Consider the following 453,760-nt stretch of genomic DNA (forward strand, 5'->3'; position numbering starts at 1 on the left):
GCTCGACGGTCACGGTACCGCGTCGCCACGAGCAAAACGCCGTCACCTGGAGAAAATGCCGGCGCGGACTGGAGACCAGTCCTAGCTAGTAACGCCGCCGGTATGCGCCCCCCCTACCCCATCGCCACCCGATCGCCGGATCAATGCGCCTTGTCGGCGCCGGCCTCGCTCTTGGCGACCGGCGTCAGGCGCAGATCCTGGAAGTCGAAACTGAAATCGGTCAACGGCGAAATCGCCTCCATGCGCAGCTCGCGCACCTTGCCGTCCGGGGTCAGGGCGAAGTTGAGGAAGGCGTCGGCGTTGAGCCAGCGCTGGTCCCAGCGCACGATGAAGGTGTCGTGCTGCCAGTGGCTGAGTTCGCCGGTGAGGTCCTTGGTGCGGCCGAAGCGCACGCGCAGCTTGGCGCCGGTCTGTTCGATCGCGACATCGCCGTACCACGGGTCGCGATAAGTGCCGGCGTAGCCCGCCAGCGGCAGCGAGGGCTTGGACTTGGCGTCGCGCGCGGCCACGTGCTTGGCCCAGTCGTCGTCGGCCTTGCCGCGGTTCTTGGCCAGGGCCGCGGCGTAGGCCGCGTTCCAGTCGGTCTTGGGCGCGTCCAGGTAGGCGTCGAGCGCGCGCATCGTCAGCGCCTGGAACGCGCCGCCGAGTTCGGCGTTGGTCAGCACGATCACGCCGAGCTTGCGCTCGGGCAACAAGGTCACGCGCGAGACCATGCCGGGCCAGCCGCCGGTGTGCCAGACCAGCTTCTGGCCGCGGTAATCGGTGAGCTGCCAACCCTCGCCGTAGCCGGCGAAATTCGGCTTGGCCGGCGCCAGTTCCGGTACCGCGGGTTCGGCGATCGGCATCGGCGTCAGCACCGACCACATCTCGCGCTGGCGCTTGGCGCTGAACAAGCGCAGCTCCTTGTCGCCTTCGCGCGCGTACACGCCGCCGTCGAGCTGCGCGCGCATCCACTTGGTCATGTCGTGCACGGACGAATACAGCCCGCCCGCGCCGGCCACGTTCGACCAGGTCATGCGCGGCGCGACTTGCAGGTCCTTGAAATCGGCCTTGGCGTGGCCGCTGGCGACCTTGTCGCCGGCGCGCAGCGCATCGGCGTTGTAGCGGGTTTCGTCCATGCCCAGCGGCTGGAAGATGCGCTGGGCGAGGAAGTCGCGGTAGCTCTGGCCGCTGGCTTGCTCGACCACCAACTGGGCCACGCCGTAGAGGATGTTGTCGTAGGCGTACTGGCCGCGGAAGCCGCCGCTGAGCGGCACGTGGGCGAGCCGGCGCGCGACCTCTTCGTTGCTGTAGTCGGTGCCGGGCCAGTACAGCAAATCGCCCGCGCCCAGGCCGAGGCCGCTGCGGTGGGCGAGCAGATCGCGCACGCGCATCTCCTGGGTGACGTAAGCGTCGGCCATGCGGAACCACGGCAAGTGGTCGACGACGCGGTCGTCCAGATTGAGCTTGCCCTCGTCGGCGAGCATCGACAGCGAGGCGGCGGTGAAGGCCTTGGTATTGGAGGCGATGGCGAACAAGGTGTGGGCGTCGACCGGCTCGGGTTTGCCGATCTCGCGCAGGCCGTAGCCGCGTTCGAGCACGATGCGGCCGTCCTTGACGATGGCCACGGCGATGCCGGGCACCTCGAACTGCTTGCGCACCGCCTCGACGTAGGCGTCGAAGTCCTGCAACTGCTCCGGCAGCGGCGGCTGCGCGCCAGCGGCGGCGTCCGCAGCGGCGGGCGCTTGCGCGGCGGCGCCGGCGGCGGCGCTCATGCAGATCAGCAGTCCGGCGCCTTGCGCCTTCCAGTCGGTGGCTCGCATCTGAGTTCCTGGCGATTCTGGGAGCCCAGGACTGTGGCGCAAGCGGCGACCCGGCGCCAGAGGCCGGAAGTCCCGCGCAGCGCGGCGCGCGGACGCCGACCGATCGCGCAAGCCGCGGCGCACCCGGCCTCGACGGGCCAGCGGGCATAATGCGCGCCCGGCCGTCTTCCGCCCGCTTCGCGCCCACGCCCCACTCCGCCATGTCCTTGCCCGAAACCCTTCCCGCCCTCGCCATCGTCGGCGGCGGCCCCGCCGGCCTGATGGCCGCGCAAACCGCGCGCGCGCTCGGCGTGGAAGTGGATCTGTTCGAGGCCAAGGGTTCGGTCGGGCGCAAGTTCCTGATCGCCGGCAAGGGCGGGCTCAACCTCACCCACGGCGAACCGCGCCCGGGTTTCGACGCGCGCTACGGCGAGCGCGCCGCGCCGATCGCGCGCTGGCTCGACCGCTTCGACGCCGACGCGCTGCGCGAGTGGGCGCGCGGTTTCGGCGTGGACACCTATGTCGGCACCTCCGGCCGCGTGTTCCCGACGGACCGCAAGGCCGCGCCGCTGCTGCGCGGCTGGGTGCGGCGGCTGCGCGAGGACGGCGTGCGTTTCCACGTCCAGCACCGCTGCGTCGGCCTCGACGCCGACGGCACGCTGCGCTTCGCCACGCCCGAAGGCGAAGTCCGCACGCGCGCGCGCGCCTGCGTGTTCGCGCTCGGCGGCGGCAGTTGGCCGGAGCTCGGCTCCGACGGCGCCTGGGTCGAGTGGCTGCGCGAACGCGCGCTCGACATCGCGCCGCTGCGCCCGTCCAACTGCGGCTTCGACATCGGCTGGAGCGAACACTTCGCCCAGCGCCACGCCGGCGCGCCGCTCAAGCCGGTGGTCGCGCACTGGCGCGAAGACGGCGCCGAGCGCTCGCTGCAAGGCGAATGCGTGGCGACCGCGACCGGCATCGAAGGCAGCTTGATCTACGCGCTGTCGGCGCGGCTGCGCGAGGCCATCGACGCCGACGGCGAAGCGTTGCTGGAACTGGATCTGGCGCCGGGCCGCGAGTTCGAGCGCCTGCAGCGCGACTTCGCCCGCCCGCGCGGCGGCCGCAGCGTCGGCGAGCATCTGCGCCGGCAGACCGGGCTCGATGCGGTCAAGGCCGCGCTGGTGTTCGAGGTGTTGGGCAAGGACGGGTTGAACGACGCGGCCACGGTCGCGCGCACGATCAAGCGCTTGCCGCTGCGGTTGCGCAGCGCGCGCTCGATCGCCGAGGCGATCAGCAGCGCGGGCGGCGTGCGCCTGGAAGCGCTGGACCAAACCCTGCGCGCCGCCGCGCTGACGCCGCCGGTGTTTTTCGCCGGCGAAATGCTGGATTGGGAGGCGCCGACCGGCGGCTATCTGCTGACCGCGTGCTTCGCCAGCGGGTTGATCGCCGGTGAGGCGGCGGCGCGGGCGGTGTTGGAAAGCGCGGGCGATTGAGCGGCCGCCCGCCGCATCGTCGGCATTCCGGCCTCGGGCGCCCTTACATCGTCATTCCGGCGAAAGCCGGAACCCATTTTGCCGTGGCCCCTTCAGCCTCTCGACCCAGCGAAGAAGAGAAGCAAAAGACGAATCAACCGACTCGCGCCATCCTCCAACACCGTCATTCCGGCGAAAGCCGGAATCCATTTTGATCTTGCTTTCGCCTCTTTCTGCGCGCATCGACAGCGGCAAAGGCAACAGCAAAATGGATTCCGGCTTTCGCCGGAATGACGGTATCGAGGAGGCCTGGCTTTCGCCGGAATGACGGTGTCGAGGAGGTCTGGCTATCGCCCGATGGCGACCGCGCCCTCACCGCACGCGAGCCAGGCGCATTCGCCGCCGCACCCAAAGACGCAGCGGCCGCGCCTTACGACGTCGCCTTCTCCGGCAACGCCTTGCCCATATAGAACATCGACGCGCACAAGCCCACGCCCTGCGCGCTCGCCGCCGGCAGGTCGCTGCCCTGCAGCGCGATCAGCTTGATCACATCGCCGGTCGATTCGCTGACCTTGGCCAGCGCGATGAAGCCGGTCGGGTTGGTGCCGCAGAACGAATTCGCCGGGGTTTCCTTGGGCGGGGTCTGCTCGATCACCCGGCGCAGTTCGATCGCCTGGCTGGCTTCGACCTGCATGGTCGCGCCATAGGTCTGGCCGGCGCTGTACTGGTCGCCGCCGCGCACGATCGCCACGCGCTCGGTCTTGTACAGCGAGCCGTTCTCGCCCTTCATCTCCAGATCGTCGATGGTGAGCTTGCCGGTGGTGGCCTGGGCGACCGGGTTGCCCGGCTCGAAGGTGCCCAGCGCGACCGGGGTCAGCATCGGCGGCGAGGCGCGCGAGACCGGCTCGGCGTCCGGATCGGGCACGGCCTTGGGCGGCGCCGGCGGCGCAGCGGTGGTTTCTTGCGGAGCGGCGGTGTTGACCGGCGCGCGTTGGCCGCATGCGGTCAGCGCCAGGACGGCGCTCGCGAGCAGGCACACGGCGGGGAACAGGCGTCGGTTCATCGGTCATCCTCGTAACGAATCAGTGCCGGCGGCCACGGCCGCGGCGGCGTCCCTACGCGAGGGCGCGGCGCGGGCCGCTCCATCGCGAACGCGCAGCCTAACCGCAGGCCGCATTTGGACGGGTTAACGATTTGTAATGAATGGCAAAAAAGGACAAGCGCCGCGCTCAGGCGGCGGCGTCGCGCAGCGGCCGCAGTTGCGGGTCCAGGGCCACGCGTTCGTCGAACACGAAACAGCCGCCGTCGTAGTGGCGCCCGCCGATTTGCTCGAAGTACGCGAGGATGCCGCCGTCGAGCTGGAGCAGGTTGTCCATGCCGTCCGCGCGCAGCCAAAGCGCGGCTTTTTCGCAGCGGATGCCGCCGGTGCAGAAGCTCACCACGGTCGCGTCGCGCAGGTCTTCGCGGTGCGGCGCCAAGGCCTCGGGCAGTTCGGTGAAGTTGTCGATCGGCAGGGTCAGCGCGTTGTCGAAACTGCCATAGCCGAACTCTTCGCGGTTGCGCGTATCCAGCAGCACCACGCGCTTGCCGGCGTCGTCGTGGCCTTGGTCGAGCCAGCGCGCCAATGTGTCGGGCGTCACACTGGGTGCGCGGCCTTGCAGCGGCGAGCTGCCGTCGCGGCGGAACGCGATGATCTCGCGCTTGAGCTTGACCTTGAGCCGGGCGAAGGGCTGAACGCGGCTGTGGCTGTATTTGACGGTCAGCCCGTCGAAGCGCGGGTCGGCGCGCAACTCGTCGAGCAAGGCTTCGATGGCCTCGGCGGCGCCGGCCAGGAACAGATTGACGCCTTCCGGCGCGACCAGCGCGGTGCCGCGCAGTTGCAGGGTTTCGGCGCGCTCGCGCAGGCGCGCGGCCAACTGCGGGGGATCGTCGATGACGGCGAAATGATAAGCGGCGATGTTGACGACCATGCCGCCATTGTACCGCCCCGCCGCGGGAGCGATCCCACACCCTGACATGCCCCGGCTGGGCCGAAGCTGAACGCAGCGAGAACCTTCTCCGGGACCGCCGGTCGGAGCTTTTGCGTGGCCGACAAGCCGACCGAACAGCGGCGGACCGCGCAGACGCCGGGCAAGGGCCCGCGCGTCGACCCGACATCTGCGCCACAAGGAGGCGTTTGCATGAAGATCCAGCTCAACACCGACCACCATGTCCGCGGCGACGAATCGCTGGGCCAGCACGTGGAAGGCGTGATCGACCAGAACCTGGGACGTTTCAGCAGCCACATCACCCGCGTCGAAGTGCACCTGCGCGACCTCAACGGCGAGAAGGCCGGCGGCCACGACAAGCACTGCACGATCGAGGCGCGCGTGGAAGGCCGCCCGCCGGTGGCGGCGACCGAGGACGCGGCGACGATGCGCGCGGCCATCAGCGGCGCGGCGCGCAAGCTGCAGCGGGTGCTGGACAGTTCGCTGGGACGATGGTCGGCTTGAGCCTGTTTCGCGCGCCGGCCTAGCGCCGTCGCGCCCTCCCCCACCGCGACGGCGCGTCCCGCCGTCTTCCTTTCCCCCGCAACGGCGATCCGGAGGCGCCCGTTCTTATCGCTACGGTTGCACAGACAGCGCGATGCGCACGCGTCGCGCGTTCGACGGCAGCGGCGGCCTAGGCCGCCGTCCCTCTCCACCGCCACGGCGGCCGCGCGCAGCGGCCGCCGTTTTCGCATCCGCAACCGTTTCGGCGCGCCCGCGTCGCCGCCATTTTCGCAACCGTTCCGGCGCCCTCGACACCGTCATTCCGGCGAAAGCCGGAATCCATTTTGCGGTCGCCTCTGTCGTCGCCGAGGCGAAGAGAAGCAGAAGCAAGATCAAAATGGATTCCGGCTTTCGCCGGAATGACGGGGATGGGAGAGCGGCGCGAGTCGACTGATTGTTCTTTCGCTTCTCTTCCTCGCCGGGTCGAGAGGCTGAAGAGGCAACGGCAATATGGGTTCCGGCTTTCGCCGGAATGACGGGGGTGGGAGAGCGGCGCGAGTCGACTGATTGTTCTTTCGCTTCTCTTCCTCGCCGGGTCGAGAGGCTGAAGAGGCAACGGCAAAATGGGTTCCGGCTTGCGCCGGAATGACGATGCAAGGGGGCTTGTGCCGGAAGGTGATGATGCGGCGGGCGGCCGCTCAATCGCCCGCCTTCTTCAGCGCGCACAGTCGCCGCCGTTCTCGTCCGCGCAATCGTTTCGGCGGCGCGCCCCACGCCGTCATTCCGGCGAAAGCCGGAATCCATTTTGATCTTGCTCCGACGCCCCGTTCGGCTCCGCCTACAACCGCTCCCATTCGCGACCGTCGCCGTCCGCGCTTGCGCGAAGTCTCGCCTCGATGCCTTCCGCCTCAAACCGTCCGCAGCGCCATCGCGACCGAAACCCTGACAACTCAGCGCCGCGACTCACCGCTTCGTCGTCACCGCCCGCCGCAGATTGTTGCGCGCCGCCGCGTCGTAGCGCTGATGGAAGAAATCGCTGAGGAAGATCCGTTCGCGCTTGAGCAGCGCCTTGAGGAAACGTCGCCGGTTGAGCCGGAACAGCGGCCCGGGCACGTGGCCGCGGTACTCCGAGGCGATGCCGCGGTCGTAGGCGTCGAACACCGCCGGTTCGGCGCCGAGGATGGCCATGTCGCCGTCGAGGAACAAACGCACCTGCTCGCCGACGTCGTCGCGGGCGATGGCGCCATGGCGCGCGGTCAGCTCGATGAGTTCGGCGACGAAGTCCGCGTCGATGCCCGCCTCGGGCAGCCAGCGCGCGATGTGCTCGCGCGCGAGCAGCGCCGAACGCGCTTCGTTGTCGCGGCGACCGGCTTCGTAGACAGCGTCGTGGTACAGCACGGCCAGCGCCGTTTCGCGCGGCCGTTCCCAGCCCGGCCCGGCGGCCACGTCCGCGTAATGGCGCAGCACCTCGGCGACGTGGCCGATGTTGTGGTACGCGCGCGGCGGCGCGGCGTAGGCGGCTTGCAGCGCGGCGAGTTGTTCCGCCGGCAGTCGCAGCGGCAGCAGCGCGAGCGAGGCGTCGCCGAGGCGGTCCTTGGCGGCGCTGGCGAAGGCGGGCGTGGCGGGGTCGGACATCGCGGCGGAATCGCTGGGGGATGGCGCCCATCTTGGCATCAAACGACTCCCCATAAAAAAGCGGGCGCCCGAAGGCGCCCGCCGTTGCTCGTTTCCCGCGTCGATCAGTACTTCTTCTCGACGTTGATCATGAAGCTGTTGTCGTCGTCGTTGCCGCTGCCGAACAGGCCGCGGTACTCCAGACGCAGCGCCCAATCGCGCTCGGTCTGCAGCACCGCGCCCAGGCCGAACACGAAGCGGCTGCGGTCCAGGCCCTGCAAGCGGGCGCGGTAGAACGGACCGCCGACCATGTCGGCATAGCTCATGATCGCGTAGCTCGCATCCTGGAAGTCGTGCTGGTACTCCAGGCGCAGCTGCGGCGAGAACGTGCCCCAACGCACCGGGTACCGGTAATCCAGACGCAGGCCCAGGCTGGTGGTGGTGGTGTCGATGTCCAGGTCGCGGTACTTGAGCACGTACTGCGCGTCGCCCGTCTCGGTGTAGCCGTCGAGGGTGGCGCGGGCCACGTCCAGACGCGCGTACGGGGTGATGCGCAGCTGCTCGCGCTGGTACTCCAGGCCGGTGGAAATCGAGGCGAACCACTGCTTGCCGTCGCGGCTGCCGTTGACCATGCCGCCGGTGTCGGTGACGTAGCGGCGCGAATCGAACGACAGCCACTGGTAGCCGAGCAAGCCGTCCAGGTAGAAGGTTTCGCCCGGATGGTAGCTGGCGTACAGCACCGCGCTGTAGCTCTCGCCCTTGCTGCGGCTGCCGCGGTCGCCCACGTCGGTGTCGTCGCGGCCGTAGCCGATGCCGCCGCCGAAGGCGAAGTCGCGGCGCAGGCGATAGTCCGCGCCCACGCTGACGCCGCTGGTCTTGAAGTCCAGCCCGCCGGAGCCGCCGCCGCGTCCGTCGCGGTTGCCGCTTTCGATGGTGCCGCCGGTCCACACGCCGAACTGCGGGCCGGTGCCCGGCACGCCCGGCTTGCCGTCGGCCGCGGCTTGCTCGTCGCCCAGATCCGCCGTGCGGCAATCGCTGCCCGGGGTGCGGCGCGCGCCTTCGCGGCAACGCGGGTCGACCGAGAAGCTCAGCCCGTTGTCGAAGCGCGAACCGCCGGTGCCGCCGTCGTGCAGGCCTTCCATGCGCTTTTGGAAATTGCCGATCTGCGCGTTGGCGAAGCGGCGCGCGGCCTCGGCCTGGGCGTTGAGGATGCCCAGCACTTCGGCGTCCTTGGACGGATCGCTGCGCGGCGCCACGTCGATCTCCACCGTCGCCGGCGCCGAGGTGGCGTAAGCGTTGCTGAGGGTGAAGGTCGCCACGGTCAGGCCCGAGTAGCCGATCACCGGGGTGTAGCTGAGCTTGTAAGTGCCGTTGGAGGCGGTGACCGTCGCCGTGCCCGAGCTGGCCGGGGTCAGCGAGACCAAGGCCGCGCCGGTGAACGGACCGCCGCGCGCGTCTTGGGTCAGATCGACCGTGACCGTGGCGCCGGCGACGGTGCGCACGCGCTTGGGCGTGGCCACCGGCACCGGGTTGACGGTGATGGTCGAGGTGATCGGCGCGGACGGGCCGAACGGGTTGTTGAGGGTGTAGGTCAGCGCGATCGCGCCGGCGGTGTCGGCCGCGGGCGTGTAGAGGATCTGCGTGGTGCCCTGCACCACCGCGGTGCCCGAGCTCGGCGGCGTCAGCAAGGTCACGCCGGTGAACGGCGCGCCGGTGGCGCCGTTGGCGGCGTCGAGGGTGACCGCTTGGGTCGACAGCGTGGTGACGTTCTGCGGCTGGCCCACCGGCACCGGCAAGGCGTTCACCGTCACCGTCACGGTGGCCGGCGCGGAGGTGCCGCCGGGGCCGGTCGCGGTGTAGGTGAAGGTGTCGGTGCCGAAGTAGTTGCTGGCCGGGGTGTAGACGATGGTGGTGCCGCTCGGCGCCGCGGTGCCGTGCGCGGGCGCCGAGGCGACCGCGACCGAGCTGATCACGCCGGTGTCGTTGGCGATCACGTTGATGGTCACGGCCTGGTTCGCCAGGGTCGAAGCGCTGTCGTTCACCGCCACCGGGACCGCGTCGGCGATCTGCACCGTGTAGCTCTGCGTGCTGTTGTAGCCGGCGTCGTCGGTGGAGCGGATCGCGAAGGTGTAGCTGCCCGCGGTCGTCGGCGTGCCGCTGATCGCGCCCGCCGAGCTCAGCGCGATGCCCGTCGGCAAGCTGCCGGCGGCCAGCGCGTAGGTGTACGGCGCGATGCCGCCGCTGCTGCTCAGGCTCTGGCTGTAAGCGGTGCCGACCACGCCGCCCGGCAACGTCGCCGGAGCGATGACCACGGTCGCCGGAGCGATGCTGAAGGTGTAGACCTTGCTCGCGGTCTGGCCGTGCGCGTCGGTCGCCTGGACGGTCAGGCTGAAATTGCCGTCGCTGCGCGGAATGCCGCTGATCGCGCCGGCCGAACTCATGCTCATGCCGACCGGCAACGCGCCCGCGCTCAGCGAGAACGCGTACGGCGCGACGCCGCCGCTGGCGGTGAAGGTCTGGTTGTAGGCGACCGCGGCGGTGCCGTTGGGCAGCGAGGCGGGATCGATGGCGATGCTCGGCACCGCGACCACGATGGTGTAGCTCTGGTCGATGCGGAACGGCGCACCGACGCCGGTGCTCGAATCGGTGGCACGCACGGTGATGTTGTAGCTGCCCGGGACCGTCGGCGTACCGCTGAGCACGCCGGCCGAACTCAGGCTCACCCCAACCGGCAGCGAACCGGCCGCCAAGGTGAAGCTGTAGCTCGGCGTGCCGCCGGCGACGGCGAAGTTGATGGTGCTGGCGACGCCGTAGTTCATCGGCAGGTTGCCGGCGGCCGGGGTCATCGTCAGGGTCGGCGCGCCGACGGTCAGGTTGAAGATCTGGCCGACGGTGAACGGCCCGTTGCCGGTGCTGGAATCGCGCGCGCTGGCGTTGAGGGTGAACGTGCCCGAGGCGGTCGGCGTGCCCGCCACGGTGACGCTGTCGGCGGTGGTGCCGGTAACGCTCAGGCCGGCCGGCAGGCCGGTGACGTTGAAGTTGCTGTACGGCGAAGTGCCGCCGGACCAGGTGAAGGTCTGGGTGTAGGCGGTGCCGATCTGCGCGGTCATCGGAGCCGACGCGGTCACCACGATCGTCGGATTGCTGACGGTGATGGTGACCGTCGCGGGCGCCGAGGTGCCGGCGACGTTGGTCGCGTTGTAGGTGAAGCTGTCCGGGCCGGAATAGCCGGCGGCCGGCTGGTAGGTGATCGAGGTGCCGCTGGCGATCGCGCTGCCGTGGGCCGGCGCGGTCGCGACCGCGACCGAGGCCGGAATGCCGCCGGTGATGTTGAGCGTCACCGGATTGGCGGCGCTGCCGTAGGCCACGGTCGCGCTGACCGGATTGGCGACCGGCGCGATGTCGTCGACGATCAGCGTGTAGCTCTGCGGCGCCGAGCTGTACGGGCCGGTGCCGCCGCTGGAGTCGGTGGCGACCACGCTGAAGGTGTACGTGCCCGGCGCGGTCGGCGTGCCGCTCAGTGCGCCGCCCGTGCTCAGGACGATGCTCGCCGGCAGGCTGCCGCTGACGATGGCGTACTGGTACGGCGAGGTGCCGCCCGTGGCCGGATTGAGCGAAGCGCTGTAGGCCGAGGCCACGGTCGCGTGCGCCAGCGTGGTCGGCGGCAGGGTGATGGTCGAGGCGCCGATGGTCACGGTGTAGGACTGCGAGCCGGTGTACGGGCCCGAGCCGGTGCTCGAATCGGTCGCGGTGACGGTGAAGGTGAACGTACCGCCCGCGGTCGGGGTGCCGCTGAGGACGCCGCCGGTGCTCAAGCTCAGGCCAGGCGGCAACTGCGCCGGCGTCGTCGAGAACTGGTAGCCGGCGGTGCCGCCGCTGGCGGTGATGGTCTGGCTATAGGCCTGAGCGACGTTGCCGCCCGGCAGCGTCGTCGGCGACACCGCGATCGTCGGCGCGGCCACGCTGAAGATGTAGGCCTGATTGCCGGTCTGACCGTGCGCGTCGGTGGCGATGATCATGAAGTTGAAGCTGCCGCCGGCCGTCGGCGTGCCGCTGAGCGTGCCGTCGGCGGCCAGGGTCAGGCCGGGCGGCGTGTTGCCGGGCGGAATCGCGAAGGTGTACGGCCCGATGCCGCCGCTGGCGCTGGCCGTGGCGGTGTACGCAGCGCCGACCTGCGCCGAGGGCAAGGTCGGCGGCGACACCGTGATGCTCGGCGCGGCGACCTGCAGCACGTAGTTCTGAGTGCGCGCGAACGGCGCGCCGGTGCCGGTCGAACTGTCGGTCGCGCGCACCGAGAAGGTGTAGAGGCCGGTCACCGTCGGCGTGCCCGACAGCACACCGGTGGTGGCGTCCAGGCTCAGGCCGGCCGGCAGCGAGGCCGGGCTGGGCATGATGGCGTAGGTGTAGGCCGGCGAACCGCCGCCGGCGACGAAGGTCTGGCTGAAGGCGGCGCCGTAGGTCGCGGTCAGAGTGCCCGCGGCCGGCGTCAGGGTCAGCGTCGGCGCCGACACGGTCAGGTTGAAGCTCTGCGAGATGGTGAACGGCCCGTTGCCGGTGCTGCTGTCGGTCGCCGCCGCGGTGAGCGTCCGCGCGCCGGCTTGGGTCGGCGTGCCGGACACGGTCACGCTGTTGGCCGTGGTGCCGGTGATGCTGAGGCCGGCCGGCAGATTGGTGACCTGATAACCGCTGAAGGGCTGGGTGCCGCCGTTCCAGGTGAAGGTCTGGGTGTAGGCCACACCGATCTGCGCGGTGAACGGACCCGACGCGGTCACGGTGATGGTCGGGTTGCCGACCGTGACCGACACCGTCGCCGGCGCCGAGGTGCCGGCGGAGTTGGTCGCGGTGTAGGTGAAGCTGTCGACGCCGGCGTAACCCGGGGCCGGCTGATAGGTGACCGACAGGCCCGAGGCGATCGCGGTGCCGTGCGCGGGCCCGGTGCCGATGCCGACCGAGGTGGGCACGCCGCCGGTGATGTTGAGCGACACCGGATTAGCGCCGCTGTTGTAGGCCACCGACGCCGAGACCGGATTGGCCACCGGCGGGATGTTGACGATCTGCAGCACATAGCCGCGCGGCGCCGAGTTGTACGGGCCGCTGCCGGTGCTGGAATCGGTCGCGGTGACGGCGAAGTTGAACGTGCCCGACGCGGTCGGCGTGCCGCTCAGCGCGCCGGTAGACGCGGTGAGGACGATGCCCGGCGGCAAGGCGCCGGCGGTGACCGCGTAGGTGTACGGCGCGGTGCCGCCGTTGGCCGCGTTGAGCGTGGCGCTGTACGCCACGCTCTGGGTGCCGTTGGCCAGCGTGGTCGCCGGCAGGTTCACCGTCGGCGGCGCGATGGTCAGGTTGTAGGTCTTCGAGCCGGAGTACGGCGCGGCCGGGCCGGTGGTGCCCGAATCGGCCGCGGTGACCGTGAAGGTCAAGGTGCCGCCCGCGGTCGGCGTGCCGGACAGCACGCCCGCGGTGCTCAGGGTCAGGCCCGGCGGCGGGGTGCCGGAGAAGCTATAGGTGCCGTTGCCGCCGCTGGCGCTCAGGGTCTGGCTGTAAGCGGCGCCGACCGCGGCGTTGGGCAGCGAACCCGGGGCGATCACGATGACCGGCGGCGCCACGACCAGGCTGTAAGCGCGAGGACCGCTGAAGCCGTTGGCGTCGGTGGCGCGCACGGTGAAGTTGAAGGTGCCGACCGCGGTCGGGGTACCGCTCAGGACGCCGGCGCTCAAGCTCACGCCCGCGGGCAAGGTGCCGCCCGCGTCGATGCTGAAGGTATAGGGCGACGTGCCGCCGGTGGCGGTGAAGGTCTGGCTGTAGGCGACCGCCGCGGTGGCGCCGGGCAGCGTCGCCGGATTGACCACGATGGTTGGCGGGTCGATCACCGTCAGCGAAATGTCCTTGACGCTGAAGTTGTCCGAGCCGTCGGTCGAGGTGCTGCTGTCCTTGGAGCGGACCCGGAAGGTATAGACGCCGTTGGTCGTCGGCGTGCCGCTGACGGTGCCGTTCGCGGCCAGGCTCAAGCCCGGCGGCAATACGCCGAAGCCCGATTCCACCGTATAGGTATAGGGTGCGACGCCGCCGGTGCTGGAGAGCGAGCGCGAATAGGCGACGGTCCGGCCCGCGGTCGGCAACACCGCCGGGCTGATCACCGGCGGGGTGTTCGGCACGGTGAAGGTGTAGCTCTTGGTCGTGGTCAGCGGGGTCGGCGTGGTGGAATCGGTCACGCCGATGTTGACGGTGAAGCTGCCGCGGCGGGTCGGGGTGCCGGTGAAGGCGCCGCCGCTGAAGCTCATGCCGGTCGGCAGAGTGCCGCTGACATGGCTGAAGACATACGGCGCGACGCCCCCGGTGGCGCTGAGCGCCTGGCTGAAGGGCACGCCGAGCGCCGGCGCGATCGACGCCGGCGAGACCACGATCGGGCTGGTCGAGGGCGTCACGGTGACGTTGACCAGGACCGTGCCGCCGGTGCCGTCGGCGAACACGAAGGAATCGGTCGCCGAGGCGTCGCCGTTGTTGGTATAGGTCACGGTCTGGGCGAATACGTCGATCGCCACGCTGCCGTGCTGGGGCGCCACGTAGCCCGGCGCGCCGACGCCGCCGATGCCGCCGTCGTCGGGGCCGTCGCAGGCGCTGGCGTTGATGATCTGCGAGCCGCCGCTGATCACGGTGATGTTGAAGGTCGGGCAATAGATCGAGGCCGCCGAAGCCGCCGCGGGCCATACCAGCGCCGCCAGGCACAACAGCAGCGCGGCCGCGAACCGGCGCGCCGCCGTCCCGGCCAAGACACGGGCGGACCGTAGTCCCGAGGGCGTTGCCGCCGGCCGGACCGGACCCGGGCCGGCGTGGTCTACGCCGGCGTGATGCGCTGACTGCTGTTGCATGGTGTCATCCCCTGATGGCCGGGCGGCCCCCGTCCTGGACGCCGCCGGCAGCGGCCGGACATCGGTCCGGTCCAGCCTTGTGCTGTGCGCGCCAACCCCCGTCGGCACGCTCGTTCATGACCTGATACGCAAATTGGATGCAGAACCGGCCGCATTCCGTGCGCATTTGCGTTTAGAGAGGTCATGGCGCCACAAGCGCCATGCTCCGAGCCGATCGGACCGCCCCTCCCCGCCGTGCGCGAAGGGGGCGGTCGGTGGCTCCGGGCCAGTCGTCCGGCGCGCGCACGGCGCCCGGAACCATCCTCTGGGGGAAGAGATGACCGAAGTATTCCTGGGACAAATCATGCCCGTGGCGTTCAATTACCCGCCGCGCGGCTTCGCCTTCTGCAACGGGCAATTGATGGCGATCGCGCAGAACCAAGCGCTGTTCTCGTTGCTGGGCACCACCTACGGCGGCAACGGCACCACCAATTTCGCCCTGCCCGACCTGCGCAGCCGCACGCCGGTCGGCTTCGGCAACGGCACGTCCGGCTACACCTTGGGGGAGCAAGGTGGAGTGGAGAACGTGACCTTGCTGACGACCCAACTGCCGAACCACACCCACGCCGTGTCCGGCACCACCGCCGCCGCCACCACCCGCGCCCAGCGCGACGGCCTTTACGCCAAGGACACCACCGCGATCTACGCCAACACCGGCGGCCCGCAAGTAACGATGGGCCCGAGCACCGTCACGCCGAGCGGCGGCACCCAGCCGCACACCAACATCCAGCCGTATCTGACGATCAATTTCTGCATCGCTCTCAGCGGCATCTATCCCTCGCGCAACTGACCTGCGGCGCTCGCATCGCGCCGGCTCCGCGCCGGCCGCGTTCCTATCGATACATTTCGGAGTTCATTGCATGAGCACGCCCTATCTCGGAGAGATCCGCATGTTCGGCTTCGGCCGCGCGCCCATCGGCTGGCAAGCCTGCGACGGTACGGTCCTGTCGATCGCGGAAAACGACGCGCTGTTCAATCTGATCGGCACCACCTACGGCGGCGACGGCATCAGCACCTTCGCCGTGCCCGACCTGCAAAGCCGCGTGCCGATCCATCAAGGCACCGGCCTGGGCCTGTCGCCCTATGTGCTCGGCCAGCGCGCCGGCGTCGAGTCGGTCACCCTGATCGGCAACCAGATGCCGCAGCACACCCACACCCTGCTGACCACCACCAGCGCCGCCACCGTCAACCAGCCGGCCAGCAACACCCTGCTCGGCTCGCTGAGCGGCGACACCATGTACATCAGCGACATCACCAACCTGCAGCCGATCCCGCTCAACACCGCCAGCATCGGCACCGCCGGCGGCACCCAGCCGCACAACAACCTCATGCCCACCCTGGCGATCCAGTTCTGCATCGCCACCTCGGGCGTGTATCCCTCGCAGGGCTGACGCGAGCGCGGTTCTTGCGGCCGCCGCCGTACGGCGCGGCCCGACATCGATCAAGAGGAAGTACCCATGACCGAACCATACATCGGCGAAATCCAGATCTTCGGCTTCAACTTCGCGCCGCGCGGGTGGGCCCCGTGCACCGGCGCGCTGATGCCGATCCAACAAAACACCGCGCTGTTCGCGCTGCTGGGCACCACCTACGGCGGCGACGGCAAGACCACCTACCAGTTGCCCAACCTGGTCAACCGCGCGGCCTGCCGCCAGGGCCAGGGGCCGGGCCTGAGCAATTACACGCTGGGCGAGACGGTCGGCAGCGACAGCGTCACCCTGACCTCGAACGAAATGCCGACGCACAACCACTTCATCCAGACCTACAACCAGAACGACGTCGGCAAGCGCTCGGGCACGCCCAGCACCAACAACTGCCTCGGCTCGCCGACCAGCTTCGCCTTCGCCGGCGTGCCCGCCAACGCGCCGTTCGCGCCGACGATGCTGCAACCCACCGGCGGCGGCGGCCCGCACGAGAACCGCCAGCCCTACCTCGCGACGAATTTCTGCATCGCGCTGCAGGGCGTGTTCCCGGCGTTCCCGTGACCATGCAAGCCGCGCTCTCCACCGCGCCGCCGCTGGCGTTCCCGCCGCCTCGCGCCGGCCGCCTGGACCTTCCCGCGCCCCTGGAGGGGCGCGGGATCGGCCTGCGTTGCGCCGTCGACGCCGACATCGCCTGGCTGCGCGCGCTGTACCGGCAACTGCGCGCGCACGAATTCGCGCCGATGGGCTGGCCGCCGCAAGCGCTGGCGGCGTTCCTCGATCAACAGTTCGCGATGCAGCACCTGCACTACACCCGCCACTACGAACGCGCCGAGTTCCTGGTGGTGGAACGCGACGGCGCGCCGGTGGGCCGGCTGTACCTGCAGCGCAGCGCGCCGGAGCATTTGCTGGTCGACATCAGCCTGGACGCGCGCGTGCGCGGCGAAGGCATCGGCGGCGCGCTGATCCGCTGGGCGCAGGACGAAGCCCACGCGCGCGGACGCGGCATGCGCCTGCACGTGGAGCACGGCAACCACGGCGCGCGCCGGCTGTACGAACGGCTGGGCTTCGCCGTGGCGGACACGCTGCCGACCCATGCGCTGATGCGCTGGGACGCGGACTTGCGTTGAGCGCCGCCGCGGGCGGCGCCAAGGAAGGAACGGGGAAGACCATCGCGCCGGCCCGAGCCGGCGGAGCGGCGCTGCGCGGATGCCGGCAGCGATCCGGCGCGCACGCGGCCGGCGCGGACTACGCCGCGCGGCCGCCGCGTTCGCTCAGTTGAACACGGCCTGGTAGAGAAAGCCCTCGCGCTCGCGCGCGACCGGCACCAGGAAGATGCCGACCTCGCCGATCGAGGCGTGGCGCATCACATACGTCTGCTGCGGGAACAGGAACGCCGAGCCGTTGCGGAACAACAGCGAGAACGGCACCCGCGCCGACATCGGCTGCGGCTGGGTGCTCAGCGCGCGCGCTTCGACCAACACGAACGGCACCTCGCCGTCGTTGATCTGCGCGGCGTAGGTCTCGTTCACGTGCGGAGCGAAGTGGTCGAGCGTCAACAAATCCATCGATGCGGGCCTCCCCAAAAGCCGAGGCCGCATCCTCTCCGCGACGGCGCGCGGATGCAAGCCCCGGGTGCGCGGCGCAGGGCGTTCGCCGACCGGCGGCGGTGAGCGCGTTCGGGCGGAAGGCCGCGCGGGCAAAGATAAGTAAAGAGGAACGAGTGAAGAGGAACGAGAAACCAGTAGAAGCCGCTCTACTCGTTCTTCGTTTCTCTTCACTGGTTCCTGCCTCACTCGGCTCGCACCGGCCGCGGCGGCGCAGATCGATGCGTCTGCGCCCGCCGCGGCCGGCCGATACCAGGGAACTGCCGCCGTCGCCGCGCCCGGCGGCGACTGCCCGCGCGCCCGGCGCGGCCGTCACCACGACGAGACGGCCGGCGGAGCGTCCGCGCCAGCGCGCAGGGCGCGCGCCGCGACGGCGGCATCGGCTCGCGCGCCTTGCGCCGGGAGCCGTCCCCTCCCCCGCACCCGCGGGGAACCGCTGGCGCCGCCGCATCGCGCGGCGACGCCGAAAACCCGCAGCGGCGCTTACAAAGCGGCCGCCGCCGTCGCCGGCAACGCGCGTTCGCGGATCGCGGTCACCGCGACCACCGCCTCGACGCTTTCGCCGCCGGCCTGCACCCGATAGGTGTAGGTGTCGACGCCGGCGAAGCCCGGATCGGGCCGATACGTCGCGCGATCGCGCTCGATCGTGACCCGCCCGTGGCGCGGCGCCTGGGCGAGGCTGTAACGCAGCGGCGCGCCGCTGCCGGCGGCGCCGCGCAGCACGATGGTCGAATCCGCGCCGTCGACGCTGTGGGTGACCACATCGCCCGCGTGCAGCGGCTCGAACCGGCGCAGCCGCGCCAGTTCGCGCGCGATCGGCGCCAAGGCCGCATCGCGTTCGCGCTGCGCCGGCTCGACGCGCGCGCGGCCGGCTTCGCGTTCGGCGTCCGTTCGCGCCTCCTGCGACGCGGCCGAGGCCAACTGACTCAGGGAAAGACCGAGAAGCCCATCCTCCGACTGCGGGGCGCCGATCGCGCCCGCTCCCAGCGCGAGAAGCGCCAGGCCGATCGCGAGGGGCCCCTGGATACTCTTGTACGGCATGCCAACTCCTTCTGGTGGTGTCGAGTACGAAGACTCCGGACCGCGCATCCGTGCGCGCATCGCCGTTGCGAACGCGATCCTGGCTTGGGTCCGGACCCGTTCGCGAAGGTGTATCGCCAACGGGAAAGCATGATCGCAGCAAGGCGTCGCAGGGGCCGAGACCGGGCGCGAACGCGGTCGAAAAAAGCGCGATCCGGCGGATGTTTTTTCGCTGCGGGCAACGCGTGGAATCGCGCGCTCCGCAAGCGCCGCCGCGGATCGGACGCACGAACGCCCGGGCAAAGAAAAAGCCCGCCGAAGCGGGCTTTTTCTACCACTCGGCGCGAACGCCCGGGCTCAGTATTCGCCCATGAAATCGCGCTTGCCGATGTCCATGCCATTGTTGCGCAAGATCGCGTACGCGGTGGTCGCATGGAAGAAGAACTGCGGCAGGCCGTAATGCACCAGGTAGTCGTGGCCGCTGAAGCGACGCTCCTTCGGCGTGCCCGCGCGCAGCACGATCTCGCGATCGTGCGCGCCCTCGAACAAGGCCGGTTCCAGGCTCTCCAGGAACTCGCGGGTCTTCGCCACCCGCGCCAGCAATTCGTCGAAGCTGCGCTCGCTGTCGTCGTAGGCCGGCACCGCCACGTCGGCCAGGCGCGCGCCGATGCCCTTGGCGAAATCGCAGGCGATCTGCACCTGACGCAGCAGCGGGAACATGTCGGGGAACAGGCGCGCCTGCAGATAGGCGTCGGCGTCGATCTTGCGCTCGGCGGCGTGGGCCTGGGTGCGGGCGAGGATCGTGGACAGGCTGCCGAGCAATTGCTGCAGCACCGGGACGCTGGCGGTGTACATCGAAACGGTCATGGCGGAACCGGGTTGGGAAGGATGGCGCCTATGGTAAGGCCTGCGGGGCGAGGCGGCACGAAAGCATCGGCGCCGCAGTGCCGCGACTGGAAGCCCGCGGCTCGGAACCCGCGATCCTCGCGCCAGGAATTTCGGATCCGACGGATTCCTTTCGCTCCGCAATGAACTTCACTCGTCCTGTCGCTTGCCGCGCCGCTTGCCCCGGCTCTCCTTCAACGCCGCCGCCCAGCGTTGCGCACCGGTGCCCTGACCGCCCAACGCATCCTCGGGATTGGCCAAGCGGCAACGGTCCAGCGACAGGCAACCGCAACCGATGCACTGATCCAAGGTGTCGCGCATCAAGGTCAGATGGGCGATGCGTTGCTCCAACTCGTCTTTCCACGCCGCCGACAGTCGGCTCCAGTCGGCGCGCGTGGGCACGCGCGAATCGGGCAGCGTTTCCAAGGCTTCGCGGATCGTCGCCAGCGGCATGCCCACGCGTTGCGCGACCCGGATCACCGCGATCCGGCGCAACGTGTCGCGGCTGTAGCGGCGCTGATTGCCGGCGGTGCGCACGCTGTGGATCAACCCCTTGGCCTCGTAGAAATGCAGCGCCGACACCGCCACGCCGGAGCGCTCGGCCACCTGCCCCACGCTCAATTCCATCGCCACGCTCATGCATCGCCTCGCTTCGGGCCGGGGGTGCGGCAAAACACCGCGCAGAAATCGCGCGCACCCTATTGACCTCAACTTAAGTCAAGGTTCTATGCTGCGCTCGGTCTCACAAAGGCGTCAAGTCATGGCTTCGCAACGCAACGCGAACGAATCCTCACCTTCCCCCAAGGTCAAGGCCGTCGTGTTCGACCGCTACGGCGCGCCGGAAGTGCTGCGCGCGGTCGAGCTGCCGATGCCGCAAGCCGCGCCCGGCGAAATCCGCGTGCGCGTGCGCGCGGCCGGCGTGCGGCCGAGCGACATCGCGCTGCGCAGCGGTTTGAGCGCGCGCGGCGGCAACGACGGCCGCGCGCGTTTCCCGCGCCGGCTCGGCAACGAGTTCGCCGGCGTGGTCGATCAAGTCGGCGCGGGCGTCGCCGAGTTCGCGGTCGGTGACGAAGTGATGGGCTGGGCCGCGGCGATGAGCTACGCCGAAGCGCTGACCGTGCCCGCCGAGCAAGCGGTGCACAAGCCGCACACGATGACCTGGGCGGTCGCCGGCGCCCTGCCCTCGACCGGCCAGACTGCGCACGCTGCGCTGCGCCAGCTCGGCGTGCGGGCCGGCCACACTGTGCTGATCCACGGCGCCGCCGGCGCGCTCGGCTGCGTCGCCGTGCAACTGGCGGTGGCCTGGGGCGCGCGCGTGATCGGCAGCGCCGCCGCGGACGATCACGATTACCTGCGCACGCTCGGCGCGCTGCCCGTGGCCGACGACGCGAGCGGCGTCGAGCACGCCCGCGCGCTGGCCCCGCACGGCATCGATGCGTTGTTCGACACCTGCGGCCACGTCGATTTCGCGCCATGGCTGGCGCTGGCCGCGCCGCAACGCGCGTTGAGCCTGTCGCGGCGTTACGGCTTGGCCGAACTGCGCAGCCAGCGCAGCCGCGAACGTCTGGCCGAACTGGTCGCGATGCACCAGCGCCACGGCCTGATGGTGCCGGTGCGCGAAATGTTCCCGCTGACCCGCGCCGCCGAAGCGCACCGCGCGGTCGAGCGCGGCCCGGCGCGCGGCAAGGTGGTGCTGATGGTCTACGAGGCCATGCCGCTGTCGCTGCTGAGGCTCAGCGCATGAGCGAACGCGGCGGCGAAGCGGGCGGCGCGCACGCGCGGACGTTGTCGGGAGAGCCTTCGGAGTCGATGGGCCATGTGATCGGGTCGCAGGGCGCCGGGGCCGAGGGCTCTCCTTACAACCTCCACGACGAGGCGCCGCCTCGCACGGACGCTTCCGTTCCGGTCCCCGACGAACGCATGCTGGCGCGGCGGAGCGGATCGGCCGGAACGGGAGCGCCCGTGCGAGGCGGGGCGTCGGCGCAAGACGTGTTAGAAGACAGCGTGCCCTATACCGACGACACGCAAACACCGCCGCGCGAAAGCCTGTTCGCCCCGCGCTACCGCGGCCTCACCGTCGGCGCGGTCGCGCTGGTCAGCTTGGTCGGCTTCGAGGCGCTGGCGGTGACCACGGCGATGCCGACCGTGGCGCGCGCGCTCGACGGCTTGCCGCTGTACGCGCTCGCCTTCGCCGGAACGCTCGCCGCCAGCGTGGTCGGCATGGTCGCCGCCGGCCCCTGGGCCGACGCGCGCGGTCCCGGCGGGCCGCTGCGCCACGGCATCGCCTGGTTCGCGCTCGGGCTGATCGTGGCCGGGCTGGCGCCGTCGATGGGTTGGCTGATCGCCGGACGCATCGTGCAGGGCTTCGGCGGCGGCTTGATCTCGGTGGCGCTGTACGTGGTGGTCGGGCGGGTCTATCCGCCGGCGCTGCGGGTCAAGATCTTCGCCGCGTTCGCCGCCGCGTGGGTGTTGCCGGCGATCGTCGGCCCTGCGATCAGCGGCGCCATCGTCGAACACGTCGGCTGGCGCTGGGTGTTCCTGTCGGTGCCGCTGGTGGCGGCGCTGGCCGCGTGCTGGGTGCTGCCGTCGCTGCGCGGGCTGGGCCCGATCGCCGAGGCCGAACCGGCGCGCCCCGGCGACGCGATGCGCTTGCCGTGGGCGGTGCTCGCCACCGCCAGCCTGCTGGCGCTGCATTACGGCGGCCAGCGCAGCGGCTGGACCGCGCTGGCGTGGCTGCTGCCCGCGGCGCTCGCGCTGACGCTGGCGGCCTCGCGCCTGCTCCCGCCCGGCGCGCTGCGCGCCGCGCGCGGGCTGCCCACCGTGGTCTCGCTGCGCGGCATCGCCGCCGGCGCGTATTTCCTCACCGAGGCCTACATCCCGCTGCTGCTGTCGTCCGAACGCGGCCTGTCGCCGACCTGGGCCGGCGCGGTGCTGACCCTCGGCGCGATCGGCTGGTCCACCGGCTCGTGGCTGCGCGGCCGCAACGCGCACCCGCGCCGGCCGTGGCGCTATCTGCAAGCCGGCATGGCGATGATCGCGCTGGGCGTGACCGCGATCGCCGCGCTGGCGCTGCTGCGCGCGCCGATCGCGCTCGGCATCGCCGGCTGGATCGTTTCGGGGCTGGGCATGGGCCTGATCTATCCGACCCTGTCGGTGCTGATGCTGGAACTGTCGCCGCCGCAGGAACAAGGGCGCAATTCCTCGGCGCTGCACCTAGGCGATGCGATGTACACCGCCGCCGCGCTGGCGCTCGGCGGCTCGGTGTTCGCGGCCTTGCTGAGCCGCTCGCACACCTTGGCCTATGTGTGCGGCTTCGCCATCGCGTTCGCGTTGGCGGCCTTGGGGCTGATGCTGGCGGCGCGGGTGCGGGTACTGCCGCGGGCTTGAACGCCGCGCTTCAGCGCGCCGTCTGCGCCTGCGCGCGCGCCGCCGCGAGCTGGCGCGGCGCGGCCTGGGCCAACCGCTGGTATAGCGCCACCACCTGCTCCATCAAGCCTTGCGTGCTCCAGCCGCGCGCGTCCACCGGCCCGGCCGCGGAAAGCCGCGCGCGCAGTTCCGGCGAGCGCAGCACATCGGCCACGTGCGCGGCGAAGGCGTCGACGTTCTCCTCGCTGACCACCGCGCTGCGCGCATCGCGCAACACCGTCGCGGTGCCCATCACCGCGGTGGAGACGATCGGCACGCCCAGCGCCATCGCTTCGATCAGCACCAGGCCTTGGGTCTCGGTCGGCGAGGCGAACACGAAGGCGTCGCCGGCGCGGTAGGCGTCGAGCAAGGTGGTGCGGCGGTCGAGATTGCCGAAGAAGCGCACGTTGCGGTCGAGCCCGTATTCCTTCGACAAACGCTTGAGCCGCTCCGCGTCCGGGCCTTCGCCGGCGACGATGAACATCAGATCCGGGAAGTCGACGATCAGCTTGCGCGCCACCTGCAGCAGGAAGGCGATGTTCTTCTCCACGGCCAGACGGCTCACCGTCACCAGCGTCGGCCGCGTCGCCTCGATGCCGTGCTCGGCGCGGAACGCCGCGCCGTCGCCGCGCGCGAACTCGCTCAGGTCGATGCCGGTCGGCAGCACGGTCGAGGGCGTGGCGATGCCGTAGCGGTTCAGCACCTCGACCATCTGCGCGGTCGGCACGATCAGGTGATCGACGCCGTGGCAGAGCATGCGCGACAGCCGCCGCGCGACCAGCCGCAGCAGCGCCACCGGCGCCCACGGCAGGTAGTGGCCGATGTATTCCTCGAAATAGGTGTGGTACGTCTCCACCGTCGGCCGGCCGGTCAGCTCGGCCAGCCGCACGCCCAGGCGGTGGGCGCGGAACGGGGTGTGGATGTGGATCACGTCCCACGGGCGCTTCGCCAGTTTCGGCAGGATCCGGCGCATGTCCGGGGCGCGGATCAGGCGGTCCTCGGGGTCGAAGAAGATGACCCGGGCCGGCAGGCGGACGATCTCGAACTCGTCGCTGTCGTGCAGTTCCTGGCCGCTGCCCGGGCCGTAATCCGGCGCGACCAGGGTCACCGCGTGGCCCATCCGCGCCAGCGACTGGGCGAAGGTGCGGATCGAGGTCGACACCCCGTTGACCCGCGGGAAGTACACGTCCGAGAGCATCAGGATGTTCATCCTGCCCAGCCTAGAGGGGGCGGATGACCGATTTGTGTCCTGGGCGCCACACCCGGCAAATCAACGTGGTTGCGTAACCCGCCCCGGCTTCCCACCATGGCTCACCGCCCCGCCCGCCGCGCCGATGTCCCGCCTCCCCGATACCGATTCCGAGTCCCCCGCCCCCGTCCGCCGCCCGCGCTGGCTGCGCCGCGTCCTCGCGCTGGTCCTGCTGGCCTGGATCGCCAGCGGCGTCTACCACGTCTACAAGCCGCTGCCCGCCGGGGTCAGCGTGGCCGGCCCGCTGCGCACCGCGCGCGAAGTCGCCCTGCTCACCGACATCACCTGGACCGACCCGCAAGGCGCGCGCCACAGCGATCAGCACGTGTTCGACGAAGCGCTGCGCCTGATCGGCCAAGCCGACCGCGCCATCGTCGCCGACCAGTTCCTGTTCAACGATTTCGGCAGCGAAAACCCCGGCGATGCGCGCTACCGCAAGCTCAGCCAGGAACTCACCGACGCGCTGATCGCGCGCAAACGCGCCGTGCCGGGTTTGACCGTGGTGCTGATCACCGACCCCATCAACACCGTCTACGGCGGCCGCGCCTCGCCGTATCTGGATCAGTTGCGCGAAGCCGGCGTCGAAGTCGTCGCCACCGACCTCGCCCGCCTGCGCACGCCGAACCCGGCATGGTCGGGCCTGTGGCAGTTGTGCTGCCGCTGGGCCGGCAACGACGCCGACGGCGGCTGGCTGCCCAATCCGCTCGGCCCCGGCAAAGTCGGCCTGCGCAGTTGGCTGGCGCTGCTGAATCTCAACGCCAACCACCGCAAGACCCTCGTCGTCGATCAAGGCCCGGACTGGACCGCGCTGGTGGCCTCGGCCAATCCGCACGACGCCAGCAGCCTGCACGGCAACGTCGCCCTGCGCTTCAGCGGCGCCGCCGCGCTGGATCTGCTCGCCAGCGAGCGCGCGGTGGTCGCGCTGTCGGGCGCGGCGTGGCCGCGCGCGTTGCCGGCCGCGGTTCCGCCCGAGAGCATCGTCGACACCACCAGCGCGCCGCGCGTGCAAGTGCTGACCGAGGCCAAGATCCGCGACGCCCTGCTCGCCGCGGTCGACGGCGCGCGCGGCGGCGACCGGCTCGATATCGCCGTGTTCTATTTCTCGCACCGGCGCCTGGTCGATGCCGTGGTCGCCGCGCACAAGCGCGGCGTCGGCGTGCGCGTGCTGCTGGATCCGAACGAAGACGCCTTCGGCCGCAAGAAGAACGGCGTGCCGAACCGGCAAGTCGCCTCCGAATTGGTCGCCGCCGGCGTTCCGGTGCGCTGGTGCGACACCCACGGCGAGCAATGCCACGCCAAGCTGCTGCTGCGCACGGGCAGCGACGGCAAGATCGAATTGATCGCCGGTTCGGCCAATTACACGCGGCGCAATCTGGACGACTACAACCTGGAATCCAGCGCGCGCGTGGTGGCCCTGGACGACGCGCCGGTGGCGCAGCAGGCCAAGGCCTATTTCGAGCACAGCTGGAGCAACGGCGACGGGCAGACCATCAGCGCCGATTACGCCAAATACGCCGACGAATCGACGCTGCGCAAGATTTGGTACCGCATCGCGGAGGCGAGCGGGTTGTCGAGTTTCTGAGTCGGCATCGCATTTACGGCGCGATCCGATGCCGCGCGGTCGCGGTTCACGCCGCTCCTACAGGTCGTCCATGTAGGAGCGGCGTGAGCCGCGACCGCGAAACCGCAACCACGACGCCCCCCGCCGCGCGCGTCATCGGGCAATCGTCCGCCACCATGCTGCGCCGCAGCTTGCCCCATCGGACGATGGCGCCGTCGCCCGCGCGGCGCTTCACTGCGGCCACGCCGGAGCCCGTTCCGGCCTGGGGAGCCGCCGCATGTCCGCCGCATTCCGCCCGCTCCGCCGGCCCGCGCGCCGCGCGGCCCGTCGCTGGCCGCTGCTGTCCGTCCTGCTCGCCGCCGCGGCCTGCGCCGCGCCCGCGTTCGCTTCCAGCGAAGTGACCGGCTTCGGCGGCAACCCCGGCAATCTGCGCATGTTCGCCTACGTGCCGCCGAACCTGCCGGCCGACGCGCCGCTGGTGGTCGCGCTGCACGGCTGCTCGCAAAGCGCGGCCAGCTACGACGCCGAAACCGGCTGGGAAATGCTGGCTCAGCGCTGGCGCTTCGCCCTGCTGCTGCCGCAGCAGCAAAGCGCGAACAACTCCAGCACCTGCTTCAACTGGTTCGAGCCGGGCGACACCGCGCGCGGCCAGGGCGAAGCGCTGTCGATCAAGCAAATGATCGACCGCATGCGCGCCGATCACGCGACCTCGAACAGCCGCGTCTACGTCACCGGCCTGTCCGCCGGCGGCGCGATGGCGGCGGCGCTGCTCGCGGTCTACCCCGACACCTTCGCCGGCGGCGCCATCGTCGCCGGCTTGCCGTACCGCTGCGCGACCTCGTCGTCGGCCGCGTTCTCGTGCATGTCGCCCGGCACCGATCTCAGCCCGCAGCAATGGGGCGACAAGGTGCGCGCCGCGAGTTCGCACGCCGGCCCGTGGCCCATCGTGTCGTTGTGGCAAGGCGACGCCGATTACCTCGTGCGGCCGATGAACCAGACCGAGCTGATGCAGCAATGGACCAACGTCCATGGCATCGACCAAACGCCGGAGGTCGAAGACACCGTCGCCGGCGTCGCGCACAAGGTCTATCGCGACGCGGCCGGCCGCGCCTTGGTCGAGACCTATACCGTCGCCGGCATGGGCCACGGCGTGCCGGTCGACCCGGGCAACGGCGAAAGCCAGTGCGGCACGGCGGGCGCTTACGTTCTCGACGCGAACATTTGTTCGAGCTACTACATCGCGCGTTTCTGGGGGCTGGACGATCTGGACCCGAACCCGCCGCAAGCGGTCTTGACGGCGCCGGCCGACGGTGCCGCGGTCAGCGGCACGGTGACGCTGACCGCCGAAGCCAGCGACGATGTCGGCGTGGAGCGGGTCGAGTTCCTGCTCGACGGCGCGGTGCTCGGCAGCGACGCCAGCGCGCCGTACTCGCTGCAATGGAACAGCGCGAACGCGAGCGACGGCGCGCATCGCTTGCAGGCGCGGGCTTTTGATTTGGCCGGCAACACCGGTTCCTCGGCGGCGGTCACGATCCAGGTCAGCGGAGGCGGCGCCGCGACCTTGGTCATGGAGTTCGACAACGAAGACGCCAACGACGGCTACGTCAAGGCCAACGCCGACGGCAGCGCCGCCGCGGCCGGCACGCTGGAAGCCAGCTACGGCCTCGCCAGCGGCCGCGGCGCCGACGCCAAGCTCAACCGCAGCCTGCTCTCGTTCGACACCTCCGCGTTGCCCGACGGCGCGAGCATCGTCGCCGCCACGCTCAGCGTCGCCTTCCGCAGCGCTTACGGCGACCCGTGGAGTTCGCCGGCCGGCAACCGCCTGCTGATCGACGCGCGCCGCGGATGCTTCGGCGGCTGCGCCATCGAAGCCGGCGACTATGCCGCCGCGGCCGACGCCGACGCGGTCGCCGAACTCGCGCGCTTCACCGGCGGCCGTCAGAGTTCGGGGGCCTTCGACGCGGCGGGCCTGAGCGCCATCGATCCCGCCGGCCGCACCCAGCTGCGGCTGCGTTTCGAGCAAGCCCCTGTCGGCACGAACTATTTGTGGATCGATCGCGGGGCCGGCGCGAAGCTTCGGGTCGAGTATCGGCCGTGAGGCGGAATGGGAGATGGCGTGTGGAGATAGGAGATAGGAGATAGGAGATAGGAGATAGGAGATAGGAGATAGCTTAGGCCGGCTTTTGCTATCTCCTAGCTTCTGTACGCTATCTCCTCGCTCCCCGCCCCTCCATGCCGTATCGTCCCCGCCATGGATCCGCTCCGCTACCTGCGCGGCTACCCGCCGCACGTCCTGACCCAAGTGCAAGCCTTGATCGACGCCGGCAAGCTCGGCGAGGTCTTGCGCAAGCGCTACGACCACGGCGGCCACGACGTGCGCGACGACAAGGCGCTGTACGAATACGTGGTGGCGATCAAAGACCGCTACATGCGCAAGGCCGAGCCGCTCAACAAGGTCGTCTACGACAACAAGCTGCACGTGGTGAGCCAGGCGTTGGGCACCCACACCGCGATCTCGCGCGTGCACGGCGGCAAGCTCAAGGCCGCGCGCGAGATCCGCATCGCCACCTTGTTCCGCGACGCGCCGGCGCCGTTCCTGGAAATGATCGCGGTGCACGAGCTGGCGCATCTGAAGCATCGCGACCACGACAAGGGGTTCTATCAGCTGTGCTCGCACATGAGCCCGGACTATCACCAGCTCGAGTTCGATCTGCGCTTGTATCTGACCGCGCAGGAAACCGAGGCGGCCTCCAAGCGCTGAGGCTGGGTGTAGGAGCGGCATAAGCCGCGACCGCTCTCCCCAATTCGCGCCGTCGCTTCGTTTGCGCGGTCGCAGCTTACGCAGCTCCTACACTCGGAAACTAACCGGCCGGAGCCCTGTAGGGGCGGCGTAAGCCGCGACCTCCCCCCATTTCCGCCGTCGCTTCGTTTTCGCGGTCGCAGCTCGCGCAGCTCCTACACTCGGAAACGAACCGGCCGGAGCCCCTGTAGGAGCGGCGCGAGCCGCGACCGCGAAAACCCAACCACGACGAAACCCGCCGATCCGCCGTCAATCGTGATGCTCTTCCTCGCGCACCATCAACAGCGCGATCAAGGTCAGCGCGCCCGCCGCCGCCAGGTAATACCCGACGTACGCCAGCCCGTAACTCTGCGCCAGGAAGGTCGCGATCGACGGCGCCAGCGACGCGCCCAGGATCCCCGCGAAATTGAACGCCAGCGACGCGCCGGTGTAGCGCACCGCGGTCGGGAACATCTCCGACAGAATCGTCCCCAACGGCCCGTACGTCAGCCCCATCACGCCCAGCCCCAGGCTCAGGAACGCGAACACGCCCCAGGCGTTGCCGCCGACGAACAACTGCTCGAACAGCACGCCGAACACCATCACCGCCAGGGTCGAGACGATCATCGCCAAACGCCGCCCGCTGCGGTCGGCGAACATCGCCGACAAGGGAATGGTCGCGGCGAAGCACACCACGCTGCCCAGTTGCAGCAGCAGGAATTCGTGGCGGGTGTAGCCCAGGTGCGCGGTGCCCCAACTCAGCGCGAACACCGTCATCAGATAGAACAGCACGAACGTCGCCAGCGCCGCGAAGGTGCCGGCGATCAGCGCGCCGGGATGGCGCAGCAGCACGCCGACCATCGGCACCTTGACCCGCTCGTGATGATCCATGGCCTTGCGGAACGCCGGCGTCTCGCTGATCCGCAGCCGCACCCACAGGCCGACGAACACCAGCGCCGCGCTGGCCAGGAACGGGATGCGCCAGCCCCAGGCGAAGAAGGCGTCGTCGCCCATCAGGTCGGTCAACACCAGGAAGATGCCGGTGGACAGGAAGAAGCCGATCGGCGCGCCCAGCTGCGGGAACATGCCGTACCACGCGCGCTTGCCCGGCGGCGCGTTCTCGGTCGCCAGCAACACCGCGCCGCCCCACTCGCCGCCCAGGCCCAGGCCTTGGCCGAAGCGGCACAGCGCCAGCGCGATCGGCGCGGCGATGCCGATGCTGGCGTAGGTCGGCAGCAGGCCGATGGTGACCGTGGACAGGCCCATGGTCAGCAGCGCCGCCACCAGCGTCGCCTTGCGCCCGATGCGGTCGCCGAAATGGCCGAAGATCGCCGCGCCGACGGGGCGGGCGAAGAACGCCAGCGCGAACGCGGCCAGCGATTGCAAGGTCGCGGTGTTGGGATCGGCCGAGGGGAAGAACAGCTTGGGGAACACCAGCACCGCGGCGGTGGCGTAGATGTAGAAGTCGAAGAACTCGATGGTGGTGCCGATCAGGCTCGCGAACAGGACCCGCGAGGGAGAATTGACCGTGGCCTGGGCGGCTGCGCTCATCGGCATGTCCGGATTGTCGGGGGGAGGTGCTGCATAGATACCCGATCCCGGGCCGGTTCGGCAAAGCCCCGATGGTCTTAGCCGCTGGCCGCGCACGGCGCGATCCGGCAAGGTGGCGGCACCCCCGCCGCGAAGCCCCGCGTCCATGAGCGAATCCGCCCCTCTCCGCGTCGCCTTGATCGGCTACGGCTTCGCCGGCAAGACCTTTCACGCGCCCTTGATCGCGGCGACGCCGGGACTGGCGCTGAGCGTGGTCGGCTCCAGCGACGCGGCCAAGGTCGCCGCCGATGTTCCCGGCGCCGCCGTCGTCGCCGACCCGCTGCGAGCCGCGACCGATCCGCGCGCCGACCTGATCGTGATCGCCACGCCCAACCACAGCCACGCCCCGCTCGCGCGCGCCGCGCTCGCGGCCGGCAAGCACGTGGTGGTCGACAAGCCCTTCACCCTGGACCTGAGCGAAGCGCGCGAACTCGCGGCGCTGGCGCAACGCCACGACCGGCTGCTGTCGGTGTTCCAGAACCGGCGCTGGGACAGCGACTACCTCGGCGTGAAACGCGCCATCGAATCGGGCCGGCTCGGCGAGATCGCGCACTTCGAATCGCATATCGACCGCTTCCGCCCGCAGGTGCGCGAGCGCTGGCGCGAGCAGGCCGGTCCCGGCACCGGCGTGTGGTGGGACCTGGGCCCGCATCTGGCCGATCAGGCGCTGCAGTTGTTCGGCCTGCCCGAGCGCGTGTTCGCCAGCCTCGCCACGCAGCGCGAAGGCGCGGTGGTCGCCGATTGGGCGCACGTGGTGCTGGAGTACCCGCGGCTGCGGGCGATCCTGCACGCCGGCATGCTCGCCGCCGGCGGGGTTTCGCGTTTCCTCGTCCACGGCAGCGCCGGCAGCGTGGCGAAAGCGCGCGCCGACCGGCAGGAAGCGCAGTTGCTCGCCGGCATGAAGCCCGGCGCGCCCGGCTGGGGCGAGGACGACGACGAACTGCGATGGTTCGGCGCCGACGCGCAAGAACGCTGGCCGACGCCGGTCGGCGATCAGCGCAATTACTACGCGCAAGTGCGCGACGCCGTCGCCGGCCGCGGCGCCAACCCCGTCTCGCCGCTGCAAGCGGTGGCCTTGATGGCGGTGCTGGAAGCGGCCGAGGCTTCGGCCGCGCAAGGCCGCGCGTTGGCGCCGGCGTTGAGCGAAGAAGAGCGCGCCGCGTTCGCGCGCGAGCGCGAGGCCGCGCAAGCGCGAGGCTGAGCCGGACTCACCGTCGCTCATCGCGTGATGAACGATCGCGCCGCGCGTACCGCCACGTACTGCGCGAAAGCGAAAGCGCGATTCCAACGAAGAAAAAAACCGCTCGCGTTTTCGCCGCGCGAGCGTGAACGCGCGCGCCGCGCGTCACGCGCCTGCGCGGACCGAGCGCACGCGTTCGCGCGGCGTCCGGGCGAATTTGCAAGCGCGGAAGAACTCGCAAGCGCGCCGCGCGCACACGCGCAGCGCCGAGTTCATCGCAGATCGGCAAATCGGTAATAAGCACGGCGGCTAATGCGCGAAACATCAAAGTTTCGCCGGCGCGCGCTTTTCTACTCTGTGCGCGCTCCAACCGAGCGGCGCCGCCTCTCCCCGGCGCGGCGCCGCGACGCAACGGATGCGCCCTTCCCTCCCGGCCCCGCGCGGGCCGTTGTTCAGTTGCGCGACTCCGGCCATTCCGGCGCCGCGCCATGACCGCAATTGGCGGCGAGGCCATGGCCGCGCCGCGTTCCAGGGGAGTCGTCGGCGGCCTCGTTCCTCGCCCACGCCGCGACGCATGCGCGTCGACGGCGGCGCGTGCGCGCGGCCGCGCCGCGGCATCGCTGTCTCCACACACACCTCCACCGAAGCAGGTACTTACCATGAATCAGCGCATCCTCCGCTCCGTCCGCCTGAGCGCCCTCGCCTGCGCCCTGGGCCTTTCCTTCGTCGCCACCCAAGCCAGCGCGCAAAGCGCGGAAGTCGTATCGGCCGGGAGCAAGGCCTGCGCGCTCAGCGGCGGCGTCACCGTCACCCTGCTGGGCCTCAACACCACGTTGCCGCTGCCGTGCACCGGTCAAGCCCAGGTCACCGCGCCGGGCAGCAAGGAGAACAGCGCGCTGGGTCTGGACATCGGCCTGCTCGGCTTGGTCAGCGTGGTCAAGGTCGACGTCGCCCAACAGCGCGCCGACTACACCAACCTCGCCGGCGCCACCGCGCTCGACGCGCGCTCCTCGGCCGCGGGCCTGAGCCTGGTGCAGAACCTCGTCAGCCTGGAAGGCGCCAGCGGCACCTTGGCCTGCGACTCGCTGACCGGCAGCACCGTGCTGCAGTGCCAGGCCGCCGCCAACGTCGCCGACGTGCGCATCGCCGGCGGCAACGTCATCACCGTCCCCTCGCCGCTGCCGCGCGATTTCACCGTGCCGGTCGGCGGCAGCATCCGTCTGGTGGTGCTCGGCCTGACCATCGAAGTCCCGGTCGGCGGCGCGCTCAAGCTCAACCATGTCACCACCCAGGGCGCGGGCACGCGCAACGTCAGCGTGACCCACAAGCCGGCGCAGCTGACCCTCGGCGGCAGCGTGCAGGTCGGCGGCCTGGGCCTGGTCGGCGTCAACGTCGAAGCCGCGGTCAGCCCGGAGACCATCAACGTCACCGGCCGTACGCCGTTCACGGCCGTCACCGTGGATTGAGTTGGTTCGTTAGCGGCGTAGTTCGTCCGCAGCGCCCCGCGTCGGCGACGACGCGGGGCGATTGTGTTTTGAGGCTAGGGAAAGAAGGGAATGGGGAAAGAAGGGAATGGGGAATGGGAGGGAGCGCAGGTGAAGCCCTCATTCCCCATCCTTCTTTTCCTCTGTTCCTTTCGCCGAAAGCGCTATCCTCCCGCCCGCCGCAACATGGCGAGTGCGGAGCTCCCCATTCCCCATTCCCCATTCCCCATTCCCCATTCCCCATTCCCTATTCCCTTCTTTCCCTAGCGCTGAAAGCGCGATCCCCCACAACTGCGCAACCTCGATCAACTCCCCCCTGCCACCCTCTCCCGGCACGACGACGACGGAGCATGCCCTTGGTTCGCAGCACCACCTTCGAGCAATACAGCGCCCGCATCGAGAAAGTGGTGGCGTTCCTGGCGCAACGCCTCGACCAGCCGCTGACCTTGGCGCAACTGGCCGAAGCCGGGCATTTCTCGCCCTATCACTTCCACCGCGTCTACCGCGGCCTGATGGGCGAGACCATCGCCAGCACCCAGCGCCGCCTGCGCCTGCACCGCGCCGCGCACGAGCTGCTGCACAGCCCGCACAGCATCGCGCGCATCGCCCAGCGCGCCGGCTACGCCAGCGTCGCCGCCTTCACCCGCGCGTTCGGCGCCGCCTACGAGCAGACTCCGGCGGCGTTCCGCAAGCGTCGTGCCGCCCCGCCCGCGCTGGCCCGCGCGGACTTCGACCCGACTCTGGAGAGCCTCATGTACACCGCGCAAATTTCCACCCTCGCCCCGCACCGCGCCGTCGCCCTGCCGCACCGCGGCGACTACAACGGCATCGGCCCCGTGTTCGAGCGCCTGTACGGCTGGGCCGGCGCGTCGGGCCTGCTCGGCCCGCAGCCGGTGCGCGCGTTCGGCATCTACTACGACAGCCCCAACGACACGCCGGCCGAAGAACTGCGCTCCGAGGCCTGCCTCGCGGTGCCGGCCAACACCGCGCCCGGCGACGGCATGCGCTGGATCGAGATCGCCGGCGGCCGCCACGCCGTGGTCGTGCACACCGGTCCCTACAGCGAACTGCACCGCGCCTACGACTGGCTGTTCTGCCAATGGCTGCCGGCCAGCGGCGAGGAAGCCGGCGACGCGCCGGTGTACGAGGAATACCTCAACGACAGCCGCAGCCTGCCGCCCGAGCAATGGCAAACCGCGATCTGCCTGCCGCTGAAATGATCCGTTCGCAGCGCCTGTAGGAGCGGCGTAAGCCGCGATCCACCCAATCGACGCACGCAAGCGAAGCCGCCGAAGCCCTGATCTTCGGCGGCTTTTTCTTGTCGATCTTTTCCGGCTTCGGCTATCGCGTGGTATTCGATCGCTTCGGTGGATCGCGGCTCACGCCGCTCCTACGCACAGCGCCAACTCGCACCGCGCTCACAGATCGCACCCGCCCCATCGCGCCGCATCAACGGATTTTTAGCGTTCCAACCGCTACCGTGCGTCCATGACGCATCCAAGCCCGCAGTCCCCGGATCGCCCGCGATGAGCGCGCAGTGCGATTACAGCTTCGGCATCGAGGAAGAGTTCTTCCTCGTCCGTCCCCACAGCCGCCTGCTCGCCACGCAAGTGCCCGCGCGCCTGCTCAAGCGCGCGCGCGCCGAACTCGGCGAGAGCATCGAAAGCGAACTGCTGCAAGCGCAGATCGAAATCGCCTCGCCGGTGCAATGCGACCCCGCCCAGGCCCGGCGCCAACTCGGCGAACTGCGCCGCGGCCTGGCCGCGCTCGCGCACGAGCACGGGCTGGCGCTGCTCGCCGCCGGCACCCACCCGCTGGGCCAATGGCGCGAGCAAAGCCCGACCGATAAGCCGCGCTACCGGCAGTTGGTCGAGGATTTCCAGATCGTCGCCCGGCGCAGCCAGGTCTGCGGCCTGCACGTGCACGTGCAACTGCCCGACGACGTCGACCGCGTGCAAGCGATGAACCGCGCGATGCCGTGGCTGCCGTTGCTGCTGGCGCTGTCCACGTCCTCGCCGTTCTGGGACCGTTTGAACAGCGGACTGATGAGCTACCGTCAGGCCATGTACGACGAATGGCCGCGCACCGGCATTCCCGATTTCTTCGCCGGCGAAGCCGAGTACGACGCCTTCGCCGCGCTGCTGGTGCGCGCCGGCGCGATCGGCGACGCGGGCTCGCTGTGGTGGGCGATCCGGCCCTCGCCGAACTTCCCCACCGTCGAGCTGCGCATCAGCGACGCCTGCACCCACCTCGACGACAGCCTCGCCATCGCCGCGCTGTTCCGCTGCCTGATGCGGCATATCTCGCGCCACCCCGCCGAAGCGCCGCCGTGCGACGCGGGCACGCGCCGCTTGATCGACGAAAACCGCTGGCGCGCCAAGCGCTCGGGCCTGCAGGCCGAATTCTTCGACGCCAGCGGCCGGATCGAACCCGCGCTGGCGCAGCTGCGGCGTTTGCGCGAACTCGTCGCCGACGATGCCGCCGCGCTCGACTGCACCGCCGCGCTGGCGCATCTGGACGTGATCGCCGAGCGCGGCACCAGCGCGCACGCGCAGTTGGCGATCTACCGCGAACGGCGCCAAAACGGCGCCAGCCGCAACACCGCGCTCAAGGCCGTGGTCGATTGGCTGCTGCAAGCGACCGTCCCCGCCGCGGACGCCGACACTCCCCCGAATTGATCCGCCCGAGCCCGCCATGGCCAACGCCGCCCGCAAACTATTGATCGGACTGTCCCCGCGCATGATGCGCAACCTGCCGCCCGAATACGGCTTCCGCAACAAGACCCTGCAATACCTCGAGCAATCGATGGCGCATTGGGTCATGAGCAGCGGCGCGCTGGTGGTGATGATCCCCACCGTCGACGCCGAGGGCGCGGTCCAGGCCAGCGACCTGTCGGTGCGCGATTACGCCGGCGCGCTCGACGGCCTGATCCTGCAAGGCGGCGCCGACATCGACCCGGTCGCATACGGCGAACGTCCCAGCGAATTGCTGATGGCGACCGATCCCGATCGCGACCGCTTCGAGCTGAGCCTGCTGCGCGCCTTCATCGACGTCGGCAAACCGGTGCTCGGCGTTTGCCGCGGCATGCAGCTCATCAACGTCGCCCACGGCGGCAGCTTGTACCAAGACTTGGTCGGCGGCGGCGCGACCCGCGCGCAGCATTACATTCCCGCGCAGTACGACGAACACAAGCACGCCTTGCGCTTGCGCGAGGACGGCTGGCTGGCGTCGCTGTATCCGCAGGTGGCCCAGCCGCAGGTCAATTCGATCCATCATCAGGGCATCAAGCAAATCGGCGACGGTCTGCAAGTGGAAGCCTGGTCCGAGGACGGCATCGCCGAATGCGTGCGCGGCGACGAGGGCTTCGTGGTCGGCGTGCAATGGCATCCGGAGTTCCACGATCATCGTTTCCCCGAATTGTTGTCGGGGCGGCCGTTGTTGATGGCGTTCATCGAGGCGGCGCGGCAGCGCGAGCGGGCCGGGGGTTGAAGCCTGCGCGGGCGAACGGGAGTTTCGGCGTGGTTGGGTTTTCGCGGTCGCGGCTCACGCCGCTCCTACCGCCCCACCTGTAGGAGCGGCGTGAGCCGCGACCGCGACACCCCGCTGGCCGCGCAAACAACGAAGGCGGCCGCAGCCGCCCTCGTCGCGAACTCCGCGCCGCTTACCCCGCGACGCAGTTGTAGCAAACCAACGCGAAATCCTGATCCGTGTCGTCCCCCGAGTTCGGCAAGCCGTTGGAGTTGATGTCGGTCGCGCGCACCTCGATGGTGAACGCGTTGCCGCCATGCTGCGCCGCTTGCAGGAACACGCCCTCGTTGTTGTTGCGCGCGTCCGCCGCGCCGCCGGTCGCCGACCAGCCGCTGGCGGCGAACACGTTGCCGAGGAAGGTGCTGGCGCCGGCGCTCACGCGCAGGTCGAGATTGTTGTTCCACGCCGGCGTGGTGCCGCCCAGGCCGTGGCCCGGCGCGTCGGTCCACACCAGCATGATCCGCACCGGCTTGGTCGCGTCGGCGGCGCGGTAGCTGCGGCTCCAGTTCTCGCCGCTGTTGTTGAACACGTGGGTCTGATCGACGTATTGCACGGTCTGCGCCGGTTTCAGCACCGGATCGATCAGCATCCGCCCCCAGCCCTGCTTGCTGTCGGGCGCGGTCGCCAGGGTGCCGCCGTCGGCGTCGAGCTTGCCGACCAGATTCAGCGACACCGCGGTGAACGCCGCGCGGGTCAGCGCCGGGCTCGGCGTCGCTCCGGCGAATTTGCTGCGGTAGTACTGGGTGAACAAAGCGCTGGCGCCGGCGACCTGCGGCGAGGCCATGCTGGTGCCGCACATCAGCCCATGGCCCGTGGCGCTGTTGGCCGAATCGATCGAACAGCCCGGCGCAACGATGCCCGGAATGCGCCGGCCGTCCAGCGCGGGACCGTGCGCAGTGTTGCTGGACAAGTCGTTGATCGCGGCGATCTGCACCGTGGCCGAACTCTGGCCCTTGGTCGAGCCGACGGTGAAGGTGTTCTTGGCTTCGTCCGGCGAGCCCTGGCTCTGGGTGCCGCCATTGCCGTTCATGAACGACAGCACGTAGTTGAGCGGCTGATCGCCCGGCGCGTTCGGATCGGCGTCGCGCACGCCGACGTCGACCTGTCGCGTGTCGCCGTCGTAACCGCGCGGCGAACCGGCCGGCCCCCAGCTGTTGCCGGAGATCGTCGCGTTGTTGCGCACCGACTGGGTCATCAGCAGCAACATGCCGCCGGCCTGGGTGTAGAACGGCGAATACACCTGCTCGACCAACTTGGCGCCGGGCGCGACGCCGAGGCCGCGCAGGAAGCTGCCGGTGGACGCGGTGGCGCGCACGTTGGACGCGCCGTCGCCGGCCATGATCGCCGCGGTGTGGGTGCCGTGCGCGCTGCTGGCCGAACCGCCGCAGGTGGTGCCGGTGCAGGCGGCCATGCGCGCAGCCAGGTCGGGATGGGTGTGGTAGATGCCGCCGTCGACGTTGGCGATGGTCACGCCGCTGCCGTTGATGCCCAGGCCGCTGAGATAGCTCAGATAACCCGGCACGGCGAGATTGCTCGCGTTGACGTTGCCGGCGTTGATCTGGCCGCTGATCTCGCCGCGCAGGCCGCCGTCGGTGGGCACGCTCTGCACGCTGTAAACGCCCGGCGCCTGCGCCAGCAGCGCGATCTGATCGGCCGGCACGCGCACGCTCTGGCTTTGCAGCGCGCGATCGACGATCTGCGCACCGCCGCCCGCGTCGGCCGCGCCGATCTTGCTCAAGGTCGCGGCGACGCCGGCGCTGCCGCGGCGGCTGATCACGCGCACCTCCAGCGGCCCGGCGCTCTTCGCCGCGGTCTGACGCAACTGCGGCAGCACTTTGTACGCCGGCAGGAAATCGCCGCTCCAACGCACCTCGCGCTGCCCGGCCACGCGCGCCAACGCATCGCGCTTGCCCCACACGATGTAAGTGTAGGGATGCAGATACTGCACCGGCTCCAAGCCCTTGCTGCGCAGCTCATCGAGCCAAGCCTGACGCACCGGCCCCTGGAACTGCACCAGACGCCAATCCTCGCCGTCCGCGCGCGCGCGGCCCCAAACGCTGGCGGCCTGCACCGGTTGCTGCTTGAGCGGATCGAAACGCAGTCCGCCCAGATCCAATTCGTAATTCAGCGCGTGGTCGGACGCCTGCGCGGCGGCCAGCGACGAGGACAAAGCCAGAGCCACGGCCAGCGCCGTGAGCGTGTTGCGACGGTTCATGCGGTCATCTCCAGAAAAAGTTCGGCCTTCGCCGTCCGCGCGGACGGCGTTGGGAGGGAATCGATCGTGGATACACCGGACAGCCGCGTCCGGGCTGCCTGCGTCGCCGGAACGCCAGCACGACACTGCCTCGCCCGCGCGCGGCGCGTCCATGCGCAGACGAACGGCGCGCAGATCAGGCTGTTGCGGGCGATCACAGAACTCCGAAACAGTCGGGCGCAAGGCGATTCGGCACGCAATTTGCGAACGGTCGTTCAGGTTTTCGGCGTCGCCCAATACCCAAACACACGCATTTCTTAACCTGTAAATCGCACGCCCATTGAGCAACACAGAGAGAACTTACCCACCCCGCGCACAACGCAAACATATTCCACGCGCAGCGCATGCTGAAAACATCAAGACAATTTCCATCCACAGAAAAAAGAAGATTGATTTCCCGATTTTTGTGGGATTCCATGCGCTTGCGAACGCAGCCAATTCACGCACGACAGGGAAGATCATGACTCGCCATACGCATCGCACCCGCGGCCGGAAATCAAAGTCGCTCATCGCCGCGGCGCTGTCCGCGGCCTTGCTGGCCTTCGGCCCGATCGCAGCGCTGCCGGCGCGCGCGCAACTCGTCGTCACCGATCCGGGCAACCTCGGCCTCGCGATCAAGGACCTCATCGAAAAGGGCATCCAATACGGCGAACAGGCCACCCGCTGGACCTCGCAGTACAACCATTACAAGCAGCAACTGATCAAGCTGCAGCAACTGCAAATGCAGCAATCGAACATGCGCGACGACTTCCCCGAACGCGATCCGGCCTACGGCATGGAAGACCTCTGCCCTGGCGCGCGTGGCGAAGGACTCGGCGGCGCGATGAGCGCGTTCAACCCGCAACTCGACTCCGACCTCGTCACCGAGCAGCGTCGACTCTGCCAGCGCATGGTCCTGGCCGACAACGCCAAGTACAACGAATCGGTGCGCATGCTCAAGCAGCTGATCCAGCGCAACCGCGAGTTCTCGCAGGTCGAAGGCCAGCGCAACCAAGTCGGCGAAAGCCAAGGCAAGCTCGCCGCCAACGACAACGAAACCCAGCGCTTCATGGTCCGCACGCGCATGGACCTGGATTACTGGCAGGCGCGGATGAAGGCCTACGACGACTACATCGTCGCCCTGCAGAAAGACCAGGCCCGACTGGCGCGGCGCGCGCTGGAGGGCAAACCCAAGGGCGGTGTCGGCAAGATCATTCAGAGCGAGGCGATCAAGAGCGCGTTCTCGTTCTGACCCCACGCCCGCTCACCGACCGATTCGATTCGACGGACCGAACATGCAGTTACCCACCGAATTCTACGATTGGCTGAACCCGCAGGCGCAGGGCGTCGGCGACTATCTCTACTTCAAGCTCGTCAACCTCTACTTCGATCAGAAGATCGACAAGTTCGGTCTGGCGCTGATGCGGCGCACGATGGCCTGGGCCAGCCAGATCGCGCTGGTGCTGGCGACGCTGTGGATCATGCTGGCCGGCTACCGCATCGTCACCGGCCAGTCGCGCGAACCGATGATGGCGCTGGTCACCAACGCCGCGCGGGTGACCTTCATCCTCGCCTTGGCCACCACCATGTCCTTCGGAGGCGCCGGCCTGCACCGGTTCTTCACCAAAGACCTCGACCACGAAGTGCACGCGTTGTTCACCGACGACAGCAGCTCCAGCGCCGACGCGATCGACAAGAACCTGGCCTACATGCAAGTGGCGATGAGCGCGATCGACGCAGTGCAGATCCCCGAGGACAACCTCGAACTGCAGAGGAAAAAAGAACGCGCCCTGCTGTTCGCCGGCGTCGGCACCGCCAGCCCGCCGATGGTCGCCGGCGCGATGCTGCTGCTCTACAAATTCACCCTCGCCCTGTTCATCGGCCTCGGCCCCTTGTTCATCCTGTGCTTGATGTTCGACCAAACCAAGGACCTGTTCCGCAAGTGGCTGATGTACGGCATCGGCACCTTTGTTCTCGATGTCGATGCTCAGCGTGGTGGTGTCGATGGCGCTGGAGTTGATGGCGAAAGTGGCGGTCGCGCTGTGGGTGGCGAAAGCGGTCGGGATTCCGGGCACGGACGCCGAGGGGCTTGGCGTGCAGGCCATGCAGCAGGGCGGGATCGGGCTGCTGATGACGACCATCATCGTGACGGTGCCGCCGGCGGCGGCGATGTTCTTTCAGGGGACGGTGGGGAGTTTCAGCTATAGCTCCGCATTTGGCTCGAAAGAACAACAGGGAGCGCAACCCTCGGGCGCGCCCCCCCCAACGCCCACCTCAGGACGGCGAAAGAACATCGGCTCCTTTGAGATCTCACGCACCTCCGAGCGACAACATCGATCACAACAGAATCAAGACACACGAAGAGTCGCAAAAGCACAGGTAGACGAAACCTTCAGCACCCGTAAAAGTCGGGCTAGAAAACTTCCACTCGGGAGCTACGCGTGAAAATTCGGAAATGCCTGCTCACATCCATCGGAATTCTGCTCGCATCTGCGCAGGCTCAATCCTGTCCACCAGGCAGCGTGTTGCAGAAGGGCAATGGCTGGGAGGGGTGCGTCGGCTCTGCGACAAAATCGGGTCCGACCTGGGCTGATCGCTGGGGCGCCATCGCCATGGATGTAAATACAGGCGCGTTTGGCGCTTCCAGCCGACAGGCATCGAGGAAAAAAGCGGAAAAGAAGGCGCTTACACAATGCGGCGAATCCGGAAAGAATCAATGCGCAGTAAAATTCGTATATATGAACCAGTGTGCAAGCGTAGTCACCGGGAAGAAATGGAACTATACACAAAGCCACAACACTATCACCGAGGCAATCGCCCGAGGAATGAGTAAGTGCGCCTCGGAAGACGAAGAGTGCAACGCGTTCTATTCCGACTGCAGCTTACCGGAGATGGATCGCTAACCTCTGCTCGGCGAGACACCATCAACATCGCGATCAAAGCGCCGACAGCGGCGATGTTTTCAAGGTACGACAGGGGTATTCAGCCACAGTTCCGAATACGACCAAAAAGAACAAAGAGAACACAACCATCAGACGTTCTCGCAACTCCGCCTCAAGACAGAAAAAGAACGGCGCACCCCTGAGATCCTACGCGACTCCGAGCGACAACGCCTGAGCCCCCTGCAAATGATCCGTATATCCTTTCTTCTTGGCGCGACTCTTTTTCCCGGAATAGCCTCGGCGTGCCCGCCGGGGAGCGTTCTCCAGAAGGGCAACGGGTGGGGAGGATGCGTACAAACCTCCGCCGCATCTGTTGACTCTGACCCGAATTGGAAATCACAGTGGGGCGCTATCGCAACCGACGGCGCCAACGCCGCACTCGGCACTTCGACTCAGATCGACTCAAGAAAGGCTGCAGAGAAATCTGCTCTAACGCTGTGCAAGGAAGACGGAGGAAAGAACTGCAAGATAAAGCTCACTTACCATGATCAGTGCGCGAGCTTGATATCTGGCGACAGGCTCTTTTTTGTCCAGAGCGCCGAAAATCAGGATGAGGCAGTTACCGACGGACTCGAGCGCTGCAAAATCGCCGGCGAAACGGGCTGCAGGGAGTATTACTCGGGCTGCAGTCTCCCCAAGCGAATCAGGTAAGCCACACGTATCTGCGCGCATTGACATGAAAACAGCGCCTGCGCTTCTTCTGATCCTTGTCTCCGTCACTCCCTGCAAGTCGCAAGCCTGAACCATAGTGCACGGCAATGGCTGGCAAGGCTGCGCCGAAACACCCGAGCGCGAACCCGTTTGGCTCGACAGATGGGGAGCCGTCGCAACCGACAAATCCACCGGAGCATTCGGCGCAGCGGACACTGTTTCCGAGAGAGACAGAGCCGTAAAGAAGGCAATAAAGCAATGCAAGAAAAACAATGGAATGAATTGCGAGATCAGGCTGACCTATAGGAACGGATGCGCGAGCATGGTCTCGGGAAAGGAGCGGGGCTTTTTTCAGGGCGACCCAGCCAGAGACGGCGCCATATCGATAGCGATGCGCAGATGCAAAGATAAAGACACAGACTGCAGGGTCGTATATACACGCTGCAGTTACGGCGTGAGCATGTAGGAACTTCCAAACCGCCCTTCCCCAACGAAACAATGCATACAGTTATGGCATACAAGCTAAAAACAGCGACCTCTGCGATGCTCGCCCTCTGTTTGTTCTTGTTTGGCGATTCAATCGCCGCCTGCGACCTGCAACGCGGAAACGGCTGGCAGGGCTGCGCCGAACAGTCGGGAGCCGCCACGGTTTACTACGACCGTTGGGGCGCCATTGCGACCGACGAATCGAACGGAGCGTTCGGCGTTGCCGAGTGGGTCGCGCGCAAAGACTCCGCCGAGAGAAAGGCACTAAAGGAATGCAAGAAAAACCGAGGGGTCGATTGCGCGATCAAGTTCACCTATAAGAATGAATGCGTAAGCGTGATCACCGGGAGTCGGATGAATTACTTCCAAAGCAGCATCTCCGATCAGGCGGCGATCTCCCATGGGATGAGCCGATGCAAGATGGACGACAGCGACTGCAAGGTCTTCTATGTTGGCTGCAGCCTGGCCAGGAAAGGGATCTAAACGCGCTTTTTCCCGTGCCTCGGATTCACTTGACCAACACACTCATGGGTTGGCGTGATCGGAGCATCCCGGTTTCCGACGAAACGAAAACTGTGCAGGGATAAGATCCGTCCCTTGCTATTCGCCGGTGCCGACACCGGCATCAGCCTCGCAAGCAAATAGCCTTCCGGCGGGATGTTGCTGCTCTACAAGCTCACCCTCGCCTTGCTCGTCGGCGCCGGCCCGTTGTTCATCCTGCACCTGATGCTCAACCAGACCAACGAACTTTTTTGCGCAAGTAGCTGATACGCGATGTCGGCGCCTTGTCCTCGATGCCGACGCTCCGCGTAGCGGCATCGATGACTGCATCGTCCCGGACCGCCTCGTTCTCGCTTCACGCTGACCGTTACGCGCCGCGATGCTGCACGTCGCGAATGATCGTCGCGCGAATCTCGCTGTGGACTATCCGCGGCGACGTATTCCATCCTTCACGGGTCGCGCGATCGCGCCCGCCGACAAACTCCGCCCGCATCCCGTGCGATGCCTGATTCCGCATCCCTTCCCCACGGTGCTCACAGCGCCGATGCGCAATCTCCGCGCGATAACCACAACGCGCATCCGCCCCGCCGGCACAGCCAATCCACTGCGGGCAACGCAACTCTAATTTGCCTCTTGATTTCGCCGAAGTTGCGGGTTTAATTGCGCCACAAACAGCAATCCGAATTCGCACTCATGCCACCCGTAAGGACGCATGACGAATTCGCCCGAGACCGGCCGCCACGACGGCCCGCCGCGCCCCACGCTTCGATCAACGGACTGACCTCATGCACCTCATCGCGACCTCGCTGGACTGGCTGCTCCCGCAAGCCCAAGGCATCGGCGATTACGTCTTCTTCAAGCTGATCAACGAGTACTTCAACCAGGAAATCGACCAGTTCGGCTTGAGCCTGATGCGGCGAACGATGGCGTGGGCCGCGGGCATCGCGCAGATTCTGGTGACGCTGTGGCTGACGATCGCCGGCTATCGCATCGTCACCGGGCAGTCGCGCGAGCCGATGATGGGGTTGGTGGTCGGCGGCGCGCGGATCGCGGTCATCGTCGCGGTCGCCACCGGCATGTCGTTCGGCGGCGCCAGCCTGCATCGCTTTTTCACCCAAGACCTCGACCGCGAGATACACGCGTTGTTCACCGCGCAGGAAGGCTCCAGCGCCGAGGCCATCGACCGCAATCTGGCCTATATGCAGGTCGCGCTGAACGCGATCGACGCGATCCAGGTGCCCAGCGGCGACGAGGCCCTGCAGGAACGCAAGCGGCAAGCCCTGCTGTTCGCCGGCCTCGGCACCGCCGGCCCACCGATGGTCGCCGGCGCGATGCTGCTGCTCTACAAGTTCACCCTCGCGCTGTTCATCGGCCTCGGCCCGCTGTTCGTGCTGTGCCTGATCTTCGACCAGACCAAGGACTTGTTCCGCAAGTGGCTCATGTACGGCCTGGGCACGCTGTTCTCGATGGCGACGTTGAGCGTGGTCACGGCGATGACGATGAAGCTGTTGAGCAAGATCGCCGTGGCGCTGTGGCTGTCCAAGGCCACCGGCCTGCTCGGCAGCGCCAGCGAGGGCCTGTCCGCGCAAGCGATGCAGCAAGGCGGCATCGGGCTGCTGATGTCGGTGCTGCTGATCAGCGTGCCGCCGGCGGCGGCGATGTTCTTCCAGGGAACGGTGGGGAGCTTCAACAGCTACTCGCAACTGGGCGGAAAACCGCCAGCGGATTCGGGATCCGGCGGCGTCCCCAGGGCGTACGACCCCGGCATGCCGCGCGAAGGCAACCGCGGCGCGACGCCCCATTAGCGGCCGAACGCCGCGCAGAACCGACTCCGCAATGCACACCCCGATATCCAGGAGCGACCGGATGAAATCCATACCATGGGCGTTGGCGCTGATCTTCTGCTTACTGACGGACTCCGCCGTCGCCGAGGGCGCCTGCCCGCCCGGCTACTTCCAAACCAATCGCGGCGCGCCCGGCCCCGTCGGTTGCGCGCCGATCCCCGAGCAGGCGGCGCCGATCCGATACACCTTGCGCTGGGGCGCGGTCGCCGGCGATGGCGAGGGCAACTGGGGCATGTCCGACTCGCGTCGACTGCGCGTCCTGGCCGAGCGCGAAGCGCTCAAGCAGTGCCGCGAGCGCAGTCCAAAGAAATGCCACTTGGTCCAGGTCTATGGGGATCAATGCGTCGCCATCGCCAGCGACGGCATCACCGCGTCCGTCCCTGCCCGCATTACCCGCGAAGCCGCCACGGAAGCCGCGCTGAAAGACTGCGCCAGCTACGCCGAAGACCGCGAATGCCGCATCACGTACAGCGCTTGCAGCAAGTTATGAAGGCCGTTCGGATCGAAGGTATCCGGCGACCTTTGCGCGGTCGCCGCAGCGGTGCGTCTCATCGAACCGTCTTCGCCCGAACTTCGGGAATTGAGATGAAACCCCTCATGCTCTCGCTCGCGCTGACCGGGCTCGCACTGATCTCGCTCGCGGCGGCTTGGCCCGCCGACGCCGAAGGCGCATGCCCGCCCGGCTACTTTCAGAGCAATCAGGGCGGTCAAGGAACGGTGGGTTGCGCGCCGATTCCCGAACAAAGCGCGCCGGTGCAATGGGTGCTGCGATGGGGCGCGGTCGCCAGCGACGACAACGGCCATTGGGGCATGTCCGAATCGCGCCGCTACCGCTTGCAAGCCACCCGCGAAGCGAAGCGGCAATGTCGCGAACGCGGCGGCAGCCGGTGCCGGCTGGTGAAGGCGTATGGCGACGCTTGCATCGCCATCGCCAGCGACGGCACGACCGCCGCCGCGCTGGTTCGACCGACCCGCGAAGAGGCCGTCGATGCCGCGCGGGCCGATTGCGCGGGTTATGCGCAAGGCCGCGAATGCGAGCTCAAGTACAGCGCCTGCAGCAAGCTCTGACGCTTTCCGAACCGGCCGCCGCGCGTTCGGCGGCCCCCATTGTCCTCCGCCGCGGAATCCCACGCCCGTGAATCGCTACGTTCGCTCGTTGCCGCTCTCGCTGCTGCTTTCCACGCTCGCAATCGTGGCGCCGATCTCCGTCGCCGCGCCCCCTAAGGCATCGCCCACTCGCCCGCAGTACCAGCGCTGTCTGGACGACAGCGAAGGCGTCGGGCCCACGATGCAGGAGTGCATCGACGCCGAATACGCCTATCAGGACCGTCGCCTCAACGAGGTCTATCGCCGTCTGATCGCGCGACTGTCCAAGGCCGAAGCCGCGCGCCTGCGCGAACGCCAGCGCGCCTGGATCAAGCAGCGCGATCGCGACTGCGATGCCGGCGCGTCGCCGGGCCAAGGGCAATCGCTCGACGCCGACGGCTGTCTGGTTCGCGAAACCGCCGAACGCGCGGCGCAACTGCAAGTCCGGCTCGACCGCGCGCGCTGAGCGCGCAACCGCGGCCCAGGAATCCCCAACGCGACACAGGAGTGCGACTCATGACCACGGACTGGACGCTCGGCAGCACCTCCGAGCGCTACGAAACCGGCAGCCGCGGCGCGGCGACGATCTCGACCGGCAAAGGCGATCACGGCGGCGTGTCCTACGGCGCCTATCAGCTGTCCTCGCGCGTCGGCACGCTGCGCGAATACCTGGATCAGTCCAGGTACGGCGAGCGCTTCGCCGGATTGACGCCGGCCACGCCCGCGTTCAACGCGCGCTGGCGGGAACTCGCGCGCACCGATCCGGGTTTCGCCGCCGATCAGCACGACTTCATCCGCGACAGCCATTACCGAGTCCAATGCGACCGGCTCAAGGCGCGCGGCATCGACCTGAGCGAGCGCGGCCCAGCGGTGCAGGACGCGCTGTGGAGCACCTCGGTGCAGTTGCGCGCGTTGACTCCGCAGATCGTGCAGAAAGGGCTCGAGGAGAAGTTCGGCCCCGATTACCGGCTCGACCGCTTGAGCGACCGCGACATCGTCGAGGCGATCCAGGACTACAAGATCCAGCACAACGAGCGCCTGTTCCGCCGTTCGCCGGAAGCTTGGGGCGGCTTGCTCAACCGCGCCCGCCACGAGAAGGAGGATCTGGTCGCGCTGGCCGAAGGCCGCGAGCCGGTGCGCGAGGCGCCGACGCGAACGCCCCGCTCCGCCGAGGTCGAACGCGCGCAGAACGCGCTCAACGCGCTCGGCATCGGCGATCGCGAGGGCCGCCCGCTGGACGTCGACGGACGGCTCGGCGCGCGCAGCCGCGAAGCGCTGCAGGCGTTCCAGCGCGCGCACGGGCTCGACGACGACGGACGGCTGAGCAAGGCGACCTTGCAGGCGCTGGACGCGGCGGTCGCCGAGCGCACCCCGCCGGAGCCGCGCACGCCGCGCATCGACGAGCGCGGTCATCCGGATCATGCGCTGTATCTGCAAGCCGCCGCGGGGCTCGAAAAACTCGGCGGCTTCCGATCGCGCGACCAACTCGAACGCGCCGCCGCGACGCTGGCCTGCGAGGCGCGCGCCGGCGGACTGCAGCGCATCGATCAGGTGCTGCAGAGCGCGGACGGGCAGCGCTTGTTCGCGGTCGAAGGCGACCCGCACGACCCCGCCCACCGGCATGCGGTCGCGGACAAGGCGCAGGCGGTCGCGCAGAGCGTGCAGGAGAGCACGCGCGCGCTCGAGCAGGACGCGCCCGCGCAAGCGCCCGCGCGGCCGCATGCGGAGACGAAAGCGCCGCAGCCGATGCAGGTGTGAACATTGCGTGCGACGGCGCGCTCCGTCTTTCGGAGCGCGCCGCGAGAGCCGGCGCGCTCGGCGCCGGAAACTCCAACGAACGGCGCGCGCCGACGGCTGCGCGCCGCAGATTTCTCAGCCCGTCACCGCCGCCGTCACCACGATCTCGACCCGATACTTCGGGTTGGCCAACGGCGCCTGCACGGTCGCGCGCGGCGGCGTGTGGCCGGGTTCGACCCAGGCGTCCCACACCGCGTTCATGCCGGCGAAGTCGGCCATGTCGACGAGGAAGATCTGCGCCATCAGGATGCGGGTCTTGTCGGTGCCCGCGCGCGCCAGCAAGGCGTCGATGGAGGCCAAGGTCTCGCGGGTCTGGCCGGCGATGTCCAGGTCTTCGCTGTCGGGCACCTGCCCGGCGAGATAGGCCACGCCGTTGTAGACCGCCATTTCCGACAGCCGCGCGCCTACGTCGAATCGCTGGATCATGGGTTTCGCCTCGCTGGTGTGGGGCGGGTATTGTCCCTTATCGACGCGGCGCGTGGGCGGGGTTCGGCGCCTGGGGGAGCAGAACGTCCGGCGAGGTCGGTGCGCGGGTGCGCGGAAGGCGCCGTGCGCAGTGCGGCACGTCGGGATATTGGGTGGATTCGTCTTTCTGGCCGCGCCGGTTCGCGGGCTGGGCTACATTTCGGGCGTATTGGCCTGAATGATCCGATCGCTCTCCGCTCGATCCTCGGCCTTTTCCGCCTTGCGCGCCGCATCGGCGTTGGCGCGGTGCTGGGCGCGCATCTGCGGCGGCAGCGCGTCGACTTGGCGATTGGGTTGCAGCAGCGCGCGCTCGCCCGGCGGCAGTTGGCAGTTGCGGCTGAGGATTTCCAGTTCGTCGCCGTTGCGCGCGGCGCCGCTTTGCAGGTTCACCACCACGCCGAGCGTGTCGCCCAAGGGTTCGAGCTGGCGGCAGATCGCATCGACCGTGTCGTAAGTGCGGTCGGCGTTGCGGCCGACGATGGCGAACAGGTTTTCGTTGTCGATCCACACCACCGAGCGCACGCCCTTGACGCTGCGCGCGGCGATGCGCGCGTTCTCGCGATCCACGCGCTTGCTCGGGTCGGCGAGCTTGATCGAGCGGTTGAAGTCCTGATTGAGCGCTTGCAGGTTCTGTTGTAGCCCTTGCTGATCGCCGCCGAGCGCTTGCGCGCGCATCTTGACCAGACGCGCCGCGGTCTCGGTCGGGTCCAGCGGTTTGCCGGCGCGCTGCGGTTGCGCCTGAGCTTGCGCCGCGGTGTCGGCGCCGCCGCCGCATGCGCTCAACGCGCCGGCCAACACCGCCGCCGTCAACGCCGCCATTCCGGAAATCGCATTGCGCTTCATCGCTGCACCTCGCCGCCGCGCGGCCTGGCTTGGGGTCGGCCCCGGCGGCGACGCCGCGGGGCCACAGCGGCCTTATACCGCGCCGCGGCGTAAAACGGTTGTCGCATCGCAGCGCAAATGCGACGCGGTTCGCTGTAACGCGCATCGATAGCCGCATCTTGCGAATCCGCAACGCCCGCCGCGCCGCTTCCGCGACCCAGGCACGAATTCAGATTCGCGCCGCCATTACATTCGGCCTCAGGCGCAACCCAACGCGCCCGCTCCGCCGCCTCGCGCGGCGACGGCCGGATATCGCACCGGCCGCGGCGGGCCTGCTGCGCGCCGCATACCGATAACGACACATCGCCAACGCTGTCGCCGCGCCGCGCGTTGCCGCGGCGCGCCTCGGGGGGACCGAGCACTCGAACCCTTTGAGGAATCCTTATGTCCGCATCCGCCACGCCCACGCACCGCACCGCGTCTTCGCGCCGCCGGCGCACCGCCCTCGCCCGCGCCGCCGGCCTGTTCGGCCTGTTGTGCGCGCACGCCGCCTTCGCCGCGCCGCAAGCGCCCGCCGAACCCGCGCTCGCCGCGCCGTCCGCATCGGCGGCCGCGGCCTGCACCTACGTCGAATGGACCCGCGGGGTGAACTACACCCTCGGCACCATCGTGCGCTTTCCGCCCAACGGCCAGTTCTACAAGCTGGTCAACGTCGGGACCAACGGCAGCGACGGCACCGACCCGACCATCAGCACCTGGTACTGGCAGCCGACCACCTGCGACAGCGGTCCCGCGCCGGGCGGCTTCGTGGTCAGCGAAGCGCAGTTCAACCAAATGTTCCCCAACCGCAATCCGTTCTACACCTACGCCGGCCTGCTCGCGGCGCTGCGTTCGTATCCGAATTTCGCCAAGGACGGCGGCGACACCGTCGCGCGCCAGGAAGCCGCGGCGTTCCTGGCCAACGTGCATCACGAGACCGGCGGGCTGGTGCACATCCGCGAGCAGAACCAAGCCAACTGGGACCATTACTGCCAGCCGGCCGGCAGCTGCGGCGGCAAGCAGTACTACGGGCGCGGGCCGATCCAGTTGAGCTGGAACTACAACTATTCCGCCGCCGGCAACGCGCTGGGGCTGGATTTGCTCAACAACCCAGACTGGGTCGCCACCAATGCCGCGATCTCGTGGCAGACCGCGCTGTGGTACTGGATGACCCAACGCGGCGGCGCCAGCAACACGCCGCATCAGGCGATGGTGAACCTGCGCGCGTTCGGCGAGACGATCCGCGCGATCAACGGCGGGATCGAGTGCAACGCCAGCGGGATCGGGCATCAGCAGATGCTCAACCGGGTTTCGAACTACCGCGGTTTTACCGCGATTTTGGGCGTGCCCACGGGCGGCAATCTGGAGTGTTGAGGCAAGGCGCCCGGTCGTTTCGACGATCGGGCGCGGTTGCGTCGTAGTCGAGGTGTCGCGGTCGCGGCTTACGCCGCTCCTACACGGCGCGAGCCGCGATCGCGAAAATACGCTTACGGCGAACTCCACCTACCCGCGCGCATCCCTCACCCATCGAACGCCGCGCACCCGATCTCCTGCGTCCCCGGCTGTTCCCCGGCGCGCACGAACTGGATGTCCGGCATCGGCACGTTCTCGCTCGCCTCGGCGGTCGGCACGCCTTCGGTGTACTCCTCGCGGTACACCGCCGGCAGCGGCTTGGCGCCGATGGCCGCGCGCGCCTGCTCGGCGCTGGCCTCGACCTGCACCGCGAACATCGCGCCGCTGTCGAAGAAATACGTCACCTGCTTCACCGGAAAACCGTGCAAGCGCGCGGGACGGCCGGGCTTGAGCGTGCCCGAACCGACCCCGACTTCGCCGACGCTGCTGTCCTCGCCGATGTCCACGCCCGCCTCGCGCAAGCGCTGGGCGAACTGCGCGTCTTGCAAATCGGCGATGTAATCGCCCTTGCAACCGGCGTTGGCGGCGATCCACTTCTCGAAATCGAACGCGGGCGCGGCCGGCGCCTTCGCCGCCTTGGCCGAGACCTGCGGCGCGTCGGCCGGTCCGCCGCAAGCGCTCAAACCGGCGGCCAACACGATCGCCGCGGCGCCGCGAACGCGGACGCCGGCGAAAAAACCTGAGTTCATGAAAGATCCTTTTCCTGGAGCCATCCCCGATTCGCCGACAGCCTACCGGTTCGCCGGCGCCGACGCAGCCGCCGCGTGCGGCGGCAGGGTCAGGCACGCGCCGCTGCCGTTGGCCGGCGGCTTGCTCGGGAACCGGCCTTCGGGATAGACGAACACCGGCGAGGTGGCGACGAAGCCGTCGGCGAAGGAGAACTCGACGAAGGCCGCGCCCCAGCCGCTCGCGGGCTGGGCGAGCGCCGCCTGCGCGGTGTTGCGCTGCGTCTGCAACGCTTGCTCGCGGTAGCGCACGCCGCAGGCGAAACGGAAATCGCGCGAGTCGGGATTCTCGGCCACCCACAGCTTCGCCGACACCGGCCGCTCCGACGCGCGCGCGCTCAGGCTCAGTTGCCCGCCGCGTTCGCTCAGGCGCGCCTTGACCTGCGGCAGCGGCTGATGGCGGTTCCAACGCTGCAGCGCCGGAATCAAGGTCTCGCGGATATGCCGGCGAATGCCGCCGTGATCGGAATTGGGCGCCGCGCGCAGCGCGGTGGCGCCGGGCAGATCGTCTACGTACAGGCGCTGAGCGTCGGGCGGGAAGAAATCGTCGCCGCTGGCGCTGACCAGATACTTGGGAATCGCCAGCCGGCTGCGATGGCGTCCGGACAAATACGCGTAAGGATCTTCCACCTGCATCAACTGCGCGAACTGCGGCTCCTCGTAGCGCCTGGTGATGCCTTCTTGATAGTAAGGCTGCAGCGCGATCGGCCAGCCGCCGCCGTACGCGCGGCCGATGTGGCCGATCAGCGGCGCGATGCGCATGTCGATCACGTAGGACACGATGCCGCTCACGCGCGGATCGCCGATGGCGGTGAGCCACGCGGCCCAGGCGCGCTTGGACGCGCCGGTGACCACGAACGAGCGCAGCTTCCACGGCGCAAGCTCGCGCTGAGCCAGATCCATCGCCTTGACCGCGCTTTCGGCCATCGGCACGTGCAGCGGCAACGTCGCGTTGGCGGCGCTGGGATCGTCGAGGAAACGGCGCCAGGTCGCGGCGACCAGTACGTCTTCCTTCTTCGGCGCCTCGCCCGGCAAGGTCACGTACTGATTGGGAACGTCGGACACCGAGACGACGATGGTCTGCGTCGCGACCGCGGTTTCCAGCGCCAGCGCTTCGTCGAAATCGCCGGGCGGGCGCTGCGGGTCGCTGCCGTTGGCGCGGTTGGTGCCGTTGTTGATCGCCAGCAGCGCCGACTTCGGCCGCGCGGCGTCGGGCACGTACAGATCGACGCGGTGGGTCCACTGCGCGGGTTCGGCGCCGCCGGTTTCCGGCCACGATTGCGAGTACAGCCGATAGCTGCGCTTTTCCGCGCCGTCCAGGCGCACGCGCTCGATCGCTTCGTAACGCAGCGGCTGACGCGCGAGGCGTTGGCGGTAATCGGGCCAGGCCTCGCCGAAACCGGCGGGACGGCGCTGCGCGGCGGCGTCTTGCGGCGGCGCGGCCGGCGTCAGCGCCGCGGCGTGCGCGGTGCAACCGGCGGCGAGCGCGGCGGCAACGAGCCAGCCCAGGCGCGAACGGTGCGGATGGATGCGGGCCATGCGGGGTTCCTCGGCGTTCGAGGAGCGAAGCATAAACCGCGGAATCGGCGGCGTCCCGCTCGCGTTGTCATCGGGTAAGGCGTCGATCTGTCATATCGGCGGATGCGGCGAGCGTCGCGCGGGACTCGCATCCGGTGTCGTGCGCCGCCGGGTTGAGCGCTTCGTCGCTTCGGTGGTCGCGGCTTACGCCGCTCCTGCACGGCCGAACGCTGCGCGTCGCCGCATGTGCAGGCTGCGTGACGACCTACTCCGCAATCATCGCCGCGTCGTTGCCCGCCTCTGCAATTCACGAGCGCGCAAATGTTCGTTGCGCGCGAACCGTCACAGAACCGGTGACCTGCCGTCCGCATCGGTCGCGTTGTTATCTGCAACACCGCCTTCGCGGCGTGCATCGTCCCGCCGCCGAAGCCCTCAGCGCCACCACTGCGACAAGCCATCCGCACGACCCACGTCCGCCACGCGTACCCGCGCGGCCCGGCCGCGCGCGACGACAACCAAGGAGCCGCTCATGTGCACGAATTTCCTGCTGTCCGTTCCCAACGTCCCCGCCGCGTCCGGGCAGCCCTCGTTGCAGCATATCTCCGCGCGCTGCATGGAACTGACCGGCACGTTGGCCACGCGCTTGTACCGCGTGCCGGCGCAGCAACAGTTTCCGGTGTTCAAGAACCGCTCGCAGCCGTGGACCGGTAAGTACGGTTTCGTCGGCTTGTCCGATCCGGAGACCATGCCCGAGTTCACCGCGTTCATGGATGGCATCAACCAAAGCGGCCTGTCCTGCGCGGCGCTGTGGCTGCCCGGCACGCAGTACGCCGATAAGGCCGGCGCGGGCGAACAAGCGGTGGCGTATCAGGATTTCGTCGCCTGGGTGATGAGCCAGTACGACTCGGTGCCCACGCTCGTCGCCGACTTGGCCAAGGTGCGCATCGTCGGGCCCGAGGTCGGCGCGCCGACCTATCTGCCGCTGCATTTCATCGCCACCGACAGCCAAGGACTGAGCGCGGTGATCGAATGCATCGACGGCGCCACCGTCGTCTACGGCCCGGACTACCGCGACGGCGCCACCAACGACGGCGTGCTGACCAACGCGCCGACCTACGACTGGCAACGCACCAACATCGAGAACTACGCGCACCTCGACGTGGTCGGCTCGGGCACCTCGCGCAAGGCCGAGGGCGTGCCGGTGGGCGCGGGACTGGTCGGCTTGCCGGGCGACATCACCTCGATCTCGCGCTACGTCAAGGCCTGGACGCTGCGCCAAGGCTTCGCCAAGTTGCCGCAGGACGGCAACGGCTGGCTGCCGACCGCGAAGCTCGACGGCGTCACCGGCAGCACTCAAACCATCGTCAACGTCGCCCTACAGATGGTCACGATGATCCAGGCCACGCCTTACGGCACCGCGCTGGTCCACAAGAAGCTCCACCCGCACCCGCAGGTCGGCGACTGGACGATGTGGCAGGTCGCGCGCGATCACACCCACGCGGCCTACTACTTCAGCACCGCATTCAACGCCACCGTGCATCGGGTCGAGCTGAGCGCGCTGGACTTCGGCGGCGGCAGCGTCGGCGCCAAGGATTGGCCGTCGGTGCCGGTGATGCCGGCCGAAGGCCCGTGGTGCGTCGACGTCAGCGCGAGCTTGTGACACCCGGCATGGCGGCGCGCTGCGACGCGGCGGCGCCTGGGCGCATCCACTATGATACGACCGCCTTTTTTTGGAGCCGCCATGCACCCGCCCCGCCGCCGTTTTCGCTCGCTCGTCGCTGCTTTGTGCCTGATCGCGCTGTCTCTGCCCGCCGTCGCCGCGTCGCCCGCGGCGGCGGGCCCGCGCGCCACCGTGGCCGAAGTCGCCGCGGCCATCGACAAGAATTTCTACGATCCGCAGCGCGCCCAGCGGCTGGCCGCGCAACTGCGCGCCGAGGCCGACTCCGGCCGCTACGACGCGTACCGCGACCCGCGCGATCTGGCCACCGCGCTGAGCGAGCGTCTGCGCACGGAAGACAACCACTTCCGGGTCGAATGGCGCGAGCCCGCCAAGGCGCCGCCGGGCGCGCGCGGCCCCGGCCCCGGCTCCGCCGGTCCGAACACCGCTTTCGCCGACGCCGCGCGCCGCGCCAATTACGGCGTGCGCGCGTTGGAAACCCTGCCCGGCAATCTCGGCTATCTGGACCTGCGCGAGCTGCCCGACATCGACTTCGCCGACGCCGCCGATCCGGCCCGGCGCGCGCTCGACGCCGCGCTCGCGCTGCTCGCCGGCCGCGATGCGGTGATCATCGATCTGCGCCGCAACGGCGGCGGCTCGCCGGCCGCGGTCGGCTACCTCACCAGCGCGTTCACCGCGCGCGGCGCGCCGGTCTACAACATCTTCCGTTCGCGCGAAGGCGGCCGACTGCGCAACGAAAGCGAAGCGCCGGAGCAGTGGTATCCGAATCCGCGCCTGGACGTGCCGCTGTACCTGCTGACCAGCGCGCGCACCGGCTCGGCCGCCGAAGCGCTGGCTTACACCTTGCAGGCCGCGCGCCGCGCCACCGTGATCGGCGAGACCAGCGCCGGCGCCGCCAATCCCGGCGGCGAGTTCCCGCTGTCGGCCGGCTACAGCATGTTCGTCTCCACCGGTTCGCCGACCAATCCGATCACCGGCGACAACTGGGAAGGCCGCGGCGTGCAGCCCGACGTCGCCGTCGATCAGGCGCAGGCGCTCAGCGCCGCGCAGAGCCGCGCGCTCGAACGCATCCTCGCCCAACGCGGCGACGGCCTCGCCGCCGCGGAAGCGCGCTGGATCTTGGAAGCGCTGCAAACGAAAGCCGCGCCGGCGGCGCCTGCCGATTACCTGGGCCAGTACGAGCGCCTGCGCGTCGACCAACAAGACGGCCACCTGACGCTGCGCGACGGCCGCCGCCCGGCGCAGGCGCTGACCGCGCTGCAACCCGACCTGTTCTGCCTCAGCGACGATCCGCGCGTGCGCGTGCGCTTCGAGCGCGCCGCCGACGGCCGGGTCGCGGCGCTGGAGACCCAGTTGGCCGACGGCCGCAGCAAACGCTATCGCCGCTGAAACGCGCGCTTCACAGCGGTGCCGCCGCTGCGTTCTTGATCAGTGCGCGACACCGGCGGCCGCCGAGCCCCTGAGGTCCCCATCCCGACCTCGCCTCATCCCGACGCCGGTGCGCGCAGCCCCCTTCCGTTCGCGGAAGGGGGCTTTTCGTTTGCGCGGCGGCGTCCGCGGCCTCGGCCCGCCCGGAGCTTCACGCTCGCCACAGTCCGGCGTTGGCACGATCTCTCAGCCGCCGGAGGCCGCCATGTACCTCATCGTCACCCTGGAGCCCGTCCACCCCACGGTCATGCGCGCGATCCAGATGATCCTGGAAGGCGCCAGCCCGCTGCCGATGTCCAACGGCCGCTGCGAGCTGTGGTGGCCCGAACACAAGACGCATGTGCTCGACGACGCGGCCGAGGCGATGTCGGTGTTGGTCTTGGTCGGCTGCGCCGACGCGCGCGAGCTCAGCGGCCACGCCGATTGGCGCAGCTACCGCGCCGCGCTCGGGCGCGAGCTGGAATTGGAGGGCTTCGATCAGGTCCACGCCGTGGCCTGCCCGATCCACGGCAGCCAGACCATCCGCTTCGCCGAAGGCGCCTTCGCCGCCGATGTGCTGCGCTTGCGCGAAGACGCGCGGATCTGGCTCTACGCCGTGCCCGGCGCGGCCTCGCATCAACGGGCGGGCTGGAACCAGGCCGCGCCGCCGCCGTACTGAGCGCGGCGGCGCGGCGCGCTCACAAGGCGCGCAGGAACGCGACCAGATCGTCCTTCTCTTGTTTCTCCAGGCGGGTCTGCAAAACCACGTTGAAGAACTCGACCGTGTCTTCCAAGGTCAACAGACGGCCGTCGTGCAGGTACGGCGGCGAGTCCTTGATGCCGCGCAGCGGGAAGGTCTTGATCGGCCCGTCGGCGCTGGCGTAGCGGCCGTTGACGGTCTGCGGCTTGAAGAAGCGTTCCACCTGCAGGTTGTGCATGCTGTTGTCGGTGTAGTACGGCGGCTGATGGCAGGCCGAACACTGCGCCTTGCCGAAGAACAGTTCCTGCCCGCGCTTCTCCGCCTCGCTCGCCTCGGGCTTGAGCTTGCCGAGCAGATCGAGCTTGGGCGCGGGTGGGAAATCCAGGATCGCCTGGAACTCGCCCATCGCGTGCACCTGATGGCCGCGGTCGAGGATGTTGATGCCCTTCTTGGTCGCGATCACCGGATCGCCGTCGAAATAGGCCGCGCGCTGCTCGAACTCGGTGAAGTCCTCCACCGTCTTGAGCGCGCGCTGCGAGCCGAACAGGCGCTGGACGTTGACCCCGCGCAGCGTCGGCGTATCGATGCGATGACGGAATTCCTGCGGGCGGATATCGCCGACCAAGTGCGTGGCCGCGACGGTGTGGCCGTTGCTGTGGCAATCCAGGCAGGCCACGCCGCGGCTGGGCAGCGCCGAGCGGCGGTCCTCGGTCTGATTGAACTGCTGCTGCGCGAACGGCGTCACCAGCAAACGCAGGCCTTCGAGCTGCTTGGGATTGAGCACGCCGTTGAACAGCTCGAAGTAATTGTTGATGGTGACCAGTTGTCCCTTCGACACATCGCCCAGGTCCGGCCGCGTGGTCAGATAGATCGGCGCCGGGAAATCGGGTAGGAAGCGGTCGGGCAGATCGAAGTCCAGATCGAAGCGGGTCAGGTCGCGCTGCTCGGCGCGCTTGACCGCGTCGATGTGGAATTTCGGAAACAGCATGCCGCCTTCGGCGTGGTTGGGATGCGGCAACGGCAGGAAGCCGGCCGGAAACAGGCCGCGTTCGCGCACTTGTTCGGGCGCCATCGCCGCGAGTTCTTCCCAACTCGTGCCGGACGGCAGGCGCACGCGTACCCCGCCCTGCACCGGCTTGCCGCCGGACATCTTCAGCCCGCGCACCGGCTGGTCGGACAGGTCGTAGCGTTGTTCGAGCAGGCCGCGCTGGCGCTGTTCGATGGCGGGCTTGTCGCGTTCCATGCGCGCCTTGATCGCGGCGAAGGTTTCCTTGATGACTACGGGCATGTAGCTGGTCGGCGGATCGGCGGCCACGGCGATGCCGCAGACGCCGAGCGCGCCGGCGGCGAGCAAGGCCCACGGACGCCGGCGCGGAGACTGGCGGTGCCTCATGCGGATTTCTCCCATCGATGGAGGACGGTCTTCGCGGCCGCGAAGACCCGCAGCGACGCTAGGCCGGCGCATCGATGCGCGGAAATCGTTTGATCCGATGGTTGCGATAGCGCGCGGCTATGCGCGCGACGGCGGCGTTAAGCGCAGTGCGCGCGGTCATGCGCGCGGCGCTTAGGCGGTCATGGAATCGCCGTCCTTGCGCGTCGCGGCGCGCGCGGGCACGGGTCCGAGCATCGTTCGGCGGCCTCGCGCGGCGTTCGCGTTCAGCGCCGCATCGCGATCCGCGCGTGACGCGCGGCGCGAACCGCGCGGGCACCGCGACGGATTTGCGCGGACCGCGCGGCGCTCAGGTTTCCTCTCGCCAGCAGTAGAACCGCCGGTCCGCCAGCGCCAGCAGGCCGCGGTCTTCGGGCGTGTCGCCGTAGGCGTAGATGCTCGCGTAGTCCTCCAGCGCGATCCGCTCGCGCACCCGCCGCGGCTTTTCCTCGCCGCAGCAATCGCGGCCGAGGTAGCGCCCGGTCAGCACGCCGTCGCGGCTTTCCAGGCGCGAGCTGATGTACTCCAAGCCTTGTTGCCGGCACCAATGATCGACGAACAGGTCCAGGTTCGCCGTCACCACCACCACGCGGTCGCCGCGTTCGCGATGCCAGTCGATGCGCGCCGCCGCTTGCGGCCGGATCTGCGCCGACACGACCTCGCGCGCATAGCGCTCGGCCGCCGCGCGCACCTCGCGCTCGGGCCGCCCGCGCAGCGCCACCGCGACCACGCGCCGGCGCACGCGCTCGCCCGAAAGCCAGCCGAGCTTGTAGCCGAGGTAATGCGGCATCACCGCCATGCCGCCGAGCCAGCGGCGGCGCCGGCCGATGCTGGCGCGGACGAAGCCGGCGAAGGTTTCGCGTTCGGTGATGGTGCCGTCGAAATCGAACAGAGCCAAATCCATGCCTTGCGACGTCCTGAGCGCGGGCCGGCAGCGGCCCGTGCGCAGTGTAGCCGGCCGCGCCGCCGGCGACGCCGCGCTCAGCCGCGCCGCGCTTGCGGCAGCACGATCAGGTCGGTGCCCAACTCGACGATCGATTGGATTTGGCTCAGCGAAATCAGGATGCAGCCGCAGGCGCAGAAATCGCCGTGCCGCGCCAGCGCGCGGCCGTCGATGAGTTGCTCGGCGTCGCCGGTGACGATCACGGTGGCGCCGTGCATGCCGCACTGCACCGCGTCGCCGATGCGCGCCCAGCGCGGCCGCCCGCCCGCGGCCACGCCGGCTTCGCCGAGCACGCGGCCGCCGCCGCTGGTGGTGTCGCCGGCCTGGATCCAGTAACGGGTCATCGTCAGCCTCCTTCGGCCCGATCGCGCCTATGCCGGACAACGGCGCAGCGGCGCCGGCGTGATCGCGCGCTGCGCGCATTGCGACGGCCGGCGCGGGAATTCTTCGCGGTGGGTGTGCATGCCGGCCTCTCCCCGGGGTCGTGGCCGGCTCAGGCGCCCAGCGCCAAGGCCGAGCCGGTAAAGGGAAATACGAGCGAATACGCCGGCGGATGCGCCGCGACCGGCACCGCCGCGGCGGTGCCGAACTGGGTGACGCCGCGGCCGAGGATCGCGGCCAGGTCGTAGCGGCCGCCGGCGAACTCGAACGCGCGGCTTTGCATCAGGCGCGCCGAGAACACGTTGTCGGTGAGCACTTTCGCCGTCGTCCCGCCGGCCTGCGCGGCGACGGTGGTATCGACCACCAAGCCGACGCGCTGGAACGTGGCGATGCATTCGCCCTGCGCGAAGCTTTCCGGCCGGTCGAAATCGCCGGCCGGTTCGCGCTGCAGATAGACCGAGAACTCGCCGGCCGGGTCCAGGCTGAGCCCGAGCGCGCCGTTGTGGGCGGTGCGCGGCAGGAACGGCTGCGCGGCGAAGGTGAAGTGCGCGCGGCTTTCGTGCACGCGGCCGTCGAACAACTCGCCGGCGACGCCGCCGAGGTGGAGGAAATAGCCGTAGTCGGCGACGTGCTGGTCTTGCGCGGACACGTAGAAGCGCCCGGTGACGTACCAGGCCAATTCGGCGGGCGAAAGCGGAGCGGGCATGAAGGACCTGCGAAGATTCGATGACGAACACGGATGGCGTTTGAAACGGTATTTTTCCGCGTTTTCGCGATGCCGCCGCGGCGGCATCCGCTAGGTCTAACGCTCGCTGGCGCATCGCGGAGGACAGCGTCGCGGCGCGGATATCGCGATCCGTGCCGGCCGGCTCATTCCGCGCGATCCGCGTCCGCCGCAAGCGCCGTTCCGCTGCGTTGGGCACGATCCTTGCCAGCGCCGCCGCGCGCTGTCAGCATCGCCCGCACCCCTTCGAGCGAGGACCGCGAGCATGCGCGTTTACCTGGACGACGAACGCGACACGCCGCCCGGTTGGGTGCGCACGTATTGGCCGGACGAGACCATCGCCCTGCTCGAAGGCGGCGCGGTGACCGAGCTGAGCCTGGATCACGATCTCGGCGACGACGCGCGCGGCACTGGCTACGACGTGCTGCTGTGGATCGAACGCGCGGTGGCCGAGCGCGGCTTCGTGCCGCCGCGGATGGCGGTGCATTCGGCGAATCCGGCGGCGCGGCGGCGGATGGCGGCGGCGATCGAGGCGATCGGGCGGCTGCAGGGCTGAGCGCTCGCGCGATGGGCGGCGCCGCGCTGACGCCGCGCTCTGCGCGAATGCGGGCGTTCGGCGCCGCGCATCGCTGACGCCTCGCGCCTTGGGGCCGCCGCTCGCCCCGATTCAGGCGTCCGCCGGCGCCGCGCGGCCCGCTTGGCTGACAATCCTCAGGGGATCGGCGCGGCGCCCGGCGCGCACACTGCCGTTGCCCCACGCCCCGCCGTCCCGCCGTCCCGCCATCCTGGCGTCCTGCCTTCGTCCGGAGTGTCCGATGCGTCCGCAAGCCCTGCCGATCCGAACCCTCGCCCTGGTCCTCGCGCTGGCGCTGCCGTGCGCGGCGGCCGCGGGGCCGCGCGAAGACTACGACGCGTTCCGCGCCGGCCTCATCGAACAAGCCAGCGGCCCGACCGGCATGTACGCGATCCAGGACGTCGCGGTGATCGCTCCCGGCGCGTCCGCGCACTTGCCCGCCGGCGCGAACGCCGCCGCGCTGCGCTGGTCGCCCGGCGCGGGCGGCCAAAACGACGTGCGGGTGAGTTGGCGCGACGGCCGCGCGCGGATCGACGCGCCGGAACTGAAACAAGCGGTCGATCTGCTCAAGGCGCCCGATCAGAAACAAGTCTTGCCCGGCGGCCTGAGCGTGCGCGCCACCGTCTACGAAGACTCGATCAAGGCGTGGCTGTACAACCCGGCGCTGGTGAAGCAGCGCTTCAAGGGCTTGTCGTTCTTCCCCTACGATCCCAAGGGCGTGATCCAGGCCACGTTCACCCGCAAGGACGCGCCGCAGGCCGTGAGCCATCTCGACTCGCGCAACCACACCGGCACGATGTACTGGATCGGCGACGTCGAACTGCCGCTGCAGGGCAAGACCTACACCCTGCGCGCGTTCAACAAGAACCAGGACTGGAGCAAGATGGACCACTTGCTGCTGTTCTTCACCGACAAGACCTCGAAGAAGACCAGCTACGGCGGCGGCCGCTCGCTGGAAGCGCACTTCCCCGCCGGCCAGCCGCCGCGCTCGCTGAGCTTGAACTTCAATACGCTCTACAGCTTCTTGTGCGCGCATTCGGACTATTACAACTGCCCGATCAATTTGACCACGTATGTGCCGGTGGAATTGAAGTACGGCGAGAAGTATCCGCCGGGCGCCTGAGCCGGTGCGCGCGGCTCAGGCGCGTTGAGCCGTCCCGTCAGCGGGCCGGCGCCTTAGCGGGCTGCGACGATTCGGCCTTCCAGCCGCGCGCCCGTTCCTTCGCGGCGCGCAGACGCGGATCGTCGTCGGGGTTCGGCCAAGCCAGCAGCGCTTCGATCGCCGCCGGCGCGCCCGGATCCTTGGCCTTGTGCAAGGCGTAAGCGCGCAGCTGCACTACGTCCACGACCTCCGGTTGCTCGGCCGCCAGCTCGTTCACGCAGGCGACCGCCTCCGCGCCGATCTGCTTGGGCTGCGCCAGCTGCGAGCACAGGAAGTACTTCGCGCGCCCGGCGTTCTCCGGCGCGAGTGTGCGCATGCGCGGCACGTACTCGCGCGCCTCGCCGGTCTTGCGCTCCATCAGCAGCAGGTTCACCAATTGGGTCAGCGCTTCGCCGTTCTCCGGCTCGTCCTTCACCGCCTGGCGCAGGTCGCGCAAGGCCCAATCGCGCTGCTGCGCCATGATCAGCGCCGTCGCGCGCAGGACCCGGAAATCCGTGTTGTGCGGCCAAAAGCGGGTGGCCTGCGAGGCGTACGCGAACGCCTGCCAATGGTCGTCTTGCTGGCCGTAGGCGCGCGCGGCATAGCTCATCAAGGTGCCGCTGGGCGCGAGCTTGGACACCCGCGCCAACTCGGCCGCGACCATCGGCGCGCCGGAGATCGGCGCGCCGGAGATCGGCGAAACCGGGAAGCCTTCGGCCTCGCCGACCACGGCGCCGAGGATCGGATTGCGCTTGGCGCGCTTGCGCGCGTCCTCGACCGCCTCGCGCAGAGCCTCCATCGAGCCGCCCCAGTTGGGCTGCGAGGCGAGGATGCGGCCATAGACGACGTAATAGGAATCCGGGTCGATCGCGCGGCAACGCTTGCTCGCGCTTTCCTCCAGTTCTTGCGACACGTTGCGGCCGATCGCCAATTCCTGCACGCAGGCGACGCTGAGCTTGGGCTGTAGGGTCAAGGCTTCTTCGTACAGGGGCACGGCCTTGGCGAATTGCTCGTGCATGATCCGCTGCCGCTCTTGGCCGACCAGGCTCATCCGCGTGGTGCCGCGCGCGTCCTCGCCGATGGTCTGGTAGTGGCTGGCCAGAGCGACGCGCGCGTAGGCGCTGCGCGGCGAATCGCGCAGCCAGCGCTGCGCGGTCTCGCCGGCGCGGGCGCTGGCATCGAACGCCTTGAACGCGCGGAAGATCTGTTCGCGCTGCGCCTGATCGCGGTAGTGCTGGTCCAGCAGCTTGGCGAAGCGGCGGTCGAGCTCGGCCGCGCCGCCTTCACTGCGCAGCAAGGCATCGATCTGGTCCAACGACCAGGCCGGCGCGCGCAGCAGGCTGCAACGCCCTTGCGCGGCGCCGGGCAGCCATCGGTTGTCGGGCAGATCCGGGTAGGCCTTGCACCGGGCTTCGTCGTCGGCGATGGCGTCGGCCGCCAAAGCCTGATCCCAATAGGCCTGCCATTGCGGCGGGATGGCGGGCGCGGCGGGCGCCGCGGCGAACGCGGGCGCGGTCAGGCCGGCCAGCAGCGCGACGGAGGCGAAGCGGAGTCGAACGTGCATACGGGCATCCTTGCTTGAGAGTGGGAAACGCGGCGACGGGGCGCGATGGCGCGGGCATGGGAATCCAAGCGACGCTGGATCGCGGGGAGCCGCGCAAGCGGCGCCTCCGCATCGAGCGGCCGGCGTCCTTCGCCGTCGCCCGCGCCGCCCCCGTACGGCGCCGCGCAATTCTGGCAGCGCGGTGTCGGATCGCGCTAGAGGCGACGCGCTTGCGGGCGGCGCGTTCGGTTCGCGCGAACGGGCGCGACAGCGACGCGCGCTTCGGGGAATGCGCGGCCATCCCGAGCGCCCGCCGCTTCAAACCGAACTGGACCGGTCGAATTAGAAAAATCTGGCTCATCGACGGAACCATGAAGTTCCTACAGTGGAACCACGCCTCTCGATGGCTGGCGCGATGCGACGCGCATTGATCCCGAACCCGAGCCCATCGCCACGAACTCACCCGGAACCCGCCCCATGCAATGGATCGATCACCTGCGCGACGTCGATTGGAACGAGCTGTCCGAGCTGTACCGCATCGCGCCGCTCGGCGAAAAAAGCCCGGACTATCTGCGCACCGCGTACGGCAACAGCCGCTACATCGTTCTGGTCTACGCCGAAGGCCGCCTGGTCGGCGCCGGCCGCGCGCTGGCCGACGGCGTGGATTGCGCCTACCTCAGCGACATCGCCGTGCGTCCGCGGCAACAAGGCACCGGCCTGGGCAAGGCCATCGTCGAAGCGCTGGTGCGGCGCGCGCACGGGCACCGCAAGATCCTGCTCTACGCCAATCCGGGCAAGGAAGGCTTTTATCTGCACCTGGGCTTCAAGCGGATGAACACCGCGATGGCGATGTTCGCCGACGAAGCGGCGGCGTTGGCGACGGGCGTGGTGAGCGCGGGCTGATCCGTCGCCGCGCGGCCGTTCGGCCCGCGCGCCGCGACGGCGAAAGACGGACCGCCGCGAACGCCGCGGCATTCGCGGAGCCGGACGACACTATCGACCGGACCGCGCTCGCTGCCCCGCCCGACTACTCGCGCCGCCGCGTCCCGCACGGACGGCGCGATGCGTCCGCATCTCAAACCGGCAACGCGCTCGCGTCGTACTGCGCCGCGAACTCTTCGCTCGGCGCGATCGGCGTGATGATGTCGAGCAGCACGCCGTTCGGATCGGCGGTGATGAAATGGCGCTGGCCGAAGGCTTCGTCGCGCAGGCTCAGCAATACCGGCAGACCCGCGGCGACGAGACGGGCGTGGACCGCGTCGACGTCCTCGACTTCGAAGTTCAGCAGCAAGCCGCCGACCCGGCCGCGAGCGGCCTCGGGAATGGTGTGGTGGCCGCCGTCGAGCACGGCGAGATTGATCGAGGGGTCGGCGGCCGACTGCAGATGCACGTACCAATCGGCCGCGAACAAGGCGACGAAGCCGAAATGCGCTTGATAGAACGCGGCGGTGCCGGCCACGTCGCCGGTCATGATCACGGGGTAATAGCTGGTCACTTTCATCGCGGGCGGCCTTTGGCTTGTGGGGGTGGGAGGTTTTACATACAGTCTGTATGTATTCGCAAATTAACATACAGGCTGCATGTATGGAACCCTCCAAGACCCGCCGACGGGCCGCCGCGGCCGCGCGCAGCAACCGCGAACGCACCGAAACCACCCGCCGCGCCTTGCTCGAGGCCGCGCGGGCGCTGTTCGTGGAAAAAGGCTACGGCGCCACCTCCACGCCCGAAGTGGCCGCGGCCGCCGGCATCACCCGCGGCGCGCTCTATCACCACTTCGCCGACAAGCGCGACCTGTTCCGGCAAGTGCTGGACGCCGAAGCCGCGGCCGTGCGCGAGGACATCCTCGCCGCCGACCGCCCCGGCCTGAGCGCGCAAGCGGCCTTGATCGGCGGCGCGCAGGCCTATCTGCAAGCCATGACCGTGCCCGGCCGCACCCGCTTGCTGCTGATCGAAGGCCCGGCGGCGCTGGGCGCGCAGGAAGCGCTGGCGATCGACGACGCCAACGCCGGCCGCACCCTGCGCGAGGGATTGGCCGAAGCGCTGGGCGAGAACGCCGTCGATTGCGACGCGCTGGCGCGGCTGATGTCGGCGGCGTTCGATCGCGCGGCGTTGGAGATCGATGCGGGCGGGGATGCGGCGCGCATTCGCCAGACGATGCTGTGGACGATAAACAAACTGCTGGCTTGAAACGCGACGGCACCGCCGCTTCGACGGCGAATCGCCCGCGACTTGCGAACGCGCCGTTCTGCCCCGGCCAGTCTGCTGACAAGCCCTGTCAGCACCCCGCCCCACACTTCCCGTCGACCTCAGCCACCGGCTCCGCCGACAGGAATCCGCCATGCCCGACTGCCATCTGGTTTTGCTCTACGTCGATAGCCCCGAAACCAGCGCCGCGTTCTACGCCGGACTGCTCGGGCGCGCGCCGTTGGAGGCTTCGCCGACGTTCGCGCTGTTCGGGTTCGATTCCGGCCTGCGCCTGGGGCTGTGGTCGCGGCATACCGTCGAACCGGCGGCGCCGCCGGCGTTCGGCGGGGTCGAGCTCGCGTTCGCGCTCGCCGACCGCGCCGCGGTCGATGCGGCCTGCACCGATTGGCGCGGCCGCGGCCTGGAGATCCTGCAGGAGCCGGTCGATCTGGATTTCGGCCGCACCTTCGTCGCGCTCGATCCGGACGGGCATCGCCTGCGGGTGTTTTCGCCCGCGCCGGAATGAAGAGCCGCGACGGTGCGATGCGCGCCGTCAGGCGCTCGCGTACTCCGCGCACGCCCGCTCCAGCCACGTCGCGAACGCCGAGGCGCCGTCGCCCGCCGGCTTCAGCGCCAGCCGCGTGAGCCAGTAGCCGCCGGCGTCGAGCGCGGTGTCGAACGGCTGCACCAGCAAGCCTTGCGCGAGTTCGCGCGCGAACATCGACGGCGGCGCCAGCGCCACGCCGAGGCCTTGCAGCGCGCACTGCACCATGGTCAGCGAGGAATCGAAGATGGTGCCGTTGATCGGGCCGCACGGCACCGCCTGCGCGGCCTCGAACCACAGCCGCCAATCGTCGACGAAGTACGAGCGCAGCAACGCGAAGCGCGCCAGTTCCGACGGCGCGCGCAGTTGCTGGGCGATGGCGGGCGTGCACAGCGGCGCCAGCGGCGCGGGCATCAGGTAGCGGCTTTCCATGCCGGGCCAGTTGCCGCGGCCGAAGCGTACGGCGTAGTCGAGGCCTTCGGCGGCCGGATCGACGCGGTTGTTGTGGGTGCTCAGGCGCACGTCCACCGACGGGTGCACGCGCGCGAATTCGGCCAGCCGCGGCAGCAGCCAGCCGCTGGCGAACGTGCCGACCGCGCCGACGTGCACCACTTCGCGGGCGAGGCCGTCGCCGACCCGGTCGAGCGCGGTGTCGATGCGGTCGAAGGCTTCCTGGATCGCCGGCAACAGGCTCAGGGCTTCGTCGGTCAGCGCCAGTCCGCGCGGCAGGCGGCGGAACAGTTCGACGCCGAGCTGGTTCTCGAGCAAGCGCACCTGATGGCTGACCGCGGCTTGGGTGACGTTGAGCTCGTCGGCCGCGCGGGTGAGGCTGAGCGCGCGCGCGGCGGCTTCGAAGGCTTTGAGCGCGCCTAGATTGATGCGGGTATGGGCCATGGCCGCTCCGGTGGCTGGTAGAACGGCCGAGGCCGCAGGACGATTCGCGCAGCGACGCGGGCCGTCCTTAGAAAAACTTGAGGCCGGCGAAAGAAAAAATCGCTGCTCGCGCGCCGGCCGGACGGGAGAATTCAAATCCGCGCAGCGCGGGCTGTCAACGACAAAAGGCCGGCAGATCGCGCAACGCGCGCCGCGCTTGCGTCGGTGCCGCGTACGCCCAGGCGGCGCGCTCGGATTCAGCGTCGCGGTCGCGCGGCGCGGTGTATGCGCCGCGCAACGGCCGAGCCGCCCAACCGCGCGGCCCGCGCGTTCAACGCCGCGCGGGAACGACCTGCGCCAACTCGCCGCCGTCGGCGACTTCGGCGCGCTTCTCCAGCAAATACGCGTACCACTGCGCCTGCACCTGCTCGATCGGCCCCAGCTCCGCCTCGAACTCTGCCGCGCTGCCGTTGCCGCGCATCAACCGCCGGTACGCCGCGGCATGCGCGCCGCCGTCGTGGTGGAACAGGAAGTGCGACAGGCTCCAGTACTCCAGGTAATAGACGTTCAGATGGCGGCCACCGATGGGCGGCCCGCTGCCGTCGATCAACTGGCGCAGCGGAATCAGCAGGCCCGAGCGCAGATCGCGCTCCAGCGAACCCGTCAGCGGCAGATCGGGCAGCCACCAGATCGGATAGGCGCCCGCATCGATGCTACCCGGCCGCAGCCGCGTGCCTTCCAACCGGCTCGCGCCGAAATAGCTGGCGACGCCTTCGTTGATCCAACGGGCGCGCGAGAAACCGGCGCGTTCGGTATGCAGTTGATGGGTCGCCTCGTGCAGCATCCAGTGGTACGGGTTGTCCGCGCCGCCGGCGAAATAGGCGTGGCAGTACGGCCGGCGGTAATACGCCTCGGCCCAGGGCATCGAGGTGTTGTAGGCGGAGAACTGGGCGCGGTCGCGGTAGAGGATCAGGCGTAGGCGCGTCTCGGGCGCGGCCGGCGGCAACGCGAAGAACTGGCCGTAGGCGCGGTGCAGCGCTTCCACCGCGGTCGCCACGTGCAGGGTTTGCGCGGGCGTGGCGGCGCTGAAGATCGCGTAGTGATCGGTGCGGTATTCGCGCGATTGCGGCGGCAGCGGCACGGCTTTCTCGGCGGCGGGCCGCGCGGCGGCCTGCGGCGCGCCCGCGGCGCCGCGCTCCGGACCCGAGCAGGCCGCGCACAACGCGCCGGCGGCGATGACGGCGATCCAGCCGGCCTTCCTGTTCGTCCGCATGCGCCTCTCCTTGCGTTCGCCGCCAGCCTAACCCGCGCCGCGGCGGCGGCGAAGTGGCCTGCCCGCGAGCGCCTAACTGGCCCTTGAGGCCGCGCCGCCGCGCGCCGCACAGTCGCGGCGGACTTTCCGCGAGCGCACGCCATGCCCGGCCCCGAAGCCACCCGTTGCTTGACTTGGTCCCTGTGCGCCGGCGCCCTGGCCTCGCTGCTGGCGCTGGCGCCCTCGCAGGCGCAGCGCGCCCGCGCGCAGGCCGCGCCGGCGCCGGCGGCGGCGCCCGCCCGCGACGGCCAACGCGATTTCGATTTCGAGACCGGCCTGTGGCGCACCGAAGTACGGCGTCTGGCGCGGCCGCTGAGCGGTTCGCGCGAATGGCTCGACTACACCGGCACCACCCGCGTCGTGCCGCTGCACGGCGGCCGCGCCAATCTGGCCGAACTCGCCGTCGCCGGCCCGGCCGGGCGCATCGACGGCATCTCCTTGCGCCTGTACGAACCGGCCGCGCGGCAGTGGCGCATCCACTACGCCAACCTGCGCGACGGCGCGCTGACCGCCTCGATCGCCGGCGGCTTCGCGCGCGGCCGCGGCGAATTCTTCGGCGACGACACCTGGGACGGACGGCCGATCCGGGTGCGCTTCCGCATCCACTGCCCGCGCGCCGACCGCTGTTCGTTCGAGCAAGCCTTCTCCGACGACGGCGGCAAGCGCTGGGAAACCAACTGGCTCGCCACCGACACGCGATTGAGCGGCGGCGCCGGTTGAGCGCCGCGCCCCGCGCAGGATGTTCCGCCCGATTTTCCACCGCCCCAGGAGTCCCCGTGAACGCCGAGCACGACCCGTCCCGCCGCAGTCTGCTGCGCCTGCCTTTGCTCGCCGCCGTCGCCGGCGCCCTGCCCGCGCTGCCGGCCTTCGCCGCCGCGCCCGCCGCGAAGCCGCACCCGGCCGATGCCGCCGACCCGGCGCACGCGTTCGACTTCTTCCTCGGCACCTGGCAGGTGCGCTACCGCCGCCTGCGCGAACGGCTGATGGACAACCACGAGTGGGAAGAATTCGAGGGCACCTGCAAGACCCTGCCGCTGTTCGGCGGCCTGTCCAACTTCGACGAGAGCACGGTCCACCGCCCGGGCTTGCCGTATCACGGCCTGGGCTTGCGCAGCTTCGATCCGGCCACGCGCACCTGGGCCGATTGGTGGCTGGACACGCGCAACCCGCAGCGCATCGATCCGCCGATGATCGGCGGCTTCGCCGACGGTGTGGGCACGTTCTTTGGTGAAGACGACTTGCGCGGCAGCAAGGTCAAGGTGCGCGGGTTGTGGAAGGACATCAGCGCCGACGGCCTGCAATGGGAACAAGCGTATTCGGCCGATGGCGGGAAGACGTGGGAGACCAATTGGGTGTCGCGGTATCGGCGGATCGGGTGAGACCCACGCCCTCGCCCGAGTCAGTACGGCGGATCGGCGCAGCTGCACGTCGGCTCCAACGCCGCGCACTGCGCCGGTATCCACCAGCGTTGGCGATAGCCGCCGTCGGGCGTGGGCTGCAGATGGATCACGCCGCGGGCCGCGCCTAGCAGCCAGCCTTGGCCGAGCGCCTGGATCGTATCGGGACGCACGAAGCGCCAATCGTCGTTGCGATACACCCTCTCCAGCTTGCCGCTTTGCAAAGAGACTTTCGCCAACCCGTCGCTCAGCAACAACCACCAGGCATCGTCGCCGCGGCGCAACGCCGCGACCGGCGCCGCGTCGAGTTCGGCCAGCCGATGAATGCGCCAGCGGCGTCCATCGAGACGTTCGAAGCGCAGAACCGAGCCGTCGTTGAGGCCCAGGTGCGCCAGCCCCTGCGCGACGATCACTTGACCGCGATACTGCGTCGAGGCCACCGGATTGACGTCTTTCATCTCGAAACGCGCGCCGCCGTCGCGCGGCAGCCATTCGATCCGGCCGCCGAACTCGCCGTGGTTGTAACCGAGCAAAGCGCCGTCGGCGAGCACCTCGCGCACCGTCAGATCGCCGTCGCCGCGGCGTGCGGACCGTAAGCGCAGGGTCCCGTTCGCGGCGGTTTCGACGGCCCAACTCTCCCGCGAATAGTTCGCGCAGTACCGCCCCGCCTCGGTCCTCGGCGGCTCCACCGCCACCCAACCTTTCGGCGGCTCCCCATCGACCCCCACCGCCACCGCGGCCCCGATCGCCGCCAGCATCCATGCCATCCCCGCCATCGTCCGCTCCCGTTGGACCGTGAAATCCCGCCGCGCCGCTAACGCTGCAACCGCTGCGGCCGGCACTCGCACTGCGGCGCCGCCAGCCGGCGGCAATTCTCCGGCACCAGCCACTGCTCGCTGAAACGTTCGCCGAACGGCATCAACCGGATCACGCCGTGGTCGGTGCCGATCAGCCAGCCCGCGCCGGAGGCCTGCAGCGATTGCGGCTCCAGCCGCGCCCAGCGCGGATTGCTGTGCAAAGGCTGCTGGCGTCGCGCAGCCAGATCCACCCGGATCAGGCCCGTATCGGTCAGCACCACCCAGTCGTTGCGCCCGTCGCGCGCGGCCGCGACCGGCACCGCGTCGAGCTCGATCATGCGGTGGATCCGCCAGCGCTGCGCGTCGCGGCGCTCGAAGCGCAGGATCGCGCCCTCGCGCCGGCCGGCGCGGTTGCGCCCTTCGGCGACGAACACCTCGCCGGCGTACCCGGTCGCCGCGCGCGGACGCAGGTCGGCGTTGCTGAGCGCGAAACCGGCCGCGCCCTTGCGCGGAATCCATTCGACCCGGCCGTCTTCGCCGACCGCCATCGCGCCGTCGGCCAGGGCCACGCGCAGCGGCGCGGGCGGCTGTTGCGGCGCGATGCGCACGCGGCCGCCAGTGTCGGCCAACACGTCCCAGGGGCGCAGCGCGTCGATCGCGCACTGCCATTGCTCGATGCTGTCGGGCGCGGCGATCGCCGCCCAGCCCTTGGGCACCTCGCCCGCGCCGACCGACAGGCCGTGCGCGCCGGCGGCGCCCGCGGCCAACGCGCCCAGCGCCGCCCATGCCAACCGACTTTGCCGCATCCGTCCCCCGACGTGGCGCCGCGAAGGCGCGGCCCTTGCAGTATGGCCGATCCGCGCGCGCGGCGGCCGCCGACCTGACGCGGCCGCCGCGACTGCCTACAATGCCCGCCCCCCACCCGTTCGGAACGCCGCACGCCGCATGGATATCGTCATCAACGAATCGCTCAAGGCCTACATCGACCCGCTCACCCCGGAGGAGCACTCGGCGCTGGAAGCCAGCCTGCTCGCCGAAGGCTGCCGCGACGCGCTGATCCTGTGGGGCGATGTGCTGGTCGACGGCCACAACCGCTACGGCATCTGCAAGCAGCACGGCCTGCCGTTCCAGACCGTGCAGAACAAGCGCTTCAAGACCCTCGACGACGTTCACCTGTGGATGATCGACCAGCACCTGGGCCGCCGCAGCGTCTCCGACTTCCAGCGCGGCGTGCTGGCGCTGCGCAAGCGCGAAATCCTGGCCGAACGGCGCGCCCGCGCCGAGGCCGAACGCGCCGCCGAAGCCGAGGCCGCCGCGCCGGCCGAAGCCGCGGGCGATGCCGGCGACGCGCCGCCGTGGTCGGACGACGCCGCGTTCCAGGCGCCCGCGCTCGACAGCCGCCAGGCGCTGGCCAAGGCCGCGCGCCTGAGCAACAGCCAGGTCGGCATGATCGAGACCATCCACAAGCAAGCCGCGCCCGAAGTGGTGGCCGCGGTGAAATCCGGCGCGATCTCGATCAACGCCGCCGCCGCGGTGGCGACGCTGCCGGAAGACGAGCAGCGCGCCGCGGCCCTGGCCGGCGGCAGCGAACTCAAGCAGGCGGCCAAGCGCGTGCGCGAGTCCAAGCGCAAGCCGCGCGAGGCCAAGCCCGAGGTCGAGATCGAGGAAGAAGCGCTGCCGGCGAAGTTCGTGCCGAACGCGGACGAGAGCGAAGAATTGCAGGCGCTGCGCCAGCGCGTGGCCGAACTGACGGCCGAGAACGAAACCCTGAAGCTGGAAGTGGCCGGGCTGCGCGCGGCGCTGGGCCGCTGATCGATGCCGTCGCCCGGGTTTCGCGCCCGGGCGATGCATGGGAACTAAGGCATCGGGCGCGGTACCGCCGCGCCTCCGACGATCGCGAGAGCCGCGGTTACTCCGCCGGCTTCTCGCACTTGCCGTCGCGCATCAGCGCCCATTCTTCGCACACGCGGCCGTCGGGCAGATGGCACAGGCCGTATTGGCCGCCGTCCTTGCCGGTGCGAATCTCCAGGGTGCCGCCGAGCTTCTGGCAATGCACCGAAGCCGGGTTGGCCATGCCCACACCCTTGGGTGCGCTGTGGCCGGCGTCGGCTTGCGCCGGCTTGGGCGCGGCGGGTTCGGACGGCGTGCTGCAGGCGCTCAGGGTCAGCAGCGCGAACGGCAGCGCGGCGGCGAGAAGGCGAACGGTCATGGCGGATTCCTTGCGGCGGCGAAAACGGCGGCCACTATAAGGCCGCGCGCATTGATGCCGGGGTGAAGGCCATCGGCGCGATGCGGGTCCGGGCGGAGGCCGCGCGCGACGGCCTTCGGGCCCGGCGCGTTCCGCCCGGATCGCGGCGATCCGGGCGAAACGCCTCAGGCCCGAGAACCCCGCGCCGCATTCAACCCAGCTTGACCGCCGTGGCCGCCTCGGCCTTCATCAGCGTCTGCGCCTGATCGGCCCAACGCACATCGGCGCCGCTCGGCGGATAGGTGCTGATCATCGTCCACTGGGTTTCGCCGGGCACCTGATCCTGGAACGTCCCCTGCCACTGCTGCGGCGACAACGGCAGCGCGTTCTCCAGCACCGCGGTCAGGTTCAACAGCGCGTGCCGCGCCAACAAATGCGGGAACCATTCCTTGTCGACGTAGAACGCGGTGCGAAAGCCCGTGCCGACCGCTTGATAGTCGAACGCCGACGGCGGCAGCGACGGCACGTAATCCCAATAGTTGTAGACGCGGATGCTCTGGCTGGCGTCGATCACGCTCGCGTACGCCTCGGCCCAGTTGTCGGTGCCGACCATGGGGCTGGAGAAGTTGAGGTTGAGCGAGGCCGTCAGCGTCGAGATCGGCTTGCTCACCGCCACGTCCAGCGAGAACAACTGGCACAGCGCCGCGCCGAGGCTGTGGCCGGTGATGTAGAGCTGGCTCGGCTGGTACTTCTGCAGCAGCGCGAACAACTGCTGGCGCATCGACGCGCTCATGTCGCCGCCGATGCCGTCGTAGATGCCGTAGAAGCCCGACGACACCCGCGGCGTCGGGCTGACGCTGTTGCTGGTGGGGACGAAATCGGTGGGAATGAAGTGCACGTCTTCCCACGCGTCGAGGTCCGAATCGGTTCCGCGGAACGCGAAGATATACGTGCCCGGCTCGGCCTGCGACTGGAACACCAGGCCGAAGGATTCGACCGAACCGGTCAGCAGAATCGCGTCCCAGCCGGTCCAACTGTCGCGCCAGGTGTAGCCGCTGGGCGCCACGATCGGCTGCTGCGGATCGGTGAAATAGGTGTAGGCGGCCTTCGACGCGACCGCCAAGGCCAAGGTCAGATCGGTGTCGAGCACCGGGTTGGCGGCGTAAGCGCCGGCCTGGGGTACAGCGCGCACTGCGGCGTTGCTGGCGTTCATAAGCGCGTTCCGTCTGTGGAGAGGGATCGAAGCGGTCGGAGGCGCGCGCCGGCCGCGACCCGCTTACGGCGGGCGGCGCGCGATGGACCCACGTCCTTTGTGACGGATTTCGCGGAACGGCGAGGGCTTGCCGTCCGCGCGGCATTCGTATGTACGCCAAACGGCGGCGGCGGCGGACAAGGGTCCGCCGCGCGCACGCCGCCGGCCGCAAAAAAAAGGCCGCGCATGAGCGCGGCCGTAAAACCGCCCCGCCGGTGGCGGGGCTTGGGATGGGTCAGTGCGAAGCGTCTTCCAGCACCACGTCGTCGAGCAGGAAGGTCGCGTTCTCGTGGCCGCTGGAATCGGTCGAACCGATCAGCAGCACCCACACGCTCGCGGTCAGCGCCGGCGGCTGCACGGTGGCCGAAACCTGCTGCCAATCGTCGCTGTTCGCGTTCAAGAACACGTCGCTGTACGAGGTGTCGTCGTCGCCGGTGGCGGCGGTGCCGTCTTCCTTGAGCCAGCGCAGGCGCACGCGCGCGTTGGACGGCAGCGGCGCGGTGCCGGCGGCGTGGCGCACCCAGAAGCTCAGGCGCTTGAGGCCGTTGTCGGCCAGATAACCCGGATGATTGGCGACCGACACGCCCCAATAACCGCCCTCGGCGACGACGCGCAGGCTGTGCGCGCCGGAGTGGCCGACGTCGGCGCGGCTCACCGAGCTGCCGTACCACGCCGTCCACAGCCCGGCGGATTCTTCCAGGGTCGCGGTCGGCGTATCGATCAGGTTGAACGCGGCGCCGTCGGTGGTGCTGCCGGCGTCCTGCAGATACGGCGCGGCCTGCCACGCGCTGAAGCCGATGCCTTCGCCGAAGCGCTTGGCGAAGCGCCACGGGCCGTAGTAGTGGTTGTTGGCGAAGCGGTTGCCGTTATGGAACATCACATCGTCCTGCACCTGCTTCACCGTGTACGGCGACCAGCTGATGTTGTCCTTGCCGGTCGCGTACAGCGCCTGCGCGCCGCAGTAGCTGGACAGGCCGCACGGCACCACGGCCGGGTCGAAGTAGAACTCGTTGCCGGTCACTTCGATGTTCTGCGCGCGCCAGCGGCAATCGCGCTGCAGCACCGGATCGCTGCCGATCTGGGTGTAGCACGGGTGCAGGTTGCTGACCGGATCGGGATAGACGGTGGGATGCTGCGGATCCGGGCGCACGATCTTGACCGGATGCACGAACGGCGTGCAGTAGCCCTGGCTGGTGTTGCCGTTGGAGTTGCAGAAGCGGTTGGCGTTCTCGTAGATCGACACGCCCGAGAAGTTGTTCTCGAAGTAGTTGTCGTAGACGCGCAGCTTGTCCGAGCCGCTGGTGGCCGAGGGCAGGCGCGAATCGCCGCCGGATTCGGACAGGTAGATCGCCGGCGCCGGCGAGCCGCGGTCGGCGTTGCCCGACACCCAGCCGTTGCCGATGAAGGTGTTGGCGCGCACGGTGGCGTTGTAGCTGATCTCGTACCACAAGCCGACGCCGTCGTTGTCGCGGACGTAGTTGTTCTCGAACAGGAAGTCGATGTTGTTGGTGTCGGCCCACAGGCCGGTGCCGCGGTTGTTGTGGACGTAGTTGCCGGTCACCTTGGCGCCGCGCACGTCCCAGAACTTGCCGCCGCCGGTGCAGCCGCACTTGGTCGAGGCTTCCCAATCGTCGGTGTTGTTGCCGGCGATCTCGTTGTCTTCCAGCACGATGTCGACGATCGCCGAGCGGCCCGGCACCGGATTGGTCTCGCTCGCCGGCTCGCTCTGCAGCGGCGGGCGGTACATGCTGAAACCGTACTGGCCGTTGTTCTTCAGGCAGTTGCGCCGCACTTCGTTGCGGCTGCCGAGGAACACGCCGGCGCCGTCGTTGTCGACGATGAGGTTGTCCTCGATGATCCAATGCTCGCCGGCGTCGTGGTTGACCACGCCCTGGTCGAAGTTGTCGCGGCCGCGGCCGTAGTTGCGGATGGTCAGGTTGCGCACGATCACGTTGGCGACATCGCCGGTGATCGCGTAGAGATTCTTGTTCTTGCCGTCGAGGATCGCGCCGGGCGCGCCCAGGTAACGGTTGCCGGCGCGGGCGATGATCTGGCCGTAGACGTCGTCGCCGAAGGTGTGTTCGCCGGTCTCGAACCAGAAGGTGCCGTTGCGGGCGAAATCGAAATGGCTGTTGTCGCCGGCGGGCACGATGATCGCCCCTTCCGGCGCCTGGGTCGGGCCCGGACGCAAGGCGTCGCAGTAATGCGCGGTCGGCGCGGCCGGCCAGGCCAGGCCGAGGTGGGCTTGTCCCGCGCCGCCGATGCGCGCGGCGGGCGGCGCGGCGATGCCGGCGATCGGCGCGGCCAGCGCGACGGTCAGACTCAAGGCCGCCAGCCACGACGGGCGGCGGGTGCGGACGGATGTCGATTCGATGCTCAAAGCGCGATTCCCCTGCTGAAGGTGCGTGTCGGCGCGCGCGGCGTGGGAACGAAGCGACGTGGGACTCCCCGGCTTCGCAGGCCCGGCTCCGGACGGAGGGGCGGCGCGCACGTCATTGCAGCCGGCCGCGTCATGCCGCACTAGTGGTGGCTGTCACCTGTGTTCCGGGTTGTGATCGCGGTCGCGCGACGGCGGCGCGGCGGCTTGTCCGGGTTTGCGCGTTCGTCTGACCCGGTTTGCGCAAGCGGCGCAATGTCGCACGAAGGCGCGCGGCGCCGCGATCGCGGGACAACGCCGCGCGATCCGCGCCGCTAGCGTGAGCGCACCATCCGCCGCCCACAGGAGCGCGCCATGTCCGTCCCGCAACACGCCACCCGCCGTCTTTCGCTCGTCCTCGCCTGCGCCGCCGCGCTTTGCGCCGTGGCCGGCGCCGCATCCGCCGCCGAACCGTCCGCGTCCGACGCCTCGCAGAACGGCCGCGCCCGCGGCTGCGCGCGCCAGTTCGAAGCGGCCCAACGCGCCGACATGGAATCGTTCCGCGACTACGACGCCGACACCTTCCGCGCCGGCCACGACGAACGCGCGGTGACGGTGTTCGACAGCGGCGGCGTGCGCATCGGCATCGACGCGATCATGGCCGCGCTCGCCGGCCACTTCCAGAACCGCGAGGCCAAGTGGAGCTGGACCGAGCGCTACCGCGTGGTCGACGGCTGCCGCTCGGCGTACATCCTGTACGAGACCGTGTACGAGATCCCACGCATCGGCTATCGCCAGCGCGCGCTGACCGGCGTGACCTACACCCACGACGGCGCCAAGTGGCTGGCCATCGCCGATCAGGGCACGCGCTTGCCCTGATTCCGCTGCGCCACGAAAAAAGGCGGCCCCGCGGCCGCCTTTTTTCGCGTTTTCCCCGGCCGCGGCGGGAGCCGCGAAAGCGCCGGCCACAACGCGGCCCCGTCGCGAAAGCGGACAGCACGGCCGCGTTTCTCGCGCGCGACGGAGAAACCTCCCGGTGCGCCGCGCACTGCGCGCAGCGCGCGAGGAACGCGAATCGCGCGCTCGTGAACGGCACGGCGCCCGCGTTGTCCTGCCGCCGCGCACGGCGACGTTCGATTAATGCCCCCACCCTTCGCGGACATCGGATGTCTACGATCCCCCTGCGTGCCGCGCCCGACGGCGAGGACGAATTGCTGCAGGCCGCCGCCGCGCGTGTCTGCCCGCCATTGAGCCCGATGGAACGCGCGGTGCTGCTGGCCGCCGCGCGCGGCGCCGAGGACAAGCAGATCGCCGCGCAACTGAGCTGTTCGATCTCCACCGTGCGCACCTTGTGGCAACGCATCTACCAAAAGAGCGGACGCCATTCGCGGCGCAAGCTGGTCGCCGCGCTGTGGTCGGAGGCTTTGCGCGGACTCGGCGCTGTCGTTGTTTAAGCGACGTGCGCGCGGACGCGGCTTGGGTTACATCTTCGCCCATGAAAATTTCCTACCCGCTATGGATCGGCGGTGCCGCGCTGACTTCGTTCGCGCTGGCATGGGCATGGTCCGCCCGCACCGGCCGCATCGACGCCGCCGCCGGCAACCCCGCACCGATCGCCGCCGTCGCCGATGCGGCGCCCGCGCGCGAAGACGAACTGCGACGGCTGCGCGAGCAGGTCGAAGCGATGCAAGCGCAGATCGCCGCATCCGAGCGCCGCCGCGGCGCCGATCCCGCGACGGCCTCGCCGGACCAGGCGCGCCGTCTGGCCGAACAGGATCGGCAGCGGCACGCGGCCTATGTCGCCGGGCTGCAATCCTCGTTCCGGCTCGAACCGACCGATCCGCGCTGGTCGGCCGCAACCTCCGCGCGCCTGCTCGATTCGCTGCAACGCGACGATGCGCTGCGCGGCGCCGCGCGCGACGTGGAATGCCGCTCCAGCAGCTGCCGGATCGAGTTGACCCTGGACGCCGCCGGCGCGGTCGACAAGCGCTTGCCGCTGTGGTCGCTGCAGCTCGCCGACGCCTTGCCGCGCATGGTCGGCCAGTCGGTGGTTCGCCCGAACGGCGAACGCGCGCTGGTGCTGTATTTGCTGGGGCCGCAACCCGCGGCCGCGGCGCCGCGCCGATGAGCATCGCGCGGCAAAGAACCGGGGTCGGCGGTCGCGCGCCGCCGGACCTAGGGGGGAACGGGACGTCCATCCACAACCATGAGGTGACCCAATGAACGCTAATGCATCGCTTCTCGGCCTGTCGCTCGCGGCCGGCCTGCTCGGCGCGCTCTGCGCCACGCCGGCGCGCGCCGCCACCGCTCAGAACATCAATCTGCAAGGCAGCGCTTGCCGCAACTACAACGCCAGCGAAGCGCTGGACATCGACTACCTCACCTCCGGCGCGCGCAACATCAACGCCAGCGCGCGCTCGGTGATCTGCCCGGTGGCGCGCCATCCGGTGACCGGGCCGGGGCAGAACTTCTTCGTCGACGGCAGCAACACCAGCGGCTCGCCGGTGTATTGCGGGCTGTACGCCTACGACTACAACGGCACCCTGCTCAGCTCGACCAGCACCACCTTGCCGGGCTATGCGTCGTTGCCGACGGTGAGCTACTGGGGCTACGTCTCGGTGCTGTGCACGCTGCCGGGGGGCGGCGCCGCGGTGGTGTACGGCGCCTCGGCCATCGACAACTGAGCTTGCGCGGCCGCGCGATCCATTCCCATCCCATCGCCGGCCGTTCGCTCGCCGGCCCCGGAGCGATCCGGGGCCGGCGTTTTGCGCGTAGGCGCGGCGTAAGCCGCGACCGCGGAACCGCACTTGCGTCGTAAGCTCGATGGCGCGGTCGCGGCTTACACCGCTCCTACGAAAAGCACTGCAACCATCTGGGCGGCGGGCGTATCCAAGACCTCAAACCCGAGGCCAGGATCACCGCCATGCGCAAAGCCCCCGCCCTGTTCGCCCTGCTGCTGACCGCCGCTTGCGCCGCCGCGCCGGCCGCGGCCGCCGAATGCAAGGACACCGCCAAGTACGCCGACGCCCGCGCGGTGATCGAAGACCTCGGCCGCATCGTCGCGCCCAACGGCGTGCAAGAGGCTTACGCCGCGCCCATCGGCGGCATCCAGCAATGGATCAACGTGCGCGGCCAGGACCGCGACAACCCGATCCTGCTGTTCGTCCACGGCGGCCCGGCCTCGCCGCTGATCCCGACGATGTGGCAGTTCCAGCGTCCGCTGGAGGAATACTTCACCGTGGTCAACTACGACCAGCGCGGCGCCGGCAAGACCTACACCCTGCAAGACCCGCAGGGCTACGCCGACAGCATCCACATCCCCACCTACGTCGACGACGCGATCCAGGTCGCCGAGTACGTGCGCAAGCGCTACGGCAAGCGCAAGATCGTCCTGGCCGGCCACAGCTGGGGCACCATCGTCGGCATGCAGGCCGCGCTCAAGCGCCCCGACCTGTTCTACGCCTACGTCGGCATCGGCCAGGCGATCAAGGTGATGGAGAACGAGAAACTCAGCTTCGACTACGGCATGCAGCAGGCGCTGGCGCACGGCAACACCGCCGCGGTCGAGGAAATGAAGACCATCGCGCCCTACCCCGGCGACCGGCCGGTGACCCGAGAACGCATCATCACCGCGCGCAAGTGGGCGCAGTACTACGGCGGCCTGACCGCCTACCGCGACGAATCGCCGTACTTCTACCGCGCCCCGCGCCTGTCGCCGGATTACGCCAGCGATTGCGAACGCGCCGCCGTCGACGAAGGCAACGTCTATTCGCTGGGCAAGCTGCTGCCGGAATTCCTCGCCACCGACCTGAGCGGCGTGCGCGAATTCCCGATCCCGGTGCTGATGTTCATGGGCCGCCACGACTACACCACGCCCTCGCAGCCGACCGAAGCGTGGCTCAAGCGGGTCAAGGCGCCGTACAAGCGCGGCGTGTGGTTCGAACGCTCCTCACACATGATGCAGTGGGAGGAGCCGGGCAAGCTGTTGATGAGTCTGGTGACGTACGTGCGGCCGTTGACCCAGGAGCCGCCCGCGGCGCGTTGAGTCTCGCGAAGCCGAGCCCGGCCCCGCGCCGGGCTCAGGCCGCGGCGAAGAACATCAGATAGACGAAACGCGCGTTCTCGGGGCGATCGCCGAATCCCGGACCGGCCGTGTGCCACAGCCATGGCCGCAGCAGCACCAGGCGATTGAAGCGCATCGGCACGGTCATGGTCGGCTCCCAGCAGCTGTCGTCCATGCCGTCGCGTTCGATGATGTCGGTATGCGCCTCGTCGATCGACGCGTAGCCCAGATCCGCCAACTCGCGCTCGTTCATCGGCCGGCGGTCGGTGTTGGTGCGGCGATGGCGGAAGAACTCGGTGCCGCCGCGGCAATCTTCCGGCCGGCTCAAATACAACACGCCGGACCAATAGCCCGGATCCACGTGCACCTTGCCGCGGCCTTCGTCGCTGCCCAGGGTGATGCGGAACTTGGCGTGCGACCCCTGCGGCGACAGCGGCTTGAGCCGCTCGCCGACGATGCTGGAAACGTAATGCTCCAGCCCGTCCAGCTCGATGCGCTCCTGCGAATTGCGTCCGGGGAACGCGCCCTGCTGATCCGGATAGGTCAGCTTGAGCCCGGCTTGGCGCAGCCCTTCGGCCTGGCCGAAGAAATCGTCGACGACGATCAGCGAGGTGGTCATGCGGCGAAAAGTCCTGAATACGCCGCGATCCCCGGCGCGCCGACGATGGTAGGCGATGTCGCCGGGATTGGCGACCGCGTGCGAAGCCTCGCCCGCGGCCCGGCGGCCGCTCGCATCGAGCGCGCGGCGACGCACCCGAACGGGACCGGGTCGAACGTCGCAGCGCGCGCTCCGCCGCCTGCGCGCCGACGACCGCGACCGCCGCATCCACCCCTTCCCTTTGGTGCAATACCCAAGCCCCCCGCCCGGGTCCAGCATCGATGCGATGTTCGGACCGGCCCGGCATCCGCCGCGGCCGCGCACACACCCTGGGGAGGGAAACGCGCATGTTCCGCAGCACGCTCCAATGGCTTTCCGCCAGCGCCGCGACGCTGGCCCTGGCCGCCGCCGGCGGCTTCGCCGCGCTCGCGCCCACCGACGCCTACGCGCTCGATTGCGGCGCCAACAACGGCTACACCTGCCAAGGCGCCGCCAGCCAGTACGCCGGCGGTTTCGCGCCGGGCGTCGGCAGCGGCGGGTTCGGCGGCGGCGATTGCGTCGCCACGCGCACGCCGGTGGTGTTCATCGCCGGCAACGGCGACAGCGCGATCAGCTTCGACATGCCGCCGGCCGCGGTGAGCGGCTACGCGACGCCGGCGAACTCGGTCTACGACGAGCTCAAGGCGCGCGGCTACAACGATTGCGAACTGTTCGGCATCACCTATCTCGACGCCGACGAACGCGGCTCGCCGCAGTACAACTACCACCAGCCGTCCAAGTACCAGATCCTCAAGACCTTCATCGACAAGGTGAAGCTCTACACCGGCCGCAGTCAGGTCGACATCGTCGCCCATTCGCTGGGCTCGTCGATGGCGCTGGCGACGCTGCGCTATTACGGCTATCAGGCCAGCGTGCGCCGCTTCGTCAACATCGGCGGCGGCCTGCGCGGCCTGCAGACCTGCCTGAGCACCGGCTATCAGTCGCCGTACGCGCCGACCTGCAACGCCGAGGCCTACGTGTTCCCGTACGACTACTACACCTTCGGCCTGTTCCCGAGCAGCGGCGTGCCCTATTACGGCTACAACCGCTGGACCGGCAGCGGCAGCAACAGCCTGCGCGCGATGCCGACGATGTATTCCTCGATCGCCTTCTACACCATCACCGCCGGCACCTACGATCAGATCCAGTGCTTCACCACCAGCTATTCGGCTGGCTGCGCCGACAGCGCGCTGTTCGCCGCGGCCAGCAACCTCAAGGCGCAGGTGGACATCGGTTTCGGCTCGGCCGCTTACAGCTACGATTGGAACTGGAGCGACGGCAGCCCGTACAACATCGGCGGCGGCGACACCAGCAACGGCGTCGGCCATTTCCGCTCCAAGACCAACGCCGGGCGCATCGTCTACAACATGCTGGCGACCACCTGCACCACCGGTTGCGCCAACGGCTACGCCGGCGTCAACGGGCCGGCGGTCAATCGCTGAGCGCCACGCGCCCGCGAGTCCGGTCCGATCGCGCCGCCGATCGGATCGGACACCCGTTCAGTCCTGAGCGCGCGCCGGCGCATCGACCGGGCGCTACTCGTGCGCCGCGCGCGAAACCACCCGCGAGGCTCACCGCCGATTCGTGACGGCACTCGCGCAACCCCGATTCCGCCGCGCCGGCATGACCGGCGCCGGCGCGCCAGCGCGTTGCCATTAGCGCCGCGCCCATCGCGGCACGCACGCCAACGCCGGCGGACCCGTTCCGCGCGGACATCGCCCACCGGCGCGGGGCCGGCACGCCCGCCCGCGTCACGCAGGAGGTCTCATGAATCGTTCGATCGCATCGACCGTCTGTCTGTTGCTGTGCTTCGGCGTCGCCCATGCCGCGCCGCCGTCGGCCAAGCCCGCAGCCGATAAAGCCGCGCTCTCCGCGTTCCCCAAGGCCGCCGCCTCGGCCTGCAGCCTGCCGCCCAAGCGCGATCCCTTCACCTTCTGGAACAGCTGCAAGGACGTGCGCATGAACGGCTGCACCCTGGAAGCGAGCTGCCGCCAGCGCGACGGCAACTGGCGCAACACCAGCTTCGACATGAATAAATTCAGCCAGTGCTATTCCGACTTCTTCGGCGGCCGCAACCTGGTCAACGAGAACGGCAAGCTGTGCTGCGGCTATGCCGGAACGCCGCAGATCTGCGGCACCTGAGCCGCTAGCCGAAGCCCTGTAGGAGCGGCGCGAGCCGCGACCGCGACAACGCAGCTACGACGGAAGTTTCGACGCGGTTGGGTTGTCGCGGTCGCGGCTCGCGCCGCTCCTACAGGTGTGCTTCGCGGGGGCTCAGCGGTTGACGTCGTTCTCGTGGCAACTCAGCTTGGCGTAACGCCCCGCCGGCAGGCTCACGCCGAGATGGCGGTCGCTCAGCGCCTCGACCGGGTCGTACTTCGGCTCGAACGTGCAGGCATTGGCCTTGGCGAACTTCTCCATCGCCGCGGTGCTGCCGGACACGCGCACCACCGCGCTGACGCCTTCGTCGACGCAGCAGCCGACGTACTGGGTCATGTACTCCTCTTCCACCAGCACCAGGCTCTGGCCCATGAACGGCGCCGGCTTCTTGAGCACGCGGTAGTCGGTGTAATCGGCGCGCACGTTCGGCTTGAGGTCGAAGTAGCCGGCCTGGATGTAGGCCTGCAGCGCGGGGCCGGACGGCGCGGCGCGCTCGCCCTTGGCGCGGTCGTAGCGCATCGCCTCGGTCAGGCCTTTCTCCAGCGCCGCGTCGTCGGCGAAGGCGGCCAGCGGCGACAGGGCGCAGGCCAGCACGGCCAACAGCAGGGGAGCTTTCATCGGGGGATCTCCTTATCGCGATCGTTCGCCCGGTGCGGGCGGCGCGACAGCCTACCATCGGCGATGCGCGGTTTCTCGCTGTAGGAGCGGCGTAAGCCGCGAACACCCGAAGCGACGCAAAAACGCGTGGCGTCCGAAGCCCGCAGCGCTAAGGACGCTTTAATGCGTCCGCGCATCTTGGCTTCGGTCGGGGCGCTTTCGTGCGTCGCTTCGGGTGTTCGCGGCTTACGCCGCTCCTACAGGCGGATCCCTAGGACGCGTTACACGCCGCAGCCGCCGCCGGGGACCAGCGGGCGCACTTCGCATTCGATGTCCCAGCCGTCGCCGTGCACGTCGAGGAAACGGCGGGTGTGGGCGATCGCCGCGTCCAGATCGGGCGCCTCGAACAAGGCGTAGCCGCCGATCACTTCCTTGCTTTCGGTGAACGGCCCGTCGGTGGCGCTGATCTTGCCGCCGCGCAGGCGCAGGCGCTTGCCTTGCGCGCTGGGCAGCAGGCCGGAGGTCTGGATCAGCACGCCTTCGCGGGTCATCTCCTCCATCAGCCGGCCCATGTCGGCCATGAGCCGCTCGTCCGGCGCGGCGGCGGTGGTTTCGTCGATTCGGATCAGGGAAAGAAAGCGCATGCAGGCTCCGTAAAGTGGGCTCGAGAGAGCCCGACCATCGGGCTCTTACCGAGACGACGAATACGCAGCGCCGATTTCGACAATCCCGCGCAGCGCGGCCGCTAATTCGGCCGCGCCGCCTATTTCGGCAAATCGCCGCCGTCTTCAGCGCTTGCGCCAGGCCCGCAGCAAGCGCATCGGCGTGCGCGCCGGGGCGGTGGTGAAACGCCGCGGCAGCCCGCCGCCGCGGCGGGTCTGGCCCTGGCCCTGGCGCTGGAACTGCGTGCGCTGCTGCAGCGAGGGCGACCGGCGCGTCTGCGCCTGACGCTGGTACTGCATCGACCGGCGCGCCTGCATCTGCCGCTGGAACTGGGTCTGCCCGCCGCCGCGCGCCTGCCGCTGCACCAGCACGGTCTGGCGCACCTGCTTCTGCGCCTGCGCCTGCGTCTGCATCGGCGCGGCGGCGCCCGCCGGGGCCGGCGCCGGGGCCGCGCGCGGCGCGGATTCGTCGAACCGGTAGTTCTGCAGCCCCATCGGCGCCGGCGCGCAACCGCGGCCGTAATAGAACCAGACGCCTTGACGGCCGGCGGCCACCGCCACGTCGCGGCAACCGTCGCCGTTGAAATCGCCGTGGACGAGCCCGTGCGCGCCGATCCGCGCCAACGCGCGCGAAGCGCCGCGCCACTGCGGCGCGGCCGGCGCGCCGTCGCGCTGCGCTTGATAGGCCAGCACGCCCGCGTCGCCCGGCGCGCCGGCCGGATGCTGCACCGACACCACGTCGGCGCGCCCGTCGCCGTCGAAATCGGCGATCTGCGGCGGCGAGATCGCGGCGAAGCCCGGATACGGCCGCGCCGCAGCGAATCCGCCGTCGGCCGAGCGCAAGGACAGCGACGACATCCCGGCCTCGGCGCTGCCGACCAGCAGGTCCGCGCGGCCGTCGCCGTCGAAATCGCCCAGCGCCGGCATCGCCGCCGGCCACGCCGGCAACGAACCGATCGGCGAGGCCTCGCCCAACCCGCCTTCCGCCAATTGCGGCCGCCACAGCAAGCGGCTGCCGCCGCGCGCGGCGTCGGGTTCGCGGTAAATCAGGTCGCGGCGGCCGTCGCCGTCGAAGTCCAGCACGCCGACCACGCGCGCCGACGGCCCGCCGAGCGGCGCCTCAGCGATCTCGCGGATGCCGCCTTGCCCGTCGCCGTACAGCGTGCGCACCCGGGTGCAGGCGTCGCCGGCCCGGCGCGCGCATTCGCCCGCGGCGCCCGCGCGCTGGACCAAGGCGACGAGGTCTTCGCGTCCGTCCTGATCCACGTCCATCGCGTTCAACTCGTCGGCCGCGCCGATCTCGACCGGCACCCGGCGCAGGCTCAGGCCGCCGCGGCCGTCGGACAGCAGCACGTCCAGACCCGCCGGCAACGCGCTGGCGGGCGCGGCCTCGCGCGCGACGACGACGTCCATCGCGCCGTCGCCGTTGAGATCGACCAGCAGCGCGCTCGTCGCGGGCCGGCCGCCGCCATTGGGAGCGCTCCACACCCGCGGCGGAAACCGCAGCCCGCCTTGCGGTTTTTGCGCGAACACCTGGACGCTGCCGTCTTCGGTGGTCGCGACCAGATCGTCGCGGCCGTCGCCGTCGACATCGCCGACCGCCACCGAGACGAACGCCCGCTCGCCGCCGCCTCGGCTCGAATTCGGATCGGCGACGCCGGACCGATAGCGCGGCCCTGGGACCAAGGCATAACCGCCGGCGCCGCCGGCCGGCGCGGCGGACGGCGCGCGCGGGTCGTCGGCGGCGCGCTGGGGCGCGGGCGCGCCGCCGATCGGCGCGGCCTCCGGCGCGGAGGCCGGCGCCGGAGTCTGCGCCGCCGCGGCCGCCGGCGCGCGCGGCCACGAAAACACCGCCACCAGTCCGGCGAAGCCGACACCGATCCAAATCTTCCAAGCCCACCCGCGCATCCGTCATCCCCCTGTGCAATCCGGCCGCGACCTCCCGCCGCGCCGTTCGCACGGAGGCGGTCGATGGTCGCGCCGGCCGATCCGGCCGTGACCGCGGCCGGCTGTCTTCGGTGGCCGCCCGCGCGCGGCGATGCCGCGCCGGGAGCCTCGCCTCAAGCGATCGCGCGCCGGGCCACGGCCCGCCGCGAACGATCCGCATCCCAAGCGCCGCCGGTGTCGCGCGTCCGCCCGGATCGAACCCGAACCGCTTCAAATCGCGGGTCGCCCGAAGTTCGGCAACGTCCGACGGCGGTCGCCAGCAACGGCCGCCCGCCGCAAAAACGCAGCGTTCAAACCGAGCCCCGCTTCAAAAACCGCGACCGCCCTTGAACCGTGCTGCCCCGCTCGGGCCTGCCCTAACTCGTGCCTACGCTAAGCCGCGACCCGACCTAAACCGTGCCCGCCTCGAACCGCGACCCGCCATAAACCGTGATGATATCGGCCGTTCCGAGCCCGCCGCCAGCGCGACCTGAACGCAGCGCCGCGCCCGCCTCCCGCCGCCGCGCATTCAGGCTTTTGTGATCCGCCTGGCAGATCGCGCGATTGCCCCCGTCGCGCTGGCCTTTGCCGCGCAGTCGCCGCGTTCACATTTACGCCGCATCGCTGCGGCCGGCGCGCCGGACGGCCGACCGGACAGGGGCCATCGCAAACACGCTTCGCGCCGTGCCGGCCGCGTCCGGCCGTGCCCGTCCGCCCTGCCGCCCGCGCCCGCACCGCCACCCAAGTGAGGAGCGCAGGATGCATTACACCCGCCGCGAGTTTCTGACCACCGCCGCCAGCGCCGCCGGCGCCGCGATGTTGCCGCTCGGCTCGACCCTGGCCGCGGCCGCCGGCGGCCCGGGCCCGGCCAAGGCCGCGCGCTGGCACCGCTACGACGTGACCTCCCCGCAAGGCCAGAAAATGCTGGCCAGCTACGCGCGCGGCGTCCAGGCCATGCTCAAGCTGCCGCCCAGCGACCCGCGCAACTGGTTCCGCAACGCGTTCGTGCATTTCCTGGATTGCCCGCACGGCAACTGGTGGTTCTACGTCTGGCACCGCGGCTACATCGGCTATTTCGAGCGCACCATCCGCGAACTCAGCGGCGATCCCGAATTCGCCCTGCCGTATTGGGACTGGACCCGGCTGCCGGAAATCCCGCCGGGCATGTTCGACGGCGTGCTCACCCCGACCGACGCGAGCTACGCCACCTACACCGGCAACCTCAAGCGCTTCACCGATTTCATCCAGCCGCCGATGAAGGCGTACTGGGGCAAGCTCAGCGACATGCAGCGCACGCAGCTGCTGGCGCGCGGCTACGAGAACTTCGACAACGTGTGGAACGACGTCACCGGCTACAGCACGACGCAGAAGACCGGCATCTCCGGCAACATGTCCTACGCCATCACCTGCGGCGCGCGTTATCTCTCGCGCGACAATCCCAAGCTCGATCCCAAGACCGCGCACAACGTCTCGCCCAGCGTGATCGCCTCGGGGCTGGAACCGCGGCTGTTCCACGACGAGAAGATCAGCGCCAGCTTCACCAGTTCGCGCACCGTCTCGCATCTGATGCAGCCCGACGGCACCACCCAGTTCTCGATGCTGGAAGGCCTGCCGCACAACAAGGTGCACAACTACATCGGCGGCGTCGGCGCGGTCGATCCGGGCCCTTACGGCAACATGACCAACTTCCTTTCGCCGGTGGACCCGATCTTCTTCCTGCACCACGCCAACATGGACCGCCTGTGGGACGTGTGGACGCGCAAGCAGCTGGCGCTGGGCCTGCCGATCATGCCGACCGAGGGCGAGGCGCGCGACGCCTTCATGGGCGAGCCGTTCCTGTTCTTCGTCGACGCCGACGGCACCCCGGTCGGCCCGAGCAAGGCCGAGCGCTATTTCGACACCGCGTCGTTCGATTACGACTACGGCCCGGGCGGGTTCGCCGGCCCACAGCCGAAGCGGCGCGCGGCGTCGGGCAAGTACGGCGCGGTGTCCGCCCGCATCGAAGACGACGAAGCCGAGCTGTCGCTGCCCGCCGCGCTGGTGCAAGGCCATATGGCCGACGCGCTGCCGGCGCCCTTGGTCGCCGAGATCACCCTCGACCGTCCCGAAGGCGTCGGCGGCGCGCGCGAGTTCGACGTGCTGGTCAACGCGCCCGACGGCGTCGACCGGGTCGACGCCGACAGCCCGTACTACGGCGGCACCGTGGCCTTCTTCGGTTCGAGCATGCCGAACATGAAGATGTCGCACACCGCGACCTTCGCCGTGCCGCTGGGCAAGAAGCTGCGCGTGTTCACCAACGCCTTGAGCGAAGGCGCCAAGGCCGGCGCCGAGCTCAAGATCCGCTTGGTGACCTCGTCGGGCACGCAGGCACCGGAAGCCGCGCCGGTGCGCGCGGCCGTGGTCGCGCCGGGCACGTGACCGCGATGCGCGCCGCCGCGATCGCGTGCGGGTTCGCCGCCCTGCTGTTGCAGGGCGGCTGCGCCGCGGCCGGCGATTATCGCGAGCTCGCTCTGCCGCAGGCATCGCGGCCGGGCGAGCGGCTGTATCTGGAAGTCCGGCTCGGCGCGCTCGCGCCGGGCCAGGAGCTGCAAGTCAGCGACGCGCGCGGCCGCTCGTTGGGAACGGTCTCGCCGTACGGCGTGCGCGCCGGGAACGGCGGAGGAACCTTCGTGCTGCCGGTGCCCGCCGATGCGGTGCGCGCGGGACGCCTGCGCGTGCGCCTGAGCGTGACGCGTGCGGGAGCGCCGGCGCGCGAGCCCGCGAGCGACGAAGTCGAAGCGCTGCGCTTGGTGCAAGCGCCCGGCGATTGAAACGGCGAGGCGCGCGCCGTCGATGCTCGCTGCTACCATCGGGCGCGACCGCATCGCCGCCACGGCCGCGACGCACTTCAACGCACCCCCACCGCCGCTCCGCCCATGCACCTCGACGAGCTAGGACCGCGCATCTGCATCCTCGGGCCGTCCGGCAGCGGCAAATCCACCCTGGCCGACGCCATCGCCCGCGCGCGCGGCGTGCCGGCGGTGCATCTCGACCAGCTGCATCATCTGCCCCACACCGATTGGCGCCCGCGCCCGGAGGCGGAATTCCTCGCCCTGCACGACCGCGCGATTCTCGAACCGGCCTGGGTCATCGACGGCAACTACTCGCGTTGCTTGCCGCAGCGCCTGAACCGCGCCACCGGCCTCATCGTGCTCGACGCGCCGACCGCGACCAGCCTGCTGCGCTATCTGCGCCGCGCGTGGTTCGAACGCGACCGGCGCGGCTCGCTCGAAGGCGCCAGCCAGCGGGTCCGCTGGGAGATGGTCCACCACATCCTGATCGCCACACCGGCCAACCGCGGGCGCTATCGCGAGCTGTTCGAACGCATCGAACTGCCCAAGCTGCGCCTGGCGAGCGCGCGGGAATTGAATGCGTTCTATCGTTCGGCCGGATTGGTCCGGCCGGCCTGATCGCGGCGATGCGCCCGCGCGCCGCGGGCGCGGCTGGGCTTACTTGGCGACGGTCAACTCGCGCTCGAACGCTTCCGCGTCGGCCATGGTCAGACCGCTCACGCGCAAGCGCCCGCCGGGAATCTCGCCCTGGATGGTCGCCACGTTCACCGCCATCCCGCCGACCACCACGGCTATGCGCTTGCCCATGTTGTCGCGGGTGACCTGGGCCAGACGCTGCGCGCCTTCGTCGCTCAGTTGCAGATCCAGACCGCTGCTCCCGCTTTCGTCGGCGCTCACCGCGACCAAGGCGACCTGGCCGCGCGCGATCACCGGCATCGGCTTCACCGCCACGCGCGCTTCCTGGCCCGGGTAAGGCCGCAGCACCGGGAATACTTTGGCGCCGGCGGCATCGCCGTCGGCGACCAGATAGAACGCGACATCGCCGCGCACCGGCTTGGCGTTCTTCAACGGCTCCACCGCAGCACTCGGCACGTCCGGCGCACGCATGCAGCCGCTCGCGCCGAACGCCGCCGCCAACACCGCGGCCACCAGGATCGCGCGCGTCTTCATGCGCTCAGCCCCGCGCCAAGGCGAAATCGATCGCCGCGCGCACCGCCGCGGCCTGCGCTTCGTTGCACTGCTCCGGCGTCGCCTGCGGGCTGTCCGGATAGACCTCGGTGGTGGTGCGGTAGCGCGCGTGGGTGATGCCGGCGCACAGGCCGAGCGAGCGCACCGGATAATTGATGACGCCGTGCGCGACCAGCGGCGAACCGATGATCTCGTTGTTCGCGTCGGCCGGCGCGATGTGGGTGACCTTCTCGACCTCGGCGACGATCGCCTGCTGGAACTCGGCCTGCGGGTCCTCGCTGTCGCCGACCAGATAGAAGCCGTCGGGAATCTCGCCCTGCTTGCACGGCTTGCCGTCGCGCGCGGCCAGCGCCGGACGGAACTCGGTCTCGTCGCTGTCGGTGGTTTCGTGCAGGTCGATGTGCATCAGCGTGGCGTCGCGCAACGGCGTCGCCAGCGCCCACAGCGCGGCCGATTCCTGCGCCGGGCTGTTCTCGCGGAACGAACGGTTCGGGTCGATCGCTTCCGGGTTCCAGCGGTGGATGCGCTCGTACGCCCACGGGCTCACGCACGGCGCCACCAGCAGATTGATGCGGCCGGCGTAGTTCGCCGCGTAACGGTCCAGGAACAGCAGCGCGCCGTGCACGCCGCTGGTCTCGTAGCCGTGCACGCCGCCGGTGACCAGCATCGTCGGCAGCGCGTCGTTCCAGTTGCGGCTCTTCAGCGCGAACAAGGGGAAGCGGCCGTCGGCGCCGTAGTCGAGTTCGCCGTAACGCACCAGTTCGAAGCGCTCGCCGATGCGCTGGATCTCGCTCAGCACCTGTTCTTCGTAGCTGCGGTGACGGATCTGGCGCGAACGCCATTGGGCGACTTCCGCCGGGCCCCAAGGCTGACCGGGGGTGCCGACGGGATAGAAGGCGGTGGCGGTGCTCATGACGGCGGCTCGCGGTTGCAGGGGAGGCAGCCACTTTAGCATCGCGGCCCGGCCCCATTCTGTCCTGCATGCGCTCAGCCGCGCGTCGCGTCGCGGCCTGTCGCCGCCGCCTCGGCTCGCGCGCGACGCCGGCCGCTGCGACGGACGCCGCCGCCGTTCCCGCGCCCGCACCGCATGAGCCGCTCTACCGTCGCCTCGACGGGCCTCCCCCCTTCGTCGCGACGGTTCCTCGCGCCCCATCGATGCGTGCGGAGACCGCGAAGAAATAACCAGCCGTCATGAGCTTGGATCGCGCGCCGCGGAACCCGGGCGGACTAAAATCGAACAGCGCCCTTCTCTCTCATCCGGCCACGCACGGTTCCGGCCATGAGCCTCGCGGCCGCCGCGATCCGGGGCGCGCCGTCCTTCCGCGACCTTCGTCTCGACGCTTATGTCCCCATCGCCCGCCGCTCCCGCACCGATCGCGCGTCCGCTCGCTATCGCCTTCGCCTGCATCGCCGCCCTGCACGCGCCGCAGACGTCCGCGCAAACGCCGCTGCTCGCTGTGGACTACGAAACCGGAACCACCGACTCCGGCATCCCGGCGCTGGAAGCGACCGCCGCCACTGCGGCCGATGCCGCCTTCGTCAGCCAACGGTTCGCGCGCGCGGGCCGCTACGCCATCGGCCACAAGGTCGTGCTGGACGATCCGGCCTACGTGTCCGCGGGCAAGCCGCGCAGCGAAAGCGCGACGCACAGAGTGCCGGCGGGCGTCTATCGCAACGGCGACCATCGCGGCTACGCCTTCAGCGTGCTGCTGCAAGATTGGCAGGACTGGACCGGCGGCCTCGCCCCGGTGGACATCGTCTGGCAGTTCAAGCACGCCGACGGCGAACCGGACATGTTCGTCGGCGTCAGGCGCAATCAACTGATTCTGCGGTACGCGGATCGCCAGATCGTGCTCATCGGCGACATCCGGCCCTACGACAACCAGTGGATCGACCTGCGCTTCGACGTGCTGTGGGCGAACACGCCGACCGGATACTTCACCGCCGACCTGCGCCTTCCCGGCGAAACCCAGTACTCGCGCAAGGCCGCCGTCTCCGACTTCCCCACCTTCAATCCCGACACCGCCGGAACGCTGGGCTATTTGAAGTGGGGGCTGTACCGCCCCGACTCGCATTCGGCCGACGGCGCCGCGATCACCCGCATCGCCTTGCACGACGACATCACCGTGACCCGGCTGCCCGCGCCGAAGATCCGCGCGAACAAAGCCTTCGCCGCCTCCGGGCGCTTCGGCGCCGGCGATCAGTTCGCGTTGACCATCGCCCCGCCCGCGCCGGCGACGGCCGTGAGCGTCGCCACGACCGGCGCCGGCGCACAGGTGACCTCGCCGCCCGTGGTGTTGACGGCGGGCGCGGGCGGCGCGACGTACACCGTCAGCGAAACCGCCGCCGTCACTGCGCCTGGGACCGACCTGAGCCGCTATCGCACGACGTACGCCTGCACCAACGCGCTCGCCGGCGGCCAGACGCCGCGGGGCGACGGCACCTCGTTCGCGGTCGCGCTTGCCGACGACGACGACTTGACCTGCACGTTCACCAACACTCGGTCGAGCAACGCCGATCTGGCGGTCGCGGTGACGAACACGCCCGCGCAGGGCCCGAACGATCTGGCGGACGACGGCGTGGTCGCCGGCGCCGTCTCGACTTACCGCATCCTGGTCAGCAACCACGGGCCCGATGCCGTCGCCGGCGCCAACGTCCGCGACGCGGCGCTGGCCGGCCTGAACTGCGCCGACCCGGTGCCGTGCAGCGGCGCGGCCTGCCCTGCGGCCACTGTGCCGATCGCCGAACTCATGGGCCCAGGCGTGGTGCTGGGCGAACTGGCCGACGGCGCGTCCGTATCGCTGGACGTGAGCTGCGCCGTCGCGCGCTGAACGCGCGCGCCGCGGTTACGGCCAGCGCAGCGCGAGCGCGGCGACCGCGAGGTAACGGGCGAACTTGGCGACCGACACCAGCAGCAGGAACGTGCGCAACCGCTCGCGCATCGCCCCGGCCGCCAGCGTCAGCGGATCGCCGATGATCGGCACCCAGCTCAACAGCAGACTCCACTGCCCGTAGCGCGCGTACCACGCCTGCGCCCGCGCCAGCTGCGCGGGCTTGACCGGAAACCAGCGGCGGTCGCCGAAGCGGACCAGCTCGCGGCCGAGCCACCAGTTCACGGTGGAACCCAGCACATTGCCGACGGTGGCGACCGCGACCAACAGCCACGGCGCGTAACCCTGCACGATCAAGCCCGCGAGCGCGGCTTCCGACTGCGCGGGCAGCAGCGTGGCGGCGATGAAGGCGATCAGGAACAGGCCGAGGTAAACCATCGCGGGATTTTAGCGGCGCGGGCGCTTTATTTTCGCGGTCGCGGCTCACGCCGCTCCTACATGGCGCTATGTAGGAGCGGCGTGAGCCGCGACCACGCCAATACAACCACGCCGAAACTCCGATCCCCGCGACACCCACCAAACCGCCGCACAAAAAAAAGGCGGACCGTCGCCGACGATCCGCCCCGCTTTCCGACCTCGGCCCACACACCCGGGCCGCGATCTCAACGAGCCCGCGTCACCGGGCCCGCCGCATCAAACCGAACTCACCAAATCCGAACCCGCTGCTCCGGCGCGATATACATCGCATCGCCCGGCTTGACCTCGAACGCGCTGTACCACGGATCGAAATTGCGCAGCGGCCCGTTGGCGCGGAATTGCGAGGGCGAATGCGGGTTGGTCTTGATCTGGTTGAGCAGCGCCTCGTCGCGGTACTTGCCCTTCCAGATCTGGCCCCACGACAGGAAGAAGCGCTGATCGCCGGTGTAGCCGTCGATCTTCGGCGCCGGCTTGCCGCCCAGGCTCAGCTGGTACGCGGTGTAGGCCATCGACACGCCGCCCAGGTCGCCGATGTTCTCGCCCATGGTCAGCTGGCCGTTGACGCACTGGCCCGGCAGCGGGCAGAACGCGTCGTACTGCGCGCCCAGCGCCTTGGTGCGCTGCTCGAAGCCGGCGCGGTCCTGATCGGTCCACCAGTTGCGCTGGATGCCGGCGTAGTCGGACTTGCTGCCCTGGTCGTCGAAGCCGTGGCCCATTTCGTGGCCGATCACCGCGCCGATGCCGCCGTAGTTCACCGCCGCGTCGGCGTTGAGATCGAAGAACGGCGCCTGCAGGATGCCGGCCGGAAACACGATCTCGTTGAAGGTCGAGTTGTAGTAGGCGTTGACCGTCTGCGGCGTCATGAACCACTCGTCGCGGTCGGTGCGGGTGCCGATGCGGCGCACCTGATCGGCGCGCTGGTAGCGGCGCATCTGCATCGTGTTCGCCATCAGGTCGCCGGCGACGATGCTCACGCTGGAGTAATCGCGCCACTTGTCCGGGTAACCGACCTTGGGCCGGAAGCTGTCGAGCTTGCGGTAGGCCTCGGTCTTGGTCTGCGCGCCCATCCAGTCGATCTTCTCGATGTTGGCGCGCAGCGCCTTGCGCAGATTCTCCACCAGCTGCTGCATCGCCGCCTTGGCCTGCGGCGAGAAGTGGCGCTCCACGTACAGCTTGCCCATCGCGTCGCCCAGCCCCTCGCTGCCGGTGACGGTGGCGACCGCGCGCTTCCAATCGTCGCGCTGCGCCTTCTGGCCGCTGAGCACGGTGCCGTTGAAGGCGAACGCGGCGTCGTCGATCTCGCGGCTGAGCAGCGCGGCGTTGTTGCGCACGGCGTGGAAGGTCAGGTAATCGCGCCACACCGGCAGCGGGGTCTTGCCGACGACCTCGATCACCGGCTGCACCGCGCTCGGGGTGGCGACGTTGACCTTATCGACCCCGGTCATGCCCTGCGCCTTGAGCTGCGCGGCCCAGTCGTAACCCGGGTACTGCTGGCCCAGTTCGGCGAACGTAGCGACGTTGTAGGTCTTGTCGCGGTTGCGCAGCTGCGCGCGCTCCCACTGCGGCTTGGCCAGCGCGGTTTCCAGATCCAGGATCGCCTGCGCGCGCGCCTTGGCGTCCTTGACGCCGGCGAAGCCGAGCATGCGCTCGATGTGGGCCAGATACGCGGTGCGGATGCCGGCGAAGCGCGCGTCCTGGTTGAGGTAGTAATCGCGGTCCGGCAGGCCCAGGCCGCCGACGCGCAGGCCGACCAGATAGCGGTCGGGATCCTTGCGGTCCAGATCGACGCCGAAGCGCAGCGGCGCGGTGGTGTTGTCGAGGTCGGTGTCGCCGAACGCGGCGATCAGCGCGTCCTTGGAATCGATCTTGGCGATCTTGTCCAGCACCGGCTGCAGCGGCTTGATCCCGGCGGCGTCGCGCGCGGCGCGGTCCATGTAGCTGGCGTAGTAGTCGCGCAGCTTCTGCTTCTCGCTGCCCGCGGCCAGATTCTTCTGCTTGACCAATTCTTCGATGATCGCGTGCACGTCGGCTTCGGAATCGTCGCGCAGCTTGTTGAACGAGCCGTAAGAGGTCTCGTAATCCTTCAGCTGATACGTCGCCAGCCACTGGCCGCTGACGTAGCGGTTGAAATCGTCGCCGGGCTTGACGCTGGTATCGCGCGCGGACAGATCGACGCCGAAATCGCCGAGCACGGGCTTGCCCTTGGGCGCGGCGGTGCCGGCGGCGTGAACGGAAGGAACGGCCAGCGCGGCGGCGAGCGCCAGGGTCAGGCTCAGGCGGGAGAGATTCATGGGTGGTGCGGTCCCCGGTGGAAAGGCGTGGAGACTAGCGCAGGCCGCGGGGGCGTGTCCTGGGCCGTTGGTTTGGGTGGGCGGATGGACTGGAGCGGCAAAGCCGCGCGGCGGCGGCGCGGGTTTTCGCGGAGTTTTGGCTGAATTTACCGCGCTGAGCCGATGGCCCGGCGCTCGGATCGCGCCTCGCCCCCGAGTGCGGGAAGCGGGTACGAAAGCCGGGGCCGGACCGAATCTCGCGCATTCATCCGCGCTGGCCAGCGCGACAGCGGACAGCCCTCAGCCACCGCGCCGCTTACGGAACTCGCTGACCTTATACCGGTTCCCGCACAGCGCCATGCTGCACCAGCGGCGGCGATGCGACTTGGTCGTGTCGTGAAACCACAGCACGCATTCGGCGTGCTCGCACTGCCGCACTAAAGCGAAATCGGTCTGCGCCAGCAGCTGCGCCGCGGCTTCGCCGAGCGGCGCCAACGCCAGCCATGCCGGATCGCCGACCGCTTCGCGATGCAAGGCGAAGCCGGCGTCGCTGGGCCGCAGCACCAGATGGCTGTGCATCCGCGCGAACAAGGCGTTGAGCGGCGCCAAGTCCACCGGCTGCGCGCGCTTGAGCGACTCCACCGCCGCGCGCACCGCTTCGCGCAGTTCGCGCGCGCGCTCGGCCAGATGCGGCTGCGGCGCCTGCGCGGCACCGGTGGCGCGGCTCAGCCACGCGGCGGCGGCGGCATCGTCGCCGAGGTGTTCGACCAAGGCGCCGTTCTCGAGCGTCAGGGTGTTGAGCAGGTCGAGCGCGGGTTGGCCGGCGATCAGCGGCGGCCAGTCGGTGGGAGTCGGGGTGGTCATGCGCCCAAAGTAACCAGAAAAATAACTATTGACAAGTTACACAGGCCGAGACTAGCCTTTCGTAACCCTTGTTAAATATAAACAAAGGTTACAAACCTTCCAGGAGCCGCCGCCATGTCGTCCACCCACCACCCCGTCCACCACCGCTACGTCGAAGCCGACGGCCTGCGCGTCTTCTACCGCGAGGCCGGCGATCCGAGCGCCCCGACCCTGCTGCTGTTGCACGGTTTCCCCACCAGTTCGCTGATGTTCCGCGAGCTCATCGACAAGCTCGCCGGCCGCTTCCATCTGGTCGCCCCGGACCTGCCGGGCTTCGGCTTCACCGAAGTCCCCGCGCAGCGCGGCTACGTCTACGACTTCGATCACCTCGGCCGCACGCTCGAAGCCTTCGTCGATGCGCTGAACCTGCAGCGCTACGTGCTGTACGTGTTCGACTACGGCGCGCCGACCGGCCTGCGTCTGGCGCTCGCGAAACCCGAGCGCGTCGCCGGCTTGATCTCGCAGAACGGCAACGCCTACCTGGAAGGCCTCGGCGACGCCTGGGACCCGATGCGCCGCTACTGGGCCGACCCGAGCGCGGAAAACCGCGAAGCGCTGCGCCAGTTCCTGTCGCTGGACGCGACCCGCTGGCAGTACGAAAACGGCGAGCCCGACACCAGCCTGATCGCGCCGGAGGCCTATCACCTGGATTACCTGCTGATGCAGCGCCCGGGCAACGCCGACATCCAGCTCGATCTGACCCTGGACTACGCCAACAACCTGAGCTTGTATCCGCGCTTCCAGGAATTCTTCCGCGAACATCGCGTGCCGACCCTGGTGATATGGGGCAAGCACGATCCCTTCTTCATCCCCCCGGGCGCACAGGCGTATCGCCGCGACAATCCCGACGCGCAGGTGGAACTGCTCGACGCCGGCCACTTCGCGCTGGCCACCCACGGCGGCCACATCGCCCAGCGCATCGGCGAAGTGTTCGGCTGAGTTCGCACCGCGCAAAAGAACGCCGCGCGTTCCGGACGGAACGCGCGGCGCAGTTGGCGCAGAGGTTCGGTTACGGCGAGAAGTACGAAGACACGCTCGACCACACGCCGTCCAGGCGCGAATACGCATCGGGCTGGTTCGGGCCCAGCGAGCCCTTCTTCTTGCACGCCGAATAACCGCCGTACAAGCCGCCGCGCAGCTGGTAATCGCCGTTGGTCGCGACGGTGAACAGACCCGAGCCGGACGAGCCGCCCTCGGTGACGCCCGCGCTCCACTTCACTTCGGTCAGCGGGCTGCGGCCGTCGAGCGTCGCCGACAGATTGGTCACCGAGCCCAGCGAGTACTTCTTCAGATCGCCGGCCGGATGGTGGATGCCTTCGATCGACGTGCCGGTCGAGCTCAGCGCCGAGCTGTTCCACGCGGCGTAGAACGCCCCGGCCGGCGGCGCACTCTTGAGTTCGAGCAGCGAGGTGTCGCGGTTGGTGTCGGCATGGCGCAGATACGCGCCGCCCGACAGCGTCACCGCCGAGGGATTGGCGGTGTCGTTGTTGCACGCGGTGGCGTCGAAGAACCAATAGGTCTGCAGCGTGTCGGCGACGGTCTGGGTGCTGATGCAATGCGCGGCGGTCCAGAACAGCTGGCGCTTGGGCGTGTTGCTGTTGTTGAGCAAGGTGCCGCTGCACAGATACGAGCTGCCGCCGCTGGTGTAGACCATGCGCGCCACCGCCTTGCTCGCGGCCAGGAAGCCCGCGCTCGGATTGACCCGGCACACGATGTCCTGCTCGCAGGCTTGGCTGGCGCCGACGCCGGTGGCCTTGGCCAGATCGCGCGAGCTCGCGCCCGGATCGACATCGAGGTGCGACAGCTGCGGCACGTTGAGGGTGAAGCCGTCGGCGCGCTGGCCCGGCGCCAGCACGATTTCCACGGTGATCGTGTCGCCGGCGACCACCGGCGACCAACCCGCGTCCTTGTTCGCGAACGCGGCGCCGTCCTGCGCGTACACGCGGCCGTCGCTGCCGGCGAAGCGCAGCGTCACCGCCGAGGCGTCGGCCCGGCCGGTCGCGCGCAACCGCAGGCCGGCGCGCACCGCCACGGCGTTGGTCGAGGTCAGGCTGAAGCGCGCGCCGCGCGAACCGTCGGCGAGGGTTTCCCAATTCAACGAATTCAGATCGATGCGGCTGCGGCCGACGTTGCGGGCGACGCCGATCTCCAGCGGCTGCCCGTGCCGGCCCTGCTCCGCGCGGCGCAGGCCCAGCGCGGTCAGCGCGGTCTGGCTCGGCAGGCTCAGGTCGATGCTGCGCACCGTACCGGCCTGGCCGGAGGTGGCGAAATCGACCGCGCCGAAGGCCTTGGCCGACGGCGCGGCGGTGACCGGCTCGGCGCCCATTTCATCGGCCGCGGCGACCGCGGCGAACCCCGACAGACCGGCCAGCAACGCGAACGAAAGCAGATTCTTGCGCATCATGATGTGCGGTTTCCTCAGTGCGGGTGGGCAGACCGGGCGCCCCGCCGCCGGCCTGAATCCTTGGCGTAAAAAACGTGCGGGGTCTTAGGCGCAAACGCGCCCGCCGCGCGGCCTCCCTACCCGGCCCGGCCCTCGCAGCGGGCCGGTCTGATTCAGCCTCATGAAACCGCCAGCAGCTTCGCATCGATTACGCGAACGCCATCAAGGTTCCGCGGTCGCCGGCCACGCAAGCGCCGGGTCGAGATATCCGCCCCCAGCCCGTATGCTTCGCCTCCCATTCCCCACCGCCCCGGACCGCCCGCCGTGCCGCATTACTCAGGCCCCCTGCTCACCCGCCCCGACGCCGACGCGCTGCGCGCCGCGCGCGACGCCGGCCTGAGCGCATGGACCGGCTCGCTCGACCTCGGCCGCGGCGAAGGCCTCGCCCGCCTGCACGCCGACGGCTGGGAGTGGCGCGAGCAGCGCTACCCGTACCCCGCCGCGCTCAAGGACCGCACCGTCTATTACTGGGACGGCGACGACTTCGCCGCCGTCTCGCGCTTCGCCGGCTCGCTGATCAAGCTGGTGCCGACCGACTGGGGCGCGCCGACGTTCGAGATCGACGGCATCAAGATGCTGCCGACCTCAAAGACCTCGCCGGTCGAAGACGCGCGGCGCAAGGTCGCGCTGATCGAACCGCGCGGCAAGGCCGTGCTCGACACCTGCGGCGGCCTCGGCTACTTCGCCGCGTGCTGCCTCGAAGCCGGCGCCGCGAGCATCCGATCGTTCGAGAAAAACCCCAGCGTGCTGTGGCTGCGCACGCTCAATCCGTGGTCGCCGGACCCCGACGCGCCCGCCAGCGGCGGACGCTTGCAGCTCAGCGAAGGCGACGTCTCCAAAGCCATCGCCGACCTGCCGTCCGCCGGCTTCGACGCGCTGCTGCACGACCCGCCGCGCTTCGGCATCGCCGGCGAGCTGTACTCGCAAGTCTTCTACGACCACCTCGCGCGCGTGCTGCGCCGCGGCGGACGGCTGTTCCACTACACCGGCAGCCCGAACAAACTGACCACCGGCCGCGATGTGCCGCGCGAAGTCGCCAAGCGATTGGAGAAATCCGGCTTCAAGGCGGAACTGGCGCTGGACGGCGTGTTCGCGGTCAAGCGCTGAGCTTCGCTAACGCGCGCAACGCTTCGTCCGTCGTCACGGCACCTCGCAACGCCAGATCGAATCGGCGAGCCACAGGTTGGCGCGAGTGACGTGGCTGTACACCTCTTCGACCGGCGTACCGCCCTGCGCGGCGCACTTGCCGACCGCATCGGCGCGCGCGTTTTCCAGCGCGATGCCGGGGTCGTAGCTTTGGCCGTGGCCGCTGACGGTGATGGGGGTGGCTGCGGCGGCGATGGGCAGCAGCAGCGCGAAGGCGATGGCGTAGGGATGCGGTTTCATCTTGCTCTCTCGATTTGGCAAGGGCTGTAGCATTCGGCCTTCGGCACAGAGCGATTGCCGTGACGATTCGGTTAGCGCCGCGTAAAGCGAAATTTTGAGTTTTGTCTTGCGCGATTCAGGGCACAGCGCGGCACGCATAAATCGCTAAAACACCATGCGCGAATTTTCCGCATCCAATTCATCGTAACTTGTCTGCTAGCATCGCCGCTAAGCTCGCGAAGGAGGTGCCGGCTTGAAGCTCATTTTTATTATGTCTGCTGCGGCCCTGGCACTAAGCCTATCGGCCTGCGACGCAGAAAAAAACGTCCGCCGAGACAGTCCCGCCGAGCCCAAGACGATCGACTCCTCCGCACCGAAGCTTGGCCCGAAGCAGGCATTGACCATAGCGGATCTTCTACAGTGGTCGCTTGAAGGCCAAGAAGGCAACGCGAAAATCCTCGCAGCGCTTCATCGCTCTTTCGACATGAAACGGCTAGACGATGCGCAGTACTCGGGCGATGGCCCTGTCCTCCTGTCGGATGGCCATGTTCTGAGTTTCGCCTATACGTTGGAGCGATCCCCTAGCATCCAGATCGGAGTCGAGGAGGCGCCGTGCGTGGATCCCAACTGGGCCGCAGCGACAACGCACGCGACGCTCGACCCCGTCTTTCAGGATGCTCACGGAGTCGATCGCGGCCGAATCTACTACACGACCCGCCATGGCTTTTACCTCGCGCTGCAAACAACGCCCATGACCTATCGTTGCGTGACCGCGATACGTATTTCTCCCGAGCCAAGGAAAAGGCCCTGACCATGGACGGAAAGCCTCTCGACGGCCTTTCCGAGAACGACCAGTTCCGGTCGATGCCCAAGCGCGTACAAGAGTGGGTAGCGACATCTCCTCATGCGTCTTCGGCGTTTTCAAGATTCTTCGAGCACGGCGGACTGTTTGTTCTCGAACCAAACAGCGGACTCCCTTATTACCGCTCCGACCCGCAGCCGGCCATCGTAGTCGATCGACATCAGTGGCTCTCGCTGAAATCTCCGGACTCTTCCGAATACCCCCAACGCCACCTCTTCGGCACCCTGGCCCACGAAATCGGCCACGACCGCTACAACACCGGCAACGTCCTGTTCAAAGGCCGCTCCGCCGACGACTATGTCCACTACCGCGCGGGTCTGGAAGCGCAGGCGATCTTCACCGCGTTCCCGATCTTCAAGGACCTGGAGAACGAGCCCGCGTTCAAGCAAGACTTCCCGTTCAATTCCATCGGTTATCTCAACGGGATCGAACTGGCGACGATGTACAAGCAATGGCGCTCGGGCGAACAGAGCGATCAGGCCATCGTCGAACGGATCGCGGCCCAGGTGCCCGACACGCGCTACTCGCTCGGCAACCCGCCGCCCGACCTCAACCGCGACGGCGCCGTCACCCATCGCGATGCGTATCTGCGCGACTACCAGCAACTGATCCACCAGCGCCCCGAACTGGCGCACACCGCGCAAGCCGATCCGCATTCGACGCGCGCCGCCGCGCCGAGCCCGATGAGCGATGCCGACCGCTCGATGCTGAAGCAGATCGAAGCCGGCAGCCTCAAGGTCCTGCAAGCCGCCGGACAGCCGCACGACCCGCAAACCGTCGAACGCGTGAGCCACGCGCTGCTGGCCGCGTGCAAAGACAGCCATGATCGCTATCCCAACGCGCAGAACTACTCGTACGCCGCCAACGCGCTGAGCCGGATCGATCACGTCGTGCTGAGCAAAGACGGCCACACGCTCTTCGCCGTGGAAGGCCGCCTCGACGATCCCGCGCACAAACGCGCACTGGTGGACGTCGCGAAGGCCGCGCAGACGCCGCCGGAACAGTCGGATCAAAAGCTCGAGGCCGCCAACCAGCGCATCGTCGCCGAGCAAGCGCAGTCCCAGCGCGCCGTGCAAACCCGCGACATCGAACAAACCGCGCCGGCAGCCATGGCGCATTGACGCCCCGATACAGCCCAACTACGGCCTGCCGAGCGATCGCGTCCGGCGACTCAGGCCGGACGCGTTCTCAAACCGCCTTCACCACACCTCGCACCGCAGCTCCTTCGCCCGCACCATCGCATCCCCCGCCTTGCACTGGAACGTCTGCTGGAACGCCGGCAGGTTCGACAGCGGGCCGTTGACGCGGTACTTCGCGACCGGGTGCGGGTCGCCCTGGATCATGGTGCGTTGGGTTTCCTGGCGGGTTTCGTCGCCGCGGAACTGGCCCCAGGCGATGAAGAACTGCTGTTCGGGGTTGAAGCCGTCGAGGGTCGGTTCCGGGCCTTTGCCTTCGCGCGATTTCAGATAGGCGCGGTAGGCGATCTTGGCGCCGGCGAGGTCGCCGATGGATTCGCCGAGCACCAGCTTGCCGTTGTGGTGCAGGCCGGGTTCGATGAAATAGCTCTCGAACTGGTCGACCACGCATTGGCCCTTGGCCGCGAACTGCTTGCCGTCGGCCGGCGTCCACCAGTTCGACAAGCGGCCTTGCGCGTCGAACTGCGCGCCTTGGTCGTCGAAGCCGTGACTGATCTCATGGCCGATCACCACGCCGATGGCGCCGTAGTTGACCGCGTCGGTGGCGTTCACGTCGAACGCCGGCGGCTGCAGGATGCCGGCGGGGAACACGATCTCGTTCTGCAGCGGGTTGTAGTAGGCGTTGGAGGTCGGCGGGGTCATGCCCCAGCGGCCGCGGTCGGTCGGCTTGCCGACCAGCTTGCGGTCGTCGGCGACGTTCCAGCGCTGGGTCGCCACCACGTTGTCCCAGGCCGAAGCGCGGCTGACTTCGACGCCGTCGTAGTCCTTGAACTTATCGGGATAGCCGAGCTTGGCGACGAAAGTGGAGCGCTTTTCCAGCGCTTTCTTCTTGGTCGCCGCGTCCATCCAATCCAGTTCGCGGATGGTGTCGTCCATCGCCGCGAGGATGTTCTTGACCATGTCCTGCATGCGCGCCTTGGCTTCCGGCGGGAAGTACTTCTCCACGTATTTTTGTCCCAGCGCGTCGCCGAGCTGAGCGTCGGCGAGTTCGGCGCAGCGCTTCCAGCGCGGCTTCATCTCGGTGGCGCCGGTGAGGAACTTGCCGTTGAAGGCGAAGTTCTCTTCCACGAACGGCTGCGACAGCGAATCGGCGGCGTTGTTGAGCAAGTGCCAGCGCAGGTACGCCTTCCACTGCGGCAGCGGCGTGTTCGCCAGTTCCTTATCGAACTGACGCAGGAACTTCGGCTCGGTCACGTTGACCGCGTCGCGCGGCATGCCGGCTTGATCGAAATACGCGCCCCAATCGAACGCGGGCGCGAGCTTGGACAGGTCCGCGAACGCGGTCGGGTTGTCCTGCAGCTTCGGGTCGCGCAGTTGCACGTTGTCGAGCGAGGCCTCGGCCAAGCGCTTTTCGAAATCGAACACGGTTTGTGCGTCGCGCTTGGCTGCGTCGGCGGGCGTGCCGGCCAGCTCGAAAATGCGCGCGACGTGGACCAGATACTTCGCCCGCGCCTCGACGAAGCGCGGCTCGGTCTTGAGGTAGTAATCGCGGTCGGGCAAGCCCAGGCCGCTGGCGCGGATATGCGCGATGGTGCGCGAAGGCTCGCGCTGATCCTCGCTGGCGCCGACGCCGAACGGTACCGCGATGCCCGCGCCTTGCAGCTTGCCGATTTCGCGCTGCAAGCCGGCGCGGTCCTTGATCGCGCCGATCTCCGTGAGCCACGGCTGCACCGGCTTCGCGCCGAGTTTGTTCACCGCCGACTCGTCCATGCACGCCGCATAGAAATCGCCAGCCAACTGGCCCGCGCTGCCCTTCGCCCAATCCTGGCGCGCCGACAACTCGGTGAGGATGTCGCGCACGCGCTCCTTGTTGAGCTCGCCCGACTGCCAGCGCCGGCTCCAGCGGTCCATGTAATCGGGAATCGGATTCTGCTGCCGCCACGCGCCGTTGGCGTAGGCGAAGAAGTCCTCGCACGGCTTGGCGTTGCGGTCGATATCGCCGGGCTGGACGCCGTGCACGGCGCCGACCGACGCGGTGGAAACCGCCAACAACGCGAACAGCGGAAAGCTGGACTTGGCCACAGCGATGCCCCGATGGGATGGTCCGGCCACTATAGCCACGGGGCGCGGCGCGGCCCGTCCCGGAAGTACTGCCCGCGGGGTCGCCGCGACGCCGGGCGCGACCGGAAATTGACGGACGCGTCACGATTGCCAATGCTAGCCGCCTCCCCCACTCGCATCGCGCCGCCATGACCCACGCCGCCAGGAAACCGCAGGTCCGCCGCACGCTCGCCCGCCTCGCCGCCGCCAGCCTATGCCTGCTCGCCGCCGCGCAGGCCCAGGCCGCTTACCCATGCAACGGCGCCGGGCCGGGCCGCGACATGGTCGGCATGACCCAGGCCGGCCAAGGGCTGGCGGCGGTTCCGCTGTGCGAGGACCATCCTGCCGCCCCGTCGTCGCCCAGCGCCCCGCAGACGCCGCCGGACCCGATGCGGGCCCTGCTCGGCGACGCCTACGCGCGAGTGAGCCAGGGCTTCCTCAACGCTCAGCACAAGCTGGAAGAACGCCAACGCATCGACAGCGACCCGCAGTACAAGCGGCTGGTCCAAGGCCAGTGGGACTTCTTCCCCAAGGGCGACGGCGGCCGCGACGACTCCTGCGCGGCGATGTTCTCCAACAACCAGGGCGTGGTGCGGGTCATGGGCCCCGGCCCTGGCTTCAAGGGCGCGACGCTGACCTTCTGGGGCACCGACATTCCCAAGCCCAAGTCGATGGACACCGTGCGCATGACCCTGCTGCAACCCAAGGCGCCGCCGACCACGGTGCCGGTGTTCAACTACTACAACCCGGCCGAGAAGTTGGGCGCGGTCGTGTTCGTCGTGCCGTCGATCGAAGCCGCGCTCGGCGCGTTCGAGGAAACCCAACACTTCGAAGTCGCGCAAGACGGCAAATCGCTGATCAAGATCGATTGGACCGGCGGCGTCGCCGCGCGCGAGAAGCTGCGCCAATGCGTGAAGCGCCACCCGCACTGAGCCGCGCGCGCCATCGCCGGACCCACCCGAGGGGCGCAAGCGATTTGCGCCCCTCGTTCGTTTTGCGCGTGCGGCAAGACTGAATCGGCCGCGTCGCCGACTCGCCGCGGCAAAACCCGAAACCCTGCCATGTCCGTGCGCGCCGCGACATCGGCGAACGCACCCGCGCACGCTCCAAGCCGTGTGCGCGATCAGAGTTTCCGCAACAAAAACACGCTCGCCCGACGCATCGCCGAAACCGTGATGCCGCGCCGTCCGACGGCCGCGACGCCTGCCTAACCTCGCCTGCGGATCGCCCGTCGATCCGCCCGCCGCACCGACCGCGAAGCCCGGTTAGCGCGCCGCTTCGCATGACGAACCACCCCACCCGACAGGAAACTCTCATGCGTTCCACTGCCCACTCCGCTCTCACGCCCTTGTTCCGCGCCCTGCTGCCGTGCCTCGCGCTCGCCGCGCTGCCCGCCGTCGCCGCGCCGCCGTCCAGCCCCGCGCCGCAGCACGTGCTCGCGAAACCGATCAAAACCAAGCTCGGCCGCTACGACTCGCGCGAGTTCATCGAAGTCAAATTCGTCGACGACAGCCAAGTGCGCCTGCACAGCGGCCGCCTGAGCTCGGCCAAGCTCGGCCGCCTCAGCGCGCTCGACGGCCTCGTCGGTGGCGCCGGTCCGGTCGCCGCGCTCGAACCCTTGTTCCCGGCCGACGCCGTCGCGAAATCCGCGCTCGCCAAGAGCGCGCAAGCGCAACAGCCGCAGCCCGACCTCAGCCAATGGTTCCGCCTGCGGGTCAAGCCCGGCCAGGACGCCGCGCGCGTGATCGACGAACTCAACGCCATGGGCATCGTCGAAACCGCCTACGCCGCGCCGCTGCCGGTGCCGCTGCCGGCCTCGCCCGCGTACGACGGCAACCAGTACTACAAGCTGCCCTCCGCGCAGAACGGCATCGACAGCGAGTACGCCCGCACCCAGGCCGGCGGCAACGGCGCCGGCGTGCGCGTGCTCGATATCGAATACAGCTGGAACACCAACCACGAAGACCTGTCCAAGCTGCGCGCCGCCGGCGCCTTGATCGCCAACGGCACGCCCAGCGATCCTTTCAACGACAACAACCACGGCACCGCGGTGATGGGCCAGTTGATCGCCGACAACAACGGGATCGGCGTCACCGGCCTGGTCGACGGCGCGACCGCGCACTACACCAACGCGATGAACACCCAACGCGGCTACGATCCGGCCAACGCCATCCTCACCGCCGCCAACGCGCTCAGCGCCGGCGACGTGATCCTGATCGAGCAACAAGCCGCCGGCCCCAGCGCCTGCAGCGGCTACGTGCCGGTGGAATGGATCGCCTCGGTGCACGCAGCCATCGTCACCGCGACCAACAAGGGCATCCACGTGGTCCAGGCCGGCGGCAACGGCAACATGAATCTCGACAACACCGCCTGCTTCGGCTCGCCGTTCCCGGCCGGCCGCGCCGATTCGGGTTCGATCATCGTCGGCGCCGGCGGTCCGCGCTCCACCGCGTGGTGCACCGACGGCACCGCCGAACGCGCCAAGCAGTCGTTCTCGACCTACGGCTCGCGCGTCAACGTGCAGGCCTGGGGCCGCTGCGTGACCACCACCGGTTACGGCAACCTCTACAACGGCGGCGTCAACGCTTACTACACCAAGGTGTTCTCGGGCACGTCCAGCGCTTCGCCCATCGTCGCTTCCGCGGTGGTGGCCCTGTCGGGCATCGCCAAGCAGCGCGGCATCAGCCTGACCCCGCGGCAGATGCGCGACCTGCTGCGCACCACCGGCACCGCGCAGGCCGGCAGCGGCGGCAACATCGGCCCGCTGCCGAACCTGCGCGCGGCGATCGCGCAACTCGGCCAGCGCTGAGCGCGCGCGGGCGAAGGGCCGGCGCCCTTCGCCCGCGTTTCGGAACGAAACGCCGCGCCGGCGCAGCCGCAGGCGCGGGCCTCGCGACAACGCGCACGACGCCGTGCGATCGCGACGGAACCCGATGCCGCGCACACTCCCGGATCGACGCAGTTCGCTGCCGCGTCAGCGGCGCGCATGGTACACAAGCACCGCAGCCGCGATCGCGCGCTGCACCCGCGGCGCGGCGACGGACTCGCCCCGCCGCACCCGGAGCCACCACCGACACGACGTCATTCGACCCGCGCAAGGAGCAGCCGCATGCCCGTCACGAGCGTCCCCGACCTCGCACCGACGTCCCCGCGTCCCGCCCGCTAGCGGCATTCGCCGGCCGTCGCGTCCGCTTTGTTCAACGCCACCGCGTCCGCTCGCGCGGCGCACCGCCGCGCGCGCCGCGAGAACGACGTCCCTCCCCATCGTCCTTCCCCTAAGGCCCAACCATGTCGACTCGAACCGCCGTTGTCCGCAGTCCGCTGTTGCGCTGTCTCTTGCCCGCGCTGACCCTCGCCGCGACGCCGTTCGCCGCGACCGGCGCACCGCCCACCGCCGTCCACGCGCTGCCCAAACCGGCCACCGCCCTACTCGGCCGCTACGATTCGCAAGAGTTCATCGAAGTCAAATTCACGCCCGCCGCGGGCGTCGGCCTACGCGGCGCGCGCTTGTCCTCGACCCAAGCCGCACCGCTCGCGACGCTGGACCGCCTGTTCGGCGCCGCCGGCCCGCTCGCCGCGGCCGAACCGCTGTTCCGCGCCGAAGCGGCGACGCTGTCGGCGGCCGGCGCGAACAAAGCGGCCGACGCCGAACCGGGCCTGAGCCGCTGGTACCGCCTGCGCGTCCGCCCCGGCCACGACATCCGCCGCGCGCTCGACGCGCTCAACGCGTCGAGCGCGGTCGAGATCGCCTATCCCGCGCCGCTGCCGGCGCCGCCGCCGGACTACTCGGGGCTGCAGTACTACAGAGGCTTCGACAACAACGGCATCGGCGTGATCGAGGCGCGCGATTACCCCAACGCCGACGGCACCGGCGTACGCGTGCTCGACATCGAATACAGCTGGAACACCCAGCACGAAGACCTGTCGCAGTTGCGCGCGCCCGGCGCGTTCATCCCCAACGGCACGCTCTGGGATCCGTTCAACGACAACAACCACGGCACCGCGGTCATGGGCATGCTGATCGCCGACGACAACCGCCTCGGCGTCACCGGCATGGTCGACCGCGCCCAAGCCCACTTCACCAACGCGGCCAACCGCGAGCGCGGCTACGACCCGGCCAACGCCGTGGCCATCGCCGCCAACGCGCTACGCGCGGGCGATGTCATCGTCATCGAACAACAGACCGCCGGGCCGGCCGGCTGCAGCGGCTATGTCCCGCTGGAATGGATTCCCTCGGTGTACGACGCCATCGTCGCGGCGACCCACAAAGGCGTCCACGTGGTCGAGGCCGCCGGCAACGGCGGCATGAATCTCGACAACGCCGCCTGCTTCGGCTCGCCGTTCCCGCGCGGGCGTCCGAGCTCGGGCGCGCTCATCGTCGGCGCCGGCAGCTCGGGGCCCAATTCGCTCTGCGACACCGCTCCCCCCGCGCGCTCGAAATTGTCGTTCTCCACTTACGGCGCGCGCGTGAACGTGCACGGTTGGGGCAACTGCGTCGTCACCACCGGCTACGGCGACATTCCGCCCTACGCCGGCGCCAACTCCGCCTATACCTGGCAATTTTCCGGCACCTCCAGCGCCACGCCGATGGTCGCCGCGACCGTGGTCGCGATCTCCGCCGCGTTCCAATCGCGCCGGGGCCAGCCGATGCCGCCGCAGTTCATGCACGAGTTGGTGATCTCCGGCGGGCGCAGCCAAATCGGCGACGACGGCCACATCGGGCCGATGACCAACGCGCTGATCCCGATCAAGGCGCTTTCCTGGTAACGCAACCGGCGCGGCGCGCTTCCCGCGCGCCGCGTCCGCGACCGAATCCGCCCGCCGCCGAAGTCCCTCGCGCGGCGGGCACCGTTCGACGCTGTACGTCCTTTCACCGCCACAGGTCTCTTCCATGCCGCTTAGCGATCGCCCCCGTTCCCATCCCCTGCTGCGCTTCCTCGCCCCGTGCCTGGCCCTCGCCGTCCTGCCCGCCGCCGTCGCCCTCGCAGCGCCGCCGCGGCAGACGCTGCCCAAGCCGATCAAAACCCAACTCGGCCGCTACGACTCGCGCGAGTTCATCGAAGTCAAATTCGCCCCGGACGCGCAGGTACGTCTGCAATCGGGTCGTTTGTCGTCGGCGAAGTACGGCCGTCTCGACGCCATCGACGCGCTGACCGGCGCCGCCGGCCCGGTCGCCTCGCTGCAAGCGCTGTTCCCCGACGCCGCGGTGCTGTCGTCGCTGGCCAAGAGCGCGCAGGCCGAAGCGCCGAACCCGCATCCCGAGCTGGGCCAATGGTTCCGCCTGCGGGTCAAGCCCGGCCAGGACATCGCCCGCGTGATCGACCAACTCAACGCCTTGCCCGCGGTCGAAACCGCCTACCCCGCGCCGCTGCCGGCGCCGCCGCCGGCCACGCCGGATTTCCAGAACCAGCAGTACTACAAGAACTCCGCCTACGACTACGGCATCGACATCGAATACGCGCGCGGCTTCCCCGGCGGCGACGGCGCCGGCATCCGCGTGCTCGACCTGGAATACAGCTGGAACACTAACCACGAAGACGTCTCCAAGCTGCGCCTGCCCGGCGCGCGCATCGGCAACGGCACGCCGGTCGATCCCTACAACGATCTGCAGCACGGCACCGCGGTCATGGCGATGCTGGTCGGCGACGCCAACGGCATCGGCGTCAGCGGACTGGTGCGCGGCGCCAGCGCGCACATCACCAACGTCATGAACACCGAGCGCGGCTACGAAGTCGCCAACGCCATCCTGGTCGCCGCCAACGGCTTGCGCGCTGGCGACGTGATGCTGATCGAGCAGCAGGCGGTCGGCCCGGCCAACTGCAACGGCTTCGTGCCGGTGGAATGGATCCCCTCGGTGTACGACGCCATCGTCGTGGCGACCAACAAGGGCATCCACGTGGTCGAAGCCGGCGGCAACGGCGCCATGAACCTCGACAACGCCGCCTGCTTCGGCTCGCCGTTCCCGGCCGGCCGTCCGGATTCGGGCGCGATCATCGTCGGCGCCGGCGGTCCGCTGTCCAACGGCTGGTGCAGCGACAGCGTCGCGCCGCTCGACCGCCAGCCGTTCTCGACCTACGGCGCGCGCTTCAACCTGCAAGGCTGGGGCCGCTGCGTCACCACCGCCGGCTACGGCGATCTCCACAACGCCGGCGCCAACGCCAACTACACCCGGGGCTTCGCCGGCACCTCCAGCGCCTCGCCGATGGTCGCCGCGGCGGTGGTGTCGCTGTCGGGCATCGCCAAGCGGCGCGGCCAAACGCTCACGCCGGCGCAGATGCGCGACTTGCTGTGGCTGACCGGCCTGCGCAACCCCAGCGCCATGATCGGTGCGCTGCCGAATTTGCGCAAAGTGATCGATCTTTACTTCCGGTGAGCCGGCGGCGCGCAGGTGGAACGCGTTCCGCCTGCGCGCCGTGTCCCGCCGCCGCGATCGGCGAACGCGTTCGCGAACTTCGCACCGCGATCCGCGCATGCGGCCCGCGGTCCGCCCGACCACGACTAACCGTCGCTAACCCGCGCGCCGCATTGTCGCGACGCACGCCTCACTCGCGGCATGCGGCCGCGCGCAATTCGCCGCGCGCGCCGGAAACGTAAGACGACGGCTGGCGAAACCGAACGAAACCGGCAGATTTCCGAAAGGCGCGATGTCCCGCCCGACGCGATCCTGATCGCCGCTACGCCGCAGCTCCGGCCGCCCCCGCCTCTCGCCCTCGCGATCAAGGATGGAACGCGCGGCCCGCGACCGCGGCGCCCAGTCGCATCGCCCACAAGGACCGCGCGCCATGCACGCCACGATCGTTTCCGCATCAGCCTCCGACGCCGTCGCCGTCGCCGAATCCGAAGCCGAACCCGAATCGGGCGACGACGAGACCCGAGCTCCCCGCCGCGATCCGAACCCGCCCCGCACCGCATCGCCCGGCGCACGCGGCCAAGTAGTGCTCGACAGCGCCGAACTTCGCCGCCTGCGCCAAAGCCGCCTGCTCAGCCAGCAAGACCTCGCCGACGACTGCTGGCGCCGCAACATCCGCGTCTCGGTCGCCACGATAAAACGCGCCGAATCCGGCCGCGCCGTGCGCTTCCGCATCGCCCACGAACTGGCCCGCTGCTTCGGCGTGCCGGTGACCGCGCTGGTCCGCATCGCGCCCGCGGCGTGAGCGCTCACGCCGCATCGCCGAACTGATCCCGCGCTGAGTCCGAACTGAGCCCATGCGCCGCGCGGCCGGCGCGAATACTGCGCGGGCAGCGAAGCCGCGACTCGCCCGCACCGCGCCGGCGCCCGACGCTTCGCCGCACCGACCGCCACATCCATCACCACACAGGGGACGCAGCATGAAGACCGCGATCAAGATCAGCCAGTGCGACAACGAGCTCTACATCATCGCCTCCACCGGCGCCGGCGCCTCGGAGGTCTGCCACATCAGCTCCGGCTACAACGACCCGGTGGCCTACGCCGTCAACCTCAACTCGATCCTGCCGCCCGGCAAGTACGACCTGACCCTGGTCGGCATCAACTGGGGCGGCCCGGCCGCGTTCGCCGTCGACGTCGGCGGCACGCCGTACACCTACAAGGACCCCAACGCGCCGGTCGGCGTGGTCTGGTCGAAGACGATCCAGGTCGCGCTCTGACCCGCGGCCGCGACGCGTCCGCGCATCGCGACGAGGCCCGCCGGACACACCGGCGGGCTTTTTTGTTTTCCATGCACCGCGGCCGCTATCGGCCTTGCGCGCGTCACGCTTCGCGGCGCGACTTCAGCGCGCGCTAAGCCCGCGCGGAGAAGCGCCTCATCGCGCAAACCCTTATCCGCATCTCCATCACGCTTCGCCGTTGACGTTCATTCTCTTCACGATTCCCGCGCGATTTCGCGGATGTCTTGAATCCACAAGAACGTCTCATTTCATGGGTAGGGGCCGCTCGACAAGGCGGCGTTCTAGTCAGTGCGGCATGTGGGCACACCCCTTGCACAAGCAAGTGCGCGAACCAACGACCTGCCAGTACCGCCGCATCCACGGATCGCATCCCTCCCTATTCGTTCGAAGGAGTTTTCGGATATGCGCAAGTTCAGCACGTCGGTTCTCGCCCTCGCCGTCGCCATGGTCGCCTCCGGCTCGGCCCTCGCCGCCGACGACCTCGCCCCCGCGTTGAAGACGGCCATGCAGCGCGACCTGGGCCTCAACGACACTCAGCTCGCCCAATACCTCAAGCTCGAAAGCCTCGCCGCGAAGCAGGAACAGACCCTGCAGACCCAACTCGGCCGCAACTTCGCCGGCGCGTGGCTGGAGCGCAAGGCCGACGGTTCCTACGCCCTGGTCGCCGCCAGCACCGCGATCGCCAACACCGCCGCCAAGGCCGTACCGGGCGTGGAAACCCGCCGCGTGCGCAACAGCCTCGCCTCGCTCAACGCCGCCAAGGGCCAGCTCGACGGCCTGCTCGCGCGCAACGGCAAGGCGCCGAAGGGCGTGTACAGCTGGTCGGTGGATCTGCCGAGCAACAGCGTCGTCGTCGGCGTCGCGCCGGGCGCGGAAGAGGCCGGCGTCGACTTCGTCGCGCGCAGCGGCCTGGACGCCAGCGCCGTGCGCTTCGAAACCATGAAGGACGTCCCGCAGCGCCGCATCGCCGTGCAAGGCGGCCGCGGCATGCTGCGCGATCCGGGCGACGGCTACCTGTACGCCTGCTCGGTCGGCTTCACCGTCACCAAGGGCAGCACCCCGGGCTACGCCACCGCCGGCCATTGCGGCACCGTCGGCGAGATCGTCTATCAGGAAGTGAGCCAGTGGAACCCGGGCGTGCGCGTCGGCAGCTTCGCCGCCTCGACCATGCCCAGCGGCACCGCCACCGGCCCCGACCGCGGCTGGGTCAAGGTCGACACCACCCACACCCTGTCGCCGAGCGTGTACGGCTACGGCAGCGGCGACGTCACCGTGCGCGGCAGCAGCGAAGCCGCCGTCGGCGCCGCGCTGTGCCGCTCCGGCCGCACCTCCGGCTGGCATTGCGGCGCCATCCGCAGCAAGAACGTCACGGTTTCGTACCAGGACGACAACGGCAACCCCGACGGCACCGTCACCGGCCTGACCCGCACCAGCGCCTGCGCCGAAGGCGGCGACTCCGGCGGTTCGTTCATCACCGGCGCCGGCCAAGCGCAGGGCGTGCTGTCGGGCGGCAGCGGCAGCTGCTCGGGCAGCCAGGGCAACAACGGCGGCGGCAACAGCTACTACACGCCGATCAACTCGATCCTCAGCACGTATGGCCTGACGCTGCGCACCAGCCCGTAATTTCGCAACCGAACCTCCCCCTGAGCGCCCCGCTTCTGCGGGGCGCTTTTTTTCGCAGCTCCCGAGCAGTCGCGCAGAAGCGGCTCAAACTGCGGCGATACGTCGCGGATGGATCGCACGCTTTCGAACTTTCGCGGGACGATCGAGGTGACGCCACAAGCCCGCCATTGCAAGATGCATCGCGCGGGACGCAACGCAACCGCGCGAGCATGAGCAAGATGCCCCTCACATGGAGAAAGTGAAATGTGGCGAAATCTATTATTTGCGGCGACGATAGGCGCCATGGGCGCGACCGCCCCAGCGCAGGCGCAACTCAAGACCCCGACGCCCGATACCCAGCGTCAACAAGCACAACAGTATCAACAAGAGCGCCTGCAAGCGCTGACCCGTCGCGGGCGCCTCGACGCGTATCGGCAATTGATCGGAGTCGACAAAGCAGCCGCCGCCAACAGCGCCGCGTCGCGCAATGCCGCCATCGATTTGGCCGCGCTGGGATTCACGCCGTCCGAGGTGAACGCGTTGCGCCGACACGGCACCGACTTGTTCGATCTAGTCCTTCGGTTCTTTGAAGGAATCGACACCAGCCCGTCCGAACAGATGCTTCTGGCCGACACCGTCGTCGTCGCCACGGCCGCGCAAGCGCGGACCGGCCAGGCCCGACTCGATGGCTTCCTCTCGGAAATCCCCTTCACGGTCGTGAAATCCCTGAAAGGAACGCGCGCCGCCGGCGACGTGATCCTGGTTCCGCGAAGCTCCGGCCCCCTGGGCAACGGCCTGGAGCGGATCGACTTCTCCGAGATACGGTTCGCGCCCGGGAAGACGTATCTGCTGGTGCTTTCCAAGAACTGGTACGAGCAGTACGTAGCCCTGCAGAAAAAACAGCCGGAAAGCCATTTCAGCGCGCTGCCGTATCTGGCCTATGAGGTGTCCAAGACCGGCGCGTTGCTTCCCGGCCCCGGCCCGGCGTTGTCCGGCATCGCGCCCAAAGACCTCAAGTCGATCGAGGCCGATTTGAACCAGTCCAAGGCCGCCCTCCAGGCAGGAGGCGCGCGATGAAATCCGGTCTCCTGCGAATCGCATTGGCGACGGCGATCGCCGCATCCACGGGAGTCGCGAGCGCCACGCCGCCGGTCATCTACGGAAAATACGGCACGCGCTCGATCACCGTGGGCTTTCACAACTCCATTCCGACCGACTGCATCAGCTCGACCATCGTCGCCGCCAACGCCTGGAACATGGTCTACGCGGACTTCGACTTCAAACTCAATACCGCGTCGTTTCAACCCAGGTTCGAGGAACAAACGCCCACGTTCGACGACCAGAACGTGACGGTTCAAGACGGCACGCCGCAAAACCCCAACGCCATCATGACGACGAGGGTGAGGGTCAACACCTCGACGAAACTCATCGAGAACACGGACATCACGGTCGACAAACGCCGGATCAACCAAACCGGCAGCTCGCCGGTCGCCAAGCTCAGCTGCACAGGCTTGAACCCCACGCCTGCGGACCAACTGGATTTCGAGTCGTCCATCCTGCATGAGTTGGGCCACGTGACAGGGCTCGAGGACGTCGGGGACGACGCGTCTTGCGCCCTGTATTACAGCTTGCCGCTGGGAATCCAGCGCCGCGCGCTGTGCGCCGACGAGAAACAAGCGCACATCGCCAACTACGGGAAGCGATTCCAGATCCTGTCGCTGGCGAACGTGGCCGGACCGCAAGGCGTGGACATTCCCGCTCGAGTCTTCTACGACGGAACGCCGAAGTTTCCGGTGCAACGCAAGACTAAGATCGTCGAATGCGCCAGCGGCTGGTCGTGCAGCGACTACAACGGCACCTATTCGTCCGCCGCGCCGTCCCCGTTGACGTTCAACTTCAAATGCACGCCCTCCTCGCCGATGGCGACGGCGACCTTCCGGTGGCGGACCACATTGACCGACGCGAACGGCGTGATCACCAACGCGGTCGACCACACCAGCACCTGCACGAAGCCGGCGACCGCTAAGGCCGGAAGCGCGCACGAACTCGGCGGGGTCAATCGGATCGTCATAACCCCCTGAGCGGCCGCGACACTCCGAGCGCCCCGGCTTGCCGGGGCGTTTTTTTTCGTCGCCGCAATTCGCGTGCAAGCCGCATCGATGGTTGCGCGGGCAATCCAAGCGCAGTGCGGCGGCATTCGCGTAGAGCGAACGTTTCGTCGCTGCCGCACCGTCGCGGTCGCGACTCGCGTCGCTCCTACCGTCGAACCTCGCAACTCACCCGAAGCCCCTGTAGGAGCGACGCAAGTCGCGACCGCGCCGCCTCACGCTCGCGCCGAAACTCCGACGCAGTCGCATTGCCGCGGTCGCGGCTCACGCCGCTCCTACCGTCGGACCTCGCAACTCACCCGAAGCCCTGTAGGAGCGACGCAAGTCGCGACCGCGCCGCCTCACGCTCGCGCCGAAACCCCGACGCAGTCGCATTGCCGCGGTCGCGGCTCACGCCGCTCCTACACCCGGCGCCCCGTGTAGGAGCGGCGTAAGCCGCGACCCGTCCCCCACAACCCCAATCGCACAAACCATTCATCTACCCAAACCGAACTTCCGCACACACAAACCGCGACACAAATCGCAAACAAACCGTGCCCCAAAACCCACCCAGAGGTAGGGACCCCCAAATCCGTCCCCGTTGTAACCATTACGGCAAGCCAAAACGCTCCCCCAACGCCAGCCGACCCCAGCCCCCGCCGACTGATGCCGCGCCCGACCTGCCGTCTTTGCACTTCCCTTCTTTGCCCAAGGAGTTTCCGGAAATGCGCAAAATCCGTCTCTCGGTCCTCACCGCCGCCCTCGCCCTGACCGCCTCCGGCGCTGCCCTCGCCGCCGACGACCTGTCGCCCGGCCTGCAAGCCGCCCTGCAGCGCGACCTCGGCCTGTCCGGCAAGGAACTGGCCCAATACCTGAAGGCCGAGCGCCTCGCCGCCTCGCAAGAAAAGACCGTCGAACAGCAACTCGGCCGCCACTTCGCCGGCGCCTGGCTCGAACGCAAGGCCGACGGCTCGTTCGGCTTCGTCGCCGCCACCACCTCGATCAAGGCCGGCAAGAACGCCGCCGGCGTCGAAACCCGCCAAGCCCGCCACAGCCTGAGCGCGCTCAACGCCGCCAAGGGCCAACTCGACAGCCAACTCGCGCGCAACGGCAAGGCGCCCAAGGGCGTCTACAGCTGGGCCGTCGACCTGCCGAGCAACAGCGTGATCGTCGGCGTCGCCCCCGGCGCCGAAGACGCCGCCGTCGACTTCGTCGCCCGCAGCGGCCTGGACAGCACCGCGGTGCGCTTCGAAACCCTCGCCGAAGCCCCGCAACGCCGCCTCGCCATCCAAGGCGGCCGCGGCTACCTGCGCGACCCGGGCGACGGCTACCTCTACGCCTGCTCGGTCGGCTTCTCCGTCACCAAGGGCACCACCGCCGGCTTCGCCACCGCCGGCCACTGCGGCACCGCCGGCGAAGTGGTCTACAACGAAGACTCGCAGTGGGTGCCCGGCGTACGCCTGGGCAGCTTCGCCGCCTCGACCATGCCCGACAACAACCAGACCGGCCCCGACCGCGGCTGGGTGCAAGTCGACAGCACCCACACCCTGTCCGCCAGCGTCTACGGCTACGGCAGCGGCGACGTCACCGTGAAAGGCAGCACCGAAGGCGCCGTCGGCGCCGCCCTGTGCCGCTCCGGCCGCACCAGCGGCTGGCGCTGCGGCGCGATCCGCAGCAAGAACGTCACCGTGTCGTACGTGGACGACGCCGGCGCGCCGGACGGCACAGTCACTGGGCTGACGCAGACCACCGCGTGCTCGGAAGGCGGCGACTCGGGTGGATCGTTCATTACCAGCGTTGGGCAAGCGCAGGGTGTGCTTTCCGGTGGTAGCGGTAGCTGCAAGGGCAAGCAGGGGCGGACGGGGGGCGGTAACAGCTACTACACGCCGATCAATTCGATTTTGACGGCGTATTCGTTGACGTTGCGGACTAGTCCGTAAGCCAGAGGCCTAATAAAAACGCCCCGATAGTCGGGGCGTTTTCTGGAAACACTCGTAACCAGAAGGTTTAAGGAATTGTGCGCTCACGTCTAACGCTTGAACTGCTTGGCTCGTCGTCGCTTGCTTGATGCCCCATTCGTTTCATCATGACTGCAACCCCCGCCCCTCCAAGGCATCTCCCCTAGCCAACGAGGAATTACCTCTTCAGCGGTCTTCAATCGCTCCTGCCTAACTAGCAAGTGCCCGGTGACTACCATCCCGGCAAACAAATATGTCCACTCCACCCACCCGCTCTCTACGTGTCCGGCGAGCACAAGCCAGAGCCCGGTTAGCGTGACGGCAGCCGAAAAAAAGTATCCAGCTAGGCTCCATCGATAGTCACGCACTCGCTTCACTTTTAGGAAATGACTCGCGTCGCGCCAGAACAAACAGCCTGATGTATCGTCCCAGTCGATCAAGGGCCAGACTTCGGACACCTCGATGAGCGCACGCCCAGCCTGAGGCCGCTCTATCAAATAACGCAGAATTGAGACCGGCAGATATTCACGAAACAGGTGTTTTACGGCAACCTGAAGCCAGAGATTGTCAGACTGATCACGCTTGGCCCACAGATCGAGGAAATCCTTGCGATCCTGACTTCTCGACCGCTGCAGACTGAAAAGCCCTTTTATGATCCAGGGCAGCAATACAAACGCCGAGAGCGGCATCAGCCATGGCGACCCCACATATTTCGGCCAAAGCTCGATCAACTTGTCCAAACGACCATCCCTTTTTTATGTTAAAAGAGTGAGTGTGCAATCGTGTCCTCACGGCTTTAGTTACCACTTTTCATGGGACAGACGAGCTCGGATACGAAATGCCGCAGCCAAATTCCCGAGGCGCGACCCACCTAATCTTCTGTAGCACTTTCATTCTTTACACCCTCTCGCAGAGCCTTATAAAACCTAATTGGTTCGCACGGCGAAAGAACAAAGAAAGCGCCCCCAACAAGGGCGCCTTCTGTTTCGATTTATTATTTCGAAGCAACCTTCCCTCCACCTTTCTCGGCAAGAAGTGTCTGCAAATCATCAGCCGCCGATTTAATTGCCAGGGCATTCGCATCAACCGGCATTGACGGCGCAATTTTGTTCTTCACCACAATTATTTCGTCGACATTAGCCTTAATCCGTCCCAGATTGGAACTTATCAGCCCGGCTTCGGACGTTGTGAACATGGCCGCCCTTGCACTTGATGAATCAGCTTGAATAGTAGGCGCGAGTTTCCCTAAAGCGAAAATTCCGCCACTTTGAAAGACCAGACCAGCTATAAGCACCGTCAATGATGCGTATCCTTTCGAGCGACTGTTACCTGCGCTCCGAGCAGCCGATACCTTGTCTATCGCGATCTGAAGCAAAGCATTGGCTTCACCAAATACCCGACTCGAAGTCCTGTCCAAACCGCCAGCACCTGCTCCGTCCATTTCAGACGCCCCCCTTCGAATTATCATCCGACTCCAAGGCCTTAATTACACCTTCATGAGTCATGGCTGCCAACCTCTTGATCTCCGCGGACCGATCGGTAAGCGTTTTTATTCCTTCTAGCACTGTCCCAAGTTGATATCTCTGCGAGAGTTTTTCGGTCCGATCCTTGCCACTCTCATATATAATTTCATCCCGCTTGTCGTGCGGAATCTGAGCATGCTCGTTTTCTACATGGCTAATATTCTTAAAGTTTTGCTCAACTTCGAATTGAAATGCGCGATCGAATGTTATTATTGATTTTGCATGAAGCCTGAAACGCTCTTTAAGCTTTACATGAGCTACGTCGTTATCGCCAAATGCGGAAACCAGTTCCGCCACCTCTTGCATGCTGGAGCCGGTTTCCTCGATAACTCGACGCTCGACATTCAGAAGGCGCTCATTGGCGTAATAATTTTTCTCAATTTCAAAAACGCGCCTCAACTCGCTCAATTGATTTTTTGCGGAATCCAGACTATTCACAACCTCATTTAATTTCTTTTCTTGGTCGCGAGCCAGAAAAATGTAAGTCAGCACCGCAGGAAGCAGAGTAAATAGCAAATAGGCGAGCGACGTAATGAACACATTCGATTCGCCCACCCCCTGGACCCATTTGAGAAAAGTGCCACTCAACGCTGCGGCAAGGCCAATAAAAACGTACTTGACGAGCCCGCTACCACTAGACGCTCCATTCAACTGTGCAGCCATACCACCCCCTCGGTAGATTGCCTTGGTGAAACAACAAATCAGCGTTTCTCATCCCTAGGCGGACTCGGATCGTTCCCATAACTATCGCTATCCTGAATCCGCCCATCCTTCCCATGGATGACAAGCTCCACCTCATCCTTCCGCGCCAAATCCCGCCCCGCCGCTTCGGCATCCACCTTGCGGTCGTGCACGGAACTGGCTCGCTCGGCGCCTTCGCGCTTGACGGCCCAGCCTTCGGGGTGCGGTACGACGTGAACGTCTTTCTTCGACATGGTCCTTGTCCCAGTAATGGCGCGCGGATCGCGCGCAAGCCGACGCTAGCAACGCGGCGCGAAGACCACTCGCGGCTTGTGCATTCGACGTGCCTAGCCGCGCCGCGTCTTTCTGAAAACGTGAAATCCGGACGCGCGAGGACGCGGGAGCGCTTCGGCGACAGATGCAGAGAGGCGAACGCTTGGCTGGCCCGCGAAGAAACGACGGGGGCCGTCAACTACCCCGCCTCCGACATCGCGGCTCGCCCAGCCGCAACCGGGCAACCGTCCGCCTCATCCGCTCAACCCCAGCGCCCACCGTGCCACCCGAGCGCCACACCCACCCACGCCCCAACAAAAAACCGCCCGAAGGCGGCTGATCGTTACAACCCGGCGCGAGTGCGGCGTACGCGACCGGATCACTGCGCCAGCGCCGCCGCTTAAAGCGACTTGCGCCGACCGCGCCGACCTTGCCTTGCGCAACCCGCCCATCCCGCGCTGAGATCGGACACGTTCAAGCAACGCCGCCCCCTTCAAGCAGCGCCGCGGCCTTCAAGCGCGAACACCATCGAGCCCCGCACCGCGCGCTGTCTCGCTCTCGCCACCGCTCCCGGCCGAACGCCCCACGCCAGCCCGCCACAAACGCAAACCGTCAACGCCCGCCCGGCGAAGCCTTCTGCAACCGTTCGATCTGCCGCGCCGCGCCTTTGTTGCCCGGATCGAGCGCCAACGCCCGCCGATAGTGCGCGATGGCCAACGCGTTCTCGCCATTGAGCGCATGCGCCTCGCCCAGACTGTCCTGGGCATTGCCGCTGCGCGGGAACAAGGCCGCGACCAGTTTCATGATCGCCAAGCCTTCGCGCGGGCGACCGCTGTGCAGCAGGCGATAGCCCCAATCGTTGAGTTCCGCCTCGTTCCACGGCTGCGACGGATCGCGCCGCGCGATCTCGCGGGCCGTGCGCACGGCCCGGCCGTAGCCGCCGTCGTCGAGCGCGATGCGCAACGCCGGCACGCCAGTCGGACGCAGCGCCGGCGCCCAGTACCCCGCGATCCGGTCGATCTCGTCCTCGGGATAAGCGCCGGACAGATTGGTCAGAATCACCACCGCCACGTTGTCCTGCGGATACAGATAAAACGCCGAACGCGCGCCGCCGGTCATGCCCACCGCGCGGTGCCCCGCCCCTCGCGGGAACATCGTCCACCCCAGGCCCCACTGCCCCGCGCGTCCGTCGTTGAACGCGACCGGCGTCCACATCGTCGCGACCGCCTCCGGCCCGAGCAGCGTTCCCTGCTGCAGCGCGATCAACCAACGCGCCACGTCCTCGGCGTTGCCGACCAAGCCGTTAGACGCGCGCTTGAACGGCAGCGAGACGGGATAGCGCTGTTCGAGCACCCCGGCCGCGCCCGGCGCGGACCGCACGAACTGATAATCCGGCCCCTTACCGGCGATCACATCGCGTGAATCGCCGTAGCGGCTGTGCCCCATGCCCGCGGCGGCAAGCTGCGCGTCGGCCACCGTCGCATCCTCCTCGCGCCCATAGACCCGATTGAGCGCGCGCTGGATCAGCGTGTAATTGGTCTGGCAGTAGTGGAAGCGTTCGCCCGGCGCGAACAGCACGGGCTGCGCCAACGCCCAGTTCCAAGCCTGGACCGCATCGGTTTCCACCGTCGGCGCGCGATTGATATCGGGCAAGCCCGAGGTATGACTGAGCAACTGCCGCACCGTCACCACGCGCCAAGCCTCGGGCAAACCGTCGAGGTAAGTCGCTATCGGCGCAGCGAGATCGAACTTGCCCGCCTCGACCGCCTGCATCGCCGCCACGCCGGTGAAGGCCTTGCTGATCGACGCCAGGGTAAACACGCTCTGCACCGTCGCCGGCACATCCAGCGCGACGTTCGCCGAGCCGTACGCGCGCGAGAACACGATCGCGCCGTCCTTGACCACCGCGACCTGGGCGCCGGGCACGCGGAACCGGGCGATGTAGGCGCGCATCGCGCGGTCGGTCTGATCGGCGGCGGTGTCGGCCGGCTGCGCCTGGGTCGCCGAACACACAAACAATGCAAGTAACGGTGCGAACAACCACCCCCAGGCACAGCGGTCGAGGCGCGGAATCGTCGGATGCACGAGCTGGTTTCCCCGGTGGCGACGTTCGCGATGATACCGAGGGAACGCTCGCAGGCTAGCCGCCCTCGCTCCATGCACATAAGTTAAGTAATTTTTCCATTCCCGAGTCCGCGCCAGCGACTCGCGAAAGCGAATTTCGGACTCGCGAGAGCAAACGCCAGACTCGCGAGAGTGAAATTCGGACTCCGGAGAGCCGATTTCGCTCTCTCGAGAGCGAAATCGGGACTCGCGAATCCGACGCTGGCTCTCGCGAGTCTGAAAACCGCTCTCGTGAGAGCAAAATTCAGACTCGCGAGAGCTAACACGTGACTCGATTAAGCCGAATTCGCTCTCTCGAGAATGGTTTTCAGACTCGCGAAAGCCGTCGCCGCCTTCACGAGTCCCGCGCCGGCTTTCGCGGAGCCTCTGTCGACTCGTCCGCCCCTAACAGTACGGGTCGTCCAGTTCCTAACCGGGCAATCGTCCACGCCCTCCGCTCCCCCTTTTCACCCGCCGCCCCTCTCGAGCGCCCCACCTGCCCACGCCCCAACGAAAAAGCCGCCCGAAGGCGGCTTATCGATACTCCCGGGCGCGAACGAAGCGCGCGCGGTTAGCTCACTCCGCCGGTGCCGCCGCCTCACGCCGCGGCTTGGCCCAACGCGCGGACATCTCCTTACGCAGCCCGTCCAACCCCTGATTCTTCCCGGACACCTTGAGCAACCCGTAACCCTCCAGCGCGAACGCCATCAAATCCGCCCCGAGCGCGGTCTCGGTGTCGTCGCCTCGCTCGGCCAGACGCTGCAAGCGATCAAGTAGCGGACGCAGGCGGTCGAGCGTGCGCAGATCCAACTGCGCCCCGGGCAGGTCCAGGCTGGGCGGCACGATCTGCTGGTTCTGCTCCAACACCCGCAGAGCCTGCCGACAGAACACCTCGGACTTCGCGCCCATCTTGTTGAGGCGGCGGCGCTCGTCAGGCGACAGCGACATCAGGCCGGACAGCGCTGATTCCAGTTGATCCAATGCCGCCTGCGCAGTGGCGACTTGTTCCTCGGTCACGTCTAGATGAATCAGATTAAGGCTCATGGGAGGCTCCATTTCGATGGACTGCTCGTCGGATTGACGGCGGGCGACATCGTCGGAAAGTGGAGGTGCTGTGGGGAGTCGGAGAGCGCCGCGATCTGGAGTCGGGGATTTCTTGGGTGAAAAAAAGTGCCAAGACATGCCAACTCGAAATCATTCAAAACCAGCGCTTCGCTGGCATCACAGTGGACCCACCATTACTTACTTGAGGAAGGAAAAGTAACCGATTGAATAATTCGGTCCAAATCACTCGCCAATCTATCAAAGCACTGTGCCAATGCTTCAGCCGATAGATACATCACGTCCGACACAGCCTCGCCGCGCGGTTCAGTGAGTTGCGCCAGCAAGCGTAAGTGATCACGAGCTTGAACCAAGTCTTGACAGACATCGACCGAAAAAAAGCAAAAGCGCTCTGATCCGGCTAGAACGGGCTGCTTATGCATAGAAAACCTCCTGGCTGGCTGGCTCTCGACGCTAACAGCAAAGGCAAAATATTCAAAAAAAGAATAAACCAATCACCCCCAAGCCACTCTTGAAAAAATTGGCCAAAAAAATCAAAAAACAAACAACACACTCAACTACAGCCCATCGAGCACTCCCGCTCGGATGACATTACAAAATCCTCCAATCCAACCGGCAGGGGAGACCTCGCAGCCAAACTTCTAAAATCGAGACTTGCCGGGGAAAATGCCAAATCCGCAACAGCCCCCCCGACAAGTGTAGATTGATTCGAGCGTATATCCGCATAAACTAAATGCACCCAAATTTTAAAGAAAATATAAACAAATTTCCCGCGCACCCAGTTTTGCGCAAGAATAGACCCAAAAAAATTCCGCGCCTTTTCAATAGCATCGTCTGACACTGGACGATCTGTCTTCACTAAAGAATCTAAACGCTGCGCATCTCGAACAACAACGCCATTCAATGAAATATCAATTGCCGAAAGCGCGCCATCAGATATGTTCACGTTGCCAACAGACTGCCCCACAGCCCCGTACAAGACATAACAAGCTGGCAAAACCAAATTAGTGAAATCGTTCAAAACCCTTTCATACTGAGCAACCAGCCGCCTCTTTTGCTCAGGATCAAGAATAAAATTCAAGTCCGTTCTCAATAAAGACTCAAGGACCTGGGAGTTAACAAGCAAGTTCTCGACAGAATAGAATGGCGCGACATATATATCACTGCCGTATTCCGCATCTCGCAAGCCATCATAGTCATGATCAACAATGAAATAAGTGCACGCATGTAGCCCTGTTTTATCTCGGAGTAACATCTCCCGAAATTCCAAAACGTTAGCTTTTCCCTTTGCAACTAACGACTCCCAATGCAAATCCGCAGATATTCGACGCAGCCAGATGTCATAAATAATCAAGTCTTCCTTTCCTTCGACGACAAAAACTAACGCACACTTATGCACCCCCCTCAATCGCGCGAGAGCTGTCTTCAGCACCACAGGCCGATGCCGCTGAGCGCGCAAATAATCCCCCGTTATTTCCGCCATTAGAACAACCCCTGCGAATTCTTAGCAACCTTCAAAGTGCCCGCATAAGGATCCAATTCATTATCAAAAACGAACGGTGAATGAGTAATTGCTAGCAATTGGCATACAGACCCGGAACGGAGCATATCCGGCAGAATTCGTCTCTGCCATTCTATCGAAAGCGATAGCTCAGGCTCATCCACCAGAACAAGCTTCTGCCTCTCATATAAATATAACTTAGCCAAAATAGAGACAATTTGCTTCTCGCCAGAAGAGAGCTGACTTAGTGGAATAGGCCGACTCGTCCAGGAATTAATAACAGCAACTTGCATTAAATTTTGATCGTAAGTAAAAACCTTCTCCTCATTTGAATCACTTAAATAACTATTACACGCATCCACAAAGCGCTGAAGCATAGCCTCAGTTTCCTTTGTCTTCTCAATTACCCCTCCTAAACGCCTCAGAAAATAACGAAGTAGTATCTGATCTTCATTGGAAATATCGCCAGACTCGTACAACGCCGCGATAGCGGATATGCGCTTTTCGTTTTGGGTGTCCGAAATAGACGGCACCTTGTAACTATCTACAACCGATCTTGAATCGCGTGACACGCGCGATAAAAATCGCTTGAGAGAATCGAGGTCAGGCAAAGCGCCGCGAGATGGCGATTCAAATTTAATACTTCCCGACAGCGCATCATCGATGATAGTCGCGCTCGCATTCCTATATTCAAAATTCGATATTCTCTCAACCTCATCTGAAAGCTCAGCGAGACGCAGCTCCACATCCTCCAAACCAAAGTTAATATTCCCGGTATCCAGAGAAGCACTGGCCTTGAGCGTCGCCATGTGCCGTGCCGCGCCAATCACATGCCCCTTTCTATTCCTTGCTCGCGGACTCAAAAGAGGGTTCTCGATGCGCCGATATGTCGGTAAATAAAGTATATCCACCTCCCCCAAGGCAGCGCCCACGGCATCACCAACCTGCCTTAACTCAATCGTGTTATTGAAAGAAAGGCCAGCGGCAATATCATCAAGAACAGAATAAATATCAGCATGATCCATTGAAGTATTCGTATACAATCTTCTAATTATTGAGCTATTCCGCACCGAGGCGGCACTTCTTCCGCTGATGTAATCACTTGATATGAAGTCATAGAGATCCTCCTCCGAAACCCCAGACTCATGCGCCAATCTGGCCAATCGTTCGTGCGTGTCATTTTTAGTCGCCCCTATTGTTTCTTTCCTTAACTCTACCGAATGATCAAGGGCAAAAAATTCGCACTCAATTGACGAAAACTCCAATGATTGCAATCGATAAAATCTTCTCCGCAGAAACGCATGCAGCGCGTTTAGAACCGTGGTCTTTCCGGAGCCGTTACCAGCAATCAATATCAAAAGATTGTCATTAAATGTGATTTCGACATCCTTGTACCCATACAACCCATTTATCTTAAATCGTTTAATTATCGGCCCGTGCATAGACACATCCTCAATCTAAAATCACGAATAGAATTGAAGCGCAGCCTGCGCCTCACCAAGAATCGACAATGTATACGCCCCAAGCGATCCACCGGCATCCCCGGCCAATCTCAGCCCCCCTCTTTCTACAGCTGCACTCGACCATCGGGAATCATGCTCCCCCGCTGACGGATCACTCCTCCCGAACCTTCACGCCGCGCCAGGCAATGGCGCGCGTTACAGTCGCTGCGCACAGTAGGTGACGTTTATCTTCGACTATCAGCGCCAAAGGCAGCTAGTGCTGACTCATTTAATCCCTCATTACTGCCAGGATGCCGTTGGCGAGCAAACCAAACTCTCCTTCCATACGCTCCACTTCGTCTACCTTCAATTCCCCACACAACCGCCCCTGCATTCGCACGACTGCCTCCACCGCTCCCGGCGCTAACCTGCGACTCACATAGTCACTAAGACACCGCCCCGTCGCCGCATCTAGTCCACGCACCCCCGGCCCCAGACGCACACGCATCGCGTCAAGTCCGATCTCCGGTTCTGCCACGTCATCGAGATCACGTAAAGCTTGAGTGAGGTCACTTTCAAAGTTGCCCAGGTTCCAGGTGCTTTCGATCACACGAGCCCCACGCTCACACTGAGCCAGCACAACCTCCCCCTGCCCCAAATCCCGCAAAATCCGCTCAGCAACACCCCGCCAAGCCATCGGATCCCGCTGCCCCCGAGCATCCTCGACCATATCGAACGTCTCATAGACGTTGATCCCATGCTCCGCCGGCAACAAATGCCGATTGTTGCCAACGCCATTGGTATAGACCGGGCACCCCTGGTGGACGGATTCGAGCACATAGAACCCAAACGGCTCCGGGAACCGGTTATAGGCCAACCCAAACCGACACCCACGCATCAGCCGGAACAACGCGGCTTGGCTCAGGTGCGGGACGCGCACGAAGTAGTCGGCGCAGCTGCGGCCGGCGGGGGCGAGCATGGCGTCGAGGCCGCGGCGGACGTCGTCGGTGAGCGAGTGTTCGGAGACGAGCAGGCGAATGCGCGGCAGCGGTGCGGTGCGCAGTTCGTTGAGCCAGTAGAGGATGCTCAGCGTCGCCAGCCAGTCTTGTTTGCCCGGTTGCAGGGCGTGGCCCCAGACGGTGGCGCCGCTGTCGAGTTCGCGCAGCAGCGCGGTCGGCAGGTCGGCGCCGTGGGCGAAGCCGGGGTGGCCGTCGCGGCGTTCGACGCTGGGCACGGGCAGGCGGATCGAGCGGGTGCGCATCAGGCCGCGCGGGTTGAGCACGCGGCGCTGGCGCCAGTTGGGGAAGGCGAACAGCGAGCGCAGGACGCTGGCGAGATAGGGCGAGTTGGCGAGGTGCAGGTCGACGGCGGGGTTGGCCATCCAGGCGCCGGTGCCGTAGGCCAGGCCGTGGTACAGCACGGCGTTGTGGCGCGCCCAGCCGCGTTCGGGCGAGCGCACGGCGGTGCCGGTGGCGTCGTACAGGGCGATGTGCGGGGGCGCGTCGCCGTCGAGGCGGCTGAGTTGGCCGGCGAGGCCGAACGGCAGCATGGCTTCTTCGCCGAGGTCGTTGCGCGGCGGCTCGAACGAACGCACGTTCCAGCCGTTGCGGGTCAGGATCGGGCCGATGGCGTGGTTGACGTAGCCGACGGAGTGGAACGGGGGGCCGCCGCTTTGCGACAACATCAGTGCGACTACATCGGCCATTCGGGTCCCTTTCCCTGTGGTCGGCCGCGGGGGCGATCGCGGTGCCGCGGCCGGTGTGTGTGTCGGCTTAGCTTACCGCGCGGGCATCGCCGCGGCGGGGCTCCGCGGGTGCGCGGGCGCGACGGATCGACCGCCGCGCGGGCTCATCCGCGCCAGTTGGCGTGCGTGCTCCAGAATTCGACGCTGCGCCGATAGGCCTCGCGATCCAACGACACCCCCGACCCGCCCTCCTCCACGCCAAGCGCATTGCGCATCATCGTGATCGGCGCCATCGGCGTTTCCATCGGCTCGGCGGTGTACATGCAGCCGACCACGCCCCAGTCGGCGTCGGTGACGGTGCCTTCCTTGGCCAGTTGCTCGCGGCTGTAGAGGATGACGATGAGGTACTCCGCCACCGGCGGGTCGATGTCCTCGAACCAGCGCACCAGCACCGGCAGTTCGTCCTTGGTGCGCGCGTCGTAGCCGCTGCGCAGCAGGTGGCGGTTGGCGTCGGTGATCGGCACCGCGAGGCAGCGGGTGCTGGTCCAGTTGCGGTGGACGTGGAGTTTGCAGAACGGGGCGTAGCCGTCGAGCACCATCAGCGGCGGCGTTTCGTTGAGGTGGCGCTCGAATTGCTCGGCGGTGATGTCCTGGATGGTGTTGCGGCGCGGTTCGCGCGGGAACAGGCGCGGGCGGGCGAAGTCGGTGAGGGTGATGGTCATGGGGGGATTATCCGACGCTGGGGGCGGCTGGGCACTGGGCGGCGACGGTCCCGGGAGATTCGCGGCGCGCGCGGGCCGGGCTTGCGACGCGGCGCGCGTGCGGTGCGCGCGTCTCGCGGGGCGATGGCGTTGCGGGCGCGACGGGTGTTGGCGCCGGCCGGCGTGGGTTACGCCGTCATCTTCGGTCCGCCCTGCCCCGCGACGCTTTGGTTGCGTGTCTGCTCTTGCTGTTGTTCGCGCTGCGTGGTTTCCGCTTGCGCCAGCCGCGTCGCTTCGACTTGGCGGTAGCGGTCTTCTACCGGCACCGACACGGCCTCGGCGGTTTTCATGCTGGCGTGGTGCGCGGCCGGGTCCGGCGAGGGGTGGCCGACGCGGTACACGTGCACGATCTCACCGGCCCCCACGCCGGGCGCGGGCGCGTTGAAGGCGAGGCGGATGTCGTCCTTGGCGTCGAATTTCTTTTCCACGGCCACGGCCAGGGCGCTGGCCGTCATGCGCTCGCTTTGCGCGTCCCAGGTTTTGCCGATCTGTCGGTCGAATTGTTCGACGGCGCCGCGCACTTTCTCGTAGAGCGGACGTTCGGGGTGACCGATGTCTTCCGGGGTAGCGCTGCGGGCGGCGGCGGTTTCTTTCGCGGGTTCGGCATCGGCGCGCACTTCGACGGGCGCGAGTGTGGTGACTTTGAGCGTTTGTTGCTGGCGATCGAAGGTGGCGTCGAGTTCGCGCTTGAGGTTGCCCTCGGCCTTGCTGTCCCAAACCATGCCGCGGCTGGTCCATTGGCCGTTGTTGCTGCGTTCGTAGGTGTCGCCGTCGGAGCCGACGAGGCGGCCGGGATGGCGCGCGGCGTCGGTCACCGCCGGCGGGACTTTGCCGTGGCGTTGCCAGTCGTATTGGTCGTATGCGGCCTGATAGCTGGCGGCGAGCGCGGCGGGCGTTTTGGTCGCGTTGTTGGCGATGATCGCTTGCGACTGCTGTTCCAACTCGGCGGCGCGCTGCGGCGTGGCGACGTCGGTGCGGATCTGCATGACGCCTTTGTCGATGTAGCCCTCGGCGACGTGGCGCGTCCATTGCTGGGTCTGCGCGTTGCGCTCCCAGGGGCTGTCGCGGAAGCTGCGCGGGTCGTGCGCGTTGGCGGGGATTTCGTAAGGGTTCTGCGCTTTGGGCGGGGCCGACAAAGCGAGCTCGGTGGCGCGGTTGGACGCTTGGTAGTTGAGCTGGTCCGAGAGCGCCGCATCGGCCTTGATGACGCCGGGTTTGTGCACCGGCACGCCTTCGCTGTAGCGCATGGCGTCGAGGTCGAGTTCGCGCCGGGTCCAGCCTTGCTCGGGGTGCTTGGGGTTGAAGGTCCAGGTGTTGCCTTGCTTGTCGTCCTGGTTGTTGATGCGGTGCTGGTCGATCCACTCAGCGAGCTTGTCGCCCGCGACCGCGCCGGCGATCCCGCCGACCACGCCGCCGACGAGCGCGCCCGGGCCGGTTTCGGAGGTGACGGCCGCGCCGGCGGCGCTGCCGAGCGCGACGCCGCCCAGCCCGCCGACATTGCGCGTGACCGCGCCGACGATCTTGGATTCGGCGCCGAATTGATTGCCTTGGTTGGAAAGGCGGACCGCATCGTGGGTGGTGTCGGCGACGTCGTAAGCGGTGGCGACGACGCCGAGGGCGCCGGCGGCGCTGGCGCCGCGGAGGGTGGCTGGGCGGACGCGGACGGCGTGGTCGATCTTGGCGGCTTCGGTGGCCAAGCGGTCGACTCCTTCCACCACTTTGAGCTCGCTGCGTTCGTTGAGCAGCGCTTGCGCAGTGGCGGGTTGGACCTTGGAATTTCGGGACAGAGCTTCGGGGAGCTCCTGATGCAGCGCCTGCTGTTCTTTCAAAGACTCAGCGGTACGCCGCGTGACTTTGGGATCGTTGAGTCGTGCTTCCCGAGCGCGCTCCATCGCTTCGCTGGGCGCAAGCGAGCTGGCGCGGCTGTCGTATAGCTCAGCGCCCTCGCGATTGAAGATGCGTATCGGCACCCCTGTTTCGGCACGCACATGATCGAGGTTTCCAGGCAACTTCTCATAGACGTGCGAACGGACTTCCTGCGGGACGTAACGCCCATAACCGTCTTTGGCAACACCGTCCGTGAAACGCTTATCGACTCCGAGCTCACTCTCGACTCTATGGGTAGCCATCGCACGGATTTCGACTTCATACCCTTTGGCCTGAAGTTCCCGTATCTGGCTGACGGCGGCCTCGCCATTGCCCAACGTCGTATCGACGATGATGTTTTTCTTGCCCTCGATGGCGGCCTCACGCAATTCCCTAGCCCACTGACTCGCATCGCCATGGGTGTCGCCGGACCATGTATAGGGTCTTTCACTACGGAACCTATCTACCTCGAGATGACCATCCCGCAATTCGTCGGGATCGATTTTCACGACGTCGTGCCTGAGTTCGATCTCAGCCGCAACACCGAGACCACCCTTACCGGCTCCCGGCTGCCCCGCGAGATAGATGGCTCGAGGCCTGCTCTGAGCAGTCGCCTCATTCAAACCGCTATCGGGGACGATCCTCTGGATAAAAACTCGCGAATGCGCCTCCGCATCCAGCATTCTGTCTGAGGCGTTCATTCGAAAGCGTCCTTATTGCTCTCGAAATACCGCCATAGTCCCTCCAAAGAGCGACCGCTCAGACCTATATTTCCGGAGTGCGCCGAGAACATCAGGCTCAACTTCGCTTCTGCCTTCGCGATCTCCGTCGCATCGCCCCCCGCTTCGGCGCGCTTCAGCTCATCCCTAGCCTCCTGGATGAATGCTCCAAGTCTGCTCTGCAATGCCCAGATGGCTTCATCGAATGGCTGTAGCCGCGGCTTCCGTTCCGAAAATTCATCCAGAATCTCTCTTAAGCGCTCGATATGCTCTGGATAGTCCCCAAGCAACTCGAGCAACTTGGAGGGCATGGGCGGCGGTGGCAATCTCGACATGAAGTCTCCTTATTCGCGAAGAGCAACGTAGTACCGCACGTTGCTAAGCGCCTTTATCTATCGGAAGCGATGAGAAGGCTCATCGCAATTCAACCGCTTTTGGCCAGAGCCCGAGGCGCCTCAACAGCTGGGCGGTGACTAGAAGGCATCTCTATTATCCTCGAAGAAGTTCCGGCCCCGATCATTGCTGGGCAGGCACAACCGCGCGTGGGTTTCGACATCCAGAGTCGTGCCCGAGGCGATCATTCAAAGGCTTCCTTATGCTTCTGGAAGTAGTCCCAAAGATCGTCAAGAGACTTCCCGCCCAGGCCGCCGTTGCCGCTGTAGGAGCGGGCCAGGAACATCAACTCGCGCTTCGCCCGGGCCCGTGCGATACGGGCCGGGTCGCCGCTCCCTTCCGCTTCCCGCAATTCCTTGGAGGCTTCATCGATGAAACCGGTCACCACGGTTACAAGCGTCCACAGCGCGTCGTCGTAGGGCTGCAGGCGCAGCTTTGGCACCGCGACAAACGTCCGCAACGCTTCTCGCAAACGTTCGATATGCTCCGGATAGTCCTTGAGCATCTCGCATAACGTTGGAGGCACAGCGGGCGGTGTCAGCTTTTTCATGGTCCCGACCTTCCTGGGTCAGACACAACATGGCCGAGCCTGCGCGGCGTTGCAAGCCGATGAGTCTGAAAATCCGACGGCGCCCCTTGATTAGGCGGCTGCACAAAAAGACCATGCGCAACATTTAGTTGCGCAATCTTCGACAGATAACCAAGACCGTCCAGCATCAATGCATATGGAATCCACTTAACGGGTCACGGTCGAAGCCGAAAAAGCGTTGGCCAGGCGAAACCAAGCAAGAACTCACATAGATAGATCTCAACGATCCGACGGGTCGGCCCCGCCGAATCACCTCACCCGAGTTCCTGCGCGAGGCCGATGAGTATCCCCTCCGGCCCGCGGATGTAGCAGAGCCGATATACGTTCTGGTAATCGACCACGTCGCCGACGAGTTGCGCGCCGTGCGGACGCAGCTTTTCCAGCGTCTCGTCCAGGTCGTCCACGGCGAACATCACGCGCAGGTAGCCCAGTGCGTTGACCGGTGCATTGCGATGGTCGGCGACAACCTTCGGCACGAGGAAGCGCGACAATTCCAGCCGGCTATGCCCATCCGGCGTCCGCATCATCGCGATCTCGACGCGCTGATCGCCGAGCCCGGTAATTCGCCCGGCCCATTCGCCTTCGATCGTGCCCTGCCCTTCGAGCTCCAAACCGAGTTCGCGAAAGAAACCGACCGCGGCGTCGAGGTCTTCGACGACGATGCCTACGTTGTCCATCCGCTTGAGCGCCATGGCTGCGACCTCCGAGGTGGGGCTTCAATCTACAAGCCGGCGCTCGCACCGACAACGCGCCGACCGGCGGCCGCGTCCTCGGCTTGCTCCGGATGCGAAGCGGGCGATACATTCGCGCCACCGATTCACGGACGAGCTGGAGCGAACATGGTTTCGATGCGTGACCGCCGCGGACGCGGCGACGACGGTGGGCGGGGCTGGGTCGCGCTCGGCGTGGGTTTGGCGCTTTGGGCCGGGAGCGGCGCCGTCGCGGCCGCCGATGCGGGGGCAGGCTTCAAGCAGGCGATCGATTCGTTGGCGGCCGGCGCGTACTGGAGCAAGCCCTTCGTCGAGAACACCTTGTCGGCGCGCTTGGTTCCGGACTGGGAGAACGAGTACACCCTCGCATACAAGGCGGAAAGCGGACGCTTCGCCGGCCTGCGGATCAAGGAGGTCGAGTTGCGTTGCAGCAAGCGCCGGGCGCGCGATTGCCTGCTCAGTATCGATCTGGCCGAGCCGGGACCGCCGAACATGGCGTTCGTCAGGAAGTTCTGGCCGCAGGCGGTGCCCACGCAGGCCAGCCCGCATTCGCGCTTTTCGCACGAGTACTGGACGATCGAACGCGGCCCGGAGCGGATCAGCGTGAGCAATCAGTACGACGCGCCGCGGATCACGCGGGTGACGGTCGCGCACGAAACGGAGCCGCCGCAAATTCCGATGGATTCGCCGCCCGCGCCGCCGTTGCCGCGCGTTCCCGACAGCCGCTGATCGCCGTCTCACGGCCTGCGCGGCACGAGCCTCGGCCGCGCCGGCTTCCGCTTCGCTGCGACGAAGCCGGAGCCGAGTTCGACGGAGCCATCGAACGACGCATGAAAAAAGCCCCGCCGAAGCGGGGCTTTCTATACTCGGCGGGCAGCCCGCTTACATGTTGCGCCGGTACTCGCCGCCCACGTCGTACAGCGCGTGGCTGATCTGCCCCAGGCTGTGCGTCTTCACCGCCTCCATCAAACTGGCGAACACATTGCGGCGATCCCGCGCCGCCGCCTGCAAGCCGCGCAGGCCTTCGGCGGCGTAAGCGTTGCGCCCGGCCTGATAGGCCTGCACGTTGTCGATCTGCTGGCCCTTCTCGCCTTCGGTCGAGCGGATCAGTTCGATCTCGGTGACGATGTCGCCGCCGTGGTCCTTCGGCAGGAAGGTGTTGACGCCGACCAGCGGCAGCGAGCCGTCGTGCTTCTTGTGTTCGTAGTACAGGCTCTCTTCCTGGATCTTGCCGCGCTGGTACATGGTGTCCATCGCGCCGAGCACGCCGCCGCGCTCGCTGATCGCTTCGAATTCCTTGTACACGGCTTCTTCGACGATGTCGGTGAGCTTGTCGACGATGAAGCTGCCCTGCCAGGGGTTCTCGTTGAAGTTCAGCCCCAGCTCCTTGTTGATGATCATCTGGATCGCGACCGCGCGGCGGACGCTTTCCTCGGTGGGCGTGGTGATGGCTTCGTCGTAGGCGTTGGTGTGCAGGCTGTTGCAGTTGTCGAACAGCGCGTACAGCGCCTGCAAGGTGGTGCGGATGTCGTTGAACTGGATTTCCTGGGCGTGCAGCGAGCGGCCCGAGGTTTGGATGTGGTACTTCATCATCTGGCTGCGCGGGTCGGCGCCGTAGCGTTCGCGCATGGCGCGGGCCCAGATGCGGCGGGCGACGCGGCCGATGACGGTGTATTCCGGGTCCATGCCGTTGCTGAAGAAGAACGACAGGTTCGGGGCGAAGTCGTCGATCTTCATCCCGCGGGCGAGGTAGTACTCGACGATGGTGAAGCCGTTCGACAGGGTGAAGGCGAGCTGGCTGATCGGGTTCGCGCCGGCTTCGGCGATGTGGTAGCCGGAGATCGACACCGAGTAGAAGTTGCGCACGTTCTTGTCGACGAAGAACTGCTGGATGTCGCCCATCATGCGCAGGGCGAACTCGGTGCTGAAGATGCAGGTGTTCTGGGCCTGGTCTTCTTTCAGGATGTCGGCCTGCACGGTGCCGCGCACGGTGGCGAGGGTCTTGTCGCGGATCTTCTGGTACGTCTCGGCGTCGACGATCTGGTCGCCGGTGACGCCGAGCAGGCCCAGGCCGAGGCCGTCGTTGGTTTCCGGCAGCAGGCCGCTGTACTCGGGGCGCTTGCGGCCTTCGAACAGGGCTTCGATCTTGTCGTGGGCGGCGTCCCAGCGGGCGTGGTCTTCGCGCAGGTACTTCTCGATCTGCTGATCGACGGCGGTGTTCATGAACATCGCCAGGATGATCGGCGCCGGGCCGTTGATGGTCATCGACACCGAGGTGGTCGGCGCGCACAGGTCGAAGCCGGAGTAGAGCTTCTTCATGTCGTCCAAGGACGCGATGTTGACGCCGGAGTTGCCGATCTTGCCGAAGATGTCCGGGCGCACGGCCGGGTCTTCGCCGTACAGCGTGACGCTGTCGAACGCGGTGGACAGGCGCGCGGCCGGCTGGCCGACGGACAGGTAATGGAAGCGGCGGTTGGTGCGCTCCGGGGTGCCTTCGCCGGCGAACATGCGGATCGGGTCTTCGCCGGTGCGGCGGTACGGGTAGACGCCGCCGGTGTAGGGGTAGTAGCCCGGCAGGTTTTCTTTTTGCAGGAAGGTCAGCAGTTCGCCCCAGCTCTTGTAGGTGGGCGCGGCGATCTTCGGGATCTGCTGGTGGCTCAGGGATTCGCGGTAGTTCTCGACGCGGATGACCTTGTCGCGGACTTTGTATTCGTTGACTTCGTCGGTGATCGACTTGAGGCGGGCGGGCCAGTCGCGCAGGAGCTTGAGGGCTTCGGAGGTGAGCGATTGGACGGCGTCGTTGTAGCGTTGGCGCAGGGTCAGCAGGGTGCGGTCGGCCGTGCGCCCCTTGGCGAGCGCGCGCGCTTCGATGTCGCGAATCCGCTGGCGCGTCGCGGCGAACTGCTCGCGCACGGCGGGATCGACATTTTCCAGGGCCGCATCGATTTCCTCGTCGGCCGGCGCCGCCGGCTCGTTCTTGGAAGGCAGCAACGAGTCGGAGTGATAAAGATCGAGCGCATTGGGCACGTCGTCGCCGAGATCGTGCAGCGACTGCCAATACGACTGCGCGCGGTCGGCGATCTCGGACTGGGTTTCGATCTGCCGGTTGATCGAACGCCCCTGCTCCGCGATCTCGGCGAGGTAGCGCACGCGCGCGCCGGGAATCAGCACGGTGGCGCGCGGTTCCTTGAGGTCGGTGTTGACGTCGGGCGTCCACTTATCGGCCGGCAGCGACAGTTTCTCGCGCAGCAGGCGGCACAGGTTGGCGAACATCCAGCTGATGCCGGGGTCGTTGAACTGGCTGGCGATGGTCGGGTAGACCGGGACGTCTTCGTCCTTGGTTTGAAACGCAACGCGGTTGCGCTTCCACTGCTTGCGCACGTCGCGCAGCGCGTCTTCGGCGCCGCGCTTGTCGAACTTGTTGAGCACGACCAGTTCGGCGTAGTCGAGCATGTCGATCTTTTCCAGCTGGCTCGGCGCGCCGAAGTCGCTGGTCATGACGTACATCGGGAAGTCGACCAGATCGACGATTTCCGAATCGCTCTGGCCGATGCCGGCGGTTTCGACGATGACCAGGTCGTAGCCGAGGCTGCGCAGGTAACCGATGCAGTCCTTCAGCACCGTGTTGGTGGCCGAGTTCTGCCGGCGCGTGGCCATCGAGCGCATGTAGACGCGGTGGCTGCGCAGCGAGTTCATGCGGATGCGGTCGCCGAGCAGCGCGCCGCCGGTGCGGCGGCGGGTCGGGTCGACCGAGATCACCGCCATGCGCATGTCGGGGAAGTTGGCGAGGAAGCGGTTGAGCAGTTCGTCGGTCACCGACGATTTGCCGGCGCCGCCGGTGCCGGTGATGCCGACCACCGGGGTCTTGCCGCCGGCCAACTGCCATTGCTTGCGCAGGTGCGAGAGCTGCGATTCGTCGAACGCGCCTTCTTCGATCGCGCTGAGGGTGCGGCCGATGCTGATCTCGTCGCCGATGTCGGACGCTTGCGGGCTCGATTCGGTCGGCAGGCGCGCGTTGCCGGCGCGGCGCACGACGTCTTCGATCATCGCCACCAGGCCCATGTGCATGCCGTCGTTCGGATGGTAGATACGCTCGACGCCGTAGGCCTGCAGTTCGCGGATTTCTTCCGGCGTGATCGTGCCGCCGCCGCCGCCGAACACGCGGATGTGGCCGGCGCCGCGCTCTTTGAGCATGTCGACCATGTACTTGAAGTATTCGACGTGGCCGCCCTGGTAGCTCGACAGCGCGATGCCGTCGGCGTCTTCCTGCAGCGCGGCGCGCACGACGTCTTCGACCGAGCGGTTGTGACCGAGGTGGACGACTTCGGCGCCCTGCCCCTGGATCAGCCGGCGCATGATGTTGATCGCGGCGTCGTGGCCGTCGAACAAGCTGGCGGCGGTGACGAAGCGCAACGGGGTCGCGTCGGGCTGGGCGGCGGGAATGTTCGCGGCGGTGGTGCTCATGGGCATCTCGATACGCAGGACGGTCTGCGCGTATTGTAGCTCCGCGCGAGGAACTCGGTTCGGCCGCGCGCGTGCGGGGGCGTAGGGAGGCGCGGCGCTAGCGGAGTTCGGCGGCGGGCGTCAATAGGGGCGGCGCGGGACGGGTTCGGAAAAACCGACAGGCCGGTCGCAGGCGGCGACGATGCCGCGGGGTGTGTGGATTCGATGTGTCTGTGCGGCCGGAGAGGGTTTGCGCGGATGCGCGCGAACGCTCAAGTACGCGGCGCGGCAAGCGATCCCCTGTAGGAGCGGCGCGAGCCGCGACCGCGACAACGCAACTACGGCGCAGGTTTCGACGCGAGCGGCCGCTTCGCAGTCGCGGCTCGCGCCGCTCCTACAGGGCGCTTTGCCGGCATTGCCGAGTGAGTGTGCGGACGCAACAAAGCCTCGCGAGCGTCAACCGCCCTACCCCGCAACCGTTTTCCAGCCAGCCGGCCTTCAGCAATCCGGCGCATCCATGAATGCGCGCGTCCGCGCCGTCAACAGCGTCGCGGGCATGGCGTTGTCAGCGATAACCGGCGGGTGGCCGCCGGACCGAGGAGAACGATCATGGCAGTGCGTCCTTTGATGGTGGCGGCGGCGATGGGCTTGGCGACGCTGGCGGGCGTGCACGCGCCGCAGGCGCAGGCGCGCGCGTTCGTCGATGTGGATGTGCGCGTGGCGCCGCCGGCGCCGCGGTACGAGCGGGTGCGGGTGCGGCCGGGTTATGTGTGGACGCCGGGGTATTGGAGTTGGAACGGCCGCCGTCATGTGTGGGTCGGCGGCCGTTATGTGGTGGCGCGCCCGGGCTATGCCTATGTCGGGCCGCGCTGGGTGTCGTACGGGCCGGCGTGGCGGTTCCATGCGGGGCGTTGGGTGCGTCGCTGAGGCGGCGGTCGCGCGGGCCGCGCTGTTCGGCGGGCGGTTCGCGCGAATCCGCACGAGCGAATCAAAGCGAACGGCTTCGCTTAGTCGAATCGGATTCGGCGACTTCGCCGCGCCGAATCCTCGCGGATGAGCCAGCGAAAGCGGCATGGCGGTTACGCCTGCCGCGCCCGCGCGACGCGCCTCGATCCGGGCGCGTCGCGCCGTCCGCTTCGCCGCGTCCTGCGGCCCGGTTCGCCGGCGCGGCACCGTATCCGCGCGAACGAACCCGCGTTCCCTGCCCTTGCGCGTCCGTGCGGCGAATGCGCTGCCGCCTCGGCCGCGCGTTTGCGGCGAGTATGCCGGCCTGTCCATCGCGTCCTTGCGAAGAACCGGCGTCGCGCGCGTGCGCCGATCCGCGCCGCGCGTCCTGCATCGCGTCCTTGCGGCCTCGATGCCTCCCTGCGCCGTCGCGTCCCGCGACGGCATGGCGTCCTTGCCCGTCGCCTCCTGCGACGACCTCGCCTCCTTGCCCGCCGCTTTCGCGGCGTCGGCGTCCTTGCCCCACGCCGCGTCCTGCGGCGCCGTTTACCGTCTCGCCAGCCCGCGCGCGATCTTGGCGCGGCGCTCGGCGATGCCGGCTTCGGAACGATGCAACTCGAATCCGCTCTTGGCGCTGGCGCGGTCGAGAATGCGCGCCAACGTCGCCGCCAAGGTCGCGCGGTCTTCGTCGAAGCCGCCGTGCGAAGTGGCGAAGGCGGCGTTCGGCGAGCCTTCGGCTTGACCCGAGGTCGGCGATTGCACCCAATCGATCAAGCCGCGGTCGAGTAAGTCGCGCACCTCGGCCGAGCCTTGTTCGGCGCCCTTCTGCAGGAACCGCGCCATGCCCAGCAACGGCGTGCCGTCGCGGAAGCGGCGGTTGATCCAACTGCGCGGTTGATGCTCGAACGCGTGCGCGACCAGATACAGCAGCGACTTGTGGTAGATGTTGGCGCAGTGGTCGTCGTTCTCAGCCTTGTCGGTCAGGGTGAATAGCGCCATGCGCTTGATCTTGCCGCTGCGCAGCGCCGGCGCGTAGGTGTCGAGGAACAGGTCGACGGTGATCGCCGGCGCCCACAGGTTGACGCTTTCGATGGTGAGCCCCAGCCCCTGCATGCCTACCGCGGGGCCGCTGGGCACGACGCCGTCGGTGGTCAGCAGCTGCACCAGCGGCGCCAGCAGGATCGAGCCCGCGCTGTGGCCGGTAAGGTGCAGTTCGACTTTGTTGTCGCGCGAACGCCATTCGTGCAGCAGGCGCGCCACCAATGCGGCGCCGCCGGCTTCCTGCGCTTGTCCGTTGGCGAGCGTGGTGCGCGCGGTGGTGGCGAGTTGGCCGTTCTCCTTCATCTCGTCCCACAGCAGCTTGCCGCCGGCGACGCGCGCCAAGGGTTCGAGGGTGTCGTCGAGGCGATCGAGCAACAGGTTCTTGGCCGCGTCGATGATGCCTTCGCTGCGCGGCTTGGTGACGTCGCGCAGGATGTTGCCGAGCGTGGTCCACGCATCGGTTTTCCAGACGAAGGCCAAGGGATAGATCTGTTGTTCCAGCAAGGTGTTGCGGTAATCGGCGACGCGCTGGATCGCCGCCTGTTCGGGCACCAACCCGCCGTGGGCGTAGAGCAGCACGCGCTTTTTCGGCCATTGCGCGGTGATCCGCGGCAGGTCGTTGCGGATCAGGTTGCGTACGTCGTCGGGCGTGGTGCCGAAACGGCCGTCGTCGCGCAGCGCGCCGTTGTTGCCGAGGCTGACGATGTGCGGGCGCAGATCGGCCTGGGAATAGCCGGTGGACTGGCTGGCCAGACTCGAATGGCTGACCGCGCTGGATTGCGCGCTGTGCAGCCGCACCGGCACCGCGAGGCGCGCCACCCACACGTCGGTGCCGCGCTCCAGCCACTCGTCGTAGCTGATGTAACCGTAGCCGCCGCGGCCCCAGCTCTTGCCCCAGGAGTTCTGGATCCAGAAGCCGCCTTCGTCGTAACCGACGATGGCGAAGGCGTGGTAGCCGGCGATCTCCTGCTGTTTCCAGGCGATCACGCCGCGCTTGCCGGGCTCGTCCCAGCCGTCGTGCACGGCGCTGGAGGCGTACAGCACGCCGACTTCGGCGAAGGCCGCGTGCATCGCGACCAAGTCTTTGTGGTTGACCCGGAAGTACGCGCCCAGCGGCCGCAGCGAGGCGTCGCGCGCGCGCTGTTCGGTGTAGGTCTCCATGCGTTGGCCGGGTTTGTACGGCCAGACCTTGTCGGCGCACACGCCGTGGTGGTGCCAACCTTTCATCGCGCCGCGGCAGCTGGAGCCGGAGTATTCCTCGCCGCGCCATTCGTCGTAGCGCCGCGCCATGTCGTAGAACATGCGCGTGCTCACCGGCCGCAGCGCCGCGCGCGGGCTGCGTTTGCGCAGCAGGGCGTGGGCGACGGTGGCCAGGCCGAACGCGGTGCAGGCGCCTTCGTCGCCTTGGTCGAGGATCGGCAGGCGCAGCTTGAGGTGTTCGCTCAAGGGTTTGTGCGCGGGCACGTCGATCAGGGTCGGCTCGAACATGCGGTCGCGGAAATCCGCGGTGTCCGGGCGCGCGTCGAGCAGGCGCGCGTTGAGTTTGCGCACGCCGGGCTTGGCGCGGGAGGGGGCGGTGCGGCGAGCCGGCTTGCGCGCGGCGGCGGTCCTTGCGGTGGCCATGACGACGGCGTCCTGAATGGGGCGAGTGCGATGCGCGGAGAAGTGCCGCATCCGGGGAAACGCCGCCGCGCGGGCGGGCCGGACACAACGTTTGCACCATTATTGTGTCCGTCGCTCGCGTCCGCCGCGACCTCGCAGGCGATTCGTCCTGCGTTCCTCCACCGCCGCGGATCGCGTCGCCGCGATTTGGATCGTGCCAAACAACAAGCGCGGCAAATCCTTTGTCGCGACAGGCCGTACGTACGCCCGGCATACCTAGCCGTATTGCCCGATTGCTTTAGACTAGCGGCCCTGCGCAGGCCGCCCTGCCGCCCGCGCACAGGCGATTTCCATTCACTTCAACGACTTAACCCACAGCCAGGCGAAACCGCGCCCGCGCCAGCGCCGCGCAACCCGTCCGGTTCGGAGCACCCGATGATTTTCGAAACCCTCGACACCTTCGGCCATGAGCAGGTCGTGTTCTGCCATAACAAGGACGCCGGCCTGAAGGCCATCATCGCGATTCACAACACCGTGCTCGGCCCGGCCCTGGGTGGCCTGCGCATGTGGCCGTACAAGACCGAGCAGGACGCGCTCAACGACGTGCTGCGCCTGAGCCGCGGCATGACCTACAAGAACGCGGTCGCCGGCCTCAACATCGGCGGCGGCAAGGCGGTCATCATCGGCGATCCGTCCGCCGACAAGTCCGAAGCGCTGTTCCGCGCGTTCGGCAAGTTCGTCGATTCGCTGGGCGGCCGCTACATCACCGCCGAAGACGTCGGCATCGACGTCAACGATATGGAATACGTCTACCGCGAGACCGAGTACGTCACCGGCGTGCATCAGGTCCACGGCGGTTCGGGCGACCCGTCGCCGTTCACCGCTTACGGCACCTTGCAGGGCCTGATGGCGGCGCTGAACAAGCGCTTCGGCGACGAAGAAGTCGGCAAGTACAGCTACGCCGTGCAGGGCCTGGGCCATGTCGGCATGGAGTTCGTGAAGCTGCTCAAGGAGCGCGGCGCGAAGATCTTCGTCACCGACATCAACAAGGGCCTGGTCGACAAGGCCGTGTCCGAATACGGCGCCGAAGCCGTGGGCCTGGACGAGATCTACGACGTCAACGCCGACGTGTACTCGCCGTGCGCGCTGGGCGGCACCGTCAACGAGCAGACCCTGCCGCGCCTGAAGGCCAAGATCATCTGCGGCGCCGCCAACAACCAGCTGGCCAACAACGCCATCGGCGACGAAGTGTCCAAGCGCGGCATCCTGTACGCGCCGGACTACGCGGTGAACGCCGGCGGCGTGATGAACGTGGCGCTGGAACTCGACGGCTACAACCGCGAGCGCGCCATGCGCATGATGCGCACGATCTACCACAACCTCGGCCGCATCTTCGAGATCGCTGAGCGCGACAGCATCCCGACCTACACCGCCGCCGACCGTCTGGCGGAAGAGCGCATCAGCGCGATCGGCAAGCTCAAGCTGCCGCTCGGACGCTCGAACCCGAGCTTCCGCGGACGCATCCGCAGCGGCCACTGAAGCACACTTCGACGGGGCCGACGGCCCCGTCGTCGTATTCGCGGTAGGGTTTTTCGTGCCTTTTTGCGTTTAGCAAGGCGCACGCGCCGCATACCGCGATTCCCCCACGCGTCGTCCGTCCCTGGAGCTAGCCATGCGTTCGTCCGCTTTCGCTGTGCCCGCTGTTGCCGCGCTGTGTGTCGCTCTCGCCGCCGTCTTCGCCGCGCAGGCGAACGAGCCGGCCAAACCCGGCGCCGCCGCCGGCCATCACGAGGCGTTCGACTACGACCACCAGGACGGGTGGCAGGCGCTGCACGACAAGTCGCAGTCGCCGATCGACATCGTCAGCGCCGGCGCGGTCGCGGCCGATCCGGGCGAGCCGCGCGCGATCGAGTTCAGCCACACCCACGGCGCCGTGGACAAGGTCGAGGACAACGGCCACGCCGTGCAGGTCGACACCCACGCCACCGAAGCGACCATCCGCGGCCGCCACTTCAAGCTGGCCCAGTTCCACTTCCACGCCCAGAGCGAGCACACCCTGGACGGCAAGCACTTCCCGCTCGAGGGCCACTTCGTGTTCAAGGCCCAGGACGGGCGGCTGGCGGTGGTCGGGGTGATGTATGAACAGGGCAAGGCCAATCCGGTGGCGCAGGCGGTGCTCGACAACCTGAAGCCGGGCCGCGCCGCGCCGGCCCAGCACGAAATCGACATCGAGGGCCTGCTGCCGAAGTCGCACGGCTATTACCACTATCTGGGCTCGCTCACGACCCCGCCGCTGACGGAAAATGTCGAGTGGTACGTGATGCCGGCGCCGGTGACCATGTCGAAGAAGCAGATCGACGGGTTCCTTTCGCACTACCGACGCAACAACCGCAACCTCCAACCGCTCAATGGGCGGCCGCTGATTCGTTACGAGGGCTGATATGCGCAGTTTTCCCCTGGGTGAAGAGATCGACGCGCTGCGCGATGCCGTGCGCCGTTTCGCCGAAACCGAAATCGCTCCGCGCGCGGAGCAGATCGACCACGACAACGCGTTCCCGCAGGACCTGTGGCCCAAGCTGGGCGACATGGGCCTGCTGGGCATGACCGTGCCGGCCGAGTTCGGCGGCAGCGAGATGGGCTATCTGGCCCATCTGGTGGCGATGGAAGAGATCTCGCGCGCCTCCGGTTCGATCGGTCTCTCCTACGGCGCGCATTCCAACCTGTGCGTGTCCAATCTCTACGCCAACGGCAATCAGGCCCAGCGCGCCAAGTACCTGCCCAAGCTCAGCAGCGGCGAGTGGAAGGGCGCGCTGGCGATGAGCGAGCCGGGCGCCGGTTCCGACGTGGTCGGCTCGATGAGCTGCCGCGCCGAACTGCGCGACGGCGTGTGGGTCGCCAACGGCAACAAGATGTGGATCACCAACGGCCCCGAGGCCGACGTGCTGCTGGTGTACATGCGCACCGCCGGCAAGGACGCGGGCAGCAAGTGCATGACCGCCTTCATCGTCGAGAAGGGCATGAAGGGCTTCTCCACCGCGCAGAAGCTCGACAAGCTCGGCATGCGCGGCTCCAACACCTGCGAGCTGGTGTTCGAGAACTGCGAGATCCCGGCCGAGAACGTGGTCGGCGAGGTCAACCAGGGCGTCAAGGTGCTGATGAGCGGCCTCAACACCGAGCGTCTGGTGCTGACCGGCGGCCCGCTCGGGCTGATGCAGGCGGCGATGGACATCGCCCTGCCCTACGTGCGCGAGCGCAAGCAGTTCGACGCGGCCATCGGCACCTTCGGGCTGATGCAGGGCAAGATCGCCGACATGTACACCTCGCTGCAGTCCAGCCGCGCGTTCGCCTATCAGGTCGCGCGCGATTTCGACGGCGGCTACAAGAGCCGCGTGGACGCGGCCTCGTGCTTGCTGCACGCTTCCGACGCGGCGGTCGAAGTGGCGCTGGAAGCGATCCAGACGCTCGGCGGCAACGGCTACATCAACGAGTACCCGACCGGGCGCATCCTGCGCGACGCCAAGCTTTATGCGATCGGCGCGGGCACCAACGAGATCCGCCGCATGTTGATCGGGCGCGAGTTGTTCGACGGTAAGAGCTGAGCGCGATAGCCGTCGCGGGCGCGGAAAACGAAAACGCCGCCGTGTTCGCACGGCGGCGTTTTTGGTTGTGGCGATACGACGAGCCCGAATCCGCGCGATCTGCCTGTAGGAGCGGCGCGAGCCGCGACCACGACACCGCGGCGTCCGGCGCAAACCGCCATCGCGCCGGCGCGGGCCTCCGCCGGATTCGTCGCGTTTGCGGTTTCGCGGTCGCGGCTTGCGCCGCTCCTACAGGGGCAAGTCCGCAACCGCGCTTAGAACGGCAACGACCAACTCGCGAACGCCCGCGGATACTGCTCGCCGAACTCGTAACGATTGTCGAAATCCAGCGCGAACACGCCGCCGCGCGCGAACTGCGCGCGCAGCCCGAGCCCAAGCACGCCGGCCTCGCGCGCGAACGGGTCGCTGACGATCGGCGACCACACCTCCATGCCGGTGAAGCGCGCATCGATGTAGCGGCCCGATTGCGCCAGCGTGCGCTGCCATTCGGCGCGCCCGCTCAGGCTCAGCAAGGCCGAACCCAGCCGCCACTGCCGCTCCAGCCGCGCGCCGGCGAGGAACTGGGTGGCGCTCAGGGCCGAATCGCCGGCGCTCAGGCCGAAGCCGGCCGCGCCCGGTTCCTCGAAGCCGCCGCGCTCCAGGCGCAGGCTCTGCGCGCCGAGGTACGGCGTGACCACGCCTTCGCCGAAGCGGAAGCGGTGGCCGGCCTGCACGTTCAAGCTGACGTAGCGCTCGCCGTAATCGCTGCCGGTGCCGAACCGGTCCGCGCCGAGTTGCACTTCGCGCTGCAGATAGCGATCCATGCTGCCGAACGCGGCGCGACCGAGCAGATAGCGGTCGCCGCGGTTCCAGGCCGCGTAGAACTGCCCTTCGACTTGGCGGTTGCGCTCGCGGTCGCGGCGTTGCGCGCTGTAGGCGTAGCCGTCGGTCTGGCTCAGCGCGGCGCCCAGGCTCCATTCGCCGAAGCGCTGGTCGTGGCCGACGATCCAGCCGGTCGCGTCGAGATCGAAGCGCCCGGCCATCGCCCGGCGCGCGTCGAGCCGGTCGCTCCACGCGCCGTAATGCGGGCCGTCGAGGTACTGCGCGTCCAGCCGCGATTCCAGCGCGCGCCGGTTGCCTTCGATCGCCATCAGCGCGAACGCCGCGTCGGCGCCGTGCAGCTCGCCCGACAGGCTCGCCAGCGACTGCTGCGCGGCTTGCGCCGTGGCCGAGCGCTGCAGCGCGCCGGCGCCGGCCGAGAACGCGCTCGCGCCGCCCGGCGCGGTCACCGCCGCGCCGCCGCCGAGGCCGTTGAGCGCGCCGTCCACGCGCGCGGCCGAGGCCACGTCGCCGGCTTGCATGCCCAGCGATTGCGCGGTCGCGGTGATGTTCAGCGCGACGATGTCGAGCCAGGCCTGGGTGCTGCTATAGCCCACGGCCGCGGTCAGGAACACGCCCGGCGCGGTCGACAAGCTGCCGAACTGGCCGCTGACGCTGCCGGCGTTGAGGAACACTTCGCGGCTGGAGCGCACATAGCCCGGCAACTGCCCGAGCACGCGCGCATCGCCGGCCAGCGACGCGGTGCCGCCGACGTCGAGCTTGGAGCCGATGAAGAACTGCAGTTGTCCCGCCGTCGACTGCGCGTAATCGCCGTCGATGCGCAGTCCCGCGCCTTCGACCCGCAACGCGCCCTGGTTGTCGACGCGGCTGGCGACCTTGGCGCCGTTGCCGCCGGCGAAGGTCGCGCCGCTGCGCACCGTCACCGCCGAGGCGAGGCTGCCGCCGTCGTTCAAGCGCAAGGTGCCGGCGACCACGTCGGTGCCGCCGGTGTAGGTGTGCGCGGCGCTGCTGTCCAGGCGCAGCGTGCCGCTGCCGTCCTTGATCAGGCCGCCGGCGCCGGTGAGCGGGTTGCTCCAGGTCGAGGTGCCGTCGAAGCTCACCCGCACGTTGCCCCAGTCGAGCCGGTGCAAGCCGCGCACCGCCGCGCCGACATCGAGCAAGCCTTGGCCGAACACGGGATCCACGCCCGGTGCGCCGAGATCCTTGGCGTTGCCCAGCAGCGCCTGCCGGACCAAATCGTTGTTGAAGTACGGAAACGCCTGCCACACCAGCGCCGCCGCGCCCGACACCTGCGGCGCGGCGAACGAGGTGCCGCGCACGACCCAGTAGCTGGTGCTGCCGACCGGGTCGTTGACGCCGGTGGCCTGCACGTCGCCGGGCGCGACCAGGCAGTAGTTCATGGCGATGCCGCAGGCGTTGGAGTAACTCGCCAACCGGGTCGGATTGAGCGTGTCCAGCGCAGCCGCGGCGATCCAGCCGCGTTCGAGCGCGTCGGCGCCGGCGCCCTGGCTCGGCAGCGAGGCGTTGTCGGACGGCTGCGGCTTGGATTCGTTGCCGGTGGCGAACACCACCAGCCCGCCGTTGTCGATGAAGGGCTTGTAGGCGTCGATGAAACTGCGGGTGACGGTGTCGCCGGTCCAGTACAGCCCGCCCCAGGAGTTGTTCATGATCCGCACGCCGGCGTTCATGAGATCGCGGCTGACGATGTCGAGGCCGCCGTTGCCGGTGGCTTCGTTGCCCATGCCCGAGCCGTCGTCGCTGGGCCGGGTGTCGGCGAGGATGCGCGCGGAGACGATGCTCGCGCCCGGCGCGATGCCGCCCGGCCAGGCGCCGACCGGGGTGCCGGCGATGATCTGCGAGACGTAGGTGCCGTGGCCGAGCACGTCGTCGATGCGGTGGTTGTTGGTGCGCGGGTCGGTGTAGATCAGCATCGGCCCGACCCGGCCGTTGAGCGCGGGATGGTCGCGGCGCACGCCGCTGTCGACCACGCCGATGCGCACGCCCTGCCCGGTCAAGCCCAGCGCCTGGGCTGAGCGGGTGTTGGTCAGGTCCAGGTGCGCGCCGATCGGCGGCGGCGGGGTGGACGGGGTGGTGGGCGGCGTCGAGGGCGTGGACGGCGGCGGGGTCTCGCGGACGTTGCCGCCGCCTCCACCGCCGCCGCAGGCGCTCAGCACCGCCGCGGTCAGCGCGCACATCGCCAGCCGCGCGTTGCGCCGCATCGCCGGTTCGAATCGTTTCATGGCTCACCCCAGGTGGCTCTGGATCAGGGATACGCGGCCGCTTCCCCGAAAGCGGCCGGCCGCGGCGGGCCGCGTCGCGCGCGGCACCGGCGTTTCAATCCGAATGCGCTCGTTTTAATGCAAAGCCCGGCGGCCGACAAACGAATCCGCCGCCGGCGAAGCAAAAGCGCGAGACGCATCCGGCCGGTGCCTGCCTCCATCGCCCGAGCCGTCCGCTTGCGGACATCCGCATCGCCGTCGCCGCTCGCGGGCGTCGCCGTCCGTTCGCGGGGCGCGCTTACCGCAACGATCTACCCGCATCGCCGCGAGCGCGCCGCGAAGACCCGGCGACGGCCGTCGCGCAACGCCGATCTCCGGGCCGCTGCGACGGCATTCGGCCCGGTCCCGCCCGGCCCGATGTTCAGCGTTCGGCGCCCTTGCCCCGCGAATTTGTTGATTTTTCGTTATCCGCCCGGCCCGATTCCCCCTGCCCGAACGGGCATTTGCGGCACCGCAACACGGCGCCGCATAATCGGCGGGTTCCGGCCCCGGGCCCCCGTCCGGCGCCGGCCCCCAACGCCACAGATTTCCGGAGTTCCGCCATGAGCGATGTCGTCATCGTCGGTGCTAAGCGCACCGCCATCGGTTCCTTCCTCGGCCAATTCACCGGCGTCCCGACCCCGACCCTGGGCAGCGCCGCGATTACCGGCGCGCTGGAACAGGCCGGCGTCGCCGCCGATCAGGTCGACGAAGTCATCATGGGCTGCGTGCTCCCCGCCGGCCTGGGCCAGGCGCCCGCGCGCCAGGCCGCGCTCGGCGCCGGCCTGCCCGCCGCCGCCGGCTGCACCACGATCAACAAGGTCTGCGGTTCGGGCATGAAGGCGATCATGCTCGCCCACGATCTGATCAAGGCCGGCTCGGCCAAGGTCGTCGTCGCCGGCGGCATGGAGTCGATGACCAACGCCCCGCACCTGCTCAACAACTCGCGCACCGGCATCCGCTACGGCAGCGCCGAGTTCCTCGACCACATGGCCTGGGACGGCCTGACCAACCCCTACGACGGCAAGGCCATGGGCGTGTTCGGCGACGCCACCTGCGCCAAGTACGGCTACGACCGCGCGGCCATCGACGCCTACTCCGAAGAGAGCGTCAAGCGCGCGCAGGCCGCGCAATCGGCCGGCCACTTCAAGGATGAAATCGTTTCCGTGACGGTCAAGGGCCGCAAGGGCGACGTCGTCGTCGACGCCGACGAAGAGCCCGGCAAGATCGACGTGAGCAAGATTCCGGGCCTGCGTCCGGCGTTCGGCAAGGACGGCGTGCTGACCGCCGCGGCCTCGTCGAAGATCTCCGACGGCGCCGCCGCGACTGCGCTGATGAGCGCCGACGAGGCCGCCGCACGCGGGCTCAAGCCGCTCGCCCGCATCGTCGCCCACGCCGGCCACGCGCAGGCGCCGGAGTGGTTCACCACGGCGCCGGTGAAAGCGATTTCAAACGTGCTGGAAAAGGCCGGCTGGACGGTCGCGGACGTCGATTTGTTCGAGGTCAACGAAGCGTTTTCGGTGGTCGCGATGGCGCCGATGACCGAGCTCGGCATCGGCCACGACAAGCTCAACGTGCACGGCGGCGCGGTCGCGCTGGGCCATCCGATCGGCGCCAGCGGCGCCCGCCTGGTGGTCACGCTGATCAACGCCCTGCGCATCCGCGGCGGCAAGCGCGGCGTCGCGTCGCTGTGCATCGGCGGCGGCGAAGCCACCGCGATCGCAATCGAGTTGCTGTAAAAAGTTAAAAACGCGTTGCACAAAAAAAACCGGCATGCCGCTTGACACACGTCACCGGCTTGTCATCATGTTATCGGCGCGCTTTTGCGCGTTGCCTAACTAAACGACGAGGAATCCGAATCATGAACTTCAACAAGGCGCTGATCGCCCTGGCTCTGGGCCTGGCCCTGGCCGCTTGCTCGAACCAGAAGCAGGCCGAAACTGCCTCCGCCGACGCCGCCGCTGCTTCGACCGAAGCCCAGGCCGCTGCTGACACCGCCGCCGCCGCTGGCGACGCCGCCACCGCCGACGCCGCCGCTGCTTCGGCCGACGCCGCTGCCACCGCCGCCGACGCCGCCGCCACCTCGGCCGACGCCGCTGCCAACGCTGCGACCCCGGCCGCTGCCGACGCCGCCGCCGACGCCGCCAAGGGCGCTGCCGACGCCGCCGGCGCTGCCGCCGACGCCGCCAAGGACGCTGCCGCTCCGGCGGAAGCGGCTAAGGAAGAAGCGAAGAAGTAATATCGCGCAAGCGATACTGCTAGTTCCGACGCGGGATCCGCGTCGAACGGGAAAGCCGCCGGTTCTCCGGCGGCTTTTTCCGTAAGGTCAGTGAACGATCGAAGCCGGCTTGCCGGACCGCTGCGAGCACTGGCGTTGCCTGACAAGCTTTACCCAGCATTTTTCTCAGACAACTCCTCAGGAGACAGCTCATGAAGACCCATCTCTACGTCCTGCTCGCCGCTGCCGTTCTGGCTCTGTCGGCTTGCGCCCAGAAGACCGAAGAAGCCAAGGACGCCGCTGCCGAAGCCTCGGCCGCCGCCGAACAGGCCGGTGCCGACGCCGCCAAGGCCGCTGATTCGGCCGGCGCCGCCGTCGCCGAAGGCGCCAACGCCGCTGGCGCTGCCGCTTCCGACGCCGCCAACGCCGCTGCCGGCGCTGCCACCGACGCCGCCGCCGCCGCTGGCGACGCCGCTGCCAAGGCCGGCGACGCCGCCGCCGCCGCTGCCGACACCGCCGCTGCCGGCGCTGCCGACGCCGCTGCCAAGGCCGCGACCGCTGCCGCCGACGGCGCGCAGAAGGTTGCCGACAAGGCCGGCGCCGCTGCCGACGCCGCGAAGGACGCCGCCAAGAAGGAAGAAGCCAAGCACTAATCCGCTTGCGCTTTCGTTCGCTGAAAGGCCCGCCTCGCGCGGGCCTTTCTTTTTGCGCGTCTTTTTTGCGCGCAGAGCCATTCCGCCCGGCGAAGGTTTCGGTTTCGCGCCGTGCGCGGACCGGCACGCAAACCTCGGCTCGCGACGCCGCCGCGCTGTCGCGCGAGCGCATTCGGCCCGGCCCTCGCGATTGGGAACATCGCCGCGGCCTGAAACAAAACCCTCGGGCCGACGCCGGTCCACGATTCCCTTTCCGACGCGCGACCGCCCGCGCCTTCGCGCGCCACCTGCGCCTCGCCGACAACGACCGCCCTCGCCCGCCGACGCCGGGCGCCTCACAAAAACCAAGCGCGCATGTCGCAATCCGTGCGCATACGCCAGCGTTCGCTGCGCGCGCGGCCGTCCAAGTCATTGGCCCGCGCAGGCGCTTTGTGTTTTGATGCCGCGTCTCCCGCTTCCGGCCGTTCGGCAATGCCCGCGATCACCTCCCAGCTCGACCCGCGCTCGCAGGACTTCCGCGACAACGTCGCCTACCACCGCGCGCTGGTCGAAGAGCTCGACGCGCGGCTGGCGCGCGCGGCCAACGGCGGCGGCGACAAGGCCCGCGCCAAGCACACCGAACGCGGCAAGCTGCTCGCGCGCGACCGCATCGCCGCCCTGCTCGACCCCGGCTCGCCGTTCCTCGAAATCGCGCCGCTCGCCGCCGAAGGCATGTACGACGATGCCGCGCCCGCCGCGGGCATGGTCGCCGGCATCGGCCGCGTGCAGGGCCAGGAAGTGGTGATCGTCGCCAACGACGCCACCGTCAAGGGCGGCACCTACTTCCCGATGACGGTGAAAAAGCATCTGCGCGCGCAGGAGATCGCGCGCGAGAACCGCCTGCCCTGCGTGTATCTGGTCGACTCCGGCGGCGCGTTCCTGCCGCTGCAGGACGAAGTCTTCCCGGACAAGGAACACTTCGGCCGCATCTTCTACAACCAGGCGCGGCTGAGCGCGGAGAACATCCCGCAGGTCGCCGTGGTCATGGGCAGCTGCACCGCCGGCGGCGCGTACGTGCCGGCGATGTGCGACGAGTCGGTGATCGTCAAGGAACAAGGCACGATCTTCCTCGGCGGCCCGCCGCTGGTGAAGGCCGCCACCGGCGAAGTGGTCGACGCCGAAGCGCTCGGCGGCGCCGACGTGCACACCTCGGTCTCGGGCGTGGCCGATCATTTCGCCAACGACGACCGCCACGCGCTGCAGATCGCGCGCGACATCGTCGCCACGTTCAACCGCAAGAAGAGCCTGCCGGTCGCGGCGCAGCCCGCGCGCGAGCCGCTGTACCCGGCCGAAGAGCTGTACGGCATCGTGCCCAAGGACACGCGCAAGCCCTTCGACATCCGCGAGGCGATCGCGCGCATCACCGACGGCAGCGAACTGCAGGAATTCAAGGCGCGCTACGGCAAGACCTTGGTCACCGGTTTCGCCCACCTGCACGGCTATCCGGTCGGCATCGTCGCCAACAACGGCATCCTGTTCGCCGAGAGCGCGCTCAAGGGCGCGCACTTCATCGAACTGTGCAACCAGCGCGGCATCCCGCTGGTGTTCCTGCAGAACATCACCGGCTTCATGGTCGGCAAGAAGTACGAGAACGCCGGCATCGCCAAGGACGGGGCCAAGATGGTCACCGCGGTGGCGTGCTCGCACGTGCCCAAGTTCACCGTGGTGATCGGCGGCAGCTTCGGCGCCGGTAACTACGCCATGTGCGGCCGCGCCTACGGCGCGCGCTTCCTGTGGATGTGGCCGAACGCGCGCATCAGCGTGATGGGCGGCGAACAGGCCGCCTCGGTGCTCGCCACGGTGCGCCGCGACGGCATCGAGGCCCAGGGCAAGACTTGGTCGGCCGAGGAAGAAGAGACCTTCAAGTCGCCGATCCGCGAACAGTACGAGAGCCAGGGCAACCCCTACTACGCCACCGCGCGGCTGTGGGACGACGGCATCATCGACCCGGCCGACACCCGCCGCGTGCTCGGCCTGGGCCTGTCGGCCAGCCTCAACGCGCCGATCGAGGACCGCACCCGCTTCGGCGTGTTCCGCATGTAATCTGTGCGCTCCATCGCAAGGGACTGTGGCTTCGTATGATCGTCGGCATCGACCTGGGCACCACTCATTCGCTGATCGGCGTGTACGGGTCCGACGGCCCGCGACTGATCCGCAACGCGCTGGGCGCGCTGCTGACGCCCTCGGCGGTGAGCGTGGGCGACGACGACCGCATCATCGTCGGTCAAGCCGCGCGCGAACGGCTGGTGTCGCACCCGCGCCAGAGCGTCGCCGCGTTCAAGCGCTGGATGGGCAGCGACCGCGTCACCGTGTTGGGCTCGCACCGTTTCCGGCCTGAAAAACTCTCCGCGCTGGTGCTCAAGTCGCTGATCGCCGACGCCGAGGCCGACCTCGGCGAACGCGTGCGCGAAGCGGTCATCAGCGTGCCGGCCTACTTCTCCGACAGCCAGCGCAAAGCCACCCGCGTGGCCGGCGAACTGGCCGGGATCAAGGTCGAGCGGCTCATCAACGAACCCACCGCGGCGGCGCTGGCCTACGGCCTGCAGCAGAGCGACGGCGGCGGCCGCTACCTGATCTTCGACCTCGGCGGCGGCACCTTCGACGTGTCGATCCTGGAGCTGTTCGACGGGGTCATGGAAGTGCACGCCAGCGCCGGCGACAACTTCCTCGGCGGCGAGGATTTCTCGCGCGCGCTGCTCGACGGCTTCCTGCGCGAACACGCGCTGTCGGCCAGCGCGCTGTCGCTGAGCGAACTGGCGGTGCTGGAGCGGCGCATCGAGGCGTTCAAGCAGCAGCTCGCCCAAGGCGGCGAAGCCGCGCTGGAACTCACCCTGGCCGGGCAAGCGCGCGCCTGGCGCCTGGACGAAGACGGCTTCGCCCGCCTGTGCGAGCCGCTGGTGCAGCGCCTGCGCGCGCCGCTGGAACGGGCGATGCGCGACGCCAAGCTCGCGCCGGGCCAGCTTGATCAGATCGTCCTGGTCGGCGGCGCCTCGCGCATGCCGCTGTGCGCGCGGCTGGTCTCGCGCATGTTCGGCCGGCTGCCGCTGCGCCATCTCAACCCCGACGAAGCCATCGCCCACGGCGCCTGCGTCGCCGCCGGGATGAAGGCGCGCAACGAAGCGCTGGAAGAGATCGTGCTGACCGACGTGTGTCCGCACAGCCTGGGCGTGAGCACCGGTCAGGAACTCGACGGGCGTTTCGTCAGCGGTTTGTTCTCGCCGATCATCCATCGCAACAGCACCGTGCCGGTGAGCCGGGTCGAGCGCTATTACCCGGTGCACGACAGCCAGCGCACGGTCGAAATCGAGATCTACCAGGGCGAGAGCCCGCGCGTGGAGAACAACGTGCGGCTCGGCGCGGTGTCGGTGGAACTGCCGGCCAAGGCGCGCCACGACAATCCGATCGAAGTGCGCTTCACCTACGACATCAACGGGCTGCTGCAGGTCGAGGCGACCGCGGTGGCGACCGGGCTGCGGCGCGAAGTGGTGCTGGAGAAGAATCCCGGCGTGCTCAGCGCGGAGGAAATCCGCGAACGGCTGGCGGCGCTGGCCTCGCTCAAGGTGCATCCGCGCGAGCAGCAGGAGAATCTGGCGCTGATCGCGCGCGCCGAGCGCCTGTACGAAGAACTGCTGTGGGCGCGCTCGGAGCTGCAGTCGGCGCTGGTGCAGTTCCGCGGCGCGCTCGACCAGCAGGATCCGGCCGTCATCGCCGAGCATCGCAGCCAGTTCCAGCGTTTCCTCGACACGGTCGAAGCCCAGTCCGGCGTATGAGCGCGCCGCGGCCCCGTCCGGCTGCGCGTGCGCGCCGCGCGCCCGGGTTCGCCGCATGAGCGCGTTCGCGCGCCTCGGGCTCGCGCCCACGCGCGACGAGCGCGAGATCAAGCGCGCCTACGCGCGCGAGCTCAAGCGCTGCCGGCCGGATGAGGATCCGCAAGGGTTCCAGGCCTTGAACGAGGCCTACGCCGAGTGCTTGCGACTGGCGCAAGGCGCCGGCTCCGACGAAGCGCTGAAGGTACAGATCTCCCGCGAACAGCCGCCGCTGGCCGAATCAGAAGCCGCGAGCGGCGACGTAAGCGGCCGCACCGACGCCGACATCGCCGCCTTCCTGCACGACTTCGACCTCGCCGCCGAACGGCATCCGACCCGCGACTTGCTGCGCTGGCTCGAACAAACGCCGCCGCTGCAATCGCTGGCCCATCGCCGCGAGATCGCCGCGGCCTTGCCGGAGCATCTGCGCCGGCGCCGGCCCTCGCTGTATCTGCAGCAGCTCAAGGGCGTGCTGGCGTGGTTCGGCTTCGCCCCGTCTTTCGACCCGGACGACGAGCCGCGCGCCTGGGTGCACGCGCTGTACGCGGCCGCGCGCGAACGCGGGCTGGAACTGGAGCTGGACGAGGAAGAAGAAGAACGACCGCCGCTGCCGTGGCGCGAGCGTTGGCGGCGCGATTGGCGCGACATGATCGGCACCTACGTCGCCTGGGGCGTGATCGGCGCGATGGGGCTGGGCCTGCTGCTGGCCGGCCTCGCCAGGTACCTCCGGGGAGACCTATGACACCGCATCAACGCCTCGGCATCGGCCGCGACGCCGACGAACGCGAGATCAAGCGTGCGTATGCGCGCGAACTCAAGCGCTGCCGGCCGGACGAAAATCCCGAAGGCTTCCAGGTCTTGCAGGAGGCGTATCGCTACTGCCTGGAGTACGCCACGCAGGTTCGCCTGCAATTCGCCGACGGCGGCGAGGACGAGGACGAGGACGAGGGCTACGCGGACGACGACGAAGCCGCCGCGCCGGCGCCGTTCGACGGCGCGGACGATCCGGCCGCCGCGCAACCGCAGGCTTACTCGCGCACCCTCAGCATCGCCGAACTCGCCGCCGAGCTGGCCGCGAACGAAGACCGCGCGCGCGCCGACGACGACGCGCCGCGAACCGGCGACGCGTCGCCGGATGAGACCGCCTCCTCGCGCCCGCAGGCGGGCCGCCCGCCCGCAACCGCCTCCGAATCGGCCGCGACCATCCCGCAACTCGCCGCCGAGTTCGCCGCCGAACCCGCGCCCGAGCCGCCGCCGCAACTGCACTTCGACGGCGAAGCCTTCCTGCAAGAACTGCTGCAGCGCGGCAGCGACCACGGCCCCACGGCGCTGACGAGCTGGCTGCAAAGCCTGGAGCCGCTGTATTCGCTCGACCTCAAGCACGCGCTGCGCGCGCCGCTGGCGCAGGTGCTGGCCGAGCTCGAACCGCCGCTGCCGCCCGATGCGCTCGGTGCGATCTTCGCGTTCTTCGCCCTCGACCAGACTGGCCCGCGCGAGGCGCAGTTGTTCGAGTTCGCCCACCGCGCCCAGGCCCGCGCCGAGGCCGCGCTGGCGTTCGAACGCGCGCTGGCGCAGCGCAGCGGCTCGCGCGGCAACGCCACCGAACGCCTGCTGCTGCGCGAACTGCGCGGCCCGGCGTCGCTGCCGCGGCGGCTGTGGATCGCGCTGTTTCCCGGCCTGCCCTCGCGGGTCATGAACGTCGCCGGCCATTTGCTCCAGATCGACCGCGAACGCGCGCTGCGCCTTTTCGACCGGGGCAGTTTCGACTATTGGCGCGCCGTTACCGACCCGGCCCGGATCGCGTGGCCGCGCGTCTTCGTCGCGCTGCTGCGGGTGCTGCTGTATCCGCTGCCGCTCGCGGTGCTGCTGCACTTCGACGGCAGCCCGGCGATGCTCGCCCGTCTGCCGCAAGTCTGGCTGGTGTTGGGACTGGCGTGGATCGCGAGTTCGCTGATCCGCGCCGTGTGGCTGCAATGGCGGATCTCGCTGCAGCACGGTCAGCCGACGCCGCTGTGGCGCGATGCGCCGCTGCAGTTGTTCGTCGGCGCCGCGGTCGCGGTGGCGGTGATCGCGCCGACCTCGTCCCCGTTCGCCGCGTTGATCGCGGTCGGCGCGGGCTGGTTGTGGACGCTCGGACGCGGCCGCGACCGCATCGGCCGCACCCTGGCCGCATTCGCCGCCGGTCTGGTGATCTCGGCGAGCGTGCCGTTCGCGATCGACACCGCGCTCGGCTTGCCCGAACGCGCTCCGCCCGATGCCTGGATGCCGCTGTTCCTGATCGGCGCGGCGGCCGCGCCGGTGCTGCAGGACGTGTACGTCGCCGCCACCTCGCGCATCGGTCTGGCCCAGGCGCGCCTGCAGGCGCGGCCGCCGTGGGTGGCGCTGGCCGCGGCCGTCGCGGCGATCGTGGCGCGCAACATCTGGGGCGTTTGAGCGTTCGCCGACGCCGGCGGTCGCATCGGCCGGGCGCATTCATCGTCCTGAAAGAAGTGTGAACTAATCATGCTTGCGGGGACGCAGCGTCCGCGCTCGGACATGCGTGAAAACAAGGCCTTTCGCGTCGGCGCCGTCGCCCGAAAACCTGAACTGGAGTCGCTGTTTTCTGCAACTCGGATTTGGTGAGAAGCGTCACAGTGGGCGCTTCGTATCAGCGTGTTAGGCTCCAAAGTTCACGCGTGTCATCACCTGATCCCCCGACCTGAGGAAACACCGCGTCATGGCCATTTTCAACCAGCCCGCCCCGCCCAAGCGCGACACGCCGCTGCCGCCGCTGCAACCCGAAACCGCTCTTAAGCGAGAGCCCGACACCGCCAACGAATTCAGCTTCGGCCAGCCCAGCGCCAGCCAGCCGGCGCCCGCGCCGATCAGCGCGCCGGCCCCGCAGGCCGCGCCGCAGCGCGCCGCCGAACCCGCGCGCGAGGCGGTCAAGGAATCGCTGATCGCCGCCGACCTGACCATCGAAGGCAAGATCCACGGCGCCGGCCACATCCGCATCGCCGGCCGCTTCAAGGGCGACGTGCAGGTCGACGGCGACCTCACCGTCGAGCTCGGCGCCAAGGTCAACGGCGGCGTGCGCGCGCGCAAGGTCGTGATCGCCGGCGAGTTGGAAGGCAACATCGATTCGGCCCAGCGCGTGGAACTGCTGGAGACCGGCGTGGTGGTCGGCGACGTCAAGGCCGGCAACGTCACCGTCGCCGCCGGCGCGCGCGTGCGCGGTCAGGTCGAGTTCGGTTGGGAAGACAGCGGCAAGTCGGTCGCGCGCAACGACAAGAGCGACGGCAAGGCCGATAAGAGCGACAAGGGCGGCAAGGCGGAGACCGGCGCCGACTCATGAGCGCGCAACGCCAGGGCATGCCCGGGGCGACGCGCGTTTGTCCGCACTGCAAGGCGACGATCCTGGAAACGGCCAGCGTGTGTCCGGCCTGCCGGCACCACCTGCGTTTCGATTCCGACGCCAACGCGCTGGCGGCGAAGCGTTTTTCGCCGCTCAGCGTGGAGGGCACCATCCGCCATCCGCCCAGCGACGGCGCGTGGGAATACTCGATGGTGTTGTCGATCAAGAACGACCGCGGCGAAGAGATCACCCGTCAGGTCGTCGGCGTGGGTGCGTTGTTTTCGGGGGAAGAACGCACCTTCACGCTCTCGGTCGAAGCGTTCGAGGCGGTCGGCTACAAGGCCGCCGGCAAGGGCCGGCTGCGCCGCTGAGCGGCGCGCCGGCGCGTCATAGGAAAGGATCCCGCCGATGTCGGAACCCGCATCGCTGTACGCCCGTTTCACCCTCAGCCACGAGCAGTACGAAGCCTTCATGAACTCGGCGCCGGCGCGGCCGTCCGCTTTCGCCGATTGGCAATCCTGGTTCGACCGGCGCGAGATGAGCGGCGGCAACCGGGTTCCGCCGGAAATCCTCGCCGACCTCGACGCCGTCAGCGTCGCCGACGTCATCAAGGCCTGGCGCGCCGACGCCTGGACCGGCACGCCGCCGATCGAATACGACGAGATCCGCCGCACCCTGCGCATCGCCATGCTGCAGGCCTCGGAGAACTACCACGAGATGCTGCGCCTGCTCGCGCCCTTGCGCGGCGCGGCGCGCTTCAACGAACCCGGCGCCGACGATTTCGTCGTGATCCTGGATTTCCTGTGGGGCGACGGGGACATCAACGCGTATCTGCGCTTCGGCGACGGCGCGAGCCGGTTCGACGAGGCGTGCGCGCCGGAGCATCTGGACGAGGCGCGCGGATATTTGCGCGAGGCTTTGGATTATTTGCAGAGCCGCGCGGGTTGAGTTCGGGGGCCAGGCGGCGGGGACGTTAGTTCGCTCGCGCGGGAAGCTTCGTTCGATGACGGATGTCCGTCGTCGTTGCGTTGGCGCGGTCGCAGCTTGCGCAGCTCCTACAGGGGCTCCGGCGAGTTTCGTATCCGACTTGTAGGAGCTGCGCGAGCTGCGACCGCGACAGGCGGCTACGACGAACGCCCCGCTCCGCCGGAATCCCTCAATCCGACGGCCCGCAACTGTCGCACCCCGCGCAATTCGGCCCGCGCGCGCGCGCGGGCGGCGCGATGCGCTTGCCCAGCGCGCGCATCCACGCCGGCCGGCCGTCGCGCACCAGCGGCAGCGCGCAGGCGATGCGCAGGCGGCGCACGCCGCCGGGGAACTGCTTGCGCGCGACCACGACCGCGCTGACCAGCACCGCGATCGCGATCACCACGTATTGCGCGAACAGTCCGGCGCTCATGTCGTCTCCTCAGCCCGCGCCCAGCGCGACCGCGATCTGGTAGGTCGCCAGCGACGCCAGATACGCCAGCGCGAACAGATAGCCTGCGCTCATCGCCACCTGCTTCCACGAACCGGTCTCGCGCCGGATCGTGGCGAGCGTGGAAATGCACTGCGGCGCGTAGATGTACCAGACCAGCAGCGACAGCGCGGTCGCCAGCGACCAGGTGTCGGTGATGATCGGGCTCAGCGCTTGCGCGGCCGCGTCGTCGTCGGCCGCCGACAGCGCGTAGACCGTCGCCAGCGAGGCCACCGCCACTTCGCGCGCGGCCAGTCCGGGAATCAGCGCGATACAGATCTGCCAGTTGAAGCCGATCGGCGCGAACACCGCCGACAGCGCGTGGCCGATGCGGCCGGCGAAGCTGTAGTCGATGGCCGGCTGGGTCGCGCCTTCCGGCGCGCCCGGGAACGACAGCAGGAACCACAGCAGGATCGTCAGCGCCAGGATGATGCCGCCGACCCGGCGCAGGAAGATCCAGGCGCGTTCCCACAGGCCGATGGCCAGATCGCGCAGATGCGGGATGCGGTAGGACGGCAGTTCCAGCAGCAGCGGGTGCTCGCTCTTGTCGCGGCGCCACTTCTTCATCACCCACGACACCATCAGCGCGCTGAGGATGCCGGCCATGTACAGGCCGAACAGCACCAGCCCCTGCAGGTTGAACACGCCCAGCACCTTTTGCTGCGGGATGAACGCGCCGATCAGCAGCGCGTACACCGGCAAGCGCGCCGAGCAGGTCATCAGCGGCGCGACGATGATCGTGGCGAGGCGGTCGCGCGGGTCCTGGATCGAGCGCGTGGCCATGATCCCGGGGATCGCGCAGGCGAAGCTCGACAGCAGCGGAATGAACGAGCGTCCCGACAAACCCGCGCCGGCCATCATCTTGTCGAGCAGGAACGCCGCGCGCGGCAGATACCCCGATTCCTCCAGCGCGAGGATGAAGGCGAACAGGATCAGAATCTGCGGCAGGAACACGATCACGCCGCCGAGGCCGGCGATCACCCCGTCCACCAGCAGGCTGCGCAGCGGCCCGTCGGGCAGCAGTTCGCCGACCTGCACGCCGATCCAGGCGGTGCCGGCGTCGATGGCGTCCATCAGCGGCGTGGCCCAGGCGTAGACCGCTTGGAAGATCAGGAACATCACCACCGCCAGCGACAGCAGGCCCAGCACCGGATGCAGCAGCCAGCGGTCGAGCGCGTCGTCGATCTTGGCGGTGCGGGTCGGCATGCTGACCGTCAGGTCGAGCAGACGGCGGGTTTCGGCGTGCAGGGCTTGTCCGAGATCGCGGCCGGGATCGGCGCTTTCGGCCAAGCGCGCGCGCGGCTCGTGCGGCGCCGCGGCGACTTGTTCGAGCGTGGCGATCAACTCGCGCGCGCCGCCGCGCTTGACCGCGACGGTGGCCACCACCGGCACGCCGAGTTCGCGTTCCAGCGCGGCCAGATCGATGTCGATGCCGCGGCGCTTGGCCGCGTCCATCATGTTGACCGCGACGATCATCGGCCGGCCGAGTTCGCGCAGTTCCAGGGCGAAGCGCAGGTGCAGGCGCAGGTTGGTCGCATCGACCACGCACAGCAGCACGTCCGGCGCCGGTTCGCCCGGGTAGAAGCCGCGCAGCACGTCGCGGGTGACCGCTTCGTCCAGGCTGGCGGCGCTGAGGCTGTAGGCGCCGGGCAGATCGAGCACGGCGTAGTGACGGCCCGACGGCGCGTGCAGCCGGCCTTCCTTGCGCTCGACGGTGACGCCGGCGTAGTTGGCGACCTTCTGCCGGCTGCCGGTGAGCTGGTTGAACAACGCGGTCTTGCCGCAGTTCGGATTGCCGACCAAGGCCACGCGCAGATTCGCGTCGGCGGCCTCGCGCGGGGCGCTCAGGGCGGGCGCGGCGGCGCTCATGGCGCGCGCTCCGCCGGCGTTTCTTCCAGCAGCGCGACCCGCACTCGCGCCGCTTCGCTGCGGCGCAGGGCGAAGCGGGTGTAGCCGATCTGCACCAGCAGCGGCTCGGCGGCGACCGGACCGACTGCCATCACTTCCACCCGCTCCCCCGCGACGAATCCGAGTTCGCGCAGGCGTCTGGCGATGGTGTCGTTGGGCGCTTGGTCATCGACGGTCTCGACCGTGGCCGCGGTGCGGTGCGGCAATTCGGACAGCTTCAAGGGCGGCTTCCACAGAAAAGGTGGCGTCCCAAATGGGAATTGTTCTCATTCTAGCACCGACCGCCGTACAGGGGCGGAGGGGGCAAGCTGAACGGTATCATTCGGCCAACTCCCACAAACTCCTCCCTGCCGATGAACCACCCGCTGCTGAGCTTGCGCGAAGGTCCGGTCGCCCGTCTGCGCCTGAACCGCCCCGAATTGCACAACGCCTTCGACGCCGTGCTGATCGCCGCGCTGACCGGCGCCCTGGAAGCCGTCGGCGCCGACGACGGCGTGCGCGTGGTGGTGATCGAGGGCGAAGGCGCCTCGTTCTCGGCCGGCGCCGACCTGAACTGGATGCGCGGCATGGCCGCCGCCGGCGAAGCCGAGAACCGCGACGACGCGCTGGCGCTGGCGCGGCTGATGCGCACCCTCAACGAACTGCCCAAGCCCACCCTGGCCCGCGTCCACGGCGCGGCCTTCGGCGGCGGCGTGGGCCTGGTGGCCTGCTGCGACATCGCCATCGGCGTGCCGGAGGCCAAGTTCGGCCTGACCGAGAGCAAGCTCGGCCTGCTGCCAGCGGTGATCTCGCCGTACGTGATCGAAGCGATCGGCGCGCGCCAGGCGCGGCGCTGGTTCGCCACCGCGGAGATTTTCGAGGCCGCCGTGGCCCAGAGCATCGGCCTGTTGCACCAGGTGGTTCCGACCGATGCGCTCGATGGCGCCGTGGCGCGCCAGATCGGCCTGCTGCTCAAAGCCGGCCCGCACGCGGCGGCCACCGCCAAGACCCTGGTCCGGCGCGTGGCGGGCGAGCGCGACGGCGGCAAGCTCGACGCGGACAACGCGGCGCTGATCGCGTCGTTGCGGGTGTCTTCGGAGGGCCAGGAAGGGTTGTCGGCGTTCTTGGACAAGCGCGCGCCGGCTTGGGCGGTGTGATGCTGTCTTAGCGCGCGGCGCGGCGTTCGTGGCCGCGTCGCGTGTCGGCGACGGCAGTTTTCGTCGTCGTTCTATTGTCGCGGTCGCAGCTTGCGCAGCTCCTACAGGGGCTTCGGCTGGTTCGTATCCGACTGTAGGAGCTGCGCAAGCTGCGACCGCGATCCCGCGACAACGACGGACGCCGCCTAACCGCACGACGCAGCAACCACCGCTGTTGTTGTTGCTGTTGTCTTTGCCGTTCGCCTTGACGCATCCCCACGCAAAGCCCACGCCCCGCAGCCCCGGAGGGCGTGCGCATGGATGCGCACGCGCGCCATGGGTCAGGATGACCCTTATGGCGCGGCCCCGCGTCGCTGTGAGCCCTAGTGGCTCTTGATTCGAAAACAAGGAAAGCGCCTTTCTTTGGTTACTTTCTTTGGCAAGACAAAGAAAGTGACCCGGCCGCTTGCGGACGGAACGCTCTGGATTGTGGCTTGTCGTCACTCGTTGTTGCGTTGAGAGCGAACCCACAGCAAAGTCAAAATGGGTTCCGGCTTTCGCCGGAATGACGGCGTGTGAGTTGCGCTTCTCGCAGGTGGCGGACACCCTACCCACCGTCATTCTGGCGGCGGAACACCCCACTCACCGTCATTCCGGCGAAAGCCGGAATCCATTTTGATGTTGCTTTCGCTTCCTCATCGCAAGAGCGTGCGACGACAAGCGAAGATCAAACGCTTAAAGCTTTCGTCCGCAAGCGGCCGAGTTACTTTCTTTGTCTTGCCAAAGAAAGTAACCAAAGAAAGGCGCTTTCCCTGTTTTCGAATCAAGAGCCACTAGGTCCAGCACCGGGCGCGGGGCTGCGCCGTAAGGGGCATCCATGCCCCTACGGCGCACGCGCGCATCCATGCGCGCGCCCTCCGGGGCTTTGAGACGTGGGCCTCGGGTGGGGATACGTCAAAGCCAGCAGCAACAACAACCGCAAAAGCAAAAACAAAGGCAACAGTAGTGGCGGCAGCCACCGCTGCGGCTACGGACGCGGTTACGTTTACGGCCGCGGTTGCGGTTGCGGTTGCGGTTACAGCTACGGCCAGCGCTTGCAGCAGCCAACCGCAACACCAACTCGCAGCGCCTCCCTCCGATCACAACAAACCAACGCCACCACCCGCCGCACTCCCCCGTACGGCACCCCCACCGTGCCTCCAATCCACCCAACCGAGCGCCCCGTCGCGCAAACTCGGCGCATCGTCCTCTCGATCAGGCGACAGCCGCCTCGCCATCGGCGAAAATCCCCCGGTCGCGCCGGTCCGCCGCCGCGGAGGTCCGCCTTCCCTTCCACGCGCGTCCGCGCGCACCGACCTGCGAAGTGCCCATGTTCGAGAAGATCCTGATCGCCAATCGCGGCGAAATCGCCTGCCGGGTGATCCGCACCTGCCGCACGCTCGGCATCCGCACCGTCGCGGTCTATTCCGAAGCCGACGCCGACGCCCAACACGTGCGACAGGCCGACGAGGCCTATCCCATCGGCGGCCCGCGCCCGGCCGAGAGCTATCTGCGCGGCGATGCGATCATCGAAGTCGCCCGGCGCGCCGGCGCGCAGGCGATCCATCCGGGCTACGGCTTCCTCAGCGAGAACGCCGATTTCGCCGACGCGGTCGAAGCCGCCGGCATCGCCTTCATCGGCCCGAAAGCCGCCTCGATGCGCAAGATGGGCAGCAAGGCCGGCGCCAAGGAACTGATGCAAGCCGCCGGCGTGCCGGTGGTGCCGGGCTACACCGGCGAGGACCAGGACTCCTCCCTGCTCCAGCGCGAAGCCGACGCTATCGGTTACCCGCTGATGATCAAGGCCGCCCACGGCGGCGGCGGCAAGGGCATGCGCATCGTGCGCGAGTCGGCCGAGTTCGCCGCCAACCTGGAAAGCTGCCAGCGCGAAGCGCGCAACGCCTTCGGCCGCGACCGCGTGCTGCTGGAGCGCTACGTCGAGCGCCCGCGCCACATCGAAATCCAGATCTTCGGCGACAGCGCCGGGCAAGTGATCCACCTCAACGAGCGCGAATGCTCGGCCCAGCGCCGCTACCAGAAGGTGCTGGAAGAATCGCCCTCGCCGTTCCTCACTCCCGAGCTGCGCGCGCAGATGGGCGCCGCCGCGGTGCAGGCCGGCCATGCGATCGACTACGTCAACGCCGGCACCGTCGAGTTCATCGTCGGCCAGGACGGCGGTTTCTACTTCATGGAAATCAACACGCGCTTGCAGGTCGAGCACCCGGTGACCGAGCTCGTCACCGGCCTGGATCTGGTCGAATGGCAGCTGCGCGTCGCTGCCGGCGAACCGCTGCCGCTGGCGCAGGACGCCATCGTCCAGCGCGGCCACGCCATCGAAGTGCGCCTGTACGCCGAAGACCCCGAAGCCGGCTTCCTGCCCGGCTCGGGCAAGCTCGAACGCCTGCGCCTGCCGGCCGCCGACGCCCACGTGCGCCTGGATTCGGGCGTGATCGAAGGCGACACGGTGACGATCTTCTACGACCCGATGATCGCCAAGCTGATCGTCTCCGACGCCGACCGCCCGCGCGCGCTGGCGCGGCTGCGCGCGGCGCTGGCGCACAGCGAGATCGCCGGGCCGAAGTCGAACATCGAATTCCTCGAACGCCTCGCGCGGCATCCGGCGGTGGTGCAAGGCACCATCGACACCGGCTACCTCGACCGCCACCTCGACGAGTTCATGCCGGCCGCGCAGGCCGACGAAGCCGCCGACGCCGATCTGCTGGCCGGCGCCGCGGTCGCCGAACTGCTGGCGCAAGAGCGCGTCACCCGCGAGAACGCCGCGGTCTCCGACGACCCGACCTCGCCCTGGGCCATCGCCGACGGCTGGCGCCTGGGCCACGGCGGCCGCCGCAGCCTCGCCTTCCTGCGCCGCGACCAGCGCCTGGAACTGTCGGCGCAAGGCAGCGCCGGCGATTACCGCATCGACGGCATCGGCGCCGCCGCGGTCGACGTGCGCGGCGCGCGCTTGAACGGCGACGAGCTGAGCCTGCGCATCGACGGCCGCGCCCGCCGCCTGCGCGCGCTCGGCGACGGCGCGCGCGTGGTCGTGCACGACGGCGAACGCCGCCTGCGCCTGGACGCGGTGCCGGTGTACCGCCACGAAAGCGCCGCCGCCGGCGGTTCGGGCAACAGCGTCAACGCGCCGATGCCGGGCCGCGTGGTCGTGGTCAAGGCCGCGCCGGGCGACGCGGTCGAAGCCGGCCAGGAGGTGATGGTGATCGAGGCGATGAAGATGGAGCTGAGCCTGAAGGCGCCGCGCGCCGGCACCATCGCCGAAATCCGCGCCGCCGCCGGCGACTTCGTCGAGGCCGACGCGGTGCTGGCGACCCTGGAAACGGCGTAACCGTCGCCCGGGGCCGCGCCTGGACGGGTTCGCGGCGGCCGACACGCCGCCGCGACGCCCCGCGCGCAACGCTGTGTCGCCGCCCCGCCGCGGCCGCGCGCTTGCCGCGGCCGGTGGCCGCCGCCATTTGACGTTTATCCCGTTGGACGCTCTTCCTGCGCGAGCCGCCATGAACCTGTCGCCCTTGTCCTTCCCCCGCGCCGCCCTGCGCCTGTCCCTGGCCGCGCTGATCCTGGCCGGCCTGTCGGCCTGCGTCGCCTTCGAGCGCGCGCCGGTCGCCGAACTGCGCTGCGATCCCGACCTGGCCGGCGCCTGGACCGTCAAGGCCGGCGGCAACGTGCACAAGACCGTCCACGTCGACGCGCGCTGCCGCAGCGACGACTGGCCCGGCCTGGGCGACAAGCCGACCACGCTGGAACTGACCGGCTTCGTCCTCGGCCAAGACCGCTACCTCGTGTTCACCCCCGAACAGGCCCAGCGCGCCATCGGCGCCGACGCCGGCAGCCTCACCGGCACCGCGCCGAAGGGCTCGGTGTTCCTGGTGCTCTACCGCTTCAACGCCCAAGGCGGCCTCGAGGCGTGGCTGCCCGACTCGCAGCGCGCGCTCGACGCCATCGCCCGCGGCGAACTCGCCGGGCGCAAGCTCGACGACCGCTACGCCCTGCTCCAGGGCGAGCCCGAACAATTGCGCGATACCCTCTCGCAACGCCTGAATCTCTTGTACGACACCGACAGAAAGGCCATGGTGTTCGAACGCGCCAAGGCCGCCCGCCAGGATTCCCCATGAGCCAGCCCTTGAACCCTCCCGCCGCCGTGCGCATCGTCGAAGTCGGCCCGCGCGACGGTTTGCAGAACGAAAAAACCCAGATCGCCACCGCCGACAAGATCGCCCTGATCGACCGCCTGTCCGCGACCGGCCTGCGCAGCATCGAAGCCACCAGCTTCGTCAGCCCCAAGTGGGTGCCGCAGCTGGCCGACGCCGCCGAAGTCTTCACCGGCATCCAGCGCAAGCCCGGCGTGCATTACCCGGTGCTGGTGCCCAACGAACAAGGCTACGAGCGCGCGCGCGCGGTCGGCGTGGAAGAGATCGCGGTGTTCACCGCCGCCTCGGAAGCCTTCAACCGCAAGAACATCAACGCCTCCATCGACGAATCGCTCGCCCGCTTCGCGCCGGTGATGCAGCGCGCCAAGGCCGACGGCGTGGCCGTGCGCGGCTACGTGTCCACGGTGCTGGGCTGCCCGTACCAGGGCGACGTGCCGGTCAGCGACGTGGTCCGCGTCGCGCGCGCATTGCACGAGATGGGCTGCTACGAAATTTCGCTCGGCGACACCATCGGCGTGGGCACGCCGGGCAAGGCGCGGGCGATGTTCAAGGCGGTCGCCAGCGAAGTGCCGGTCGCCGCGCTGGCCGTGCATTTCCACGACACCTACGGCCAGGCGCTGCCGAACATCCTGGCCTGCCTGGAAGAAGGCGTGACGGTGATGGACTCGGCCGTGTCCGGCACCGGCGGCTGCCCTTACGCCAAGGGCGCCAGCGGCAACGTCGCCAGCGAGGATGTGGTCTACATGCTGCACGGCCTGGGCGTGCGAACCGGCGTCGATCTCGACGCGCTGGCCGACACCGGCCGCTGGCTGGCCGCCCTGCTCGGCCGCGAAACCGGCAGCAAGGTCGGCAAGGCGCTGGCGGCGGCGTGAAGCCCGACGCGCCCGCGGCCGGTACTGCCTGCGCGTCCGCGGACGCGGCGCCGGGCGATGCGCTCGCCGCGCTGCAAGCGGCGCTGCGCGATCCGCAACTGCCCGCGCACCTGCGCGCCGGGCTGGAACGCGCCGCCGACGCGCTGCGCCGCGAGCGCGACGACGCCGCGCTGATCCGCGAGGCCTTCGACGCGATTCCCGATCTGGTCACCGTGCTCGACGAAGACGGCACCGTGGTCGAGATCAACCGCCACGGCATGGGCGCGCACCGGCGCCTGCGCGAGGACATCGTCGGCCAGCCGATCCACGTGCTCAATCCCGAACTGCCGAAGGATCACCTCGCGCCGGTGTGGGAAACCCTCAACCGCGGCGACAGCTACATCATCGAAGTCACCAACAAGCGCGGCGACGGCACCCGCTTCCCGGTGGAAGTGCATTCGGCCGGCTTCGTCCACGACGGCGCGCGCCGGATCATCGCGGTCGCGCGCGACCTCAGCAGCCGCGAAGAGAACGAGCTGCGCTTCCGCGAGCTGGTCGAATCCATCGACCGCGGCCTGATCGTGCAGGACGACGCGCTGCGCATCGTCTACGCCAACAGCGCAGCGATGAGCCTGCTGTCGCTGCACAGCGGCGAAAGCATCGTCGACGAACTGCGCTCGGGCGATTGGATGGTGGTGGACGAACGCGGCCACGAACTGGCGCCGGAGCACTATCCCTCGCGGGTCGCGCTCGACAGCGGGCTGGTGGTCAACAGCACCGTGCTCGGGCTGTACCACCGCATCCGCCGCGAACTGATCTGGCTGTCGGTCACCGCGGTGCCGCAGTTCCCGCCCGGCGGCGACCGCCCGCATCAGGTGTTCGCGCTGTTCTCCAACATCACCGAACTCAAGCGCGACAGCGCCCTGTTCGACCGCGCCCAGGCGCTGGCCCACATCGGCGGCTGGGAATGGGACGCCGGCCGCGACCGGCTCTATCTCACCTTCGAAGCCCAGCGCATCCTCGGCCGCGACAGCGCGCCGACCCGGATCGAAGAACTGATCGGCTGCCTCCTGCCGCTGGACCGCCACCGCCTGCGCAACGCGCTCGAACGCACCCTCGCCGGCGGCCGCAGCCTGGATCTGGAACTGCAGGGCCTGCGCGCCGACGCCAGCGTGTTCTGGGTGCGCGCCATCGCCGACGCCGGCGTCGGCGACGTAGTGCGACAAGTGCTGACCGGCACCCTGCAGGACATCACCGAACGCAAGCTCGAAGAAGAGCAATTGCGCATCCAGGCGCGCAGCGACCCGCTCACCGGCCTGCTCAACCGCGACGCCGTGCAGGACGAACTGGAACGGCGCCTGGACGCGTTCCCGCACGCGCCCTTGGGCGTGCTCTACATCGACCTGGACCGCTTCAAAGTCGTCAACGACATCCTCGGCCACGCCGCCGGCGACCGCCTGCTGGCCTCGGCCGCGCGCCGCATCCGCCACGCGGTCGGCGATCAGGCCCAGATCGCCCGCTTCGGCGGCGACGAATTCCTCGTGGTGTGCTCGCTCGACGGCGACCCGACCCGCGCCGAACGCCTCGCCGACGCGATCCTGGAAATCTTCGGCGACAGCTTCCGCGTCGACGGCGAGGAATTCACCATCACCGCCAGCATCGGCATCGCCCAGGCGCCGCTCGACGGCCGCACCGCGCAGCAACTGATCCAAAGCGCCGACGTGGCCATGTACGACAGCAAGCGCCGCGGCCGCAACAGCTGGCAAGCCTTCACCCCGGAACTGGCCGAACAGCAGTTGCACCGCCTGCAGTTGGAAACCCACCTGCGCCGCGCCGTGCACAACGACGAGTTCCATCTGGTCTACCAGCCGCAGGTCAACCTGCACGACGGCCGCGTGGTCGCGGCCGAGGCGCTGATCCGCTGGCGCAACCGCTCGCTCGGCGAAATGAGCCCGGACCGCTTCATCGACCATGCCGAAACCACCGGCGACATCGTCGGCATCGGCGGCTGGGTGCTGCACGAAGCCTGCCGCCAATTGCGCCAATGGCGCGATCAAGGCCTGAGCATCGAACGCGTCGCGGTCAACGTCTCCTACCGCCAATTCCTCGGCGACGACCTCGGCCACACCGTCGCCGCCGCGCTGGCCGAACACGGCCTGCCCGGCAGCGCGCTGGAACTGGAATTCACCGAACGCGTGCTGATCGAAGACGCGCCCGACACCGTGCGCACCTTCGCCCGCCTGCGCGAACTCGGCGTGAGCCTGTCGATCGACGACTTCGGCGAGGGCTACAGCGCGCTCAACTACATCCGCCGTTTGCCGATCCACGGGCTCAAGCTCAGCCAGTTGTTCGTGCAGGGCGTGCCGGACAACCAATCCGACGTGGCGGTGTGTCAGGCAGTGACCGGCATCGCCCGCAGCCTCGGCTTGGGTTTGGTCGCCGAGGGCGTGGAAACCCAGCGGCAGCGGGCGTTCCTGCGCGAACTGGGCGTCTTGATCGGCCAAGGCTTCCTGTTCGCGCCGGGCTTGGCGCCCGACGAACTGCGCGATTACTGCCTCGCGCAAACGCCGCGCTGATCCGCGCGGGCGTCGTCTCCCGCCGGTAGGAGCTGCGTAAGCTGCGACCGCGACCTCCGGCCTACGACGCAAGCGAAGTTTCGCGGTCGCAGCTCGCGCAGCTCCTACAGGTCGGACTTCCGGCATCGTCGCGATTGGGCGGACCTCGCGCACCGCCGCTATTCGGCGAGGCCAAGCCGCCAGAACCGGCGCAGCTTCCGTTTCCGACTGTAGGAGCTGCGCAAGCTGCGACCGCGACCTCCGGCTTACGGCGCAAGCGAGGTTTCGCGGTCGCAGCTTACGCAGCTCCTACAGGTCGGACTTCCGGCATCGTCGCGATTGGGCGGACATCCCGCACCGCCGCTATTCGGCGAGGCAAAGCCGCCAGCAGCGGCGCAGGTCCCGTTTCCGACTGTAGGAGCTGCGCAAGCTGCGACCGCGACCTCCGGCCTACGACGCAAGCGCGGCTTCGCGGTCGCAGCTTACGCAGCTCCTACCGCCGGGCCTCACACGTCAGCGCGACTGGGCGATTCACGCCGCCAGATTCGCCGCCGCGCGCGTCCCGCCCGCCAGGATCCCGGCGATCTCCTTGACCAGCTTCGCCGCCACCAGCGCCGTCGTGTTCTCGATATCGCAACGCGGGTTGTACTCGACCACATCGGCCGCGACCAAACGCCGCTCCAGGCTATGGATCAAGCCGATCGCTTGCCGCGGCGTCGCCCCGCCCGGTTCGCGGTGCGATACGCCCGGCGCGAACGCCGGATCCAGCGCGTCGAGATCGAGCGAGAGATACACCGGCCCGTCGATCCGCAGTTGCAGGTCGCCGGTCCATTGCGCCGCGCTCACCGTCTCCACGCCGAAACGGCGGAACTGCGCGCGATGCTCGGCGCTGGTCGCGCGCAGGCCGACCTGGATCAAGCGGTCCGCCAACCCTTCTTCCATGATCCGCGCGAACGGCGAAGCGTGCGAGCGCGGATTGCCTTGGTAGGCGTCGTAGATATCCGGATGCGCATCGACATGCACGATGGTCAAACGCGAATGGCGGCGGCGCACCGCGCGCAGGATCGGATGGGTCACCGCATGATCGCCGCCGAGTGAAATCAACGGATGCCCCGGTTCCAGCGCGCGCTCCACCGCTGTTTCGATCGACGTCCACGGATCGACGCCCGCGTCGAAGCGCACATCGCCGTGGTCGATCCAGCGCCCAGGCGCCGACAGATCCACCCCGCTCTCGCTGTACTGCGCGTACGCATCGGAAAACAGCTCGCGGCGGATCGCGGCCGGCGCCTCGGCCGGGCCGCGCAGGTAGGAAGAATTTTCGTCGTTGGGAACGCCCAACAAAGCGATCGGGGTCATGGCGGTGTCCTCGCGTAGGGAAACGCTAAACGTCAAAGAATCAGATAAGCCAGCGAGCGCGGCGGCGCGCCGCCGTTGCAGGTCGCGGCCGGGCAGGCGGAGATCGCCACGGCCAGATCCATCTCGGCGCGCAGTTCGACCCAATCGCCGGCGCGCGACGCCGCCGGGCGGACCGTCAGCCGTCCGTCCGGCGCGATGTCGGCGCGCATGAACAGGTTCAACGGCGTCGGCAACGGCCCGGGCTCCACGCCCAACCCGCGCAGCGCGGCGCACAGGTTGTCGTGGCAATTGCGCGGCTCGCCGTCGAGGCCGTACTGCAGGCGGTACATCGGCGCGCTGCACGCCGCATGCAGGAAATCGTGGCGGCCGACGCGGTCGCCGACGAGGGTCAGCAAGCGCCGGCTGCGGTCCGACCACAGCACATCGCCGCTGCTCAGCAGCAGCTTGCCGCCGTAATCGAAAGTGCAGCCGTTGCTGAGCCGCTCGCCGCCGTCGGCCGAATAAGCCATCAGATCGCCGCTCTGGCCGCCGTGCGGGTCGTAGATGCGCAGGCGCTGGCCGCCGCGCAACCGCACGCCGACCGCGCCGGCGGCGGGCACGGGCAAGGCGGACGCGGGCACCGCGGCGGTGGGAGGCATCGGAGGCATGGGGTCGGCTCGTCGACGCGGGCCGCACGGCGCGACCCGATCCGGCGCCGACCTTAGCCGCGCCGATCTCGCAGGTCTACTTCACTTAACTAAGAGTCGTTGTAAGATTTTCTGCATGTTCGACCTGACCCGCCTGCGCCTGCTGCGCGAACTCGCCCACCGCGGCACCATGACCGCGGTGGCCGAAGCTCTGGGGCTGACCTCGTCGGCGGTGTCGCAGCAACTGGCCACGCTCGAACGCGAGGCCGGCGCCAAGCTGCTGGAGCAAGTCGGCCGCCGGGTGCGGCTGACCGCGCAGGGCGAGCGTCTGGCCGCGCACGCCGACACCATCGTGCGCCAGGTCGAAACCGCCGCGCTGGAGCTGCGCGAATTCGCCGCGCAACCCGCCGGCGAGCTGCAAGTCGCCAGCTTCTCCACCTTCGCCAAGCAGCACCTGCTGCCGGCCGTCGCGCGCGCGCAGCGGCGCTTCCCGCGCCTGCGCGTGCGCCTGAGCGAACTGGAATCCGACGACGCCCTGCTCGCGGTGCGCGAAGGCCGCTGCGATCTGGCGTTGAGCTTCGCCTACAACCTCGTCCCGCGCGCGCCGGTCGCCGGCCTCAGCGCGCAGCCGCTGCTGGAAGAACCGGTGCTGCTGGCGCTGCCGGCCACGTGGCGCGACCGCGGCGGCGCGGTCGATCTGCGCCGGCTCGCGCGCCAAGACTGGATCGTCGGCTCGCGCCAGAGCGACGACGGCCTGCTGGCCGAACGCGCCTGCGCCGCGGCCGGTTTCGTCCCGCGCATCGTCCACACCATCGACGATTACGATCTGATGCTGCGCATGGTCGCCGCCGGATTCGGCATCGGCTTCGTGCCGCGATTAGCGCTGCAAGGCCCAGGCGCCGACGCGGTGATCGCGCGCGCGGTGCACGGCGCGCCGCCGACCCGGCGCATCCAGGCCTGGACCCGCGACGCGCTGGCCGATTCGCCGCTAGTGCGCGCCTTGCTCGCGGAATTGCGCGACACCATCGGCGCGGACGCGGGTTGACGCCGCCGGCGAAGCGCTCCGCGCAGCGAAGCGCTTCGCCGGGCGCGTGGGTTACGGGATCAGGCAGCAGCTATGGCGATCGCCGCCGTAGGTACAACCCGCGCGGCACGGACAACCCGTTTCCGGGCTCGTGCACTTGCCGTCGACGAAGGTGGGCTGCACCGCCACCGCGCCGAAGCTGAAAGACCCCGCGAGGGCGAACGCGAGCAACGCCGACTTCATTCGCGAACCGAGCTTCTTCATGTTCCGTCTCCAGGATGGGAACCGCGCGCCGCCGTCCCTGGCCCGCCGCGCGGCGGCTGAAGCGACGTCCTTGTCCGGTCCGATGCGACGTGGGGAGAACGCGGCGCGCCGAAGCGCCCGCGACCGGAGCCGAACCCAGCGTCGCAGACGCCGGCCCGCGCGCATGCACGCGCGACGCGCACCCAATGCCAAGCCGCCCACTGCGTTACGTTCGCGCGCCGGCGGCGCCGGCGCTTCAGCGCTGATACGCGGACTGGACGAAACGCAGCCCGGCCAGGATCTGGGCGACGCGCTCGGGCGACAGCGCGCCGATGCGCTCGCCCAACCGCGCCTTGTACACGCAGGAAATCTGCGAGACCACGACCACGCTGCGCCGCGGCAACCCGCCCTCGCCGGGCTCCAGCGCGACGTTGCCCGGCTCGGCCGCGCGCGCCGGGTTAGTGCTGAGCGCGCACACCACCACCGTAGCGATGCGCGAGCGGTTGAACAGATCGTCCTGAACCACCACGTGCGGATGCGGCGCGCCCGGCACCGAGCCGCGCGCGGGATCCGGCGGCAGCCAAAACACCTCGCCCTGGGCGATGCGGTCGTGCGCGATGGCCGCGAAGGCCTCGAGGTCTCTATCCATGGCGGCGCCGAAACAGGAGAACGAACCGGCGCGTGCCCGCGCGCCGCGGCGCCGCGGCACGGCGCGCGGCGAACGCCCGATCAGTCCTTGAAACAGGCGCCCAGCAGCGGATTGAGCACGCCGCCGATCTTCTGCGCCGCGAGCGGATTCGACGACACCGTCGCCGCGCGCAGCTTCTTGTACGCCGGCGAGTCCATCGTCGCCTTGGCCTGCGCCCACTCTTCCGGGGTGAAGGCCTTGTCCGGGTCGGCGTTGCTCAGCATCGCCGCCTGATACTTCGCGCCGAGCGCGCTGGCGTAGAACGTCTCCAGCGCCGCGCGCTCCTCGGCGCTCAGGCTGGCGTCGATCACTTCCTGCACCGGCGCGGCCACCGCGTCGTCGGCCAGGCCGCGCGCGCAGGCGATCTGCGCCGGCTTGGCGTTGCGGTCCTGCTGCGCGCCCTGGCGGATGCCGGCGACGATGCCGGCCGACACCGCGCGGGCGGTGGCGCTGGCCGCGGCGTCTTTCGGCACCGCCGGCTCCAGCGCATGCGCGGCGAAGGCGGCGAACAGGGCGAACGGCAGCGACAACAGCGAGGCGGCGCGGGGCATGCGGTTTTCCGTGGCGGACGCGGCCGCGCGATGCGCCCGCAATGCCGCGACGATACCGCAGCCGCCGCGCCCGGTCATGCCCCGGCCGCGCTCACGGCGCCGACGCGGGCTCGGCGGCGAACGCGCGGTGCAGCGCTTGCAGGAACTCCGGCGCCTCGGGCAGCGCAGTCGCGCCGATGCGGCGCACGGCCACGCCCGGCGTCCACGAGTTCATCACCGCCGCGCCGCGCAGCGCCGGCAGATCGGCCGGCGTCAGCGCGCGCTCGCGCTGGGCCACGCCCGCGCGTTCGAGCTGGCGGCGCACGATCCCCTGGGTCGTGCCGATCAGCATCTCGGCCTGCGGCCACACCACCGCCTCGCCGTCCCAAAACGCCAGATTCCAGATCGTCGCCTCGCTGAAGCGGCCGTGGCGGTCGAGGAAGGCGGCATCGTCGTAGCCTTGTTCGAGCGCGCGGCGCAGGTGATAGGTCTTGGCGATCTCGCCGACGTGCTTGCGGTGCGGCAGCGTGCGCTCGTGTTCGACGGCGGTCAGCGCCAGCGGCCTGCGCGGGCCGTCGGACGGCGGCGCGGTGCGCACCAGCACCGACGGCATCGCGACCGCGTCGCCGGCGGCGAATTCGCCGGCCGGCTGGAACACGGTCGCGGTCAGCGATAGATCGGCCGGCGAGCGGCGCAGCGCTTCGCGCAGATAGGCCAGCACGGTCTCGTCCGGCACGGCGCGGCCGTACAGCTCCAGCGAGGCCTCGCGCAGCCGGCGCAGATGCAGGTCGAGCCCGCGCACGCGGCCGTCGCGCACCTGCATCGCGGTGAAGTGCGCGTGGCCGGCGAAGGCCAGCGGCGCCAGCGCGGCCGCGTCGGCGTCGCGGCCGTCGATCCGGGCGATGGCGGCGAATTCGGCGGCGGGAACGGAAAGGGAAGCGGACATCGGAACACTCCAAACGAACGATGCCGGCGACTATCGAAGATTGACCGCGCGCGGGGAAACGAGTAGTTCTCGCCCCACCGTCAAATTCCGCTTGAAGATCGATGTCACGCACCCTGCCCGGCACCCGCGCCCTGCGCACCTTCGAGGCCGCCGCGCGCCATTTGAATTTCACCCGCGCCGCCGAGGAAGTCGGGCTGACTCCGGCCGCGGTGAGCTACCAGATCAAGGAAATCGAAGAGCAACTCGGCGTGACCTTGTTCGTGCGCAACAGCCGCAGCATCCAGCTCACCGCCGCCGGCGCCGAGCTGTACCGCGCCGCGGTCGAAGCGCTCGGCACCTTGCAGCGCGCGCTCGGCCGCGCGCGCCGGCTGGCGCGCGGCGACGGCCCGCTGCGGGTCTCGCTGAGCGCGCGGCTGGCGAGCAACTGGCTGCTGCCGCGCTTGCCGCGGCTCAAGGCCGCGCATCCCGAACTCGCGCTGAGTTTCGACGTCAGCGACGAACTGCGCGACTTCGACGCCGACGGCATCGATCTGGCGATCCGCTTCGGCGCCGGCGACGACGCCGGCCTGCGCAGCCAGCGCCTGTTCGCGCCGACCATCGTCGCGGTGTGCAGCCCCGCGCTGCTGGACGGCGGCGCGCCGTTGCGCGCGCCGCGCGATCTGCTCGACCGCGGCGTCTGCCTGAGCCACGTGGTCTGGCGCAGCGGCGACATGGTCTGGCCGGATTGGCGCCAATGGATGGCCGCGGCCGGCATCGCCGACTTCGACGACCGCGCGTGCATGGGGTTCGCCGATTCCGCGCACGTGGTCCAGGCCGCGCTCGACGGGCACGCGGTCGGGTTGGCGGAACTGGAGTTGATCGACGCCGATCTCGCCCAAGGCCGGCTGGTGCGTTTGTTCGACATCGCCGTGCCGATGCCGCGCGATTACGCCTACCGCGTGGTGCACGCGCCCGAACGCGACGACGATGCGCGCGTGGTCGCGCTGCGAGAGTGGTTGCTGGCGCAGGCGCGACCGGCGACGGAATGAATCCTCAGCGCGTCCCGGCGTCCGCGGCGGGCGCCTGTCCCGGCAGGGTCACGACCCACGGCAGCGGCACCTTGGCCTGCAAACGTCCCGCGCAGGCCGCGCCGGCATCCGCGCAGCCCGCGGCGGGCTCGTAACGCACGCTTTCCGGCGCGATCGGACCCAACGCGTCCGGAATACGGCTGGACACCAAGCTCAGCGCGACCTCCATCAACGCCGCGCAACGCGCCTGACGCTCCTGCAACGGCGCGTCGGCGGGCGACTCGGGGCAATCGACCCGAATCGCCTCGCCGTTCGCGCGCAGCACGATCTCGTCGGCCATGGCGAAGTCGTAGATCGCGCACTGCGCGCTGCCCGGCAAACAGGGCGAGGCATCGGGGCGCTGATCGACCACCGGCTTGCCGGCGCAGGCGCTCGACAACAGGCAGCCGGCGAACACCGCGACGGCGAGAGATCGGTGGGCGAAGGTCATAGCCTCGTGCTCCTGCACTCGGTTCGTTTCTATCGGCCCCGCGCAGGACTGTGCACGGGGTCATCGGCCTCGTCGATTGTAATCGGCGCGATGCGGCGCGCCTTCCCACTCGGCCACACAAACGGCGACAGGCGTCGATGCGCAAAGCCGCGCGTTACGCGCCCTCGCCGGCGACGCTCGCGGCCAGATCCTCGAGCAAACGCTGTTGCAGCTCCGGCACGAGGCAGAAGAACCCGCGCGCGCCGAGGATGCGGTGATTGGGATTGGGCCGATAGCCGTCCTCGACGATGCGGCCGCCCTCGATCTGGAAGGCGCCGACGATGTCTTCCGGCGGAACCGCGTCCTGCGGCGTTTCGGCGCGGCCATCGACGATGACCACCAAGCCCTCGCCTTGCCGCTGCGCTTCGGCGATCAGGGCCGGCAACGACGGCGCATGGCGCGCGATCACGCCGTGCAGGAACTCGACGAACACGCGGTTGCGCGCGAAGTTGTCCGGAGCGATGCCCGGCCGCTCGGGATCGATGATCTGACCGACGATTTCCTGCGGCGCGATGCCGCGCACCGACAGCTGATCTTGCGGCGTCAAGGTCACATAGGCCACCGGCCCGTCGGGCTGGGTGACCTTGCACACGAGCAGGGGCAGGTCCGATTGCATGCGAACTCCACGATCGAGAGGGGCCGCGCGGCGGCGCGGCGCGCGCGCCATCCTAGCCCGAGGCGGAGCGCCGCGCACGGTCGCGGCGCGGACGATGCGCTAGCATCGGCGCCGGACTCGCCCAGGAGACTCGCGCCGTGTCCCATCCCGTGTTCCTCGAAAGCCCGCCGTGGCCGCGCATGCCCGAAGGCGGCCGCGGCGAATGGCCCGGCTATTTCGCCCAGGGCGGCCCGTCGCTGGAGGCCAACGCGCGCATCCCGCTGTTCTGGCAAGCGCTGTTCGCGCCGGACGACTTGCAGCAAGCGCGCAGCCTCGACGAGTTCGATCCCGACAGCGAGGCCGTGGAACTGGCCGAATTCCGCGAAGGCGCGACTCGAGCGCAATTGGAAGCGACCTATCCGTATCTGGTCGCCGAACGCGACGCCGCGCTGACGCGCTTGCTCGCGCGCCGCGACGCGCTGCTGGGCTTGGTCGGCGAACGCTATCGGCCGATCTTCGACGCGTTCGCCGACTACGTGCGCAACGCCTACGGCCCTTATCTGCTGGTCCGCACCGGCGGCTTGCCCGACGCGGAGGACGCCACCGGCTGGCTGAGCGCGCAACTGCAGTGCCTGGTCGCGTTGGAACGCAGCGGCGAAGCCTCCGCCCCGCTCGCCGACGACGCCGACGAACTGGCGCGCGCGCACGACCGCGACGCGGTGTGGCTCGCCACCGGTTCCGGCGGCGGCAGCGACGATCCCGCGCTGGCATGGCCGAGCCTCGCCCTGCGCAAGGCCTGGCCCGCGTGCGTACCGCTTCCGCGCTCGTCGCGCCCGGCCAACGACGATGCCGGCGACCGCCCGCGCTACCGCCCGCCGAGTCGCCTCGACAACATCCTCGAATGGCTCGCCGCGCTGATCTTCGCCGCCGCCGCGCTGGGCACGTGGTTCGCCACGCGCTCGCTGTGGCTGTCGGCGCTGGCCGCGGCCGTGGCGACGGTGGTTACGGTGTGGGGGTTGTTGTGGTTGAAGCGCGAGCGCTGAGCTCTCGTCCGCCGCATCGCCTCTAGTTCGCCGCCTCGCCTGCCGCCCTCGCTTGCCGCATACCTTCGCCTCCCTCGTTTTCCTACCGCACCCCACACCCCGTCATTCCTGCGAAAGCCGGAATCCATTTTGTTGTTGCTCTTTCACTGCAGGCGGGAGAGAAAAATCAAAATGGATTCCGGCTTTCGCCGGAATGACGGAGCGAAGGTTCGCCCGAAACATCGAGGGTTCGCTCGACCGACCGAAGGTTCCTGCGACAGATCGAACATTCGTCCACGGCTTCGCCGCCACCTGAAGCCCGAGTTGCGCACCGCACCGATGCCGCCGGCTATTCAGCCAACACCCCGCAAATCGCCGCGCCCCAACCTCGCAAGAAACTGCGCCACCCAGCACAAACCGCACGGGCATGCACACCTAGCATGGACCGGCCGCGCAAGGACCGCCCGGCCGGGCGTTCGCGAACGGCTTCGCCACTTTCCAGGAGGTTTTCGATGAAGCAGCAAGGAACGATCCGCTTATCTCTGGCCGTGTTCGCCTTCGGCCTGTCGCTCTCGCTCAGCGCGTTCGCACTGCCCAGCCCCAACCCCTGCGTTGTGTGCGAGACGACCTATGAAAAGTGCTTGAACGACGACGTCCTCACCGACCGGCAGTGCACCATCAATTACCGGGTCTGCATGAGGAATGTCGGCGGCCTTCCCTGCCCACTGTGATCCGTCGCATCCAGGCACCGTCCGTGCCGGAGCGCGCTCCGAGCGGACATCTGTGCGCGAGCCCGTCGCGCATCCGCGGGCTGACGGCCCGCGGCCGCCAGCCCGCTGACTCCAGGAGACTCCGATGAAATCCCAAACCCGCTTGCGGCTGGCGCTCGCGACCTTCGCCTTCGGCCTGGCCGCCTCGGTCGGCGTCAACGCCACCGATGTCTGCACGCGCTGCGAGAACAACTACCAATCCTGCCAAGCCACAGGCACCAACGAAGCGCAGTGCTACCAGTGGTACCTGGAATGCACTGGCTTCGGCGCCGGCCACCGCCCCTGCCCGGCGCCGCGCTGAACCGCGCCCCGGCGCGTCAACGCGCGCCGGGGGCGGGACAATGTTCGCCGATGGGCAGGCCGTCTTTCAGCGCGAACAGCTCCAGGCAATCGCGGCCGTCGAGTTCGATCCGCCGCACGTCCACATCGCGCACGCAGACCTCGCCATCGGGTACGCGGCGGCCGTAGCGCATCCATTCGACCTGATCGAAACGGCACACAGGCGCGAACGCCATCCACGCCCAGAGCCCGAGCACGCACAGGCCCGTCGCCGCGAGCACCTTGGCCGCGGCCAGTACGATCCGCCCCAGCGACGCCGCGATCGCTCTTCTCGTCGACATGGCCTCGCTCTCCTCGCGCGCGACGGCGCTTCAGTCCGACGCCTCGAACCAATGCTCCGCGCGGCGGATGCCGCGCGCCCAGTCGCCGCGGCACGCGTCGTCCTCGATCATCGCCGGAATCTCGACGTAGCGTCGCACCGTGTGCTTCACCGGGAATCCCAAGCCCCAATAGAAATCGACGATCTTGCCGCAACCCGGCCTGTCGCCAACCCAGATCACATGAGCCAGATCGCCAGCCTCCGGCGGCACCGGCACACGGACCGACTCGCCAGCCACCGCACGCCTGAGCGCCCAGTTCGCCAACGCCTGATAACGCGGCAGATCCCGCTCGAAACGCCAACTGCGCAGCCCTTGCCCCACCTCCAGGCCCAGCGGTATCGCCGCCACCAGCAGGGCCGGAGCGAGCAATCCCCACATGCGCAGACGGCTCCAATGCCGCACCGCGCGCGCCAGCCAAAACAACGCCCCGGGCAGCAACAGCAGGAACAGCCCCATGCTGACGAACTGCCGCACCGCGCTCGGATGCATAGCGAAAGCCGCGATGCTGCAGGCGGTCGCCGCCGCCAGCGCGAACGCGACGAGATCGGCCACACCGAACCTGCGCGTGGCGCTCATCGCCATGCCCCCTGCACGCGAATAAAGACCACGACCTGCGTCGGCACACAGAGTTCTCGTTCCATCGAATCGCCCATCCGGTAGTGAACGCATTGCGGCCTGTCGGCCCGCTTCGATCAAGCACGAGCCAGCGCCGGCTTCTCGCGCACCGTCATCCAAAACGCCAACGCCGCGACTATCCCGACCACGCACCACACCGGCAAATCGCGGGCCTGCCACGCGCTCGCCCCGCTCACGAACATCACGACCGATGCGCCACCCAAAGCGCCTGCCGATGCGCACGACCACCAGCGCACCCAGCGCAACGCGCGCAGAATCAGAAACAGCGGCAAGCCGAGGATCGCGACCGCCGGCAACGCGAAGTAAAACGCCAGCAGCGCCACGCCGAAATCGTCGAGCGACAGTCCGCCCCGGCGCCACGAGGCGCGAAGCACCAGCGAGACCGCCACGGCCGCGGCGGCCGTCATCGTCGCGGCGGCCAATCGTCTCCATGCCATCCGCGCCGCCACCTCCGTGCCGCCGTCCATTGCGTCCCCGCGCGAGTTCGAACCGGAGCCGACAGTATCCAGCCGCGCCGGACCGCACAACCGGCGCGCTCCGCGCCGCGGACGAAGTCCCGCGAAACGCCGCCGCGCGCGGCCCGAAAAACAAAACGGGAAGGGCTTTCGCCCTTCCCGGTATCAACATAGTACTCCGTCCAGGGCTTGCAGCAAGCCCCCCGCGCGGGCGCAGGATCGCCGGCCTCCGCCGCTATCGGCGCAAACGGGAGTAAGGCCATGCGTGTTCTGTTATCGACGTTCGGCTCGCGCGGGGACGCCGAGCCCTTGGCCGGACTGGCCGCGGCGCTGCAGGCCCAGGGCGCGCAGGCGCGGGTCTGCGCGGCGCCAGACTTCGCCCAGCGCTTCGCCCAGGCCGGCGTGGAGCTGTTCCCGGTCGGCCCCTGCGTGCGCGACTGGATCCGCGAAGTCATGGCCGACCCGAAACCCAACATCCGCGAGCGCGCCTCGCACGTGATGGACCTGTACTTCGACGCGCTGTCCGTCGCCGCCGAAGGCTGCGACGCGGTGCTCGCCACCGGCCTGTTCCCCTCCACCGTCGCCGCCCAGGCCATCGCCGAGCGCCGCGGCCTGCCTTACGTCTACGCCGGCTACTGCCCCACTTATCTGCCCTCCGCGCACCACCGGCCATTCCAGTTCCCCGACCGACCGCTGCCGCCGGAAACCGCCGACAACCGCGAACGCTGGGCGCTGAACACGATCACCATGCAGGAGGTGTTCGGCGAACCCGCCAACCGCCACCGCACCGCGATCGGCCTGCCGCCCGCGCACGACCTGCGCGACCGCGTGTTCACCGCAAACCCCTGGCTGGCCTCGGACCCGACCCTGAGCCCGTGGGCGCCGACCAGCCTGTGCGAGGTCTGGCAAACCGGCGCCTGGGTCTTGCACGACGACCGCCCGCTCGCGCCCGACCTGCGCGACTTCCTCGACGCCGGCGACGCGCCGGTGTACGTCGGCTTCGGCAGCATGTCGCTGCACGCCTGGACCGACGCCGCGCGCATCGCCGTCGAAGCGGTGCGCGCACAAGGCCGCCGCATCGTCCTCGCCGGCGGCTGGGCCGGCCTGTCCCCGGCCGACGCGGGCGTAGACTGCTTCGCCGTCGGCGAAATCAACCAACAAGCCCTGTTCCCGCGCATGGCCGCGATCGTCCACCACGGCGGCGCGGGCACCACCACCGCCGCCGCGCGCAGCGGCGCGTCGCAAGTGGTGGTGCCGCAGATCGGCGATCAGCCGTATTGGGCGGGGCGCGTGGCCGATTTGGGCATCGGCGTGGCGCATGCGGGGCCGGTGGCGACGGTGGAGTCGCTGTCGGCGGCGTTGGCGGGGGCGTTGAAGGCTGAGACGCGGGCTAGCGCTAAAGCGGTGGCGGGGATGGTGCGGGGGGATGGGGCGGAGGTGGCGGCGAAGCGGTTGGTCGGGATGTTTGGCACCCACCACTAAGAGAGACTACGGAGCGCGCGCTCGGCTCATCCGAGGCGCGCTTCGTCTATCGCTCGCTGATGCATCCGGACCATCGTTTAGGAACACAATATCAAACGGATAAGCCTCCGCCACCAAGGCTCCTTCCAGCAGTCGGCAAGTGGCCTCACATCCCAAGATGCTTCCCAGCGGCACTCGGCTGACATATGAGGACTACCCACAAGAGATGTGGTGCGTCACTTGCCCGGTAGCCCCAAAAGTCGCCGTCCCTAAGGGATCACACAGATGAACAAGGCCGTCTTCCCTCTATTGCTACTTTCTTTCTCCAGTCTTTTTCCCGCGCACGGTTCGGGAAACGAAACTGCAGCACTCCATCGCAGATATGCATCTGCTGCCACAGAGATGCACCGAGTCCAAGTCGCAATGGACGCCATCAATGCGAAGCTCATTTGTCGCGGCTGCAAGATTGATGTAGTGGATGAAATATTTTCGACTGATTTTAGGCTTAAGGATCAGAACAGCCTTGGGTACGACGGCAAGTACTCCGAAGCCGTCTATTTCGATCCACCCAAGGACCTGAACCAAACGAATGCAGCCCCGGAGAGAGCACTGTCCTACAGAGGGTGGTATCTCGCAGTTAAGTTCGACAAGAACGGGGAACTGATCGACTACTACCTGACCAACATACACAAGTAGTCGAACGAAGCATCGGTATGGCGCGGCATACGCGGTCCGGGATGGTTCAACGATGACATCATCGCGACCCAAACCATTGCGAGCGAAATTCCGCTAGCCGCCGACGATAGAGCGCAAGAAGGCGATTGATCCGCTTAAAGGGAGGCCCCGATGAAGACCGCAGAAGAAATTGCTTTCGCCCCGGACTCTCCGCAACTCATCGTGGGCAAACTGTCGCTGAAGGCATTCCAGCCCAAAGACGACCGCCCCGCCGACGTAATTTATTCGCTCCACGGACAGGAACACATCGAGCGCGGCTTCGCATCGCTGACCTATTCGTCCTCCAGCCACTCTCTGGTTCCCGTGACGGAGCTGATCCGCTGGAAAAATTTTTTGCTGGTGCTGGGACGGCGCTCATGCCTCGTCTTCGATCGAGAAGCGGGCCGTCTTGCCGATACAGTCGCACTCAATCGCCGGGAAACCGACGACACCGGGTTCTACGACGTAAAGTTCCAGGATTCCGATCAAATACTCGTGGTGGTTTATGAAAGCGGGATCTTTGCCGTCACAGCGACAGGGGTTCTCTGGCACCACCACAAGACATGGGACGAGCTCGTCACCTCTATCGACGCCGACAGCATCGTCGTTACCACTGGCGATGAAGGTCAATACACCCTAGAGACCCAGACCGGCCATATGAACTGACTAACCGCAGACGCGAAACACCCTCCAACGCATCAATCCGGCCGGGCACCCACCCAGCACTGATCGAGGCCGTGCCACGACGCCGGCTTCAATCTCGCAACCGTCCGTCGAGCGCGAACAAGAGCTCGCTCATGCGCCCGCGCCCGCGCCCGCGGCGCACGGACGGATAGCGCAGCAACACCTCGCGCACCGTAGCCGACGCAAGACCGGCAGCCCAGCTCACCCGCGCATCGCCCACCTCGCCGTCGCCGCCCGCGTCCGACTCGAACGCCAGAGCCTGATGCGCCGCCGCGCCGAGAATGTGCTTGACCTGATGCGCATCGGCGATCGGATGCAGATACGCCGCCGCGGCCGCATGGCTGGCGGCATGGGCCGCGTGGGCGGCGGTCGCGACATCGGCTTCGCGCGCGGCGGCATAGGCCGACCACGCAGCAGCGCGCAGCGCCGCGGTGCGCGGTTGTCCGGCGGCGAAGGCTTCGGCGGCGGCGATGGCCTCGCGCGGACGCGCGTCGGCCGGGCTGATCGATTCGAACAACGGCAGAGCGCTGCGCGCGCAAGCCGCAGCATACGCCGCGACTTCGCGAAGTTCGTCTTCGGCCAGGGGAATCCTGCGGTCGTCGGGCGAAACCATCCGCGCTCCGCCTCAGCGGACGAACTGCCCGCGGCCGCGCACCCATTCGCGTATCCGGCTCAAGGGAACATCGTCGTGCTCGCCCCACATGATCTCGGCGCCGTCGCGCAGCGGCTCGTAAATCGGCAGCAGATCGGTCACGCCTTCGAACACCCACTGCACCGGCACGCCCTCGTCGCCGCCTCGGTACGGGCGGCTCTCACCGGTGGCGATGGCGACGATCTTGTCGTACGCCTCGTCCAGATCGTTCGCCGTGACGATGACGGTATTTTCCCAGCAGTCGAACTTGGCGTCCGGGTCGTCGTTGTCGGCCGCGTCCAGTTCGATGAAGCGCAGCAGGTAGGAGCCGACGTACCAACCGACGGGAGAGACGTTTTTTGTATCGGACATAGGGCGACGCTCTAGGAGTTACGACGCTCAAGATTAGCCGTTCCGCTCCATCGCAACGGCTGCGGCCCCCACTCGCCCTCGCCCAACACCGCCTCCACCAAGTTATCGACCGGATAGCCCAAGTGCTCGTCCGCCCCCACACCGCCATCGTCGCGATGCGCCGCCAGCACGAACGGCACGAACGCCGCATGGTCGTGCGCGGCCAGTCCCACCATCTTCCTGGCCAAGTCGTAGGACAGCAGATTGCCGTCGTCGGTGCGGTGGAACGCGGCGCCGGACCAGAATTCCTGGATCGTTTCGGCGTCCCAGAACTTACGGTGTTTCTGCTCGATTTCCTTCGGCGTGTAGAGCTGCGCGCTGGGGTGGGCCAGGTGCGGGAACAGGCTGTGTTCGGTGTTCACCGCCATGCCTTCGTTGAGCCAGGTCGGGATCGGCAGGTGGCCGAGCAAGGCGTGGGTCAGTTCGTGGGCGATGGTCGCCTGCATCGCGTCGGCGTGGTTTTCGCACAGGGCGAAGTGGCCGTAGCCGGCGTTGAGGAAGACGCCGGCGGACAGCGCGTACTCGCCGCCTTCGGGGTGGTAGTGGGCGATGTAGTCGTAGTAGGCCTCGTCCTCGGCGAAGACGAGGCAGACGTGTTTGCCGCCGCCGATGGGCTGAGCCAGCGGGCCGAGGTTGCGCAGGATGCGGCGGCGCGCGGTTTCGCAGAACTTGAGGTATTTGTCCGCGTGGCCGGGCGTCATCGCGGTCAGCAGCACGAAGCGTTCGGAGGTTTCCACGCGGTAATCGGGGCCGAGGGCGTCGGCCAAGGTGTGCAGCCAGCGTTCGGCGGCGGCGGTCCAGAAGGCGTCGCGTTCGGCGATGGTCCAGTCCGGGCGCTCGGCGGCGGCGATGCGCTCCCAATCGGGAATGGGCTGGCGGGTGTCGCCGAACCAGTGCATTTCGACTTCGGGCCGCGGCGCAGCAGCGGTCGGCGCGGACGCATGGGCGGCGTCGGGCCGGAATAAACGGCGCAGGTGGGTCAGCATGTCGGTGCCATCCAGGGCAGAAGAATGCGGTCGTCGCGGACGCGATTCTGGCTCGGCAGGCGGGTCGGACGCCAGAGCCGGCGCGGTGGGTCGCGAGGATTTCCGTAGCGGGCGCGGTGGGCGTGCGGGCTCGCATGCGGTTGCCCGCTCCGTGTGCGACGCGGTTCGCTCGGGCCGCAAGGTCTTTCGGTGGACGCGTGCAGCGCCGAGCCCGGCGCGCAAGCCGTTCCGATTCTCGCTTCAGGCGAATCCGCCCGCCATCGGGATTCGCAGGTCCTGCCGCAAGCCGACGAGTCTTGCGCGCAAGACTATTTCCCTCAGCCACGCACCAACTTGGTTCAACGCCGACACCGAACGTGTCGCGCGCCAGTCTTCGACCGTTGCGCGCGAGCTGTCGCGGCTTGCGCTCGGGGCGAAGAGCCTCGCCGAAAAGGGCTTGGTTCGTTTCCGGCGAGGGATTCAGGCCCGAACTCGGGTCATCGCGCCTTGCGCGCGAGTCTCGCCCTACCCGACGCCGCCCCATTTTGGGGCAGCGTCGGGACTTTTCGGCTTGCGGTCGGAACCACCGCGCTTGCGCGCAAGCCGGCAAGGCTTGCGCGCAAGACCCAACGGCTCGCGCGCAACGCCACAGCGCGCACGCACCGCCCTACCCGCCCGAAAAACCAACCTCAATCCGAGTCCCGATCCACCCGCGGCAACGCCGGCGCATGGCTCAAATCCACCGGCGCCGGCGCACGCAAGGCACGCGTACTGCGCGTGGCCTCCGCCGTAACCGGCTGCGGCTGGCTGCGCAGGTTCTGGTAGAAGTTGCGAATCCCACCCGTCACCTGCAACGAGTAATCGGTGGTCATGAACTGGCTGCCGTCCTGCGTCTCCAGATGCGCACCGTCCGGGATCGGCTTGAAGAACTCGTCGAACTTGTCCATCGGGTACTCGCTCGGCTTGCTCGCGCTGAACACCGCCATCGTCATCGGCCGGCCGCGGTTGACCGGGTCGTTGGCGTTGGCGAAGGTGCCGGCGCGGCCGTGGCAGGACACGCACGAGGACACCGGGCTGTCGATCGGGCCGTTGACCCGGCCGCCGAGGCCGTGGTGGCGCACGTAGGCGCGGTTGCCGTAGTCCCAGCCGGATTGTTCGACCAGGAAGCCGTTGATGCGCGCCTGGGTCAGCGCGGTGTTGACGAACACGCCGTTGCGCTGCGCGTCGGTGCGCACCGGCAGGTCGTCGCCCCAGCTCAGACCGACCGGGCTCATGCGGTCCCACACGGTCTTGCCGGGCGATCCGCCGTCGTAGATGAAGGTGCCGAACACCCAGCCGGTGCTGCGCGCCAGACGCGGGTCTTTCACCGCCACGTCGAGCTGCAGCAGGCGCATTTCGCGGTCCACGCGCGGCTTGTTGTAGTTGGTGTCGGGGTAGATGTTGGCGGTCCAGACTTTGCCGTTCTGCAGGTACGGCACTTGTTCGACCGGCGCGTCGGTGAACAGCAGTTTGCAGGCGACGCTGTTGGGCGGGAACGTGGCCTTGGCCGGGTCCGGGCGGCCGTTGGCCGTCAGCCAGACCTTGCCCAGGGCGGCGCCGCCGCGGTCGTTGTAGAAACCCACCGCCCAGTTCTGGCCGCGGCCGCTCTGCTGAGTGTGCAGTTCGAACGGGCGCGACATGCGTTCGCGGGTCATGCCGTGGCGCCATTCGCGGCCGCCGCCGAACGGGGCGCCGTCGTCGTGCAGCCACGGCGCGTGGTACCACTTGCGCACGCGGTTGTCCTGGACGCGGAAGTCGACGTCGACGTTGCCGTCCAGGCAGTAGTTCAGCACCGCACGCAGGTATTCGTTGGGGAAGGCTTTGAAGTCGATCGCCATCCACGGGAACGTCTCGTTGGCGTAGGTCGTGGGGAAGTTCTGGCTCAGCTGGAACACCTCCGCCGGCGGCGTGCCCGGCGGCGGCGGGTAGCGCGGGTCGTAGCTGGGAAAGCGCGCGGCGGCCGCGGCGGCGGCCGGCGCGGCGGCGCGTTCCTGCGACACGGCCGTGGCCAGCGTGCAGGCCAGCGCGATGGCCGAGACGGCCAGTGCGGTCTTCATCATCATCGGTGAGGTTCCCCCTGTGGACTCACCGTGTTAACGCGGCGGCGGCGCGGGCGAGGCCAGCCTGCGCGCGCGGTCGGCCTCACAGTCGCTCACACCGCGACCGGCGTGGGGATTCGCCGGTGCCGGCCGTCGCGCGCGGCGTCCGCACGGCGTGCGCGTCGTCGCCCGCGACCGCGTCCATCGCCCGGCCGCGCGAACGGCGCGAACGCCGCACCCGCTACATGCGGTAGCCGGCCGCCGCGGGCTTGTGGTCGCGCTCGCCGCTGGCCGGGGCCTTGTATTCGCGGTCGCCGCCGTCGCTGCCCGGCGTGGCCGGGCTCGCCGGCGCGGTACTGGCGGACGAGGTCGCCTGAGCGGGCGCCGGCGACGACGAGCTGGCGGCGGGCGCGTCGGGCTGGGCCTGCTTTTTCATGGTTTCGCGGATGCCGCTCATCTCCACGCTTTTGATGGTCAGCGTGGTGTCGTTGGCGAAGCTCACCTTGAGCAGGTTCTTGTTCTCCAGCTTCACCGCGCTGATCGCCGAACCGCGCTCTTGCGCACGCGTGTCGATGTAATCAGCCAGCAGCGTCATGTTGGCCTGCTGCCCCTTGGCCAGCCCGTCCTTGCCGGGCTTGAGCGCGGCGAGCACCAGATCGCGGCCGTTGGGATCGTAGGTGGGACGCACGCTCGCCGCCGGCGGCGCCGACGACGACGCGGCCATGCGCGCGGCGGGTTGCGAGTCGGCGATCATCTGCGCGCTAGGCCGGTAGACCTGCGCATCGCGCACCGGCACCGAGCCGGCCAGCATCAGCTGCGGGTACTGGTACATCTTGATCAGGTCCATCACCTGCTCGTCCTTGGCCGTGCCGACGGCTTCGTGCGCCTGCTTGATCTTGGCGAAGAAGCGCAAGGCGCTGTCGTCGGCGGGGTTGCTCTGCTGGAGTTTCTGCAGGCCGTCCAGGGTCCTGAGCAGGCCGCGTTCGACGTTGAGGTACAGCGCCTGCTGGATGTCCGCGGGGCCGACGAACAGGTTGCGCTGGGTTTCGTAGCGGTCGAGCGTCGTGCCGAAGTAGCGGACGGCCTCGCCCGGCGGCTGCTCGGCGCTGGCGGTGGCGAAGCCGCCCTGTTCGAGCCGGCGCTTGGCGTCGGCGGCGGTGGTGCCGCCGCAGGGGCACGCCGGGTCGCGCAAGGTCATCACTTGCAGGCCGTCGTGCCCGGGCACCAGCGTTGCGACCGGAAACGAGAACGAGCGCGCGTCGGGCGAATACGGCGAACCCGCCACCTCCGGTTGCACGCGCAGATAGCGGGTGTCGGCCAGTTGCCGCTCCTGCATCTGCGCGTTGGTCTTCGGATAGATGTTGAAGAACACCATGTCGTGCGTTTGCAGATGCTGGGTATTGGCCGCCGAAGTGTGCGAGACCTTCTTGGCCGCGCTGAGGTCGCCGGTGGCCGCGCTGGCGACGCGGTCGATCGCGATCCGGTCGGACGTGCAGGAAATCAGGCCTTCGACGCGGTTGTTGGTGGCGTGGGTCGCGGTGGCCTCCGAATAGCGCCGGTACACGTCGCCCATGACGCCGTTGATGACCGGGTTGTCGCGCAGGGTGGGATTCGCCTCCTTGAGCTTGGCGATATCCAGCCGGATCTCGCCGAGGTTGTTGCTCGAGAGTGCCTGCAGCCGGGGCAGCGCGTCGCCGTCGCCGCGGGCCTCCTCGCGCCCGGCCAGCATCGAACTGTCGAGCAGGGTGCGTGCGTCGGTTTCCCTCGTATGCTCGGGCGCATAGCGGCCGGTCAGGCTGGCGCGCACGTCGTCGCGGGAGAGCTTGAACGAATCGGTCATCGCCTGCAGCGCCGCCGCCTGCGCGGGCGTGGAGACGCCCACGGTGCCCAGCGCGGTGTGCAGGCTATTGGCATGGCTGTCGACGGCGTAGTTGCGGCCGGCTTCGAACACCGGGGCGCTCAATCCGCTGTTGATCGCCGCCGCGGTCTTGGCGTCCTTGATGTAGAAGGTCCTGCCGGCGTGGCTGTCGATCAGCAACTGGAAAGGATCGGCGGCGTGACTGACGGCGGGGGCGTCGCTGCTGCGCATGAAGGCTCCGTGGCGGGAAGGCGGATGAGGCGCGGCCGCGCGGGCCGCCGCGCGGCACCGCGCGTGCGCGGCGCGCGAACGTTGGAATAACGCAACCCAGCGGGCGCGGCGGCCATCGCGCGGCGCCCGATCGTGCCAGCGCCGCCGACGGGTTCGCAAGCGCCGCGATCTGAGCGAGGATGTGCCCTTCGCTCCCAGGAGTCCCGCCCGCCATGACCTTGCCGCCCGGTGTCGTTCTGCGTCCGATCCTGCCGCGCGACGAAGCCGGCGTCGCCGCGATCGCGCGGCAGGTGTTGGCCGAGTTCGGTTCCGGCCTCGCCAGCGATCCGGAAGTCGATGCGATGCAGCGCGCCTACAGCCGGCCGCGCAGCGCGTACTTCGTGGTCGAGCGCGACGGCAAGCTCGGCGGCGGCGCGGGCATCGCGCCCTTGCTCGGCGGCGACGAGAACGTGTGCGAACTGCGCAAGTTCTATCTGCTGCCGGGCGTGCGCGGGATCGGACTGGGGCAGGCGCTGCTGGACAAGTGCCTGCTCGCCGCGCGCGGGTTCGGCTACGGCCAATGCTATGTCGAAGCGCTGGACCGGATGAGCGAGGCGCATCGCTTGCTGGAGGCCAACAGCTTCCAACTGCTGCAAGCGCCGTTGGGGTACGGCGAGTTGCGCGGCAGCCACACGTGGTATCTGCGTTCGCTCTGATCCAGCGTGGGAAACGCCAGCGCCCGCCCCACCGCCCCTGAAAACATGATGCGCCGCATATTGGAAATGCAACTGGCGCACGCTATAAAGCTCCCCGTGCCGCCATCCGGCCGCACCTGGGGATATCAAGAACAACAGGGGATTCAACGATGTCGACCGTCTTGCGTCCGCGCGCGCTGCGCGCGGCGTTGGCTGCGCTCGCGCTGAGCGCTTCGCTGACCGGCTGCCTTTCGGCCAAGTTCTATGTCGACCCGGCGCTGCCGAAGGTCGTGCAAGCTGACGTCAAGGCGCCGGCCGCGCCCAAGCCGGTGCAATTGCTCTCCGAGTTCCGCACCAAGGGCAGCGCCAACGCCCGCGCCACCGCTGAGTTGCGTCCGCGCGCGCAGGCCGTCGCCAGCGCCTCGGGGCTGTTCGCCCAGGTCAGCGAAACCGCGGTGCCTGGCGGCGCGCAGTTGCGTGTGGTGATCGACAACGTGCCGATCACCGACAACGCCGCAGCCAAGGGCTTCGGCACCGGCCTGACCCTCGGTCTGGCCGGCTCGATGGTCACCGACGGCTACAGCGCCACGATCAGCTACACCGCCGCCGGCAAGACCACCGAAACCCAGGTCAAGCATGCGCTGCACACCACCATCGGCAACAAGGCCGGCCCGGCCGGACTGACGCCGGTGAGCGGGCCGGACGCGGTCCATCAAGTGATGGATCAGATCGTGTGGAGCGGCCTCAAGCAACTGTCCGAACAGCATGCCTTCGATGCCGAATAAGACGATCAAGGCCCTGGGCCGCGCCGCGCTGATCGCGGCGCTGGCGTCGCAAGCGGCGTGCGTGAGCATGCAGGCCACGCCGTACAACGTCGGCATGGACTCCAGCGCGGCCTTGGCGCGCCACACTCGCGGCGCACCGGTGAACGTAGGCGCGTTCGCCGCCGAGCCCAAGCTCGACCGCAAGGCCTTGAGCGTGCGCGGATCGACCTTGAACGGCGGCGCCGACGGCCGCTTTTCGACCTATCTGCACGACGCGCTGCAAGCCGAATTGCGCTCGGCGGGCCGCTTGGATCCGTCGGCCGCCACCGGCATCAGCGGCGAATTGCTGGAGCAGCGGCTCGAGGGCGGCGGCCCTTCGGCCCCGGGCACGGCGCAGATCAAGGCGCGCTTCGTGGTCAGCCGCGACGGCAAGACGCTCTACGACCGCACGCTGAGCCAGCAGCATCAGTGGGAGTCGTCGTTCATCGGAGCGATCGCGATTCCGGCCGCGTTCGACAATTACGTGACCACGGTGCAGAAGCTGTTGCAACAACTGTTCGCCGATCCGCAGTTCGAGCAAGCCACCTCGCGCTGACCCGCGCGACCCGGCCGGCGCCCGCCGGCCGGGCGCCCCCGCCCCGCCTGAATGCAGGCTCAGGCGCGACCCGGGCCCGGTCCTTTAGAATGGCGCCTTTTCCGCCCTCAGGACCGCCCCATGCAACTCGAAAATGCCCGCGCCGTCATCACCGGCGGCGTCTCCGGTCTCGGTTTCGCCGTGGCCCAGCATCTGGTCGCCCGCGGCGGCAAGGTCGCGCTGTTCGACGTCAACGACGACAAGGGCGCGCAGGCCGTGGCCGCGCTGGGCGAGGCCAATGCCCGCTATTTCCGCACCGACGTGACCGACGAAGCCGGAGTGGCGGCGAACCTGCAGGCGGCCAAGGACTTCCTCGGCGGCTTGAACGCGGCGATCAACTGCGCCGGCATCCTCGGCGCCGGCCGCGTGCTCGGCAAGGAAGCGCCGATGCCGCTGGGCCAGTTCCAGACCACGGTGATGGTCAATCTGGTCGGCAGCTTCAACGTCGCCAAGGCCGCGGCCAACCTGATGCAGCACAACGAGGCGGGCGAGGACGGCGAGCGCGGCGTGATCGTCAACACCGCGTCGGTGGCCGCGTACGAAGGCCAGATCGGTCAGGCCGCGTACTCGGCCAGCAAAGGCGGCGTGGTCGGCATGACCTTGCCGATGGCGCGCGAACTCTCGCGTTTCGGCATCCGCGTGATGACCGTGGCGCCGGGCATCTTCTGGACGCCGATGGTCGACAGCATGCCCGAGTCGGTGCAGCAGTCGCTGTCGGCCTCGATCCCGTTCCCCTCGCGCCTGGGCCGGCCGGAAGAGTACGCCGACCTCGTCGCCTACATCCTCGGCAACCGCTATTTGAACGGCGAGACCATCCGCCTCGACGGCGCGACGCGCTTGCCGCCGAAGTAACCCCTCACACCCTACCTGTAGGAGCGGCGTAAGCCGCGACCGCGACAACGCAACTACGCCGAACGCTTCGACGCGACCGGCCACCCCGCGGTCGCAGCTTGCGCAGCTCCTACAGTCGGATACGCAGCACACATCTGGATTGGAAACGACGCAATGAAAGCCTACGACGTCAAGAAAGGTAACGTCATCGAACACAACGGCACCGTGTATCAGGTGCGCGATATCGAACGCAGCTCGCCGCAGGGCCGCGGCGGCAACGTGAAGTACCGCTTCACCATGTACTCGGTGCCCGGCGGCATCAAGTTCGACCTCAGCGCCGGCGCCGAGGACGAATTGAAGGAAGTCGAGCTGAGCCGCCGTCAGGCGACCTACTCGTACAAGGACGGCGACGCCTTCGTGTTCCTCGACGACGAGGACTACACGCCGTACACGCTCGACGCCGATGTCGTCGGCGACGCCGCCGGCTACATCATCGCCGACCTCGGCGGCTTCTACGTGCAGATCATCGACGACCTGCCGGTCGGCCTGCAGCTGCCGGCCAACGTGTCGCTGGAAGTGATCGAGACCCCGCCGGAACTCAAGGGCGGCACCGCGACCAAGCGTCCGAAGCCGGCCAAGCTGGAGACGGGCATCGAAATCATGGTGCCGGAGTACATCGGCACCGGCGAGCGCGTGCTGGTCAACACCGCGACCGGCGAGTTCGCCGGGCGTGCGGACTGATCGCCCGCGCAAGGCGGCCCCACTACGGGCCGCCGGCATCGCCGCCTGCGCCGCGCTGGCGCTGGCGGCGGCGTGCTCGCGCTCCGGCGCGGGCGACGCCACGGGAACGGCGGCGCGCTGCGACATTCCGCAGTGGCTGGCCGCGCCGCATCGCGACGGCTACTGCGGGCTGCCCGCGGATCTGCGCCGTTTCGTTTCCGAACACCAAGAATTCAAAGCGTTTTCCGGCGGCGAACCGTCCGACGCGGCGGGCGTGGAAGTGCTCGCGCGCGAGCACGACGCGCGCGTGCGCGAGCAGCGCGCGGCTTGGTCGCGGCTGCGCGACCGTTACGCCGCCGACTCCGCCGTATCGGGCTGGATGCAGCGATACGGCCGCGACGAGGACAGTTTATGAGCGATCCGCAAACCCCCGACTACGGCTTCGCCGCCGCCACCGCCGCCGACATCGAGCGGCTGATTCCGGTGCTGCGCGAGTTCTACGAAGTCGAGCATCTGCCGTGGAACGAGCCGGCGCTGCGGCGCGCGCTCGGCGCGCTGGTGAGCGATCCGAACTCGGGTCGCCTGCGGCTGATCGTGCGCGACGGCGAGATCGCCGGTTACTTCGTGCTGGGGTTCTGCTTCAGCCTGGAATTCGGCGGCCGCTTCGGCTTGCTGGACGAGTTGTTCGTGCTGCCGGCGCATCGCGGCGGCGGCTTGGCCAAGCGCGCGCTGGCGGAAGTCGAGGCCTTGTGCCGGGCCGAAGGGCTGGATGCGTTGCGGTTGGAAGTGAACGACGACAATGCGCATGCGCGCGGCATTTACCAACGCGCGGGTTATGTGGCGCATCCGCGGCGGTTGATGACGTTGTGGTTGCGCGGTTGAGGATGCCGCGGCCGCGGTTGAGTTCGCACCGGGGCCTTTGAATCGTGTGCGCTGAGTTCGGCTTCGACGCGTTGGATTTGCGTCGCCGCAGCGCGCCGTATTGAATCGAATCGTATCGAGTCCGAAGCCCCCACGCTGAGAACTCCCATGCCCCACCCCGTCATTCCGGCGAAAGCCGGAATCCATTTTGCTTTTGTTCTTGCCTCGAACGTCCAGGCAAGGCGAAAGCAACGGCAAAATGGATTCCGGCTTTCGCCGGAATGACGGCGTTGTGGATGCTGGCCTTCGCCGGAACGACGGCGTTGGGGATGCGGGCCTTCGCCGGATGACACAGCGGAGGTTCCGGCTTTTCCCGGAGCAGCGGGCTTTGGAAACGAAAGCCAAAAGAGATTCAGCTTTCGCCTGAACAGCGACGCAGGAAAACGAAAGCACCGCCGCGATCGCGCATCGCGAACGAAAGATCGCGAAAAACCCGCGAGAAAACTCCAATCCGCACAACGCCAGACATCGATAGCAGCGACGCGGCTCACACAAAAATCCGCGCAAGACCGCGCAACGGGCTTGCGATTCCGTGATCGCGCACGCGCCGCGAGCGCTGCCACGAACCTGCAATCTATCGCTTCCAGGCTTTATCGTTTCTCACGCGGCGCATCCTCGCCGCGCCCAGCTTGGAGCAAGGCCTTGGCATCCCCGACCCGTCGCGATTTCCTCAAGCTCGCCGGCTCCGCCGCCGCGTTGAGCCTGTTGCCGCCCAGCATCCGCACCGCCCTGGCCACGCCGGCCGCGAGCGTCACCGGCACCATCCAGGACGTGAAGCACGTGGTGATCCTGATGCAGGAGAACCGCTCCTTCGACCATTACCTCGGCGCGCTGCGCGGCGTGCGCGGTTTCGACGATCCGCGGCCGATCCCGCTACCCGGCGGCAAGACCGTGTTCGAGCAGCCCAAGTCGGCGAGCAACCCGAACAACGTCGTGCTGCCGTTCCACCTGGACACCGCCAACACCGCGGCGCATTGCCTGGCCGACATCGACCACAGCTGGAAAGGCGGGTATTCGCGCTGGAAGGACTACAACGCCTGGATTTCGGTCAAGGGCCCGATGTGCATGGGCCACTTCACCCGCGAGGACATGCCGTTCTATTACGCGCTGGCCGACGCGTTCACCGTCTGCGACGCGTACTACTGCTCGCACCACGGCCCGACCAATCCCAACCGCATGCATCTGTTCGCCGGCACCAGCGGCATGACCGTCGGCGATTTCGGCGCGCAAGCGGTCAACAACGCCGACGACGGCAACTGGACCGGCGACGCCTCGCGCGACAACCCCAACTTCGTCGGCCACAAGTGGACGACCTATGCCGAGCGCCTGCAGAACGCCGGCGTGCCGTGGCGCGTCTATCAGGAACACGACAACTACGGCGACAACTCGCTCGCCTACTTCGCCGCATTCCGCAAGCTCGACCCGAGTTCGCAACTCTACAAGCGCGGCCGCGCGATCGTGCCGGGCTCGAACGAAGCCAACGCCAAGACCTCGCGCGGCGATCATCTGATCGCCGAGTTCGCCAAGGACGTGCGCGAAGGCACGCTGCCGGCGGTGTCGTGGATCGTGCCGTCCTACATCATGAGCGAACACCCCGCGGCCACGCCCGCTTACGGCGAGTCGCTGACCGCGCGCCTGCTGGAAGCGCTGGTGGCCAATCCCGAGGTGTGGTCGAAGACGGTGTTCATCATCAACTACGACGAGAACGGCGGCTTCTTCGATCATGTCGCCGCGCCGTTGCCGGCGATCAATTCCAACCTCGGCAAGAGCACGGTCGACACCGCGACCGAGAACTACAACGGCATCCCGGTCGGCCTGGGCGTGCGCGTGCCGATGTTCGTGATCTCGCCGTGGAGCAAGGGCGGCTGGGTCAACTCGCAGGTGTTCGACCACACCTCGGTGCTGCGCTTCCTGGAAGCGCGCTTCGGCATCGCCGAGCCGAACATCAGCGCGTGGCGGCGCAGCGTGGCGGGCGATTTGAGCACCGCGTTCGACTTCGCCACTCCGAACGCGGCGTGGCCGATCCTGCCGGACACCGACGACAGCATGAGCAACGCCGACGCCAGTTGCCGCCTGGCCGTGCCCAAGCCGCCGACCCAGCAGCGCCAGCCCAAGCAGGAGCGCGGCCAGCGTCCGGCGCGCGCGCTGCCGTACGAATTGCAGGTGAGCGGGCGGATCGAAGCCTCCAGCGGCCGTTATTGGCTCGACTTCGGCAACAGCGGCGTCGCCGGCGCCTGCTTCAACGTGTACGCGGGCAACCGCAGCGACGGGCCGTGGTACTACACGCTCGACGCGGGCACGGCGCTGTCGGACTACTGGAGCGCGAAGCAGTACAGCAAGGGCATTTACGATTTGTCGGCGTACGGCCCGAACGGGTTCTTGCGCGCGTTCAAGGGCGATCTCAACAAGGCCTTGGCGGCCGACGGCGCCAATCCCGAGGTGACGGTGCGCCACGACGTCGCCGGCGGCCGCTTGCTGCTGGAATTCGTCAACACCGGCAAGGCGGCGTGCACGCTGACGTTGAAGCCCAACCGCTACAGCGCCGCCGCCGCGCGCACCTACGCGTTGGCGCCGGGCGCGAAACGCAGCGACAGCTGGCCGCTGACGGAGGCGAAGCGCTGGTACGACTTCAGCGTGACCTCGGACAAGGACACCGGCTATCTGCGCCGCTTCGCCGGCCACGCGGAGAACGGCGAGAGCGGCGTCAGCGATCCGGCCATCGGCGCCTGATCGCGCGTCGCGGGCCGGCTTCGCCTGTGCGAGCCGGCCCTGCCCCGCGGCGGCGCGGTTACAGCAGCCGAGTGTCCGCCGGCGGCTGGTCGAAACGGTCGATGCGGCCGTCGCGGTAGGTGATCGGCGCCTGCGCGAGTTCGTCGTTGGAGGCGTCGTCGAGCAGCGCGAGGTTCATCGCGTAGAACTTGCCGCCCATCGATTCGTGCTCGCCCCAGGCGTAGGTGCGGCTGCCGCAGGTCGCGCAGAAGAAATGGTGCAGGAACGCGTGCGGCCGGCCCGGCGGCACCCACTGGTATTCGGTCTGGGTGGCCTCGCCGTCGATGATGCGCATCTGCGCGGCGGGCACGAACGCGAACCAGTTGCGGTGTTTGGCGCAGAACGAGCAGTTGCAGCGTTGCGTTCCGGCCGCAAGGTCCAGATCCAGCTCGATGCGGACGCGGCCGCAGTGGCAGCTGGCTTGATAGGTTTTCAAGGTCATGGCGTACCTGCGTGGGTCGGTGCGGGACGAGCCGCGGACGGAAGTCCGGGCGCGGCCACCATCGCGCGGGGCCGCGCGGGCGGCCAGTGATCCCTGTCATGGCTGCGGAAGAATTTACGCAGGCCGCGGCGGCGGCGTTCGGTAGTCCGGCGAGCGCGCGGCGACGCGGGTCTTTCGCGCCGGAGACGAACGGTCGCGGCGCCATGGCCTGAATTTGTTACGGTGCCCGGCAGTTGAAGCGCGGCTCCGCCCGAGCCAGGACCTGCCGATGAGCGCCTCCGACCGCAGCAACAACCGCCGCACGGTCGCGGCTTACGAAGGCTATGCGCGCGGTTACGCCGCGGCCGTCTCCGCCACGCCGTCGCAGAGCGCGGCCGAAGATCTGCGCAGCCTCGCCGCGGCGATCCCGCCCGGCGGCCGCGTGCTCGACATCGGCTCGGGGCCGGGCTGGGACGCGGACTTCCTCGAAACCCTCGGCGTGCGCGTGCGCCGCACCGATGTCACGGCCGGGTTCCTGGAGTTCCAGGCCGAACGCGGCAAGGCCGCGTATCGGCTGGACGTGCTCAGCGACGATCTCGGCGGCACTTACGACGGGATTTTGATGCTGTACGTGCTGCAGCATTTCGAGCGCGCGCAGGTCGACGGCGTGTTGCGCAAGCTCGCGCAGGGCTTGGTCGCCGACGGCGCCTTGCTGATGTCGCATATGCTCGGCGACGGCGAGGAATGGGAAGGCGGCGCGGGCGATTATCGGGTCGTGCGCTGGCCGGTGCCGGCGATGGACGAGCGCTTGGCGCGGGCGGGGTTTGCGGTGGAGCGCGAGAGTTTCATCGACAGCGAGAAGCGGCCTTGGCGCAGTGTGTTGGCGCGCAAGCGGGGATGAGCGTCGCGGCGGCGGTCGGCCTTGCGATCGCGTAGCGCTTGGCGAGCGTTCGTCGCAATTGCGTTGTCGCGGTCGCGGCTTGCGCCGCTCCTACAGGGAGAAACGTAGCCGCGGTCGCCTCCTGTAGGAGCGGCGTAAGCCGCGACCGCGACAATGCGGAAGCCGGCGCTTGAATCCTGTGCTCGCGATACCTGCCGCTATCGGGCGCATAGGCGATTTGCGCCGGACGGCGTAGGTTCGCGGTCGCGGCTTGCGCCGCTCCTACAGGGGGATACGTAGCTGCGGTCGCCTCCTGTAGGAGCGGCGCGAGCCGCGACCGCGACAACGCGGAAGCCGGCGAGATTGAAGCCTGTGCTTGCGATACCTGCCGCTATCGGGCGCATAGGCGATTTGCGCCGGGCGGCGTAGGTTCGCGGTCGCGGCTTGCGCCGCTCCTACAGGGGGATACGTAGCCGCGGTCGCCTCCTGTAGGAGCGGCGCGAGCCGCGACCGCGACAGCGCAGAAGCCGGCGTTTGAATCCTGTGCTCGCGATACCTGCCGCTATCGGGCGCATAGGCGATTTGCGCCGGACGGCGTAGGTTCGCGGTCGCGGCTTGCGCCGCTCCTACAGGGAGAAACGTAGCTGCGGTCGCCTCCTGTAGGAGCGGCGCGAGCCGCGACCGCGACAACGCGGAAGCCGGCGAGATTGAAGCCTGTGCTTGCGATACCTGCCGCTATCGGGCGCATAGGCGATTTGCGCCGGGCGGCGTAGGTTCGCGGTCGCGGCTTACGCCGCTCCTACAGGGAGTGTCCGGTGGATCGTGGCGGCCGGGACGGGGCTAGAGCTTCATTCCAAGCCAGATCACCGCTTCGGTCGAGGCGGAGACCACCGGGGACAGCAGGCGCGACCAGAATCGGTCTTCGCGCAGGTGGCCGGCCGAGGTGTCGTGGTGTTCGCGCTCTTCTTCGAGGATCGCCGAGATCGCGGCGGCGGCGGCGGGGTCGCGGCCTTCCAACAACTCCAGTTGATGCGCCAGATGGCGCAGCACCACGCGTTCGACCGCGACCGTGGTCGCGGCGATGGCGCGCGCGCCGAAGGCGCCGGTGATCAGTCCCAGCGTGTAGCCGCCGAAGCCGCACAGGCCGTAGCTGCGGCAGCGCGGACGGGCGCGGCGTTCGAGTTCGGCCCAGAACAGCGCGCGGTGGCGTTGTTCGTCGGCGCGGAAGCCGGTCAGTTCGTCGAGCAGGTGCGGCGCGGTGAGGCGGGCCATGCGGATCTGGCCGGCGTAGATGTTGACCGCGCCGTGTTCGCCGGCGTGGTTGACCTTGAGGATGCGGCTGCCGAGGTCGGTATCGGTTTCCAACGGTTGGGCGATGGCGGTCATGACCTTCCTTGTCGGGGTGTCGGGCGTTGGGGCGTTCGTCGTGGTTGGGGGTTCGCGGTCGCGGCTTGCGCCGCTCCTACAGTCGCTGCGTTGCGGCATCGCCGCCGTGTAGGAGCGGCGTAAGCCGCGACCACGACACCGCGCATTCGACGCAACCGAGCGAGACTCGCGCGAGGTCCGCACTCGGATGCCACCGATTCAACGGATCTCTCGCCGCGCTCACCCGCCCCGCGCCAGCCACTTGCGCGCCAGCCGCCGCATCGATTCGTCCGCGCTCGCATCCTCCAGCAATCCGCTCACTTCGCGCCACGCCAGATCCAGCGATTCCTCGCTGACCACGAAGTCTTCGTCGTCGCCGGCGCGCACGATGTAGCGCAGATCGTAATGCCAGTGGCCGGGCACGTCGCGGCGTTCGGGAATCCAGTGGCGGTCCACATCGAACAGTTCCGCATCGACGCTCAGGCCGCTGAGGCCCGACTCCTCCTCGGCTTCCTTGAGCGCCACCGCGGCCATGTCGCGGTCGCCGTCGGCGTGGCCGCCGAGTTGCAGCCAGCGGCCGAGCTTGCGGTGGTGGGTCAGCAGCACGCGCGCGCCGGCGCGGTCGACCAGCCAGGCGCCGCCGGTGAAGTGGCCGGCGAGGCGTTCGCGCCGGAACGGGTCGGCGGCGCCATGCTGCGCTGCATCAGAGCCGGCCGCGTCGGCTTCGTCGGCCTCGGCCAGCAGGTCCAGAAACGGTCCCGTATGTTCGGCTTCTTCCGGCCAGCGCCGGGCATAGTCGGTCAGAGTGGAACGAAGTTCGGCGATGGCGTCGGAGCGTTGCGCTGGCATGGAGGCGGGCGGGCGATTCAGGAACGGGGAGCGGGGATTATCGCCGCCGGGACCATGACCGTGTGCGCTTGCCGCTCATTTACACCCTGAGTTAAGGTGGCCCGCCGCCCCGCACCGGGGTCGGTCATCGTCGTCGCTAGAACGACGGGCACAGATCACTTCTTACGAGAGAGAGGGGAGTTCGATGTCGAGAGGCCTGTTCATCACCAAGCCGGTGGGACCCGCCGCGCACGTAGACGCGGGTGAAATCCACGGCAGCCTGCAGGGAGAGGGCTCGCTCAAACGAGCGCTGACTGCGAAACACTTGGTGATGCTGGGCATCGGCGGCGTTATCGGCGCCGGTATCTTCGTCCTCACCGGTCAGGCTGCGGCGATCCACGCCGGTCCGGCCGTGGTTCTGAGCTTCATCTTCGCCGGCATCGCCTGCGCCTTCGCCGGCCTGTGCTACGCCGAGTTCGCGGCGATGCTGCCGGTCTCGGGCAGCGCCTACTCCTATTCCTATGCGACCCTGGGCGAGTTGGTGGCCTGGTTTATCGGCTGGAATCTGGTGCTAGAGTACTTGTTCGCCGCCTCCACCGTCGCGGTGGGCTGGTCGGGCTACTTCAACGAACTACTTCAATTGATCAGTACCTGGATAGGGACGGACGTCACCTTACCAAAGGTGCTGGCGTCGGCTCCGTACACCTTCGTCGAAGGCCACATCCAGGCGACCGGCACCATCATCAACCTACCGGCGGTGTGCATCGTCGCCGCGCTCAGCGGTCTTTGCTACGTCGGCATCACCCAGTCGGCCTTCATCAATTCGATCATCGTCGCCATCAAACTAGTGGTGATTCTGCTGTTTCTGGCCTTCGCCATCCGCTACATCAACCCCGGCAATTGGACCCCGTTCATTCCGCCGAACGAAGGACCGGGCCAATTCGGCTGGAGCGGCGTGTATCGGGCGGCTTCCGTGGTGTTCTTCTCCTATATCGGTTTCGACGCGGTCTCCACTGCCGCCGGCGAAGCGAAGAACCCGCAGCGCGACATGCCCATCGGCATTCTCGGCTCGTTGTTCATCTGCACTATTCTCTATGTGCTGGTCTCGCTGACCCTGACCGGCATCGCCGACTTCCGCACCCTCAACACGCCCGAGCCGGTCGCGACCGCGCTGAGCAATTACGCATCGCTGGATTGGCTGCGCACCATCGTCGTGCTCGGCGCCCTGGCGGGTTTGAGCTCGGTGGTGCTGGTGATGCTCATGGGTCAACCGCGCATTTTCTTCACCATGTCGCAAGACGGCCTGATCCCGAAGGTGTTCTCCAAGGTGCACCCGAAGTTCCAGACCCCGTACGTCGGCACCATCATCGTCGGTATCTTCGCTTGCGCCATCGCGGGCCTATTCCCGATCGATGTGCTCGGCCAGTTGGTGTCGATGGGCACCCTGCTCGCCTTCGCCACGGTTTGCATCGGCGTGTTGGTGCTTCGCTATACCCGTCCGGACCTACACCGTCCGTTCAAAGTGCCGTTCGTGTGGGGCGTCTGCGTTCTCGGCGCGGCAGCGTGCTTGTTCCTGTTCTGGCAGGCGTTCGCCGAACATTGGCGACTGATGGTGGGCTGGACCATCATCGGTTTCGCGATCTATCTGGTTTACGGCTACCGCAACAGCAAGCTGCGCAAGGCGGCGGGCGGCAAGGCCTGAGCCGCGCGGACACATGATTCGAGGCCGGCGGAGATTCCGCCGGCCTTTTTCCTTTTCACGCTGCCGCATTTCCATCGCGCCGACCGCGATCCCGAGTGTTCAGTCCGTTGAGGTCGTCGTTTCCGCCAAGGCGGGAGTCGAAAGCTTCATCGAGGCGCGACGCTGAAGTCCCTGGATTCCCGCTTTCGCGGGAATGACGAGGTCAGGATTCCGACACCGGCGAGCACCGCAACACCAGGACGAATCACACATGCTGCAACAACTCCGGGCGACCAAACACCCGCACGCCGCCCACACCGAGGCCGAAGGACTCAGCCTGCACCGCACCCTCGGCCCCTGGGGCCTGACCGCGCTCGGCATCGGCGCGGTGATCGGCGGCGGCATCTTCGTCATCACCGGCAAGGCCGCGGCCGAACACGCGGGGCCGGCGATCATGCTGTCCTTCATCCTCGCCGCGATCTGCTGCACCTTCTGCGCGCTGGCCTACGCCGAGTTCGCGGCGATGGTGCCGGTCTCCGGCAGCGCCTACACCTACACCTACGCCACTTTGGGCGAGCTGTCGGCGTGGTTCATCGGCTGGATGCTGATCCTGGAATACGGCGTCTCCGCCTCGGCGGTGGCGGTCAGTTGGACCGGCTATTTCCTGAGTTTATTGCAGCACTTCGACATCACCTTGCCCGCGGCCCTGGTGCAGGCGCCGCTGGACGCCAAGCTGCGCCCGACCGGCGCCATCGCCAACCTGCCGGCCGCCGCCATCGTGCTGCTGCTGACGTGGCTGTGCTATGTCGGCATCCGCAAGTCCTCGGCCATGAACATGGCGATGGTGCTGCTGAAGTCGGGCCTGATCGTGCTGGTGATCGCGGTCGGCTGGAAGTACGTCAATCCCGAGCTGTGGACGCCCTTCATCCCCGAGTCGCAAGGCCACGGCAAGTACGGCTGGGAAGGCGTGCTGCGCGGCGCCTCGATGGTGTTCTTCGCCTACATCGGCTTCGAGGCGGTGTCGGTGGCGGCGCAGGAATCGCACAAGCCGCAGAAGGACATGCCGATCGGCATGATGGCCTCGCTGGCGATCTGCACCGTGCTCTACATCGGCATGGCCGCGGTGATGACCGGCCTGGCGCCCTACTACACCCTGGGCACCGACGAGCCGGTGGTCACTGCCATCGCCGCGCACCCGGGCCTGAACTGGCTGCGCGTGGTGGTCGAGGTCGGCGCCCTGGTCGGGCTGTCGTCGGTGGTGCTGGTGATGATCATCGGCCAGCCGCGCATCTTCATGATCATGGCCCGCGACGGCCTGCTGCCGCCGGTGTTCACCCAGATCCATCCGAAGTACCGCACCCCGCACATCAACACCGTCATCACCGGCATCGGCATCGCCCTGCTGGCGGCGCTGTTCCCGCTCGACATCCTCGGCGACATGACCTCGATGGGCACGCTGATCGCCTTCGCCGCGGTCTGCGCCGGCGTGCTGATCCTGCGCCGCACCCAGCCCGATCTGCCGCGGCCGTTCCGCATTCCGTTCGCGTGGCCGATCTGCATCGCCGGCATCGTCAGCTGTTTCGTGCTGCTGTCGACCATGACCGCGCACAACTGGATGCTGATGGCGGTGTGGACGGTCATCGGCTTCGCGATCTACTTCGCCTACGGCTTCCGCCACAGCAAGCTGCGCAAGGCCGCCCAGGGCTGAGCGCGGCGGACTCCCCGAAAGCCGGCCCCGGGCGACCTGGGCCGGCTTTTCGCGTTTTGGGGCCGGGCGAGCGCGCTGTCCGGCCGGGTCGGGGCGATCGGGCCGGAAGCCCCGGCCGCGCGCCGAAACCTCCGCCCCGCGCGCCGTTCGGGCCTGCCGCCATAACGCTGCGTTATGCCAAAAACGAGGCAACCGCCACATCCGAGCGCTAAACTGAGCGCATGAACAGCCCCCTGCCCTACGATCCGCAGCGTCTGGCCCACTGCGCCGGCGAGATCATCGTCAACGTGCGCGAACTGGCCCAGCGCGGCTGGACCCCGGCCACCAGCAGCAATTTCTCGCGCCGCATCGACGCGCAGCACGTGGCGATCACCGTCTCCGGCCGCGACAAGGGCCGGTTGACCGAAGACGACATCATGGTCGTGGACCTGGACGGCGCCCCGGTGGCGACCCAGCACCGCCCATCCGCCGAGACCCTGCTGCACACCCAGCTGTACAAGCGCTACCCCGAGATCGGCTGCGTCCTGCACACCCATTCGCAGACCCAGACCGTCGCCTCGCGCCTGTACGCCGGCCAGGGCCACGTGCACCTGGAAGGCTACGAGCTGCTCAAGGCCTTCGCCGGCACCACCACCCACGACACCGAGCTGGACCTGCCGGTCTATCCCAACACCCAGGACATGCCGACCCTGGCCGCCCAGGTCGACGCCACCTTGGACCAGCAGACCCTGTGGGGCTATCTGATCGACGGCCACGGCCTGTACGCGTGGGGGCGCGACATGCCCGAGGCGCGCCGCCATCTGGAGGCGTTCGAATTCCTGCTGGGCTGCGAACTGGAACTGCGGAGGCTGCGCCGATGAGCCGTTTGCGTATTTTCCCCGAGGACCAGCCCGACTCGCCGAAGCTCAGCACCAGCGACCAGGGCGAGATCGCGCGCGAGCTGGCCAAGATCGGCGTCGGCTTCGAGCAATGGCGGGCGGCGCAGCCGGTCAAGCCGGGCGACACGCCCGAGACGATCATGGCGGCCTACCGCGCCGACATCGACCGCATCACCGCCGAGCGCGGCTTCAAGACGGTCGACGTGGTCAGCATCGCCCCGGACAACCCGCAGCGCGAAACCATGCGCGGCAAGTTCCTCGACGAGCACTACCACAAGGAAGACGAAGTGCGTTTCTTCGTCGCCGGCTCGGGCCTGTTCACCCTGCACGTCGAACCCAACGTGTACGAGATCAAGTGCGAGCAAGGCGACCTGATCTCGGTGCCCGACAGCACCCTGCACTGGTTCGACATGGGCCCGGAGCCGAGCTTCGTCGCGATCCGCTTCTTCACCGAGCCGGACGGCTGGGTCGGGTATTTCACCGGCACCGACATCGCGCAGCAGTTTCCGCGTTACGAGCGCGGGCAGGCGGGCTGAAGCTTAGGAGTGAGCACAGAGGAGCGAGGCGCGAGAAAAAGCGCCTCGCCCGTCCGCGCCCGCACGCGTCGCCGCCGCTCGCGCCGACTCCTCGCGCCTCTGCGCCCGTCCCCGCTGTCAACGCAGGCGGCGCAGCTCCAGCACCGGCGTCTGCACGATGCCGCGTTCGAACCGGCGCAGCGTCTCCACGCCTTCCAGCTGCCACCCGGCCGCGTCGCGGGCGATGCGCAGGTGCAGCATGATGTCCTGCAACAGGCCGTCGGGGTGGATGCGGATCTCGACCCTCGCCTGGACGATGCCGTAGCGTCCGATCAACTCGACCGGGTCGCCCTCCTCGATCGTGCGGTTGTCCGGGGTGTCGGCGATGGCGACCAATACTTCGTACCTCATGACGGGCTCCTGATTCGGGCCGGCCGCGGCCCTCGCCTGTCAACAACGCCGCCGGCGCGCCGCCGTGAAACCGCGGTTTTTGCCTGAGCGCGGCCGGAAAGGCGACAATTCCCGCCTCGCTCCCCCGGATTCCCCCGCCATGCCCATCCGCGCCATCCTCACCGACATCGAAGGCACCACCAGCAGCATCTCCTTCGTCAAGGACGTGCTGTTCCCCTACGCGCGCCGCGCCCTGCCGGGCTTCGTCGCCGCGCGCGGGCGCGAGCCGAACGTGCGCAAGTGGCTGGACGCGGTGGCGATGGAGAACGGCGGCGTCTGCCAGGATTCGGTGGTCGTCGAAGTGCTGCAGGGCTGGATCGACGAAGACCGCAAGCACACCGCGCTCAAGGCGCTGCAAGGCATGATCTGGGCCGACGGCTACAAGAGCGCGGACTTCACCTCGCACATGTACCCCGACGCCGCCCCGGCGCTGCGCCGCTGGAAGGACGCCGGCCTGCGCCTGTACGTCTATTCCTCCGGCAGCGTGCCGGCGCAGCGGCTGCTGTTCGGCCACAGCGACGCGGGCGACCTGACCGAACTGTTCTCCGGCTTCTACGACACCGAAGTCGGCGGCAAGCGCGACGCCGACAGCTACGCGCGCATCCGCGAAAGCATCGGCCTGCCGGGCGAGGAGATCGTGTTCCTGTCCGACGTGGTCGAAGAACTCGACGCCGCGCGCGAAGCCGGCCTGGGCACGGTGCTGCTGGACCGCCGCGAAGATTACCCGCAGCCGCGCGAAGGCGAGGCCGCGCATGGGCATACGCGCGCGACCGCGTTCGATCAGATCGAGCTCTGAGTTCGCGGCGTTCGTGCAGGGGCGAGCTGTAGGAGCGGCGTAAGCCGCGACCGCGAACCCGCGACGGCTGCGCGGCTTTCATCGAGCGAAAGGCCTGCATGCCCCGCGATCCAGGCATCCGCCGATAACCGCAGCAACGCAGTCGCGGCTCACGCCGCTCCTACATGGCCTACCTGTAGGAACGGCGCAAGCCGCGACCGCGAAAACAAAACCACGCCGAAACCCGCCATCGCGCGAGGAAGGCGCCAGCGCCTGAAAACCACGCGGGCAATCGTCAGATTCGCCGTAGCCGCGATGTCGCGGTCGCGGCTCGCGCCGCTCCTACAGGGAGCCCATGCGGCTTCAGAGCAACCGGCTCAGATTCCGCACCCGCACCTCATCGCGCTCCACGCCGTGCTCGCGCGCGGCCTGACGGCGGATGCGGTCCAGCAATTCCGCCGGATCGAAGCGCCCGGGTTCGCCGGGCGCGTAATCCAAGGTGGTCTGGCCCCACACGATGAAGCGGCCGCCGACCAGAATCTCGTAGTCGGCGAAGTAGCAGTAATGCGCGTCCATGAGCGCGCTCAGGTGCCGACGTGGATGTCGTTGCCGCTCTCCGCGCAGCCCAGGTGCTCCAGCGCGATCGACAGCGCCAGGGTGTAGCTCTGCGCCGAATAGCCGTGGACCAGACGCAAGCGACGGCCGCAGCCCGGCGCTAGGCTCGGCTCCAGCGCGTTCATGTGGTCGTCGTGGACTTCGATGTACGGCACCGGCAATTGCTCCAGCGCGCCGCGCAGTTCGGCGCTGGCCGGCGAGCAGGCGCCCGGGTCGAGCAGCAGCAGTTCGGCGTTGGCCGCGCGCATGCCGCGCAGGCATTCCACCAGCTCGCTCTCGCTGCGGCAACTGCGCAGCGACAGCGCCTTGCCGGCGCCGGCGGCGCGTTCGACCAGGGTGGCGCGCACTTCGCCGGCCAGCGGCGGGACCATCGAATCGACGGCCGCATCGGTGTGGGGGCCGCGCAGAATCAGGATCGACACGTTCGGACTCGCTGCGCACTCGGGGCGGTGCGCCGTGGGAGCCACTGTAGGAATGCGGGGCATAAAGGCGCTATGCGGCAGTGGCGGCGGCCGCGTAAAGCCCGCATCAATTCTTGCGAAGGCTTGCGCGTATGGAGGCCGTTCCGGCGCGGCTCGGCCAGGCCGGCGCAAGCCGCGGCCACGCGCCGCGATTACGGCGCCTCTCCCAATCCGTCATGCCGGCGAAAGCCGGAACCCATTTCGATCTTGCTTCTTTACTCCGTCGCGCGACGCAGAGAGCAACAGCAAAATGGATTCCGGCTTTCGCCGGAATGACGGGGAATGAGGCCGCTCGATGCCAGGTGCAAGAGCGATTCGGGAAGCTCGAGGTCGGCGAAGCTCCTCGCACGTGGCATCGATGGCGGTCGTCTGCCGAAGTAACGCAAGCCGCGCCCGCCCCCCACGATTACGGCGCCCTCCCCTCACCCGTCATTCCGGCGAAAGCCGGAATCCATTTTGATTTTGCTTCGCTGTCTGTCGCGCAACGGCGGGAGCAACAGCAAAATGGATTCCGGCTTTCGCCGGAATGACGGGGAATGAGACGGTAGCCGGAATGACGGGGAATGAGGCGGCAGCCGGGATGACGTGGACAGAGGCGAGACAGGAACGGGAACAGGGCTGGGAAAGCCCAAGACGGCGACGCAGGTGTGCGAGGGCCTGCGAGGGCCGATCCCACCACCGCGCGCCCTTCGCCTCACTTATGAATCTTCTCGCCCCGCGCCAACATCTCCACCAACTTGACGATCCGCGCCGCGCGCGTCTCCGCCTTCTTCGCGGTCTGCACGCGCCACAACACCGCGTAGCGGTTGGCGCCGTCGAGCGCGTCGAAGAACTTGCGCGCCTTCGGCGACTTCGCCAACGCCGCGGCCAGATCCTCCGGCATTTCGATCTTGCTGGCCGAAGCGTACGCCGCTTCCCAGCGCCCGTCGGCCTGGGCCGCGTCGATCTCGCGCTGCCCGCCGGCGCGCATGCGGCCCTGCGCGATCAACGCCTCGCACTTGCCGATGTTGATCTTCGACCACAGGCTGCGCGCGCGCCGCGGCACGAAGCGCTGCAGGAAATAGGTGTCGTCGAGGCTGCGCTTCTGGCCGTCGATCCAACCGTGGCACAACGCCACTTCCAACGCCTGCGCGTAGTCGACGGTGACTACGCCCGTGCCTTTCTTGGCGATCTTCAGCCACAGCCCGGCCTTGGCCGGCGGCGTTTCCAGCCAATGCTCGAACGCCGCCGCGTCGGCGAACGCCAGCACCGGCAAGTCGTCGGCCGGGCCGGTGGGCTTGGCGCTCATGGCGCCGCCTCGAGCAAGCGGTACGACGTGCCCAGGCGCTGTTCGCCCTGCCAGGGATCGAAGCTGCGCACTTCGACGGCGTGTTCGCCGGCGCTCAGATCGGTCGGCAGCGGCGCGTTCCACAAGTGCGGCGTCGGCGTGGCGATGGCCGAGCGGTCGTAGCCGCGCAACTGCGCCGAGGCGTCGTCGCGCGCGTTCTCGGCCAGCAGCGCCGGATCGGGCTGGTCGACGCGGCGCATCGGCTTCCACTCGCCGCCGTCGATGCGGTACTCCACGCGGCTGTCGTCGCGGCCCATGAACACGTTGGCGTAGACGCCGCGGATCGGGTACGAGCCCTGGCGCAAGGACTTGGGCGCATACAAGCGTAGGTAATCGTTGGCGACCGCGGCCGCATCCAGCGCGCGCCCGGCCGACGGCGCCGGATGCCAGCTCAGCGCGTAGCCGGCGTCGCCGCGCACGCGCAGGCGCGCGTAGCCGTTGGGCGTGCCGTCGCTCATCGTGGTGTCGGGCAGGCCTTGCGCGTCCTTCACTCCGGACCAGAACGCGCCGCAGGCCGCGCCGACGTTGTATTCGTGCAGCGGCTGCGCGCCGCGCCAGCCGCTGTCGCCGCTGTGATAGACGTGGCGCTGCGCGTGGCTGTGGCCGCTGAGCACCAGCACGTGCGGAAACTCGCGCAGCAAGCCGAACAAGCGCTCGCGGTCGGCGTGGCGGAAGGTTTCGCGGCCCGGCGCGGCGTCGAACAGCGGGATGTGCATCGCCAGCACCAGCAGGCGGCGCTTGTCGGCCTTCGCCAGATACGCTTCGAGGAACTCGAACTGGTCCGCGCGCAAACCGCCGATGTATTCGGGCTTGGCGCCGGGCTGATAGATCACGTCGTCGAACACGACGAAATTGGCCTGCGCTTCTTCCCAGGCGTAGGTGTCCGGCCCGAACACGTGGCGATAGCTCAGCAGCGAGTCTTCGTCGCGCTTGGCGTCGAAATCCAGGTCGTGATTGCCGGGCGCGTGCAGCCACGGCACGCCGAGGCTCGCGGTGACGGCGTTGAGCTGCGGGTACAGCGACAGATCGTCGTGGGTGATGTCGCCCAGGCTCAGGCCGAGGTCGGCCACCGGCGCCTTGCCTTTGCGCTGCGCCAGCAGCGGTTCGACGATGTCGCGGCGGTAGTAGCCGACGTCGGTCGCGCTCTTGGTTTGCGGATCGGCGAACACCAGCACGTCGAGATCGCCGCCGCGCGCGCCGCGCTTTTCCGGGATCAGCGCGTAATCGCGGCAGGCCGGCGCGGTCTGCGGCATGCCGCCGTACTTCAGCGGCGGCGGCGCGCTCAAGCTCACGTTGAGCCAGTAATCCGGCAGCCCGCTGTCGGCGCGCGCGGCGAGGCGATAACCGGCCGGCTTGATCAGGAATTGGCTGCTGCGGTCGCTCAGCGGCAATGTGTAGCGGCCCTGCGCGTCGGTCAGCGCGATGCGGCGCCCGTCCGACACCCGCTGCCCGGCCAGTCCGGGTTCGCCCGGATCGCGCCGGCCGTTGCCGTTGCGGTCCTCGAACACCGTGCCGCCTTCGCATGGCGGCGGCAACGACTGGGCCAACGCCGCCGGCATGGCGGCGCACAGGGACAGGGCGAGAATGCAGACGCGCAAGCGCATGGAACGGTCTCCGGAGCGAAGCCGGCATTATGCGGCGCGGGCGCCGGGGCGGCTTGCGCCAATCGGACCGTTCGCCCGCGGAGCCGTATCGTCGCGGACGGATATGCGCCGCGACGGCCCGCGCGGATTAACAAACGCCTAGGGTCGGCCCCGATGGCCCGCGCCGGCGCCCAGGTCTAGGTTCCAGTCTCCCCCCGAAGCGTGGAGAACCGCCATGCTGCCCCCGTTGGATGCCACCGCCCGCACCCCGCTCTACAGCCACCGCCCCGAGCCGCCGGAACCGCCGACCGCGTCGGAGCTGACCGATCAGGCCATCGCCAAATACGAAACCGACGCCAAGAACGGCGTCAGCCCGTCGCAACTGGCCGACGACCGCGCCGCCATCGACAAGCAAGTCGCGCTGGAGGTGCAGCTGAAGATCTACGGCCTGCCCGGCCGCGGCAAGACCGAACGCGAGCCGACCATCGAGCAGTTGGTCGACCAATACGGCAAGGACATTCTCGACCGCCATCCCGACTTGCCGGCGGCCTCGCGCGACACCATCGAAGGCGCGATCGGCGCGTACAAAAAGGAAGCCACGACCTGGGCGCCGGAGGATCGCGGCAAGGTCGATGCGTACATCAAGAACGCGATGGACGGCCACGGCGACGACATCCAGGGCGCGTTCGAGCAACTGCGCGATCTGCGCTGGACGCCGGGCCATTTCTACGACACCAACCTCGCCATCGCCGCCGATTACCTGCGCGCGCGCTGGGAGACGCAGAAGTCCAACAACATCGTGTCCGGGATCATGGTCGACGCGTATCTGGACAAGAAGCAGGCCGGCGAGATCCCACAGAACGGCCCCGGGCCGGTGTCGCCTTACTCCGAGTTGCAGAAGGAGTACATGCACAAGGGCATCGACGATCAGTGGGATACGTTGAACTGGTTCGAGAAATCGTTCCTGACCGACGATTCGGTGACCATCGGCGGTTTGGCGCGGGCGGCGTTCGAGAACGACGTGAGCTGACGACGGTCGTTTCGCCTGTAGGAGCGGCGTAAGCCGCGACCGGGGCATCCCAGCGACGACGAAGCCCTCGCAATCGGTGTTGGCGCGGTCGCGGCTTACGCCGCTCCTACAGGCAGCTGACGAACCGGCCGAAGACCCTGTAGGAGCGGCGCGAGCCGCGACTGCGGCAACGCAACTACGACGCCCCCCCGCGATGGCCGCGTTCCCGCAATCGCGGCTCACGCCGCGCCTACCCGGCGCGCGGCGCTTACTCGGCGGGCTTGAAGCCGCGGTGCGGCTTGCCGTGACGCTGCCGCAGCACCGCCACCGCGTCGCTCAGCGACAGGCCGCGCGCGCGCAGCAGGACTTGCAGGTGGAACAACAGGTCGGCGGCTTCGCCGGCCAGCGCGGCCTCGTCTTCGGCCACCGCGGCCAGCGCGGTTTCCACGCCTTCCTCGCCGACTTTCTGCGCGATCGCGCGCACGCCGCGCTCGAACAGGCCGGTGGTGTAGCTGCCGGCCGGGCGCTCGCGTTCGCGCACGGCGATGAGTTCGTCGAGTTCGCCGAGAAACGCCAGCGCGTCGCCGGGCGCATGGGGAAAACAGCTGTCGCGGCCGAGGTGGCAGGTCGGGCCGTGCGGCACCGCGCGCACCAGCAAGGTGTCGCGGTCGCAGTCGGTTTCGATCGAGATCAGGTCGAGGAAGTGGCCCGAGCTTTCGCCCTTGGTCCACAGCCGCTGCTTGCTGCGGCTGTAGAAGGTGACGTGGCCGCTGTCGAGCGTGGCCTGCAGCGCGGCGCGGTCCATGTAGCCGAGCATCAGCACGCGCAAGCTGGCGGCGTCCTGGATCACCGCCGGCAGCAGGCCGTCCTGCTTGTCCCAGTCCAGCGCGGACAGGTCCGACGGGAGCGGCGCGGCGGCCATCAGTGCAGCTCGCGCACCGGCACGCCCTGCCCGCTCAGCGCGCGCTTGAGCTCGGGGATGCGGATGCTGCCGGAGTGGAACACGCTCGCCGCCAGCGCGGCGTCGACGTCGGCGTGCAGGAACACCTCGCCGAAATGCTCGATCGCGCCGGCGCCGCCGGAGGCGACCAGCGGCACCGCGCAGATCGCCCGCACCGCGGCCAGTTGTTCGATGTCGTAGCCGCTGCGCACGCCGTCGCTGCCCATGCAGTTGAGCACGATCTCGCCGGCGCCCAGGCGCTGCGCCTCGACCACCCAGTCCAGGGTGCGCTTGGGCAAGGCCTGGGTGCGCGAGGGATCGCCGGTGTACTGGCGCACCCGCCATTGGCCGTCGGGATCGCGCAGGCTGTCGATCCCGACCACCACGCATTGCACGCCGAACTCGTCGGCGATTTCGCCGATCAGTTCGGGCCGTTCCAGCGCCGGGGTGTTGATCGAGATCTTGTCGGCGCCGGCGTTGAGCACGCCGCGCGCATCGACGACCGAACGGATGCCGCCGGCCACGCAGAACGGAATGTCGATCGCGCGCGACACCCGCTCGACCCAATCGCGGTCCACGCTGCGCCCTTGCGGGCTGGCCGCGATGTCGTAGAACACCAATTCGTCGGCCCCTTCGTCGCGGTAGCGCAGCGCCAGCTCGACGATGTCGCCCATGTCGACATGGTCGCGAAAGCGCACGCCCTTGACCACGCGTCCGTCGCGGACGTCGAGGCAGGGCACGATGCGGCGGCTCAGGGGCGTGGAATTCAGCAACGGCGTACCTGCTTCAAGGCGTCGATGAGTTGGAAGCGGCCTTCGATCAAGGCCTTGCCGAGCACCGCGCCGGAACAGCCGATGCTGTCGGCGGCGACGATGTCGGCGATGTCGCGGATGCCGCCGGACGCCTGCAACTGTACGTCCGGGGCGATCTCGCGGATGTGTTTGTACAAATCCAGGTTCGGCCCGGCCATGGTGCCGTCGCGCGAGACGTCGGTGCACAGCAGGTGGCGCAGGCCGGCCTGGGCGTAGCGCTCCAGCAGCGGCTCCAGGCGCACGCCGCTGTCCTGGGTCCAGCCGGCCACCGGCAGCTCCCATTCGCCGTTCTCGTTCTGGCGCACGTCCAGGGCGATGGTGATGCGTTCGGCGCCGAAGCGGCGCAGCCAGCCGATCACCGTGTCCGGGTCCTTGATCGCCAGCGAACCGACCACGACCCGGTCGGCGCCGGCGTCGAGGATCGCCTCCACGTCGGCCTCGCTGCGCACGCCGCCGCCGGTCTGCACGCGCATCCAGCTGGAGGTGGTGATCGCGCGCAGCAGCGGCGCCAGGGTGTAGCCGCCGTAACGCGCGGCGTCGAGGTCGATCAGGTGCAGCCACTTGGCGCCGGCTTCGGCGTAGCGCGTGGCCAGGGCCAGGGGCTCGGTCTCGTAGCGGGTTTCCTGCGCGTAGTCGCCCTGGTGCAGGCGCACGACGCGTCCGTCGCGAACGTCGATCGCGGGGTAGAGAGTGCTGTTGCCCATGTTCATGCCTCCAGCGCCAGGAAGTTGGCGAGCAGGCGCGAACCGACCGCGGCGGAGCGCTCGGGGTGGAACTGGGCGCCGAAACAGCGGCCGCGCCCGGCGACCGCGGTGAAGCGGACGCCGTAACTGGCGCTGGCCAGGGTGTCGGCGGTGACGGGGGCGGCGTAGCTGTGAACGAAATAAGCCTGATCGCGCTCGCCGATACCGGCCAGCAGGCGTTCGCCCGCGGCCGATTCATGCTTCTGAAGGAGATTCCATCCCATATGCGGCACTCGTACTCCTGGTCCGGGGGGCAGCCTGGTGATACGGCCCGGAAGGAGACCGAGGCACTCGACCTCGCCCTCCTCCGAGGACTCGTACAGCAGCTGCATGCCCAGGCAGATCCCGAGCAGCGGCTGCTGCAAGCGGCGGATCGTGGCGACCAGGTCGAGTTCGCGCAGACGGGCCATCGCGGGGGCGGCGGCGCCCACGCCCGGCAGAATCACGCGATCGGCTGTGGCGATCGTCGCCGGGTCCGCGGTCACTACCGACCGCGCACCCAGCCGCTCCAATGCATAACGCACCGAGCCGATGTTCCCCCCACCCGAATCGATGACAGCTACAACCGTCATCACAAAACTCCCTTGGTACTCGGGAGCTCGCGCCCTTGACGAGCGAGCGCCTGTCGCAGCGCGCGCGCGACGGCCTTGAAGCAAGCCTCTATTTTGTGGTGATCGTTATCACCCTCTACGTTCAGGTTCAGGTTCAGCCCGGCGGTTTCGCACAACGAACGGAAGAAATGCGGCAACAGCTCGGTCGGGAAGTCGCCGACTTTTTCGCGCGCGAACTCGCCCGAAAAAACGAAGTACGGGCGGCCGGAGAAATCCAGCGCGGCGCGCGCCAGGGTTTCGTCCATCGGCAGCACGAATTCGTGCGCGGCCGGCGCCTGACCGCCCTGCTCCGCGCGCGGCTCGAAGCCGTAGCGGCCGATGCCGCGCTTGTCGCCCAGCGCCTCGCGCAGCGCCTGCCCCAGGGCCAGCGCGCTGTCTTCGATGGTGTGGTGCTCGTCGATGTGCAGGTCGCCCTCGCAGCGCAGCTCCAGGGCGAAACCGCCGTGCTTGCCGAGCTGTTCGAGCATGTGGTCGAAGAAGCCCAGGCCGGTGGCGACCTTGGGCTCGGCGGCGCGGTCCAGATCGACGCCGACCTGGATCCGGGTTTCCTTGGTGTTGCGCGTCACCTGCGCGGTGCGCGGGCGCTCGGCCAGCACGTGGGCGATGCCGGCCCAATCCCACTGCCCGCCGAATTCGGCGGTGCGCAGCTGGAACGCGCGGATGCCGAGGTTGGCGGCGAAGCCGTTGTCGGTCTCGCGGTCGCCGACCATGGCCGAGCGTTCCCAGTCGATGCCGCGGTCTTTCATCAGCGGCAGCGCCAGACCGATGCCGGGCTTGCGCGTGGGCAGGTTCTCGGCCGGGAAGCTGGCGTCGATCAGCACCTCGCGGAACACGATGCCCTGGCTTTCGAACACCTGCATCATCAGCTGGTGCGGGCCGTCGAAGGACCAGCGCGGGAACGCGTCGGTGCCCAAGCCGTCCTGGTTGGTGACCATGACGAATTCGTAGCCGGCGTCGCGCAGCTTGAGCATCGCCGGGATCACCCCGCGCACGAAGCGCAGCTTGGCGTAGCTGTCGATCTGGAAATCGGCCGGCTCCTCGATCAAGGTGCCGTCGCGGTCGACGAACAGAATCGGCTTGAGCGCGCTCATGCGGCCACTCCGGCCGGACGCAGCGCGCGGCTCAGCACTTCGATCACCGCCGCGTTCTGTTCGGGCGTGCCGAGGCTGATGCGCAGCGCGTCGCCCAGGCCCGGGGCGTGGCGGAAATCGCGCACCACCACGCCGGCGTCGAGCAGCGCGTCGAGCGCGGCCTGCGCGGCGTCGAAGCGCACCAGCAGGAAATTCGCCTGCGAGGGATAGACCCGGCGCACGCCGGGCAGCGCGAGCAGCGCCTGGAACAGTTTCTCGCGTTCGTTCATCGCGGTGACCACGCGCGCCTTGGTCGCGTTGCCGGGCACTTCGCCGAGCGCGCGCAGGGCCAGATTCACGCACGGCGTGGGCAGCGGATACGGCGCTTGGCAGCGCTGCAGCGCGGCGATCACGTCCGCGTCGGCGATGGTGCTGCCGATACGCGCGGCGGCCAGCGCGTGCGCCTTGGACAAGGTGCGCAGCACCGCGACGTTGCGCCGGCGCGCCAGCAGGCTCACCGCCGATTCGCCGTCGGCGAATTCGATGTAAGCCTCGTCCACCACCACGATGGCGCGGCCGCTCAGGCGCTGCGCCAGCGCGTCGATCGCCGCCAGCGGCAGCAGTGTGCCGGAGGGATTGCCGGGCGAGCACACGAACACCAGCTTGGCCGCTTCGCGCTCGGCCGCCTCGGCCAGCGCGTCGAAGTCGCAGACGAAGCCCTCGGCGCTGTCGCGCAGCGCGACCTCGACCACGCGGGCGCCGTGCAGCCGCGCGCTCACCGCGTACATGCCGAAGGTCGGCGGCGCGATCACGATGGCGTCGCCGCCGGGGCGGCAGAACGCGCGCACCAGCAGGTCGATGCCCTCGTCGCTGCCGCGTCCGGCCAGCAGCTGCTCCGGCGCGCAGCCGTACAGCCGCGCCAGCGCTTCGCGCAGCGCCGCCGGTTGCGGATCGGGGTAGCGGCGCACCGCGCCGTCGCAGTCGGCCACGCTCGGCCACGCCGCCTCGTTGGCGTTGAGCCAGACCCGGCCGCTGCGCTTGTCGCTGCGCGCCGACTTGTAGCCGGCGAAATCGCGCAGGTCGTCGCGCAGCAGGTCGAGGGGATTGTCGTCGCGGGTCTGGGACATGGCGGGTAGGACCGGATCAGTTCGTTCGATTCTGCAATCGCCCGGCGCGCGGCCGGACGGACTACTCAGGCGCGGCGCGCGTGCGCCGTGGCGTCGGCCAGCGCGGCCAGCCGCAGCGCCACCGCCTCGCGGTGCGCGTCCAGGCCTTCGGCGTCGGCCAGGGTCACGGCGCAGGGGCCGATCTCCAGCAAGCCGCGCGGCTGCACTTCCTGCACCGTGATCGCGACCTGGAAGCTGGCGACGTTGAGGCCGCCGGCGTAACGCGCCGCGCCGCTGGTCGGCAAGACGTGATTGGTGCCGCTGCAATAGTCGCCCAGCGCTTCGGGCGCCCAGTCGCCGAGGAACACCGAGCCGGCCGCTTCCACTTTCGCCAGCCATACGCGCGCGTCGCGCAGCGCCAGGATCAGGTGTTCGGGCGCGTAGCGGTTGCTGACCTGCATCGCGGTGGCGATGGAATCGACCCGGATCGAACGCGACTTGCTCAGCGCGGCGCGCGCGGTGTCGGCGCGCGACAGGCGCGCCAGCTGGCTTTCGAGTTCGACATCGACCGCGTCGAGCAGGGCCGCGTCGTCGCTGAGCAGGATCACCTGCGAATCGGCGCCGTGTTCGGCCTGCGACAGCAGATCGGCGGCGACGAAATCGGCGCGCGCGCCGGCGTCGGCGATCACCAGCACTTCCGAGGGACCGGCCGGCATGTCGATGGCGGCGCCGCCTTCCAGCAATGCGACCTGACGCTTGGCCTCGGTGACGTAAGCATTGCCCGGCCCGAACAGCTTGTCGCACTTGCCGACGCTTTGGGTGCCGAAGGCCATCGCCGCGATCGCCTGCGCCCCGCCGATCTTGTAGACGGTGCCGATGCCGCAGCGCTTGGCCGCGCACAGCACCGCCGGATCGGCGCTGCCGTCCTTGCGCGCCGGCGTGCACAGCACCACTTCGCGGCAGCCGGCCAGGCGCGCCGGCACGCCGAGCATCAGCGCGGTCGAGGGCAGCGGCGCGGAACCGGCCGGCACGTACAGGCCGACCCGCGGGATCGGCCGCAGCACGCGCTCGCAGCGCACGCCTTCGGCGGTGTCCAGGGCGTAGGCCGGGGTCATGCCGGCGGCGTGGAAGCGTTCGATCCGGCGCGCGGCTTCGTCGATGGCGGCGCGCAGCTTGGGGCTCACCGCGGCTTCGGCGGCGTCGAATTCGGCCTGAGCGACGGCGAACGCATCGGGCGCGGCGCCGTCGAAGCGTTCGGCGAAGCGGCGCAGCGCGGCGTCGCCGTCGGCGCGCACCTCGGCGAGGATCGTCGCGACCGCGTCGGCGGTGAATTGTCGGGTTTCCTGCGCGGGACGGCGCAGCGCGCTCGCGCGCTGCTCGGCGTCGAGCGCGGCCCACTCGTAGCGTTGCATCGCCGCGCTCATGCCAGCATGCCCTCCACCGGCAGCACCATCAGCCCGCGCGCGCCGGCGCGCTTGAGTTCTTCCAGCCGCTGCCAGGTCACCGCGCCGTGGCACAGCGCCTGCAGCGCGACATCGTCGCCGTTGTCCAGGCGCATCACCGTGGGTTGTTCGGCGTCGGGCAGCAGCGGCAGCAGTTCGGCGAGCAGATCGCGCGGCGCCTGGAACAGCAGCAGCTTGCTGTTGCGCACGCGCAGCGCGCCGTCGAGCCGGCGCAGCAGCAGGTCGGCCAGTTCGCCGCGCACGTCGTCGAATTTGTCGATCGGCCCGGCCAGCACCGCCTCGCTTTCGACCAGGGTCTGCACCGCCTTGAGTTGATTGGCCGAGAGCGTGGCGCCGCTGGAGACCAGGTCGCAGATCGCCTCGGCCTGCCCGAGCTTGGGCGCGATTTCCACCGAGCCCGACAGCAGCACCACCTGCGCGTCCACGCCCTGCTGCGCCAGCCACTGCGACAGCAGCGCCGGGTAGCTGGTAGCGATGCGCTTGCCGGCCAGATCCTGCGGGCCCTGCCACTGCCACGCATCGGGCACGGCGATGGACAAGCGGCAGCCGCCGAAGCCGAGCGCGCGCCATTCGCGGAACGCCGGCGCGCGGCCGTTGCCGCGGCGGTCGCCGTCTTGTTCCAGCAGCACGTTGCGGCCGACCACGCCGAGGTCGCAGACGCCGTCGGCGATCAGGCCGGGGATGTCGTCGTCGCGCACCAGCAACAGGTCCACCGGCAGGGTTTCGCCGTAGCAGAACAGGCGGTCGCGGCTTTCGCGCCAGCTCAGGCCGCAGGCGGCGAGCAGCGAGCGCGCCGGATCGGCGAGGCGGCCGGATTTTTGGATCGCGATGCGCAGGCGATCGCGTGCGGCGGCGCTGGCGGGAGGGCTCATGGACGGTTTCTCGGAGAAGGCGTGGGCGGACGGAGGCGGTGCGGACGAAGACCGGCGCGCGCCGGCGGCGGACGGAACGGGCCGTCAGCGATGTCGCAAGCCGCGGCGATGCAGGGCCGCGGCGTACCCGCCGGCGCCGCGTTCGAGCACCCGCGCGACGCGGCCGATGGTGGTCACGCTGACCTGGGTGCGCTCGTGGATTTCCCGGTACGGCACGCCCTCTTCCAGCAGCGGCACGACCCGCCAGCGGTCGCTCATCGCCTCCAGCTCGGCCGGCGTGCACAGGTCCTCCAAGAAGGCGCGGATCTGTTCCGGCGTGCGCAGCCCGGCCAACGCCGCGGCCAGTTCGGCGAGGGCGTCTTCGGTGGGGGCTTCGACGGCGGTGGCGGTGCGGCGCTTCATGGAGGAGGTCTGGGCGAACGATGGATTGAAGAGAGGCGGCGGTTGGAGCGGGAAACCCGCCGGATCGGACCCTGCCGACCCGGCCCCGGCGCGGGCTCGCCGCCCGGCCGGCGCACCGGCCCGCGTCAGGACGCGAACCAATGCATTAATGTGCTAACGCGTTAATACATTACCCCGCCCGATTCCCGCCCGTCAACCCGGCCTGCCCCGCCCGGGATTTGCGTTAAGACTCCAGGCACGCGTCGTGCGCCGTCCTGCCGGCGCCCTCGCCCCTCCCTACCCGGCGCGACGGCTTGCGCCGGCGCGGTCCAAGGAAGGCTCCGGCCCAAGCTAGATGACTACGACTCCCGCCCGCTCCGCGCGCCCGTCGCCGCCGCGACCGCTGTTGCCGCGCCTGTGGCTGCTGCTCTGCCTGCTGCTGTCGGGCTGGGGCCCGGCGTCGGCGGCGCAGAGCCTGCTCGACCTCGACCGCCACAGCGGCGAGGTCGCCCTGGCCCCGTTCACCGGCTACTACCACGACGCCGGCGGCCGCTTCGCGCTCTCCGACGCCGAACGCGCGCGCATCGAGGGCCGCTTCCGCCTGCTGCCGGACGGCAACAGCTCGTTCGGCTTCCAGCGCGGCGCCTACTGGTTCCACATCGCCGCGCGCAACACCGACCCCGACACGCCGCGCTGGCTGCTGGTGCAGGGCTTCGCGCTGAGCGACCGCATCGACGTCTACACCCGCAGCGAAGACGGCCGCGCCCGCCACCAGATCGGCGGCGACAGCCAGCCCTTCGCGTCGCGCGCGATCCGCTACCGCCATCCGAACTTCTGGATCGACCTGCCGGTCGGCCAGCGCGTGGACCTCTACGTGCGCGTGCAGAGCCAAAGCTCGATGCAGGTGCCGCTGACCCTCTACACGCCCAGCGCCTTCACCGAACTGGCGCGCGACGCCCAGCTCGGCATCGGCGTCTACTACGGCATCCTGCTCGCGCTGTTCTTCTACAACCTGGTGCTGTGGCTGAGCCTGCGCGATTCGAGCTACTTCTGGTATCTGTTCCACATCTGCGCGTTCGGTCTGGTGCTGCTGACCTTGAACGGCCTGGGCTTCGAGTACCTGTGGCCGGATTCGCCGTGGCTGGCCGACCACTCGGTGCCGCTGTCGATCTGTCTGGCGCAAGTGGGCATGCAGCAGTTCGCGCGCACCTTCCTCGGGCTGGCCGAGCGCTGGCGCCTCGGCGACCGCATCGGCCTGGGCATGATCGCGTTCTTCGTGCTGCTCGGACTGATCGCCACGCAAGCGCCGTACCGCATCGTCACCCCGATCGCCTCGGCCGCGGTGTTCGTCAGCATCGCCTGGATCGCGGTGGAAACCGTGGTGGTGCTGCGCCGCGGCTACAAGCCGGCGCGCTTGTTCCTGCTGGCGTGGTCGGCGTTCCTGCTCGGCACCGGCATGTTCGCGGCGATCGCCTTCGACCTGCTGCCGAAGGTCTTCATCACCGAATACGGCGTGCAGATCGGCTCGGCCCTGGAAATGCTGCTGCTGTCGGTGGCGCTGGGCTACCGCTACGCCTCGCTGCGCAACGAGAACGAGCGGATCGTGCGCGAAGCCCGCGACCAGCTCGAACACAAGGTCGAGCAACGCACCGGCGAGCTGCGCACCGCCCTGGCGCAACTGGAAAAAGCCCACGACCGCCTGCGCGAAACCGCCCAACGCGACGGCCTGACCGGCCTGCACAACCGCAGCCACTTCCGCGAAGCCTTCGAATCCTTGCTGCACCGCGCCCGCCGCCAACGCCGGCCGTTGGCGCTGATGATGATCGACCTCGACCACTTCAAGCAGATCAACGATCACCACGGCCACTTGGTCGGCGACGAATGCCTGCGCTGGGCCGCCGGCCTGATCTCGCAAGTGCTGGCGCCGCAGCACGCATTGCTGGCGCGCTTCGGCGGCGAGGAATTCGTCGCCGTCCTGCCCGACCACGACCTCGCCAGCGGCTCGCGCGTGGCCGAAGCCCTGCGCCTGCGCCTGCGCGCGCAACCCTGCCCCAGCCGCAGCCACGACATCCCGGTCACCGCCAGCATCGGCGTGCACGAGATCGCGCCGGATTCGGACTTAGGCGTCGAGGCGGCGCTGCAGTTCGCCGATCAGGCGCTGTATCTGGCCAAGGCCGGCGGGCGCGATTGCGTGCGGATGTGGGGCGCGGCGGCGTGAGCGCGCCAGTTGCGGACATCGCATCGATTCCACCACGATAGGCGACCCTGCTAGACCCGGAGCGCGAATGCCCTACCCTGTGGACTTTTACGGTTGCGCCGGCAGCATGGACGAATTGCTCGGGATGTATAGCGATGGCCTCTACACTGCCGGCGAAGTCAGCAGCGTCTGCATCAAGACCTTAGCGCTGGCCCGCGACGATGCGAAACGCACCGCCATCTGGGCACAAATGCCTCCATGGCTGCAAGATTCCATCAGCGCGATCTTCGCCCGCGTCGACTACGAACACGACGAAACGATTTCGTTCGGCCACTCAGACGACACCCCGAACGAATTCTACGTGCGCGCGCAGCACTGGCATCGCAACTTACGCGCCTGATGCCCGACCCGCCGATCAGGCGGGCGCGTACATCACATCCGAACGCAACGCATACTTCACGCCCTGCTCGACCGCCGCGCCTTCGTGCCAGGTGTCGTGCACGAACAGCAGCGCGTCGCCGGCGCGGGGTTCGACGCGGAAGCCGCGGAACGCGGTGTCGCCGCCGGCGAAGCCGTCGTTGAGGTAGACCAGCAGGGTGAGCTTGCTCAGGCGGCCGTCTTCGCTCCACGGGCCGTCCTTGTGCATGCGGAAACGTTGGCCGGGGCCGTATTTGTAGAAGCGCAGCGCGCGCGGCAGGCCGGCGGCGGTTTCGCCGTCGAGCGCGGGCAGGCCCGCTTCGCTCAGGCGGCGCCACAGCAGTTCGGTCCATTGCGGCGATTCGAACACCACGCGCTCGTTGTTGCGCACGTGGGCCATGGCTTTTTGGCCGCCGTCGGCGGTGCGCACGCCGGCCGGCTCGAAGCCGCGGGCTTCGGCCTGGGCGATCAAGGCCGCGCATTCGTCCGCGGCCAACAGGCCGGCGACGGTGAAGACGGTGTCGGTGTGGTGGATCACGCGCATGGCGGCAGTCCGTGGCCGTAACGGTTCGCACGATACCCGGCCGGAGCCTCTGTAGGAGCGGCGTGAGCCGCGACCGCGAGAATTCAATTACGACGACACCTTCGCCGTAGCGGAATTGTCGCGGTCGCGGCTCACGCCGCTCCTACGGAAAGCAACACGGCTGCGGCCCCTCCCCCTGGAGAGAGGGGCCGCCACGATCAGTCCTGCATCCCCGCGCGCACCGCCGACAGCACGCTGCCGTCGCGCACCAGTTGCACCGCGGTCGCGACTTCGCCGTCGAGCGCGCGGTCGTGGTCGAGGAAGGCGATCGACTCGCGCAGCTTGGCGTGAGCGATCGCCACCGCGCGGCCCGGACGGAACTCCTGCGCGGCCGACAGCTCGGCGCGCAGGCCTTCGACTTCGGCGAGGAAGTCGGCGTGTTCGCCCGAACCCGCCGCCGGGCCGCCGGCGACCTTCGCCGCCAGGGTCGCGGCGTCGGCGCGATCGGCCAGATCGCGCGCGGCGTTGATCATGTCGCGGCGCAGGTCCAGCGCCTGCGCGGCGGTGTACAGCTCCAGCGCCAGCACCTTGCCCAGATCGTCGGCCATCGCCAGCACGTGGCGCGCCTCGTTGGCGCCCATCGAGACGTGGTCCTCGGCGTTGGCGCTGGTCGGAATCGAGTACACCGACGCCGGATGCGCGCGGCTGGACAAGTCGTTGACGATGGCCGCGGCGGTGTACTGCACGATCATGTGGCCCGACTCGGTCGCGTCCTCGTTGCCGATCAGGAAGCCCGGCAGGCCGTCGTTGGTGGCCGGATCGACCAGCTTGTTGAGGCGGCGCTCGGAAATGCTCGCCAGCACCGGAATCGCGGCCTTGACGTAGCTCATCGCCAGCGCCAGCGGCATGCCGTGGAAATGGCCGGCGGAGATCACCTGCTGCTCGACGTGCTCGGCCTGCGCGTCCGGGAACACGATCGGGTTGTCGGTCAGCGAGTTGAGCTCGATCTCCAGCACGCGCGCGGCCTGGGCGATGGCGTCGCGCACCGCGCCGTGCACCTGCGGAATGCAGCGCAGCGAATAGCTGTCCTGCGGCTGATGCTTCTTACCGCCGCGGAACGGACGGAAGCGGGTGTAGAACTTCTCGCGGCCGTGGCGCTGGCTGAACGGCACCCAGTCCCAGCCGATGTCGAAGCTCAGCTGCTGCGCGGCTTCGGTGTCCCAGCTTTGCGGCAGCCACGGACGGAAGCGCGGCACCAGATGGTACGGAATGTCGGCGAGAGTCGAGCCGTCGAGCAGGCCGCGCAGATTCTCGGCCACCTTGACCTGACCCGGATGCGGACGCAGCGCATGCACTTCCGGCGCGAACGCGCCCAGGCGGCCGGCGAAGGCGTCGATGGTCATCGCCGCGGCGAGGTCGGCGGTGTCGAGCAGGTCTTCCAGCTTGTTCAAGGCCAGCACGCCGCAGGCCAGCATCTGCGCGGTGCCGTTGTTGAGCGCCAGACCTTCCTTGTACGACAACTGCACCGGCTTCAGGCCGGCGCGCTGCAGCGCTTGCGCGCCCGGCAGGCGTTCGCCCTCGAAGAAGGCTTCGCCGCCGCCGAGCAGGACGATGGCCAGATGCGACAACGGCGCCAGATCGCCGCTGGCGCCGACCGAACCCAGCTGCGGCACCACCGGCACGATGCCGGCGTTGAGCATCTGGGTCAGCGCCTGCAAGGTCTGCACACGGATGCCCGAGTGGCCGCGCATCAGCGTGTTGATGCGGATGCACAGCATCGCCCGCACGATCTCCGGCGCGAACGCCTCGCCCACGCACACCGCGTGGGTGACGATCAGATTGCGCTGCAGTTCTTCGTGCAGGGTTTCCTGCGAACGCTTCGCGCCCGGCAACTGATCGCGCAGATGATGGGCGCCGAGCAAGCGGTCGGCGTTGCTGCCGAAACCGGTGGAGACGCCGTAGATGGGCTCCTCGCGGCGCACCTGTTCGGCCAGGAAATCGGCCGCGCGCGCCACCGCCGGCAGCTGCTCGGCGGACAGTTCGACCTGGGCGCCGTAAGCCACGGCGACGAGCTGGGACCGCGTCAGCGAGCGGCCGTCGAGTCGGATCTTGTTCAAAGCTGGGGTTCTCCGCATCGCACCCTGGCGATCATCTGCGCGGCGCCGGCGGATCGGCGGCGCGCATACTCGGGAGTCGGTGCGTCAGACAAAAGGAAACCGCGGCCCATCGGGAAGATGGAGACCGCGGCGGGGATGTCGGCTTGCGCCGATGCTGCTGTCGGCGCCGGACGCTGCCGGCGCGACGGATGTCGGCGTTGCGGCGCGAGCGGCGCCGCCTCGCCCCGCGCGCGCACCGGCGGCCGTGCGCGCGAGGCGCGCACGCGGCCGGCCCGGTGGGTGCGCGCGAAGATCACTTCATGACCCGCGACTGCTCCAGCTCGACCCGCAGCGTGCGGGCGAGCTCGCTGCAAGCGACCTCGAACTGGTCTTCGCGGCGCAGGTCCTTGACCGTCGCGGTGCCCTTGGCGATTTCGTTCTCGCCCAGCACCACGACGAAGCGGATGCCGGCGCGGTCGGCGTACTTGAACTGCTTGCCGAGCTTGGACGCTTCCATCACCACTTCGGTGTTGAGCCCGGCCGCGCGCAACTCGCTGGCCAGCGCCAGACACTGCGGCAGGTGCGCATCGTCCATCTGGGTGATCAGCACTTGCACGCTGCTGTCGGCGGTGCTGACCAACTTGGCTTCCTGCAGCTGCCAGAACAAGCGGGTCAGGCCGATGGAAATGCCCACGCCCGGCAGCTTCGACTTGGTGTAGTGGCTGGCCAGATCCTCGTAACGCCCGCCCGAGCAGATCGAACCCAGCTGCGGGTAGTCGTTGAGCGTGGTCTCGTAGACCGTGCCGGTGTAGTAGTCCAGGCCGCGAGCGATGGAAAAGTTCAGCGCGTAATTGGACTCCGGCACGCCGAGCGCGCGGATCAGCTCCAGCACCTCGCGCAGTTCGGCCACGCCCTGGTTCAAGGACTCGTTGCCCTCGCCCAGCGCCGCCAGCTTGGCCAACGCATCCTCGTGCGAGTCCGAGCGCACCCCGATGAAGTCGAGGATCTTGTCCACCGCTTCGCTGGGCAGGCCGAAGCTGGAGCCGATCAGCACGTCGCGCACGTAGTCCACGCCGCGCTTGCCGACCTTGTCGACCTCGCGCAGCACCAGCGCCTGCAGCTCGCCATCGGCCACGCCCTGGGACTCGAAGAAGCCGCGCAGCAGCTTGCGGTTGTTGAGCTCGATGGTGAAGGCGCCGATGTCGAGCTCGGAGAACACCGCGTAGATGCAGGCCGGCAGCTCGGCGTCGTAACGCACGCTGAGGCTGTCCTTGCCGATCACGTCGATGTCGCACTGGTAGAACTCGCGGTAGCGGCCGCGCTGCTGGCGCTCGCCGCGATACACGCGCTGCATCTGATAGCGGCGGAACGGGAACGCCAGCTCGGCTTCGTGTTCGGCCACGTAGCGCGCCAGCGGCACGGTCAGGTCGAAGCGCAGCGCCAGTTCCGGCACCGCGCGGCCGTCGCCGCTCTGCGCGTTGGCGCGCGAGCCGGTGGACTCGACGAAATACACCTGCCGCTCGGTCTCGCCGCCGGACTTGGTCAGCAAGACTTCGGTCAACTCCATCACCGGCGTTTCCACCGGCAGGAAGCCGAAGCGTTCGAAATTGCGGCGGATCGTGTCGAGCATGCGCTGGAACGCGATCTGGTCGCGGGGCAGCAGCTCCATGACGCCGGGCGGGGTGCGGGGCTTGATCAAGACAGACTCCGAAATCACTGCAAAAGGCGCGGAAGGGCGGGCCCGGAACGGATGCGGCGGGCGTCCCCGGGGGACGCGCCGCGGGCGCCGCCGGCACGCCGCGTAGTTTAGCGATTGCGCGGCCCAGGGACGGTACTCGACGGCAATCGCGCACGCATTCCCGCCCGGCGCCGCCGGACGGCGCCCGTGTTGGACTTTGCCGAGACGGCGCGCAGCCCTTTACCACGCGGGTTTCCGGCCATCCGGGACGGCCGCCGCAACCGGAATGAAACTTTTCTGTCGTCCCCTCTTGCACGCCCCCGCCAGCATCGTTAGAATTTGCGGCTCACGAAGTCGGGGTGTAGCTCAGTCTGGTAGAGCGCTACGTTCGGGACGTAGAGGTCGCAGGTTCGAATCCTGTCTCCCCGACCAAATCATTCGTGCGATAAAAGCCGGCCTAGCGCCGGCTTTTTCGTTTGCGCGACCCACTGGCGCGAACGCGCTGCCGCGAGCGCTTCGCCGCCAAGACGGGCGCGCCCTTCCCCGCCCGCGCCGGCGCGATTCGCGCCTTGCCGGAATTCGCCGATCGCCGCCGCGCGCCATCGCGGCCCGCGGCTATGATGGCCCTCTCGACAGCGGGGAACCCGTCATGGAAGAAACGGTGCGCAATCGGTTCGCGCGAATCGCCTTGGCCACGTTGGCGGCGGCGATGCTGGCCGCAACGCTCCCGGCGTGCAAGGTGCAAGTCGGCCCCTCGCAGAAAAAGCAGGCCGAAGCCGTCAACATCGGCACCGAAGCCGAGCAGCGCGAACTGCTGCGCGCGGCCGAAGCCGTGGCGAAGGACCTGGACGCCGGTCGCTACGCCGCGGCCTGGGCCAAATCCAGCCCGACCTTGTCGAAGCAGACCAACCAGGAACAGTTCACGAAAATCATCTCGCGGATGAGAGGCGCGGTGGGCGCGCCAGGAAAACGCAAAGTCAAAGGCTTCGGTTTCGAGAGCGAACTCGACGGACTCGCCGGCCGTTTCGGAACGATCGCGATCGGCACCGAATTCGCCCGGCTCAAGACCGGCGAGGAGAAGTTCGTCTTCGAGCACGTCGACGGCAAGTGGAAGCTGGTGGGCTACTTCCTATCGGGCAAGGTCAAGTTTCCGGCCGACTGAGTCGAAGGCCGCCGCCTTCGGCGCGGCCGCCCGCGCGAGCCCGTCGCGGCCGTGCGCCGTCACGCCGCGACGCGACTCACGCGCCACCCGCCCCGGCGCCCGTCAGGACGCGCGCCGGATCGAAACCGGAATCGACTTGTACGCCGGCGTTCCGCTTTGTTCGTCGTACTCGTCGAGCGCGAGCAGCCCGTTGGCTTCCGGGTAATACGCCGCGACCGAACCCGGCGCGATCTCATAAGCGACCACGGTCTGCCCCTGCAACACACGCGGCGGCCCGCCCGCGTCCGCGGCCACCGCCTCGATATCGACCAAGTCGCCATGCGCGAGACCGAGCCGCTGCAAATCGCCCGGATTCACGAATACCACGTCGCGCCGCCCGGCGATGCCGCGATAGCGGTCGTCGAGGCCGTAGATCGTGGTGTTGTATTGATCGTGGCTGCGGATCGTCGCCAGACGCAGCGTGTCGGCGCCGCCGGCGCGCGGGTCTTCCTCGACGCCGGCGCAGACCAGGAAGTTGGCCTTGCCCGAGGCGGTGCGCCATTCGCGCCGCGAGGCCGGCACGTCCAGGCGGAAACCGCCGGGCACGGCGATGCGCTCGTTGAAGCGGTAGAAGTCGGGGAACACGGCTTCGATCTTGTCGCGGATCAGCGCGTAGTCGGCGACCAGCCCGGCCCAGTCCACTTTGGTCGCGGGCAGCGTCGCCTGCGCGATGCCGGCGACGATGGCGGGCTCCGAACGCAGTTGCTCCGACGCCGGCTTCAGCGTGCCGCGCGAGGCGTGCACCATCGACATCGAATCTTCGACCGTCACCGATTGACGGCCGCCGGCTTGCAGGTCGCGCTCGGTGCGGCCCAGGCACGGCAGTAGGATCGATTCGCGCGCGGTCAGCAAGTGCGAGCGATTGAGCTTGGTCGCCACGTGCACGGCCAGTTCCAGTCCGCGCATCGCGGGGAACACGGTTTGCGGATCGGGCATGGCCACGGCGAGATTGCCGCCGAGGCAAATCATCGCCTTCGAGCGCCCCGCCGCGATGGCCTGCAAGGCTTCCACCGCGTTGTGCCCCTTCGCCGCCGGCGGCGCGAAGCCGAACGCGCGCTCGATCCCGTCGAGCAAGGCGCGCGAAGGAATCTCGGTGATGCCGACGGTGCGGTCGCCCTGAACGTTGGAGTGGCCGCGCAAGGGGCAGATGCCCGCGCCCTCGCGGCCGATATTCCCGCGCAACAGCAGCAGATTGGCCAGTTGCTGGACGTTGGAGGTGCCGTGCCGGTGCTGGGTGATGCCCATGCCGTAGCACACGATCACCCGCTTCGCCGCGGCGTAGACCTGCGCCGCCGCTTCGATGTCGGCGCGGCTCAAGCCCGAATGCGCTTCGATGGTCGGCCACGACACGGTGTCCAAATCCGCGGCCAATGCTTCGAAACCGGTGGTGTGCTCGGCGATGAAGGCGCGGTCGAGCACGCCCTCGCCGCCGCCGGCGACGGCCGCGGCGTCGGCGGCCAGCAGCGCCTTCATCATGCCCTTGAGCACCGCCACGTCGCCGCCGACCTTGACCTGGTAATAGGTCGTGGCGATCGGCGTCGCGCTCAGCGTCAGCATTTCCACCGGATCCTGCGGCGCGGCGAAACGCTCCAGCCCGCGTTCCTTGAGCGGGTTGAACACCACGATGGGCACGCCGCGGCGCGAGGCTTCGCGCAGCGTCGAGAGCATGCGCGGATGGTTGGTGCCGGGGTTGTGGCCGATGGAGAAGATCGCGTCGCAACGGTCGAAATCTTCCAGCGTCACCGTGCCCTTGCCGACGCCGATCGACTGCGGCAGGCCGACGCTGGTGGCCTCGTGGCACATGTTGGAGCAGTCGGGAAAATTGTTGCTGCCGTACTCGCGCACGAACAGTTGGTACAAGAACGCGGCTTCGTTGGAGGTGCGACCGGAGGTGTAGAACTCCACCGTGTCGGGATCGTCGTAAGCGCGCAACGCCGCGCCGATGCGGGCGAAGGCCTCGTCCCAGGAGATCGGCAGATACCGGTCGCTGGCGCGGTCGTACGCCATCGGGTGGGTCAGGCGCCCGGCGTCCTCGAGCGCGTGATCGGACCATTCCCACAACTGCGCGACGGGGTGTTCGGCGAAGAACTCGGGCGTCGTGCGCTTGCTGGTCGCCTCCCAGGTCACCGCCTTGGCGCCGTTCTCGCAGAACTCGAACGACGAGGTGTGTTTGGGATCGGGCCAGGCGCAGCCGGGGCAATCGAAGCCCCAGGGCTGGTTGACCCGCAACAGCGTGCGCACGTCCTCGGCGACCGCCATCTGCCCCTTCAGCGCCCGCGCCACCGCGCCCAATGCGCCCCAACCGCCCGCGGAACCGTCGTAGTTCTTGATTCCGGGCACTTCGTCGTTCTTGGCCATGACAGCGTCCTCCGCCGCGTTCGCGGCTCGATCGCGTGATGCGTCCGCGCCGGCGAAGCGGCGCGGACGCCGAACCTCATGAAACCGCGGGCGCGGCGGCGGCCGTCGCGGCGGGTTCGTCTTCGTCTTCGTCCGATACCTCGGCCAGGAACGTCGCCGACGGCGCGAAGAACAGCGAGCCGGTGACGGCGCGGCTGAAATCGAGCAGACGGTCGTAATTGCCCGGCGGGTTGCCGATGAACATGTTCTCCAGCATCCGCTCGATCCGCCGCGGCGAACGCGCGTAGCCGATGAAATAGGTGCCGAACTCGCTCTTGCTGGCGTCGCCGAACGGCATGTTGTCGCGCAGGATGCTGAGCTCTTCGCCGTTCTCCTCGATCACGGTCAGCACGTTGTGCGCGTAGGACGGCTTGGCCGCGTCGTCGAGTTCGACGTTGGACAGCTTGTGCCGGCCGACGATGCGCTCTTGCTGCTCCACCGGCACCGACTCCCAGCCCTTCAGATCGTGCAGATACTTCTGCACGATCACGTAGCTGCCGCCGGCGAAGCCGGTGTCCTCGTCGCCGACCAGGGCCGAATCCAGCGCTTCGCGATCGACCGGGTTCTCGGTGCCGTCGACGAAGCCGAGCAGATCGCGCTGATCGAAATAGCGGAAGCCGTGCACTTCCTCGGCCGTCGCCACCGCCTCGCCGAGGCGCGCGAGGATCAGCTGGGTCAGCTCGAAGCACAGATCCATGCGCTCGGCGCGGATGTGGAACAGCAGATCGCCCGGCGTCGACACGGCGCGATGGCTGCCTTCGATGGCACGGAAGGGGTGCAGCTCGGCCGGCTTGGGCGCGCCGAACGCGCGCGTCCAGGCCTCGTCGCCGAACGCCAGGATGCACGTCAGGCGCCCGTCGAGATCGCGGAAACCGACCGAGCGCAGCAGCCCGGCCAGATCGGCGCACAGCGCGCGCACGGTTCGCCGATGCTGCGGCTCCGGCCGCAAGGTGACGACGAGGAACACGGCCGAGCGGGTCAAGCCCGCGACGATGGGCTGGGGGACGACGGATGCCACGACTTACCTCTCTGCGGTTCGCATTCGATGAACGCGGACCGCGCCGCGCCTGTGCGCTCGCGGCCCGCGGATTGAGTCAGGCGCCGATGATAGCGCCGCCGCAGGTGAAAACCGCGCGGCTGTGGCGGCCCCACCGGCCGCGGGTTTGAGCCGCGCGCCCGCACAATGCTAGATTCGACCCGGACCTTTACGGACAGCGAGCATGCGCAGGCAAGCCGAACTTCCTGAATCCGACGACGCGGCCGAAGCGGCCGGCGCGACGCCCGCGTGGCCGCGCGAGCCGCTGAACCCGCAGCGCCTGCGCGACGCCGAAGTCGCCCAGGCCCAGGCCGCGCTCAAGCGCGAGCTGGTGCGGGTGTATGCCTTGTCGTGCGGGGCCAGCCGGTCCAAGGGGTAAGCCCGCATGGCCACGCGCACGGAACGCGCGAGCGAGCGCCGGGTGATGTGGCGCGATGCGGCGACCTCGCGGCTGATGTACCGGCTCAATATCGCCGGCGCCAGCGTTTACGGCGGGTTGAGCGTGTTTCTCTCGTCCACCTATGAGCTGTGGGGGCCCGACCTCCCTCTTGGCCACCTTGTTCCCGAAGCGGCGTCCGTCGTCGTCGCGATCTGGGGCGTGCTCGGCGCCCTGCTCTGCCTCACCGACCTGCGACTGCGCACGCGCGCCGACCGGATCGCGTCCTTGCTGCCGTTCGCGCTCGCCGCCTTGTCGGCCTGGATCTGCCAGCAACGCTATTGGCAGCAGCTGTGACCCGCGCCGCTCACGCCAACTCGCGCTGCGCCTCGCGTTCGCGCAGCAAATCCCCGACCCGCACGAAGCCGTAACCCTGCGCGCGCAGCGCCGGCACCAGCTCGCGCACGATCTCGACGATGCGCGGCCGCGGCCGGCCATGATCGTCGTCGCCGTCGTGCAGCAGCACGATCGCGCCGGGATGCGCCTGCGCCAGCACCGCGCCGCTCACGCAATCGACGTGTCCGGGCGCCTCGGGCTCCAGCCAATCGCAAGGATCGATCGACCACCCGGCGACCGTGTAGCCGTGCCGCGCCAGCAGATCGACCTGATCGGCGCGGATCTCGCCGAACGCCGGCCGGTACAGCCGCGCCGACAACGCATCGGCGCCGGCGCGGCGCAACTCGGCGGCGGCCGGCGCGACTTCGTCGTGCAGCAACGCCTCGGCCTGCAGGCCGCTGGCGTCGGCGTGGCTCATCGAATGGTTGGCCAGCTCGTGGCCGTCGGCGAGCATGCGCGCGCTCAGCCAGGGCACCGCGCGCAACAAACGGCCGATGCAGAAGAACGTCGCCGTCACCTGCAATTCCCGCAGCGTCGCCAGCAAGGCCGGCGTCGCCTGCCCCGGCCCGTCGTCGAAACTCAGCGCCACCGCACGATGGTGCGGCAAGCCGCGGCCGAGGTAGGCGCGCGGGCGTTGGGCGAGAAACGCGTGATAGTCCATGGCGCCTCAGCGGGTCATCCAGCTCTTGCGGCCGCCGCGCAGTTCGTCGAGCAGGCCGATCAGATTGGCCGGCAGCAACAGCACGTCGATGACCGTGTTGTAGACCGACACCAGCAGCAGGTCCAGCGGTCCGAGCTGCAGGCGTTCGCGCGCGTGCAGCACCGAAACGAAGTTGAGCGCGGCCATCAGCAGCCAGTTCAGCGCCGCCACCGCGAGCAGCGCGTGGCTGCGGTAGAGCAAGGCGCCCGCGGCCGCCAGCAACAGCGTCGGCACCAGCGCCGACTGCGCCCACAGCAGCCACCACGGCAGCATCTTCATCGTGCGCGGCCACGAGATCCGCCACGCCACCCGGAACGACTCCAGCCGTCCGCGCGCCCAGCGGCGGCGCTGGCGAAACAGGCCGCCCAAGGTGGTCGGACAGATCGTGTAAGCCACCGCGTCGGGCGCGTAAGCGATCGAATAGCCGTGCGCCAGCGCGCGCCAGGTCCAGGCGATGTCCTCGACCAGCCACTCGCCCCAACCGCCGAGTTCGCGGATCACATCGGTGCGGTGCAGCGAGAACGCGCCGGCGACGACGTTGACCGAGCCGAGCTTGCTCTGCACGTAACGGATCGCCGCCAGCGCGCCGATGTGTTCGTAGAACTGCAGACGATGCAGCCAGGATTGGTCGCGCCCGGCCGGCACGATCAGCCCGCAGGCGGCGGCGTGGCGCGGCGAGGAATACAGCGCTTCGACCGCGCTGCGCAGCGCGCCGGGCAGGATCACCGTGTCGCTGTCGATCACCGTGACCACTTCCGAACCCGACGACAGCCGCGGCAGCGCCGCGTCCAGCGCCAAGCCCTTGGCGCCGCCGTTGCGTTCGCGCGCGATCAGCTCGTAACGCTTGCCGTGCGCCTGCTCCAGCCAGCGCGCGACCGCTTCGGCGGTGGTATTGGTGGAGCCGTCGTCGACCAGCAGCACTTCCACCGGGCCGGGGTAATCGTTGCGTTCGATCGATTCCAGCGTGCTCAGCAGCGAGTCCTCGGGCTCGTTGTAGAACGGCACCAGGATCGACACGAACGGATAGCGCGCCAAGGCGCGCGGCGGCGGACGCCGCAGCCGCCGCCAGCACGCCCAGCCGATCAGGAACAGCAGGCAGGCCAGCAGGATCAGCGTGGAGAAGCCGACGACGCCGGTCAGCACGAATTGGCTGAGCGCGAACTGATCGGGAACGAACGAATCGAACATGAGGCGGCGCATCCGGCGAACGCGGGCGCGGCAACGCCGCGCGGATTCGCGCGTGCGCTGCGGCTCGCAGGGGTCTGATTGGCAGACCGGACGCGTCGATACGGACGGCCGCGAAGCGGCGCCCGCACGCCTGGTGCTGAAGCTTGCGGATGAAGCGGACGGAACGACTGCGGGGGAACGCTGGAATGCCGCGGAAGGACGCTCGCATCGGGCGCCGCGCGTGCGGCGATCGCTCCGATCGAACCTCCGACGCCGTCCGCGCGGCGCGAGCGCGATGCGTTGCCGCGCTTTCGCAACGAAGAATGAAAGCAGCGCACGATTTAATCTGTGACGGCGCCATGCAGTTCCGCGAACGCTGCGCGTCGCCGCTCGACACGCGTTCGCGCATGAGCGAAAAATCGACGCGCCCGTCCGCACTCGAGCCGCCGTCATGAATCCGACATTTTCTGCGTCCGCTTCTCCCGCGTTCCAGCCGCGCTTCGACATCGGCGCCAGCCGCATCGACTGCGGGCGCGAGCCGCATGTGGACACGCACCAAGGCGCCGACGAGCGCGCGACCTGGCCGCTGCTGGACTACTCCGATTGCGAACCGACCGAGGATCAGGCGGCGATCAACCGCTGGCTGCAGGGCGCCGCGCTCGACGGCCTCGACGTGCTGCACGTCGGCACCGGCAACTCCTCGGTCGCGCGCCTGCTCGACGGCCGCGCGCGCGTGGTCTCGGTCACCGTCGCCCGCGGCGAGTTCGAGCACGCCCAATCGCTGGGCCTGCGCGACTACCGCGTGCACCTGCTCAACAAGCACAGCCGCGACTTCGCCGAGCGCTTCGCCGCGTCCGGCTTCGACTGCGTGCTCGACAACAATCTGGCCAGCTTCGCTTGCTGCCAGCGCCATCTGGAACGCTACTTCGACGCGCTGGCGCGGCTGCTCAAGCCCGGCGGCTTCGTGCTGACCCACTGGCTCGGCATGCAATGGACCCTGGATGTCGGCGTGGACGACGTCGAGCCGGTGTGGCGGCTGGACGCGGCCAAGCTCGAAGCCATCGCCGCCGCGTTCGGCTTCCAGGTCCAGCGCGAAGGCGAGCTGTTCTTCCTGCGCCGCCCGGCGCGGACCTGAGCGCGCCGGCATGAGCGCGCGCCGCGGCGCGGCCGCGCGGCTGCTGCGGATCGGCCGGCGCGACCCGCGCGCGGCGTGGCTGTTGCTCGACAATCTGATCACCACCTTCGGCGCCGCGTTCACCTTGATCGCGCTGCCGTTCCTGGTCATGCGCCTGAGCGGGCGCGCGCTCGATCTCGGCGCGGTGGCGGCGATCGAAGCGCTGCCGAGCCTGATCTTGCTGTTCGGATTCCGCGGCGCGCTCGACCGCTTCGACCCGGCGCGGCTGCTGTGGTGGTGCCGCGCCTGCTATGTCGCGATCAACGCCGTTCTCGCCGTCGCCACCTGGACCGGCGCGATCGGCATCGGCCTGATCTACGCGATGGCGCTGATCGGCGGCTGCGTGTGGGCCTTGGCCTACCCCGCCGGCCGCGCGTGTTTCGGCCTGTACCTGCGTCGCGGACTGCTGGCGCCGGCCAACGCGGTGTTCGCGGTGGTGTCGGCGGCGGCGAATCTGGCGATGCCGATGTTGGCGGGCGGGTTGATCCTCGCTGCGTCGGGGCCGCATAGGCTGGCGGCCGCGTTCGCGGTCGATGCGGTGTGCGTCGCGCTGTCGCTGCCGCTGATCGCGGCCTTGCGCCGGCGCGGGCCGGTGCGCGGCGGCGATGCGGGCCGAACGCAAGCGACGAACGCCGACGAACGCTCGGCCGCGCGCGACATTCCGCGCAGCTATTACTTGTATCTGCTCGCCACGACGCTGCTCGCGGTCGGCCCGATCCAAATCCTGCTGCCGGTGCTGTTGGTGCAGCGCCACGATCCGCGCTATCTGGCGATCTACGCCGCGCAATTCGCCGGCATCGCCTTGGCTGCCACCATCGCGGCCCGGCGCGCGCCGACCGCGATGGCCGCGACGCTGCAAGGCATCGTGCTGTGCTGGCTCGCCGCCGCCTGCGGCTACGCCCTGCTCGCCTGGAGCGGCCGCGCCGATGCCGAACACGCCGCCTGGATCGCCGCCGCCCTCGCCTTCGGCCTGCTCGCCGGCGCCTCGAATCACTACGGCATCCGTTCGTTGTCGTGGCTGCAACGCAGCGCCGACGCGCGTCGGATGGGCCGCGAAATGACCTGGTTCTCCGCCGCCACCATGGGCGCGACGCCGCTGGCGACCTTGGCCGTGGGCGCGATGATCGACCGCCTGCGCTGGACCGGCGCGGCGCAGTGGCTGGCGCTGGCCTTGCTCGCGGCGGCGCTGCTCGCGGCGCCGCATCTGCTCTGGCTCAAACGCGCGCAGACTCCGGGCGCGATCGCGCCCGGAGCCGCCTGACACCGCCGCCGTTCAGCGCGGCGATTTATCGTCGAAGCCGTACATGAAGGTCGCCGGCTTGCCGGTGGTGTAGCCGTAGGAACCGAACGGATCGGCGATCGCATCGAGCGGGTTGCCGGTGCCGTCCCAGTTCGGCTGCCCCAGCGAGTACACGCTCGCGCCGACCGAGGACAACGCGCCCAAGGCCGCCGGCTCGTCGCCCGCCGCGCCGTAGTAGGTCACGAAGCTGCGCGTCTGCCCCGGCGCCAGCGCGCCGAAGCGGAAGTCGATGTGCGCGCCGCGGTCGCCCGGCCCCAGATCGGTGAACGGCCCCGAGGTGCCGCTGTTGGCCGCCAACGGATTGAACGAGTTGAAGCCGTTGTTGTTCCAGGCCAACACATAGCTCGAAGAGCCGGCCAGGGTGATGTACTCGTTGAAGGTATTCGGCGGCACGTCGTAATCGATGCCGCGCGTATAGCGCAGATCGTTGACGGTCTTGCTGCCGTTGTTCTGGATGCTCACGTCCACCCGGTACAGATACGGCGTGGTCGACGGCGTGAACTTATGGGTGACGCGGAAGGTGCCGCCGACATCGACCACCGACACCGCGGTCGACGGCGTGTAGGCGAACGACACCGGCGCCACGTTGTTGGTCCCGTAGCAGCGCGAGGTATCGCCGGTGATGCCCAGATCCGCGCTGGCCACGCCCCAACCCTCGCACGGCGAACCCGGCGAGGCCGCGTCGCCGTTGGTCGGCATGTAGCGCAGGCCCACCAGCGAACCGCCGTTGGTGCCGCTGGAACGGCTGATCGCCGGGCACTCGACGTTGAGATAACCGGTCTTGTGCACGCCGAGCTGGACGATGCCGTTGTTGATCACGCCCGGGCAGTTCTCCGGCGGATCGACCTCGCAGGCCAAGCCTTCGCCGCGCACCGCTTCGTTGGGCACATCGACGAAGTGGTACGGCTCGATCTTCATCGGCTGGCTTTCCAGCCCCTGCGGCTTGAACTGGACGATGGAGACCTTCGGCGTCCACGCCTTCTTGCACAGCGTCGCCAGCGCCGGATCGGTCTGCACCAGATACATGTCCTGCGGATCGCCGACGCCTTCGCGGTCGGTGAAGGTGCTGCCGGCGGCGACCACGCGGTCGTTGGACTTGCGGTCGATCGACACCAGCATCTCGCGCCCGCCGCCGAAGTAGTTGACCATCATCGGCAGATAGGGATCGAGCGCGCCGGGATTGGCCGCGAACACCGCGCCGAGTTCGGGCGTGCCGCGGGTGCCGGCGACGATCAGGCCGCCCGCGCCGCCGTCGATGTTGGCCGCCTCGACCACGTCGTAGGCACGGAACGGCTGGCCGTTGGGATCGGCCCACAGCGACTGCGCCAGCACGTTGCAGCTGCCCGCGGCGAAGCGGGTCAGGTAGGCGCGCACGTCGCCGCCGTCGACCTTCGAGTTCAAGCCGACCAGCACCGATTGCCCCGGATACTGCCGTCCGCGCAACGCGGTGACGCCGTGGAACAGCGCCTGCGACTGATCGGAGTTGTTGAGCGTGGCGCTGCACACCGGCGTGCCGTTGAAGTCGGTGCGGAACATCAGCGCGCTGCTGAGCCCGCTCGGCGACACCGAGTTGCCGGCGACCACCAGATCGGTCGGCGCGCCGCTCGCGGCGATGTTCTCGGTCAAGGCGCGGAAGCGCAGTTCCGGCCAACGCTCCAGGCCGTCGTACCACTGGTTCCACAAGGCGTTGCCGCCGGCGTCCAGGCGCGCGATGCGGCCCCACTTGCGTCGGCCGCCTTCGCCGATTTCCTCGCCGGCGACGATCAGGTCGAAGCGGCGGTCGCCCGCGCCTTCGATGATGTCGTAACCGGTGGCCTGCTGATCGCGCTTGCCGTTGTCCAGCAACGTCGCCCACACCGGCTTGCCGGCGCAGTCGATCTGCAGCACGTAGATGTAGTTGTCCGGGCCGAACTGCGCGCCGCCGGTGACGGCGAAGCCGCGGCCGGTGCTGAGCTCGACGATGGCCTGCCCGACCGACTGCTTGCTGTCGCCGATGCGGTAGGTGTTCTGCCACATCGCGCGCGCGTTGTTGTCGACGCGGGTGACCTGTACTTCCTTGAAATCGCCGCGGATGCGGGTGCCGACCAGGATCGAGCCCTGGCCGCCGCACACATTGACCGACTTCACGTCCTCGCCGAACTCTTCGCTGTCGGCCTCGCCGTAGTACGACTCGAAATTCTGGGCCTGCGCCAACGGCGCGGCGAGCAGCAGGCCTGCGGCCAGCAACGCGGCGTAGCGCCGCGAGCCGGAACCCTTGCGTCCCTTCCTGTCCATGTCAGCCTCGTTGCGGATCCAGTCCGCGCTGTGGCCGGCGCACCGTGACCGGCGTACCGGCGAAGTGGGCTTGCGGAAAACGCGCGAACCTTCGCGCGCTCCGACCTTAACGCGGCGCGCGGCGGCGGCGAAGGGCCGGCGCGGGCACGAAGCGGGACGCAATGGGAAGATTTCGCAACGCGCGCGGGCACGCGGCGCGACGTGGGTGGCGGATTGGGGTTAAAGCGCGCGGTGCGTCACGGGTTGCGAGGAGGCGTGAGTGGCGCCGGCGATTGCGTTGTCGCGGTCGCGGCTTGCGCCGCTCCTACAGGGAGCCCTTGCGCCATTCGCAGCGCTTGTGCCCGCCCGCGCTTCGCAAACCGCCTGGGCTACCTGTAGGAGCGGCGCAAGCCGCGACCGCGCCCCCGCAAACTCGCCGCGCCACCACGAGGCCTTACTTCGCCTCGCCCAGCAACTCGACCTCGGCCAACTCGATCCCGCCCGCCCCCTCGCCCACCAAACGCAACCGATAACGCGAAAACGCCTGCGGCGCCGCGATCGCGAACGCGCGCGTCTGCCGCCGCCACGGGAAATTCTGATCGCGCCGCTCGTCCAAGGTCGTCCACTGCTGCCCGTCGTTGGAGCCTTGCAGCGCCCACGCCGCGGCGTCGCCGGGCTTGTCGGACGAGGTCAGCGTATACATCCGCACCGTCGCCGCGCTCTTGAAGTTCCAGCTCAACAGCGGCATCGGCATGTTGAGCCGCGCCGAGGTGCCCGCGTCGTCGTCGAACAAGGCCGCGGTCTGCTTGTTGTTGAGCCCGGCGACGCTGGCGTTGTCGCGCCGCGCCAGATCGCGCAGCGGCGTCGGCGTTTCGCCGTCGGCGCTCAGCGATTCGGGCAAGGCCGCGGCCGCGCTGCCCCAGTTCGACGGGGTCGGGCCCATCTTGAATTCCAGCAGCGCGCCCTGCGCCAGACGCGCATGCGGCAAGGTCAGCCGCTCCCACGGTTCGCCGTCGATCTTCAGCGACTGCACGTAGCGATTGCGTGCGCTCACGCCCGGCGCGCGGATCTCCAGCCGCTTGCCGCCTTCCAGCGCGATGCTCATGCGCTCGAAGCGCGGCGCGCCGATCACGTACTCGGGCGAGCCCATCCGCAGCGGATAGAAACCGGCCGCGCCGAACAGCCACCACGCCGACATCTCGCCGTTGTCCTCGTCGCCCGGATAGCCCTGGCCGATCTCGCCGCCGGCGTACAAGCGATCCATGATGTCGCGCACCTTCTCCTGGATCCGCCACGGCTGCCCGGCCATCGCGTACATATAAGGAATATGGTGCGACGGCTGATTGCTGTGGCCGTACTGGCCCATGCGCACGTCGCGCGCTTCCAGCATCTCGTGGATCACGCCGCCGTAGCTGCCGGTCTCGAACGTGCCGGGCGTGGAAAAGAACAGGTCCAGCTTGTTGCCCAGCGCGATCCGCCCGCCGTACAGCGCCGCCAAACCGGCGCCGTCCTGCGGCGCGTGGAAGGCCATGTTCCAGGCGTTGGTCTCGGTGTAATCGCCGCCCCAGCGGGTCGGCTCGAACTCGGTTTCGGTCGAACGCCAGCGGCCGTCGCGATGGCGCCCCATGAAGAAGCCCAGGCGCGGATGGAACAGATTGACGTAGCCCAGCGCGCGGTTGCGGTAGTAGGCCGCATCGTCGGCGTAGCTGTCGCGGTAGGGATCGTCCGCGCCGGCCTCGCGCGACAGCGCGGTCGCCAGCGCGCCGATGGCGAAATCGTTGATGTAGCCGTCCATCGACCACGACAGCCCCTCGTCGGTGCTGTCGTCGGTGTAGCCGCGGAAAATCGCCCGCTCGATGCCCTTGCGCCCGGTGCCGGCCAAGGGGCTGGCGGTGGCCGCGTTGCGGATCGCGGACTGATAGAACCCGCGCACATCGAAGTTGCGCACGCCCTTGAGCCAGGCATCGGCGAAAGCGACATCCGAGCTGGTGCCGACCATCAGATCGGCATAGCCCGGCGACGACCAGCGCGCGATCCAGCCGCCATCGCGGTACTGCTGGACGAAGCCGTCGATCATCTCGCCGGCATGGGTCGGCGTCAGCAGCACATACGCCGGCCACGCCGTGCGGTAGGTGTCCCAGAAGCCGTTGTTGACGTAGACCCGGCCGTCGGCGATGCGCGCACCGCTGCGTTCGGCGCTGCTCTCGCCCTCGGGTTTCACGAACGGGCTGGCGTATTGCCAGCGCGGCTGCTGCGCGCTGCCGGTGTTCTCGCTGCCGTTGTTCGGATACAGGAACAATCGATAGAGATTGGAGTACAGCGTGGTGCGTTCGTGCTCCGGCGCGCCCTCGACCTGGACGATGCCCAACTGCGCGTCCCAGGCCGCGCGCGCGCGTTCGCGCACGCTGTCGAAGCTGTCGTCGGCGGCGATCTCCAAATCCAGATTGCGCTGCGCCTGCTCCAGCGAAATCAGCGACGTGGCGATGCGCATCGTCACCTGCCGCGAGCGGTCGCCGCTCAGATCGAAGCCGTACCACGCGCTGATCCGGTCGCGCCCGGCCGCGCGCGGCAGGCGCTCGCCCTCGACCACCGGCTTGTCGAAACGCGCATAGACATACAGCCGTCCGGCGCCGGCGGAGAGCTTGCTCTTGTTCTCGGTCCAACCGCTGAGCGTGCCGGCTTGCTGGTCCAGCACGATATCGCCGTGCTCGTCGCGCTGATCGAACAGCAGCCGCCCGCGCCCCTCGGGATAGGTGAAGCGCAGCATCGCGGCGTGATCGGTCGGGGTCATCTCGGCGACCATGCCGTTGTCGAAGCGCACCGCGTAGTAATCGGCGCGCGCGGTTTCCTGATCGTGGCCGAAGCTCAGCGCGCGCTTGCCGCGGTCGAGTTCGACCGCGCCTTCGCCCGGCGCCGGCAGGATATGGAACGCCTGGCGGTCGCCCATCCACGGGCTGGGCTCGTGCGACAGCGCCAGCGCCTCCAGGCGCGGCCGGTTGGCCTCGCCGTTGCGCTCTTGGTACTGATAGATCCAGTGCGAACCGGCGTTGGTGGTCGGCGTCCAGAAATTGAAGCCGTGCGGCAGCGCCACCGCGGGGAAATTGTTGCCGCGCGAGAAGCGCGCGTTGGAATTGCTGCCGCGGCGGGTGTCGACGAACTCGCTGGGATGCTTGGCCGCGAGCTTGCCGAGTTCCTTGTCCTTGCGCAGCGGCGCCGGCTCGATCCGCACATCGTCCAGATAACCGCCATAGGCCGCGCCCGCCGCGCCATCGTGCACCAGCACGATCTTGCGCACGCGCTTGCCCGCGGCGAGATCGCCGATGCGGCTGCTCACCGCGTTCCATTGATCCGGATACAGCAAGCGCGCCTCGCCCTGGCCGCGCGCGGTCAGCGCGAAGCCGTAGCGGTCGGCCGGCTTGAGTTGCGACAGGCGGGTGCCGTCGTCGAATTCCAGGTCGATCGCGACGAAGGTCGAGGCGTAACGCAGATCGTCGAGCTGGCTCGCCTTGGCATCGAGTTGCCGCGCCGACAGCGGAAACAGGCGATACGACAGCTCGCTGTCCTTGGCCACCGGCAGATCGACCTCGAACACCTGCGCGCGCTGCTCGCCGCCGCCTTGGCCGTCGTAACGCAACGAGTGCAGACCGGTGAAGCCGGCCTCGGGCTTGGCGGTCAGCGCGGCCGCGGCGGGCGGGCCACCGGCCGGGCGCAGGCGCGGAACGCCGCCGGCGAGCAGCGCCGGGGCCGGCTCGGCCGGCTCGAACGAACTCCAGAACACCCGGCTCTTGGCCTGCGCCGGCGCGCCCAGAGCCAGCGCCAAGGCCGCGGCCAAGGCCGTTACGGTCGCGTCCGCGCGGCGGCGGCCTCGGTTTACCGACATGTCTGCTGCTCCCTTGCCCCGGACCCGGGTCCGATTCGCGCCGCACGGTTCAGCCCGTACAGCCTGTCCCCAACGACGCCGATCGACGCCGTCCCTGCTTGCTTCGCACCGATTTGAATCGATCTAAAAGCGCCTTGTCAAACCGCGGCGCAGCACGCTAGACGCCCTCTTCACCGCACAAAAATACAATCAAAACAACGGCTTGAATTACAAGAATCAGTTGCCGTCCGCGGCCACTTGGCACATCTTTTGCGTCCACACCTTAAAATGTGACTCTTCTCACATTTTTATCGATCCCGAAGCGTCCCCCGGCCCAACGGAACCCGGTGCCCATGCCTATACAGCGTCCCCTCGCCCTCGCCGCCGCCCTCGCGGCGGTGATCGCAACCTGCCCCACAACGTCAGTTTTTGCCGCACCGCGGCAAAATTCCGATCCCGCGCCCGCCGATCCCCTGCCCGAGATCGAGCGCCTGCGTGAACAGCGCCAATGGCTGCCCGCCCTGGCGCGGATCGAAGCCGCCCAGGCCGCGCGCCCCGGCGACGACCGCCTGTACCGCCTGCAAGTGCTGACCTTGGCGGACCTCGGCGGCGCCGAGCGCGCGTGGTCGCTGGCCCAGGCCAAGCCGCAGCTGTTCAACGCCGACGAGCATCAGCGCCTGAACGCCGACCGCTTCGCCCGCCGGGTGCTGTGGGGCACCGCCTACCCGCAAAGCGAAGCGCTGCGTCTGGAAGAAATGCAGCGCACCCGCGAGCTGCTCGCGCAGAACCGCGCCGCGCAGACGCCGCAGCAGCAACAGGCCGACCTGCGCACGCGCTTCGACGAACTGGTGATGCTCAACCACCTGGAGCGCCACGCCGACGTGGTCGAGCGCTACCGCGAACTCAAGGCGCAGAACATCGAGATCCCGATGTACGCGCTGGCCAAGGTCGGCGCCTCGCTGCTCGCCGCCAAGCATCCCGAAGAAGCCGCGACCGTGCTGGAAACCGTCGTCCAGCAATGGCCCGAGGACGAAGACTCGCAACTGCAGCTGGCCTACGCCTACTCGGAAAGCGAACGCTTCGACGACGCCGATAAACAGCTGGAAAAGATCAAGCAAGCGCAGCCCGCGTTCGTGCGCGTGCCCGGCGCCAAGGAAAGCCACCAGAACCTGCGCCACTACGACGCCGACAGCCAGCAAGCGATGATCCGCCTGTACGGCGAGGACACCGTCGGCGCGCAGCAGCGCCTGGAACAGATGGCGACGATCGGCCCGAACAACCCGGGCCTGCAGTCGGACCTCGGCGTGCTTTACCAAAAGCGCGGCTGGACCGACCGCGCGCTGGAACGCTTCCGCATGGCGCAGACGATGGAGCCCGACAACGTCTCCGCGCGCGTCGGCCAAGTCGGCGGCCTGCTCGAACACCAACGCGTCGACCTCGCCCGCCCGATCCACGACCAACTGCTCGAACGCCGCGCGCGCGACGTGCAGGTCGAACAGATGGGACGCTCCTGGGACAGCCGCCTGGGTTGGCAATGGCAGGTCTCCACCGCGTTCGGCCGCAGCGATTCCGACTCCGACCGCGGCGCCACCGCCTCGCCGCTGGGCTCGCGCGACGCCACTCATAAGGTCGAAGTCGCCAGCCCCTTGATCGGCGATCGCTGGCGCTTGACCGCGCACGCGCAAGACGCCTGGGCCGATTACGACAACGGCGACGGCGGCAAGGACCGCGTCCACGACCGCCGCGCCGGCGTCGGCGCGCTCTACGCCTACGACCGCCTCACCCTCGGCTTCGGCGTCGACCGCAGCAACGACCGCTGGCTGCCCAGCGGCGACCGCACCGGCTATTACGTCGACGCCGGCTGGCGCTTCAGCGACGTGCTGCAAGGCACCGCCTCGTGGTACGCGACCACGCCCGACGCCTCGCTGCAAGCGCGCCGCAGCGGCCTGCACGCCGACGCGCTAAGCCTGGGCTTGCGCTGGACCCCGAGCGAACGCAGCTCGCTCGCCGCCACCGCCCAACAACTGCGCTACAGCGACGACAACACCCGCACCGCGTTCGGCCTCAGCGGCGTGCAACGCCTCTACACCCGCCCGCACCTGCTGATCGACGGACTCGCCGACGTGTTCGCCAGCCGCGCCAGCCGCACCGGCGCCGACATTCCTTACTTCAATCCCAGCCGCGACGGCTCGCTCAACCTCGGCCTGCGCATCGACCACCTCGCCTGGCGCCGCTACGAGCGCCACTTCCGCCAACGCCTGACCGTGCAGGCTGGGCCGTACTGGCAGGAACACTTCGGCAGCCACTGGGTGCCGCAAATCCGCTACGAACACGAATGGCGCTTCGGCACCGGCCGGGTGCTGGATTACGGCGTGAACTGGTCGCGCCCGGTCTACGACGGCATCCGCGAAGACCGACTGGGATTCGACCTGAGCTTCCGCTGGGGAGAGCAATGAGCATGACGCACGCAACCATCCACGCCGCGCTGCGCCGCGCCTTCGCCGCCGCCCTGCTGCTGGCGCTGCCGCTGGCCACCTTGGCCGCGCCCGCCGCGCAAGCGCCCGAAGACAAAGACCTCAACGCCGCGCAAGCCGCCGAACGCGAAAACCGCGGCGACCAGCTGCTGGTGCTGAGCTACCACGACGTGCGCGACGACGTCGCCCGCAAGGGCGACCCCGACGCCTACGCCGTCAGCACCCAGAACTTCGCCGCCCACCTGGACTGGCTGTCCGGCCACGGCTACCGCCCGGTCTCGCTCAGCGACGTCATCAAAGCCTCGCGCGGCGAAATCAAGCTGCCGCCCAAGGCCGTACTGCTGACCTTCGACGACGGCCTGCGCAGCATCTACACCCACGTCTTCCCGCTGCTGCGCGCGTACAACTACCCAGCCCTGATGGCGGTCGTCACCCACTGGGTCGATCTGCCCAAGGACCAAAAGGTCGACTACGGCCCGCGCATGTTCACCCACGACGACTTCGTCACCTGGGACCAACTGCGCGAGATGCAGGCCTCCGGCCTGGTCGAAATCTCCTCGCACAGCGACAACCTGCACCGCGGCATCACCTCCAACCCGCAAGGCAACACCATGCCCGCGGCGATCACCCGCGAATGGGACGCCCAGGCCCAGCGCTACGAAACCGAAGCGCAATACCTCGACCGCGTGCGCCGCGACCTCACCGCCAGCAAGAGCAAGATCGAACGCGAACTCGGCGTCTCGCCGCAGTCGGTGGTGTGGCCGTACGCGGCCTACAACAGCCAGACCAACGACATCGCCGACAAGCTCGGCATGAGCGTCACCTTCGACCTGGAAGGCCGCCACCAGACCGTCGGCCGCGACCTGCACGGCCTCGCCCGCCTGCTGGTGTTCGACAACCCCACCGTGCAGGACCTCACCTACGAACTGCGCCACGACGAGGAACTCGACGGGCTGCGCGCGCTGCAAGTCGATCTGGACTACGTCTACGACCCAGACCCGGCCCAGCAAGCGCGCAACCTCGACAAGCTGATCGAACGCATCAAGCAAGTCGGCCCCAGCCACGTGTTCCTGCAAGCCTTCGCCGACCCCGACGGCAACGGCTCGGCCGACGCGCTGTACTTCCCCAACCGCCGGTTGCCGATGCGCGCCGACCTGTTCAATCGTGTCGCGTGGCAGATCAAGACCCGCGCCCACGCCAAGGTGTTCGCGTGGCTGCCGGTGCTGGGCTATGAGCTGCCCGACAAAGCGCTCGACGCGCAACTGGCGATCAAGTCCACCAACCCGGCCGAAACCCACCGCCTCAACCCGTTCGACCCGCGCACGCGGCAGATCGTCGCCGACATCTACGAAGACCTCGCCGTCAGCGGCTACACCGAAGGCCTGCTGTTCCACGACGACGCCTTCCTGCGCGACGACGAACTGCGCGGCATCGCCCCGGACGCGCCGGCCGCGCGCACCCAGGCGCTGATCGACTTCACCCACGAACTGATCCGCGCCGCCGGCAAATGGCGCCCCAAGCTCATCACCGTGCGCAACCTGTTCGCCGGCCCGGTGCTGCAGCCCAAGAGCGAAGCGTGGTTCGCCCAGGATCTGGCCGCGTTCAACACCGCCTACGACTACACCGCGGTGATGGCGATGCCGTGGATGGAGAACAGCCGCGACCCGCAGCGCTGGATGGACCGGTTGGTCGAACGCGTCAAAGCCTCGCCGCGCGGCCTCTCGCGCACGATCTTCGAACTGCAGACCGTGGACTGGCGCGACAAAAGCAAGCCGATTCCGGCCGACCAGCTCAAGCGCATGGCCCGCCGCCTGCAAGCCGACGGCGCGCGCCATCTGGCGTGGTACCCGGACGACTTCATCCAAGACCGCCCCTCCACCGCCGACGCGCGCGAAATCATGTCCGCGCGCGGCTTCCCCTACCTCGAGAAGTAATCGCCCGACACCCGAACGCGTCCGCCTAGCACCGAACGTTTTCTCGATCCCCAACGGGCGCGCGGCCAGGACCGGCCGCCGCCCCAGGAGCGTCGCCGCATGAGCACCCACACCAGCCCCCTACTGACCGCGCTGTTCCAATTCGCGTTCTACTACCCGATCGTGATGTCGTTCTTCTGGATCGCGGGCGGGCTGTATTACTACTTCCGCCGCGAGCGCAGCGCGCGCGGCCGCACCGACCCGCCGCCGCTGGACGCGGCGCCGTTCGTCAGCATCCTCATCCCCTGCCACAACGAAGGCGACCACGTCCACGAAACCATCGGCGCCGCGCTGGCCCAGCGCTACCCGGATTTCGAAGTCATCGCGATCAACGACGGCAGCCGCGACGACACCGGCGAACAACTCAACCGCCTCGCCGCGATCCACCCGCGCCTGCGTGTCGTGCACCTGGACCGCAACCTCGGCAAGGCCAACGGCATGCGCATGGGCGCGCTGGCCGCGCGCTCGGAGTACCTGGTCTGCATCGACGGCGACGCCTTGCTCGACGAGTACGCCACCCACTGGATGGTCTGGCACCTGTGCTCGGGCGCGCGCGTCGGCGCGGTCACCGGCAACCCGCGCATCCGCAACCGCTCGACCCTGCTCGGCCGCCTGCAAGTCGGCGAGTTCTCCTCGATCATCGGCATGATCAAACGCGCCCAGCGCGTCTACGGCCGCATCTTCACCGTCTCCGGCGTGATCTGCGCGTTCCGGCGCAGCGCCCTGCACCGCATCGGCTACTGGTCCGACAGCATGGTCACCGAAGACATCGACATCAGCTGGCGCCTGCAGATGGACCACTGGGACATCCGCTACGAACCCAACGCGATGTGCTTCATCCTCATGCCCGAAACCCTCAAAGGCCTGTGGAAACAGCGCCTGCGCTGGGCCCAGGGCGGCGTCGAAGTGCTGATGCGCCACAGCCGCGACCTGTTCTCGTGGCGCAAGCGGCGGATGTGGGCGGTGATGGCCGAATACGTCGCCAGCGTCGCTTGGGCCTACATCATGGCCTTCATCATTCTGCTATGGGCGGTCGGCCTGTTCGTCGACCTGCCGCCGCAACTGCGCGTCACCACCCTGCTGCCGTCCTGGCACGGCGTGATCCTGGCGCTGATCTGCCTGCTGCAGTTCGCCGCCAGCATCATCATCGACCGCCGCTACGAAACCGGCGTCGGCCGCAACTACTACTGGATGATCTGGTACCCGATGGCCTATTGGCTGTTGAGCTTCTTCACCACCGTCACCGCCGTGCCCAAGGCGCTGCTCAAACGCCGCGGCACTCGCGCCACCTGGGTCAGCCCGGATCGGGGGCTGCGATGAGCAACGGCAACGAACGCACGCCCGACGACGCCGCGCCGCCCGCGCGCGGCGCCGACACCGGCCGCGCCGCCGACGGCTTCAGCCGCCCCGCGCACAGCACCGCGGCGCCGCCGCGCACCGTCAGCGCCGACGCCGAACCGACGTCCGCGAAAAAACGCGATCCGCACAAACACGACTCGCGCCTGATCCAAAAACCCGGCTCGCAACACCCCGTGCCGCGCACGCTGTGGGGCGTGGTCACCGGCGCGTTCTGGCTGGCGTATTTGTACTTGTGGATGCCGGTGCTGACCTTGGTGCTGTGGCTGCTCGGCCTGCGCACGGTCGCCTCCGAACTGTACCTGCGCACCCACGAAGTCGACCCGTTCCTGATGCTGGCCCTGCCCGCCACCGCCGCCGCGGTAGTCGCGCTGCTGCTGGTGTGGGCCGAGTACAACCGCTGGCGCTTCGCCGGCAACGACGCCGAACGGCGAACGCGTCTGCCCGACGTCACGCTCGACGAAGTCGCGCAAGGCCTCGGCGCCAGCGCCGAGGTCGCGCAAGCGCTCAACGCCGGCCGCGTCAGCGTCCTGCACATGGACCCGAACCACGCCGTGCCGCTGTCGGTCACCGCGGTCACCCCGACCCCGCCCGCGCAAAACCCGTTCCCGCCGCTGCCGCCCAAACCGCGCTTCGCGCGCACGCCCACCGAACCGAACAACCAATGGCTGCTGGTGGTGGCGCTGGCTTCCATCGCGGTGGTGATCGGCGTGCTCATCATGGTCTCGCACGGCTACCGCCAGATCGAAAGCGCCGCGCCGGTGCACGGCCTGGAAGGCGCGCCCGGCATGGACCGCCCCGCGCTGCCGGCGAACGCCGAAGGCCTCGGCTTCATCGGCCCCGCCAACGAAGCCCCGCCCGCCGCGACCAGCGACGCCACCGCTCCCGTGCCCGACACCGCACCCGACGCCGTCGCGCTCGCACGCGACGCCAAAGCCCGTCGCGCCGCGCAGGCCCGGCGCAAGAACGCGGCCGTCGCCAACAACGCCAAACCGCGCCCGCTGCCCGGCTACAGCCCCAAGCCCGCGTATCCGCTCGACTCGCTGCGCCAATCCGAAGGCGGCCTGGTCACCCTGCGCGTGCAAGTGTCCGCGCAAGGCCTGCCGACCAAGATCGACGTCAGCCGCCGCAGCGGCTTCCGCTCGCTCGACCGCGCCGCGGTGAGCACCGTGCGGCGTTGGAAATTCGCGCCGGCCGTGCGCGACGGCAAAGCCGTGGCGGCGGTGGTGATCGTGCCGGTGGAATTCAAACCGCGCGATTGACGACCCGCTCCACCGCCGTACCGCGGCGCGCGCCGGCTTACGGCGCGCGCCGCTGCGCGATCGCATCGGCGATCTGATCCTCCGACCCGCCGCCCATCACCAGCCCGCCGATATCGAAGGTCGGCACCGTGCGCACGCCCTTCTCGCGCGAGGCGGCGATGCGCTTCTCGCTCTCGGCCTGCTCGTACGGATCGGCCAGAATCGCCGCGGCCTCCGCGTGCGCGAACCCGTGCTTCGTCGCGATGTCCGCCAACCCGTCCTTGTCGGAAACATTGCGGCCATCGACGAAGAACGCATGCATGAACGCCTTCGCCAGCGCGCCTTGCGTCCCGCGCCCGCGCGCATGCCGCAGCAGCGTGTGCGCGTGCACGGTGCGGAAGATCAACGGCTGCCGCTCGAAACTCAGCTTGAGCTCCAGGCCCGACGTCCGCGCTTCGGCCTCGGGCTTAGCGAAGATCGCGCCTTCGTTGGCGATGTCGAAACCGCGCGAAACGAAGTAGTCCGCCAGCTTGTACCCCTCCGGCGGCGCGGTGGGATGCAACTCGAACGGATGATGCTCGACATCCACCTCGAGGGTCGGGAAACGCTCGGACAACACCTTGTCCAAACGGTGCTGCCCGATGGCGCACCATGGGCAGACGATGTCGGAATACAAATCGATTTTCAGCGCGGGCATTGCAAGAGCCTCCATGCGGCGGGGGTCGTCGAGTCGATGGCCGCGCACGCGGCCACCCTGAAAGGAACGTCGATCCGCAGCCGATCCGTGCCCCGGCCCTGCGGAAAGCGGCGCAATGGTAGAACGCCGCAGCGACGCGGATCGGTGTCGGCGGTCAGGAATCGCTCACGCTTGCCCAAGCCCTTCGCCTCGCCCATCGCGACGCGGCGCACGAGGTTCGCGGCCGCGCGCGACGGACGAAGACCGCGCACATCGGCATCGTGATACGCGGCACGGGAGCAGCGAGATCGCGGCACCGTACTGGACACAGGCGTTGACGGAAACCGCCCCGCAGGCGACGAACGCCCCCGGCTTGAAACGAAGACAGGCCGCTTCCGAGCGTACTCGCCGCGCTTCGCATCATCGTCCCAACGTCGCAGCGACCGCTTTGCGCAAGTCGGCTCGGACACAAGGCTTCCCGCGGAGGATGCAGCGAAAAGATCGGAGCCCTGGCCGAGATCGAAGCGCGGCCAGCGGCTTACGGACTTAACGCTGCGATCCCACGATTGGACTGAGCTGGATTTTTTCGACGCTGCCGACTTCCAACGCAACGACCTTCCCGCTGCCGGCGGGGCATCTCAGTTTTCCGTGGAAGGTCGCACGAAACGTCTTGTTCAAATATTCCTGTGGACGCCAAACATGATTCTTGACGGTCGCGATGGAGCGTTGCCGGGATTGCGGATTGAAGTCGAGTCGAATGCCCTTCTTGGAGCCCATAGCGTCGACCAGCCATGCGCCCTCCCTGCTGGCTTCCAGATACGCGTTTATGTGCGCCACACGTTCCACGCACCTAGGCGCCAACACCTCCGCCACTGTCTGCGGCCTTTCGGATGCAACCGCGCCGGTTGCCATGACCCATGCCGCCAACGTCAGCCATGCCTTCATCAGCAACCTCCCCCTGATTTGCACCACGACGCCGTCGAGCGGTCTGCCGACTTTTCTATCGCGTCCGCATCGAATCCGCCGGCCGCGGTCCAGACCCCGGAGCCCGCATCCTGGCCCAGCCCCTTGAACAAGAGGGCTTCAGCAGCATAGGCCCTTTTCTCGCCGAGTTTTCGTCCGAGGACGGTGCGGGCCATGCGGGGATAAAGTTCGCCAACGCGATGCGATTCAAAAACACCGGATGCTTGCACCCGCCGCATTCCGATGGATTACTGGCGCCTCCCACCGGAGAACCGTCCATGTCACTTGAGCACTGGCTCGCATTCGTCGCCGCATCGGCCGTCCTTCTCGCCCTCCCCGGCCCCACGGTCTTGCTCATCGTCTCCTATGCCCTGGGCCACGGCCGCAAGGCCGCGACCTCCACCGTCGCCGGCGTCGCGCTCGGCGACTTCACCGCCATGACCGCCTCCATGCTCGGCCTGGGCGCGCTGCTGGCGGCCTCGGCGACGCTGTTCACCGCCCTGAAATGGATCGGCGCGGCCTACCTCGTCTACCTCGGCATCAAACTCTGGCGCGCGCCGGTGTCCGCGGGCGCCGCCGACGAAACGGCCGCCGACGCGCCGAAGGAACGGCCGCTGCGGATCTTCCTGCACACCTACGCCGTCACCGCGCTGAACCCGAAAAGCATCATCTTCTTCGTAGCGTTCCTGCCGCAGTTCCTCGACACCGCGCGGCCGCTGCTCGGGCAAATGCTGATCTTCGAACTCACCTTCCTCGTGCTCGCCACCGCCAACGCGACGCTGTACGGTCTCCTGGCCGCGATGGCGCGCCGCTCGATCCGCAAGCCGCGCGTGCAGCGCACGATCAACCGGGTCGGCGGCTCGCTGATGATCGGCGCCGGCGCGCTGGCCGTGGGGTGGAAACGCGCGGCGGCCTGAAAGCCCGGCCGCACGCGAACGACGACCCACCGCCCCCTGACCCCACTGAGGCCTCCCATGACGACTATCGCGCTGCTCGCGTCGATGCTCATCGGCGGCGCGGACGCGGACGAACGCGCCGCGCACCCGACCATCGCCTACAAGATCCTGACCCGGCCGGAAACCGAAGCCCTGCGAACCCACGGCCGCTTCGCAGGCTCGCCCGCCGACCTCGCCGACGGCTTCATCCACCTGTCCACCGCCGAACAACTCACCGGCACCGCCGACCGCCATTTCCCCGGCCAGACCGACCTGTTCCTCGCCGCGGTGAACGTCGAAGCCACCGGCGAAACGATGAAGTGGGAACGCTCGCCGCGCAGCGGCCTGATCTTTCCGCACCTGTACGGCGTGCTGGAACAGCGCTGGGTGATGTCCTTGGCGCCGCTGCGGCGCGATAGCGAAGGGCGCGTGGTGGTGGGAATATCCTCCGCTTCACCCGACGGCCCATCCCCCCCGGCGTGAAGTAGCGCGCTAAGCGGAAACAAAAAGCCCCGCCATCGGCGGGGCTTAGTACAGCGATGCGTGCGTTACGACGCGTGGGCCTACCTCTCTCTGCGCGGAGGGCGAACAATCACGGTGCCGCCGCCCGCACTGCCGCCGCTACCCGGCGCGACGCTGCCGCCACCAGCCGCGCCGCCGCCCCCGCCCGAGCCGCCTTCGCCGCCTCCACCGCCACCCCCGCCGGCCGGCGGCTGGATAACTTGGTTGACCGGCACTTGAGGACCGCCGAAGTAGTTCTGCGGGTCGTCGCTGCGCGTGTAGTTGACACAAGCGACCTCATTGCAAACGACAAGAACGTCTCCGCTCATCTGCCTGTAGTTCGAGTCCTTCAGAAGATTGCGGTCCACCGTTCTCAAAAACTCCAATGTCGGCGCGTCCGGCGCCGGCGATTGCAGACGGCACGACGTCATGCAGCGGTACGCGCCGTAGATCCCCGCCTTCCCCTCTCTCACGCTGCCGGCATAAGCATAAATTCCGGCAGACACCGCGAGAGCCGCCGACACTCCCAGCAAAACGACACTTGGCCTACGCATCCAATGCTCCTAGTTCTTGCAACAGTCTGAGTACAACTCGCTGGCCAAAGCATCGGCTTCGACCTTCTTCCCATCGGGAATCCGGCTGGCTTGGTAATCCATGGATTCGCGGGAAATCGTGCCCGGTGCCGACATCTCGACTAAGCGGTAATACGCGTAAGAGCGCATCGGATCCTTTGCCAACATCACGCCGCTGTCGTACGCGCCCGCGTACCACATCATGGCCTCGATGTTGCCCTGCCCGACCAACGCGCTCATGTAGCCATTGGCCTTCTGCTTGTATCGCTCCAAGCCAGCGGGGTCCGCCAGCATGTCCGTCGCGCTGCGAAAGAAAACGCCCGGGTTGCTGGCGTACAGCATCTGCGCCACCGTATCGCCGCCGTCGGCGGCTTGTTCCAGCCACTTTGCTTGCTCCGAAAGCAGTTCCGCGGAAGATGCGCAGTCCTTCCGGATACGCTGTTGATCGGCGATGTACGTGCTTCCAGACGCGCCCGCGCGTTCGTACGCTTCGGCCGCCTGCTCCATCGCCGGAACGCTCTGCAAATTCGCGCACTCGTACAGCTTCAAGTGAATCAGCAGCGCCGCGCGCGCGTCGCCCGCCTCGGCCCGCGGGCGAAGCTGAGCGACCACGTCCCGCGCGTTTCCGGAAGGAGGAACGACGGTCTCCGCCCCAGAGTGAGCAGCCTTGCGTCCATCGACGCCGCGACGGCTGGCACGTCCCTCGCGGCCCTGCGGATCCGGCGCAGGCAAGGCCGATCGTCCGTTCGCCGCGTCCGCGCCGTGAACGCCTTCCGCTCCATTCGCAACGAGGGTATCGGCGTTATCGGAGACGGCATACCAACATCCAATCAGTACCAGCAGCGCGCCCCCAGCCATCCACGCCACCCGGCCCGACCCGCTCCGTCGGCCAACACTCTTCATGCGCGACTCCCTTCTTTCCGATCGTCGATTCGACCAGCCAGTGCATTTCAGCAAAGAAAGGGCGAATACCGGAACCCCACCCGGAGGTTTTGCCGAATCAGCCCGCTATTCATTGCGATCCATCATGTCCTGTAGATGGGAAAAAGGACGATTGGCGGGCCTTCGCGAGATCGCGACACGGCACGGGACGCTCGCCATCGGCGCAGACCGATCCGAGGCCGACGAAATCCCCCGCGCAGAACCGCCCACCAGCAGCCGCCCCGTGCCCGCGTCCGAACCGTCGTGCACGCCCCTCCCGATGGCGCGACGCCTCGCCCCTGACCGACCGCGCGAGGCTTCTACGTCAGTTCCATTGAAAACGCAGCGAACCCCACCGCCCCGCAGCCCGAAAAAATCAAACGCTTCTGAGACGCACCGATCGACCCACCCGCACGCAACGGAGGCGATATGCGCACCAAAGTGAAAGGCAGCGAACTGAAGGCGGCCGCGTACGCGGGAACCTACGTGGTGGCCCTCGCCTGGGACACCCACAACGGCAAGGCGCCCACGCGCCCCGACCTGCTCGGCTTCGGTATCGAACGCACCGAGTTCGACGTGGCCGGCGCCGAAGTCGAACGCTATTGGCTGCGCGGGATCAAGCGCTTCCAGAACAAACACGAAGAGCTGCCGCCCGGCACCCTGGTCTCCACCGCCGAGCACCCGGTGCAAGGCTTCCAATGGGCCGATTACACCGCCAAGAGCGGCACCCGCTACCGCTACCGGATCGTGCCGATCCACGGCACCGTCAAGAACCCCAAGCCCGACGACGCCGCGGCCGTCGAACTCGAGGTGACCTGCGAACTGGAAGGCGACCAACTCACCGACCCTAACGACACCGCCGTCCGCCACGACGTCTTCTTCAACCGCGGCGTGATCGGCTCGCAAGCCTACGCGCGCAAATTCGAGAACCGCGAACCCGACCCCGACAACCCGCGCTCGCCGGAAATGCAATGGCTCTCGCGCGGCCTGTTCGAAGCGCTGGTCCGCTTCATCGGCCTGGCCGGCGACGGCATGGGGCTGCGCGCCGCGCTCTACGAATTCCACTACCAACCGGTGGCCAACGCCTTCACCAAAGCCATCGAAGCCGGCGCGGACGTGAAGATCGTCTACGACGCGGCCAGCTCCTACAAGACCGACAACGAAGCGACCATCGACGCCTCGGGCCTGCGCGACCACGACGCGGTGATCGGCCGCACCGTCAGCGAAGGCATCCGCCACAACAAGTTCATCGTCCTGCTGAAAGGGGACACCCCCATCGCGGTGTGGACCGGATCGACCAACGTCTCCGCCGGCGGCATTTTCGGCCACTCCAACGTCGGCCACATCGTCTGGGACGAAGACGTGGCCGCGAAGTACCTCGACTACTGGCAGCGACTGGCCGACAACCTCACCCCGACCAAGCTGCGCCCGCACAACCAGACCGCGACCCCGGTCCCGACCGGCAAACCGCCCAAGCGCTCGGTCACCCCGCTGTTCTCCGCCCGCGACGGCAAGGACGAAAACACCACCCTGCAGTGGTACGCCGACCGGCTCGCCGAAGCCCGCGAAGTCTCCTGCACCACCTTCGCCTTCAACATCGACGACACCTTCCAACAGGTGCTGAGCCAGGACAACGACGTCATCCGCTACATCGTCAAGGACGACCCGCTGGGCGAAACCGAATCCATCGGCAACGACCGCGACGTGATCTTCGCCGCCGGCGCCTACCTCGACCGCGACGCGCTGTCGAACTTCCTCCAGGAACGCTCGAACCCGCTCAACCGCAACCGCTACATCCACAACAAGTTCATGCTCATCGACCCCTTGAGCGACGACCCCCTCGTCATCACCGGCTCGGCCAACTTCAGCAAGCCCTCGCAGCGCATCAACGACGAAAACATGCTGGTCATCCGCGGCGACACCCGCGTCGCCGACATCTACTTCGGCGAATACCTGCGCGTGTTCGACCACCACTACGCGCGCTACATCGTCCGCCTGCTCAGCGACGCCGGACGCTCCGACCCCGACGCCGGCTACCTCAAGCCGCGCGCCGCCGACTGGGTGCCGGCGCACTTCAACCCCAACAGCTACAAATCCAAGCGGCGCAAGTACTTCGCATCGCCGAAGAAGTGAGGCCGGCCCGCGCCGACGCACCCCCGCTCGCCCGCGCGCCCCGACGCGGACCCACAAAAAAAGCCGGAGCGAATCGACGCTTGCAGCGACGATCCGCTCCGGCCTTGGGCCGGCGAGGTCAGTCCGACGAGGCCGTCGTCGGCGCCGCCTTAGCCGAACTGCGATTGAACCGCGCCGACAACATCTGCCGCAGCGCCTCCAAGCCCTCGCCCTTGCCGGCGATCTTCAAGAAGGCATAGCCCTCCAGCGAGTTGGTCATCAGATCGCTGCCGATCGCGGTGTCGGTATCGCGCACCCGCTCGTGCAAACGCGTCAGCCGCAGCGCGCGCGGACGCAACGCATCGAGCAAGCCCAAATCGCGGCGCAGCTCGCCCACATCGAAATTGCGCGGCAGGATGCCGGGGTTCTCGTTCATCACGTTCACCGCCTGACGGCAGAACGCTTCGGACTTGTCGCCCATCTTGGTCAACTGGCGGCGCTGGTCCGGCGTCAGCGCGATCAGCCCCGCCAACTGCGTTTCCAAGACGGACAGCGCCTCATCGATGGCGGCCAACGATTCGGCGGAAAGGGTCAGGTCGATCAGATTCTGGCTCATGGCAATCCTTGCGATGGGTCGGTAAGCCGGCCGCGACGGCCGGCCCGCGCAGCCTAGGACGCCGCGCGCGACGCGCAGCGCCCCCGACGCGACACCCGCCACCCCCAACGCAAACCGCCATGCCTCGCGCGTGCCCCGCCGACACCCGACCGCGACACCGCACGCCTCACCCGCGCCACAGTCCGCTTGCCCGCAACGCGCAGCGCTTTGCAGCCGCAAGGCACATCGCCCCGCCCGCAAGCCTTATCGCCGCAAGCGCAAGCCATCGCCTCCCAACCGCGAACCCCAAGGCTTGCACGCAAGGCCGAACGCCTTGCAAGCGCAACGCGCCAACCGCGGCGCGCAAGAATCGGCAGCCCGGGCGCGAAGCCAACCGCCTCGCGGCCGGGATGCGCGGCACCGCGGCCCGGGCGTCGCGGCCCGCGGCCGGACCCACACCGCCCGCGCGCCGAGCCGAACCGCCTCGCGCCCGGCCCGTTTCGGCCCCAACGCGAGACGTTTCAGGCGACGACCGCAGCGAACCGGCCCACCGCCCCACCCCTCGCGACGCACCGCTGCCCCTGGACGACTCGCGACCGCCCCAACGGCGGTCGCGACCGACCGTCCACGCCTCAATGCAACCGCCGCGCCCCCGACGCCCCGGCCTCGCCCTCCCCATCCGGCGACCACACACACGCCTCCACCACCGGATCCAACCGCCGCGCCAACGCCTGGAACACCTCGCGCAACAACCGGTGATCCGTCCCGGGCGGATACCCGACCTCGATCAACACCTCGGGCTGCAAGGTCCGCACGATCCCGTGCAGTTCCTGCTGAAACGCGGACAGCGCTTTGAACGCATCGACGGACATGACCACGCCTTCTTGCGGGGGTGTGCGGTTGGGCTTGCGAGGCATACGTGATACTCCTCCAAACGACAGATGTGAAAAATCCCACCATTGACGAAGGCGGGTTTCGCTATGTGTTTGGGAGTTTCGACGCTCCTTGATCGCAACTCTGCAGAACAGGCTTACAACTGTCAATAAGACTTGTCCGAGTTCATCGCGAAATCACGTATACGTACAAAAGCATTTCGGCGAGGCGCACTAATGTCGTTGATGTGCGCTTTCGCCCCAAAACAGCCCTTCCTCGGTAGAGTTGGTGTCTACGGGAGCTTGAGTAATTCAAACTACAGCAGCTTTTGCAGATAGACTTGATCGAGAAGTTGATCATCTCGGCATAACCACTAGCGGACACGTAGGCTCTTGAGTACGCCTGAAGATATCCAATCTGTCGCCAAGGCGGTCAAGCCGGCAATAAAGACGGCCGCCATTCCGCGTGCTGGTTATGAGTATCAGGATCTGGCCGGAATCGAAATTCTACTCCGGCACTACCGAGACCCTGGCTTATTCAATTGGGTAAAGCTAGAAGCGGACGATAGCCAGTTCAAAGCTCTCGACGACGTTGTGGCGGAGCGAGTCGATGGGTCCTACGAGTTCGTCCAGGTCAAGTTTACGGTTGACTCGGAAAGGTACGAGCTCGACTGGCCCTGGCTTCTTGAGAAGTCCGGGAAGGGGACTTCCATGCTTGCGAAATGGGCGACTTCATTAGCCCGCGTAGCCGCCATGGGGCGGATTCACTCTGCTTGCCTGAAAACAAACCGACTCCCGTCTGCTGGGTTCCGGAAAGGACTCGTCGGCAATCGAGTTTCGTTAGGCAAGCTCGACGCAGGACTGCGGAAATCGATAGAGGCTGAATGCGGCGGTCAAGCCGAAGCTGAGCTCTTTTTCAACTCGTTCGATTTCTTGGGCGAACAGCCAGATTTTCAAGACTACGAGCGACTGCTTCGAGATCAAATTGTGCCGTCAGATACCGACCCACTTGGATGGGTCTATTTTCGACACCACGTGCGCACATGGGCAACCAACAAGAATCAACCGTCCCCTGGTGGAAAGATTCTTCGGGAGCACGTAACCCAGGTGATCAACAAGCGCAGGCCTCAGCCTCTGCGCCAGGACTTTGTCGTTCCTGACGGATACCAGCCCCCAAGCAGCATCTTTTACGAAACCATCAGGACCCGGCTTCAGGACAACAAATCAACCACCGTTCTTTGGGGTACACCAGGCCGTGGGAAAAGTACTTTCCTGAGCTATTTGACGCTGAAACTCCAGAAAGAAGGCGCTGCGGTCCTCCGCCATCACTATTTCATTCCAGCGGAGGAAGACTTCTCCGATCGAACATCCTTTGCTGATATTGCAGCTTCCCTACTCGAACAACTTGGCGCGCGGCATGCCGAAGCGATGGACGGAGTCTCCGACAACGAGCGAGACTTTCGGCGATCTATCAAAGCAGCCGCCGCTAACTTGGCCAAGGAGGACAAGCGCCTCTACATCGTCATCGATGGACTGGACCATGTGTGGCGGGACAACAGGCGGGTAGATCAACTCAATCACCTGTTCAATGAGCTTCTTCCGCCTCCGGAGAACGTGAGCGTCATTGTAGGAACGCAGCGAGTTCCCGATGAGCAACTACCGAGCAAGCTATTGACGCTCGCAAGGGATGAGGATTGGCAGGAGATTCCTGCCATGGAACAAACATCTGTTCATAGTTGGCTTGCGCTCATGAACGAGGTCAGGCCACTACTGCTGCGCTTTGACCCAACTCCGGACCGCAGAGCTGAGTTGGTGAGTGAAGTTGCCGAAGCTCTCTTCCAGATTAGCCAGGGGCATCCGCTGCATCTGATCTACGCGTATGAGCAGCTTGTTCGCGCTGGAGTACCGATTTCTGCCGACGATGTGAAGGCCCTGGCCCCCTGCCCGGACGGCGACATCAAGACCTACTACCAAGGTCTTTGGGTTCGACTGACCCCCACGGCGAAGAATGCCCTACACATGTTGGCGGGATCCGGGTTCCATTGGCCCAGTCTCGGCATTAGACAGGTACTAGGCGACTTCAGCGAGATTGATCACCTTCTCGAGCCGCGCCGTTTTGGCATGGTGCCGTTCCATTCCAGCGTGTTTGCTTGGGTTCGAGAAAGGCCTGATCACGACGAATCGTATGTCTCGCTATTGCCGAAGATCGTGGATTGGCTTGAGAACGAAGCCCCAGAGTATTGGCGATGGGGATGGCTATGGCTGACTAAGGCGCGAGCCGGCGATTTCGCTGATCTGATGGCTGGAACGAATCGTGACTGGGTGGTTTCGTCGCTCTCGAGCGGTTGGCCTCCAGAGCAGATCGAGAGCATTCTGAAATCGGCGGAAGAGAAGTGTTTCCTTGACGGAGACCTTCCCGGTACCGTTAAACGTCGCAGTCTTAAGACGCGCGTGTCGAACGGTCGAGATTACCAAGCGCGAGACTTTTCTCTGTTTCTCGCAACTGCGTTAACAGTCTCCAAGAATCGCCAGCAGACGCTCAATCTTATTGACGCCCCCTTCGAGCTTTCAGACGAAGAGGTTGGCGCAATCGGGCGATGTGGCCTTACCGAGTTGGCATCGGAAACTCAGCCGGCCTGCCTAAGTGAGCTAGGGCGACGCATAAACACCTGGATTTCACTGCGCCACCGCCCGTATGCGGAGTTCACCAAACTCATTGATCAGCTAATTGCAGTTAGCGCGCAGATGGGGGCTACCGATGTAGAGCGAGTCCTGAGCTTTCTTCTCGGGTTCGAGGAGCCCGATCCGTACATTGCCAAATTGATTCGCTCGTTAGGGAATGCTCGAAATCTAGCGGGACTCCAACTTGCGCTGACGAAGCTGCAGGATGATGCCTGGGAAGAACATCGGACCCTTGCTTGCGATGAAATCATCAGAATTGCTGGATCAAATGGAGCGGACGCGCGGCAACTGATCTTAAGCGGGAATGGGCCCATTTCACCCTTCGCGGCCTATTGGTTTCTTAGCAGAGGCTTCGATCTGCCATCTGAAGTACGTCACGCCGATGTACCGACCGAGCTCATACAGGGTCGCTACACGTACGGAATGAGAGAGGAGGTGGCCGCCTTCTTTTGGGATTCATTCTGGTCCGCGCTATACGTAGCAATGCGTGCTGGGGACGCGCCGTACACCTTGATTCCACGGGATCTAGGGGGAGAAGAAGGCTGGATCGGAGTGGGATTGGCTCAGCTCGAAGAAGTTGCGGCCTCGATTGCTACAGGCGAACTCAAGGCGGACTTTGCGGCTGTGTACTTGGGATCAGCAGATATTGCGGCGGTGTTGCATGGCCCGTCGCCAGAGGAAGACTACACACAGTACATCGCGTATTGCGAGGCGCTTCGCAGGATTGCGTTAGACCTCCACCTTGCGACAAGTAACGGGACTCGAGTATCGGTGGCTACTTTCGAAATCGCGAGAGGCTCCGTACATTGGTCCGACGAAATCTGGGTTGCGCGTACCAGCGCATCCCGGGCCCCCGTTCTAGAGCCGGCTGCAGCTAAGACGATGCTGACAGATGAGGCCAATCGGCTTGTATCTAAGGTTGTGGAGTTTAGCGAAAGGTCTGAGCGATGGACTCTGTTGGCCGATGTAGCGAAGCTCTATAACGACGCGGAGCAACAAGCCTATCTGCGCCACGCAGCAGAATGCGTAGTCGGGTACGGGTGGAGGAAGGACCTGGGTGCGTTTGAAGTATTGGACGCCATTTCGTGGGTTCACTCCAAAGATCCTTCGAACACACGCAAATGGCTGGAAACGACTGCGCCGATAGTTGATCAGATCACGGAGTTTACGGATGGGGACGAGACCGGTCACGTCAGGTCGGAGCTCATTGACGCCGTGAACAAATGTCTCTCGGAGTTCCTGCCAAGCCTTTTTGAGCATCACGTTGATGAGGACGAGCACAGGTACGCAGACGAATGCATCATCGAATACGTAGGATCCATGGATCTTTCCCTGGAGGAGTCGCGCGCCCTCGCTGGAACTCTAATCGACACCAGGACGTTGGAGGCTCTCGAGAAGCGGGCTCTCGACGATGGAGCGGCAAGGAGGCTTGTTGATGCGCAAGTGGCATTCCTTGGTGGACACCCGCCGCCAGAACGATATGAATCATCAAATTCGGAGTCGGAAAACGAAAGCAAGGAGCTGCCGGATGCGACTTTGTTCGGGCCAGAGTGTTTCTCGGATGTCCTGGCTGCATCGGAGGCCGTTGACTACAAGCTGCGTAGCGGATTCTTCGCCTCCTGGCTCAACCACTGCCGTGAAAACGGGGCCGCCACACGAGCATTGCGCTGCATTTGGTCATATTTCGAGAGCTCCGAGCAAACATACGGCGCTGACGAGATTCTTGATGAGGCATTTCGCCTTAGCCTAGAGGTAGAAGGTAAGGAAGCGGCGTATCCATGGTTAGTGAAGGCACACATTCATCGTAGCGGGTGGCAGAGCTGGTTCAATTCCGAGAAGGAGGCGATGGACCGACTCGAGTTAGCTGCTACCAACTTCGCGGACCGTTGGCTTTCCTACATCCGAGACACGTCAGTGCCGGCACCCTACTATCGGCGACGCGGCCACGGGTTAGTCATCGGCTACAAGTACCTGGTGCGATTCCTCGTCTTGGCTGGCCAGATTGAGGTCGCAAGCGCCGTAACCGACGCCTTCGTAAAAACTCTGGCCGATGAGGTGCAAGACCAGCCGATTCCACCGGCGTCTTGGTTCAAGCCCAGCAGCCCTGGAATCTCGAATGGCCTCGGCATGCTTTTTACGCGGCTGAAATGGCCGGTGCCGATGGCCCGTTTTCTAGTGGCAAGAAAAATTCGAGAGTTGTTGGAGAACGCTGTAACACGACCTGCGGCTACTGCCGCCCTGCTTGAACATCTTGAGCGCTGCAGGTACGAATCTGAGACCTGCGAAGTACTTAATCTGCTGATGCTCGCATCCGAGGACGCTCGCCCACCGCATAGCGTTGTGGCGTGCCGCATCAAGCATCCCTCAATCCTTGCCGACCTCCTGCTCGAGAAGACATTTGGGAACGGGAAGGCTATCGGCGGGTGGAGGCAAACGTACTCCCCGGAGTTTCCGCACGATTTTGAGCCGAGTGCCTATTTCGAAGAGCACAAGACATCGCACGTTCCGCCGGTGTATCGCAATCACTTCTTGGAGCTGGAGCGGAAGAGCGGCTTCCCTTTTGGAACGCAATGGGCGTTTGAATGGAAAAACATTTGCGAGTCACTCGGCACTCACTACACACGATACCCGTACTACTTCGGCGACTTCTCTGAGCTTCGTGAGGGCATCATTGGACAGTTCTGGCAAAGGATGCGCGAAGCATATCTTTCGGCCTACCTGAGAACGCTCGCATTTGCCGTCTCGGAATTGGGCTTGCCTCAAGCGTTTGCAGAGGACCGTTGCCTACATATGGTTTACGGTATCCATGGCCTGCATGAACTGACGCCAGCCCGCCGACCAGATTGGCTGGGGGACTTTCCCGAAGAGGCTCTAGCGTCAGGAGGCGAATTGGAGACGGTTGCTCGCCAGTTCCTCAGTGCCATTCAGATAGATGGCATGCGGCTCACGTCCCTCAGGACTCCCCTCAAATCGTCCGTCGACAACTACGCGATATTGGACATCAGCTCTCACCTTGTAACTTCCGACTACGAGCCAGGCGCCGACCCAAAGTTTTACGAGATGGGGCGAATTCTCCAGGCCGAGAACCTGAGACTAGAGGGGGAGCTGTCGTTGCTACCGCTACAGTCGATAGAGGCCGAGGGCAAGTCGGGTTCCGAATTTGCCGTTTGCGTGGATCTGACGCCCTTGCCCTTCGGTTCTTGGCAATCTGATGTGATTAGCGTCGGATTGCCCGTCCCTGAGCCGCATGTGGCGTCAGGCAATCTCCGTTGCACTACAGATGCGATCGAGTTGATAGACCCTTCAGGGGCAGTCATCGGAAGAACGATCACCTGGAACGATCACTGGAGCCCGCTGTACCCGCGCGAAGGCAGGACACGATGCGGCGTAGCCGCATTTCTCAACTCAGCCGCCCTTGACATTTCGCAAAAGCGCACGAAACGAGAGTTGGCTTGGTCCATCGCAATAACCACCTGGCGCCGCGAGGAAAGTCTGGAAGCCTATTCGGCCCACCGTCGATCCGTTTTCTTTAAGGACGTGTAGGTACAGGAGAGCGTAAGACCTGGCTGATCCGTGCTACTTGCCCTTCACCATCCGCTTGTGTACCAACTCTCGAAAGATTTCGGGCGAAAGATCCGCACCTTCGATGATGGCGGCGACAATTACAGGCGACGGAAGCCGCGGCAATGTTTGGCACTTTGGTTCGCCCGAGAACCTGATTGAAACAGCGGACTACTGCGTCAGTAAGTCACCGACGAGTACGCTGATCTCGGGCGCTGCGTCAATCAGCCCTGAGCCGTAACCCAATTGGCTTCATCACTGACAGCCCCTCGGAAAACTGATGCCCGCTTTTGGCCGAAAGCAGGCAACTGCAAGGCAGAAGCCCGCTGGTATCCAATACACGCGCCACATTCAGTGGACACCTCTACCCGACATGTTAGGCAATACGCCTAATGGATTGAGCACCGGCGTCCGCATGCGGCCAGAAGCCGGGGCGCCGAGAGAGACCGCTCACGAGCAGAATCGGCCGCCGGCGCACTAGTTGCACAGAGCTCTCGTGCCCTGCTGATCTGCCACTGAGCCAAACTAAACGTCCGCTTGTTAGTCAAACCCAGCAGCTCTAAGATCGAGTTGTACTGAAGATATCCCGCTCAGCATTGGGCGGAGTGATGTCGCCCAACTGCCCTCCGAGAGGGAGAGGCTTTCAATCACGGGATTCCATCATGATTAGGGACGATCTGAGCGACAAGCTAGTCCATTTGGTTCGCGGTGACACAGTTGGAGACGCATTCAAGAAGTTTCAGAGCATCATCCGCGAGGGGCGGTTGCGGGGAGGTAACGGCTACATTAAAGGGGGATACAAATGCGTGTGCTTCACGGACACCCCCATCAGCAAGCTCGGCTACGTTCTTGCCAATCCGGATCCAAAAAAAATGCGCTACCGCCCGATTGGCATCATGGTGGACAAGAAGTATGTCTTTGAGGCTGGCGGACGTCCCGTTATCTATCAGCCAGACATTGACTTTGAGAAGCTGCCAGACGCCCTTCGCTACCGCCACGTTAGGTTTGAACTTGATCGACCAGAAGGCGCTGTTGACTTCACTTGGGAGCGAGAGTGGAGGCTACGTGCTGATGAACTCACACTTCCTCGGGATTCAACGACTGTCGTTCTTCCAAACCGTGACTGGCGTGACATCCTAGTTGAAGATCACATCACTCGGATTCAAGATGAGGTTCGACAATTGGGCAGTGATGCAGCCCTCGCAATTGAAGCGTACCCATGGCATATCATTGTGCTTGAGGATCTTGGCATTCCGATTCCAGATGGGCTGTAACTACGCTTTCGTCGTCCTCGAAAAACCATCGAATTGACGGCTTGGGCTTTGCAGGCCATCTGCAGGCCTTACTGACGTCCGCAGTGGCCGGAGGGCATCATGCGACTCAAAGCGAACATCTCACTTCTACCGGCGAGTTTGCAGTGGTCGCCGGGCCTGAAAACTGCGGCGCCTATCTTCGGGCTGGAAAATCTGGGTACCTCGCCCTAGCCGCCCCCTCGCTGCACGAAGCCAACACCCAAACCCGCCGCTTCGTCCAACAAACCATGACGGAGCAACGCATCCCCGGCCTACAGCTAGCCGTCGTCAAAGACGGCCGCATCGTCCTCTCGGAAAGCTACGGCTACGCCAACGTCGAAAACAAAGTACCGGTCACGCCCAAGACACGCTTCCCCCTCAACTCCGCCACCAAGGCCTTCACCGGCGTCGCGCTGATGCAGCTCGCGCAGGACGGGCGGGTGGATCTCGACGCGCCGGCGTCGCGCTACCTGGACGATCTGCCCGCGGCGTGGCGGGCGATCCGCGTGCGTCAGTTGCTCGGGTATACGTCGGGGCTGCCGGACCTCGTCGATCCACGCGATTCGATCGTCGGCGCCACCGAGACGGCGTGGCAGGCGGTCAAGGCGCGGCCGTTGAAGGCGGCCGCTTCGCGCTGATTCGGTGGGCTGCACGCGCGGCGTGCCGCGTGTTCGGTTCGTGCAGCCCACCAACGCGCGTCCGGTCCCGACCCGAAGCGGACATTCCTAGGAAAGCCGGCCAGTTTGCACTCCTTGCCGGCGGCGAAAATCTAGGCTCGACCAACCTTGGAATCGAGGCTGATGGTCCCCGCGCCAACACTGCTCAACAGCAGGAACCCACCCGCCATCGTTATGTTCTTGAGGAACATGATCATCTGGATCTGGTCGGCGAACTGGTGATGGAAGATCGCGGCGGTCATCAGGCAGAAGCCCACGAGCAGCGCTGCGACGACGCGGGTGCGGTACCCCAGCGCGATCAGCAGGCCCGCACCGATCTCGAACACGATAGTGGGCCACAACAGCGCGCCGGGCACGCCCATTGCTTCCATGTAGCCACGGGTGGCATCCGCCGCGCCGATCTTGGAAAGGCCGGACAGGATGAAGATCAGGGCCATCAGCACGCGGGCGATGCTCATGGCGAGCGCTTGCAGTCGAATGTTCATGGCAGAGGTCTCAAGGTTTTTTGGGCGGGTTGGTGGTGGAAAAGATGTAGCGGGCAAAGCGCCACTGGCCATCGGATTCACGATGCAGCAGGAAGATTTCTTGGTTGGCCTCCGGGACGGGAGGTTGTTCCGATGCGAGCACTTTCACCGTGCCGTTGGAGCGCGTGCGGGCGTAGGCCCAGTCGCGCGACAACACCCGGATCTCGTCGATGTTGAAGTCGATGTCCAGGCGGATGGCGCCGAAGACCTTCCGATAGGCCGTGCGGACTTCGTCGCGGCCTACTGCCGGCTGGCTGTGCTGCGGCATGAACACGGCGTCCGCGGCGTAGAGCTGCATGACGGCGTCGATGTCGGAGCTGTTCAGCGCCTGCTCGTAACGGTCGAGTTGGCGTTTGATGGCGGTTTGGTCGCGATTGCCGAACGGGGCGTCTGCGGCGATGGCCGCCAAGGGCAGCAACGCGAGCACGGCCACTGCCAGCAAGCCAGTTGGGTTATGGATTTTCATGGGCGATCTCCGGTTGGGTTATAGGCGTACAACGAACTTGCCGAGCGCACGATCGCTTTCGATCAGGCTGTGCGCGCGACGGACATCATCGAAATCGAAGGTGCTGCTGCGCAGCGAGGGCATGCGGCCGCCCGCGACTTCACCGGCGATCCAGGGCAGCGGCGATTCCTGCAAGGGCATGGCCGGCGTGCCGAGCAGGCCGCTGGGGAAAAAGTTCAGCCGCACTGCGCCGGGCAGGTCCTGCATCAGTTGGAACTGCTCCAGTAGCGGCGGGCCACCGAGCAGGCCGATTACCGACACCCCGCCGAACGGGCGAACGGTCCTGATCGAATCGCGCAAGGTCGCAGCCCCCACGACCTCCAGGACGGCGTCGACCCCGGACGGAGCGATCTCGCGCACTTGCGGGGCGATCTCACCCGTGTCGACGACGACAGCGTCGGCTCCCATCTCCTGCAGGCGCTGGCGGTTGGCCGTCGACCGGGTGGTCGCGACGACGCGCAGGCCACGCGCCTTCGCGTACGTCACGGCGGCCAGTCCCACCGAGGACGTCGCGCCTCGCACCAGCAGGGTTTGTCCCGCTTGGATCGCGAGGCTGCGGTCGAGCGCGCCCCACACGGTCAGGTAGGCTTCGGGCAAAGCGGCGAGTTCATCCCATGGCAAATCGCTGTTGTCGAGCGAGACCACGTTCTGCCGCAACACCGTCACCTGCTCGGCATAACTGCCGTTGCGGCTGAACTGCAGGCCGCCCATCGCGGTGGCGACACGCTGGCCCGTGCGGAAGAGGCCTAACGGATCACGGATGACTTCGCCGACCGCTTCGATGCCGGGCACGACCTGGCCCGAGATCGGGCCCATCCTGCCGAGGCGGCGATACACCTCGGCGCGATTGAGGCCGAAGGCACGCACGCGAATCTGCACTTCGTCCGCACCGGGCTCGGGTGAGGCGATGTCGCGCAATTGCAGGACTTCCGGGCCGCCGGACTGTTCGATCACATAAGCCTTCATGATCGACGACCTCAGGCGCGCGGCTGGGTGGTCGCGAACAGGTAGCGGTGGATCTTCCACGCGCCTTCTTCGCGACGGAACACGAACAGCTCGTTGTTGCCTTCGCTCACTTCCACGCCCGCGGCGAGGATCTGCGTGCGACCGGCGGAGCTGGTGCGCGCCCAAGCCCAGTCGCCGGCTTCTTCGATCTCATGGAGGTCGAAGCGGATGGCGAGCTTGATCGTGGCGAACACCTGTTCGTAACCCGCGCGCACGGCGTCGCGGCCCACCAGGGCCGGGGCGTGCTGCGGCATGAACACGGGCTCGCGGCCATACAGGCCGAGGATGGTGTCGATGTCGTTGGCGTTGAGGGCGGTCTCGTAGGACTGCAGGACGGACTGGATGGACATGGCGTTGCTCCGGTTGGGGCCGCCGGGTTGGCGGCTGGAGCACACTGTGTCCCTATCGATTACGCAATAGAATCCGTATTCTTGGTAACCGTCCTACCGTATTCGAGAGGAGCCCCATGGACCTCAACGCCGTCCAGATGTTCGTCAGCGTGGTTCAGGCGGGCAGCCTGTCCGCGGGGGCCGCGCGGCTGGGACTGCCGCTGCCGACGCTCAGCCGGCGCATTCGCGATCTGGAGCGGCAGTTGAACGTGCAGTTGCTGGAACGGTCGGTGCGCGGCACTCGCCTGACCGACGCGGGTACGCGACTGTACGAGCATGCCGGTCGCGGCATCGAGGCGCTGCTCGAGGCCGAGCAGGCCGTGGTCAGCGATCAGGCGCGGCTCAAGGGTCGGCTGCGGCTGTCGCTGCCTCCGGCCTTCGAGCCGTGGTGGGAACTGCTGTCCCTGTTCCAGCAGCGCTACCCGGACATCCAGTTGCATGTCTTTACGACCGAGCGTCGCGTCGACCTGGTCGAGGACGGCATCGACGTGGCATTGCGCGTCGGTGCGATCGCGCACGAGTCGATGGTGGCGCGCCGCGTGCTCGGGTACCGGCATATGCTGGTGGCTGCCCGTGCGCTGGTCGAACGCCTGGGGCTGCCGGAATCCGTGGAAGCGCTGCATCGCTTTCCCTGCGCGACCTGGTCGTCTGGCGCCAATGCCGCAAGTCTTTGGCACCTTGGCGAGGAGACGATCGCGCCGCGAAGCGTGCTGACCACCAACGACTATGCGCATCTTCGGAATCGTGCGCTGGCGGGAGATGTCGTTGCCGAATTGCCGCCGTTTCTTGCGACGCCGGCGTTGCGCACGGGCGACCTGATACCGCTGCTGCCCGACAGTCCGATGCCCGAACAGCAGATCCATCTGCTCTATCCGTCGCATCGGCATCCGTCTGCGATCGTGCGGACGTACCTGGACTTCTGCATTCAGCACGTGCGATCGCTCGTGACTTTGTGAAAGTCCGCTAATGGCCGGAAGCGGACGCAATCCCCGCGTCAGACCTTGGCTCCGGGCTGCGCCGCCCTCCCTTGAGCCTCGGCTCAATGCGCCACCCGAACGTCCTCCCGAAACACCCCCGGCGTAACCCCCTGCCACTCCTTGAACGCTCGAATGAAAGAGTTCACGTCCTGGAAGCCGAGCAGGAACGCGATTTCCCCCTGCGCGAGCATCGGCTTGCGCAGGTAGTGCAGCGCGAGTTGTTGACGGGTGGCGGTCAGGATGTCTTTGAACGTCGCCGACTCCTCGCCGAGTTGGCGCTGCAAGGTGCGCTTGCTGACGGCCAACTGCTTCGCCACTTCTTCGATGGTGTGCTGCCCGGACGGAAGGCCCTCCAGTAAGACCGCTTTGACGCGGTCGCGCATGCTCGCCGCGGCGTCCAGGGTCGATAGCCGCTTGCGCAAGGCCGGCTCGAAGAAGGCCCACATCGGTTCGTTGGCGGTGAGGAATTGCCGCGTGGCGTCTTCGGACGAAAAAACGATCCGAATGGCCGAGCCGATTTTCGGCCGGACGCCCAGAAAGTCCGAATAGCCATCGAGGCCGTCCGGCAGTTCCGGCAGCACGGCTTCGCGCGGAATCACCGGGTGCCGGGTGCCCATACGGATCAGTTGGGTCAGGAAGATCAGTTCGGTCGCGGCGAAGCTGGGGGGAATCGGGGCGGCGTTCGCATAGCACTCCAGCGTCGCCGATGTGTGGCTGGCGCCGATGTCCACTGCGAGCGCCATCGGGCCGATCAGCTTCTTGAAGGCCGACAGGCGCTGCAGCGCGATGTTCATGTTGGGGCTGCACAGGCTGGCGAAGATCGGCGGATCGAAGGCTTCCACCGAGATGGCTTTGCCCACCTTGATCGGCAGCGCCGCGTCTCCGCCGGCGGCCTGTTCGATCGCCTGCCAGAACTGGAAGAACTGAGCCGGGGTGATCGTGGCGTCTTGCCGGGCGAACAAATCGGCGGGCAGGTCGGCCTGCCTCAGCACGCGCCCGAGATCGACCTCCATGTCCGACAGCAGCAGTCTCCAGCCCGGTTGTACGGCGAAGTGCGTGGCCTGCTTCATCGATGCGGCGCTCTCGTGGTTCTGGCCGTTAGTGCTTCGGGATCAGCCCGTTGTCGATCAGTTGCTGGAACATGTCTTGGATGGATTCGGCCAGCGGGCGGTAGGCCATTCCCAGCTCCGCGATGCTCTTGCGATTATCCGCCTTCCAGGGCAGGCCGACGTTTCGGGTCACGAAGGCGCGCGTGGTGGATTTGTCGACCAAGGGCGCGAGCAGCCAGACCATCCACTTGGGCAGCGTCCGACGCGGCACAGGATAGGCCGAAAACCGGGGCAGCAGCGCCTGCGCCAGCGCCGGCAGGGACGTGTTGTGGCCGGAGACGATGGTGCGGCCGCTGGCGACCGGCAGGTAAGCCGCGCGCAGGTGCGCTTCGGCCAGATCGCGGACATCGACCGCGCCGACGCCGATGTCGGCGGCGCCCGCCTTCATTCGGCCGTCGCCGAGTTGTCGAACGATGTTGAAGCTCTCCGAGGTCGCGTGCGGATTGATCGCGGGGCCGATGACGAAACTCGGATTGACCACAACCAGGTCCCAGGCCAACTGACGGCCCGCGACGCGCCAGGCCTCTTGCTCCGCGACCGTCTTGGAATAGGCGTAGGGGTTGTGGTTCAACGACGAGCTGGTGTTCCAGTCGTCTTCGGTGAAAACGCCCGTGGCGGTGCTGTCGAGATCGGCATTGTCGCCATAGATGGCGGCGCAGCTGCTCGTCAGGACCACGCGCTTGACCGAGGCCGTTCGGCTGGCGGTTTCGAGCACGTTCCGGGTCCCGAGTTGCGCGGGATCGACGAGTTCCTTTTGCGGGTCCGTGATGTTCAAGGTGAAAGGCGACGCGGTATGGAACACGAGGCCGCAGCCGTCCATCGCTTCGGCGTACGAGCCTGGTTGCAGCAGGTCCGCCTGGAAGTAGCGCAGGGTTCCCGGGGACTGGGCGGCCAGTTCGTTGAGGTGGCGGACCTTGTGTCGATCTCCAGGGTCGCGCACGGCGGCATGCACCGTCGTGCCTTCTTCCAACAGCCGTTTCACGATCCAGCCGGCGACATAGCCGGTGGCGCCGGTCACGAGCACCGGCTTGCTTTTATCGATCGTCAGTTCAATCACGAGAGGGTCCTCACACGGTGTGCGGCGGCCGGGCCGGGTCGCCGGGCCGCGTCGATGTCGTGAGGGTGACTATCCTCGCGGCGGCACCGGAGTTCACTCGCAGATCGCGCCAAATTACGCTCAAAGCGCGCCATCCGGCCTGGGAGGCGGCTGGTGCCGGCAGTCCACGGAGGACTCGGCGGATTCGACGAGCAGTCGTCGCAGGCGCAAGGCATTCGCAGCGTTCCCTATCTGTTGATCGACGGGGTGCATGGGGTCAGCGGATCGCAAACGCCCGATCAGTATCTGAGTGCGATTCTGGAGATAGCGGCCCGCGATGGAGGATGAGATCTCCGTCTTCGCTCCCGGGCGTTCGTCGCCTCGTTGACGCTCGGGGCGACGTCCTTTCGACCAGACAGGGCCGCGAGCGATTTAAACCGTCCGCCGCTCCAGCACATCCACCCACCGGGCTGACCACGCCCCCCTCGACCAGGGTCTTGAACCTCACCTCTCCACCACTGTCACCCAGGGACTCGCATGCCGTCCGCAAACCTCCGCTTCGCCGCGCTCATCACTGCTGCGCTGATGTCGCTGCCCTGCCTCGCCCTCGCCGCCCCTTCGCTGCGCGAAGCCAACGACCAAGCCCGACGGTTCGTCCAGCAGACCATGACGGAGCAACGCATCCCCGGCCTGCAGGTCGCCGTCGTCAAAGACGGCCGCATCGTCCTCTCGGAAAGCTACGGCTACGCCAACGTCGAAAACAAAGTCCCGGTCACGGCCAAGACGCGCTTCCCCCTCAACTCCGCCACCAAGGCCTTCACCGGCGTCGCGCTGATGCAGCTCGCGCAGGACGGGCGGGTGGATCTCGACGCGCCGGCGTCGCGCTATCTGGACGATCTGCCCGCGGCGTGGCGGGCGATCCGCGTGCGTCAGTTGCTCGGGCATACGTCGGGCCTGCCGGACCTCGTCGATCAACGCGGTTCCATCGTCGGCGCCACCGAAGCGGCGGCGTGGCAGGCGGTCAAGGCGCGGCCGTTGGAGGCGCCGGTCGGCGAGCGGTTCGCGTACAACCAGACCAATTACGGCCTGTTGGCGCAGATCGTCGTGAAGCAGACGAACGCGCCGTTCGAGCAGTATCTGGCGCAGCGTCAGTTCGCCGTGGTCGGCATGCCGCTGACCACCTTCGGCGACAGCTACGATCTGGTGCCCAACGCGGCGACGATCTACAGCTGGTCGCCGCGCGGCACGCTGGCGAAGGACGACGCCGACCGCTTGTCGCGCTGGGTCTACGACATTCCCTACAGCCTGTGGGCCGGCGGCGGCCTTCAGACCACCGCGGACGAGGTGTCGCGTTGGCTCATCGCGTTGTCGGACGGCCGCTTGATCGATGCCGCCCATCTGCGCCGCATGTGGACGCCCGAGCGTCTGAACGACGGCACCGACGGCGCCTGGGGCGCGGGTTGGCCGGTGCTGCGCGCCGCGCCGCCGCGGCAGGTGGCCGGCATCGGCGGCGCGCGCGCGGCGTTCGTGGTGTATCCGGACGATGGGGTGGCGGTGGTGGTGTTGACCAATCTTGCGGGGGCGAATCCGCAGCGGTTTGTTGGGAAGATTGCGGAGTTTTATGTGCCGTTGAAGGCGGCGGCTTCGCGCTGATGGGGTGGGCTGTCTATCGGCTGGGCGCGTCGGACCACCGTCCGAACGATGCTTGCGTCGGCAACTTGCGCATCGAAGCCGAAGCGAAGAAGCGCAGGGGGGCAGACATTCGACCCGGCATCAGGCCGGTCCATCGACGAGCCGGCACTCAGTGCGACAAGCCGATTTTGGGAGCCGCATGCGGTTGCGCTGCTTGCTGTTCTAACGGCTGAGTCTGAGCCTGCCGCTGGGTTTGCTGCTGATTGAGTTGTTCGACGCGGTCCAAGCTCTTGTCTGCAGGCACCTGCGCCGCGGCATTGGCTTCTATCGCGAGATGATGATGCGGGCCCGCCGGCCCATGGGGAGAGGCATACCCGATGAGGTTGGGCGCGCCGTCGGCGCTCCTGCCGATGACGACCCCGGATAGGTTCTGGCCCACGACTGGATCGGCCTTCACCGCCGCCAAGCCGGCCGCGGCGAGGTTGCGGGCTTCGGCTTGGCTCCAACGGCCGTCGGCTTGGGCTGCGCGATGGAACATCTCGAAGGCTTGATAGTCGGGGTGTCCGGGAGCGTCCGCGCGAAGTGCCGGAGCGGATGGGCTTTGCGCTAGCGCCTGACCTCCCAGCCTGTGCACGGTTTCCGCCGCGCTCAGCGTATGCGACACGCTTTCGTATTCGCGCCGTCCGTTGCTCGTGTCGACATAGGAGAACGAGCGTCCGGCGCCGCCCAGGTCCAGCCCAGCGCGCTCGATCCGGTTCGGATCGAGCTTCAAGGTCGCCATGTTGAGCTCGATGGCGGGCACATGCATCGTGGTGCCCTTGGCGTAATCGTTGAGCTCGCTGGCGGCCATCTTCATGACATAGGTGCCGTGGGTATCGCGGTAACTGCTATCGCCGTGCTGGCCGATGCTCGCCCCCGGATCGGTGTAGCACTGAGCGACCGCTTCGATCGCCGGGCTCGTGCGGAACTGATTGCCGATGATTTGGATGCCGGCGGGCGACAGATCGATGCCGGGAGCCAGAATGCCCTGATCGACGCATGGGGTAGACGGTTCCGCTCGCCGCAGGAACTCGTCCTTGTCGAAGGCGCCGTCTGCGCCGGCGGTGCGGCTGGCCAGGGCATTCATCCCCACCAACTCCGCCATCGCCTCGTTACGGCGCATGAAATCGACATAACGGTTAGCCGGGCCAGTGAGGTCGGCCGAGCTTTCGTCGTTGGATGCGGCGCGGATGGCCTCGCCCATGTTGTAGCGCAGTGCATAGCGTTCGCGCTCGGAAGCGTCCGCCAGCAAAGCATGGCCGGCTTCGTGGCCTATTACGACGGCCAGGTTGTCTCGCCTCGCCGAAGCGCTGTCGAAGCTCTTGGCATCGAAATTGCTGGTATTCAGATGGATGGTGCCGGTGCGTTGCTCGTAGTGACCGGACTGGTTGGGCTTATCGGTCGTGTCGAGGTGCTTCAGTGAGCCACTCTGGATGGCCGCCACCATGATGTTGCTGAGGTAGGGCGAACTGGCGATGGTGGACTCGATGTCCGCGACGGCAGTGGGCGGCAGACCTTTCTTCTGCGCGAGTTCTTCGATCAACGGACGAATCTCATGCCGCAACTGGCTCACGCTTCATCCTCAGGCGTGTTGGCGTTGATCCGGATCTCCTGGACGCAACCGGCGCCGCCGGGCGCCCATTGGGCAGAGATCACGAAGACGATCCCATCGGCGGTCGGCGCAGCGCGATACACGGCGCGTTCGCCGCCATCGCGCTGACGCACGCCCTCAGTGGCGCTGTAGCCCCGGCCGCTGAGGTGCCGACGCAGTCGGTCGAGGGGGAACAGGCAGCCCTTTTGGCCGGCGCGGGGCTCCTGGGACAGCCCGGCCGTCCATTTGCCTGGGCGCTCGCGGTAGAGCGTGTTGATCCAGAGGGCGTAAGCGCCTTGCGCTCCCAAGTCTCCCCGGGCGGCTTGCTCGCTGCCGACAGGATGCAGGTTCAGGCCGATGGTTTTGGCGACGTGGGTCGGTTCCAGATCGCTCGGAGACCTGAGGCTATCGATGAGCTGAAAAATGCGTGCGATCCATTCGTCGGGTTGCAAGGACGGTCCAGGAGGCGGGGCGACCGGCGGCTGCGCAGGCGCGGGCGAACTCTGGACGGACGACTGCGCGGCGATACGGTCGAAGTGCGCGGCGACGCTTTCGGCCGCAGCGTCGCCGCCAGCGGGGACCTGGGTCGTTGCGGTCATGGGGGCGTCCTTGGGCTGGTCTGATGAGGCTTCGGCGGGCGGTTGCGCGCAGCCGGCCAGCGCGAGGCAGACCAACCCAATGCTTGCGTGCTGTGTCCAGCGCTGAGGCGTCATAGAAGAAATAGTTTCCATTTGATCTTTTTGGTCAATACAACGGCCGGGCGAGCAATGGGGCGTCGCTTCCACAATGCGCAACCCTTGTTCCGGTATCAAGGATATCTATGCAGGAAATTGGAGAAATACTTAAACCATCGGCTCAAATCGCGGCGTTCCCGGCCAACGTGTGTTTATTGGCACTCGGCACGGGGCTTCCGATGGCGGAAGCGCGACCTCTGGCCCGTAGGCAGTCGTCGGGACGGGGACGATCAAGTCGGTGGGCTACACGCGCGGGGTGCCGCGTGTTTGGTTCGTGCGGCCCATCGGAACACCTTGATGTCACGCATATAAAGCTCCGTCTCGGTGACCGCGCTTGTGTATCGGGTTGGCGCGTCCGGCGAACATCCGGGCGATGCTTGCATCGCCAATTTGCGCATCGAGACCGAAGCGAAGAAGCGCGAAGGTGGCTGAGGTTCGATCCAGATCATCTGCATCTGGACGGCGGAACGCTTGAACAGCGGCGCGGGTGGCGCCTGGGGCGGAGGCTGGTCGATGCTGAGCGCCACGCTGCCACGGTAGGGCTCCCCAACACACTTCGCCTGCCTCCACGCGCGACCGCATCGCCCGTCATCGGGCTCCCACAGCCACGCGTGGACGCAGGCCGCCGCGTTAGCGGCTCTCTCGCAATTGCAGCCGGTTGCCGTCGGGGTCCTGGAAGACCGCGACATAGCCCCACGGGTACTCGAGTACGCCGGTCTCGAACTTCACGCCGCGCGCGCTCAAGGTCTCGACCGCGGTCCGGCAGTCTTGCGTCTCGATGGTGTACGCCGCCGGGATGCGGCCGTAGACCGGGCGGCCCTGCCCGGGCGTTCCGGGCCACAGGACCAGCAGGAAGTCTTGATCCTTGACGCCGACGGCCAGGAAGCGCGGGCTGTCGGGCGCGGCGTTGTCCGCGGCCGGGTTGTCCGCTCGCTTCTTGAAGCCGAGGACGTTGGTGTAGAACTCCAGGGCCGTGTCTTGATCTTCAACGAATACGGTGGTGTATACGACTTTTTCCAGCACGGTGCGTTCTCCTCGTTCGTGATTGCGTCGGTCTGTCCGCTCGCGCCGGGCCGCCGAAGGCCCGGTCTCTCGATGACACGCCACGGGCTGGCGATGTGACGAGCCGGGTTCGGCGGCCCGGTCCGTCACATTCGCGGTGCGTCGCGGGTCATACCTGCATGGTTACCGAATGCGAGGAGGAACTGGGCCGATGAATGAGCACGAATGGCTGGGCGCGAGGTTCGAGGAGGAGCGGCCGCGTTTGCGGTCCGTCGCGTACCGCATGCTCGGTTCGCTGAGCGAGGCCGACGATGCCGTGCAGGAGACGTGGCTCCGGCTGAGCGGAACGGCCAATCGCGATGTCGACGATCTCGGCGCGTGGTTGACGACGGTCGTCGCGCGCATTGCCTTGAACATGCTGCGCTCGCGCAAGATGCGCGGCGAGACGCCGCTGCCCGATCTGATCGTCGAGCGCGCCGACGCGGCGAGTCCGGAGCAGGTGGCGCTGCTGGCGGACGGCATCGGCCTGGCGTTGCTGGTGGTGCTCGATACGCTCGCTCCGGCCGAACGCGTGGCGTTCGTACTGCACGACATCTTCGGCCTGCCGTTCGAGGAGATCGCGCCGATCGTCGAGCGCACGCCCGCGGCCGCGCGTCAGCTCGCCAGTCGCGCGCGTCGCCGCCTGCAGGCGCGCAACGCGCCGGCCGACGGCGATGCGGAGACCGATCTGCAGGCGCAGCGAACGCTGGTCGACGCCTTCATCGCGGCCGCGCAAGACGGCGACGTCCACCGGCTCGTCGCCCTGCTCGACCCGCAGGTGCTGCTTCGCGCCGATGTCGCCTCCTTCGAGATCCGCGGTGCGGAGCAAGTGGCGCGCCAAGCGCAGACGTTCTCGCGCCTGGGCCTGCTCAGGCGCCCGGTGCTCGTCAACGGCGCTGTCGGGCTGATCGCCCTGCTCGAAGGCAAGCCGCTCGCGCTGATGGCGTTCGCGTTCGGCGGCGGAAAGATCACCGGGATCGACATCGTGCGCACGCCCGAGCGGCTCAGCCGACTGGATCTGAGCGTTCTCGACGATTAGCGCGCCCGCGCGTCGCAACCGTACGCCACTCACTATTTTCGACCCTCAGGAGTCGTCATGCGCACGCTATTGCTCGTAGTTTTGTCCTTGCACGTTCTCGCCGCGGTGTTCTGGGCCGGCGGCAGCTTCGCTATCGCACGCCTCGGCGGCGGCGCCGCGCGCTTGCAGGCGCCGATGCTGGGCGCGGCGATCGCGACTTTCGTCAGCGGCGGCTATCTCTGGCGCGCCACGCACGGCGCGGCCTTCGGCAGGCCGGAGACGGTGCTCGCGGTCGGCATCGCTTGCGCGCTGGCGGCGTTCGTCGTGCAGCTCGGCGTCGGCGCGCGCGCCCGCTGGGCACTCGCGCGCGCAACGCAGACAGAAGCGCCCACGCACGCGGCCCTGGCCGCCCGCTTGGCCGCCGTTCTGTTGGCGGTCGCGGCGGTGTGCATGGCGGCGGCGCGCTATGCCTGAGCGCGCGCCTGGGTCGTTTCCGCGCAAGCGCGGAAGGCGCGCGCCGCATCGGCGCGCGCAAGACGCGAGGTTCCGGGCCGGTGTCCGCTCCGATTGCCTCGGACGGAAGGCCGCTGCCGTACCGAAGCGGGCAACCGCCGGAGTACGCGCGGCGCAAACGATCTCGGCGCCGCCGGTCTGTTCGTTTCAAAGACCGCCGCGAATCCGATCCGGCAACGCCCTCATTCCAGCCCGAGCTCGCGCCGCAGCGCGGCAACGTAGGCGCGTCCCACCGCCAGTTCCGCGCCGTCGCTCAACACCAGCCAGTAACGGCTGCCCGAGCCGGCGTGCAGGCTACGGATGTGGCGCAGGTTGACCAGATACGAGCGGTGGCAGCGCACGAAATCGGGCGGCAGCACGCCGATCAGGCCGGCCAGGGATTTGTCGTGCAGTTCGTCGCGGCCGTCGCGCAGGCGCAATTGGCTGTAGTCGCCGTCCGCGCGGATCCACACCACGTCGGCCAGTTCGACCAGGGCGGTGCCGTGGGCGCGCCAGATACCGAGGTAGCGGGCTTGGCCGGAGCGGTAACGGCCGGCATCGAGCAGGCGTTCGAGCGCTTGGCCCAGGCGCTCGCGCGAGAACGGTTTGGGCACGAAATCCAGCACGCCGTGTTCGAAGGCCTGCAGCGCGCGTTCGCGATGGGCCGAGACCACGACGCAGTGGTAGCGTCCGGCCACCGCGCGCCGCAACAGCTCGAAGCCGTCTTCGCCTTCCAGGTTCAGATCCAGCAACAGGCCGTCGTAGACGCTGCGTTGCAGCCGGTCGCCGGCCGCTTCCAGATCCGCGACCGCGTCGAAACGCGCGCGCGCGCCGGCCAGTTCCGCGCTCAGCCGCAGCAGGCGCTGGCGCACCAGCGGTTCGTCCTCGACGATCAGGATGCGCATGTCAGCTCGATCCGGCCGCACCAATCGGCGCCGTCGACGCCTTGGACGAAGCGCCAGCCGTCGGGATAGGCGGTGGCCAGACTGGCCTCGATGTAGCGCGTGCCGGTGCCGCGGCCGCGGTGCGGCGCCGACCCGCGCGCGCTGCGCAACTCGAGGGTCCAGCGGTGGTTCTGGCGATGGACGCGCAGCCGGAAGGGATGTTGCGCGCAGGCGCCGGCGCCGGCGTGGGTCAGCGCGTTCTCGATCTGAGCATGCAGGATGCCGGGCGGCAGCGACAGTCGGGTGTCGTCGGCTTCGACCTCCAGCGACAGCGGCTGGTCCGAGGCCAGGGCGACGATGTCCAGGTGGTTGCGGCACAGGGCCAGTTCGTCCTCCAGCGGGACGCTTGGGCGGGTGCTGCTGTCGCGCAGGCGGTCGAACTGCTCGGCCAGCGATTCGACCAGACGGCTGGCGCGCGGCGGCGCTTGTTCGATCAGCTCTTGCAGGCAGGTCAAGGTGTTCATGAGCCAATGCGGATGGATGCCGCGTTGCAGCAGTTGCAGCGAGAGCTGGGCGCGCTCTTCGCGCAGCGTCGCGTTGTGGCGATCCAGGGCGCGCAGTTGCGCCGCGTGGCGCAACAGCAGGAAGCCCATCAGCACCGCCAGCAGCAAGAAGTACGGGCCGTCGAGGAAGGCGCCGCGCGCGACCGCCAACGCCAGCACGCCGGCGAGCGACAGCGCCAGCAGCGGCGTGCGTTCCTCCGGCGCGTCGCGCACGCGCAGCAGCACCCCCGCCGAGGCGAGCAGGCTCAGCAGCAGGACCGCCGCGGAGCGCGTATCGAAACCGGGCAGGAACGCGGCGGCCGCCATGAGCGTCGCCAAATAGACGACGCGCGCGGCGACGGGCACGGCCACGTCGAAGTGACGCGCGAGGTAGGCCGGCAGCAGCATCGCCGCCGCCACGTGCAGGGCCAGCAGCATCAGCAGGCGCGGGGCGTGCCAGGGATAGGCATAGCCCATCAGCGGACGCCAGGCTTCGACGATCGGCAAGGCCAGTCCGACCGCGCAGAGCGCGAGCAGCAGTCGCGCGCCGCGCATGCGCGGGCGGCCGCGCTGGACCGCCAGGAAGTACAGGCACGCCGCCGCGAGCGCGCCGGTGGCGAAGGCCGCGATCAGCCAGGGCCGCATGACGCGGCCGTAGAGCAGTTCGGGCGGAGCGACGATGGCGACGGCGTCCGCATTGCGCAGGCGCAGGTTGCGGTGCTGGCTGGACGCGAGCACCAGCAGTTCGTCCGTCGCGCCGGCGGCGGACGGCGGCAGCGCCCGGACGATGTCGATGCGGCCCGGGCGTTCTTCCCCGGCGGTGCGGCCGACGACGCCGTTGCCCGCCAACGCACGCCCGTTCCAATAGAGCCGGCTGGCGCCGCGCAGCGAAACGCGCAGCGCGCGGTCGCCCTCGTCCGGCGCCGCGGGCGCGGCCGCTCGCCAGCGCAGCCAATACGGGCCGCGCCAACCGGCGAGGCGTTGTTGATCGAGCGGGCGCCACGGCGTGTCGGCGGACGGGCGCGTCGGCAAGTCGCCGGACGCCGTCGGCGTCGCGGGCGCCATTTCGCCGCGCAGCACCTGCACGGTCGTCATGTCGGGCGTCGCGGCGAGCAGCCACGCGGCGACGGCGGCGAACGACACGACGAGTACGGCCAAGCTGCGCGGGATCTGCATGCCCGCATCTTATCGGCTGGGCGGAGACGCTGGACCGCCGTTTGGAGCGGTTCGGCGGACGGGCGCGACGGACTCGCCGCGACGAAGGAGACGCTGGCGTCCGTGGCCGAGGCCGCTTCGCCCGATCGAGAGACGCGAAGGCCTCCTCCACGTCCCGCCCCTCGCCCAACCGGAGTTCGCCATGTCCCGCAAATCGTTATTCGTTCTCGCTCATCGTGGCCGGTCCCTGCATCGGGCCGGGAGGCTGGCGGCGATGTGCATCGCGCTGGCCTGCGCGTCGCCGGCGCTGGCCCGCGACGCGCGCGCGCCGCTGATGTTCAAGCCCTACGCGATGCAGACCAAGGGCAACGGCACGATTGCGACCGAGGAAGCGTTTCTCGACGTGCCGCGCCGGCACAGCGAACCCGACGGTCCGCGCATCCGTCTGCGCGTGGTGCGCCTGCCCGCCACCGGCGGCGACGGCCGCGCCGCGCCGGTGGTCTATCTGGCCGGCGGCCCGGGCGGTTCCGGCTTCGGCACCGCGCTCGGGCCGCGCTGGCCGGTGTTCGACCGCGTCCGCCGCGAGACCGATGTGTTGCTGCTCGATCAACGCGGCACGGATTTTTCGCAGATGCCGCCGGAGTGCACGCAGAAGCATCGCTTCGACGACGCGCAACCGCTGCAACGCGAGGCCGCGCTGACCGCGCTGCGCGCGACCGCCGCCGCGTGCATCGCCGAATGGCGCAAGGGCGGCGTCGATCTGGCCGCCTACACCACGGTGGAGAGCGCCGACGACATCGACGACTTGAGGCGCGCGCTGGGCCTGAAGCGGATCAGCCTGTGGGGGATGAGCTATGGCACGCATCTGGCGTTGGCCACCGTCCGCCGCCACGGCGCGACTCTCGAACGCGTGGTGTTGATGGGCACCGAGGGGCCCGACGATACGATCAAGTTGCCGCTGGCCGCCGACGCCTTGCTGGCGGATTTGGCCGTCGTCGCCAAGAAAGACGGGTTCGACGATGTGCAGGGATCGGCCCGGCGCGTGCTGGCGGCGCTGCGCCGTCAGCCGGCCCAGGGCAGCAGTTCCCTGCACGACGGCAGGAAAGTCGTCATCGGCGAATACGACGCGCAGTTGGCGATCGCCAACGCGCTGGGGCGGCGTTCGTCGCAGCGGATGCTGCCGCTGATGCTGCGGGACGCCGAAGGCGGCGACTACGGCCTGCTGGCGGGCTTCGTGCTGATGATGCGCGAGGCGTTGGGCGGGGTTCGCGCGATGCCGCTGGCGATGGATGTGGCCTCCGGCCAGAGCCCGAAGCGTCGCGCCCTGGTCGAGGCGCAGGCGCGCGAAAGTCTGTTCGGCGACGCTTTGAACTTCCCGTTCCCGGAACTCGCCGACGGCCTCGGGCTGGTCGATCTGGGCGAGGCGTTCCGCGCGCCGCTGCGCAGCGCAGTGCCGACGCTGTTCGTCAGCGGCACGCTCGACGGCCGCACGCCGCAGGCCAATGCGCAGGCGCTGTTGCCCGGTTTCAGCAAGGGCAAGCCGCTGCTGATTCGCGGCGCCAGCCACGACAACGAGTTGTGGCTCGGCAATCCGGGCATCGCCGAGAACATCGCCGACTTCCTCGCCGGCCGACCGGTCGAGGATGAAGCGCTGGACGTGCCGTTGCCGGTGTTCGTCAAGAGCAAGGCCGAGCTGTAAGCGTTCGCGGCGCCGCCAGGGCCGCCTGGTGGCGCGTGCGGCGGTCGCATCCGAGCGATGCGAGCAAGCGCAGGTCATGCGCGAGACCCGGTCCGTCCCGCGCTGGCCGCTCGCCCGCCCCTTCCGCGTTCCCCCGTCAGGGCCTCGCCCACCTCGCCACTCACGCCCAGGGAACCGCGCCATGAGCTATCCGGATTGCCAGTACTCCCACGTCACTTGGCTCAACACCGAAAGCGCCGCGTACCAGGCGCTGACCGAAGGCTTGAAGAGCCCGTCCGCGGCGCCCGACGCGATGACGGCGTTCTTCACGACGTTGAAGAACGCGCATGACGATTTCAGAAACGGGCTGCGCCCGGGCGCGAATACGATGGCCTTGCTGAAGGCGTACCAGGACAAGACCGGCATCATCTCCACCCGCGATTACACGCTGCCCGACATCCCCAACAACCCCAACGATCCGGGCAACAGTTTCGCCACCGACCTGATCGAGGGCATCGCCGGCTCGGTGGTGACGGAGATCGGCGTCGGCATCAGCCTGTATACGCTGGTGATGGATCTGATCCATCTGCTCGACGTCAAGCTGCACCTGCAAGGCGTGCTGTTCAACACCGCCAACACCGACCTGGAGGACATCCACTTCCACTTCGGCCCCAACGGTTCGCCGAACGTACTGCCGCTAGCGACGACGATTCCCGCGGCCAAGTCGATCATGAATCCGATCGACAAGAAGAATTACCCGTGCGTGGGCTTCACCCTGTTCGGCGGGGTGAGCTATCAAGCGCTGGAGGGCTTCTATATCGCCCTACAGGCGCGGCGCAAACAGGGCGATCCGATCGAGGTGTACTCGCAGTTCTACGCCAGCTATCGCGGCATCGCGCCGGGTGTCGACGACCGCCGGCACAAGCTGCTGAAGGATGTCTGGTACACGCAGGAGTTCGCCGGGGTGATGGCGCAGAAAGATTCAAATCCGAACGGGATCGTGGCGATTTTCTGCGGTTGAGGGCGGCGCGCGCTGGGCGGGCCGCGATGGCGCGGTTCCCCGTGGTTTCGCCAAGGGACGCACAAAACACGCGAGCCCCGGCCCGCTGGGCGCCGGACTATGATTAGCCCTCTTCAATATGCAAAATCGATGAACCAGGGAAGGGCTCAAAGGGGGGCGCTTGGATCAGTTCTGCTTGCTTAGCTATCAGGATCCTTCGGTCGCGGTTCCGCTGTTCGAAGCGAATAACCGAGCAAAAGGCACCGCGGTATCGGTGGTGATCGGTCCCAATGGGTCGGGCAAGAGTCGAGTGCTCTCCCGAGTGGTCGACGAACTGAGCTTCGTCCACGAACGCCGGTCGTCCACCGAGTCGAAAAAGCGGCAGCCCCTTCCCTCCGAGCGCGCCGCTCTCGAATACATCTTCGACGGCCAGCGGTGCAGGATCGAGCGTCGCGGCAGGGATTTCGAGGCCACGGTCGACGGCGAGTTCGTCGGCATCGAGCAGATGCCCTTCCCGGCCAGGGCAATGGCGATCTCGCATCTGCCCACCGACAAATTTCGCTATGCCCAATCGGAGCCTTCGGATTTCTATCAATACCTCGGGCTCAGGCAAGCGACAAACCTGACGACAACGGGCGCGGTCGAAACGAAGGTTCTGGAAAGCCTGCTTTCCGGCATGGCCGAAGACGACGGATTCGACAGTCGCTTAGGCGCTTGGCTGTCGTTGCTGGGAATTTCGCCCAAGGTGGGCGTTGCCCTCACCCTGTCCAACCGAAGCCTCCTCACCGAAGATTTCGCTTCGATGAAGCAGCGCATAGAGCTTCGAATGCAAAGGCACGGCAGGCTCAGATCACTTTCGGTCAAGCCGGATGAATCGCTCGATCCGCTGTGGTCTTTCCTTTCAATCCTGCCGAAAACCGGGTGGAGTAAGGGACCGAAGGGGTATGAGCTAGCGCTGGACCTCAGCAGATTCATTTCGAGTCCAGACGAAGCTGACTTATGGAGACAAGGCATCGATCTGGCGAAGCGGGTCGATGTATTCCGGACTGTTTCTCCGTTGTTCGACAAGGGCGACGGCCCGGTTCGATTTTCCGACCTCAGCTCGGGCGAACAGCATCTGATCGGCACGAACGTCCGTCTGCTCGCACGCTTGAAGCCGCGCTCTTTGATCGTCATCGACGAACCCGAGATCAGCCTCCACCCCGAGTGGCAGATCAAATATATTCCAACGCTCCTGGAGAGCTTGCGCAAGCACAGTTCCTCGCACGTCATCATCGCCACCCACTCCCATTTCATGGTGTCCGACCTCGACCGGGAGTCTTCGTTGGTGACGGCTCGCCAGGAACAAGGCCCCAAGCTTTCTTTTTTCGAAGGCGACGTTTACGGACGTTCTCCGGAAAACATCCTGTACCGCGTTTTTGGCGTGGCGACCTCCGGCAATTCCTATGTCGAGGGCGACCTCCACTCCGCGCTGATGATGCTTTCCGGGAGGAAGGAGATGGACAAGCGCGAATTGGAGCGCATCCAGACGCGCCTTGAACGAGTCCAAAGCGAGGACAACCCCGCGCTTGGGCTCATCCTCGAGCAAATCGGCTCCGCCGTTGCGGAGGCAGGCTGATGATCAAGCTCGCGCCTTGGCCTGAGATCGACAAGAAGCTGCAAAAAGCGCTCAACGCCATCCCCATCCCTCAACGGCCGGATCGTTGGGATGGGAAAACAAAAATCGTAACCACCTTCAAGCGCACCGTTAAGCGACGCGGCCTGGAGATCCAGAAGAACCGTTGCGCATGGTGCACGCTCCCGGTCGGGGCGCGTGGCCGTCGCAGCATGCATAGGGATCACATCGCCCCGAAACGCAAACACCCTACGTGGACCTTCCGCTCGCAAAACATCGTGATCTCCTGCGAGTTCTGCAATGGGTTCAACGTCAAGAAGGATCTGGAAACCGTAAAGACGAAGCATAGAAGCTACGCCAAATGCGATTTCTTCCTGGTCCACCCTTATTTCGACAACCCTCCCGACCATCTCGAGTTCGTCAGTACCGACCGGGAAATGAAGATTCTGGTCAAAGGGAAAACCGACAAAGGATTGTGGACCATCAGGGAACTGAAACTGGACGATCCGGGCGCAACGATTGAGCGAGCCAAGGACGCCCTTTACCAGAAGCGTCTCGCAGAACTGGACGCCGAAGATCAAAAACTGCTTAAGGCCGCCGTCGACAAACTGGGCGCCTGAGGATATTCCGCAGTCACCGACGCACTCTTCCCGTCGCGGCAGACGCGGCGGGAAAGGTTAGTAGTGCGGACGAGTGATCGCCGCCGCGCGCGCGCCGTCGGCGCCTAGGTTTTCTCGCCGTTCTCCCGCGCCTCGAACGCCGCCCGCGCCGCATCGATATCGGGAATGTGCTCGAACGCCCATTGGCCGAGCGCGATGATCGGCTTGGTGAGCGAGATGCCCAGCGGGGTCAGCGCGTATTCCACGTGCGGCGGCATGACCGCGATGACCGTGCGCTGGATCAGGCCGTCGCGCTCCAGGCCGCGCAGGCACAGCGTCAGCATGCGCTGCGAGATGCCGTTGAGGGCGCGCTTGAGTTCGGTGAAGCGGTGCGGCTTTTCCGCCAGCGACATGATGATGAAGACGCTCCATTTCTCGCCGACGCGCGCCAGCACCTGGCCCGCCTTCTTGCAGTCCACGCTTTCCACGTCGTGAGGTCGATTGGTCACATTCATGATACCGAGGATAGTAAAAGTGCCTTATTGTCCCGCATTTGAGACAGGACTACATTTTCGCCCCGGTAACCATTTTATACCAGGGCCATCCCATGAAGATTCTGCGTATCGATTCCAGCATCCTCGGCGATCACTCGATCAGCCTCCAGCTCACCGCCGCCATCGTCGCCTCCTTGCGCCAGGCCCACCCCGCGGCGGAGATCGTTCACCGTAACCTGACCGACGAGCCGGCCAACCACCTGACCGCCGCCGAATTCCTGGCCTTCCAAGGCACGCCGCCCGAGGGCGATCTGGCCAAACTGCAGGTCTCGCGCAACACGCAGTGGCTGGAGGAGTTCCTCGCCGCCGATGTCGTCGTGCTCGGCGCGCCGATGTACAACTTCACCCTGCCCTCGCAGCTGAAGGCGTGGCTGGACCGCCTGGCCGTCCCCGGCCAGACCTTCGCCTACTCGGACAAGGGCGTGCAGGGGCTGGCGGGCGGCAAGCGGGTGATCGTCGCCTCGACCCGCGGCGGCCGCTACGGCGAGGGCGAGCCGGCCGCGCCGCTCGATCATCAGGAAACCTATCTGCGCGGTTTCCTCGGCTTCCTCGGCATCACCGATATCACCTTCATCCGCGCCGAAGGGGTCGGGCTGTCGCCGGCCGCGCGCGATGCCGCGATCAAGGCGGCCCTAGTGGAAATCGACCAGCTCGCCGCTTAAGGCGACGCGACCGGAGATCCGTCATGAACACTTCGTCTTCGACGGCTGCAGCGCCTCGCGGGACAGCCCGTTTCGTTTCCTGGACGCTGCGCGCGCTCGCCGCGGCCGTGTTCCTCGCGGCCGGCGGCGCCAAGCTCGCGGCAGTGCCGGCGATGGTCGCCGTCTTCGACCGGATCGGCATCGGCCAGTGGTTCCGCGTCGTCACCGGCGTGGTGGAGGTGGTGGGCGCGGTCGGCCTGTTGCTTCCGAGAACCGTGGGTTTCGCCGGCCTGTTGTTGGCGGCGACCATGGCCGTCGCGGTGTCGGTCCATCTGTTCGTCATCGGCGGCAGCCCCGTGCCCGCGCTGATCTTGCTGCTGATCGCCGCGTCGGTGGCGTGGTTGCAACGCGCGGGCATCGCCGATGCGCTGCGCGCGTTGCGCGGGAGCCGGACATGAGCGCGCCGATGCGGGACGCGCGCGCGTTCGAACCGGATCGGTCCGCGCTGCGCCACATCGTCCATAAGACGCGCGGCCACCGCGGTTCGGGTCCGATCGCGCGGCTGATGAGTCCGTCCGATCTGGGCGAAGTCTTGAAGCCGTTCGTCTTTCTCGATCTCTTCGACATGGAGGCGGCGGGCCTTCGAACGATGATGGCGGGCATGCCGCTGCATCCGCATTCGGGCATCGCCACCGTCACCGTGCTCACCGAAGGGCGCATGCGTTACGACGATCCGGAGAACGGTTCGGGCACGATCGGTTACGGCGGCGTCGAATGGATGCGCGCCGGCGCCGGGGTTTGGCATGGCGGGGAAATGTTGGTCGACGACGTGCCGCGCCTGCAGGGCTTCCAACTGTGGCTCGCGCTGCCCCCGGCGGTCGAAAACGGTACGCCGGTGAGCCGCTATGTCGAATCCAAGGACATGCCGCGCGTCGGGCCCGCGCACGTCGTCATCGGCCGCCACGAGAACGCGCAAAGCCCGGTTCCCGCGCCGGACGGCCTCAACTATCTGCTCGTCACTCTGCGCCCCGGCGAGCGTTGGACCTACCAACCGCCGGCGGGACACACCGTGGCGTGGTTGGCGCTCGCGAAGGGCGCGCTGAGCACCGACAGCGACCGGGTCGATGCCGGCGAGATGGCGATCTTCGAGCCCGGAAACACGCGCATCCGTCTTGAAGCCACCGGCTCCGCGGACGCCGTCTTCGTTCTGGGTTCGGCGGTGCCGCATCCCTTCCCGCTGCATTTGGGCCACTACTCCGTGCATACCAACGCGACCGCGCTCGCCGCCGGGGAGCGCCGCATCGCCGAATTGAAGCGGCAGTTGGACGCGGCGGGCGACCGGCGGACCGCGTCCGGAACCATTCCGGTATTTCGGTAAGGCGTGGCCCTACCGTGGGCAAGACGCGGCTTGTCCGGCGAGGCGGCCCGGGCCTCGCTCGGGCCGCGCATCGCGCTTGCCGCTGCGACGCAGGCGGCGTCGCGGATGTTTCCAGATCCGTAACTCGCCGCATCGGTTTTTCGATCTTTTCCGATCCTCTGCGCGCGCCATCACGCGCGATCTGAGCAACCGCGAGGTCGGCTTGCCGCCGCCGTTCCGGCGCCGCTTGAATCCGCCCATGCCGCGCGGCGAACCCTCGCCCGAGCGCGGCATCGCGACGCGGGGCGTTCTCCCCGCCCTCGCCGCCGCGCCCTGCGAACTTCTCAGGAAAGGAGCACCGATGAACATCTCGAACGCGATCGCGAACAAGACCGGTTGGTTGGCTTCGTTGTTGGTTCCGCTGGCGTTGGCGCTGCCGCTGCAAGCGGCGCAGGCGCAATCGTTCACCACGCTGCGCACGTGGCCGGCGGGGGCGTTCGCCACCGGCTGGACGCATATCGTCGATACGCCCAACGGCCTGCTCTACTACAACTCGCAAAACGGCGCGGGCGGGGTCGGCCGCATCGACAGCTCGGGCAACCACACCACGATCCGCACGTATCCGGCCGGGTCGTTCGCGACCGGCTGGACCAGCATCGTCTACACGCCCAACGGCATCTTGTTCTACAACGCGCAGACCGGCGCCGGCGGCATCGGCACGCTCGACAGCGCGGGCAATCACACCACGCTGACCACCTATCCCAACGGTGCCTTCTCGCTGGGTTGGAACCGCGTGGTGGCTTCGCCGAACGCGGTGTTGTTCTACAACTCGAACAACGGCGCCGGCGCGACGGGGCGGGTGAATTGAGCGCCCGCGCGTCGCGGGGCATTCCTCTTCAGGAGAACAACGCCATGAAGTATTCGCTCGCAGGCTGTCTCGCGGCCTTCGCCGTCGTTGCCGCATTCGCGCCGGCCCACGCCGGCTTCAAGCAATCCGTCCCGGTCGACATTGGCACCAATTACGCCGAAGGCAATGTCGGCTATGCCCGCAACAGCACCGACGCCAAGCAGAGCATCGGTTGCACGGTATACGCCACCTCGGGCGCGGCGACGCCGTCGGCGATGTGCACAGCGGCCAATGCGTTCGGCGCGCGCGTCAGTTGCACCACCACCGAAGCGCCGTTGGTGTCGGCGGCGCAATCGGCCAAGGGCGATTCGTATATTCACTTCATGTTCGACGCGGCGAAGAAGTGCACGGAGATCTGGGTCGACAACGACTCCAGTTACGAACCCAAGAAGCCCTGAGCGATGAGAATGCTTGGGCCTGTCCAGGCGGCCGGCGACTGAGGTTTGAGCGGCGTGGGTTGGCCGATGGCGGTTTGCGTGGAGTTGCGCCGGTGGGCGAAGCTGCGCGGTCGCGACTTGCGTCGCTCCTACCGGAGGCAAGACGCGGCGCAGCGGCTTATCGCGATCCGTCGCGCTTGTGCTTCGCCTCACTCCTGCGCCGCCATCGGCAATTCGATGTAGCTCTTGCCCGACCACCGGATACGCAGCGGTTCGCCCGCGTCGGCCAGGGTTTCCGCGCTTACTGTTCGGCCGCTGCCGTAGTTGATTTCGTCGGCCACGGACTTGCCCGGCCCGACCAAGGCCACGATCCGACTGCCCGGCGCCAATTGCCGGCTGGTCAGCCGCCCGGCTAGGAAGTCGAAGCGTTGCTCGCGTCCAGGCCGCAGCAGGATGCGCCGTTGCAAGTGGCCTTCGTAGCTGAGCCGGGTTTGATAGCGCGACAGTTCGAAGTACTCGCCCTTCGCGTTCAATTCGTACAGCGCGATATGCAAGTCGGCGTCGCGCTTGTTCAGGCGCAGACGCAGTTGTCCGGAGAACAGGCCGCTGATTTCCGCGCCGCGCTCGAACGGATCGCTGACGAACACCAAGCGGTTGGCCGTGTCGATGGCGGTGTCCACGATGCGGCCGCCCGGCGCTTCGCGATCGACATCGCTGCGGTCGCTCAGATCGACGGTCTGCGTGGCGGCGCCGGATGCGGGTTTGCGCTGCAGCCGCCAGCGTCCGTCGCCGAGCGCCGCGCCGAAGTACAGGCGCAGCCGCTGCGGCCCCATCGCCGCCAGCGACGGCGCGTGCTTCCATTCGTTCGCGCCCATCACTTCGTAGTTGATCCGGTCGCGCAGCCATTCGGGCTTGGGCGCGCCCTTGAACAGATGGTCGAACCATTGGTAGCGCACGCGGCCGAGGTCGATGCGCGCGACGGGGTCCAAGGCGTAGCCGTTCAAGGCATCGCCGGTCGCCACGGTGCCGCGCTGGCCGCTGATGTGGTCGTACGGGCCCACCAACAGATAGTGTTCGGCGTGCGGACGATAGCGGTAGTGCGCTTGCAGGTAATACAGCGCGCCGATCTGGGCGCCGTCGAAATAGCCGGTGGTGGTCAGCACCGGGATGTCGATGGCGGCGAACTCTTCGCGGTACGGGATCATCGCCTGCCAGTAGGCGTCGTAGTCCGGGTGCGCCAGCCAACGCCGAAACCAGGGGTTGGCCTGGCCGTCGAGCGTGTCGCGTTCGGCGAAGGCGGTGCCCTGGCGATAACCGCGTTCGAACATGCGTTGCCAACGCGCGCGGTCGCGGTACGGCGCTGGATCCAAGGTTTTGTTGTTGGTGACGTAGAACGGCCAGTAATGCGGGAAGCCGAAGAAGATGCCGCCTTCCTTGGGCACGTCGATGCCCGGCGCGGCGGTCACCGACGGCATGATCGCCTTGAGCGCGCGCGGCCGGTGCTTGGCCGCGGCCCATTGGGTGAAGCCTTCGTAGCTGCCGCCGAACATGCCGACGCGGCCGTCGCTCCAGGGCTGCGCGGCGATCCAGTCGATCACCGCCGCGGCGTCGGCGCCGTCGTGTTCGTACGGCACCGGCGTGTCGGGGCTGCAGCCTTTGCCGCGGGTGAGGCCGGCGACGCCCGCGTACCCGTTGGACGCGCTGCGCCGGGCTTCGTTGAGCAAGGTGCCGGGATCGGCGTAGATGGTGAAATTGAGCAGCGCGGGCAGGCGCTCGGGCGCGTTGCGCGGGCGCACGACCCACACGCACAGGCGCGCGCCGTCGGGCGCGGGCACGAGCAGGTCGCGCTCGATCCGGTAGCGGCGCGCGTCGTCTTGCGCGACCAGCGCGGCGGCGCGTCCGGCGAAGTCGCGGTAAACCGTCGCGACCTGGTAGGCGCGCAGCAGCGCCAGCGCTTCGGCGGTGTCCAGACGGTCCGGCCGCTTGCGCGCGCCAAGCGCCTGTTCGACCGCTGCGCGTTGCCCGTCCGCATCGAACAGATCGGAAGAAAACCCGCGCAACGCCAGCGCGGCGCTGCGGTCGTCCAAACCGGCGAAGGCGCCGCGGAAAGCCGCGACGAAGGCTTCGTCGAAACCGCCGCCCTCGCGCGCCTGGCGTTCCTTCGCCAGGGCGTAAATCTCGTAGGCGGCGAGGATCGCGCGCTGTTGCGCGGGGCCGCCGGGGTTCGGCAGCGCGCGCAGTTCGGCGAGGCTCTGGCGTGCCTGCGCCGGCTGTCCGGCCAGCAGGCGCAGGCGGGTGAGGTTGGTCAGATAAACAGCGCGGTTGGGCTCGGCGTAATCGGCCAGCACCTGTTCGGCGAGCGCGGGCACCGCGCGCGCCAAGCCCGCGCGGTCGTCCGCGGTCAATGCGGGGAACGGATAGTCGCCGGCGCGGGCCGGCGATACGACGGACAGAGCCAGCCAGCACAGCGCGAGCACGTAGCGAAGCATTCGTTTCATCCTTGACGGCCGCGGGCCGGGTGTTGAAGTGGATGCGGCGAAGGTGCGTTGCGTCGCAGCGAGCGGTGGATGGTTTGCGGCGCGGGCTGGGGACTGCGCGGTCGCGGCTTACGCCGCTCCTACATGCGCCAGCCCGATGGTTATGTGGATTGTGAGCTCCCTGTAGGAGCGGCGCGAGCCGCGACCGCGAATCCCGGCGTGCGGCGCAAACTGGCGACCCCGCGGTCGCGACTTGCGTCGCTCCTACAGGGGCCCAGGGCGCTACACGGGGCGTGTAGGAGCGGCGTGAGCCGCGACCTGCGAATCCGGGGCTGCGGCGCGAATTGGGAGCTCCGCGGTCGCGGCTTACGCCGCTCCTACATGCGCCAGCCCGATGGTTACGTAGATTGTGGGCTCCCTGTAGGAGCGGCGCGAGCCGCGACCGCGAATCCCGGCGTGCGGCGCGAGCTGGCGACCCCGCGGTCGCGACTTGCGTCGCTACTACAGGGGCCCCGGGGCGCTACACGGGGCGTGTAGGAGCGGCGTGAGCCGCGACCCGCGAATCCGGCCTACGGCGCGAATTGAGGGCTCTGCGGTCGCGGCTTACGCCGCTCCTACAGGGAGCCCAGGCGGCCGCGCGCGGTGCGTCAGCGGTTTAGCGATTCCGCGTGACGCACCTGCCCTGCCCCTCGCACGACGAAGCGTTCGATGGTCAGCGATTCGACGCCCATCGGGCCGTAGGCGTGCAGGCGCGTGGTCGAGATGCCGATTTCGGCGCCCAGACCGAGTTGGCCGCCGTCGTTGAAGCGCGAGGAGGCGTTGACCATCACCGCGGAGCTGCGGGTGCGGCGGATGAAGGCGTCGGCGGTCGCGGGGTCGGCGGTGGCGATCACTTCGGTGTGGTCGGAGCCGTATTGGGCGATGTGCGCCAATGCTTGGTCGAGGTCGTCGACGACGCGGGCGGCGATGATCAGGTCGAGGTACTCGGCGGCGTAGTCGCTGTCGTCGGCGATGGCCACGTCGAAGCCGCTCTGCGTCGCCAACGCGCGGGTGCGTTCGCAGCCGCGCACTTGCACGCCGCGCGCGGACAAGGCCGCCAGCGCGCGCGGTACGAAGTCGGGCGCGATGTCTCGGTGCACCAGCAGCGTTTCCAGCGCGTTGCAGACGCCGGGGCGCGAGGCCTTGCCGTCCACCAACAGATTCAGCGCGAGATCGAGATCGGCGGCGCGGTCCACGTAGAGGTGGCACACGCCCTTGTAGTGCTTGATCACCGGCACGCGCGCGTGTTCGGCGACGAAGCGGATCAGGCTTTCGCCGCCGCGCGGGATCGCCAGGTCGATCAGGTCGGACAGTCGCAGCAGTTCCAGCACGTGTTCGCGCGCGGTGTCTTCGATCAGCGATACCGCAGCGATGGGCAGGCCGCGTTCGCGCAGCGCGGCGTGCAGGGCGGCGGCGATGGCGACGTTGCTGGCGCGCGCTTCCGAGCCGCCGCGCAGCAATACGGCGTTGCCGGCCTTCAGGCACAGCGCAGCGGCGTCGGCGGTCACGTTGGGGCGCGATTCGTAGATCATCGCGATCAGGCCCAGCGGGACGCGCTGGCGTTCGATGGTCAAGCCGTTGGGGCGGGTTTCGCTGCGGGTGACGCCGTCGAGCGGGTCGGGCTGCGCGGCGACTTCGCGCAGCGCGTCGGCGATGGCGCCCAGGCGTTGCGGGTCCAGGCGCAGGCGGTCGAGCATGGCGGCGCTGAGGCCGGCGGCTTCGCCGCGGCTTACGTCTTCGGCGTTGGCCGCGAGGATCGCGTCGCGCTGCGCGTCGAGCTGCCCGGCCATCGCCGCGATCAACGCGGCGCGTTCGGCGCCGTCGAGCGCGGCGAGGGTCAGCGAGGCCGCGCGGGCGGCTTCGGCCAGGGTTCGTACGTAACCGCTCATTGCGAAACCTCGTTAGTGGCGGGCCCGGACGCAGGTTCGATTCCGCCCACCTCCACCGCATCGATGGCGGTCCGACCGCCGATCATCACCAAATCGTCGCGATGCACCACCGACTCGCCGTAACCGAAGCCGAGCACGGCCTCGATATCGCGACTGTGCCGGCCCTTGATCCGCGCCAGTTCGGCCGAGTTGTACTGCACCAGCCCGCGCCCGACCGCATCGCCCTGCTCGGCCACGCGCAGTTCGACCACGTCGCCGCGGCGGAATTCACCTTCGACCGCGACCACGCCGCCGGGCAGCAGCGAAGCGCCGCGCACGCGCAGCGCGTTGGCGGCTCCGGCGTCGATGCGCAGGCAACCGCTGGCCGGCGCGTGGCGCAGCCATTGCTTGCGCGCGCGCAGGCGGTCGCTGCCCGCGGCGACCAAGGTGCCGTGCAACGTGCCGTCGGCGAGCGCGCCCACCACGTCGCTATCGCGCCCGCAAAACAGCGCGGTGGCGACGCCGGCCGTGGCCGCCTTGGCCGCGGCTTCGAGCTTGGTGCGCATGCCGCCGGTGCCGAGCGCGCCGGCACCGCCGCTGGCGGCGATCAGCAGCTCGGGCGTGACCGCGGCGACGCGCTCGATCGGCCGCGCGGCCGGATCGCGCTGCGGGTGGCCGCTGTAGAGACCGCCGATGTCGGTCGCGATCAGCAGCAGATCGGCATCGACCAAGGACGCGACCGCCGCGGCGAGATTGTCGTTGTCACCGAGCTTAAGCTCATCGACGGCGACGGTGTCGTTCTCGTTGATGACCGGCAACGCACCCAAGCGCAGCAACTCGCGCAGCGAGGCGCGGGCGTTGAGGTAGCGGCGGCGGTTGCGCAGGTCGTCGTGGGTCAGCAGCACTTGCGCGACCGGCACGCTCGACAGCTGCTGCCAGAACGCGATCAGCGAGGCTTGGCCGAGCGAGGCCAGCGCTTGCCGCAGCACCAATCCGTCGCCGCCGGTCTTGATCCGACTGCGTCCCGCGGCAACCGCGCCGGACGACACCAGCACCACTTCGCGCTGTTGCTCGCGCGCGCTTTCGATGAAGCGCGCGAGCCCGGCGGCGTAACGCGGATCGAGTCCGCCGCCTTCGAAGCCTGCCAGCAGGCTGCTGCCGACCTTGAGCACGGCGCGGCGCCAGGGCGGCAAAGGCTGCGCGGAAAACTCCTTTGCCGCCGCGCTCATGTGAGGTCCTTCAAGCGCGCTTGCAGCACCTCGAGGCGCAGATCGGCGGCGGCGCCGGGCGAGACGCGCGCGGCGAGGCTGGCTTCGGGATCGCCTTGCGCCCAGCGCGCCGGGTCGGCCGCTTGCTTGTAGGCGTCGCGGAACGGCAGGCCTTGGCGGGCGAGATCGACGGCGAGGTCGGTGGCGTACATCGACGGATCGAGCGCGGCGCGCATCGCCTGCGGCTTCCATTCCAGGTTGCGCAGCAGGTCGGGCAGCAGCTCCAGCGCGCCGAGGCCGCGGCCGAAGGCGTGGAAGATCGCGCCCTTGGAGAATTGCAGATCGCGGTGGTAGCCCGAGGGCAACGACAGCAGGTGTTCGATCTCGGTGCGCGCGGCGGCTACGGCGGAGTAGCTGGCGCGCATGAGTTCGATCACGTCGGGGTTGCGCTTGTTCGGCATGATCGAGCTGCCGGTGGTGTATTCGGCCGGCAAGGCGACGAAGCCGAATTCGGCGCTGGTGAACAGGCTCAGGTCCCAGGCCAACCGGCGCAGGTCGAGCAGCGCGGTGGACAGCGCGTCGATCGCGCCGAGCTCGAACTTGCCGCGCGAGAGCTGCGCGTACGCCGCGGCCACCTGCATGCGGCCGAAGCCGAGCGCTTGGGTGGTGTGGTCGCGCGCCAGCGGCAGGTTGACGCCGTAGCCGGCGGCGCTGCCGAGCGGGTTGGCATCGACCCAGTCCAGCGTTTGCTTGGCCCGCACCGAGTTGTCGATGAAGCCTTCGGCCCACGCCGCCCACCACATGCCGGCGCTGGAGACCACGGCGCGCTGCAAGTGGGTGTAGCCCGGCAGCGGCAGATCGCGTTCGGCCGCCGCGCGCGCCAGCGCGACTTCGGCGGTCTCCACGCACAGCGCGTAGACGCGCGCCAAGCGGTCCTTCAGCCACAGGCGCGTGGCGACCAGGATCTGATCGTTGCGGCTGCGGCCGGTGTGGATCTTGCGGCCGGCGTCGCCCAGGCGTTCGATCAAGCGGCCTTCGATCGCCGAGTGGCCGTCTTCGAAGCGCTCGTCCAGGACGAAGCGGCCGGCCTTGAAGTCCTCGGCCAGCACGTCGAGTTCGCGCGACAGGCCGTCGAGTTCCTCGGCGCTGAGGATGCCGATCTGCTGCAGGCCCTGCGCGTGCGCGCGGCTGGCCTGGATATCGAACACGAAGAATTCGCGGTCGAGGATCACGTCCTCGCCGGCGAGGAAGTTCTGGATGCGCGCGTCGACTTTGACGCCGGGTTTTTGCCAAAGCAGATCGGACATGGGGGCGTTCGCTCGGATGCGGTTCGAAGAGAGATCAGGAAGAAAGATGGTTGGCGATGTGGGCGACGGCGTCGTGCGGCGCCAGGGTCAGGCGTTCGCCGGTGGCGCGGCGCTTAAGCTCCACCGTGCCCTCGCCCAGGCCGCGGCGGCCGACGATCAGCTGCCACGGCAGGCCGAGCAAATCCATGCGCGCGAACTTCACCCCGGCGCGCTCGTCGGTGTCGTCGTGCAACGCGTCCAGGCCCATCGCCTCCAGCGCGCCGAGGATGCTCGAGCAGACTTCGCCGACGTGAGCGTCGCCCGGGTCGAGGTCGACGATGCCGACGTTGAACGGCGCCACCGCGTCGGGCCAAACGATGCCGGCGTCGTCGTGCCCGGCTTCGATGATCGCGCCGAGCAGGCGCGACACGCCGATGCCGTAGGAGCCGCCGTGGATGGGCTTGTCGCCGCCGTCGGGGCCGGTCACCAGCGCTTTCATCGGCGCCGAGTACTTGGTGCCGAAGTAGAACACCTGCCCGACTTCGATGCCGCGCGTTTGCAAGCGGCGTTCGGCCGGCACTTCGCGTTCGAAGCGCTCGAAATCGTGCACGTCTTCGGTCGCGGCGTACGGCGCGGTCCATTGCTGGACGATGGGATCGAGGTCGCCGTCGTAATCGACGCCGGCGCCGGGGATCGGCAAGTCGAGCACGGCTTGGTCGCAGTACACCGCCGATTCGCCGGTCTGCGCCAGCACCAGGAATTCGTGCGAGAGGTCGCCGCCGATGGGGCCGGTTTCGGCGCGCATCGGGATCGCGCGGATGCCCATGCGGGCGAAGGTGCGCAGGTAGGCGACGAACATGCGCTGGTAGGAACGACGCGCGGCGGCCTCGTCCACGTCGAAGGAGTACGCGTCCTTCATCAGGAACTCGCGGCCGCGCATCACGCCGAAGCGCGGGCGCTGCTCGTCGCGGAACTTCCACTGCACGTGGTAGAGGTTCATCGGCAGCGCGCGGTAGCTCTTCACGTTGGCGCGGAAGATCGCGGTGACCATGTCCTCGTTGGTGGGTCCGTACAGCAGCTCGCGCTCGTGGCGGTCGCGGATGCGCAGCATTTCCGGGCCGTAGGCGTCGTAGCGGCCGCTCTCGCGCCACAGGTCGGCGAGTTGCAGGGTCGGCATCAGCAGTTCGAGCGCGCCGGCGCGGTTCATTTCCTCGCGCACGATGGCTTCGATCTTGCGCAGCGTGCGCAGGCCGGCCGGCAGCCACGAGTAGATGCCGGCGGCTTCCTGCCGGATCAGACCGGCGCGCAGCATCAAACGGTGCGAGGCGATCTGCGCCTCGGCGGGGTTTTCCTTCAGGGTGGGCAGCAAATAACGCGACAGACGCATGGCGGTTCTACTCCGAACGCCCGGCCGCGACGGCGGCCGGATTTCCCAACGCGAAGTCCTTCATCGGAAGGACGCCTGAGGGATCCGCCGGCGGTGGCGTTCGCCGCGCGCTCTGCGCGGGCGCGACCGGAGGATCCCTGTCCTCTCGCAACGAGAGGCGGACTCAGGACATCACGGTCGCGGGTGCGCTTGGATGCCGGCCAGTTCGTCCAGGCCGAACGCCAGGTTGAGGTTCTGCAGCGCCTGCGTCGCCGCACCCTTGAGCAGGTTGTCGAGCGTGGACACCACCACCACGCGGCGGCCGTCCTCGGACAGCGCGAAGCCGCCGACCTCGACGTGGTGCCGGCCGGCGATGGCGCTGACCCACGGCGCGTCCTCGGTCACCCGCACCAACGGCTCGCCGTCGTAATGGCGGTGGTAGTGCTCGACCAGTTCCTCGCGGTCGAAGCGGCGTTCCAGATGCAGGTTCGAGGTCACGGTGAGGCCGCGGAAATGCGGCGCCACGTGCGGCATGAACTCGACCGGATGGCCGAGGTGGCGGGTCACTTCGCGCTCGTGCAGGTGGCCGGTCAGCGCGTACGGCATCAGGTTGTCGCGCAGCTTGTCGGGGTCGTTCTTGTCGGAAGGCGTGGTGCCCGCGCCGGAATAGCCGGACACGCCGAAGCACTGCACCGGCCCTTCCAGCACGTTGAGCAGCGGCGCGATCGCCAGCTGCATGGCGCTGGCGTAGCAGCCGGGATTGCTGATGCGGCGCTGGCCGTGGAAGCCCGCGCGGGTCAGTTCGGGCAGGCCGTAGTACCAGCGGTCGTCGAAGCGGTAATCGGCCGACAGATCGACGACGACCGGATCGACGCCGGCCGCGTCGAACGCGGCCACGCAGTCGGCGGCCTTGCCGTTGGGCAGCGCCAGCACCACCGCGTCGGCGCCCAGGCCGGGCAGTTCTTCGTGGCTGGGCGCGCTGTAGCGCAGCTCGGGGTTCTTGGCCGCGTATTCGGGGATATGGTCGGCGAGTTTCTGCCCCGCCAGTTCGCGCGAGGACACGAAGGCCAGCTCGAACTGCGGATGCGCGGCGATCAGGCGGACCAGATCGGCGCCGACGTGTCCGCGCGCGCCGACGATGCCGATGGACTTAGCCATGCGCGCCACCCGCGGCGTGTCGGTCGAGTTTGTATTGCAGGCTGCGCTTCACCGCCGGCCACTCCGTATCGATGATCGAGAACGCGACCGTGTCGCGCGGGCTGCCGTCGGCGTGACGGCGATGGTTGCGCAGCACGCCGTCCTGCTTGGCGCCCAAGCGCGCGATCGCGGTGCGCGAGGCGAGATTGAACCAGCTGGTTTCGAAGCCTACCGCAATGCAGCCCAAGGTTTCGAACGCATGTCCCAGCAACAGCTGCTTGGCCTGCGTGTTCAGGCCGGTGCGCTGCACGCGCGGGGCGTAGAAGGTGTAACCGATCTGAACGCGCGGGACCGCGGCGTCCATGTCGTAGTAACGGGTGCTGCCGACCACCTCGCCCTGCCCGTCGAGCACGGCGAAGGCCCAGGCCGCGCCGCGCTCCTGCATCGCCAGCGCGGCGTCGATGTAGGCGTCGACGCCTTCGGGCGCCGGCACGTTGGTGTACCAGGCCTGGGCCAGTTCTCCGCCGGCCAGGGCCGCGCGCAGGCCGTCGGCGTGGGCGCGGCGCAGCGGCTCCAGGGTCACGTGCTCGCCGCTCAGGCGCGGCTGCGCGTTCCAGGCATCGGTGCCGGCCATCTCAGTCCTCCAGGGTCGGCGTGCGGCGGCCGGCGTAGGCGACGCAGTCGGCGATCTCGTCGAAGCCGTCCATGCCGTACCAGAACACCTTCCATTTCTCCTGCTTGAGGCAGCCGTCGGATTCGGAGTAGTAGAACGGATTGACCGGATTGCCGTGGCGCGAACGCCAGAACACGCTCGGATTCTGCTCGCGCATCACCTGCCACACCGCGCGGCCGAGGCCTTCGCCCTGGGCGTCGTCGAGCACGGCGAATTTATCGAGATAGGTGCGGCCGTCGGCTTCGATCAGCACGATGGCGGCGCGGTAGTTCTCGCTGACATAGGCCTGCTTGAGCTTCGTGTTCTCGAAGTAGCCGTCGACCAGCTTGCGGCCGAAAGCCGAATCGATCAGGCCGCGCAGGCGCGCGAGGTCCAACTCGTCCCAGCGCGAGGCCTGCAGTACCCGCTCGCCGCGCCGCACCAGGGTGCCCGAGCCCTTATGGGTGAACAGTTCCTTGGCCAGTTCGGACGGCTTGGTGATCGACACCGACGAGGTCAGCGGCAGCTTGTCGAGCAAATCCTTGATCTGTTCGATCTTCACCTTCATGCCGCCGTTGATCCACGGCTGCTGGATCAGGTGTTCGTATTCGGTCGACAAGTTGATCGAATCGATCACCCGGCCGTTGTCGTCGAGCAAGCCGCCGGTGCCGGTCAGGAACACGATCTTGTACGGCTGCAGCACCTGCACCAGTTCGTTGGCGGCGAAATCGGCGTTGACGTTGAGGATCTGTCCGCCGGGGGTTTCGCCGAGGCTGGCGATGACCGGGATCGAGCCGGCCTGCAGGCTGGCTTCGATCGGCGCGAGGTTGACCTTCTTCACTTCGCCGACCAGGCCGTAGGTGTCGCGGTCGAGGAACTCGGCCTCGAACACGCCGGAGATGATCGAGGTGGCGCGGCCGTCGCCGGATTGCAACGCTTCGACCAGCTTGAGGTTCTGCGACTGGAACACGCGGCGCACGATCGCCAGCGCTTCGGGCGAGGTCACGCGCAGGCCGCCCACGGTCTGCTTGACGATGCCGGCGGCGGAGAGTTCCTCGTCGAGCTGCGGGCCGGCGCCGTGGATGACGATGGGGGTCAGGCCCACGTCCTGCAGGAACGCCAGCGACGAGGTCAGCGCGGCCAGATCGTCGCGCAGCACCGCGCCGCCGACCTTGACCACGGCGAAGCGCTTGGAGTCGAGCTGGGAAAAGCGCTTGAGGTACTGCGAGATTTCCTTGGCCGAGGCCATGCTCGACAGCAGCCGCACGATGGTCTGGCGGGTCTGCAGGTGGTTGTCCATGGAAACGCTCATTGCGCCTTGCTCCCGATGATGCGCGCTACGCTGTGGGCGTAGCGTTCGAGTTGGTCCAGCGCGACCCATTCGTCGGCGGTGTGGGCCTGGGCGATGTCGCCGGGGCCGTAGACGATGGCGGTGAGGCCGCCGGCCGAGAACAGCGAGGCTTCGGTCCAGAAGTCCACCGCGTTGCCGATCGGCAGCTCGAGCGCGTCGGCGAGGTCGCGCGCTTCCAGGCGGCGGTTCTCGGCGTCGGCGACGTCGCCGCCCGGCAGCGGCGGGCCGCGGAAGGTTTCTTCGTAGCGTTCGATGGCGCCGGCGTCGTTGAGCGTGCCGAAGAGTTCGTGCAGGCCGTCGATGGACTGCGAGGGCAGCGGACGGAAGCCGAAGCGCAGCTCGGCGCTGGGCGCGATCATGTTGGCCTTGATCCCGCCTTCGATGCGGCCGATGTTGAAGCGCAGGCCGGTCAGGCCGCCGAAGCGCTGATGCGACTGCGCTTCGACGTAGTCCAGCGCCTTGCCGCCCCAACGCACGGCTTGGTGCAGCGCGCTGGCCTGCATGGCGTTGGCGCTCGAGGCATGTCCGGCGACGCCGCGGAAGCGCAGCAGCACCGAGCTGATGCCGCGGTGGGCCAGCACCGCTTCGCACATCGTCGGCTCGGCGACGATGGCTTCGGTGAAACCGTGGTTAGTCGCGAGGAAGCCGGCGATGCAGCGCGCGTCGTTGGCTTCTTCGTCGGTGGAGAACAAGAACGCGGCGTCGCCGTCGGTGACCGCGGCGGCGGCCAGCAAGCACGCGGCGGCGCCCTTGATGTCGCAGGCGCCCAGGCCGATGGCGCGGTCGCCGGTGACGCGCAGCGTGTGCGGGTCCGCGCTCCAGGCTTCCGAGGAGGGCACGGTGTCCAGATGCACGTTGAACAGCCGGCGCGGGTTGCCGCGCACGGCCAGCATCGACACCGCGCCGGCGCCGAAGTCGGTCACCTCGATGCGGAAGCCCGGCAGCTGGCTGCGCAGGTAATCGAAGATGCCGCCGGTGCCGATCTCGCGCGGCGGGTTGCGGGTGTCGTGGGAGACCAGGGCGTGCAGGTGGTTTAGGACTTCGGGGAGCATGGTCGGGTTCGAGTCTTTCGCTTGGGTGCGGAAGAGGAGATAGCGGTTAGGAGTCAGGAGATAGCGGAGCAGGAGCAGGAGCGGCTTTTCGCTAGCTCCTAACTCCTATCCGCTATCTCCTAGGCGTCAGCCCTTGCGGTTGATCTCCGCCCACAACGTGCTGCTCATACCGAACAGCTTGATGAAGCCCTCGGCCTCGGCCACGCCCCAGTCGGCCGCTTGCGCGTAGGTCGCGCCCTTGGCGTTGAGGATGTGCGGCGAGTCGATGGCCACGGCGTTGACGAGGCCGCCTTGGGTTTCCAGGGTGACTTCGCCGTTGACCGTGCTCTGCGAGCTGGCCAGGAAGGCTTCCAGGTCGGTCTTGAGCGGGTCGTGGTAGAAGCCTTCGTACACCAGCTCGACCCACTTGCGTGCGACATCGGGCTTGAAGCGGTTCTGCTGCTTGCTCAGCACCGCCTCTTCCAGCGCGCGGTGCGCGGTCAGCAGCGCGGTCAGGCCCGGGGCTTCGAAGATGATGCGGCCCTTGAGGCCGATGGTGGTGTCGCCGGTGTAGAGGCCGCGGCCAACGCCGTACTGAGCAAAAAGTCCGTTGAGCTTAGCGAGTAACACATGGCCTGCGCAGGCCTGTCCGTCCACCGCGACCGCCTCACCGTTCTTGAAGGTCAGCGTCACCCGCAGCGCTTCGCTCGGCCACTCGCTGCGCGGCTTGCACCAACCCACCGCGCCCTCGCCCGGCGCCTGCCAGCGGTCGATCTCGCCGCCGGACATGGTCAGGCCGAGCAGGTTCTCGTTGATCGTGTAGGCCTTCTGCTTGGCGCGCACGCCGAAGCCGCGCTCTTCCAGGTACTTCTGCTCGTAGGCGCGGACTTCGGTGTGTTCCTTCTGGATTTCACGGATCGGCGCGACGATTTCGTAATCGCCCAACGCCTTCACCGCCAGATCGAAGCGCACCTGATCGTTGCCCATGCCGGTGCAACCGTGGGCGATGGCCTTGGTGCCCAGTTCGGCGGCGCGCTTGAGCGCGGCTTCGACGATCAGGTAACGGTCGGACACCAGCAGCGGGTACTGGCCCTGATAGCCCTCGCCGGCCCACACGAACGGCTTGACGAAGCCCGACCAGATCGCCGGACCGCCGTCGACGGTGACGTGGCTGGTCACGCCCAGTTCGGCGGCGCGCTGTTCGATGAAGGCGCGCTCCTCGGCATCAACGCCGCCGGTGTCGGCGAACACGGTGTGCACGGCCCAGCCGCGCTCTTGCAGGTAAGGCACGCAGAAGCTGGTGTCGAGGCCGCCGGAGAAGGCGAGGACGATGGCGCGGTCGGTCATGGGGGAATCCAGGGTAGAAGTTAGCGAATAGGAGGTAGGAGATAGCGAAAGCGGGAGCGCGGAGAGGTGGGAGAGATCGGCGAAACGCTTTTCGCTATCTCCTAACGCCTATCCGCTATCTCCTAGATCAACGCGGCCATGATCGCCTTCTGCACATGCAGACGATTCTCCGCCTCGTCGATCGCGATGCAGTTCGGCGAATCCATCACGCCGTCGGTGGCCTTGACGTTGCGGCGCAGCGGCAGGCAGTGGCTGAAGACGCCGTTGTTCGTCAGCGCCATCTTGGCTTCGTCGACGATGAAGTGCTTGTACTGGTCGCGGATCGGCTTTTCCGGGCCCCAATTGCCGAAGTACGGCAGCGCGCCCCAGCTCTTGGCGTAGACGACATCGGCGCCGGCGTAGGCGCTTTCGATGTCGTGGCTGACCTGCAACGAGCCGCCGCTCTCGGCGACGTTCTGTTCGGCCCAGCCCATGTAGCGCTCGTCGAGCACGTACTCGGGGGTCGGGCACAGCAGGGTCACGTCCATGCCGAGGCGCGTGGCGATGGTCAGCGCCGAGTTCGCCACCGCGGTGTTGAGCGGCTTGGGGTGGTAGGTCCAGGTCAGCACGTACTTCTTGCCGCGCAGGTCGGTGGTGCCGAAGCGCTCCTGCAGGGCCAGCGCGTGGGCGAGCTCCTGGCAGGGATGGGTGATGGTCTCCATGTTGATGACCGGCACCGGCGAATACTTGGCGAAGCTGTTGAGCACGACATCCTGGCGGTCGTAGGCCCAATCGACGAATTTCGGGAACGCGCGCACGCCGATCAGATCGACGTAGCGGCCCAGCACGCGCGCGACTTCGGCGATGTGTTCCTCGGTGTCGCCGTCCATCACCGTGCCCAGGTCGAACTCGATCGGCCACGCGTCCTTGCCCGGCTGCAGCACGATGGCGTGGGCGCCGAGCTGGAACGCGCCCAGCTCGAAGCTGGTGCGGGTGCGCATGGACGGATTGAAGAACACCAGGGCGATGGATTTGCCCTTGAGCTGATCGCCGAGCTTGTTGCGCTTGAACGCAGCGGCCTGGGCCAACAGCGCGTCGAGGTCGGGGCGCGACCAGTCCTGGGTGTTGAGGAAGTGCTTCATCGTCATGCGGCGGTCCGGTAGAGGTGGAGCGGGAAAGAGGGGAACGAAGGGAACGGGGAATGGAGAGGGCGATGCGCTTCCGGCGCGGCAATGGATCCCACGCCGCCCGCGTTGCCGCCATTCCCCGATCCCTTCATTCCCCTCTTTCCCGTTTGCGAAAGACCAAAAGCAAAAAAGCCCAGCGCTAGGCTGGGCTTTTCGTGTGTGCGGCTTGTTACACGAACGACGGCGAGCGCCGTCACCCAGCGGATTGGCAGGGCAACGGTCGGCGCGCGCGCGAGGTCATTCCCGCCGCCATGTAGGCGGAGGTGAGCACGTCGGCGTCGGCGTAGTTCGGGTTCATGAGGCCGCGAATGCTCGCATGCGGCGGCCGTGGGCGCAAGCCGCCGGGCCCGCAAATGCGAACCCCGCCGGTGGGCGGGGCGGATGGGCGGCACGGGAACGGTGTCGGCGCAGCGCTCAACGCGAGGTGCTGATCGGAGACACCACCGGGGTCACCGCGACCCGGACCTTGAGCTTGTTGCCGGGGTCCTCGGGCAGGCGCGAGCGGAACCGGGCGCCCTTGTAGACGTAGTCCACGTCGTAGGCGATGGGCCGGCGGAATTCGCGCTCGACCGGCACCGGGCGGCAGTTCTCGCCGGTGCTGGGCTTGGGGTCGCGCTCGCGGCCCAGGGCCTCGCGCACCGAACCCAGCACCCGCTGGAAGCGCGAGTCGGTCTTGTCTTCGGGGTCGCACTGCTGCTCGACTGTGGTCGCGCGCAGGGTCTGGTAGACCGGGGTCACCCGCAGCACCTGCGCATAGTCGAAGCGCACGTTCTCCGCTTGCAGCACCGTGTGCTGCTGGGCCGGCGCGGGCGCCGCCCACAGGACCGCCAAAGCGCCGGACAGCGCCAGGATCGGGACCTGCGGGAGAAGTCGGTTCATCGGGCTCGCGGGGTTGGATTCGTGAATAAAGTGTAAGAGCAGTCTGCGGGGACGGCCTGAATCCTGCCTTTAGACCACGCGCCGCGGCACCTCGCGGCCGCCCCGCCCGGTCCGCGCGCGGGGTCCTGGGGCGCGGCGGCCCGGTGTCGGGTCCAGGTCCGCGACGGGCCCGGATCGGGCGAATTGCCCGGATCTCGCCCGCCACGATGGCCCCGTCGGACCCGCGCGGCCGCTAGAATGAACCCGAACCCAAGTCCCGCATCCATGAGCCTGCATCTCTATAACAGCCTGTCGCGACAGGTCGAAGCGTTCGCCCCGCTGGATCCGGCCCGCCCGACGATGTACGTCTGCGGCCCCACGGTCTACAACTACGCCCACATCGGCAACGCCCGCGGCCCGGTCGTGTTCGACGTGCTGGCCGGGCTGCTGCGCCGCCGCTACGGCGCGCTGGCCTACGCCCGCAACATCACCGACGTGGACGACAAGATCAACGCCGCGGCGGCCGAGCAGAAGGTGCCGATCTCGGCCATCACCGAACGCTTCGCCGCGATCTACCGCCAGGACATGGGCGCGCTCGGCGTGCGCCTGCCGGACCTGGAGCCGGCCGCGACCGCGCACATCGGCGAGATCGTGGCCATGATCGGGCGCTTGATCGACAGCGGCCACGCCTACGAGGCCGAGGGCCACGTGCTGTTCTCGATCGAGAGCTATCCCGACTACGGCAAGCTCTCGCGCCGCGACATCGACGACATGCGCGCCGGCGCGCGCATCGAGGTCGCGCCGTACAAGCGCGACGCCGGCGATTTCGTGCTGTGGAAGCCCTCCAGCGGCGACCTGCCCGGCTGGGACTCGCCCTGGGGCCGTGGCCGCCCGGGCTGGCACATCGAATGCTCGGCGATGGCCGCCGCCCACCTGGGCGAGACCATCGACATCCACGCCGGCGGCAACGATCTGATGTTCCCGCACCATGAGAACGAGATCGCGCAGAGCGAATGCGCGCACGGCGGCAAGGTGTTCGCGCGGTTCTGGCTGCACAACGGCATGCTGACCTTCGACGGCGAGAAGATGGCCAAGTCGCGCGGCAACATCGAGACCGTGCACGATCTGCTGCGCAAGCATCCGGCCGAAGCGCTGCGCTACGCCTTGCTGTCGGCGCATTACCGCCAGCCGCTGGACTGGTCGCCCAAGCTGATCGAGCAGTGCGCGCGCACGCTGGACCGGCTGTACGGCACCTTGCGCGATCTGGCCGGCGTCGATGTCGGCGAGGTCGCCATCCCGGCCGAAATCGAAGCCGCGCTCGACGACGACCTGGGCACGCCGCAGGCGCTGGCCGAGATCGCCCGCATCGCCGCCGAGGCGCGCAAGGCGACCGATCCGGCCGAACAGGCGCGGCTCAAGCGCGAGCTGCTCGGCGCGGGTTTCGCCCTGGGCCTGCTGCAGCAGGATCCGGCCGCGTGGTTCGCCGGCGCCGCCGGCGATCAGGACGACGAACGCATCCAGGCCTTGGTCGACGAGCGCAACGCGGCCAAGAAGGCGCGCGATTTCGCCCGCGCCGACGCCATCCGCCAACAGCTCGCCGACGAGAACATCCTGCTCGAAGACACGCCGCAGGGCGTGCGCTGGGTGCGCAAGCGCCCCGAGCCCCAGAAGACCGAAACGGCCGGTTCGTGATTTGCGTCCGCCCGGGCCTTGTCCGGGCGGACCCGCGCCGCCACTTAGCGATCCGATGAACGCCCCCGCCCTCCCCGCCTCGCCCTTCCCGCTCGAACCCACCGCCGCCGACGCCCAAGCCGCGATCCGCGACGAATTCGCCTTCTTCGGCGACTGGTCCGAGCGCTACCAATACCTGATCGACCTCGGCCGCAAGCTGCCCGACCTGCCGGCGGCCTACAAGACCGAGGAGTACCGTCTGCTGGGCTGCCAGTCGATGGTGTGGATCGTCACCGAAGGCGACGCCGACCGGCTCACCTTCCACGCGATCAGCGACTCGGCCATCGTCTCGGGCCTGATCTATCTGGCGTTGCGCGTCTATTCCGGCCGCAGCGCCACCGAGATCGTCGCCACCTCGGCCGATTACATCGCCGAGATCGGTCTGGCCAAGCACCTCTCGCCGACCCGCAGCAACGGCTTGGCCGCGCTGCTGGCCTTCATCCGCGAACAGGCGCAGCGGCGGTTGTGAGTTCCGGCAGCGCCCGCGCGGACGACTCCGACTCCGGTCCCAACGGACCGAACGCAAACGGAGGCGACGCGGGCGGACCGGTCGCCGCCTCGCGCCTGCTGCGCAATCCCGGCTTCGTCGGTCTGCTGACGTATCGCCTGCTGGCGATGCTGTCGTACCAGATCGTCGCGGTGACGGTCGGCTGGCACGTCTACGAACTCACCCGCGACCCGCTCGCGCTGGGCATGATCGGCCTCACCGAGGTCATTCCCTATTTCTGCTTCGCGCTGTTCGCCGGCTACGCGGTCGATCACCTGCCGCGGCGCAAGCTCGGCATGTTCGCCTGCCTGGGTTTGCTGCTGACCACGCTGATGCTGGCCGGCGTCGCCAGCGGCACCCTGCCGGCCGGCGCGTTCGGCATCGGCACCTTCACCATCTTCGCCGCCATCGCCGTCAATGGCGTGGTGCGCGCGTTCCTGTCGCCGGTGTACATGTCGCTGTTCGCGCGCGTGCTCAAACGCGAGCACTTCGCCCGCGGCGCGGGCGTGAGCAGCGTGGTGATGCAGACCGGGCTGGTGCTGGGTCCGGCTTTGGGCGGCGTGTTGGTCGCCTGGGGCGGCAAGACCTCGGCGTATCTGGTCGCGGCGTTCTTCGCCCTGGCCGCCGCCATCGCCATCATTACCTTGCGCGTGACCGAACCGCCGCCGGCGGCCGAGCGCGCGCCGGTGTTCCAAAGCATCGGCGAAGGCCTGCGCTTCGTGTTCAACAACCAGGTCGTGCTCGGCGCGCAGGCGCTGGACATGTTCTCGGTGCTGTTCGGCGGCGCGGTCGCGCTGTTGCCGGCCTTCATCCACGACGTGCTGCATTACGGCCCCGAGGCGCTGGGCGTGTTGCGCGCGGCGCCGGCCGCCGGCGCGGTGCTGATAGGTCTGTGGCTGGCGCGGCATCCGCCGCAGAAGCACGCCGGACGCCTGTTGCTGTGGGCGGTGGCCGGTTTCGGCCTGTGCATCATCGGCTTCGCCTTGTCGCGCGAGTTCTGGCTGTCGGCGCTGATGCTGATGCTGTCGGGCATGTGCGACGGCGTGTCGGTGGTGCTGCGCTCGACCATCCTGCAGCTGTCCACGCCGGACGAAATGCGCGGACGGGTGTCGTCGATCAACGGCATCTTCATCGGCTCGTCGAACGAGTTGGGCGCGTTCGAGTCGGGACTGGCGGCGAAGCTGATGGGGTTGGTGCCGTCGGTGATCTTCGGCGGCTGCATGACCTTGGCCGTGGTCGGCGCGACCGCGAAGCTGGCGCCGAAGCTGCGCCGGTTGGACCTGCGCGAATTGCAGTAGCGCCTCAGCGCGACTCGTCGCGATCGCGCTTGCGCTTTTGCGCCGCGTCCGGCGCGCGGCGCATCGCGGTCGCGGCCACGCCGATCAACGACAGCAGCACGTTGAACAAGCCCAGGCCGATGGCGACGAAGGCATCGCCCAGGCTGCCGGCGTAACTGGTTTCGACGTCGCGGCCGAGCAGGTTCCAGCACAGCACGCCGAACAGCGGCGAGCCGACGAGCAGATTGAGCGCGAACATCGACACCGCGGCGTAGCGCACGTACGCGCGCGACCAAAACCACAGCAGCGCGTTCCAGCCCGTCAATACGAGCGGGCCGAGGGCCAGCAAAGCATCGTCCATGCGCGTTTGTCTCCGAACGGTGGCGACATCCTAGCCCCATTCGCCGCCGCGTTGCCGCTCAGCCGCGCCGCGCCCAATCCGCGTACAGGCCGGCCTCGCCGTCCGGCAGCAACCGCCGCAGCGGCAGGCGCTGCTGCGCGGGCGGCAGCGCCATTTGCGCGTAGACCGCGGCGGTCGACAAACCGAAGGCGTCGCCGTCCTCGTTGGAGTACGCGTAGTAGGCCGCTTCCACCCCGCACAGGTGCATCGCCGCCAGGCACATCGGGCAAGGATGGCCGCTGGCGTAGATCGTGCACCCGTCCAGGCGGGTCAGGCCGAGCGCGAGCGCCGCTTCGCGGATCGTCAGCAGTTCGGCGTGCGCGGTCGGGTCGCCGGTTTCGAGGATGCGGTTGGCGGCGCGCGCGATCACTTCGCCGTCGCGCACCAGCACCGCGCCGAACGGGCGGCCGCCGGCGGCGGCGTTGGCGCGGGCCAGGGCCAAGGCTTCGCGCATGAATTCGAGATGACGCGGTTCGGCGGGGCGGTCGTTCATGGCGGACTCCGGCGATGAAGGTGGCGACAGCGTGCCTGCCGCGCGGTCGCGCGGCGTGGATCGATTCTGGCGGTTCGCGGTGGGCGCCGTCGCGGGGGCACGCGATCGGGTCTGCCGTCACCTTCGCGAACGCCGGCTGCTCGCAGCTCGCAGCGGTCGCGCCGAGCATGGCGCTGAAGTCTCTGGATCCCCGCCTTCGCGGGGATGACGGCTTGGAGGGACCGCGAGACTACGGATCGGGGATTCAAGCGACGAGGGAAGTGGAAAGACGCGACGCTGCCTGCCCGCCGGTTCGCGACCGCGCCAACGACACAAGCGACGCAGCGACGATACCGCCCACCGAAAACGCGAAAGCCCGGCCGAGGCCGGGCTTTCGTGGTCTGGCGCGAACGGGCGGGTTCAGTCGCCCATCTGCTTCTGCATGTGTTCCCAACGCTCTTGGGCGTCGATGGTGCGCTCGGCGGTCAGGCGCGCCTCCAGGCGCTCCAGGCCGATCTCTTCGCCGGTGTCGACGCAGAAACCGTAATCGCCCGAGTCCACGCGCTTGAGCGTGCTGTCGATCTTGCTGATCAGCTTGCGGTAGCGGTCGCGGGTGCGCAGTTCCAGCGAGTTCTCGGTCTCGCGGGTGGCGCGTTCGGCTTCGTCGCCGACGTCGCGCACTTCGTCCTTGAGGTTCTCGATGGTCTGCTTGGACTCCTCGACCAGATCCGTGCGCCATTGCAGCAGGCGTTGACGGAAATATTCGAGTTGCAGCGGGTTCATGTATTCCTCGTCCGAGGTCGGCTTATAGCCTTCCGGCACGATCGGACGGCCGGTCGCGGGATCGTTCGCGTACTGAACGACCTTGACCTTGGTCTTGGGCGCGGGCGAGGACGGCGCCTTGGTGGTCACCGCCACGGCGACCTTGCCGGCCGGCCGGGCCGCAGCGGACGCGGGCTTGCCGGCGGGAGGGTTGCTGGATGCTGTCTGGGTCACTGTGTTCTTGCTTTGGTCGGAGATGCTGACGGCCTGCTTGGCGGGCGCCGGAGCGCCGGTCCGGGCAGGCGGTGGGGTTTGGGCCGCGGCGGGCGCGGGTTGCTTCTTCACAGCTTGAGGCTTGTTCGCTTCAACTTTTTTAAGGTCGGGCTGGGTCGCGGCAGTTTCCTTGATCGGCGTCGCTTTGGCTGCGACCGGCTTGGCGGTCGGCTTCGCCGCCGCGGCGGGCTTGGCCGGAGCCGCCTTCTTCGCCGGCGCCGCCGGTTTGCTCGCGGCAGGCTTGGCTGCGGCCGGCTTGACCGGCGCCGCCTTCTTGGCGGGAGCGGCCTTGACCGGCGCCGCCTTGGCGGCCGGCTTGGCCGCGACCTTCTTCGCCGCCGCCTTGGCCGGCGCCTTCTTGACCGCCGGCTTGCTCGCCGCCGCCGTCTTCTTCGGCGCGGGCTTGGCCGCGGGCTTGGCGGCCTTCTTAGCGACGGGCTTGACGGTCTTCTTGGCGGCCTTGACGGCCTTCTTCGCAGGTTTTTTCACTGCCACGACAGGCTTGTCCTTCTATTCCCTGAGGGCGCCTCCGGACGCGGTCCGGAGACATCGCGGGCCAAGCATGACCCACCCGGCCATCAAATGCACATGCGCTCGATGACCGCAAGTGAAATCCGGCGCAACGCCGGTTTTCGCCCGGCCCGAACGGCACGGCTGTAGCGTTTCGCGCCGCGGCGGACCTTCGTCTTGCACTTGCCTTGTTTTGGGGAAAGCGCGCTGTTATACCCTGCCGGGGCACCCGCGGCAACCGCGCCGCGACGCGCCCGCTGGAGGCGTAAAATGCGCCCCAGCGCGCGGCTTTCGCCGCACCCTGTCCCCGCACCGTCACTACCGTTGCCGGCATTAAGGAAACGTGATCGCTCGTCTTCTCCTCGTCCTGCTGCGCGGCTACAAACGCTGGATCAGCCCCTTGCTCGGCCAGCGTTGCCGCTTCCATCCGAGCTGTTCGTCGTATTCGATGACGGCGATCGCGCATTACGGCGCGCTCAAGGGCAGCTGGCTCACGCTCAAGCGGCTGGCGCGCTGCCATCCGCTGCATCCCGGCGGCTACGACCCGGTGCCCGGCACCGAGGACGCCGCCGCCTCCCCCGACTCTTCCGGACACTGCTCATGCCATCGACCCTGATCGTCAACGCCCGCCTGGTCAACGAAGGACGCGAATACGAAGGCGACCTGCGCATCGACGGCGAACGCATCGCCGAAATCGGCGCCGGCTTGTCGGCGCGCGCCGGCGAGACCGTGATCGACGCGCGCGGCCGCCGCTTGCTGCCGGGCATGATCGACGACCAGGTCCACTTCCGCGAACCGGGCATGGAGTACAAGGCCGACATGGCCACCGAGTCGGCCGCGGCGGTGGCCGGCGGGCTGACCACGTTCATGGACATGCCCAACACCAACCCGCCGACGCTCGACGCCGCGGCGCTGGAGGACAAATACCGCCGCGCCGCCGGCCGCGCCTGGGGCAACTACGGTTTCTATCTGGGCGCGAGCAACGACAACCTCGCCGCGATCCAGTCGCTGGATCCGCGCACCGCGCCGGGCGTGAAGGTGTTCATGGGCGCGTCCACCGGCAACATGCTGGTCGACGATCCGGTCACGCTCGACGCGATCTTCCGCGACGTGCCCACGCCGATCATCACCCACTGCGAAGACACGCCGATGATCGACGCCGAACTGGCGCGTTATAAGGCCAAGTACGGCGACGACATCCCCGCGCGCTTTCATCCCGACATCCGTTCGCGCGAAGCCTGCAAGAAGTCGACCGAGCTGGCGATCTCGCTGGCGCGCAAGCACAACACCCGCCTGCACGTGCTGCACATCAGCACCGCCGACGAACTGGCGCTGTTCCAGCCCGGCCCGATCGAAGGCAAGCGCATCACCGCCGAAACCTGCATCCACTTCCTGCGCTTCGACCGCGAGGACTACGAGAAGCTCGGCCATCTGATCAAGTGCAACCCGGCGATCAAGGATCCGGCCGATCGCGAGGCGCTGATCCGCGCGATCGCCGACGGCGTGATCGACGTGCTCGCCACCGACCACGCGCCGCATACGCTGGAAGAAAAGGCGCGCCCCTACACCTCCGCGCCGAGCGGCTTGCCGCTGGTGCAGTTCGCGCTCAACGCCGCGCTGGAACTGGTGCACGAAGGCCGCCTGAGCACCGCGCAGGTGGTCGACAAGTTCGCCCACGCGCCGGCCAAGCTGTTCGACGTGATGCATCGCGGCTTCCTGCGCGAAGGCTATTTCGCCGACTTGGTGCTGATCGACGACGTGCCGTACACGGTTCAGCGCGAAGACGTGCTGTCCAAGTGCGGCTGGTCGCCGTTCGAGGGCCGCACCTTCCGCAGCCGCATCGCCTCGACCTGGGTCAACGGACAACTGGCGTGGGACGGCGCGGCCTTGACCGGCACGCCGCAGGGTCAGCGTCTGGCGTTCGATCGATGAGGTCGGCGTTGCGCGCGGCCGCGCTGCTGTGCGCGGCCGCGGCGCTGGCGCCGGTCGCGTCGGCGCAAGTGGTCGCGTCCGGAACGATTCCCGACGGCGCCGCCGTCGCAGCGCCGGCGCAAACCGGCGACGCGCGCATCGTGTTTCCCGCCTCCGTGCAGCAAGGCGCGATGGTGATCGGCAAGGTGGCGCCGGGCAGCATGGTGCGTTACGGCGGCCGCCAGTTGCGCGTAACGCCTTACGGCAGCGTGGTGTTCGGCGTCGGCCGCGACGCGACGGGCACGCTCAGCGTCGAGGTGCAGCCGCCGGGCGGCGCGCCGCAGCGCGTGGGCATCGCGGTGACGCCGCGCGATTTTCCGACCGAATACATCAGCGGCGTGCCGCCGAAAACGGTCAATCCGCCGCCGGAGATCGCCGCGCGGATCGAGCGCGAACAAGCGCAGGTGACCGCGTCGCGCGCGCGCGACGACGAGCGCCCCGATTTCGCCCAACCGTTCCAGTGGCCGGTGCAGGGCCGCATCAGCGGCCGCTTCGGCAATCAGCGCGTCTACAACGGGCAGAAGGGCTCCGGCCATTCGGGCATGGACATCGCCGCGCCCACCGGCACCGCGGTGAAGGCGCCGGCGGCCGGGGTGATCACCTTCGCCGCGCCGGACCTGTATCTCACCGGCGGCACCGTGCTGCTCGATCACGGCCACGGGATCAGCTCGAATTTCCTGCACCTCTCGCGCATCGACGTCAAAGTCGGCGACCGCATCGCCCAAGGCCAGACCCTCGGCGCGGTCGGCGCGACCGGGCGCGCGACCGGGCCGCATCTGCATTGGGGCATGAATTGGTTCGATGTGCGGATCGATCCGCTGTTGGTGTTGGAGCGGGCGCAGGCGGCGGGCAAGCCGGCGCCTTGAGCCGGGGCTCGCGGGGGTTTCGTAGGAGCGGCGTGAGCCGCGATTGCTGGGCGGCAGATCGCGGCGCGGCCATCGACACGCCCGGCGGCTTCGCCGGCTGCGGCTGCGTTCGTCGTAATTGCATTGGCGCGGTCGCGGCTTACGCCGCTCCTACAGGGAGCGGTCGAGGGTTGCGATCTGCCTGTAGGAGCGGCGTGAGCCGCGATTGCGGGGCGGCAGATCGCGACGCGACCATCGATGCGCCCGGCGGCTTCGCCGGCTGCGGGCTGCGTTCGTCGTAGTTGCATTGGCGCGGTCGCGGCTTGCGCCGCTCCTACAGGGAGCGGGCGAGGGTTGCGATCTGCCTGTAGGAGCGGCGTGAGCCGCGACCGTGAAGCGGCAGATCGCGACGCGACCATCGATGCGCTCGGCGGCTTCGCCGGCTGCAGGCCGCGTTCGTCGTAATTGCATTGGCGCGGTCGCGGCTTACGCCGCTCCTACAGGCGGCGACCGGACTACAGCTCGAGCGGTTGCAGCGAGGGCGACAGTTCCAGCTCGCGCATGCGCACGCACTTGGGGTTGGGCAGGCGCGGGCCGGCCAGCGCCAGCAAGGCGTTGCCGCGTTCCATCAGGCCCAGGCGCTGCCGCGCTTGGGCGAGCGCTCGTTCGAGTTCCTCGGCGTCGGCGTGCAGGCCGGCGGCGAGCGGGTCGCCCTCCGCGAGCCCCAGCGCTTCGCGTCGCGACGGGCGCAGCCACGATCCGATCTGCGGCCACAACGCGTCCCAATCCAGTTCGGGAAACGCCTGCGTCGGCGGCGCGGCGGCGGGCAGGTTCGGGGCGAGCCGGCCGCGCGGTTGCGCGGGATTTTCGGCGAAGCAGCGGTAGACGAATTCGCTCGCGCTCATCGCCCCCGCGCTGTCGGCGGCGGCGTGCAGCAGGGCTTCGCGCAAGGCCGCGCGCAGCGGCGCCGAATCGGGCAGCGCGCGGTCGCGCAGCGCGGCGGCGCGGCCGAGCGCGGCCAGCGGGTCGCCGGAAAACGCGGGGCGGCGCAGCGACAGGGCGTGGGCGAGCACGGCGATGCGGTCGGGATCCTGCAACGGGCGCGCGGCGACCAGGGGCCGGCGCGCCTGCGCTTCGAGCAGTTGTTCGTCGGCCAAGCATTCGGCCAGCGGGCGTTCGATCACCCCGCCCGAGCCGGTTTCGATCAGATACCCGGCGCGGCCGACCACGGCGGCGTGATCGAAGCGGCTGTCGCCGAACCATGCGGTCAACGCCGCGAGCGGGCCGCGCCGGCGCAGCAGCAGCACGTCGCCGGTGCGCAGCCGCGCCGCCGACGCCGCGCCGCCGTCCGGGGTCACGAAACCACCTCGCGCTCGGCGTCGGCGCCGTGCGCGGTGACCCGGTCGCGGCCGGCGGACTTGCTCGCGTACAGCGCCGCGTCGGCGCGTTCGAGCAGTTGCTCCGGGGTTTCGTTGGGCTGCAGTTCGGCCACGCCCAAGCTCAGGCTCACCGGCAACAGGCGGCCGTCGATCGACAGCGGGCTGCCGCTGACCGATTCGCGCAGATGCTCGGCCACCCGCGTGGCATCGCGCAGATAGGTGTCGGCCAGCACCACCAGCACTTCGTCGCCGCCGTAGCGGCCGAACAGATCGTAGGCGCGCAGGCGGTTGCGCGTGCGCAGGGCGACGATGCGCAAGGTCTCGTCGCCGACGCGGTGGCCGTGCTCGTCGTTGATGCGCTTGAAGTGGTCGATGTCGAAGAACACCACCGACAGCGGCCGGTGCGAGCGGTGCGCGCTGTCGACCGCGTTGCGCAGGCTCTGCGAGATCGCCGCGCGGGTCATCGCGCCGGTCAGGCTGTCGTAGGTGGCCAGGCGGTTGGCGGTGTCGCGGTCGCGGCGCAACTGCTGCAGCTTGGAGGTCAGGCCGAGCAGCAGCCCCAGCCCGCCGAACGCCAGGCCGACCGGGAAGGTGTATTCGAGCCAGCTGAACTCCGGCCACCACTGATGGTTGGCGCCGACCAGGACCACCAGCAGCGCCATCAACGGCAGCCACGCCAGCAGCAGGAAATAGGCTTCGCGCTGACGCCGCCACACCGCCACCACGGTCGCGTAGAGGATCAGCGCGACCACCGCCAGCAGGTTGAGGTTGCCGAACAGCGCGCTGTACTTCCAGGTGCGGAACAAGGTGACCAGGATCAGGCCGCCGAGCGAGTAGCTGCACCAGTCGAGCAGACGCGAGATCCGCGGCTGGGTCGCGCGCAGGCCGAGGAAGAAGATCAGGAAGCGGATGCTCGCCAGCACCGCCGCGGTGTTGAGCACGATGTTGGTGCGCGCGTCCGGAGCGATCTCGTTGAGCCACGGCACCACCCGCATCTCGCCGCCGTCGGAGGTCAGGGTGAGGATCTGCAGGATCAAGGTCAGCCCGAGATACGCGTAGCCGCGCTCGCGCAAGCCGATCCAGAAGCCGAACGCCAGCACCGCGACCACGCCCATCGCGGTCAGCACCACGCTGCGCAGGCCGACGTGCATCATGTCCTCGCGCTGGACCATCGCCAGCGGCTCGATCTCGACCTTGGACTGCATCAAGTCGGCGGCGAGCATGCGCAGGTACAGCGTGTCGCCCTTGCGCAGCCCCTTGGGCAGCGGGAACACGATCATCCGGGTGGAGTGGTTGAGGTCGATGTCCGGGCCGTAGATGGCGCGGCGCAGCGGCAGGTCGTCGCCGGGCCGCCACAGTTCGATCTCGCGGCGCGAGGGCCGGTCGATGGTCAGTTGCGGCGCGACCGCGACATCGACGTCCTGGTTGACCACCACCCGCCACCACGCCGGCTGGCCCTTGGGCGCCCACACCTGCTGGCCGGACACGGCCTCGAAGCGGCCGTCGAATTCGCCCGACAGCACCCGCGCGGGCACCGGGTCGCCCTGCGCGAGCCGCGACAGGCTCAGCGACGGGGCGCGGAAGTCGTTGGGGTCGTACGGGTCGCGCAGCGCCTGCGGCGCGGCGACGAGGGCGGACGAAGGCAGGGTCAGGGGCTGCGCCGACGCGATCGCCGCCACCGCCCACAACGCGAGCACGGCTACCCAGCCGCGCCAGCTTCCACCCCAGGGTGTCCCCATGCCCCTTCCGGTCACCAATCTGCTACGCCGAGCATAGCCCAAGGGGGCTGGTGGCCGGTGCGGGGGACCATCACGGTTTCCACCTTGAAATTGTGCTGACGCACACGCCTCCATGCATTGCCGCGCCGTCGCGGCCGGCCGTGGAGGCGATCCTACACCGCGACGGCGTGACGGCGCCGCCGACAAAAACGACAGGGGGCGATCAAAAACGACAGTGGGCGACGCGGACGCGGCCGTGCCGGCCGGCGCGCGGCGGCGCAAGCGCGAACCGGCTCGGGCCGGCGCGCGCGGCGGGCGCATGCGAAAGCGGCGCGCCCGTGGGGACACGCCGCATGGCAGAGGCAGGTGCGCCCGGACCGGCGCGCCGCGCGCGGCTTACTCGCGCGCGCCCTGCCCGGTCACGCGCGCGACCGCGTCGTGCGCGTGCAAGCTCTCGAAGTGCGCGACTTCGGCATCGAAGCGCTCGATCCGCGGATCGGCCGACAGCGCCGCGGCGACCCGGCGCGCGGCGTCTTCGCAGAACATCAGGTTCTCGGCGTTGAGGCGGGCGAAGGCTTGCTCGTCCTCGCGCTTGACCGCGGTCTGCACCGGGGTGGCGAGCACGGTTTCCAGCGCGTCGATCAAGGCCACCAGCGGCAGTTCGTCGAAGGCCGGGCGCAGTTCGACGCGCACGTCGGCGCGGCTGCGCTGGGCGTGCGGGGTCGCGGCCAGGCCGCGCTCGGAGGCGAGCCAATCGCTGACCACGGCGGTCGACAGCGGATGCGCGGCGGCGAAATCGGCGGCGAAGCGTTCGGCGTTGAGCTGGCGCGACAGCGCCGCCGAGGCCGGACAGGTGCTGGAGTATTCGACCGCGAAGCGCAGGCCCAGCTGCAGGTGGCCGTCGATCAGGCGCGCGTCGATCTCGACCGGATAGCGCTTCCAGCCGGCGTTGGCGCTGGCCAGGGCCGGACGCAGCAACAACTGCTCGTAGCGCAGGACCAGCCGCGCGGCGTTGGAAATGCCGCCCTGGCCTTCGATCAGGCTCTGCAGCGCCCGGCGCAGGCCGGCCGGCGTGACCGTTTCGCTGGCGAACGCGTTCTGCAGGTGCAGGTACATGCGCGACATGTGGATGCCGCGCGCGTTGGCGTCGCGCAGGTTCACCGAGACGTCGACCGACGCCGGCACCTGGATCGCGACGCCGTCGGCGCCGGCGATGCGCAGCGGCAAGGCGATGTGGGACATGCCGACCCAGTCCAGCGGACGCGCCGCGGCGGCGGCGTCGAAGGCGACATCGGGCAGGCTCGAACGGGAGGGTACGAAAGGAGTATTCACAACGCTGAAAGTGGGGGCGCGTGGGGGGAACGCAACGGCGCCATTCTACCGGGGCCGGCCGCCCTGCCCCGGCCGGCCCTGCAACGGTCAGTTGCGGGCGCCGCGCCAGGCCGCCAGCAGCGCGGTCCACGGCGACAGCGGCCGGGCCGCGTCGCCGCGCTGCAGACGGGTGTGGGCCAGCGCGGTCCACAGCCGCCGCGGCACGGTCGCGCCGAAGCGCTCGGGCCACTGCGCCAGCAATTCGCGGCTCCATTCCACCGCCGCGCCCTCGCCCGGCCGCGCCATCGCCCGGGCGACCACGCTCAGCGGCACCGCGGCGTCGCCTTGCAGCACCAGCCGGGCCTCCAGCAGCGAGGACTGGATCGCCGGCACTGCCGCCTCGGGCAGTTGCCCGGGCACCGGATCGAACAGGGCCGCGTCGATCGCGGCGCAGGCCTGGGCCAGCGGCAGCAGGCCGTCGAAGGCCTCGTTGCGGTCGCCGGGGCGCTCGCGACTGTCGCGCAGGCCCGGCAGGGCCGCGGCCAGCGCCGCCCACGGCGCGTCCTGGCGCTGCAGCGCCAGCCCCAGCGGGTGCCGGCGGCGGCCTTCGCGCCAGCCTTTGAGTTCTTCCATCCACCAGCCGAGCTTGGCCTCGCCGGGCAGCGCGTCGTTGCCGCCCCAGGCGGCGTCGGTGAGCTCCTGCTGCAGCGCCGCCCAAGCCACCGCCGCGCCGCGCTGGGCGCGCGGCACGAACACTTCGGCCACCGACCACTCCGGCCAGCGCGCGCGCCATTTGCCGGCGAAGTCGTGCAGCGCCTGTTCCTGCGGAGCGGCGTCGGCGGCCGGCGCGGCGGTCATCGCGTCGCCGGCCATGCGTCCGCCGCGGCCAGCGCGATCGGGTCGTCGACCATGACGTCGCCCTGCCAGGCGATCGGGTCGTCCAGTTCCAGGCGATAGCCCCACAGCGCCACCACCGAGGGCATGCCGGCGGCGCGCGCGGCGAGGATGTCGCGCTCGTCGTCGCCGACGTAGGCGCAGTCGCCGGGTTCGACGCCGATGCGCTGCGCCGCGACCGTCAACGGCAGCGGATCGGGCTTGCGCGCGGCCAGGGTGTCGCCGCCGATCAGCACCGCGCAGCGGGTTTCCCAGCCCAACAGCGGCATCAGCTTGCGCGCCAGGTATTCGGGCTTGTTGGTGACGATGCCCCACGGCGTGCCCGCGGCTTCCAGCGCCGCCAGCATCGCCTCCACGCCGGGGAACGGCGCGCCGTGCAGGCCGAGCTCGCGCTCGTAGGTGTCGAGGAATTCGGGCACCCAGCCTTCGCGCTCGATCGCGTCGACATCGGCGAACGCCGCGCCGAGCATCGCCCGCGCGCCCTTGGACACGTGCGGGCGCAGCGCTTCCAGCGGCATCGGGTCGCGGCCGCGCGCGGCGCGCATGAGGTTGGCGGTGGCGAGCATGTCCGGCGCGCTGTCGAGCAAGGTGCCGTCGAGGTCGAACAGCGCCGCCTTCGGAAAGGCGGTCGCGGGCGCGGCGGTCATGCCGCCGCGTCCTGCGCGTCGGCGGGCTTGTAGGCGCAGGCCAGATAGTTCACGTCGGCGCGCGGGACGATGCGCGCGCCGTTGCGCCAGGGCTCGTACATCAGGCCGCTGACGTCTTCCAACTGCAGGCCCGCTTCGCGCAGCCACGCGGCCAGTTCGGACGGCTTGATGAAATCGCGGTACTGGTGGGTGCCCTTGGGCAGCAAGCGCGCGACGTACTCGGCGCCGACGATGGCCAGCGCGAACGCGGCCGGCGTGCGGTTCAAGGTCGACAGGAACAGGCGCCCGCCGGGCTTGAGCAGGCGCGCGCAGGCGCGCACGATCGCGCGCGGGTCGGGCACGTGTTCGAGCATTTCCATGCAGGTGATCACGTCGAAGCGCGCCGGCACTTCCTGCGCCAGCGACTCCACCGGCTGCAGGCGGTAATCGACGCTGACGCCGGTTTCCAGGCGGTGCAGCTTGGCGACCTTGATCAGCTCGGGCGCCAGATCGATCGCGGTGACTTGGGCGCCGGACGCGGCCAGCGCTTCGCTGAGCAACCCGCCGCCGCAGCCCACGTCCAGCGCCAGCGCGTCGCGCAACGGCGCGCGTTGGGCGACGTAGCCCAGCCGCACCGGGTTGAGCGCGTGCAGCGGTTTCTGCGGGCCTTGCGGATCCCACCAACGGTTGGCCAGGGCGCCGAACTTGTCGAGCTCGGCCTGACTGAAGTTGTCGCCGCCGGACGCCTGGGTATCGGTGTGGCCGCCGGTGTCGTTCGATGCGTTGCTTGCGCTGCTCATGCCTGCCTGCTCGTTCTGTCGCCGCGCGCGGTGGGCGCGGCCGGTGTGCTGCGTGCCTGACGGCGGCGTCCGCGCCGCTCGTCTAGTGTGAAGCAGGTCCGCTACGGTCTGCGTGAACGCACTGCGTCGCAGTGTCGCAGGCCGTGCGGGCCGTCGCGGATCGGCGCCGCGCTCGCAGCCGCGGCCCGCTCCGCTCAGCGCGCGATCGCGGCGATGCGCTCGCGCCACTGGCGCGCGTTGGCGATCAGCGCCGCGGTGTCCATGTCGACCAGCACGCGCTCGCGCAGCTTGGCCTTGCCGGCGATCCACACGTCGCTGACCTGATGGCGGCCGGTCGCGTAGATCAGCTGCGAGACCACGTGATGCAGCGGCTGGGTTTCCAACTGGCCCAGATCCACGCAGGCCAGATCGGCCTGCTTGCCGACTTCGATCGAACCGATTTTGGCCTCGAAGCCCAGCGCCTTGGCGCCGCCGAGGGTGGCCGCGCGCAGCGCGCTGAAGGCGTCGAGCGCCTTGGCGTCGTTGGCCACGGCCTTGGCCAGGATCGCCGCGGTGCGGGTCTCGCCGAACATGTCCAGATCGTTGTTGCTGGCGCAGCCGTCGGTGCCGATGGCGAGGTTCACCCCGGCGTGCTGCAGCTTGCAGGCCGGGCAGAAGCCCGAAGCCAGCTTGAGGTTGGATTCCGGGCAATGCACCACGCTGACGCCGCGCTGCGCGCACAGCTCGATTTCGGCGTCGGTGAGCTGGGTCATGTGCACCGCGATCAGGCGGTCGGTGACCAGGCCCAGGCGATCCAGACGCGCCAGCGGGCGCTGGCCGTACTGCTTGATCGAATCGGCGATTTCCTGCGCGGTCTCGTGCGTGTGCAGATGGATCGGCAGATCCAGCTGATCGGCGAGCATGCGGATGCGCTCGAAGTTCGCGTCGTTGACCGTGTACGGCGCGTGCGGCGCGAACGCGGTGGCGACCAGCGCGTCGTCGCGCCACAGGTCGTGGACTTCGCCGGCGCGGTCGAAGTATTCGTCGGAGGTCTTGGCCCAGGCGGTGGGGAAATCGATCACCGGCAGGCCGACCCGGGCGCGGAAGCCGTGGCGCTTGTAGACCGCGGCCTGCACGTCGGGGAAGAAATAGTTTTCGTTGGCGCAGGTGGTGCCGCCGCGCAGCATCTCGGCGACGGCCAGGGTGATGCCGTCTTCGACGAACTGCGGGCCGATCACCGCCGCTTCGACCGGCCAGATGTGGCCTTGCAGCCATTCCATCAGCGGCAGGTCGTCGGCGACGCCGCGCAGCAGGGTCATCGGGTTGTGGGTGTGGGCGTTGACCAAGCCCGGGATCAGCGCCGACTCGGGGCGGCTGACGGTCTGCGCCGGCGCGTAGCGCTGGCGCGCCTGGGCGATCGGCAGCACGTCGGCGATCGCGCCCTTGCTGACGATCACCGCGTGGTTTTCCAGCACCACCGCATGCGGCTCGACCGGCACCACCCAGCCCGCTTCGATGGACAGGTCGCAGGGAACGGGCTGGAGTTCGGAGGTCATCGGCGCTGCTCGCTGGTTTGGGCCGGTGTTCGGGCCGCAGGGGGGACGCCGCCCCGTGGCCGGGCCGGCCGGGTGTTGCGAAAACGCGGCCACTGGTGCCGGCCGCGTTCGGGTGAGACTTGGATGGCGCGGCTCGTCGCGCGGGGTGCGGGAGCGATGGGGGTCGCTCGCGGCGGCGGCAATGCCCTTGCTATCCCGCCGCTCCACACCCGTCATTCCGGCGAAGGCCGGAACCCATTTTGCCGTCGCTTTTCTTGCTCGTGCGCTACAGCGGCCGAAGCAACAGCAACAGCAAAATGGATCCTGGCGTTCGCCAGGATGACGATCCGGCAAAGCCGTGGCCGCCTGCGGCGGCCACGGGCCGGATCGTCACTTCACCCGGCTGACGTACTCGCCCGAGCGCGTATCGACCTTGATGATTTCTTCCTGGCCGACGAACAGCGGCACGCGCACCACCGCGCCGGTTTCCAGGGTCGCCGGCTTGCCGCCGCCGCCCGAGGTGTCGCCGCGCACGCCCGGATCGGTCTCGACGATCTTGAGCTCGACGAAGTTCGGCGGCTGGACCGAGATCGGGGTGCCGTTCCACAGGGTCACCACGCACTCTTCCTCGCCCTTGAGCCACTTGTCGGCGCCGGCCATGCCGGCCTTGTCGGCCTGCACCTGCTCGAACGACTCCTGGTTCATGAAGTGCCAGTACTCGCCGTCGGAGTACAGGTACTGCATGTCGGTATCGACCACGTCCGCCTGCTCGACGCTGTCGGTCGCCTTCATGGTCATTTCGACCACGCGGCCGGACTTGATGCTGCGGTACTTGACGCGGGTGAACGCCTGGCCCTTGCCCGGCTTGACGTACTCGGTCTCGGTGATGATGCACGGATCGTTGTTGACCAGGATCTTCTGACCGTTCTTCACGTCGTTCATGCCAAGGGTGGCCATGCTGAAACTCCCTACAGATGTATTTGTGTCGGTGAATGAGGTTCCGTCCGCCGCGGCCACGGGCCGCGGGCGTCCAGCCGCCGTCGTCGGCGCCGCTCCCGCGCCGGCCTCCGCCCGGGACCGGGCGGGCCCCGCGGCCGCCTGACGGCGCGGGGAGGCTAGAATGTCGGGCTGCGCCGGCCCCGTCCGCGGCGAAACCGCCGCTCCGGGACCCGGGCGCCGTGATCGGAACCCTGAAGGCTAGCCCCGCATGATACCTGCTGCGCATCCCCTCTCGCACCCGGCCCCCGCCCAAGGCGGCGCCGCGCCCCCGCGCTGGCAGGCGCTGTGGCGCGAGGCGGTGCGCGATCCGCGCGAGCTGCTGGACCTGCTCGGCCTGGATTTCGCCGCCCTGGGCGTGTCCGAGGCCGCCGCCGCGCAGTTCCCGCTGCGGGTGCCGCGCGGCTTCGTCGCGCGCATGCGCGCCGGCGACCCGACCGACCCGCTGCTGCGCCAGGTGCTGCCGCTGGACGCGGAACTGCGGCCGATGCCCGGCTTCAGCCTGGACGCGGTCGGCGACGGCGCGGCCAAGGCCGGCCACGGGGTGATCCGCAAATACCGCGGCCGCGCCCTGCTGATCGCCACCGGCAGCTGCGCGGTCAACTGCCGCTACTGCTTCCGCCGCCACTTCCCCTACGCCGAGGAAACAGCGGCCGCGGCCGGCTGGCGCGAGGCGGTGGCGGCGATCGCCGCCGACACGAGCATCGACGAAGTGATCCTGTCCGGCGGCGACCCGTGGTCGCTGGCCACGCCCAAGCTGGCCGAGCTCACCGACGCCCTGAAGACCGTGCCCCACCTCAAGCGCCTGCGCGTGCACACCCGCCTGCCGGTGGTGCTGCCCGAGCGCGTGGACGCGGCCCTGACCGAGTGGTTGGCCGCGCTGCCGTGGCCGGTCGCCGTGGTCCTGCACGCCAACCACGCCAACGAATTCGACGCCGGCGTGGACGCGGCGATGCGCCGCCTGCGCGAGGCGGGCGCGACTTTGCTCAATCAGGCCGTGCTGCTGCGCGGGGTCAACGACAGCGTCGAGGCGCTGGCCGCGCTGAGCGAACGCAGCCATCAGGCCGGCGTGCTGCCCTACTACCTGCATCAGCTCGACCGCGTGCAGGGCGCCGCCCACTTCGAGGTCGCCGACGAGGACGCCCTCGCCCTGCACCGCGCCCTGGCCGCGCGCCTGTCGGGGTACCTCGTGCCCAAGCTGGTGCGCGAAGTGGCAGGCGACCCGGGCAAGCGTCCGTTGTAAGGTTGTAATCTGGCTGGGGTTTGATCGGGGAACGCCGCACGCTGCGAGCTTGCGCATGCGCAAAGTTCGCGAGCTTCGCATCCGCGGCGTGATCGAACCCTACAACGGGTCACAGATTCTCGTCCCCGCGTGGACGAGGCCGGCGCTTCGTGTCATAAAACCGGCCCACGGAGGTGGTCAATGCAATTCGGCAAAGACATGGTGCTGCGCTTGCTGATCGTCGACGACAGCGTCGAGGCAGCCGAAGCCATCGTCAGCGCACTGCGCAACAGCGGCATCGCGGTGCGGCCCACGCGCCCGGAAAGCGAACAGGAACTGTCGGCGCTGATCCTGCAGCACCCGCCGGATCTGGTCCTGGCCGCGCGCAATTCGCGCAACGTCTCGCTGGCCAAGCTGATGCAGGCGGTCGACGCCAGCGGCAAGGACTTGCCGGTGCTGGTGATGATGGAAGCCGTCGACGAGACCGCCCTGCTCGGGGTCATGGAGATCGGCGCGCGCGGCATCGTCCTGCGCTCCAACACCGGCCACCTGCAGAACCGGGTCCGCGCCGAATGGTCGGACCTGGAAGCGCGCCGCTCGCTGCGCAAGCTCGAAGCCCAGGTGCGCGAGACCGAGCGCCGCTGCGACGCGCTGATCGATTCCTCGCGCGATCCCATCGCCTACATCCACGAAGGCATGCACATCCGCGCCAACGCGGCCTACCTGGAGATGTTCGGGTTCGAGTCGTTCGAGGACATCGAGGGCATGTCCCTGCTCGATCTGGTCGCGCCCGGCCAAGTCGACGGCTTCAAGCAACTGCTCAAGCAGCTCAGCAAGGGCGACGCGCCGCCGCCGAGCTACGAGACCCAGGCCCGCACCCTCGACGGCAACGCGTTCCCGGCGGTGATGGAGTTCACCCCCGCCACGTATGAGAGCGAGCACTGCCTGCAAGTGGTGCTGCGCCGGCAGGAGATCGACCCGGAACTGGCGCGCGAAGTCGAAGCGCTGCGCCAGCGCGATCAGGTCACCGGCCTGCTCAACCGCGCCACCTTCCTGCGCCAGCTCGAGGACGCGGTGGCCGACGCCGCCCAGGGCCAGGCCCATCACGGCCTGCTGCTGGTCGAGCCGGACCACTACAACCAATTGCTGCAGGAAATCGGCCTGGATCAGGCCGACCAACTGGTCGCCGCTTGCGGCCAGCGCCTGCGCGAGGCGATCGGCCCGGACGACATCGCCGCGCGCTTCAGCGAACACCAGTTCGCGGTGCTGACCCTGCGCAGCGACCACCAGCACACCTCGGCGCTGTCCGATCGCCTGCGCGAGGCCTTCTCCGGCCGCGTGCTGGAAACCGACCACCTCGCCCTGAGCGCCACCGCCAGCGTCGGCGGCGTGCAGATCGGCGAGAAGATCGCCAGCGTCACCGCGGTGCTGGGCAAGGCCAGCCAGTGCCTGCAATCGGCGATCGACATCGGCGGCAACCGCAGCGAGCTGTTCGATCCGGGCGCGGCCGACCGCGCCGAGGAAGAGCGCATCGCCGCCTGGGTCGCGCGCATCCGCGACGCGCTCGACGCCGACCGCTTCGTCATGAACTACCAGCCGCTGATCAACCTGCACGGCGAGCCGATCGAGATGTACGAGGCGTACCTGCGCATGCAGAGCGCCGGCCCCGACGACGGCAGCGAACTGGTGCAGCCGCTGTCGTTCCTGCAGATCGCCGAGGAACACGGCCTGCTGTGGGAAATCGACCGCTGGGTGGTCGGCAAGGCGATCCAGGTGATCGGCGAGCGCATGCGCCAGGGCAAGCGCACCACCTTGCTGGTCAAGATCACCCAGGCCTCGCTGCAGGACGAAAGCCTGCAGCAGCACATCGTCGAGAAGCTGGCCAAGCACGGCGCCGACGGCAAGCTGCTGGTGCTGCAACTGCCCGAGTCGAAGGTGTTCACCAACCTGCGCGCGGCGCAGGAGTTCCAGTCGCGCGTCTACCACTACGGCGTGCGCGTGGGCCTGGAGCAGTTCGGCGCCGGCCTCAACTCGTTCCAGTTGCTCAACCACTTCGACGCAGCCTTCCTCAAGATCGACCGCGGCTACATGGAAGACCTCACCACCAATCCCGAGCACCAGCAGCGCATCCGCGAGATCGCCGAGAAGGCGCGCGAACTGGGCCGGCAGACCATCGCCGAGTTCGTCCAGGACGCGGCGAGCATGAGCTTGCTGTTCGCGGCCGGGATCGATTACGCGCAGGGGCATTTCCTGGCGGCGGCGGGGCCGGAGATGGATTACGACTTTCAGTGAAGCGAAAGCGGGAATAGGGGTTGGGGAACTGGGGGATTGGCGGTTGTTGCGGTCCCGCTTGCCTTCGCAGGATCGATCGAAAAGAAAAAGCCCGCCGGATGGCGGGCTTTTTCGTGGGTGTCGCGGGTGGGCTCAGCGGACCACAGCGGGGCCGCTGGCGCGTTCGGGCGCGGCGTCGATCAGGGCCTGGATGCGCTCTTCCAGCGGCGGGTGGCTGCGCATCAGCTTGGACAGGCCGTGGCCGACCGCGCCGCTGATGCCGAAGGCCTGGACCTGATTCGGCAAGGTGCTCTCGCCGTAGGTCAGCGACAGGCGCTTGAGCGCGGCGATCATCTTCTCGCGACCGGCCAGACGCGCGCCGCCGGCGTCGGCGCGGAACTCGCGGTAACGCGAGAACGCCATCGCGATCATGCTGGCGAGCAGGCCGAACACGATGTCGAGCGCGAACACCGCGACGAAGTAGAACAGGCCGCGGCCGCCGCCTTCGCGGTTGCCGCTCATCATCGCGTCGAGCCAGCCGCCGACGATGCGCGCGGCGAACAGCACGAAGGTGTTGAGCACGCCCTGGATCAGCGCCATGGTGACCATGTCGCCGTTGGCGACGTGGCTGACTTCGTGCGCCAGCACCGCCTCGGCCTCGTCGCGGCTCATCGCCCGCATCAGGCCGGTGGACACCGCGACCAGCGAGTTGTTGCGGCTGGCGCCGGTGGCGAAGGCGTTGATTTCCGGCGCGTCGTAGATCGCCACTTCCGGCATGCCGATGCCGGCGGCTTCGGCCTGGCGGCGCACCGTGCTGACCAGCCACTGCTCGGTTTCGTTGCGCGGCTGTTCGATCACGTAGGCGCCGGTGGTCTTCTTGGCGATCCACTTGGACATCAGCAGCGAAATCAGCGAACCGCCGAAGCCGAACACCGTGGCCATGACCAAGATCGCGCCGTTGTTGCCCAGGCGGATGCCGAACACGTTCTGCAGCACCGACATGACGATGCCGAGCAGGACCAGGACGGCCAGGTTGGTGGCGAGGAAAAGGGCTATGCGCTTGAACATATGATTATCGTCTTCATGGCGATGGAGCCGCGCGCCCGCACGGCCTTGCTTCGACCAGCCCTTGCCGGGCCTGTCCTTGTCGGGCGCGACCGCGGCGTAGGCCGCGACCGTTTGCGTTGAAATGTGGCGAACAACGCGTTAATTCAACGAGAATCCGCCGGGACACCATCGCCGCACGGGTTTTCGTTCATTGTCCGGACATCTGCCGACCACCGATGCGCCCGCCTACCGCGGCCGCTTCGCGCCCTCGCCCACCGGCGATCTGCACGCCGGTTCGCTGCTGGCCGCGTTCGGCAGCTGGTTGCTCGCGCGCCGGCACGGCGGAGAATGGTTGGTGCGTATCGAAGACCTCGACCCGCCGCGCGAAGTTCCCGGCGCCGCGCAGCGCCAACTCGATGCGCTGACCGCGTTCGGTTTCGTCAGCGACTTGCCGGTGGTGCGGCAGAGCCAACGCCACGGTCTGTACGAAGCGGCCTTGCAGCGTTTGCTCGATCAAGACAAAGCCTTCGTGTGTCACTGCAGCCGCAGCGATCTCGCCGCCGCCGGCGGCGTGCACCGGCGCTGCGTCGCGCACGGCCCGCGCGCGGGCCACGCCGCGCCGCAAGCGGCGGTGCGGCTGCGCGTGGCCGACGGCGCCGCGGTCGAATTCGACGACGCCCTGCTCGGCCGCCAGCGCCAGGACGTCGCGCGCGAAGTCGGCGATTTCGTCCTGCGCCGCGCCGACGGCCACTGGGCCTACCAATTGGCGGTGGTGGTCGACGACGCCGAGCAGCGCATCACCGACGTGGTCCGCGGCGCCGACCTGCTCGATTCGACTCCGCGCCAGATCCTGCTGCAACGCGCGCTGGACTTGCCGACGCCGCGCTACGCCCATCTGCCGCTGCTGCTCGACGCGCACGGTCGCAAACTGTCCAAATCCGAGGCCGCGCACCCGCTGAATCCGGCCGATCCGCTGCCGGCCCTGCGCGCGGCCTGGGCCGCGCTCGGGCAGACGCCGGACACGCTGGTTGCGGTGGAAACTGTCACGCAACTGCTGCGCGCGGCGCGCGATTCGTTCAATCCGGCACAGATTCCGCAGGCCGCTCCCGGTCTCGCCGCGATGCACAACGATCCCGACCCGAATGCTGTCTAGAATCGGGCCGAGACCGACCTTTTCGGCCATGGAGAGCTCAGCATGCAGTCACGCGTTGCACTCGTCACCGGCGGTACCGGTGGCATCGGCACTTCGATCGTTCAGCGCCTCGCCAAGCTGGGGCACAAGGTCGCGACCAATTACCGGGACGAAGCCAAGGGCCGCGCCTGGCAGGCGCAGATGAAGGAACTGGGCATCGACGTCGCCATCGCCCAGGGCGACGTGGCCTCGCCCGAGCACGCCGAAGCGCTGGTGCGCGAAGTCGAGCGTCAGATCGGCCCGGTCGACATCCTGGTCAACAACGCCGGCATCACCCGCGACACCACCTTCCACCGGATGACGCCGCAGCAGTGGACCGAGGTGATCGACACCAACCTCAACTCCTGCTTCAACGTCACCCGCCCGGTGATCGAGGGCATGCGCGAGCGCAAGTGGGGCCGAATCGTGCAGATCAGCTCGATCAACGGCCAGAAGGGCCAGTACGGCCAGGCCAACTACGCCGCGGCCAAGGCCGGCATGCACGGCTTCACCATTTCGCTGGCGCAGGAGAACGCGCGCTTCGGCATCACCGTGAACACGGTCTCGCCGGGCTACATCGCCACCGACATGGTCATGGCCGTGCCGGAAGACGTGCGCAACAAGATCATCGCCCAGATCCCGACCGGCCGGCTGGGTTCGCCGGAAGAGATCGCCTACGCGGTGGCGTTCTTCGTGCCCGACGAAGCCGGTTGGATCACCGGCGCCAATCTGTCCGCCAACGGCGGCCAGTACATGGGTTGGTGACGGCGCCGCCGTCGCCGCGCGGCGTTCGCGCACGCGATCGCCGATTACCCCATTCAGGTCCGAAACCCGGCGCGCGGCCTGCGCGCCGGTTCGATGTTCGGAACCGGCCCGCCGCCGCTCGAGCGGCCGCCGCCGCGCCCGGCGGCGAACCCGATAAGCGTGGTTTTTCAGCGGTTTTCGCCGCTTCGCTGCAGGCCCGCCGCGCGCCCGCGCACGGCGTTCGCGCGAGGCCCGCGCACGCGCCGCCGCCGTCCGTCCCGCCCCCTGTTGCAAGCCCCCGCGCCCTGCGCCATGCTGCAAGGCACCACGATTTTTAGAGCCAAAGCTCAATGGCCTCGACTCGCGTCATCAAGAAATATCCGAACCGTCGTCTCTACGACACCGAGATCTCCAGCTACATCACCATCGAAGACGTGCGCCAGCTCATCGTCGACGGCGAAGAGTTCGAGGTGCGCGACGCGCGCTCCGGCGACGACCTGACCCGTCAGGTGCTGCTGCAGATCATCGCCGAGCACGAGCAGGACGGCGAACCGGTGCTGTCGACCCAGTTGCTGAGCCAGATCATCCGCTTCTACGGCGATTCGCTGCAGGGCTTCATGGGCAACTATCTGGAACGCTCGATGCAGCTGTTCCTCGATCAGCAGCAGCAGTTCCGCAACCAGATGGGCGGCATGCTCGGGCAGACGCCGTGGGCGATGATGAATCAGCTCACCGAGCGCAACCTCAATCTGTGGAAAGAGTTCCAGCAGAATCTGTCCGGCAGCGTCGGCCAGCCGGTCACGCCCAAGCCCAAGGGCAACGGCGAGCCCGGCGGCAAGCACGATCCGGGCAAGCGCGAGCGTTGAGCCGCGCCGGGTTCGCGCTCGCGCGCGGCCGATGAGCATCGGGCCGCGCCCGGGTTGAAGCCGAATCCGTCGTTTCCCGCGCGCCGCAAGCCGGCGCGCTCCGCGCAGGCGACCTGGGGAGGACGCCCGCGCGATTCCCGCAAACCACGGCCGCGCGCGCAACGACAAGACGGCGCGCAGCGCGCTGCGTGCGGCTCTGCATCCGCCGCGCGCCGCACCGCGCGCGGCGCTTTCGTATTCGAGGTCATCGCATGAACAAACGCATCGCCGTGGTCAGCGGCGGCATCGGCGGGCTCGGCAGCGAGATTTGCCTCGCCCTCGCCCGCGCCGGCCGGCGCGTGATCGCGCTCGACCTGGGCGCGCGCGAGCAGCGCATCGCCGAATTCGCCGAACTCACGCGCGGCCACGACATCGGCTTTCAGGCCGCCAACGTCGGCGACTTCGACGACTGCGCCGCCGCCGTGGAACGCATCGTCGGCCGCGAGGGCGCGATCGACATCCTGGTCAACGCCGCCGGCATCACCCGCGACGGCAGCCTGCGCAAGATGGAACGACGCGCTTGGGACGAGGTGCTCAACGTCAACCTCGACGGCGTGTTCAACCTGTGCCGGCACACCGTCGACGCGATGGCCGAGCGCGGCTTCGGCCGCATCGTCAACATCAGCTCGGTCAACGGCCAGACCGGCCAGTTCGGCCAGACCAACTACTCTGCCGCCAAGGCCGGCATGCACGGCTTCACCATGGCGCTGGCGCGCGAAGTGGCGCGCAAGGGTGTGACGGTGAATTCGGTATCGCCGGGCTACTGCGAGACGGCGATGGTGATGGCGGTGCCGGAGGAGATCCGCGGCAAGATCGTCGAATCCGTGCCGGTGGGGCGCTTGGGCAAGCCGAGCGAGATCGCGCGCACGGTGGAGTTTCTGACCGCCGACGAGGCCGGGTTCATCACCGGCGCGAATATTCCGGTGAACGGTGGGTTGTTCATGAGCTTCTGATGCGGGGCTCGGGGGGATTCGGGCGGTCTTTCGACAACGCACCCGACGCGCCACCTGACGCCCTCAGCTCACCGCGCTCTTTCACTGCGTCACTGCCACCGAAATCTTTCGTCCCGCCATTCCCGCCAAAGTCTTCATCCCGTCATTCCGGCGAAAGCCGGAATCCATTTTGCCGTTGCTCCGCGGTTGCTTCATGCGAGGGCCAGGGCAAGAGCAACCGCAAAGTCAAAATGGATTCCGGCTTTCGCCGGAATGACGGAGTTGAGAGGTTCCGGCTTTCGCCGGAATGGCGGAGTTGAGAAGTTCCGGCTTTCACGCGACTGACGGAGTTGAGAGGTTCCGGCTTTCACGCGGCTGACGGGATTAAGAGGTTCCGGCTCGCGCCGGAACGACGGCAACGCGGCCACGGCCTTCGCCACAGCCGCCGCCGCGCCGCCACCGCCTCAACGCGCCGCGAGCGGCTTGTTCGCGCAGTTGGCCTGATAGAACGCCAGCGCCGCCGGCATCAGTTGCTGCAGCGTCTGGATGCGGTTGGCCGGATCCGGGTGGGTCGAAGCGAACTCCGGCGGACGCTGGCCGCCGCCGAGTTCGGACATGCGCTGCCACAGCGGAATCGCCTGACGCGGGTCGTAGCACGCGGCCGCGGCCAGCATCAGCCCGACCTTGTCGGCCTGGGTCTCGTGATTGCGCCCGTACGGCAGCACCAGGCCGTACTGCGCGCCGGCGCCGAGCGCGCCCATGATCATCTGCTGCTGTTGCGGGTCCATCCCGCCCACCGCCGCGCCCGCGGCGACCTGACCGAGCTGCACCAGCTTCTGCTGGGCCATGCGCTGCGAACCGTGGCGCAGCAGCGCGTGGGCGATCTCGTGGCCCATCACCACCGCCAGCGCGTCGTCGTTCTGGGTCACCGGGAACAGGCCGGTGTAGACCGCCATCTTGCCGCCGGGCAGGCAGAAGGCGTTGGCCTCCTGCGAATTGATCACCGCCACGCTCCACTTGAACTGCTGGTAGTCGGTGGGCGCTTCCTGATTGTTCTGCTTGGCCAGCGCCTGGGTCACCTGCGGCACCTTGTCGATCAGGCGCTGGGCGATCTGGCTGACCGCCTGGCTCTGCGGCGCGCTCGTCGGCAGCAGCGCGCGCTGCGAGTCGGCGTCGCGGAGCACCTGGGTGAAGGCCTGATCGCCGAGCTGCACTTCCTCGCCGGCGCTGGTGCCGTAGTGCGCGGTCTCGCCGGTGTAGGGATCGGTCTTGGCGCTGCCGAACCACGACCACGCCGCGTACAAGCCGAACAACAGCAGGATCCACCAGCGCATGCCGCCGAAGCCGCGCCGTCCGCCCTGCGCCTGATTGCCGTAGGGATCCACTCTCATCCGTCCGCTCCCGAAGAAATGCCGGGCGTCGCCGCCCGCGAAATCCAATAACGCCCTGCCCCGCCGTCAACCTTTTCGCGACCGCCGCGCCGGCGCGGACATCAGATCAGATATCCCGCACCACGCGGAAGCCCAGGCGGCCGTTGGTGGTGTCGGCGCTGGTGCCCTGCCGCCACGCCGCGCGCGACTGCGCCGGCGAACTCGACCACGCACCGCCGCGGAACACCCGCGTGCGACAGCCCGGGTTGAACCACGCCGCACCGTCGCGCGGCGCGCGCCGGTAGTTGTCGTGCCAGCAGTCCGCCACCCACTCGCTGACATTGCCGCCCATGTCGTGAAGGCCGAATGCATTGGCCGCGTAGCTGCCCACCGGCGCCGGCCCCCAAAAGCCGTCGCCGTAGCCGGGAAAGGCGTTGCGCCAGCGCCGGCCGCTGGGCGAGACGTCGAGCGCGCCGGTCAGATTGCCGGCCTTCGCCGGCGGCGCGCCGTCGCCCCAGGGGAAACGGCCCTGGCTGCCGGCGCGCAGCGCGTATTCGTATTCGGCCTCGCTCGGTAGGCGGTAGCGCTGGCCGGTCGAGGCCGACAGCCATTCGACGTAGGCGGCAGCGTCCTTGGCGCTGACGTGCACCACCGGCAGATTGTCGGCGGCCGGCTGGCCGGCGTAATCCGAGCGCCAGTCGACCCCGCCGCGACGGACCAGATTGCCGCTGCGTTCGTCGTAAGCAGTGGAATAACCGCGGCGGGTGGCGCGTGCGCGGTGCTTGCTCGCGCCCATGAAGCGGCGGAATTCGCCGACCGTGATTTCGTAGCGCGACACCGCCAGCCCGCGCTCGAAGCGGATGTTGCGCAGCGGCCGCTCGGCGTCGCTGGACCCCGGCTCGCCGGGCTCGGCGCCCATGCGGAACGCGCCGTGCGGGATCACCACCATCTGCGGGCCGCGGCCGCCCTGGTTCATCGCGTCGGTGAAGATCTGGCCGGGGCGGAACAGGCCGTAGTGGGTCGCCAGTTCGATCCGCTCGCGCAGCTCGGCCGCGGCCGGATCGCCGGGCGGAGCGATGCGCAGCAAGGTCGCCAGCACCCCGCGCGCCTCGTCGATGCCGCGCAGCTTGGGCAGCAGGGCGATGCCGTCGTCGCGCAGGCGGCGGATGCGCTCCTGGCGCTGGGCGGCGATGCGGCCCTGGGCGTCGGAGGCGGTGTCCAGCTTCGGCCGGATCGGCGCCGCCTTGGCCAGCCAGCGCTCGGCGCCGGCGTAATCGTCGCGGTCGGCGGCCAGTTCGGCGCGGCGGATCAGCGCGCTCTCGGCCGCGGCGATGCCTTGCTGGGCGCGCACGTCGCGCGGCTGCAGCTCCAGCGCTTGGCGGAAGTACGCCAGCGCGCCGTCCGGCTGGCGGTCCTCGCCGATGCGCCCGGCGTTGAGCGCGTCCTCGCCGAGGCGGTTGGCCTCCTGCGCCTGATCGGCGGCGTCCAGGCGCTCCAGGAACGCCTCGACCTTGCGATGCTCCGGCGCCACCGCGCGCGCCACCGCCGCGGCGCGGTGCGCGTCGCGCAGCGCCAGCGGTTCCTCGTCGATGCGCTTGAGCGCGCCGTCGCCTTCGGCCAGCAACAGCGCCACCGCGCGGTCCAGCCCGGCGGCGACCGCGCGGTCGTTGGGCGCGAAGCCGCGCAGGGCGAGGTACAGCGGAATCGCCGAATCGGCCGTGGCGTAGAGATCGCCGGCCTTGAGCGCGGCGTCGGCGCGCTTGCGCTGCGCGGCTTGGGTCTGCTCGGTCACCGTCACCGCCGGCGCGCGCCACGGCGGCACCGGCGAGACCGCCTGATCCGCGCTCACCGTCACGATCGGCTGGCGCGGCGCGGTCTGCGCGCCGGCGCGCTGGCCGCGCTCGCCGCAGGCGGCCAACAGCCCGGCGCAGGCCAGGCCGAGGGCTACCGTGCGGATCCAGTGGGTTGCGCGCAAACCTGCGGCCTCTGCGGGGGATGCGAAGACCCGCGCAGCATATCGCCTCGCGGGCCGGCGCCGGGCATCGGCGGCGCCGGAGCGGACGATTCGGCAAAGCCGCCGCCGCGGGTTTTCGCATTCTTTCCCGGCCCGTCGCGGCCCGCCGCGGCGATTTGAGCTATTGTCGCCCGCCGGGCTCCGCCCGGCCCGCCACCGGCCCGCACGCGCTTTCGTTCATCGCCCATGCCTCTTTGGATCGCCACCCCCGCCGCGCTGCAAGCGCATTTCGACGACAAGCCCGCGCGCATCGGGCTGGACACCGAGTTCATCCGCGAACGCACCTACTGGCCGCAACTGGCCTTGGTGCAGATCGCGATCGAACGCGACGGCGAGGAGGAACCCACGATCCTGCTGGTCGATCCGCTGCGCCCGGGCATGACCCAGGCGCTGGCGCCGATCCTGGCCGACACCGGCATCCTCAAGCTGGTGCACAGTCCCAGCGAGGATCTGGTCGCGTTCAAGCACGCCTGCGGCGTGGTGCCCAAGCCCTTGTTCGACACCCAGCAGGCCGCGGCGCTGGCCGGCATCGGCGGCGGCCTGGGTTATCAGAAGCTGGTCGAACAGCTCACCGGCGTGGCCCTGCCCAAGGGCGAGACGCGCTCGGACTGGATGCGCCGGCCGCTGTCGCCGTCGCAGTTGGAGTACGCCGCCGACGACGTGCGCCATCTGTTCGCCATGCACGACGCGCTCGACGGCCTGCTCGGCCAGCTCGGTCGCCGCGAATGGCTCGCCGAGGACGCCGCGCGCACCGTCGTCAACGCGCAGAACGAAGCGCCCGAGCGCTGGCCGCACCTGTCGATGCGCAGCGCCCAATTCCTCGACCGCCCCGCGCAACAGCGCCTGCTGCGCCTGCTGCGCTGGCGCGACGGCTACGCGCGCGACAGCGACAAGCCGCGCAGTTGGATTCTCGACAACGAACTGGCCGTCGCCATCGCCCGCCAGGCGCCGGCCGACCGCGACGCGCTGCAGCGCCAGATCGAAGGCCACCCCAAGGCACCGCGCAAACTGACCGACGCGATCTGGACCGCGCTGTCCGCGCCGCTACCCGACGAAGCCGAGGCGCCCGACGCCGGCATCGCCGAAACCCGCGACAAACAACGCCTGCGCCAGCTGCAGGACGCCGTCGCCGGCCGCAGCGCCGCGCTCGGCCTGCCCGACGGCGTGCTGGCCTCGCGCCGCTGGCTGGAGGCCCTGCTCGACCACGGCGAATGGCCCGACGCCCTGTCCGGCTGGCGCCGCGCCGCGCTGGAACCGGCGCTGGCGCCGCTACTGGCCGCGCCCGCCGACGGCGCCTGATCCGCGCGCGAACGCCGTCGCGGCGGGGTTCGCGACGAATTTTCGCCGCAGGGCTAGCGCGACCGCTTCGGTGCCGCTAAACTTGCCGCCTCGGATTCATCCGGGGCCATAGCTCAGCTGGGAGAGCGCGTCGTTCGCAATGACGAGGTCGGGAGTTCGATCCTCCCTGGCTCCACCAAATCAGCAACGAAAAAGCCGACGAGCGATCGTCGGCTTTTTTGTTGCGCGCGATGTCTTCGTGTCGCCTGCGTCGGCCTCAATCCAGATTGAGCTGCCACGACACCCCGAACCGATCCTGCACCCACGCGAATCGTTGACTGAAGCCGTAGTTGTCCAACGGCATCAGCACTTTCCCGCCTTCGCTCAACTTCTCCGCCAAGACATCGAGTTGCTCGCGCGATTCGCAGGTGACGAACAACGAGCTCGACGGGGTGAAGTCGAAGGCGTGCTTGACCGGGCTGTCGCTGCACATCACGGTCAGGTCGCCTAGGGCGAAGCTGGCGACCATCACCGTGCCTTCGGGGCCCTGCTCGCCCGGGCCGTAGCGGCGGATGTCGAGGATGCGGCTGTCGGGCAGCAGCGAGACGTAGAGGTTCATCGCGGCTTCGCAGTGGCCGGTGAACATCAGGAACGGGCAGACCTGGACGGGCATGGCGCGGCCTTCGTTGCGGCGCGACGCGGCGGTCACGGATGCCGTCAGGGTAGCGCCGCCGATGTTGCGGCGGCGGCAGGTAAACGTATCGAAGTGTTCGGACGCGGCGCGGGCGTTGAGGCGCGGTTATCTCGATCCGTGGTCGCGACGGCGCAAGGGGCCGCCGCTCACCGGGACTACGCCGATCGGGAACGCAGCGATTGGGAAGGCGCCGTTCGGAAACGGGGCGATAGACGCCGCGCCGCCCCGAGTCAGGAACGCTCCGCCAACCGCCGACGATTGCGTGCGACCGTTCGCGCTACCGGCCGCAAGCCGCGCGCGAGCATCGCATCGCCCGCGTGCATCGCTTCGAGCCACCAGCGCAGCGGGTCGTCGCCGACCGGCCCCAGCCACGGTTGCGGCCGCATCCACCACCCCGCCTGCCATTGCCACCATTGCGCCGACATCTGCCACCACGCATTGCCGAGCGCGATCCATTTCTCGTCGACCATGCGTTGCAGTTCGCTCAGGTCGCGCGCGCTCGGCGCGGCGGCCGCGCGCGAGATCGCGCCGAGCCGGCTGGCGATCACCCACGGCGCGTGTTGGCCGATGGCGATGAGTTGCGAGTGGGAACGCCGTGCGCTGCGCATGTCCGCCTCCCGATACGTCGGGCGCCGCGCGGATGCGGACGCCGATGACACGGGGATCATCTTGGCGCGGCCGGCGTGACCGCGGCGTGTCAGCCGCGCGACATGCGCCGACGCGGAATTGCGCGCTGTTTCCGATAAAAACGGGCGCGACGGCACCGACCCGCTGCCGCCGCGCCCGCCCACCTCGACGCGTTGAAACTCAGAGCGCGGCCGCGATCAGCAATCCGGCGCGACGCGGCCGTCGGAACCGGTGTAGGTGTAGGCGTCGGGAATGAAACGCCCGCTGCCGATGCGGTTCCAGATGTTGCTGGTGCCGTAAGTGCCGGTGACGCTGGTGCCGGTGGTCTGGCACTGGATCGTCACGCTGGCGCCGTTGGCGAGCGAATCGACCACCGCATAGCTCGTGCCCGGGCCGGAACGCACGTTGAGCGGCGAACCGGCGGTGGACACGGTGCCCGGCGCGCCGCTCGGGTTGCCGCCGCCCGGATTGAGCAGCTTGTAGTAGCGCGCCCAATCCCAGTTCTTGCCCGGGTCGGTGTGATCGTTGCCGCTGTAGTGCTGATGGCCTTTCACTTTGACGCTGGCCGGCAACACCCGCACCACGCTGCCCGCCGGGCCCTGGAACGCGCTGGAACAGCTGATCGCCGAGTACTTCGCGCAGAAGTGGCGGACGATGCCGGCCGAGGCGTTGTACATCGCGGTGGTGTACCACGAGGCGTTGTCGACATAGCCTTCGTGCTCGATGCCGAGCGTGGTCTGGTTATGCGAGAGCACGTGATGCGCCGCGCGGTTCTCGCGCACCATCTGGGTGATCTGGCCGTCGCTGCTGCGCACCAGGTAATGGATGCTGACGTGGTCGGGATTGTTCTGGAACCACGAGATGCTGCCGGCGTAGGAGCCTTGCACGGTGTGGATCGTCGCCGAGTCGTAAGAGCTGCGCTCGGAGCTGTATGGCGAAGCGACCCACAGCGCCGGGCCGTAGTCCGGGCTGGCCGCCGCGGCGGCGACCTTCGGGTCCTTGCTGCGCAGCGTCTGCGTGTCGGGATCGACGTAGTAATCCGCGGTTTCGATGCGGTCGGCGTCGGCGTTCAAGCGCAGCAGCGGCGCACGCAGGCGCACCAGCGCGGGCACGTCGAACGCGCGTTCCCAGGCGATCTCGCGCGCCGGCACCTTGATGCCGTTGTCGTCGACGCCGCGGTCTTGGGTCAACAAAACGTCGTAGGCGAAGCTGGTGCGCGCATAGTCGGCGACCGCGCTCTTGGCCGCGCCGGCGACGGGCTTGGCGAAACCGGCGTAACGTTCCAGCGCCGGGCGCAGCGCTTCGGCATCGGGCTTGCGCAGCGCGCCGTCGCGGCCGATCTCGCGGTCGAGCAGCGCCGCGGCGGCGAGGATGTTGAGCGAGGGTTCGGCGAGGATGCGCGATTCCGGCACGCCGAGCAGGCGCGCGGCTTCGCCGACCTGATCGGCAAAGCCTTCGCCGCGGTAGAGGCCCATCACGCCATAGGCGCGCGGCATTTCGCCGCGGCCCTGCGTTTGGGTCGGACGCAGGTGCTGCCAGCGGCTGGCGACATACGCCAGCGATTCGAGCGTGCCGGCGGGAATCGACGGATAACGCGCATACGCCTGACGGAAGTACGCGGGCAGTTGCGCGCGTTCGCCGCGCAGCGCGTCTTGTTCGGCGCGCACGCGCGCGCTCAGCGCGGGATCGGCTAACGCATCGGCCGCCGCGGCGGGCTTGCCGGCATGAGCGGCCGGCAAGCAGGCGGCGGCGAGCGCGGCCGCGAGCAAAGTCCTGGAAAGTGCGGTCACGGGAAGTCCTTGAAGGAGTGAGGTGGCGGCGCGCAGCGGGAGCGCCGCGCGCCGGTGTCGCGGCGCGCCGCTCAGCAATCCGGCGCGACCCGGCCATCGGAGCCGGTCTGGGTGTAGGCGTCGGGAATGAAGCGCCCGCTGCCGATGCGGTTCCAGATGCTGCTGGTGCCGAAGGTGCCGGTGACCGAAGTGCCGTTGGTCTGGCATTGGATGGTCACGCTGCTGCCGTCGGCGAGCGTGCCGACCACGGAATAGCCCGTGCCCGGGCCGGAGCGCACGTTGAGCGGCGTGCCGTTGGTGTCGACCGTGCCCGGCGCGCCGCTGGGGTTGGAGCCGCCGCCGTCGGAGCGGAACGCGTTGCGCATGCCGGCGGGTTTGTTGTTGTTGTTGAAGTAGTGGTCGGTGATCCACTTCCAGTCGCGGCCGTTGTTGGCCGCCCAGCGCTGGGTGCCCCACTGGCTCATGCCGCGGCCGTGGCCGAAGCAGCCCTTGCCCTTGCCGACCGAATCGCTGAGGCAGGGCCAGTTGTTGCGCGGCGAGCCGTTGTTGCCGTTGCCGCAGCTCAGGTCGTTGTTGCTGCACGACAGGCCGTCGCCGGGATCGTCCCAGGCGTTGTTTTCCGAGGAATATTCGCTGAAGGCCGCGCTCTTGCCGTCGCGGCTGAGGATCACGCCGCGGGTGGCGTTGGCGGCGGCGACCGTGGCCGAGACCGAGTCGGCGTTGAACACCTGACACGAGGTGGTGTTGCAGATGTCGTAGCGGCTGCTGATCGGATGGGCGACGAAGTACGCGCCGTAAGTGCGGTACGCGACCGCGCCGGCCGCCAGCGATTGCGCGTGCCACGACGGGATCCACTCTTCGTCCAGCCCCTTGGCCACGTAGTCTTCGAGGCTGTAGACCGACACGCCCGAGCACGAACGTCCGGAACAGCTGGTGCCGACGCGGATGCTCGACGGCACCGACACCGCGGTGGCCGAAACCTGCGCGGCGGCCAGCGTTTGGCCGGCGCGCATGGCTTGCCCGGCGTTGTCGGCATCGAGCTTGCGCATGAAGTCTTCGCGCTCGCGCCGCGCCGCGGCGTTGCTGTCGGCCTGGGCGTGCACGCGCTTTTCCACGCTGCGGCCGCTGCCGCGCTGCAAGTCGACGACGAAGTGGCTGGAATCGTTGACCAGCGACAGGCCGTCGAGGCGTTGCGCGCGATAACCCGGCGCCTCGATGTCGAGCGAGGTAGTCGGCGGCAACGCGTCGGCCTTGGACGCGTTCTCGGCGAACTTGCCGCGCACTTCGAAGTAGCCGTCGGCATCGGTGACCGCGCGCTCGCCCAGGCCGCTGCGCACGCGCGCGCCGGCCAGCGGCTGGCCCGTGCGCTGGTCGTAGACGTGGCCGCTGAGCACGCTGCAATCGCTGCATTCGGCGGCTTTCAGCGCGAGCAGATCGAGCGCTTCGGATTCGCGCTTGGGCGACAGCCACACCGTGGTCGGCAGGCCCAGCGCGTTGTCGGAGTGCACGGTGGTGACGACCGGCAGATAGCCCGGCGCGCTCACCGTGAGGCGGTATTCGCCTTGCGCGAGGCCGGCCAGACGGCCGCCGGCGGCGGCCAGATCCAGACGCTGCCGCGCCGCCGCGCCGCCTACCGGCGCCAGACTCACCTGCGCCGCCAGCGCGCGGCCGCTGACGCTGTCGCGCACGCGCAGGTCGAACGCGGCCGCGGTCGCATCGCTGCGCACGGCGATGCGCGGCGCGTCGGCCTGCGCGGCGGCGGCGGGCGCGCTCTGGCCGGCGAACGCGCTGCCCATGATCAGGGTGCAGAAACCGGCCAGCCACGGCAGGCCGCTGCGCGCCAGCGGCGCGGGCGCGGCCGGGTCGTGGCCGGGAAGGGAGTTGCGGGTACGGCGAGAGGTCATGGCGAAATCCCGGATCGGCTGAGTGCGTTCGCCGCCGCGAAGGCGACGAGGGCGAAGGCAACGGGCGGCGCCCGCGGCCTTCGTTGTAGGCCGCGCGGCTGTCGGGCACCTGTCGATCGCCGCTCGCGCGCGGCCTCGCGTTCGGTATCGCGATGGCAGTCACTGCCGGGGCGTGCGCGCGCCGACGCTCGCCTGTCGCGCCGCGGTCACGCACGCGACGCGGACGCGGCGGAGACTGCGCGCGCCGCGTCGACGAACGCGGCGACGCAGCCGACCGCCGGCGTACCGGCGCCCGCGCGCGTCCGACCCGGTAAGACGCCCACAGGCGTTAATGGCGATGCCGACCGCCCGCGACGCGGGCGCGGCGGGCGCCGCCGGCCACGGCGCGCCCATCCTCAGTTCCGACAAGGAGTCCCATGAACTTCAAGCGTTTCGCCCTGTTCTGCGCGCTGGCCCTGGCCAGCCACGGCGCCCTCGCCTCCGGCTGGACCTCGCTGGGCCGGCTCAACGCGCCGACCGGCTTTCCGCAAGCCGACACCTGCAACCTGCGCGTGATCAACCACTACTGGAGCAACAAGCCCATCGTCGTGCCGAGCTCGGTCAACCGCTACGGCCCGACCAACGTCCAGTACATGTTCGCGCTCGATCTGGCCTCGCTGCGCACCTTCACCAGCAACTCGGTGGCGCTGTCGCGGTTCAAGACCGCGGTCGACGCCTACAACGCCACCAGCGGCGCCAAGAGCCTGTACGCCAGCCTCAACGTCGGCGATTTCCCGGGCGTGAGCATCAACCTGTCCTATGCCGATTCGGCCGGCCTCGTGCAAGGCAGCGGCTGGGGCGTGGCCCCGTCGGAACTGCAGTATTACGAACTGCAGGAGTCGTGCCCGCAGTAAGCCGCATCGGTTCGGCGGCGTTCCGGGGCCGCGCGCCGGCCCCGGGACGCTTCGCGGCCGTGCCGGCCGCGCGTTTCGGGACTATCGGCACTGCCGGCCGTGCGCGGGGCGAGCGACCTTAGGCCACCGCGCGCGACGCGCCTTGCGGCCTCATCGACATGACCGGTTCCCGTCAGCACCCGTTGTCTCGTGTTTCGCTGTTGCGGCTCGCCCTGCCCGCGTGCGCGCTCTTCGCGGCGCCCGCGTTCGCCGCCGCGCCTGCGGCCGCGCCCTCGCCTCCAGCGCCCGCAACGAACGCGCCGGCGCGCGCGCTCGACAATTACACCGTGCTGCGCCTCACCGTCGAGAACCAACGCGGCGAGATTCTGCTGGAGAAAATCGCCGACGGCTGGATGACGCCGGCCGCGCGCTCCAACCAGAACCGCACCGTGCGCGAATCGCTCGCCGCGCTGGCCAAGGATCTCGGCGTCTCCATCGCAACGCCGCGCTTGGCCGGTCTTTTCAGCTACCAGTTCCGCGAGAACCCGGTCGACCCCAACCACGCGGCAGTCTCTTTCCGCGCTCACTACGCCGCGCGCCTCGACGGACCGGCCGGCAAGCCGGCCGACGCGGCCAAGCAATACCGCTGGGTCGCGCGCGACCGGCTCGACGAGTTCGTGACGATCCAGGCGCTCAACAAAGAACTGCACCAGATCCTCGACCACCCCGACACGCTGTGGGGCGGCGCCTTCGTGTTGAGCTTCGAAGGCGACAAGATGGTCTCCACCGAACAGACCGAAGCCTTCTACCCGCTGCGCGGCCCGTGATCGGGCCGCGCAACGCCGCGTTCAACGCAGCGGAATCGCCACCGGCCGCAGCGGCGCGGCGTCGCCGCCGCGGATCTTGAGCGGGCCGCCGATGAAAGCGAACTCGTAGACCCGGTCGCGCGAGAGTTCGTCCAGCGCGATCAGCTCGATGATCGGCACGCCGTGCTGGGCCAGCAGATAGGTGTGCAGCGGCACGTACTCGCCCTGCACTTCCGATGGGAAGGTCTCCAGGCTCAGATTGTCGGCGCCGATCACCATCGCGCCGGCCTCCTCCACCAGATAGCGCGCCGCGTCGATGCCCAGGCCCGGCGGCTGCGCGATGTAGGCGTCGGCCTTCTCGAACAGCTTCATCCGGCCGGTGCGGATCAGCACGATGTCGCCGCGCTGCAGTTCCAGCTTCTGCTTGGCCAGCGCCTCGCGCAGGTCCTGGCGGGTGATGCGGTACTGATCGGGCAGCATGTCCACGCCCTTGGCCGCGGCGATGTCGAGCAGCACCCCGCGCGCGATCAGCGGCGGGAATTTCTCGATGCCGGCCTTGCTCCAGCCGCGGTCGCCGACGTGCTTGTCGGCCTCGAACCCGTTCCAGATGCGCCCGCCGATGCCGAAGTGGTTGAGCGCGTCGATGTGCGTGCCGGTGTGGCTGTACATCGAGAACGCGGTGCCGGTGTAGCTGGTGTGGGCGTTCATCGCCGCGCCGACCTGCATCGGGTCGTCGATCTGGGTGCCGCGCGGGGTGTGGGTCATCCAGAACTGGAAGTGCGGATCGCCCGCGGCCTGCCAGCTCGGCATGCCGATGAAGTATTCGGTGGCCAAGTCGTAGACCTTGCCGCCGCGCAGGCGGCCGAGCACGGCCGCGGTGGACTGCTCGGTGATCAGGTTCAAGCGGCCGATCTGGTCGTCCGGGCCCCAGGGGCTGCGGCCGACTTCGGCGGCGCCGGCGGGAGCGGCCAGCGCCAGCGCCAAGGCGGCGCCGGCGAGGGTGTGTGCGAGTTTCATCGAAGTCTCCATGCGTTCGCGCCGTGGCGGCGCGGTTCGGTCTGTGTGGGGCGGCGCCGAAGCGGCCGCGTGGACACAGCTTGAGCGCGGCGCGGCGGCGGAAACAGCCGCGCCGGGTGCAGGGACTATTCGCTGGGCGTCAGCAATCGATGGCGGGCCGGACTACGCGAGGCGAAGGCGTCGCTGTCAATCGTCGGCGCCCAAGGCCGCGGGCAACTCCGCCGCGAGGAAATCGACGAACGCGCGCAGCTTGGCCGGCAAGTGGCGGCCGGTGGCGTACACCGCATGCACGTGGCGCGGCGGTTGGCGATGCTGCGGCAGCAGTTCGCGCAAACGCCCGTCGGCGATCGCGGGCGCCGCCACGAACGCCGGCAGGCTGCCGACGCCGTGGCCGTCGATCAGCAGATCGCGCAGCAACAAACTGTTGTTGGCCGCGACCCGCGGCGCCGGCAGGGTGAACTCGCGCTCGCCGTCGGCGCCGCGCAGCTGCCATGCGCGCGGCGATTCGGACAGGCTGTAACCGAGCAAGGCATGGCCGCACAGTTCCTGCGGTTCGCGCGGTTCGCCGTGGCGTTGCAGGTAGGAAGGCGCGGCGCACAGCAGTTGTTCGACCCGTCCCAGCCGGCGCGCGATCAGGCTCGAATCCTCCAACTCCGCGCGCAGCCGCACCGCCACGTCGAAGCCCTCGCCGACCAAGTCGACGACGCGATCGTCCAGCGCGAGATCCAGACGCAGATGCGGATGCGCGCGCAAAAACCGGCTCAGCAACGGCGACAGCACGCACAGGCCGAACGACAGCGGCGCGTTGACCCGCAACAGCCCGTCGATCCGCTCGGAGCCTTCGCGCACGCGCCGCTCCAGCGCGTCGATCTCGTCGAGCAAGCGCACGCACTCGGCGAAGTACAGCCGCCCGCCGTCGGTGAGGCTCATGCTGCGCGTGGTGCGCTGGAGCAGCACCGTGTCCAGCCGCGCTTCGAGCTGGCGCACCTGCTTGCTCAAGCCGGCGGCCGACAAGGCCAGATCGTCGGCGGCGCGGGCGAAGCTGCCGAGCTCGACCACGCGGCGAAAGCTGCGCATCAGCGCGAGTTGATCCATGCGGTGGCCGCCATCGTGCGTTCGGGGCGGCCATGATGCCGCCGCCGGCGCTCAGCGGCCAGCGCGCGGATCGCGCGTCCCGCCGCGCGGCGGGACGCTCAGCCCGCCGCGCCTTCCAATACGCCGAGACGGCGCGGCAGCGCGGCCGGCGCGCTCGGCGCGATCTCGGCCGCAATCGCCAGCGCGGCCGGCGCCGGCGCCGCGGCGAAGCGATGCCGCTCCAGCCAGGCCTGGAACATCAGCACGTTCCACAAATGGGTATGCCACTTGCGCTCGCCGGCCTGGAATTCGTTCCACACCGTGCGGATCGCGCGCGGGTCGAAGTGGCCTTCGCGGCGCAGGCGCGATTCGTCCAGCAAGGCCTCGGCCCACTCGCGCAGCGGCCCGCGCAGCCAGCGCGAAACCGGCGCGCCGAAGCCGGTCTTGGGGCGGTAGATCAGCTTGTTCGGCAGGTAGCGTTCGAGCAGGCGCTTGAGCACGTATTTCTGTTCGCCGCGATGGTGCTTGAGCGCGGTCGGCAGCGACCAGGCGAATTCGATCACGCTGCGGTCCAGCAGCGGCGAGCGCGTCTCCAGACCGCAGGCGCTGCCGGCGCGGTCGATCTTGGTGAGGATGCCGTTGGGCAGGTCCATGCGGAAATCGAGGTATTGCACGCGGTCGGCGGCGTCGCCGACCGGCAGGTGGCCGTCGCGGTCGCGGAACAGCGTCGCCGGCTCGCAGGCGCCGGGCACCGCGGCGGCCGGGTCGCGCCAGCGCGACACCCGTTGCAGGTAGTGGTCTTCGACCCGCTGCGCGCCGAGCTCGGCCCACAGCGCGCGCACGCCGCCCAGGCGCGCGCGCTCGGCCTCGCCGCCGCTGCGGCGCGGCGCCAGCCGGCGCAGCGACGCCGGCACGCGTTCGTTCCAGCGCGCGTTGCGCACCGCGCGGCAATACGCGGAATGGCCGAAGAACAGTTCGTCGCCGCCGTCGCCGGTCAGCGCGATGGGGCTGCGCCGCGCCACCAGTTCGCTGGCGATCAGGGTCGGCACCTGCGAGGAATCGGCGAAGGGCTCGCACCACACGTCCGGCAAGCGGTCGATCGCTTCCAGCGCTTCGCGCCCGCCGACGCGGTGTTCGGTATGGCGGGTGCCGAGCGCGCGCGCCACCGCGCGCGCCCAGTCGCTTTCGTCGTGGCGGTCGTCGTCGAAGCCGATGGCGTAGGTGTCGACCGGCGTGGAGGACTGCGCCTGCATCATCGCCGTCACCAGCGAGGAATCGGTGCCGCCGGACAGGAACGCGCCGACCGCGACCGGCGCGCGCATGCGCGCGGTCACCGCCTGCTGCAGCAGGATTTCGAGTTGATCGACGGCCTCGTCGGCGCCGATGTCGCCGCGCAGCTCGACCGCCTCGGCCATGCGCTGGCGCGGGCACCAGTAGGTCTGCGCGTCGCGCTCGGGATGGTGCCCGCTCGCGCCCGCGCGCAAGGCCGCGAAGCTCATGCGCAGCAAGGTGCCCGGAGCGAGCTTGAACACGCCGCAATGGATCGAGTACGGCGCGGGAATGTAGTCGTAGCGCAGCAGCAGGCTCAGCGCGTCGCGGTCCACCGGCGCGTCGAAGCCCGGCAGCCGGTGCAGCGCCTTGAGCTCGGAGGCGTAGGCGAAATCGCCGTCGACCCAGCCGTAGTACAGCGGCCGCTCGCCGACCCGGTCGCGGGCCAGCCACAGCTGCCGCTCCTGGCGGTCCCACAGGCTCAGCGCGAACGCGCCGTCGCAGCGCGCCAGCGCGCGGCGCAGGCCCCAGCGCACGATCGCGCCGAGCATCAGCTCGGCGTCGCTGGCCTGCGGGCCGACCGCGTTGAGCGCGACCAGCGCGCGATGCAGCGAGTCGCGCTCGTACAGCGCGCCGTCCATGCTCAGCAGATAACGGCCGTCGGCGCTGGCGACCGGTTGCGCAGCGCCCTGGCGCTCGCGGCAGTGCGCCATCGCGACGCCGGCGGCGGCGTCGCTCCAGACTTCGTGCGCGTACGCGCCGCGATGCTGCAAGGCGTGGATCATCGAACGCAGGCAATACCGCAGGCGTTCGTCCTCCCAATCCGGCTGCGCGCGCCACACCCCGGCCAAGCCGCTCATGCGCGCCTCCGGGTGGAACGAGGATGGTGACGGTTGCGGGTCGCGAGAGTCATCGGGCGCGCTCGGCGGGAGGAAGACGCGGCGGAAGCGGCGCGGCCGCTTCCGCCGACGGGGTCGGATCAGAAGCGGTACATCACGCTCAGGCTGGCTTCGCCGGTCTTGATGTCGTCGGCGCCGGCCTTGCGGCGGAAGCTGCCGCCGTCGGCCTTGCTCAGGCCGGTCAGTTCCAGACGCGCGGCGAAGCGGTCGTTGAACCAGTAGTTGGCGCCGACGCCGAGGCTGGCGAGGTTGACCGTTTCGCTGGCCTTGCTCAGGCCGACCGCGCCGCGGACCGGGCTGAATTCGTTGCGCGCGCGGCCGACCGACGCCTTGCCGAACACCTCGAAGCGCTCGCCGATCGGGAGGATGCCCAGCGCGCTGAGCTGCAGCGAACGGGTGTCGTAATCGCCGACGCCGCGACGGCTGACGTCGCCGAACATGTCGTGGTACGAGCCTTCCAGGGCGAAATACTGGTTGAAGCGATAGCCGCCGCCGAGCACCAGGCTGGCGCCGGTCTTGTCCTGGCTGCGCTTCTGGCCGGCCGGCAGCGCCGAGCGCTTGGCGTCCCATTGGGTCATCGCGGCGCCGACGCCGCCGAACACGTAGAAACCCTCGCGGTCGCCGGCGCCCTGGGCGCTGGCGGCGGTGGAGAGGCAAAGCGCCAGCGCGGCGGCGCCGAGCGCGAACAGCTTGCGTTGCATGGGGGTGGAACTCCGTCGTGGGGGGACGGAACCATGCTGCGGGGGCGCCGCAATGGCGTCAGTTGCAGTATCTGGGCGCGCTGGTGACCGCGGGCGACGCTCGGTAACGGAGTGTTACCGCGAGGGCGGGGGTTGGCGGAATCGCGCTGAAACGAACGCGGCCGGCCGAGAGACCGGCCGGCCGCGGGGAATGCAAACGATGTCGCTCCGCCGGTTTCGCGCGGCGCAACGCCCGGATGCGCGCGATGTCAGTCGGCGGGCAGATCGATGCGGAAGCAGGCGCCGCCCAGCGCGGAATCGCCGACGCTGGCGCGGCCGCCGTGCTTCTCGGCGACCACGCGCACCAAGGCCAAACCCAGGCCGAAGCCCTCGGGATGCTTGCGCAACTGCGCGAACGGCTGGAACACGCGTTCGCGCTCGGCTTCGGGCACGCCTTCGCCGTCGTCGTCCACGCACAGCGCGTGACCATCGTCGCTGCGCCGCACGCTCACCGCCACGCGCGTGCGCGCATGGCGCAGTGCGTTGCCGATCAAGTTGCGCAGCGCCAGCTCCAGCGCTTCGTGATTGGCCGACAGGCGCTCGACGCCGCCGCTGTCGAAACTCAGCAGCAACGGCGGCTCGGGCTCGAACAAATCGGCCAGATCGGCGAACAGCGCGTTGACCGGCACCGGCGCGCGCTCGATCCCGACCATGCGCCCGATCCGCGCGTAGGCGACGCTGTGCGAAGCCAAATGCTCCAGACGCTGGATGTCGATCTCCAGGCCTTCGCGCAAATGCGCGCGCTCCTCGTCGCCGGAGGCCTGTTCCAGCATCTCCAGACCGAAGCGCATGCGCGCCAGCGGCGTGCGGATCTCGTGCGCGACGGCCTGAGCCAGGATGCGCTGGCTTTCCAGCACCTGCTGCACCTGCCCGGCCATGTGGTTGAGCGCGTGGCCGAGCGGATTGACCAGCCGCGTGGTGACCTCCGGCGCGCGCGCGTCCAGCTCGCCCGCGCTCAGCGCCTCGGCGGTGGTGCGCAGTCGGCGCAGATCGCGCCAGAAGCGGTAGACCAGGAAATACAGCGGCAGCGCGATGGCGAGGAAGTACATCGCCAGGATCACGATCGAATCGATCAGATCCAGGTCGCTCCACGGCACGCCCTGCACCATCACATCGTCGAAATCGCCCAGCGCCACCGCCTGATCGCTGCCGGGCAGGCGCTGATAGGTGTAGGCCTCGTCCTCGCTCTCCATCACCACTTCGCCGCGCAGCACGCGTTCGTACTCGCGCGCGGTGAGGGTCTGGCGCAGTTCGTCCAGCAGCGCCAGCCGCACCGGATAGGCGAAACGCTGGCTCAGGTCCTCGCTCAGCGCCGGCCACTCCTCGCGCGGCGTTTCCAGGTAGCGCTGTTCGATCAGGTAATGGGTGCCGCGCAACTGCGCTTCGCCGTAAGCGCGGCTGTTCTCCGAGGTGATGCTCAGCCACGCGGAGATGCCGCCGACCACGATCACCGCGTAGATCAGCACCACGATCAGGTAATAGCGCACGAACAGGCCGAAATGGCCTTGCTTGGCGTGGTCGCGCCGGGACAGGTCCGGCTTGCGCGGCCACAGCCGGCGCAGCCAAGGCGGCGCGCTCATTCCCAGGCGGCTCGATTGAACAGATAGCCCTTGCCGCGCACGGTCTTGATCCGCTCGGGCTCCTCGGCCAGATCGCCGAGCTTGCGCCGCAAGCGCGAGATGCGCGCGTCGATGGAGCGGTCCAATCCGTCGAACTGGATGCCGCGCAACGCCTGCAGCAAATCGTCGCGGCTGAGGATCTGGCCGGCGCGGCCGGCCAGCAGCACCAGCAAGTCGAATTCGGCCGTGGTCAGATCGATGCGCACCTCGCGCAGGGTCGCCTCGCGGGTTTCGCAATCGATGCGCAGCTGGCCGAAGCGAAGCACGCGGCCGTTCTGGCGCGCGGCATGGTCGCGGCGCAGGTGCGCGCGCAAACGCGCCAGCAGCACCCGCGGCTCGATCGGCTTGCCGATGTAATCGTCCGCGCCCAGTTCCAGGCCCAGCACCTGGTCGATGTCGTCGGTGCGCGCGGTCAGCATGCAGATCACCCCGGCGTAGCGCGAACGCACCGCGCGGCAGATCTCGAAACCGTCCTGGCCGGGCAGCGACAGGTCCAGCAGCACCACCGCCGGCTGCAGTTCCAGGATCGCGGCGACCGCGCGCGCGCCGTCGGTTTCCAGGGCCACGTCGTAACCGTGTTTGCCCAAGTAATTGGCTACCAGCGAGCCAAGGCGTTCGTCGTCTTCGATCAGCAGGATGTCGGTCATAACCACGGAGCCGGGAGTCCGAGCGCGCCCGCGCTGCGGACGTGCGCCGCGCCGCGGCGCGGGGCCCGGCGGAAAGCGGTCAAGTATTGCCCGCCGGCCGACAGTTGAATCGTTCGCGCCCCCCGCCGCTTCAGCCGGAAGTCGGAGACCTGACTGATTGGGGGCGCCTCGTTCAGGCTGGCGGGCGCGCCGGGGCGGCGGGCCGGGAGCGCGAAACGCGCCGATTTTCGGCCGATCCGTCGATCGACAAAAAACGCGGAATCGCGCGCGTGGGCGAAAGCGCAAGCAACCGCGGCGCATCGCTTTCGCCAGCGACGCCGGCGCGTGCGGACAACCGGCGCGGCTTCCGCGCGGTTTCTCGCGGCCAACAAAAAACCCCGCTTTCGCGGGGTTTTTTATCGCTTCGTCGCTTCGCGCCGAAGCTGTGTAGTGGTGCCCAGGAGAGGACTCGAACCTCCACGGTTTTACCCGCTAGTACCTGAAACTAGTGCGTCTACCAATTCCGCCACCTGGGCCTTCCGCTTCGTTGCCGATGAACCGGCGCCGCTGCGAGGAGGCGTATGTTGCGTTGCGGCGCCCCGCCTGTCAACGATTATTTGTAACTTTTTTTACCCATCCGCTCCGCGCCGTCGCGCGCGCCCGTCGCCGGCGGCGCGCGACGGGCGGACGATGCGGCTCACAACGCGATGCTGCCGCGCGCCACCACCGGCCCGGTCGGTACGCCGTTCGGCGCGCCGCCCTTGGGTTCGAGGGTGATCGCCAGGGTCGCGCCGGCGGCGAGCTTGGCCACCGCCTCGGCCGGGACCTTCACCGAGTCGGCCCATTCGGTCGAGATCAGGCCGAGCGAGCGCGGCGGCTCGCCCTTGGGAATCAGCCACAGCTCGGCGACGCGGCCCTGCGGATCGTGCGGCGCCGGCACCGGCATGGTCATGACCTTGGCGTGGCGCTGATCGATCGACGCCAGCCAGCCGGCGCTGCCGTCGTCGCGCGCCAGGCGGGTGACCGGGAACGCGGGCTGATGCTCGATCATGATCGGCGGCTGCTGCGCCAGCGGCGGCGCGACCGGCGCCGGCGCGCGGCCGGTCCACACCGCCACCACGGCCAGCGCCGCGGCGGCCGCGGCAGCGCCGCGCCAGAAGCCGGCGCTGTGCCACAGCCCGCGCGGACGCTCCTCGCCCACCGGCGACCAGCCCAGGCGCACGCGCAAGCGCGGCCACAGCTGCGCGGGCGCGGCGACCGGCTCGATCTCTTCCAGCAAGGCCGCCAGCCGTTGCTGCCACTCGTGGACCAAGCGCGCGAACGCGGGATCGGTCTCGATGCGCAGTTCGGCGAGCCGGCGCTCGCGTTCGTTCAAGACGCCCAGCACGTACTCGCCGGCCTGCACGTCGGCGCTGGGCGGTTCGCGGTCGATGTCGTGTTCGCGAATGTCCATCGGCTCAGCGCTCCAGGCACGCGCGCAGTTGGATCAGCCCGCGCCGGATCCAGCTCTTGACGCTGCCCAGCGGCGAGCCGGTGCGCTGGGCCAGTTCCTCGTAGGTACAGCCGTCGAAGAACGCGGTGCGGATCAGGCCGCGCCGGCGCGCGTCGAGTTCGTCCAGGCAGCGGCGCAGGCGTTCGCGGTCGTCCTCGCTCTCCGCGCGCGCCGACGGCGTCGGCGCGGCGTCGGCGATCTCGTCCATCAGCTCCAGCGGCGCGCGCCGCAGCGACGGCAGCGCGCGCAGGCGGTCGATGGCCTTGTTGCGCGCGATCATCGCCAGCCACACCGCGGCGCTGGCGCGGCCGGCGTCGAACTGGCCGGCCTTGCGCCAGACCGTGGCGTAGACCTCTTGCAGCACGTCCTCGGCCTCGGCGCGCTCGGGCAGCACGCGCAAGCACACGCCGAACAGGCGCGAGGAGGTGTCGCGATACAGCCGCTCGAACGCGGCGCGGTCGCCGCGCGCGATCGCGCCGAGCAATTCGGCGGTGGGGTCGTCGGCGGCGTCGGGGAATGCGGACTGCGTGGCCGTGATTTCGGTCATCTGCGCCTCGAAAGTGCGCGCCGGCTCGGCGCGCGAATGCGGGGATTTTAGCCAGCGCGCGGGCCGATTCGGCAAACCTGCGCGCGGCGGCGGAGGGGGCCCGGCGGGATCGCCCGCATCCCTCGCCGCGCGCGGCCGAAGCGGCGGCGAGGGCCGGCGGGCGATGGCGATGGGCGGAAACGGCATGCGCGGACTCGGTCGCGGGCGCGGCCCGGGGCGTTGTCGGGGATACGGACCGCGGCGGCGTGCGGATGCGCCGCGCGGCTTGCTGCGCGCGCGGCCGCGGGCTATGGTCCCGGCACACCCCAACGCGGGCGGCGCCGTAAGCGCCGCCCGCTCTTGCTTTGGAGCCCACGATGAACGAGCGCCACCTGCCCCACCCCGCCGGCCTGCCGCCGCCCCTGATCGTTTCGCGCCTGGATTGCGAACGTTTGGAAGAACTGTTGGACACCCCGCAGACCGCCGGCCTGGACACCAGCGGCCTGCGCCGCGAACTCGAACGCGCCGAACTGCGCGAACCCGCGCAGATGCCGGGCGATGTGATCACGATGAATTCGGTGATCCGCTTCGCCGACGAAAGCACCGGCGAAGAGCGCGAAGCCGCGCTGGTCTACCCGCGCGACGCCGACGGCGGCGCGCAACGCATCTCGATCCTGGCCCCGGTCGGCAGCGCCCTGCTCGGCCTGCGCGTGGGCGCGAGCATCCAATGGCCGCTGCCGGGCGGACGGCATGTGTCGCTGCGCGTGCTGGGGCTGCGGTATCAGCCCGAAGCGGCGGGCGATCTGCATCGCTGAAGCCGGACGCGGGGTCGCGTTTCGTGGGTAGGAGCGGCGTGAGCCGCGATCCGACGAAGCGACGCAGCCCTGCCGCGATCTCCCGAAGCGCTTAGTCTTCCGTCGCCGTTCCGGCGCGAACCTCGCGCTCGCAATTCCAGCGAAAGCTCCCCTACCCGTCATTCCGGCGAAAGCCGGAATCCATTTTGATGTTGCTTTCTCTCTTACGACGATGAGAGCAACGGCAAGGGCAAAATGGATTCCGGCTTTCGCCGGAACGACGGGGGTGGGAGTCGGGGTTTGGGGAAGCAAAGCGGAGCCGCGTCGCCTCGGGCTGTCGCGGCTTACGCCGCTCCTACACGCGGGCCGCAACTACGCAGCCGGCGGCGCCAGACTGAAGCCGACCGTCGTCTGCCCATCGCCGCTGGCCGCGAACACGCTGCCGCCGTGTAGCGACGCGATCGCCTTGACGATCGACAAGCCCAAGCCGTGATGGCGCTCGCCGCGATGCTCGCGCGCCGCGTCGACCCGGTAGAAACGGTCGAACATCCGCGCCAGATGCTGCGGCTCCACGCACTTGCCGACGTTGCGCACCGCCACGCTGGCACCGTTGCCGCAGTCGCCGGCCGCGCCCTCGCCGCCGCGCACTTCCACCACGATCTCCGAGCCCGGCGCGGCGTGCTGGACCGCGTTGTGCAGCAGGTTGGTCATCGCCCGGCGGAACAGCGAGGTATCGATCCAGGCCTCTGCGGCGCCGTCGATGCGCAGCCGCATGCCCGCTTCTTCGAGCAGGAATTCGAGGAATTCGCCGGTCTTGGCCACTTCCGCGGCGAGCGGCACGCAGACCCGGTCCAGCGCGATGTCGCCCTGCCCCGCGCGCGACAGGAACAGCATGTCGTTGACGATGCCGCGCATGCGCTCGAGTTCTTCCAGGTTCGAGGTCAGCACGTCGGTGAGCCGCTGCGCATCGCGCGGGCGTTGCAGCGCGACCTGGGTCTGGCCCATCAGATTGGTCAGCGGCGTGCGCAATTCGTGGGCGACGTCGGCGTTGAACGCGTCCAGACGGGTGTAGGCGGTCTCCAGGCGGTCGAGCGCGCCGTTGAACGCGCCGGTCAGGCGGCCCAGTTCCGGCGGCAGGTCGGTCGGCTGCAGGCGCTGCGAGAGCTTGCTCGGGCTCAGCCGCTGCGCCTCGGCCGACAAGCGCGCGAGCGGGCGCAAGCCGACCCGCGCGATCCAATGCCCCAGCAGCGCCACCATCACCGTGCCGACGATGCCCAGCGCGAACAGCGCCAGCGCGAAGCTGCGCAGCACCGCGCGGTAAGGCTGCGAATCCATGCCGATCCACACCCGCACCGCCGGACGCTCGCCCTTGCCCGGCACCACGTCCTCGAGCACGCGGTACGGCGCCTGACTGTCGGGCAACCACAGCGTGCCCATGCCGTGATCGGCCTTGGTCCGCGCCGCCTCGACTTTGGGCGCGCCCGCGCCGATGCGGAACGCATGATCGTCGCTCCACGCCCAAATCCGCGTGCTGCGGTCGCTGGAGGTCAGGCCTTCGACCTTGTCCTCGACTTTGTACCAACGCTCGCGCAGGTCGCAGACCGCGACGCTGTTGGCGACGTAATGCAGCTTGGTTTCCAGTTCCGCGTGCTGGTAGCGGGCGACCTGATTCTCCAGCAGCTGATACAGAATCCCGCCGACCAGCGCGAACACCAGCAACGCCGCGCCGGCGAACATCGCCGCCAGCCGATGGGCGATCGCCAATTCGCGCCAGGATTTCATGCGCCGGCTCTCCCGCTCGCCGCCTCGTCTTCGTCCTCGCGCGTCTCCAGCACATAGCCCATGCCGCGCACGGTGTGCAGCAGCTTGCTGCGGAACGGGCCGTCGATCTTGGCGCGCAGGCGCTTGATCGCCACTTCCACCACGTTGGTGTTGCTGTCGAAGTTGATGTCCCACACCTGCGCGGCGATCACCGTCTTCGACAGGATCTGGCCGCGGCGCTGCGCCAACAGCGCGAGCAAGGCGAACTCCTTGCCGGTCAGGTCCAGGCGGTTGCCGTCGCGGAACGCGCGGCGCGCGATCAGGTTGATCTGCAGGTCGCCGATGCTCAGCTCGGTCGGCTCCTGCTGGCGCCCGCGCCGCACCAGCGCCTGCAGGCGCGCGAGCAGTTCGATGAAGGAGAACGGCTTGACCAGATAGTCGTCGGCGCCGGCGCCGAGGCCGTGCACGCGGTCGTCGATGCGGTCGCGCGCGGTCAGCATGATCACCGGCGTCTGCTTGCGCAGGCGCAGCTCGCGCAGCACGCTGAAACCGTCGAGCCCGGGCAGCATCACGTCGAGCACGATCACGTCGTAGTCGAACTCGCGCGCCAGATGCAGGCCGGTGTTGCCCTCGCGCGCCACGTCCACGCTCCAGCCTTGCTCAGCCAGCCCGTCGCGCAGGTAGTCGGCGGTCTTGGCTTCGTCTTCGACGATCAACAGCTTCATGGCGATGGGCGTTTGGCGATTGCGGGTCGTGCCGACATCCTAACTCCGCTCAGGCGGCCGCGGGCTGCGCGGCGGGCGCCGGCGCCCGGCGGCGCTCGCGGCGGCCGCGCAGGAACAGCCGGTCCAGGGTCAGGTACACCACCGGCGTGCTGTAAAGCGTCAGCACCTGGCTGATCAGCAAGCCGCCGACCACCGCCACGCCCAGCGGCTGGCGCAGTTCCGAGCCGGTGCCGAAGCCGAGCATCAGCGGGATCGCGCCGAGCAGCGCCGCCAGCGTGGTCATCGCGATGGGCCGGAAGCGGATCAGGCAAGCCTCGTGGATCGCCTCGCGCGGGCTCAGGCCGCGCTGGCGCTGCGCGTCGAGGGCGAAATCGACCAGCAAGATGCCGTTCTTCTTGACGATGCCGATCAGCAGCACGATGCCGATCAAGGCCATGATCGAGAAATCCAGCTTCCACAGCCACAGCATCAGCACCGCGCCGATGCCGGCCGAGGGCAGCGTCGACAGGATCGTCAGCGGATGCACGAAGCTCTCGTAGAGCACGCCGAGGATGATGTAGACCGCCAGCAGCGCGGCCAGGATCAGCAGCGGCTGGGTCGCCAGCGAATCGCGGAAGGCTTGCGCGGTGCCCTGGAAATTGCCGCTCACCGCGGCCGGCAGGCCGATCTCGCGCCCGACTTGCGCGACCGCGTCCACGGCCTGCCCGAGCGCGACGCCGGGCGCGAGGTTGAAGGAAATCGTCACCGCCGGCAGCAGGCCGTTGTGGTTGATCGCCAGCGAGCCGGTGTCCGGCGGCTCCAGCCGCGCCACCGCCGACAGCGGCACCATCTGCCCGGTCAGCGGCGAGCGCAGATGGAAATACGCCAGCGATTCGGCCTTGCCGCGCAGGCGCGGATCGATTTCCAGAATCACTTTGTACTGGTTGGTTTCGGTCTGGAACTGGTTGATCTGGCGCTGGCCGAAGGCGTCGTACAGGGCTTGATCGATATCCGCCGCGCTCAGGCCGAAGCGCGCCGCGGCGGTGCGGTCGATGCTCAGGCGGGTGACGCTGGCGCCGATCTGCTGATCGTTGGACACGTCCCGCAGCAGCGCCGATTCGCGCAGTTTCGCGGTCAGCCGCTCGGCCCACACCGACAGTTCGCGGCTGTCCTGGCTGCGCAGCGCGTATTGGTACTGGGTGCGCGCCGGGCCGACGCCGAGGTTGATGTCCTGCGCCGAGCGCATGTAGATCGCGATCCCCGGCACCGCGGCGAGCTTGGCGCGCATGCGGTCGATGAACTGATCGGCCGACACGTCGCGGTCGCCGCGGTCCTTCAGCGTGAACCACATGCGGCCGTTGCTCATGCTCGGGCTGCCGCCGGTGGCGCCGACGGAGTGGTTGTAGGCCAGCAGCGCCGGGTCTTCGGCGGCGATCTTCGCCAGTTGCCGGTGCTTGGCGACCATTTCGTCGTAAGAGATGTCTTGTGCCGCCTCGGTGGTGGCGAACACGAACGCGGTGTCCTGCGACGGGAAGAACCCCTTGGGAATCCACGCGTAGCCGGCGACCGCGATGGCGACGGTGACGGCGAAACCGGCGAGCACGCTGCGCTGATGGTTCAAGGCCCATTGCAGGCTGCGGTCGTACCGGCGCAGCAAGCGGTCGGAGAAGCTGTCGCGGCCGTGCGCAGGCCGCAGCGGCTTGCGCATCAGCTGCGCCGCCATCATCGGCGCCAGGGTCAGCGAGGCGACGATGGAGATCAGGATCGCCACCGTCACCGTCATCGCGAATTCGGCGAACAAGCGGCCGACCACGCCGCCCATGAACAGCAGCGGGATGAAGGCGGCGATCAGCGACAGGCTGATCGAGACCACGGTGAAGCCGATCTCGCCCGCCCCCTTGAGCGCGGCCTCGACCGGACCCAGCCCGGCCTCGCGGTGGCGGTGGATGTTCTCGACCACGACGATGGCGTCGTCGACCACGAAGCCGACCGCGATCACCAGCGCCACCAGGGTCAGGTTGTTGAGGCTGTAGCCCAGCGCGTACATCGCCGCGAACGTGGCCACCAGCGCGACCACCAGCACCGCGCCGACGATCATCGTCGCCGACAGTTGGCGCAGGAACAGCCCCATCACCAGCACCACCAGGATCACGGTCAGGCCGAGCGTGATCTCGACTTCGTGCAGCGAAGCGCGGATGGTGCGGGTGCGGTCGTTGAGCACCTCCACCCGCACCGTCGCCGGCAGCGAGCGTTGCAGCGTCGGCAACGCGGCCAGCACGCCGTCGGTGGTCTTGATGATGTTGGCGCCGGGCTGGCGGAACACGATCAGCGACACGCCGGGCTCGCCGTTGGGCCAGGACGCGACGTAATCGTTCTCCGCGCCGAGGCCGATCTTGGCGACGTCGCCCAAGCGCACCGGCGCGCCATCGCGATAGGCCACCACCAGTTTTTCGTACTCGCGCGGGTCGAACAATTGATCGTTGGCGTCGAGCGTGCTCATGCGCCGCTCGCCGACCAGCGCGCCCTTGGCTTGATTGACGCTGGCGTTGCGCGCGGCTTGGCGCAGGTCGGCCAAGGTCAGGCCGAGCGCGGCCAGTCGCTCGGGCGCGGCCTGGATGCGGATCGCCGGACGCTGCTGGCCGACCACGTAGACCTCGCCGACGCCGTCGATCTGAGTCAGATTGCGCGCCAGCGCGGTCTCGGCCAGATCGCTCAGCTGCGTCAGCGGCAACTGCGGCGCGCTCATGCCGATCACCAGGATCGGCGAATCGGCCGGATTGACCTTGAACCAGCGCGGCGGCGCGGGCATGTCCGCCGGCAGTTGGCTCTGCGCGGCGTTGAGCGCGGCCTGCACTTCCTGCACCGCGCTGTCGATGTTCTTTTCGAGCACGAACTGCAAGGTGATCGTGGTCTGGCCGAGCGCGCTGGACGAGGTCATCTCGGCCACGCCGGGCACCGCGGTGAGCTGGGTTTCCAGCGGCGTCGCCACCGCCGAGGCCATCGTCTCCGGGCTCGCGCCGGGCAGGTCGGCGAGGATGCGCAAGGTCGGAAAATCCGCCTGCGGCAACGGCGCCACCGGCAGCCGCGGCTGCGCGAATACGCCGAGCAGCACCACCGCGGCGGTCAGCAAGACCGTCGCCACCGGATGGCGCACGAACCAGCCCGACACCGACAAGCGCGAGGCCAGGGGCGCGGACCCGCCGCTCATCGCAGCACCGTCGCGCGCGGCCGCGCCGACGCCACCGCGGCGCCCGGCTTGAGCCGCGATTGGCCGTCGCGGACCACGGTGTCGCCGGGCTTGAGCGCGCCGGCCTCGGCCGCGATCACCGCCAGAGCCGAATCCTGATAGCCCACTTTCACCGGCACCGCCGCGACCTTGCTGTCGGCGCCGACCTTGTAGACGAAGCTGCCCTCGACCCCGCGCTGCACCGCTTCGCTGGCGACGGTGAGCGCGCCGGCATCGCGGCCGGTGCGCACGCGCACGCTGACCAACTGGCCCGGCCACAGCCGGTCGCCGGCGTTGGCGAACACCGCGCGCAGGCGCACCGTGCCGGTGGCTTCGTCGATGCGGTTGTCGATCACTTTGAGCTCGCCTTCGGCCAGCAAGCGGCCGGCGTCGCGGTCCAGCGCCTGCACCGCGACCGCGCCGCCGGCCGTGGCCTGGCGCAGGTTCGGCAGCTGGTCTTGCGACAGCGCGAACACCACCGAGATCGGATCGACTTGTTCGACCGTAACCAAGCCGTCGGCGTCGCTGGCGCGCACCACGTTGCCGGGGTCGACCTTGCGCAGGCCGACCCGCCCGTCGATCGGCGAAAGGATGCGGGTGTAGGACAGTTGCACGCGCGCGGCGTCGATCGAGGCTTGGTTGTCCTGCGCGGTGGCCTGCAACTGCTGCACCGAAGCGGCTTGTTGGTCGAGCATCTGCCGCGCGATCAATTGGCCGCCGGAGAGCTGGCGGAAGCGGGTCAGGTCCGATTGCGCCGCGCTCAGCTGGGCCGCGTCGCGCGCCCGCCGCGCCTGCGCGCCGTCGAGGCCGGCGCGGATCGCGCGGTCGTCGATGCGTGCGAGCAGCTGGCCGCGCTGCACGGTCTGGCCTTCGTGGAACAGCACGTCGGTGAGCACGCCGTCGACTTGGGTGCGCAAGGTCGCGCGGTTGAGCGCGGTGACCGTGCCGATGGTGTCCTGCCAATGCGGCACGTCGCGGCGTTCGACCTGGGCGGTGACCACCGGCACCGGCGGCGGCGCGGCCGGCGGCGCGGCGCCGCGGCTGTCGCTCCAATCGCCCAGCGCCAGCCCGGCGCCGGCGACGACCACGAGACCGGCCGCGGCCAGCGCGCGTTTGCGCAGCCGCGAGGACGGAACGGAAACGGCGGAATCCGGCATGACGGCATCCTTGACGGCGGAGCGGAATGAGGAGAGCGGCGCCCTTGGAGAAAAGCGCCGCCCGCGGCCCGCGAGGGGAGGACGCGGGCCACGGCGAAACTCTAGGAGCGCGGCGCCTACGCCACGCTGTCGTCGGGCTGACAAATTCGACAGTTGGTGTCATGTGGGGCGGCGTGACTTTCGGCCTAGCGGGGCGGCCGGAAGGCAGGAACGAGTGAAGAGGAACGAGGAACGAGTGGCGGCGGCTGGGTTGTCGCGGCGGCTCGCGGCGGGAGCTCGATGTCCGGCCACGCAGCGGCCAGCGCCGACGGAACGACGCGAAAACGAGCGAAGAAGAACGAGCAACGAGTCACAACGACTCGTTCCTCGTTCCTCTTCACTACGTTGCTAACATTGGCGCTCCCGCCAATCAGGAAGCGACCGGCCGCGCATGAACCCTCCGTCCTCGCCCGCTCCGGCTCCGGCCTGGAAGGTCGATGCCGCGTTGATCCTCGACGCGGCCTTCGCCTCCGACGGCCGTCTGAGCGCGTGGGCGCGCTTGCCCGACGCGACCTGGCGCGCGCTCGCGCCGGTGCTGGCCGGGCGCTACGACCGGATCGGCTTCGGTTTCGGGTTCGGCATCCGCGTCGGCGCGGGCAGCGAGGATTTCCTGCGCAGCGGCATCGCCCGCGCGCTCGAGCTCGAGGCGGCCGAGGCGATGCCGGGCCACGCCATCGACGGCCAGCGCTACGACTTGCAGGTGTGCGAGTTCAACGCCTACACCGCTTACCTGCTCGGCCGCACCGTGTTCAACCACTGGAACTGCAACGACGCCGAGCTGTGCGCGGACGATATCTGCTTCTTCCGCGACGGCCGGGTCGAGCTGCTGGCGCAGCCGTGGAATTCGATGCTGCATTTCTTCGCGGTCGAGCACCGCTTCCTGCAGGACGTGGAAGCCGCGCACCCGCGCTTCGCCGGCGCGGTGTACGTGCGCGAGAACGGCGGGCTGCGCGGCGTCTAGGCCGCGCGCGGCTCAGCGCTTGCCGGCGGCGGCCTTGGCCGGCGGCACCAGTTCGATCTGGAACAGGTCCGGCCACAGCTTGCCGGTCACGAACAAACGGTCGCCGGCCGCGTCGTAGGCGATGCCGTTGAGCACGTCGGCGCCGCGGGTGCCGCTGCCGTGTTGGCGCAGCAGGCCGGACAGATCGATCCAGGCGCGCACCTGCCCGGTCTTGGGATCGATGCGGGCGATGCGGTCGGTCTGCCAGACGTTGGCGTAGATCTCGCCCTTGACCCACTCCAACTCGTTGAGCTGATCGACCGCGCGGCCGTGGTCGCTGACCTGGATGCGCGAGCGCTCGCGCAGCGTGGCCGGATCGAGCAGGCGGATCTGCGCGGTGCCGTCGCTCATATACAGCGTGTCGGCCGAACGGGTCAGGCCCCAACCTTCGCCGGGATAGCGGAAGGTGCCGGCGAAGGAGAAATCGGCGCGGTTGAGCACGTAGCCGGCGCCGTTGGTCCAGCTCAGCACCAGCAACTGTTCGCCGCGGTCGGTCATGCCTTCGCCGAACACGTCGTTCGGCAGCGCCGTGCGTTGCAGCACCCGGCCGCTGGCGAGTTCGACCTTGCGCACCGAGGACTGGCCGTTGAGGCCGGTGCTCTCGTACAGATAGCCGTCCTTCCAGATCAGCCCCTGGGTGAAGGCCTGCGGATCGTGCGGGTGGCGCGCGATCACTTTGTAGGAATAGACCGGCGTGGCCGCCGCGTGCGGCGCGGCCGGGGTCGGCGCGCAGGCGCTGGCGAGAACGGCGCTGGCAAAGGCGGCGCCGAGCGCGGCGAGAGCGAGCGGACGCGAGGACGGGCGGCGCTGGGGCATGGGCGGGTTCCTGAAACCGGCCGCCAGAATAGCGCGCGGCGCGGCCGCCGGACCGGCCGGCGGCGATGCGCCGGGGCGCGACGCCTCGCGCCGAGCCGCGCCGAACCTCGGCGAACGCGCCGAACCTGAAGGCCCGCCCCGCCCCCGTCGCACCCCGTGCGACCTGTCCCCGGGTAGAATCCGGGGCTCTGCCCCACCCGGTTGCCAGTTTCAGATGACAGATTCCGTACGTACGGCGTTCCACGGCTTCGAACAGATCCCGCTGCGCGAATACGCCGAACGCGCCTACCTGGACTACTCGATGTACGTGGTCCTGGACCGCGCCCTGCCGTTCCTGGGCGACGGCCTCAAGCCGGTCCAGCGCCGCATCGTCTACGCCATGAGCGAGCTGGGCCTGAACGCCCAGTCCAAGCCGAAGAAGTCGGCGCGCACCGTGGGCGACGTGATCGGCAAATACCATCCGCACGGCGACAGCGCCTGCTACGAAGCGATGGTGTTGATGGCGCAGCCGTTCTCCTACCGCTACCCGCTGGTCGAAGGCCAGGGCAACTTCGGTTCCACCGACGATCCCAAGTCGTTCGCGGCGATGCGTTACACCGAGTCCAAGCTGACCCCGATCGCCGAAGTGCTGCTGGGCGAGCTCGGCCAGGGCACGGTCGACTGGACGCCGAACTTCGACGGCACCCTGGACGAACCGACCTGGATGCCGGCGCGGCTGCCGCACCTGCTGCTCAACGGCACCACCGGCATCGCGGTCGGCATGGCCACCGACGTGCCGCCGCACAATTTGAACGAAGTGGTCAGCGCCTGCGTGCGTCTGCTCGACGATCCCGACGCGACCACGCGCGATCTGTGCGAGCACGTGCTCGGCCCGGACTACCCGACCACGGCCGAGATCATCACCCCGCGCGCCGACCTGCTGCAGATGTACGAAACCGGCCTGGGCAGCGTGCGCGCCCGCGCCGTGTTCGAGAAGGACGGCAGCAACCTGGTCATCACCGCGCTGCCCTACCAGACTTCGCCGAGCAAGGTGATCGAGCAGATCGCCGCGCAGATGCGGGCCAAGAAGCTGCCGTGGCTGGAAGACATCCGCGACGAGTCCGACCACGCCAACCCGACCCGCATCGTGCTGGTGCCGCGCTCCAACCGCGTCGACGCCGATCAGCTGATGGGCCATCTGTTCGCGACCACCGACCTGGAACGCAGCTTCCGCGTCAACTTCAACGTCATCGGCCTCGACGGCCGCCCGCAGGTCAAGGGCCTGAAGGCGTTCCTGAGCGAATGGCTGAGCTTCCGCGCCGACACCGTCACCCGCCGCTTGAACCACCGGCTGGAGAAGGTCGAGCGCCGCCTGCACTTGTTGCAGGGCTTGCTGGTCGCGTTCCTCAACCTCGACGAAGTCATCCGCATCATCCGCACCGAGGACGAACCGCGTCCGGTGCTGATGAAGCGCTTCGACCTCAGCGAGGAACAAACCGACTACATCCTGGAAACCCGCCTGCGGCAGCTGGCGCGGCTGGAAGAGATGAAGATCCGCGGCGAGCAGGCCGAGTTGGAGAAGGAGCGCGAGCAACTGATCGCCACCCTCGCCAGCAAGACCAAGCTCAAGAAGCTGATCAAGGACGAACTGCTGGCCGACGCCAAGAAATTCGGCGACGCCCGCCGCTCGCCGCTGGTCTCGCGCGTCGCCGCGCAAGCGCTGTCGGAAACCGAACTGGTCGCCAGCGAACCGATGACCGTGGTGGTCAGCGAAAAGGGCTGGGTGCGCGCGGCCAAGGGCCACGACATCGACGCCGCCACGCTGAGCTACCGCGAAGGCGACAGCCTGCTCGCCGCCGCGCGCGGCCGCAGCACCCAGCAGGTCGCGTTCCTGGATTCGACCGGGCGCGCGTATTCGACGCTGATCCACAGCCTGCCGTCGGCGCGCGGCAACGGCGAGCCGTTGACGGGTCGGTTCTCCCCCGCCGCGGGCGCTTCGTTCCAGGCGTTGGCCGCGGGCGACAACGACATGCGCTTCGTGCTCGGCAGCAGTCATGGCTACGGTTTCGTGACCCGCTTCGAGAACCTCACCGGCCGCAACAAGGCCGGCAAGGCGATGCTGTCGCTGACCCCGAACGCCAAGGTGCTGCAACCGGCGCAGATCGGCGACGTCGATCAAGACCGCGTAGTCGCGGTGACCAACGTCGGCCACCTGCTCGCGTTCCCGGTGGCCGAACTGCCGGAACTCGATAAGGGCAAGGGCAACAAGATCATCGACATCCCGAAGGCCAAGCTCGGCACCGAGCGCGTGGTCGCGGTGGCGGTGGTGGCGCCGGGGCAGACGCTGAGCGTGAAGTCGGGGGCGCGGACGATGAGTTTGTCGTTCAAGGATCTCGATACGTATCTGGGTGCGCGGGCGACTCGTGGCGGGTTGTTGCCGCGGGGGTGGCAGAAGGTGGAAGGGTTGGCGGTCGAGTAAGGGCCGCCGCCACACCGCGCCTCTCCCCAGCCGTCATTCCGGCGAAAGCCGGAATCCATTTTGATCTTGCTCTGACGCCCTCGGGTGGGAGCATCTATCCACGACGTCAGGCGTTCCAACGAACACATCGAAGTCTCGAAACAACGCCCCGCATCGCGGGGCGTTTCTTTTTTGCGCAAGAAATACAGCACATCGAAAATAATCGATGCGAAGCTATTGACAACGACGTTTGCGCGGAAGCAACCTACACGCGGAGCCTAGAAACTCCTCACATACCGGTATCCACCTCCGAAAGACTTGGTGGTTTTTTTGTGCCTGCGATTTCGCAGGCGCGCTCGGCGTATGCGTCATGCGTCGGGAGGGCGGCTAATACAACACCCGCAAGGGGAATACGCCCGCCGTGTATGTGCGGTTTCTAGCCTCCCGACTTCCCGCCTGCGAATCCTCGCAGGCGGGCCGCATGACTCATGCAATGGAGCGCCGCTTATGCCACGCAAATCCCCGTCCGCCAGCCGCGCGGACAGCGTTGTGCTGCCTCTGGATGCTTACCTGGAACTGCAGAAGTTCCGCGATGAACTGGTGGGTATCGCCGACACTATCGATCCCGTCGCCACACCGCTTCCCGGCGTGCGCAAACCCGAACAATCCCGGCGCCGCGCGCTCGCTCGCGTGTTTCGGCTGTGGGCGCAGCAGATAGAGCGCAGTCTGGTCGCGAGTTGACCGACTGAACACCCTAGCCGGCAAGGCGTCGTAACCACTGAACTGCGCGGCACGCCGCAATCAGCGCCAACAGGAAAAGGCCCCGTTGCCGGGGCCTCAGAGGGCGACAACTCAATCGCCCTTCGTTGCTTCACGCCGATAAATAATCGAACCGGACGGCCTGTCAACATCACGCATGGCGGCCAGTTCGTCTTTGCCTCGCACGAAGATCATCACACCAAATGGAGTTTGGCATTTCGGGCTGTCAATTGATGAGAACACCAGAAAAATCCTGTCGCCTTCAGGCTGATATTCCCACTTGCCGTTCCCATCAATGTAGCCGCCAACTTTCGCAGAGCAAGCCAGATCGGCCGGAAATTCATCGGCCGAAACTTCCTGCGCTTATCGAGAACGATGGAGCTATCCAAGGATGAGTCCGTGCTCTTCCATTCCCCTGCGAAATCATCTGCGGATCCGACTCCACAGCCGGCCAGCGACAAGGAAATGGCGACAGCCCCGACAAAGTATTTCATTTTCTGCACTCGCAATCAGAAAGCACGTCCCGCACAAGCCCAATAAATAATCCAACAAACTCCCGAAAGACATAACAACCTATCACCAAGCGTTCTTCAATTGCGCGAAGACCAGTCATCTGATAACGGGCCCAACGCCGAGATCCGCATGCGACTGACCCTATAAAAGAAAGGCCCCGTTCCGGAGCCTTTCAAGCGTTGAATCAGCCCCCCTTGCCGGGACGTTTGGATTTATCCACCCAATACTTGCCTCTCGCTTGCGCCAGGGGATCTTTAGACTCCAGGAGGTACTTCCCGTAGTTGTCCTGCGACACTTTTCCGCCGTTCTCCGCCGCCATCCTCTCGAAGCACATCATCTTCGCAAAATCGATCTTGCCGAACATAACGGCCAGATTCAGAGCAGCCTCCGCATCGCCGGCAACGGCACGCTTCAGCTGCGCGCTGGAAGCCGGGTCCTTTTTAACAAAATCAGCGATTTCACCAAGCTTAGTGTCGTCGCAGGAGGCTGCCCTTAATTGCCCGCCTCCCTGAGAGGCTGCATACCCCTGACCAATAGAAACACCCAGTAAGACACCTAACGCAATCAGCACTACGCTCGTCACAAATCTCATAGCAGCCTCCATCCGTTAATGTTCATCGAACCTCAAAATTATTTCTTATTTTTCTTTCCCGGATACAGTTCCCACTGAGCACCCGGCCGAGGAGTCGCCTTCGGCGGAATTGAACCTGGGACGGGGTCGCCAATGAAGATCTTGCCGCCCTCCGGATAGCCAACCATGTAACGCGTCCCCTCTACGTCCTCGCCTGAAACACGGGCCAACTCAGAAAGAAAACTCTTTCCATCCGCATCCGGAACGCCAGCCTCACACGCCAGGATGAGAATTTTCTTATACCCACCCTTCCTGTAGTTATCTTTAATCAAATCCCAGACTTCTTGAGCGGAGACCTGCTTTTGGCCGGGACCACGTATAAATTTAGTCCCTGAAACACCATGGGTCGCAATCGCAAAAGCCCCAGGCGGCGGATCATACGCAATCGCACTGTAATAAAATGTTCTTGGAGCCTCGGTCCCGGAGTCATCGACAAACCAACTGACTTGCGCCATCAATCCGAATGGGTCAATCCTGGTAAGCGGACTTGATTCGGCATAGGCAAAGCGGTTAATCCCCCCACCGAGATCCAGAGGATCGCCCTGAACATAACGCCCTGAAACAGCATCGTAGTCCCGAAGGTAGTTGTATACGAGTCCCGATGCACGATCGTAAGCTTGGCCCACGAATCTCATATTGAAGATAAGTTCGACACCATCCTGATCAGGATCTTGATCTGGCGCATCGCTGCCGAAAACTTCACTTTTAGTATCCCATCGCCAGATAGCCACGTTACGATTTGGATCAATTACCCCCCGCGGCGCGCCCAAGTGGTCCGGCTGCACATACTTCAACGACTGCCCGACACCGCTGCCAACCACCAATCCCACCGGCGCATTATCGAACCACACCGCCTGCTGCACCGGCGCCCCAGCACCGTCGTAATCGCCGATCCAATGCCCGGCTTCGTCGTATAGCGTATAGACGCCAACCGCCCCCACCCCGCCGTTCGTCGCCGCAACACGTTCGCCCTTGGCGTTGTAGCGATAGCCCATCGTCACCACGCCGCCCTGCTTGACCTGCTGCATCCGGTCGTTGGCGTTGTAGACGAACTCCCTGGCCGCGCCGCCGATGCTGGTGGTGTTGCCGACCGCGTCGTAACCGCGCGCCACGCCGGCGACGCTGCTCAGGCGATGGCTGTTGGCGGGATAGACGTAGGTGTCGGTGATACCGCCGTGCAACAGGCTCGTGCGGTTGCCGGTCTTGTCGTAACCATAGGTGTCCAACGCGGTCGAACTGGCGCCGTCGCGGGTCACCGTCAGTCGGCCGAGGCTGTCGTAGTCGTACTTGGCTTGATTCGCGCTGAGCAAGCCGTCCTTGAGCTCCACCAGTTCGCCGACGGTGTTGTAGCCGTAGCCCAGCGACAAGCCGCCGCTGGCCGGATCGAACACGGTCTTGGGCCGGTAGTCGAGGTCGTAAGTGCGGCTCAGGTTACGGCCGTTGCCGTAAGTCCAACCGGTGACCGGACCGAACGGTTCGTAAGCGGCATTGTTCAACAATACTGCGCGGGTGCCGCCGTAAGGACGCACGCCGACTTCCTTGATCCGTCCCTGGGCGTTGCGGACGTAATCGACCGTGGTGCCGTCGGGATACGTGGTCGTGTAGAGCTGGCCGGCCATGTTGTAGGCGTAACGCAGGACGAAGCTCTTGCTGTCGACCGTCTGTACCTTGCGCACCACGCGGCCGAAGCGGTCGTAGCAGTACTTGAGCTCGGTGCCTTCGGTGCGCATCGCCGCGAGGCGGCCCTTGGCGAAGGTTTCGCCGGTGGCGCAGACGCCGGGCGCGGTGTCGTAGTCGTACTCGACATCGGCCGGGCCGCTGGCGGTGTAGAAGACCGCCTTCGGACGGTTCAACGCGTCGTAGGTGTAGCGATGGGCGACGGCGTCGTTGGCGTCCTTCTTGGTCGCCAGCGAGCCGGCCGCGTTGTAGGTGTAGTCGGTGACGCCGGTGTCCGGGCTGGTCAGCTTAGTGCGGTCGCCGAAGCCGTTGTACGCGTAGACCGTGTTCAGCCCCTTGGGATCGGTGACCTGGGTGACTTGGTCGAGCGCGTTGTACTGCAGCTTGGTCTCGACGGCGAGGCCGTCGATGTCCTGCAGGGTGCGGTTCAAGCGGTTGAGCGGGTCGTAGAAGTTGTCGGTCTTGCGGCCCAGCGCGTCGGTGACGCGGTCCGGGTTGCCGTTGGCATCGTAGCGGTAGCCGGTGGCGTTCTGCGCGGAGTCCTTGAGGAACTCCAACCGGCTCAGCGTGTTGTAGACCCGCGACAAGGTCTTGCGCAGGGTCGTGCCGCCGGCCTTGATGTCCTCTTGCTTGCGGTTTCCGTCCTTGTCGAGGGTGTAGGTCAGCGTGTTGCCGGCATTGTCGGTGATGCTGGTCAGGCGGTGCCCGGCATCGTAGCCGTAGCGAGTGTAGACGCCGCCCGGCAGCGTGACTTTGCGCACCAATTGAGTCGGCCAGTACTCGATGAGGGTGATCTGGTCGTCGGTCTCGACGCTGTTGTTGGCGCCGCGGACCTTGGTCGCCGTCAACAAGCCGCGCGCGTCGTATTCCAGATCGGTGACCACGCCGTTGGCGTCCAGCGACGACAGCGGCCGGCCCAGCGGGTCGTAGCCGAGGATTTCGGTGGTCTGGCCGAGCGCGTTGGTGACTTTGCGCAAGTCGCCCTTGCGATAAGTGCACAGCGCGGGCTGCGTGGCGCAGGTGCTGTCGTCGCTGCCGAAGTATTGGTAGCTGACGATGTCGCTGACGTCGGTGCGCGGGCCGTCGACGGACTTCAGCAGTCCCAAAGTGGGGCAAGTGCTGTTGGCCGCGGCGACATCGGCCGCCTCGCAGTAAGCGTACGTAGTTGTGCGCACCTCGTTGGTCGTGGTGTCGCGCACGGCGATGCTGGCCGGTTGCAGGCGTACGTTGCGGACAATGCGGGTTTCCCGGTTGCCCGCGCTGGTCAGCACCACTCGGTTGCTGACGATGTCGGTGCGCGATTGGCTGATGCGTTCGTCGGTGAGGCCGGCCGCTTCCTTGACCGTATGAGTCCGCGCCGCCTGGCCGGTGATCGGGTCGTTGGCCTCGCTGTAGCTGTGCACCGTCTGCACGCCGCGCCGGTCCGTCGTGCTGCTCAGGCGGCGACGGAAGTCCGTGGATTCCGGCTGGAACGTACGAGAGAAGACCCCGCGCACATCGGTGAAGGCATTGAGCTTGCGCGGCAGGCCACTCGCCCCGGCGGCGTCCAAGCCATACGTCATAACGTTGCCCAGCGAGTCCGTCACGACGGAGCCGCCGTTTGAGGGATAACTCAAGGTCGCCGAATCGGCGCCATCCGCATGCGTAGTGGATACGACCCGCGCCTTATCGTCGTAGGCGAAGGTGCTGTAACGCTGTCCATCTTCGCGGGTCACGCCGGTCAGGAAGCGCGGATAGCGCGAATCCTCGTAGTGGTAAGTGCGGGTCGCGCCACCGGGATAGGTGACGGTTCCGACCTGCCCGCCCGCGGTGTAAGCGTAGCTGGCGAGCGCGACGCCGGCCGAACGGATCGCCAGGATCGGCGCGTTGTCGCCGCCGGCGCCGTATTCGAACACCAGGCCGCGGCCGCTGCTGTGGGTGATCGTCGCCAGGCGCCGCGACTCGTCATAGCCATACGTCAGCGAAGTGCCGTCTTCCAGACGCTGCTCCACCAGACGGCCGTCGCCATTGAATCTCAGCACCCGGTCCGAACGGTACAACAACCATTGGGCGCCGTCAGCGACGATGCGGTTGCCGCTGCCGTCGCCGGCCTCGTAGGCCGCGCCCACGGCGGTGAACGGAATCTGCGAGCCGTCGGCTTCGATCAAACCCATCTGGAAGGTTTGATTCGAATCCGCCGGGTCGGTGCCCATGGCCAGTTGGATATTGTGCGAGTGCGTCCAGCCGACGCCGAAGCCGGTACGCCCGGCCGACGCCATCGAATGGAAATGGCGCTCGAACGCGATCCAGCCCAGATCGAAGTCGGGCGCGGGCTCGGACTTGTCGCCGGTGGTCGGATCGCAGGGGTTCTTGACCGGACACTCGTTCTTGGGCAGCGGCTTGGTTTCATAAACGATCTGGAAATCCGGCCCGGCGCAAGCTTTCTTTTCCTCGTTCCAAGACAGCACCGAAATCGGGCAGCCCACGGTACGCACGCGGGTCAGGGAACCGCTGACGGAGACCGTTTCGCATTGGCTCCCGGTCCATGCCGATCGCGTCCCGGTGTACTCGCCGTAATCGTGCGTGGAGGTTCTGTTGTCGTCCCACAAGGCTTGCTCGGCCCAATCCGGGGCGATCTGGATCGCCGTGGCGGCTGGGCAGCCCTCCCCCGTGCTTTCCTGATTGAAGCGCGCGGTAATCTGCGCTTTGAGTTCCTCGATGGAACCGACGTCGGGCGCGCCCGACGTGCTGAAATCGTTGTAGATCCACGGGTCGACGACCGGCGGCAGCGGCTCGAAATCGTAGTTGTAAAGCGTCCGGTTGCCGAAGACGACGGCCTTGGTCACCAGCATCTTGGGCTCCACTCCTTCGGTCAGCGTGGAGAGGAAGGTCTTGATTTCCTGCTGCATGCCCGCTTCGGTGCGCTGAGGTTGCGCGGGCACCGAATTGGTCGTCCAAAGCGTGCCGGCCTCCTGGGCTTGGGCGCTGGTGCTGAGCGCTGCTGCGACGCAGACCGCGAGGACGGCCAACATCGGGCGGCGCGGTAAAGCGCGATTTGAAATTCCTTTTCTCATGGACATCACGTTCTCCTTGTGGGGCAGTCAGGTGCCCGGGCTCAGACGACTACGGCCGCGCGGGCGAAACGGTTCGCCTCGTACGGTCAAGAACATTGTTCGAACAAACGACGAAGTGCCCGCGGGCCGCGCAGGGAACCGTGGAGGACCGCCTTCGACGGGAACAAATGACGGGAACTGGTGCTGAGCGATGCCGAGCGCCGCGCTCGATCTCGCAGCGGAGTAGATAACGGCAGGCGGTGAATGCGGCATATGACATATCCGTGTCTGGCGCGAGACGGGCCACTCAGTCCTTGTGACGCAGCCCAAGCATGATTGTCCAAGCCAATCTCTCTGGCAATAGTCGCTTAGGCCGATATCGAACGCACTGACCGGGTCGGCCCGTTTTGGTACGTAATGATTTGTGCATTTGCGCGCTGCATGCGAATTGCTGGTCCGTCGGCGCCGCCTTGCCGACTCTGGCGAGACCGCCTTGCCCACCCTGCCCGAACGACACCGCTGGGCCGAACCATTCCATTTCCGCCAACCCGCGCAACAGGATGCGGGCGTAGGCTGCCTGCACGCGCCGTCGGCGCGGCGCGGCGATCCCGCGCGTTGACATGGAGTGGAGATGGATATGAATCGCGAAAAAGCCGAACAGATCGCGGCGCATCTCGCCGCGGGGATGCTGGCCAGCGGCCAGTACGCCATGAGCGAGGACACCGGCGGCGACGCCGAGTTCGTCGCGTCGTTGTACAACGCCATCGTCGATAAGCTGGTGGTGGCGCGCTCTTCCGACGGTTGACGCAATTCCCCGCGACGCGGCCCGCAGCTTCTGTAGGAGCGACGCGAGTCGTGATCGCGGGGTTGCAGCGCCGTAGTCGTAGCGGCGCGGTCGCGGCTCACGCCGCTCCTACAGGGGGCAGCGAGCCTTACGCGGGACGAGGGTTCGCTTCGTCCAGGTAATGCGCCACCACCTCCTGGAACTTGCGTTCGTCGAAGCGCAAGCCGTTCGTGTAGACGAGCACGGGCGTGCCGACGGTGGAGTTCGCGGAGGCCATGCGCTTGTAGAAGCGATGGTCGCGATGCGCGGCGAGGAAGCGCTCGGGGTCTTTCAACAAGATCTTGTAGCCGTGCAGGCCGGAACCGGTGAGGTCGGTGTGGGCCTGCACGCCGGCGATATCGCTCCACTTGATCCGGATCGCGCCGTTCAAGTCCAAGCCGTCGGGGCCCGCCTTGAGCGGGCTGCCGCCGCGCGCCTTGATCGCGCCTAGCGCGGCCATGCTCAGGCCTAAGACGCAGCCCAACGCGGTCATCGGATAGAAGATGCGCGGATCGCGCAGCACCGCACGCAGGCTGTCCGGATCGGGACCGCGCAACAGCAGATAGGCGCAGCCGATGCCCAGCGCGAGCAGGAACGCGCTCGCCAACAGAATCTTGCCCTTGGCGATCTCGGCAGTGAAGTTCGGATAGTTCATGCGGGCGCCTCAAAATCCTTTCGCGGCCCGGCGCGGCCGGGCGTCCATGCGGGCGCGGGCCCGATGCGACGGCAGCCTAGCACGCGACCTGAGCGCCGCCGCGCGGACGCCGCGCCGCCGGTCCGGAGGCAACGGCGCCGCGCGGCCGCGCGCTCAGTCCAGCGGCAACGCCAGCACCTGCCCGGTGCTCAGAATCGCGCCGAACGTGTCGTCGATGCTCGCCAGCGCGGCGCGGTGCAGATCCGCGTGCGGCAGCACGCGGCCGTCGCCGCTGTCGAGGTCGCGGGTGGCGCAGGCGTCGCTGACGACGATCACTTCGAAACCGAGCGGCACCGCGTCGCGCGCGGCGCCTGCGACGCAGGCGTGGGTCATCAGGCCGGAGATCACCAGCGTGCCGATGCCGGCGTCCTTGAGTTGACGCTCGAGGTCGGTGGTCGGGAACACGCTGACCGAAGTCTTGCGCACCACGCGATGGTTCGCGCCGGGTTGCAGGTCGTCGTGGAAGCGCACGCCGTCGCCGTGCTCGGCGAACACCGGCGCTTCCGGCGGCGTCACGTGCTGGATGTGGAAGACCGGCAGCCCGTGCGCGTCGGCGTGGGCGATGAGCTTGCGCGCGTTGCCTAGCGCCGCGGCGCCGTCGGGAATCGGCATGCGGCCGCTGAAGTATTCGTTCTGGAAATCGATGACGAGCAACGCGGTGCGGCCGGCCGGCAGCGATCGCGGCGCGGCGGCGCCGGCCAGGGTGCGAATGGTGGGATGGTTCATGGCGGTGTCCGTGTTGGGGGGGATCGAAGACGAACGCGCGCCCGTGCGCCGGCCGATGGGCCCGCGGTTCGATTTGGGTTGGAGGCGCGTCGCCCGGAGGACCGGATGGCGGCCGCGTCGGCGCGCGCATCGGGCGAAGCGAAATTTAGGCGCGTCGCTTCAGCGCCGCCATTAAGCCGAGTGCTGGGTCTTTAAACGATCGTCCACGGATGCGTACGGCCCGCACCGCAGATCGATTCGCATCGAACCGTCTTGCGGCGTACACCGCCGGCGTCGTACTCAGCCCGCCTCCGCGCGGCGCCGGGTCGCGCCCGGGGTTTCGCCGGCGATGGAACGGAACGCCAGATGCATGCCCACCACCGAGGCGTAACCGACTTGCTGCGCCACCGCTTCCTGCGAGAGCTCGGTGCCGCGCAACAAGCGCCGCGCCTCGGCCACGCGGATGCGCGCCAGATGCCGCGCCGGCGGCTCGCCGACCAAGGCGTTGAAGCGCGCCGACAACGCGGACTTGGACATGCCGGCGTGCGCGGCCAGTTCTTCCAGCGAACATTTCTCGCCGAAGTGCGTGTACATGTAGTAGAGGCAGCGGGCGATGCGCGGATCGCGCAAGGCGCTGGTGCCGTCGTCGCGCTCGCTGTCGACGCCGGCGACGGCCAGTTCCAGGCCGAGGCTGTAGATCAGTTCCAGCGCCCGCAACAGCACCGGATTGCGCAGCGCCGCGGCGCGTTCGAGTTCCTGGCTCAGCCCGCGCAATGCGTGGCTCAGCATCGGCGCGCCGGCGATGGCCGCGGCATCGACGATCATCGTCGGCGGAAACAGGCGGCACAGCGGCATCGCGCTGGTGGCGTCGTAATGCAGTCCCGCGCAGAGCACGCGCGGGAGCGATGTGGGGTCGCCTGCCGACGCCGCCGCCGGCGCGCGCAAAAGCGCGTCGGGCAGCGGCATGGAAACCTCCAGTCTCCCCAACCGCTCCGCGACGCTGTGCGGAAACAGCGCCAACTCGCCTTCTTGCAGAACCAAGGGACGGCCGCCGTCGTCGAGTTCGACCCGACCGCGCGCGGCATACACGAACAGCCCGTTGACGCCGGCCGCATGCGGCTCTTGCCAGCGCTGCGGCGAGGCGGTGTCGCAAAGGAATCGCGCTTCCAGGCGGACCCGGGTCAGCAACGCGATCAGCAGGTCGGCTTGTTCCAGCATGGTCGAGTTCGATGGCCGCGGCGGGGCGAGGCTTGCGACGATAGGTCAGGCGCGGCGCGGTTGTCAGCCGCGGGCGCGCGCAAACGCCGGGATCGGCAACATCGGCAGAAGACCGCGTTGCGGCGACTCGCCATCGCTGCCGCGCCGGAAGCGGCGCGGCAGCGATGAGCGGCGCGGGCCAAAGGAACCGCCGCGCCGACGCGCAACGGTCAGTACGACCCGACCGGCCGCGGCCGCGCCTCGAACGCCGGCACCACCGCGCCCTTGGCCGGGCTGCCGTCGGCCTTCCAGACCAGGGTTTCCACCGGGAACGCCTGGGTCCGCGTCATCGCGTCGACCTGTTTGGCGATCAGCTGCGGCGCGCCCGGCGCGTCCGGGTTCCAGGCGAACACGCCGGCCTTGCCGTACCACACCGCCGGCGTGGCGGCATCGATGCGGCGGTCGGGGCACATCGTGTAGCGGCGCTGCGCCAATACCCGCAACGCGCCGACGGGAACCGCGCGCACCCCAGGCGTGGTGCGTTCCTTGGAATGGCCCGGACACAGGTTCGCGGCCTGGGCGATGGCCGATTCGTAAACCTCGGCGTCGCTTTGTGCGTGGGCCGCGGTGGCGGCGAGCAACAGCGCGGCGGCGATCGCGAAGGCGGCGGGGCGGCGCGGCGAAACGAAAGACGTCATGGCGAAACTCCTTGTAGAGCGACTGCGAGGGGGCATCGGGGGATGCCCGCGGGGCATGGCCCGGCGCGGATCCGATCCGCGCGCGGCAGGGCCGGCCGAAGAATAGCCAAGGGGTCCGCGACGAATGTAAGCGTCGGGTTAGCGCGCGGCCGGCGCGGCGCGAGCCGCGGCCCGCCGCGAATTCAGCGAAATCCCGCGCTGCGAGCGGTGCGCCCCGGCCGCGCCGGCACCGCTCCAGCGCCCCGCCCCTGCCGCCCGAGCGCCGCCCGTGGCTACAATAGGGCGATGGCAGGGCCCCGCGTTCCGACACGGTCCGCACCGCGCCGCGATGCGCCCGACCCTCGGAGAACCCGCATAAGCCATTGATTTCAAAGACGGCCCCGTAGCTCAGCTGGATAGAGCATCCCCCTCCTAAGGGGAAGGTCACACGTTCGAATCGTGTCGGGGTCGCCAGCTTCCATCGCGGCGCGCAGTGCGCGCCGGCGCGTCCCGCGCGGACGCCGCATCCGCCATCCCGTTTCGCGCGCCCCCCGCGCGCACCATCTGGAGCTTTCGGTATGACCCACCCCGTTCTCGCCGCCCTGGGACTCAAAGACAACGAGTCCGGCACCTACCTCGGCCACGGCGAATGGTCCAAGACCGCCGACGCCGGCGTGCTGGAACCCGTCAATCCCACCGACGGCGAAGTGCTGGCGCGCGTGCAGGCGTCCTCGCAGGCCGATTACGACCTCATCGTCGCCCGCGCCCAGGCCGCCTTCGCGGTGTGGCGCACCACCCCGGCGCCGCGCCGCGGCGAAGCGATCCGCCTGTGCAGCGACGCGCTGCGCAAGCATAAGGACGCGCTGGGTTCGCTGGTCGCGCTGGAAATGGGCAAGTCCAAGCCGGAAGGCGACGGCGAAGTGCAGGAAATGATCGACATCGGCGATTTCGCCGTCGGCCTGTCGCGCCAGCTCTACGGCCTGACCATGCACTCCGAGCGCCCCGGCCACCGCATGTACGAACAGTGGCACCCGCTGGGCCTGGTCGGCATCATCTCGGCGTTCAACTTCCCGGTGGCGGTATGGGCCTGGAACAGCTTCGTCGCGGCGATCTGCGGCGACATCTCGATCTGGAAGCCCTCGCCCAAGACCCCGCTGTCGGCGATCGCGTCGATGAAGATCTGCAACGAAGCGCTGCGCGCCGGCGGCTTCCCCGACCTGTTCTTCCTGTTCAACGACGCCGGCACCGAGCTGGCTTCGAGCTTCGTCGACGATAAGCGCATCGGTCTGGTGAGCTTCACCGGTTCGACCAAGGTCGGCCGCGCCGTGGGCGAGCGCGTCGCCCGCCGCATGGGCCGTTCGCTGCTGGAACTGGGCGGCAACAACGCGATCATCGTCGACGCCAGCGCCGACCTGAAGCTGGCGATCCCGGCCATCGCGTTCGGCGCGGTCGGCACCGCCGGCCAGCGCTGCACCACCACCCGCCGCTTGTTCGTGCACGAGTCGATCTTTGATGACGTGCTGGCCAAGCTGGTCGCCGCGTACAAGCAGGTCGAGAAGAAGATCGGCGACCCGACCGATCCGGCCAACCTGATGGGCCCGCTCAACAGCCAGGACGGCGTGCAGGCGTATCTCGACGCCATCGCCAAGGCCAAGGCCTCCGGCGGCAAGGTCGAGACCGGCGGCGAGCGCATCGACCGCAAGGGCAACTTCGTGCTGCCCGCCATCGTCACCGGCCTCACCAACGACGCCGAGGTCGTGCAGACCGAAACCTTCGCGCCGATCCTGTACGTGATGAAGTTCAGCAAGCTCGAAGAAGCCATCGAACTGCAGAACGACGTGCCGCAGGGCCTGTCCTCGTCGATCTTCACCGCCAACCTCAAGGCGGCCGAAGCGTTCTTGTCGGCGGCCGGTTCGGATTGCGGCATCGCCAACGTCAACATCGGCACCTCCGGCGCCGAGATCGGCGGCGCGTTCGGCGGCGAGAAGGAAACCGGCGGCGGCCGCGAGTCGGGTTCCGACGCGTGGCGCGCGTACATGCGCCGTCAGACCAACACGATCAACTACTCCGACGCGTTGCCGCTGGCTCAGGGCATCAAGTTCGATCTGTAATCGCGCCGGTCGCGCTTAGGCGCGATCGATCGCTGCGACAACGCACGAGGCGGCCGGCGACGGCCGCCTCGTTGCGTTTGCGGCGGTGCATCGCACTCGTCGTTATCGCGCCGCGCGGCGACTAAGGCGTCGAGGGCGACCGAACGTGCGGTCGTCCCCTTAGGAGGGAGATGCTCGAAGCTGCCGCAATGCGAGGCGCCGCACGGCTTTCGCTATTGCACCGCAACAGCCGCTGCGTTCTGTGATCGCACGCGTGAAAACGCCGCCCCCCCGCACATGACCCGAGGCCCTGCGCGCGCCTAGCATCGGCGGGCCAGATGGACTGGCCACACAAGGAGGTCTTGCGATGTCACGACGCACTTACCGCCTCACCGCTTTGGCCCTGGGCGCGTTCGGCTTCTCCGCCGCGCTCACCGCGACCGCCGGCATTCCCAACTGCGATCACTGCGTGCACGACTATTACCTCTGCCGCGAGAACACGCCCGACGCCAATCCCAGCTGCGTCGAGCAGTTCTTCGATTGCCAGGTCGCCGGCCGCTGCGAGCCGACGCTGCCGCCGGATTGATCCATCGCGTCGGCACGACGCTTCGATCCGCCGCATCGACACGTCGCGCATCCGCGCCGACATCGACCGCGTTTCCGCGCCCCATCCGTACTCGCGCTCTGTCGCGCCCCACCATGGCGCGCCCGGATCGCTGCGCGACGCGCGATCCGCACTCATCCATGCAACACCCGCAGTTCCACTCACGACATGGGAGGTCCGATGAACACCCGCAACCGCCGCATCCGCCCGCGCCTGGGCGCGCTCGCCCTGGCCGCGTTCGGCTTCGCCACCGCGTTGACCGCCACCGCCGAAGTTCCGCGCTGCGATCATTGCCTGGGCGAGTACTACGGCTGCCGCAGCGCCGGCGGCGAATACGAAGCCTGCGTCAACGCGTTCTGGGATTGCGAAACCGCCAACGGCTGCGCGATCAGCCTGCCGCCGGATTTCTGATTGCGAAGCCGCGCGCAACCGCGTTGCGGCGAGCCCGCGGACGCGCGTCCGCGGGCTCGCTCGTCGATGAGCGCGCCCGTCGTTCGCAGTCGCGCACCGCCCGCTCGCGATATGCTGTGACGGCTATCACTTCGCGAAGGAACGTCGCCATGCAAATCCCCGTTCGCCAGACCAGCGGCGCGGCCATCTTCAGCCTGATCGCCGGCGTGCTCGGCTGGACCCTGCTGCCCTTCCTCGGCAGCATCGCCGCGATCGTCAGCGGCCACATGGCGCGCGCGCAGATCCGCCGCGAACCCGACCGCCTCGACGGCGACGGGCTGGCCATCGCCGGCCTCGTGCTGGGCTGGGCCTCGGTCATCATCGCGGTGCTCAGCGTGATCGCGCTCGTGGTGTTCTTCGGCGGCCTCGCCGCGATCCTCGCCTTCCTCAGCCAGCAGCACTGAGCGGCGTGCTGCGCCGCCGCTTGCCGCGCGCGAACGGCGGCCGCTAGCGTGGCCCGGCCAGAAGGACTGGCGCCACGCACAGGACGCACCGCCATGGAATTCCGCTCGCCCGCACCCCGCTCGTCCGCGCCGCAGCCGCGCAAAACCGGCTCCCGCCGCCTGCCATTGCTCGCCGTCGGCCTGTTCGGCTTCGCCGCCGCGCTGACCGCCTCGGCCCAGGTCGAGGAATGCGAACGCTGCCGCCTGCAGTTGGAAAGCTGTCTGCTCAGCGCCGAGTCGCCGATGGCGACGCAGGGCTGCTACAACCAACACCAGCGCTGCACCAGCAAGCTCGATTGCCCCGCGCCCGAAGCGCTCCGGCAGCCGTAATCCGCTGCGCGCGCCGCCGCGCCGGCCGCCGCCGGCGCGGCGGCGTCGCGTCCGGTCCGCCCCGGCCTGTCGGTTTTGTCCGTCGCCCCGCACATCGCGCTCGCCCGAGCGGTATCGATTGGGCGATAATCGGCCTTCCCCCAGCCGAGCCGTCCGCACCGAACTCGTGTATAGCCTCGCCCGACCCTTCCTCTTCGGACTGGATGCAGAACGCGCCCACGGCCTGGGCCTGACGGCGCTGGAAACGGCCTATCGCAGCGGCCTCAACCCGCTGGTGGCGCGCGCGCCCAAGCCCTTGCCGACCAAGACCCTGGGCCTGACCTTTCCCAACCCGGTCGGCCTCGCCGCCGGCCTGGACAAGAACGGCGCCCACATCGACGCGCTGCTCGCGTTGGGCTTCGGCTTCGTCGAAATCGGCACCGTCACCCCGCGCCCGCAGGACGGCAACCCGCGTCCGCGCATGTTCCGCCTGCCCGAGCAACAAGCCGTCATCAACCGCCTGGGCTTCAACAACCTCGGCGTCGACGCGCTGGTGCGCAACGTGGCCAAGGCGCGCCGCCGCGGCGGCGGCCTGCTCGGCATCAACATCGGCAAGAACAAGGACACCCCCAACGATCAGGCCGAGCGCGATTACCTGCACTGCCTGGAGCGGGTGTATCCGCTGGCCGACTACATCACCGTCAACATCTCCTCGCCCAACACCGCGGGCCTGCGCGAACTGCAGGAAGAGCAGTCGCTGCGCCGCCTGATCGGCAGCTTGCGCGAAGCGCAGGAGACATTCGCCGCGCGCGAAGGCCGGCGCGTGCCGATGCTGGTCAAGATCGCGCCCGACCTCAGCGACGACGACATCGAAGCCGCCAGCCGGGTGCTCAGCGAGTTGCAGGTCGACGGCGTGATCGCCACCAACACCACGGTCGCGCGCGACGGCGTCGAAGGCAGCCCGCACGCCAGCGAAGTCGGCGGCCTGTCGGGCCGGCCGTTGCTGGCCCAGGCCACCACGGTGCTGCGCAAGATGCGCACGCGCTTGCCGGAGAACATTCCCATGATCGGCGTCGGCGGCATCCTCAGCGGCGCCGACGCGGCCGCCAAGATGGCGGCCGGCGCGAGTCTGGTGCAGGTCTATTCGGGTCTGGTCTATCGCGGCCCGGCCCTGATCGGCGAATGCGTGGACGCGATCCGCCGGCGCAAGGAAGCCCCCAGCCGCGGCCACGTGCCGCCGCAGATTTGAACGCTTCCGTCCCAGCCGCTTTCCGAGCCGCCGTCATTCCGCGTCCCAACCCCACCGCCAAGCCGCCGCGCGCATGAATCCGAACGTCCGCATCGTGCGCGATGCGCCGCTGCAAACCCGCAACACCTTCGGCGTCGCCGCGCGCGCGCCGTGGCTGGTCAGCGTCGACGACGCCGACGCCCTGCCCGAGGCGCTGGCCGCGCCGCCGCTGCGCGACGGCCTCGCCCTGGCCATCGGCGGCGGCAGCAATCTGCTGTTCGCCGGCGACCCCGACGGCGCCGTGCTCGAACTCAGCGGCCGCCGCGTGCGCGCGATCGAGGACGACGGCGAGCGCGCGATCCTGCGCGCCGACGCCGGCGCGGTCTGGCACGGCTTCGTCATGCAGTCGCTGGCCGACGGTTACGCCGGCTTGGAGAATCTGGCGCTGATCCCGGGCACCGTCGGCGCCTCGCCGATCCAGAACATCGGCGCCTACGGCGTGGAAGTGCGCGAGTTCGTGCACGCGGTGGACGCCTATGAGCCGGCCACCGGCCGGTGGCATCGCTTCGACAACGCCGCCTGCGCCTTCGCCTACCGCGACAGCCTGTTCAAGCGCGAAGCCGACCGTTTTCTGATCACCGCGGTCGAGTTCGCGCTGCCGCGCCGCGCCGCGCTCAAGCTCGACTACGCCGGCATCGGCGACGAGCTGGCCGCGCGCGGCATCGACGCGCCGACGCCGCTGCAGGTCGCCGAAGCGGTGATCGCGATCCGCCAGCGCAAGCTCCCGGACCCCGCCGTGCTCGGCAACGCCGGCAGCTTCTTCAAGAACCCCATCGTGCCCGCGGCGCAAGCCGAAGCCTTGCTCGCGCAGCATCCGGCGATGCCGATGTTCCGCGGCGACAGCGAGGCCACGCGCAAGCTTTCGGCCGCGTGGCTGATCGACGGCTGCGGCTGGAAGGGCCATCGCGACGGCGACGCCGGCGTGTCGGCCGCGCACGCGCTGGTGCTGGTCAACCACGGCGGCGCCAGCGGCGCGCAGTTGCTCGATCTGGCCCGGCGCATCGCCGACTCGGTGCGCGCACGCTTCGGCGTGGCGATCGAACCCGAACCGCGCATCGTCGGCGCGCGCTGGTGAGCGCCGGGGCGCCGGTTTCGCCTCCCGCCCCGACGCAGCCGATGCGCGCCGCCGGCCTGATGCTGGCGAGCACCTTGAGCTTCGGCGTCATGGCCATCGCCATCCGTCTGGCCTCGCAGTCGCTGCACACCTTCGAGGTCGCGTTCTTCCGCAATATGTTCGGCTTGCTGGCGGTGCTGCCGCTGCTGCTCAGCGCGCGCCGCGCCGAACTGCGCACGCGCCAGTTGCCCAAATATTTCGTGCGCTGCGCGATCGGCATCGTCTCGATGCTGTGCGGGTTCTGGGCCATCGGCCATCTGCCGCTGGCGCAGGCGATCTCGCTGACCTACTCCACGCCGATCTTCGTCACCATCGCCGCGGCGCTGTTCCTGCACGAACAAGTGCGCGCGCGGCGCTGGGCCGCGGTCGCGGCCGGCTTCGTCGGCGTGCTGGTGATCGTGCGGCCGGGCTCGACCGAGTTCTCCATCGACAGCCTCGCCGCCTTGGCCGCGGCGGTGTTGGGCGGGGTGATCTCGATCCAGATCAAGCAGCTGTCGAAGGTCGATTCGGCCAACACCATCGTGCTCTACACCTATGCGTTCTGGGTGCCGATGTCGCTGATTCCGGCCCTGCTCGTGTGGCAGTGGCCGCAGGGCGTCGCCTGGGTGTGGATCGTCGCGGCCGGCGTGTTCGGCACCGGCGGGCAGGTGCTGTGGACGCATGCGCTCAAGCTCGGCGAGGTGTCGGCGCTGACGCCGATCAGCTTCGTGCAGTTGCCGCTGGTGTCGATCGCCGGGTGGCTGTGGTTCAACGAAAGCCTGGATCGCTACACGGTGATCGGCGCGGCGATTATTCTCGGGTCGAATGCGTACATCGCGCATCGCGAAGCGTTGCTGGCGCGCAAGCGGGCGTCGGCGGCGGCTACGGCGGGGGCGGTGCCTGGGGAGTGAGGCGCGGCGTTCGGCGAGTGGGGCGGTGTAGGCGATTTTCGACGTCGTCGGGTTGGCGCGGTCGCGGCTCGCGCCGCTCCTACAGTCAGACGCGAACCGGCCGAAGCCCCTGTAGGAGCGGCGCGAGCCGCGACCGCGACACCGCAAACCACGACGAAATCTCCCCCAAGACCGCTCCCGCGCACCCGCATCACGCATCCGCCTTGATTCGCGGCACATCGGCGCATTCGTCGATGTCGGTCACATGCTGCAGCGCACGAACCCGCATCGCGCGGGGCCCGCTTGCGTGACGCGCAGCGGGGCAAAAACGGTCAGCGGCGGCCACATTCGCGGCCAATCTGCCCCGTCGCGGGAAATCGCCGCCAAGGCCGATTGACCCGTCATCTCCCCGCCGTTATCCAGACGCTGCAGTACGGAGAGGAACCGGCCGCGCGCACGCCCTAGCACGCGCCGGATGCGCGTTTCGCTCTGCCTTCATGACGATCACAGGAGAGTTCTCATGGCCGCATTGAGCCGATACGTCGCCGTCGCCCTGGTGGGCGGCGCCGTCGCGTTTTCCAGCCTGCCCTCGCAGGCCGAGCAGGGCGATTACGGATTTTTCCAAACGCTGCGCAACCTGTTCTCGCCGCCCAAGGCGGACAACAAGGTGCAGCCGCAGCAGCGCACCGGCAGCTATCCGCTGCTGAGCCGCGACACCGCGCGCGCCGACGGTTTCGACCCGGCCGCGTACTACCAATGGCAGACCGTGCAGCTGCCGGCGGAAACCGGCGCGATCTGCGGCAACGGTTCGCCGTACAAGATCTTCGTCAACCGCGTTCCCAACACCACCAACACCATCATCTACATGGAAGGCGGCGGCGCGTGCTGGGATTACGCCAGCTGCACCGGCGCCACCGGCGTGCGCGGCGCGCGCAATCCCAACGGCGTGCCCGACGACTACATGAAGCTGCTCAACCCGGGCGCGAGCCTGGTCAGCCCCTTCGTCACCCGCGTCAGTCCGTTCGACGCGGTCAAGACCCAGGGCTGGAACATGGTCTACGTGCCCTATTGCACCGGCGACATCTACAGCGGCGACAAGGTCGCGGTGTACGACGATCCCAGCGGACAGAAGCCGCCGCTGGTGTGGCACCACAACGGCCTGCGCAACAGCCGCGCGATCATTTCCTGGCTCAAGGACAACCTGCCGCGGCCGGCGCAGATGCTCAACACCGGCTGCAGCGCCGGCGGCGCCGGCAGCCTGATTTCCTACGACACCTTCCGCACCGACATCGCGCCGACCAACGGCTTCCTGATCGACGACTCCGGCCCGATCTTCCCGACGCCCAAGAACGGCAACCCGGCCGAGTATCCCTCGCAGCCGCTGATGACCAAGATCCGCGACGTGTGGGGTCTGGACGCGCCCAACGGCCCGCTGCAGTTCCTCGCCGCCGGCCTGCCGCAGATGGATCTCAACGAACTGGGCTCGATCTATCCGGCGCTGGCCAACAAGCACCGCGGCGACCGTCTCGGCCAGACCCACTTCTGGCAGGATCTGAACTACTCGTCGTATTCCTACGAGCGTTTCCACGACGACATCCAGCAAGCGCCGAACCAAGCGGCGAAGGAAGCGTTGATCCACGCCAAGTGGGGCGCCGACACCCAGCGCCTGTCCGCGCGGCTCAACGGGCTGGACAACTTCGGCGGCTACTTCCCGCAGTACCGCGCGCTCAACGAAAGCCACTGCACCACCATCGTCGATTTCAAGAACGGCGACGTGCAGGCGCAGAACCTGGAGTTGAAGAGCTTCATCGACTCGGTGCTCGACGGCAACGGCAAGGTGCTCGACGCCAGCGAGACCAGCGACGCGGCCGACAAGGCCAAGCCGTTCAACTTCTTGTACTGGCTGGTCGATCAGCTGATCTGAGCGGAACGACGGCATGAAGCGAAACACCGTCATGCTGGGTCTGGCCCTGACCGTCGCGGCGTTGGCCGCGGCGGTCAGCCTGGGCTGGCATCCGTTCGACGCCGGCCGCGCCGCGGCGGCGCCGCTCGCGCAAGCCGGCGACGGCGCCGACGGCGGCGCCGCCTTGCCCTCGATGCTGGCCACGCCGCAGGGGCGGCAATTCCAGCAGCGCCGGCAATTCCAGGACGAGGCCAAGCGTTTCTTCAGCGATGCCAAGACCCTGGGACCGGCCGAGCGCGAACGCCGCGCGCAAACCTTGCGAGCGCAGATCGATCGCTACGAACAGGCCGACGAGTTGTCGGCCGGCGAAACCATGCTGCTGCGCGTGGGCTTGATCCAGGCCACCGTGCCCGACGAGGCGCAGCAGGCCTTGATGGTGCAGCGTCTGGCCCAGCAGTACCGGGCTCAGGCGCGCGCGCGCGAGCAGGCGTGGGTCGAACAGCAGGCGCACGATCCGAAGTTCCAGGCCTACAAGCGCAGCGAAGCGCAGATCGTGGCCGAGACCCTGAAGATGCAGCGGTTTCCCGACGGGCTGACCCGCGACGAGTATCTGCGCCGGCGTCTGCAGGCCGAGCGCGAGCGCATTTATCGCTGAGAGGATGGGGAGCGGCTTGAGAGTCGCTCCCCTGCTCCGCTCACGCGCCCGAACGACGCGCGCCGAATCCAGTTCGCCAAGAACGCGCGAACGCCGAACATCGCGCGTTCGATGCGCGCCGCGCTCGCGGACGCTGCGCCCTCACTCGTCCTCCGCCAACACCACCCGGTTGCGCCCGCCGCGCTTGGCCGCGTACAGCGCCTGATCGGCGCGCGCGAACGTCGTTGCGCTCTCCTCGCCGGCGCGGTAACCGGCCAGCCCGATGCTCACCGTCAGCGGCAGCCCGATCGGCAGGTTGGCGATGGCCTCGCGCACGAACTCGCATTGCAGCAGCGCCTGATGCAGCGGCGCCTCGAACAGCATCAGGAACTCCTCGCCGCCGTAGCGCGCCACGCTGTTCGGCCCGGCCGAATACAGCCGCAGCGTATCGGCGACCGCTTGCAGCACGCGGTCGCCCTCGGCGTGGCCGTGGACATCGTTGATGGTCTTGAAGTGGTCGATGTCGAGCACCGCCACTTGCAGCGGCGCGGCGCTGTGGCTGCGCGCCACCGCCTGTTCCAGCGCCAGCGCGAACGCGCGCCGGTTGGGCAGGCCGGTCAGCGCGTCGGTGCGGGTCAGCGCGGTGAGGTCGGCATTGCTGGCTTGCAGCGCGGCGTGGCTGGCTTCCAACTCGCCCTGGTAATCGAGCAGGCGGCGCTCGTACCACTCGCTTTCCTGCAACTGCCGCGCCAGCGCGTGGCTGACCCGGCGCAGTTCCATCGCGCGCGAGGCCTGCCGCGACAACGCGGTCAGCGCTTTTTGCTGATGCGCGGGCAATTGGCGCGGTTTGGTGTCGATCACGCACAAGGTCCCGAGCGCCTCCCCATCCGGCGTCACCAGCGGCGCGCCGGCGTAGAAGCGGATGTTGGGGTCGTCGGTGACCAGCGGGTTGTCGGCGAAGCGGGCGTCGTCGCGCGCGTCGGGCACGACCAGGGTGCGGTCGGGGGTCAGGATGGCGTGGGCGCAGAACGCCAGTTCGCGCGGGGTTTGCTCCGCGCCCAGGCCCAACCGCGCCTTGAACCACTGGCGCTGCTCGTCGATCAGGCTGACCAAGGCGATCGGCACGTCGCAGACCGCGGCGGCGATCGCGACCAGATCGTCGAAGTCGCGCTCCGGCGGCGTGTCGAGGATGTCGTAGCGGCGCAGCGCGTCCAGGCGCTGGGCTTCGTTGGCGGGCGTGGCGGGTTTTTGCACGGCGGTGTCCGGACGGTGACGGTCGCGATCGAAGTGACGGTCGGCTGCCAAACGGCGCGGCCGCGCGCGCGGCCTGCGCCGGCAGTCTAGCAAGCGCGGGGGCGGCGTCCGCAAGCCGGCGCGCGCGGCCGCGTCAAGCGCCGGCGGGCGTCGGTCCGCCAAGCGGCGATGGCGGTCACAGCCGCGACGCGACGCGGGCACGGCGCGGTTTCCTTCGCCTGCAATGTCGCGCCGATAGACTCGCGTGCGCGTACCGCGATGCGGCGCGCGGCGGCCATGGCGAGGGAGGCAAAGGGTGCAGGTGGAAACCAACGATTACGTCGAGCTCAAGCACGAGATCCTCGACGGCATGCGCAGCTTCATGGAGGACGTGGCCCAGGACGGCGCCGACGCCGGCTACGGCGCGGCCGAGATCGACGAATGCGAGCGCATCCTCGAAGGCTTCCTGGCCAGCCTGCGCAACGCCGCGGGCGACGGCGAACGCGTGCCCTCGCGCGCGGCGCTGGACCGCACCGCGCGCGCGGCGGTCGAGCAGACGGTGCGCGCGCTCAACGCGCTCAACGCGCGCTGCCGCTACAACCTGATCGAGACCGACCAGCGCGAAGGCCTGTGCGAGTTGATCCGCGGCGCGCTCGCCGAAATCGGCGCGCTGCGCGGGGTGGAAGATCCGACCGAGCCTTGGCGCGAGTGGTGAAGCCGCGCGCGAGCGCGACCGGCGCGATCCGCGCCGCGAGGCGGCGAACGCGCCGGGCGCGACGCTCGCGGCGATAAAAAAACCGGGCCCGCGAACGGGCCCGGTCGTATCTCCGGCAGCCGTGCGGCCGCCCTACCCGCTTCGTCCCCACGGCCGGCCCGCGCGCGGGCCGGCCGCGCGAAGACTCAGCGCACGCTTTCGCTATCGCCCACCGGCGCGGCGCTGCCGGTGACCACCGCGGTCGGCTTGGGCGCGTCCGGCGTCGCCGGGGCCGGCACCGACACCGCGATCGGCAGATGCAGCGTCGGCGACTTGCGCGTCAGCAGCGGCTTGAGCTGCAACTGGCCGAAGTGCCAGCTGCCGTCGGCCGCGTACTTGCGGCTCAGCACGATCACGTTGATCGGCGTGGTCGCACCGCGCACCGAGGCGAACACCGGCGGGAACGCGATGCCGTCCACGCCCTGCACCTGCGCCAGCCACAGCTCCGGCTGGCGCTGGGCGTGGCGGAAGCTGCGCTTGAACGTGCACGCGTTGGCGCAGGCGCTCTGCTCCATGCTGGCCAGATTGAGCGCGGCCGGATCGCCGCCGGCGGCCGGATCGGCGGCCTGATAACGCGCCGTGGTCTCGTTGAGCACCAGCCCCGCCTTGACCGCCTGATCGACCTGGATCCGGCCCGAGCCGGTGTCGAACGGATCGGCCGGGGTGACGCCGTCCTCGCGGAACACTTCCTGCTTGGCGGTCATCATCAGCGCCGACTTGATCTCCGGCGCGGTCAGGTCCGGGCGCGCCTGACGCAGCAGCGCCGCCGCGCCGGCCTGATGCGGCGAGGCCATCGAGGTGCCGCTGAGCAAGCCGACCAGATTCTCGCTGCCGCTGATCGTGGTGCCGGCCAACACCGCCAACACGCTGACGCCCGGCGCGGCGACGTCGGGCTTGATCAGATTCAAGCCGGTGGCCGGGCCGCGCGAGCTGAAGGCCGCCAGCACGTCGGGCGTGTTCGGGATCGGCGTCGGCGGATAGCCGATGCCGCCGGTGGACACGTTGCCGTTGCCGGCCGCGAAATCGCGCAGCGCGTTGCTGTCGTCCTGGCTGGCCAGGAACACCGGCACCGTCGTGCCCGGCACGCTCGGCGTCGCGCCGGTGACCTGATTGTTGGCGATGACCACCGCGACCGCGCCGGCGGCGGCGGCGTTGTTGACCTTGATCGAGAAGTTGCAGGTGCCGCGGCGCACCACCGCGATCGCACCGCTGAAGCTGCCGGCGGGGAACGCGGCGCAACCGTCGGCGGCCGTGTCGATGCCGGCGCTCACGCGCACCGGCGTGGTCGGCGGAATCGACGCGGAGAACGCGACGCCGCCGGTGCCTTCGGTGAGCAGGACCGCCTGCAGACCCGACGGCACCGTGCCCGGGCCGGTGATCTGCAGCAGCGAGGCGAAATCGCCGCGGCCGTGCGTGGTCGCCGCGGTGGTCGAGGTCCACGGCTGGCGATGGCCGGTGGTGCTCGGGCCGGGGCCGCTGTTGCCGGCCGCGGCGGCGATGAAGATGCCGGCGTCGGCGGCGTTGAGGAAGGCCAGCGAGACCGCTTCGCCCCACGGATTGGCGCCGCCGCCGATGGAGTAATTGATCACGTCCACGCCGTCGGCGATGGCTTGATCGATCGCCGCCACCGCCGACACGTTCGGACACAGGCCTTGGCCGGTGGCGATGTTCGTGTAGCAGATGTCGTAAGCGATGATGTTCGCGTGCGGTGCGACGCCGGAGATGCGGATGTTGCGGCCCTTGAAGTTCGCGGTCCAGGCGTTGCCGGCCGCGGTCGAAGCGGTGTGGCTGCCGTGGCCGTTGGTGTCGCCGAAGCCGGGTTCCTCGCGGATGCCGGGCACGCCGCAGGCGCCGGCCGGTTCGCCGCAGACGAAGTCCCAGCCGCCGATCAGCTTGTCGTTGCAGCGGCCTTCGTCGACGCCGCCGGGCGCGCACGTGCCCAGATAGTGGCCGGTGCCGTTCGGATTGACGTGGTGATAGCCGGTGTCGTCGACCGCGGCGAACGCCGGGCTGCCGAAGTTGATGCCGGTGTCGAGGATGCCGACCACCACGCCCTCGCCGCGCCAGCGCCCGGGCTTGGCGTTCCACAGTTCCGGCGCGCCGATCAAGGTCGGGCCGACGTCGGTGGCGACCGGATACTCGTGATACGCCTCCACCAGCGCCACGCCGGGCAGCTTGGCCACGCGCGCGGCTTCGCTCGCGCTCATCTGCGTCACCACGCCGTTGACCGCGTGGCGCAGGCGCCGTTCGACGTTGAGCGGACGGCCGATCGCGGCATTGATGCCGCGTTCGTGGGTGCGCTGCGCGCCGTCGAGATAGCTCAGGTATTTGCTGGCTTGCGCGCTGCGCACGTCGATGCGCGCGGTGCCGCCGCCGGCGGCGCGGGCGGCGTCGCTGTTGGCGTTCTGCGCGCCGGCGATGCGCTGCGGCGCGGCCAGTCCGGCCACTTCGCCGTTGTAGCTGCTCAGCGGCGCTTCGTTGTACAGCACCAGATAGCGTTCGCCGCGATGATCGGCCGCGGCGCGTTGCGGTGCGGGTGCGCCGCCGACGGCGGCGGCGCTCGGGTTCGCATTGTCGTCGCGCAAGCCGCTGACGGCGGCCGCGGCGGCGAGCGCCGTCAATCCGGTCAGGCCGAGCGCGATGGCGAGGGTCAGACGGTTTTTGGCTTTGAGGTGGTTTGCATTGGGCATCGAGAGGTCCTCCACGTATCGTTCGCGAAGAAACCGCCCCACGCCTGTCCCCTGTTCACAGGCACGTCGCGGTTCGAGGTCGGGCCAGGGAGGGATCGCCGTGATCGAGCGTCGTCCGTGAACCGATGCGCTCGCTACCACGCATCGGCCGATCGCTCCTGCCACCGTGCCCGCGCACTCACCGTGCCGGGCCGAACCTTCCTACCCACGCCGAACACTGCAAGAGGCGGGAAGATTTCGGCGTGATCATGCGCACAAATCGCATTCGGTTACAGAGGCATCGGCGGCATGTTGCGCGATTGAAACTTCACTTGGCTAAACCGCCGCGACCGCGCTACGCACTGTGCGCTTGCGAATGGTGGATGCGCGTGGATTCAGTTTCGTAACGATGTGCGACGGCTCGACGTCGGTTGCGCGCGCGTCGTTGCGGACAAAAAAACGGCGCCCCGCGGGGCGCCGTCGTTTCGATGCGGCGCCGTCGCGGCGCCGCATCGTCGTCGTTGTCACCAACCGAAGCCCAAGCCCACGCCGGCCGAGCTTTCGCTGTCGCTGAACGCGCCGCCGACGGTGAAGGTCGCGCGGTCGCTGATCGCGCGCTGATAACCGATCGACAGCGCTTGCTCGCCGCCCTGGAAACCGGCGCCGACCGCGACGCGGTTCTGCGTGCGCAGGCCCGAGGCGCTGGCCGACATCTGCACCATCGCCGCGGTCATCGCGCCCATGCGGTCGATGCGCTGATCCTGCTTGCGCAGCTTCCATTCCATGTCGTCGCGCAGACGGTTGATCGCCTCGGTCGGCGCGGCCAGCATCTGGTTCACCCGCGAATCGGTGTAGGCGTTGGCGCTGCGCAGCGTCGCGGCGTCGCCGGCCTGGACCTGGCCGACGTTGGCCGCGTCGGTCGAAGCGGTGCCGTTGGCGACGTTGGCCACGCGCGTGCCGCCGGCGCCCTGCAAGGTCATGGTGCTCTTGGAGGCGTCGTCGTAGTTGGCCGACAAGGTCGAGCCCGGGCCTTGCGGTCCCTGCGGACCGGTCGGGCCTTGCGGGCCGGTCGGACCGGCCGGGCCCTGGGGCCCCGCCGGAATCGCCGCGACCTTGCCGTACAGATCGGTCAGGCGCCCGTCCACCGCGGCGAAGGCCGCGCCGACATCGCGATAGCTGCCGCCCTGGATCGTGTAGGTCGGCGCGACGAAGGTGCCGCCGGCGTAGCTGGCGCCGCCGCCGAGCGCACCGGCGAGGGTGTTGAGCTGCAGCACGTTGACCGCGTCGGTGTCGGCGGTGCCGGCGGCGAGGTTGATGAGCTGGCGCTCCGCGCCCGTCGCACCGATCGACACGGCATTGGCGCGGTCGCCGACCGAACCCGCGCCGAGCGCGACCGAGTTGGCGGCGCTGGCCGAACTGTTGGCGCCGATGGCGGTGGCGTTGTCGACGCTGGCCGCGCTCTGCGCGCCGAACGCCGCGCTGTTGGCGCCGCTGGCGCTGCTGCCGGCGCCGCCGGCGACGCTGAACTGTCCGCTGGCGCTGCTGCTGGAACCGAACGCCGCGGCGAAATCGGCGGTGGCGCTGCTGCCGTCGCCGATCGCGGCGCTGTTGGCGTTGGCCGCGTTGGCGCCGGCGCCGATCGCCGTGCTTTGCTCGCCCGCGGCGCTGCCGCCGGCGCCGATGGCCAGCGCGCCGGTCGCGCTGGCGCTGCTGCCGGCGCCGATGGCCGAGCTGAAATCGCCGCTGGACTGCGCGCCGGCGCCGATCGCCGTGCTTTGTTCGCCGCCGGCCGCGCTGGCGTTGCCGACCGCCGTGGCGCTGCCGCCGGCGGCGTTGCTGGCGGCGCCGATCGCCGCACTGCCGTTGCCGGCGGCGTTGGCGCCGCTGCCGCAGGCGATGGCGTCGGCGCCGGCAGCGGTCGCGCCGCCGTTGCTGACGGTGCCGGTGCCGTCGTCGACCTGGCAGGTGTCGCCGGCCCAGGCGTAACCGGTCGCCAGCGACAGCGCCACGGCGAGAAGCGTCTTGTGCAGAGTACTCAAAGGGGTTTCTCCAGAATTCGGGTTGTCGGGCAGCCGCCGCGCGGGAACGCCGCGCGGCCGCGACTGCGAATGCGTTGCCGAAGCAAGCGAACGCGCCGCGACGGCGGCGCGCGCAACGCAACGGCACTGCCGTTGCGCTGCGCGGCCGGATCGCCGGAGCGCGCGCGGCGCCGTTACGGCGCCGAGGTCACGGTGAGCTTCACCGGCATGGCCACCTTCGGCTGCGTGGCGTCGTTGCTGGCGACGCAGACGTAGCCCGAGTAGCTGCCGGGCGCGAGACCCGCGGCGCTGATCTGCACCTGGGTGTCGTAGCCGCCGTTGCCGGCGATGCGGCCGAAGGCGCGGTTGGGCGCGCCGACCCAGGTCGCGCCGCAGGCGTTGGAGCCCTGCATCGCGTAGGCCAAGCCGGCGTGCTCGTTGTCGGCCTCCCAATCGCCCGCGCCGTTCTGGTCGAGTCCGATCAGGCGGTACTGGCCATCGCCGTCGAGCGAGCCGAACCAGGCCCAGCCGGTGGCCGAGGGCGCGCGCGCCGACACCATCAGCCAGTAACGGCCGGCCGGCAGGTTCGCCGCTTGCCCGGCCGCGGCCAGATTCAAGCGGATCGTGCCGGCCTGGACGGTGACGCCGGCCGAGGTCTGGCTCGCGCGGTAGCTCCACACCGCCAGATTGGGCGTGGTCTCCGAGTTGCCTTCGGGGTTGCCGTTGACGTCGCGGAAGATCGACCAATCCAGGTTCTGCGAGGCCAACGCGCCGCCGCCGATCACGAAGCCGTTGGCGACGATGCTGGTGATGCTGGTCGCATCGCTCAGCACGAAGTCCTCCGCGGCGAGCGAAGCGCGTCCGGCCTGAGCCGCATCGGTGAAGCGCGTGGCGTAGTAGCCGCGACGGTTCGGATTGGTCCCCTGCACGACCAGGGTGCGGCCGCCCGAGCCGGTGTTGTCGATCTGGTAGTCCAACGAGCCGCCGCCGATGTTGCGGATGCGGAAGTTGGCGCTGCCGGTGCCGCCGGCCGGGACGCTCAAGGCGACTTGCGCCGGCTCCAACGCCAGCTTGGCCGGCTGCAGCGCCACCGCGATCGGCAGACGCAGCGTCGGCTGCGCGGTATCGCCGCCGGACGGCGCCAACACCAGCTTGCCGTAGGCGAACGCGCCGCTGGCCGGCAGCGAGCTGCCGCTGACGGTGACCTTGACCTGCTTGCTCTCGCCCGGGTTCAAGGTCAGCAGCGACGGCGTGACCAGCGCGCTGACCCCTTGCGCCTTGACGCTCCAGGTCTGGCGCGTGGTCAAGGCGTTGCGGAAGGTGCGGGTGAAGCTGCACGAGCCGATGCAGTTGAACTTGCCCAGGCTGGCCAGGTTGAGCGCCGAAGGATTGCCGCCGGCCGCCGGATCGGCGGCGAGGAAGTTGGCCTTGGTCTCGTTGAGCAGCAGGCCGGCCTTGATCGCCTGATCGATCTGGATGCGGCCGGCGCCCATCGACAGCGGGTCGGCCGGAGTCACTTCGTCTTCTTTGAAGATCTCCTGCTTGGCCGTCATCATCAGCGCCGACTTGATCTCGGCCACGCTCCAGTTCGGACGCGCCTGACGGATCAACGCGGCGGCGCCGGCCTGATGCGGCGAAGCCATCGAGGTGCCGCTGTCGAGATCGACGAGGTTCTCGTTGCCGGTGAGCGTGGTGCCGGACTTCACCGCCAGGATGTTGACGCCCGGCGCGGTCACGTCGGGCTTGACCAGATCGTAGGCGCCGGCCGGGCCGCGCGAGCTGAAAGCGGCCAGCACGTCGGGCGTGTTCGGCAGCGGCGTGGGCGGATAGCTGATGCCGGCGGTGGCGGTGTTGCCGCTGCCGTTGCCGAAGTCGCGGATCGCGTTGCCGGTGGACAGCGGCACGCCGAACACCGGGATCGTGGTGCCGGTGACGGTCGGCGAGATCGCGGCCTCGGCGTTGTTGGCGATCAGCACCGCGCGCGCGCCGGCGGCGGCAGCGTTGTTGACCTTGATGACGAAGCTGCAGGTGCCGCGGCGGATCACCGCGATCGCGTTCTGGAACGTGTTGGCCGGGAACGCGGCGCAACCGTCGCTGGCGGTGTCGATGCCGGCGCTGATGCGCAGCGGGGTGTCGTTGGGCAGCGCGGCGGCGAAGGCGGTGCCGCTGTTGCCTTCGACCAGTTGGATCGCCTGCAGCGCCGGCGGCACCGCGCCGGGGCCGGTGACCTGCATCAGCAACGCGAACGCGCCGCGCCCGTGCTGGGCCGCGGCGGTGGTGGAGACCCACGGCTCGTTGTGGCTCATCGTGCCCGCGCCGGGGCCGTCGTTGCCGGCCGCGGCGGCGACGAAGATGCCGGCATCGGTGGCGTTGAGGAAGGCCAGCGAGACCGGATCGCCCCACGGGCTGTCGCCGCCGCCGACGGAGAAGTTCAGAACGTCGACCACGCCATCGGCGATGGCCTGATCGACCGCCCGCGCCGACGAAGACGACGGGCAGCTGCCCTGGCCGGTGGAGATCGTGGTGTAGCACACGTCGAAAGCGACGATGTTGGCGTGCGGCGCGACGCCGGAGATGCGGATGTCGCGGCCCTTGAAGTTGGCGGTGCGGGCGTTGCCGGCCGCGGTCGAAGCGGTGTGGCTGCCGTGGCCGTTGGTGTCGCCGAAGCCGGGCTCCTCGCGGATACCGGTCTTGTCGCAGGCCTGGCCCGGAGCGCCGCAGACGAAATCGTAGCCGCCGATCAGCTTGTCGTTGCAACGGCCCTCGTCGACGCCGCCGGGTGCGCAGGTGCCCAGATAGGTGCCGGCGCCGAGCGGATTGATGTGGTGGTAGCCGCTGTCGTCCACGGCGGCGAACGACGGGCTGCCGAAGTTGATGCCGGTGTCGAGGACGCCGACGACCACGCCCTCGCCGCGGAACCCGGTCGGCGTGGCGTTCCACAGCGCCGGCGCGCCGATCAGCTGCGGACCGACGTCGGTGGCCAGCGGCAGCAGCCGGTCGGGGCTGACCATGCTCACTTCCGGCAAGCGCGCGATGCGCGCGGCTTCGGCCGGGGTCAGCTCGGTCACCACCGCGTTGAGCGCGTGACGCAGGCGATGCTGCACGTGCATGCGGCGGCCGAGCAGGCCATCGATCTTGCGTTCGTGGCTGGCCTGGACGCGGTCGAGATAGCTCACATAGCTGCGCGCAGCGGCGCTGTGCACGTCGATGCGCGCCCCGTTCGCGCCGGCGCCGCGCGCGCCGGCCACCTCGGCCAACCGCTGCGGCGCGGGCAATCCCTGCACGTCGCCCTGGTAGGTGCTCAGCGGCGCTTCGCGGTACACGACGATGTAGCGCTCATACTCGCCGACCGACTTTCCGGCCTTCCCCGCCGGTGCCGGCGCGCCGCCGACCGGCGCGCTGCTCGCGCCGCCGCCCAGGTTCATGACGCTCGCCCCCGCGATCGCCGCGACCGCGGCGATGCCGAGCGCGATGGAACTCCTCTTCAACATCTTCTGCATCTGAAACATCCCCTACTTTCAGTGTGCAAACACCCGTCGGCCCCGCGCGTGGGCGGGGCCGGCGGACCGTGATCGGGATGCAATCTGACCTACACGCCAAAGCGTGCACAAATACGCCCCTATTTGTGCCAACGCGCACAGGCCTTCACCCCCCTACCAGGCGGGCGCGACAATCTGATGAACGGATCAAGCAGTTTTCGGACGAACGGCCGCCCGCCCCGCGCGGAGCGCTTGACAAACCGCAAAGAGGCTTAGTTTTCGGCCCGGCCCCAGGGCCGCAGCGCGCTGCCGTACACCAGCAGGTACACCGCCACGACCCAAGCGGTCGCCACGGCCCAGCCGGCGAGGATGTCGGAGGGGTAATGCACGCCCAGGTAGAGGCGCGAGAAGCCGACCAAGAGCGTGAACGGAACCATCAAGCCGATCGCCGCCCAGCGCCAGCGCGTCGGCCAGTACAACAAGATCAACACGACGGCCAAGGTCATCGACCCCATCGCATGCCCGCTGGGGAAGCTGTAGTTGTGTTCCGGCGCGATCGATTCCCACAGCGACGGCCGTTCGCGGGCGAAGAACTGCTTGGCCGCGATGTTGAGCAGCCCCGAGCCGCCGAGCGCGAGCGCGGCGAAGCTGGCTTCGCGGAAACGCCGCAGCGCGGTCAGGGCCAGGACCAGGACCAGGTCGAACGGCACCACGCCCCACTGGTAGCCGAGCTTGGAGACCAGGGTGAACAGCGCATCCAGGCTGGCGCGCGACAGACCGTGCGCGTATTGCAGCACCGGCACGTCGAACACCAGCGCTTCTTGCCGGTGGATGTCCTCGGCCAATTCGGCGAAGCCCCACAACGGCAGCAGCAGGCCGGCGAAGGCCAGCAGCAGGCTCCAGCCGTGGCGGCGCAGCAGCGCTGCGCCGAAGCGGGCTTCCTGCTTGAGCGCGTTGTCGCCGGTGCCGCGCGGCTGCGCGGCGCGCGCTTCTTCGCTGCGCGCGGACGCGTCGTCCGCGCGCGACGGCTCGCTCACGCCGCTCCGCCGGCCGCGCGCGCGCCGTAGCGGCGCTCGACGTAGCCGTCGATGAGGTCGACGAATTCGCGCGCGATGTTCTCGCCGCGCAAGGTCACGGTCTTCTCGCCGTCCTCGAACACCGGCGCCGACGGCGCTTCGCCCGTGCCGGGCAACGAGATGCCGATGTTGGCGTGGCGCGACTCGCCCGGGCCGTTGACCACGCAGCCCATCACCGCCAGGGTCAGGTTCTCGGCGCCGGGATGGGTGATCTTCCACTCCGGCATCTTGTTGCGCACGTGCTCTTGCACGGTCTGCGCCAGTTCCTGGAAGAAGGTGCTGGTGGTGCGGCCGCAACCCGGGCAGGCGGTGACCATCGGCGTGAACGCGCGCAGACCCATGGTCTGCAACAGTTCCTGGGCGACGATGACTTCGTTGCTGCGCGCCTGCCCCGGTTCGGGCGTGAGCGAGATGCGGATGGTGTCGCCGATGCCTTCCTGCAGCAGCACGCCGAGCGCCGCGCTGGAGGCGACGATGCCCTTGCTGCCGATGCCGGCCTCGGTCAGGCCCAGGTGCAGCGCGTAATCGCCGCGCGTGGCCAGTTCGCGATAGACCGCGATCAGTTCCTGCACGCCGCTGACCTTGGCGCTGAGCACGATGCGCTCGGCCGGCAGGCCGAGTTCGACCGCGCGCGCGGCCGAGTCGAGCGCCGAGCGGATCAGCGCTTCGCGCAGCACCTTGCCCGCGTCCCACGGTTCGGCGCGAGTGTGGTTCTCGTCCATCAGTTGCGCGGCCAGGGCCTGATCGAGCGAGCCCCAGTTGGCGCCGATGCGCACCGGCTTGCCGTGCTTGATCGCCAGTTCGATCAAGGTCGCGAACTGGCTGTCCTTCTTCTTGCCGAAGCCGACGTTGCCCGGGTTGATGCGGTACTTGGCCAGCGCTTCGGCGCAGGCCGGCTCGGCGGTGAGCAGCTGATGGCCGTTGTAGTGGAAGTCGCCGATGATCGGCACCTCGATCCCCATCATCGCCAGCTTGTCGACGATGCGCGGCACCGCCGCGGCGGCTTCGACGGTGTTGACGGTGACCCGCACCAGTTCCGAACCGGCGCGCCACAGTTCGGCGACCTGCTTGGTGGTGGAGGCGACGTCGGCGGTGTCGGTGTTGGTCATCGACTGCACCACCACCGGCGCGCCGCCGCCGACTTGAACGCCGCCGATCCGGACCTCGCGGGTCAGGCGGCGCGGCAGCGGGCCGAAATCAGGGAGGGCGCAAGGCAGGACGGCATCGGAATTCATGGGCGGCATTGTAGCGCCGGGGCGATGCGCGCAGGTGCGGCGGGAGTGAAGCGCGGCTGACGCGGGCCCAGCGCTTGCGGGGCTTGGGTTTCGGCGCGATCGGACACAACGTTCCGGCCTGGGAAGGCCGCTCGCCGGCTTGCGATCCGACTCGGCAAACCCGGCCCCGGAAGCGCCGCGCGGGACGGGTTACCATCGGCGCCACTGTTTCTTTTGGGCGGCTGGCGTCGCTCTCGTCCGCCCATGCCCCCCAGTTCTCCCGACGAAGTCCTCACCCCGAGCCAGCTCAACACCCTGGCGCGCAACCTGCTCGAGGACACCTTCCCGCTGATCTGGGTCGAAGGCGAACTGGGCAATCTGTCGCGGCCGTCCTCGGGCCATCTCTACATGACCCTCAAGGACGCGCGCGCCCAGGTCCGCTGCGCGATGTTCAAGCCCAAGAGCACGTGGCTGAAGTTCGTCCCGCGCGAAGGCCTGCGCGTGCTCGCGCGCGGCCGGCTGACCTTGTACGAGGCGCGCGGCGATTACCAGCTCGTGCTCGACCACATGGAAGAGGCCGGCGAAGGCGCGCTGCGGCGCGCGTTCGAGGAATTGAAGGCGCGGCTCGCCGCCGAAGGCCTGTTCGACCGCGAACGCAAGCGCGAACTGCCGCGCTTTCCCGAACGCATCGCGGTGATCACCTCGCCCAGCGGCGCGGCGGTGCGCGACGTGCTCAGCGTGCTCGGCCGACGTTTCCCGCTGGCCCAGGCCGAGGTGCTGCCGGTACCGGTGCAAGGCGACGGCGCAGCCGAGAAGATCGTGGCGATGCTGCTGCGCGCGCAAGCCTCGCAACGCTATGACGTGATCGTGCTGGCGCGCGGCGGCGGTTCGCTGGAAGACTTATGGGCGTTCAACGACGAACGCCTGGCGCGCGCCATCGCCGCCTCCGAGGTGCCGGTGGTCTCGGCCATCGGCCACGAAACCGACTTCACCCTCGCCGATTTCGCCGCCGACGTGCGCGCGCCGACGCCCTCGGTCGCCGCCGAATTGCTGGTGCCGCAGCGCGAGGACCTGCTGCACCGCCTGCGCGTGCTCGAGGCGCGGCTGCGCAACCTGCACGGGCAGCGTTTGAATCAGGCGATGCAGCGCACCGACCGCGCCGGCCTGCGCTTGAACGCGCTGCGCCCGCAAGCGCGGCTGGCGACGCTGCGCGCCCGCCAGCAAGACGCGCTGCGCCGGCTCGAACAGGCCTGGCGCCTGCGCCTGGAACGCGACACCGCGCGCCTGCGCCACAGCGACGCGGTGCTGCGCGCGCACCACCCGCAGCGGCGCATCGCCCGCCTGCGCGAGCGCTTGGCCGCGCTGGCCCCGCGCCCGCGCGCCGCGGTCGCGCGGCGCCTGCACGGCGACGCGCTGCGCCTGCGCGGGCTGGCGCGCTCGCTGGAGGCGGTGAGCCCGCTGGCGACGGTCGCGCGCGGCTACGCCATCGTCCAGCACGAGGACGGGCGCGTGGTGCGCAGCGTGCTCGACGCCGCGCCCGGCGACCGTTTGAGCGCGCGCGTGCAGGACGGGCAGATCCGGGTCCAGGTCGAACCGCGCGAAGACTGATCCGCGCCGGCGCCACGGCGCCTTGTCCCGATCTGGCGGAACCCGCATGCGGCCCGCATCGTTCCACCGCCGTCTCCCCTCGCTCACGCGGTTTGCGCGATCCTGGGCGTCCTGCGTTTCCGTCCCCGGAGTCCCGCATGACCAAGGCGTCCGACCTGTTCGTCGCCGCGCTCGAAGCCGAAGGCGTGCAATACGTGTTCGGCATTCCCGGCGAAGAGAATCTCGACCTGCTCGAATCGCTTCGCACCTCCTCGATCAAACTCGTCCTCACCCGGCACGAACAAGCCGCCGGCTTCATGGCCGCGACCTACGGCCGCCTCACCGGCAAGGCCGGCGTCTGCCTGTCCACGCTCGGCCCCGGCGCGACCAATCTCGTCACCGCCGCGGCCTACGCCCAACTCGGCGCCATGCCGATGCTGATGATCACCGGGCAGAAGCCGATCAAGACCAGCAAGCAGGGCCATTTCCAGATCGTCGACGTGGTCGACACGATGCGCCCGCTGACCAAGTACACCCGTCAGATCGTCGCCGCCGACAGCATTCCGGCGCGCGTGCGCGAAGCCTTCCGCCGCGCCGAGGAAGAGCGCCCCGGCGCGACCCACCTGGAACTGCCGCAGGACATCGCCGGCGATCCGACCCAGGCGCGGCTGATCCCCGCCTCGTTCTCGCGCCGTCCGGTCGCCGAGGACAAGGCCATCGAACGCGCCGCCGAAGCCATCGCCCAGGCCCGCCACCCGATCCTGATGATCGGCGCCGGCGCCAACCGCAAGACCACCTCCAACACGCTCGACCAGTTCGTCGCCAAGCTCGGCATCCCCTACTTCACCACCCAGATGGGCAAGGGCGTGCTCGACGAGGAAGGCCCGCTGTGGCTCGGCAACGCCGCGCTGTCGGACCACGATTTCGTCCACCGCGCGATCGACGCGGCCGACTGCATCGTCAACATCGGCCACGACGTGATCGAGAAGCCGCCGTTCTTCATGCGCGAAGGCCGGCGCACGGTGATCCACGTCAACTATGCCGCGGCCGAGGTCGATGCGGTGTACTTCCCGCAGATCGAGGTGATCGGCGACATCGCCCACTCGGTCTGGCGCCTGAGCGAAGCGCTGCAGCCGCAGGCGCACTGGGACTTCGGCTATTTCAACCGGGTCCGCGCGGCGCTGCTGGACCAATTGCGCGAACGCACCGACGACGACCGTTTCCCGATGGCGCCGCAGCGTCTGGTCGCCGACGTGCGCCGCGAACTGTCGCCGCGCGACGTGGTCTGCCTCGACAACGGCCTGTACAAGCTTTGGTTCGCGCGCAGCTACCGTTGCCGCGAGCCGAACACGCTGCTGCTCGACAACGCGCTCGCCACCATGGGCGCGGGCCTGCCCTCGGCCATCGCCGCGCGCATCGTCTGCCCCGACCGCAAAGTCGTCGCGGTCTGCGGCGACGGCGGTTTCATGATGAATTCGCAGGAGCTCGAAACCGCGGTGCGCCTGGGCCTGGACTTGGTCGTGCTGGTGCTGCGCGACGACGCCTACGGCATGATCAAGTGGAAGCAGGCGCACGAACGCTATCCGAGCTTCGGCATGGACCTGGGCAATCCCGATTTCGTCGAATACGCGCACAGCTACGGCGCGCGCGGCCATCGGCCGGCCAGCGCCGACGAGTTCGCGCCGCTGCTGCGGCGCGCGCTGGACACGCCGGGCGTCGATCTGATCGAAGTGCCCATCGATTACAGCGACGACGACACCATCCTCAACCAAGACATTCCCCAGCGCGCCGCCGCGGTGGTTTGAGCGCGGCGCATCAACGGAGCATCTTCGCCATGGCCAAGAACAAAGCCGCCAAGCCCGCCAAGGGCCTCAAGAGCAGCTATCCCTATTACCTCGCCGGCCGCGCGGTCGCCGCCAACGGCGATCTGGAGGTTCTCGACAAGTACAGCGGCAAGCGCGCCACGCGCGTGGCGATGGCCGACGCGGCCGCGGTGCGCAAAGCCATCGTCGCCGCGCACAAGGCGCGCGAGGCGATGGCGCAGTTCACCCCGGACCGCCGCCGCGACGTGCTCGAACACTGCGTGCGCCGCTTCGGCGAGCGCTTCGAGGAACTGGCGCTGGCGCTGTGCATCGAGGCCGGCAAGCCGATCAAGGACGCGCGCGGCGAAGTCACCCGCCTGATCGACACCTTCCGCATCGCCGCCAACGAAGCCACGCGCGATCCGGGCACGCTGCTGGAACTGCAGATTTCGCAGCGCACCCGCGGCTATCGCGGCATGGTCAAGCGCGTACCGATCGGGCCGTGCAGCTTCATCACGCCGTTCAATTTCCCGCTCAATCTGGTCGCGCACAAAGTCGCCCCGGCGATTGCCGCGGGCTGCCCGTTCGTGCTCAAGCCGGCGATCAAGACGCCGGTCGGCGCGCTGATCATCGGCGAGATCCTGGCCGAGACCGATCTGCCCGAAGGCGCGTTCTCGGTGCTGTGCTGCTCCAACGAGGACGCCTCGCTGTTGGTCGAGGACGAACGGATCAAGCTGCTGAGCTTCACCGGCGGCCTGATCGGCTGGGACCTCAAGGCGCGCGCCGGCAAGAAGAAGGTCACTCTCGAACTGGGCGGCAACGCGGCTTGCATCGTCGACGCGGAACCGGGCGCGAGCCTGGATCACGTGGTCGAGCGCCTGGTGTTCGGCGCGTACTACCAAAGCGGCCAGAGCTGCATCAGCGTGCAGCGCATCTACGCCCACGCCGATATCTACGACAAGCTACGCAAGAAGCTCAAGGCCGCGGTCGGCGCGCTGCGCATGGGCGATCCGCGCTCTGATACAACCTTCATCGGTCCCGTCGTCGACGAACCGGCCGCGCAGCGCATCCAGGCGTGGATCGACGCCGCGCTCAAGGTCGGCGCCAAGCGCATCGCCGGCGGCGCGCGCCAAGGCACGATGATCCCGGCGACCTTGCTGGAGAACGTGCCGCGCGACGCCGAGCTGTACCGCAAGGAAGCCTTCGGCCCGGTCGCGCTGATCGAACCCTTCGACGATTTCGACGCCGTGCTCGACCGGGTCAACGACAGCGACTTCGGCCTGCAAGCCGGCGTGTTCACCGGCCGCCTCGATCACGCGATGCGCGCCTGGGACCGGCTCGATGTCGGCGGAGTGATCGTCGGCGACGTGCCGAGCTTCCGCGTGGACAACATGCCGTACGGCGGGGTCAAGGATTCGGGCCAGGGGCGCGAGGGCGTGCGCTATGCGATCGAGGACATGAGTGAGCAGCGGTTGTTGGTGATTCGGGATCCAACCGAAGCAACGTAACCCCGGCCCCTTCCGAAGCCCAGAACCCCACCCGCTACTGACCACAACGCCACGAACTCCGTCCCGGCGCCGCAGTCCTCCCCCCCCGTCATTCCGGCGAAAGCCGGAATCCATTTTGATTTTCCGCTTTGGCTTTCCGCGTGGGAAAGCGAAAAGCCAAGATCAAAATGGATTCCGGCTTCCGCCGGAATGACGGTGTGGGGGCTTTCGCCGGAATGACGGTGTGGGGGCCACCCGTTTCCCGCCACCCAAAAAAAATCGCCCCAAGCTAACCCCACGCCCCAACCCCGCCCGTTCGCCTTCCCAGGTCCACACACCAGGGAAGCCGACATGTCCGCCGCCGTCCGTCCGCAATCGCCGCGCGTTTCCGTCCACTGCCTCAGCGCGGCGCTGCTCGCCGCTCTCGCCCTCGCCGGCTGCCAATCCACCGGCAGCCCCGCCGACGCCAAGGCCGATGCCGAGCGCGTCGACAAAATCCAGGCGCCCGCGCTGGCCGAAGCCGCGCCGGCCGACGCGGCGTCGAACCCCGCCGCCAGCGTTCCGTTAGCGCTTCCCGCGCCCCCGCCGGCGCCGCCCGCGCCGGCCAAGCCGCAAGCCATCGCGCCGGCCGGCGCCGTCGCCGATCAGCGCCTCGAACAAATCGTCGTCACCGGCTCGCGCGTCAACGCGCGCATGCAGGCCAAGAGCGCGCTCGAGCGCCGCGCGGTGACCTCACAGCCGGCGAGTTACGGCTACGCCGCGCCCGCCGCGCCGCCCGCGCCGGCGTACTACAGCCAGCCGGCCAACACCGAGAAATACGCCGAACGCGAGGACAACCCGGTCCAGCGCGCCAGCGAGCAGCCGCTGTCCACCTTCTCCATCGATGTCGACACCGGCAGCTACGCCAACGTGCGGCGCATGCTCAACGACGGCATCCGCCCGCCCTCCGATGCGGTGCGCGCGGAAGAATTCATCAACTACTTCGACTACGGCCACCCGGCGCCGGCGTCGCGCGCGGTGCCGTTCAAGGTCTCGACCGAACTCGCGCCGGCGCCGTGGAACGCGCAGCGGCAACTGCTGATGATCGGCATCAAGGGCTATGACGTGCCCAAGCAGACGCTGCCGCCGTCGAATCTGGTGTTCCTGATCGACACCTCCGGTTCGATGAACTCACCCGACAAGCTGCCGCTGCTCAAGAGCGCGTTCTCGATGCTGACCAAGCAGCTGCGGCCGCAGGACCGCATCTCCATCGTGGTCTACGCCGGTTCCGCCGGCCTGGTGTTGCCGCCGACGGCGGGCGACAAGCAGGAGGAGATCCTCGGCGCGCTCGAACGCCTGGAAGCCGGCGGCAGCACCAACGGCGGCGACGGCATCCGTCTGGCCTACGCCACCGCGCGCCAGGCCTTCATCAAGGACGGCGTGAACCGGGTGATCCTGGCCACCGACGGCGATTTCAACGTCGGCACGGTCGGCACCGACGCGCTGCAGACCTTGGTCGCCGATCAGCGCAAGAGCGGCATCGCCCTGACCACGCTCGGCTTCGGCGCGAGCAACTACAACGACGAGTTGTCGGAGAAGCTGGCCGACGTCGGCGACGGCAACCACGCCTACATCGACACGCTGCAGGAAGCGCGCAAGGTGCTGGTGCAGGAAATGGGCGCAACGCTGCTGACCATCGCCCGCGACGTCAAGATCCAGATCGAGTTCAACCCGGCGCAGGTCGCCGAGTACCGCTTGATCGGCTACGAAAACCGCTTGCTCAAGCGCGAGGATTTCGCCAACGACAAGGTCGACGCCGGCGACATCGGCGCCGGCCACGAAGTGACCGCGCTGTACGAGATCACTCCGGTCGGTTCCAAGGCCACGCGCCTACCGCCGCTGCGCTACGCCGCGGCCGCGCCGGCCGCGGGCGCCGGCAACGGCGAGATGGCCAACCTCAAGCTGCGCTACAAGCGTCCGGGCGAAGATCGCAGCCAGTTGATCGAAACGCCGATCCTGCGTTCGGGCGAGCGCGCCGCGGCCAGCGATTCGCTGCGCATGGCCGCCGCGGTCGCCGCCTTCGCCGACGCGCTGCGCGGCGGCAGCCAGTACGACGGCTGGGGCTGGGAGCAGATCCTCGGCGCGGCGCGCGGGGTGAAGTTGGCCGATCCCTGGGGCCAGCGCGCCGAGTTCGTGCGCCTGGTCGAGCGGGCCAAGGCGCAGATCGGCGAACTCAAGCCGGCCGCGAAGGTGGCGGTGAGCGAGTAATCCCCCAGCACAGGCGTTGCGCGCGCCGCCGGTACCGTTCTGCGACGCAGTCAGGCCCGTCGCAGCCGGCACCGGCGGCGTTTTTGTTGCCGGAGCTACCTGTAGGAGCGGCGCGAGCCGCGACTGAGACAACGCAGCTACGTCGACAGCTTCGACGCAGTTGAGTCGTCGCAGTCGCGGCTCGCGCCGCTCCTACAGGGGGATACGAACCCGCGTCAGCTTTGGTTCGCGGCGGGTTGCACGCTCTGCATACGTTCCGCCGGGCGGCCGAACAAATAGCCCTGGCCGAATACGCAGCCCAGTTCGCGCAGCGCCGAGCGCTGCGCTTGGGTCTCGACGCCTTCGCCGATTGTGTGGATACCCAAGGTTCCAGCCAAGGCCTGGATCGCGCGCACCACGGCCACGCTCTCCGGCCGCGATTCGCCGACCAACCCCGCGACGAAACTCTGATCGATCTTCAGACACTCGATGGGGAATCGATGCAGGTAAGACAACGCCGAAAACCCCGTCCCGAAATCGTCCAACTGCGCCAACACCCCATGATTGCGCAAGGTCCGCAGCATCCGCAGCGCGCGCGGCACGTCGTCGAGCAGCGCCACTTCGGTGATCTCGATGCGCAGCCGGCGCGGGTCGGCGCCGGCGCTGTCGAGCAGGCGCAGCAGGCGGTCGGCGAAGTCGCCGGCGCGGAAGTGCTTGGGCGAAACGTTGACCGAGATGTAACCCTCGCCACCGCGCGCGAGTTCCTGCGCGACGCGGCCGTAGAGGATCCAATCGGCTTCCTCGATCAGCCCGCTGTCCTCGCCCAGGCCGATGAATTCGCGCGGCAGCAGCAGCCCGCGCTTCTCGTGACGCCAGCGCAGCAGCGCTTCGTGGCCGATCAGCGCGCCGTCGTCCAGGCGCACGATCGGCTGGTAATAGGCGATGAAGGCGTCGGAGTTGATCGCCCGGCGCAGGTCCGCTTCCAGATCGAGGATGCGCATCGCCTGCTCGCGCATCTCTTCGTCGAACACGGCGAAACGGCCGCGCCCGGCGGCCTTGGCCCGGTACATCGCCGCGTCCGCGTCGCGCAGCAGTTCGATGCCGCTGCGGTAGCGCGGATGCCACAGCGCGATGCCGACGCTGCCGGAGGGAAACACCTCGCGCCCTGCCACCCAGCACGGCTCGCCGAGCGCGCGCAGCACGCGCTGGGCCAGTTCCTCGGCCACGCTCAGGCCGTCGATGTGCTCGACCAGGATCGCGAATTCGTCGCCGCCCAGCCGCGCCACCATGTCGTCGCCGCGCACCGCGCCGACGATGCGGCGGCCGCTTTCCACCAGCAGTTCGTCGCCGGCGGCGTGGCCGACGCTGTCGTTGACCAGCTTGAACCGGTCCAGATCCAGGAACAGCACCGCGAAAGGACGCTGCTCGCGGCGCGCGCGGGCGATGGCGTGGTCGAGCCGTTCCAGCAACTGGCTGCGGTTGGGCAGTTCGGTCAGCGGATCGTGCAGGGCCAGATGGGTGAGCTTGCGCTCGGCGCGCTCGCGCTCGCCGATCTGCGCGACCAGCTCGGCGTTGGTGTGGGCCAACTCGCGGGTGCGGCTGGCCACGCGCTGTTCGAGTTCGCCGTGCGCGGTCAGCAAGCGGTCCTGCGCCTGCTTGCGCGCCAGGCCGATGCTGATGTGGTGGGCGACGAAGGTCAGCAGTTCCTGATCGCGGGCGTTGAAGCTGATCGCGCGCGAGTAGCTTTGGATCGCGATCACCCCGACCACGGCGTCGTCGCGGTACAGCGGCACGCCCAGCCAGCAGTGCGCGGCCGAGCCGTGGCTGCGCACTTCGCCGCGGCTGTTGAGCTCGGCGATGCGGTGGCGGTCGGCGAGCAGTGGGCGGCCTTGGCGGATCACGAATTCGGTCAGGCCGCCGGCGAGTTGGCGGGTCTCGCGGATCATGTCGCGTTCGTCGATCGAATACGGGAACTGCAGGCGCGAGCCGTCGTCGGAAAGCAGCGCGATGTAGAAGTTGCGCGCGTACAGCAACTCGCTGACCACGTCGTGGACCTGCGAGTAGAACCGCTCCAGGGTATCGGAGGTGATGGTCAGCTCGGCGATGCGGAACAGCGCGCGCTGCAGGCGTTCGGAGCGCTGGCGCTCGATGATCTCGGCCTGCAGGTCGCGGTTGCTCAGCTGCAGCGCGTAGGTGCGCTCGGCCACGCGGCGTTCGAGCTCTTCGCGCGCGCGGAAGCGGTCCAGCGCGGTGAGGATGTGCTGGGCCACGAACGACAGCAGCGCGCGGTCCTCTTCGCCGTAGCTGTCGGCGCTGTCGTAGTTCTGCACCACCACCGCGCCGCATACGCGCTCCTCGCGCCGCATCGGCACGCCCAGCCAGTCGGCGCTGTCGGGGCCGTGGCGCTCGTCGTGCGGCACGTTCAGGCGCTCGCGCAGTTGCGCCGAGCTGCCTTGCAGCGCCTCGCCGTGGCGCAGCAGCGCCAGGGTCAGGCTGGTCGGCATGTCTTCGCCGCGGATGGCCTGCAGCGGGTTGGCCACGTACGGGTCGTGGCGGTCGGCGAAATACAGGAAGCGCATCGTGTCGGCGATGTCGTCGTAGAGCACGATGTAGAAATTCTCGGCGTACATCAGCCCGCACACCACGCCGTGGATGCGGCTGAGCAGATCGTTCATCTCCAGGCCGGAACCGGCCAGATCGGCGATGCCGAACAGCGCCTGCTGCAAGCGCTCGGACTTCTCCAGCGCCTCGGCGCGGGCGTGCGCGCGCAGCGCGGCGAGTTCGGCCGCGACCACGCGCCGCGCCATCGCCAGCCACGCCGCGCGCAGCGGCGCCGGCAGCGCGCGCGGCATCTGCGCGACCAGACTGGCGCGGCTGCGGTCTTCCAGCCACCACGCCGCCTCGATCCGATCGGCGTAGCGCTCTTCGGAGGCGCCGATCGCCGGCGGGTCGCATTCCAGCCGGTCCAGCGCGCTGGCGCGCAGCGCGCCGTCGGCGCCCGGGGTGAAGGATTCGGCGACCCGGCCCTGCGCGGTGCGCCAGCTGACCGCGATCTGCGAGCCCAGCGGCAACGCGTCCAGCAACGCGGCGGCCAGCGCCTGGCCCGGCCACGCGCCGTCCGCCGGCGCGTTCTCCGCGGCCGCCCGCATCGCCTCATTCCGTACCGGATCGCCCCGCACCGGACCGCCTGTCCTGAACCGCCCGTTTTCGAGCAAGTCCGAAGGATAACGCGTGCTTTACGGCGGCGGCAGGGCGAAATCCGCTCGCGGTCTTAGTTCGACCGCGGCCGAACGCCCGGCTTGCGCCGCGAACCCCGTCCGCGGCCGTGATCCGTTGGTCCTGTCATGATCCTGGCGCTTCATCTCCCGCTATACGACCCGGCCGCGACAGGCAAGCGCTTCCCGTCGGCGCCGGCAACGCTTAACCTGCCGCCGATGAATTCCGGTGCGGACGCGAGCGACGACGTGTTGATGCTGGCCTGGGCGGCCGGCGACGCCGGCGCGTTCGAGGCGCTGTACGCGCGCCACCGCGGCCCGCTGTACCGGTTCTTGCTGCGCCAGCTGCGCGATTCGGCCCTGGCCGACGAGTTCTTCCAGGACGTGTGGCAGCGTGTGATCGGCGCGCGCCAGAGCTGGAAGCCCGACGCGCAGTTCAACACCTGGCTGTTCCGGATCGCGCACAACCGGCTGAACGACTACTGGCGCGGGCTCAAGCACCGCCCGGCGGCGCCGGAGGACGGCGACGAGCGCGCCGCGCGCGTGCCCGACCCGACCACGCCGGAACGCGAGCTGTCCGAGTTCGAGCAGCGCCGCCGCTTGCAGCGCGCGATCGAAGAACTGCCCGAGGACCAGCGCGAAGTGGTGCTGCTGCGCCTGGAGCAGGAGTTGAGTCTGGAGGAGATCGGCGCCATTACGGGGGTGGGTCGGGAAACGGTGAAGTCCAGGCTGCGGTACGCGATGGACAAGCTGCGCGCGAGGTTGACCGAATGAACCGCCATCCCGACGCTCCCGATCCCTTGTCGCCGGAAGAGCGCGATCTGGCCGAGCGCCTGCTGCGGCTGGGCCCGCACGACGGTCCGTCGCCGGCGCTGGACGCCAAGATCCTCGCCGCCGCGCGCGCCGCGGTCGCGCCCGAAGCGGCGCCCGAAGCCGAGCCGGAGATCGCCGCCGTGCGCGCGGCCGCGCCGCAAGCCGCTACGGCGAAGGCCGCCGCTGCGCCTCCGCAGGCCGCCGCGCCGCAAGCCGCGACGCCGCGCGTGCGGCAGAAAAAGAACCGTTGGCCGGCCTGGATCGGCATCGCCGCTTCGCTGACGCTGGCCGTCGGCGTGGCTTGGCAGCTGCGCCCGCTGGACAAGGCGCCGCAGGCGATGAGCGAGGCGCAGGTCGCGCAAAGCGCGCAGGATTCGATCGCGCAGGACCAGGCCGCCCCGGCCGCCGCGCCGATGATGCCCAGCGCGGCCGATGCCGCGGCCGACAGCGCCGCGCCCCTGCCTTCGGGCGGCGCAGCGCAAGAGGCCGCGCGCGCCGACGCGGCCGCCGCCAGCGAAGCCAAGTCCACCGAAGCGTTCGCGCCGGAACCTATGCCGCCGGCCAAGCCGCTGGCGCAGCCGCGCCCGGCGCCGGCCGCCAACGCCGCTGCGGCGCCCGCGTCCGACTTCGCGCGCACGCTCAAACGCGAAGCGCCGCCGCAACAGGCGATCGAACCGGCGCCCGTCGCCGCGGCGCCGGCCATGACCCTCCCCGAACCGCCGGCGCCGCCGCCGATGCCGCCGACCTCGACGCCGGCCGTCCAAAACTACGGCTACCAAGGCACGCCGACGCCGGCCGATGCCGCCGACCGCCGGCAGGACGCGGAAATCCGCGCGACCGCCGCGAAGCGCACCGAAGCGCCGGCGGAGCTGTCGGCGCGCGAGAAAACCCGCGCCCGCAGCGCGCCGCAGGCCTTGGGCGAAACCGCCGCAGCGACCGGCGCCGTCGCCGCGCCGCCGCCTCCGGCCCCGCCGGCGCCCGCCGCAGCCGCGCCGGCCACCGCCCAACGCGCCGCCGACGCCAGCAAACCCGATCTCGACGCCATCCAAGTCACCGGCTCGCGCATCGCCGCCCCGCCCGACGCCCAGCTGCCGCCGCAGGAATGGCTGCAGCGCATCCGCGACTACCGCGACGACGGCGACCTCGACCGCGCCCGCCAAAGCCTGCGCGAATTCCGCCGCCTGCATCCGCGCGCGCGCATCCCCGAGGATCTGCGGCCGCTGCTGAAATGAGCGCCGCGACGCTGGCCGAACGCGCCAGCCACCTCCTCGAGGTCAAGCACAGCCGCTTCATCGCCCTGGCCGCGCCGGTGGCCTCGCCGGAGGCGGCGCTGGCGTTCCTGGCCGAAGTCGCCGACCCGGCCGCCACCCACAACTGCTGGGCCTACCGGATCGGCGCACAATACCGCTCCAGCGACGACGGCGAGCCCTCCGGCACCGCCGGCCGGCCGATCCTGGCCGCCATCGACGGCCAGGGCTGCGATCAGACCGTGGTCGTGGTCACTCGCTGGTACGGCGGCATCAAGCTCGGCGCCGGCGGTCTGGTCCGCGCCTACGGCGGCGCCGCGGCCGAATGCCTGCGCCGCGCCCCGCGCCGCGAACTGGTGACCTACGCCGAGTTGGAACTGGCGTATCCGTTCGCGGACACCGGCGCGGTCCATGCGACACTCAACGCCTTCGGCGCGGAAAAGGCCGACGAACGCTTCGACGCCGCCGGCGCGCGGGTACGCATCCGCCTGCCGGCCGCGCAGCTGCCCGCCTTGAAAGCGCAGCTGCGCGACGCCACTCGTAATCGCGTGCGTTTGGACGAACCCGACGCACCGCCCTCCCCCGCGTGAAAACCCGATGACCGACGCCAGCGCCGGCTCCCAGGCCGCCCCTAACCGCGACAAGCCGCCGATCGGCAGCCTGCGCATCCTGTGGCCGTTCGTACGCCAATACCGCGGCCTGTTCGTCGCCTGGCTGTTCGCCCTGGCCGCCTCCAGCGCGGTCACGCTGACCTTGCCGGTGGCGTTCAAGACCATGATCGACCAAGGCTTCGCCCAAAGCGCGGCCGGCGGCGGCAGCGGCGCGATCGATCAGGCCTTCCTGCTGTTGTTCGTCGTCGCCATCGCCCTGGCCTTGGCGACCGCGGCGCGTTTCTATTTCGTCTCGGTGCTGGGCGAAAAAGTCGTCGCCGACCTGCGCGAGCAGCTGTACCGCCACCTGATCGCGCTCGACGCCGGCTTCCACGACCGCAACCGCAGCGGCGAGTTGGTCTCGCGCCTGAGCGCCGACGCCGAACTGCTGCGCAGCGTGATCGGTTCGAGCATGTCGGTGGCGCTGCGCAGCATCGTCACCTTCGCCGGCAGCCTCGGCATGCTGTTCGTGACCAGCCCGCGACTGGCCGCCTACGCCTTGGTCGGCATCCCGCTGGCGGTGCTGCCCATCGTCGCCGGCGGCCGCCGCTTGCAGCGCATCTCGCGCTCCAGCCAGGACCGCGTCGCCGACGCCAACACCCTGGCCAGCGAAACCCTCGGCGCGGTGCGCACGGTCCAGGCGCACGCGCGCGAGCCTTACGAACAAGGCCGCTTCAACGCCTCGCTGCAGGTCGCGATCAAGACCGCGCGCAAGCGCATCCGCGCCCAGGCCTGGGTCACCGCCATCGCCATCGTGCTGGTGTTCGGCGCGATCACCCTGGTGCTGTGGTCGGGCGCGCACGACGTCGTCGCCGGCCGCCTCAGCGCCGGCACGCTCGCGCAGTTCGTGCTGTACGCGCTGATCGGCGGCGGCTCCATCGGCGCGCTGGCCGAGGTCTGGAACGAACTGCAGCGCGCCGCCGGCGGCATGGGCCGGATCGGCGAACTGCTGGCCGAGCGCAGCGCGGTGGCGCCGCCGGCGCGGCCCACGCCGTTGCCGCAGCCGGTGCGCGGCGAAATCGTGTTCGACCAAGTCGGCTTCCATTACCCGCAGCGCCCGGACCTGCCGGCGCTGCAGGATTTCAACCTGCGGGTGAAGCCCGGCGAGACCATCGCCCTGGTCGGCCCGTCCGGCGCCGGCAAGAGCACGGTGTTCTCGATGCTGCTGCGCTTCCACGACCCGCAGCACGGCGCGGTGCGCGTGGACGGCGTGGACGTGCGCGAGGCCGATCTGTCGCGCCTGCGCGACGCCATCGCCCTGGTGCCGCAGCAGCCGACCATCTTCGCCACCACCGCGCGCGACAACATCCGCTACGGCCGCCTCGACGCCAGCGACGCCGACATCGACCAAGCCGTGCGCGCGGCCCACGCCAGCGATTTCATCCAGGATCTGAGCGACGGCCTGGCGACCGAACTGGGCGAACGCGGCGCGCGCCTGTCCGGCGGTCAGCAACAGCGCATCGTCATCGCCCGCGCCCTGCTCAAGGACGCGCCGATCCTGTTGCTCGACGAAGCCACCAGCGCGCTCGACGCGCAGAGCGAACGCGCCGTGCAGCAGGCGCTGGAAGCGCTGATGCGCGGCCGCACCACGCTGGTGATCGCGCACCGTCTGGCGACCGTGCTCAAGGCCGACCGCATCGTGGTGATGGACCGCGGGCGGATCGTCGCCGAGGGCACCCACGAGGAGCTGCTCGCGCAGGGCGGTTTGTACGCGGAACTGGCCAAGCTGCAGTTTCTGGATTGAACCGGCCGGCGCGCCGCCGGCCTCGCTCATGGACTAAGAGATGCAACGGATCGCAACCCTCGCCCTCGCCTTCGCGCTGACCGCCGCGGCGCCCACCCTCGCCTTCGCGGCGACCGCCGCCGCGCCGGCGCACGCCGCGGTCGAAACCGTCGGCGAATACAGCAACGTGCGCGTCAGCCACAGCGAAGACCCGCACGCCTACGGCTACACCGTCGAGCTGTATCGCCAGAACGGCGAGTTGTTCGGCCTGCTCTATTCCGACCAAGGCTTGGTCGGCGACACCCCGCGCGGGCGTTTGCAGGACCTGCGCTACGACCCCGCCAGCGGCGCGCTGTCGTTCCGCGCCAAACTCACCCTAGGCCGCGAATACGGCCGCGAGTCCGGCCCCGACGGCCGCCCCAGCCGCGACCTGTTCCGATTCGACGGCCGCCTCAGCGGCAAGCTGCTGAGCGGCACCTTGGAGCATCGCGACGGCTACAAGCCCGACGCGCCCGGCGAGCGCGAGAAAGTCGCGCTCAAGTTCGACGCGCAAGCCACGCGCGATCTGCGCGAACTCGCGCCGGCCAGCCGCGCGGCGTGGCAAGCCGAGGAACTGCCGTTCGGGCCGGAGTGGTGAGCCCGCGCGCCGACGCACGGCGCCGCTAAAACGAACGCCCCGCGCGAAGCGGGGCGTCCGCATCCACGGCGCTGCAGGCGCGGCGCCGTCGATTTCCGCCGACCTTCGCGCCGGCCTCAGCCGGTGACCAAGCTCAGCCCGTACTGGCTCAGGATCGGCCCCAAGCGCTCGAACAGGCTGCTGCGCTGCGAAGCCGGAATGCCGCAGTTGTTGCCGTTGGACTGGACGTTGCCGCCCGACATCACGCCCTGCGCCTGACCCGCGCTGGTGATCCACGAACCGCCCGAATCGCCGCGGCCCATGCAGGCGTTGCCCTGGGTCAAGCCGCGCACCGCGCCTTCGGCGTAGTTGGCGGTGACGTTCTTGGCGGTGATCGTGCCGCACTGATAACCGGTGGTGCGGCCCGAACGGCACACCGCCGCGCCGACCGCGGCCTCGGCGCTGCCGCGCACGGTGACGTAGCTGCTGCCGTTGGCCACGCGCGGCAACAAGGTCTGCGCGCTGCTCAGGCTGACCCAGGCGCGGTCGTTGCCCGGGAACACCCGCGCGGCGAAGCTACCGACCTGGGCGCCGCCGATGCGCGCGATCGCGCCGACCGTGCCGCAATGGCCGGCGGTGACGAAGCCCTTGGTCGCGCCGCGCGTGACCGAGAAGCCGACCGAGCACAGCGAGGCGTTGTTGATCGAGTATTCGATGCCGCCAATGATGTTCGCCGTGGTCTGCAGCTTGCCCGGCGCGGTTTCGATCCGCACCTGCGCGCTATCGGCACCGCTGAGCGCGACGAAATCGACGCCGGCCTCGGTCGCGCCTTCGTCGACCTTCACCACCACCGCGTTGCTGCGCGCATCCACATACCAGCTCTGCACGCCGTCGAGCGGCTTGCTGATGCCCTTGACCCGCGCGTGGGCGCCGGCGTCGAGCTGATCCATCGAGGCCTGCAGTTGCTTGAGGCTGTAGCGCACGTTGCGCACTTCCACTGCGCCGATCGCGCTGGACTTGCGCGCGCCCGCGGTCGCGGCGACGACGTGGAAACTGCCGTCGGCCTTGCGTTCGATCCAGTGGCCGGCGAACTGCGCGCCGAATTCGCGCTCGATGGCGGCGGACTGGGCGCGGGCGAGTTTTTCGGTCTGCAGGTACTGCGGCAGCTGAGCCGGGAAGATGCCCAGATCGCGCTGCATGGCGAATTTCAATTCGGGATCGACCTGATCGGCCGCCAGCGCGGCGCCGCAAGACAGCGCCGCCAGCGCGGCGACGAGGCAGGAAGCGGACACGCGCGCGATCCGGCGCGAACGGTGGTTCGATACGTACATGCGAAAACTCCTAGGGGAATCTTTCATGGAATCGAAGGTGAAGCCCGCCGAACCGGCGATATGGCTTCGCGAACGCCGTTGCGCGGACGGCGGCCCGTGAGGGGCGAAGCGCAGCGCCGTCCTTGGACGCCGGTTCGCGGGGCTGTGCCAGCTAAAAAGATGCGCGGCGCCGGCGCAAGACGCTGGCGCAAGGCCGGATCACACGCGCAGTACGAGGCGCGTCACAAGACCGCGCATTCGCCGGCGCATTGCGGAAGCTGAGCGAGTTCGCCGCGCGTCGCGCGAACATCGCGATGCGCGTTGCTGCGTTGCAACGCACGCCGGCAAGTGTGTTTGTTCGTGCATGTGGAGCGCGATCCACGAAAGCGGTTTTATGCGGCGGCGCGCATTGGTGCGCGCGTTGAGCATTTTCTCTGCCGCTATACAGCGCGTTCAACCACAAAGCGTCATCACCGCGAACGCGTGGATCCAGAGGTGACGAAGTTCTCTCGCGATGAAGCCCTGGATTCCCGCAGTCGCGGGAATGACGGCTTCGATGCAGCAAGCCGCAGGCGCTCCGGCGCACGGCGTCGCCGCGGCGGTCATCGCTGCATCGCCTCGTCGCTGCATCGCATCGATCGCCTTGATCGCGCGGACGCCTAACCCCGCGCCTCGGCCCGCGCCCACAGCCACACCATCAGCGCGGCGAGCGCCAGCAACCCGGCGCCACGGCCGAGCCACATCAACGCGAACGAAAAATCCGAACCGTGCGCCGGCGGCGGCACCGCCGTCAGGGCGAGCAAGGCCAGGGCTTGGGATTTACGTGAACCACGCATGGCGCGCCTCCCGCGGCGGCGTGCGTGCCGCCTCATCCGACCTTACACCCATTCGCGCCCGGCCCGACCCGACGGTGCGCGGCGCGCGACCGGCGGTACCGGCATCGCGCGAGGATGGCCGCCCGCACGCATTCAGACAACTGACGAAGCGATGAAACCGCCGCGAACGCTCAACCGATCGTCGCGAACACATCGTCCCCGCGCCGCGCCGCCGCGGCATAGAACCCGCTCAACTGCGCGTAGTAATCGAGCACGTACTCCTTGGCCTCGTCGCCGTCGCGCAGCCAGATCACGTCGGGATAGATCTGCGCATCGGCCAAGGCCTGCGCGTCGTAGCGCGCGGCGAACTCGGCCGGCGGCAGTTCGGCGAGCGCCTGCGCGACTTGCCGCACCTGCTCGGCCGGCAGATGGCGCCAGTTGGCGTCGGCGTCGTCCTCGCCCACCGGCGAGCCGCCGAACACCGCCCAGGCCCACGGCGCTTCACCGGCCCAGGCCGAACCGGTGAGGACGAAGTGGATCGCGTGCCAGGCTTTGTCGAGGTAAGCGTCCTGCCCGCCTTGCGCGTCTTCGCGCTCGTACAGCGCTTCCTCGATCCGGTGCGATCGCTCCAGCAGCGCGGCGGCACGCGCCGGATCCATCGCGGTGGCGCTCCAAGTCATGCCCATGGCCAACGGTTCCCGTGTCGGACGATCAAGCGAGTGTGCAACGCGCGCATCTCAGGCGTCGATACGAATCGATGCGACCGACGGCCTGGAGCGCGGTCCGGGCTTGGCGCGAGGTTCAAGGATCGATGCGGATCGGCGTACCGGTCGGCACCAGGCTCCAGACTTCCTCGATCTGCGCGTCGGTCAGCGCGATGCAGCCGTCGGTCCAATCGCGCATATAGCCCTTCGGCGTACCGCCGTGGATCATGATGTCGCCGCCCGGATCGACGCCGCGCGCCCGCGCTTGCTTGCGGTCGGCCTCGTTGGGATACGACACGCGCAACGACAGATGGAAGCGGCTGTTGGGATTGCGCCCGCTGACGCGGTAATCGCCCTCGGGCGTGCGCTCGTCGCCCTGCTGGCGCTTGTGCCCGACCGGCGCGTCGCCGAGCAGGATCGCGTAGGTGCGGATCAGTTTGCCGTCGCGGTACAGGCGCATGCGCCGTTCGGATTTGCCGACCTGGATGCGGTCGGCCTGCTGCGCTTGCGGCGCCATCGCCGGCGGCGTGCGCGCGAACGCGGGTGCGAGGCAGGCGGGCAGCAGCGCGAGCGTCAGGACGATGCGCGCGCTCACGCCGGCAAACCGCGCTGGGCGATGGCGACGAAATCCAGATCGTCCGGCAAGGTGCCGAAGCCGAGCCCGTGCCCGCCGCCGAGGCGGCTGCGGCAGAACGCGGCCGCGACCGGGCTGCCCGCGCGCAGCAGCAACGCCGCTTGCAGCGCCAGGGCGAGCCGCTCGACCCAACTGCGCATCTGCGCTTCGGGCAGTGCGCCGGACAAGGCGCGCGCGAGCGGCTCCAGGTAAGCGTCGAACGCGCCGTCGCGGCCGCGCGCGGCGTCGAGTTCGGCCAGCAACGCGCGCCCTGCCTCGGGTTCGCGCGCCAGCGCGCGCAGCACGTCCAGGCATTGGATGTTGCCGCTGCCTTCCCAAATCGAATTCAGCGGCGCCTGCCGGTACAGCCGCGGCAACAGCGATTCCTCGACATAGCCCGCGCCGCCCAGGCATTCCTGCGCCTCGTTGACGAAGGCCGGCGCGCGCTTGCAGATCCAGTACTTGCCGATCGCGGTGACGATGCGCGCGAACGCGGCCTCGCCCGGGTCGCGCGCGGCGCGGTCGATGGCGCCGGCCACGCGCAGCGCCAGCGCGGTGGCGGCCTCGGATTCCAGCGCCAGATCGGCCAGCACGTTGCGCATCAGCGCGTGCTCGGCCAAGACCTTGCCGAACGCGCGGCGATGGCGCGTGTGGTGCAACGCCTGCGCCAGCGCCATGCGCATTTCCGCGGCCGAGCCGAGCATGCAGTCCAGGCGGGTCAGCATCACCATCTCGAGGATGGTCGCCACCCCGCGCCCTTCCTCGCCCACGCGCTGGGCCCAGGCGTTGTGGAATTCGACTTCCGACGAGGCGTTGGACCAGTCGCCGAGCTTGTCCTTGAGCCGCATCAGCCGCAGCGCGTTCTTGCCGCCGTGCGGGTGCCAGCGCGGCAGCAGGAAGCAGGTCAGGCCACCGGGCGCCTGGCCGAGCACGAGGAAGCCGTCGGACATCGGCGCGGAGAAGAACCATTTGTGCCCGACCAGTTCGTACTCGTCGCCGCCGATCGGCGTGGCGACGGTCTGATTGGCGCGCACGTCCGAGCCGCCCTGCTTCTCGGTCATGCCCATGCCGAGCGTCAGCCCGGCCTTGTCGGCGGCGGCGACGTCGCGGCCGTCGTAATGCGGCGCGGCGGCCTTGCCCATCCACTGCGCCAACGCCGGCGCGTGGCGCAGCACCGGCACGCTGGCGTGGGTCATGGTCAGCGGGCAGCTGCTGCCGGGTTCGGATTGGTGATGCAGATAGCTCAGCGCCGCGCGCGCCACGTGCGCGCCGGGCACCGGCTCGTGCCACGACAGGCCGGCGACGCCGTGTTCGATCGCCGCGCCCATGATCGCGTGGTAATGCGGGTGGAACTCGACCTTGTCGATGCGATGGCCGTAGGCGTCGTGGCTGCGCAGGCGCGGCTTGTCGCGGTGCGCGTCGACGCTCAGCGCCAGCAGCTCGTTGCCGGCGAAGGCGCCGTAGCGCTGCAGGCGCGCGGCGAAGGCGCCGCCGCCCTCGCGCTCGACCGCCTCGCGCAGCGCGGCGTCGTCGGCCCACAGATCGCGCGGCGGGAACGGCGGCGGCTGGTTGTCGACCGCGTGGGTCGCGAACGGCGGCAGCGTGGCGGGCGTGTCCATGAGCGGGCGTCTCTCCTGCGGATTCGTCCCGATTCTAGACCCGGAAAATTAGAGCGGCGCTTCCATACGCGGTTCTCAGCGCGGCGCGCGGCCGCGTTCGGCGCGCGATGCGCGGCGAAAACGCCGCCGCCCCGCGGCGACGCAGCGCGGCGAAGCCGGACGCGCCGCAAAAGAAAAGGCCCCGCCGAAGCGAGGCCTTGGAAACTGTCCGACGGGCCTGTCCTGAACGAACCGGTCCGATGTGGAACGATAGGGCGATACGCCGAAACCCGCGCGGCGGGCAATGCGAACGATCAAGCCTGCGGAGTGACTTCCGAAGCTTGCGCGCCCTTCGGGCCCTGGGTCAGCTGGTAGCTGACGCGCTGGCCTTCCTGCAGGCTGCGGAAGCCCTTGGCGTTGATCGCGGAGAAATGCACGAATACATCCGCGCTGCCATCTTCGGGAGAGATGAAACCGAAGCCCTTGGCGTCGTTGAACCACTTCACGGTGCCGTACTGCATATCCTTATTGACCTCATGCTGGATGCGTTGACGTGCGTCGCCGCCGCGTGGCGTATGACGCACCGACGAGTATGCAAACTGTGCCATTGGATGACAACGGCTCAGCGTGACGGCATCGGACACGTGAAACGAGGAAATTTCCGGCCACGCCGCGAACGCGGCTTCGCGTTTATGCGACCGCGATCACTCAGGCCGCGTCCAACAGAGCCTCGAGCAGCGCCGGCAAACCCGACGACGCGGCGGCGACGTTGTCGAGCACGTCCTGCAGGGTGATCACTTCGTCCGGATCGGGACCGGCGCCCGCCGCCCAGTTGGCGACGATGGCCAGACACGCGTAATCCAAGCCCAACTCGCGCGCGAGGCCGGCTTCGGGCATGCCGGTCATGCCGACCAGATCGCAACCGTCGCGGCGCATGCGCGCGATTTCGGCGCGGGTTTCCAGACGCGGGCCTTGGGTCGCGCCGTAGCAACCGCCGTCGACCAGCGCCACGCCGGCGCGCTGCGCCGCCGCCAACACCGCCGCGCGCAGCGAGCGGGTGTAGGGCTCGCCGAAATCCACGTGCAGCACTTCGGCGCCCAGGTGTCCATCGGATTCCACTTCGCAGATCGTGGAGACGCGGCCCCAGGTGTAATCGATCAGCTGATCCGGGCAACCGAGCACACGCGGCCCGAACCGTTCGGTGATGCCGCCGACCGTATTGAGCGCCAGCACCCGGGTCGCGCCCAGCGCTTGCAGCGCGGCCAGATTGGCGCGGTAGTTGATCTGGTGCGGCGGCAGCGAATGGCCTTCGCCGTGGCGCGCCAGGAACGCGACGCGGCGGCCGCCGAGCGTGCCGACGCGGACCGGGCCGGACGGCGCGCCGTAACGGGTGACCGGCTGGTGCGATTCGACGTCCTGCAGTTCGGCGATGCGGTAGAGGCCGGTGCCGCCGATGACGGCGAGATCGATGGGTGGGGTCATGGGAGGCGAAAAGCGGGAATGGGGGTTAGGGAACTCAGGCCGCGCGCGATCGGGCGGTACGCGCGGCTGAAGCGTTCAGCGCAGCGCGTAGATCGCCGGCAGGTTGCGGCCCTGCTCGTGGAAGTCCATGCCGTAGCCGAACACGTAGCGATCGGGCACGTCCACGCCGACGTAATCGGCGCGCAGGCCTTCCACGCAGCGGTCGTGCGCCTTCACCGCGAGCGCGGCGATGCGGACCTCGGCGGCGCCTTGCTCGAAGCACCATTCGCGGATCGCGTGCAGGGTATGGCCTTCGTCGACGATGTCGTCGGCCAGCAGCACCCGGCGCCCGCGCAGCGGCGTGGCCGGACGGTGCTTCCACACCAGATCGGCGCCGGTGGTGGCGCCGCGGTAACGGGTCGCGTGCAGGTAATCGAATTCCAGGTCCAGGCCGCGCTCGCCCAGTTCCATCGCCAGCTGCGCGGCGAACGGCAGGCCGCCGTGCATGACGGTCAGATAGACCGGACGCGCGCCGGCGTAGTCGTTGCGGATGCGCACCGCCATGCGCGCGATCTCGCGCTCGAGCTGGCGGCGGTCGAAGATCAGGTCGGCGTTTTCCAACGCGGCGGCCAGGTCGTGGTTGCTCATCAAGCCAATCCTTCCAAACGGGTGCGGGTGTCGGCGTAGCGGGCGTCGGCGATCAGCCCGTCCCAGCCCATCGCGCCGCGGCCGATCAGGCCCAGCAGCGCGGCGGTGTTGAGCGGCCGGCCGGCGACCGCTTGCAAAGACTCTTCTACCAACTGCGGATGACAGACCAACACCACGTCGCAGCCGGCGTCCAGGTGCGCGTCGATGCGCGCGCGCACGCCGCCGGCGGAGAACGCCGCGGCCATGCCGATGTCGTCGCTGAAGACCACGCCGCGGAAGCCCATCTGCCGGCGCAGGATGTCTTCGATCCACAGGCGCGAGTAACCCGCCGGTTCCGGCGCCACGGCCGGATACGACACGTGCGCCATCATCACCGCGTCGGCCTTGGCGTCGATGCCGGCGGCGAACGGAACCAAGTCGGTCCGGCGCAGTTCGTCCAGGCTGCGCGGGTCGGCGGCCTGATCGAAGTGGGTGTCGGCCAGCACCGAGCCGTGGCCGGGGAAATGCTTGAGCGTGGCGGCCATGCCGCTGGCGTGCATGCCGCGGATGTAGGCGCGGGTGAATTCGGCGACGACCTGCGGGTCGGCGTCGAAGGCGCGGTTGCCGATGGCGAGGTTGCCGCGGCCCAGATCGACCACCGGCGCGAAGCTCAGGTCCACGCCGCTGGCGCGCACCTCGTTCGCCATCAGTTGCGCGTGTTCCTCGGCCAGCTTGAGCGCGGCCTCGCGGTCCTGGGCGTAGAGCTTGCCGAGCAGCTGCAGCGGCGGCAGCGCGCTGTAGCCTTCGCGGAAGCGCTGCACGCGGCCGCCTTCCTGATCCACGCAGATCAGCTGCGGGCGCGGCGCGGCCTCGCGGATCGCCTGCGAGAGCTCGGCGACCTGGGCCCTGGAGGCGAAGTTGCGGGCGAACAGGATCACGCCGGCGCAGGCCTCGTGCTGCAGCCAGTCGCGTTCCTGCGCGGTGAGTTCGGTACCGGCGACGCCGATCACGAGCATGCGGGGACTCCTGAAGGAGGAAAGTGCGGCGCGGACGCCGGAGGCATTGTCGCGCAGATGGGGCGGCGGGGCATCCCGCGCCCCTCGCGGGGGCCGGAAGGCTTGCGGGAGGGGCTTTGTTCGCGCCGGATCGCGGCGAAAGCGCCCGGGTTCGAGCGGGTTTCGCGGGAATCAGGCCTCGCCGTCGCGTTCGGCCTGATTCCATTGCGAGAACGGGCGGGTCGACAGCGCGAGGTTGTAGTAGCGCGCCGAATCGGTCACCTCGCGCCCCGCCCAGTCGGGCTTGTCGAACGCGGCATCGGCGCTGGGCAGCTCGACCTCGGCCACCACCAGCCCGGCGTTGTCGCCGAGGAACTCGTCGACCTCCCACAGGAAGCCGGCGTGCTGGACGTAGTGGCGGCGCTTGTCGACCAGGCCGCCGACGCACAGCGCGAGCAGGTTGCGCGCGTCGCTCACCGGGATCGGATAGTCGAACTCCTGGCGGGTGTGGCCGAGCTCGCGCGACTTGAGGTTGAGGAACGCCTCCTCGCCGGCGATGCGCACGCGCACCGAGGCCTTCATCGCGCCGGTGTCCATCGCGGCGAGGTCGTTGAGATAGCCCTGCGCCATCGGTGCCACTTTGTGCGCGGCTTGGCGCCAGGCATCGGAAGTGACGAGGAATTTGCGTTCGATTTCTATGCCCACGGGAACTCCTGAAGTAAGAACAACGTCGCCCTAGCGTCGGCGGGCAGCTGCAGCAGCCGCAACCGTCGCTCGCGCAGCCCACAACCGCCCGCATCGCGACACGTCCCGGCCCGCCTCGCCTTCCCACCCCGTCATTCCGGCGAAAGCCGGAATCCATTTTGATCTTGCCTTTCAGCCGCAACAGGCAACGGCAACATCAACATCAAAATGGATTCCGGCTTTCGCCGGAATGACGGCGGGAGGGAGTCGCGCGGATGCTCCATCAGTGGCGGCTCCGTCGGCGGCGGTTCCATAAGCTGCGGTGGATCAGCGGCGGCTGGATCAGCCGCTGCTCGACCAACGGCCACTCGATCAGCTGCAGTTCGATCAGCTGCGGCTTGACCAACCGCCGTTCGATCAACGACCGCCCGATCAACGCCGACGCGACCGACGACCGCGCGCCCAGCGCCGCTAGCGCCTCAGCGCTCGAACATCGCGATCGACTCCACATGCCCGGTATGCGGGAACATGTCCATCACCCCCGCCGCGCGCAGCTTCCAGCCCTTCTCGCGCACCAGATAGCCCGCGTCGCGCGCCAGCGAGGCCGGATGGCAGCTCACGTACACGATCCGCTTGAACTGCTTGAGCGGCAGCTGGGTCAGCACGAAATCGGCGCCCGAGCGCGGCGGATCCAGCAGCAGGCGGTCGAAGCCTTCGCGCATCCACGGCTCGCCGCTCAAATCCTTGCCCAAGTCCGCGGCGTAGAACTTCGCGTTGGGCAAACCGTTGTACTCGGCGTTCTCTCGCGCGCGCTTGACCAGCCCGGCCTCGCCTTCCACGCCGACCACCTCGCGCACGCGCCGCGCCAACGGCAAGGTGAAATTGCCCAGGCCGGCGAACAGGTCGAGCACGCGGTCTTCGGGCTGCGGTTCGAGCAAGTCCAGCGCGTGCTGGATCATGCGGCCGTTGAGCGAAGCGTTGACCTGGATGAAGTCCAGCGGGCGGAACTTGAGCCGCAAATCCCATTCCGGCAGCGAGAACTGCAACTGCGGATCGGCCGGCCACAGCGGATGCACGGTGTCCACGCCGCCGGGCTGCAGGAAGATCGCGAACTCGTGCTCGCGGCCGAACGCGGCCAGCTTGTCGCGGTCGCCCTGCGACAGCGGCGCCAAATGGCGGAAGGTCAGCGCGATGCCGCTGTGATCGCTCATGCGGTCGCCGCCGATGAACTCCACCTGCGGAATCTCGCGGCGCCCGTCCATGCCGTCGATCAGCGCGGCCAGCGCGGCGACCTTGTCGCCGACCGCCGGAATCACGGTTTCGCAGCGCGAGATGTCGGCGACGAAGCGCGGATCGTTCTCGCGGAAACCGACCAGCGTCTTGTCCTTCTTCTCGACCCGGCGCACCGAGAACCGGCCTTTGCGGCGATAGCCCCAGGCCGAATCGCTCAGCGCCGGCAGCACGCGCTCGGGCATCACGTGGCCGATGCGCTCGAAGTTCTCCATCAGCACGCGCTGCTTGGCCAGGATCTGCTTGTCCTCGGCCAGATGCTGCAGCGCGCAGCCGCCGCAGGTGCCGAAGTGCGCGCAGCGCGGATCGACGCGGTCGGGCGAAGCCTGCAGCACCTGCACGGCGATGGCTTCGTCGAAGCTGCGCGAACGCGCGGTCTGCTTGGCCATCACCCGCTCGCCCGGCAGCGCGCCGGACACGAACACCGCCTTCCCGGCGCTGTCGGGAGACTTGGGATCGGGACGGCGGCCGACGCCGCGGCCATCGTGGGTGAAATCGGAAATGGCGATTTCGAAAGGAGTTTGATCGATGCGGGCCACAGCGGCTGGCGGGGTTTTACGGCCGGGTATTGTCGCAGATTCGCGATACGGGGGATGGCGGGGAAACCGGAGGCTGAACGAGCGCCCGAACGGGAGCGCCGCTGGGACGGGCGTCGCGCCGAATCCGCGGCCACCGCCCGCTCGATCCCCTTGCCCACGGCCGCGCCGCAACCGGCGCCACCCAAAAAGCAAGAAAGCCCGCCTGAGCGGGCTTTCCTGCGCGATTCACCGTCCCCTCGATCCCTTGAGTCCCGGCTCCCGGCTCACTTCTGCTTCCAGCCGCCGCCGGCATCCTGATACCACCAGCCGCCCTTCGCGCTCTCGATCCACTGGCGCGAGAACACCTGACGGATCTGGCCTTCCCACTCGGGGTGGTTGTTGGCCACGGCGATTTCCTTGTAGACCGCGTTGGAATCGCGGTTCTGGTCGGCCACCGCCTGATTGACGCCGACCCGGTCCGACAGCGGGATCTTGGCCGCGTCGCGCACGCTCACCGTGCCGTTGCTGGCAAAGCCGAGCGCGCCGGAATCGAACTGCGCGCGCAGCTGCGCATCGAAACGCTGGGCCATGCGCGACTGGATCGCCTGGATCGCCGGGGTCTTGATCGAGATGTCCGGCGACTGCGCGCGGGCGCTGCCGATGCCGGCGACCGACCACCAGTCGATGCGGCTGGCGAGTTGGCGCCATTCCAGCGACTGGGCGCCTAGCGCGGCGCTGCCACCGGGCTTGCCGCCTTCCTTCGGCGCTTCGGGCTTGATCGGCTGCGCTTGATCGCCGATCACCTTCTCGACGAATTCCTTAGCGGCTTCCTTGGCCTCGGCGGCCGGGAAGTAGACGTTGATGGTCACGCAAGCCGTCAACATCACGGCGGCGACCGGTACTCCCATCCAACGGCGCATGTGCGGGTCCTTTCTGGTTGTGCGCGTCCGGCGCGGCGGGCCGCGGGGTCCGTCCGCGGCGGTGAACGAGTGGGCGCCATTGAACCACGGCGCCGTTGAACGGCAAGGCTACGCCGGCTTCATGGCGGCGCGCCCGGCGCCGCCGCGAATCCGGCTTCGATATCGGTCATTGCACCACCGGCTTGACGTCGCCCTTGCTCACCGCCTCCATGCGCTCCAGCAGCGTCGGCCAGTCCACGCGGTGGTTGTAGCCGACCACGTCCAGATGCGGCACGCCGGCGCCGCTGACGATGGTGAAACCGGGCTTGCCGTCGGGTCCGGCCTTGGCCGCGCTCAGCCCGCCCATCAGACAGACCTCGTCGGCGAGCTTGCACGAGATGCCCAAGCGGGCGTAACCGAAATCGTCGAAGAAACCGATCAAGCGGTCCTGCAGGCTGCCGACGAACGACGAATCGCCGACGCTCGACAGATCCTGCACCGCGCGCTGGCTGATGCGCTGGCGCACGCCGCGGGTTTTCTCGGTGTGCAGTTCGGCGTCGAACGCGGTCGGCTGCCAGTCCACCAGACGCAGATCGTCGATGCGGCCGAACAAGCGCCCGGTGATGCTGCCGAAACCGAACACGCCGGTCAGCGATTCCAGATCGATGTTGCGCAGCGCCAGATCCGAACTCAGCGTCGGCGCCACGCCGAGCGGACGCTCCATCGCCAGCGAAGAGACTTCCACCGTGCCGCCGAACAGCTGCATGGTCAGGCCGCCGTCGAGGTCCAGGCGCTCGTTGGCGTAATGCGCCTGAGGAATGCGGCCGCTGAGTTCGCCGGTGAACGCCGGCCAGTCCAGCGCCTTCGACAGCTGGGCCACGTCGAGCTTGTCCAGATTCAAGCCGAAGCGCAGGTCCAGACCGTTGCCGCCGGCCGGCGGGCGCAGGCGCAGATTGTCGGCGCCGACGCGGCCGCCGAGCATCGGGAACGAGATCGCGCGCTGCAAACGCAATTCGCCGTGATCGCTGGAGAACGGCAGGCGCGTCGGGCCGAATTCCAGCCCGTACAGCGCGCCGCTGCGCCAGCTCAGTTCGCTCTCGCGCGGCGCGGCGTCGGAGTACGCGAGGCTGCCGTCGAGGCCGTCGAAGCGGAAGCGGCCTTGCTCGTCGCGCAGGCGCACCTCGCGCAGCCGCGCGCGCGCCTGCGAGAGGTCGCCGCCGCGCAGGCTCAGGTGCGCGTCGAGGCCGCCGGAGAGTTCCAGCTTGGCGAGGCCGGCCAAGCCGAGGAAACCCGACAGATAGCGCTCGCGCAACGGCGCGATGTCGGGGCTGTCGATCTCCAGGTCGAGCGCCTCGACGCTGGCGTCGCCGCGCAGCGCGGCGCTGCCGGTCGCGGTCAGCGCGCCGGGGTCGGTCCAGGCGATGCGCGGCAGCCGCCAGCCTTGGCCGGGCGCGCTTTCGGCCTGCAGGTCCAGTTCGACCGGCTTGCCCTGCAGGGCGATGTAGGCGTTGCCGAACAGCATTTCGCCGTCGAGCAGGCGCCCGCCCAGGCGCACCCGGGTGACCGGGCCGAGTTCGCTGTCCACGCGCAGCTTGGCCGCGAGCTTTTCCCCGGCGACCAGGCCGTCGGGCGTGTCGAAGCCGGCGCCGTCCAGGCGCAGATCGCCGGCGATGCGCAGCGGCGCGCGCGCCGGGGCGACGATATCGATCCGGCCGTCGAGGGTGCCGGCCTTGAACCGCCCCTCGCTCCAGGCCTTGGCGGCCAGCGCCTGGGTCCAGGCCAGCGGCACCCGGGTGAGGTCGATGCGGGTCAGGTCGGGCGTGGCGGCGGCGCGCAGCAGCGACACCGCGCTGGCGCCGCGGCTCAGGCGCGCGTCGGTGTTGGCCACGCCCAGGTCCAGGGCCAGCGCCAGCGGCGCCCCGCCCTGCCCGCGCAGTTCGCCCCGGCATTGCCAGCCGCCGCGGCCGTCGCGCTGCAGCGGGCAGCGCCAGACCACGTTGTGGAAGCGGTAGCCCAGGTCCGGCGCCTCGATCCGTCCGGCCTGCAATTCCAGCTCGCCGCTCGCGGCGCCGTCGGGCCAGGCCAGCCGCACCCGCACCTGTTCGAGCTGCGCGACGCCGGTCGCGACCCGGGCGATCTTGGCGTTCAGCGTGCGCGCTTCACCATCGCCCGGCGCCGCCCAGCACAGGGGCAGCGACAAACCCACCAGTAGGCGTAACATGATCCGCGGCATGGATGCAGGATAGCGGGCGGAAGCGAACCGGCAATGAAGAATTCCCAGGTCCCACGCGTGTTGTTGGTCGAGGACGATCCCACCAGCCGCGCCTTTCTGACCGCGGCCGTGGAAGCCGTGCCCGCGCAGGTCGACGGCGCCGACAGTCTGGCCGCGGCGATGGCGCTGGGCGCCTCTCAGGATTACCAACTGTGGCTGTTCGATGCGCACCTGCCCGACGGCAGCGGCATCGATCTGCTCGCGCGCCTGCGCCGCTCGCATCCCGCCACGCCCGCGCTGGCGCACACCGCCACCGGCGAGAGCGAAGTGCGCGAACGCTTGATCGCGTCGGGGTTTTCGGAAGTGCTGGTCAAACCGCTGCCGGCCGCTGCGGTGCGCGGCGCGATCCGGCGCCTGCTCGACCTGCCCGATTGCGATGTGCCCCTCGCCGCCGCGGCGATCGAAGAAGCCGCCGCGCCGGTGTGGGACGACGACACCGCGGCACGCGCGCTCAACGGCAACCGTGCCCATATCGCGACGCTGCGCGGATTGTTCGTGCAGGAATTGCCGAACGCGCGGCGCTCGATCCTGGCCGCGGCGCAGCTCGGCAACCTCGACGCTTTGCGCGGCGAACTGCACAAGCTGCGCGCCAGTTGCGGTTTCGTCGGCGCGGCGCGATTGGCGCAGGCGGTGCAGGTCTTGCAGGCGCAGCCGGATTCCGCGCAGTCGCTGGAGCGGTTCGATCGCGCGGCGCAGGAAACGATCGATCGGGCGGAGTGATCGCCGCGGCGCATTGGGCCGGTCGCGATGCAGGCGGCGGCCCCGCCGCCGCGCCGCGAAGCCCAAAGCGCCTCCCGAAGTTGGAAGCCTCCCTCCCGTCATTCCGGCGAAAGCCGGAATCCATTTTGCTGTTGCCGTTGCTTCCGCGTTCTCTTGGCGGCAGAGCAAAATCAAAATGGATTCCGGCTTTCGCCGGAATGACGGGACAGAATTTCGGCTTTCGCCGGAATGGCGGGACAGGATTCCGGCTTTCGCCGGAACGACGGGACGGGATTCCGGCTTTCGCCGGAATGACGGGACAGGATTCCGGTTTTCGCCGGAATGACGGGGGGGGGAATTTGGCTTTCGCCGGTTCGTCCGAATGACGGGACCGTCGGGGCCGAAGGCTCGTTTGCGAGAGCGTCTCCACGAAAGCCAGGGCGGTTACGTGGCAGCGCGAAAGAGTCGGCGGCGGCGACGACATCGGGCTTGAAGAACTCGGCCACGAGAACGTTCCGCGAAAGCCGAATGGCATCCTCGCCTCGCGAATGATCCATCCGCAATCAGCGACACCGGACCTGAAGGCTGGCGCGAGGGCGCCCCACTACGACCCTAGCGTCTAAGCGCCGTCGCCGCGCGCGGGATCCGGCCGCGCCACGCGCGCCAGTTCCGCCATCATCTCCCACGACTTCAAACCGCGCGGGCCGAGGTGATGGGTCAGCACCGAGCGCAAGGCATGGCGCAGGCCCGGCAGGTCGCTGGCTTCGGGCAGGCTGTCGTTGGCCAGCGCGAGCAGGCCGCGCCCGGTCGCCGCGGCGTTGCGCTCGCCGTGGCCGCGATCGCTGAGCAAGCGGCGCGCGCCCTGCTCCGGGTCGAGCCGGTAACGCGCGGCCGGATCGATCGGCGCGCCGTCGGCGTCCACGCTCCAGTCGAAGCCCGAGCCCAATGCATCGAGCAGATCGCGCTCGAACCGGCGCAGCGTCCAAGCCAGATGCGGCCCGTCCAGGCGCGCGCGGGTGCGGCCGTAGAGTTCGTACAGCTCGAAGAACGGATCGCCGCGCGGCACCAGCCGCAGCACCAGTTCGTTGACGTAGAACCCGGCCAGCGCGGCGTCGCCGAGCAAGCGCGGCGCGGCGTCGATGGCTTCGGCCGCGGTCAGCCGCGCCAACTCGCCGCGCAGCAACGCATCCACGCGCACGTGCTGGAACGGCTGCAAGGCCGCGCGCAGCACCTGTTTCTTCGGTCCCTGCACGCCGCGCGCGACCAAGCCCACGCGCCCGTGCTGCTCGCTCAGCGCCTCGATCAGCACGCTGGTCTCGCGCCACGGCCGCACGTGGAGGATGTAGGCGGGTTCCGCGGTGAGGGCCATGGCGCTGAGAGCGGGGAATGGGGGAAAAAGGGGATTAGGGAATGGTGGGAGCGTTGGTGATTTGCGTTACGTCGGAAACCGAGCTCGCCGTAGTCGGCCGATCGGCGAGCGTCGCAATCTCGCGCCGCGCTTGCCCTTCCCTACTCCCTTAATTCCCTGCTCCCTGCTTCACTCGTACCCAAGCTGCCGCAGCGCGGCCTCGTCGTCCGACCAGCCCTCGCGCACGCGCACCCAGGTCTCCAGGAACACCTTGGAGCCGAACAAACGCTCCATCTGCACGCGCGCCTTGGCGCCGATTTCGCGCAGGCGCGCGCCGGCCTTGCCGATCACGATGGCTTTCTGGCCGTCGCGCTCGACCCAGATCACCGCCCCGATGCGCAGCATCGCGCCGTCGACCTCGAAGCGTTCGATCTCGACCGTGGTCGCGTACGGCAGCTCTTCGCCGAGCTGGCGCATGAGCTGTTCGCGCACCATTTCGCCGGCGAGGAAGCGCTGGCTCTTGTCGGTGATTTCGTCCTCGCCGTACAGCGGCGGCTGTTCGGGCAGCAGCGACAGCAGGGTTTTCACCAGCGCTTCCAGGCCGCTGCGCTTGAGCGCGGAGATCGGATGCACGCCGGCGAACTCGCGGCCCTCGGTGACCTTGGCCAGATACGGCAGCAGCTTGGTCTTGTCGGGAACGCGGTCGACCTGATTGACCACCAGCACCACCGGCAGGCCGGCGCCGCGCAGGGCGTCGTAGGCCAGGGTGTCTTCGTCGTCCCACTGGCCGGCGCGCACGACCAGCAGCGCGGCGTCGACGCCTTCCAGCGAGCCGCGCGCGGCGCGGTTCATCATCCGGTTCATCGCGCGCTTCTGCTCGCGGTGGATGCCGGGGGTGTCGACCAGCAGCAACTGGCCTTCGGGGAAGGTGGCGATGCCGAGCAGACGGTGGCGCGTGGTCTGCGGGCGCGGCGAGACGATGCTGACCTTGGCGCCGACGAGGGCGTTGGTCAGGGTGGATTTGCCGACGTTGGGTCGGCCGATGACGGCGACGTAGCCGGCGCGGTGCGGGGAGGAAGTCATGGGGGAATTGTCCGCTGGGGCGGCGGGGAGGGCAAATTGGGGGGAAGATGGAGCGGGAAAGGTGGAGCGGGGATGGGGAACTGTGGGGGCGGGCCGGATTTGGCTGCCTGTGGCGGTTTGCGGGGTGCTTAAACGAAAGGCCCGCCGAAAGGCGGGCCTGGGGCGGCGGTAGCTGGGCCGCTTCGTTCAGTCGTCGGCTTTGAGCTGGCGCAGCACTTCCTCGGCGGCGAGCTGTTCGGCGGCGCGGCGCGAGCCGGCTTCGCCGTCGGCGCTCAGCGCCGGTTGGCCGATGCTGCAGCTCACCCGGAAGGTCTTGGCGTGGTCTTCGCCGCTTTCCGACAGCAGCGCGTACACCGGCAGCGGTTTCTGCCGGCCCTGCAGCCATTCCTGCAGGCGGGTCTTGGCGTCCTTGCCGACCTTGTGCGCGGGCGGCAGCGCGTCCATCGCCGGCAGGAACCACGGCAGCACCTGGGCGCGGCAGGTCTCGAAGCCGGCGTCGAGGTAGATCGCGCCGACCACGGCTTCCAGCGCGTCGGCCAGGATCGAGTCGCGGCGGTGGCCGCCGGACTTCATTTCGCCCGGCCCCAGGGTCAGGCGCGCGCCGAGCTCCAGCGCGCGCGCGATCGGCGCCAGCGCCGATTCGCGCACCAACTCGGCCCGGGCGCGGGTCAGCGCGCCCTCGTCGGCCTGCGGCCAGCGCTGGTACAGCGCTTCGGCCACGATCAGATTCACCAACGCGTCGCCGAGGAATTCCAGCCGCTCGTTGTGCGGCGCTCCGGCGCTGCGGTGGGTCAGCGCTTGATCCAGCAGGGCCGGATGGGCGAAGCGGTGGGCGATCGGATCAGTCACCTTCTTTCGTGGTCATCTGTTGCGTCGCGTGGAAGCGGCCGACCACGTCGAGGTTGGCGATCACCGGACGGCGCACTTCGTAATCCACGTTGATTTCCATGCCGCGGTCGCTGCGGCGGATCTTGAAGTTCTCCGGCTTCACGCTGTCGACATAGCTCATGTCCATGCGGCGGAAGAACAGATCGCGGGCCTTGGCCGGATCCATGCTGCCGGCGCCCGGCTCCTTGGCCAGATCGGCGAGCGAACGCTTGACCGAATAGAACTCGCTGTACATCGGCACCAGCTTCATGCCGACGTAGGCGAACACGCCGACCACGGCCAGCGTGATGATGAAACCCAGCAGAGTGATGCCGCGCTGATTACGCTTCATGAGCTTGAATCCCCGTTTGCTCTAAGTGCCGAACCCGACGGACGGATGCCGTCGAAGCCGATGCCGACCGTGCCGTCCCAAGCGCGCCGCTCCCTACCCCGATCCCCCGACGTCCGGCCCCCGGCCGGCGCCGTTACGGAATGCTATTACCGATCCGGGAAAAATCCACGCCTTCGTCGAAATTCATCCAGATCAGGAAGGCGCGGCCGCGCAGGTTCTGCTCCGGCAGGTAGCCCCAGTATCGGCTGTCCTCGCTGTTGTCGCGATTGTCGCCCATCACAAAATATTCGCCTTTGGGGACGACCCAGTCGCCCTCGCCCTGGTCGAGCAGCGGCGATTCGGTGCGCAGCAGGATCCGGTGCACGTGTTTGCCGACTTGCTCGCTCAATTCTTGCGCACCGGTCATTTCCGTGCCGTTGCCGCGGCCCTGGTAGGTGCCGACCGGGGTGTAGGCGATCGGCTCGCCGTTCACGGTCAGGCGGCCGTCGCGGTAGCTGACCTTGTCGCCGGGCAGGCCGATGATGCGCTTGATCCAGTCCTGCTCGGGATGGTGCGGCGGACGGAACACGACCACGTCGCCGCGCTCGGGCTCGCCCATCGCCAGCACTTTCTGGTTGGTGATCGGCAGGCGCAGGCCGTAGGTGAACTTGTTGACCAGGATGAAGTCGCCGGTCAGCAGCGTCGGCATCATCGAGTTCGACGGAATGCGGAACGGCTCGGCCACGAAGCTGCGCAGGATCAGCACCACGAACAGCACCGGGAAGAACGCCTTGGAGTAGTCGACGAGGACCGGCTCCTTGCCGTCGTCGAGCAATCCTTCGCGCGCGGCGCGGCGCTTGGCCAGCACCATCTTGTCCAGCAGCCACACCAGGCCGGTGAACAGGGTCAGCGACACCAGGGCGATTTCGAACCAACGCATGCTTGTTCCTTTTGGGGATGCCGGGAGTCGGGAACCGGAAACGGAGAATCGGCCGAAGCCGCTCCGCGTTCCCTACCCCGCACCCGCCGCCACGAGAGTGGTTGAAGACGAAAACTCCGGGAACCGAATCGCGGCCGCTACGCCGACGACGCCCGATCCCCCATTCCCTATTCCCGTCGTCCTAATTACTTGCTGTCGGTCGAAAGCACCGCCAGGAACGCTTCCTGCGGGATCTCGACCCGACCGACCTGCTTCATCCGCTTCTTGCCCTCTTTCTGCTTCTCGAGGAGCTTCTTCTTGCGGCTGATGTCGCCACCATAGCACTTAGCCAAAACGTTCTTGCGCATGGCCTTGACCGTGCTGCGCGCGATGATTTGCGAGCCGATCGCGGCCTGGATCGCGACGTCGAACATCTGCCGCGGGATCAGATCCTTCATCTTCTCGCACAGCTCGCGGCCGCGCCGGTCGGCGTGGCTGCGGTGGACGATGATCGACAGCGCATCGACCTTGTCGCCGTTGATCAGCGTGTCCACGCGCACGAACGGACCTTCCTGGAAACGCAGGAAGTGGTAGTCCAGCGAGGCGTAGCCGCGGCTGACCGACTTGAGCTTGTCGAAGAAGTCCAGCACCACCTCGGCCATCGGCAGCTCGTAGCTGATCTGCACCTGGCTGGCCATGTAGGTGATGCCGATCTGCACGCCGCGCTTTTCCTCGCACAGCTTGATCACGTTGCCGATGTAGTCCGGCGGGGTGAGGATGTTGGCGCGGATCACCGGCTCGCGGATTTCCTGGACCATGTTCACCGGCGGCAGCTTGGCCGGGTTGTCCATCGGGATCGTGGTGCCGTCGGTCTTGAGCACCTCGTAGATCACCGTGGGCGCGGTGGAAATCAGGTTGAGGTCGTACTCGCGCTCCAGGCGCTCCTGCACGATCTCCATGTGCAGCATGCCGAGGAAGCCGCAGCGGAAGCCGAAGCCCATCGCCTCGGAGCTTTCCGGCTCGAAGCGCAGCGCGGCGTCGTTGAGGCGCAGTTTTTCCAGGGCTTCGCGCAACGCCGGGTAGTCCTCGGCGTCGACCGGGAACAGGCCGGCGAACACACGCGGCTGCATTTCCTGGAAGCCCGGCAGCGGACCCGGCGCCGGATCGCCGGACAGGGTCAGGGTGTCGCCGACCGGCGCGCCGTGCACGTCCTTGATCGACGCTGTGATCCAGCCCACCTCGCCGGCGCCGAGCTTGGGCAGCTCCTTGCGCTTGGGGGTGAACACGCCGACCTTGTCGACCTGATGGGTGCGCCCGGTCGACATCACCAGGATCTTGCTGCCCGGCTTGATCTCGCCCTGCATGACCCGCACCAGCGAGACCACGCCGAGGTAGTTGTCGAACCACGAGTCGATGATCAGCGCTTGCAGCTTGTCGGTGTCGCGCGGCTTCGGCGGCGGGATGCGGTGGACGATGGCCTCCAGCACCAGTTCGACGTTGAGGCCGGTCTTGGCGCTGATCGCCACCGCGTCCTCGGCGTCGATGCCGATCACCGCCTCGATCTCCTTCTTGGCGCGATCGGTGTCGGCGGTGGGCAGGTCGATCTTGTTGAGCACCGGCACCACTTCCAGGCCCTGCTCGACCGCGGTGTAGCAGTTGGCGACCGACTGCGCTTCCACGCCCTGGGCGGCGTCGACCACCAGCAGCGCGCCCTCGCAGGCGGCCAGCGAACGGCTGACTTCGTAGCTGAAGTCGACGTGGCCGGGGGTGTCGATGAAATTGAGCTGGTAGGTGTTGCCGTCCTTGGCCTTGTACGGCAAGGAGACGGACTGCGCCTTGATGGTGATGCCGCGTTCGCGCTCGATCGGATTGGAGTCGAGCACCTGCGCTTCCATCTCGCGCGCTTCGAGGCCTCCGCACAGTTGGATGATGCGGTCGGCGAGCGTCGACTTGCCGTGGTCGACGTGGGCGATGATGGAGAAGTTTCTGATCAGATGCATGCAGGACGACGCGGGACTCGCCGGCTCCAAGGTTGAGCGGACAGGAAAATTAACGGGACATTATCGCACAGCCCCGACGGCAGGTCGCGGCGGTGCGAGGGCCGCGGGCGTCCGGGTTCACGGATCGCACCGTTCGCCCGGTCCGGCACGGCCGGGCGGCGGATGCGACGACGCCCGCCGGGGACGGCGGGCGTTCGTTGCGACGGATGCGGCGGTACGCAGGCCCGGCTGAAACGGCCGGAAGGCTCCGCAACGAAGGCCGCGCAGCGCGGCGAGCCGGCGCGGGCCGTCCCGCGCCGCCCGCTTCACCGGGATCGCCCGGCCCGGACCGGCCCGACGCCGCTTACTTGCCCTCGCCCGCCTGGACCGCGATGAACTGGGTCTGCGCGCCGCGCCGGATCAGCAGCATCACGGTCTGGCCCGGCCGGGTGCCGGCCAGCGCTCGGTTCAGCGCCGCGGCGCTGCCGACCGGGGTGCGGCCGACCGAGAGCACCACGTCGCCCGGACGCACGCCGGCGTCGCCGGCATCGCCCGGGTCGCGCACCAGCACGCCCTCGCCCGTCTTCAGGCCCAGGCGCTGGCGCGCGGCGGGGTCGACGTCCTGGACCGCGAGCGAAAGCGGGTTGCCCTTGGCGTTGGAGGCCGACGAAGAACCGTCGTCGCGGTCGGACGGATTCGCCGCGCCCGCGCCGCCGGCGAGGCTGGCGTCGAGTTCGTTGACCGCCACGCTGAACTCGACCGTCTTGCCGTCGCGGAACACGCCGAGCTTGGCCTTGGTGCCCGGCGCCATGTTGCCGATCAGCGGCGGCAGGTCGCTGGACTCGCGCACCGCGGCGCCGTTGACGCTGCGGATCACGTCGCCGGGCTGCAAGCCGGCCTTCTCCGCCGGACCGCCCGGCACCACCTGCGAGATCAGCGCGCCGCTGCCGTCGGGCAAGCCCAGGCTCTTGGCGCCGTCCAGGGTCATCGCCTGCACCACCACCCCGAGCTGCCCGCGACTGACCTTGCCCTTGGCCCGCAACTGCTCGGCCGAGTTCATCGCCACGTCGATCGGAATGGCGAAGCTCACGCCCATGTAGCCGCCGGAGTTGGAGAAGATCTGCGAGTTGATGCCGACCACCTCGCCCGCGGTGTTGAGCAGCGGACCGCCGGAGTTGCCCTGGTTGATCGCCACGTCGGTCTGGATGAAGGGCACGTAGCGCTGATCGGCGTACGGGTTGGCGCGGCCGACCGCGCTGACGATGCCGGCGGTGACCGAGTGGTCGAGGCCGAACGGCGAGCCGATCGCCACCACCCACTGCCCGGCCTTGGTCAGGCTGGCGTTGGCGCTGCGCAGGAACGGCAGGCCCTTGGCGTCGATCTTGAGCAGGGCCACGTCGGACTGCTCGTCGCTGCCGATCACCTTGGCCTTGAACTCGCGCCGGTCGGTCAGCTTGACCGTGACCGTGTCGGCGCCGTCGACCACGTGGTGGTTGGTCAGCACATAGCCGTCCTGGGAAATCAGGAAGCCGCTGCCGATCGAGCGCGCGCCGCCGCGCGGCTGGCGCGGGCCCTGGCCCTGACCCGGCCCGCCGCCCTGGCCGGGGAAATCGGGACCGAAGAAACGGCGGAAGAATTCGGGGATCTGGTCCTCGTCCGGCATCTGGTTGCGCGAACGGGTCTCGCGCTTAGGCGCGACCTCGGCGCTGATGTTGACCACGGCCGGGCCGACGCGCTGGACCAGCTGGGTGAAGTCCGGCAGGCCGGCGACGATGGGCGCGGCCGGGGTCGCCGAGGGCGGCGGCGCGATCGGCGTGGTCGGCGGCTGCGCGGTGCAGGCCACCGGCAGCGCCGCGATGATCGCGCCGACCAGGGCCAGCGACTGCAACGGCCGGCTGCGCGGACGGCGGCGGGCGGAAAGGTTCGAAGACGGGGCTTGGGTCGACGGAAGATTCATGGCGGCGGCCTCGATACGACGTGGATGGTCCATGGTGAGGGGCGATATGCGGCAAAACCGCGGCAAGGCGATCCCGTTGCGCGGACGGGCCGCGCAGGCGGGAAAGGTTCGGGGGAAGACCCGGCCGTCGTCGCCGGCGCGGGCCCGCTCGGGGCGATGCGGGCTCGGCCGCACCGCCTCAGCTTAGGGTTGCTGCGGCTGCGGTTCCTGGACCGGCGGCCGGGTTCGCGCGGCGGCTTCCTGCGCCGGCTCGAACGGGTAGAACGACGGCGACACCGCGCTGGAGCCGTAGCTGGCGGTGTAGGCGCTGTTGCTGGGGTAGTTCGGCAGCGCCGCGCGCGGCCACGGACGGCTCGCCGGGGCTTCGCTCTGCTGCGGCCGGAACGGGTTGGCGCCGGAGTTGGCGGCGGAACCGGCGCGGGCGTCGGCGACCATCGACGCGCCGCCGGCGGCGGCGACCTGCAGCGGCGCCTCCTGGCTCTGGCGCTCGGACGCGCGCACCGCGGCGCGCTGGCTCTGGCCGCGCGAACGGCGCTCGTTGAGGCGGCGCGGCAGCTCGGCCACGGCCACCGCCGCGCCGGCCGCGAGGCCGGTGGCGTCGGCCGAGGTCAGGCCGGTTTCGGCCGGGGTATTGGCCGCGACCGCCTGCGGCGCCGGAGCCGGCACCGGTTGCGGCGCGGGCTGCGTCGGCTGAGCCGCCTGCGCGGCGACCTGGGCCGGATCGCCGGCGCCGGCCGGGGTTTCGTCGGAGAACGGCCGCGCCACGAACAGCGCCGCCACCGCGACCGAGGCCGCCAGCGCCGCGCCGCCGAACCAGCCGCGGCGCGATCCGGCCGCCTTGCGCGGCTTCACTTCGGTGGCCGCCGGCGCGGCGCTCGCCGCGGCCTGGCTGGCCTGCAACGCGGCGTCGGCCTGGATCGCCGCGGCCACGCGCTCGGCGAAGCCCTGAGCGGCGAAGCCCGGCGCCGGCTCGGCCGCGCCGTGGGCGCGGCGGCGCAACACGTCGCCGCACAGCTGCCAGCGGCCGCAGGCCTCGCGCCATTGCGCGTCGTGACCGAGCCGCTTGAGCGCGAAGCGCGCGCCGTCGTCGAGTTCGCCGTCGAATAGCGCGCTCAACGTCTCGCGTTCGTCGCCATGGAGAGGGGTGGAGGTCATCAGTGAGCGCGCTCCCTGGTGCGGTGGGTACCTTGGTCTTGATTGTCCAAGAGGGGCCGAAGTTCCGTATCGATCGCCTCGCGTGCGCGGAAGATGCGCGAACGCACGGTGCCGATCGGGCAATTCATCTTCTGCGCGATCTCTTCGTAACTCAGGCCTTCCACCTCGCGCAGGGTGATCGCAGACCTCAACTCTTCCGGCAGGGATTCGACCACGCGCATCACCGTGCGTTCGATTTCCTGCCGCAGCAGTTCGTGTTCGGGCGTATCGGTGTCGCGCAGGCGGATGCCGGTCTCGAACTGCTCGGCGTCGCCGGCGTCGATGTCGTCGGTCGGCGGGCGCCGGTTCTGCGCGACGAGATGGTTTTTGGCGGTATTCACGGCGATGCGGTGCAACCACGTATAGAACTGCGCGTCGCCGCGGAAATTCGCCATCGCGCGGTAAGCGCGGATGAAGGTTTCCTGGGCCACGTCCTGGCATTCGCTCCAGTCGGGGATGTAGCGCCCGATCAACGCGGTGATCCGATGCTGGTACTTGCGCACCAAGGCATCGAAGGCCGCGCTGTCGCCGCGCTGGACACGCCTGACCAGCTCCTGGTCCAACAACTCGTTATCGGCCATACCGCGCCGGCACTCCTGTCGGCTCGGCGCATGGCCGAGCAATGGGACAACCCTGTCGGGGCAAAAGTTCAATCGTCGGAGTAATGGGGCCGCCGGCGACCGCTCGCAACCGCCAAGTGTCACATACCGCGGGGCGGACGTGCCCGCACGCCGGCTGAAAGCCCCGCCGGACGGCCGCCGCCGGGGGCTCGGACGGCGCCGATTTGACGGCGGCCGAACCAGATCGGGATGATAGCGGCCTATTCCATACCTGAACGGATGGTGCGGCATGACTGCAGCCCTCGACGGCCTCCCCGCGTTTGACGGGCTACGCGCCCGCCACTGGCATACCGAACTGCGCGCGGACGGAGTGCTGGTGCTTTCCTTCGACCGCGAAGGATCGCCGGTCAACACCTTCGCCCAGGAGGTGTTGATCGAGCTCGACGGCCTGCTCGAACGCCTCGCGCTGGACCCGCCCAAGGGGCTGGTGCTGCGCTCGGCCAAGGCCACCGGCTTCATCGCCGGCGCCGACATCAAGGAATTCCAGACCTTCGACGAGAAGGGCACGGTCGGCGACGCGATCCGCCGCGGCCAGCAGGTGTTCCAGCGTCTGGCCGAGCTGCCCTGCCCCACGGTCGCGGCGATCCACGGCTTCTGCATGGGCGGCGGCACCGAAATCTCGCTCGCCTGCCGCTACCGCGTCGCCAGCAACGATCCGTCCACGCGCATCGGCCTGCCGGAAGTGAAGCTCGGCATCTACCCGGGCTGGGGCGGCAGCGTGCGCTTGCCGCGTCTGGTCGGCGCGCCGGCCGCGTTCGACATGATGCTCACCGGCCGCACCCTGTCGGCCTCGGCCGCGCGCGCGATCGGTCTGGTCGACAAGACCGCCGAACCGGCGGTGCTGGTCGACACCGCCGCAGCGCTCGCGCTCAACGGCACGCAGCGCCCGTTCAAGCAGCGCTTCACCGCCTGGGCCAGCAACACCTGGATCGCGCGCAAGATCCTCGCGCCGATGCTGGTCAAGCAGGTCGCGCGCAAGGCCAAGAAAGACCACTACCCCGCGCCCTACGCGCTGATCTCGACCTGGGAGCGCTCCAGCGGCGGCGTGCAGGCGCTGCTCGCGGCCGAGCGCAAGTCGGTAGTCAAGCTGTCGGGCACGCCGACCGCGCGCAATCTGATCCGGGTGTTCTTCCTGCAGGAGCGGCTCAAGAGCCAGGGCGGCAAGGATCACAAGATCAAGCACGTGCACGTGGTCGGCGCCGGCGTGATGGGCGGCGACATCGCCGCGTGGTCGGCGTACAAGGGCTTCGAGGTCACCCTCAGCGACCGCGAGCAGCGCTTCATCGACGGCGCGCTGGAGCGCGCGCAGGCCTTGTTCGCCAAGAAGGTGAAGGACGAGGCCAAGCGTCCGGCGGTGGCCGCGCGGCTGAAGGGCGACTTGTCCGGCGACGGCGCCAAGGACGCGGATCTGGTGATCGAGGCGATCATCGAAAAGCCCGAAGCCAAACGCGAGCTCTACGACGTGGTGGAGCCGCAGCTCAAGCCCGACGCGCTGCTGACCACCAACACCTCGTCGATCCCGCTCGACGAACTGCGCGAACACATCCGCCGTCCGGCCGAATTCGCCGGCCTGCATTACTTCAACCCGGTCGCGCTGATGCCGCTGGTGGAGATCATCCGCCACGACCGCATGGCGCCGGAGACCGAACAGCGCCTCGCCGCGTTCTGCCGCGCGCTCGACAAGCTGCCGGTGCCGGTCGCCGGCACGCCCGGCTTCCTGGTCAACCGCGTGCTGTTCCCGTACATGCTCGAAGCCGGCACCGCGTTCGCCGAGGGCATTCCGGGCGCGGCGATCGACAAGGCGGCGGTCAAGTTCGGCATGCCGATGGGCCCGATCGAACTGATCGACACCGTCGGCCTGGACGTGGCCGCCGGCGTCGGCGCGGAACTGGCGCCATTCCTCGGCCTGACCGTGCCGGCGGCGCTGGCGGGCGTGGAGCCCGGCAAGCGCGGCAAGAAGGACGGGCAAGGCCTGTACAAGTGGGAGAACGGCCGCGCGCAGAAGCCCGAGCTGCCGAAGGACTACAAGGCGCCGAACGATCTGGAAGACCGCCTGATCCTGCCGATGGTCAACGAAGCGGTGGCCTGCCTGCACGACGGCGTGGTCGCCGACGGCGACCTGCTCGACGCCGGCGTGATCTTCGGCACCGGCTTCGCCCCGTTCCGCGGCGGCCCGATCCAGTACGTGCGCGAAACCGGCGTGGACAACGTGCTGGCGCGGCTCAAGCAATTGCAGGCGCGCTACGGCGACCGCTTCGCGCCGCGTCCGGGTTGGGATTCGCCGGCGTTGCGTTCGTAAGCGTTCGCTGCGTTTCAAGAAAAAGCCGCGCTTTGCGCGGCTTTTTCTTTGCGTGCGAATTTCGCGATCGATACAGCGATCCGTTCGCTGCCGCTCGCGCTGTTGTTGTTGCCCTTCGCTTTGACGCATCCCCACGAAAAGCCCACGCCCCGCAGCCCCGGAGGGCGTGCGCATGGATGCGCACGCGCGCCATGGGTCAGGATGACCCTTATGGCGCGGCCCCGCGTCGCTGTGAGCCCTAGTGGCTCTTGATTCGAAAACAGGGAAAGCGCCTTTCTTTGGTTACTTTCTTTGGCAAGACAAAGAAAGTGACCCGGCCGCTTGCGGACGGAACGCTCTGGATTGTGGCTTGTCGTCACTCGTTGCTGCGTTGAAGGCAAAACCAACGGCAAAGTCAAAATGGATTCCGGCTTTCGCCGGAATGACGGTGGGTGGGGTGTTCCGCCACGTGCGAGAAACGCAGCTCACACGCCGTCATTCCGGCGAAAGCCGGAATCCATTTTGATGTTGCTTCCGCTTTCTCTGGCAAGAACGCATGACGACAAGCGAAGATCAAACGCTTAAAGCTTTCGTCCGCAAGCGGCCGAGTTACTTTCTTTGTCTTGCCAAAGAAAGTAACCAAAGAAAGGCGCTTTCCCTGTTTTCGAATCAAGAGCCACTAGGTCCAGCACCGGGCGCGGGGCCGCGCCATAAGGGTCATCCTGACCCATGGCGCGCGCGCGCATCCATGCGCGCGCCCTCCGGGGCTGCGAAACGATGATCTCGGGCGGGGATGCGTCCCAGCAAAAGGCAAAAGCAACGGCTAGTGGATTCCGGCTTTCGCCGGAATGACGGTCAGTGGGATTCGGCGTAGTTGTGTTTTCGCGGTCGCGGCTCGCGCCGCTCCTACAGGGGCTGCGGCCGGTTGCGTTTCCGACTGTAGGAGCGGCGCAAGCCGCGACCGCGCCCCTACCGCCGCGTCGAAAATCCGATAACCGGTGAAAGCCCGAGAACCCAAGGCCCCTACCGCCGCACGACGCGGCGCCCCCTCACATCGTGTGCGTCGGCCGCTCAGCGCTCAACGTACCCGCCAACAAAGCCTCGATCTTCCCCTTGACCGCATCGCCCTCCGCCGTCTCGGCGAACTGCACGCCGATGCCCGCGGTGCGGTGCCCCTGCGCGCCGGTCGGCGTCACCCACACGACCTTGCCGGCCACCGGCAAACGCTCGCCGGACTCGGGCAGCGTCAGCAGCAGGAACACTTCGTCGCCGAGGAAATAGCGCTTGGGCGTGGCCACGAAAATCCCGCCGTGGCGCAGAAACGGCATGTAAGCGCTGTACAGCGCGGCCTTGTCCTTGATCGTCAGCGACAAGATGCCCTGTCGCGCTGCGCCCGCTGGTGCGTTCATGCCTTTCCTCCCCCGGCGCGGCGCGCGTCGTCGCTGCGCCAGGCCATCAACAATTCGGTGACCGCCAGATCGGCGCGGACCGTGGTCCGCAACAGTTCGCGGGTCCGGTTGGCCCGATCGAACCAGGAGGCAAGACTGCGCGCGCGCGCCGGGTCGGTCAAGCCGGCGGCGGCTTCGGCGAGCGCGATGTCCGACGCGTGTCGCAGACGCAGCGCGGCGTGTTCGTCGCCGACCCAGCGCTGCGCGACTTCCGGCGCGGAGCTCTCGCCGCGGCCGAGCTTGGCCAGATCGGCGGCGACTTCGCGGCGCAGCTTGAGGCCGTCGCCGGTCAGCCAATCGTGCGCGAGCCCGGGATGCCCGCGCGCGGCGTCGAACGCTTCGCGCGCGGCGGCGTCGCCGTGGCCTTGGGCCTTGAGCCACGCCAGCGCTTCGTCCTGCGGCGGCAGACGGAATTCCAGGCGCTGGCAGCGGCTGCGGATGGTCGCCGGCAAGCGCGCCGGATGCGAACTGACCAGCCACAGATAACGGCCCGGCACCGGCTCCTCCAAGGTCTTGAGCAGCGCGTTGCAGGCCGCGGTGTTGATCGCGTCGGCCGGATCGATGATCGCGATCTGCGCGCCGCCGTACTGCGGCGTCAGCGCCAGCCGTTCGGACAGGCTGCGGATCTGGTCGATCACGATTTCGGTGCGCAGCTTGGTGCCTTCCTTGTTCGGAACGAAGCTGACGAGCTGGTAGTCCGGATGCGTGCCGGCGGCCAGCAGCAGGCAGCTGCGGCACCGCCCGCACGGCCCGCCGTCGGGCAGGCGTTCGCGGCACAGCAAGCCTTGCGCGAGGCGCTCGGCGACCGCGCGCTTGCCCAGTTCGGCCGGGCCGCAGAACAGCAAGCCGTGGCCGAGCCGGCCGGCGGCGATCGAGGCCTGGGCCTGATCGTAGATGCGTTGCTGCCACGGCGCGAAAGCGGCGACGCTCATGCGGCGGCCTCCGGCGTGGCGGCGATCAGCGCGCGCAGCCGCGTCACCGCCTGCGCGGCGACCGCCTCGGCGGGTTGCGCGGCGTCGATCAGCTCGAAGCGGTGCGGCTCGGCCGCGGCGCGGTCGCGATAGCCCTGGCGCACGCGTTCGAAGAATTCGTTGCGCTCGCTTTCGATGCGGTCGGCGGCGCCGCGCCCGCGCATGCGCGCCAGGCCCACGTCCACCGGCACGTCCAGCAGCAGCGTCAGCGCCGGACGGATGCCGACCACGCGCGCCTCGAGTTCGGCGATGAACGCCGCGTCGCCGCCGCGCCCGGCGCCCTGGTAGGCGTAGCTGGCGTCGGTGAAGCGGTCGCTGATCACCCAGGCGCCGCGTTCCAGCGCCGGCAGGATCGTCGCGCGCACGTGCTGGGCGCGCGCGGCGAAGGCCAGCAGCAATTCGGTCGCGTCGGTGGCGGGCTCGTGATGGGTGTCGAGCATGAGGCCGCGGATCTGTTCGGCCAGCGGCGTGCCGCCGGGCTCGCGGGTGTAGACCGCGGCGATGCCGGCGGCCTCGAACGCGCCGCGCAGCGCCGCCAGCACGGTCGACTTGCCGGCGCCCTCGCCGCCCTCCAAGGTGACGAAGCGCGGCCAGGTGCGCAGGCTCATCGGGTCGCCCCCGGCGTCTGCGGCGCGGAGGCCGGCGGCGCTTCGGCCGCCTCTTCCAGCACCGCCTTGCCCTCTTCCGGCTGCCCGCGGCCCTGGTTCTGGCGATAGCGCTGCAGGTACAAGCGCACGTTGGCCTGATGCTGGGCGTAGGTCGCGGCGAACAGGCTGCGCCCGCTGCCGTCGCCGGCGGCGACGAAGAACAGCGCGTCGCCCGGCGCCGGGTTGGCGGCGGCCTTGAGCGCGGCCAAGCCCGGCATCGCGATCGGCGTCGGCGGCAAGCCGGCGCGGGTGTAGGTGTTGTACGGCGTGTCGGTCTGCAGGTCGCGCTTGCGGATGTTGCCGTCGTAGGCCGAACCGATGCCGTAGATCACCGTCGGGTCGGTCTCCAGGCGCATGCCCTGCTTCAAGCGGCGCTCGAACAAACCGGCGATCTGCGCGCGCTCGGCCGGCACGCCGGTTTCCTTCTCCACGATCGAGGCCATGATCAGCAACTCGTACGGGGACTTCAGCACGCTGTCCTTGTCGCGCCCGGCCCACGACGACGCCAGCGCCTGGTCCATCGCGCCGGAGGCGCGCTTGAGCACGTCCAGGTCGCTGTCGCCGCCGGTGTAGAAATAGGTTTCCGGCAAGAAGCGCCCTTCCGGATGCTGCCCGCCCTTGCCCAGCGCCTTCATCAGCGCCGCGTCGTCGAGCTGCGGCGCCTGCTGCTTGAGCTTGTCGGCGCGCGCCAGGGCGCTGCGCAGGTCGCGGATGTTCCAGCCGTCGACGATGACGAAGCGGTGGCTGACCACCTTGCCGTCGCGCATCGCGGTCAGCAGCGCGCGCGGGCTGGTGCCCGGGGCCAGCGAATACTCGCCGACCTGCAAGCGCCCGGCCGCGCCGAGCTGCTTGGCCAGCAGCCGCCATTCGACTTCCTCGCCGACCGCCACGCCGGCCGCGCGCAGCTTGCGCACCACCGCCGGCAACGAATCGCCGCGTTCGACCAACAGGCTTTGATCCGGTTGCAGGCCTTGCAGCGGCGCGTCGGCGAAGCCGAGGTAGCGCTGCCACGCCCACCAGCCGCCCGCGGCCAGGGCCGCCAGCAACAGCACGATCACGATCAGGCAACCGCTGCCGCGCTTGCCCTTCTTTTCCTTTGCCACGCAACCTCCGTCGAACGATCCGGGCCCGCCGCGCCGCCGCGGACCGGCGGCCGCGGATGCGGCGGCTCAGTCGTCGCCGGGGACGAAGGCGGGATGGGCGTCGCCGAGCCGGCGCCGCAGCCCGGCCACGGCCGGATGCGGCGCCCATTGCCGCTCGTCGAGCCGCGCCACGGGCAGGATACCGCGCACGGCGTTGCACAGGAAAATCGCATCGGCGCGTTGCAGTTCGTCGGCGCTCAGGACGGCGATGCGCGCCCCGCTCAATTCGATCAGGCGCTGGCGGCAGACCCCGGCCACGCCGCATCGATCCACCGGCGGCGTGCGCCACTGCTCCCCGTGCAGGACGAAGACGTTCGCGGCGGTGGCGCAGACCAGCTCGCCCGCGGCGTTGCGCAGCAGGCCTTCGTCGATGTCGGGATCGTCCCACTCCGCCCGCGCCAGCACCTGCTCCAGGCGGTTGCAGTGCTTGAGCCCGGCCAGCGCCGGCTGCTCGGACAGGCGCAGCTCGCACCAGCGCAGGCGCAGGCCGCCGGCGCGCGCGGGCGGCGGCAACGGATGGCGCGACAGCGTCCACACCGGCTCGGGACGCGCCGGCGGCGCGTAGCCGCGGCCGCCTTCGCCGCGGCTGAGGATCAGCTTGAGCACGGCGTCGCGGCCGGCGAGCAAGTCGGCGGCCGCCTCGCGCACATGCCGCGGGTCCGGCGTCGGCAGTCCCAGGCGCTGAGCGCCACCGCTCAACCGCGCCCAATGCGCGTCCCACCACGGCAGCTCGCCGCGATGCGCGCGCAGGGTTTCGAACAGGGCGTCGCCGTAGGCCTGGCCGCGGTCGAACGGCGGCAAGGCCGCGAGGCGGTCGGCGCCGCGGAAGAAACGCGCTTCGGGGAGGTCGTCGGCTGCGGACATGGCGGCCATCCTACGCGGCCGGCCGGATCGCTGCGCTGCCGCGGAGCCATCCCTGTAGGAGCTGCGCGAGCTGCGACCAAACGCAGAGGTTTACGTAAGCGCGGTTACCCGAAGCCCGGCCAATCGGTGCAGGTTCGATAGCCAGCGCTCGTACCACCGGTCTTCGGAAGCTCCATGGTATCGAACCGTTCCGGCTGTCGCAGCTCGCGCAGCTCCTACACAAAGCAAAAACAAAAAACCCGCGAGACCGAAGCCCCGCGGGTTTCTTTCGACGCACGAACGAGCGAATCAAATCCGCTTGAACACCAACGTCCCGTTAGTGCCGCCGAACCCGAACCCGTTCGACACCGCCACATCGATCTTCTTCTCGCGCGCCACGTTCGGCACGTAGTCCAGATCGCAACCCTCGCCCGGTTCCTCGAGGTTGATGGTCGGCGGGATGATGCCGTGGTGCAGCGCCAACACCGAGAAGATCGCCTCGGCGCCGCCGGCCGCGCCTAGCAGATGCCCGGTCATCGACTTGGTCGAGCTGACCATCATCTTGTAGGCGTGATCGCCCATCGCGCGCTTCATCGCCAAGGTCTCGGCGAGGTCGCCGAGCGGCGTGGAGGTGCCGTGCGCGTTGAGGTACTCGACCTGATCGGCATTGATGCCGGCGTCCTTGAACGCGGCGACCATGCAGCGCGCCGGACCTTCGCCGTTCTCGCTCGGCGCGGTCATGTGGAACGCGTCGGAGCTGGCGCCGAAACCGGCCAGTTCGCAGTAGATGCGCGCGCCGCGCGCCTTGGCGCGTTCGTACTCTTCCAAGATCAGGATGCCGGCGCCGTCGCCGAGCACGAAGCCGTCGCGCTGCTTGTCCCACGGCCGCGAAGCGCGGGTCGGGTCGTCGTTGCGCGTGGACATCGCCTTCATCGAGCAGAAGCCGCCGACCGAGGTCGGCGAGGAGCCGCGCTCGGCGCCGCCGGCGACCATCACGTCGGCGTCGCCGTACTGGATCATGCGCATCGCCACGCCGATGGAGTGGTTGGAGGTGGCGCAGGCCGACACCGCCGAGAAATTCGGGCCCTTGGCGCCGGTGATCAGCGAGATCTGGCCCGGCAGCATGTTGATGATGGTGCTGGGCACGTAGAACGGCGAGATCTTGCGCGGGCCGCCCTCGTGGTACTTGATGGTCTGCTCTTCGATGCCGAGCAAACCGCCGATGCCGGAGCCGACCAGCGCGCCGATGCGCTCGGCGTTGGAATCGTCGACGACGATGCCGGCGTCCTGCAGCGCCATCAGCGACGCGGCGACGCCGTAATGGATGAATTCGTCCATTTTCTTCGCGTCCTTCGGATTCACCCCGTAGCGGGTGATGTCGAAGTCGCGCACTTCGCCGGCGATGCGGGTGCTGAACGCGGCGGGATCGAAATGGGTGATGGGACCGATGCCGGAGCGGCCGTTGACGATGCCGTCCCAGCTGCTGGCGACATCGTTGCCGAGCGGAGAGACCAGGCCGAGACCGGTGACGACCACGCGGCGGTTGAAGGAACGGTTGGACATTCAGCCTTACCTCTTGGAATCAGTCTGCGCTCGATCGCTCGGGTCGGAGTCGATCGTTCGACGCTACGCCGGCGTATCGACCGGCTGGAAAAGCACGGGGCCGCAATGCGGCCCCGAGTGGTTGCTCATTCGATCGTGCGAACGCATGCGCAACGCATGCCGCGGGGCCGCCGCGCGCGATGGCTTCGCGAGCGGCGCCGCCGGGCGGATTACGACTTGACGTGCGCCTTGACGTAATCGATCGCCTGCTGCACCGAGGTGATCTTCTCGGCCTCTTCGTCCGGGATCTCGCACTCGAACTCTTCCTCGAGCGCCATCACCAGCTCGACCGTGTCGAGCGAATCCGCGCCGAGGTCGTCGACGAACGAAGCGTTGTTGGTGACTTCTTCTTCCTTGACGCCCAGCTGTTCGACCACGATCTTCTTAACGCGTTCTTCGATGCTGCTCATGGATGTTGCTCCTCCCGTGAGGGGTTTTTCGATGGGATAGTCTAATGGAATCGGGATGTTTCGCGAGACCGGCCCCCGGCATCGTCGAAACCCCTTTGGGTTCAATCGCTTACTAGCCTACGTCAAGGCTTTACGGCATGTACATGCCGCCGTTGACGTGCAGCGTTTCGCCGGTGATGTAGCCGGCCCCGGGGCCGGCCAGGAACGCCACCGCGCGGGCGATGTCGGCCGGTTCGCCGAAGCGGCCCAGCGCGATCTGGTCGAACATGGCCTTCTTCGCGTCCTCGGGCAGGTCGCGGGTCATGTCGGTGTCGATGAAGCCGGGCGCGACGACGTTCACGGTCACGCCGCGGCTGCCGATCTCGCGCGCCAGCGATTTGCTGAAGGCGATCACGCCGGCCTTGGCGGCGGCGTAGTTGGCCTGCCCCGGATTGCCGGTCACGCCGACCACCGAGGCGATGTTGATGATGCGGCCCTTGCGCGCCTTCATCATCGAGCGCATCACCGCCTTGCTGGTGCGGTAGACGCTGCTGAGATTGGTGTCGAGGATGGCTTGCCAGTCCTCGTCCTTCATGCGCAGGAGCAGGTTGTCGCGGGTGATGCCGGCGTTGTTGACCAAGATCGAGATCGCGCCGATCTCCTTGGCCACCGCGTCGAGCAGCGATTCGACCGAGGCCGGGTCGGCCACGTTCAACACGCGGCCGTGGCCGCCGTGCGCGGCCAGGCGCTCGCCGATGGCGGCGGCGCCGGATTCGCTGGTGGCGGTGCCGATCACGGTCGCGCCCTGCGCGGCCAGTTCGTCGGCGATCGCCGCGCCGATGCCGCGGCTGGCGCCGGTGACCAGCGCGATTTCGCCCGAAAGCGGGGTCGTGCTCATGTGTCTCACTCCGTAGTGCTGGCTCGTGGTTGCGCCGCCGTTGCAGACCGCCGCGTCCTGCGACCCCGCCGGGCGCTGGGCCCGGGCGCGGCCAGCCTACAGGCTGGGGCGGCGGTTGAGTAGCGAGCGCGGGGCGAAGGTGCGGCCGTCGATTAAGGACTCAGCGCCACTCGGCCAGGGCGGCTTCGAACTCCGCCGGGGTGCCGATGGCGCGGCCGTCGATGGACTTGTCGATGCGCTTGATCAGGCCGGTCAGCACCTTGCCCGGGCCGCACTCGGCGGCGCGCTGCGCGCCGTGCGCGGCCAGCGCCTGCACGCAGGCGGTCCACTGCACCGGCAGATACAGCTGGCGCACCAGCGCCTCGCGGATCGCCTCGACGCTGGCGTGGACCTGGGCGTCGACGTTCTGCACCACCGGCAGCGACGGCACGCGCCAATCCAGCCCGGCCATGGCTTCGGCCAGGCGGTTGGCGGCTTCGCGCATCAGCGGGGTGTGCGAGGGCACGCTGACGGCCAGCTTGACCGCCTTGCGCACGCCGGCTTCGGCCAGCCGGGTCAGCGCCTTGTCGACCGCCGCGGCGTGGCCGCCGATGACGATCTGACCAGGCGAGTTGTAGTTGGCCGGCACCACGACCTCGCTGCCGGACACGGCCTGGCAGATCTCCTCGACCAGGGCGTCCTCGGCGCCGAGCACGGCGGCCATCGCGCCGACCCCGGCCGGGGCCGCGTCCTGCATCAGCTGGCCGCGCAGGCGCACCAGATGCGCGCCGTCGCGCAGCGACAGCGCGCCGGCGGCGACCAGCGCGGTGTATTCGCCGAGACTGTGGCCGGCCAGCAGCGCCGGTTGCGCGCCACCCTGGGCCTGCCACAGTCGCCACACCGCGACCCCGGCGGCGAGCAGCGCCGGCTGGGTGTATTCGGTGCGGTTGAGCATCTCTTCCGGGCCGCCCTGGCTGAGCGCCCACAAATCGACGCCGGCGCCGTCGCTGGCTTCGGCGAAAGCGTCGCGGACGCTAGCGTGCAGTTCCGACAACTCGGCCAACATGCCCAACGATTGCGAGCCCTGGCCCGGAAACACGAAAGAAAGTCGCTGGTCGCTCACACGCACTGCCGTATCGGTTGGAAGCGCGCATGATAAAGGCGAAAAGTGGCGAGCGTCTGTACTCGGCGGTACGGCGTCACAGCGCGTCGCAATGTGACGCGAGCGGCTGTGCGGGATCGGCGGTTTCGGCGGCGCCGACGAACGGCGATTCAAACGTTGGCTTGAATCCGGTTCGCTTGTTTTGGCGGATAAAAAAGCTGCTGCGGGTGCGGAACATCGCTTGCGTCGCGCACGCGGGTTCGCGGTCGCAGCTTACGCAGCGCCTACCGGCGGATGAGCGTTGTCGCGGCGATCGTGCGAATACGAAAACGGCCGCGGGGCAACCCGCGGCCGTTCGTCGTGTGTCGTTTTTCCGCGCGGCTCAGCGAATGAATTCGCTGGCCCGCGATGAGTACGCCGCCCCGCGAGGAACGGACGCCCCGTCAAAACACGCTCAGTAGCGCAGCAGCGCCGAACCCCAAGTGAAACCGCCGCCGAAGGCTTCCAGCAGCAGCAACTGGCCGCGCTGCACCTTGCCCGAGCGCACCGCTTCGTCCAGCGCCAGCGGCACCGAGCCCGAGGAGGTGTTGCCGTGCTTGTCGACGGTGACGATCACCCGCTCCATCGGCATGTCCAGGCGCTTGGCCGTGGCTTCGATGATGCGCAGGTTGGCCTGATGCGGAATCAGCCAATCGATCTCGTGGCGGTCCAGGCCGTTGGCTTCCAGGGTCTCCTCGACCACCGAGTCCAGCGCCTTGACCGCGTGCTTGAACACTTCGTTGCCGGTCATCAGCACGCGCACGCCGGCGTTGTGCTCTTCCGGCTTGAAGCCGGCCGAGACGCCGACCGGGTTCCACAGCAGTTCCTTCTTGCCGCCGTCGGCGTGCAAGTGGGTGCTGAGGATGCCGGTCTCGCTGTCGGCCTTGAGCACCACCGCGCCGGCGCCGTCGCCGAACAGCACGCAGGTGGAGCGGTCGGTCCAGTCGAGCATGCGGGTCAGGGTTTCCGACCCCACCACGAGCACGGTCTTGGCCGCGCCGGACTGGATGAACTTGTCGGCCACGGTCAGCGCGTAGACGAAGCCCGAGCAGGCCGCGTTGACGTCGAAGGCCGGGCAGCCGTTGGCGCCCAGGCGGTGCTGCAGCAGGCAGGCGCTGGACGGGAAGATCAGGTCCGGGGTGGTGGTGCCCAGGACGATCAGATCGATCTCCTCGGGCTGCACGCCGGCGGCTTCGAGCGCGCGCAGCGAGGCCTGGTAGGCGAGGTCGACGGTGGTTTCGCCTTCGGCGGCGACGTGGCGCTGGCGGATGCCGGTGCGGGTCCGGATCCATTCGTCGCTGGTCTCGACCCGTTGGGCGAGCTCTTCGTTGGTCACCACCTGAGCCGGCAGGTAGCTGCCGGTGCCCGCGATCCGGGCGTAAATCCGATCTGTCATCACCGCTCCGCGGAATGGCCGGGGCGGCCTGCGCAAAGGCGGCGTCGCGAACGCGCGCGCACCCGCAGGCCATCGAGAAACAGGACCGCCAGCGCGAAGCTGGCGGAAAACGAAGCCGCGGCGGCCGCAGGTCTGTTGTCGCACGGACTCGCCACGAGGGCGGTCCGACCGGTGCCGGCGCGATGTCGGGCGACATCCTCCGCCGGCCCAGATCGCGGCGACGCGCGCCTAAGCCAGCGCGCGCCGCGGCGGGCCGGGAGGATTACTCCTCGTCGGCGACGCGCGACTTGGTGTCGATCACCTTCTTGCCGCGGTAGTAGCCGTCGGCGGTGACGTGGTGGCGGATGTGGGTCTCGCCGGTGGTCGGGTCGGTGGCCAGCTGCTTGCTGGACAGCGCATCGTGCGAACGGCGCTGGCCGCGACGGGACGGGGTGACGCGGGACTTCTGAACGGCCATGGTCTTGCTCCGGAAAAGCGGTGGAAACCTGAGGTGGATAGCGAAAGCCCGATTAGCAGGACTCGCTCGATGCCTGCAGGTCGGAGTTGGAACTGGATATTGTGAAGCAAACGCGCGGGATTTCCGAATCCGGAGGATCGCGCGCTCAGTTGTTCTTCTTCAGCGACGACAACACCGCGAACGGGTTGACGGCGTCCTGCTCGGCCGCGGGGGCCGGCCAGTCGCGCTCGACCGCCTCGCTGCCGGGCGCCATCGGCACCACCGGGACGGCGAGGATCAGCTCGTCCTCGACCAGCTCGGTCGGCTGCAGCATGCCGTCTTCGGGCATCAGCAGCGGCTCGTAGCCGGGCGACAACGCGGCTTCGTCGGCCTCGTCGCGGATCAGCCCGAGACGCTGGACGATCTGCACCGGCAGCAGGAACCGCTCCAGCGAGCGCTGGCACAGCAACGGCAGTTCGGCGTCGATCTTCAGCTCGGCGTAGGGCACCTGCAGCTCGTCGGTATCGAAATCCAGCGAGAACCGGACTTCGCCGTCGGTGTCGTGCAGCAAACCCGCCAGGCGGGACAGCGCCGACAACGGCAGACGGCCTTCCACGCCGCGCCGTGCCGCCACCAGGCGCCAGGCATCCAGGACTTCGGGCACCCGCCCAGGTGGCACTTCGGCTGACATAAGCCGCGAAATGGTAGAGACCGCGCGGGGCGCTGTCAAACCATTGTCAAATCGCAAGTCCCGGGCCGGTCAGGGATTTGCCCCTGGCCGGCCCGCACGTGCAGACTGCCCGGCCTCGACCCCCGCCATCGGCCCGGCCGTGACCCTCGTCCTATTAATGTTTCTGACCACGGTGGCTGCCGCTGCCCTGATCGCCGCCCTGCTGTACCGGCCGCTGCGCCGCCAGCGCGCGGTGCGCGAGGTGCTCGACGCCGCCGACGCCCTGGAGGCGCGGCTGCGCACCGCCCGCGCCGAAATCGAGGCGGTGGCCGGCGACGAGGGCCGCGACCCGGTCGGCGAGGCCATGCGCGAGATGCTGCGCCAGCGCCTGTGGCTGCGCGACCACGGCCGCCAGGCCAGTCTGAGCCAGCTCGGCGAGGTCCGCGCCTCGATCGACGCCGCGCGCGGCCGGATCGAGCAGCAGTTGGTCCAGATCGAGCAAGCCCGGCTGAATTGAGGAGCGAGGAGTGAGCAAAAGCTTGCGCTCGCCCCTGAGTCCCACGGCTCCGCCGATCCTCGCCTCCGCCTCCTTCTGATTCAGAAAGCGGCGCTAGAGAAGCGAGCACCCCGCTTTCGCTCGCTCCTCACCGCTCACTCCTGGCCCCATGACCTCGCTCATCCTCGCCTCCACCTCCCGCTACCGCCGCGAACTGCTCGAACGCCTGCGCCTGCCGTTCGACGTCGCCCGCCCCGACACCGACGAGACCCCGCGCGACGGCGAGGCGCCGGCCGCGCTGGCCCAGCGGCTGGCCGAAGCCAAGGCCGCCGCGGTCGCCGCGCAGCGCCCGGACGCCTGGGTGATCGGCTCCGATCAGGTCGCCGAGTTCGACGGCCGGCCGATCGGCAAGCCGGGCGGGCGCGAGGGCGCGATCGCTCAACTCAGCGCGATGTCGGGGCGCGAAGTGCGCTTCTGCACCGGCCTGTGCGTGCTGCGCGACGGCGGGCCGGCGCTGAGCGAGCTCGACGTCACCGTGGTGCGCTTTCGCGAATTGACCGCGGCGGAGATCGAACGCTACGTCGATGCCGAGCAACCGTTCGACTGCGCGGGCAGCTTCAAATCCGAAGGCCTGGGCATCGCCTTGTTCGATGCGGTCGAGTCGCGCGACCCGACCGCCTTGATCGGCTTGCCGCTGATCGCGACGGCGCGGCTGCTGCGCCGCGCGGGGTATGCGTTGCCGTAACGCCGCGCGCTTCGCGACCGTCGCCCCCGCTCGAAGCGTTCGCGCCGAACGCGGACGAAATCGCGGGCGGCGGCTTCGATGAAGCCGCCCTGCCCGCGCGCCCTCAAGGCCGCCGCAAATCGATCGGCTGCTGCGCCCAATCCTCGACGCTGCCGTCGCGCCCGTGCAGGCGCAGGCCCAGCCAATGCCGCCCCGGCGGTTCGGCGTCGAGCTCCACGGTGGCGTTGAAGCCCACCCGCGGGTGTTGCGGATCGGTGGACTGGCGGCCGTCGCGCAGCGTCCAGAACTCGCGCACGCCGCGGCGCTCCAGGCCGTACTGCGCCTGCGCCACCACGCGTCCGTCGAGCATGATCTCGACCTTCGACAACCCCACGCCGTCCTTGAACGCCCACCCCGAAACGGCGAACGCGCCGGGGCCGACGCGCACGCCGGCGGCGGGCACGTCGATCCAGGCCATCGCCGGCGTCGTGCACTCGCCCTCGCGCGGCGCGCCGTCGAAGGCGAACAGGGCGAAGCGCTGGCGGCCGTGATCGACGTTGAGGATCTGCGGCGGCGGCAGCGGGCCGACCATCGCGCACAGGTCGTGATAGCGCTGCAGCAGGTTCTTGTATTCGACCTCGGTCGCGCCGACCACGAGCAGGGTCGGGCCGGCGCCCCAGTCGGCGCGGCCGTCGCGGTGCAATCCCCACAAACGCAGCTGCGGCGCGCGGCCGTGCTTGTGGTTGATCGGATGATCGAGCACGGCGATGCGCGGATCGTCGAGGGCGAAGCCCAGTTCGGCGCCGGCCTTGAAGTTGTCGGCGACCAGGCGCGTGCCCGGCGGCATCGTCTTCAATTTTGCGCGCACGGCGCGCGCCAGTTCGTCCCAGCCGGCGAAGTTGGCCGGGTACCACTTCTCGCCGGCGCTGCGCGCGCGCAGTTCCGGGCGCGAGACCGCGACGTAATAGCCCAGCATCGCCAGCAACGCCGCGCCGGCCAACCCCGCGCACAGGCCGCGCGCCCACTCCGGCCAGCGCGACAGCACCATCGGCAACAACGGCAGCAGCGCGAGGAACCCCGGCAACGGCCAGTGGAAGCTGACCCGCTCGGTGTCGGCGAAGAAACCCAGCACGAAGAAGCCCAGCACCACCAGAGCGCCGAGCAAGGCGAAATAGCGCGTCACCGGCGAGGGGTCGCGCGCGCCGCGCCAGCCGGCCACAGAGAGCGCGACGAACAGCAGCGGGGTGACCAACAGCGCCTGGATCGCGACGAACCACAGCCCGCTGGCATGGAAGGCCCAGGGATGGCGATCGACCAACTGGAAACGCAGACCGGCGTCGGCGTTGTCGAGATTCCACGCCACCAGCGGCGCCCAGGCCGAGGCGCCGATCGCCACCGCGGTCAGCACGCGCGCGTCGCGCAGCGCGCGCCGGCCCTCGGGCAGCAGCATCAGCACGGCGAAGCCGACGGCGATCACCGCGATGAAGCGGTAATGGCTGAGCGCGCCGAGCGACAGGCCGGCGGCGAGTTCGACCGCGCTGCGCGCATCGACCTGACGCAGCAATCGCGCGCCGGCGTCCAGGCACAGCAGCGTCGCCAGCGCCATCATCGCGTCGGGCAACGCGAGCAGGCCGAGCGTGCCCGACAACGGCAACAACAGCGCGTAGCAACCGGCGACCCAGCCGTTGCGCGCGCCGAACTCGCGCGCGCTCACCCGCGCCAGCAGCCACGGCACCAGCGCGGCGATGGCCAGGAACGGCGCGCGCAACGCCAGCGCCGAATTGCCGCCCAGTTCCACGCCCAGCCGCGCCAGCCACGCGGTG

399 protein-coding genes, 4 tRNA genes and 2 pseudogenes (1 of these 405 cut by a window edge) are annotated in these 453,760 nt (G+C 68.6%); 186 read left to right on the forward strand and 219 right to left on the reverse strand.

The window, feature by feature from the left end; all coding sequences use genetic code 11:
* Positions 1–140 precede the first annotated feature (140 nt).
* Entirely contained in the window at positions 141–1,802 is a 1,662-nt protein-coding gene (locus tag J5226_RS19005; RefSeq protein WP_215836074.1) for a serine hydrolase, read from the reverse strand.
* A gap of 200 nt (positions 1,803–2,002) precedes the next feature.
* On the opposite strand from J5226_RS19005, the gene J5226_RS19010 reads away from it, so the two are divergent.
* A complete protein-coding gene (locus J5226_RS19010) occupies positions 2,003–3,253 on the forward strand; it encodes a TIGR03862 family flavoprotein (protein ID WP_215836083.1) in 1,251 nt (416 codons plus the stop codon).
* A 409-nt stretch (positions 3,254–3,662) separates the two neighbouring features.
* Here the strand turns inward: J5226_RS19010 and J5226_RS19015 are convergent, their stop codons facing one another.
* Positions 3,663–4,295 carry a hypothetical protein gene (locus tag J5226_RS19015; protein WP_215836085.1) on the reverse strand — a complete coding sequence of 211 codons (633 nt, stop codon included), beginning with the start codon at positions 4,293–4,295 and terminating at the stop codon, positions 3,663–3,665.
* A gap of 166 nt (positions 4,296–4,461) precedes the next feature.
* Complete coding sequence (locus J5226_RS19020; protein WP_215836087.1) at positions 4,462–5,202, reverse strand: sulfurtransferase; 741 nt, start codon at positions 5,200–5,202, stop codon at positions 4,462–4,464.
* 210 nt (positions 5,203–5,412) lie between these two features.
* Between J5226_RS19020 and J5226_RS19025 the strand changes: the two genes are divergently transcribed.
* A complete protein-coding gene (locus J5226_RS19025; RefSeq protein ID WP_215836089.1) occupies positions 5,413–5,724 on the forward strand; it encodes an HPF/RaiA family ribosome-associated protein in 312 nt (103 codons plus the stop codon).
* Between the two features lie 942 nt (positions 5,725–6,666).
* On the opposite strand, the gene J5226_RS19030 is transcribed toward J5226_RS19025, so the two are convergent.
* Both J5226_RS19030 and J5226_RS19035 read right to left on the reverse strand, forming a co-directional pair.
* On the reverse strand, positions 6,667–7,338 hold the full coding sequence (locus J5226_RS19030; protein ID WP_255322854.1) for a hypothetical protein: 672 nt from the start codon (positions 7,336–7,338) through the stop codon (positions 6,667–6,669).
* A 104-nt stretch (positions 7,339–7,442) separates the two neighbouring features.
* Positions 7,443–14,087, reverse strand: a complete 6,645-nt coding sequence (locus J5226_RS19035) for a putative Ig domain-containing protein (RefSeq protein WP_215836108.1) — start codon at positions 14,085–14,087, stop codon at positions 7,443–7,445.
* 415 nt (positions 14,088–14,502) lie between these two features.
* Here J5226_RS19035 and J5226_RS19040 point away from each other — a divergent pair, with 415 nt between their 5' ends.
* The 4 genes from J5226_RS19040 to J5226_RS19055 all read left to right on the forward strand — a co-directional run bounded on the left by J5226_RS19040 (position 14,503) and on the right by J5226_RS19055 (position 16,776).
* Complete coding sequence (locus J5226_RS19040; protein ID WP_215836109.1) at positions 14,503–15,015, forward strand: tail fiber protein; 513 nt, start codon at positions 14,503–14,505, stop codon at positions 15,013–15,015.
* A 70-nt stretch (positions 15,016–15,085) separates the two neighbouring features.
* Positions 15,086–15,616 carry a tail fiber protein gene (locus J5226_RS19045; RefSeq protein WP_215836110.1) on the forward strand — a complete coding sequence of 177 codons (531 nt, stop codon included), beginning with the start codon at positions 15,086–15,088 and terminating at the stop codon, positions 15,614–15,616.
* Between the two features lie 66 nt (positions 15,617–15,682).
* Positions 15,683–16,210, forward strand: coding sequence for a tail fiber protein (locus J5226_RS19050; protein ID WP_215836111.1), 528 nt, complete (start codon positions 15,683–15,685; stop codon positions 16,208–16,210).
* A 2-nt stretch (positions 16,211–16,212) separates the two neighbouring features.
* On the forward strand, positions 16,213–16,776 hold the full coding sequence (locus J5226_RS19055; protein ID WP_255323130.1) for a GNAT family N-acetyltransferase: 564 nt from the start codon (positions 16,213–16,215) through the stop codon (positions 16,774–16,776).
* A gap of 144 nt (positions 16,777–16,920) precedes the next feature.
* On the opposite strand, the gene J5226_RS19060 is transcribed toward J5226_RS19055, so the two are convergent.
* The 4 genes from J5226_RS19060 to soxR form a co-directional block, all read right to left on the reverse strand.
* Positions 16,921–17,214, reverse strand: coding sequence for a hypothetical protein (locus tag J5226_RS19060; protein WP_215836112.1), 294 nt, complete (start codon positions 17,212–17,214; stop codon positions 16,921–16,923).
* A gap of 522 nt (positions 17,215–17,736) precedes the next feature.
* Positions 17,737–18,294: an Ig-like domain-containing protein gene (locus tag J5226_RS19065; RefSeq protein ID WP_215836113.1), complete on the reverse strand. Its 558-nt coding sequence runs from the start codon at positions 18,292–18,294 to the stop codon at positions 17,737–17,739.
* Positions 18,295–18,630: 336 nt separating this feature from the next.
* The gene (locus tag J5226_RS19070) at positions 18,631–19,140 is read right to left on the reverse strand and encodes a DUF1993 domain-containing protein (RefSeq protein WP_215836114.1); all 510 of its coding nucleotides are present in this window, start codon (positions 19,138–19,140) and stop codon (positions 18,631–18,633) included.
* A gap of 168 nt (positions 19,141–19,308) precedes the next feature.
* A complete protein-coding gene (soxR, locus tag J5226_RS19075; RefSeq protein ID WP_215836115.1) occupies positions 19,309–19,797 on the reverse strand; it encodes a redox-sensitive transcriptional activator SoxR in 489 nt (162 codons plus the stop codon).
* Positions 19,798–19,918: 121 nt separating this feature from the next.
* On the opposite strand from soxR, the gene J5226_RS19080 reads away from it, so the two are divergent.
* Entirely contained in the window at positions 19,919–20,902 is a 984-nt protein-coding gene (locus J5226_RS19080; protein ID WP_215836116.1) for an NADP-dependent oxidoreductase, read from the forward strand.
* A gap of 260 nt (positions 20,903–21,162) precedes the next feature.
* Positions 21,163–22,545, forward strand: coding sequence for an MFS transporter (locus tag J5226_RS19085; RefSeq protein WP_255322855.1), 1,383 nt, complete (start codon positions 21,163–21,165; stop codon positions 22,543–22,545).
* Positions 22,546–22,555: 10 nt separating this feature from the next.
* Here J5226_RS19085 and J5226_RS19090 read toward each other — a convergent pair whose 3' ends face one another.
* Positions 22,556–23,773, reverse strand: a complete 1,218-nt coding sequence (locus tag J5226_RS19090; RefSeq protein ID WP_215836118.1) for a glycosyltransferase — start codon at positions 23,771–23,773, stop codon at positions 22,556–22,558.
* Positions 23,774–23,897: 124 nt separating this feature from the next.
* On the opposite strand from J5226_RS19090, the gene J5226_RS19095 reads away from it, so the two are divergent.
* The 3 genes from J5226_RS19095 (at position 23,898) to J5226_RS19105 (ending at position 28,134) form a co-directional block, all read left to right on the forward strand.
* Positions 23,898–25,394: a phospholipase D family protein gene (locus J5226_RS19095; RefSeq protein ID WP_215836119.1), complete on the forward strand. Its 1,497-nt coding sequence runs from the start codon at positions 23,898–23,900 to the stop codon at positions 25,392–25,394.
* A gap of 256 nt (positions 25,395–25,650) precedes the next feature.
* Positions 25,651–27,471 (forward strand): PHB depolymerase family esterase, encoded by a 1,821-nt coding sequence (locus tag J5226_RS19100; protein WP_215836120.1) that lies wholly within the window; start codon positions 25,651–25,653, stop codon positions 27,469–27,471.
* A gap of 153 nt (positions 27,472–27,624) precedes the next feature.
* Positions 27,625–28,134 (forward strand): M48 family metallopeptidase, encoded by a 510-nt coding sequence (locus J5226_RS19105; protein WP_215836121.1) that lies wholly within the window; start codon positions 27,625–27,627, stop codon positions 28,132–28,134.
* A 288-nt stretch (positions 28,135–28,422) separates the two neighbouring features.
* On the opposite strand, the gene J5226_RS19110 is transcribed toward J5226_RS19105, so the two are convergent.
* Positions 28,423–29,709 carry an MFS transporter gene (locus J5226_RS19110; RefSeq protein WP_345778188.1) on the reverse strand — a complete coding sequence of 429 codons (1,287 nt, stop codon included), beginning with the start codon at positions 29,707–29,709 and terminating at the stop codon, positions 28,423–28,425.
* Positions 29,710–29,848: 139 nt separating this feature from the next.
* Between J5226_RS19110 and J5226_RS19115 the strand changes: the two genes are divergently transcribed.
* The 5 genes from J5226_RS19115 (at position 29,849) to J5226_RS19135 (ending at position 35,895) form a co-directional block, all read left to right on the forward strand.
* Complete coding sequence (locus J5226_RS19115; protein WP_215836123.1) at positions 29,849–30,943, forward strand: oxidoreductase; 1,095 nt, start codon at positions 29,849–29,851, stop codon at positions 30,941–30,943.
* Positions 30,944–31,581: 638 nt separating this feature from the next.
* On the forward strand, positions 31,582–32,388 hold the full coding sequence (locus tag J5226_RS19120) for a hypothetical protein (RefSeq protein WP_215836124.1): 807 nt from the start codon (positions 31,582–31,584) through the stop codon (positions 32,386–32,388).
* Positions 32,389–32,762: 374 nt separating this feature from the next.
* Positions 32,763–33,626 (forward strand): AraC family transcriptional regulator, encoded by an 864-nt coding sequence (locus J5226_RS19125; protein ID WP_215836125.1) that lies wholly within the window; start codon positions 32,763–32,765, stop codon positions 33,624–33,626.
* 306 nt (positions 33,627–33,932) lie between these two features.
* Positions 33,933–35,084, forward strand: coding sequence for a carboxylate-amine ligase (locus J5226_RS19130; protein WP_215836126.1), 1,152 nt, complete (start codon positions 33,933–33,935; stop codon positions 35,082–35,084).
* Positions 35,085–35,100: 16 nt separating this feature from the next.
* Positions 35,101–35,895 carry a type 1 glutamine amidotransferase gene (locus J5226_RS19135; protein ID WP_215836127.1) on the forward strand — a complete coding sequence of 265 codons (795 nt, stop codon included), beginning with the start codon at positions 35,101–35,103 and terminating at the stop codon, positions 35,893–35,895.
* Between the two features lie 172 nt (positions 35,896–36,067).
* Here the strand turns inward: J5226_RS19135 and J5226_RS19140 are convergent, their stop codons facing one another.
* Positions 36,068–38,149 carry a S8 family serine peptidase gene (locus J5226_RS19140; RefSeq protein WP_215836128.1) on the reverse strand — a complete coding sequence of 694 codons (2,082 nt, stop codon included), beginning with the start codon at positions 38,147–38,149 and terminating at the stop codon, positions 36,068–36,070.
* 499 nt (positions 38,150–38,648) lie between these two features.
* Between J5226_RS19140 and J5226_RS19145 the strand changes: the two genes are divergently transcribed.
* From J5226_RS19145 to J5226_RS19200, 10 genes are all read left to right on the forward strand, one after another.
* Positions 38,649–39,419, forward strand: coding sequence for a hypothetical protein (locus J5226_RS19145; RefSeq protein WP_255322856.1), 771 nt, complete (start codon positions 38,649–38,651; stop codon positions 39,417–39,419).
* A gap of 43 nt (positions 39,420–39,462) precedes the next feature.
* Positions 39,463–40,374 carry a type IV secretion system protein gene (locus J5226_RS19150; protein ID WP_215836129.1) on the forward strand — a complete coding sequence of 304 codons (912 nt, stop codon included), beginning with the start codon at positions 39,463–39,465 and terminating at the stop codon, positions 40,372–40,374.
* Positions 40,375–40,608: 234 nt separating this feature from the next.
* On the forward strand, positions 40,609–41,070 hold the full coding sequence (locus J5226_RS19155) for a DUF4189 domain-containing protein (protein WP_215836130.1): 462 nt from the start codon (positions 40,609–40,611) through the stop codon (positions 41,068–41,070).
* Between the two features lie 1,200 nt (positions 41,071–42,270).
* A complete protein-coding gene (locus J5226_RS19170) occupies positions 42,271–42,729 on the forward strand; it encodes a DUF4189 domain-containing protein (protein WP_215836133.1) in 459 nt (152 codons plus the stop codon).
* Between the two features lie 174 nt (positions 42,730–42,903).
* On the forward strand, positions 42,904–43,014 hold the full coding sequence (locus J5226_RS19175; RefSeq protein WP_215836134.1) for a type IV secretion system protein: 111 nt from the start codon (positions 42,904–42,906) through the stop codon (positions 43,012–43,014).
* Positions 43,015–43,532: 518 nt separating this feature from the next.
* Positions 43,533–44,552 carry a type IV secretion system protein gene (locus J5226_RS19180; protein WP_215836135.1) on the forward strand — a complete coding sequence of 340 codons (1,020 nt, stop codon included), beginning with the start codon at positions 43,533–43,535 and terminating at the stop codon, positions 44,550–44,552.
* A 31-nt stretch (positions 44,553–44,583) separates the two neighbouring features.
* Entirely contained in the window at positions 44,584–45,081 is a 498-nt protein-coding gene (locus J5226_RS19185; protein WP_215836136.1) for a DUF4189 domain-containing protein, read from the forward strand.
* 95 nt (positions 45,082–45,176) lie between these two features.
* On the forward strand, positions 45,177–45,659 hold the full coding sequence (locus J5226_RS19190) for a DUF4189 domain-containing protein (protein ID WP_215836137.1): 483 nt from the start codon (positions 45,177–45,179) through the stop codon (positions 45,657–45,659).
* A 67-nt stretch (positions 45,660–45,726) separates the two neighbouring features.
* Positions 45,727–46,143 (forward strand): lysozyme inhibitor LprI family protein, encoded by a 417-nt coding sequence (locus J5226_RS25495; protein ID WP_255322857.1) that lies wholly within the window; start codon positions 45,727–45,729, stop codon positions 46,141–46,143.
* Between the two features lie 50 nt (positions 46,144–46,193).
* Positions 46,194–47,435: an XVIPCD domain-containing protein gene (locus J5226_RS19200; protein WP_215836138.1), complete on the forward strand. Its 1,242-nt coding sequence runs from the start codon at positions 46,194–46,196 to the stop codon at positions 47,433–47,435.
* 114 nt (positions 47,436–47,549) lie between these two features.
* On the opposite strand, the gene J5226_RS19205 is transcribed toward J5226_RS19200, so the two are convergent.
* On the reverse strand, positions 47,550–47,900 hold the full coding sequence (locus tag J5226_RS19205; RefSeq protein WP_215836139.1) for a RidA family protein: 351 nt from the start codon (positions 47,898–47,900) through the stop codon (positions 47,550–47,552).
* Positions 47,901–48,092: 192 nt separating this feature from the next.
* A complete protein-coding gene (locus tag J5226_RS19210; protein WP_215836140.1) occupies positions 48,093–48,758 on the reverse strand; it encodes a hypothetical protein in 666 nt (221 codons plus the stop codon).
* Between the two features lie 447 nt (positions 48,759–49,205).
* On the opposite strand from J5226_RS19210, the gene J5226_RS19215 reads away from it, so the two are divergent.
* Complete coding sequence (locus tag J5226_RS19215) at positions 49,206–50,174, forward strand: glycoside hydrolase family 19 protein (RefSeq protein ID WP_215836141.1); 969 nt, start codon at positions 49,206–49,208, stop codon at positions 50,172–50,174.
* Positions 50,175–50,320: 146 nt separating this feature from the next.
* Here the strand turns inward: J5226_RS19215 and J5226_RS19220 are convergent, their stop codons facing one another.
* Entirely contained in the window at positions 50,321–50,902 is a 582-nt protein-coding gene (locus J5226_RS19220; protein ID WP_215836142.1) for a hypothetical protein, read from the reverse strand.
* A 42-nt stretch (positions 50,903–50,944) separates the two neighbouring features.
* Positions 50,945–52,477, reverse strand: a complete 1,533-nt coding sequence (locus J5226_RS19225) for a PhoPQ-activated protein PqaA family protein (RefSeq protein ID WP_215836143.1) — start codon at positions 52,475–52,477, stop codon at positions 50,945–50,947.
* 508 nt (positions 52,478–52,985) lie between these two features.
* On the opposite strand from J5226_RS19225, the gene J5226_RS19230 reads away from it, so the two are divergent.
* The 3 genes from J5226_RS19230 to J5226_RS19240 all read left to right on the forward strand — a co-directional run bounded on the left by J5226_RS19230 (position 52,986) and on the right by J5226_RS19240 (position 56,220).
* The gene (locus J5226_RS19230) at positions 52,986–54,116 is read left to right on the forward strand and encodes a linear amide C-N hydrolase (RefSeq protein ID WP_215836144.1); all 1,131 of its coding nucleotides are present in this window, start codon (positions 52,986–52,988) and stop codon (positions 54,114–54,116) included.
* Positions 54,117–54,197: 81 nt separating this feature from the next.
* Positions 54,198–55,523 carry a S41 family peptidase gene (locus tag J5226_RS19235; protein ID WP_215836145.1) on the forward strand — a complete coding sequence of 442 codons (1,326 nt, stop codon included), beginning with the start codon at positions 54,198–54,200 and terminating at the stop codon, positions 55,521–55,523.
* Positions 55,524–55,767: 244 nt separating this feature from the next.
* Positions 55,768–56,220, forward strand: coding sequence for a hypothetical protein (locus J5226_RS19240; RefSeq protein ID WP_215836146.1), 453 nt, complete (start codon positions 55,768–55,770; stop codon positions 56,218–56,220).
* Positions 56,221–56,239: 19 nt separating this feature from the next.
* On the opposite strand, the gene J5226_RS19245 is transcribed toward J5226_RS19240, so the two are convergent.
* The 4 genes from J5226_RS19245 to J5226_RS19260 all read right to left on the reverse strand — a co-directional run bounded on the left by J5226_RS19245 (position 56,240) and on the right by J5226_RS19260 (position 59,700).
* The gene (locus J5226_RS19245) at positions 56,240–57,634 is read right to left on the reverse strand and encodes a hypothetical protein (RefSeq protein WP_215836147.1); all 1,395 of its coding nucleotides are present in this window, start codon (positions 57,632–57,634) and stop codon (positions 56,240–56,242) included.
* A 346-nt stretch (positions 57,635–57,980) separates the two neighbouring features.
* On the reverse strand, positions 57,981–58,574 hold the full coding sequence (locus J5226_RS19250; RefSeq protein ID WP_215836148.1) for an HAD family hydrolase: 594 nt from the start codon (positions 58,572–58,574) through the stop codon (positions 57,981–57,983).
* Between the two features lie 77 nt (positions 58,575–58,651).
* Positions 58,652–58,957, reverse strand: a complete 306-nt coding sequence (locus J5226_RS19255; RefSeq protein WP_215836149.1) for a PAAR domain-containing protein — start codon at positions 58,955–58,957, stop codon at positions 58,652–58,654.
* 149 nt (positions 58,958–59,106) lie between these two features.
* Positions 59,107–59,700 (reverse strand): hypothetical protein, encoded by a 594-nt coding sequence (locus tag J5226_RS19260; RefSeq protein WP_215836150.1) that lies wholly within the window; start codon positions 59,698–59,700, stop codon positions 59,107–59,109.
* A gap of 283 nt (positions 59,701–59,983) precedes the next feature.
* On the opposite strand from J5226_RS19260, the gene J5226_RS19265 reads away from it, so the two are divergent.
* Positions 59,984–60,274: a cyclic-phosphate processing receiver domain-containing protein gene (locus J5226_RS19265; protein WP_215836151.1), complete on the forward strand. Its 291-nt coding sequence runs from the start codon at positions 59,984–59,986 to the stop codon at positions 60,272–60,274.
* Between the two features lie 259 nt (positions 60,275–60,533).
* Positions 60,534–61,415 carry a DUF1684 domain-containing protein gene (locus tag J5226_RS19270; RefSeq protein ID WP_215836152.1) on the forward strand — a complete coding sequence of 294 codons (882 nt, stop codon included), beginning with the start codon at positions 60,534–60,536 and terminating at the stop codon, positions 61,413–61,415.
* A 37-nt stretch (positions 61,416–61,452) separates the two neighbouring features.
* Here J5226_RS19270 and J5226_RS19275 read toward each other — a convergent pair whose 3' ends face one another.
* Positions 61,453–62,997, reverse strand: coding sequence for a hypothetical protein (locus tag J5226_RS19275; protein ID WP_215836153.1), 1,545 nt, complete (start codon positions 62,995–62,997; stop codon positions 61,453–61,455).
* A gap of 56 nt (positions 62,998–63,053) precedes the next feature.
* On the opposite strand from J5226_RS19275, the gene J5226_RS19280 reads away from it, so the two are divergent.
* Together J5226_RS19280 and J5226_RS19285 are read left to right on the forward strand one after the other, a co-directional pair.
* Positions 63,054–63,407, forward strand: coding sequence for a hypothetical protein (locus J5226_RS19280; protein ID WP_215836154.1), 354 nt, complete (start codon positions 63,054–63,056; stop codon positions 63,405–63,407).
* Positions 63,408–63,453: 46 nt separating this feature from the next.
* Complete coding sequence (locus tag J5226_RS19285) at positions 63,454–63,879, forward strand: GNAT family N-acetyltransferase (protein ID WP_215836155.1); 426 nt, start codon at positions 63,454–63,456, stop codon at positions 63,877–63,879.
* Between the two features lie 172 nt (positions 63,880–64,051).
* On the opposite strand, the gene J5226_RS19290 is transcribed toward J5226_RS19285, so the two are convergent.
* Complete coding sequence (locus J5226_RS19290) at positions 64,052–64,477, reverse strand: VOC family protein (RefSeq protein WP_215836156.1); 426 nt, start codon at positions 64,475–64,477, stop codon at positions 64,052–64,054.
* Between the two features lie 83 nt (positions 64,478–64,560).
* Between J5226_RS19290 and J5226_RS19295 the strand changes: the two genes are divergently transcribed.
* Together J5226_RS19295 and J5226_RS19300 are read left to right on the forward strand one after the other, a co-directional pair.
* A complete protein-coding gene (locus J5226_RS19295) occupies positions 64,561–65,163 on the forward strand; it encodes a TetR/AcrR family transcriptional regulator (protein WP_215836157.1) in 603 nt (200 codons plus the stop codon).
* 151 nt (positions 65,164–65,314) lie between these two features.
* Positions 65,315–65,686: a VOC family protein gene (locus J5226_RS19300; protein WP_215836158.1), complete on the forward strand. Its 372-nt coding sequence runs from the start codon at positions 65,315–65,317 to the stop codon at positions 65,684–65,686.
* Between the two features lie 27 nt (positions 65,687–65,713).
* On the opposite strand, the gene J5226_RS19305 is transcribed toward J5226_RS19300, so the two are convergent.
* Both J5226_RS19305 and J5226_RS19310 read right to left on the reverse strand, forming a co-directional pair.
* Positions 65,714–66,598 (reverse strand): LysR family transcriptional regulator, encoded by an 885-nt coding sequence (locus J5226_RS19305; RefSeq protein ID WP_215836159.1) that lies wholly within the window; start codon positions 66,596–66,598, stop codon positions 65,714–65,716.
* A 310-nt stretch (positions 66,599–66,908) separates the two neighbouring features.
* Positions 66,909–67,850, reverse strand: a complete 942-nt coding sequence (locus tag J5226_RS19310) for a hypothetical protein (protein ID WP_215836160.1) — start codon at positions 67,848–67,850, stop codon at positions 66,909–66,911.
* Positions 67,851–68,018: 168 nt separating this feature from the next.
* Here J5226_RS19310 and J5226_RS19315 point away from each other — a divergent pair, with 168 nt between their 5' ends.
* Both J5226_RS19315 and J5226_RS19320 read left to right on the forward strand, forming a co-directional pair.
* Positions 68,019–68,609, forward strand: coding sequence for a hypothetical protein (locus tag J5226_RS19315; protein WP_255322858.1), 591 nt, complete (start codon positions 68,019–68,021; stop codon positions 68,607–68,609).
* 56 nt (positions 68,610–68,665) lie between these two features.
* Positions 68,666–69,268 carry a DUF1579 domain-containing protein gene (locus J5226_RS19320; protein ID WP_215836161.1) on the forward strand — a complete coding sequence of 201 codons (603 nt, stop codon included), beginning with the start codon at positions 68,666–68,668 and terminating at the stop codon, positions 69,266–69,268.
* Between the two features lie 20 nt (positions 69,269–69,288).
* Here J5226_RS19320 and J5226_RS19325 read toward each other — a convergent pair whose 3' ends face one another.
* A complete protein-coding gene (locus J5226_RS19325) occupies positions 69,289–70,044 on the reverse strand; it encodes a hypothetical protein (RefSeq protein WP_215836162.1) in 756 nt (251 codons plus the stop codon).
* 56 nt (positions 70,045–70,100) lie between these two features.
* Entirely contained in the window at positions 70,101–70,874 is a 774-nt protein-coding gene (locus tag J5226_RS19330) for a hypothetical protein (RefSeq protein WP_215836163.1), read from the reverse strand.
* A 154-nt stretch (positions 70,875–71,028) separates the two neighbouring features.
* Here J5226_RS19330 and J5226_RS19335 point away from each other — a divergent pair, with 154 nt between their 5' ends.
* The gene (locus J5226_RS19335; RefSeq protein ID WP_215836164.1) at positions 71,029–71,895 is read left to right on the forward strand and encodes a plasmid replication/partition related protein; all 867 of its coding nucleotides are present in this window, start codon (positions 71,029–71,031) and stop codon (positions 71,893–71,895) included.
* Between the two features lie 97 nt (positions 71,896–71,992).
* On the opposite strand, the gene J5226_RS19340 is transcribed toward J5226_RS19335, so the two are convergent.
* The 3 genes from J5226_RS19340 to J5226_RS19350 form a co-directional block, all read right to left on the reverse strand.
* Positions 71,993–72,292: a DUF333 domain-containing protein gene (locus J5226_RS19340; protein WP_215836165.1), complete on the reverse strand. Its 300-nt coding sequence runs from the start codon at positions 72,290–72,292 to the stop codon at positions 71,993–71,995.
* 190 nt (positions 72,293–72,482) lie between these two features.
* Positions 72,483–73,484 carry a lipase family protein gene (locus J5226_RS19345; RefSeq protein ID WP_215836166.1) on the reverse strand — a complete coding sequence of 334 codons (1,002 nt, stop codon included), beginning with the start codon at positions 73,482–73,484 and terminating at the stop codon, positions 72,483–72,485.
* 274 nt (positions 73,485–73,758) lie between these two features.
* On the reverse strand, positions 73,759–75,903 hold the full coding sequence (locus J5226_RS19350) for a right-handed parallel beta-helix repeat-containing protein (protein ID WP_215836167.1): 2,145 nt from the start codon (positions 75,901–75,903) through the stop codon (positions 73,759–73,761).
* A 351-nt stretch (positions 75,904–76,254) separates the two neighbouring features.
* Here J5226_RS19350 and J5226_RS19355 point away from each other — a divergent pair, with 351 nt between their 5' ends.
* The 5 genes from J5226_RS19355 to J5226_RS19375 all read left to right on the forward strand — a co-directional run bounded on the left by J5226_RS19355 (position 76,255) and on the right by J5226_RS19375 (position 79,924).
* Positions 76,255–76,758 carry a hypothetical protein gene (locus J5226_RS19355; protein ID WP_215836168.1) on the forward strand — a complete coding sequence of 168 codons (504 nt, stop codon included), beginning with the start codon at positions 76,255–76,257 and terminating at the stop codon, positions 76,756–76,758.
* Positions 76,759–77,045: 287 nt separating this feature from the next.
* On the forward strand, positions 77,046–77,333 hold the full coding sequence (locus J5226_RS19360; RefSeq protein WP_215836169.1) for a helix-turn-helix transcriptional regulator: 288 nt from the start codon (positions 77,046–77,048) through the stop codon (positions 77,331–77,333).
* A 41-nt stretch (positions 77,334–77,374) separates the two neighbouring features.
* Positions 77,375–78,007 (forward strand): hypothetical protein, encoded by a 633-nt coding sequence (locus J5226_RS19365; protein WP_215836170.1) that lies wholly within the window; start codon positions 77,375–77,377, stop codon positions 78,005–78,007.
* Between the two features lie 91 nt (positions 78,008–78,098).
* On the forward strand, positions 78,099–78,563 hold the full coding sequence (locus J5226_RS19370) for a hypothetical protein (RefSeq protein WP_215836171.1): 465 nt from the start codon (positions 78,099–78,101) through the stop codon (positions 78,561–78,563).
* Between the two features lie 239 nt (positions 78,564–78,802).
* Positions 78,803–79,924, forward strand: coding sequence for an alpha/beta hydrolase (locus tag J5226_RS19375; RefSeq protein WP_215836172.1), 1,122 nt, complete (start codon positions 78,803–78,805; stop codon positions 79,922–79,924).
* A gap of 34 nt (positions 79,925–79,958) precedes the next feature.
* Here the strand turns inward: J5226_RS19375 and J5226_RS19380 are convergent, their stop codons facing one another.
* Positions 79,959–80,561 carry a DUF6445 family protein gene (locus J5226_RS19380; RefSeq protein WP_215836173.1) on the reverse strand — a complete coding sequence of 201 codons (603 nt, stop codon included), beginning with the start codon at positions 80,559–80,561 and terminating at the stop codon, positions 79,959–79,961.
* Between the two features lie 326 nt (positions 80,562–80,887).
* Here J5226_RS19380 and J5226_RS19385 point away from each other — a divergent pair, with 326 nt between their 5' ends.
* Positions 80,888–82,021, forward strand: coding sequence for a hypothetical protein (locus J5226_RS19385; protein ID WP_215836174.1), 1,134 nt, complete (start codon positions 80,888–80,890; stop codon positions 82,019–82,021).
* Between the two features lie 325 nt (positions 82,022–82,346).
* Positions 82,347–82,721, forward strand: a complete 375-nt coding sequence (locus tag J5226_RS19390) for a CVNH domain-containing protein (RefSeq protein ID WP_215836175.1) — start codon at positions 82,347–82,349, stop codon at positions 82,719–82,721.
* A 132-nt stretch (positions 82,722–82,853) separates the two neighbouring features.
* On the opposite strand, the gene J5226_RS19395 is transcribed toward J5226_RS19390, so the two are convergent.
* From J5226_RS19395 to J5226_RS19405, 3 genes are all read right to left on the reverse strand, one after another.
* Complete coding sequence (locus tag J5226_RS19395) at positions 82,854–83,357, reverse strand: hypothetical protein (protein ID WP_215836176.1); 504 nt, start codon at positions 83,355–83,357, stop codon at positions 82,854–82,856.
* A 260-nt stretch (positions 83,358–83,617) separates the two neighbouring features.
* Positions 83,618–83,980, reverse strand: a complete 363-nt coding sequence (locus tag J5226_RS19400; RefSeq protein WP_215836177.1) for a YciI family protein — start codon at positions 83,978–83,980, stop codon at positions 83,618–83,620.
* Positions 83,981–84,124: 144 nt separating this feature from the next.
* Complete coding sequence (locus tag J5226_RS19405) at positions 84,125–85,906, reverse strand: VCBS repeat-containing protein (protein ID WP_215836178.1); 1,782 nt, start codon at positions 85,904–85,906, stop codon at positions 84,125–84,127.
* Between the two features lie 777 nt (positions 85,907–86,683).
* On the opposite strand from J5226_RS19405, the gene J5226_RS19410 reads away from it, so the two are divergent.
* The 3 genes from J5226_RS19410 (at position 86,684) to J5226_RS19420 (ending at position 89,373) form a co-directional block, all read left to right on the forward strand.
* Positions 86,684–88,342 (forward strand): tyrosinase family protein, encoded by a 1,659-nt coding sequence (locus J5226_RS19410; RefSeq protein ID WP_215836179.1) that lies wholly within the window; start codon positions 86,684–86,686, stop codon positions 88,340–88,342.
* A 5-nt stretch (positions 88,343–88,347) separates the two neighbouring features.
* The gene (locus J5226_RS19415) at positions 88,348–88,734 is read left to right on the forward strand and encodes a hypothetical protein (protein WP_215836180.1); all 387 of its coding nucleotides are present in this window, start codon (positions 88,348–88,350) and stop codon (positions 88,732–88,734) included.
* A gap of 105 nt (positions 88,735–88,839) precedes the next feature.
* On the forward strand, positions 88,840–89,373 hold the full coding sequence (locus tag J5226_RS19420; RefSeq protein ID WP_215836181.1) for an AAA family ATPase: 534 nt from the start codon (positions 88,840–88,842) through the stop codon (positions 89,371–89,373).
* Positions 89,374–89,412: 39 nt separating this feature from the next.
* Here J5226_RS19420 and J5226_RS19425 read toward each other — a convergent pair whose 3' ends face one another.
* Both J5226_RS19425 and J5226_RS19430 read right to left on the reverse strand, forming a co-directional pair.
* Positions 89,413–89,925: a hypothetical protein gene (locus J5226_RS19425; protein WP_215836182.1), complete on the reverse strand. Its 513-nt coding sequence runs from the start codon at positions 89,923–89,925 to the stop codon at positions 89,413–89,415.
* 4 nt (positions 89,926–89,929) lie between these two features.
* On the reverse strand, positions 89,930–90,856 hold the full coding sequence (locus J5226_RS19430) for a M14 family metallocarboxypeptidase (RefSeq protein WP_215836183.1): 927 nt from the start codon (positions 90,854–90,856) through the stop codon (positions 89,930–89,932).
* Between the two features lie 430 nt (positions 90,857–91,286).
* On the opposite strand from J5226_RS19430, the gene J5226_RS19435 reads away from it, so the two are divergent.
* Entirely contained in the window at positions 91,287–92,774 is a 1,488-nt protein-coding gene (locus J5226_RS19435) for a heparin lyase I family protein (RefSeq protein ID WP_215836184.1), read from the forward strand.
* 15 nt (positions 92,775–92,789) lie between these two features.
* On the opposite strand, the gene J5226_RS19440 is transcribed toward J5226_RS19435, so the two are convergent.
* The 3 genes from J5226_RS19440 to J5226_RS19450 all read right to left on the reverse strand — a co-directional run bounded on the left by J5226_RS19440 (position 92,790) and on the right by J5226_RS19450 (position 96,385).
* Complete coding sequence (locus J5226_RS19440; RefSeq protein ID WP_215836185.1) at positions 92,790–93,212, reverse strand: YqaA family protein; 423 nt, start codon at positions 93,210–93,212, stop codon at positions 92,790–92,792.
* Between the two features lie 266 nt (positions 93,213–93,478).
* On the reverse strand, positions 93,479–95,542 hold the full coding sequence (locus J5226_RS19445) for a M13 family metallopeptidase (RefSeq protein WP_215836186.1): 2,064 nt from the start codon (positions 95,540–95,542) through the stop codon (positions 93,479–93,481).
* 279 nt (positions 95,543–95,821) lie between these two features.
* Positions 95,822–96,385, reverse strand: coding sequence for an ABATE domain-containing protein (locus J5226_RS19450; RefSeq protein ID WP_215836187.1), 564 nt, complete (start codon positions 96,383–96,385; stop codon positions 95,822–95,824).
* A gap of 114 nt (positions 96,386–96,499) precedes the next feature.
* On the opposite strand from J5226_RS19450, the gene J5226_RS19455 reads away from it, so the two are divergent.
* The gene (locus tag J5226_RS19455; protein WP_215836188.1) at positions 96,500–97,363 is read left to right on the forward strand and encodes an alpha/beta hydrolase; all 864 of its coding nucleotides are present in this window, start codon (positions 96,500–96,502) and stop codon (positions 97,361–97,363) included.
* A gap of 70 nt (positions 97,364–97,433) precedes the next feature.
* Here the strand turns inward: J5226_RS19455 and J5226_RS19460 are convergent, their stop codons facing one another.
* Complete coding sequence (locus tag J5226_RS19460) at positions 97,434–98,828, reverse strand: serine protease (RefSeq protein WP_215836189.1); 1,395 nt, start codon at positions 98,826–98,828, stop codon at positions 97,434–97,436.
* Between the two features lie 303 nt (positions 98,829–99,131).
* Between J5226_RS19460 and J5226_RS19465 the strand changes: the two genes are divergently transcribed.
* On the forward strand, positions 99,132–99,974 hold the full coding sequence (locus tag J5226_RS19465; RefSeq protein WP_215836190.1) for an SAM-dependent methyltransferase: 843 nt from the start codon (positions 99,132–99,134) through the stop codon (positions 99,972–99,974).
* A 33-nt stretch (positions 99,975–100,007) separates the two neighbouring features.
* Here the strand turns inward: J5226_RS19465 and J5226_RS19470 are convergent, their stop codons facing one another.
* Complete coding sequence (locus J5226_RS19470) at positions 100,008–100,253, reverse strand: hypothetical protein (protein ID WP_215836191.1); 246 nt, start codon at positions 100,251–100,253, stop codon at positions 100,008–100,010.
* 232 nt (positions 100,254–100,485) lie between these two features.
* Between J5226_RS19470 and J5226_RS19475 the strand changes: the two genes are divergently transcribed.
* Together J5226_RS19475 and J5226_RS19480 are read left to right on the forward strand one after the other, a co-directional pair.
* Complete coding sequence (locus tag J5226_RS19475) at positions 100,486–101,043, forward strand: hypothetical protein (RefSeq protein ID WP_215836192.1); 558 nt, start codon at positions 100,486–100,488, stop codon at positions 101,041–101,043.
* A gap of 2 nt (positions 101,044–101,045) precedes the next feature.
* The gene (locus J5226_RS19480; RefSeq protein ID WP_215836193.1) at positions 101,046–102,215 is read left to right on the forward strand and encodes an XVIPCD domain-containing protein; all 1,170 of its coding nucleotides are present in this window, start codon (positions 101,046–101,048) and stop codon (positions 102,213–102,215) included.
* A 78-nt stretch (positions 102,216–102,293) separates the two neighbouring features.
* On the opposite strand, the gene J5226_RS19485 is transcribed toward J5226_RS19480, so the two are convergent.
* A complete protein-coding gene (locus J5226_RS19485; RefSeq protein ID WP_215836194.1) occupies positions 102,294–104,312 on the reverse strand; it encodes a M13 family metallopeptidase in 2,019 nt (672 codons plus the stop codon).
* Positions 104,313–104,479: 167 nt separating this feature from the next.
* Here J5226_RS19485 and J5226_RS19490 point away from each other — a divergent pair, with 167 nt between their 5' ends.
* From J5226_RS19490 to J5226_RS19535, 10 genes are all read left to right on the forward strand, one after another.
* Positions 104,480–105,262, forward strand: a complete 783-nt coding sequence (locus J5226_RS19490; protein WP_215836195.1) for a hypothetical protein — start codon at positions 104,480–104,482, stop codon at positions 105,260–105,262.
* Between the two features lie 383 nt (positions 105,263–105,645).
* Positions 105,646–107,139 carry a S8 family serine peptidase gene (locus J5226_RS19495; RefSeq protein ID WP_215836196.1) on the forward strand — a complete coding sequence of 498 codons (1,494 nt, stop codon included), beginning with the start codon at positions 105,646–105,648 and terminating at the stop codon, positions 107,137–107,139.
* A 479-nt stretch (positions 107,140–107,618) separates the two neighbouring features.
* Complete coding sequence (locus J5226_RS19500; RefSeq protein ID WP_215836197.1) at positions 107,619–109,097, forward strand: S8 family serine peptidase; 1,479 nt, start codon at positions 107,619–107,621, stop codon at positions 109,095–109,097.
* Positions 109,098–109,221: 124 nt separating this feature from the next.
* Positions 109,222–110,703: a S8 family serine peptidase gene (locus J5226_RS19505; protein WP_215836198.1), complete on the forward strand. Its 1,482-nt coding sequence runs from the start codon at positions 109,222–109,224 to the stop codon at positions 110,701–110,703.
* 409 nt (positions 110,704–111,112) lie between these two features.
* Positions 111,113–111,484, forward strand: a complete 372-nt coding sequence (locus tag J5226_RS19510) for a helix-turn-helix domain-containing protein (RefSeq protein WP_215836199.1) — start codon at positions 111,113–111,115, stop codon at positions 111,482–111,484.
* Positions 111,485–111,659: 175 nt separating this feature from the next.
* Entirely contained in the window at positions 111,660–111,956 is a 297-nt protein-coding gene (locus J5226_RS19515; RefSeq protein WP_215836200.1) for a hypothetical protein, read from the forward strand.
* A 423-nt stretch (positions 111,957–112,379) separates the two neighbouring features.
* Positions 112,380–113,600 (forward strand): S1 family peptidase, encoded by a 1,221-nt coding sequence (locus tag J5226_RS19520; RefSeq protein ID WP_215836201.1) that lies wholly within the window; start codon positions 112,380–112,382, stop codon positions 113,598–113,600.
* Positions 113,601–113,882: 282 nt separating this feature from the next.
* Positions 113,883–114,656, forward strand: coding sequence for a hypothetical protein (locus tag J5226_RS19525; RefSeq protein WP_215836202.1), 774 nt, complete (start codon positions 113,883–113,885; stop codon positions 114,654–114,656).
* Positions 114,653–115,660 (forward strand): hypothetical protein, encoded by a 1,008-nt coding sequence (locus J5226_RS19530; protein WP_215836203.1) that lies wholly within the window; start codon positions 114,653–114,655, stop codon positions 115,658–115,660. The genes J5226_RS19525 and J5226_RS19530 overlap by 4 nt, the downstream gene beginning before the upstream one ends.
* Before the next feature lie 731 nt (positions 115,661–116,391).
* Positions 116,392–117,606, forward strand: a complete 1,215-nt coding sequence (locus J5226_RS19535; RefSeq protein WP_215836204.1) for a S1 family peptidase — start codon at positions 116,392–116,394, stop codon at positions 117,604–117,606.
* An 89-nt stretch (positions 117,607–117,695) separates the two neighbouring features.
* On the opposite strand, the gene J5226_RS19540 is transcribed toward J5226_RS19535, so the two are convergent.
* The 14 genes from J5226_RS19540 to J5226_RS19605 form a co-directional block, all read right to left on the reverse strand.
* Complete coding sequence (locus J5226_RS19540) at positions 117,696–118,364, reverse strand: hypothetical protein (RefSeq protein WP_215836205.1); 669 nt, start codon at positions 118,362–118,364, stop codon at positions 117,696–117,698.
* Between the two features lie 254 nt (positions 118,365–118,618).
* A complete protein-coding gene (locus J5226_RS19545) occupies positions 118,619–119,065 on the reverse strand; it encodes a hypothetical protein (protein ID WP_215836206.1) in 447 nt (148 codons plus the stop codon).
* Between the two features lies 1 nt (position 119,066).
* Positions 119,067–119,810: a hypothetical protein gene (locus J5226_RS19550; protein WP_215836207.1), complete on the reverse strand. Its 744-nt coding sequence runs from the start codon at positions 119,808–119,810 to the stop codon at positions 119,067–119,069.
* Between the two features lie 38 nt (positions 119,811–119,848).
* Complete coding sequence (locus tag J5226_RS19555; protein WP_215836208.1) at positions 119,849–120,082, reverse strand: DUF2188 domain-containing protein; 234 nt, start codon at positions 120,080–120,082, stop codon at positions 119,849–119,851.
* A 631-nt stretch (positions 120,083–120,713) separates the two neighbouring features.
* Positions 120,714–122,114 (reverse strand): serine hydrolase, encoded by a 1,401-nt coding sequence (locus tag J5226_RS19560; protein ID WP_215836209.1) that lies wholly within the window; start codon positions 122,112–122,114, stop codon positions 120,714–120,716.
* Between the two features lie 666 nt (positions 122,115–122,780).
* The gene (locus J5226_RS19565) at positions 122,781–123,248 is read right to left on the reverse strand and encodes a hypothetical protein (protein ID WP_215836210.1); all 468 of its coding nucleotides are present in this window, start codon (positions 123,246–123,248) and stop codon (positions 122,781–122,783) included.
* Positions 123,249–123,819: 571 nt separating this feature from the next.
* The gene (locus J5226_RS19570) at positions 123,820–124,749 is read right to left on the reverse strand and encodes a DUF4435 domain-containing protein (RefSeq protein WP_255322859.1); all 930 of its coding nucleotides are present in this window, start codon (positions 124,747–124,749) and stop codon (positions 123,820–123,822) included.
* On the reverse strand, positions 124,749–126,209 hold the full coding sequence (locus tag J5226_RS19575) for an AAA family ATPase (protein WP_215836212.1): 1,461 nt from the start codon (positions 126,207–126,209) through the stop codon (positions 124,749–124,751). The genes J5226_RS19570 and J5226_RS19575 overlap by 1 nt, the downstream gene beginning before the upstream one ends.
* Before the next feature lie 289 nt (positions 126,210–126,498).
* Positions 126,499–127,914 (reverse strand): hypothetical protein, encoded by a 1,416-nt coding sequence (locus J5226_RS19580; RefSeq protein WP_215836213.1) that lies wholly within the window; start codon positions 127,912–127,914, stop codon positions 126,499–126,501.
* A gap of 143 nt (positions 127,915–128,057) precedes the next feature.
* Positions 128,058–128,615 (reverse strand): DUF3228 family protein, encoded by a 558-nt coding sequence (locus J5226_RS19585; RefSeq protein WP_215836214.1) that lies wholly within the window; start codon positions 128,613–128,615, stop codon positions 128,058–128,060.
* A 167-nt stretch (positions 128,616–128,782) separates the two neighbouring features.
* Positions 128,783–131,221: a zeta toxin family protein gene (locus J5226_RS19590; protein WP_215836215.1), complete on the reverse strand. Its 2,439-nt coding sequence runs from the start codon at positions 131,219–131,221 to the stop codon at positions 128,783–128,785.
* Complete coding sequence (locus J5226_RS19595) at positions 131,218–131,550, reverse strand: hypothetical protein (protein ID WP_255322860.1); 333 nt, start codon at positions 131,548–131,550, stop codon at positions 131,218–131,220. The genes J5226_RS19590 and J5226_RS19595 overlap by 4 nt, the downstream gene beginning before the upstream one ends.
* 266 nt (positions 131,551–131,816) lie before the next feature.
* The gene (locus J5226_RS19600; RefSeq protein ID WP_255322861.1) at positions 131,817–132,182 is read right to left on the reverse strand and encodes a hypothetical protein; all 366 of its coding nucleotides are present in this window, start codon (positions 132,180–132,182) and stop codon (positions 131,817–131,819) included.
* A 293-nt stretch (positions 132,183–132,475) separates the two neighbouring features.
* Entirely contained in the window at positions 132,476–132,913 is a 438-nt protein-coding gene (locus tag J5226_RS19605; RefSeq protein WP_215836216.1) for a VOC family protein, read from the reverse strand.
* A 147-nt stretch (positions 132,914–133,060) separates the two neighbouring features.
* On the opposite strand from J5226_RS19605, the gene J5226_RS19610 reads away from it, so the two are divergent.
* Complete coding sequence (locus J5226_RS19610) at positions 133,061–133,660, forward strand: hypothetical protein (protein ID WP_215836217.1); 600 nt, start codon at positions 133,061–133,063, stop codon at positions 133,658–133,660.
* A 153-nt stretch (positions 133,661–133,813) separates the two neighbouring features.
* Here the strand turns inward: J5226_RS19610 and J5226_RS19615 are convergent, their stop codons facing one another.
* Complete coding sequence (locus J5226_RS19615; RefSeq protein WP_215836218.1) at positions 133,814–137,395, reverse strand: methylmalonyl-CoA mutase family protein; 3,582 nt, start codon at positions 137,393–137,395, stop codon at positions 133,814–133,816.
* Between the two features lie 588 nt (positions 137,396–137,983).
* Here J5226_RS19615 and J5226_RS19620 point away from each other — a divergent pair.
* Positions 137,984–138,301, forward strand: coding sequence for a YXWGXW repeat-containing protein (locus tag J5226_RS19620; protein ID WP_215836219.1), 318 nt, complete (start codon positions 137,984–137,986; stop codon positions 138,299–138,301).
* A gap of 564 nt (positions 138,302–138,865) precedes the next feature.
* Here the strand turns inward: J5226_RS19620 and J5226_RS19625 are convergent.
* A complete protein-coding gene (locus J5226_RS19625) occupies positions 138,866–140,983 on the reverse strand; it encodes a C1 family peptidase (RefSeq protein WP_215836220.1) in 2,118 nt (705 codons plus the stop codon).
* Between the two features lie 414 nt (positions 140,984–141,397).
* Here J5226_RS19625 and J5226_RS19630 point away from each other — a divergent pair, with 414 nt between their 5' ends.
* The 3 genes from J5226_RS19630 (at position 141,398) to J5226_RS19640 (ending at position 144,561) form a co-directional block, all read left to right on the forward strand.
* A complete protein-coding gene (locus tag J5226_RS19630; RefSeq protein WP_215836221.1) occupies positions 141,398–142,501 on the forward strand; it encodes a Glu/Leu/Phe/Val dehydrogenase dimerization domain-containing protein in 1,104 nt (367 codons plus the stop codon).
* Between the two features lie 133 nt (positions 142,502–142,634).
* Positions 142,635–143,402 carry a carbonic anhydrase family protein gene (locus J5226_RS19635; RefSeq protein ID WP_215836222.1) on the forward strand — a complete coding sequence of 256 codons (768 nt, stop codon included), beginning with the start codon at positions 142,635–142,637 and terminating at the stop codon, positions 143,400–143,402.
* Position 143,403: 1 nt separating this feature from the next.
* Positions 143,404–144,561: an isovaleryl-CoA dehydrogenase gene (locus tag J5226_RS19640; RefSeq protein ID WP_215836223.1), complete on the forward strand. Its 1,158-nt coding sequence runs from the start codon at positions 143,404–143,406 to the stop codon at positions 144,559–144,561.
* 254 nt (positions 144,562–144,815) lie between these two features.
* On the opposite strand, the gene J5226_RS19645 is transcribed toward J5226_RS19640, so the two are convergent.
* Positions 144,816–147,620: an autotransporter serine protease gene (locus tag J5226_RS19645; RefSeq protein ID WP_215836224.1), complete on the reverse strand. Its 2,805-nt coding sequence runs from the start codon at positions 147,618–147,620 to the stop codon at positions 144,816–144,818.
* Positions 147,621–148,201: 581 nt separating this feature from the next.
* Between J5226_RS19645 and J5226_RS19650 the strand changes: the two genes are divergently transcribed.
* The 10 genes from J5226_RS19650 (at position 148,202) to J5226_RS19695 (ending at position 158,636) form a co-directional block, all read left to right on the forward strand.
* On the forward strand, positions 148,202–149,377 hold the full coding sequence (locus tag J5226_RS19650) for an acetyl-CoA C-acyltransferase (RefSeq protein ID WP_215836225.1): 1,176 nt from the start codon (positions 148,202–148,204) through the stop codon (positions 149,375–149,377).
* Positions 149,378–149,499: 122 nt separating this feature from the next.
* Positions 149,500–149,877, forward strand: coding sequence for a hypothetical protein (locus J5226_RS19655; protein ID WP_215836226.1), 378 nt, complete (start codon positions 149,500–149,502; stop codon positions 149,875–149,877).
* Positions 149,878–150,068: 191 nt separating this feature from the next.
* A complete protein-coding gene (locus J5226_RS19660) occupies positions 150,069–150,509 on the forward strand; it encodes a hypothetical protein (RefSeq protein ID WP_215836227.1) in 441 nt (146 codons plus the stop codon).
* Between the two features lie 471 nt (positions 150,510–150,980).
* Complete coding sequence (locus J5226_RS19665; RefSeq protein ID WP_215836228.1) at positions 150,981–152,591, forward strand: carboxyl transferase domain-containing protein; 1,611 nt, start codon at positions 150,981–150,983, stop codon at positions 152,589–152,591.
* A gap of 35 nt (positions 152,592–152,626) precedes the next feature.
* Entirely contained in the window at positions 152,627–154,318 is a 1,692-nt protein-coding gene (locus J5226_RS19670; protein WP_215836229.1) for a molecular chaperone HscC, read from the forward strand.
* Positions 154,319–154,373: 55 nt separating this feature from the next.
* On the forward strand, positions 154,374–155,096 hold the full coding sequence (locus J5226_RS19675) for a J domain-containing protein (protein ID WP_215836230.1): 723 nt from the start codon (positions 154,374–154,376) through the stop codon (positions 155,094–155,096).
* Complete coding sequence (locus J5226_RS19680) at positions 155,093–156,787, forward strand: J domain-containing protein (RefSeq protein ID WP_215836231.1); 1,695 nt, start codon at positions 155,093–155,095, stop codon at positions 156,785–156,787. The genes J5226_RS19675 and J5226_RS19680 overlap by 4 nt, the downstream gene beginning before the upstream one ends.
* A gap of 283 nt (positions 156,788–157,070) precedes the next feature.
* The gene (locus J5226_RS19685; RefSeq protein ID WP_215836232.1) at positions 157,071–157,688 is read left to right on the forward strand and encodes a polymer-forming cytoskeletal protein; all 618 of its coding nucleotides are present in this window, start codon (positions 157,071–157,073) and stop codon (positions 157,686–157,688) included.
* The gene (locus J5226_RS19690; protein ID WP_215836233.1) at positions 157,685–158,059 is read left to right on the forward strand and encodes a hypothetical protein; all 375 of its coding nucleotides are present in this window, start codon (positions 157,685–157,687) and stop codon (positions 158,057–158,059) included. The genes J5226_RS19685 and J5226_RS19690 overlap by 4 nt, the downstream gene beginning before the upstream one ends.
* A 37-nt stretch (positions 158,060–158,096) precedes the next feature.
* A complete protein-coding gene (locus tag J5226_RS19695) occupies positions 158,097–158,636 on the forward strand; it encodes a hypothetical protein (protein WP_215836234.1) in 540 nt (179 codons plus the stop codon).
* Positions 158,637–158,844: 208 nt separating this feature from the next.
* Here the strand turns inward: J5226_RS19695 and J5226_RS19700 are convergent, their stop codons facing one another.
* Genes J5226_RS19700 through J5226_RS19710 form a run of 3 tightly spaced genes read right to left on the reverse strand, consistent with a single transcriptional unit; the run spans position 158,845 to position 161,273 of the window.
* The gene (locus J5226_RS19700) at positions 158,845–159,087 is read right to left on the reverse strand and encodes a DUF6587 family protein (protein WP_215836235.1); all 243 of its coding nucleotides are present in this window, start codon (positions 159,085–159,087) and stop codon (positions 158,845–158,847) included.
* Positions 159,088–159,096: 9 nt separating this feature from the next.
* Positions 159,097–161,013, reverse strand: a complete 1,917-nt coding sequence (locus J5226_RS19705) for a ferrous iron transporter B (protein ID WP_215836236.1) — start codon at positions 161,011–161,013, stop codon at positions 159,097–159,099.
* Positions 161,010–161,273 carry a FeoA family protein gene (locus tag J5226_RS19710; RefSeq protein WP_215836237.1) on the reverse strand — a complete coding sequence of 88 codons (264 nt, stop codon included), beginning with the start codon at positions 161,271–161,273 and terminating at the stop codon, positions 161,010–161,012. The genes J5226_RS19705 and J5226_RS19710 overlap by 4 nt, the downstream gene beginning before the upstream one ends.
* A 132-nt stretch (positions 161,274–161,405) precedes the next feature.
* Between J5226_RS19710 and J5226_RS19715 the strand changes: the two genes are divergently transcribed.
* The 5 genes from J5226_RS19715 to J5226_RS19735 all read left to right on the forward strand — a co-directional run bounded on the left by J5226_RS19715 (position 161,406) and on the right by J5226_RS19735 (position 169,799).
* A complete protein-coding gene (locus J5226_RS19715; RefSeq protein ID WP_215836238.1) occupies positions 161,406–162,188 on the forward strand; it encodes an enoyl-CoA hydratase-related protein in 783 nt (260 codons plus the stop codon).
* 1,348 nt (positions 162,189–163,536) lie between these two features.
* Complete coding sequence (locus J5226_RS19720; protein WP_215836239.1) at positions 163,537–165,549, forward strand: acetyl-CoA carboxylase biotin carboxylase subunit; 2,013 nt, start codon at positions 163,537–163,539, stop codon at positions 165,547–165,549.
* A gap of 169 nt (positions 165,550–165,718) precedes the next feature.
* A complete protein-coding gene (locus J5226_RS19725) occupies positions 165,719–166,336 on the forward strand; it encodes a hypothetical protein (protein ID WP_215836240.1) in 618 nt (205 codons plus the stop codon).
* On the forward strand, positions 166,333–167,244 hold the full coding sequence (locus J5226_RS19730) for a hydroxymethylglutaryl-CoA lyase (protein ID WP_304414064.1): 912 nt from the start codon (positions 166,333–166,335) through the stop codon (positions 167,242–167,244). The genes J5226_RS19725 and J5226_RS19730 overlap by 4 nt, the downstream gene beginning before the upstream one ends.
* Positions 167,241–169,799, forward strand: a complete 2,559-nt coding sequence (locus J5226_RS19735; protein ID WP_215836241.1) for an EAL domain-containing protein — start codon at positions 167,241–167,243, stop codon at positions 169,797–169,799. The genes J5226_RS19730 and J5226_RS19735 overlap by 4 nt, the downstream gene beginning before the upstream one ends.
* Before the next feature lie 510 nt (positions 169,800–170,309).
* Here the strand turns inward: J5226_RS19735 and J5226_RS19740 are convergent.
* Positions 170,310–171,134 carry an agmatinase family protein gene (locus tag J5226_RS19740; protein WP_215836242.1) on the reverse strand — a complete coding sequence of 275 codons (825 nt, stop codon included), beginning with the start codon at positions 171,132–171,134 and terminating at the stop codon, positions 170,310–170,312.
* A 32-nt stretch (positions 171,135–171,166) separates the two neighbouring features.
* Positions 171,167–171,781 carry an urea carboxylase-associated family protein gene (locus J5226_RS19745; RefSeq protein ID WP_215836243.1) on the reverse strand — a complete coding sequence of 205 codons (615 nt, stop codon included), beginning with the start codon at positions 171,779–171,781 and terminating at the stop codon, positions 171,167–171,169.
* Between the two features lie 115 nt (positions 171,782–171,896).
* Between J5226_RS19745 and J5226_RS19750 the strand changes: the two genes are divergently transcribed.
* A complete protein-coding gene (locus J5226_RS19750) occupies positions 171,897–172,805 on the forward strand; it encodes a LysR family transcriptional regulator (RefSeq protein ID WP_215836244.1) in 909 nt (302 codons plus the stop codon).
* Positions 172,806–172,856: 51 nt separating this feature from the next.
* On the opposite strand, the gene J5226_RS19755 is transcribed toward J5226_RS19750, so the two are convergent.
* From J5226_RS19755 to J5226_RS19770, 4 genes are all read right to left on the reverse strand, one after another.
* On the reverse strand, positions 172,857–173,048 hold the full coding sequence (locus J5226_RS19755) for a hypothetical protein (protein ID WP_215836245.1): 192 nt from the start codon (positions 173,046–173,048) through the stop codon (positions 172,857–172,859).
* 235 nt (positions 173,049–173,283) lie between these two features.
* Positions 173,284–173,676: a type II toxin-antitoxin system PemK/MazF family toxin gene (locus tag J5226_RS19760; RefSeq protein ID WP_215836246.1), complete on the reverse strand. Its 393-nt coding sequence runs from the start codon at positions 173,674–173,676 to the stop codon at positions 173,284–173,286.
* A gap of 80 nt (positions 173,677–173,756) precedes the next feature.
* The gene (locus J5226_RS19765; protein WP_215836247.1) at positions 173,757–174,266 is read right to left on the reverse strand and encodes a hypothetical protein; all 510 of its coding nucleotides are present in this window, start codon (positions 174,264–174,266) and stop codon (positions 173,757–173,759) included.
* A gap of 91 nt (positions 174,267–174,357) precedes the next feature.
* Complete coding sequence (locus J5226_RS19770; protein WP_215836248.1) at positions 174,358–175,191, reverse strand: aminotransferase class IV family protein; 834 nt, start codon at positions 175,189–175,191, stop codon at positions 174,358–174,360.
* Between the two features lie 101 nt (positions 175,192–175,292).
* On the opposite strand from J5226_RS19770, the gene J5226_RS19775 reads away from it, so the two are divergent.
* Positions 175,293–176,219, forward strand: a complete 927-nt coding sequence (locus tag J5226_RS19775; RefSeq protein WP_215836249.1) for a LysR substrate-binding domain-containing protein — start codon at positions 175,293–175,295, stop codon at positions 176,217–176,219.
* Positions 176,220–176,223: 4 nt separating this feature from the next.
* Here J5226_RS19775 and J5226_RS19780 read toward each other — a convergent pair whose 3' ends face one another.
* Together J5226_RS19780 and J5226_RS19785 are read right to left on the reverse strand one after the other, a co-directional pair.
* Positions 176,224–176,688 (reverse strand): hypothetical protein, encoded by a 465-nt coding sequence (locus tag J5226_RS19780; protein ID WP_215836250.1) that lies wholly within the window; start codon positions 176,686–176,688, stop codon positions 176,224–176,226.
* 154 nt (positions 176,689–176,842) lie between these two features.
* The gene (locus J5226_RS19785) at positions 176,843–177,343 is read right to left on the reverse strand and encodes a hypothetical protein (protein WP_215836251.1); all 501 of its coding nucleotides are present in this window, start codon (positions 177,341–177,343) and stop codon (positions 176,843–176,845) included.
* A gap of 137 nt (positions 177,344–177,480) precedes the next feature.
* Here J5226_RS19785 and J5226_RS19790 point away from each other — a divergent pair, with 137 nt between their 5' ends.
* The 3 genes from J5226_RS19790 to J5226_RS19800 all read left to right on the forward strand — a co-directional run bounded on the left by J5226_RS19790 (position 177,481) and on the right by J5226_RS19800 (position 179,415).
* Complete coding sequence (locus J5226_RS19790; protein WP_215836252.1) at positions 177,481–178,365, forward strand: hypothetical protein; 885 nt, start codon at positions 177,481–177,483, stop codon at positions 178,363–178,365.
* Positions 178,366–178,856: 491 nt separating this feature from the next.
* On the forward strand, positions 178,857–179,075 hold the full coding sequence (locus tag J5226_RS19795; protein ID WP_215836253.1) for a hypothetical protein: 219 nt from the start codon (positions 178,857–178,859) through the stop codon (positions 179,073–179,075).
* Between the two features lie 124 nt (positions 179,076–179,199).
* Positions 179,200–179,415, forward strand: coding sequence for a hypothetical protein (locus J5226_RS19800; protein ID WP_215836254.1), 216 nt, complete (start codon positions 179,200–179,202; stop codon positions 179,413–179,415).
* Between the two features lie 16 nt (positions 179,416–179,431).
* Here the strand turns inward: J5226_RS19800 and J5226_RS19805 are convergent, their stop codons facing one another.
* The 3 genes from J5226_RS19805 to J5226_RS19815 all read right to left on the reverse strand — a co-directional run bounded on the left by J5226_RS19805 (position 179,432) and on the right by J5226_RS19815 (position 180,876).
* On the reverse strand, positions 179,432–179,734 hold the full coding sequence (locus J5226_RS19805) for a hypothetical protein (RefSeq protein WP_215836255.1): 303 nt from the start codon (positions 179,732–179,734) through the stop codon (positions 179,432–179,434).
* A 30-nt stretch (positions 179,735–179,764) separates the two neighbouring features.
* On the reverse strand, positions 179,765–180,349 hold the full coding sequence (locus J5226_RS19810) for a hypothetical protein (RefSeq protein WP_215836256.1): 585 nt from the start codon (positions 180,347–180,349) through the stop codon (positions 179,765–179,767).
* Between the two features lie 116 nt (positions 180,350–180,465).
* Complete coding sequence (locus J5226_RS19815) at positions 180,466–180,876, reverse strand: hypothetical protein (protein ID WP_215836257.1); 411 nt, start codon at positions 180,874–180,876, stop codon at positions 180,466–180,468.
* Positions 180,877–181,125: 249 nt separating this feature from the next.
* Between J5226_RS19815 and J5226_RS25500 the strand changes: the two genes are divergently transcribed.
* The 3 genes from J5226_RS25500 (at position 181,126) to J5226_RS19830 (ending at position 183,705) form a co-directional block, all read left to right on the forward strand.
* Positions 181,126–182,346, forward strand: a complete 1,221-nt coding sequence (locus tag J5226_RS25500; RefSeq protein ID WP_255322862.1) for a glycosyltransferase — start codon at positions 181,126–181,128, stop codon at positions 182,344–182,346.
* A gap of 264 nt (positions 182,347–182,610) precedes the next feature.
* Positions 182,611–183,021 carry a hypothetical protein gene (locus J5226_RS19825; protein WP_215836258.1) on the forward strand — a complete coding sequence of 137 codons (411 nt, stop codon included), beginning with the start codon at positions 182,611–182,613 and terminating at the stop codon, positions 183,019–183,021.
* A gap of 150 nt (positions 183,022–183,171) precedes the next feature.
* On the forward strand, positions 183,172–183,705 hold the full coding sequence (locus tag J5226_RS19830; RefSeq protein WP_215836259.1) for a hypothetical protein: 534 nt from the start codon (positions 183,172–183,174) through the stop codon (positions 183,703–183,705).
* A gap of 88 nt (positions 183,706–183,793) precedes the next feature.
* On the opposite strand, the gene J5226_RS19835 is transcribed toward J5226_RS19830, so the two are convergent.
* The 5 genes from J5226_RS19835 to J5226_RS19855 all read right to left on the reverse strand — a co-directional run bounded on the left by J5226_RS19835 (position 183,794) and on the right by J5226_RS19855 (position 189,897).
* Positions 183,794–184,336 (reverse strand): putative immunity protein, encoded by a 543-nt coding sequence (locus J5226_RS19835; RefSeq protein WP_215836260.1) that lies wholly within the window; start codon positions 184,334–184,336, stop codon positions 183,794–183,796.
* Positions 184,337–184,348: 12 nt separating this feature from the next.
* On the reverse strand, positions 184,349–184,726 hold the full coding sequence (locus J5226_RS19840) for a DUF4288 domain-containing protein (protein WP_215836261.1): 378 nt from the start codon (positions 184,724–184,726) through the stop codon (positions 184,349–184,351).
* A gap of 11 nt (positions 184,727–184,737) precedes the next feature.
* Positions 184,738–185,751, reverse strand: coding sequence for a hypothetical protein (locus J5226_RS19845; RefSeq protein ID WP_215836262.1), 1,014 nt, complete (start codon positions 185,749–185,751; stop codon positions 184,738–184,740).
* Between the two features lie 668 nt (positions 185,752–186,419).
* Positions 186,420–187,826 carry a hypothetical protein gene (locus tag J5226_RS19850; RefSeq protein ID WP_215836263.1) on the reverse strand — a complete coding sequence of 469 codons (1,407 nt, stop codon included), beginning with the start codon at positions 187,824–187,826 and terminating at the stop codon, positions 186,420–186,422.
* Positions 187,827–188,049: 223 nt separating this feature from the next.
* On the reverse strand, positions 188,050–189,897 hold the full coding sequence (locus tag J5226_RS19855; protein WP_215836264.1) for a hypothetical protein: 1,848 nt from the start codon (positions 189,895–189,897) through the stop codon (positions 188,050–188,052).
* 212 nt (positions 189,898–190,109) lie between these two features.
* Between J5226_RS19855 and J5226_RS19860 the strand changes: the two genes are divergently transcribed.
* From J5226_RS19860 to J5226_RS19895, 8 genes are all read left to right on the forward strand, one after another.
* Positions 190,110–190,592: a GNAT family N-acetyltransferase gene (locus tag J5226_RS19860; RefSeq protein ID WP_255322863.1), complete on the forward strand. Its 483-nt coding sequence runs from the start codon at positions 190,110–190,112 to the stop codon at positions 190,590–190,592.
* A gap of 149 nt (positions 190,593–190,741) precedes the next feature.
* Complete coding sequence (locus tag J5226_RS19865) at positions 190,742–191,356, forward strand: hypothetical protein (RefSeq protein WP_215836265.1); 615 nt, start codon at positions 190,742–190,744, stop codon at positions 191,354–191,356.
* The gene (locus tag J5226_RS19870) at positions 191,346–191,930 is read left to right on the forward strand and encodes a hypothetical protein (protein WP_215836266.1); all 585 of its coding nucleotides are present in this window, start codon (positions 191,346–191,348) and stop codon (positions 191,928–191,930) included. The genes J5226_RS19865 and J5226_RS19870 overlap by 11 nt, the downstream gene beginning before the upstream one ends.
* Positions 191,931–192,050: 120 nt before the next feature.
* Entirely contained in the window at positions 192,051–192,821 is a 771-nt protein-coding gene (locus tag J5226_RS19875) for an SDR family NAD(P)-dependent oxidoreductase (RefSeq protein WP_215836267.1), read from the forward strand.
* A gap of 153 nt (positions 192,822–192,974) precedes the next feature.
* Positions 192,975–193,541 (forward strand): elongation factor P-like protein YeiP, encoded by a 567-nt coding sequence (gene yeiP / locus J5226_RS19880; RefSeq protein WP_215836268.1) that lies wholly within the window; start codon positions 192,975–192,977, stop codon positions 193,539–193,541.
* Positions 193,531–193,935, forward strand: coding sequence for a hypothetical protein (locus tag J5226_RS19885; RefSeq protein WP_215836269.1), 405 nt, complete (start codon positions 193,531–193,533; stop codon positions 193,933–193,935). Before yeiP ends, J5226_RS19885 begins: the two co-directional genes overlap by 11 nt.
* Positions 193,932–194,402, forward strand: coding sequence for a GNAT family N-acetyltransferase (locus J5226_RS19890; RefSeq protein WP_215836270.1), 471 nt, complete (start codon positions 193,932–193,934; stop codon positions 194,400–194,402). Before J5226_RS19885 ends, J5226_RS19890 begins: the two co-directional genes overlap by 4 nt.
* 681 nt (positions 194,403–195,083) lie before the next feature.
* Positions 195,084–197,171: a phospholipase C, phosphocholine-specific gene (locus tag J5226_RS19895; protein WP_215836271.1), complete on the forward strand. Its 2,088-nt coding sequence runs from the start codon at positions 195,084–195,086 to the stop codon at positions 197,169–197,171.
* Between the two features lie 58 nt (positions 197,172–197,229).
* Here the strand turns inward: J5226_RS19895 and J5226_RS19900 are convergent, their stop codons facing one another.
* Positions 197,230–197,652 (reverse strand): GFA family protein, encoded by a 423-nt coding sequence (locus tag J5226_RS19900; protein ID WP_215836272.1) that lies wholly within the window; start codon positions 197,650–197,652, stop codon positions 197,230–197,232.
* 268 nt (positions 197,653–197,920) lie between these two features.
* Here J5226_RS19900 and J5226_RS19905 point away from each other — a divergent pair, with 268 nt between their 5' ends.
* Positions 197,921–198,532, forward strand: a complete 612-nt coding sequence (locus tag J5226_RS19905; protein ID WP_215836273.1) for a methyltransferase domain-containing protein — start codon at positions 197,921–197,923, stop codon at positions 198,530–198,532.
* 819 nt (positions 198,533–199,351) lie between these two features.
* On the opposite strand, the gene J5226_RS19910 is transcribed toward J5226_RS19905, so the two are convergent.
* Entirely contained in the window at positions 199,352–199,897 is a 546-nt protein-coding gene (locus J5226_RS19910) for a demethoxyubiquinone hydroxylase family protein (RefSeq protein WP_215836274.1), read from the reverse strand.
* Between the two features lie 219 nt (positions 199,898–200,116).
* A complete protein-coding gene (locus J5226_RS19915; RefSeq protein ID WP_215836275.1) occupies positions 200,117–200,725 on the reverse strand; it encodes an NUDIX hydrolase in 609 nt (202 codons plus the stop codon).
* Between the two features lie 184 nt (positions 200,726–200,909).
* Between J5226_RS19915 and J5226_RS19920 the strand changes: the two genes are divergently transcribed.
* From J5226_RS19920 to J5226_RS19935, 4 genes are all read left to right on the forward strand, one after another.
* On the forward strand, positions 200,910–202,406 hold the full coding sequence (locus J5226_RS19920) for an amino acid permease (protein ID WP_215836276.1): 1,497 nt from the start codon (positions 200,910–200,912) through the stop codon (positions 202,404–202,406).
* Between the two features lie 250 nt (positions 202,407–202,656).
* Positions 202,657–204,093: an amino acid permease gene (locus tag J5226_RS19925; protein ID WP_215836277.1), complete on the forward strand. Its 1,437-nt coding sequence runs from the start codon at positions 202,657–202,659 to the stop codon at positions 204,091–204,093.
* A 221-nt stretch (positions 204,094–204,314) separates the two neighbouring features.
* Positions 204,315–204,953, forward strand: coding sequence for a methylthioribulose 1-phosphate dehydratase (locus tag J5226_RS19930; protein WP_215836278.1), 639 nt, complete (start codon positions 204,315–204,317; stop codon positions 204,951–204,953).
* On the forward strand, positions 204,950–205,507 hold the full coding sequence (locus J5226_RS19935; protein ID WP_215836279.1) for an acireductone dioxygenase: 558 nt from the start codon (positions 204,950–204,952) through the stop codon (positions 205,505–205,507). Before J5226_RS19930 ends, J5226_RS19935 begins: the two co-directional genes overlap by 4 nt.
* A 117-nt stretch (positions 205,508–205,624) precedes the next feature.
* On the opposite strand, the gene J5226_RS19940 is transcribed toward J5226_RS19935, so the two are convergent.
* Positions 205,625–205,897 carry a hypothetical protein gene (locus J5226_RS19940; protein WP_215836280.1) on the reverse strand — a complete coding sequence of 91 codons (273 nt, stop codon included), beginning with the start codon at positions 205,895–205,897 and terminating at the stop codon, positions 205,625–205,627.
* Between the two features lie 139 nt (positions 205,898–206,036).
* Between J5226_RS19940 and mtnC the strand changes: the two genes are divergently transcribed.
* Positions 206,037–206,732, forward strand: a complete 696-nt coding sequence (gene mtnC / locus J5226_RS19945; RefSeq protein WP_215836281.1) for an acireductone synthase — start codon at positions 206,037–206,039, stop codon at positions 206,730–206,732.
* A 342-nt stretch (positions 206,733–207,074) separates the two neighbouring features.
* Here mtnC and J5226_RS19950 read toward each other — a convergent pair whose 3' ends face one another.
* The 4 genes from J5226_RS19950 to J5226_RS19965 form a co-directional block, all read right to left on the reverse strand.
* Entirely contained in the window at positions 207,075–207,287 is a 213-nt protein-coding gene (locus J5226_RS19950) for a hypothetical protein (RefSeq protein WP_074867275.1), read from the reverse strand.
* Positions 207,288–207,295: 8 nt separating this feature from the next.
* Positions 207,296–207,748, reverse strand: a complete 453-nt coding sequence (locus J5226_RS19955) for a type II 3-dehydroquinate dehydratase (protein ID WP_215836282.1) — start codon at positions 207,746–207,748, stop codon at positions 207,296–207,298.
* Positions 207,749–208,481: 733 nt separating this feature from the next.
* On the reverse strand, positions 208,482–209,075 hold the full coding sequence (locus J5226_RS19960; RefSeq protein ID WP_215836284.1) for a YdeI/OmpD-associated family protein: 594 nt from the start codon (positions 209,073–209,075) through the stop codon (positions 208,482–208,484).
* The gene (locus J5226_RS19965; RefSeq protein WP_215836292.1) at positions 209,072–210,718 is read right to left on the reverse strand and encodes a calcineurin-like phosphoesterase family protein; all 1,647 of its coding nucleotides are present in this window, start codon (positions 210,716–210,718) and stop codon (positions 209,072–209,074) included. The genes J5226_RS19960 and J5226_RS19965 overlap by 4 nt, the downstream gene beginning before the upstream one ends.
* Before the next feature lie 214 nt (positions 210,719–210,932).
* Between J5226_RS19965 and J5226_RS19970 the strand changes: the two genes are divergently transcribed.
* Positions 210,933–211,727 (forward strand): hypothetical protein, encoded by a 795-nt coding sequence (locus tag J5226_RS19970; RefSeq protein WP_215836302.1) that lies wholly within the window; start codon positions 210,933–210,935, stop codon positions 211,725–211,727.
* A 247-nt stretch (positions 211,728–211,974) separates the two neighbouring features.
* Here the strand turns inward: J5226_RS19970 and hisIE are convergent, their stop codons facing one another.
* The 9 genes from hisIE to J5226_RS20015 form a co-directional block, all read right to left on the reverse strand.
* Positions 211,975–212,628 (reverse strand): bifunctional phosphoribosyl-AMP cyclohydrolase/phosphoribosyl-ATP diphosphatase HisIE, encoded by a 654-nt coding sequence (hisIE, locus tag J5226_RS19975; protein ID WP_215836313.1) that lies wholly within the window; start codon positions 212,626–212,628, stop codon positions 211,975–211,977.
* The gene (hisF, locus tag J5226_RS19980) at positions 212,628–213,419 is read right to left on the reverse strand and encodes an imidazole glycerol phosphate synthase subunit HisF (protein WP_255322864.1); all 792 of its coding nucleotides are present in this window, start codon (positions 213,417–213,419) and stop codon (positions 212,628–212,630) included. Before hisF ends, hisIE begins: the two co-directional genes overlap by 1 nt.
* A complete protein-coding gene (gene hisA / locus J5226_RS19985) occupies positions 213,413–214,162 on the reverse strand; it encodes a 1-(5-phosphoribosyl)-5-[(5-phosphoribosylamino)methylideneamino]imidazole-4-carboxamide isomerase (RefSeq protein WP_215836315.1) in 750 nt (249 codons plus the stop codon). Before hisA ends, hisF begins: the two co-directional genes overlap by 7 nt.
* Positions 214,163–214,164: 2 nt before the next feature.
* Positions 214,165–214,773: an imidazole glycerol phosphate synthase subunit HisH gene (gene hisH / locus J5226_RS19990; protein ID WP_215836317.1), complete on the reverse strand. Its 609-nt coding sequence runs from the start codon at positions 214,771–214,773 to the stop codon at positions 214,165–214,167.
* Positions 214,773–215,903, reverse strand: a complete 1,131-nt coding sequence (gene hisB / locus J5226_RS19995) for a bifunctional histidinol-phosphatase/imidazoleglycerol-phosphate dehydratase HisB (RefSeq protein ID WP_215836319.1) — start codon at positions 215,901–215,903, stop codon at positions 214,773–214,775. The genes hisH and hisB overlap by 1 nt, the downstream gene beginning before the upstream one ends.
* Positions 215,900–217,009, reverse strand: coding sequence for a histidinol-phosphate transaminase (gene hisC / locus J5226_RS20000; RefSeq protein ID WP_215836321.1), 1,110 nt, complete (start codon positions 217,007–217,009; stop codon positions 215,900–215,902). Before hisC ends, hisB begins: the two co-directional genes overlap by 4 nt.
* A 65-nt stretch (positions 217,010–217,074) precedes the next feature.
* The gene (gene hisD, locus J5226_RS20005; RefSeq protein ID WP_215840509.1) at positions 217,075–218,400 is read right to left on the reverse strand and encodes a histidinol dehydrogenase; all 1,326 of its coding nucleotides are present in this window, start codon (positions 218,398–218,400) and stop codon (positions 217,075–217,077) included.
* Positions 218,401–218,408: 8 nt separating this feature from the next.
* Positions 218,409–219,323 (reverse strand): ATP phosphoribosyltransferase, encoded by a 915-nt coding sequence (gene hisG / locus J5226_RS20010; RefSeq protein ID WP_215836323.1) that lies wholly within the window; start codon positions 219,321–219,323, stop codon positions 218,409–218,411.
* An 84-nt stretch (positions 219,324–219,407) separates the two neighbouring features.
* Positions 219,408–219,725 (reverse strand): YerC/YecD family TrpR-related protein, encoded by a 318-nt coding sequence (locus J5226_RS20015; RefSeq protein WP_215836325.1) that lies wholly within the window; start codon positions 219,723–219,725, stop codon positions 219,408–219,410.
* Positions 219,726–220,059: 334 nt separating this feature from the next.
* Here J5226_RS20015 and J5226_RS20020 point away from each other — a divergent pair, with 334 nt between their 5' ends.
* Positions 220,060–221,922 carry a diguanylate cyclase gene (locus J5226_RS20020; RefSeq protein WP_215836327.1) on the forward strand — a complete coding sequence of 621 codons (1,863 nt, stop codon included), beginning with the start codon at positions 220,060–220,062 and terminating at the stop codon, positions 221,920–221,922.
* A 106-nt stretch (positions 221,923–222,028) separates the two neighbouring features.
* On the forward strand, positions 222,029–222,301 hold the full coding sequence (locus tag J5226_RS20025; RefSeq protein WP_215836329.1) for a hypothetical protein: 273 nt from the start codon (positions 222,029–222,031) through the stop codon (positions 222,299–222,301).
* A 15-nt stretch (positions 222,302–222,316) separates the two neighbouring features.
* Here J5226_RS20025 and J5226_RS20030 read toward each other — a convergent pair whose 3' ends face one another.
* The 3 genes from J5226_RS20030 to hisS all read right to left on the reverse strand — a co-directional run bounded on the left by J5226_RS20030 (position 222,317) and on the right by hisS (position 226,636).
* On the reverse strand, positions 222,317–222,862 hold the full coding sequence (locus J5226_RS20030) for a 2OG-Fe(II) oxygenase (RefSeq protein WP_215836331.1): 546 nt from the start codon (positions 222,860–222,862) through the stop codon (positions 222,317–222,319).
* 197 nt (positions 222,863–223,059) lie between these two features.
* The gene (locus J5226_RS20035; RefSeq protein ID WP_215836333.1) at positions 223,060–224,976 is read right to left on the reverse strand and encodes an aromatic amino acid lyase; all 1,917 of its coding nucleotides are present in this window, start codon (positions 224,974–224,976) and stop codon (positions 223,060–223,062) included.
* 274 nt (positions 224,977–225,250) lie between these two features.
* Positions 225,251–226,636: a histidine--tRNA ligase gene (gene hisS, locus J5226_RS20040; RefSeq protein ID WP_215836335.1), complete on the reverse strand. Its 1,386-nt coding sequence runs from the start codon at positions 226,634–226,636 to the stop codon at positions 225,251–225,253.
* A gap of 334 nt (positions 226,637–226,970) precedes the next feature.
* Between hisS and J5226_RS20045 the strand changes: the two genes are divergently transcribed.
* Positions 226,971–227,047 (forward strand) — tRNA-Pro (locus J5226_RS20045).
* A 217-nt stretch (positions 227,048–227,264) separates the two neighbouring features.
* On the forward strand, positions 227,265–227,777 hold the full coding sequence (locus tag J5226_RS20050) for a DUF4019 domain-containing protein (RefSeq protein ID WP_215836337.1): 513 nt from the start codon (positions 227,265–227,267) through the stop codon (positions 227,775–227,777).
* A gap of 102 nt (positions 227,778–227,879) precedes the next feature.
* On the opposite strand, the gene J5226_RS20055 is transcribed toward J5226_RS20050, so the two are convergent.
* A complete protein-coding gene (locus J5226_RS20055; RefSeq protein WP_215836371.1) occupies positions 227,880–230,174 on the reverse strand; it encodes an FdhF/YdeP family oxidoreductase in 2,295 nt (764 codons plus the stop codon).
* Between the two features lie 76 nt (positions 230,175–230,250).
* Positions 230,251–231,231, reverse strand: a complete 981-nt coding sequence (locus J5226_RS20060; protein WP_215836373.1) for a Dyp-type peroxidase — start codon at positions 231,229–231,231, stop codon at positions 230,251–230,253.
* A gap of 202 nt (positions 231,232–231,433) precedes the next feature.
* Between J5226_RS20060 and J5226_RS20065 the strand changes: the two genes are divergently transcribed.
* Positions 231,434–231,628 carry a hypothetical protein gene (locus J5226_RS20065; RefSeq protein ID WP_215836375.1) on the forward strand — a complete coding sequence of 65 codons (195 nt, stop codon included), beginning with the start codon at positions 231,434–231,436 and terminating at the stop codon, positions 231,626–231,628.
* A gap of 6 nt (positions 231,629–231,634) precedes the next feature.
* Positions 231,635–231,982, forward strand: coding sequence for a hypothetical protein (locus J5226_RS20070; RefSeq protein ID WP_215836377.1), 348 nt, complete (start codon positions 231,635–231,637; stop codon positions 231,980–231,982).
* A 10-nt stretch (positions 231,983–231,992) separates the two neighbouring features.
* Here J5226_RS20070 and J5226_RS20075 read toward each other — a convergent pair whose 3' ends face one another.
* Positions 231,993–232,682, reverse strand: a complete 690-nt coding sequence (locus tag J5226_RS20075; protein WP_215836387.1) for a polysaccharide deacetylase family protein — start codon at positions 232,680–232,682, stop codon at positions 231,993–231,995.
* Between the two features lie 6 nt (positions 232,683–232,688).
* Entirely contained in the window at positions 232,689–233,909 is a 1,221-nt protein-coding gene (locus J5226_RS20080) for a glycosyltransferase family 2 protein (RefSeq protein WP_215836389.1), read from the reverse strand.
* Positions 233,910–234,339: 430 nt separating this feature from the next.
* Here J5226_RS20080 and J5226_RS20085 point away from each other — a divergent pair, with 430 nt between their 5' ends.
* Both J5226_RS20085 and J5226_RS20090 read left to right on the forward strand, forming a co-directional pair.
* Positions 234,340–235,023 carry a methyltransferase domain-containing protein gene (locus J5226_RS20085; protein ID WP_215836391.1) on the forward strand — a complete coding sequence of 228 codons (684 nt, stop codon included), beginning with the start codon at positions 234,340–234,342 and terminating at the stop codon, positions 235,021–235,023.
* A 10-nt stretch (positions 235,024–235,033) separates the two neighbouring features.
* A complete protein-coding gene (locus J5226_RS20090; RefSeq protein ID WP_215836393.1) occupies positions 235,034–236,323 on the forward strand; it encodes a hypothetical protein in 1,290 nt (429 codons plus the stop codon).
* 12 nt (positions 236,324–236,335) lie between these two features.
* Here J5226_RS20090 and J5226_RS20095 read toward each other — a convergent pair whose 3' ends face one another.
* Complete coding sequence (locus J5226_RS20095; RefSeq protein WP_215836395.1) at positions 236,336–238,636, reverse strand: hypothetical protein; 2,301 nt, start codon at positions 238,634–238,636, stop codon at positions 236,336–236,338.
* Positions 238,637–239,069: 433 nt separating this feature from the next.
* Positions 239,070–242,495, reverse strand: a complete 3,426-nt coding sequence (locus J5226_RS20100) for a GH92 family glycosyl hydrolase (RefSeq protein ID WP_215836397.1) — start codon at positions 242,493–242,495, stop codon at positions 239,070–239,072.
* Between the two features lie 332 nt (positions 242,496–242,827).
* Here J5226_RS20100 and pgaA point away from each other — a divergent pair, with 332 nt between their 5' ends.
* The 4 genes from pgaA (at position 242,828) to pgaD (ending at position 249,539) form a co-directional block, all read left to right on the forward strand.
* Positions 242,828–244,930: a poly-beta-1,6 N-acetyl-D-glucosamine export porin PgaA gene (pgaA, locus tag J5226_RS20105; RefSeq protein WP_215836407.1), complete on the forward strand. Its 2,103-nt coding sequence runs from the start codon at positions 242,828–242,830 to the stop codon at positions 244,928–244,930.
* Positions 244,931–244,932: 2 nt separating this feature from the next.
* Complete coding sequence (gene pgaB, locus J5226_RS20110) at positions 244,933–246,882, forward strand: poly-beta-1,6-N-acetyl-D-glucosamine N-deacetylase PgaB (RefSeq protein ID WP_215836416.1); 1,950 nt, start codon at positions 244,933–244,935, stop codon at positions 246,880–246,882.
* 99 nt (positions 246,883–246,981) lie between these two features.
* Positions 246,982–248,241: a poly-beta-1,6-N-acetyl-D-glucosamine synthase gene (pgaC, locus tag J5226_RS20115; protein WP_215836422.1), complete on the forward strand. Its 1,260-nt coding sequence runs from the start codon at positions 246,982–246,984 to the stop codon at positions 248,239–248,241.
* Positions 248,238–249,539, forward strand: coding sequence for a poly-beta-1,6-N-acetyl-D-glucosamine biosynthesis protein PgaD (gene pgaD, locus J5226_RS20120; RefSeq protein ID WP_215836424.1), 1,302 nt, complete (start codon positions 248,238–248,240; stop codon positions 249,537–249,539). Before pgaC ends, pgaD begins: the two co-directional genes overlap by 4 nt.
* Before the next feature lie 37 nt (positions 249,540–249,576).
* Here the strand turns inward: pgaD and J5226_RS20125 are convergent, their stop codons facing one another.
* Complete coding sequence (locus tag J5226_RS20125) at positions 249,577–250,215, reverse strand: DsbA family oxidoreductase (RefSeq protein ID WP_215836426.1); 639 nt, start codon at positions 250,213–250,215, stop codon at positions 249,577–249,579.
* A 525-nt stretch (positions 250,216–250,740) separates the two neighbouring features.
* A complete protein-coding gene (locus J5226_RS20130; RefSeq protein ID WP_215836437.1) occupies positions 250,741–251,139 on the reverse strand; it encodes a hypothetical protein in 399 nt (132 codons plus the stop codon).
* Positions 251,140–251,381: 242 nt separating this feature from the next.
* Between J5226_RS20130 and J5226_RS20135 the strand changes: the two genes are divergently transcribed.
* Together J5226_RS20135 and J5226_RS20140 are read left to right on the forward strand one after the other, a co-directional pair.
* The gene (locus J5226_RS20135) at positions 251,382–252,074 is read left to right on the forward strand and encodes a LysE family translocator (RefSeq protein ID WP_215836439.1); all 693 of its coding nucleotides are present in this window, start codon (positions 251,382–251,384) and stop codon (positions 252,072–252,074) included.
* A gap of 57 nt (positions 252,075–252,131) precedes the next feature.
* Positions 252,132–252,575 (forward strand): DUF952 domain-containing protein, encoded by a 444-nt coding sequence (locus tag J5226_RS20140; RefSeq protein WP_215836448.1) that lies wholly within the window; start codon positions 252,132–252,134, stop codon positions 252,573–252,575.
* An 80-nt stretch (positions 252,576–252,655) separates the two neighbouring features.
* On the opposite strand, the gene J5226_RS20145 is transcribed toward J5226_RS20140, so the two are convergent.
* A complete protein-coding gene (locus J5226_RS20145) occupies positions 252,656–253,147 on the reverse strand; it encodes a hypothetical protein (RefSeq protein ID WP_215836450.1) in 492 nt (163 codons plus the stop codon).
* Positions 253,148–253,156: 9 nt separating this feature from the next.
* Positions 253,157–254,068: a hypothetical protein gene (locus J5226_RS20150; RefSeq protein ID WP_215836452.1), complete on the reverse strand. Its 912-nt coding sequence runs from the start codon at positions 254,066–254,068 to the stop codon at positions 253,157–253,159.
* 447 nt (positions 254,069–254,515) lie between these two features.
* Between J5226_RS20150 and J5226_RS20155 the strand changes: the two genes are divergently transcribed.
* Positions 254,516–256,219, forward strand: a complete 1,704-nt coding sequence (locus J5226_RS20155) for a phospholipase D-like domain-containing protein (protein WP_215836454.1) — start codon at positions 254,516–254,518, stop codon at positions 256,217–256,219.
* Between the two features lie 118 nt (positions 256,220–256,337).
* On the opposite strand, the gene J5226_RS20160 is transcribed toward J5226_RS20155, so the two are convergent.
* Both J5226_RS20160 and J5226_RS20165 read right to left on the reverse strand, forming a co-directional pair.
* A complete protein-coding gene (locus J5226_RS20160) occupies positions 256,338–256,814 on the reverse strand; it encodes a hypothetical protein (protein WP_215836463.1) in 477 nt (158 codons plus the stop codon).
* Positions 256,815–257,425: 611 nt separating this feature from the next.
* Positions 257,426–257,665 (reverse strand): hypothetical protein, encoded by a 240-nt coding sequence (locus J5226_RS20165; protein ID WP_215836465.1) that lies wholly within the window; start codon positions 257,663–257,665, stop codon positions 257,426–257,428.
* A gap of 393 nt (positions 257,666–258,058) precedes the next feature.
* Between J5226_RS20165 and J5226_RS20170 the strand changes: the two genes are divergently transcribed.
* The 3 genes and pseudogenes from J5226_RS20170 to J5226_RS20180 all read left to right on the forward strand — a co-directional run.
* Complete coding sequence (locus J5226_RS20170; RefSeq protein WP_215836467.1) at positions 258,059–263,890, forward strand: ATP-binding protein; 5,832 nt, start codon at positions 258,059–258,061, stop codon at positions 263,888–263,890.
* A 680-nt stretch (positions 263,891–264,570) separates the two neighbouring features.
* Complete coding sequence (locus J5226_RS20175) at positions 264,571–265,182, forward strand: hypothetical protein (RefSeq protein WP_215836469.1); 612 nt, start codon at positions 264,571–264,573, stop codon at positions 265,180–265,182.
* 221 nt (positions 265,183–265,403) lie between these two features.
* Positions 265,404–265,826 (forward strand): annotated as a pseudogene (locus J5226_RS20180) (serine hydrolase domain-containing protein); the annotation flags it as partial.
* A 143-nt stretch (positions 265,827–265,969) separates the two neighbouring features.
* Here J5226_RS20180 and J5226_RS20185 read toward each other — a convergent pair.
* The 4 genes from J5226_RS20185 to J5226_RS20200 are packed head-to-tail and all read right to left on the reverse strand — an operon-like array spanning position 265,970 to position 268,261.
* Positions 265,970–266,362, reverse strand: coding sequence for a DoxX family protein (locus J5226_RS20185; protein ID WP_215836471.1), 393 nt, complete (start codon positions 266,360–266,362; stop codon positions 265,970–265,972).
* A gap of 10 nt (positions 266,363–266,372) precedes the next feature.
* On the reverse strand, positions 266,373–266,867 hold the full coding sequence (locus tag J5226_RS20190) for an SgcJ/EcaC family oxidoreductase (protein WP_215836473.1): 495 nt from the start codon (positions 266,865–266,867) through the stop codon (positions 266,373–266,375).
* Between the two features lie 18 nt (positions 266,868–266,885).
* Positions 266,886–267,872 carry a zinc-binding dehydrogenase gene (locus tag J5226_RS20195; RefSeq protein ID WP_215836475.1) on the reverse strand — a complete coding sequence of 329 codons (987 nt, stop codon included), beginning with the start codon at positions 267,870–267,872 and terminating at the stop codon, positions 266,886–266,888.
* Between the two features lie 11 nt (positions 267,873–267,883).
* Positions 267,884–268,261, reverse strand: coding sequence for a nuclear transport factor 2 family protein (locus J5226_RS20200; RefSeq protein WP_215836477.1), 378 nt, complete (start codon positions 268,259–268,261; stop codon positions 267,884–267,886).
* A gap of 116 nt (positions 268,262–268,377) precedes the next feature.
* On the opposite strand from J5226_RS20200, the gene J5226_RS20205 reads away from it, so the two are divergent.
* Positions 268,378–269,256, forward strand: coding sequence for a LysR family transcriptional regulator (locus J5226_RS20205; RefSeq protein WP_215836479.1), 879 nt, complete (start codon positions 268,378–268,380; stop codon positions 269,254–269,256).
* 83 nt (positions 269,257–269,339) lie between these two features.
* Here J5226_RS20205 and J5226_RS20210 read toward each other — a convergent pair whose 3' ends face one another.
* Both J5226_RS20210 and J5226_RS20215 read right to left on the reverse strand, forming a co-directional pair.
* Positions 269,340–270,347 carry an AraC family transcriptional regulator gene (locus J5226_RS20210; RefSeq protein WP_215836481.1) on the reverse strand — a complete coding sequence of 336 codons (1,008 nt, stop codon included), beginning with the start codon at positions 270,345–270,347 and terminating at the stop codon, positions 269,340–269,342.
* Between the two features lie 28 nt (positions 270,348–270,375).
* Positions 270,376–271,443: an NAD-dependent epimerase/dehydratase family protein gene (locus J5226_RS20215; RefSeq protein ID WP_255322865.1), complete on the reverse strand. Its 1,068-nt coding sequence runs from the start codon at positions 271,441–271,443 to the stop codon at positions 270,376–270,378.
* A gap of 153 nt (positions 271,444–271,596) precedes the next feature.
* Here J5226_RS20215 and J5226_RS20220 point away from each other — a divergent pair, with 153 nt between their 5' ends.
* On the forward strand, positions 271,597–271,770 hold the full coding sequence (locus J5226_RS20220) for a hypothetical protein (RefSeq protein WP_215836483.1): 174 nt from the start codon (positions 271,597–271,599) through the stop codon (positions 271,768–271,770).
* Positions 271,771–271,959: 189 nt separating this feature from the next.
* Entirely contained in the window at positions 271,960–273,075 is a 1,116-nt protein-coding gene (locus J5226_RS20225; protein ID WP_215836485.1) for a serine hydrolase domain-containing protein, read from the forward strand.
* Between the two features lie 148 nt (positions 273,076–273,223).
* Here the strand turns inward: J5226_RS20225 and J5226_RS20230 are convergent, their stop codons facing one another.
* From J5226_RS20230 to J5226_RS20240, 3 genes are all read right to left on the reverse strand, one after another.
* Entirely contained in the window at positions 273,224–274,666 is a 1,443-nt protein-coding gene (locus tag J5226_RS20230; RefSeq protein ID WP_215836487.1) for a hypothetical protein, read from the reverse strand.
* Entirely contained in the window at positions 274,663–275,283 is a 621-nt protein-coding gene (locus J5226_RS20235; RefSeq protein ID WP_215836489.1) for a hypothetical protein, read from the reverse strand. Before J5226_RS20235 ends, J5226_RS20230 begins: the two co-directional genes overlap by 4 nt.
* 765 nt (positions 275,284–276,048) lie before the next feature.
* Positions 276,049–276,441: a VOC family protein gene (locus J5226_RS20240; protein ID WP_215836491.1), complete on the reverse strand. Its 393-nt coding sequence runs from the start codon at positions 276,439–276,441 to the stop codon at positions 276,049–276,051.
* 136 nt (positions 276,442–276,577) lie between these two features.
* On the opposite strand from J5226_RS20240, the gene J5226_RS20245 reads away from it, so the two are divergent.
* Positions 276,578–277,498 (forward strand): sigma-70 family RNA polymerase sigma factor, encoded by a 921-nt coding sequence (locus J5226_RS20245; RefSeq protein ID WP_215836493.1) that lies wholly within the window; start codon positions 276,578–276,580, stop codon positions 277,496–277,498.
* Between the two features lie 57 nt (positions 277,499–277,555).
* A complete protein-coding gene (locus J5226_RS20250) occupies positions 277,556–277,951 on the forward strand; it encodes a hypothetical protein (RefSeq protein WP_215836495.1) in 396 nt (131 codons plus the stop codon).
* Between the two features lie 221 nt (positions 277,952–278,172).
* Here J5226_RS20250 and J5226_RS20255 read toward each other — a convergent pair whose 3' ends face one another.
* Positions 278,173–278,874: a LytTR family DNA-binding domain-containing protein gene (locus tag J5226_RS20255; RefSeq protein WP_215836497.1), complete on the reverse strand. Its 702-nt coding sequence runs from the start codon at positions 278,872–278,874 to the stop codon at positions 278,173–278,175.
* Positions 278,862–280,571 (reverse strand): histidine kinase, encoded by a 1,710-nt coding sequence (locus J5226_RS20260; RefSeq protein ID WP_215836507.1) that lies wholly within the window; start codon positions 280,569–280,571, stop codon positions 278,862–278,864. The genes J5226_RS20255 and J5226_RS20260 overlap by 13 nt, the downstream gene beginning before the upstream one ends.
* Positions 280,572–280,824: 253 nt before the next feature.
* Here J5226_RS20260 and J5226_RS20265 point away from each other — a divergent pair, with 253 nt between their 5' ends.
* From J5226_RS20265 to J5226_RS20280, 4 genes are all read left to right on the forward strand, one after another.
* Entirely contained in the window at positions 280,825–282,249 is a 1,425-nt protein-coding gene (locus J5226_RS20265; RefSeq protein ID WP_255322866.1) for an alpha/beta hydrolase, read from the forward strand.
* Positions 282,250–282,430: 181 nt separating this feature from the next.
* Positions 282,431–283,249, forward strand: a complete 819-nt coding sequence (locus J5226_RS20270; RefSeq protein WP_215836511.1) for a hypothetical protein — start codon at positions 282,431–282,433, stop codon at positions 283,247–283,249.
* Positions 283,250–283,409: 160 nt separating this feature from the next.
* The gene (locus J5226_RS20275; protein WP_215836513.1) at positions 283,410–284,846 is read left to right on the forward strand and encodes an ATP-binding protein; all 1,437 of its coding nucleotides are present in this window, start codon (positions 283,410–283,412) and stop codon (positions 284,844–284,846) included.
* Complete coding sequence (locus tag J5226_RS20280; RefSeq protein WP_215836515.1) at positions 284,846–285,463, forward strand: hypothetical protein; 618 nt, start codon at positions 284,846–284,848, stop codon at positions 285,461–285,463. Before J5226_RS20275 ends, J5226_RS20280 begins: the two co-directional genes overlap by 1 nt.
* A gap of 104 nt (positions 285,464–285,567) precedes the next feature.
* Here the strand turns inward: J5226_RS20280 and J5226_RS20285 are convergent, their stop codons facing one another.
* Entirely contained in the window at positions 285,568–285,951 is a 384-nt protein-coding gene (locus J5226_RS20285) for a helix-turn-helix domain-containing protein (protein WP_215836517.1), read from the reverse strand.
* Positions 285,952–286,049: 98 nt separating this feature from the next.
* Between J5226_RS20285 and J5226_RS20290 the strand changes: the two genes are divergently transcribed.
* The 5 genes from J5226_RS20290 (at position 286,050) to J5226_RS20310 (ending at position 289,299) form a co-directional block, all read left to right on the forward strand.
* Positions 286,050–286,658, forward strand: a complete 609-nt coding sequence (locus J5226_RS20290; protein WP_215836519.1) for an FMN-dependent NADH-azoreductase — start codon at positions 286,050–286,052, stop codon at positions 286,656–286,658.
* Positions 286,659–286,681: 23 nt separating this feature from the next.
* Positions 286,682–287,095 (forward strand): DoxX family protein, encoded by a 414-nt coding sequence (locus J5226_RS20295; protein WP_215836521.1) that lies wholly within the window; start codon positions 286,682–286,684, stop codon positions 287,093–287,095.
* Entirely contained in the window at positions 287,092–288,015 is a 924-nt protein-coding gene (locus J5226_RS20300) for a pirin family protein (protein WP_255322867.1), read from the forward strand. The genes J5226_RS20295 and J5226_RS20300 overlap by 4 nt, the downstream gene beginning before the upstream one ends.
* Positions 288,016–288,355: 340 nt before the next feature.
* Positions 288,356–288,862 (forward strand): hypothetical protein, encoded by a 507-nt coding sequence (locus J5226_RS20305; RefSeq protein WP_215836523.1) that lies wholly within the window; start codon positions 288,356–288,358, stop codon positions 288,860–288,862.
* Entirely contained in the window at positions 288,859–289,299 is a 441-nt protein-coding gene (locus J5226_RS20310; RefSeq protein WP_215836525.1) for a hypothetical protein, read from the forward strand. Before J5226_RS20305 ends, J5226_RS20310 begins: the two co-directional genes overlap by 4 nt.
* A gap of 188 nt (positions 289,300–289,487) precedes the next feature.
* Here the strand turns inward: J5226_RS20310 and J5226_RS20315 are convergent, their stop codons facing one another.
* From J5226_RS20315 to J5226_RS20370, 12 genes are all read right to left on the reverse strand, one after another.
* Positions 289,488–291,767 carry a CocE/NonD family hydrolase gene (locus tag J5226_RS20315; protein ID WP_215836527.1) on the reverse strand — a complete coding sequence of 760 codons (2,280 nt, stop codon included), beginning with the start codon at positions 291,765–291,767 and terminating at the stop codon, positions 289,488–289,490.
* A 635-nt stretch (positions 291,768–292,402) separates the two neighbouring features.
* Positions 292,403–293,683 carry a glutamate-5-semialdehyde dehydrogenase gene (locus tag J5226_RS20320; protein WP_215836538.1) on the reverse strand — a complete coding sequence of 427 codons (1,281 nt, stop codon included), beginning with the start codon at positions 293,681–293,683 and terminating at the stop codon, positions 292,403–292,405.
* Entirely contained in the window at positions 293,680–294,891 is a 1,212-nt protein-coding gene (gene proB, locus J5226_RS20325) for a glutamate 5-kinase (RefSeq protein ID WP_215836540.1), read from the reverse strand. Before proB ends, J5226_RS20320 begins: the two co-directional genes overlap by 4 nt.
* Positions 294,888–296,177, reverse strand: a complete 1,290-nt coding sequence (argH, locus tag J5226_RS20330) for an argininosuccinate lyase (protein WP_215836542.1) — start codon at positions 296,175–296,177, stop codon at positions 294,888–294,890. Before argH ends, proB begins: the two co-directional genes overlap by 4 nt.
* Positions 296,178–296,211: 34 nt before the next feature.
* Complete coding sequence (proS, locus tag J5226_RS20335) at positions 296,212–297,543, reverse strand: proline--tRNA ligase (RefSeq protein WP_215836544.1); 1,332 nt, start codon at positions 297,541–297,543, stop codon at positions 296,212–296,214.
* Positions 297,544–297,714: 171 nt separating this feature from the next.
* Complete coding sequence (gene argC / locus J5226_RS20340) at positions 297,715–298,680, reverse strand: N-acetyl-gamma-glutamyl-phosphate reductase (protein WP_215836546.1); 966 nt, start codon at positions 298,678–298,680, stop codon at positions 297,715–297,717.
* Positions 298,673–299,293, reverse strand: a complete 621-nt coding sequence (locus J5226_RS20345) for a GNAT family N-acetyltransferase (protein WP_215836548.1) — start codon at positions 299,291–299,293, stop codon at positions 298,673–298,675. Before J5226_RS20345 ends, argC begins: the two co-directional genes overlap by 8 nt.
* A gap of 1 nt (position 299,294) precedes the next feature.
* Entirely contained in the window at positions 299,295–300,623 is a 1,329-nt protein-coding gene (locus tag J5226_RS20350; RefSeq protein ID WP_215836550.1) for an acetylglutamate kinase, read from the reverse strand.
* Positions 300,620–301,714, reverse strand: coding sequence for an acetylornithine deacetylase (locus J5226_RS20355; protein WP_215836552.1), 1,095 nt, complete (start codon positions 301,712–301,714; stop codon positions 300,620–300,622). Before J5226_RS20355 ends, J5226_RS20350 begins: the two co-directional genes overlap by 4 nt.
* Before the next feature lie 126 nt (positions 301,715–301,840).
* The gene (locus J5226_RS20360) at positions 301,841–303,040 is read right to left on the reverse strand and encodes an argininosuccinate synthase (protein WP_215836554.1); all 1,200 of its coding nucleotides are present in this window, start codon (positions 303,038–303,040) and stop codon (positions 301,841–301,843) included.
* A 122-nt stretch (positions 303,041–303,162) separates the two neighbouring features.
* Complete coding sequence (locus tag J5226_RS20365) at positions 303,163–304,167, reverse strand: N-acetylornithine carbamoyltransferase (protein ID WP_215836564.1); 1,005 nt, start codon at positions 304,165–304,167, stop codon at positions 303,163–303,165.
* A gap of 453 nt (positions 304,168–304,620) precedes the next feature.
* Positions 304,621–305,085: a hypothetical protein gene (locus J5226_RS20370; RefSeq protein WP_215836566.1), complete on the reverse strand. Its 465-nt coding sequence runs from the start codon at positions 305,083–305,085 to the stop codon at positions 304,621–304,623.
* A gap of 264 nt (positions 305,086–305,349) precedes the next feature.
* Here J5226_RS20370 and cysS point away from each other — a divergent pair, with 264 nt between their 5' ends.
* From cysS to J5226_RS20385, 3 genes are all read left to right on the forward strand, one after another.
* Entirely contained in the window at positions 305,350–306,756 is a 1,407-nt protein-coding gene (gene cysS, locus J5226_RS20375; protein ID WP_215836575.1) for a cysteine--tRNA ligase, read from the forward strand.
* A 55-nt stretch (positions 306,757–306,811) separates the two neighbouring features.
* A complete protein-coding gene (locus tag J5226_RS20380; protein ID WP_215836577.1) occupies positions 306,812–307,264 on the forward strand; it encodes a SufE family protein in 453 nt (150 codons plus the stop codon).
* A gap of 95 nt (positions 307,265–307,359) precedes the next feature.
* Positions 307,360–308,580, forward strand: a complete 1,221-nt coding sequence (locus J5226_RS20385) for an MFS transporter (RefSeq protein WP_255323131.1) — start codon at positions 307,360–307,362, stop codon at positions 308,578–308,580.
* A gap of 4 nt (positions 308,581–308,584) precedes the next feature.
* On the opposite strand, the gene J5226_RS20390 is transcribed toward J5226_RS20385, so the two are convergent.
* The 3 genes from J5226_RS20390 to dksA form a co-directional block, all read right to left on the reverse strand.
* Positions 308,585–308,920 (reverse strand): hypothetical protein, encoded by a 336-nt coding sequence (locus J5226_RS20390; protein WP_215836581.1) that lies wholly within the window; start codon positions 308,918–308,920, stop codon positions 308,585–308,587.
* Between the two features lie 58 nt (positions 308,921–308,978).
* A complete protein-coding gene (locus tag J5226_RS20395; protein WP_215836583.1) occupies positions 308,979–309,452 on the reverse strand; it encodes a nucleoside deaminase in 474 nt (157 codons plus the stop codon).
* A gap of 399 nt (positions 309,453–309,851) precedes the next feature.
* Complete coding sequence (gene dksA, locus J5226_RS20400; RefSeq protein ID WP_215836585.1) at positions 309,852–310,961, reverse strand: RNA polymerase-binding protein DksA; 1,110 nt, start codon at positions 310,959–310,961, stop codon at positions 309,852–309,854.
* A 358-nt stretch (positions 310,962–311,319) separates the two neighbouring features.
* Here dksA and yidD point away from each other — a divergent pair, with 358 nt between their 5' ends.
* Genes yidD through J5226_RS20415 form a run of 3 tightly spaced genes read left to right on the forward strand, consistent with a single transcriptional unit; the run spans position 311,320 to position 313,813 of the window.
* Complete coding sequence (yidD, locus tag J5226_RS20405; RefSeq protein ID WP_096379068.1) at positions 311,320–311,592, forward strand: membrane protein insertion efficiency factor YidD; 273 nt, start codon at positions 311,320–311,322, stop codon at positions 311,590–311,592.
* Positions 311,577–312,908 carry a dihydroorotase gene (locus tag J5226_RS20410; RefSeq protein ID WP_215836587.1) on the forward strand — a complete coding sequence of 444 codons (1,332 nt, stop codon included), beginning with the start codon at positions 311,577–311,579 and terminating at the stop codon, positions 312,906–312,908. The genes yidD and J5226_RS20410 overlap by 16 nt, the downstream gene beginning before the upstream one ends.
* Positions 312,905–313,813 carry a M23 family metallopeptidase gene (locus J5226_RS20415; protein WP_215836589.1) on the forward strand — a complete coding sequence of 303 codons (909 nt, stop codon included), beginning with the start codon at positions 312,905–312,907 and terminating at the stop codon, positions 313,811–313,813. The genes J5226_RS20410 and J5226_RS20415 overlap by 4 nt, the downstream gene beginning before the upstream one ends.
* Positions 313,814–314,307: 494 nt before the next feature.
* On the opposite strand, the gene J5226_RS20420 is transcribed toward J5226_RS20415, so the two are convergent.
* From J5226_RS20420 to efp, 8 genes are all read right to left on the reverse strand, one after another.
* Positions 314,308–315,150 (reverse strand): hypothetical protein, encoded by an 843-nt coding sequence (locus J5226_RS20420; protein ID WP_215836600.1) that lies wholly within the window; start codon positions 315,148–315,150, stop codon positions 314,308–314,310.
* Positions 315,147–316,910 carry a diguanylate cyclase gene (locus J5226_RS20425; protein WP_215836602.1) on the reverse strand — a complete coding sequence of 588 codons (1,764 nt, stop codon included), beginning with the start codon at positions 316,908–316,910 and terminating at the stop codon, positions 315,147–315,149. The genes J5226_RS20420 and J5226_RS20425 overlap by 4 nt, the downstream gene beginning before the upstream one ends.
* A gap of 375 nt (positions 316,911–317,285) precedes the next feature.
* Complete coding sequence (folE2, locus tag J5226_RS20430) at positions 317,286–318,221, reverse strand: GTP cyclohydrolase FolE2 (protein ID WP_215836604.1); 936 nt, start codon at positions 318,219–318,221, stop codon at positions 317,286–317,288.
* An 87-nt stretch (positions 318,222–318,308) separates the two neighbouring features.
* On the reverse strand, positions 318,309–319,073 hold the full coding sequence (locus tag J5226_RS20435) for a phytoene/squalene synthase family protein (protein WP_215836606.1): 765 nt from the start codon (positions 319,071–319,073) through the stop codon (positions 318,309–318,311).
* Positions 319,055–319,741, reverse strand: a complete 687-nt coding sequence (locus J5226_RS20440; protein ID WP_215836608.1) for a phosphoglycolate phosphatase — start codon at positions 319,739–319,741, stop codon at positions 319,055–319,057. The genes J5226_RS20435 and J5226_RS20440 overlap by 19 nt, the downstream gene beginning before the upstream one ends.
* Positions 319,738–320,520 (reverse strand): bifunctional 2-polyprenyl-6-hydroxyphenol methylase/3-demethylubiquinol 3-O-methyltransferase UbiG, encoded by a 783-nt coding sequence (gene ubiG / locus J5226_RS20445; RefSeq protein WP_215836610.1) that lies wholly within the window; start codon positions 320,518–320,520, stop codon positions 319,738–319,740. Before ubiG ends, J5226_RS20440 begins: the two co-directional genes overlap by 4 nt.
* A gap of 194 nt (positions 320,521–320,714) precedes the next feature.
* On the reverse strand, positions 320,715–322,055 hold the full coding sequence (locus J5226_RS20450; RefSeq protein ID WP_215836611.1) for a TRZ/ATZ family hydrolase: 1,341 nt from the start codon (positions 322,053–322,055) through the stop codon (positions 320,715–320,717).
* 369 nt (positions 322,056–322,424) lie between these two features.
* Positions 322,425–322,991, reverse strand: coding sequence for an elongation factor P (efp, locus tag J5226_RS20455; RefSeq protein ID WP_215836622.1), 567 nt, complete (start codon positions 322,989–322,991; stop codon positions 322,425–322,427).
* 250 nt (positions 322,992–323,241) lie between these two features.
* Here efp and epmB point away from each other — a divergent pair, with 250 nt between their 5' ends.
* On the forward strand, positions 323,242–324,273 hold the full coding sequence (gene epmB / locus J5226_RS20460; protein WP_215836624.1) for an EF-P beta-lysylation protein EpmB: 1,032 nt from the start codon (positions 323,242–323,244) through the stop codon (positions 324,271–324,273).
* A gap of 180 nt (positions 324,274–324,453) precedes the next feature.
* Positions 324,454–326,544: an EAL domain-containing protein gene (locus tag J5226_RS20465; RefSeq protein ID WP_215836630.1), complete on the forward strand. Its 2,091-nt coding sequence runs from the start codon at positions 324,454–324,456 to the stop codon at positions 326,542–326,544.
* A gap of 132 nt (positions 326,545–326,676) precedes the next feature.
* Here the strand turns inward: J5226_RS20465 and htpX are convergent, their stop codons facing one another.
* Positions 326,677–327,591 (reverse strand): protease HtpX, encoded by a 915-nt coding sequence (gene htpX / locus J5226_RS20470; protein WP_215836631.1) that lies wholly within the window; start codon positions 327,589–327,591, stop codon positions 326,677–326,679.
* Positions 327,592–327,781: 190 nt separating this feature from the next.
* On the opposite strand from htpX, the gene gluQRS reads away from it, so the two are divergent.
* From gluQRS to phbB (J5226_RS20490), 4 genes are all read left to right on the forward strand, one after another.
* Positions 327,782–328,723 (forward strand): tRNA glutamyl-Q(34) synthetase GluQRS, encoded by a 942-nt coding sequence (gluQRS, locus tag J5226_RS20475; protein ID WP_255322868.1) that lies wholly within the window; start codon positions 327,782–327,784, stop codon positions 328,721–328,723.
* Positions 328,724–328,765: 42 nt separating this feature from the next.
* The gene (phbB, locus tag J5226_RS20480) at positions 328,766–329,506 is read left to right on the forward strand and encodes an acetoacetyl-CoA reductase (protein ID WP_215836632.1); all 741 of its coding nucleotides are present in this window, start codon (positions 328,766–328,768) and stop codon (positions 329,504–329,506) included.
* 329 nt (positions 329,507–329,835) lie between these two features.
* On the forward strand, positions 329,836–330,351 hold the full coding sequence (phaR, locus tag J5226_RS20485; protein WP_215836633.1) for a polyhydroxyalkanoate synthesis repressor PhaR: 516 nt from the start codon (positions 329,836–329,838) through the stop codon (positions 330,349–330,351).
* A 251-nt stretch (positions 330,352–330,602) separates the two neighbouring features.
* Positions 330,603–331,343, forward strand: a complete 741-nt coding sequence (phbB, locus tag J5226_RS20490) for an acetoacetyl-CoA reductase (RefSeq protein WP_215836634.1) — start codon at positions 330,603–330,605, stop codon at positions 331,341–331,343.
* A 443-nt stretch (positions 331,344–331,786) separates the two neighbouring features.
* Here phbB (J5226_RS20490) and J5226_RS20495 read toward each other — a convergent pair whose 3' ends face one another.
* Together J5226_RS20495 and J5226_RS20500 are read right to left on the reverse strand one after the other, a co-directional pair.
* Entirely contained in the window at positions 331,787–332,713 is a 927-nt protein-coding gene (locus tag J5226_RS20495; protein ID WP_215836635.1) for a M48 family metallopeptidase, read from the reverse strand.
* Positions 332,714–332,819: 106 nt separating this feature from the next.
* Complete coding sequence (locus tag J5226_RS20500) at positions 332,820–334,667, reverse strand: SUMF1/EgtB/PvdO family nonheme iron enzyme (RefSeq protein WP_255322869.1); 1,848 nt, start codon at positions 334,665–334,667, stop codon at positions 332,820–332,822.
* Positions 334,668–334,892: 225 nt separating this feature from the next.
* Here J5226_RS20500 and rnd point away from each other — a divergent pair, with 225 nt between their 5' ends.
* On the forward strand, positions 334,893–336,005 hold the full coding sequence (rnd, locus tag J5226_RS20505; RefSeq protein WP_215836636.1) for a ribonuclease D: 1,113 nt from the start codon (positions 334,893–334,895) through the stop codon (positions 336,003–336,005).
* Positions 336,006–336,107: 102 nt separating this feature from the next.
* Positions 336,108–336,183, forward strand: a tRNA-Ala gene (locus tag J5226_RS20510).
* Between the two features lie 78 nt (positions 336,184–336,261).
* On the opposite strand, the gene J5226_RS20515 is transcribed toward J5226_RS20510, so the two are convergent.
* From J5226_RS20515 to J5226_RS20530, 4 genes are all read right to left on the reverse strand, one after another.
* A complete protein-coding gene (locus tag J5226_RS20515) occupies positions 336,262–336,657 on the reverse strand; it encodes a VOC family protein (RefSeq protein ID WP_215836637.1) in 396 nt (131 codons plus the stop codon).
* Positions 336,658–336,908: 251 nt separating this feature from the next.
* Positions 336,909–337,286 carry a hypothetical protein gene (locus J5226_RS20520; RefSeq protein WP_215836638.1) on the reverse strand — a complete coding sequence of 126 codons (378 nt, stop codon included), beginning with the start codon at positions 337,284–337,286 and terminating at the stop codon, positions 336,909–336,911.
* A 216-nt stretch (positions 337,287–337,502) separates the two neighbouring features.
* Positions 337,503–339,095, reverse strand: coding sequence for a peptidoglycan recognition family protein (locus J5226_RS20525; RefSeq protein ID WP_215836639.1), 1,593 nt, complete (start codon positions 339,093–339,095; stop codon positions 337,503–337,505).
* Between the two features lie 71 nt (positions 339,096–339,166).
* On the reverse strand, positions 339,167–340,999 hold the full coding sequence (locus J5226_RS20530) for a SpoIID/LytB domain-containing protein (RefSeq protein ID WP_215836640.1): 1,833 nt from the start codon (positions 340,997–340,999) through the stop codon (positions 339,167–339,169).
* Between the two features lie 416 nt (positions 341,000–341,415).
* On the opposite strand from J5226_RS20530, the gene J5226_RS20535 reads away from it, so the two are divergent.
* Positions 341,416–341,892, forward strand: a complete 477-nt coding sequence (locus J5226_RS20535) for a hypothetical protein (protein ID WP_215836641.1) — start codon at positions 341,416–341,418, stop codon at positions 341,890–341,892.
* A gap of 158 nt (positions 341,893–342,050) precedes the next feature.
* Entirely contained in the window at positions 342,051–342,698 is a 648-nt protein-coding gene (locus tag J5226_RS20540; protein ID WP_255322870.1) for an NUDIX hydrolase, read from the forward strand.
* A gap of 21 nt (positions 342,699–342,719) precedes the next feature.
* On the opposite strand, the gene J5226_RS20545 is transcribed toward J5226_RS20540, so the two are convergent.
* From J5226_RS20545 to J5226_RS20585, 9 genes and pseudogenes are all read right to left on the reverse strand, one after another.
* Positions 342,720–343,694 carry a cyclase family protein gene (locus J5226_RS20545; RefSeq protein WP_215836642.1) on the reverse strand — a complete coding sequence of 325 codons (975 nt, stop codon included), beginning with the start codon at positions 343,692–343,694 and terminating at the stop codon, positions 342,720–342,722.
* Positions 343,695–343,880: 186 nt separating this feature from the next.
* Positions 343,881–344,789: a LysR family transcriptional regulator gene (locus J5226_RS20550; protein ID WP_215836643.1), complete on the reverse strand. Its 909-nt coding sequence runs from the start codon at positions 344,787–344,789 to the stop codon at positions 343,881–343,883.
* 224 nt (positions 344,790–345,013) lie between these two features.
* Positions 345,014–346,897, reverse strand: a pseudogene (gene asnB / locus J5226_RS20555) (asparagine synthase (glutamine-hydrolyzing)); the annotation flags it as partial.
* Between the two features lie 119 nt (positions 346,898–347,016).
* A complete protein-coding gene (locus tag J5226_RS20560; protein ID WP_215836645.1) occupies positions 347,017–347,637 on the reverse strand; it encodes an outer membrane beta-barrel protein in 621 nt (206 codons plus the stop codon).
* 248 nt (positions 347,638–347,885) lie between these two features.
* A complete protein-coding gene (locus J5226_RS20565; RefSeq protein ID WP_215836646.1) occupies positions 347,886–349,256 on the reverse strand; it encodes an ATP-binding protein in 1,371 nt (456 codons plus the stop codon).
* The gene (locus tag J5226_RS20570; protein ID WP_215836647.1) at positions 349,253–349,942 is read right to left on the reverse strand and encodes a winged helix-turn-helix domain-containing protein; all 690 of its coding nucleotides are present in this window, start codon (positions 349,940–349,942) and stop codon (positions 349,253–349,255) included. The genes J5226_RS20565 and J5226_RS20570 overlap by 4 nt, the downstream gene beginning before the upstream one ends.
* A gap of 430 nt (positions 349,943–350,372) precedes the next feature.
* A tRNA-Leu gene (locus tag J5226_RS20575) sits at positions 350,373–350,457 on the reverse strand.
* A gap of 161 nt (positions 350,458–350,618) precedes the next feature.
* Positions 350,619–351,374 (reverse strand): anti-sigma factor, encoded by a 756-nt coding sequence (locus tag J5226_RS20580; RefSeq protein ID WP_215836648.1) that lies wholly within the window; start codon positions 351,372–351,374, stop codon positions 350,619–350,621.
* A 4-nt stretch (positions 351,375–351,378) separates the two neighbouring features.
* Complete coding sequence (locus J5226_RS20585; RefSeq protein WP_215836649.1) at positions 351,379–351,960, reverse strand: sigma-70 family RNA polymerase sigma factor; 582 nt, start codon at positions 351,958–351,960, stop codon at positions 351,379–351,381.
* A gap of 356 nt (positions 351,961–352,316) precedes the next feature.
* Between J5226_RS20585 and rnk the strand changes: the two genes are divergently transcribed.
* Positions 352,317–352,754 carry a nucleoside diphosphate kinase regulator gene (gene rnk / locus J5226_RS20590; RefSeq protein WP_215836650.1) on the forward strand — a complete coding sequence of 146 codons (438 nt, stop codon included), beginning with the start codon at positions 352,317–352,319 and terminating at the stop codon, positions 352,752–352,754.
* Positions 352,755–353,105: 351 nt separating this feature from the next.
* On the opposite strand, the gene J5226_RS20595 is transcribed toward rnk, so the two are convergent.
* From J5226_RS20595 to J5226_RS20610, 4 genes are read right to left on the reverse strand one after another with little or no spacing between them, the layout of a single operon-like run.
* On the reverse strand, positions 353,106–354,515 hold the full coding sequence (locus J5226_RS20595; RefSeq protein ID WP_215836651.1) for a heavy metal sensor histidine kinase: 1,410 nt from the start codon (positions 354,513–354,515) through the stop codon (positions 353,106–353,108).
* On the reverse strand, positions 354,512–355,219 hold the full coding sequence (locus J5226_RS20600) for a heavy metal response regulator transcription factor (protein ID WP_215836652.1): 708 nt from the start codon (positions 355,217–355,219) through the stop codon (positions 354,512–354,514). Before J5226_RS20600 ends, J5226_RS20595 begins: the two co-directional genes overlap by 4 nt.
* A 49-nt stretch (positions 355,220–355,268) precedes the next feature.
* Positions 355,269–358,406 carry a multidrug efflux RND transporter permease subunit gene (locus tag J5226_RS20605; RefSeq protein WP_215836653.1) on the reverse strand — a complete coding sequence of 1,046 codons (3,138 nt, stop codon included), beginning with the start codon at positions 358,404–358,406 and terminating at the stop codon, positions 355,269–355,271.
* Positions 358,403–359,581 carry an efflux RND transporter periplasmic adaptor subunit gene (locus J5226_RS20610; RefSeq protein ID WP_215836654.1) on the reverse strand — a complete coding sequence of 393 codons (1,179 nt, stop codon included), beginning with the start codon at positions 359,579–359,581 and terminating at the stop codon, positions 358,403–358,405. Before J5226_RS20610 ends, J5226_RS20605 begins: the two co-directional genes overlap by 4 nt.
* Before the next feature lie 430 nt (positions 359,582–360,011).
* Here J5226_RS20610 and J5226_RS20615 point away from each other — a divergent pair, with 430 nt between their 5' ends.
* On the forward strand, positions 360,012–360,581 hold the full coding sequence (locus J5226_RS20615; RefSeq protein ID WP_215836655.1) for a hypothetical protein: 570 nt from the start codon (positions 360,012–360,014) through the stop codon (positions 360,579–360,581).
* Between the two features lie 12 nt (positions 360,582–360,593).
* Here the strand turns inward: J5226_RS20615 and J5226_RS20620 are convergent, their stop codons facing one another.
* Positions 360,594–361,436, reverse strand: coding sequence for a glutaminyl-peptide cyclotransferase (locus J5226_RS20620; RefSeq protein ID WP_215836656.1), 843 nt, complete (start codon positions 361,434–361,436; stop codon positions 360,594–360,596).
* A gap of 214 nt (positions 361,437–361,650) precedes the next feature.
* On the opposite strand from J5226_RS20620, the gene parC reads away from it, so the two are divergent.
* Together parC and J5226_RS20630 are read left to right on the forward strand one after the other, a co-directional pair.
* Positions 361,651–363,894: a DNA topoisomerase IV subunit A gene (gene parC, locus J5226_RS20625; protein WP_215836657.1), complete on the forward strand. Its 2,244-nt coding sequence runs from the start codon at positions 361,651–361,653 to the stop codon at positions 363,892–363,894.
* A gap of 486 nt (positions 363,895–364,380) precedes the next feature.
* Positions 364,381–364,614: a hypothetical protein gene (locus J5226_RS20630; RefSeq protein WP_215836658.1), complete on the forward strand. Its 234-nt coding sequence runs from the start codon at positions 364,381–364,383 to the stop codon at positions 364,612–364,614.
* A gap of 212 nt (positions 364,615–364,826) precedes the next feature.
* Here the strand turns inward: J5226_RS20630 and J5226_RS20635 are convergent, their stop codons facing one another.
* The 3 genes from J5226_RS20635 to J5226_RS20645 form a co-directional block, all read right to left on the reverse strand.
* A complete protein-coding gene (locus J5226_RS20635) occupies positions 364,827–365,126 on the reverse strand; it encodes a hypothetical protein (RefSeq protein WP_215836659.1) in 300 nt (99 codons plus the stop codon).
* A gap of 203 nt (positions 365,127–365,329) precedes the next feature.
* Positions 365,330–365,737: a hypothetical protein gene (locus J5226_RS20640; RefSeq protein WP_215836660.1), complete on the reverse strand. Its 408-nt coding sequence runs from the start codon at positions 365,735–365,737 to the stop codon at positions 365,330–365,332.
* Positions 365,738–365,775: 38 nt separating this feature from the next.
* A complete protein-coding gene (locus J5226_RS20645) occupies positions 365,776–370,512 on the reverse strand; it encodes an RHS repeat-associated core domain-containing protein (protein WP_215836661.1) in 4,737 nt (1,578 codons plus the stop codon).
* A gap of 610 nt (positions 370,513–371,122) precedes the next feature.
* Here J5226_RS20645 and J5226_RS20650 point away from each other — a divergent pair.
* Positions 371,123–371,290 carry a hypothetical protein gene (locus tag J5226_RS20650; protein WP_215836662.1) on the forward strand — a complete coding sequence of 56 codons (168 nt, stop codon included), beginning with the start codon at positions 371,123–371,125 and terminating at the stop codon, positions 371,288–371,290.
* A gap of 127 nt (positions 371,291–371,417) precedes the next feature.
* Here J5226_RS20650 and J5226_RS20655 read toward each other — a convergent pair whose 3' ends face one another.
* The 4 genes from J5226_RS20655 to J5226_RS20670 all read right to left on the reverse strand — a co-directional run bounded on the left by J5226_RS20655 (position 371,418) and on the right by J5226_RS20670 (position 374,602).
* Complete coding sequence (locus J5226_RS20655; protein WP_215836663.1) at positions 371,418–371,963, reverse strand: hypothetical protein; 546 nt, start codon at positions 371,961–371,963, stop codon at positions 371,418–371,420.
* A 153-nt stretch (positions 371,964–372,116) separates the two neighbouring features.
* Positions 372,117–372,728, reverse strand: a complete 612-nt coding sequence (locus J5226_RS20660; protein ID WP_215836664.1) for a cysteine hydrolase family protein — start codon at positions 372,726–372,728, stop codon at positions 372,117–372,119.
* Between the two features lie 279 nt (positions 372,729–373,007).
* A complete protein-coding gene (locus J5226_RS20665; protein ID WP_215836665.1) occupies positions 373,008–373,925 on the reverse strand; it encodes an AraC family transcriptional regulator in 918 nt (305 codons plus the stop codon).
* Between the two features lie 209 nt (positions 373,926–374,134).
* The gene (locus J5226_RS20670) at positions 374,135–374,602 is read right to left on the reverse strand and encodes a hypothetical protein (RefSeq protein ID WP_215836666.1); all 468 of its coding nucleotides are present in this window, start codon (positions 374,600–374,602) and stop codon (positions 374,135–374,137) included.
* Positions 374,603–374,978: 376 nt separating this feature from the next.
* Between J5226_RS20670 and J5226_RS20675 the strand changes: the two genes are divergently transcribed.
* The 11 genes from J5226_RS20675 (at position 374,979) to J5226_RS20725 (ending at position 384,306) form a co-directional block, all read left to right on the forward strand.
* A tRNA-Arg gene (locus tag J5226_RS20675) sits at positions 374,979–375,055 on the forward strand.
* A 104-nt stretch (positions 375,056–375,159) separates the two neighbouring features.
* On the forward strand, positions 375,160–376,692 hold the full coding sequence (locus J5226_RS20680) for an aldehyde dehydrogenase family protein (RefSeq protein WP_215836667.1): 1,533 nt from the start codon (positions 375,160–375,162) through the stop codon (positions 376,690–376,692).
* Between the two features lie 346 nt (positions 376,693–377,038).
* Positions 377,039–377,257, forward strand: a complete 219-nt coding sequence (locus J5226_RS20685) for a hypothetical protein (RefSeq protein ID WP_215836668.1) — start codon at positions 377,039–377,041, stop codon at positions 377,255–377,257.
* A 198-nt stretch (positions 377,258–377,455) separates the two neighbouring features.
* Entirely contained in the window at positions 377,456–377,686 is a 231-nt protein-coding gene (locus J5226_RS20690) for a hypothetical protein (RefSeq protein WP_215836669.1), read from the forward strand.
* 149 nt (positions 377,687–377,835) lie between these two features.
* The gene (locus J5226_RS20695; protein WP_215836670.1) at positions 377,836–378,129 is read left to right on the forward strand and encodes a DUF4190 domain-containing protein; all 294 of its coding nucleotides are present in this window, start codon (positions 377,836–377,838) and stop codon (positions 378,127–378,129) included.
* A 93-nt stretch (positions 378,130–378,222) separates the two neighbouring features.
* Positions 378,223–378,498 carry a hypothetical protein gene (locus J5226_RS20700; RefSeq protein ID WP_215836671.1) on the forward strand — a complete coding sequence of 92 codons (276 nt, stop codon included), beginning with the start codon at positions 378,223–378,225 and terminating at the stop codon, positions 378,496–378,498.
* Between the two features lie 166 nt (positions 378,499–378,664).
* Positions 378,665–379,726: a quinone-dependent dihydroorotate dehydrogenase gene (locus tag J5226_RS20705; RefSeq protein WP_215836672.1), complete on the forward strand. Its 1,062-nt coding sequence runs from the start codon at positions 378,665–378,667 to the stop codon at positions 379,724–379,726.
* Positions 379,727–379,799: 73 nt separating this feature from the next.
* Entirely contained in the window at positions 379,800–380,840 is a 1,041-nt protein-coding gene (gene murB / locus J5226_RS20710; protein ID WP_215836673.1) for a UDP-N-acetylmuramate dehydrogenase, read from the forward strand.
* 41 nt (positions 380,841–380,881) lie between these two features.
* Complete coding sequence (locus J5226_RS20715; protein WP_215836674.1) at positions 380,882–381,769, forward strand: DMT family transporter; 888 nt, start codon at positions 380,882–380,884, stop codon at positions 381,767–381,769.
* Between the two features lie 499 nt (positions 381,770–382,268).
* Entirely contained in the window at positions 382,269–383,672 is a 1,404-nt protein-coding gene (locus J5226_RS20720; RefSeq protein ID WP_215836675.1) for a pectin acetylesterase-family hydrolase, read from the forward strand.
* Between the two features lie 13 nt (positions 383,673–383,685).
* Entirely contained in the window at positions 383,686–384,306 is a 621-nt protein-coding gene (locus J5226_RS20725) for a hypothetical protein (RefSeq protein ID WP_215836676.1), read from the forward strand.
* A gap of 141 nt (positions 384,307–384,447) precedes the next feature.
* Here the strand turns inward: J5226_RS20725 and J5226_RS20730 are convergent, their stop codons facing one another.
* Positions 384,448–385,539, reverse strand: coding sequence for a sensor domain-containing diguanylate cyclase (locus J5226_RS20730; RefSeq protein WP_215836677.1), 1,092 nt, complete (start codon positions 385,537–385,539; stop codon positions 384,448–384,450).
* A gap of 295 nt (positions 385,540–385,834) precedes the next feature.
* Between J5226_RS20730 and J5226_RS20735 the strand changes: the two genes are divergently transcribed.
* Positions 385,835–386,233 (forward strand): hypothetical protein, encoded by a 399-nt coding sequence (locus J5226_RS20735; RefSeq protein WP_215836678.1) that lies wholly within the window; start codon positions 385,835–385,837, stop codon positions 386,231–386,233.
* A 185-nt stretch (positions 386,234–386,418) separates the two neighbouring features.
* On the opposite strand, the gene J5226_RS20740 is transcribed toward J5226_RS20735, so the two are convergent.
* From J5226_RS20740 to ispG, 5 genes are all read right to left on the reverse strand, one after another.
* A complete protein-coding gene (locus J5226_RS20740; RefSeq protein ID WP_215836679.1) occupies positions 386,419–388,962 on the reverse strand; it encodes a S8 family serine peptidase in 2,544 nt (847 codons plus the stop codon).
* A gap of 503 nt (positions 388,963–389,465) precedes the next feature.
* Entirely contained in the window at positions 389,466–390,980 is a 1,515-nt protein-coding gene (locus J5226_RS25505; protein WP_255322871.1) for a YadA-like family protein, read from the reverse strand.
* A gap of 173 nt (positions 390,981–391,153) precedes the next feature.
* Complete coding sequence (locus J5226_RS20760) at positions 391,154–394,459, reverse strand: S8 family serine peptidase (RefSeq protein ID WP_215836680.1); 3,306 nt, start codon at positions 394,457–394,459, stop codon at positions 391,154–391,156.
* A gap of 251 nt (positions 394,460–394,710) precedes the next feature.
* Positions 394,711–395,475: a phosphatase PAP2 family protein gene (locus tag J5226_RS20765; protein WP_255322872.1), complete on the reverse strand. Its 765-nt coding sequence runs from the start codon at positions 395,473–395,475 to the stop codon at positions 394,711–394,713.
* Positions 395,472–396,749 carry a flavodoxin-dependent (E)-4-hydroxy-3-methylbut-2-enyl-diphosphate synthase gene (gene ispG / locus J5226_RS20770; RefSeq protein WP_215836681.1) on the reverse strand — a complete coding sequence of 426 codons (1,278 nt, stop codon included), beginning with the start codon at positions 396,747–396,749 and terminating at the stop codon, positions 395,472–395,474. The genes J5226_RS20765 and ispG overlap by 4 nt, the downstream gene beginning before the upstream one ends.
* Before the next feature lie 243 nt (positions 396,750–396,992).
* Between ispG and xseA the strand changes: the two genes are divergently transcribed.
* From xseA to J5226_RS20790, 4 genes are all read left to right on the forward strand, one after another.
* The gene (xseA, locus tag J5226_RS20775) at positions 396,993–398,336 is read left to right on the forward strand and encodes an exodeoxyribonuclease VII large subunit (RefSeq protein WP_215836682.1); all 1,344 of its coding nucleotides are present in this window, start codon (positions 396,993–396,995) and stop codon (positions 398,334–398,336) included.
* A gap of 137 nt (positions 398,337–398,473) precedes the next feature.
* Positions 398,474–400,120 carry an acetolactate synthase large subunit gene (locus J5226_RS20780; protein ID WP_215836683.1) on the forward strand — a complete coding sequence of 549 codons (1,647 nt, stop codon included), beginning with the start codon at positions 398,474–398,476 and terminating at the stop codon, positions 400,118–400,120.
* A gap of 29 nt (positions 400,121–400,149) precedes the next feature.
* On the forward strand, positions 400,150–401,625 hold the full coding sequence (locus tag J5226_RS20785; RefSeq protein WP_215836684.1) for an aldehyde dehydrogenase family protein: 1,476 nt from the start codon (positions 400,150–400,152) through the stop codon (positions 401,623–401,625).
* Positions 401,626–401,955: 330 nt separating this feature from the next.
* Positions 401,956–403,851 (forward strand): VWA domain-containing protein, encoded by a 1,896-nt coding sequence (locus tag J5226_RS20790; protein ID WP_215836685.1) that lies wholly within the window; start codon positions 401,956–401,958, stop codon positions 403,849–403,851.
* A gap of 215 nt (positions 403,852–404,066) precedes the next feature.
* Here the strand turns inward: J5226_RS20790 and J5226_RS20795 are convergent, their stop codons facing one another.
* Complete coding sequence (locus J5226_RS20795) at positions 404,067–406,979, reverse strand: EAL domain-containing protein (protein WP_215836686.1); 2,913 nt, start codon at positions 406,977–406,979, stop codon at positions 404,067–404,069.
* Between the two features lie 285 nt (positions 406,980–407,264).
* Between J5226_RS20795 and J5226_RS20800 the strand changes: the two genes are divergently transcribed.
* The 5 genes from J5226_RS20800 to J5226_RS20820 are packed head-to-tail and all read left to right on the forward strand — an operon-like array spanning position 407,265 to position 412,115.
* Positions 407,265–407,819 (forward strand): RNA polymerase sigma factor, encoded by a 555-nt coding sequence (locus tag J5226_RS20800; RefSeq protein ID WP_215836687.1) that lies wholly within the window; start codon positions 407,265–407,267, stop codon positions 407,817–407,819.
* Entirely contained in the window at positions 407,816–409,090 is a 1,275-nt protein-coding gene (locus J5226_RS20805; RefSeq protein ID WP_215836688.1) for a hypothetical protein, read from the forward strand. Before J5226_RS20800 ends, J5226_RS20805 begins: the two co-directional genes overlap by 4 nt.
* Positions 409,087–409,695, forward strand: coding sequence for a YigZ family protein (locus tag J5226_RS20810; protein WP_215836689.1), 609 nt, complete (start codon positions 409,087–409,089; stop codon positions 409,693–409,695). Before J5226_RS20805 ends, J5226_RS20810 begins: the two co-directional genes overlap by 4 nt.
* 7 nt (positions 409,696–409,702) lie before the next feature.
* The gene (locus J5226_RS20815; protein WP_215836690.1) at positions 409,703–411,499 is read left to right on the forward strand and encodes an ABC transporter transmembrane domain-containing protein; all 1,797 of its coding nucleotides are present in this window, start codon (positions 409,703–409,705) and stop codon (positions 411,497–411,499) included.
* A gap of 40 nt (positions 411,500–411,539) precedes the next feature.
* A complete protein-coding gene (locus tag J5226_RS20820) occupies positions 411,540–412,115 on the forward strand; it encodes a hypothetical protein (RefSeq protein ID WP_215836691.1) in 576 nt (191 codons plus the stop codon).
* A 116-nt stretch (positions 412,116–412,231) separates the two neighbouring features.
* Here the strand turns inward: J5226_RS20820 and J5226_RS20825 are convergent, their stop codons facing one another.
* Complete coding sequence (locus J5226_RS20825; RefSeq protein ID WP_215836692.1) at positions 412,232–413,386, reverse strand: S1 family peptidase; 1,155 nt, start codon at positions 413,384–413,386, stop codon at positions 412,232–412,234.
* Positions 413,387–413,758: 372 nt separating this feature from the next.
* Here J5226_RS20825 and J5226_RS20830 point away from each other — a divergent pair, with 372 nt between their 5' ends.
* Complete coding sequence (locus tag J5226_RS20830) at positions 413,759–414,067, forward strand: hypothetical protein (RefSeq protein WP_215836693.1); 309 nt, start codon at positions 413,759–413,761, stop codon at positions 414,065–414,067.
* Here the strand turns inward: J5226_RS20830 and J5226_RS20835 are convergent.
* From J5226_RS20835 to J5226_RS20890, 13 genes are all read right to left on the reverse strand, one after another.
* Positions 414,064–414,240: a hypothetical protein gene (locus tag J5226_RS20835; RefSeq protein WP_215836694.1), complete on the reverse strand. Its 177-nt coding sequence runs from the start codon at positions 414,238–414,240 to the stop codon at positions 414,064–414,066. The two genes, J5226_RS20830 and J5226_RS20835, sit on opposite strands and share 4 nt — an antisense overlap.
* Before the next feature lie 170 nt (positions 414,241–414,410).
* Entirely contained in the window at positions 414,411–414,905 is a 495-nt protein-coding gene (locus J5226_RS20840; protein ID WP_215836695.1) for a YfbM family protein, read from the reverse strand.
* Positions 414,906–415,020: 115 nt separating this feature from the next.
* Positions 415,021–415,518 carry a L,D-transpeptidase family protein gene (locus J5226_RS20845; RefSeq protein ID WP_255322873.1) on the reverse strand — a complete coding sequence of 166 codons (498 nt, stop codon included), beginning with the start codon at positions 415,516–415,518 and terminating at the stop codon, positions 415,021–415,023.
* Entirely contained in the window at positions 415,515–417,155 is a 1,641-nt protein-coding gene (locus tag J5226_RS20850) for an acyl-CoA dehydrogenase family protein (RefSeq protein WP_215836696.1), read from the reverse strand. Before J5226_RS20850 ends, J5226_RS20845 begins: the two co-directional genes overlap by 4 nt.
* 293 nt (positions 417,156–417,448) lie before the next feature.
* The gene (locus J5226_RS20855) at positions 417,449–417,655 is read right to left on the reverse strand and encodes a cold-shock protein (RefSeq protein WP_057947005.1); all 207 of its coding nucleotides are present in this window, start codon (positions 417,653–417,655) and stop codon (positions 417,449–417,451) included.
* Positions 417,656–417,842: 187 nt separating this feature from the next.
* A complete protein-coding gene (locus J5226_RS20860; RefSeq protein WP_215836697.1) occupies positions 417,843–418,616 on the reverse strand; it encodes an S-methyl-5'-thioinosine phosphorylase in 774 nt (257 codons plus the stop codon).
* A gap of 75 nt (positions 418,617–418,691) precedes the next feature.
* On the reverse strand, positions 418,692–419,243 hold the full coding sequence (locus J5226_RS20865; RefSeq protein WP_215836698.1) for a hypoxanthine-guanine phosphoribosyltransferase: 552 nt from the start codon (positions 419,241–419,243) through the stop codon (positions 418,692–418,694).
* Positions 419,243–420,238 (reverse strand): beta-N-acetylhexosaminidase, encoded by a 996-nt coding sequence (gene nagZ, locus J5226_RS20870; protein WP_215836699.1) that lies wholly within the window; start codon positions 420,236–420,238, stop codon positions 419,243–419,245. Before nagZ ends, J5226_RS20865 begins: the two co-directional genes overlap by 1 nt.
* A gap of 171 nt (positions 420,239–420,409) precedes the next feature.
* Positions 420,410–420,922 (reverse strand): CYTH domain-containing protein, encoded by a 513-nt coding sequence (locus tag J5226_RS20875; RefSeq protein ID WP_215836700.1) that lies wholly within the window; start codon positions 420,920–420,922, stop codon positions 420,410–420,412.
* 262 nt (positions 420,923–421,184) lie between these two features.
* Positions 421,185–421,307 carry a hypothetical protein gene (locus J5226_RS25510; RefSeq protein WP_255322874.1) on the reverse strand — a complete coding sequence of 41 codons (123 nt, stop codon included), beginning with the start codon at positions 421,305–421,307 and terminating at the stop codon, positions 421,185–421,187.
* Positions 421,308–421,380: 73 nt separating this feature from the next.
* Positions 421,381–422,730 (reverse strand): 23S rRNA (uracil(1939)-C(5))-methyltransferase RlmD, encoded by a 1,350-nt coding sequence (gene rlmD, locus J5226_RS20880; RefSeq protein ID WP_215836701.1) that lies wholly within the window; start codon positions 422,728–422,730, stop codon positions 421,381–421,383.
* 263 nt (positions 422,731–422,993) lie between these two features.
* Positions 422,994–423,629, reverse strand: a complete 636-nt coding sequence (locus J5226_RS20885; RefSeq protein ID WP_215836702.1) for a DUF1318 domain-containing protein — start codon at positions 423,627–423,629, stop codon at positions 422,994–422,996.
* A gap of 166 nt (positions 423,630–423,795) precedes the next feature.
* Positions 423,796–425,829, reverse strand: coding sequence for a hypothetical protein (locus J5226_RS20890; RefSeq protein ID WP_215836703.1), 2,034 nt, complete (start codon positions 425,827–425,829; stop codon positions 423,796–423,798).
* 45 nt (positions 425,830–425,874) lie between these two features.
* Here J5226_RS20890 and J5226_RS20895 point away from each other — a divergent pair, with 45 nt between their 5' ends.
* Entirely contained in the window at positions 425,875–426,600 is a 726-nt protein-coding gene (locus J5226_RS20895) for a response regulator (RefSeq protein ID WP_215836704.1), read from the forward strand.
* Between the two features lie 170 nt (positions 426,601–426,770).
* Here the strand turns inward: J5226_RS20895 and J5226_RS20900 are convergent, their stop codons facing one another.
* From J5226_RS20900 to rpoE, 10 genes are all read right to left on the reverse strand, one after another.
* On the reverse strand, positions 426,771–427,085 hold the full coding sequence (locus J5226_RS20900) for a hypothetical protein (protein WP_215836705.1): 315 nt from the start codon (positions 427,083–427,085) through the stop codon (positions 426,771–426,773).
* A gap of 113 nt (positions 427,086–427,198) precedes the next feature.
* Positions 427,199–427,948 carry a DNA repair protein RecO gene (gene recO, locus J5226_RS20905; protein WP_215836706.1) on the reverse strand — a complete coding sequence of 250 codons (750 nt, stop codon included), beginning with the start codon at positions 427,946–427,948 and terminating at the stop codon, positions 427,199–427,201.
* Positions 427,949–428,116: 168 nt separating this feature from the next.
* The gene (era, locus tag J5226_RS20910) at positions 428,117–429,010 is read right to left on the reverse strand and encodes a GTPase Era (RefSeq protein ID WP_215836707.1); all 894 of its coding nucleotides are present in this window, start codon (positions 429,008–429,010) and stop codon (positions 428,117–428,119) included.
* Between the two features lie 186 nt (positions 429,011–429,196).
* Positions 429,197–429,859 carry a ribonuclease III gene (gene rnc, locus J5226_RS20915; protein ID WP_215836708.1) on the reverse strand — a complete coding sequence of 221 codons (663 nt, stop codon included), beginning with the start codon at positions 429,857–429,859 and terminating at the stop codon, positions 429,197–429,199.
* Positions 429,852–430,229 (reverse strand): DUF4845 domain-containing protein, encoded by a 378-nt coding sequence (locus J5226_RS20920; RefSeq protein WP_215836709.1) that lies wholly within the window; start codon positions 430,227–430,229, stop codon positions 429,852–429,854. The genes rnc and J5226_RS20920 overlap by 8 nt, the downstream gene beginning before the upstream one ends.
* A 133-nt stretch (positions 430,230–430,362) precedes the next feature.
* The gene (gene lepB, locus J5226_RS20925; protein ID WP_215836710.1) at positions 430,363–431,148 is read right to left on the reverse strand and encodes a signal peptidase I; all 786 of its coding nucleotides are present in this window, start codon (positions 431,146–431,148) and stop codon (positions 430,363–430,365) included.
* 185 nt (positions 431,149–431,333) lie between these two features.
* A complete protein-coding gene (gene lepA / locus J5226_RS20930) occupies positions 431,334–433,127 on the reverse strand; it encodes a translation elongation factor 4 (RefSeq protein WP_215836711.1) in 1,794 nt (597 codons plus the stop codon).
* Between the two features lie 343 nt (positions 433,128–433,470).
* On the reverse strand, positions 433,471–435,063 hold the full coding sequence (locus tag J5226_RS20935) for a DegQ family serine endoprotease (RefSeq protein ID WP_215836712.1): 1,593 nt from the start codon (positions 435,061–435,063) through the stop codon (positions 433,471–433,473).
* A gap of 183 nt (positions 435,064–435,246) precedes the next feature.
* A complete protein-coding gene (locus tag J5226_RS20940; protein WP_215836713.1) occupies positions 435,247–436,218 on the reverse strand; it encodes a sigma-E factor negative regulatory protein in 972 nt (323 codons plus the stop codon).
* The gene (gene rpoE / locus J5226_RS20945) at positions 436,218–436,838 is read right to left on the reverse strand and encodes an RNA polymerase sigma factor RpoE (protein ID WP_207523930.1); all 621 of its coding nucleotides are present in this window, start codon (positions 436,836–436,838) and stop codon (positions 436,218–436,220) included. Before rpoE ends, J5226_RS20940 begins: the two co-directional genes overlap by 1 nt.
* Positions 436,839–437,106: 268 nt before the next feature.
* Between rpoE and J5226_RS20950 the strand changes: the two genes are divergently transcribed.
* A complete protein-coding gene (locus tag J5226_RS20950; protein ID WP_215836714.1) occupies positions 437,107–439,176 on the forward strand; it encodes a 3-hydroxyacyl-CoA dehydrogenase NAD-binding domain-containing protein in 2,070 nt (689 codons plus the stop codon).
* A 14-nt stretch (positions 439,177–439,190) separates the two neighbouring features.
* Here the strand turns inward: J5226_RS20950 and J5226_RS20955 are convergent, their stop codons facing one another.
* The 15 genes from J5226_RS20955 to J5226_RS21025 all read right to left on the reverse strand — a co-directional run bounded on the left by J5226_RS20955 (position 439,191) and on the right by J5226_RS21025 (position 450,738).
* A complete protein-coding gene (locus J5226_RS20955; RefSeq protein ID WP_215836715.1) occupies positions 439,191–439,574 on the reverse strand; it encodes a hypothetical protein in 384 nt (127 codons plus the stop codon).
* Positions 439,571–439,828, reverse strand: a complete 258-nt coding sequence (locus tag J5226_RS20960) for a hypothetical protein (RefSeq protein ID WP_215836716.1) — start codon at positions 439,826–439,828, stop codon at positions 439,571–439,573. Before J5226_RS20960 ends, J5226_RS20955 begins: the two co-directional genes overlap by 4 nt.
* A gap of 376 nt (positions 439,829–440,204) precedes the next feature.
* A complete protein-coding gene (locus J5226_RS20965; protein WP_215836717.1) occupies positions 440,205–440,564 on the reverse strand; it encodes a PilZ domain-containing protein in 360 nt (119 codons plus the stop codon).
* Complete coding sequence (locus J5226_RS20970; protein ID WP_215836718.1) at positions 440,561–441,535, reverse strand: DNA polymerase III subunit delta'; 975 nt, start codon at positions 441,533–441,535, stop codon at positions 440,561–440,563. The genes J5226_RS20965 and J5226_RS20970 overlap by 4 nt, the downstream gene beginning before the upstream one ends.
* A complete protein-coding gene (tmk, locus tag J5226_RS20975; protein WP_215836719.1) occupies positions 441,532–442,182 on the reverse strand; it encodes a dTMP kinase in 651 nt (216 codons plus the stop codon). The genes J5226_RS20970 and tmk overlap by 4 nt, the downstream gene beginning before the upstream one ends.
* Positions 442,179–443,324, reverse strand: coding sequence for an endolytic transglycosylase MltG (gene mltG / locus J5226_RS20980; protein WP_255322875.1), 1,146 nt, complete (start codon positions 443,322–443,324; stop codon positions 442,179–442,181). The genes tmk and mltG overlap by 4 nt, the downstream gene beginning before the upstream one ends.
* A 66-nt stretch (positions 443,325–443,390) precedes the next feature.
* Positions 443,391–444,227, reverse strand: a complete 837-nt coding sequence (gene pabC / locus J5226_RS20985; RefSeq protein ID WP_215836720.1) for an aminodeoxychorismate lyase — start codon at positions 444,225–444,227, stop codon at positions 443,391–443,393.
* A gap of 288 nt (positions 444,228–444,515) precedes the next feature.
* On the reverse strand, positions 444,516–445,769 hold the full coding sequence (fabF, locus tag J5226_RS20990; RefSeq protein ID WP_215836721.1) for a beta-ketoacyl-ACP synthase II: 1,254 nt from the start codon (positions 445,767–445,769) through the stop codon (positions 444,516–444,518).
* Between the two features lie 209 nt (positions 445,770–445,978).
* Positions 445,979–446,218, reverse strand: a complete 240-nt coding sequence (gene acpP, locus J5226_RS20995) for an acyl carrier protein (RefSeq protein ID WP_031373652.1) — start codon at positions 446,216–446,218, stop codon at positions 445,979–445,981.
* 130 nt (positions 446,219–446,348) lie between these two features.
* Positions 446,349–447,095 (reverse strand): 3-oxoacyl-ACP reductase FabG, encoded by a 747-nt coding sequence (gene fabG, locus J5226_RS21000; protein ID WP_215836722.1) that lies wholly within the window; start codon positions 447,093–447,095, stop codon positions 446,349–446,351.
* Between the two features lie 160 nt (positions 447,096–447,255).
* Positions 447,256–448,197, reverse strand: a complete 942-nt coding sequence (gene fabD / locus J5226_RS21005) for an ACP S-malonyltransferase (protein WP_215836723.1) — start codon at positions 448,195–448,197, stop codon at positions 447,256–447,258.
* A 76-nt stretch (positions 448,198–448,273) separates the two neighbouring features.
* Positions 448,274–448,414, reverse strand: coding sequence for a hypothetical protein (locus J5226_RS21010; RefSeq protein WP_215836724.1), 141 nt, complete (start codon positions 448,412–448,414; stop codon positions 448,274–448,276).
* A gap of 216 nt (positions 448,415–448,630) precedes the next feature.
* Positions 448,631–449,611 carry a beta-ketoacyl-ACP synthase III gene (locus J5226_RS21015; RefSeq protein WP_215836725.1) on the reverse strand — a complete coding sequence of 327 codons (981 nt, stop codon included), beginning with the start codon at positions 449,609–449,611 and terminating at the stop codon, positions 448,631–448,633.
* 262 nt (positions 449,612–449,873) lie between these two features.
* Positions 449,874–450,068 (reverse strand): 50S ribosomal protein L32, encoded by a 195-nt coding sequence (gene rpmF / locus J5226_RS21020; protein WP_215836726.1) that lies wholly within the window; start codon positions 450,066–450,068, stop codon positions 449,874–449,876.
* Positions 450,069–450,213: 145 nt separating this feature from the next.
* Positions 450,214–450,738 (reverse strand): YceD family protein, encoded by a 525-nt coding sequence (locus J5226_RS21025; RefSeq protein WP_215836727.1) that lies wholly within the window; start codon positions 450,736–450,738, stop codon positions 450,214–450,216.
* 172 nt (positions 450,739–450,910) lie between these two features.
* On the opposite strand from J5226_RS21025, the gene J5226_RS21030 reads away from it, so the two are divergent.
* On the forward strand, positions 450,911–451,234 hold the full coding sequence (locus tag J5226_RS21030) for a hypothetical protein (RefSeq protein ID WP_215836728.1): 324 nt from the start codon (positions 450,911–450,913) through the stop codon (positions 451,232–451,234).
* Between the two features lie 148 nt (positions 451,235–451,382).
* On the forward strand, positions 451,383–451,958 hold the full coding sequence (locus tag J5226_RS21035; protein WP_215836729.1) for a Maf family nucleotide pyrophosphatase: 576 nt from the start codon (positions 451,383–451,385) through the stop codon (positions 451,956–451,958).
* A gap of 103 nt (positions 451,959–452,061) precedes the next feature.
* Here the strand turns inward: J5226_RS21035 and J5226_RS21040 are convergent, their stop codons facing one another.
* Positions 452,062–453,760 carry the 3' portion of a glycosyltransferase family 39 protein gene (locus tag J5226_RS21040; protein WP_215836730.1) on the reverse strand. 146 nt of this gene lie beyond the right edge of the window, so the window shows 1,699 of its 1,845 coding nt (coding positions 147–1,845); the start codon falls outside the window, past its right edge — the gene reads right to left on this strand; the stop codon is at positions 452,062–452,064.

Source organism: Lysobacter sp. K5869 (assembly GCF_018847975.1).
Classification (GTDB): domain Bacteria; phylum Pseudomonadota; class Gammaproteobacteria; order Xanthomonadales; family Xanthomonadaceae; genus Lysobacter.

Excerpts from the sequence above, each read along its gene's own strand:
- recO (WP_215836706.1), bottom strand. The coding sequence starts at position 427,948 with ATGGCCCTCACCGCGGAACCCGCCTACATCCTCCACGTGCGGCCGTGG.
- J5226_RS20090 (WP_215836393.1), top strand. The coding sequence starts at position 235,034 with ATGAGCGCGCGCCGCGGCGCGGCCGCGCGGCTGCTGCGGATCGGCCGG.
- J5226_RS20715 (WP_215836674.1), top strand. The coding sequence starts at position 380,882 with ATGCGCGCCGCCGGCCTGATGCTGGCGAGCACCTTGAGCTTCGGCGTC.
- J5226_RS20165 (WP_215836465.1), bottom strand. The coding sequence starts at position 257,665 with ATGTCCGTCGATGCGTTCAAAGCGCTGTCCGCGTTTCAGCAGGAACTG.
- J5226_RS20700 (WP_215836671.1), top strand. The coding sequence starts at position 378,223 with ATGGAATTCCGCTCGCCCGCACCCCGCTCGTCCGCGCCGCAGCCGCGC.
- J5226_RS20725 (WP_215836676.1), top strand. The coding sequence starts at position 383,686 with ATGAAGCGAAACACCGTCATGCTGGGTCTGGCCCTGACCGTCGCGGCG.
- J5226_RS20550 (WP_215836643.1), bottom strand. The coding sequence starts at position 344,789 with ATGGATCAACTCGCGCTGATGCGCAGCTTTCGCCGCGTGGTCGAGCTC.
- J5226_RS20620 (WP_215836656.1), bottom strand. The coding sequence starts at position 361,436 with ATGCCCCAGCGCCGCCCGTCCTCGCGTCCGCTCGCTCTCGCCGCGCTC.
- J5226_RS20140 (WP_215836448.1), top strand. The coding sequence starts at position 252,132 with ATGACGACTATCGCGCTGCTCGCGTCGATGCTCATCGGCGGCGCGGAC.
- J5226_RS20225 (WP_215836485.1), top strand. The coding sequence starts at position 271,960 with ATGCCGTCCGCAAACCTCCGCTTCGCCGCGCTCATCACTGCTGCGCTG.
- J5226_RS19150 (WP_215836129.1), top strand. The coding sequence starts at position 39,463 with ATGCAGTTACCCACCGAATTCTACGATTGGCTGAACCCGCAGGCGCAG.
- J5226_RS20850 (WP_215836696.1), bottom strand. The coding sequence starts at position 417,155 with ATGGACACGCCCGCCACGCTGCCGCCGTTCGCGACCCACGCGGTCGAC.
- J5226_RS20205 (WP_215836479.1), top strand. The coding sequence starts at position 268,378 with ATGGACCTCAACGCCGTCCAGATGTTCGTCAGCGTGGTTCAGGCGGGC.
- J5226_RS20610 (WP_215836654.1), bottom strand. The coding sequence starts at position 359,581 with ATGCCGGATTCCGCCGTTTCCGTTCCGTCCTCGCGGCTGCGCAAACGC.
- lepA (WP_215836711.1), bottom strand. The coding sequence starts at position 433,127 with ATGCATCTGATCAGAAACTTCTCCATCATCGCCCACGTCGACCACGGC.
- J5226_RS19235 (WP_215836145.1), top strand. The coding sequence starts at position 54,198 with ATGCACCCGCCCCGCCGCCGTTTTCGCTCGCTCGTCGCTGCTTTGTGC.
- J5226_RS20440 (WP_215836608.1), bottom strand. The coding sequence starts at position 319,741 with ATGACCGCCGCGCCCGCGACCGCCTTTCCGAAGGCGGCGCTGTTCGAC.
- J5226_RS19395 (WP_215836176.1), bottom strand. The coding sequence starts at position 83,357 with ATGAAAGCTCCCCTGCTGTTGGCCGTGCTGGCCTGCGCCCTGTCGCCG.
- J5226_RS19325 (WP_215836162.1), bottom strand. The coding sequence starts at position 70,044 with ATGCTGGCGGCGATCGGGGCCGCGGTGGCGGTGGGGGTCGATGGGGAG.
- J5226_RS19045 (WP_215836110.1), top strand. The coding sequence starts at position 15,086 with ATGAGCACGCCCTATCTCGGAGAGATCCGCATGTTCGGCTTCGGCCGC.
- ubiG (WP_215836610.1), bottom strand. The coding sequence starts at position 320,520 with ATGAGCAGCGCAAGCAACGCATCGAACGACACCGGCGGCCACACCGAT.
- J5226_RS19545 (WP_215836206.1), bottom strand. The coding sequence starts at position 119,065 with ATGGACGGAGCAGGTGCTGGCGGTTTGGACAGGACTTCGAGTCGGGTA.
- rnd (WP_215836636.1), top strand. The coding sequence starts at position 334,893 with ATGCCTCTTTGGATCGCCACCCCCGCCGCGCTGCAAGCGCATTTCGAC.
- J5226_RS20680 (WP_215836667.1), top strand. The coding sequence starts at position 375,160 with ATGACCCACCCCGTTCTCGCCGCCCTGGGACTCAAAGACAACGAGTCC.
- J5226_RS19825 (WP_215836258.1), top strand. The coding sequence starts at position 182,611 with ATGAACAAGGCCGTCTTCCCTCTATTGCTACTTTCTTTCTCCAGTCTT.
- J5226_RS19250 (WP_215836148.1), bottom strand. The coding sequence starts at position 58,574 with ATGGATTTGGCTCTGTTCGATTTCGACGGCACCATCACCGAACGCGAA.
- J5226_RS19185 (WP_215836136.1), top strand. The coding sequence starts at position 44,584 with ATGCACACCCCGATATCCAGGAGCGACCGGATGAAATCCATACCATGG.
- J5226_RS20565 (WP_215836646.1), bottom strand. The coding sequence starts at position 349,256 with ATGAGCGCGCCGCCTTGGCTGCGCCGGCTGTGGCCGCGCAAGCCGGAC.
- J5226_RS19240 (WP_215836146.1), top strand. The coding sequence starts at position 55,768 with ATGTACCTCATCGTCACCCTGGAGCCCGTCCACCCCACGGTCATGCGC.
- J5226_RS20920 (WP_215836709.1), bottom strand. The coding sequence starts at position 430,229 with ATGAAGCGTAATCAGCGCGGCATCACTCTGCTGGGTTTCATCATCACG.
- J5226_RS19665 (WP_215836228.1), top strand. The coding sequence starts at position 150,981 with ATGCCCGCGATCACCTCCCAGCTCGACCCGCGCTCGCAGGACTTCCGC.
- J5226_RS20175 (WP_215836469.1), top strand. The coding sequence starts at position 264,571 with ATGATTAGGGACGATCTGAGCGACAAGCTAGTCCATTTGGTTCGCGGT.
- J5226_RS19480 (WP_215836193.1), top strand. The coding sequence starts at position 101,046 with ATGGACGGAAAGCCTCTCGACGGCCTTTCCGAGAACGACCAGTTCCGG.
- J5226_RS20940 (WP_215836713.1), bottom strand. The coding sequence starts at position 436,218 with ATGACCTCCACCCCTCTCCATGGCGACGAACGCGAGACGTTGAGCGCG.
- J5226_RS20200 (WP_215836477.1), bottom strand. The coding sequence starts at position 268,261 with ATGTCCATCCAGTCCGTCCTGCAGTCCTACGAGACCGCCCTCAACGCC.
- J5226_RS19965 (WP_215836292.1), bottom strand. The coding sequence starts at position 210,718 with ATGCGCTTGCGCGTCTGCATTCTCGCCCTGTCCCTGTGCGCCGCCATG.
- J5226_RS19555 (WP_215836208.1), bottom strand. The coding sequence starts at position 120,082 with ATGTCGAAGAAAGACGTTCACGTCGTACCGCACCCCGAAGGCTGGGCC.
- J5226_RS20265 (WP_255322866.1), top strand. The coding sequence starts at position 280,825 with ATGTGCATCGCGCTGGCCTGCGCGTCGCCGGCGCTGGCCCGCGACGCG.
- J5226_RS20520 (WP_215836638.1), bottom strand. The coding sequence starts at position 337,286 with ATGCGCAGCGCACGGCGTTCCCACTCGCAACTCATCGCCATCGGCCAA.
- J5226_RS21015 (WP_215836725.1), bottom strand. The coding sequence starts at position 449,611 with ATGACAGATCGGATTTACGCCCGGATCGCGGGCACCGGCAGCTACCTG.
- J5226_RS20365 (WP_215836564.1), bottom strand. The coding sequence starts at position 304,167 with ATGACGATGAAGCACTTCCTCAACACCCAGGACTGGTCGCGCCCCGAC.
- J5226_RS20835 (WP_215836694.1), bottom strand. The coding sequence starts at position 414,240 with ATGCGTGGTTCACGTAAATCCCAAGCCCTGGCCTTGCTCGCCCTGACG.
- J5226_RS20615 (WP_215836655.1), top strand. The coding sequence starts at position 360,012 with ATGAACCCTCCGTCCTCGCCCGCTCCGGCTCCGGCCTGGAAGGTCGAT.
- J5226_RS19510 (WP_215836199.1), top strand. The coding sequence starts at position 111,113 with ATGCACGCCACGATCGTTTCCGCATCAGCCTCCGACGCCGTCGCCGTC.
- J5226_RS19025 (WP_215836089.1), top strand. The coding sequence starts at position 5,413 with ATGAAGATCCAGCTCAACACCGACCACCATGTCCGCGGCGACGAATCG.
- J5226_RS19095 (WP_215836119.1), top strand. The coding sequence starts at position 23,898 with ATGTCCCGCCTCCCCGATACCGATTCCGAGTCCCCCGCCCCCGTCCGC.
- J5226_RS20195 (WP_215836475.1), bottom strand. The coding sequence starts at position 267,872 with ATGAAGGCTTATGTGATCGAACAGTCCGGCGGCCCGGAAGTCCTGCAA.
- J5226_RS19625 (WP_215836220.1), bottom strand. The coding sequence starts at position 140,983 with ATGGCCACCGCAAGGACCGCCGCCGCGCGCAAGCCGGCTCGCCGCACC.
- J5226_RS20895 (WP_215836704.1), top strand. The coding sequence starts at position 425,875 with ATGAAGAATTCCCAGGTCCCACGCGTGTTGTTGGTCGAGGACGATCCC.
- J5226_RS19070 (WP_215836114.1), bottom strand. The coding sequence starts at position 19,140 with ATGACCGTTTCGATGTACACCGCCAGCGTCCCGGTGCTGCAGCAATTG.
- J5226_RS19870 (WP_215836266.1), top strand. The coding sequence starts at position 191,346 with ATGCCGAATAAGACGATCAAGGCCCTGGGCCGCGCCGCGCTGATCGCG.
- J5226_RS20740 (WP_215836679.1), bottom strand. The coding sequence starts at position 388,962 with ATGCCCAATGCAAACCACCTCAAAGCCAAAAACCGTCTGACCCTCGCC.
- fabG (WP_215836722.1), bottom strand. The coding sequence starts at position 447,095 with ATGAGCACGACCCCGCTTTCGGGCGAAATCGCGCTGGTCACCGGCGCC.
- mtnC (WP_215836281.1), top strand. The coding sequence starts at position 206,037 with ATGCCCATCCGCGCCATCCTCACCGACATCGAAGGCACCACCAGCAGC.
- J5226_RS20495 (WP_215836635.1), bottom strand. The coding sequence starts at position 332,713 with ATGAGAGTGGATCCCTACGGCAATCAGGCGCAGGGCGGACGGCGCGGC.
- J5226_RS19385 (WP_215836174.1), top strand. The coding sequence starts at position 80,888 with ATGTTCCGCAGCACGCTCCAATGGCTTTCCGCCAGCGCCGCGACGCTG.
- J5226_RS20080 (WP_215836389.1), bottom strand. The coding sequence starts at position 233,909 with ATGTTCGATTCGTTCGTTCCCGATCAGTTCGCGCTCAGCCAATTCGTG.
- J5226_RS19055 (WP_255323130.1), top strand. The coding sequence starts at position 16,213 with ATGCAAGCCGCGCTCTCCACCGCGCCGCCGCTGGCGTTCCCGCCGCCT.
- J5226_RS20595 (WP_215836651.1), bottom strand. The coding sequence starts at position 354,515 with ATGAAATCCTGGCGCGAATTGGCGATCGCCCATCGGCTGGCGGCGATG.
- J5226_RS19815 (WP_215836257.1), bottom strand. The coding sequence starts at position 180,876 with ATGGACGGCGGCACGGAGGTGGCGGCGCGGATGGCATGGAGACGATTG.
- fabF (WP_215836721.1), bottom strand. The coding sequence starts at position 445,769 with ATGTCCAACCGTTCCTTCAACCGCCGCGTGGTCGTCACCGGTCTCGGC.
- J5226_RS20545 (WP_215836642.1), bottom strand. The coding sequence starts at position 343,694 with ATGAAACTCGCACACACCCTCGCCGGCGCCGCCTTGGCGCTGGCGCTG.
- J5226_RS20435 (WP_215836606.1), bottom strand. The coding sequence starts at position 319,073 with ATGGCCGGCGACGCGATGACCGCCGCGCCGGCCGCCGACGCCGCTCCG.
- J5226_RS19915 (WP_215836275.1), bottom strand. The coding sequence starts at position 200,725 with ATGCCAGCGCAACGCTCCGACGCCATCGCCGAACTTCGTTCCACTCTG.
- J5226_RS19345 (WP_215836166.1), bottom strand. The coding sequence starts at position 73,484 with ATGAACGCCAGCAACGCCGCAGTGCGCGCTGTACCCCAGGCCGGCGCT.
- J5226_RS20055 (WP_215836371.1), bottom strand. The coding sequence starts at position 230,174 with ATGGCCAAGAACGACGAAGTGCCCGGAATCAAGAACTACGACGGTTCC.
- J5226_RS19210 (WP_215836140.1), bottom strand. The coding sequence starts at position 48,758 with ATGGCGGCGTTGACGGCGGCGGTGTTGGCCGGCGCGTTGAGCGCATGC.
- J5226_RS19310 (WP_215836160.1), bottom strand. The coding sequence starts at position 67,850 with ATGCGGACGAACAGGAAGGCCGGCTGGATCGCCGTCATCGCCGCCGGC.
- J5226_RS19285 (WP_215836155.1), top strand. The coding sequence starts at position 63,454 with ATGCAATGGATCGATCACCTGCGCGACGTCGATTGGAACGAGCTGTCC.
- pgaA (WP_215836407.1), top strand. The coding sequence starts at position 242,828 with ATGCCTATACAGCGTCCCCTCGCCCTCGCCGCCGCCCTCGCGGCGGTG.
- J5226_RS20820 (WP_215836691.1), top strand. The coding sequence starts at position 411,540 with ATGCAACGGATCGCAACCCTCGCCCTCGCCTTCGCGCTGACCGCCGCG.
- rpoE (WP_207523930.1), bottom strand. The coding sequence starts at position 436,838 with ATGGCCGATAACGAGTTGTTGGACCAGGAGCTGGTCAGGCGTGTCCAG.
- J5226_RS19605 (WP_215836216.1), bottom strand. The coding sequence starts at position 132,913 with ATGGCGCTCAAGCGGATGGACAACGTAGGCATCGTCGTCGAAGACCTC.
- J5226_RS19925 (WP_215836277.1), top strand. The coding sequence starts at position 202,657 with ATGCTGCAACAACTCCGGGCGACCAAACACCCGCACGCCGCCCACACC.
- J5226_RS20645 (WP_215836661.1), bottom strand. The coding sequence starts at position 370,512 with ATGTCCATGAGAAAAGGAATTTCAAATCGCGCTTTACCGCGCCGCCCG.
- J5226_RS19175 (WP_215836134.1), top strand. The coding sequence starts at position 42,904 with ATGTTGCTGCTCTACAAGCTCACCCTCGCCTTGCTCGTCGGCGCCGGC.
- J5226_RS19340 (WP_215836165.1), bottom strand. The coding sequence starts at position 72,292 with ATGACCGTTCGCCTTCTCGCCGCCGCGCTGCCGTTCGCGCTGCTGACC.
- J5226_RS19275 (WP_215836153.1), bottom strand. The coding sequence starts at position 62,997 with ATGCACGTTCGACTCCGCTTCGCCTCCGTCGCGCTGCTGGCCGGCCTG.
- J5226_RS20810 (WP_215836689.1), top strand. The coding sequence starts at position 409,087 with ATGAGCGCCGCGACGCTGGCCGAACGCGCCAGCCACCTCCTCGAGGTC.
- J5226_RS19670 (WP_215836229.1), top strand. The coding sequence starts at position 152,627 with ATGATCGTCGGCATCGACCTGGGCACCACTCATTCGCTGATCGGCGTG.
- J5226_RS19260 (WP_215836150.1), bottom strand. The coding sequence starts at position 59,700 with ATGCCCGCTCCGCTTTCGCCCGCCGAATTGGCCTGGTACGTCACCGGG.
- J5226_RS19570 (WP_255322859.1), bottom strand. The coding sequence starts at position 124,749 with ATGGCGGAAATAACGGGGGATTATTTGCGCGCTCAGCGGCATCGGCCT.
- J5226_RS21025 (WP_215836727.1), bottom strand. The coding sequence starts at position 450,738 with ATGTCAGCCGAAGTGCCACCTGGGCGGGTGCCCGAAGTCCTGGATGCC.
- J5226_RS20250 (WP_215836495.1), top strand. The coding sequence starts at position 277,556 with ATGCGCACGCTATTGCTCGTAGTTTTGTCCTTGCACGTTCTCGCCGCG.
- J5226_RS20130 (WP_215836437.1), bottom strand. The coding sequence starts at position 251,139 with ATGAAGGCATGGCTGACGTTGGCGGCATGGGTCATGGCAACCGGCGCG.
- J5226_RS19690 (WP_215836233.1), top strand. The coding sequence starts at position 157,685 with ATGAGCGCGCAACGCCAGGGCATGCCCGGGGCGACGCGCGTTTGTCCG.
- J5226_RS19745 (WP_215836243.1), bottom strand. The coding sequence starts at position 171,781 with ATGCCTCCGATGCCTCCCACCGCCGCGGTGCCCGCGTCCGCCTTGCCC.
- J5226_RS20650 (WP_215836662.1), top strand. The coding sequence starts at position 371,123 with ATGAATCGCGAAAAAGCCGAACAGATCGCGGCGCATCTCGCCGCGGGG.
- J5226_RS19595 (WP_255322860.1), bottom strand. The coding sequence starts at position 131,550 with ATGCCCTCCAAGTTGCTCGAGTTGCTTGGGGACTATCCAGAGCATATC.
- J5226_RS19375 (WP_215836172.1), top strand. The coding sequence starts at position 78,803 with ATGCGCAAAGCCCCCGCCCTGTTCGCCCTGCTGCTGACCGCCGCTTGC.
- J5226_RS19515 (WP_215836200.1), top strand. The coding sequence starts at position 111,660 with ATGAAGACCGCGATCAAGATCAGCCAGTGCGACAACGAGCTCTACATC.
- J5226_RS19300 (WP_215836158.1), top strand. The coding sequence starts at position 65,315 with ATGCCCGACTGCCATCTGGTTTTGCTCTACGTCGATAGCCCCGAAACC.
- J5226_RS19245 (WP_215836147.1), bottom strand. The coding sequence starts at position 57,634 with ATGAGGCACCGCCAGTCTCCGCGCCGGCGTCCGTGGGCCTTGCTCGCC.
- J5226_RS19640 (WP_215836223.1), top strand. The coding sequence starts at position 143,404 with ATGCGCAGTTTTCCCCTGGGTGAAGAGATCGACGCGCTGCGCGATGCC.
- J5226_RS19685 (WP_215836232.1), top strand. The coding sequence starts at position 157,071 with ATGGCCATTTTCAACCAGCCCGCCCCGCCCAAGCGCGACACGCCGCTG.
- argC (WP_215836546.1), bottom strand. The coding sequence starts at position 298,680 with ATGGCTAAGTCCATCGGCATCGTCGGCGCGCGCGGACACGTCGGCGCC.
- J5226_RS20665 (WP_215836665.1), bottom strand. The coding sequence starts at position 373,925 with ATGCTGGAACAAGCCGACCTGCTGATCGCGTTGCTGACCCGGGTCCGC.
- J5226_RS19105 (WP_215836121.1), top strand. The coding sequence starts at position 27,625 with ATGGATCCGCTCCGCTACCTGCGCGGCTACCCGCCGCACGTCCTGACC.
- J5226_RS19535 (WP_215836204.1), top strand. The coding sequence starts at position 116,392 with ATGCGCAAAATCCGTCTCTCGGTCCTCACCGCCGCCCTCGCCCTGACC.
- J5226_RS20065 (WP_215836375.1), top strand. The coding sequence starts at position 231,434 with ATGCGCAGGCAAGCCGAACTTCCTGAATCCGACGACGCGGCCGAAGCG.
- J5226_RS19585 (WP_215836214.1), bottom strand. The coding sequence starts at position 128,615 with ATGACCATCACCCTCACCGACTTCGCCCGCCCGCGCCTGTTCCCGCGC.
- J5226_RS20685 (WP_215836668.1), top strand. The coding sequence starts at position 377,039 with ATGTCACGACGCACTTACCGCCTCACCGCTTTGGCCCTGGGCGCGTTC.
- J5226_RS20670 (WP_215836666.1), bottom strand. The coding sequence starts at position 374,602 with ATGACGTCTTTCGTTTCGCCGCGCCGCCCCGCCGCCTTCGCGATCGCC.
- pgaC (WP_215836422.1), top strand. The coding sequence starts at position 246,982 with ATGAGCACCCACACCAGCCCCCTACTGACCGCGCTGTTCCAATTCGCG.
- J5226_RS19910 (WP_215836274.1), bottom strand. The coding sequence starts at position 199,897 with ATGACCGCCATCGCCCAACCGTTGGAAACCGATACCGACCTCGGCAGC.
- J5226_RS19620 (WP_215836219.1), top strand. The coding sequence starts at position 137,984 with ATGGCAGTGCGTCCTTTGATGGTGGCGGCGGCGATGGGCTTGGCGACG.
- J5226_RS19295 (WP_215836157.1), top strand. The coding sequence starts at position 64,561 with ATGGAACCCTCCAAGACCCGCCGACGGGCCGCCGCGGCCGCGCGCAGC.
- J5226_RS20355 (WP_215836552.1), bottom strand. The coding sequence starts at position 301,714 with ATGCTCCCCGAAGTCCTAAACCACCTGCACGCCCTGGTCTCCCACGAC.
- J5226_RS20465 (WP_215836630.1), top strand. The coding sequence starts at position 324,454 with ATGCAATTCGGCAAAGACATGGTGCTGCGCTTGCTGATCGTCGACGAC.
- J5226_RS20270 (WP_215836511.1), top strand. The coding sequence starts at position 282,431 with ATGAGCTATCCGGATTGCCAGTACTCCCACGTCACTTGGCTCAACACC.
- J5226_RS19800 (WP_215836254.1), top strand. The coding sequence starts at position 179,200 with ATGAAATCCCAAACCCGCTTGCGGCTGGCGCTCGCGACCTTCGCCTTC.
- J5226_RS19650 (WP_215836225.1), top strand. The coding sequence starts at position 148,202 with ATGAGCGATGTCGTCATCGTCGGTGCTAAGCGCACCGCCATCGGTTCC.
- J5226_RS19130 (WP_215836126.1), top strand. The coding sequence starts at position 33,933 with ATGAGCGCGCAGTGCGATTACAGCTTCGGCATCGAGGAAGAGTTCTTC.
- hisH (WP_215836317.1), bottom strand. The coding sequence starts at position 214,773 with ATGACGGTTGTAGCTGTCATCGATTCGGGTGGGGGGAACATCGGCTCG.
- J5226_RS19440 (WP_215836185.1), bottom strand. The coding sequence starts at position 93,212 with ATGGTTTACCTCGGCCTGTTCCTGATCGCCTTCATCGCCGCCACGCTG.
- J5226_RS19490 (WP_215836195.1), top strand. The coding sequence starts at position 104,480 with ATGACCCACGCCGCCAGGAAACCGCAGGTCCGCCGCACGCTCGCCCGC.
- J5226_RS19785 (WP_215836251.1), bottom strand. The coding sequence starts at position 177,343 with ATGCAATCGGACCTGCCCCTGCTCGTGTGCAAGGTCACCCAGCCCGAC.
- phaR (WP_215836633.1), top strand. The coding sequence starts at position 329,836 with ATGGCCTCGACTCGCGTCATCAAGAAATATCCGAACCGTCGTCTCTAC.
- J5226_RS19795 (WP_215836253.1), top strand. The coding sequence starts at position 178,857 with ATGAAGCAGCAAGGAACGATCCGCTTATCTCTGGCCGTGTTCGCCTTC.
- J5226_RS19455 (WP_215836188.1), top strand. The coding sequence starts at position 96,500 with ATGTCGTCCACCCACCACCCCGTCCACCACCGCTACGTCGAAGCCGAC.
- J5226_RS20410 (WP_215836587.1), top strand. The coding sequence starts at position 311,577 with ATGCCATCGACCCTGATCGTCAACGCCCGCCTGGTCAACGAAGGACGC.
- J5226_RS20600 (WP_215836652.1), bottom strand. The coding sequence starts at position 355,219 with ATGAAGCTGTTGATCGTCGAAGACGAAGCCAAGACCGCCGACTACCTG.
- J5226_RS20640 (WP_215836660.1), bottom strand. The coding sequence starts at position 365,737 with ATGAGATTTGTGACGAGCGTAGTGCTGATTGCGTTAGGTGTCTTACTG.
- J5226_RS19215 (WP_215836141.1), top strand. The coding sequence starts at position 49,206 with ATGTCCGCATCCGCCACGCCCACGCACCGCACCGCGTCTTCGCGCCGC.
- rpmF (WP_215836726.1), bottom strand. The coding sequence starts at position 450,068 with ATGGCCGTTCAGAAGTCCCGCGTCACCCCGTCCCGTCGCGGCCAGCGC.
- J5226_RS19715 (WP_215836238.1), top strand. The coding sequence starts at position 161,406 with ATGAACCACCCGCTGCTGAGCTTGCGCGAAGGTCCGGTCGCCCGTCTG.
- epmB (WP_215836624.1), top strand. The coding sequence starts at position 323,242 with ATGATACCTGCTGCGCATCCCCTCTCGCACCCGGCCCCCGCCCAAGGC.
- J5226_RS19205 (WP_215836139.1), bottom strand. The coding sequence starts at position 47,900 with ATGATCCAGCGATTCGACGTAGGCGCGCGGCTGTCGGAAATGGCGGTC.
- J5226_RS20150 (WP_215836452.1), bottom strand. The coding sequence starts at position 254,068 with ATGAAGAGTGTTGGCCGACGGAGCGGGTCGGGCCGGGTGGCGTGGATG.
- J5226_RS19600 (WP_255322861.1), bottom strand. The coding sequence starts at position 132,182 with ATGAAAAAGCTGACACCGCCCGCTGTGCCTCCAACGTTATGCGAGATG.
- J5226_RS25500 (WP_255322862.1), top strand. The coding sequence starts at position 181,126 with ATGCGTGTTCTGTTATCGACGTTCGGCTCGCGCGGGGACGCCGAGCCC.
- J5226_RS19530 (WP_215836203.1), top strand. The coding sequence starts at position 114,653 with ATGAAATCCGGTCTCCTGCGAATCGCATTGGCGACGGCGATCGCCGCA.
- J5226_RS20950 (WP_215836714.1), top strand. The coding sequence starts at position 437,107 with ATGACTGCAGCCCTCGACGGCCTCCCCGCGTTTGACGGGCTACGCGCC.
- J5226_RS19280 (WP_215836154.1), top strand. The coding sequence starts at position 63,054 with ATGGGAATCCAAGCGACGCTGGATCGCGGGGAGCCGCGCAAGCGGCGC.
- J5226_RS19725 (WP_215836240.1), top strand. The coding sequence starts at position 165,719 with ATGAACCTGTCGCCCTTGTCCTTCCCCCGCGCCGCCCTGCGCCTGTCC.
- J5226_RS19855 (WP_215836264.1), bottom strand. The coding sequence starts at position 189,897 with ATGCGCAGCAGCGACGCCCCCGCCGTCAGTCACGCCGCCGATCCTTTC.
- J5226_RS20320 (WP_215836538.1), bottom strand. The coding sequence starts at position 293,683 with ATGAGCGGTTACGTACGAACCCTGGCCGAAGCCGCCCGCGCGGCCTCG.
- J5226_RS19520 (WP_215836201.1), top strand. The coding sequence starts at position 112,380 with ATGCGCAAGTTCAGCACGTCGGTTCTCGCCCTCGCCGTCGCCATGGTC.
- J5226_RS19845 (WP_215836262.1), bottom strand. The coding sequence starts at position 185,751 with ATGCTGACCCACCTGCGCCGTTTATTCCGGCCCGACGCCGCCCATGCG.
- J5226_RS19425 (WP_215836182.1), bottom strand. The coding sequence starts at position 89,925 with ATGAAGACGCGCGCGATCCTGGTGGCCGCGGTGTTGGCGGCGGCGTTC.
- J5226_RS19180 (WP_215836135.1), top strand. The coding sequence starts at position 43,533 with ATGCACCTCATCGCGACCTCGCTGGACTGGCTGCTCCCGCAAGCCCAA.
- J5226_RS20800 (WP_215836687.1), top strand. The coding sequence starts at position 407,265 with ATGAATTCCGGTGCGGACGCGAGCGACGACGTGTTGATGCTGGCCTGG.
- hisA (WP_215836315.1), bottom strand. The coding sequence starts at position 214,162 with ATGGGCAACAGCACTCTCTACCCCGCGATCGACGTTCGCGACGGACGC.
- J5226_RS20935 (WP_215836712.1), bottom strand. The coding sequence starts at position 435,063 with ATGAATCTTCCGTCGACCCAAGCCCCGTCTTCGAACCTTTCCGCCCGC.
- htpX (WP_215836631.1), bottom strand. The coding sequence starts at position 327,591 with ATGTTCAAGCGCATAGCCCTTTTCCTCGCCACCAACCTGGCCGTCCTG.
- J5226_RS19900 (WP_215836272.1), bottom strand. The coding sequence starts at position 197,652 with ATGACCTTGAAAACCTATCAAGCCAGCTGCCACTGCGGCCGCGTCCGC.
- J5226_RS20815 (WP_215836690.1), top strand. The coding sequence starts at position 409,703 with ATGACCGACGCCAGCGCCGGCTCCCAGGCCGCCCCTAACCGCGACAAG.
- J5226_RS20015 (WP_215836325.1), bottom strand. The coding sequence starts at position 219,725 with ATGAAGCGCCGCACCGCCACCGCCGTCGAAGCCCCCACCGAAGACGCC.
- J5226_RS20535 (WP_215836641.1), top strand. The coding sequence starts at position 341,416 with ATGAACTTCAAGCGTTTCGCCCTGTTCTGCGCGCTGGCCCTGGCCAGC.
- J5226_RS19270 (WP_215836152.1), top strand. The coding sequence starts at position 60,534 with ATGCGTCCGCAAGCCCTGCCGATCCGAACCCTCGCCCTGGTCCTCGCG.
- J5226_RS19355 (WP_215836168.1), top strand. The coding sequence starts at position 76,255 with ATGTCCGTCCCGCAACACGCCACCCGCCGTCTTTCGCTCGTCCTCGCC.
- era (WP_215836707.1), bottom strand. The coding sequence starts at position 429,010 with ATGACTTCCTCCCCGCACCGCGCCGGCTACGTCGCCGTCATCGGCCGA.
- J5226_RS19450 (WP_215836187.1), bottom strand. The coding sequence starts at position 96,385 with ATGACCACCCCGACTCCCACCGACTGGCCGCCGCTGATCGCCGGCCAA.
- J5226_RS19935 (WP_215836279.1), top strand. The coding sequence starts at position 204,950 with ATGAGCCGTTTGCGTATTTTCCCCGAGGACCAGCCCGACTCGCCGAAG.
- J5226_RS20210 (WP_215836481.1), bottom strand. The coding sequence starts at position 270,347 with ATGAAGCAGGCCACGCACTTCGCCGTACAACCGGGCTGGAGACTGCTG.
- J5226_RS20020 (WP_215836327.1), top strand. The coding sequence starts at position 220,060 with ATGACTACGACTCCCGCCCGCTCCGCGCGCCCGTCGCCGCCGCGACCG.
- J5226_RS20360 (WP_215836554.1), bottom strand. The coding sequence starts at position 303,040 with ATGACCGACCGCGCCATCGTCCTCGCCTTCTCCGGCGGCCTCGACACC.
- J5226_RS20305 (WP_215836523.1), top strand. The coding sequence starts at position 288,356 with ATGAACATCTCGAACGCGATCGCGAACAAGACCGGTTGGTTGGCTTCG.
- J5226_RS19610 (WP_215836217.1), top strand. The coding sequence starts at position 133,061 with ATGGTTTCGATGCGTGACCGCCGCGGACGCGGCGACGACGGTGGGCGG.
- J5226_RS19430 (WP_215836183.1), bottom strand. The coding sequence starts at position 90,856 with ATGAGCACCGCCACCGCCTTCTATCCCGTCGGCACCCCCGGTCAGCCT.
- J5226_RS20095 (WP_215836395.1), bottom strand. The coding sequence starts at position 238,636 with ATGGACAGGAAGGGACGCAAGGGTTCCGGCTCGCGGCGCTACGCCGCG.
- J5226_RS20860 (WP_215836697.1), bottom strand. The coding sequence starts at position 418,616 with ATGACCCCACCCATCGATCTCGCCGTCATCGGCGGCACCGGCCTCTAC.
- J5226_RS19830 (WP_215836259.1), top strand. The coding sequence starts at position 183,172 with ATGAAGACCGCAGAAGAAATTGCTTTCGCCCCGGACTCTCCGCAACTC.
- J5226_RS20840 (WP_215836695.1), bottom strand. The coding sequence starts at position 414,905 with ATGGGCATGACTTGGAGCGCCACCGCGATGGATCCGGCGCGTGCCGCC.
- J5226_RS19840 (WP_215836261.1), bottom strand. The coding sequence starts at position 184,726 with ATGTCCGATACAAAAAACGTCTCTCCCGTCGGTTGGTACGTCGGCTCC.
- J5226_RS19170 (WP_215836133.1), top strand. The coding sequence starts at position 42,271 with ATGGCATACAAGCTAAAAACAGCGACCTCTGCGATGCTCGCCCTCTGT.
- J5226_RS20030 (WP_215836331.1), bottom strand. The coding sequence starts at position 222,862 with ATGCGCGTGATCCACCACACCGACACCGTCTTCACCGTCGCCGGCCTG.
- J5226_RS19760 (WP_215836246.1), bottom strand. The coding sequence starts at position 173,676 with ATGGATAGAGACCTCGAGGCCTTCGCGGCCATCGCGCACGACCGCATC.
- J5226_RS20370 (WP_215836566.1), bottom strand. The coding sequence starts at position 305,085 with ATGAACCGACTTCTCCCGCAGGTCCCGATCCTGGCGCTGTCCGGCGCT.
- J5226_RS19200 (WP_215836138.1), top strand. The coding sequence starts at position 46,194 with ATGACCACGGACTGGACGCTCGGCAGCACCTCCGAGCGCTACGAAACC.
- J5226_RS20630 (WP_215836658.1), top strand. The coding sequence starts at position 364,381 with ATGCCACGCAAATCCCCGTCCGCCAGCCGCGCGGACAGCGTTGTGCTG.
- J5226_RS19655 (WP_215836226.1), top strand. The coding sequence starts at position 149,500 with ATGAACTTCAACAAGGCGCTGATCGCCCTGGCTCTGGGCCTGGCCCTG.
- J5226_RS20085 (WP_215836391.1), top strand. The coding sequence starts at position 234,340 with ATGAATCCGACATTTTCTGCGTCCGCTTCTCCCGCGTTCCAGCCGCGC.
- J5226_RS19675 (WP_215836230.1), top strand. The coding sequence starts at position 154,374 with ATGAGCGCGTTCGCGCGCCTCGGGCTCGCGCCCACGCGCGACGAGCGC.
- J5226_RS19695 (WP_215836234.1), top strand. The coding sequence starts at position 158,097 with ATGTCGGAACCCGCATCGCTGTACGCCCGTTTCACCCTCAGCCACGAG.
- J5226_RS20290 (WP_215836519.1), top strand. The coding sequence starts at position 286,050 with ATGAAGATTCTGCGTATCGATTCCAGCATCCTCGGCGATCACTCGATC.
- J5226_RS19565 (WP_215836210.1), bottom strand. The coding sequence starts at position 123,248 with ATGAGCCTTAATCTGATTCATCTAGACGTGACCGAGGAACAAGTCGCC.
- J5226_RS19940 (WP_215836280.1), bottom strand. The coding sequence starts at position 205,897 with ATGAGGTACGAAGTATTGGTCGCCATCGCCGACACCCCGGACAACCGC.
- hisC (WP_215836321.1), bottom strand. The coding sequence starts at position 217,009 with ATGTCCCAGACCCGCGACGACAATCCCCTCGACCTGCTGCGCGACGAC.
- J5226_RS19810 (WP_215836256.1), bottom strand. The coding sequence starts at position 180,349 with ATGAGCGCCACGCGCAGGTTCGGTGTGGCCGATCTCGTCGCGTTCGCG.
- J5226_RS19630 (WP_215836221.1), top strand. The coding sequence starts at position 141,398 with ATGATTTTCGAAACCCTCGACACCTTCGGCCATGAGCAGGTCGTGTTC.
- soxR (WP_215836115.1), bottom strand. The coding sequence starts at position 19,797 with ATGAGCGTGGCGATGGAATTGAGCGTGGGGCAGGTGGCCGAGCGCTCC.
- J5226_RS20050 (WP_215836337.1), top strand. The coding sequence starts at position 227,265 with ATGGAAGAAACGGTGCGCAATCGGTTCGCGCGAATCGCCTTGGCCACG.
- J5226_RS20295 (WP_215836521.1), top strand. The coding sequence starts at position 286,682 with ATGAACACTTCGTCTTCGACGGCTGCAGCGCCTCGCGGGACAGCCCGT.
- tmk (WP_215836719.1), bottom strand. The coding sequence starts at position 442,182 with ATGAGCCTGCGCACCTGGCCGCGCTTCGTCACCTTGGAGGGCGGCGAG.
- J5226_RS21035 (WP_215836729.1), top strand. The coding sequence starts at position 451,383 with ATGACCTCGCTCATCCTCGCCTCCACCTCCCGCTACCGCCGCGAACTG.
- J5226_RS19115 (WP_215836123.1), top strand. The coding sequence starts at position 29,849 with ATGAGCGAATCCGCCCCTCTCCGCGTCGCCTTGATCGGCTACGGCTTC.
- J5226_RS19065 (WP_215836113.1), bottom strand. The coding sequence starts at position 18,294 with ATGCCGTACAAGAGTATCCAGGGGCCCCTCGCGATCGGCCTGGCGCTT.
- J5226_RS20125 (WP_215836426.1), bottom strand. The coding sequence starts at position 250,215 with ATGCCCGCGCTGAAAATCGATTTGTATTCCGACATCGTCTGCCCATGG.
- J5226_RS19835 (WP_215836260.1), bottom strand. The coding sequence starts at position 184,336 with ATGGTTTCGCCCGACGACCGCAGGATTCCCCTGGCCGAAGACGAACTT.
- J5226_RS20425 (WP_215836602.1), bottom strand. The coding sequence starts at position 316,910 with ATGGGGACACCCTGGGGTGGAAGCTGGCGCGGCTGGGTAGCCGTGCTC.
- J5226_RS20025 (WP_215836329.1), top strand. The coding sequence starts at position 222,029 with ATGGACGAATTGCTCGGGATGTATAGCGATGGCCTCTACACTGCCGGC.
- J5226_RS19580 (WP_215836213.1), bottom strand. The coding sequence starts at position 127,914 with ATGGCCGATGTAGTCGCACTGATGTTGTCGCAAAGCGGCGGCCCCCCG.
- J5226_RS20540 (WP_255322870.1), top strand. The coding sequence starts at position 342,051 with ATGACCGGTTCCCGTCAGCACCCGTTGTCTCGTGTTTCGCTGTTGCGG.
- J5226_RS19805 (WP_215836255.1), bottom strand. The coding sequence starts at position 179,734 with ATGTCGACGAGAAGAGCGATCGCGGCGTCGCTGGGGCGGATCGTACTG.
- J5226_RS20760 (WP_215836680.1), bottom strand. The coding sequence starts at position 394,459 with ATGCAGAAGATGTTGAAGAGGAGTTCCATCGCGCTCGGCATCGCCGCG.
- J5226_RS20155 (WP_215836454.1), top strand. The coding sequence starts at position 254,516 with ATGCGCACCAAAGTGAAAGGCAGCGAACTGAAGGCGGCCGCGTACGCG.
- J5226_RS19850 (WP_215836263.1), bottom strand. The coding sequence starts at position 187,826 with ATGAAGACCGCACTGGCCGTCTCGGCCATCGCGCTGGCCTGCACGCTG.
- J5226_RS19015 (WP_215836085.1), bottom strand. The coding sequence starts at position 4,295 with ATGAACCGACGCCTGTTCCCCGCCGTGTGCCTGCTCGCGAGCGCCGTC.
- J5226_RS19500 (WP_215836197.1), top strand. The coding sequence starts at position 107,619 with ATGTCGACTCGAACCGCCGTTGTCCGCAGTCCGCTGTTGCGCTGTCTC.
- lepB (WP_215836710.1), bottom strand. The coding sequence starts at position 431,148 with ATGCGTTGGTTCGAAATCGCCCTGGTGTCGCTGACCCTGTTCACCGGC.
- argH (WP_215836542.1), bottom strand. The coding sequence starts at position 296,177 with ATGTCCGATCTGCTTTGGCAAAAACCCGGCGTCAAAGTCGACGCGCGC.
- J5226_RS20185 (WP_215836471.1), bottom strand. The coding sequence starts at position 266,362 with ATGAACATTCGACTGCAAGCGCTCGCCATGAGCATCGCCCGCGTGCTG.
- hisD (WP_215840509.1), bottom strand. The coding sequence starts at position 218,400 with ATGCAACGCTACGAGTGGGCCGCGCTCGACGCCGAGCAGCGCGCGAGC.
- J5226_RS20395 (WP_215836583.1), bottom strand. The coding sequence starts at position 309,452 with ATGAACGACCGCCCCGCCGAACCGCGTCATCTCGAATTCATGCGCGAA.
- J5226_RS20280 (WP_215836515.1), top strand. The coding sequence starts at position 284,846 with ATGATCAAGCTCGCGCCTTGGCCTGAGATCGACAAGAAGCTGCAAAAA.
- J5226_RS19100 (WP_215836120.1), top strand. The coding sequence starts at position 25,651 with ATGTCCGCCGCATTCCGCCCGCTCCGCCGGCCCGCGCGCCGCGCGGCC.
- J5226_RS19265 (WP_215836151.1), top strand. The coding sequence starts at position 59,984 with ATGCGCGTTTACCTGGACGACGAACGCGACACGCCGCCCGGTTGGGTG.
- J5226_RS19145 (WP_255322856.1), top strand. The coding sequence starts at position 38,649 with ATGACTCGCCATACGCATCGCACCCGCGGCCGGAAATCAAAGTCGCTC.
- ispG (WP_215836681.1), bottom strand. The coding sequence starts at position 396,749 with ATGAATTCCGATGCCGTCCTGCCTTGCGCCCTCCCTGATTTCGGCCCG.
- J5226_RS20345 (WP_215836548.1), bottom strand. The coding sequence starts at position 299,293 with ATGGCCGGCACCGATGCCTGGAACGCGCAGCCGCGCCTGAGCGGCGAG.
- J5226_RS20415 (WP_215836589.1), top strand. The coding sequence starts at position 312,905 with ATGAGGTCGGCGTTGCGCGCGGCCGCGCTGCTGTGCGCGGCCGCGGCG.
- J5226_RS20560 (WP_215836645.1), bottom strand. The coding sequence starts at position 347,637 with ATGCAACGCAAGCTGTTCGCGCTCGGCGCCGCCGCGCTGGCGCTTTGC.
- J5226_RS19230 (WP_215836144.1), top strand. The coding sequence starts at position 52,986 with ATGTGCACGAATTTCCTGCTGTCCGTTCCCAACGTCCCCGCCGCGTCC.
- pabC (WP_215836720.1), bottom strand. The coding sequence starts at position 444,227 with ATGTCCGCAGCCGACGACCTCCCCGAAGCGCGTTTCTTCCGCGGCGCC.
- phbB (WP_215836634.1), top strand. The coding sequence starts at position 330,603 with ATGAACAAACGCATCGCCGTGGTCAGCGGCGGCATCGGCGGGCTCGGC.
- J5226_RS19110 (WP_345778188.1), bottom strand. The coding sequence starts at position 29,709 with ATGCCGATGAGCGCAGCCGCCCAGGCCACGGTCAATTCTCCCTCGCGG.
- pgaB (WP_215836416.1), top strand. The coding sequence starts at position 244,933 with ATGACGCACGCAACCATCCACGCCGCGCTGCGCCGCGCCTTCGCCGCC.
- J5226_RS19460 (WP_215836189.1), bottom strand. The coding sequence starts at position 98,828 with ATGATGCGCAAGAATCTGCTTTCGTTCGCGTTGCTGGCCGGTCTGTCG.
- J5226_RS19590 (WP_215836215.1), bottom strand. The coding sequence starts at position 131,221 with ATGAACGCCTCAGACAGAATGCTGGATGCGGAGGCGCATTCGCGAGTT.
- pgaD (WP_215836424.1), top strand. The coding sequence starts at position 248,238 with ATGAGCAACGGCAACGAACGCACGCCCGACGACGCCGCGCCGCCCGCG.
- J5226_RS19420 (WP_215836181.1), top strand. The coding sequence starts at position 88,840 with ATGCACCTCGACGAGCTAGGACCGCGCATCTGCATCCTCGGGCCGTCC.
- J5226_RS19020 (WP_215836087.1), bottom strand. The coding sequence starts at position 5,202 with ATGGTCGTCAACATCGCCGCTTATCATTTCGCCGTCATCGACGATCCC.
- J5226_RS19755 (WP_215836245.1), bottom strand. The coding sequence starts at position 173,048 with ATGAAGAAGCTCGGTTCGCGAATGAAGTCGGCGTTGCTCGCGTTCGCC.
- efp (WP_215836622.1), bottom strand. The coding sequence starts at position 322,991 with ATGGCCACCCTTGGCATGAACGACGTGAAGAACGGTCAGAAGATCCTG.
- J5226_RS20235 (WP_215836489.1), bottom strand. The coding sequence starts at position 275,283 with ATGACCGCAACGACCCAGGTCCCCGCTGGCGGCGACGCTGCGGCCGAA.
- J5226_RS20660 (WP_215836664.1), bottom strand. The coding sequence starts at position 372,728 with ATGAACCATCCCACCATTCGCACCCTGGCCGGCGCCGCCGCGCCGCGA.
- J5226_RS19435 (WP_215836184.1), top strand. The coding sequence starts at position 91,287 with ATGTCCCCATCGCCCGCCGCTCCCGCACCGATCGCGCGTCCGCTCGCT.
- J5226_RS20720 (WP_215836675.1), top strand. The coding sequence starts at position 382,269 with ATGGCCGCATTGAGCCGATACGTCGCCGTCGCCCTGGTGGGCGGCGCC.
- J5226_RS20635 (WP_215836659.1), bottom strand. The coding sequence starts at position 365,126 with ATGAAATACTTTGTCGGGGCTGTCGCCATTTCCTTGTCGCTGGCCGGC.
- J5226_RS20190 (WP_215836473.1), bottom strand. The coding sequence starts at position 266,867 with ATGAAAATCCATAACCCAACTGGCTTGCTGGCAGTGGCCGTGCTCGCG.
- J5226_RS19120 (WP_215836124.1), top strand. The coding sequence starts at position 31,582 with ATGAATCAGCGCATCCTCCGCTCCGTCCGCCTGAGCGCCCTCGCCTGC.
- J5226_RS19505 (WP_215836198.1), top strand. The coding sequence starts at position 109,222 with ATGCCGCTTAGCGATCGCCCCCGTTCCCATCCCCTGCTGCGCTTCCTC.
- J5226_RS20145 (WP_215836450.1), bottom strand. The coding sequence starts at position 253,147 with ATGCGTAGGCCAAGTGTCGTTTTGCTGGGAGTGTCGGCGGCTCTCGCG.
- J5226_RS20390 (WP_215836581.1), bottom strand. The coding sequence starts at position 308,920 with ATGGACGATGCTTTGCTGGCCCTCGGCCCGCTCGTATTGACGGGCTGG.
- J5226_RS19635 (WP_215836222.1), top strand. The coding sequence starts at position 142,635 with ATGCGTTCGTCCGCTTTCGCTGTGCCCGCTGTTGCCGCGCTGTGTGTC.
- J5226_RS20570 (WP_215836647.1), bottom strand. The coding sequence starts at position 349,942 with ATGACCGACATCCTGCTGATCGAAGACGACGAACGCCTTGGCTCGCTG.
- J5226_RS19660 (WP_215836227.1), top strand. The coding sequence starts at position 150,069 with ATGAAGACCCATCTCTACGTCCTGCTCGCCGCTGCCGTTCTGGCTCTG.
- J5226_RS20315 (WP_215836527.1), bottom strand. The coding sequence starts at position 291,767 with ATGCTTCGCTACGTGCTCGCGCTGTGCTGGCTGGCTCTGTCCGTCGTA.
- cysS (WP_215836575.1), top strand. The coding sequence starts at position 305,350 with ATGAGCCTGCATCTCTATAACAGCCTGTCGCGACAGGTCGAAGCGTTC.
- J5226_RS20790 (WP_215836685.1), top strand. The coding sequence starts at position 401,956 with ATGTCCGCCGCCGTCCGTCCGCAATCGCCGCGCGTTTCCGTCCACTGC.
- J5226_RS19225 (WP_215836143.1), bottom strand. The coding sequence starts at position 52,477 with ATGGCCCGCATCCATCCGCACCGTTCGCGCCTGGGCTGGCTCGTTGCC.
- J5226_RS20075 (WP_215836387.1), bottom strand. The coding sequence starts at position 232,682 with ATGGACTATCACGCGTTTCTCGCCCAACGCCCGCGCGCCTACCTCGGC.
- J5226_RS19470 (WP_215836191.1), bottom strand. The coding sequence starts at position 100,253 with ATGAAACCGCATCCCTACGCCATCGCCTTCGCGCTGCTGCTGCCCATC.
- J5226_RS19010 (WP_215836083.1), top strand. The coding sequence starts at position 2,003 with ATGTCCTTGCCCGAAACCCTTCCCGCCCTCGCCATCGTCGGCGGCGGC.
- J5226_RS19005 (WP_215836074.1), bottom strand. The coding sequence starts at position 1,802 with ATGCGAGCCACCGACTGGAAGGCGCAAGGCGCCGGACTGCTGATCTGC.
- J5226_RS19410 (WP_215836179.1), top strand. The coding sequence starts at position 86,684 with ATGCATTACACCCGCCGCGAGTTTCTGACCACCGCCGCCAGCGCCGCC.
- J5226_RS19380 (WP_215836173.1), bottom strand. The coding sequence starts at position 80,561 with ATGACCACCTCGCTGATCGTCGTCGACGATTTCTTCGGCCAGGCCGAA.
- J5226_RS19550 (WP_215836207.1), bottom strand. The coding sequence starts at position 119,810 with ATGGCTGCACAGTTGAATGGAGCGTCTAGTGGTAGCGGGCTCGTCAAG.
- J5226_RS20380 (WP_215836577.1), top strand. The coding sequence starts at position 306,812 with ATGAACGCCCCCGCCCTCCCCGCCTCGCCCTTCCCGCTCGAACCCACC.
- J5226_RS19920 (WP_215836276.1), top strand. The coding sequence starts at position 200,910 with ATGTCGAGAGGCCTGTTCATCACCAAGCCGGTGGGACCCGCCGCGCAC.
- J5226_RS19050 (WP_215836111.1), top strand. The coding sequence starts at position 15,683 with ATGACCGAACCATACATCGGCGAAATCCAGATCTTCGGCTTCAACTTC.
- yeiP (WP_215836268.1), top strand. The coding sequence starts at position 192,975 with ATGAAAGCCTACGACGTCAAGAAAGGTAACGTCATCGAACACAACGGC.
- hisG (WP_215836323.1), bottom strand. The coding sequence starts at position 219,323 with ATGAGCCCTCCCGCCAGCGCCGCCGCACGCGATCGCCTGCGCATCGCG.
- J5226_RS19950 (WP_074867275.1), bottom strand. The coding sequence starts at position 207,287 with ATGGACGCGCATTACTGCTACTTCGCCGACTACGAGATTCTGGTCGGC.
- rnk (WP_215836650.1), top strand. The coding sequence starts at position 352,317 with ATGAACGAGCGCCACCTGCCCCACCCCGCCGGCCTGCCGCCGCCCCTG.
- J5226_RS19960 (WP_215836284.1), bottom strand. The coding sequence starts at position 209,075 with ATGAGCGCCAAGCCCACCGGCCCGGCCGACGACTTGCCGGTGCTGGCG.
- J5226_RS20300 (WP_255322867.1), top strand. The coding sequence starts at position 287,092 with ATGAGCGCGCCGATGCGGGACGCGCGCGCGTTCGAACCGGATCGGTCC.
- proB (WP_215836540.1), bottom strand. The coding sequence starts at position 294,891 with ATGAGCGCGGCGGCAAAGGAGTTTTCCGCGCAGCCTTTGCCGCCCTGG.
- J5226_RS20885 (WP_215836702.1), bottom strand. The coding sequence starts at position 423,629 with ATGCGCCGTTGGATGGGAGTACCGGTCGCCGCCGTGATGTTGACGGCT.
- J5226_RS19905 (WP_215836273.1), top strand. The coding sequence starts at position 197,921 with ATGAGCGCCTCCGACCGCAGCAACAACCGCCGCACGGTCGCGGCTTAC.
- J5226_RS20965 (WP_215836717.1), bottom strand. The coding sequence starts at position 440,564 with ATGAACGCACCAGCGGGCGCAGCGCGACAGGGCATCTTGTCGCTGACG.
- J5226_RS20855 (WP_057947005.1), bottom strand. The coding sequence starts at position 417,655 with ATGCAGTACGGCACCGTGAAGTGGTTCAACGACGCCAAGGGCTTCGGT.
- J5226_RS19220 (WP_215836142.1), bottom strand. The coding sequence starts at position 50,902 with ATGAACTCAGGTTTTTTCGCCGGCGTCCGCGTTCGCGGCGCCGCGGCG.
- J5226_RS19770 (WP_215836248.1), bottom strand. The coding sequence starts at position 175,191 with ATGTCCGCTTCCCTTTCCGTTCCCGCCGCCGAATTCGCCGCCATCGCC.
- J5226_RS19730 (WP_304414064.1), top strand. The coding sequence starts at position 166,333 with ATGAGCCAGCCCTTGAACCCTCCCGCCGCCGTGCGCATCGTCGAAGTC.
- J5226_RS19875 (WP_215836267.1), top strand. The coding sequence starts at position 192,051 with ATGCAACTCGAAAATGCCCGCGCCGTCATCACCGGCGGCGTCTCCGGT.
- xseA (WP_215836682.1), top strand. The coding sequence starts at position 396,993 with ATGCCCCCCAGTTCTCCCGACGAAGTCCTCACCCCGAGCCAGCTCAAC.
- J5226_RS20695 (WP_215836670.1), top strand. The coding sequence starts at position 377,836 with ATGCAAATCCCCGTTCGCCAGACCAGCGGCGCGGCCATCTTCAGCCTG.
- J5226_RS19365 (WP_215836170.1), top strand. The coding sequence starts at position 77,375 with ATGAAAATTTCCTACCCGCTATGGATCGGCGGTGCCGCGCTGACTTCG.
- proS (WP_215836544.1), bottom strand. The coding sequence starts at position 297,543 with ATGCGTCTGTCGCGTTATTTGCTGCCCACCCTGAAGGAAAACCCCGCC.
- J5226_RS20515 (WP_215836637.1), bottom strand. The coding sequence starts at position 336,657 with ATGCCCGTCCAGGTCTGCCCGTTCCTGATGTTCACCGGCCACTGCGAA.
- J5226_RS19060 (WP_215836112.1), bottom strand. The coding sequence starts at position 17,214 with ATGGATTTGTTGACGCTCGACCACTTCGCTCCGCACGTGAACGAGACC.
- J5226_RS19135 (WP_215836127.1), top strand. The coding sequence starts at position 35,101 with ATGGCCAACGCCGCCCGCAAACTATTGATCGGACTGTCCCCGCGCATG.
- J5226_RS20805 (WP_215836688.1), top strand. The coding sequence starts at position 407,816 with ATGAACCGCCATCCCGACGCTCCCGATCCCTTGTCGCCGGAAGAGCGC.
- J5226_RS19970 (WP_215836302.1), top strand. The coding sequence starts at position 210,933 with ATGCTGCCCCCGTTGGATGCCACCGCCCGCACCCCGCTCTACAGCCAC.
- J5226_RS20450 (WP_215836611.1), bottom strand. The coding sequence starts at position 322,055 with ATGACCTCCGAACTCCAGCCCGTTCCCTGCGACCTGTCCATCGAAGCG.
- J5226_RS19255 (WP_215836149.1), bottom strand. The coding sequence starts at position 58,957 with ATGACCCGTTACTGGATCCAGGCCGGCGACACCACCAGCGGCGGCGGC.
- J5226_RS19575 (WP_215836212.1), bottom strand. The coding sequence starts at position 126,209 with ATGCACGGGCCGATAATTAAACGATTTAAGATAAATGGGTTGTATGGG.
- J5226_RS19370 (WP_215836171.1), top strand. The coding sequence starts at position 78,099 with ATGAACGCTAATGCATCGCTTCTCGGCCTGTCGCTCGCGGCCGGCCTG.
- J5226_RS19445 (WP_215836186.1), bottom strand. The coding sequence starts at position 95,542 with ATGAATCTCTCCCGCCTGAGCCTGACCCTGGCGCTCGCCGCCGCGCTG.
- J5226_RS20690 (WP_215836669.1), top strand. The coding sequence starts at position 377,456 with ATGAACACCCGCAACCGCCGCATCCGCCCGCGCCTGGGCGCGCTCGCC.
- J5226_RS19930 (WP_215836278.1), top strand. The coding sequence starts at position 204,315 with ATGAACAGCCCCCTGCCCTACGATCCGCAGCGTCTGGCCCACTGCGCC.
- J5226_RS20260 (WP_215836507.1), bottom strand. The coding sequence starts at position 280,571 with ATGCAGATCCCGCGCAGCTTGGCCGTACTCGTCGTGTCGTTCGCCGCC.
- J5226_RS19765 (WP_215836247.1), bottom strand. The coding sequence starts at position 174,266 with ATGCCCCGCGCCGCCTCGCTGTTGTCGCTGCCGTTCGCCCTGTTCGCC.
- acpP (WP_031373652.1), bottom strand. The coding sequence starts at position 446,218 with ATGAGCAGCATCGAAGAACGCGTTAAGAAGATCGTGGTCGAACAGCTG.
- J5226_RS19190 (WP_215836137.1), top strand. The coding sequence starts at position 45,177 with ATGAAACCCCTCATGCTCTCGCTCGCGCTGACCGGGCTCGCACTGATC.
- J5226_RS19405 (WP_215836178.1), bottom strand. The coding sequence starts at position 85,906 with ATGCGCGGGTGGGCTTGGAAGATTTGGATCGGTGTCGGCTTCGCCGGA.
- J5226_RS19335 (WP_215836164.1), top strand. The coding sequence starts at position 71,029 with ATGGATATCGTCATCAACGAATCGCTCAAGGCCTACATCGACCCGCTC.
- J5226_RS19860 (WP_255322863.1), top strand. The coding sequence starts at position 190,110 with ATGACCTTGCCGCCCGGTGTCGTTCTGCGTCCGATCCTGCCGCGCGAC.
- J5226_RS21010 (WP_215836724.1), bottom strand. The coding sequence starts at position 448,414 with ATGTTCCGCACCCGCAGCAGCTTTTTTATCCGCCAAAACAAGCGAACC.
- J5226_RS20530 (WP_215836640.1), bottom strand. The coding sequence starts at position 340,999 with ATGACCTCTCGCCGTACCCGCAACTCCCTTCCCGGCCACGACCCGGCC.
- J5226_RS19680 (WP_215836231.1), top strand. The coding sequence starts at position 155,093 with ATGACACCGCATCAACGCCTCGGCATCGGCCGCGACGCCGACGAACGC.
- J5226_RS19780 (WP_215836250.1), bottom strand. The coding sequence starts at position 176,688 with ATGACCTTCGCCCACCGATCTCTCGCCGTCGCGGTGTTCGCCGGCTGC.
- J5226_RS19495 (WP_215836196.1), top strand. The coding sequence starts at position 105,646 with ATGCGTTCCACTGCCCACTCCGCTCTCACGCCCTTGTTCCGCGCCCTG.
- J5226_RS19080 (WP_215836116.1), top strand. The coding sequence starts at position 19,919 with ATGGCTTCGCAACGCAACGCGAACGAATCCTCACCTTCCCCCAAGGTC.
- J5226_RS19040 (WP_215836109.1), top strand. The coding sequence starts at position 14,503 with ATGACCGAAGTATTCCTGGGACAAATCATGCCCGTGGCGTTCAATTAC.
- J5226_RS19140 (WP_215836128.1), bottom strand. The coding sequence starts at position 38,149 with ATGAACCGTCGCAACACGCTCACGGCGCTGGCCGTGGCTCTGGCTTTG.
- J5226_RS20785 (WP_215836684.1), top strand. The coding sequence starts at position 400,150 with ATGGCCAAGAACAAAGCCGCCAAGCCCGCCAAGGGCCTCAAGAGCAGC.
- J5226_RS19360 (WP_215836169.1), top strand. The coding sequence starts at position 77,046 with ATGTCTACGATCCCCCTGCGTGCCGCGCCCGACGGCGAGGACGAATTG.
- J5226_RS19615 (WP_215836218.1), bottom strand. The coding sequence starts at position 137,395 with ATGAGCACCACCGCCGCGAACATTCCCGCCGCCCAGCCCGACGCGACC.
- J5226_RS20865 (WP_215836698.1), bottom strand. The coding sequence starts at position 419,243 with ATGAGCAACCACGACCTGGCCGCCGCGTTGGAAAACGCCGACCTGATC.
- J5226_RS20605 (WP_215836653.1), bottom strand. The coding sequence starts at position 358,406 with ATGAGCGGCGGGTCCGCGCCCCTGGCCTCGCGCTTGTCGGTGTCGGGC.
- J5226_RS19390 (WP_215836175.1), top strand. The coding sequence starts at position 82,347 with ATGAATCGTTCGATCGCATCGACCGTCTGTCTGTTGCTGTGCTTCGGC.
- J5226_RS19720 (WP_215836239.1), top strand. The coding sequence starts at position 163,537 with ATGTTCGAGAAGATCCTGATCGCCAATCGCGGCGAAATCGCCTGCCGG.
- J5226_RS19305 (WP_215836159.1), bottom strand. The coding sequence starts at position 66,598 with ATGGCCCATACCCGCATCAATCTAGGCGCGCTCAAAGCCTTCGAAGCC.
- J5226_RS19415 (WP_215836180.1), top strand. The coding sequence starts at position 88,348 with ATGCGCGCCGCCGCGATCGCGTGCGGGTTCGCCGCCCTGCTGTTGCAG.
- J5226_RS20780 (WP_215836683.1), top strand. The coding sequence starts at position 398,474 with ATGACCAAGGCGTCCGACCTGTTCGTCGCCGCGCTCGAAGCCGAAGGC.
- J5226_RS20580 (WP_215836648.1), bottom strand. The coding sequence starts at position 351,374 with ATGGACATTCGCGAACACGACATCGACCGCGAACCGCCCAGCGCCGAC.
- J5226_RS19750 (WP_215836244.1), top strand. The coding sequence starts at position 171,897 with ATGTTCGACCTGACCCGCCTGCGCCTGCTGCGCGAACTCGCCCACCGC.
- J5226_RS20070 (WP_215836377.1), top strand. The coding sequence starts at position 231,635 with ATGGCCACGCGCACGGAACGCGCGAGCGAGCGCCGGGTGATGTGGCGC.
- J5226_RS19775 (WP_215836249.1), top strand. The coding sequence starts at position 175,293 with ATGTCACGCACCCTGCCCGGCACCCGCGCCCTGCGCACCTTCGAGGCC.
- parC (WP_215836657.1), top strand. The coding sequence starts at position 361,651 with ATGACAGATTCCGTACGTACGGCGTTCCACGGCTTCGAACAGATCCCG.
- hisIE (WP_215836313.1), bottom strand. The coding sequence starts at position 212,628 with ATGGCCGCCGCGCCGCTCCCGTCGGACCTGTCCGCGCTGGACTGGGAC.
- J5226_RS19030 (WP_255322854.1), bottom strand. The coding sequence starts at position 7,338 with ATGTCCGACCCCGCCACGCCCGCCTTCGCCAGCGCCGCCAAGGACCGC.
- J5226_RS19525 (WP_215836202.1), top strand. The coding sequence starts at position 113,883 with ATGGGCGCGACCGCCCCAGCGCAGGCGCAACTCAAGACCCCGACGCCC.
- J5226_RS20585 (WP_215836649.1), bottom strand. The coding sequence starts at position 351,960 with ATGACCGAAATCACGGCCACGCAGTCCGCATTCCCCGACGCCGCCGAC.
- J5226_RS20100 (WP_215836397.1), bottom strand. The coding sequence starts at position 242,495 with ATGTCGGTAAACCGAGGCCGCCGCCGCGCGGACGCGACCGTAACGGCC.
- J5226_RS19705 (WP_215836236.1), bottom strand. The coding sequence starts at position 161,013 with ATGAGCGCCGCCGCGCCCGCCCTGAGCGCCCCGCGCGAGGCCGCCGAC.
- J5226_RS19290 (WP_215836156.1), bottom strand. The coding sequence starts at position 64,477 with ATGAAAGTGACCAGCTATTACCCCGTGATCATGACCGGCGACGTGGCC.
- J5226_RS20655 (WP_215836663.1), bottom strand. The coding sequence starts at position 371,963 with ATGAACTATCCGAACTTCACTGCCGAGATCGCCAAGGGCAAGATTCTG.
- J5226_RS19090 (WP_215836118.1), bottom strand. The coding sequence starts at position 23,773 with ATGAACATCCTGATGCTCTCGGACGTGTACTTCCCGCGGGTCAACGGG.
- murB (WP_215836673.1), top strand. The coding sequence starts at position 379,800 with ATGAATCCGAACGTCCGCATCGTGCGCGATGCGCCGCTGCAAACCCGC.
- J5226_RS19740 (WP_215836242.1), bottom strand. The coding sequence starts at position 171,134 with ATGACCCCGATCGCTTTGTTGGGCGTTCCCAACGACGAAAATTCTTCC.
- J5226_RS20970 (WP_215836718.1), bottom strand. The coding sequence starts at position 441,535 with ATGAGCGTCGCCGCTTTCGCGCCGTGGCAGCAACGCATCTACGATCAG.
- hisB (WP_215836319.1), bottom strand. The coding sequence starts at position 215,903 with ATGAGCGCGCTCAAGCCGATTCTGTTCGTCGACCGCGACGGCACCTTG.
- J5226_RS20350 (WP_215836550.1), bottom strand. The coding sequence starts at position 300,623 with ATGAGCGTTTCCATGGACAACCACCTGCAGACCCGCCAGACCATCGTG.
- J5226_RS20255 (WP_215836497.1), bottom strand. The coding sequence starts at position 278,874 with ATGCGCATCCTGATCGTCGAGGACGAACCGCTGGTGCGCCAGCGCCTG.
- J5226_RS19890 (WP_215836270.1), top strand. The coding sequence starts at position 193,932 with ATGAGCGATCCGCAAACCCCCGACTACGGCTTCGCCGCCGCCACCGCC.
- J5226_RS19645 (WP_215836224.1), bottom strand. The coding sequence starts at position 147,620 with ATGAAACGATTCGAACCGGCGATGCGGCGCAACGCGCGGCTGGCGATG.
- J5226_RS19400 (WP_215836177.1), bottom strand. The coding sequence starts at position 83,980 with ATGCGCTTTCTTTCCCTGATCCGAATCGACGAAACCACCGCCGCCGCG.
- J5226_RS20035 (WP_215836333.1), bottom strand. The coding sequence starts at position 224,976 with ATGCGGAGAACCCCAGCTTTGAACAAGATCCGACTCGACGGCCGCTCG.
- nagZ (WP_215836699.1), bottom strand. The coding sequence starts at position 420,238 with ATGCTCGTGATCGGCGTCGCCGGTACCGAACTCACCGCGCAGGAACGC.
- J5226_RS19700 (WP_215836235.1), bottom strand. The coding sequence starts at position 159,087 with ATGAGCGCCGGACTGTTCGCGCAATACGTGGTGATCGCGATCGCGGTG.
- J5226_RS20795 (WP_215836686.1), bottom strand. The coding sequence starts at position 406,979 with ATGCGGGCGGCCGCGGAGAACGCGCCGGCGGACGGCGCGTGGCCGGGC.
- J5226_RS20160 (WP_215836463.1), bottom strand. The coding sequence starts at position 256,814 with ATGAGCCAGAATCTGATCGACCTGACCCTTTCCGCCGAATCGTTGGCC.
- J5226_RS19865 (WP_215836265.1), top strand. The coding sequence starts at position 190,742 with ATGTCGACCGTCTTGCGTCCGCGCGCGCTGCGCGCGGCGTTGGCTGCG.
- phbB (WP_215836632.1), top strand. The coding sequence starts at position 328,766 with ATGCAGTCACGCGTTGCACTCGTCACCGGCGGTACCGGTGGCATCGGC.
- J5226_RS20890 (WP_215836703.1), bottom strand. The coding sequence starts at position 425,829 with ATGTTACGCCTACTGGTGGGTTTGTCGCTGCCCCTGTGCTGGGCGGCG.